The sequence below is a fragment of the Methylobacterium sp. PvP105 genome (assembly GCF_017876975.1).
GTDB classification, from domain to species: Bacteria; Pseudomonadota; Alphaproteobacteria; order Rhizobiales; family Beijerinckiaceae; genus Methylobacterium; species Methylobacterium radiotolerans.
Genome location: NZ_JAGIPA010000001.1, coordinates 1,894,891 through 2,343,362, shown reverse-complemented (window position 1 = coordinate 2,343,362; position 448,472 = coordinate 1,894,891). Strand labels below are relative to the sequence as shown.

418 protein-coding genes, 3 tRNA genes and 14 pseudogenes (1 of these 435 running past the window's edge) are annotated in these 448,472 nt (G+C 69.8%); 201 read left to right on the top strand and 234 right to left on the bottom strand.

Features of this window, described 5'->3' with window-relative positions; all coding sequences use genetic code 11:
• The 3 genes in view from J3A75_RS11250 to J3A75_RS11240 are tightly spaced (each overlapping or abutting the next) and all read left to right on the top strand, a layout consistent with a single transcriptional unit that may run on beyond the window.
• Positions 1-1,023, top strand: the 3' portion of a protein-coding gene (locus J3A75_RS11250) for a reverse transcriptase family protein (protein WP_209650186.1). It extends 876 nt beyond the left edge of the window; only the last 1,023 of its 1,899 coding nucleotides appear in the window; its start codon lies beyond the left edge, outside the window; its stop codon occupies positions 1,021-1,023.
• Positions 1,020-1,760 (top strand): hypothetical protein, encoded by a 741-nt coding sequence (locus tag J3A75_RS11245; RefSeq protein ID WP_116655786.1) that lies wholly within the window; start codon positions 1,020-1,022, stop codon positions 1,758-1,760. Before J3A75_RS11250 ends, J3A75_RS11245 begins: the two co-directional genes overlap by 4 nt.
• On the top strand, positions 1,757-2,143 hold the full coding sequence (locus J3A75_RS11240) for a hypothetical protein (protein WP_209650185.1): 387 nt from the start codon (positions 1,757-1,759) through the stop codon (positions 2,141-2,143). Before J3A75_RS11245 ends, J3A75_RS11240 begins: the two co-directional genes overlap by 4 nt.
• Before the next feature lie 32 nt (positions 2,144-2,175).
• On the opposite strand, the gene J3A75_RS11235 is transcribed toward J3A75_RS11240, so the two are convergent.
• Together J3A75_RS11235 and J3A75_RS11230 are read right to left on the bottom strand one after the other, a co-directional pair.
• Positions 2,176-3,279 (bottom strand): adenylate/guanylate cyclase domain-containing protein, encoded by a 1,104-nt coding sequence (locus J3A75_RS11235; RefSeq protein ID WP_209650184.1) that lies wholly within the window; start codon positions 3,277-3,279, stop codon positions 2,176-2,178.
• Positions 3,280-3,536: 257 nt separating this feature from the next.
• Positions 3,537-3,612 (bottom strand) — tRNA-Ile (locus tag J3A75_RS11230).
• Positions 3,613-4,113: 501 nt separating this feature from the next.
• Between J3A75_RS11230 and J3A75_RS11225 the strand changes: the two are divergent.
• Positions 4,114-4,371: pseudogene (locus J3A75_RS11225) on the top strand (transposase); the annotation flags it as partial.
• A 59-nt stretch (positions 4,372-4,430) separates the two neighbouring features.
• Positions 4,431-5,720: a flavin monoamine oxidase family protein gene (locus tag J3A75_RS11220; protein ID WP_012318368.1), complete on the top strand. Its 1,290-nt coding sequence runs from the start codon at positions 4,431-4,433 to the stop codon at positions 5,718-5,720.
• Between the two features lie 937 nt (positions 5,721-6,657).
• Here J3A75_RS11220 and J3A75_RS11215 read toward each other — a convergent pair.
• Genes J3A75_RS11215 through J3A75_RS11200 form a run of 4 tightly spaced genes read right to left on the bottom strand, consistent with a single transcriptional unit; the run spans position 6,658 to position 9,942 of the window.
• Complete coding sequence (locus J3A75_RS11215) at positions 6,658-7,818, bottom strand: MFS transporter (RefSeq protein ID WP_209650183.1); 1,161 nt, start codon at positions 7,816-7,818, stop codon at positions 6,658-6,660.
• A 7-nt stretch (positions 7,819-7,825) separates the two neighbouring features.
• Positions 7,826-9,121, bottom strand: coding sequence for an arsenic transporter (locus J3A75_RS11210; protein WP_029360904.1), 1,296 nt, complete (start codon positions 9,119-9,121; stop codon positions 7,826-7,828).
• 34 nt (positions 9,122-9,155) lie between these two features.
• Positions 9,156-9,593: an arsenate reductase (glutaredoxin) gene (gene arsC, locus J3A75_RS11205; protein ID WP_043073457.1), complete on the bottom strand. Its 438-nt coding sequence runs from the start codon at positions 9,591-9,593 to the stop codon at positions 9,156-9,158.
• Positions 9,586-9,942: an ArsR/SmtB family transcription factor gene (locus J3A75_RS11200; RefSeq protein WP_012318364.1), complete on the bottom strand. Its 357-nt coding sequence runs from the start codon at positions 9,940-9,942 to the stop codon at positions 9,586-9,588. The genes arsC and J3A75_RS11200 overlap by 8 nt, the downstream gene beginning before the upstream one ends.
• A 50-nt stretch (positions 9,943-9,992) precedes the next feature.
• Between J3A75_RS11200 and arsH the strand changes: the two genes are divergently transcribed.
• Complete coding sequence (gene arsH / locus J3A75_RS11195; protein ID WP_209650182.1) at positions 9,993-10,739, top strand: arsenical resistance protein ArsH; 747 nt, start codon at positions 9,993-9,995, stop codon at positions 10,737-10,739.
• 35 nt (positions 10,740-10,774) lie between these two features.
• A complete protein-coding gene (locus J3A75_RS11190; protein WP_209650181.1) occupies positions 10,775-11,275 on the top strand; it encodes a DUF6428 family protein in 501 nt (166 codons plus the stop codon).
• A gap of 331 nt (positions 11,276-11,606) precedes the next feature.
• Here J3A75_RS11190 and J3A75_RS11185 read toward each other — a convergent pair whose 3' ends face one another.
• The 7 genes from J3A75_RS11185 to J3A75_RS11155 all read right to left on the bottom strand — a co-directional run bounded on the left by J3A75_RS11185 (position 11,607) and on the right by J3A75_RS11155 (position 18,697).
• A complete protein-coding gene (locus J3A75_RS11185; protein ID WP_058607606.1) occupies positions 11,607-14,693 on the bottom strand; it encodes an efflux RND transporter permease subunit in 3,087 nt (1,028 codons plus the stop codon).
• Between the two features lie 49 nt (positions 14,694-14,742).
• Complete coding sequence (locus tag J3A75_RS11180; protein WP_209650180.1) at positions 14,743-15,972, bottom strand: efflux RND transporter periplasmic adaptor subunit; 1,230 nt, start codon at positions 15,970-15,972, stop codon at positions 14,743-14,745.
• Complete coding sequence (locus J3A75_RS11175; RefSeq protein WP_029360907.1) at positions 15,969-16,607, bottom strand: TetR/AcrR family transcriptional regulator; 639 nt, start codon at positions 16,605-16,607, stop codon at positions 15,969-15,971. The genes J3A75_RS11180 and J3A75_RS11175 overlap by 4 nt, the downstream gene beginning before the upstream one ends.
• Positions 16,595-16,891 carry a hypothetical protein gene (locus J3A75_RS11170; RefSeq protein WP_209650179.1) on the bottom strand — a complete coding sequence of 99 codons (297 nt, stop codon included), beginning with the start codon at positions 16,889-16,891 and terminating at the stop codon, positions 16,595-16,597. The genes J3A75_RS11175 and J3A75_RS11170 overlap by 13 nt, the downstream gene beginning before the upstream one ends.
• A gap of 324 nt (positions 16,892-17,215) precedes the next feature.
• The gene (locus tag J3A75_RS11165; RefSeq protein WP_012318357.1) at positions 17,216-17,827 is read right to left on the bottom strand and encodes a hemerythrin domain-containing protein; all 612 of its coding nucleotides are present in this window, start codon (positions 17,825-17,827) and stop codon (positions 17,216-17,218) included.
• A gap of 18 nt (positions 17,828-17,845) precedes the next feature.
• Positions 17,846-18,226 (bottom strand): glutathione S-transferase N-terminal domain-containing protein, encoded by a 381-nt coding sequence (locus tag J3A75_RS11160; protein WP_070999030.1) that lies wholly within the window; start codon positions 18,224-18,226, stop codon positions 17,846-17,848.
• 69 nt (positions 18,227-18,295) lie between these two features.
• Positions 18,296-18,697, bottom strand: coding sequence for a DoxX family protein (locus tag J3A75_RS11155; protein ID WP_029360911.1), 402 nt, complete (start codon positions 18,695-18,697; stop codon positions 18,296-18,298).
• 139 nt (positions 18,698-18,836) lie between these two features.
• On the opposite strand from J3A75_RS11155, the gene J3A75_RS11150 reads away from it, so the two are divergent.
• Positions 18,837-19,217: a winged helix-turn-helix transcriptional regulator gene (locus J3A75_RS11150; protein ID WP_012318354.1), complete on the top strand. Its 381-nt coding sequence runs from the start codon at positions 18,837-18,839 to the stop codon at positions 19,215-19,217.
• Between the two features lie 175 nt (positions 19,218-19,392).
• On the opposite strand, the pseudogene J3A75_RS37365 reads toward J3A75_RS11150, so the two are convergent.
• Both J3A75_RS37365 and J3A75_RS11145 read right to left on the bottom strand, forming a co-directional pair.
• Positions 19,393-19,568 (bottom strand): annotated as a pseudogene (locus J3A75_RS37365) (LysR family transcriptional regulator); the annotation flags it as partial.
• 734 nt (positions 19,569-20,302) lie between these two features.
• On the bottom strand, positions 20,303-21,004 hold the full coding sequence (locus J3A75_RS11145; RefSeq protein ID WP_012318353.1) for a (Fe-S)-cluster assembly protein: 702 nt from the start codon (positions 21,002-21,004) through the stop codon (positions 20,303-20,305).
• Positions 21,005-21,146: 142 nt separating this feature from the next.
• Here J3A75_RS11145 and J3A75_RS11140 point away from each other — a divergent pair, with 142 nt between their 5' ends.
• The 3 genes from J3A75_RS11140 to J3A75_RS11130 all read left to right on the top strand — a co-directional run bounded on the left by J3A75_RS11140 (position 21,147) and on the right by J3A75_RS11130 (position 22,471).
• The gene (locus J3A75_RS11140) at positions 21,147-21,704 is read left to right on the top strand and encodes a metallophosphoesterase (RefSeq protein ID WP_012318352.1); all 558 of its coding nucleotides are present in this window, start codon (positions 21,147-21,149) and stop codon (positions 21,702-21,704) included.
• A 67-nt stretch (positions 21,705-21,771) separates the two neighbouring features.
• On the top strand, positions 21,772-22,086 hold the full coding sequence (locus J3A75_RS11135) for a hypothetical protein (RefSeq protein WP_024830585.1): 315 nt from the start codon (positions 21,772-21,774) through the stop codon (positions 22,084-22,086).
• A gap of 118 nt (positions 22,087-22,204) precedes the next feature.
• Positions 22,205-22,471 (top strand): hypothetical protein, encoded by a 267-nt coding sequence (locus J3A75_RS11130; RefSeq protein WP_024830586.1) that lies wholly within the window; start codon positions 22,205-22,207, stop codon positions 22,469-22,471.
• Positions 22,472-22,707: 236 nt separating this feature from the next.
• Here J3A75_RS11130 and J3A75_RS11125 read toward each other — a convergent pair whose 3' ends face one another.
• Complete coding sequence (locus tag J3A75_RS11125; protein ID WP_012318349.1) at positions 22,708-23,469, bottom strand: sigma-70 family RNA polymerase sigma factor; 762 nt, start codon at positions 23,467-23,469, stop codon at positions 22,708-22,710.
• Between the two features lie 106 nt (positions 23,470-23,575).
• Positions 23,576-24,580: an SDR family oxidoreductase gene (locus J3A75_RS11120; protein ID WP_209650178.1), complete on the bottom strand. Its 1,005-nt coding sequence runs from the start codon at positions 24,578-24,580 to the stop codon at positions 23,576-23,578.
• Between the two features lie 185 nt (positions 24,581-24,765).
• On the opposite strand from J3A75_RS11120, the gene J3A75_RS11115 reads away from it, so the two are divergent.
• The 6 genes from J3A75_RS11115 (at position 24,766) to J3A75_RS11090 (ending at position 31,194) form a co-directional block, all read left to right on the top strand.
• Positions 24,766-25,986: a YihY/virulence factor BrkB family protein gene (locus J3A75_RS11115; RefSeq protein ID WP_024830589.1), complete on the top strand. Its 1,221-nt coding sequence runs from the start codon at positions 24,766-24,768 to the stop codon at positions 25,984-25,986.
• Positions 25,987-26,357: 371 nt separating this feature from the next.
• Positions 26,358-27,068 (top strand): Crp/Fnr family transcriptional regulator, encoded by a 711-nt coding sequence (locus tag J3A75_RS11110; protein ID WP_012318346.1) that lies wholly within the window; start codon positions 26,358-26,360, stop codon positions 27,066-27,068.
• A gap of 113 nt (positions 27,069-27,181) precedes the next feature.
• On the top strand, positions 27,182-28,534 hold the full coding sequence (locus tag J3A75_RS11105) for a LarC family nickel insertion protein (RefSeq protein WP_024830590.1): 1,353 nt from the start codon (positions 27,182-27,184) through the stop codon (positions 28,532-28,534).
• A complete protein-coding gene (locus J3A75_RS11100) occupies positions 28,531-29,352 on the top strand; it encodes a potassium ABC transporter ATPase (RefSeq protein WP_029361252.1) in 822 nt (273 codons plus the stop codon). The genes J3A75_RS11105 and J3A75_RS11100 overlap by 4 nt, the downstream gene beginning before the upstream one ends.
• The gene (larB, locus tag J3A75_RS11095) at positions 29,349-30,029 is read left to right on the top strand and encodes a nickel pincer cofactor biosynthesis protein LarB (RefSeq protein WP_209650177.1); all 681 of its coding nucleotides are present in this window, start codon (positions 29,349-29,351) and stop codon (positions 30,027-30,029) included. The genes J3A75_RS11100 and larB overlap by 4 nt, the downstream gene beginning before the upstream one ends.
• Before the next feature lie 55 nt (positions 30,030-30,084).
• On the top strand, positions 30,085-31,194 hold the full coding sequence (locus tag J3A75_RS11090) for an aldo/keto reductase (protein ID WP_029361251.1): 1,110 nt from the start codon (positions 30,085-30,087) through the stop codon (positions 31,192-31,194).
• A gap of 85 nt (positions 31,195-31,279) precedes the next feature.
• On the opposite strand, the gene J3A75_RS11085 is transcribed toward J3A75_RS11090, so the two are convergent.
• Together J3A75_RS11085 and J3A75_RS11080 are read right to left on the bottom strand one after the other, a co-directional pair.
• The gene (locus J3A75_RS11085; RefSeq protein WP_209650176.1) at positions 31,280-33,556 is read right to left on the bottom strand and encodes a xanthine dehydrogenase family protein molybdopterin-binding subunit; all 2,277 of its coding nucleotides are present in this window, start codon (positions 33,554-33,556) and stop codon (positions 31,280-31,282) included.
• A gap of 241 nt (positions 33,557-33,797) precedes the next feature.
• Entirely contained in the window at positions 33,798-34,367 is a 570-nt protein-coding gene (locus J3A75_RS11080) for a PepSY domain-containing protein (RefSeq protein ID WP_012318340.1), read from the bottom strand.
• 192 nt (positions 34,368-34,559) lie between these two features.
• On the opposite strand from J3A75_RS11080, the gene J3A75_RS11075 reads away from it, so the two are divergent.
• Entirely contained in the window at positions 34,560-34,808 is a 249-nt protein-coding gene (locus tag J3A75_RS11075) for a hypothetical protein (protein WP_012318339.1), read from the top strand.
• Between the two features lie 4 nt (positions 34,809-34,812).
• On the opposite strand, the gene J3A75_RS11070 is transcribed toward J3A75_RS11075, so the two are convergent.
• The gene (locus tag J3A75_RS11070; protein ID WP_012318338.1) at positions 34,813-35,589 is read right to left on the bottom strand and encodes a 3-hydroxyacyl-CoA dehydrogenase; all 777 of its coding nucleotides are present in this window, start codon (positions 35,587-35,589) and stop codon (positions 34,813-34,815) included.
• Between the two features lie 312 nt (positions 35,590-35,901).
• Here J3A75_RS11070 and J3A75_RS11065 point away from each other — a divergent pair, with 312 nt between their 5' ends.
• The gene (locus tag J3A75_RS11065) at positions 35,902-36,660 is read left to right on the top strand and encodes an SGNH/GDSL hydrolase family protein (protein ID WP_058621181.1); all 759 of its coding nucleotides are present in this window, start codon (positions 35,902-35,904) and stop codon (positions 36,658-36,660) included.
• On the top strand, positions 36,657-36,971 hold the full coding sequence (locus tag J3A75_RS11060; RefSeq protein WP_209650175.1) for a hypothetical protein: 315 nt from the start codon (positions 36,657-36,659) through the stop codon (positions 36,969-36,971). The genes J3A75_RS11065 and J3A75_RS11060 overlap by 4 nt, the downstream gene beginning before the upstream one ends.
• Before the next feature lie 11 nt (positions 36,972-36,982).
• Here J3A75_RS11060 and J3A75_RS11055 read toward each other — a convergent pair whose 3' ends face one another.
• Positions 36,983-37,756: a GNAT family N-acetyltransferase gene (locus J3A75_RS11055; protein WP_209650174.1), complete on the bottom strand. Its 774-nt coding sequence runs from the start codon at positions 37,754-37,756 to the stop codon at positions 36,983-36,985.
• Position 37,757: 1 nt separating this feature from the next.
• Complete coding sequence (locus tag J3A75_RS11050) at positions 37,758-40,757, bottom strand: amino acid adenylation domain-containing protein (protein ID WP_209650173.1); 3,000 nt, start codon at positions 40,755-40,757, stop codon at positions 37,758-37,760.
• A gap of 161 nt (positions 40,758-40,918) precedes the next feature.
• Between J3A75_RS11050 and J3A75_RS11045 the strand changes: the two genes are divergently transcribed.
• From J3A75_RS11045 to J3A75_RS36480, 3 genes are read left to right on the top strand one after another with little or no spacing between them, the layout of a single operon-like run.
• Complete coding sequence (locus J3A75_RS11045) at positions 40,919-41,986, top strand: GNAT family N-acetyltransferase (RefSeq protein ID WP_209650172.1); 1,068 nt, start codon at positions 40,919-40,921, stop codon at positions 41,984-41,986.
• A 30-nt stretch (positions 41,987-42,016) separates the two neighbouring features.
• Entirely contained in the window at positions 42,017-43,348 is a 1,332-nt protein-coding gene (locus J3A75_RS11040; RefSeq protein ID WP_245364335.1) for a lysine N(6)-hydroxylase/L-ornithine N(5)-oxygenase family protein, read from the top strand.
• The gene (locus J3A75_RS36480) at positions 43,345-44,757 is read left to right on the top strand and encodes an MATE family efflux transporter (protein ID WP_012318331.1); all 1,413 of its coding nucleotides are present in this window, start codon (positions 43,345-43,347) and stop codon (positions 44,755-44,757) included. The genes J3A75_RS11040 and J3A75_RS36480 overlap by 4 nt, the downstream gene beginning before the upstream one ends.
• Positions 44,758-44,781: 24 nt before the next feature.
• Here J3A75_RS36480 and J3A75_RS37360 read toward each other — a convergent pair.
• A pseudogene (locus J3A75_RS37360) lies at positions 44,782-45,270 on the bottom strand (sigma-70 family RNA polymerase sigma factor); the annotation flags it as partial.
• Positions 45,271-45,627: 357 nt separating this feature from the next.
• On the opposite strand from J3A75_RS37360, the gene J3A75_RS11030 reads away from it, so the two are divergent.
• On the top strand, positions 45,628-46,023 hold the full coding sequence (locus J3A75_RS11030) for a DUF3307 domain-containing protein (RefSeq protein WP_012318330.1): 396 nt from the start codon (positions 45,628-45,630) through the stop codon (positions 46,021-46,023).
• 34 nt (positions 46,024-46,057) lie between these two features.
• Here the strand turns inward: J3A75_RS11030 and J3A75_RS11025 are convergent, their stop codons facing one another.
• The 15 genes and pseudogenes from J3A75_RS11025 to J3A75_RS10955 all read right to left on the bottom strand — a co-directional run.
• Positions 46,058-48,313 carry a cyclic nucleotide-binding domain-containing protein gene (locus J3A75_RS11025; protein ID WP_024830600.1) on the bottom strand — a complete coding sequence of 752 codons (2,256 nt, stop codon included), beginning with the start codon at positions 48,311-48,313 and terminating at the stop codon, positions 46,058-46,060.
• 574 nt (positions 48,314-48,887) lie between these two features.
• Positions 48,888-49,157: a hypothetical protein gene (locus J3A75_RS11020; RefSeq protein WP_012318328.1), complete on the bottom strand. Its 270-nt coding sequence runs from the start codon at positions 49,155-49,157 to the stop codon at positions 48,888-48,890.
• Between the two features lie 141 nt (positions 49,158-49,298).
• Complete coding sequence (ssuD, locus tag J3A75_RS11015) at positions 49,299-50,474, bottom strand: FMNH2-dependent alkanesulfonate monooxygenase (protein WP_012318327.1); 1,176 nt, start codon at positions 50,472-50,474, stop codon at positions 49,299-49,301.
• 118 nt (positions 50,475-50,592) lie between these two features.
• A complete protein-coding gene (locus J3A75_RS11010; protein WP_024830602.1) occupies positions 50,593-51,444 on the bottom strand; it encodes an ATP-binding cassette domain-containing protein in 852 nt (283 codons plus the stop codon).
• A complete protein-coding gene (ssuC, locus tag J3A75_RS11005; RefSeq protein WP_012318325.1) occupies positions 51,444-52,226 on the bottom strand; it encodes an aliphatic sulfonate ABC transporter permease SsuC in 783 nt (260 codons plus the stop codon). The genes J3A75_RS11010 and ssuC overlap by 1 nt, the downstream gene beginning before the upstream one ends.
• Positions 52,226-53,275, bottom strand: a complete 1,050-nt coding sequence (locus tag J3A75_RS11000) for a sulfonate ABC transporter substrate-binding protein (RefSeq protein ID WP_127991265.1) — start codon at positions 53,273-53,275, stop codon at positions 52,226-52,228. Before J3A75_RS11000 ends, ssuC begins: the two co-directional genes overlap by 1 nt.
• An 18-nt stretch (positions 53,276-53,293) precedes the next feature.
• Positions 53,294-54,253, bottom strand: coding sequence for an aliphatic sulfonate ABC transporter substrate-binding protein (locus J3A75_RS10995; RefSeq protein WP_012318323.1), 960 nt, complete (start codon positions 54,251-54,253; stop codon positions 53,294-53,296).
• Between the two features lie 8 nt (positions 54,254-54,261).
• Positions 54,262-54,834 carry an FMN reductase gene (gene msuE, locus J3A75_RS10990; RefSeq protein ID WP_024830604.1) on the bottom strand — a complete coding sequence of 191 codons (573 nt, stop codon included), beginning with the start codon at positions 54,832-54,834 and terminating at the stop codon, positions 54,262-54,264.
• A 495-nt stretch (positions 54,835-55,329) separates the two neighbouring features.
• Complete coding sequence (locus tag J3A75_RS10985) at positions 55,330-55,692, bottom strand: hypothetical protein (RefSeq protein WP_053621414.1); 363 nt, start codon at positions 55,690-55,692, stop codon at positions 55,330-55,332.
• Between the two features lie 142 nt (positions 55,693-55,834).
• A complete protein-coding gene (locus J3A75_RS10980; RefSeq protein ID WP_043073441.1) occupies positions 55,835-56,875 on the bottom strand; it encodes a sensor histidine kinase in 1,041 nt (346 codons plus the stop codon).
• On the bottom strand, positions 56,862-58,370 hold the full coding sequence (locus tag J3A75_RS10975; protein WP_209650170.1) for an ATPase domain-containing protein: 1,509 nt from the start codon (positions 58,368-58,370) through the stop codon (positions 56,862-56,864). The genes J3A75_RS10980 and J3A75_RS10975 overlap by 14 nt, the downstream gene beginning before the upstream one ends.
• Before the next feature lie 244 nt (positions 58,371-58,614).
• Positions 58,615-60,147: a carbohydrate porin gene (locus J3A75_RS10970; protein ID WP_182178455.1), complete on the bottom strand. Its 1,533-nt coding sequence runs from the start codon at positions 60,145-60,147 to the stop codon at positions 58,615-58,617.
• Between the two features lie 86 nt (positions 60,148-60,233).
• Positions 60,234-61,160: a Gfo/Idh/MocA family protein gene (locus J3A75_RS10965; RefSeq protein WP_209650169.1), complete on the bottom strand. Its 927-nt coding sequence runs from the start codon at positions 61,158-61,160 to the stop codon at positions 60,234-60,236.
• Between the two features lies 1 nt (position 61,161).
• Positions 61,162-62,142 carry an AraD1 family protein gene (gene araD1, locus J3A75_RS10960; protein ID WP_209650168.1) on the bottom strand — a complete coding sequence of 327 codons (981 nt, stop codon included), beginning with the start codon at positions 62,140-62,142 and terminating at the stop codon, positions 61,162-61,164.
• A 71-nt stretch (positions 62,143-62,213) separates the two neighbouring features.
• Positions 62,214-62,474, bottom strand: a pseudogene (locus J3A75_RS10955) (aldehyde dehydrogenase (NADP(+))); the annotation flags it as partial.
• Positions 62,475-62,990: 516 nt separating this feature from the next.
• Here J3A75_RS10955 and J3A75_RS10950 point away from each other — a divergent pair.
• A complete protein-coding gene (locus J3A75_RS10950) occupies positions 62,991-63,740 on the top strand; it encodes a FadR/GntR family transcriptional regulator (protein WP_312892359.1) in 750 nt (249 codons plus the stop codon).
• 66 nt (positions 63,741-63,806) lie between these two features.
• Here the strand turns inward: J3A75_RS10950 and J3A75_RS10945 are convergent, their stop codons facing one another.
• Positions 63,807-65,606 (bottom strand): IlvD/Edd family dehydratase, encoded by a 1,800-nt coding sequence (locus tag J3A75_RS10945; protein WP_012318313.1) that lies wholly within the window; start codon positions 65,604-65,606, stop codon positions 63,807-63,809.
• Positions 65,603-66,766: an aldose epimerase family protein gene (locus tag J3A75_RS10940; protein WP_209650167.1), complete on the bottom strand. Its 1,164-nt coding sequence runs from the start codon at positions 66,764-66,766 to the stop codon at positions 65,603-65,605. Before J3A75_RS10940 ends, J3A75_RS10945 begins: the two co-directional genes overlap by 4 nt.
• A 160-nt stretch (positions 66,767-66,926) precedes the next feature.
• On the opposite strand from J3A75_RS10940, the gene J3A75_RS10935 reads away from it, so the two are divergent.
• The 14 genes from J3A75_RS10935 (at position 66,927) to J3A75_RS10865 (ending at position 82,249) form a co-directional block, all read left to right on the top strand.
• A complete protein-coding gene (locus tag J3A75_RS10935) occupies positions 66,927-68,264 on the top strand; it encodes a sugar MFS transporter (protein WP_127991270.1) in 1,338 nt (445 codons plus the stop codon).
• 29 nt (positions 68,265-68,293) lie between these two features.
• Positions 68,294-69,157 (top strand): SMP-30/gluconolactonase/LRE family protein, encoded by an 864-nt coding sequence (locus tag J3A75_RS10930; protein ID WP_053621418.1) that lies wholly within the window; start codon positions 68,294-68,296, stop codon positions 69,155-69,157.
• A 436-nt stretch (positions 69,158-69,593) separates the two neighbouring features.
• Positions 69,594-70,706, top strand: coding sequence for an NAD-dependent epimerase/dehydratase family protein (locus J3A75_RS10925; protein ID WP_029359196.1), 1,113 nt, complete (start codon positions 69,594-69,596; stop codon positions 70,704-70,706).
• Positions 70,703-71,767, top strand: a complete 1,065-nt coding sequence (locus J3A75_RS10920; protein WP_024830617.1) for an SDR family NAD(P)-dependent oxidoreductase — start codon at positions 70,703-70,705, stop codon at positions 71,765-71,767. Before J3A75_RS10925 ends, J3A75_RS10920 begins: the two co-directional genes overlap by 4 nt.
• Positions 71,764-73,071: a TIGR04295 family B12-binding domain-containing radical SAM protein gene (locus tag J3A75_RS10915; RefSeq protein WP_012318307.1), complete on the top strand. Its 1,308-nt coding sequence runs from the start codon at positions 71,764-71,766 to the stop codon at positions 73,069-73,071. Before J3A75_RS10920 ends, J3A75_RS10915 begins: the two co-directional genes overlap by 4 nt.
• Complete coding sequence (locus J3A75_RS10910) at positions 73,056-74,189, top strand: glycosyltransferase family 4 protein (RefSeq protein ID WP_029359195.1); 1,134 nt, start codon at positions 73,056-73,058, stop codon at positions 74,187-74,189. The genes J3A75_RS10915 and J3A75_RS10910 overlap by 16 nt, the downstream gene beginning before the upstream one ends.
• Positions 74,186-75,505 carry a glycosyltransferase gene (locus tag J3A75_RS36470; RefSeq protein ID WP_029359194.1) on the top strand — a complete coding sequence of 440 codons (1,320 nt, stop codon included), beginning with the start codon at positions 74,186-74,188 and terminating at the stop codon, positions 75,503-75,505. Before J3A75_RS10910 ends, J3A75_RS36470 begins: the two co-directional genes overlap by 4 nt.
• Entirely contained in the window at positions 75,502-76,605 is a 1,104-nt protein-coding gene (locus tag J3A75_RS10895) for a glycosyltransferase (protein WP_029359193.1), read from the top strand. Before J3A75_RS36470 ends, J3A75_RS10895 begins: the two co-directional genes overlap by 4 nt.
• An 11-nt stretch (positions 76,606-76,616) precedes the next feature.
• The gene (locus tag J3A75_RS10890) at positions 76,617-77,726 is read left to right on the top strand and encodes a glycosyltransferase (protein WP_245364485.1); all 1,110 of its coding nucleotides are present in this window, start codon (positions 76,617-76,619) and stop codon (positions 77,724-77,726) included.
• Between the two features lie 15 nt (positions 77,727-77,741).
• Positions 77,742-78,749, top strand: a complete 1,008-nt coding sequence (locus J3A75_RS10885) for a UDP-glucuronic acid decarboxylase family protein (protein ID WP_024830623.1) — start codon at positions 77,742-77,744, stop codon at positions 78,747-78,749.
• A 27-nt stretch (positions 78,750-78,776) separates the two neighbouring features.
• Positions 78,777-79,859, top strand: coding sequence for an inositol-3-phosphate synthase (locus tag J3A75_RS10880; protein ID WP_012318301.1), 1,083 nt, complete (start codon positions 78,777-78,779; stop codon positions 79,857-79,859).
• Positions 79,860-79,968: 109 nt separating this feature from the next.
• Positions 79,969-80,571, top strand: coding sequence for a histidine phosphatase family protein (locus tag J3A75_RS10875; RefSeq protein WP_024830625.1), 603 nt, complete (start codon positions 79,969-79,971; stop codon positions 80,569-80,571).
• On the top strand, positions 80,568-81,341 hold the full coding sequence (locus J3A75_RS10870) for a TIGR04290 family methyltransferase (RefSeq protein ID WP_012318299.1): 774 nt from the start codon (positions 80,568-80,570) through the stop codon (positions 81,339-81,341). Before J3A75_RS10875 ends, J3A75_RS10870 begins: the two co-directional genes overlap by 4 nt.
• Entirely contained in the window at positions 81,338-82,249 is a 912-nt protein-coding gene (locus J3A75_RS10865; protein WP_012318298.1) for a beta-xylosidase, read from the top strand. Before J3A75_RS10870 ends, J3A75_RS10865 begins: the two co-directional genes overlap by 4 nt.
• 222 nt (positions 82,250-82,471) lie before the next feature.
• On the opposite strand, the gene J3A75_RS10860 is transcribed toward J3A75_RS10865, so the two are convergent.
• Positions 82,472-82,693: a DUF6894 family protein gene (locus J3A75_RS10860; RefSeq protein WP_012318297.1), complete on the bottom strand. Its 222-nt coding sequence runs from the start codon at positions 82,691-82,693 to the stop codon at positions 82,472-82,474.
• A gap of 241 nt (positions 82,694-82,934) precedes the next feature.
• Here J3A75_RS10860 and J3A75_RS10855 point away from each other — a divergent pair, with 241 nt between their 5' ends.
• The gene (locus tag J3A75_RS10855; RefSeq protein WP_012318296.1) at positions 82,935-83,141 is read left to right on the top strand and encodes a hypothetical protein; all 207 of its coding nucleotides are present in this window, start codon (positions 82,935-82,937) and stop codon (positions 83,139-83,141) included.
• Positions 83,142-83,368: 227 nt separating this feature from the next.
• On the opposite strand, the gene J3A75_RS10850 is transcribed toward J3A75_RS10855, so the two are convergent.
• Positions 83,369-84,052, bottom strand: coding sequence for a DUF4142 domain-containing protein (locus tag J3A75_RS10850; RefSeq protein ID WP_029359190.1), 684 nt, complete (start codon positions 84,050-84,052; stop codon positions 83,369-83,371).
• A 341-nt stretch (positions 84,053-84,393) separates the two neighbouring features.
• Between J3A75_RS10850 and J3A75_RS10845 the strand changes: the two genes are divergently transcribed.
• On the top strand, positions 84,394-85,449 hold the full coding sequence (locus J3A75_RS10845) for a LacI family DNA-binding transcriptional regulator (protein ID WP_209650166.1): 1,056 nt from the start codon (positions 84,394-84,396) through the stop codon (positions 85,447-85,449).
• Positions 85,450-85,468: 19 nt separating this feature from the next.
• On the opposite strand, the gene J3A75_RS10840 is transcribed toward J3A75_RS10845, so the two are convergent.
• From J3A75_RS10840 to J3A75_RS10830, 3 genes are read right to left on the bottom strand one after another with little or no spacing between them, the layout of a single operon-like run.
• The gene (locus J3A75_RS10840; protein ID WP_209650165.1) at positions 85,469-87,217 is read right to left on the bottom strand and encodes an ABC transporter ATP-binding protein; all 1,749 of its coding nucleotides are present in this window, start codon (positions 87,215-87,217) and stop codon (positions 85,469-85,471) included.
• 13 nt (positions 87,218-87,230) lie between these two features.
• Positions 87,231-88,013, bottom strand: a complete 783-nt coding sequence (gene fhuF, locus J3A75_RS10835; protein ID WP_058607259.1) for a siderophore-iron reductase FhuF — start codon at positions 88,011-88,013, stop codon at positions 87,231-87,233.
• The gene (locus tag J3A75_RS10830; protein ID WP_127991276.1) at positions 88,010-89,272 is read right to left on the bottom strand and encodes an MFS transporter; all 1,263 of its coding nucleotides are present in this window, start codon (positions 89,270-89,272) and stop codon (positions 88,010-88,012) included. Before J3A75_RS10830 ends, fhuF begins: the two co-directional genes overlap by 4 nt.
• Positions 89,273-89,495: 223 nt before the next feature.
• On the opposite strand from J3A75_RS10830, the gene J3A75_RS10825 reads away from it, so the two are divergent.
• From J3A75_RS10825 to J3A75_RS10815, 3 genes are all read left to right on the top strand, one after another.
• Positions 89,496-89,714: a hypothetical protein gene (locus J3A75_RS10825; protein WP_012318290.1), complete on the top strand. Its 219-nt coding sequence runs from the start codon at positions 89,496-89,498 to the stop codon at positions 89,712-89,714.
• Positions 89,715-89,818: 104 nt separating this feature from the next.
• Positions 89,819-90,196, top strand: coding sequence for a hypothetical protein (locus J3A75_RS10820; RefSeq protein ID WP_029359188.1), 378 nt, complete (start codon positions 89,819-89,821; stop codon positions 90,194-90,196).
• A 6-nt stretch (positions 90,197-90,202) separates the two neighbouring features.
• Positions 90,203-91,969 (top strand): sensor histidine kinase, encoded by a 1,767-nt coding sequence (locus tag J3A75_RS10815; protein ID WP_053621422.1) that lies wholly within the window; start codon positions 90,203-90,205, stop codon positions 91,967-91,969.
• A 169-nt stretch (positions 91,970-92,138) separates the two neighbouring features.
• Here J3A75_RS10815 and J3A75_RS10810 read toward each other — a convergent pair whose 3' ends face one another.
• The 3 genes from J3A75_RS10810 to J3A75_RS10800 all read right to left on the bottom strand — a co-directional run bounded on the left by J3A75_RS10810 (position 92,139) and on the right by J3A75_RS10800 (position 94,205).
• Complete coding sequence (locus tag J3A75_RS10810) at positions 92,139-92,528, bottom strand: phage holin family protein (protein WP_012318288.1); 390 nt, start codon at positions 92,526-92,528, stop codon at positions 92,139-92,141.
• A gap of 79 nt (positions 92,529-92,607) precedes the next feature.
• Entirely contained in the window at positions 92,608-93,027 is a 420-nt protein-coding gene (locus tag J3A75_RS10805) for an RNA polymerase sigma factor region1.1 domain-containing protein (RefSeq protein WP_058607257.1), read from the bottom strand.
• An 86-nt stretch (positions 93,028-93,113) separates the two neighbouring features.
• Positions 93,114-94,205, bottom strand: a complete 1,092-nt coding sequence (locus tag J3A75_RS10800) for an acyltransferase family protein (RefSeq protein WP_012318286.1) — start codon at positions 94,203-94,205, stop codon at positions 93,114-93,116.
• Between the two features lie 177 nt (positions 94,206-94,382).
• Here J3A75_RS10800 and J3A75_RS10795 point away from each other — a divergent pair.
• The 6 genes and pseudogenes from J3A75_RS10795 to J3A75_RS10770 all read left to right on the top strand — a co-directional run bounded on the left by J3A75_RS10795 (position 94,383) and on the right by J3A75_RS10770 (position 98,710).
• Positions 94,383-94,459, top strand: a tRNA-Arg gene (locus J3A75_RS10795).
• A gap of 113 nt (positions 94,460-94,572) precedes the next feature.
• A complete protein-coding gene (locus tag J3A75_RS10790) occupies positions 94,573-95,319 on the top strand; it encodes a transporter substrate-binding domain-containing protein (protein WP_053621426.1) in 747 nt (248 codons plus the stop codon).
• Positions 95,320-95,406: 87 nt separating this feature from the next.
• Positions 95,407-95,850: a DMT family transporter gene (locus tag J3A75_RS10785; RefSeq protein WP_012318284.1), complete on the top strand. Its 444-nt coding sequence runs from the start codon at positions 95,407-95,409 to the stop codon at positions 95,848-95,850.
• A gap of 397 nt (positions 95,851-96,247) precedes the next feature.
• A complete protein-coding gene (locus J3A75_RS10780; RefSeq protein ID WP_209650164.1) occupies positions 96,248-97,327 on the top strand; it encodes an IS110 family transposase in 1,080 nt (359 codons plus the stop codon).
• A 16-nt stretch (positions 97,328-97,343) separates the two neighbouring features.
• Positions 97,344-97,550, top strand: a pseudogene (locus J3A75_RS10775) (IS3 family transposase); the annotation flags it as partial.
• A 401-nt stretch (positions 97,551-97,951) separates the two neighbouring features.
• On the top strand, positions 97,952-98,710 hold the full coding sequence (locus tag J3A75_RS10770) for a LuxR C-terminal-related transcriptional regulator (protein ID WP_029359250.1): 759 nt from the start codon (positions 97,952-97,954) through the stop codon (positions 98,708-98,710).
• Positions 98,711-99,332: 622 nt separating this feature from the next.
• On the opposite strand, the gene J3A75_RS10765 is transcribed toward J3A75_RS10770, so the two are convergent.
• Positions 99,333-99,584 (bottom strand): hypothetical protein, encoded by a 252-nt coding sequence (locus tag J3A75_RS10765; RefSeq protein WP_029359251.1) that lies wholly within the window; start codon positions 99,582-99,584, stop codon positions 99,333-99,335.
• A gap of 711 nt (positions 99,585-100,295) precedes the next feature.
• Positions 100,296-101,126, bottom strand: a complete 831-nt coding sequence (locus J3A75_RS10760) for an outer membrane protein (RefSeq protein ID WP_012318281.1) — start codon at positions 101,124-101,126, stop codon at positions 100,296-100,298.
• Positions 101,127-101,971: 845 nt separating this feature from the next.
• Here J3A75_RS10760 and J3A75_RS10755 point away from each other — a divergent pair.
• The gene (locus J3A75_RS10755) at positions 101,972-102,109 is read left to right on the top strand and encodes a hypothetical protein (RefSeq protein ID WP_164891286.1); all 138 of its coding nucleotides are present in this window, start codon (positions 101,972-101,974) and stop codon (positions 102,107-102,109) included.
• Positions 102,110-102,629: 520 nt separating this feature from the next.
• On the opposite strand, the gene J3A75_RS10750 is transcribed toward J3A75_RS10755, so the two are convergent.
• The 3 genes from J3A75_RS10750 to J3A75_RS10740 all read right to left on the bottom strand — a co-directional run bounded on the left by J3A75_RS10750 (position 102,630) and on the right by J3A75_RS10740 (position 104,369).
• Positions 102,630-102,860, bottom strand: a complete 231-nt coding sequence (locus tag J3A75_RS10750) for a hypothetical protein (RefSeq protein WP_029359253.1) — start codon at positions 102,858-102,860, stop codon at positions 102,630-102,632.
• 303 nt (positions 102,861-103,163) lie between these two features.
• A complete protein-coding gene (locus J3A75_RS10745; protein ID WP_029359254.1) occupies positions 103,164-103,859 on the bottom strand; it encodes a CHASE3 domain-containing protein in 696 nt (231 codons plus the stop codon).
• Between the two features lie 291 nt (positions 103,860-104,150).
• A complete protein-coding gene (locus J3A75_RS10740; RefSeq protein WP_029359255.1) occupies positions 104,151-104,369 on the bottom strand; it encodes a hypothetical protein in 219 nt (72 codons plus the stop codon).
• 29 nt (positions 104,370-104,398) lie between these two features.
• Between J3A75_RS10740 and J3A75_RS10735 the strand changes: the two genes are divergently transcribed.
• Entirely contained in the window at positions 104,399-104,695 is a 297-nt protein-coding gene (locus tag J3A75_RS10735) for a DUF6522 family protein (protein ID WP_127991278.1), read from the top strand.
• Between the two features lie 516 nt (positions 104,696-105,211).
• Here the strand turns inward: J3A75_RS10735 and J3A75_RS37020 are convergent.
• The 3 genes from J3A75_RS37020 to J3A75_RS10725 form a co-directional block, all read right to left on the bottom strand.
• Positions 105,212-105,343 (bottom strand): hypothetical protein, encoded by a 132-nt coding sequence (locus J3A75_RS37020; protein ID WP_268821218.1) that lies wholly within the window; start codon positions 105,341-105,343, stop codon positions 105,212-105,214.
• 812 nt (positions 105,344-106,155) lie between these two features.
• Positions 106,156-106,356 carry a hypothetical protein gene (locus J3A75_RS10730; protein WP_127991279.1) on the bottom strand — a complete coding sequence of 67 codons (201 nt, stop codon included), beginning with the start codon at positions 106,354-106,356 and terminating at the stop codon, positions 106,156-106,158.
• A 575-nt stretch (positions 106,357-106,931) separates the two neighbouring features.
• On the bottom strand, positions 106,932-107,411 hold the full coding sequence (locus J3A75_RS10725) for a PAS domain-containing protein (protein ID WP_312892353.1): 480 nt from the start codon (positions 107,409-107,411) through the stop codon (positions 106,932-106,934).
• Positions 107,412-107,739: 328 nt separating this feature from the next.
• On the opposite strand from J3A75_RS10725, the gene J3A75_RS10720 reads away from it, so the two are divergent.
• Positions 107,740-108,018, top strand: a complete 279-nt coding sequence (locus J3A75_RS10720; protein WP_127991280.1) for a hypothetical protein — start codon at positions 107,740-107,742, stop codon at positions 108,016-108,018.
• A gap of 312 nt (positions 108,019-108,330) precedes the next feature.
• Complete coding sequence (locus J3A75_RS10715; protein ID WP_164891287.1) at positions 108,331-108,495, top strand: hypothetical protein; 165 nt, start codon at positions 108,331-108,333, stop codon at positions 108,493-108,495.
• A 1,036-nt stretch (positions 108,496-109,531) separates the two neighbouring features.
• Here the strand turns inward: J3A75_RS10715 and J3A75_RS10710 are convergent.
• The gene (locus J3A75_RS10710; RefSeq protein ID WP_053622076.1) at positions 109,532-110,533 is read right to left on the bottom strand and encodes a GlxA family transcriptional regulator; all 1,002 of its coding nucleotides are present in this window, start codon (positions 110,531-110,533) and stop codon (positions 109,532-109,534) included.
• A gap of 117 nt (positions 110,534-110,650) precedes the next feature.
• Between J3A75_RS10710 and J3A75_RS10705 the strand changes: the two genes are divergently transcribed.
• The 3 genes from J3A75_RS10705 to J3A75_RS10695 all read left to right on the top strand — a co-directional run bounded on the left by J3A75_RS10705 (position 110,651) and on the right by J3A75_RS10695 (position 112,812).
• On the top strand, positions 110,651-111,463 hold the full coding sequence (locus tag J3A75_RS10705) for an SDR family NAD(P)-dependent oxidoreductase (RefSeq protein WP_029359257.1): 813 nt from the start codon (positions 110,651-110,653) through the stop codon (positions 111,461-111,463).
• A gap of 15 nt (positions 111,464-111,478) precedes the next feature.
• On the top strand, positions 111,479-111,874 hold the full coding sequence (locus J3A75_RS10700; RefSeq protein ID WP_029359258.1) for a tautomerase family protein: 396 nt from the start codon (positions 111,479-111,481) through the stop codon (positions 111,872-111,874).
• 128 nt (positions 111,875-112,002) lie between these two features.
• Positions 112,003-112,812, top strand: coding sequence for an IS5 family transposase (locus tag J3A75_RS10695; protein WP_209650163.1), 810 nt, complete (start codon positions 112,003-112,005; stop codon positions 112,810-112,812).
• Positions 112,813-113,012: 200 nt separating this feature from the next.
• On the opposite strand, the gene J3A75_RS10690 is transcribed toward J3A75_RS10695, so the two are convergent.
• Positions 113,013-113,939 (bottom strand): N-carbamoyl-D-amino-acid hydrolase, encoded by a 927-nt coding sequence (locus J3A75_RS10690; RefSeq protein WP_029359260.1) that lies wholly within the window; start codon positions 113,937-113,939, stop codon positions 113,013-113,015.
• 265 nt (positions 113,940-114,204) lie between these two features.
• Here J3A75_RS10690 and J3A75_RS10685 point away from each other — a divergent pair, with 265 nt between their 5' ends.
• Positions 114,205-115,764: an ABC transporter substrate-binding protein gene (locus J3A75_RS10685; RefSeq protein WP_051252300.1), complete on the top strand. Its 1,560-nt coding sequence runs from the start codon at positions 114,205-114,207 to the stop codon at positions 115,762-115,764.
• A gap of 110 nt (positions 115,765-115,874) precedes the next feature.
• Here the strand turns inward: J3A75_RS10685 and hpxZ are convergent, their stop codons facing one another.
• From hpxZ to J3A75_RS10625, 12 genes are all read right to left on the bottom strand, one after another.
• Complete coding sequence (gene hpxZ, locus J3A75_RS10680; RefSeq protein WP_029359265.1) at positions 115,875-116,279, bottom strand: oxalurate catabolism protein HpxZ; 405 nt, start codon at positions 116,277-116,279, stop codon at positions 115,875-115,877.
• The gene (locus J3A75_RS10675) at positions 116,280-117,461 is read right to left on the bottom strand and encodes an amidase (protein ID WP_127991281.1); all 1,182 of its coding nucleotides are present in this window, start codon (positions 117,459-117,461) and stop codon (positions 116,280-116,282) included.
• The gene (locus tag J3A75_RS10670; RefSeq protein ID WP_029359268.1) at positions 117,458-119,074 is read right to left on the bottom strand and encodes an ABC transporter ATP-binding protein; all 1,617 of its coding nucleotides are present in this window, start codon (positions 119,072-119,074) and stop codon (positions 117,458-117,460) included. Before J3A75_RS10670 ends, J3A75_RS10675 begins: the two co-directional genes overlap by 4 nt.
• The gene (locus J3A75_RS10665) at positions 119,071-119,898 is read right to left on the bottom strand and encodes an ABC transporter permease (RefSeq protein ID WP_029359270.1); all 828 of its coding nucleotides are present in this window, start codon (positions 119,896-119,898) and stop codon (positions 119,071-119,073) included. The genes J3A75_RS10670 and J3A75_RS10665 overlap by 4 nt, the downstream gene beginning before the upstream one ends.
• Positions 119,899-119,900: 2 nt before the next feature.
• Entirely contained in the window at positions 119,901-120,872 is a 972-nt protein-coding gene (locus J3A75_RS10660) for an ABC transporter permease (protein WP_053622072.1), read from the bottom strand.
• A gap of 4 nt (positions 120,873-120,876) precedes the next feature.
• Positions 120,877-122,496, bottom strand: a complete 1,620-nt coding sequence (locus tag J3A75_RS10655) for an ABC transporter substrate-binding protein (RefSeq protein ID WP_029359273.1) — start codon at positions 122,494-122,496, stop codon at positions 120,877-120,879.
• 264 nt (positions 122,497-122,760) lie between these two features.
• Positions 122,761-123,681: an acetamidase/formamidase family protein gene (locus tag J3A75_RS10650; protein ID WP_063110257.1), complete on the bottom strand. Its 921-nt coding sequence runs from the start codon at positions 123,679-123,681 to the stop codon at positions 122,761-122,763.
• A 47-nt stretch (positions 123,682-123,728) separates the two neighbouring features.
• Positions 123,729-124,574, bottom strand: a complete 846-nt coding sequence (locus tag J3A75_RS10645; RefSeq protein ID WP_083461070.1) for an ABC transporter permease — start codon at positions 124,572-124,574, stop codon at positions 123,729-123,731.
• 1 nt (position 124,575) lies between these two features.
• Complete coding sequence (locus J3A75_RS10640) at positions 124,576-125,400, bottom strand: ABC transporter ATP-binding protein (protein ID WP_234741569.1); 825 nt, start codon at positions 125,398-125,400, stop codon at positions 124,576-124,578.
• Positions 125,401-125,456: 56 nt separating this feature from the next.
• Entirely contained in the window at positions 125,457-126,419 is a 963-nt protein-coding gene (locus J3A75_RS10635; protein ID WP_029359275.1) for an ABC transporter substrate-binding protein, read from the bottom strand.
• Positions 126,420-126,815: 396 nt separating this feature from the next.
• The gene (locus J3A75_RS10630) at positions 126,816-128,399 is read right to left on the bottom strand and encodes a GMC family oxidoreductase (RefSeq protein WP_053622069.1); all 1,584 of its coding nucleotides are present in this window, start codon (positions 128,397-128,399) and stop codon (positions 126,816-126,818) included.
• Positions 128,396-129,955: an ABC transporter substrate-binding protein gene (locus J3A75_RS10625; RefSeq protein ID WP_053622068.1), complete on the bottom strand. Its 1,560-nt coding sequence runs from the start codon at positions 129,953-129,955 to the stop codon at positions 128,396-128,398. Before J3A75_RS10625 ends, J3A75_RS10630 begins: the two co-directional genes overlap by 4 nt.
• 374 nt (positions 129,956-130,329) lie before the next feature.
• Here J3A75_RS10625 and J3A75_RS10620 point away from each other — a divergent pair, with 374 nt between their 5' ends.
• Together J3A75_RS10620 and J3A75_RS10615 are read left to right on the top strand one after the other, a co-directional pair.
• Positions 130,330-130,584, top strand: coding sequence for a hypothetical protein (locus tag J3A75_RS10620; protein ID WP_029359278.1), 255 nt, complete (start codon positions 130,330-130,332; stop codon positions 130,582-130,584).
• The gene (locus J3A75_RS10615; RefSeq protein ID WP_029359279.1) at positions 130,581-131,615 is read left to right on the top strand and encodes an alpha/beta fold hydrolase; all 1,035 of its coding nucleotides are present in this window, start codon (positions 130,581-130,583) and stop codon (positions 131,613-131,615) included. Before J3A75_RS10620 ends, J3A75_RS10615 begins: the two co-directional genes overlap by 4 nt.
• A gap of 627 nt (positions 131,616-132,242) precedes the next feature.
• Here the strand turns inward: J3A75_RS10615 and J3A75_RS10610 are convergent.
• Positions 132,243-133,562: an MFS transporter gene (locus J3A75_RS10610; protein ID WP_029359281.1), complete on the bottom strand. Its 1,320-nt coding sequence runs from the start codon at positions 133,560-133,562 to the stop codon at positions 132,243-132,245.
• Positions 133,563-133,655: 93 nt separating this feature from the next.
• Complete coding sequence (locus J3A75_RS10605) at positions 133,656-134,501, bottom strand: aspartate dehydrogenase (protein ID WP_107088344.1); 846 nt, start codon at positions 134,499-134,501, stop codon at positions 133,656-133,658.
• A gap of 368 nt (positions 134,502-134,869) precedes the next feature.
• On the opposite strand from J3A75_RS10605, the pseudogene J3A75_RS10600 reads away from it, so the two are divergent.
• Positions 134,870-134,980: pseudogene (locus tag J3A75_RS10600) on the top strand (transposase); the annotation flags it as partial.
• A 351-nt stretch (positions 134,981-135,331) separates the two neighbouring features.
• Positions 135,332-135,823 carry a MucR family transcriptional regulator gene (locus tag J3A75_RS10595; protein ID WP_409518686.1) on the top strand — a complete coding sequence of 164 codons (492 nt, stop codon included), beginning with the start codon at positions 135,332-135,334 and terminating at the stop codon, positions 135,821-135,823.
• A gap of 92 nt (positions 135,824-135,915) precedes the next feature.
• On the opposite strand, the gene J3A75_RS10590 is transcribed toward J3A75_RS10595, so the two are convergent.
• Entirely contained in the window at positions 135,916-136,107 is a 192-nt protein-coding gene (locus tag J3A75_RS10590; RefSeq protein ID WP_029359286.1) for a hypothetical protein, read from the bottom strand.
• 92 nt (positions 136,108-136,199) lie between these two features.
• A complete protein-coding gene (locus J3A75_RS10585; RefSeq protein WP_164891288.1) occupies positions 136,200-136,370 on the bottom strand; it encodes a hypothetical protein in 171 nt (56 codons plus the stop codon).
• Between the two features lie 227 nt (positions 136,371-136,597).
• Here J3A75_RS10585 and J3A75_RS10580 point away from each other — a divergent pair, with 227 nt between their 5' ends.
• Entirely contained in the window at positions 136,598-136,906 is a 309-nt protein-coding gene (locus J3A75_RS10580; RefSeq protein WP_209650162.1) for a hypothetical protein, read from the top strand.
• A 26-nt stretch (positions 136,907-136,932) separates the two neighbouring features.
• Here the strand turns inward: J3A75_RS10580 and J3A75_RS10575 are convergent, their stop codons facing one another.
• The 4 genes from J3A75_RS10575 to J3A75_RS10555 form a co-directional block, all read right to left on the bottom strand.
• Complete coding sequence (locus J3A75_RS10575; protein ID WP_029359287.1) at positions 136,933-137,430, bottom strand: hypothetical protein; 498 nt, start codon at positions 137,428-137,430, stop codon at positions 136,933-136,935.
• 720 nt (positions 137,431-138,150) lie between these two features.
• A complete protein-coding gene (locus tag J3A75_RS10565; RefSeq protein WP_029359288.1) occupies positions 138,151-138,333 on the bottom strand; it encodes a hypothetical protein in 183 nt (60 codons plus the stop codon).
• 4 nt (positions 138,334-138,337) lie between these two features.
• Positions 138,338-138,547 carry a hypothetical protein gene (locus J3A75_RS10560; protein WP_209650161.1) on the bottom strand — a complete coding sequence of 70 codons (210 nt, stop codon included), beginning with the start codon at positions 138,545-138,547 and terminating at the stop codon, positions 138,338-138,340.
• A gap of 712 nt (positions 138,548-139,259) precedes the next feature.
• Positions 139,260-139,439, bottom strand: coding sequence for a hypothetical protein (locus J3A75_RS10555; RefSeq protein ID WP_029359290.1), 180 nt, complete (start codon positions 139,437-139,439; stop codon positions 139,260-139,262).
• Between the two features lie 122 nt (positions 139,440-139,561).
• Between J3A75_RS10555 and J3A75_RS10550 the strand changes: the two genes are divergently transcribed.
• A protein-coding gene (locus J3A75_RS10550) for an IS3 family transposase (protein ID WP_103984744.1) occupies positions 139,562-140,730 on the top strand; the annotation gives its coding sequence in 2 pieces (ribosomal slippage) (positions 139,562-139,829 and positions 139,829-140,730; 1,170 coding nt in all).
• Here the strand turns inward: J3A75_RS10550 and J3A75_RS10545 are convergent.
• The 3 genes from J3A75_RS10545 to J3A75_RS10535 all read right to left on the bottom strand — a co-directional run bounded on the left by J3A75_RS10545 (position 140,727) and on the right by J3A75_RS10535 (position 143,864).
• A complete protein-coding gene (locus J3A75_RS10545) occupies positions 140,727-140,975 on the bottom strand; it encodes a hypothetical protein (protein WP_245364337.1) in 249 nt (82 codons plus the stop codon). The genes J3A75_RS10550 and J3A75_RS10545 overlap by 4 nt on opposite strands.
• Before the next feature lie 123 nt (positions 140,976-141,098).
• Entirely contained in the window at positions 141,099-141,281 is a 183-nt protein-coding gene (locus J3A75_RS10540) for a DUF3606 domain-containing protein (RefSeq protein ID WP_029359293.1), read from the bottom strand.
• Between the two features lie 378 nt (positions 141,282-141,659).
• Complete coding sequence (locus J3A75_RS10535; RefSeq protein ID WP_209650160.1) at positions 141,660-143,864, bottom strand: ATP-dependent RecD-like DNA helicase; 2,205 nt, start codon at positions 143,862-143,864, stop codon at positions 141,660-141,662.
• A gap of 95 nt (positions 143,865-143,959) precedes the next feature.
• On the opposite strand from J3A75_RS10535, the gene J3A75_RS10530 reads away from it, so the two are divergent.
• Together J3A75_RS10530 and J3A75_RS10520 are read left to right on the top strand one after the other, a co-directional pair.
• Positions 143,960-144,328, top strand: coding sequence for a hypothetical protein (locus J3A75_RS10530; RefSeq protein ID WP_209650159.1), 369 nt, complete (start codon positions 143,960-143,962; stop codon positions 144,326-144,328).
• Positions 144,329-144,426: 98 nt separating this feature from the next.
• A pseudogene (locus J3A75_RS10520) lies at positions 144,427-145,234 on the top strand (transposase); the annotation flags it as partial.
• Between the two features lie 656 nt (positions 145,235-145,890).
• Here the strand turns inward: J3A75_RS10520 and J3A75_RS10515 are convergent.
• From J3A75_RS10515 to J3A75_RS10505, 3 genes are all read right to left on the bottom strand, one after another.
• Positions 145,891-147,108, bottom strand: a complete 1,218-nt coding sequence (locus J3A75_RS10515; protein WP_209650158.1) for a hypothetical protein — start codon at positions 147,106-147,108, stop codon at positions 145,891-145,893.
• Between the two features lie 62 nt (positions 147,109-147,170).
• Positions 147,171-147,851, bottom strand: coding sequence for an adenylyl-sulfate kinase (gene cysC, locus J3A75_RS10510; protein WP_051252301.1), 681 nt, complete (start codon positions 147,849-147,851; stop codon positions 147,171-147,173).
• A 440-nt stretch (positions 147,852-148,291) separates the two neighbouring features.
• Positions 148,292-148,681, bottom strand: coding sequence for a hypothetical protein (locus tag J3A75_RS10505; RefSeq protein ID WP_051252298.1), 390 nt, complete (start codon positions 148,679-148,681; stop codon positions 148,292-148,294).
• 635 nt (positions 148,682-149,316) lie between these two features.
• Between J3A75_RS10505 and J3A75_RS10500 the strand changes: the two genes are divergently transcribed.
• Entirely contained in the window at positions 149,317-149,493 is a 177-nt protein-coding gene (locus J3A75_RS10500; RefSeq protein WP_209650157.1) for a hypothetical protein, read from the top strand.
• 213 nt (positions 149,494-149,706) lie between these two features.
• Positions 149,707-149,976, top strand: a complete 270-nt coding sequence (locus J3A75_RS10495) for a GCG_CRPN prefix-to-repeats domain-containing protein (RefSeq protein ID WP_024830641.1) — start codon at positions 149,707-149,709, stop codon at positions 149,974-149,976.
• Positions 149,977-150,431: 455 nt separating this feature from the next.
• Here J3A75_RS10495 and J3A75_RS10490 read toward each other — a convergent pair whose 3' ends face one another.
• The 6 genes from J3A75_RS10490 to J3A75_RS10465 all read right to left on the bottom strand — a co-directional run bounded on the left by J3A75_RS10490 (position 150,432) and on the right by J3A75_RS10465 (position 153,619).
• Positions 150,432-151,298: an outer membrane protein gene (locus tag J3A75_RS10490; RefSeq protein ID WP_029359297.1), complete on the bottom strand. Its 867-nt coding sequence runs from the start codon at positions 151,296-151,298 to the stop codon at positions 150,432-150,434.
• Between the two features lie 311 nt (positions 151,299-151,609).
• Positions 151,610-151,804 (bottom strand): hypothetical protein, encoded by a 195-nt coding sequence (locus J3A75_RS10485; RefSeq protein ID WP_012318276.1) that lies wholly within the window; start codon positions 151,802-151,804, stop codon positions 151,610-151,612.
• Positions 151,805-152,215: 411 nt separating this feature from the next.
• Complete coding sequence (locus J3A75_RS10480) at positions 152,216-152,425, bottom strand: hypothetical protein (RefSeq protein WP_029359298.1); 210 nt, start codon at positions 152,423-152,425, stop codon at positions 152,216-152,218.
• Positions 152,426-152,559: 134 nt separating this feature from the next.
• Entirely contained in the window at positions 152,560-152,880 is a 321-nt protein-coding gene (locus J3A75_RS10475) for a polyhydroxyalkanoic acid system family protein (RefSeq protein ID WP_029359299.1), read from the bottom strand.
• Positions 152,881-152,979: 99 nt separating this feature from the next.
• Positions 152,980-153,291 carry a hypothetical protein gene (locus tag J3A75_RS10470; RefSeq protein WP_012318273.1) on the bottom strand — a complete coding sequence of 104 codons (312 nt, stop codon included), beginning with the start codon at positions 153,289-153,291 and terminating at the stop codon, positions 152,980-152,982.
• Between the two features lie 97 nt (positions 153,292-153,388).
• Positions 153,389-153,619 carry a hypothetical protein gene (locus J3A75_RS10465; RefSeq protein ID WP_024830642.1) on the bottom strand — a complete coding sequence of 77 codons (231 nt, stop codon included), beginning with the start codon at positions 153,617-153,619 and terminating at the stop codon, positions 153,389-153,391.
• 444 nt (positions 153,620-154,063) lie between these two features.
• On the opposite strand from J3A75_RS10465, the gene J3A75_RS10460 reads away from it, so the two are divergent.
• Positions 154,064-154,378 (top strand): hypothetical protein, encoded by a 315-nt coding sequence (locus J3A75_RS10460; RefSeq protein WP_209650156.1) that lies wholly within the window; start codon positions 154,064-154,066, stop codon positions 154,376-154,378.
• Positions 154,379-154,821: 443 nt separating this feature from the next.
• Entirely contained in the window at positions 154,822-154,998 is a 177-nt protein-coding gene (locus J3A75_RS10455) for a hypothetical protein (protein ID WP_012318269.1), read from the top strand.
• Here the strand turns inward: J3A75_RS10455 and J3A75_RS10450 are convergent.
• Together J3A75_RS10450 and J3A75_RS10445 are read right to left on the bottom strand one after the other, a co-directional pair.
• Complete coding sequence (locus J3A75_RS10450; protein WP_012318268.1) at positions 154,995-155,237, bottom strand: hypothetical protein; 243 nt, start codon at positions 155,235-155,237, stop codon at positions 154,995-154,997. The genes J3A75_RS10455 and J3A75_RS10450 overlap by 4 nt on opposite strands.
• A 31-nt stretch (positions 155,238-155,268) precedes the next feature.
• Complete coding sequence (locus J3A75_RS10445; RefSeq protein WP_012318267.1) at positions 155,269-155,523, bottom strand: hypothetical protein; 255 nt, start codon at positions 155,521-155,523, stop codon at positions 155,269-155,271.
• Between the two features lie 454 nt (positions 155,524-155,977).
• Between J3A75_RS10445 and J3A75_RS10440 the strand changes: the two genes are divergently transcribed.
• Positions 155,978-156,793 (top strand): SDR family oxidoreductase, encoded by an 816-nt coding sequence (locus tag J3A75_RS10440; RefSeq protein ID WP_209650155.1) that lies wholly within the window; start codon positions 155,978-155,980, stop codon positions 156,791-156,793.
• A gap of 57 nt (positions 156,794-156,850) precedes the next feature.
• On the opposite strand, the gene J3A75_RS10435 is transcribed toward J3A75_RS10440, so the two are convergent.
• From J3A75_RS10435 to rclC, 4 genes are all read right to left on the bottom strand, one after another.
• Entirely contained in the window at positions 156,851-158,101 is a 1,251-nt protein-coding gene (locus J3A75_RS10435; protein WP_209650154.1) for a sensor histidine kinase, read from the bottom strand.
• Between the two features lie 119 nt (positions 158,102-158,220).
• Positions 158,221-160,467, bottom strand: coding sequence for a xanthine dehydrogenase family protein molybdopterin-binding subunit (locus J3A75_RS10430; protein WP_209650153.1), 2,247 nt, complete (start codon positions 160,465-160,467; stop codon positions 158,221-158,223).
• Between the two features lie 11 nt (positions 160,468-160,478).
• The gene (locus J3A75_RS10425; protein WP_012318263.1) at positions 160,479-160,925 is read right to left on the bottom strand and encodes a (2Fe-2S)-binding protein; all 447 of its coding nucleotides are present in this window, start codon (positions 160,923-160,925) and stop codon (positions 160,479-160,481) included.
• A gap of 280 nt (positions 160,926-161,205) precedes the next feature.
• On the bottom strand, positions 161,206-161,829 hold the full coding sequence (gene rclC, locus J3A75_RS10420; RefSeq protein ID WP_209650152.1) for a reactive chlorine resistance membrane protein RclC: 624 nt from the start codon (positions 161,827-161,829) through the stop codon (positions 161,206-161,208).
• Positions 161,830-162,224: 395 nt separating this feature from the next.
• On the opposite strand from rclC, the gene J3A75_RS10415 reads away from it, so the two are divergent.
• On the top strand, positions 162,225-163,607 hold the full coding sequence (locus tag J3A75_RS10415; protein WP_209650151.1) for a mercuric reductase: 1,383 nt from the start codon (positions 162,225-162,227) through the stop codon (positions 163,605-163,607).
• A gap of 27 nt (positions 163,608-163,634) precedes the next feature.
• On the opposite strand, the gene J3A75_RS10410 is transcribed toward J3A75_RS10415, so the two are convergent.
• Entirely contained in the window at positions 163,635-166,154 is a 2,520-nt protein-coding gene (locus J3A75_RS10410) for an MFS transporter (RefSeq protein WP_209650150.1), read from the bottom strand.
• Between the two features lie 329 nt (positions 166,155-166,483).
• Between J3A75_RS10410 and J3A75_RS10405 the strand changes: the two genes are divergently transcribed.
• The 5 genes from J3A75_RS10405 to J3A75_RS10385 all read left to right on the top strand — a co-directional run bounded on the left by J3A75_RS10405 (position 166,484) and on the right by J3A75_RS10385 (position 169,646).
• The gene (locus J3A75_RS10405) at positions 166,484-167,146 is read left to right on the top strand and encodes a response regulator transcription factor (RefSeq protein WP_209650149.1); all 663 of its coding nucleotides are present in this window, start codon (positions 166,484-166,486) and stop codon (positions 167,144-167,146) included.
• 327 nt (positions 167,147-167,473) lie between these two features.
• Positions 167,474-167,845 (top strand): response regulator transcription factor, encoded by a 372-nt coding sequence (locus J3A75_RS37015; RefSeq protein ID WP_012318258.1) that lies wholly within the window; start codon positions 167,474-167,476, stop codon positions 167,843-167,845.
• 171 nt (positions 167,846-168,016) lie between these two features.
• Positions 168,017-168,757 (top strand): sensor histidine kinase, encoded by a 741-nt coding sequence (locus J3A75_RS10395; protein ID WP_012318257.1) that lies wholly within the window; start codon positions 168,017-168,019, stop codon positions 168,755-168,757.
• Between the two features lie 246 nt (positions 168,758-169,003).
• Positions 169,004-169,297 carry a hypothetical protein gene (locus tag J3A75_RS10390; protein ID WP_012318256.1) on the top strand — a complete coding sequence of 98 codons (294 nt, stop codon included), beginning with the start codon at positions 169,004-169,006 and terminating at the stop codon, positions 169,295-169,297.
• 73 nt (positions 169,298-169,370) lie between these two features.
• Entirely contained in the window at positions 169,371-169,646 is a 276-nt protein-coding gene (locus tag J3A75_RS10385; protein WP_029361146.1) for a hypothetical protein, read from the top strand.
• Positions 169,647-169,673: 27 nt separating this feature from the next.
• On the opposite strand, the gene J3A75_RS10380 is transcribed toward J3A75_RS10385, so the two are convergent.
• The 8 genes from J3A75_RS10380 to J3A75_RS10345 all read right to left on the bottom strand — a co-directional run bounded on the left by J3A75_RS10380 (position 169,674) and on the right by J3A75_RS10345 (position 176,359).
• Complete coding sequence (locus J3A75_RS10380; RefSeq protein WP_209650148.1) at positions 169,674-169,886, bottom strand: hypothetical protein; 213 nt, start codon at positions 169,884-169,886, stop codon at positions 169,674-169,676.
• Between the two features lie 84 nt (positions 169,887-169,970).
• Positions 169,971-171,290: a lipopolysaccharide biosynthesis protein RfbH gene (gene rfbH, locus J3A75_RS10375; RefSeq protein WP_029361148.1), complete on the bottom strand. Its 1,320-nt coding sequence runs from the start codon at positions 171,288-171,290 to the stop codon at positions 169,971-169,973.
• Positions 171,291-171,448: 158 nt separating this feature from the next.
• Complete coding sequence (locus tag J3A75_RS10370) at positions 171,449-171,988, bottom strand: dTDP-4-dehydrorhamnose 3,5-epimerase family protein (protein ID WP_043343568.1); 540 nt, start codon at positions 171,986-171,988, stop codon at positions 171,449-171,451.
• Positions 171,988-172,896: an NAD-dependent epimerase/dehydratase family protein gene (locus tag J3A75_RS10365; protein ID WP_159392728.1), complete on the bottom strand. Its 909-nt coding sequence runs from the start codon at positions 172,894-172,896 to the stop codon at positions 171,988-171,990. Before J3A75_RS10365 ends, J3A75_RS10370 begins: the two co-directional genes overlap by 1 nt.
• Entirely contained in the window at positions 172,881-173,651 is a 771-nt protein-coding gene (rfbF, locus tag J3A75_RS10360) for a glucose-1-phosphate cytidylyltransferase (protein ID WP_024830654.1), read from the bottom strand. Before rfbF ends, J3A75_RS10365 begins: the two co-directional genes overlap by 16 nt.
• A 58-nt stretch (positions 173,652-173,709) precedes the next feature.
• Complete coding sequence (gene rfbG, locus J3A75_RS10355) at positions 173,710-174,804, bottom strand: CDP-glucose 4,6-dehydratase (protein WP_209650147.1); 1,095 nt, start codon at positions 174,802-174,804, stop codon at positions 173,710-173,712.
• 36 nt (positions 174,805-174,840) lie between these two features.
• Positions 174,841-175,809, bottom strand: a complete 969-nt coding sequence (locus J3A75_RS10350) for a glycosyltransferase family 2 protein (protein ID WP_012318248.1) — start codon at positions 175,807-175,809, stop codon at positions 174,841-174,843.
• Between the two features lie 211 nt (positions 175,810-176,020).
• Positions 176,021-176,359: a hypothetical protein gene (locus J3A75_RS10345; RefSeq protein ID WP_012318247.1), complete on the bottom strand. Its 339-nt coding sequence runs from the start codon at positions 176,357-176,359 to the stop codon at positions 176,021-176,023.
• A gap of 64 nt (positions 176,360-176,423) precedes the next feature.
• Here J3A75_RS10345 and J3A75_RS10340 point away from each other — a divergent pair, with 64 nt between their 5' ends.
• Complete coding sequence (locus J3A75_RS10340; RefSeq protein ID WP_024830655.1) at positions 176,424-176,756, top strand: hypothetical protein; 333 nt, start codon at positions 176,424-176,426, stop codon at positions 176,754-176,756.
• On the opposite strand, the gene J3A75_RS10335 is transcribed toward J3A75_RS10340, so the two are convergent.
• From J3A75_RS10335 to J3A75_RS10295, 9 genes are all read right to left on the bottom strand, one after another.
• Positions 176,741-177,187, bottom strand: a complete 447-nt coding sequence (locus J3A75_RS10335; protein WP_209650146.1) for a hypothetical protein — start codon at positions 177,185-177,187, stop codon at positions 176,741-176,743. The genes J3A75_RS10340 and J3A75_RS10335 overlap by 16 nt on opposite strands.
• Before the next feature lie 131 nt (positions 177,188-177,318).
• Positions 177,319-177,651 (bottom strand): hydroxyisourate hydrolase, encoded by a 333-nt coding sequence (locus J3A75_RS10330; RefSeq protein WP_012318244.1) that lies wholly within the window; start codon positions 177,649-177,651, stop codon positions 177,319-177,321.
• Positions 177,648-179,081: an amidase gene (locus J3A75_RS10325; RefSeq protein ID WP_209650145.1), complete on the bottom strand. Its 1,434-nt coding sequence runs from the start codon at positions 179,079-179,081 to the stop codon at positions 177,648-177,650. The genes J3A75_RS10330 and J3A75_RS10325 overlap by 4 nt, the downstream gene beginning before the upstream one ends.
• Complete coding sequence (locus tag J3A75_RS10320) at positions 179,078-179,830, bottom strand: aspartate/glutamate racemase family protein (RefSeq protein ID WP_012318242.1); 753 nt, start codon at positions 179,828-179,830, stop codon at positions 179,078-179,080. The genes J3A75_RS10325 and J3A75_RS10320 overlap by 4 nt, the downstream gene beginning before the upstream one ends.
• An 18-nt stretch (positions 179,831-179,848) precedes the next feature.
• Positions 179,849-180,667, bottom strand: coding sequence for an ABC transporter permease (locus J3A75_RS10315; RefSeq protein ID WP_053621782.1), 819 nt, complete (start codon positions 180,665-180,667; stop codon positions 179,849-179,851).
• Positions 180,668-180,696: 29 nt separating this feature from the next.
• A complete protein-coding gene (locus J3A75_RS10310) occupies positions 180,697-181,602 on the bottom strand; it encodes an ABC transporter permease (RefSeq protein WP_012318240.1) in 906 nt (301 codons plus the stop codon).
• Positions 181,599-182,642 (bottom strand): ABC transporter substrate-binding protein, encoded by a 1,044-nt coding sequence (locus tag J3A75_RS10305; protein WP_012318239.1) that lies wholly within the window; start codon positions 182,640-182,642, stop codon positions 181,599-181,601. Before J3A75_RS10305 ends, J3A75_RS10310 begins: the two co-directional genes overlap by 4 nt.
• 51 nt (positions 182,643-182,693) lie before the next feature.
• On the bottom strand, positions 182,694-183,788 hold the full coding sequence (locus J3A75_RS10300) for an ABC transporter ATP-binding protein (protein WP_053621781.1): 1,095 nt from the start codon (positions 183,786-183,788) through the stop codon (positions 182,694-182,696).
• Positions 183,785-184,543, bottom strand: coding sequence for an aspartate/glutamate racemase family protein (locus tag J3A75_RS10295; protein ID WP_083461031.1), 759 nt, complete (start codon positions 184,541-184,543; stop codon positions 183,785-183,787). The genes J3A75_RS10300 and J3A75_RS10295 overlap by 4 nt, the downstream gene beginning before the upstream one ends.
• Before the next feature lie 167 nt (positions 184,544-184,710).
• On the opposite strand from J3A75_RS10295, the gene J3A75_RS10290 reads away from it, so the two are divergent.
• A complete protein-coding gene (locus J3A75_RS10290) occupies positions 184,711-185,439 on the top strand; it encodes a GntR family transcriptional regulator (RefSeq protein ID WP_053621779.1) in 729 nt (242 codons plus the stop codon).
• 114 nt (positions 185,440-185,553) lie between these two features.
• Here the strand turns inward: J3A75_RS10290 and J3A75_RS10285 are convergent, their stop codons facing one another.
• The 4 genes from J3A75_RS10285 to J3A75_RS10270 form a co-directional block, all read right to left on the bottom strand.
• The gene (locus J3A75_RS10285; RefSeq protein ID WP_012318235.1) at positions 185,554-185,802 is read right to left on the bottom strand and encodes a PilZ domain-containing protein; all 249 of its coding nucleotides are present in this window, start codon (positions 185,800-185,802) and stop codon (positions 185,554-185,556) included.
• A 206-nt stretch (positions 185,803-186,008) separates the two neighbouring features.
• Positions 186,009-187,538 carry a sensor domain-containing diguanylate cyclase gene (locus J3A75_RS10280; protein WP_053621778.1) on the bottom strand — a complete coding sequence of 510 codons (1,530 nt, stop codon included), beginning with the start codon at positions 187,536-187,538 and terminating at the stop codon, positions 186,009-186,011.
• A 127-nt stretch (positions 187,539-187,665) separates the two neighbouring features.
• Positions 187,666-189,072, bottom strand: coding sequence for an ATP-binding protein (locus J3A75_RS10275; protein WP_053621777.1), 1,407 nt, complete (start codon positions 189,070-189,072; stop codon positions 187,666-187,668).
• Entirely contained in the window at positions 189,065-189,742 is a 678-nt protein-coding gene (locus J3A75_RS10270; protein WP_024830664.1) for a response regulator transcription factor, read from the bottom strand. The genes J3A75_RS10275 and J3A75_RS10270 overlap by 8 nt, the downstream gene beginning before the upstream one ends.
• A 302-nt stretch (positions 189,743-190,044) precedes the next feature.
• Here J3A75_RS10270 and J3A75_RS10265 point away from each other — a divergent pair, with 302 nt between their 5' ends.
• The 4 genes from J3A75_RS10265 to J3A75_RS10250 all read left to right on the top strand — a co-directional run bounded on the left by J3A75_RS10265 (position 190,045) and on the right by J3A75_RS10250 (position 195,203).
• Positions 190,045-190,242 (top strand): polyhydroxyalkanoate synthesis regulator DNA-binding domain-containing protein, encoded by a 198-nt coding sequence (locus J3A75_RS10265; RefSeq protein ID WP_012318231.1) that lies wholly within the window; start codon positions 190,045-190,047, stop codon positions 190,240-190,242.
• Positions 190,243-190,318: 76 nt separating this feature from the next.
• The gene (locus tag J3A75_RS10260) at positions 190,319-191,674 is read left to right on the top strand and encodes an efflux RND transporter periplasmic adaptor subunit (RefSeq protein ID WP_209650144.1); all 1,356 of its coding nucleotides are present in this window, start codon (positions 190,319-190,321) and stop codon (positions 191,672-191,674) included.
• A gap of 11 nt (positions 191,675-191,685) precedes the next feature.
• A complete protein-coding gene (locus J3A75_RS10255) occupies positions 191,686-194,859 on the top strand; it encodes an efflux RND transporter permease subunit (protein WP_209650143.1) in 3,174 nt (1,057 codons plus the stop codon).
• A 116-nt stretch (positions 194,860-194,975) separates the two neighbouring features.
• A complete protein-coding gene (locus J3A75_RS10250; RefSeq protein WP_029360406.1) occupies positions 194,976-195,203 on the top strand; it encodes a hypothetical protein in 228 nt (75 codons plus the stop codon).
• A 19-nt stretch (positions 195,204-195,222) separates the two neighbouring features.
• On the opposite strand, the gene J3A75_RS10245 is transcribed toward J3A75_RS10250, so the two are convergent.
• Positions 195,223-195,498 carry a hypothetical protein gene (locus J3A75_RS10245; RefSeq protein WP_058607239.1) on the bottom strand — a complete coding sequence of 92 codons (276 nt, stop codon included), beginning with the start codon at positions 195,496-195,498 and terminating at the stop codon, positions 195,223-195,225.
• Positions 195,499-195,705: 207 nt separating this feature from the next.
• On the opposite strand from J3A75_RS10245, the gene J3A75_RS10240 reads away from it, so the two are divergent.
• A complete protein-coding gene (locus tag J3A75_RS10240; RefSeq protein ID WP_029360403.1) occupies positions 195,706-195,996 on the top strand; it encodes a hypothetical protein in 291 nt (96 codons plus the stop codon).
• 448 nt (positions 195,997-196,444) lie between these two features.
• Here J3A75_RS10240 and J3A75_RS10235 read toward each other — a convergent pair whose 3' ends face one another.
• Complete coding sequence (locus tag J3A75_RS10235) at positions 196,445-197,692, bottom strand: type II toxin-antitoxin system HipA family toxin (RefSeq protein WP_083374306.1); 1,248 nt, start codon at positions 197,690-197,692, stop codon at positions 196,445-196,447.
• Between the two features lie 691 nt (positions 197,693-198,383).
• Between J3A75_RS10235 and J3A75_RS10230 the strand changes: the two genes are divergently transcribed.
• Complete coding sequence (locus J3A75_RS10230) at positions 198,384-199,274, top strand: hypothetical protein (RefSeq protein WP_042675632.1); 891 nt, start codon at positions 198,384-198,386, stop codon at positions 199,272-199,274.
• Positions 199,275-199,381: 107 nt separating this feature from the next.
• On the opposite strand, the gene J3A75_RS10225 is transcribed toward J3A75_RS10230, so the two are convergent.
• The gene (locus J3A75_RS10225; RefSeq protein WP_139215670.1) at positions 199,382-199,774 is read right to left on the bottom strand and encodes a hypothetical protein; all 393 of its coding nucleotides are present in this window, start codon (positions 199,772-199,774) and stop codon (positions 199,382-199,384) included.
• Between the two features lie 68 nt (positions 199,775-199,842).
• On the opposite strand from J3A75_RS10225, the gene J3A75_RS36465 reads away from it, so the two are divergent.
• Together J3A75_RS36465 and J3A75_RS10215 are read left to right on the top strand one after the other, a co-directional pair.
• Positions 199,843-201,567, top strand: a complete 1,725-nt coding sequence (locus J3A75_RS36465; protein WP_234741538.1) for an AAA family ATPase — start codon at positions 199,843-199,845, stop codon at positions 201,565-201,567.
• Between the two features lie 1,081 nt (positions 201,568-202,648).
• Positions 202,649-203,773: a hypothetical protein gene (locus J3A75_RS10215; RefSeq protein ID WP_127991313.1), complete on the top strand. Its 1,125-nt coding sequence runs from the start codon at positions 202,649-202,651 to the stop codon at positions 203,771-203,773.
• Positions 203,774-204,521: 748 nt separating this feature from the next.
• Here the strand turns inward: J3A75_RS10215 and J3A75_RS10210 are convergent.
• The 4 genes from J3A75_RS10210 to J3A75_RS10195 all read right to left on the bottom strand — a co-directional run bounded on the left by J3A75_RS10210 (position 204,522) and on the right by J3A75_RS10195 (position 207,550).
• Positions 204,522-204,851 carry a hypothetical protein gene (locus J3A75_RS10210; RefSeq protein WP_058607236.1) on the bottom strand — a complete coding sequence of 110 codons (330 nt, stop codon included), beginning with the start codon at positions 204,849-204,851 and terminating at the stop codon, positions 204,522-204,524.
• A 10-nt stretch (positions 204,852-204,861) separates the two neighbouring features.
• Positions 204,862-205,614, bottom strand: a complete 753-nt coding sequence (locus tag J3A75_RS10205) for an FkbM family methyltransferase (RefSeq protein ID WP_070998934.1) — start codon at positions 205,612-205,614, stop codon at positions 204,862-204,864.
• Between the two features lie 10 nt (positions 205,615-205,624).
• Entirely contained in the window at positions 205,625-205,996 is a 372-nt protein-coding gene (locus J3A75_RS10200; RefSeq protein ID WP_043073384.1) for a hypothetical protein, read from the bottom strand.
• 138 nt (positions 205,997-206,134) lie between these two features.
• A complete protein-coding gene (locus tag J3A75_RS10195) occupies positions 206,135-207,550 on the bottom strand; it encodes a phosphomannomutase (RefSeq protein ID WP_058607234.1) in 1,416 nt (471 codons plus the stop codon).
• 213 nt (positions 207,551-207,763) lie between these two features.
• Between J3A75_RS10195 and J3A75_RS10190 the strand changes: the two genes are divergently transcribed.
• The 5 genes from J3A75_RS10190 to J3A75_RS10170 all read left to right on the top strand — a co-directional run bounded on the left by J3A75_RS10190 (position 207,764) and on the right by J3A75_RS10170 (position 212,367).
• On the top strand, positions 207,764-208,216 hold the full coding sequence (locus J3A75_RS10190; RefSeq protein ID WP_041372277.1) for a DUF4214 domain-containing protein: 453 nt from the start codon (positions 207,764-207,766) through the stop codon (positions 208,214-208,216).
• A 233-nt stretch (positions 208,217-208,449) separates the two neighbouring features.
• The gene (locus J3A75_RS10185) at positions 208,450-209,451 is read left to right on the top strand and encodes a GHMP kinase (RefSeq protein WP_026605183.1); all 1,002 of its coding nucleotides are present in this window, start codon (positions 208,450-208,452) and stop codon (positions 209,449-209,451) included.
• Between the two features lie 67 nt (positions 209,452-209,518).
• Positions 209,519-210,451 (top strand): NAD-dependent epimerase/dehydratase family protein, encoded by a 933-nt coding sequence (locus J3A75_RS10180; RefSeq protein ID WP_029360390.1) that lies wholly within the window; start codon positions 209,519-209,521, stop codon positions 210,449-210,451.
• Positions 210,452-210,530: 79 nt separating this feature from the next.
• The gene (locus J3A75_RS10175; RefSeq protein WP_071000651.1) at positions 210,531-211,118 is read left to right on the top strand and encodes a D-sedoheptulose 7-phosphate isomerase; all 588 of its coding nucleotides are present in this window, start codon (positions 210,531-210,533) and stop codon (positions 211,116-211,118) included.
• A 10-nt stretch (positions 211,119-211,128) separates the two neighbouring features.
• Positions 211,129-212,367, top strand: a complete 1,239-nt coding sequence (locus J3A75_RS10170; protein ID WP_245295916.1) for an HAD-IIIA family hydrolase — start codon at positions 211,129-211,131, stop codon at positions 212,365-212,367.
• A 56-nt stretch (positions 212,368-212,423) separates the two neighbouring features.
• Here the strand turns inward: J3A75_RS10170 and J3A75_RS10165 are convergent, their stop codons facing one another.
• Together J3A75_RS10165 and J3A75_RS10160 are read right to left on the bottom strand one after the other, a co-directional pair.
• Entirely contained in the window at positions 212,424-212,573 is a 150-nt protein-coding gene (locus J3A75_RS10165) for a hypothetical protein (protein WP_209650142.1), read from the bottom strand.
• 98 nt (positions 212,574-212,671) lie between these two features.
• Positions 212,672-213,172: an NUDIX hydrolase gene (locus tag J3A75_RS10160; protein ID WP_209650141.1), complete on the bottom strand. Its 501-nt coding sequence runs from the start codon at positions 213,170-213,172 to the stop codon at positions 212,672-212,674.
• 278 nt (positions 213,173-213,450) lie between these two features.
• Between J3A75_RS10160 and J3A75_RS10155 the strand changes: the two genes are divergently transcribed.
• The 3 genes from J3A75_RS10155 to J3A75_RS10145 are packed head-to-tail and all read left to right on the top strand — an operon-like array spanning position 213,451 to position 216,582.
• Positions 213,451-214,689, top strand: coding sequence for a class I SAM-dependent methyltransferase (locus tag J3A75_RS10155; RefSeq protein ID WP_209650140.1), 1,239 nt, complete (start codon positions 213,451-213,453; stop codon positions 214,687-214,689).
• Positions 214,690-214,691: 2 nt separating this feature from the next.
• Positions 214,692-215,669, top strand: a complete 978-nt coding sequence (locus tag J3A75_RS10150) for an NAD(P)-dependent oxidoreductase (RefSeq protein WP_209650139.1) — start codon at positions 214,692-214,694, stop codon at positions 215,667-215,669.
• Entirely contained in the window at positions 215,656-216,582 is a 927-nt protein-coding gene (locus J3A75_RS10145; protein WP_209650138.1) for an NAD-dependent epimerase/dehydratase family protein, read from the top strand. The genes J3A75_RS10150 and J3A75_RS10145 overlap by 14 nt, the downstream gene beginning before the upstream one ends.
• Before the next feature lie 372 nt (positions 216,583-216,954).
• On the opposite strand, the gene J3A75_RS10140 is transcribed toward J3A75_RS10145, so the two are convergent.
• The 5 genes from J3A75_RS10140 to J3A75_RS10120 form a co-directional block, all read right to left on the bottom strand.
• Entirely contained in the window at positions 216,955-217,830 is an 876-nt protein-coding gene (locus J3A75_RS10140; protein WP_209650137.1) for a hypothetical protein, read from the bottom strand.
• Positions 217,827-219,872, bottom strand: a complete 2,046-nt coding sequence (locus tag J3A75_RS10135; protein WP_091928260.1) for a glycosyltransferase — start codon at positions 219,870-219,872, stop codon at positions 217,827-217,829. The genes J3A75_RS10140 and J3A75_RS10135 overlap by 4 nt, the downstream gene beginning before the upstream one ends.
• Entirely contained in the window at positions 219,872-221,578 is a 1,707-nt protein-coding gene (locus J3A75_RS10130) for a glycosyltransferase family 4 protein (protein WP_245364338.1), read from the bottom strand. The genes J3A75_RS10135 and J3A75_RS10130 overlap by 1 nt, the downstream gene beginning before the upstream one ends.
• A gap of 2,144 nt (positions 221,579-223,722) precedes the next feature.
• The gene (locus tag J3A75_RS10125) at positions 223,723-225,873 is read right to left on the bottom strand and encodes a glycosyltransferase family 1 protein (protein WP_209650136.1); all 2,151 of its coding nucleotides are present in this window, start codon (positions 225,871-225,873) and stop codon (positions 223,723-223,725) included.
• A 32-nt stretch (positions 225,874-225,905) separates the two neighbouring features.
• Positions 225,906-227,336, bottom strand: coding sequence for a mannose-1-phosphate guanylyltransferase/mannose-6-phosphate isomerase (locus J3A75_RS10120; RefSeq protein ID WP_209650135.1), 1,431 nt, complete (start codon positions 227,334-227,336; stop codon positions 225,906-225,908).
• Between the two features lie 390 nt (positions 227,337-227,726).
• Here J3A75_RS10120 and J3A75_RS10115 point away from each other — a divergent pair.
• The 4 genes and pseudogenes from J3A75_RS10115 to istA form a co-directional block, all read left to right on the top strand.
• A pseudogene (locus tag J3A75_RS10115) lies at positions 227,727-228,002 on the top strand (transposase); the annotation flags it as partial.
• Positions 228,003-228,074: 72 nt separating this feature from the next.
• Positions 228,075-229,103: an IS110 family transposase gene (locus J3A75_RS10110; protein ID WP_209650134.1), complete on the top strand. Its 1,029-nt coding sequence runs from the start codon at positions 228,075-228,077 to the stop codon at positions 229,101-229,103.
• A 251-nt stretch (positions 229,104-229,354) separates the two neighbouring features.
• Positions 229,355-229,688 (top strand): annotated as a pseudogene (locus J3A75_RS10105) (IS3 family transposase); the annotation flags it as partial.
• A 202-nt stretch (positions 229,689-229,890) separates the two neighbouring features.
• Positions 229,891-231,422: pseudogene (gene istA, locus J3A75_RS10100) on the top strand (IS21 family transposase).
• Positions 231,423-231,443: 21 nt separating this feature from the next.
• Here the strand turns inward: istA and J3A75_RS10095 are convergent.
• The 3 genes from J3A75_RS10095 to J3A75_RS10085 form a co-directional block, all read right to left on the bottom strand.
• The gene (locus tag J3A75_RS10095; RefSeq protein ID WP_209650133.1) at positions 231,444-231,659 is read right to left on the bottom strand and encodes a DUF6429 family protein; all 216 of its coding nucleotides are present in this window, start codon (positions 231,657-231,659) and stop codon (positions 231,444-231,446) included.
• A gap of 246 nt (positions 231,660-231,905) precedes the next feature.
• Positions 231,906-235,886, bottom strand: coding sequence for a glycosyltransferase (locus tag J3A75_RS10090; protein WP_209650132.1), 3,981 nt, complete (start codon positions 235,884-235,886; stop codon positions 231,906-231,908).
• A gap of 239 nt (positions 235,887-236,125) precedes the next feature.
• On the bottom strand, positions 236,126-236,599 hold the full coding sequence (locus tag J3A75_RS10085) for an acyltransferase (RefSeq protein WP_273562990.1): 474 nt from the start codon (positions 236,597-236,599) through the stop codon (positions 236,126-236,128).
• Positions 236,600-237,080: 481 nt separating this feature from the next.
• Between J3A75_RS10085 and J3A75_RS10080 the strand changes: the two genes are divergently transcribed.
• Entirely contained in the window at positions 237,081-237,602 is a 522-nt protein-coding gene (locus J3A75_RS10080) for a hypothetical protein (protein ID WP_209650131.1), read from the top strand.
• A 61-nt stretch (positions 237,603-237,663) separates the two neighbouring features.
• Here J3A75_RS10080 and J3A75_RS10075 read toward each other — a convergent pair whose 3' ends face one another.
• Positions 237,664-239,097, bottom strand: a complete 1,434-nt coding sequence (locus J3A75_RS10075) for an SDR family NAD(P)-dependent oxidoreductase (protein WP_209650130.1) — start codon at positions 239,095-239,097, stop codon at positions 237,664-237,666.
• A 179-nt stretch (positions 239,098-239,276) separates the two neighbouring features.
• Here J3A75_RS10075 and J3A75_RS10070 point away from each other — a divergent pair, with 179 nt between their 5' ends.
• From J3A75_RS10070 to J3A75_RS37355, 12 genes are all read left to right on the top strand, one after another.
• A complete protein-coding gene (locus J3A75_RS10070; protein WP_209650129.1) occupies positions 239,277-240,884 on the top strand; it encodes an HAD family hydrolase in 1,608 nt (535 codons plus the stop codon).
• Positions 240,850-241,167 carry a hypothetical protein gene (locus J3A75_RS10065; RefSeq protein WP_012318195.1) on the top strand — a complete coding sequence of 106 codons (318 nt, stop codon included), beginning with the start codon at positions 240,850-240,852 and terminating at the stop codon, positions 241,165-241,167. Before J3A75_RS10070 ends, J3A75_RS10065 begins: the two co-directional genes overlap by 35 nt.
• Positions 241,160-242,200 carry a ketoacyl-ACP synthase III gene (locus J3A75_RS10060; RefSeq protein ID WP_209650128.1) on the top strand — a complete coding sequence of 347 codons (1,041 nt, stop codon included), beginning with the start codon at positions 241,160-241,162 and terminating at the stop codon, positions 242,198-242,200. Before J3A75_RS10065 ends, J3A75_RS10060 begins: the two co-directional genes overlap by 8 nt.
• Positions 242,197-242,424 carry a hypothetical protein gene (locus J3A75_RS10055; protein WP_012318193.1) on the top strand — a complete coding sequence of 76 codons (228 nt, stop codon included), beginning with the start codon at positions 242,197-242,199 and terminating at the stop codon, positions 242,422-242,424. Before J3A75_RS10060 ends, J3A75_RS10055 begins: the two co-directional genes overlap by 4 nt.
• A 4-nt stretch (positions 242,425-242,428) precedes the next feature.
• Positions 242,429-243,166 (top strand): SDR family NAD(P)-dependent oxidoreductase, encoded by a 738-nt coding sequence (locus tag J3A75_RS10050; RefSeq protein ID WP_245364339.1) that lies wholly within the window; start codon positions 242,429-242,431, stop codon positions 243,164-243,166.
• A gap of 13 nt (positions 243,167-243,179) precedes the next feature.
• Positions 243,180-243,821 carry an acetyltransferase gene (locus J3A75_RS10045; protein ID WP_312892341.1) on the top strand — a complete coding sequence of 214 codons (642 nt, stop codon included), beginning with the start codon at positions 243,180-243,182 and terminating at the stop codon, positions 243,819-243,821.
• A 492-nt stretch (positions 243,822-244,313) separates the two neighbouring features.
• A complete protein-coding gene (locus tag J3A75_RS10040; RefSeq protein ID WP_209650127.1) occupies positions 244,314-245,087 on the top strand; it encodes a hypothetical protein in 774 nt (257 codons plus the stop codon).
• Entirely contained in the window at positions 245,080-245,460 is a 381-nt protein-coding gene (locus tag J3A75_RS10035) for a DUF5681 domain-containing protein (RefSeq protein ID WP_209650126.1), read from the top strand. Before J3A75_RS10040 ends, J3A75_RS10035 begins: the two co-directional genes overlap by 8 nt.
• Positions 245,460-246,554, top strand: coding sequence for a hypothetical protein (locus J3A75_RS10030; RefSeq protein WP_209650125.1), 1,095 nt, complete (start codon positions 245,460-245,462; stop codon positions 246,552-246,554). The genes J3A75_RS10035 and J3A75_RS10030 overlap by 1 nt, the downstream gene beginning before the upstream one ends.
• 99 nt (positions 246,555-246,653) lie before the next feature.
• Positions 246,654-248,072: a site-specific DNA-methyltransferase gene (locus J3A75_RS10025; protein WP_209650124.1), complete on the top strand. Its 1,419-nt coding sequence runs from the start codon at positions 246,654-246,656 to the stop codon at positions 248,070-248,072.
• A 699-nt stretch (positions 248,073-248,771) separates the two neighbouring features.
• Complete coding sequence (locus J3A75_RS10020; RefSeq protein WP_209650123.1) at positions 248,772-249,215, top strand: hypothetical protein; 444 nt, start codon at positions 248,772-248,774, stop codon at positions 249,213-249,215.
• Positions 249,215-249,595 carry an HNH endonuclease signature motif containing protein gene (locus tag J3A75_RS37355; RefSeq protein ID WP_209650122.1) on the top strand — a complete coding sequence of 127 codons (381 nt, stop codon included), beginning with the start codon at positions 249,215-249,217 and terminating at the stop codon, positions 249,593-249,595. The genes J3A75_RS10020 and J3A75_RS37355 overlap by 1 nt, the downstream gene beginning before the upstream one ends.
• Positions 249,596-250,050: 455 nt before the next feature.
• On the opposite strand, the gene J3A75_RS10010 is transcribed toward J3A75_RS37355, so the two are convergent.
• The gene (locus J3A75_RS10010) at positions 250,051-250,290 is read right to left on the bottom strand and encodes a LexA family protein (RefSeq protein ID WP_281068102.1); all 240 of its coding nucleotides are present in this window, start codon (positions 250,288-250,290) and stop codon (positions 250,051-250,053) included.
• Between the two features lie 138 nt (positions 250,291-250,428).
• Here J3A75_RS10010 and J3A75_RS10005 point away from each other — a divergent pair, with 138 nt between their 5' ends.
• The 6 genes from J3A75_RS10005 (at position 250,429) to J3A75_RS09980 (ending at position 260,242) form a co-directional block, all read left to right on the top strand.
• The gene (locus tag J3A75_RS10005) at positions 250,429-251,157 is read left to right on the top strand and encodes a CmcI family methyltransferase (RefSeq protein ID WP_209650121.1); all 729 of its coding nucleotides are present in this window, start codon (positions 250,429-250,431) and stop codon (positions 251,155-251,157) included.
• Positions 251,158-251,767: 610 nt separating this feature from the next.
• A complete protein-coding gene (gene rfbC / locus J3A75_RS10000; protein WP_209650120.1) occupies positions 251,768-252,319 on the top strand; it encodes a dTDP-4-dehydrorhamnose 3,5-epimerase in 552 nt (183 codons plus the stop codon).
• Positions 252,320-252,411: 92 nt separating this feature from the next.
• A complete protein-coding gene (rfbB, locus tag J3A75_RS09995) occupies positions 252,412-253,461 on the top strand; it encodes a dTDP-glucose 4,6-dehydratase (RefSeq protein ID WP_012319347.1) in 1,050 nt (349 codons plus the stop codon).
• Positions 253,461-254,366 carry a dTDP-4-dehydrorhamnose reductase gene (rfbD, locus tag J3A75_RS09990; RefSeq protein ID WP_209650119.1) on the top strand — a complete coding sequence of 302 codons (906 nt, stop codon included), beginning with the start codon at positions 253,461-253,463 and terminating at the stop codon, positions 254,364-254,366. Before rfbB ends, rfbD begins: the two co-directional genes overlap by 1 nt.
• The gene (gene rfbA, locus J3A75_RS09985) at positions 254,363-255,244 is read left to right on the top strand and encodes a glucose-1-phosphate thymidylyltransferase RfbA (RefSeq protein ID WP_209650118.1); all 882 of its coding nucleotides are present in this window, start codon (positions 254,363-254,365) and stop codon (positions 255,242-255,244) included. The genes rfbD and rfbA overlap by 4 nt, the downstream gene beginning before the upstream one ends.
• A gap of 261 nt (positions 255,245-255,505) precedes the next feature.
• Complete coding sequence (locus J3A75_RS09980) at positions 255,506-260,242, top strand: rhamnan synthesis F family protein (protein ID WP_209650117.1); 4,737 nt, start codon at positions 255,506-255,508, stop codon at positions 260,240-260,242.
• On the opposite strand, the pseudogene J3A75_RS09975 reads toward J3A75_RS09980, so the two are convergent.
• Together J3A75_RS09975 and J3A75_RS09970 are read right to left on the bottom strand one after the other, a co-directional pair.
• Positions 260,239-260,481 (bottom strand): annotated as a pseudogene (locus J3A75_RS09975) (integrase core domain-containing protein); the annotation flags it as partial. The gene J3A75_RS09980 and the pseudogene J3A75_RS09975 sit on opposite strands and share 4 nt — an antisense overlap.
• 82 nt (positions 260,482-260,563) lie before the next feature.
• Positions 260,564-261,892: an IS701 family transposase gene (locus tag J3A75_RS09970; protein WP_209650116.1), complete on the bottom strand. Its 1,329-nt coding sequence runs from the start codon at positions 261,890-261,892 to the stop codon at positions 260,564-260,566.
• A gap of 99 nt (positions 261,893-261,991) precedes the next feature.
• Here J3A75_RS09970 and J3A75_RS09965 point away from each other — a divergent pair.
• A pseudogene (locus J3A75_RS09965) lies at positions 261,992-262,207 on the top strand (integrase core domain-containing protein); the annotation flags it as partial.
• Between the two features lie 242 nt (positions 262,208-262,449).
• Here the strand turns inward: J3A75_RS09965 and J3A75_RS09960 are convergent.
• Positions 262,450-263,574: a hypothetical protein gene (locus J3A75_RS09960; RefSeq protein WP_209650115.1), complete on the bottom strand. Its 1,125-nt coding sequence runs from the start codon at positions 263,572-263,574 to the stop codon at positions 262,450-262,452.
• A 156-nt stretch (positions 263,575-263,730) separates the two neighbouring features.
• Positions 263,731-263,874 (bottom strand): annotated as a pseudogene (locus J3A75_RS09955) (IS3 family transposase); the annotation flags it as partial.
• Between the two features lie 84 nt (positions 263,875-263,958).
• Between J3A75_RS09955 and J3A75_RS37010 the strand changes: the two are divergent.
• Positions 263,959-264,084 (top strand): hypothetical protein, encoded by a 126-nt coding sequence (locus J3A75_RS37010; protein ID WP_281068101.1) that lies wholly within the window; start codon positions 263,959-263,961, stop codon positions 264,082-264,084.
• Between the two features lie 9 nt (positions 264,085-264,093).
• Entirely contained in the window at positions 264,094-264,693 is a 600-nt protein-coding gene (locus J3A75_RS09950) for a transposase (RefSeq protein ID WP_245372132.1), read from the top strand.
• A gap of 9 nt (positions 264,694-264,702) precedes the next feature.
• On the opposite strand, the gene tnpC (J3A75_RS09945) is transcribed toward J3A75_RS09950, so the two are convergent.
• A complete protein-coding gene (gene tnpC, locus J3A75_RS09945) occupies positions 264,703-265,983 on the bottom strand; it encodes an IS66 family transposase (protein ID WP_209649719.1) in 1,281 nt (426 codons plus the stop codon).
• A 67-nt stretch (positions 265,984-266,050) separates the two neighbouring features.
• On the opposite strand from tnpC (J3A75_RS09945), the gene J3A75_RS09940 reads away from it, so the two are divergent.
• Both J3A75_RS09940 and J3A75_RS09935 read left to right on the top strand, forming a co-directional pair.
• On the top strand, positions 266,051-266,404 hold the full coding sequence (locus J3A75_RS09940) for a hypothetical protein (protein ID WP_245364341.1): 354 nt from the start codon (positions 266,051-266,053) through the stop codon (positions 266,402-266,404).
• A gap of 164 nt (positions 266,405-266,568) precedes the next feature.
• A complete protein-coding gene (locus tag J3A75_RS09935; RefSeq protein WP_209650114.1) occupies positions 266,569-270,375 on the top strand; it encodes a rhamnan synthesis F family protein in 3,807 nt (1,268 codons plus the stop codon).
• Between the two features lie 21 nt (positions 270,376-270,396).
• Here J3A75_RS09935 and J3A75_RS09930 read toward each other — a convergent pair whose 3' ends face one another.
• The 4 genes from J3A75_RS09930 to J3A75_RS09915 all read right to left on the bottom strand — a co-directional run bounded on the left by J3A75_RS09930 (position 270,397) and on the right by J3A75_RS09915 (position 275,913).
• A complete protein-coding gene (locus J3A75_RS09930) occupies positions 270,397-272,178 on the bottom strand; it encodes a glycosyltransferase family 61 protein (RefSeq protein WP_209650113.1) in 1,782 nt (593 codons plus the stop codon).
• Positions 272,179-272,198: 20 nt separating this feature from the next.
• On the bottom strand, positions 272,199-273,971 hold the full coding sequence (locus tag J3A75_RS09925; protein WP_209650112.1) for a DUF563 domain-containing protein: 1,773 nt from the start codon (positions 273,969-273,971) through the stop codon (positions 272,199-272,201).
• 50 nt (positions 273,972-274,021) lie between these two features.
• Entirely contained in the window at positions 274,022-275,131 is a 1,110-nt protein-coding gene (locus tag J3A75_RS09920; RefSeq protein WP_209650111.1) for a DegT/DnrJ/EryC1/StrS family aminotransferase, read from the bottom strand.
• A 110-nt stretch (positions 275,132-275,241) separates the two neighbouring features.
• A complete protein-coding gene (locus J3A75_RS09915) occupies positions 275,242-275,913 on the bottom strand; it encodes an acetyltransferase (RefSeq protein WP_209650110.1) in 672 nt (223 codons plus the stop codon).
• Positions 275,914-276,205: 292 nt separating this feature from the next.
• On the opposite strand from J3A75_RS09915, the gene J3A75_RS09910 reads away from it, so the two are divergent.
• The 5 genes and pseudogenes from J3A75_RS09910 to J3A75_RS09885 all read left to right on the top strand — a co-directional run bounded on the left by J3A75_RS09910 (position 276,206) and on the right by J3A75_RS09885 (position 284,070).
• Positions 276,206-278,875, top strand: a complete 2,670-nt coding sequence (locus J3A75_RS09910) for a DUF563 domain-containing protein (protein ID WP_245372131.1) — start codon at positions 276,206-276,208, stop codon at positions 278,873-278,875.
• Between the two features lie 7 nt (positions 278,876-278,882).
• Complete coding sequence (locus J3A75_RS09900) at positions 278,883-279,899, top strand: NAD-dependent epimerase/dehydratase family protein (protein ID WP_209650109.1); 1,017 nt, start codon at positions 278,883-278,885, stop codon at positions 279,897-279,899.
• A 79-nt stretch (positions 279,900-279,978) separates the two neighbouring features.
• Positions 279,979-280,614, top strand: a pseudogene (locus J3A75_RS36460) (DedA family protein); the annotation flags it as partial.
• A 604-nt stretch (positions 280,615-281,218) separates the two neighbouring features.
• The gene (locus tag J3A75_RS09890) at positions 281,219-281,635 is read left to right on the top strand and encodes a hypothetical protein (protein ID WP_209650107.1); all 417 of its coding nucleotides are present in this window, start codon (positions 281,219-281,221) and stop codon (positions 281,633-281,635) included.
• Between the two features lie 50 nt (positions 281,636-281,685).
• Positions 281,686-284,070, top strand: a complete 2,385-nt coding sequence (locus J3A75_RS09885) for a glycosyltransferase (RefSeq protein WP_209650106.1) — start codon at positions 281,686-281,688, stop codon at positions 284,068-284,070.
• Positions 284,071-284,119: 49 nt separating this feature from the next.
• On the opposite strand, the gene J3A75_RS09880 is transcribed toward J3A75_RS09885, so the two are convergent.
• From J3A75_RS09880 to J3A75_RS09845, 8 genes are all read right to left on the bottom strand, one after another.
• Entirely contained in the window at positions 284,120-285,778 is a 1,659-nt protein-coding gene (locus tag J3A75_RS09880) for a GDSL-type esterase/lipase family protein (protein WP_209650105.1), read from the bottom strand.
• A gap of 22 nt (positions 285,779-285,800) precedes the next feature.
• Positions 285,801-287,048, bottom strand: coding sequence for a hypothetical protein (locus J3A75_RS09875; protein ID WP_209650104.1), 1,248 nt, complete (start codon positions 287,046-287,048; stop codon positions 285,801-285,803).
• 79 nt (positions 287,049-287,127) lie between these two features.
• The gene (locus J3A75_RS09870; protein WP_209650103.1) at positions 287,128-288,471 is read right to left on the bottom strand and encodes a coagulation factor 5 8 type domain-containing protein; all 1,344 of its coding nucleotides are present in this window, start codon (positions 288,469-288,471) and stop codon (positions 287,128-287,130) included.
• A gap of 118 nt (positions 288,472-288,589) precedes the next feature.
• Positions 288,590-289,540, bottom strand: a complete 951-nt coding sequence (gene argC, locus J3A75_RS09865) for an N-acetyl-gamma-glutamyl-phosphate reductase (protein ID WP_209650102.1) — start codon at positions 289,538-289,540, stop codon at positions 288,590-288,592.
• A 171-nt stretch (positions 289,541-289,711) separates the two neighbouring features.
• The gene (rpsI, locus tag J3A75_RS09860) at positions 289,712-290,197 is read right to left on the bottom strand and encodes a 30S ribosomal protein S9 (RefSeq protein WP_012318176.1); all 486 of its coding nucleotides are present in this window, start codon (positions 290,195-290,197) and stop codon (positions 289,712-289,714) included.
• 2 nt (positions 290,198-290,199) lie between these two features.
• Entirely contained in the window at positions 290,200-290,661 is a 462-nt protein-coding gene (rplM, locus tag J3A75_RS09855; RefSeq protein WP_012318175.1) for a 50S ribosomal protein L13, read from the bottom strand.
• 210 nt (positions 290,662-290,871) lie between these two features.
• Positions 290,872-291,489 (bottom strand): CoA-binding protein, encoded by a 618-nt coding sequence (locus J3A75_RS09850; RefSeq protein WP_209650101.1) that lies wholly within the window; start codon positions 291,487-291,489, stop codon positions 290,872-290,874.
• Positions 291,490-291,616: 127 nt separating this feature from the next.
• Positions 291,617-292,888, bottom strand: a complete 1,272-nt coding sequence (locus tag J3A75_RS09845) for a nucleotide sugar dehydrogenase (RefSeq protein WP_312892340.1) — start codon at positions 292,886-292,888, stop codon at positions 291,617-291,619.
• Between the two features lie 208 nt (positions 292,889-293,096).
• Between J3A75_RS09845 and J3A75_RS09840 the strand changes: the two genes are divergently transcribed.
• The 3 genes from J3A75_RS09840 to J3A75_RS09835 all read left to right on the top strand — a co-directional run bounded on the left by J3A75_RS09840 (position 293,097) and on the right by J3A75_RS09835 (position 294,059).
• Complete coding sequence (locus J3A75_RS09840) at positions 293,097-293,363, top strand: hypothetical protein (RefSeq protein WP_209650917.1); 267 nt, start codon at positions 293,097-293,099, stop codon at positions 293,361-293,363.
• A gap of 69 nt (positions 293,364-293,432) precedes the next feature.
• Positions 293,433-293,567, top strand: coding sequence for a hypothetical protein (locus tag J3A75_RS37005; protein ID WP_020096204.1), 135 nt, complete (start codon positions 293,433-293,435; stop codon positions 293,565-293,567).
• A gap of 138 nt (positions 293,568-293,705) precedes the next feature.
• Positions 293,706-294,059: a hypothetical protein gene (locus J3A75_RS09835; protein WP_234741492.1), complete on the top strand. Its 354-nt coding sequence runs from the start codon at positions 293,706-293,708 to the stop codon at positions 294,057-294,059.
• Positions 294,060-294,316: 257 nt separating this feature from the next.
• Here J3A75_RS09835 and J3A75_RS09830 read toward each other — a convergent pair whose 3' ends face one another.
• Positions 294,317-294,682 carry a cytochrome c family protein gene (locus tag J3A75_RS09830; RefSeq protein ID WP_209650099.1) on the bottom strand — a complete coding sequence of 122 codons (366 nt, stop codon included), beginning with the start codon at positions 294,680-294,682 and terminating at the stop codon, positions 294,317-294,319.
• 1,376 nt (positions 294,683-296,058) lie between these two features.
• Here J3A75_RS09830 and J3A75_RS09825 point away from each other — a divergent pair.
• The gene (locus J3A75_RS09825) at positions 296,059-297,810 is read left to right on the top strand and encodes a DUF6270 domain-containing protein (protein ID WP_209650098.1); all 1,752 of its coding nucleotides are present in this window, start codon (positions 296,059-296,061) and stop codon (positions 297,808-297,810) included.
• A gap of 36 nt (positions 297,811-297,846) precedes the next feature.
• Positions 297,847-298,446, top strand: coding sequence for an SGNH/GDSL hydrolase family protein (locus tag J3A75_RS09820; protein WP_209650097.1), 600 nt, complete (start codon positions 297,847-297,849; stop codon positions 298,444-298,446).
• A 213-nt stretch (positions 298,447-298,659) separates the two neighbouring features.
• On the opposite strand, the gene tnpC (J3A75_RS09815) is transcribed toward J3A75_RS09820, so the two are convergent.
• The 3 genes from tnpC (J3A75_RS09815) to tnpA form a co-directional block, all read right to left on the bottom strand.
• Positions 298,660-300,183: an IS66 family transposase gene (gene tnpC, locus J3A75_RS09815; RefSeq protein WP_209650096.1), complete on the bottom strand. Its 1,524-nt coding sequence runs from the start codon at positions 300,181-300,183 to the stop codon at positions 298,660-298,662.
• A 68-nt stretch (positions 300,184-300,251) separates the two neighbouring features.
• The gene (gene tnpB, locus J3A75_RS09810) at positions 300,252-300,608 is read right to left on the bottom strand and encodes an IS66 family insertion sequence element accessory protein TnpB (RefSeq protein ID WP_043072964.1); all 357 of its coding nucleotides are present in this window, start codon (positions 300,606-300,608) and stop codon (positions 300,252-300,254) included.
• Positions 300,605-301,012 carry an IS66-like element accessory protein TnpA gene (tnpA, locus tag J3A75_RS09805; RefSeq protein WP_209650095.1) on the bottom strand — a complete coding sequence of 136 codons (408 nt, stop codon included), beginning with the start codon at positions 301,010-301,012 and terminating at the stop codon, positions 300,605-300,607. The genes tnpB and tnpA overlap by 4 nt, the downstream gene beginning before the upstream one ends.
• 170 nt (positions 301,013-301,182) lie before the next feature.
• Between tnpA and J3A75_RS09800 the strand changes: the two genes are divergently transcribed.
• The gene (locus tag J3A75_RS09800) at positions 301,183-302,325 is read left to right on the top strand and encodes a tyrosine-type recombinase/integrase (RefSeq protein WP_209650094.1); all 1,143 of its coding nucleotides are present in this window, start codon (positions 301,183-301,185) and stop codon (positions 302,323-302,325) included.
• Positions 302,326-302,490: 165 nt separating this feature from the next.
• Here J3A75_RS09800 and J3A75_RS36455 read toward each other — a convergent pair whose 3' ends face one another.
• From J3A75_RS36455 to J3A75_RS09785, 3 genes are all read right to left on the bottom strand, one after another.
• Positions 302,491-303,018: a hypothetical protein gene (locus J3A75_RS36455; protein WP_245364342.1), complete on the bottom strand. Its 528-nt coding sequence runs from the start codon at positions 303,016-303,018 to the stop codon at positions 302,491-302,493.
• 127 nt (positions 303,019-303,145) lie between these two features.
• A complete protein-coding gene (locus J3A75_RS09790; RefSeq protein ID WP_209650093.1) occupies positions 303,146-303,451 on the bottom strand; it encodes a hypothetical protein in 306 nt (101 codons plus the stop codon).
• Positions 303,452-303,455: 4 nt separating this feature from the next.
• Positions 303,456-304,136 carry a hypothetical protein gene (locus J3A75_RS09785; protein WP_209650092.1) on the bottom strand — a complete coding sequence of 227 codons (681 nt, stop codon included), beginning with the start codon at positions 304,134-304,136 and terminating at the stop codon, positions 303,456-303,458.
• A 221-nt stretch (positions 304,137-304,357) separates the two neighbouring features.
• Between J3A75_RS09785 and J3A75_RS09780 the strand changes: the two genes are divergently transcribed.
• The 3 genes from J3A75_RS09780 (at position 304,358) to J3A75_RS09770 (ending at position 305,370) form a co-directional block, all read left to right on the top strand.
• Positions 304,358-304,627 (top strand): hypothetical protein, encoded by a 270-nt coding sequence (locus tag J3A75_RS09780; protein WP_209650091.1) that lies wholly within the window; start codon positions 304,358-304,360, stop codon positions 304,625-304,627.
• Positions 304,628-304,802: 175 nt separating this feature from the next.
• A complete protein-coding gene (locus tag J3A75_RS09775) occupies positions 304,803-304,997 on the top strand; it encodes a hypothetical protein (RefSeq protein WP_209650090.1) in 195 nt (64 codons plus the stop codon).
• A gap of 34 nt (positions 304,998-305,031) precedes the next feature.
• A complete protein-coding gene (locus J3A75_RS09770) occupies positions 305,032-305,370 on the top strand; it encodes a hypothetical protein (RefSeq protein WP_209650089.1) in 339 nt (112 codons plus the stop codon).
• Positions 305,371-305,416: 46 nt separating this feature from the next.
• Here J3A75_RS09770 and J3A75_RS09765 read toward each other — a convergent pair whose 3' ends face one another.
• From J3A75_RS09765 to J3A75_RS09755, 3 genes are all read right to left on the bottom strand, one after another.
• On the bottom strand, positions 305,417-305,686 hold the full coding sequence (locus tag J3A75_RS09765; RefSeq protein WP_209650088.1) for a hypothetical protein: 270 nt from the start codon (positions 305,684-305,686) through the stop codon (positions 305,417-305,419).
• A 310-nt stretch (positions 305,687-305,996) separates the two neighbouring features.
• Positions 305,997-306,362: an SLOG family protein gene (locus J3A75_RS09760; RefSeq protein WP_209650087.1), complete on the bottom strand. Its 366-nt coding sequence runs from the start codon at positions 306,360-306,362 to the stop codon at positions 305,997-305,999.
• Positions 306,363-306,387: 25 nt separating this feature from the next.
• Positions 306,388-307,556 (bottom strand): IS3 family transposase gene (locus tag J3A75_RS09755; protein ID WP_103984744.1). Its coding sequence is split into 2 segments (ribosomal slippage): positions 306,388-307,289 and positions 307,289-307,556, totalling 1,170 coding nucleotides; the frame shifts between segments, so codons are not numbered across the junction.
• A 58-nt stretch (positions 307,557-307,614) separates the two neighbouring features.
• On the opposite strand from J3A75_RS09755, the gene J3A75_RS09750 reads away from it, so the two are divergent.
• Positions 307,615-307,800, top strand: coding sequence for a hypothetical protein (locus J3A75_RS09750; RefSeq protein ID WP_209650086.1), 186 nt, complete (start codon positions 307,615-307,617; stop codon positions 307,798-307,800).
• Between the two features lie 95 nt (positions 307,801-307,895).
• Here J3A75_RS09750 and J3A75_RS09745 read toward each other — a convergent pair whose 3' ends face one another.
• The 6 genes from J3A75_RS09745 to J3A75_RS09720 form a co-directional block, all read right to left on the bottom strand.
• The gene (locus tag J3A75_RS09745; protein ID WP_409518658.1) at positions 307,896-308,816 is read right to left on the bottom strand and encodes a UDP-glucuronic acid decarboxylase family protein; all 921 of its coding nucleotides are present in this window, start codon (positions 308,814-308,816) and stop codon (positions 307,896-307,898) included.
• 89 nt (positions 308,817-308,905) lie between these two features.
• Positions 308,906-310,234 (bottom strand): UDP-glucose dehydrogenase family protein, encoded by a 1,329-nt coding sequence (locus J3A75_RS09740; protein WP_209650084.1) that lies wholly within the window; start codon positions 310,232-310,234, stop codon positions 308,906-308,908.
• Positions 310,235-310,544: 310 nt separating this feature from the next.
• Positions 310,545-311,501, bottom strand: coding sequence for an FkbM family methyltransferase (locus tag J3A75_RS09735; RefSeq protein WP_209650083.1), 957 nt, complete (start codon positions 311,499-311,501; stop codon positions 310,545-310,547).
• 44 nt (positions 311,502-311,545) lie between these two features.
• Positions 311,546-312,619, bottom strand: coding sequence for a class I SAM-dependent methyltransferase (locus tag J3A75_RS09730; protein ID WP_209650082.1), 1,074 nt, complete (start codon positions 312,617-312,619; stop codon positions 311,546-311,548).
• A 357-nt stretch (positions 312,620-312,976) separates the two neighbouring features.
• A complete protein-coding gene (locus J3A75_RS09725; protein WP_209650081.1) occupies positions 312,977-313,621 on the bottom strand; it encodes a class I SAM-dependent methyltransferase in 645 nt (214 codons plus the stop codon).
• A 334-nt stretch (positions 313,622-313,955) separates the two neighbouring features.
• Positions 313,956-315,152 (bottom strand): glycosyl transferase family 90, encoded by a 1,197-nt coding sequence (locus tag J3A75_RS09720; RefSeq protein WP_209650080.1) that lies wholly within the window; start codon positions 315,150-315,152, stop codon positions 313,956-313,958.
• Positions 315,153-315,507: 355 nt separating this feature from the next.
• Here J3A75_RS09720 and J3A75_RS09715 point away from each other — a divergent pair, with 355 nt between their 5' ends.
• Positions 315,508-317,256: a hypothetical protein gene (locus J3A75_RS09715; RefSeq protein WP_209650079.1), complete on the top strand. Its 1,749-nt coding sequence runs from the start codon at positions 315,508-315,510 to the stop codon at positions 317,254-317,256.
• 120 nt (positions 317,257-317,376) lie between these two features.
• Here the strand turns inward: J3A75_RS09715 and J3A75_RS36450 are convergent, their stop codons facing one another.
• From J3A75_RS36450 to pdxY, 10 genes are all read right to left on the bottom strand, one after another.
• On the bottom strand, positions 317,377-317,514 hold the full coding sequence (locus J3A75_RS36450; protein WP_245364343.1) for a hypothetical protein: 138 nt from the start codon (positions 317,512-317,514) through the stop codon (positions 317,377-317,379).
• A gap of 117 nt (positions 317,515-317,631) precedes the next feature.
• The gene (locus tag J3A75_RS09705) at positions 317,632-317,790 is read right to left on the bottom strand and encodes a hypothetical protein (RefSeq protein WP_209650078.1); all 159 of its coding nucleotides are present in this window, start codon (positions 317,788-317,790) and stop codon (positions 317,632-317,634) included.
• A 282-nt stretch (positions 317,791-318,072) separates the two neighbouring features.
• Positions 318,073-318,285, bottom strand: a complete 213-nt coding sequence (locus tag J3A75_RS09700) for a hypothetical protein (RefSeq protein ID WP_209650077.1) — start codon at positions 318,283-318,285, stop codon at positions 318,073-318,075.
• A 321-nt stretch (positions 318,286-318,606) separates the two neighbouring features.
• Positions 318,607-319,401 carry an ABC transporter permease gene (locus tag J3A75_RS09695; protein ID WP_209650076.1) on the bottom strand — a complete coding sequence of 265 codons (795 nt, stop codon included), beginning with the start codon at positions 319,399-319,401 and terminating at the stop codon, positions 318,607-318,609.
• A gap of 402 nt (positions 319,402-319,803) precedes the next feature.
• Positions 319,804-319,893 (bottom strand) — tRNA-Ser (locus J3A75_RS09690).
• A gap of 141 nt (positions 319,894-320,034) precedes the next feature.
• Positions 320,035-322,305, bottom strand: a complete 2,271-nt coding sequence (glgX, locus tag J3A75_RS09685; RefSeq protein WP_020092480.1) for a glycogen debranching protein GlgX — start codon at positions 322,303-322,305, stop codon at positions 320,035-320,037.
• Between the two features lie 126 nt (positions 322,306-322,431).
• Entirely contained in the window at positions 322,432-323,430 is a 999-nt protein-coding gene (locus J3A75_RS09680) for an ABC transporter substrate-binding protein (protein WP_063111045.1), read from the bottom strand.
• A 180-nt stretch (positions 323,431-323,610) separates the two neighbouring features.
• A complete protein-coding gene (locus J3A75_RS09675) occupies positions 323,611-324,345 on the bottom strand; it encodes an NUDIX hydrolase (protein ID WP_063111044.1) in 735 nt (244 codons plus the stop codon).
• Positions 324,338-325,222 carry a PhzF family phenazine biosynthesis protein gene (locus J3A75_RS09670; RefSeq protein WP_063111043.1) on the bottom strand — a complete coding sequence of 295 codons (885 nt, stop codon included), beginning with the start codon at positions 325,220-325,222 and terminating at the stop codon, positions 324,338-324,340. The genes J3A75_RS09675 and J3A75_RS09670 overlap by 8 nt, the downstream gene beginning before the upstream one ends.
• A gap of 57 nt (positions 325,223-325,279) precedes the next feature.
• Positions 325,280-326,128, bottom strand: coding sequence for a pyridoxal kinase PdxY (gene pdxY / locus J3A75_RS09665; protein WP_012318146.1), 849 nt, complete (start codon positions 326,126-326,128; stop codon positions 325,280-325,282).
• Between the two features lie 136 nt (positions 326,129-326,264).
• On the opposite strand from pdxY, the gene J3A75_RS09660 reads away from it, so the two are divergent.
• The 4 genes from J3A75_RS09660 (at position 326,265) to J3A75_RS09645 (ending at position 329,915) form a co-directional block, all read left to right on the top strand.
• A complete protein-coding gene (locus J3A75_RS09660) occupies positions 326,265-326,786 on the top strand; it encodes a DedA family protein (protein ID WP_012318145.1) in 522 nt (173 codons plus the stop codon).
• A 16-nt stretch (positions 326,787-326,802) separates the two neighbouring features.
• A complete protein-coding gene (locus tag J3A75_RS09655; RefSeq protein ID WP_127991378.1) occupies positions 326,803-327,579 on the top strand; it encodes a cobalamin-binding protein in 777 nt (258 codons plus the stop codon).
• Positions 327,580-327,695: 116 nt separating this feature from the next.
• Positions 327,696-328,208 (top strand): MmcB family DNA repair protein, encoded by a 513-nt coding sequence (locus J3A75_RS09650; protein WP_012318143.1) that lies wholly within the window; start codon positions 327,696-327,698, stop codon positions 328,206-328,208.
• Positions 328,209-328,310: 102 nt separating this feature from the next.
• The gene (locus tag J3A75_RS09645; RefSeq protein WP_209650074.1) at positions 328,311-329,915 is read left to right on the top strand and encodes a Na+/H+ antiporter; all 1,605 of its coding nucleotides are present in this window, start codon (positions 328,311-328,313) and stop codon (positions 329,913-329,915) included.
• A gap of 36 nt (positions 329,916-329,951) precedes the next feature.
• Here the strand turns inward: J3A75_RS09645 and J3A75_RS09640 are convergent, their stop codons facing one another.
• Positions 329,952-330,230, bottom strand: a complete 279-nt coding sequence (locus tag J3A75_RS09640; RefSeq protein WP_209650072.1) for a hypothetical protein — start codon at positions 330,228-330,230, stop codon at positions 329,952-329,954.
• Positions 330,231-330,379: 149 nt separating this feature from the next.
• On the bottom strand, positions 330,380-330,829 hold the full coding sequence (locus tag J3A75_RS09635) for a GNAT family N-acetyltransferase (RefSeq protein WP_012318140.1): 450 nt from the start codon (positions 330,827-330,829) through the stop codon (positions 330,380-330,382).
• 199 nt (positions 330,830-331,028) lie between these two features.
• Between J3A75_RS09635 and J3A75_RS09630 the strand changes: the two genes are divergently transcribed.
• The 3 genes from J3A75_RS09630 (at position 331,029) to glyS (ending at position 334,604) form a co-directional block, all read left to right on the top strand.
• Positions 331,029-331,940, top strand: coding sequence for a glycine--tRNA ligase subunit alpha (locus tag J3A75_RS09630; RefSeq protein WP_029361066.1), 912 nt, complete (start codon positions 331,029-331,031; stop codon positions 331,938-331,940).
• 68 nt (positions 331,941-332,008) lie between these two features.
• Positions 332,009-332,452: a hypothetical protein gene (locus J3A75_RS09625; protein ID WP_127991380.1), complete on the top strand. Its 444-nt coding sequence runs from the start codon at positions 332,009-332,011 to the stop codon at positions 332,450-332,452.
• Between the two features lie 52 nt (positions 332,453-332,504).
• The gene (gene glyS / locus J3A75_RS09620) at positions 332,505-334,604 is read left to right on the top strand and encodes a glycine--tRNA ligase subunit beta (protein WP_127991381.1); all 2,100 of its coding nucleotides are present in this window, start codon (positions 332,505-332,507) and stop codon (positions 334,602-334,604) included.
• 78 nt (positions 334,605-334,682) lie between these two features.
• Here the strand turns inward: glyS and J3A75_RS09615 are convergent, their stop codons facing one another.
• Positions 334,683-335,363: an aldolase gene (locus J3A75_RS09615; RefSeq protein WP_012318136.1), complete on the bottom strand. Its 681-nt coding sequence runs from the start codon at positions 335,361-335,363 to the stop codon at positions 334,683-334,685.
• Complete coding sequence (locus J3A75_RS09610) at positions 335,360-336,367, bottom strand: LacI family DNA-binding transcriptional regulator (protein WP_127991382.1); 1,008 nt, start codon at positions 336,365-336,367, stop codon at positions 335,360-335,362. Before J3A75_RS09610 ends, J3A75_RS09615 begins: the two co-directional genes overlap by 4 nt.
• Before the next feature lie 307 nt (positions 336,368-336,674).
• On the opposite strand from J3A75_RS09610, the gene J3A75_RS09605 reads away from it, so the two are divergent.
• From J3A75_RS09605 to denD, 5 genes are all read left to right on the top strand, one after another.
• On the top strand, positions 336,675-337,997 hold the full coding sequence (locus J3A75_RS09605; RefSeq protein ID WP_012318134.1) for an MFS transporter: 1,323 nt from the start codon (positions 336,675-336,677) through the stop codon (positions 337,995-337,997).
• 106 nt (positions 337,998-338,103) lie between these two features.
• Complete coding sequence (gene ltnD, locus J3A75_RS09600) at positions 338,104-339,012, top strand: L-threonate dehydrogenase (protein ID WP_053620863.1); 909 nt, start codon at positions 338,104-338,106, stop codon at positions 339,010-339,012.
• Positions 339,013-339,041: 29 nt separating this feature from the next.
• Complete coding sequence (gene otnI, locus J3A75_RS09595; RefSeq protein ID WP_058607906.1) at positions 339,042-339,824, top strand: 2-oxo-tetronate isomerase; 783 nt, start codon at positions 339,042-339,044, stop codon at positions 339,822-339,824.
• The gene (gene otnK, locus J3A75_RS09590; protein WP_209650071.1) at positions 339,821-341,095 is read left to right on the top strand and encodes a 3-oxo-tetronate kinase; all 1,275 of its coding nucleotides are present in this window, start codon (positions 339,821-339,823) and stop codon (positions 341,093-341,095) included. Before otnI ends, otnK begins: the two co-directional genes overlap by 4 nt.
• Before the next feature lie 26 nt (positions 341,096-341,121).
• The gene (gene denD, locus J3A75_RS09585; protein ID WP_127991384.1) at positions 341,122-342,099 is read left to right on the top strand and encodes a D-erythronate dehydrogenase; all 978 of its coding nucleotides are present in this window, start codon (positions 341,122-341,124) and stop codon (positions 342,097-342,099) included.
• A gap of 3 nt (positions 342,100-342,102) precedes the next feature.
• Here the strand turns inward: denD and J3A75_RS09580 are convergent, their stop codons facing one another.
• Both J3A75_RS09580 and J3A75_RS09575 read right to left on the bottom strand, forming a co-directional pair.
• Positions 342,103-342,504: a type II toxin-antitoxin system VapC family toxin gene (locus tag J3A75_RS09580; protein WP_024830724.1), complete on the bottom strand. Its 402-nt coding sequence runs from the start codon at positions 342,502-342,504 to the stop codon at positions 342,103-342,105.
• Entirely contained in the window at positions 342,504-342,740 is a 237-nt protein-coding gene (locus J3A75_RS09575) for a type II toxin-antitoxin system VapB family antitoxin (protein WP_043073300.1), read from the bottom strand. Before J3A75_RS09575 ends, J3A75_RS09580 begins: the two co-directional genes overlap by 1 nt.
• A gap of 83 nt (positions 342,741-342,823) precedes the next feature.
• Here J3A75_RS09575 and recQ point away from each other — a divergent pair, with 83 nt between their 5' ends.
• The 5 genes from recQ (at position 342,824) to grxD (ending at position 348,206) form a co-directional block, all read left to right on the top strand.
• Positions 342,824-344,665: a DNA helicase RecQ gene (recQ, locus tag J3A75_RS09570; protein ID WP_070998757.1), complete on the top strand. Its 1,842-nt coding sequence runs from the start codon at positions 342,824-342,826 to the stop codon at positions 344,663-344,665.
• A 154-nt stretch (positions 344,666-344,819) separates the two neighbouring features.
• Positions 344,820-347,045, top strand: a complete 2,226-nt coding sequence (purL, locus tag J3A75_RS09565; protein ID WP_127991398.1) for a phosphoribosylformylglycinamidine synthase subunit PurL — start codon at positions 344,820-344,822, stop codon at positions 347,043-347,045.
• A gap of 25 nt (positions 347,046-347,070) precedes the next feature.
• Positions 347,071-347,307 carry a BolA family protein gene (locus tag J3A75_RS09560; RefSeq protein ID WP_007568343.1) on the top strand — a complete coding sequence of 79 codons (237 nt, stop codon included), beginning with the start codon at positions 347,071-347,073 and terminating at the stop codon, positions 347,305-347,307.
• Between the two features lie 23 nt (positions 347,308-347,330).
• A complete protein-coding gene (locus J3A75_RS09555) occupies positions 347,331-347,837 on the top strand; it encodes a DUF29 family protein (protein WP_127991399.1) in 507 nt (168 codons plus the stop codon).
• 30 nt (positions 347,838-347,867) lie between these two features.
• Positions 347,868-348,206 carry a Grx4 family monothiol glutaredoxin gene (gene grxD / locus J3A75_RS09550; protein WP_010685583.1) on the top strand — a complete coding sequence of 113 codons (339 nt, stop codon included), beginning with the start codon at positions 347,868-347,870 and terminating at the stop codon, positions 348,204-348,206.
• 79 nt (positions 348,207-348,285) lie between these two features.
• Here grxD and J3A75_RS09545 read toward each other — a convergent pair whose 3' ends face one another.
• Positions 348,286-348,942 (bottom strand): class I SAM-dependent methyltransferase, encoded by a 657-nt coding sequence (locus J3A75_RS09545; RefSeq protein ID WP_053620870.1) that lies wholly within the window; start codon positions 348,940-348,942, stop codon positions 348,286-348,288.
• 98 nt (positions 348,943-349,040) lie between these two features.
• Between J3A75_RS09545 and rlmN the strand changes: the two genes are divergently transcribed.
• Positions 349,041-350,315 carry a 23S rRNA (adenine(2503)-C(2))-methyltransferase RlmN gene (gene rlmN / locus J3A75_RS09540; RefSeq protein ID WP_070998752.1) on the top strand — a complete coding sequence of 425 codons (1,275 nt, stop codon included), beginning with the start codon at positions 349,041-349,043 and terminating at the stop codon, positions 350,313-350,315.
• A gap of 82 nt (positions 350,316-350,397) precedes the next feature.
• Here rlmN and J3A75_RS09535 read toward each other — a convergent pair whose 3' ends face one another.
• The 4 genes from J3A75_RS09535 to J3A75_RS09520 all read right to left on the bottom strand — a co-directional run bounded on the left by J3A75_RS09535 (position 350,398) and on the right by J3A75_RS09520 (position 358,426).
• On the bottom strand, positions 350,398-351,522 hold the full coding sequence (locus J3A75_RS09535) for a mechanosensitive ion channel family protein (protein ID WP_209650069.1): 1,125 nt from the start codon (positions 351,520-351,522) through the stop codon (positions 350,398-350,400).
• A gap of 291 nt (positions 351,523-351,813) precedes the next feature.
• Entirely contained in the window at positions 351,814-357,120 is a 5,307-nt protein-coding gene (locus J3A75_RS09530; protein ID WP_209650067.1) for an alpha-2-macroglobulin, read from the bottom strand.
• A 129-nt stretch (positions 357,121-357,249) separates the two neighbouring features.
• A complete protein-coding gene (locus J3A75_RS09525) occupies positions 357,250-357,549 on the bottom strand; it encodes an antibiotic biosynthesis monooxygenase family protein (RefSeq protein WP_053620874.1) in 300 nt (99 codons plus the stop codon).
• Between the two features lie 16 nt (positions 357,550-357,565).
• Positions 357,566-358,426, bottom strand: coding sequence for a Kdo hydroxylase family protein (locus J3A75_RS09520; RefSeq protein WP_024830777.1), 861 nt, complete (start codon positions 358,424-358,426; stop codon positions 357,566-357,568).
• Positions 358,427-358,632: 206 nt separating this feature from the next.
• Between J3A75_RS09520 and J3A75_RS09515 the strand changes: the two genes are divergently transcribed.
• Positions 358,633-359,082: a DNA-directed RNA polymerase sigma-70 factor gene (locus J3A75_RS09515; protein WP_012318118.1), complete on the top strand. Its 450-nt coding sequence runs from the start codon at positions 358,633-358,635 to the stop codon at positions 359,080-359,082.
• Positions 359,083-359,225: 143 nt separating this feature from the next.
• Here the strand turns inward: J3A75_RS09515 and J3A75_RS09510 are convergent, their stop codons facing one another.
• Both J3A75_RS09510 and J3A75_RS09505 read right to left on the bottom strand, forming a co-directional pair.
• The gene (locus J3A75_RS09510) at positions 359,226-360,224 is read right to left on the bottom strand and encodes a GNAT family N-acetyltransferase (protein ID WP_043073317.1); all 999 of its coding nucleotides are present in this window, start codon (positions 360,222-360,224) and stop codon (positions 359,226-359,228) included.
• A 161-nt stretch (positions 360,225-360,385) separates the two neighbouring features.
• Positions 360,386-360,868: an Hsp20 family protein gene (locus tag J3A75_RS09505; RefSeq protein WP_012318116.1), complete on the bottom strand. Its 483-nt coding sequence runs from the start codon at positions 360,866-360,868 to the stop codon at positions 360,386-360,388.
• A 229-nt stretch (positions 360,869-361,097) separates the two neighbouring features.
• On the opposite strand from J3A75_RS09505, the gene J3A75_RS09500 reads away from it, so the two are divergent.
• Positions 361,098-362,132, top strand: coding sequence for an alpha/beta fold hydrolase (locus J3A75_RS09500; protein ID WP_209650065.1), 1,035 nt, complete (start codon positions 361,098-361,100; stop codon positions 362,130-362,132).
• A gap of 4 nt (positions 362,133-362,136) precedes the next feature.
• Here J3A75_RS09500 and J3A75_RS09495 read toward each other — a convergent pair whose 3' ends face one another.
• Complete coding sequence (locus tag J3A75_RS09495; protein WP_012318114.1) at positions 362,137-362,661, bottom strand: SixA phosphatase family protein; 525 nt, start codon at positions 362,659-362,661, stop codon at positions 362,137-362,139.
• A gap of 213 nt (positions 362,662-362,874) precedes the next feature.
• Between J3A75_RS09495 and J3A75_RS09490 the strand changes: the two genes are divergently transcribed.
• On the top strand, positions 362,875-363,798 hold the full coding sequence (locus J3A75_RS09490) for a class I fructose-bisphosphate aldolase (protein WP_024830779.1): 924 nt from the start codon (positions 362,875-362,877) through the stop codon (positions 363,796-363,798).
• 13 nt (positions 363,799-363,811) lie between these two features.
• Here J3A75_RS09490 and J3A75_RS09485 read toward each other — a convergent pair whose 3' ends face one another.
• The 4 genes from J3A75_RS09485 to J3A75_RS09470 all read right to left on the bottom strand — a co-directional run bounded on the left by J3A75_RS09485 (position 363,812) and on the right by J3A75_RS09470 (position 369,731).
• The gene (locus J3A75_RS09485) at positions 363,812-364,747 is read right to left on the bottom strand and encodes an NAD-dependent epimerase/dehydratase family protein (RefSeq protein WP_053620875.1); all 936 of its coding nucleotides are present in this window, start codon (positions 364,745-364,747) and stop codon (positions 363,812-363,814) included.
• 16 nt (positions 364,748-364,763) lie between these two features.
• Positions 364,764-365,849 (bottom strand): MraY family glycosyltransferase, encoded by a 1,086-nt coding sequence (locus J3A75_RS09480; RefSeq protein WP_206614545.1) that lies wholly within the window; start codon positions 365,847-365,849, stop codon positions 364,764-364,766.
• 43 nt (positions 365,850-365,892) lie between these two features.
• Positions 365,893-367,578, bottom strand: a complete 1,686-nt coding sequence (locus J3A75_RS09475; RefSeq protein ID WP_053620876.1) for a methyl-accepting chemotaxis protein — start codon at positions 367,576-367,578, stop codon at positions 365,893-365,895.
• A gap of 110 nt (positions 367,579-367,688) precedes the next feature.
• A complete protein-coding gene (locus tag J3A75_RS09470; protein ID WP_053620877.1) occupies positions 367,689-369,731 on the bottom strand; it encodes a protein meaA in 2,043 nt (680 codons plus the stop codon).
• 609 nt (positions 369,732-370,340) lie between these two features.
• Here J3A75_RS09470 and ccrA point away from each other — a divergent pair.
• Complete coding sequence (gene ccrA, locus J3A75_RS09465; RefSeq protein WP_012318106.1) at positions 370,341-371,627, top strand: crotonyl-CoA carboxylase/reductase; 1,287 nt, start codon at positions 370,341-370,343, stop codon at positions 371,625-371,627.
• A gap of 170 nt (positions 371,628-371,797) precedes the next feature.
• Positions 371,798-372,097, top strand: coding sequence for an alkylphosphonate utilization protein (locus tag J3A75_RS09460; protein ID WP_012318105.1), 300 nt, complete (start codon positions 371,798-371,800; stop codon positions 372,095-372,097).
• Positions 372,098-372,149: 52 nt separating this feature from the next.
• Here J3A75_RS09460 and J3A75_RS09455 read toward each other — a convergent pair whose 3' ends face one another.
• The gene (locus tag J3A75_RS09455) at positions 372,150-372,326 is read right to left on the bottom strand and encodes a hypothetical protein (protein ID WP_012318104.1); all 177 of its coding nucleotides are present in this window, start codon (positions 372,324-372,326) and stop codon (positions 372,150-372,152) included.
• A 193-nt stretch (positions 372,327-372,519) separates the two neighbouring features.
• On the opposite strand from J3A75_RS09455, the gene J3A75_RS09450 reads away from it, so the two are divergent.
• Positions 372,520-373,992, top strand: coding sequence for a trypsin-like peptidase domain-containing protein (locus J3A75_RS09450; RefSeq protein WP_053620878.1), 1,473 nt, complete (start codon positions 372,520-372,522; stop codon positions 373,990-373,992).
• Between the two features lie 101 nt (positions 373,993-374,093).
• Here J3A75_RS09450 and J3A75_RS09445 read toward each other — a convergent pair whose 3' ends face one another.
• The 7 genes from J3A75_RS09445 to J3A75_RS09415 all read right to left on the bottom strand — a co-directional run bounded on the left by J3A75_RS09445 (position 374,094) and on the right by J3A75_RS09415 (position 379,860).
• Positions 374,094-374,249, bottom strand: coding sequence for a hypothetical protein (locus J3A75_RS09445; RefSeq protein WP_007563230.1), 156 nt, complete (start codon positions 374,247-374,249; stop codon positions 374,094-374,096).
• 121 nt (positions 374,250-374,370) lie between these two features.
• Positions 374,371-375,420, bottom strand: coding sequence for a cysteine synthase A (locus J3A75_RS09440; protein WP_209650063.1), 1,050 nt, complete (start codon positions 375,418-375,420; stop codon positions 374,371-374,373).
• Positions 375,421-375,459: 39 nt separating this feature from the next.
• Positions 375,460-376,443, bottom strand: a complete 984-nt coding sequence (locus tag J3A75_RS09435; protein ID WP_012318101.1) for a sulfate/molybdate ABC transporter ATP-binding protein — start codon at positions 376,441-376,443, stop codon at positions 375,460-375,462.
• 58 nt (positions 376,444-376,501) lie between these two features.
• Positions 376,502-377,383 (bottom strand): sulfate ABC transporter permease subunit CysW, encoded by an 882-nt coding sequence (gene cysW / locus J3A75_RS09430; RefSeq protein ID WP_012318100.1) that lies wholly within the window; start codon positions 377,381-377,383, stop codon positions 376,502-376,504.
• Positions 377,376-378,230, bottom strand: a complete 855-nt coding sequence (gene cysT / locus J3A75_RS09425) for a sulfate ABC transporter permease subunit CysT (protein ID WP_012318099.1) — start codon at positions 378,228-378,230, stop codon at positions 377,376-377,378. The genes cysW and cysT overlap by 8 nt, the downstream gene beginning before the upstream one ends.
• 11 nt (positions 378,231-378,241) lie before the next feature.
• Positions 378,242-379,252: a sulfate ABC transporter substrate-binding protein gene (locus tag J3A75_RS09420; RefSeq protein ID WP_107088310.1), complete on the bottom strand. Its 1,011-nt coding sequence runs from the start codon at positions 379,250-379,252 to the stop codon at positions 378,242-378,244.
• A 422-nt stretch (positions 379,253-379,674) separates the two neighbouring features.
• Positions 379,675-379,860, bottom strand: a complete 186-nt coding sequence (locus J3A75_RS09415; protein WP_012318097.1) for a hypothetical protein — start codon at positions 379,858-379,860, stop codon at positions 379,675-379,677.
• Positions 379,861-380,053: 193 nt separating this feature from the next.
• On the opposite strand from J3A75_RS09415, the gene J3A75_RS09410 reads away from it, so the two are divergent.
• The 5 genes from J3A75_RS09410 to fdhE all read left to right on the top strand — a co-directional run bounded on the left by J3A75_RS09410 (position 380,054) and on the right by fdhE (position 386,603).
• Positions 380,054-380,395: a hypothetical protein gene (locus tag J3A75_RS09410; RefSeq protein ID WP_043073286.1), complete on the top strand. Its 342-nt coding sequence runs from the start codon at positions 380,054-380,056 to the stop codon at positions 380,393-380,395.
• A 154-nt stretch (positions 380,396-380,549) separates the two neighbouring features.
• Positions 380,550-383,630, top strand: a complete 3,081-nt coding sequence (gene fdnG, locus J3A75_RS09405) for a formate dehydrogenase-N subunit alpha (protein ID WP_083374293.1) — start codon at positions 380,550-380,552, stop codon at positions 383,628-383,630.
• A 15-nt stretch (positions 383,631-383,645) separates the two neighbouring features.
• Complete coding sequence (fdxH, locus tag J3A75_RS09400) at positions 383,646-384,581, top strand: formate dehydrogenase subunit beta (RefSeq protein ID WP_024830790.1); 936 nt, start codon at positions 383,646-383,648, stop codon at positions 384,579-384,581.
• Positions 384,582-384,881: 300 nt separating this feature from the next.
• Positions 384,882-385,604 (top strand): formate dehydrogenase subunit gamma, encoded by a 723-nt coding sequence (locus J3A75_RS09395; protein WP_012318092.1) that lies wholly within the window; start codon positions 384,882-384,884, stop codon positions 385,602-385,604.
• Between the two features lie 3 nt (positions 385,605-385,607).
• Positions 385,608-386,603: a formate dehydrogenase accessory protein FdhE gene (gene fdhE / locus J3A75_RS09390; RefSeq protein WP_053620881.1), complete on the top strand. Its 996-nt coding sequence runs from the start codon at positions 385,608-385,610 to the stop codon at positions 386,601-386,603.
• Positions 386,604-386,621: 18 nt separating this feature from the next.
• On the opposite strand, the gene J3A75_RS09385 is transcribed toward fdhE, so the two are convergent.
• Complete coding sequence (locus J3A75_RS09385) at positions 386,622-387,407, bottom strand: NAD(P)H-dependent oxidoreductase (protein WP_127991404.1); 786 nt, start codon at positions 387,405-387,407, stop codon at positions 386,622-386,624.
• Positions 387,408-387,499: 92 nt separating this feature from the next.
• Between J3A75_RS09385 and J3A75_RS09380 the strand changes: the two genes are divergently transcribed.
• A complete protein-coding gene (locus tag J3A75_RS09380) occupies positions 387,500-388,450 on the top strand; it encodes a LysR family transcriptional regulator (RefSeq protein ID WP_012318089.1) in 951 nt (316 codons plus the stop codon).
• Here the strand turns inward: J3A75_RS09380 and J3A75_RS09375 are convergent.
• From J3A75_RS09375 to J3A75_RS09355, 5 genes are all read right to left on the bottom strand, one after another.
• On the bottom strand, positions 388,441-388,785 hold the full coding sequence (locus J3A75_RS09375) for a hypothetical protein (protein WP_053620883.1): 345 nt from the start codon (positions 388,783-388,785) through the stop codon (positions 388,441-388,443). The two genes, J3A75_RS09380 and J3A75_RS09375, sit on opposite strands and share 10 nt — an antisense overlap.
• 200 nt (positions 388,786-388,985) lie before the next feature.
• On the bottom strand, positions 388,986-389,471 hold the full coding sequence (locus J3A75_RS09370) for an SRPBCC family protein (RefSeq protein ID WP_012318087.1): 486 nt from the start codon (positions 389,469-389,471) through the stop codon (positions 388,986-388,988).
• 125 nt (positions 389,472-389,596) lie between these two features.
• The gene (locus J3A75_RS09365; RefSeq protein ID WP_024830795.1) at positions 389,597-390,244 is read right to left on the bottom strand and encodes a glutathione S-transferase N-terminal domain-containing protein; all 648 of its coding nucleotides are present in this window, start codon (positions 390,242-390,244) and stop codon (positions 389,597-389,599) included.
• 8 nt (positions 390,245-390,252) lie between these two features.
• Positions 390,253-390,891 (bottom strand): L,D-transpeptidase, encoded by a 639-nt coding sequence (locus tag J3A75_RS09360; RefSeq protein ID WP_053620884.1) that lies wholly within the window; start codon positions 390,889-390,891, stop codon positions 390,253-390,255.
• Between the two features lie 134 nt (positions 390,892-391,025).
• Positions 391,026-392,012: an NAD(P)H-dependent flavin oxidoreductase gene (locus J3A75_RS09355; RefSeq protein WP_127991405.1), complete on the bottom strand. Its 987-nt coding sequence runs from the start codon at positions 392,010-392,012 to the stop codon at positions 391,026-391,028.
• A gap of 124 nt (positions 392,013-392,136) precedes the next feature.
• Here J3A75_RS09355 and J3A75_RS09350 point away from each other — a divergent pair, with 124 nt between their 5' ends.
• Positions 392,137-393,039 carry a LysR family transcriptional regulator gene (locus J3A75_RS09350; protein ID WP_053620886.1) on the top strand — a complete coding sequence of 301 codons (903 nt, stop codon included), beginning with the start codon at positions 392,137-392,139 and terminating at the stop codon, positions 393,037-393,039.
• A gap of 99 nt (positions 393,040-393,138) precedes the next feature.
• On the top strand, positions 393,139-394,431 hold the full coding sequence (locus J3A75_RS09345; RefSeq protein ID WP_012318082.1) for an ArgE/DapE family deacylase: 1,293 nt from the start codon (positions 393,139-393,141) through the stop codon (positions 394,429-394,431).
• A 113-nt stretch (positions 394,432-394,544) separates the two neighbouring features.
• Here the strand turns inward: J3A75_RS09345 and J3A75_RS09340 are convergent, their stop codons facing one another.
• Both J3A75_RS09340 and J3A75_RS09335 read right to left on the bottom strand, forming a co-directional pair.
• Positions 394,545-395,606 (bottom strand): SDR family oxidoreductase, encoded by a 1,062-nt coding sequence (locus J3A75_RS09340; RefSeq protein WP_053620887.1) that lies wholly within the window; start codon positions 395,604-395,606, stop codon positions 394,545-394,547.
• 194 nt (positions 395,607-395,800) lie between these two features.
• Positions 395,801-397,135: an aspartate aminotransferase family protein gene (locus tag J3A75_RS09335; RefSeq protein WP_053620888.1), complete on the bottom strand. Its 1,335-nt coding sequence runs from the start codon at positions 397,133-397,135 to the stop codon at positions 395,801-395,803.
• A 167-nt stretch (positions 397,136-397,302) separates the two neighbouring features.
• Between J3A75_RS09335 and J3A75_RS09330 the strand changes: the two genes are divergently transcribed.
• The 4 genes from J3A75_RS09330 (at position 397,303) to J3A75_RS09315 (ending at position 400,133) form a co-directional block, all read left to right on the top strand.
• Positions 397,303-397,863 (top strand): cupin domain-containing protein, encoded by a 561-nt coding sequence (locus J3A75_RS09330; protein WP_012318079.1) that lies wholly within the window; start codon positions 397,303-397,305, stop codon positions 397,861-397,863.
• Positions 397,864-397,876: 13 nt separating this feature from the next.
• On the top strand, positions 397,877-398,512 hold the full coding sequence (locus tag J3A75_RS09325) for an alpha/beta fold hydrolase (RefSeq protein WP_029359923.1): 636 nt from the start codon (positions 397,877-397,879) through the stop codon (positions 398,510-398,512).
• A 35-nt stretch (positions 398,513-398,547) separates the two neighbouring features.
• The gene (locus J3A75_RS09320) at positions 398,548-399,867 is read left to right on the top strand and encodes an MFS transporter (protein ID WP_029359924.1); all 1,320 of its coding nucleotides are present in this window, start codon (positions 398,548-398,550) and stop codon (positions 399,865-399,867) included.
• Between the two features lie 68 nt (positions 399,868-399,935).
• Positions 399,936-400,133: a hypothetical protein gene (locus J3A75_RS09315; protein ID WP_029359925.1), complete on the top strand. Its 198-nt coding sequence runs from the start codon at positions 399,936-399,938 to the stop codon at positions 400,131-400,133.
• 101 nt (positions 400,134-400,234) lie between these two features.
• Here the strand turns inward: J3A75_RS09315 and J3A75_RS09310 are convergent, their stop codons facing one another.
• The 3 genes from J3A75_RS09310 to J3A75_RS09300 form a co-directional block, all read right to left on the bottom strand.
• Positions 400,235-401,104, bottom strand: coding sequence for an amidohydrolase family protein (locus J3A75_RS09310; RefSeq protein WP_209650061.1), 870 nt, complete (start codon positions 401,102-401,104; stop codon positions 400,235-400,237).
• A gap of 2 nt (positions 401,105-401,106) precedes the next feature.
• The gene (locus J3A75_RS09305; RefSeq protein WP_012318074.1) at positions 401,107-402,411 is read right to left on the bottom strand and encodes an MFS transporter; all 1,305 of its coding nucleotides are present in this window, start codon (positions 402,409-402,411) and stop codon (positions 401,107-401,109) included.
• A gap of 140 nt (positions 402,412-402,551) precedes the next feature.
• Positions 402,552-403,073, bottom strand: a complete 522-nt coding sequence (locus tag J3A75_RS09300) for a hypothetical protein (RefSeq protein ID WP_012318073.1) — start codon at positions 403,071-403,073, stop codon at positions 402,552-402,554.
• Positions 403,074-403,310: 237 nt separating this feature from the next.
• Between J3A75_RS09300 and J3A75_RS09295 the strand changes: the two genes are divergently transcribed.
• Entirely contained in the window at positions 403,311-404,063 is a 753-nt protein-coding gene (locus tag J3A75_RS09295; RefSeq protein WP_373866328.1) for a phosphodiester glycosidase family protein, read from the top strand.
• A 195-nt stretch (positions 404,064-404,258) separates the two neighbouring features.
• Here the strand turns inward: J3A75_RS09295 and J3A75_RS09290 are convergent, their stop codons facing one another.
• Entirely contained in the window at positions 404,259-405,377 is a 1,119-nt protein-coding gene (locus tag J3A75_RS09290) for an NADH:flavin oxidoreductase/NADH oxidase (RefSeq protein ID WP_029359928.1), read from the bottom strand.
• A gap of 187 nt (positions 405,378-405,564) precedes the next feature.
• Here J3A75_RS09290 and J3A75_RS09285 point away from each other — a divergent pair, with 187 nt between their 5' ends.
• On the top strand, positions 405,565-406,038 hold the full coding sequence (locus J3A75_RS09285) for a hypothetical protein (RefSeq protein WP_012318070.1): 474 nt from the start codon (positions 405,565-405,567) through the stop codon (positions 406,036-406,038).
• 44 nt (positions 406,039-406,082) lie between these two features.
• On the opposite strand, the gene J3A75_RS09280 is transcribed toward J3A75_RS09285, so the two are convergent.
• A complete protein-coding gene (locus J3A75_RS09280) occupies positions 406,083-408,011 on the bottom strand; it encodes a propionyl-CoA synthetase (RefSeq protein ID WP_209650059.1) in 1,929 nt (642 codons plus the stop codon).
• A gap of 199 nt (positions 408,012-408,210) precedes the next feature.
• Positions 408,211-408,393: a YdcH family protein gene (locus J3A75_RS09275; protein WP_012318068.1), complete on the bottom strand. Its 183-nt coding sequence runs from the start codon at positions 408,391-408,393 to the stop codon at positions 408,211-408,213.
• Between the two features lie 131 nt (positions 408,394-408,524).
• Here J3A75_RS09275 and J3A75_RS09270 point away from each other — a divergent pair, with 131 nt between their 5' ends.
• The 4 genes from J3A75_RS09270 to J3A75_RS09255 all read left to right on the top strand — a co-directional run bounded on the left by J3A75_RS09270 (position 408,525) and on the right by J3A75_RS09255 (position 411,680).
• Entirely contained in the window at positions 408,525-408,785 is a 261-nt protein-coding gene (locus J3A75_RS09270; RefSeq protein WP_012318067.1) for a YdcH family protein, read from the top strand.
• A gap of 78 nt (positions 408,786-408,863) precedes the next feature.
• Complete coding sequence (purE, locus tag J3A75_RS09265; RefSeq protein ID WP_012318066.1) at positions 408,864-409,364, top strand: 5-(carboxyamino)imidazole ribonucleotide mutase; 501 nt, start codon at positions 408,864-408,866, stop codon at positions 409,362-409,364.
• The gene (locus J3A75_RS09260) at positions 409,361-410,473 is read left to right on the top strand and encodes a 5-(carboxyamino)imidazole ribonucleotide synthase (RefSeq protein WP_012318065.1); all 1,113 of its coding nucleotides are present in this window, start codon (positions 409,361-409,363) and stop codon (positions 410,471-410,473) included. Before purE ends, J3A75_RS09260 begins: the two co-directional genes overlap by 4 nt.
• 334 nt (positions 410,474-410,807) lie before the next feature.
• Complete coding sequence (locus J3A75_RS09255) at positions 410,808-411,680, top strand: tetratricopeptide repeat protein (RefSeq protein ID WP_012318064.1); 873 nt, start codon at positions 410,808-410,810, stop codon at positions 411,678-411,680.
• Between the two features lie 69 nt (positions 411,681-411,749).
• Here the strand turns inward: J3A75_RS09255 and J3A75_RS09250 are convergent, their stop codons facing one another.
• The 4 genes from J3A75_RS09250 to J3A75_RS09235 form a co-directional block, all read right to left on the bottom strand.
• Positions 411,750-412,904, bottom strand: coding sequence for an acyl-CoA dehydrogenase family protein (locus tag J3A75_RS09250; RefSeq protein WP_059408710.1), 1,155 nt, complete (start codon positions 412,902-412,904; stop codon positions 411,750-411,752).
• Positions 412,905-413,097: 193 nt separating this feature from the next.
• Entirely contained in the window at positions 413,098-414,294 is a 1,197-nt protein-coding gene (locus J3A75_RS09245; RefSeq protein WP_029359931.1) for an acyl-CoA dehydrogenase family protein, read from the bottom strand.
• Between the two features lie 2 nt (positions 414,295-414,296).
• Positions 414,297-415,481 (bottom strand): acetyl-CoA C-acyltransferase, encoded by a 1,185-nt coding sequence (locus tag J3A75_RS09240; RefSeq protein WP_209650057.1) that lies wholly within the window; start codon positions 415,479-415,481, stop codon positions 414,297-414,299.
• A gap of 14 nt (positions 415,482-415,495) precedes the next feature.
• Complete coding sequence (locus J3A75_RS09235) at positions 415,496-417,565, bottom strand: 3-hydroxyacyl-CoA dehydrogenase NAD-binding domain-containing protein (RefSeq protein ID WP_209650055.1); 2,070 nt, start codon at positions 417,563-417,565, stop codon at positions 415,496-415,498.
• A 337-nt stretch (positions 417,566-417,902) separates the two neighbouring features.
• On the opposite strand from J3A75_RS09235, the gene J3A75_RS09230 reads away from it, so the two are divergent.
• The 4 genes from J3A75_RS09230 to J3A75_RS09215 are packed head-to-tail and all read left to right on the top strand — an operon-like array spanning position 417,903 to position 421,727.
• On the top strand, positions 417,903-418,931 hold the full coding sequence (locus J3A75_RS09230; protein ID WP_179239973.1) for a nitronate monooxygenase family protein: 1,029 nt from the start codon (positions 417,903-417,905) through the stop codon (positions 418,929-418,931).
• Positions 418,928-419,665 carry an enoyl-CoA hydratase-related protein gene (locus J3A75_RS09225; protein ID WP_209650052.1) on the top strand — a complete coding sequence of 246 codons (738 nt, stop codon included), beginning with the start codon at positions 418,928-418,930 and terminating at the stop codon, positions 419,663-419,665. The genes J3A75_RS09230 and J3A75_RS09225 overlap by 4 nt, the downstream gene beginning before the upstream one ends.
• Positions 419,662-420,519, top strand: a complete 858-nt coding sequence (locus tag J3A75_RS09220; RefSeq protein WP_245364344.1) for an IclR family transcriptional regulator — start codon at positions 419,662-419,664, stop codon at positions 420,517-420,519. Before J3A75_RS09225 ends, J3A75_RS09220 begins: the two co-directional genes overlap by 4 nt.
• 11 nt (positions 420,520-420,530) lie before the next feature.
• Positions 420,531-421,727, top strand: a complete 1,197-nt coding sequence (locus J3A75_RS09215; RefSeq protein WP_024830815.1) for a CaiB/BaiF CoA transferase family protein — start codon at positions 420,531-420,533, stop codon at positions 421,725-421,727.
• Between the two features lie 37 nt (positions 421,728-421,764).
• Here the strand turns inward: J3A75_RS09215 and J3A75_RS09210 are convergent, their stop codons facing one another.
• Complete coding sequence (locus tag J3A75_RS09210; protein ID WP_209650050.1) at positions 421,765-422,142, bottom strand: PH domain-containing protein; 378 nt, start codon at positions 422,140-422,142, stop codon at positions 421,765-421,767.
• A gap of 257 nt (positions 422,143-422,399) precedes the next feature.
• Positions 422,400-422,855, bottom strand: coding sequence for an Rrf2 family transcriptional regulator (locus J3A75_RS09205; RefSeq protein WP_209650047.1), 456 nt, complete (start codon positions 422,853-422,855; stop codon positions 422,400-422,402).
• Between the two features lie 87 nt (positions 422,856-422,942).
• Between J3A75_RS09205 and J3A75_RS09200 the strand changes: the two genes are divergently transcribed.
• The gene (locus J3A75_RS09200; RefSeq protein WP_012318053.1) at positions 422,943-423,722 is read left to right on the top strand and encodes a class I SAM-dependent methyltransferase; all 780 of its coding nucleotides are present in this window, start codon (positions 422,943-422,945) and stop codon (positions 423,720-423,722) included.
• Positions 423,723-423,750: 28 nt separating this feature from the next.
• Here J3A75_RS09200 and J3A75_RS09195 read toward each other — a convergent pair whose 3' ends face one another.
• Complete coding sequence (locus J3A75_RS09195) at positions 423,751-424,767, bottom strand: GDP-mannose 4,6-dehydratase (RefSeq protein WP_012318052.1); 1,017 nt, start codon at positions 424,765-424,767, stop codon at positions 423,751-423,753.
• Positions 424,768-424,793: 26 nt separating this feature from the next.
• Positions 424,794-426,032: a complex I NDUFA9 subunit family protein gene (locus tag J3A75_RS09190; protein WP_012318051.1), complete on the bottom strand. Its 1,239-nt coding sequence runs from the start codon at positions 426,030-426,032 to the stop codon at positions 424,794-424,796.
• 272 nt (positions 426,033-426,304) lie between these two features.
• Here J3A75_RS09190 and J3A75_RS09185 point away from each other — a divergent pair, with 272 nt between their 5' ends.
• On the top strand, positions 426,305-426,487 hold the full coding sequence (locus J3A75_RS09185; protein ID WP_106427812.1) for a hypothetical protein: 183 nt from the start codon (positions 426,305-426,307) through the stop codon (positions 426,485-426,487).
• Positions 426,488-426,496: 9 nt separating this feature from the next.
• Here J3A75_RS09185 and J3A75_RS09180 read toward each other — a convergent pair whose 3' ends face one another.
• The 3 genes from J3A75_RS09180 to J3A75_RS09170 all read right to left on the bottom strand — a co-directional run bounded on the left by J3A75_RS09180 (position 426,497) and on the right by J3A75_RS09170 (position 431,565).
• Positions 426,497-427,438, bottom strand: a complete 942-nt coding sequence (locus J3A75_RS09180; protein ID WP_012318049.1) for an MBL fold metallo-hydrolase — start codon at positions 427,436-427,438, stop codon at positions 426,497-426,499.
• A gap of 205 nt (positions 427,439-427,643) precedes the next feature.
• The gene (locus J3A75_RS09175) at positions 427,644-428,837 is read right to left on the bottom strand and encodes a murein L,D-transpeptidase family protein (protein WP_012318048.1); all 1,194 of its coding nucleotides are present in this window, start codon (positions 428,835-428,837) and stop codon (positions 427,644-427,646) included.
• 142 nt (positions 428,838-428,979) lie between these two features.
• Positions 428,980-431,565, bottom strand: coding sequence for an ABC transporter ATP-binding protein/permease (locus J3A75_RS09170; protein ID WP_209650045.1), 2,586 nt, complete (start codon positions 431,563-431,565; stop codon positions 428,980-428,982).
• Positions 431,566-431,966: 401 nt separating this feature from the next.
• Between J3A75_RS09170 and J3A75_RS09165 the strand changes: the two genes are divergently transcribed.
• From J3A75_RS09165 to J3A75_RS09100, 14 genes are all read left to right on the top strand, one after another.
• Positions 431,967-432,626 carry a cytochrome c3 family protein gene (locus tag J3A75_RS09165; protein WP_012318046.1) on the top strand — a complete coding sequence of 220 codons (660 nt, stop codon included), beginning with the start codon at positions 431,967-431,969 and terminating at the stop codon, positions 432,624-432,626.
• The gene (locus J3A75_RS09160; RefSeq protein WP_209650043.1) at positions 432,623-435,595 is read left to right on the top strand and encodes a TAT-variant-translocated molybdopterin oxidoreductase; all 2,973 of its coding nucleotides are present in this window, start codon (positions 432,623-432,625) and stop codon (positions 435,593-435,595) included. The genes J3A75_RS09165 and J3A75_RS09160 overlap by 4 nt, the downstream gene beginning before the upstream one ends.
• 2 nt (positions 435,596-435,597) lie before the next feature.
• Positions 435,598-437,622 carry a DUF3341 domain-containing protein gene (locus J3A75_RS09155; protein ID WP_063111403.1) on the top strand — a complete coding sequence of 675 codons (2,025 nt, stop codon included), beginning with the start codon at positions 435,598-435,600 and terminating at the stop codon, positions 437,620-437,622.
• Positions 437,619-438,149, top strand: coding sequence for a c-type cytochrome (locus J3A75_RS09150; protein WP_012318043.1), 531 nt, complete (start codon positions 437,619-437,621; stop codon positions 438,147-438,149). Before J3A75_RS09155 ends, J3A75_RS09150 begins: the two co-directional genes overlap by 4 nt.
• Positions 438,146-439,207, top strand: a complete 1,062-nt coding sequence (locus J3A75_RS09145) for a hypothetical protein (protein WP_209650041.1) — start codon at positions 438,146-438,148, stop codon at positions 439,205-439,207. The genes J3A75_RS09150 and J3A75_RS09145 overlap by 4 nt, the downstream gene beginning before the upstream one ends.
• A complete protein-coding gene (locus J3A75_RS09140; RefSeq protein ID WP_209650039.1) occupies positions 439,204-439,692 on the top strand; it encodes a hypothetical protein in 489 nt (162 codons plus the stop codon). Before J3A75_RS09145 ends, J3A75_RS09140 begins: the two co-directional genes overlap by 4 nt.
• Positions 439,689-440,678, top strand: coding sequence for a cytochrome c oxidase subunit II (gene coxB / locus J3A75_RS09135; protein ID WP_012318040.1), 990 nt, complete (start codon positions 439,689-439,691; stop codon positions 440,676-440,678). The genes J3A75_RS09140 and coxB overlap by 4 nt, the downstream gene beginning before the upstream one ends.
• Positions 440,675-442,351, top strand: a complete 1,677-nt coding sequence (locus tag J3A75_RS09130) for a cbb3-type cytochrome c oxidase subunit I (RefSeq protein WP_024830827.1) — start codon at positions 440,675-440,677, stop codon at positions 442,349-442,351. Before coxB ends, J3A75_RS09130 begins: the two co-directional genes overlap by 4 nt.
• On the top strand, positions 442,348-443,007 hold the full coding sequence (locus tag J3A75_RS09125) for a cytochrome c oxidase subunit 3 (RefSeq protein WP_209650031.1): 660 nt from the start codon (positions 442,348-442,350) through the stop codon (positions 443,005-443,007). The genes J3A75_RS09130 and J3A75_RS09125 overlap by 4 nt, the downstream gene beginning before the upstream one ends.
• A 1-nt stretch (position 443,008) precedes the next feature.
• Entirely contained in the window at positions 443,009-443,320 is a 312-nt protein-coding gene (locus J3A75_RS09120) for a hypothetical protein (RefSeq protein WP_043073268.1), read from the top strand.
• Positions 443,321-443,398: 78 nt separating this feature from the next.
• Entirely contained in the window at positions 443,399-444,184 is a 786-nt protein-coding gene (locus J3A75_RS09115) for a class II glutamine amidotransferase (protein ID WP_012318036.1), read from the top strand.
• A 163-nt stretch (positions 444,185-444,347) separates the two neighbouring features.
• Positions 444,348-445,088, top strand: a complete 741-nt coding sequence (locus J3A75_RS09110; RefSeq protein WP_012318035.1) for a NepR family anti-sigma factor — start codon at positions 444,348-444,350, stop codon at positions 445,086-445,088.
• 126 nt (positions 445,089-445,214) lie between these two features.
• Entirely contained in the window at positions 445,215-445,628 is a 414-nt protein-coding gene (locus J3A75_RS09105; protein ID WP_012318034.1) for a DUF1236 domain-containing protein, read from the top strand.
• 132 nt (positions 445,629-445,760) lie between these two features.
• Positions 445,761-446,036: a hypothetical protein gene (locus tag J3A75_RS09100; RefSeq protein WP_012318033.1), complete on the top strand. Its 276-nt coding sequence runs from the start codon at positions 445,761-445,763 to the stop codon at positions 446,034-446,036.
• A 16-nt stretch (positions 446,037-446,052) separates the two neighbouring features.
• On the opposite strand, the gene mscL is transcribed toward J3A75_RS09100, so the two are convergent.
• The 3 genes from mscL to J3A75_RS09085 are packed head-to-tail and all read right to left on the bottom strand — an operon-like array spanning position 446,053 to position 448,135.
• On the bottom strand, positions 446,053-446,472 hold the full coding sequence (mscL, locus tag J3A75_RS09095; RefSeq protein WP_024830829.1) for a large conductance mechanosensitive channel protein MscL: 420 nt from the start codon (positions 446,470-446,472) through the stop codon (positions 446,053-446,055).
• A gap of 60 nt (positions 446,473-446,532) precedes the next feature.
• Complete coding sequence (locus J3A75_RS09090) at positions 446,533-447,417, bottom strand: CDP-alcohol phosphatidyltransferase family protein (RefSeq protein WP_059408720.1); 885 nt, start codon at positions 447,415-447,417, stop codon at positions 446,533-446,535.
• A 7-nt stretch (positions 447,418-447,424) separates the two neighbouring features.
• Positions 447,425-448,135 (bottom strand): phosphatidylserine decarboxylase, encoded by a 711-nt coding sequence (locus J3A75_RS09085; protein WP_012318030.1) that lies wholly within the window; start codon positions 448,133-448,135, stop codon positions 447,425-447,427.
• Positions 448,136-448,472 lie beyond the last annotated feature (337 nt).

Here is a 448,472-nt window from a genome sequence, read left to right as displayed (position 1 = left end):
GACGTGGACGCGGTCGAGATCGACGGCGCCCGCCTCTACGCCGCCCGGGGGCCCCGCCGGCTGCCGCAGGGCGCGCCGACGAGCCCCGCGCTCACCAACCTCGTCTGCACCCGGCTCGACGCCCGGCTCTCCGGGCTCGCCGGCAGCCTCGGCTTCACCTACACGCGCTACGCCGACGACCTGACCTTCTCGGCCTCGGGCGAGGCTGCCGGGAAGGTCGGCGCGCTGCTCAAGTACGTCCACGCCATCGTCGCCGGAGAGGGCTTCACCGTCCATCCGGACAAGACCCGGGTGATGCGCCGCGGCCGGCACCAGGAGGTGACCGGGCTGACCGTCAACGAGCGGGTCGGCGTGCCCCGCGAGACCCTGCGCCGCTTCCGCGCCCTCCTGCACGGGCTCGAGCGGGACGGACCGGTCGGGCGCCGCTGGGGCGCGGCCGGCGAGGCGGGCGTGCTCCGCGCCGCCGTCGGCTTCGCGCAGTTCGTCCGGATGGTCACGCCGGAGACCGGCGCGCCGCTGCTGGCGCGGGCCCGCGCCCTCGCGGACCGCCACGCGGACCGCCCCTCGGCCCGTCCGGGGGCCCGGCCGCTGCCGGATTTCCGCGCCCGGTCCGCCCGGGGCGAGGTGCCGCTCGCCCGCTGGTGGGCGCCCGCCCCCCGCCCCGCGCCCGAGCCGGACCCGATCCTGGCCGAGGCCGAGGCGGCCGCCGCGCGGGAGGCGGAGGAGGCCGCGGCCAGGGCTGCGGCCCGCGCGGCCGCGCCGGTGCCGGGCCGCAGCGGCGTCCCGGTCTCCGGGCGCCCGCGTCTCGGCGCGCCGGAACCGACCGCCCGCGCGGAGGTCGCCCCGGACACGGGCGCGGAGCCCGACGCCGCCCCGATGAAGCCCTGGAAGGTCGTCCTGGGGATCTTCGTCCTGTTCCAGGCCGCCGCCCTGCTGCACCCGGCGCTCGGGCTGCTCGTCCTCGCGGTCGCCCTGCTGCTCGGCCTCCGACGCCTGCTGCGCCGCTGGCGACGGCGCCGATGAGCTTCGCCCGGCGCCTCCCGGCCGGGCACCTCCGGACCAGCCTCGCCGCGCTCTTCGCCCTGGCCCCGGTCCTCTCGCTCGGACCGGGGGCGTCCCGGGCCGACGAGGCGCCCGCCGCACCCGTCTTCAACAAGGCCGAGGCCGCGGAGATCTCGGCGCCGCTGCGGCAGGACCCGGCCCTGCTGCGCAGCTTCGGCACCTGCCCGGCCGACACCTTCGCGCGGGAGCGCCCGTTCTGGCGGTGGGCGTTCGCGCCCCGCCGGCCCACCGAGCGCCGCTGCGCGCGCGAGCCCGCTTCCTGCTACGCGCTCTGCACCTGGTGGTCGAACGCGCCAGCCTGCTTCGACCTCGCCCTCGCCCTGGAGCACCACTCCCTCGACGTCGCCGACATCCTCGACAAGGAGCGGCTCTACGCCCTCGCCTGCGCGGGCGGGTTCCCGGCGGGCTGCACCAACCGGGCGGCCGGGATCCGGAACGGCGGCTACGCGGAGGGTCCTGTCCGCGACGCGCCGCGCGCCGACACGGAGGCCTGCCTCGCCCGGAGCTTCCGCCTCGATTGCGACCGGCGCGGCGCCTGGGGCTGCGCCATGCTCGGCCAGGCCTATCGCCTCGGCGAGGGCGTCGCCGCCGAGGCGTCCCGGGCCCGGGCGGCGTTCGACATGGCCTGCGCGATCAACCCGGACTTCGCGGCCTGTACCTTCGCCAAGCGGCAGCTGGCTGAGATGGGCGCTCTGTGAGCGCCGGCGACGCCGGACCAGATTCCGACGCCCTGCGGGCCCTCTACGGGCGGGTCGACCCGGAGCCCGAGGGGTCGCCGGCCCCGGGCCACGCGCGCGCCTCCCTGTGCGTGGACGTGGGCGACGGGGACGACGTCGCCGCCGCCGAGCGCTGGATGCTGGCCCATGCCGGCCGGCTCACCAGCGTGCGCAGCACCGGCTGCGGCTGCTGCGTGATCGGCTGGGACATCGAGGGGCCGGCGGCGCTCATCGCCACCCTGCCGGCGGCGCTCGGGGCAACCTCCGACTGGGCCGGCCCGGCCGCGGCCCCGCGGCGCGCGGCGATAGCGCGGGGCCGGAGCCTCTGGGCGCGCTGGTGGGAACGCTGGGTCTGCCGCGGCTGAGACGCGACCGACACGCGGTCGAGACGGGGAGCCTAGCGCGGTTCCGCGACGACCTCGGCGCGGTCCAGCACCGGCGGCGCCGGCCTCCGCTCCGGGATCAGCCGGTCCGGCACCGCTGCCCCGCGCTCGAGGGTGGCGACCGCCAGGGGCGCGCCGCGGCCGCGCAGGGCGTGCGTTCCCAGCGCGCGGGCGCGGACGCCGTCGGGCAGCCGGTCCAGCCGGTCGAGGAGATCCTGCGAGATCAGGATGCCGACGCCGAGGGGGCGGCACAGGGCCTCGATGCGCGCCGTCACGTTCACGGCGTCGCCGAAATACGCGATCTTGTGGCGGTCGACCCCGACCTCGGCCGTGACCACGGGGCCGCCGTGCAGGGCCGCCCGCAGCCGCGGCACCGTGCCGAACCGGGCTTGCCAAACCGCGGCGTCCGCCTCGATCCGGTCGAGCACCTCGAACACGCAGGTCACGCAGCGCGCGTCCTTCAGGCCGCGCTTCATCGGCCACGTGATCATCGCGAGGTCGCCGACGAAGTCGTCCGTGGAACCGGCGTTGCGCCGAACCGGCTCGGCCAAGGTCGCGAACACCGCGCTGAGATAGTCCTGAGCGCGCAGGTCGCCGTGGGTCTCGGCGAAGGCGGTGGAGCCGACGACGTCGAGGAACAGGAAGATCCGCTCCTCCTGCACCGGCTTGTGGTAGCGGCCGATCATGAAGTTCACGAACACCTCGCCGCCGATCAGGTCGCGCATGCGCATGACGAAGACCAGCAGGGCCGACACGGCCAGCGAGTAGGCGAGGAAGCGCGGCGTGATCCGCACCGCCGTGGACAGGCTGTCGCCGGTGAGGCCGAAGGCCCAGACGACCAGCCCGCCGAGGGCGCAGCCGAGCGTGATCAGCACCACGTACAGCAGCTCGGCCGCGAGCATGTAGACCAGCGCCGGCAGGCGGCGCAGCCGCGTCTGCAGCCCCGACAGGGCCAGGCCCGGCACGAAGGCCAGCACCGTCCCGCCCACCGCCAGGGCGTAGACGAGGCCGGCGAGCATCGAGGCCCCGCCGACGAAGAGCAGGTTGTAGAGGAGACCCGCCCCGCCGGAGGCGAGGAGGAGAGTCAGGGCCCAGAGCCAGCGGTACTGTGGGAGCATGGGCTGTCGGCGAGGTCGAGCGTGGCGGCGGGCACGGTTGGACCTACGCGATGGCGGTGGGCGAAGGCGAGAGGGCGGACGCGCGCCGCGACGGGTGGGTCGGGGCCGCAGACTGGCCGGTCAACCGTGACCGATCCGGAACGTTTCGCGCCGTCCACAGGACGTCGTCGGCCTGTGTCGCCGCGCGGCCACAGGCGGCGCGCCGCGCGTCCGCTCCGGGGCCTGCCACCCGGCGATCCCGCGCGACCGCGGGAGGCTGGTGGGCCCGGCAGGACTCGAACCTGCAACCAGACCGTTATGAGCGGCCGGCTCTAACCATTGAGCTACAGGCCCGACAGAGCGGAGACGCCTAGAGAAGCGATACCCGAACCGTCCCGTCTCGTCACCCCGGTTTCCCCTCATTCCGGTCCATTCCCGTGCGCTGGAACAGGCGCGGACCATCCCGGCTCCGGCAGCACTCGGGTCGGTAACCGAGTCCCGACCTCGTGACCGGTCGAGCGTCGCGTGGCGGGCGATGGGACAGCACGGCATCGCCGGTCCGCGGAACGGCTGCCCACCGAGCACGGCGGTGGCGATCCTCCTATGGGGGCTGCCCTCTTCCAGGTGAGCCCGCCCACAGGAGGATCGGGAGGAGCCGTTCGTGAGGATCGACGGCCGCGGCGACGGCCGCTTCCCGGCGCTCGTCGGCTTCGAGAAGGCGAAAACTTTTACCGGCCTCCGAAGCCATCCGAGAGGCGGCGGGGGGAGCCGACCGAGATCTCCAGCCTCGGCGGGTGCTACAACGTCGAAGCCTCGCGGCGTGGGACAAAACCGGTCTGGTCGAGTTGAGAGGTCATGGACGCTCTCCTGCCTGGCGACCTTTGGGCCGTCGTGGAGCCGCTTCTGCCGCCGGAGCCTGGAAAGCTGATGGATGGTCGGCCGCGCGTGGCGGATCGAGCCGGGGCGGCCGGTATCGTCCTGGTCCGGCGCGCGGGACCGCCGTGGAGGCACCTGCCGCGCGCGGGGGTTGGCCGCGGCGGCAAGACGCGCGGGCGGCGACCGGGCGTATGGCAGGCGCCCAGGGTCTGGGCCGCGCTGCACCGGGCGATGCTCGCCTGCGCCCTCGTCTGCCACGCTCAGGCCGAACGGTTTTGTCCCTGTCTCCAGATCTCATGACCAGCGGGTTCGACGTCATCATCGTAGGGGGCGGCGCCGCCGGCATCGGCGCCGCGCGGAGGCTCGCGGACGGCGGCGCATCGGCCTTGCTGGTCGAGGCATCCGCGCGTCTCGGGGGCCGCGCGTACACGCAGGATCTCGGGGGCTACCCGCTCGACCTCGGCTGCGAGTGGCTCCACTCGGGCGACCGCAACGCGTGGGTCGGCATCGCCGAGGCATCGGGCTTCCCGGTCGATCGCGGCGACCCGCCATGGGCGAAGGCACACCCGAGCATCGCCGAGGACGAGGACGACCAGGCGGCGGCGCGGAAGGCGTACGGCGAGTGGGAGGAGCGGCTCCGCACGGTCGCGGCGGGCAGCGACCGGGCCAGCGATGCCCTCGCGCCCGGCGGCGCCTGGAACGCCTACGTCCGGGCCATCGCCGGGTTCATGAGCGGCGTGGGGCCCGAGCAGATCTCGGCCACCGATTACCTCGCCTACGACGATGCCTCGACCGGCCGGAACTGGCACCTGCCGCTCGGCTACGGCACGCTCGTCGCCGCCAGTCTGCCGTCCTCGACGACGCTGCGGCTGGGCACCCCCGCCGAGCGGATCGACGTGACGGCGGACGGCGTCGCCGTCGCCACCCGCGCCGGCACCGTCCGCGCCGGGGCGGCCATCCTCACGGTCTCGACCGCAATCCTGGCCGGCGACGCGATCCGCCTTCCCGCCGAGGTCGACCCCTGGCGCGAGGCGGCCGCCGCCCTGCCGCTGGGTCGCAACGAGAAGATCTTTCTGGAGATCGGACGCGACACCGCGTTCGGACCGGGCACTCACGCCTACGGAAACCTGCGTGACCCGAGGTCTGCCGCCTATTCCATCCGACCCAACGGCTGGCCGGTGATCGAGGCGTTCCTCGGGGGCGACGGTGCCCGCCTCGTGGAGGAGGAGGGCCCCTCCGCCGGCTTCGCCCACGTCGCGGCGGAACTGGCCGCCCTGTTCGGCAACGACGTGGCGTCGGCCATCCGGCCGCTGGCGGCGACGTCGTGGAGCCGGATGGCGTCCATCGGCGGCGCGTATAGCTGCGCCGTGCCGGGCCGATCCGAGGCGCGGGCACGGCTGGCCCGGCCCTTCGAGGACCGGCTGTTCTTCGCCGGCGAGGCGACCCACCCCTTCGACTTCACGACCGCCCACGGGGCCCACGACAGCGGGCAGAGGGCCGCCGACGAGGCCCTGGTTGCGCTTCGGGAACGGGCCCGTTCCGGGCGGCGCGTCGCCCCCGCCGCGGGGCCGCGGGCGGCCGGATAGCGAGCTCGGTCGCGGTCGCGCAGCGCCTCGACCAGCACGGCCAGCGCCGGCTCCGGCCCGCGCCGGCTCGGGAAGTGGAGGTGACGGCCGGGGAACGGGCCGCACCAGTCCTCCCGCACCCGGACGAGGGGCCCGGCCTCCCTGTGCGCCCGCTCGCCGTCCTGCAGGTAGGCGATCTCGGACCCGTCCAGGGCGGCCTGGAGGAGCGCAGCGCCTCGGTGTTGAACACCAACGGCCCCTCGACCCGCACCCTCGGTTCGCGCCCGTCCTTCCCGAACTCCCGGGCGTGGAATCCGCCTTGTGTCGGCAGGCGCGGGTTGATGCAGGCGCGGGCGGTGAGGTCCTCCGGGCGCCGCGGCTTGGCTCGCCCGGCGAGACACGAGGGGGCGGCGGCCATGCGCATGTCCGGCCCGATCCGGACCGCGGTCATGTCCTCGGCCACGATGCCGTCCGAGCGCGGATCGGCCGAGAGTGGAACGGTGTTCCGGGTCACCCGCCGCCGGACGGTCCCCTCGGGATGCTCGGCCCCTGGCGGTTCTTCCTCGGGCAGTTCGCGGTGCTCCCCTGCCTGTCACCTGCCTGCGGCCGCTCCTGGAGACGGTCACGCAGGTCGGCGTCACCGCCCTGTGCCTCATCCTGCTCCCCGGGTCGCGCCTCTACGGCCTCCTCATCGCGACACCGGTCGCGACGGCGGTCATCGGCATCGCCACTATGGTCCTCGGCGGGTCGCCGGTCGCCGTGACGGTCCTGGCTTGGCGGCAGGGCAGCCGGCGGCGGCCAGACGGTGGGATGATCCCAGGCCGCGGACTCGAACGGCAGCGATGGGCGGTGACCGAACGCACCCCTGGCGTCCCGTAGGGAAGGTTCCGCTTCCGACCGAGGCCGGCCGGTGGAGGGGTCGGATCGGGGATGGAGGCGGATGGCGCGGTGAGATCAACTACCGTGTCCGCCAGAGCGCGCCGACCAGCCCGAGATTGGCGAGCGCGAGAGCGAGCAGCAACCACCACAGCGCATCCGGGCCGGCATGGGTGAGCACCACCGCGCCGGCTGGGGGAGCCAGAGCCTGCGCGATCAGGCCCGGCCGGGCCAAGCGGCCGACCACCAGCGGGTAGCGCACGGAGCCGAACAGCGCCAAGGGCACCGTGCCCCGCGCGATCGAGTAGATCCCGTTGCCGCCGCCGTAGAGCACCAGCCAGAGCCCCACGCCGGGCAGGCCGAACGCGAGCAGGGCCACGCCGAGGGCGACCAGAGCGAACGCGGCGGTCAGCGTCCACAGCGGATGGTGCCGCCCCTTGAAGGACATCTCCACGATGCGGGCACCGACCTGCGCCGGGCCGATCAGCGCCCCGTAGGTGACCGCCGAAGCGAGCGCTACGCCGCGCGCCTGCAAGAGGGTAATCAGGTGGACCGACACCAGCGCCATGATCGCGCCGCCGAGCACCAGGACCCCGGCGAACAGCAGGAACGCCCGCCGCTCCGGAGTCGTCAGCGGGCCGGCGCCGGCTTGGTGATGTGCCGCCGCTGGCAGCGCCGGGGCCTTCGGGATCAGCCGTAGCACCAGCGGCAGCGTCACCGCGAGGTGCAGGGCGGCGTAGGCGAGGCACGCCCCCCGCCAGCCGGCATGCGCGACCAGGAACGCCGACAGCGGCCAGCACACGGTGCTGGCGAACCCGCCCCACAGCGTCAGGCTCGTGATCGCCGGCCGCGCCGCCGCGCCGTAGAGCCGGCCGAGTGTCGCGAACGCTGGGTCGTACAACCCGCAGCCCATGCCGAGGCCCAGGAGCAGCCAGCCGGCCAAGTAGACCGGCAGCGCCGGCGCGAGCGCCAGCGTGGTCAGCCCGGCCGCAAGCAGCAGGGCTGCCAGCGCCAGCACCGGGCGACCGCCGTGGCGGTGGATCGCGGCGCCGACATGCGGCGAGGCGAACGCGGCGACCAACAGGCCGAGGGACAGGCCACCGACCACCCAGGCGAGCGGCCAGCCGGTGCTGTCCGCGACCGGGCCGGCGAGCACCGCCGGCAGGTAGAACGACGACCCCCAGGTGAGGATCTGCACCACGCCGAGGGCGGAGATCACCGGCCAGCGGCGAGCCTCGGACACGGGCCGCCTACCAGGTGCCGAGCAGCGGTAGCCAGGCCGCCAGCGCCAGCAGCGTGATCAGCAGCACGGGCGGGGTGATGACCAGGCCGACCTTCATGTACTGGCCCCAGGTGATCCTCTGACCCTTGCTGGCGAGGACGTGCAGCCAGAGCAAGGTGGCGAGGCTGCCGATCGGCGTGAATTTCGGGCCGAGGTCGCAGCCGATCACGTTGGCGTAGACCATCAGCTCGCGGGTCAGCGGAGACAGGTCCGGGGCCTGCTGGATCGAGAGCGCTCCGATCAGCACACTCGGCATGTTGTTCATCACCGACGACAGAACGGCCGCCGCAAAGCCGGTGCCGATGGTGGCGACCCACGGGCCGTACCCGGCGAGCCAGACCAGGCCCTTCGCCAGCTCGTCGGTCAGGCCGGCGTTCCGCAGGCCGTAGACCACGAGGTACATGCCGAGGCTGAACAGGACGATCTGCCAGGGGGCGCCGGTGAGCACCTTGCGGATCGGGATGATCCGGCCCCGGCCGGCGAGCAGCAGGAGCAGGGCCGCGCCGGCGCAGGTGACGGCCGAGACCGGCACGCCGAACGGCGCGGTGACGAAGTAGGCGAGCAGGAGCGCGCCGAGCAGCGGGAACGCCGCCCGGAACACCAGCGGGTCGCGGATCGCGCCGGCCGGACGCTCCAGCGCATCCACCGGGTAGGCCGCCGGCACGTCGCGCCGGAAGTAGGCCCGGAGCACCACCAGCGTCGCGGTCAGGGAGACCAGGTTCACCGGCACCATCACGGCCGCGTACCGGCCGAAGGTCACGTCGAAGAAGTTGGCGGAGACGATGTTGACGAGGTTGGAGATCACCAGCGGTAGGGAGGTGCTGTCCGCCACGAACCCGCAGGCGACGATGAACGCCAGGGCCGCCGCCGGCGTGAAGTCGAGCCGGAGCAGGATCGCCAGCACGATCGGGGTGAGCAGCAGCGCGGCGCCGTCGTTGGCGAACACCGCCGCGATGGCCGCGCCGAGGATCACGACCAGCGGAAACAGCCGCCGGCCCCGGCCACCGCCCCAACGGGCGACGTGCAGGGCCGCCCAGTGGAAGAACCCGGCCTCATCGAGCAGCAGCGAGATGATGATCAGCGCCACGAAGGTGAACGTCGCGTCCCAAACGATGTGCCAGACCGCCGGAACATCGCCCGGATGGATCACCCCCGTGGCGAGGGCGACGCCCGCGCCGGCCAAGGCGCTCCACCCGATCCCGAGACCCCTGGGCTGCCAGATGACGAAGACGAGGGTGGCAAGGAAGATGGCGAGCGCGAGCATCCGGGCGGTTTCTTCTTATGGCTCGGCGTGAGGCTCAGGCGGTGGCGACGCGGCGGCCGTGCTCGTCCACCACCCGCTCGCCGTCCTCTTTGACGAATTCGCCCCGCTGCACCGGCAGGAGATCCAGCACGGCTTCGGAGGGCCGGCAGAGGCGCACGCCCTTGGGCGTCACCACCAGCGGGCGGTTGATGAGGATCGGGTGCGCCTCGATGGCATCGAGCAGCTGCTCCTCGGTCAGCGTCGGATCACCGAGCTTCAGTTCGGCGAACGGCGTGCCCTTCTCCCGGAGCACGTCGCGGACGCTCAGGCCGGCGCGGGCGAGGAGCTGCACCAGCAGCGCCCGCGCGGGCGGGGTTTTGACGTACTCGACCACATGCGGCTCGATGCCGGCGTTGCGGATCATCGCCAGGGTGTTGCGGGACGTGCCGCACGCGGGGTTGTGGTAGATCACGACATCGAACGGCTCAGCCATGGGCGGTTTCTCCGGGGGGGCAGCAGGTTGCCAGCGCGGCCATCGCCGGAGCGCAGACTTCCGGGCGGCCCTGGCAGCAGTCTTTCATCAGGAAGGCGATCAGGTCGGACAGCGCCGGGTAGGCGGCGCTGTAGATGATCGAGCGGCCCTCGCGCCGCGAGGCGACCAGCCCGGCGTGGCTCAGCTCCTTGAGGTGATGGGAGACGGTGGCGGCGGAGACGCCGACCGCCTCGGCCAGAGCGCCGGAGGCCAGGCCGCCCGGACCGGCGGTCACGAGCGCCCGCACCAGGCGCAGGCGATGTTCCTGGGCGAGGGCCGCGAACGCGGCGAGGGCTTGCGGCTCGTCCATTTTCGTTACAATCTTCAAATTACCGTTTGAAAGTACAAGAAAGCCGATCCTTGGACAAGCCTGCACAGCCCTTCACCGATGGCCTGCCGAACTTGAGCCAGACGCACTTCGTGGTGCCGACCCGCGCCAGCGCGGTTTCGGCCGCGCCGTTCACCCATGCGCCCCGGTTCCTGATCCTCTATGGCTCCCTGCGCGAGCGCTCGTTCAGTCGGTTCCTTGCCTACGAGGCCGCTCGGCTGCTCGAATCCATGGGTGGCGAGGTGCGGATCTACGACGCCCGCGGCCTGCCCCTGCCCGACGACACGACCGCCGACCACCCGAAGGTGCAGGAGCTGCGCGCCCTGTCGATCTGGTCCGAGGGACAGGTGTGGGTGTCGCCCGAGCGGCACGGCAACCTGACCGGCGTGATGAAGAGCCAGATCGACTGGCTGCCCCTCTCCGAGGGCAGCGTGCGACCGACCCAGGGGCGCACCCTCGCCGTCATGCAGGTGTCCGGCGGGTCGCAGAGCTTCAACGCCGTGAACAGCCTGCGCCTGCTCGGCCGCTGGATGCGTATGATCACCATCCCGAACCAGTCGTCCGTGCCGATGGCCTACAAGGAGTTCGACGACGCCGGCCGGATGAAGCCGGGGCCGCTCTACGAGCGCGTCGTGGACGTGTGCGAGGAGTTGATGAAGTTCACGCTCCTGACCCGCGAGCGGGCCGACTACCTGGTGGACCGCTACAGCGAGCGGAAGGAGCGCGAGCCGGAGCGGCTGAGCGCGGTGGCCGCCGATATCGGCTTTGTGAAGCGCTGAGACCTTTCCCGAGAAACGACCCGTGGAGCGCGCCGATGCCGACCCTTGACCGCCCGGACCGGATGGCGCCGGCCGCCACGGACATTCCGCTGGGTGCCCTGCTCGCCGCTTGCGACGCGCAGCCGGCCGCGCCCCTGGTGTTCAGCTACGCCGGCCGGACGATCGAGCGCGGCTATCATGTCACCGAGGTGAAGGCCGGGCAGTTCGCCGCCCTCGACTGCGGGGCCAACCCGGAAGCCTGGTCGGAGATCTTCGTCCAGCTCTGGGACGTGGTCGACGGCGACCGCACCCACATGACCGCCGGCAAGTTCGCGGAGATCATCCGCACGGTGTCGGAGCACGTCGGCCTCGACCCGGGCGCCCGGCTCACCTTCGAGGTCAGCGACGGAGTCGCGCCGATGCAGCTCCATCGCGCTGACGCCCCCGTCCGGTCAGGAGATGTGCTGAGCGTGGCCCTGGCGCCGCGCGTGGCGAGCTGCAAGCCTCGTGATCGATGGCTTGAGGCGAAGCGGCGAGACGACGCGCGCTGCTGCTGAGGTGCTGTCCCTTCGACGACCGTCGGCACAAGGGCGCGGCGCACGCGTCTGGTGGCCGGGCTGGGTCGGGCTTGCCAAGCCGGGTTCGGGTTGGATCGGTCGACCTTCGGCCTGCCGCTCCCGTCGAACGGGTCTCTACCCCAGACGATGAAGCCACACAGGCGGGACGCGTCGGATCCGCACCGCTCGGTCCGGATTCGGGCGCGACCGTCTCCCGTGAGCCAAGTCCCGAACGGCTCGGCCGGACGCGGCGGCGGTCACCGAGGCGAACGGGGCCGCTAGACGGGAGCGGTCATCGGATTCCGTTGTAACGTGGGGCGGAAGGGGTGGCTCACGGCGTCGCCGCCGCGTGGCCGGACGCCTCGTCCCGCGGGCCGACGAAGCGGCCGAGCAGTCGGCCGAGGAGTCTGCCCAGGCTGTCCATCAGCAGGAACACGGCCGGGACGAAGACGAGGGAGAGCAGAGTCGAGACGATGAGGCCGGCGATGACCGCCACCGCCATCGGCGCCCGGAACTCGCCGCCGACCCCGAGCGCCATTGCGGACGGGACCATGCCCGCCGCCATCGCGATGGTCGTCATCACGATGGGCCGCGCCCGCTTGCGGCCGGCCTCGACGATGGCGGTGACCCGGTCGACGCCGCGGCCCATCTCCTCGACCGCAAAGTCGACCAGCATGATCGCGTTCTTCGTGACCAGTCCCATCAGCATCAGGATGCCGATGACGACCGGCATCGAGATCGGCATCTGGAAGAGGAGCAGGCCGAGGATGGCGCCGCCGACGGACAGAGGCAGCGAGAACAGGATGGTCAGCGGCTGCAGGAACGAGCCGAACAGCAGGACGAGCACCGCGTAGACCATCATGATGCCGGCGCCCATCGCCATCAGGAAGCCCGAGAACACCTCGCCCATGATCTCGGCGTCGCCGGTCTGCTTGATGGTCACCCCCGGCGGCAGAGTCCTGGCCGTCGGCGTCCGCAGCGCCTCGGCGATGAGCGTCCCGAGGGCCTCCGAGTTCTCCATGTTGGCCTCGACGGCCACGCGCACCGCCCGGTCGTAGCGGTCGATGGCGCCGGGTCCCTGGTCGAGCTCGATGTCGGCCACGACCGCCAGCGGCACGGCGGCCCCGTTCTTGGCCGGCACTTTCAGGTTCTCCAGCCGTGAGACGGCGCCGCGGGCGCTCTCGGGCAGTTGCACCCGGATCGGCACCTGGCGGTCCGCGGCGTTGAACTTCGCGAGGTTCAGGCCGATGTCGCCGATGGTCCCGACCCGGACGGTCTCCGCGATGGCGTCGGTCGAGACGCCGAGATCGGCCGCCACGCCCTCCTTCGGCCGGATGCGGACCTCCGTCCGGTTCAGCGGCGCCGTCGACATCACCGCCACGAGGTGCGGGATGGCGGCCATGTCGCGCTGCAGCCGCGCGGCGACCTCCGTGACGACGTCGGCGTCGGGACCGCTCACCACCAGGGCGAGGTCGCGCTGGCCGCTGTCGCGCAGGGTCCAGGACCGGATGTCGGGCTCCTCGGCGAGCAGGGCCGCGATCTCGGCCTCGACCGTCCACTGGCGCTTGGCGCGCGCGGCCTTCGGCGTGAGGTTGACGGTCAGGGTCGCGAGCCGGGTCTCCTTCTTGCCGCCGACCTGCCGTCCGCCGTCGACGAAGACCGAGGTCACCTCGGGCAGCGCCCGGATGCGCGAGACCACCCGGTCGGACACCGCCACCGTGTCGGCGAGCTTCGCGCCCGGCGCCAGCTCGACCATGAACAGCGTGCGGGCATTGTCCTGCTTCGGGATGAAGCCCGAGGGCAGCAGGCCCGTCGACGCGATGGAGGCGGCGAACAGCGCGAGGCCGGCGAACAGCGTGACGACCCGGTGGCGTACCGACCAGCCGACGAGGCGCGTGTAGGCCCGCATGACCGGTCCCTCGCGCTCGTCGTGGTGGCCGCGGTCGCGCAGGAAGTAGGCGGCGAGCATCGGGGTGATGAGGCGCGCCACGAGCAGCGACATGAACACCGAGACCGCGATGGTCAGGCCGAACTGGATGAAGTAGCGGCCGGCGATGCCCGGCATGAACGAGACCGGGGCGAAAACGGCGATCAGGGTCGCCGTGATGGCGATGACCGCGAGGCCGATCTCGTCGGCGCCCTCGATGGCCGCTCGGTAGGGCGACTTGCCCAGCCGCATGTGCCGGACGACGTTCTCGATCTCGACGATGGCGTCGTCCACGAGGATGCCGGTCACCAGCGTGATCGCGAGCAGGCTGATGCCGTTCAGCGTGAAGCCCAGCGCGTCCATCGCCCAGAAGGTCGGGAAGACCGAGAGGGGCAGCGCCACCGCCGCGATGAGCGTGGCGCGCCAGTCGCGCAGGAACAGCAGCACCACGATGACCGCGAGGAGCGCCCCCTCGATCAGGGTGTGCATGGCGGAATCGTAGGAGCCGATGGTCGACGAGACCGACGAATCGATCAGCTCGAACTGCAGATCGGGATAGCTCGCCTGGAACTCGGCGATCTTCCTCTGCACCCCGGCCGCGACCTCGGCGTCGCTGGCGCCCGCACCGCGCGAGACCGCGAAGGCGACCACCGGCTCGCCGTTGAAGCGCGCGAAGGTGCGCGGCTCCTCGATACCGTCCTCGACGCGTGCGAGGTCGTCGAGCCGGACCTTGCGGCCGCCCGGCAGGACGATGGCGGTGGCCTTGAGATCGCGCAGGGTGCGCGACGCGGCGAGCGTCCGGATCGACTGCTCGCGCCCGCCGACCTCGCCGCGCCCGCCCGCCATGTCGGCGGAGGTGAGGCGCAGCTGCCGGTTCACGTCCGCGGCGGTGATCCCGAGCGACAGCAGCCGGTCCGGCTGGAGCACGACCCGGACCTCGCGCGCGACGCCGCCGACCCGCTCGACGCCGCCCACGCCCTTCACGCCCTGGAGCGCGCGGGCGATCTTGTCCTCGACCAGCCAGGAGAGGTCGGCGGGCGTCATCGCGGGCGCCTTCACGCCGTAGACGAGGATCGGCAGGCCGGCGATCTCGACGCGGCTGATCACCGGCTCGTCGATGGTGCGGGGCAGGTTGATGCGGATCTTCGAGACCGCGTCCTTCACGTCGTTGACGGCGCGGTCGGTGTTCACCTCCAGCCGGAACTCGACCGTGGTCACCGAGGAGCCCTCGGTGATGGCCGAGGTGATGTGCTTGACGCCCCGCACGCCGGCGATCGAGTCCTCGACCCACTTGGTGACCTGGGTCTGCAACTCGGACGGTGCCGCACCCGACTGGGTGATCGCCACCGAGACGATGGGCACGTCGACGTTGGGCATCTTCGTCACCGCGAGCCCGCGGAAGCTGACGAGGCCGAGCACGACCAGCACCAGGAACAGGACGAGGGGCGCGATGGGATTGCGGATCGCCCAGGCGGAGACGTTCAGGCGCATCGGGCGGCCCTGGCTCTCGTGACGTCGGGATGGGTGTGGGGACGCCGGCTTAAGGCACGCCGGCTTCGGCGGTGTCCCGCGGCGCGGGCACCGCGGCGACCGCGGGTGCGGGGGGCGGGGCCTCGAGGACCGGCCGGACCCGGTCGCCGTCACGCAGGAACGAGCCGGCCCGGGCCACGACGCGCTCGCCCTCGTTGAGGCCTGCGCGGATCTCGATGGTGTCCTCGTCGGCGATGCCGGTGCGCACGGTGCGGTCCTCGACCCGGTCGCCGGCGACAACGAGCACGCTGCGGCGTCCGCCGCCGTAGAGCACGGAGGCCTGGGGGACGCTCACGCCGCGGCTGCGGCCGAGCTCGACCCCGCCGCGGGCGAAGGTCCCGATGCGCAGGCGCGGGTCGGGATCGAGGCGCACGCGCACCTTGCCGAGGCGGGTGGCCTTGTCGACCTCGGGGTAGACGGCCCGCACGCGGCCCGCGACGCGGCCGCTCTCGCCGAGATCGATCCAGGCCGGGGCGCCCTCGCGCAGCAGGGGCAGCTTGGTCTCGACGATCTCGCCCTCGAGCTCGATCTCGCCGCGGGCGATCAGGCGGAACAGGGGCTCGGACGCGGCCGAGGCGGCGAGGCCGACCCGGGCGGTGCGGCGGCTGACGATGCCGTCCACGGGAGCGCGGATCTCCGTGCGGGCCAGCCGCAGGGACAGCTCGTCGCGCACGGCGCGGGCCTGGGCGAGGTCGGCCCTAGCCATGGCCAGCCCGTTGCGGGCGAAGGCGAGCCGGCCCTCGGCCTGGCGCAGGGCGGAAGTCCGGGTCTCCATCACCACGGCGGTGGTGTTGCCCGTGGATATGAGCGTCTTGGCCCGATCCAGGCTGAGCCGGGCCTCGGTCTCGGCGGCCTCGGCCTGCTCGATGCTGCTCTGGGACTGGGGCACGGCGGCCTCGGCCTTGGCCACCACCGCGTCCTGCTGGGCGATCTGGCGGTCGATGAGGTCGCGGGCGAGGCGCGCGAGCACCTGACCCTTGGTGACGCGCGCGCCCTCCTCGACCAGCACCTCGGTGACCCGGTAGCCGTCGATCTCGGGCGTCACCAGGATCTCGTCGCGGGGCACCAGGGTCCCGGTCACCGTCACGGTCTCCACGGTCTCGCGCCGCGTCGCCTCGACGACGCTGACCGCGGGCGCGGGCAACGGCTTGAGCGCGGCGGCGGCCTCGTCGCGGGCGGAGGCGGCCGACAGGCCGAGCGCCAGCAGCGCGGGGGCGACGAGGAAGGCGGCGCGGGTCATCGGCCGGTCTCCGGAACGGCGGTGGTGACCCGCGGCAGCGCGCCGTTCAGGCCCGCCTCGATCAGGGCCTGGAGGTGGGCGACGGCGGGGGCCGGGTCGTAGCCCGGCAGGATGGCGCGGCCGACGACGATGCCCTTCATCAGCGGGTTGATCGCCTCGAACATCGACGCGGGGTCGCAATCCGGCGAGGCGGCGAGCGCCGCGAACATCCCGCACAGCCACGCGCGGGCCTCGGCCTCGCTGCGGTCGACCAGCGCGGCGATGGCGGGGTTCCGCGTGGTTTCCGCCCAGAGGTCGAGGCGCAGCACCGCGGCCTCGCGGGTGATGCCGGTGAAGAACCGTTCGAGGATGCCGTTCAGGGACGCGCGGCGGTCGCCGTCCCGCTCCATCTCGGCGACCAGGGCGGCGCCGCGGGCGCGGTCGCGCTCCGCCATCGCCAGGACGATGTCCTCCTTCGAGGCGAAGTAGCGGTAGAAGTTGCCCTGGCTCATCGCGGCCTCGCGGGCGAGGTCCGACATCGTGGTGCGGTGGAAGCCGTTCCGGACGAAGCAGGCCTCGGCCGCGTCGAGGATCTGTTCGCGCCGCGCCGCCTGGACGTCGCGGACCTCGACGACGGCGCCGGTCACCGCGCCCACGACGCCAGCTCCGCCGCATGGGGCACGACCCGGCCGGCGTCCTGGATCGGGCGGATCTCGACGCAGGCGCGCGAGACCACGTCGAGACCGGCGCAGGTCCGGGCCTGCCAGCCCCCGGCGCCGTTGCCGGTCCAGGAGATCAGTGCGGCCCAGCCCAGAAGCGCCACGATGACGGCGAGCAGGTTGGCCGGGCGCGACGCCGCAAACGCGACGGAGCGCAGGCAGGCCCATGCCTCGGGGGCCGGTCCGTGGACGGGCCGCGCCTCTGAAAAACCGTGCATCATTCGCGTCTCCCGCGCCACGCCGGGAGCATTAGTGAACGTTCATTCTCATGTCAATGAACGTTCATTCACTGGTGCCGGGGCCCGCAGCCGCGGCGTGCCGGGGGCCTGCTCTCCAGTCCGTCGCCGGGGGCGGTGTTCGTCCCCCGACGGATCGAGCAGCCGGGATGCGCGCCGGGGCTGTCGGGCGACGCCGGCGCTGAGCGCGCTGAGGGACCGCGACCTCCGCGGGCCGTCCAGACCGGACGGACTCCCGATGCACGCGGTCGGGCCCGACGTTCCATCGCGCGTGGGCCATCGCGCGTGGGCGTGGTCACGTGGGCGCGGTCACAGGGCGTCGTAGTACCCGATGGCCTCTTCGAGCTCCCGCTCCTCGTACCCGAAGTGCGAGATCACGACGCGTTCGAAGACCCCGTAGACCTCCCTGAGGTCGAGGACCTGTTCCCGCGTGGGGGCCGATGCGACGGACCGCACGATGGCGCGGATGCGTTCGAGGAGGGCGTGCACGGTGCGGTGCTCCGCGCCGAGGCGGTCGAGGACCCGGCGCAGGCCGTCGGATTGCCGCAGCCTGGGGTACATGTCGCCCTCCTCGATGTCGTGGTGCATCTGGAGGAGGTGGCACTGGCGCCCGCAGAGGGTGCCGAAGGCACGGTAGTTCTCGGTCAGCGTCATCGACGCCACGCCGTCCGTCACCGCCTCGACGGTGCCGGTGCCCGCCAGGAAGCGGTCGAGCGCGCCGCGAACGGCGGCGAGCTCCGCGAGGTGGTGGCGATGATACAGGGCCAGGCGCCGCCCTCGCGCCCGCTGGGCCGGGGTCACGCCGGGGATGGGCGGCGCCTTCGGGCGCGTGGCATCGTCCAGGAAGGGAATGCCATCGAGGGCGCGGCCAAGCCTTGCCTCGACAGGCGGCGCGGCGGCTTCGGGCGTGTCGGGGGCCATCGGATGTGCCGTTCTCCGTCAGGCCGGCGGGAGGCGCTTCTTGAGGTCCATGTTCTCCCGGTAGAGCGCCCCGAGGTTCTTGAACACGCCGTTCAGGTAGGACTGGTAGGTGGGCAAGGCGGCCGGCTCGACACCCGCACGTGCCGCGAAGTGCGCGACGATGGCGTCGGACTCCGTCGTGAAGCTGCCGGGCGTGAGTTCGGCCGCCGGGAAGGTGACCTTCTCGACCACCGGGCCGAGCAGGCCGCGGATCTCGGTTTCCTCCTCGGTGCCGGGCGCGAACTCGCGCAGGACGACGCCGTCGAGTTGTCCAGCCTCGAGGAGGAACAGGCGCACCTTCATGCAGAAGGGGCAGCCCGCCTTGAGGAAGAGGACGGGCGCGAACGGTGTCTCGGTCATCGTAGGACTTCCTGTGCGATGGGGTCGGGTGTCGTGGGCAGCTGGCGCGCGACGGCCCGGCCCTGCGGCCTACCGCGGGCGTGGGACGAGACGGGCTGACGGGTCGCGGCGCAGCGACGCGAGCACGACGTCGAGGCTGAGCAGCAGGAAGGCGGGAGCCGCCGGGGTCGGGAGCACCAGGAGGTGCGCGAGGAGCGCGCCCACCATGGTCGCGGCGAGCCAGACGGCGCCGAGGAAGGCGTAGCCGGGTGTCAGGAGCGCGAGGGCGCCGACGACCTCGACGAGGCCCGTCGCGATGCGGAACCACTGCCCGAGGCCGATCTGATCGAAGGTCTGGACCATCATCGGCACGCCGGCCAGCTTGGCGCCGCCGGCCGCCAGATAGGCGGCGGACAGAGCCACCGACAGGACCCACGCGGCGATGTTGCGACCGCGCGAAGGTCGGGCGGCGCGGGCGAGACTCTGCGACATGCCGGGACCCTGGATGTGACCGGAGCGCCCGGAGCCGCGCGTGGGTTCCTTAGCAGGCCTCGGTTTCGTTTAGTGACCGCGTTATGATACGAGCCCCGTCTCCTCCTGCAAGACGGCACAGGAAGGGTACCGAGGTTACATGGATGTGACTGTCCATCGCCCCGAGCATTCGGCGGGATGCATGCGGGTCTCGAAGATCCTTTCCCGCATCGGCGACAAGTGGACCGTCCTCGTCATCATGCTCCTGCGCGACCGGTCGCGTCGGTTCAGCGAGTTGAAGCGCGGTGTCGAGGGGATTTCCCAGCGGATGCTGACCCTCACTCTGCGGAATCTGGAGCGGGATGGGCTCGTGACGCGAACGGTGACGCCCTCCATCCCGCCGCGGGTTGATTATGAACTGACGGAACTCGGGCACTCCCTGGCGGGGCCGATCCAGGCCCTCGGGGCGTGGGCGTTCGACAACATGGCGCAGATCGATGCGGCTCAGACTGCCTACGACGCGAAGGAGAAGGCTGTCTGAGACGGAACGGTCGCCGTCTGCCTCGACGCGCGTACCGCGCGGAAGCGGACCGGCGGAGACCGGCCCGCGACGGCTGTTCGGTTCGCCGCGTTCGTGGTTGCCCGTCTTCGACAGGGGTACGGCCCGCGGACGCCGCCTCGCGCGTCGGATCGATGACGGGGCTCCGGAACGTCGATCAGCCCCGGTGGCGCGAAGCCTCGACCGCGAAGGCCGGCGCGGCCTGGCGACGGCGCGGGCAGGTCCGGCGATCTCGGCCAGCACGAGATCCTCCGGGCGGTAGGCGAGACCGAGCCCGGCCAGCGCCGCGCTCCGGTTGAGGTCGATGCGGTTGAACGCACGCGGTCCGTCCACATCCCAGCCGCTCCACCGTCCCGGCGTGGACGGGGTCCGGTCCCGGCAAGATCACGACGCGATCTCATCCACGTTCGGGGCGCCGGGCCGGAGGCTCGGGCGCGTGACTGTGGAGGCGATGTCGACGGGCGAGCCGCGACATGTGGCGGTCCCCGGCATCGCCCCGCGTGAGCCGTTCGTGGGCAAGCGCGGGGTCCGCGCCCTCGCGGTCGCCACCGACCCGCACGGGAAGGTCCAGTACGGGAAGGTCCAGTACGGGCAGGACAGCCGCCCCGGTGACCATGCCGTCACCGTGCTGCCGGACGGGGTTCCCGACACGTACGTGGCCGCGTCGCGCGGGGACGGGGGACCTGCCTGTGCGCCGGCCCTGACGGTCGCGACCTCGCCACTTCCGTGGATGCGCACGGCGCGGCGTTCGGTGCGGCGTTCGGCGTCGAGACCCTCCTGCCGGAGGGCGGCGTGGTCCGACGCCGCGACCGGGTGGAGAAAGCGCCGAGCTGATCCGCAGGGACGGCGCGGCCCGCGCTCTGAGGGGAGACTGGCGGCGCGAAACGGGGTCTGATCGGGACGTCGCCCGTGCCGTTTCTCGTGCCCCAGCGAGAAAACGTGCCCCAGCGAGAAAAGCTGCGTCCAGCCCAGGGGACCGATGGTCCGGGCGGACCGTCAGGAGCGGCCGGCTCCGACCATCGAGCTACGGGCCCGGGCGGCGCCGACGGATAGCCGAGCCCCGGCCGTCACCCGGATCTCGCCGCGCCGCGGGAGCGCCGGGTCCGGGGCGCGGGATCCTGTGCGACCGGTTCGTCCGCCGGCGCGCCCACGGGGGCGGCCACCGGCGCGGGCGCCGTGTCCTTGATGCGCCACAGGTAGCGGGCCAGGATCGAGCGGTACGGCGCGAAGGCGGCCGCCACCGCGGCGGTATCGGCCCGCCCAGTGAGGCGGCGGAGGCACCCCACCGCCGCCACGTCGCCCGCGGGCCAGATGTCGGGGTCGTGGAAGTGGAAGATGCCGACCATGTCGGCCGTCCAGGGGCCGACGCCGCGGATGCCGCACAGGATCGCCGCCCGCTCGGGATGCGGCAGGTCGGCGAGGCCGGGCCCGAGCAGGCCCGCCGTCTCGGCCGCCACGATCGCCTGGAGCGCCCGCACCTTGTTGCCCGAGATGCCGCAGGCCCGCAGCAGCGCCGCGTCCCCGGCCTCGAACAGGTCCCGCGGGCGCGCGCCCGCCGCCGCGGCCGCGGCCTCGATCCGGGCCCAGATCGCCGCCGCCGCCCGGACGGAGAGCTGCTGGTTGACCACCTCGACGAACAGGCGGTCGGCGACGCACGGATGCGCCGGCGGCTCGATCCGGATCGGACCGGCCCGCACCAGGGCGGCCCGCAGCGGCGGATGGGCGCGCGCCGCGTCCAGGAGGTGGTCGTAGATGGCGGGATCCAGCATCGCCGCAGCCTAACCGGCCCGCGGGGTTTCGCGGAAGCGGCCCTGGAGCCGCCCGGAGCGGTCCGGAAACGCGGCGATGCGGCCGCGCGCCTCGCGCCGGCCGGTCTGGACGGGACGCGCCCGCGGCCCAGGTCTCGACACCATGGCGATCTTCTTCACCGCGGACACGCATTTCGGCGACCCGCACATCCTCCGCCACCGGGGGGCGCGGTTCGGCGGCGTCGAGGCCCACGACGAGGCCCTGGTCGCCGGCTGGAACGCCGTGGTCGGCCCGGAGGACGCCGTCTGGCACCTCGGCGACTTCGCCGCCCATGCCAGCCGGGCGCACTGCGCGGCGATCTTCGCGCGGCTGAACGGCACCAAGCGCCTCGTCCGGGGCAACCACGATTCGAACCGCGTCCTGGACCTGCCCTGGGCCGAGCCGCCGGTGGAGAGCGCCCGCCTCTCCGTCGCGGACGCGCGCGGGCGGCCGCACCGCCTGTTCCTGTCGCACTACGCGCACCGGGCCTGGCCGGGCCTGTGGCGGGAGACGCGCCACCTCTACGGGCACAGCCACGGCTGGCTCGCCGACACCACGCGCTCCTGCGATGTCGGCGTGGATGCCTGGGACGACCGCCCGGTCACCCTCGACGCGATCCTGCTGCGCCAGGACGCGGCCGCGGGCGCGCCGGAGGAACTCGCGGCCCACGGCCTGCGCTGATGGGTGGGGACCGGCGCGTTACATCGTCCGCCGGAGCATCGACAGCCCGGCAGGAGGCCGCATCGCCATGACCGACATCCCCGCCCCGCCGCCGGGCTCGACCGAGGCGGCGACCCGGGCCGCCGATCAGGCCGCGACCGAACTCGGCCTCGGGACCGACTGGGCCGCCCTCGGCGCGCCGGACTGGGCCCGGGTCTGCCGCCGGGCCGGCGCGATCCTCGCCGGGCAGGGCCAGGCGCCGGCGCCCGGCTGGGACGGAGCCCTGGCGCGGGCGCTCGGCCGCCCCGCTCCCGCGGCCGACCGGGACGAGCTGGCCCGCGACGCGGCCGACACCGTCCTGGCCGAGAAGGGCGAGGTCTTCGCCCCCGAGGACGATGCCTGAGGCGGACGACGACACGCTGTCGGACTTGCCACCGGATTTGCCACCGGATTTGCCACCGGACGTGACATCGGGCGGGCCGGTGGTTGCCGCGGCGGGGGTGCGGGCCGATGTAGGAGGCATGCCTCATCCCGAACACCGGGCCGAACACCGGCCTGATCACCGCCGTGCCGCCCCCGGACCGACCGAGCGCTACGCCGCCGGCGCGGCACCGTCCGCCCTGCGGGTGGTGCCCGTCGCGGGTGGCCCGATCCTCGACGCGCAGACGCGCGTGCGGCTCGGCCACCAGATGCGGGCGATGTACGATCCGGTGATCGACGAGGCGCTGGATCCCCGGCTGGCGGAGCTGCTGCAGCAGCTCGACGCGGACCGGAGCGGCTCGACCTGAGATCCGGGCGGGGGGCGTCCGGCCCGCGCATCCGCTGCGGCTGCCGGCGAAGAGGCTCCCATCGGTGGATCGGGGGGATGTCACACCGATGGGAGCCCGGCCGAGTCGACGGATCGACCCAACCCGCCCCATATCGCCCAGGCGACGGCCCGGGCGCTTTCACCTAAGTCAATTTGCTGGCGAATACGGCCGTCGAAGTGTCGAATTGGCGTATTCGATCGTGACAATCGTCGCGATCAGGCCGAAGTGCCGGTCACCGACAGCATGACCCCGTCACTGCCGATCTCGTCGCCGCCGTAGCCGAGCATGCGCGCGAGCTGCTCGCGGGCGCGCCAGACCCGGCTCTTCACGGTGCCGATCCGGCAGTTCATGACGACGGCGGCTTCCTCGTAGCTCAGGTTCTCGATCGCCACGAGGACCAGCGCCTCGCGCATCACCGGCGCGAGGCGGTCGAGGGCCGCGCGCACGTCCTGCAGGTCGAGGTGGCCCCCCTGCTCGGGAATGCTGGTCAGCCGCTCGGCGTAGTTGCCGTCGGTGTCGGCGACCTCGCGGCCCTGCTTGCGGTGCTGGCTGTAGAAGACGTTGCGGAGGATCGTGAACAGCCACGCCTCCAGGTTGGTCCCGGGGGTGAAGCCGCCACGGCCGCGCCAGCCGCGCAGCAGGGTGTCCTGCACGAGATCGTCCGCCGCGGCCGGGTCGCGCGTCAGCGAGACCGCGAACCGGTGCAGCGCCGGCACCACCTCCAGCAGGCCCGCGCGGAAGGTCTTGTCCCGCTCGCCCTCGGCCTGCGCGAGGGCGATCTCCAGGCGCGCGAGCAGGTCGGCGAAGGGGTTCGTGGCACCGTCCGCGTCCTGGCCGATCCGGTCGTAGGTGCGGCCGAGCAGGGTGCCGAGATGGGCCCGCACGGCCTCCGGCAGGCCGAAGCGAGTCTCGTCCCCGGCCTCCTCTGCGACATCCGCGATGGGATCGAGGAGCGATGAGCCTTCGGTGTCGGGCATTCGGTCCGGTCGTCGGCGGGCGGGCCGGTCAAGCCCAGAGGACCGGTTGTGGCGTGCCCGGGCCGCCCATGCCGCAACATGGGTTAGCGCTTTGCCCGAACGGGGCTCAGCCGCGGGCGCCGAACCGCCGCGCCGCCGCGAGGCCGGCGAGGAGCGCCGCGCAGGCCCCCGCGGCGGCGAGCCCGGTGCCGAGGGCGGTGCTCAGCGTGCCGGCATCGGGGACGTGCTTGCGGGCGCGCCAGCCGCCGTCGGCGCGCGTGCCCTCCGGCGTCGGCGCGCGCAGGGCGCCGTGCGTGCGCGGCCCGGGCTCGGCCCGGTCGAGGGCCCACCGGAACCCGGCGCCCATCAGGTGCTCGGTCGGGTACGGGGCGAGCGCGTAGCCCACCTGCGCGAGGCGGGCCGGCCAGCCGACCGCGACCTCGTCGCGCGGGTGGCGCACGAGGCGGAGATAGGTCTCGGCCACGGCCTCGGGCGCGTAGTACAGGTGCCCGGGATTGAGCCGCCGGCCGCTGACATTGGCGCCGTGATCCAGGCCCGGCGTGTCGACGATGGCGGGGAACACGGCGCAGACGCGGATGTGCCGGTGCCGGGCGAGTTCCTGGCGCAGGCTCGCCGAGAAGCCGCGCAGGCCGAACTTGCTGGCCGTGTAGGCGGCGGCGAAGGGCGTCGGTGCCCAGCCGCCCATCGAGACCGTGTTGATCAGCGTCCCCCGGCCGCGGTCGAGGAAGTGGGGCAGCACCGCGTAGGCCCCGTGCACGGCGCCCAGCAGGTTCACCGCGATCGTCTGCCGGTGCAGGTCCAGGGGGGCGTCCAGCAGGGGGCCGAACACCCCTACCCCGGCGTTGTTGATCCAGACGTCGATGCCGCCGAAGGCCCGGAGCGCCGCCCGGGCCAGGGCGTCCACCGCCTCGGGCTCGGTGACGTCGGTGGGCACCGCGACGGCCTCGGCGCCCGACGCGCGCAGGTCGCGGACGATCCTGTCGAGCACGTCGGCCCGCCGCGCCGCCAGGACCACCCGCGTGCCCCGCGCCGCGAAGGCCTCGGCCGCCGCCCGGCCGATGCCGCTCGAGGCCCCGGTGATGACCACCGTCCCGCCGTTCAGGCGCGCCATGCCGGTTCTCCGCGTCGTTCGCCGTCGAGTTGCAACTGCACGGCGAACCGTTCCCCGCGCCGCGGCGTTCCCCCTCGCAGCTGCGGCCATTCGGACGCGCCGTCCCGGACGCGCCGATCCGGACGCCGCGACGCGCGGCCCCGAAGGCCCCGCCCCTGTCTGCCCGAACCCTGCCGAGGTCGCCGATGCCTGCCCCCGATCCAGCCCCCGCCAGGGCCGCCGCTCCCGAGGGAGGCGCCTCGACGGTCTGGACGCTCGCCCTCGCCACCGCGCTGATCGGCCTCGTCGCCCTCCCCCGCCGGCCGGCCCGGGGCGCGGTCGGTGCCGCGGCGGATTCCCCGGTCGATTCCTCGGCCGGTTCCTCGGCCGACCGTGCGCCCGGCCGGTCCGCCGACCGGGACGACGCGCGCCGGACGTCGCCCGCGCACGCGGGACGGGAGGCCCACGCCGTCGCCCGGGCCGAGGCCGATCGCGGGCGGCGGGCCTCGACGCCGACCGAGATCCCCGCCAAGGGCTGGAAGGACATCGCGCTGCGCGCGTATCACGACATCGGCGAGAACCGCCTGTCGCTGATCGCGGCCGGCGTCACCTTCTTCACGCTCCTGGCGATCTTCCCGGCGGTGGCGGCCCTGGTCTCCTGCTACGGCCTCGTGGCCGATGCCTCGACCATCAACGACCAGCTCGCCAGCCTCCAGGGCATCCTGCCCCAGGGCGCCCTGGAGATCGTCGGCGATCAGGTGAAGCGGCTGAACGAGCAGGGCAACACCACCCTCGGGTTCAGCCTGCTCATCAGCATCGCCCTGTCGGTCTGGAGCGCCAATGGCGGCGTGAAGCACGTCTTCGACGCCCTCAACCTCGTCTACAACGAGCGCGAGAAGCGCAACTTCCTCGTGCTCAATCTCGTCTCCCTCGCCTTCACGGCGGGGGCGCTCCTGTTCCTCCTCCTGGCGCTGGCCGCGGTGGTGGTGGTGCCGGTGGTGCTGGAATTCGTCGGGCTCGGCGCGGACGCGTGGTGGCTGGCGCTGCTGCGGTGGCCGGTCCTGCTCGTGGCGGTGCTGCTCGGCCTCGCCCTGCTCTACCGCTACGGGCCGAGCCGGGACGCGCCGCGCTGGCGCTGGGTCACGCCCGGGGGCGCCCTCGCGGCCCTGCTGTGGATCGTCGCGTCGCTGCTGTTCTCCTGGTACGTCGCCCATTTCGGCAGCTACAACAAGACCTACGGCTCGCTGGGCGCGGCGATCGGCTTCATGACCTGGATCTGGCTCTCGACCATGATTGTCCTGACCGGCGCCCAGGTGAACGCCGAGATGGAGCATCAGACCGCCGAGGACACGACCGTCGGCGCGCCGCAGCCGCTCGGCACGCGCCGGGCGCGCATGGCCGACACGGTGGGCGCCGCCGCGGAGTAGCGGGGCGTCCGGCCATCCGCGCGGGCAGGGACTTCTGGGCGCAGGGCCGCAGGGGGAGCGCGGCGCGGGGGAGAACGCCGACTTAACACAGGTTGGCGCACGTTTTTCCGCCGCAGGCACAAGCCGACCAAGAAGATCCGGACTTCAATGTACGGACGACGGTTTGGCCCCCTGCCGATAGAAATATCCGTGCCTCATTATTTCACCGATACCCTTGGCAGCGCCGTCGTGCGGGGCGCTTCGGACGCGCGCCACGTCGCCCGATCCCCCGCGGTCGCCCGCCCCGGTGCCTGCCCCGGCGCCTGCCCGGCCGGGCTCCGCCGTCCGGCCGCCGGCACGCCGGCGCCGCGGTGATCTGACCGGAGGCGGACGTGGAGAACCCGTTCGTACGGAAGATGGAGCGGCATGTCCGGCTCGCGCCGGAGGACCGCGCGGTGCTCGACGGGTTGGGGCGCCTGCATGTCCGCCACGTCGCGGCCCGGCAGGATATCGAGGGGCAGCAGAGCGACCCGTACCACACGCACCTGATCCTCGACGGCTGGGCCTGCCGGTACAAGCAGTTCCCGGACGGGCGGCGCGCGATCGTCGCGCTGCTCCTGCCGGGCGACCTGTGCGACCCGTTCGTGTTCCGCCGGGCGCGGATGGACCACGCCATCGGCGCGCTGACCCCCGTCACCGTCGCGCGGATCGCCCCGGAGCAAATCGGCGACGCGGTCCGTGGCCGGCCCGCGGTCGAGGAATGCCTGTGGCGGGAGTTGCTCGCCGCCACGGCGATCCACCGCGAGTGGATCGCCAGCGTCGGCCGTCGCTCGGCGATCGAGCGGCTGGCGCACCTGTTCTGCGAGCTCCACCTCCGTCTGACGCGCGTCGGCCTCGCGGACGGGACGACGCTGCCGATGCCGGTGACCCAGCCCGACCTCGCGGACGCCCTCGGCCAGACGAGCGTGCACATCAACCGCACCCTGAAGGAGCTGCGCACCGGCGGCCTCATCGCCCTGCGCAGCCGGCGCCTGACGATCCGCGACCTCGACGGGCTGCGGGAGCGCGGGCTGTTCGATCCCGCCTACCTGCAGCTCTCCTGAGCGGCGCGGGCGATACGCCGCGGCATCGGAGGCCGCGCGCGCCTTGCCGCGGGGCGGCCGCGGCCGATCTGAGGCGGACCTGTCATCCGCCACGGGCGCCCGCGCGACACACGATGCACATCCACCTCGACGCGCTCGGCGGCGTCGCCGGCGACATGTTCGCCGCCGCCCTGCTGGACGCCTTCCCCGAGCATCAGGCCGGCGTGTCCGCCAGCGTCCGGGCGGTCGACGCGCGCATCGCCTGCGCGGTCCGGGCCCACAATGACGGGATCCTCAGCGGTGCGCGCTTCGCCGTGTCGGCGCCCGGTGAGGTGTCCGGTGCGGTGTCCGGGCCCGCGCCGCACCGGCACGAACACCCCGCGCCCCACGAACACCCGCATCCTCACCCGCATCCCCACGATCACGGCCACGATCACGGCCAAGAGCACGGCCAAGAGCACGGCCACGAGCACGGCCACGATCGGGCCCGCGCGCACGACCACGGCCACCGGCCCTGGTCGGAGATCCGCGCCGCGCTGGAGGCGGCGGACCTCGCGCCGGCGGTGCGGGCGCACGCGCTCGGCATTTTCGGGCATCTGGCCGACGCCGAGGCGCGGGTCCACGGCATCGCCGTGGAGGCGGTGGCGTTCCACGAGGTCGGCGCCGCCGACTCGATCGCCGACATCGTGGCCGCCGCCCACCTGATCGCCGCCCTGGGGACGCGCAGCTGGAGCGTCTCGGCCCTGCCGCTGGGCTCGGGCCGGGTGCGGACCCAGCACGGTCCCCTCCCCGTCCCGGCCCCCGCCACGACGCTGCTGCTGGCGGGTTTCGCGACCCTCGACGACGGGATCCCCGGCGAGCGCGTCACCCCCACTGGGGCGGCGATCCTGCGCCATCTCTGCGGCGACGATCCCGGGCGGGGCCGCCCCCGGGGCATCCTCGGGCGCACCGGCATCGGCTTCGGCACCAAGGTCCTGCCGGGTCTGAGCAACTGCCTGCGTGCCCTCGTGCTGGAGGAGAACGCCGCTCCCGGCCCGGGCCGGCGGGATCTGGCGGTGATCGCCTTCGAGGTCGACGACCAGTCCGGCGAGGACCTCGCCACGGGCCTCGACCGGCTGCGCGCGGAGCCCGGCATCGTGGACGTCGTGCAGATGCCGGTGATCGGCAAGAAGGGCCGGATGATGGCCCGGATCCAGGTCCTGGTCCGCCCGGAGAGCCTGGAGGCGGCGATCGCGGCCTGCTTCCGGGAGACCACGACCATCGGCCTGCGTTACCACCCCGTGGAGGGCGCGGTGCTCGCGCGCGCTGCCCGCACGGTCGAGCACGACGGTCTTTCCGTCCGCGTGAAGATCGTGGCCCGGCCGGGCGGGCGCACCGCCAAGGCCGAGGCCGACGACGCCCGCGGCCGTGCGGGCCACGCCGCGCGGGCCGCCCTGCGCCGCGAGGCCGAGCGGCGCGCGCTGGAACAGGAGCAGGAGGAGCGGTGACGCGCCAGCATCTCGAATCGGTCCTCGCCGGGCTCGGGCCCGTGGCGGTGGCGGTGAGCGGCGGGGTCGACAGCCTGACGCTCGCCACCCTGGCCCACCGGCTGGCGCCGGGGGCGACGCTCTTGGTCCACGCGGTCTCGCCGGCCGTGCCCGGGGAGGCGACCGCGCGCGTCCGGGCCGAGGCCGCCCGCGAGGGCTGGGATCTGCGGGTGATCGAGGCCGGCGAGTTCGCCGACCCGGCCTACCGGGCGAACCCGGTCAACCGCTGCTTCTTCTGCAAGACCAATCTCTACGGCGCGGTCCGGCAGGTCACGGACCGGCAGATCCTGTCGGGGGCCAATCGCGACGACCTCGGCGAGTACCGCCCCGGCCTCGACGCGGCCCGGGAGCACGGGGTGCGCCATCCCTACGTGGAGGCGGGGTTCGACAAGGCGTCCGTCCGGGCGCTCGCCCGCGACCTCGGCCTCGGCGCGGTGGCGGAATTGCCGGCGGCGCCCTGCCTGTCGAGCCGGGTCGAGACCGGCATCGCGATCGAGCCGGAGACCTTGCGCTTCATCCACGCGGTCGAGCGGCTGGTCGGCGGGGCGCTCGACGCGGAGAGCGGCGCCAAGCGCGCGGTCCGCTGCCGGGTGCGCGCCGAGGGCGTGGTGGTGGAACTCGATCCCGGGAGCTTGGCGGCCCTCGGCACCCGGGATCGTGAGAAGCTCGGGGCGGGCATCCGGGACATCGCGCCGGCGCGTCTCGCCGGCCCGGTCCGGTTCGCGCCCTACCGGGTCGGCAGCGCCTTCCTGGTGCAGCAGGGGGAGGGCCGGGCGTGAGCATCGCCGAAGAATTCACCCTCGATTTCGCCCGGTCCGAGCGGATCGGCCTGGAGGAGGCGATCTTCTGCGCCGGCAAGAGCCCGGAGCAGATCGACGCGATCCTGGAGGCCGCCCGGGCGCGGGGTGCCTCGCTCCTGCTCACCCGCCTCGACCCGGAGAAGCGCGACCGGCTCGATGCGGCGGCCCGGCTCGACTACTGCCCGGTCTCGCGCACGGCGGTGTTCGGCGAGCCGCCGCGGATCACCGGTCCCGCCCGGGTCGCCGTGGTAGCGGCCGGCACCTCGGACGTGCCCGTCGCCCGCGAGGCCCTGCGGGTGCTGGCCTATGCCGGCCGGGCGGCCTCGCTCTTCGCCGATGTCGGCGTCGCCGGCCTGTGGCGGCTGACCTCGCGGATCGAGGAGATCCGGGCGCATCCGGTGGTGATCGTCGCCGCCGGCATGGACGCGGCGTTGCCCAGCGTCGTCGGCGGCCTCGTGGCGGGCGCGGTGATCGCGGTGCCGACCTCCGTGGGCTACGGCGTCGCGGCGGGCGGGCGCGCCGCCCTCGACGCCGTGCTGGCGAGCTGCGCGCCGGGCATCACGGTGGTCAACATCGACAACGGCTACGGCGCCGCCTGCGCCGCCCTGCGCCTGCTCCACGCGGCAGGACGCCTCGCCGAGGAGACCGAACGATGAGCCGGTCCGACGCATTACCTCCCCTCACCCGGACATTTGCGAACGGAGACAGCCGATGGAACGCCGCAGCTTCCTACAGGGCGCCGTGCTCGGCGCGGGCCTTGCGGGCGCCGGCAGCGCAGGAGCGGCCGTGAACGCCCCCGCGCTCCCTGGCAACCGCCCGCAGGACCCGGCCGACCTGCCCTTCGTCACCGATCCCGGCGAGCGCCGGGGCGAGATGCTCTACCGGTCGTTCGGGAAGACGTCGGAGAAGATCTCGGCGATCGGCATGGGCGGGTTCCATCTCGGCAAGAGCGCCGTGACGGACGACGAGGCGACCCGGCTGATCCATGCCGGGATCGACCGCGGCATCACCTTCATGGACAATTGCTGGGACTACAACGACGGGCGCTCCGAGCTCCGCATGGGCGCGGCCCTGGCCCAGGGCGGCTACCGCGACAAGGTCTTCCTGATGTCCAAGATGGACGGGCGGACCAAGGAGGAGGCGCTCAAGCAGATCGACCAGTCGCTCCTGCGCCTGCGCACCGACCGGATCGACCTCGTCCAGCACCACGAGATCCTGCGCTACGACGATCCCGACCGGGTCTTCGCCGAGGGGGGCGCCATGGAGGGCTTCCTGGAGGCGAAGAAGCAGGGCAAGCTGCGCTACATCGGCTTCACCGGCCACAAGGACCCGCGCATCCACCTGCAGATGCTGGAGGTGGCGGCCGAGCGCGGCTTCCACTTCGATTCCGTGCAGATGCCCGTCAACGTGATGGACGCGCATTTCCGCTCGTTCAGCCACCTCGTCCTGCCCTATCTCGTGCAGAACGGCATCGCGCCGCTCGCCATGAAGACCTTCGGCGACGGCGTGATCCTGAAGGCGGACGCGCCGATCAAGCCGCTCGAGTACCTGCACTTCTCGCTGAACCTGCCGGTCTCGGTGGTGATCACCGGCATCCAGAACCAGCGCGACCTCGACCAGGCCTTCGAGGCGGTGAAGACCTTCAAGCCGATGGACAGGGCGGCGGTGGCCGAGCTGCTGTCGCGCTCGAAGCCCTACGCGCTGGAGGGCAAGTACGAGCTGTTCAAGACGAGCGCCACCTTCGACGGCACGGCCAAGAACGCGGCGTGGCTCGGCGAGGATGTCGCGAGCGTGAAGAAGCTCGCGCCGACGATGGAGTAGGGGGCGGACGTCCGGGCCCTCGGGCGACGTCCGACCCTCCACCTCAGGACGAGGGCGCGCCGGAAGTCCGCACCCGGCCTCCCCCTCACGCCACGTCTTCCAGCCGGATCGGCAGGCTGCGGATCCGGCGGCCGGTGGCGTGGTGGACGGCGTTGGCGATGGCCGCGTTCACCCCGATGATGCCGAGCTCGCCCAGGCCCTTCAGCCCCAGCGCGTCCACCCGGTCGTCGGGATCGGGCACCAGCAGCGCCTCGACCTCCGGCGCGTCCGCCGCGGTGGGGACGAGGTACTCGGCCAGATCCGGATTGCGGTAGGCGGCGCCGTCCACCACCGTCTCCTCGAGCAGCGCCGAGCCGAGGCCCCAGATCATCCCGCCCGTGAGCTGGTTCTTCGCGGTCAGCGGGTTGAGGATCCGCCCCGCCGCGAAGGCGCCGGTGAGCCGGGCGACCCGGATCTCCCCGGTTTCGGCGTGGACGTGGACCTCCGCGAACTGCGCCCCGAAGCCCCAGGACACCACCTTCCCCGCGCCGCCCAGGCTGAGCCCGATATGGCCGCCGCGCAGGCCCTTGAGCGCCGTCTCCCGGTCGCTGCCCTCCGGCACGAAGGCCGCGACGGTCTCGACGCCCTCTGAACCGACGGCCTCCGCGAGCGGGATCCCGGTCCCCTCCGGGGCGACGAGCCGGCCACCCACGAGGCGCAGGGTGCCCGGATCCCGGCCGGCGAGGCGGCCCCCCTGCCCGGTCGCGGCCTGCGCCAGAACCTGTCGGATCTGCCCGCAGCCGAGCGCCAGCGCGCTCATGAGGCTGGTGGTCGTGCTCGACCCGCCCGAGATACCGGCCGCCGGCAGGTCCGTGTCGCCGAGCCGGACCGTCACCCGCTCCACCGGCACGCCGAGCCCGTCCGCCGCGCCCAGGGCGAGCAGCGTGGTGATGCCGTTGCCGATCTCGTGGTGCGCGCAGGCGACCTCCGCGGAGCCGTCCGGGCCGAGCCGAACCCGCATGGTCGCGGCGGCAATCTTCACCGGCCGCACCGAGGCGGCGCAGCCGAGCCCCACCCGCCAGGGTCCGTCGCGCATCGAGCCCGGGCGCGGCACCCGGCGCGACCAGCCGAAGGCCCGCGCGCCCGCCGCGAAGCAGGCCATCAGCGGCCGGGTCGAGAACGGCTTTCCCGAGACCGGATCGACCGCCGTGTCGTTGATCCGGCGCAGCGCGATCGGATCCATGCCGAGCGCGACCGCCATCTCGTCGACGGCGCTCTCCAGGGCGAACAGGAACGGCACCTCCGGGGGCGCCCGCATCGGCCCGGGCGTGTTGCGGTCGACCCGCACGGCCCGCTCCGCGGTGCGGATGTTCGGGCAGGCGTAGAGGCTCGCCGTCACCTCCGCACCCTCCATCACGAAGGGATCGAAGCGCGACGTCACGGTCTCGGCCTCGTGCACCAGGGCGGTGAAGCGGCCCGTCCGGTCGGCGCCGAGGCGGATGGTGTGGCGCGATTCCGGCCGGTAATTGGCGATGGTGAAGCACTGTCGCCGGCTCGGCACCAGGGAGACCGGCCGGCCGAGGCGCTTGGCCGCGAGCGCGACCAGCGCGGTGTGCTGCGACAGGGCGAATTTCGAGCCGAAATGGCCGCCGATCAGGCCCGCCACCACCCGCACCTGCGCGGGATCGAGCCCGAGCTGCGCCGCGAGCCCGTGCTGGACGGCGCCGACGTAGCGGGTCGGCTCGTGCACGGTGAGCCGGTCGCCGTCCCAGGCGGCCCGGGTGGTGAACAGCTCGATCGGGTTGTGGTGCTGGACCGGCGTCGCGTAGCGCGCTTCGACCCGGATGGCCGCGCCGGCCAAGCCGGCCTCGGCGTCGCCCCGGGCGATGTCCTTGTGGTGGGGTTTCAGGTCGGCGAGGCGCACGGTCTCGGCGCCGGGCGCGTCGAAGCCGCCGGCGGCGGGCTCGGCCGCGTAGGCGACCGTGACCGCGCCGGCCGCCGCCTCGGCGGCCTCCAGAGTCTCGGCGACGACCAGCGCCACGATCTGGCCGGCATAGGCGACGGCGTCGGAATCCAGCGGCCGGTGCGAGCTGTTGGCGTAGCCGCCGGCCATCAGGTGCTTCACCGGCGCCACCGCGCCCGCGAAATCCCGGTGGGTGAAGATGCGCAGGACGCCCGGCACCCGCTCGGCCGCCGCGAGGTCGAACCCGGTGATGCGGCCCCGGGCGACCGTGCTGGTCACCAGGGCCGCGTGGGCCGTGCCGGATTCCGGCCCCGTGAGGTCGGAGCTGTAGCGGGCCCGGCCGGTGACCTTGTCGGGGCCCTCGACCCGGACGTGGGACTGGCCGAGACGGCCGTCGGTTTCCCCTGCGCGCGCGTCCATGCCGCCCTCCCCGTTCGCGGCCGCTCGGGCCCATCGCAAAGGAAGGAAGCGCCGCGAGGGCGTTCCGGCTCCCTGGGTGGCGGGGCGACAGGATGCAGCGGCCGGACCGAACCGGCCGTCCTCGCGAGCGGAGCGAAGCGACCGAGGGCAGCGCGCCCTGGATCAGCGGGGCGCCGCCTGGACGGCTTCGCGCCGCTCGCGAGGACGGGGCTGCGACGGGCTTCCGCCGCAGCCCGGGATCTCAGTTCAGGACCTTGCCGTCCGGTCCGACCTTGACCTCCTGCTCCTTGTCGGCGCCGGCGACCTTGATCTCGTACTGGACCGTGGAGCCGTCCTTCTCGACCTCGGCCTCGTAGGCCTTGCCGCCGCCGGCCTTCTGCTCGGCGATGGCGAGTGCGTCCTTCAGGGAGGTCTTCGCGTTCTGGAAGTCGGAGGCCTTCAGCCGGGTGAAGTAGCGCTCGATCGGCTGGTTCTCGGTCTTGTAGAGGGCGCCGGTGTCGGCGTTGATGCCGTACTCGACGAGCTTGCCGCTCGGGTACACGACCTTGATCGCGTAGTGGGCCGGATCCTTGCTGTCGGCCTTCTCGAAATCGGCGTCGATGGCGCGGCCGCCCTTCTCGTCGCCCTGCGACTCGGCGGTGGCGAGGGCCTGGGCGAGGCCGACCTTGGCGACCTTGGCGACCTGCCACTCCTTCATGTTGCTGTCCGCCTTCGTGGCGGGCTCGGCCGGCGTCGCGGTGGGCGTCTGGGCCAGGGCGAGGCCGGTGGAGAGGGCCAGGAGGCCGGCTGCGGCGGTGAGACGGGTGATCATGGCGGGGTGTCCCTTCGCGGGTTCGTTCAAGGATGCGTGAAACGTCGGGTCCGGAAACTCGGTTGCCCGCGATCGGGAAAAAATTCGGCTCCCGCCTCCCCGGCGAGACGGAGGGCCGGCGCCCCTGTATGACACGCGGACGTTCCGGCGCGCCGCTCGGCGACGGCGGACATTTCTCCGATGGAGCCGGTCATGACCGCGCACGAGCCCGAGCCGCTGGACGAGTTCACCCGCCTGCACGCCAAGCTGTCCGCCCTGGAGATCGTGCTCGGCGTCCTGATCGGGCGGCTCTCCGAGGAGAACCCGGAGATCCGCGAGGACGTGAAGCGCGACGTGGCGGCGATCCTGTCGGACATGCCGATCGACGGCTCGAGCGAGGAGATGATCGCCGCCGAGGTCCGCCGCGCCGCCGAGGTGCTGACCAGCGTGTCGATCGGCTGAGCCGTCAGCGCGGCGGCATCCGCAGCGCCCCGTCGAGCCGGATGGTCTCGCCGTTCAGCATCGGGTTCTCGCAGATGTGGCGGACGAGGTCGGCGTATTCCGACGGGCGGCCGAGGCGCGGCGGGAACGGCACGCTCTGGCCGAGCGTGTCCTGCACGTCCTGGGGCAGGCCCGCCATCATCGGCGTCTCGAAGATGCCCGGCGCGATGGTGACCACCCGGATGCCGTGCCGGGCGAGTTCCCGGGCGATCGGCAGGGTCATGGACACCACCCCGCCCTTCGAGGCCGCGTAGGCGGCCTGCCCGATCTGGCCGTCGAAGGCCGCGATCGAGGCGGTGTTCACGATCACGCCCCGGGCGCCCGCCCCGTCCGGCGCCTCCCGGGCGATGGCGTCGGCGGCCAGCCGGATCATGTTGAACGTGCCGACGAGGTTGACCGAGACCGCCCGCGCGAAGGTCTCGAGCCGGTGCGGCGCGTCGCGGCCGACCACCTTCTCCCCCGGCGCGATGCCGGCGCAGTTCACGAGCCCGTGGAGGTGCCCGAACGCGTCCAGCGCCGTCCGCACCGCCGCCGCGCCGTCCGCCTCGCGGGTGACGTCCGTCTCGACGAAGCGGGCCCGCGCCCCGAGATCCGCCGCCACCCGGGCGCCGGCCTCCCGGGCGATGTCGGCCACGACCACCCGGGCCCCCGCCGCCGCGAGGCCCCGCGCCGCCGCCTCCCCGAGGCCCGAGCCCGCGCCCGTGACGACGAAGACCCGGTCCCTGATCATCTCGCTGGCCATCGTGACTCCCCGACGCTCCCGGGCGGCCGACGGCGCCCCGCGATCCCCGAGGTAGCGCGGCGGCGCGGCCGCCGGAAGGCGTCCGGCCCGCCACCCGGGCCCGACCGGACCCGTGTGGCGATTGACGTGTGATTTTTTCCCACATATAGATTGCGGCGGCGGTCCAATGTATCGGACCGTCTCTTCAAGTGTTTCCGGCGCTCCATCGCGCAGTGGCAAGTCGTGCGGCCGCGCGCGATCAGTCGACGCCCGTTGCCCTCCGCTCCCGGCCGTCCGGGAGCGGCCGATTCCCCACGCCTGATCAGGACCGCCATGGGCGCCCACTGGATCGAGACCGCGGCCCGGCATTGGCGGCACGGGCGGATCGTCGGGCGTCGCTTCGCCGAGCGGCGTCCCGGCATCCGCGCGGCGCTTCGGGCGGCCGCGCCCGACAGCGTGCTGCTCGCCGGCAATTCCCACGCGGAGTTCGTCGGCGCGCCGGATCTCGGCGGCCGGCCCTGCATCAACATCGCGGTCGGCGGCAGCACCGCGGCCGATTGCGGCCGTCATCTCGCGGCGCTGCGCGTCCCGGTCCGCTGCGCGGCCGCGGTGCTGATCATCGGCACCAACGATATCCAGCGCTGGCGGCATCCCGAGCGGGCCCGGGTGGCCGACCGGTTCGAGGCCGATGTCGGGGGCATCCTGCGCCGCCTGGAGCCCTGGGCCGCGCGGGTCTTCGTCGCCGCGATCCCGCCGATCGGTGCCGGGGCGGCCGGCCGGGATCCCGCCGCCGTCGCGGTCTTCACGGCTCGCCTGGCCGCGCTCTGCGCCGCGGGGGGGTACGCCTTCATCGACCCGTTCGCGCCGTGGCGATCCGGCGCCGGCGGCCTCGCCGGACCGGGCCTCCACCGGGACGGCGTGCACTTGGCCGATTACGCGCCCCTGGCCGCGGCGCTCGCCCGCGCGGTGGCGGTCGATATCGGAACGATCGACGCGCGGGCGAGCGCCGCGGTCCCGCCCGCGCCCGTCCGCAGGCCCGCCCCGGCCGCGCCCCTCCGGGTCCTGCGCGCGGCGTGGATCGGACGACCGTGAGGATCCGCGCGCGCCTCACAGCCCTGCGGCCGCCCGCGCGCGGCGCCGGGAAGCCCCTTCCCCTGCGGGTCTGGCCCGCCGACGAGTCGGTCTGGCTCGACGAGAACGGCGTCCGCCACGCGCGGGCGGCGCGGCGCGCCCTCGCGGCGCTGGCCGTCCTCGGATCCCGCGGCCGGTACGGGGCCCGGATCGCCGGCCGGGGCAAGGTCGTGACCGGTCCGGCCAGCGCGCTCGTCCTGCGCGACGCGGAGGCGGAGATCGGGTTCGTCCTCAGCGTCACGCCATACGGGTACGGCGCGGAGCCGTTCTGAGCGGGGTCCGGTCAGGGCGAGGTCGTGCACAGCAGGGTCGGCGCGCAGGCCGTCCGGAAGCCCACCCGGGCGTAGAGCGCCTCGATCCTGCCGCCGGCCGGGCACTGCAGGAAGACCTGGGCGGCCCCGCGCGCCCGCGCCTCGCGCAGGGCTGCGACCGTCACGGCGGTGCCGAGGCCGCGGCGCTGCCGGTCGGCCCGCGTGCTGACATTGTACAGCCCGGCGGTCTCGCCGCGCAGGTAGAGGCTGGCGCAGGCCGCCGGCCCGGCGGCGTCGCGCAGGACGAGGTGCAGCGCCGCGAGGCCGGGCCGGCCCCGGGCCGCGCGCAGCGCCGGGATGTAGTAGCGGCGCAGATGGGTCCGCACGGCCGGCGCGTCGGACAGGTGGGCGAAGACCCCCTCGAAATCCGGGCCCGGCGCGGGCGTCGCCTGCACGGTGACGGCGCTGCCGGCCGGGGCCGGCGCCGGGAGCCCCCGCGCCACCATCCAGCTCGCCGGGTAGAGGATCGCGGGCTCGAACAGGGCGCGCAGCAGCGCGATCTCCCCGTCGTCCCGGGCCAGGAAGGCCGGCGCCCGGGCGCGTCCGAGGGCCGCCGCGCCCGCCCAGGCGAACTGGTCGGGACGGCGGACCCCGAAGGCGAAGTTCAGGGTCGGGTCCGGGATGCTGCGCGACCAGACGTAGCCGGCCCCGCCGGGGCCGTGCTCGAGGCCGTCGATCAGGGAGCCGGTGAGCGCCGCCACATGGGCGTCGCGCAGGGCGTCGAAGGTCGGTTCGCGCTCCTGCATGTCAGGCGGCCGTCCAGGCGGGGGCCCGCGCGGGGGACAGCGCGGGGGACAGCGCGGGTGCCTCGGCGGCCGGCGCCGTCAGCGCGGCGATCCGGTCGTGGAGGTGCGGGGACAGGACGATGTCGAGGTGATCCGTGTCGGGGACGGTCTCCACCCCGAGGAGCCGGTCGGTGAGCGGCGCCCAGTCGATTACCGGCAGGCCGCGGGCCCGCGAATCCGCCGCCGCGAAGCTGCGGATCGGCACCGTGCCGGGCTCCAGGCGGAGGGCCCGGAACTGGATCGCGTGGTCGACGAGCGTCCAGAGCATCCGCTCCCGGCTGCCGACCTCGGGACCGTCGGCCGGCAGGGGCTGCGGCTCGGCGGCGAGGAAGCGCAGGAACTGCACCGTGGCCTCCGGGTCCATGCGGGCGCGCAGGGCCTCCCAGTGCGCGCGCATCGGCGCGCGCGCGAGCCAGGCCTCGACCAGGGCCTCGTGCGCCGCCCGCTCCGCGGGCTCGATCGGCCGGCCGGCGCCCGGGGCGAAGTTGGCCTCCAAGGCGCAGGCGTCGAGCATGCCGACCCAGTCCAGGGGACAGTCCGGGCCGAGCCGCCGGGCGGTCTCGTAGGCGAGCACCCCGCCCCAGGACCAGCCGAGGAAGACGCAGGACCCCGCGCGGCCGCGCATGAGGTCGCGCACCCGCTCGGCATAGGCGTCCGCGAGCTCGGCCACGGCCGGCAGGGGCCGGACCGCCTCCACCAGGGAGGCGCAGAGGAAGCCGTGCGCCTCCTGCTCGGGGCCGAGATGGGCCACCAGGGGCTCGTATTCCCGGGTGCTGACGAGCAGCCCCGGGAACAGCACCAGCAGCGGCCGACCGCTCTCCGGCCGGCCGGCGGACAGCCGGACCAGGGGCGCGAGGCCCTCCGCGTCGGCGGCCTCCGATCCGGCGTCGATCCGCGCCGCCAGCTCCGCGATGGTCGGATCGCGCAGGAGATCCGCCACGCCGATCCCGCCCCGCGGGGCGATGAGGCGCAGGCGCGCCACCAGCCGCAGGGCCGACAGGGAATCGCCGCCGAGCTCGAAGAAGCGCCGGTTCGCCACCCGGACCGGGAAGCCCAGGCACTCGGACCAGATCCCGGCGAGGCGCCGCTCCGTGGCGGTCCCGGGCGGGCGCCCGCGCCGGTCGTCGGCGGCGGGATCCGGCAGGGCGTTGCGGTCGACCTTGCCGTTGGCGGTGACCGGCAGCCGGTCGAGGATCGTCAGGCTCGCCGGCACCATCGGCTCCGGGAGGGTGCGGGCGAGGCCGGCACGCAGGCGTCCGGGCTCCGGTCGGCGTCCGCGTGACGGCACGACGTAGCCCGCGAGATAGGCGCCGGCCGGGCCCTCCCGGCGCAGGATCGCGGCCTCCGCGACCCCCGGCAGGGCGCGCAGGGCCGCCTCGACCTCGCCGATCTCGATCCGGTGGCCGCGGATCTTGACCTGATCGTCCGCCCGCCCCGCGAAGGCGAGGGTTCCATCGGGCCGCCGCCGGACCCGGTCGCCGGTGCGGTACATCCGGCCGCCGCCCGCGGCGAACGGGTCGGGCAGGAAGCGCTCGGCGGTGAGCGCCGGGCGCTCCCAGTAGCCCCGGGCGAGGCCGCCGCCGATGTAGAGCTCGCCCGTCTCGCCGTCCGCGACCGGCTCGAGGTCGGGCCCGAGCACGTAGGCCGCCCGCGCCCCGACCGGACCGCCGATCGGCGCGTAGGGCTCGGCGAAGGTCGCGTCCGGCGGCACCGCCCAGACGAGGGGCGAGATCACGCACTCGGTCGGGCCGTAGCCGTTGATCAGCAGCCGGGGCTTCAGGGCGCGGCCGAGCCGCGCGAAGGTCTCCCGGGGCATCCCCTCGCCGCCGAAGGAGTAGACCTGGACCGGGGGCGCCTCGCCCAGGCGCTCGGCCCATTCGGCGAGCTGGCCGATGAAGCTCGTGGGGAAGCCGGCATGGGTCACCCGGTGGCGGCGGATCTGCGCCAGGGTCTCGGCGGCGGTCCAGAGCTCGGGCCCGCGCAGCACGATGCAGCCGCCGGCGACGAGCGGCGTCATCCAGCGCTCGTGGGCGCCGTCGAACGCGAAGGACAGGACGTGGAGTTCGCGCGACTCCGCGTCCATCGCGTAGGCCTCGGCCGTGGTGCGGCAGTGCATGGCCAGCGGCCCGTGCTCCACGAGCACGCCCTTCGGCGTCCCGGTCGAGCCCGACGTGTAGATCAGGTAGGCGGCATCCCCCGGCTCCGGCAGGGCGGGACGGGGGCCGTCCGCGGCGGCCTCCAGCGCGGCGACCTCCAGCGCGGCGGGATCGAGCCGGGCGACGCCCGCCGGCAGTTCCAGGCGCGCGGCGATCGCGGCGGTGGTGAGACACTGCGCGATGCCGGCATCCGCCAGCATCGCGCGGACGCGGGCGGCCGGGTAGGCCGGGTCGACGGGCAGGAAGGCCGCGCCGGCCCGCAGCACCCCGAGCAGCGCCACGATGGTTTCCGGCGCGCGCTCCAGCGCCACCGCGACCCGGTGGCCGCGCCCGATCCCGCGCGCCGCGAGCCCGGCCGCGAGGGCGCCGGCCCGGGTGTCGAGTTCGCCCCGGGTCAGCGTCCGGGTCCCGAACAGCACCGCCGGCCGTTCGGGCTCGGCGGCGGCGAGGCGGGCGAGCCGGGCCGGGACGCTCTCGCGGTCGGCGTCGGGGGCGAGCGCCGAGGCGGGGGTGGCTTCGGGGGCGGCTTCGGGGGCGGCTTCGGTCGCCCGCGCCGGATCCGCGATCCAGTCCCGGGCCGCCGCGATCCCGCAGGGGCCGTACGCCCGGGTCCAGCCGGCGGGCAGCGCCCGGCCCGCCGGCCAGAAGGCGCCGTGCCCGGCCCGGTCGAAGGCCACCACCACCGGCTCGAAGGTCCAGTCCGCGGCCGGTTCCGCGGCCGTGCCCGCGATGGTGCCCACCATCGCGCCCGCAACAGCGCCCGCGCCCGCCTCTGCGCTCGCCTCCTGGCCGGCCTGCTGGTCCATCCGCTCGCTCCTGCGCCGCTCCGGGCTTCGACGGAGTGACGGTTGAGGCGGGGGGCCGTTCACGGCCGCGCCTCGGGGCCGCCGGGACGCGACCGCGCGAAACGTCTGAACGCCGGGCGGCCCCATCCGTCAGGGAGGTGCCGACGACGTGCGGAGGACGGATGACGGACGCTTCGAGCCCAGCGATGCGCGACCCGGGGGCGCACCCCGCGAGCATCCACGATGAGGGGGCGCCGGTGAGCGCGCCGGTGAGCGCGCCGGCGACCGTGCCGGTGCCCCTCACCCTGGACGGGACCCGGGAGGCGCCGGTCATCCGCCTCGCCGAGCCGGCCGCGCCGGCCGCGGCCGCGGAGGCGATCCTGGCGCGCGCCGAGGCTCTGACCGCCCAGGACAAGCAGGTCCTGCGCATCGTCGTCGCGGCCGATCCGGCGACGTCCGGACGGCTGCTCGACCTCGGCGCGGCCCGGCCCGTCGGCGACGGGGTCGAGATCCTGCCGGGTCTCCTCTGGCAATGCGCCGCCCGCTGGCTCCCGAAGGCCCGTCCGCCCTTCCCCGAGCTGTTCACCGCCACGGCCGGCCGCCGCCACCCGCTGCGGCCCGGGACGCCCTCCGGCACGGTCTACGCGCGGACGATCCCCTGGCTCGACCGGCGCCTGAGCTTCCGCACGATGACGGAGCCCGGCGACGTCGCCCTGTTCTCGGCCTGGATGAACGATCCCCGGGTCGCCGCGGTCTGGCAGGAGACCGGCACCCTGGAGGCGCACGCCGCCTACATCGCCGGGCTCCAGGCCGACCCCGCCACCCTGCCGCTGTTCGGCTGCCTCGACGGCAGGCCCTTCGGCTATTTCGAGCTGTACTGGGCGCGGGAGAGCCGGCTCGGGCCGCTCTACGAATCCGGCCCCTACGACCGCGGCTGGCACGTGGCGATCGGCGACGCGTCCGTGCGCGGGCGGCCCGCCCTCTCGGCCTGGCTGCCGTCGCTGATGCACTACCTGTTCCTCGACGAGCCGCGCACGCAGCGCGTCGTGGGCGAGCCGCGGGCCGATCACGCCCAGCAGATCCGGAACCTCCACGCCTCCGGCTTCGCGACGATCGCCACCGTCGACTTCCCCCACAAGCGCGCGGCCCTGGTCGCCCTGTCGCGCGAGCACTTCGTCCGTGACCGGCTCTGGGTGCCGGGCGCGGCCGCCGCCGACGCGGCGCCGCGGCCCCCCGCCGTGCCGGCCTAGACCGCCCTTCGAGCGAGCGAGATGCGAGCGATGACGGATCACCCCGCGACCGACGACATCATCGGGATCGGCTTCGGCCCGGCCAACCTGTCGCTGGCCATCGCCCTCCGGGACGCGATGGGCGACGGGCCGCCGCGACCGTCCCTGCGGTTCATCGAGCGGCAGGAGCGGTTCGGCTGGCACCGGGCGATGATGCTGCCCGGCGCCGACATGCAGATCAGCTTCGTGAAGGACCTCGTGTCCCTGCGCGACCCGACCAGCCCGTTCAGCTTCCTCAACTACCTGCACGTGAAGGGGCGGCTCAGCACCTTCCTCAACCTCAAGACGTTCAATCCGTCGCGGGTCGAGTACAACGACTACCTCGCCTGGGCGGCGGACCAGTTCTCGGACGTGGTCGCGTACGGCGAGATCGTGGACTCCGTGCGGCCCGAGACCCGCGACGGCCGGCTCGCCGCCTTCGTGGTGGAGGCCCGGGACGGGGCCGGGTCGCGCCGCCTGCGCCGCTGCCGTCACCTCGTCGTCGCGGCGGGCGGCGACCCGGCGATCCCCGCCCCCTTCGCGGCCCACGCGCGGGACCGGCGGCTGATCCACTCCTCCTGGTACCTGCCGGGGATCGCGCAGGCCCTCGGGGCGCCGCGCCTGGATGGGCCGGAGCCCCGCATCCTGGTGGTGGGCGGCGGCCAGAGCGCCGTGGAGATCGTCACCGATCTCGGCGCGCGCTACCCGCGGGCGCTCGTCGATCTCGCGATCCGCGGGCCCGCCCTGAAGCCCGCCGACGACAGCCCCTTCGTGAACGAGATCTTCGACCCGGCCTCCGTCGATCGGATCCACGGCGCCGCGGCGCCGGTGCGGGCGGAACTGATCGCCGCCCACCGCGCCACCAACTACGCGGTGGTCGATGCCGACCTGATCCAGGACTTCTACGCCACGCTCTACGAGCAGACGGTGAGCGGGGTGACCCGCTACCGGCTGCGGCGCAGCACCCGGGTGGAGGCGCTGGAGCCGGCAGCGGACGGCCTGCGCGCGACCCTGCGCGACGACGTCAACGGCACCACGGAGCGGCAGAGCTACGCGGCCGTGATCTGCGCGACCGGCTACCAGCGCGCCGCCCTGCCGGCGATCCTCGAGCCCGTGCGGCCGTTCCTCGCCGGCGACACCGCGGACCGGCATTACCGCCTGCCGCTGGAGCGCGCCGAGCCCCGGGTGAGCCTGCATCTCCAGGGCTTCAGCGAGCCGACCCACGGGCTGACCGAGACGCTGCTGTCGATCCTGCCCGTGCGGGCCGGCGCCATCGCGCAGACCATCCTCGCCGAGGAGCGGGCCGCCCGCGCGGCGATCCGCTCGGCCGCCTCGATCCCGTGAGGCGGCCGGTCGACCTCGACCAGGACCGGGTCGTCGGCCTGGTCCTCCGGCTGTCCGGGCCGGCGATCCTCGGCATCTCGGCGCACGCGCTGCAGATGCTGGTCAACGCGTGGTTCGTGGCCGATCTCGGCGCCGCCGCGATCGCCACCATCGCCCTGGCGTACCCGGTGACGCTGCTGGTCGCGGCGCTCGGCTACGGGGCCGGGATCGCGGCGGCCTCGCAGGTCTCCCGCGCCCTCGGGTCGGGGGACCGCGACCGGGCCGCGGCCGCCGCCGGCCTGGGCTTCTGGCTGAGCCTGCCGGCGGGGCTCGCCGTGACGGCCGCGATCGTGGCCGACACGCCGTTCTGGCTCCGCCTCCTCGGCGCCGATGCCGCCCTCGCCGCGGAGGCCGCGCCCTACACGGCGCTCGCCACGGTCGGCACGGCCCTGATGCTGGTGATGATCGTCGGCGGCTTCGTCGTGCGCGGCCAGGGCCACGCGCGCCTCAGCGGCGCCGTCATGGTCGGCAGCTTCGGCCTCAACATCCTGCTCGACGCGGTGCTGATCCGGGTCTGCGGCCTCGGCACCGTCGGCGCCGGCTGGGCGGCGATCGGCGCGCAGCTCGCGGGCGCGGCCGCCTACGGCCTGCACTTCGCCCGGGCGCGGGGGGCGGACCGGGTGTCGCTCCGGTGGCCCGGCGGCCGGATCGGGCGCGGGGCCCTCGCCGAGGCCCTGACGCTCGCGCTGCCCGCCACCGGCTCCAGCCTGCTCGCGGCCGTCGCGATGGCGCTGTTCGTGGAGGCGGCCGCGCCCTACGGCGACGCCGCGGTCGCCGCGCAGGGCATCGCCCTGCGCCTGACCCTGGTGGCGGCGCTGCCGCTCCTCGGGACGATGGCGGGCGCCCAGGCGGTGCTCGGCCACGCCGCCGGCGCCGGCCGCCGGGACCGGCTGCACCGCGCCCTCGCCTTCGTGCTCGCCGCCGCCCTCGCCTACGGCCTCGTCGTCGGCGGCCTGATGATCGCCTGCGCCGAGCCCCTCGCGGGCCTGTTCGCGCAGGATCCCGCGACCGCCCGCGCGGGCGCGCGCGCCACCGCGCTCTTCGCCGTCGCCTTCATGCCGGTGGGCCTACAGCTCACGGCCGCGACCCTGTTCCAGGCGATCGGCGCGCCGCGCCGGGCCGCCGCCGTGTCGCTGGCGGCGCAGGGGCTGGCGCTGATCCCGCCGCTCCTGATCCTGCCGCCGCTCCTCGGCTACGCGGGGGTGCTCGCCAGCCGGGTCGCGGCCGAGTTCCTGGCCGACGGGCTCGGCCTGGCGCTGCTGCTGGCCTGGGGCCTGGACGCGCGCCGGGCAGGCGGCGCAGCGCCGGTCGAGGGCCGCGAGGCAGTGCAGGTGGCCGCGGCGCACGAGACCGCACACCAGGGCGCGTGAGACCCCGAGCCGGGCCGCGATCTCGACCTGCGGCACGCCCTCGACCCGGTGGAGCTGGAAGGCCGTGCGCACCGGCTCCGGCAGCTCGGCCACCGCGGCCTCCACCTGCCGCAGGGATTCCCGCGACGCCGCGGCCGCCTCGGGGGTCCCCGTGCCGGGATCGGCCGGGTCCGGGGCGGCGTCGAGATCGGTGAACAGGCGCCGCTCGAAGCCCTGCCGCCGGGCCCGGTCGAGGGCGAGGTTGCGCACCATCCGCCCGATATAGGCGGCCTGGATCACGGTCTCGGCCGGGGGCGGATCGGCGATCAGCCGGAGCAGCACGTCCTGGACTACGTCCTCCGCCTGGGCCGGGCAGCCGAGGATGCGGCGTGCCCGCGCGAGATAGGTGGCGCGATGGCGCTCGAACGCCGCGAGGTTCCAGGATCCGCCGGGCGGCGGCCGGCCGGGCCGGCCCGGCGGGGCCGCGGCGATCCCCTGGCCCGAGAAGCCGGCGTCGCAGTTCCAGGTCGCCACTGTCCCGCTCACGATGTCCCATCGGTACGGCTCATGCGGGTCGGACGGGTATCACGCGGCTGTTCTGTGGAACAACGTCTATCTTTGTTGATTGGAATTATTAAAACTTACCGTCCCACGAGATTCTCAAGGGAATAGATGGAATGTCTCGCCGATCGCCCCGCCGGAGGACGAAACATCGGTCTGGATCCTGAATTCTACGCCGGGACTTCCCGGAACGAGCCGGCGTGACGTGCCGGATCTCGGCCCGCGCCAGGCTCGGTCGGCGCGTGTATGCTGGCGCTTCCTCGATTCGGGGCGCGGTGTGCGCTGCCGAACCCTTCCCCGCAGGATCGCGGCAGGAGAGCCAGGGCCGCGATGCCGTCCGCCGATACGCTCGTCCCGGTGGGTGCCTTCGCGCTGCTGGTCCTGGCGTTCGCCGTGAAGCACCTCGCGGCGGACTTCTTCCTTCAGACCAACTGGATGGCGCAGGGCAAGCAGCGGTCCTCGGCCTGGCTCGGCCCCCTCTGCGCCCATACCGGCCTGCACGGCCTCGGCACGCTGGCGATCGCGCTCGCGGTGAAGCCGGCCCTGTGGTGGCTGGCGCTCGTCGATTTCGCGATCCACACGGGGATCGACCGCGGCAAGGTGCTGGTCGGCCAGCGGACCCGCCTGCCGACCACCGACGCCCGGTTCTGGTGGCTGATGGGCATCGACCAGTTCCTGCACCACGTCACCCATCTCGGGCTCGCCGTGGTGCTGGCGGCGGCCTGACGCGCGATCGGGACGGCGCGCGCCGCCGGGCGCCTCACTGCATCTCCGCCTCGAGCAGCCGGTTCGTGTCGGAGACCTTGCCGGCCAGTTCCAGGATCAGGAAGCGCTGGAAGGCGAGCGCGAGGTCCGGGCGCTCCCGCTCCATCCGGGCGAGGGCGGCGCGGTCGATGCCGACCACCCGGCAGGGGCTCTCGGCGACGGCGGTGGCGGTGCGCCGCCCGCCCTGGACCAGCGCGATCTCGCCGATCACCGTGCCGGCCGTGGTGGTGCGCAGGCGCAGGTTGCCGCGGCCGGGGACCTCCATCTCGACGGAGACGACGCCCTGCTCCAAGAAGTAGAGGGCGTCGGCCGCCTCCCCCTGGCGCATCAGCGCCGCGCCCGCCGCGAGTTCGCGGACCGTCAGGTAGGGCGCGAAGTCGTCCGGCCCGAACGCGCTGCCCAGCCGGTCGGCCATGTGCCGGGCGAACAGGGCGACCTCCCCCGGGCCGGCGCCGCCGGCCTCGGCCAGGAGCGTGGCCTCGGCGGCGCGCAGGGCCTCGTCCAGCGTGTCGAGGATCCGGACGCGCGGGTCGGCGGTGAGCCCGTTGCGGGTGATCAGCAGCCGCGCCGCCGGATCCACGTGGACCAGCAGCACGTCGAAGCGCCGCTGCTCGGCGAGCTGGCCGACCTTGCGGAACGCGATCAGCGCCGAGCTGTCGAGCCCCACGGTCTCGCGGAAATCCAGGATCAGGACGCGCAGGTCGCCGGCCTCCGCGGCGGCCCGGCGGTGGATCGCCTGCGCGTTGAGGAAGAACAGGTAGCCCTGCAGGGTGTAGATCCGGGTCCGGCCGCCGGCCGCCGCGAGCCGCGCGGCGGCGTCGGGACCGCGGATGACGCTGCTGCGCCGCTCCGCCCCGGAGAGCGACCGGCGGATCGCGCCGATCTGCCCGTACTGAACCCCGAAGATCAGGATCGCCAGCAGGACGCCGACGAGGAAGCCCGTGGTCGCCCCGAAGAACGCGGTGGCGGCGCACACGACCAGCGCGATGGCGATCTCCCACCCCGGCAGGGTCCGGCTGGCGAGGCCGAGGTTGAACAGGAGCCCGATGCCGATGGCGATCAGCGCGCCGCCGGCCAGCGGGCGGGGCAGCAGCGCCAGGGGACTCGCGCCGACGATGAGCAGGGCCGCCATGACCGCGAGGGTCAGCCACCAGCCGAGCCAGTGGCCGCCGCCAATATTGTGCAGCAGCAGCGTCGAGGTCCGGCCGAAGCCCATCGCGGAGCTGCCGAACACGCTGCCGACCAGGTTGGTGGCGCCCGAGGCCACGAACATCCGGTCGATGTCGAGGTCGCGCCGGATCTCCAGCTCGACGCTGACCACGTAGAGGATCTGGATGATGACCGCCACGACGACCAGGGTGGCGATCTTGGGCCAGATCGGCAGGAGCAGGCGCGGATCGAAGGCCATCAGGCTGCCGATGGCGGGCGGGCGCAGCAGCGTGCCCGTCGGCAGCGGCTCGATCAGCCATCCCGAGGCCTGCCCGGCGGCGACGCTGGTGCCCGTCCAGGCCAGCCCGAGATGGACCACCGCGAGGCTCGACAGGATCACCGCGGGGTAGGTCCCCCAGTGCCGGACGATCCGGGGCAGGTAGAAGGCGCAGAACCCGATGGCGAGGGTCAGGGCGATGCGGGCGAGCGCCCCGGCATCGATCCGGCCCGGATCGAGGTTGGCCGGATCGACGGTGCGGAGCAGCGCCGCGACCGGATCGTCGACATGGCCGCCGATCTGCACGCCGCTGCGCAGGAACAGCAGCCCGACGCCGCCGAGGAAGCCGGCGAGCACCGGGTAGGGCAGCAGCTGCACCAGCAGGGAGGCCCGCAGGGTGCCGAGCAGCGCGAAGATCACGCCGGTGGCGAAGGTCGAGACGCCGCAGGCCACGAGGACGAGCTGGCCGACCGTCTCCGGATCGGTGATGCCCGCGGCCTCGAGCTGCCCGGCGACCGCCGCGGCGATCGCCGCCTGCACGATCGCGGCCGCGCCGATGAAGGACAGCGAGATCCGCGCGGTCCGGCGGATGGCGATGAAGACGAGGCTGCCCAGCACGTAGGCCGCGAGCAGCGCCGACAGGCCGGCCGCGCGGCTCTCCGCCAGCGGACCCGAGAAGATGAGCTGGGAGTAGCTGATGAGGTCGAGCAGCAGCACCATCACGGTGACGGCCGCGGCCGCCACGATGCGGGCCCCGCGCAGCATCGCCGCGCGGCCGCCGGCCGGGGATGCGGTCCCGGCGGACGTCAGGTCGGTTGTCGTCATCGGCACGGTACCCGCGTCTCGAAATCCCGACGGGCGCGGAGCTCGCAGATCCCCGGGCAGATCCCGCGCAATCACGCGCGCGGATCGTCGCCGAATCGCAGGACCTGACCTTGGCCACGCCAGTTCTCAACCGATGGCAGGTGCCGGCTTAAATTATCGTGCAGGCCGCTCCGGCGCGGCAGCATTGTGGCGATTGCTGCGGTGGATCGCGCCGCGTCGGCCGATCCGCGGTGCCGGCGGGCGTCGCCCGTGAAGATCGGGCCGGTCCGATCGCGGCGCGCCCTGCGCCAGGACAGGCGCGGGTCTCCCGGGCCCGCGCGGGCGGAGCCCGGGATCCGGACACGCGGAAACGCCCAGGTCCCGCGCCGGCGACGGCTCCGGGTTGCCCGCCTTCGGGCTCCCCCGGGACAGGACTTGCCCGCGGCGCCTGGGCAAGACGGGGCGGATCAGCGGGCGTGAGCCGGCGCGGCGGCGGCGACGGTGCTGGCGCGACGTGCCGAGCCCGCGCGGAGGAGCGGCACGCGCTGCCGGGGGCTCCCGGGTCGCGGACGCCGGCGGGACGGGCGTTCGGCCCTCAGCGCGCCTCGCTGACGCGCTTGGTCGCCCGCTGCTCCTTCTTGTAGGCGGTGATCGCCGCCGAGCAGTTCGGGGAGAGCTTCTTGAGATTGGCCTTGAAGCAGGCCTCGACCTCCGGACCGCCCGGCGCGTAGGCGCTGCAGAAATCCATGTAGTCGCCGGTGCAGTACTGCTTGAGGGCTTCCCGGGCCGGGGATTGTTCCGCAAAGGCCGCGGCGGGGCCGAGGCACAGACCGATGGCCAGGAGGGCCGTCTTGGTCGAAGTCATCGAAATCCTTCGCTCGTCCAGGCCGCGCGAGCGGGTCGCGCGGCGATGGGCGGTGCGGATGGGCGCCAAGGATGGCATGACCGTGACGCCCGGGCTGTCCGAATGCAGATCAGCCATGCCCCGTGCCGGCGGGGCCGCCGGTCAGTGCGCGCCGACGCGGTGGGTCGGCACGAGGTCGTTGGCGATGATCTCGCCGAACGGGCCGTCGTTGCGGGCGTTGCTGGCCGGCCGCCCGGTGGTGGCGCGCAGCGGCAGCTTCGGGAAGACCAGCTCGGCGAACCGGTAGGCTTCCTCCAGGTGCGGGTAGCCCGAGAGGATGAAGCGGTCGATCCCGAGATCGATATACGCCTTCATCCGGTCGGCGACCTGGTCGGCCGAGCCGACCAGCGCCGTCCCGGCGCCGCCGCGGACGAGGCCGACGCCGGCCCAGAGGTTCGGCGCCACCACGAGCTTGTCGCGGCTGCCGCCGTGGAGCGCCATCATGCGGCTCTGGCCGACGGAATCCTGCCGCTTCAGGGTCTCCTGCGCCTTGGCGATGGTGGCGTCGTCGAGCTTCGAGATCAGCTGCTCGGCGGCCTCCCAGGCCGCGGCCTCGGTCTCGCGGGCGATGACGTGCAGGCGGATGCCGTACGAGAAGGTCTTGCCCTTCGCCTCGGCGGCCTGCCGGGCGGCGGCGATCTTCTCCGCGACCTGGGCCGGGGGCTCGCCCCAGGTGAGGTAGACGTCGCAATGCTCGGCCGCGACCGCCATGCCGGCCGCCGACGAGCCGCCGAAGTAGAGCGGCGGATAGGGCTTCTGCACCGGCGGGAAGATCAGCCGGCCGTTCTCGGTGCGCAGGTGATCGCCCTGGAAGGTCACGGTCTCACCCGCGAGCAGGCCGCGCCAGATCGTCAGGAACTCGTCGGTGACGGCGTAGCGCGCGTCGTGGGACAGGAACACGCCGTCGCCGGCGAGTTCCACCGGGTCGCCGCCGGTGACGACGTTGATCAGGAGGCGCCCGTCCGAGATCCGGTCGAGGGTCGCGGTCATGCGGGCCGCCGCGGAGGGCTCCATCAGGCCCGGCCGCACCGCCACGAGGAAACGCAGCTGCTTGGTCAGCGGCGCCAGCGCCGAGGCGACGATCCAGGAATCCTCGCAGGAGCGCCCGGTGGGCAGCAGCACGCCGTAATAGCCGAGCTCGTCCGCCCCCTGCGCGATCTGCCGGAGATAGCTGAGCGAGACGTCCCGGGCCCCCTCCCGCGCACCGAGATAGCGGCCGTCGCCGTGGGTCGGCAGGAACCAGAGGACGTCGGCGCGCCCGTCATTGGCTGCGTGCATCGGAATCTCCTGTGCGGCCCGGTGGCCGGATGCGGAAAAGCCGGACCCGACTGCGCGCATCCGGTGATCGTCGAGAGCTAGGGCGGGCCGCCGCTTCCGGGAAACGGCGGCCCCGCGTTCAGGCGGTCGGCTGCGATCCGAGCAGGTGATCGAGGATGCGGCCCTCGAGGCGGGCGAGGTCCGGGTCCCCGCGCCGGCGCGGCCGCGGCACGTCGACCCGCAGGTCGAGGGCGATCCGCCCTTCATCGACGACGAGGATGCGGTCGGCCAGCGCCACCGCCTCGGTGACGTCGTGCGTGACGAGGAGCGCGGTGAACCCCTGCGCCCGCCAGATCCGCTCGATCAGGTCCTGCATGCCGATCCGGGTCAGGGCGTCGAGGGCGCCCAGCGGCTCGTCGAGGGCGAGCAGGCCCGGCCGGCTCACCAGCGCCCGGGCCAGGGCCACGCGCTGGCGCTGGCCGCCCGACAGGGTGGCGGGCCACTGCCCAGCCTTGTCGGCGAGGCCGACCTCGGCGAGCGCGGCGAGCGCCCGCTCCCGGCGCTCGGCCCGGGAGCCGTGGCCGGACAGGCCGACCGCGACGTTGTCGACGACCCGCGCCCAGGGCAGCAGCCGCGGCTCCTGGAACATGATCCGCTTCGGCGGCTCGGACCGGCGCGGGCTGGCGGCCGGCCCCTCGAGGTCGATCCGGCCGCCGGTGGGCGTGTCGAGCCCGAGGATGAGGCGCAGCAGGGTGCTCTTGCCGCAGCCGGAGCGGCCGACCACCGCGGTGAACCCCCCGGCCGGCAGGAACAGGTTCAGGCCCTCGATGACGGCGTTGCCGTCGAAGCTCTTGTGCAGGTCGCGGACGGTGACGGCGATCCCGCGGGCCGGCGGCTCCGCGGGCGCGCGCGCCGGCGCGGCGGCGGCCGCCTGCCGGGGATCGGTGCCGAGGTCGGGAAGCGCCTCGCGGCGGACGGCGTCGAGCAGCATCAGGCGCTCCTGTAGGCGGGGTTCCAGGCGAGGCAGGCGCGCTCGAGCTGGCGGGTCAGGGCGTCGGCGAGCTTGCCGAGGGCGGCGTAGATCAGGATCGCCAGCACGACGACGTCGACCAGCATGAACTCCCGGGCCTGCATGGCCATGTAGCCGAGCCCCGACGAGGCCGAGATCGTCTCGGCGACGATCAGCGTCAGCCACATGATGCCCAGCGCGTAGCGCAGGCCCACGAAGATCGACGGCAGGGCGCCGGGCAGCACCACGCGGCTGAACAGCTCGGTGCGGGACATGCCGTAGACCCGGCCCATCTCCACGAGGCCCGGATCCACCGAGCGGATGCCGTGCAGGGTGTTGGCGTAGATCGGGAAGAACACGCCGAGCGCCACGAGGAACAGCTTGGCCTCCTCGCCGATGCCGAACCACAGGATCACCAGCGGGATCAGCGACAGGTGGGGCACGTTGCGCACCATCTGCACCGAGGTGTCGGTCAGCCGCTCCGACAGGCGCGACAGGCCGTTGGCGAGGCCGAGCGCGAAGCCGATGCCGCCGCCGATCACGAAGCCCGCCAGAGCCCGCAGGGTGCTGACGCCGAGGTTGGTCCAGAGTTCCCCGGTCCGCCCGGCCTCCCAGCCGGCCCGGACCACGTCGAGGGGCGCCGGCATGAAGCGGTTGGAGACGAGCCCGGCCGAGACCGCGGCCTGCCAGCCGAGCAGGATGGCGGCCGGCAGCAGCCAGGGCACCGCGGAGTCGCGCAGGCGATCGAGCTTGGAGGGGCGCATCAGCGGTTCTCCGTCCGCTTCTCGGACTTGACGGCGTCCGCGGGTTCGGGCGCCGTCCAGACCGCGTCGGCGACCCGGACGGGCTTCGGCAGGAGCCCGAGGCCGTGGAAGGCGTCGGCGACCTTCTGCTGGTCGGCGATCGCGGTCGCATCCAGGGGCGCGACGCCGTAGGACAGGCGGCCGAGCGCCACGGCCAGGACCGGCGCGGGGATGCCGACCGAGGGCGCCAGGTCCGCCGCCACGGCGTCGGCATGGCCCGCGGCCCAGGCGTCGACCTCCCCGATCGCCTCCAGCACGGCCGAGACGATCGCGGGGCTCGTGTCGGTGAAGCCGCGCCGGGACAGGTAGAACTGGCGGTTCGGGGCGAGCGCGTGCCCGTCGACCCCGCGCCCGTCGACCAGGACCCGGGCGCCCGTGGCGCGCTCGGCGGCGGCCTGGAACGGGTCCCAGATCACCCAGGCGTCGACGGCGCCGCGCACGAAGGCGGCGTTGGCGTCGGCCGGTGCCAGGAAGGCGAGTTTCACCGCGTCGTAGGGGACGCCGGCCTGCTCCAGGGCGCGCACCAGCAGGTAATGGACGTTCGAGCCCTTGTTGAGCGCGATGGTCCTGCCGCGCAGCTCGGCGACGCTGCGGATCGGGCTGTCCCTGGGCACGAGGATCGCCTCGCCCCGCGGCGCCGGCGGCTCGGCGGCGACGTAGCGCAGCTCCGGGCTCGCGGCCTGGGCGAAGATCGGCGGCGCTTCGCCCGCCGAGCCGAAGTCGATCGCCCCGGCATTCAGCGCCTCCAGCAGCGGCGGCCCGGACGGGAATTCCGACCACGCCACCGTGGTGCCGAGGGGCTGGAGGGCCCGCTCCAGGGTGCCGCGGCCCTTCAGCAGCACGAGCGACCCGTATTTCTGGTAGCCGATCCGGATGCTGCCGGCCGCGCGGGCCGGCCGCAGCAGCGCGGTCGCCGCGAGGCCGAGCCCGGCGGACAGGAGGAGGCGCCGGTTCGGGGCGGGGCCGCTGGCGGGCGACAGGGACGGCGCGCGGGGCGATCGGTCGGTCATGGCTCTCTGCGGTCGGTCTCAGCCGTTGCGGGCGGGGGGCGTCCAGACCGCGTCGGCGATGCGGATCGGCTTGGGGATCAGTCTCAGCGCGTGGAAGCGGTCGGCGATCCGCTGCTGCTCGGCGGCGACGCGGTCGGTCATGGGACCGATCACGTAGTCGGTCCGATCCACCGCCCGCCGGGTCGCGGCCAGCGGCACGCCCGTGCCCTGCGACAGGAGTTCCGCCACCGCGCCGCGATTCTGCGTGCACCAGGCCGCCACCTCGCCCAGGGCGTCGATCACCGCGGTGAGGACCGGGGCCCGGCTCTCCGCGAAGGGCCGGCTCGCCAGGAAGAAGTTGTTCTGCGGGGTGACGTCGGTGGCCCGCACCAGCACGCGCACGCCCTCCCCCTGCTCGGCGATGGCGAAGTACGGGTCCCAGATCGTCCAGGCGTCGATGCTGCCGCGGGCGAAGGCGGCCGCGGCGTCGGCGGGCGCCAGCGTCACCGGCTCGATGTCGGCGTAGCTCAGGCCGGCCTTCTCCAGGGCCGCGATGGTCAGGTTGTGGGAGCTCGATGCCTTGGCGAAGGCGACGCGCCTGCCCCTGAGCTCGGCGAGGCTGCGGATCTCGGAGCCCTTCGGCAGCAGGATGCCGGCGCCGGAGCCGCCGGCCTCCTGGGCGGCCGCGTAGACGAGGTTGGAGCGCGCGGCCTGGGCGAAGATCGGCGGGGCATCGCCGGTCTGGCCGAGATCGATCCCGTCCAGCGACAGGGCCTCCAGCAGCGGCGGTCCGAAGGAGAACTCGACCCAGCGCACCGCGTATCCGAGAGGCTCCAGACGCTTCTCGATGATCTTCTGCTGCTTGGCGACGACCAGGATGCCGTTCTTCTGGTAGCCGATCCGCAGCACGCCGGGCTCGGCCGCCCGGGCGCCCGGGGCGAGCGCCGGCGCGAGGGGCAGGGCCGCGAGGGCGGCCAGCAGGGCGCGACGGTCGAGCATCGGGCGCCTCACTCGGCGGCGGCGAGGGCCGGCCGAGCCGCCGCGGCCCGGTGCACGAGCAGCGCGGCGAGCTGCCCGCCGGCCTCGCGGGCGCGGGCGCGCACGCCGGTCTCGGTCAGCACGCCGTCGCTGAAATCGGGATCGGAGGCGTAGACCGCGGTCGGGATCTGGAGCGCCCCGAAGAAGCCGAAGAGCGGCCGGAAGGCGTGCTCGACCACGAGGGCGTGGCGCGCGCCGCCGCCCGTGGCCACGATCGCCACCGGCTTTCCCGCGAGCGCGCCCGGATCGACCAGGTCGAACAGGTGCTTGAACAGGCCGGTATAGGCGCCCTTGTAGACCGGCGAGCCGACGACGAGCCCGTCCGCCTCCTCGATGGCCGCGAGCACGCTGCGCGCGGCCGGCGCGAGCTGGTCGCGGGTCCAGGCGGCACCGAGGCCGGTCCCGGCATCGACGAAGTCGAGGATCTGCGCGTCGAGGGGAGCCTGGGCGCTGGCCTCGCGGAGCACGGCATCCACCAGCGTGCGGGTCTTGGAGGGCCGCTGCACGTTGGCGCTCAGCCCGACGAGTCTCGGTCGTGTCATTCCGGATGCCTTGCTGTGAGACGGGATGACGGACCGCCCCGACTCCGAAGAGCGGAGGTTGCGCGGCCGGACATCCGAACAGGCCGCTAGAATTGATGGCCGCGACATCCGCCGTCAATGAAACGGCGTTCCCAATTCCCCGGCAAAGGAAAAACGTTCTCCTCGAAAACGGGCGTGGAATATGGAACTTCATCTCGCCAGCCGCGCAGGGCGGCGGAGAGATCTTGCGTCCTCGCGGCTCAGGCGCGCGGAAATCGGAGGTTCAGTCTCCCGATGTGCCTGAGGGGAGAAGTGTCTTCTCGAAACGCGGGCCGGCTTGGAACCGAATCGCCGAGCGCGCTCGCCGGAACGGCGCCGGATGCCGGCGCGGCCGGCGACCCTTCCGCGGTGTCATCCGGGCGGGCGTCAGCGTCGCCGTCGCCACGGTCGCCGCCACCGTCGCCGCAACCAACATCGGCGGCGCACCGGCGAGAGCCCTTATCGGCGGGCGCGTGCCTACTTGCGGGCGAGGAGATGCTGCACGGTGCCGTCGTCGCCGTACTTGGTCCACATCTGCGCGCAGGCCTCCTCGGGACGCGCGCGGAACTGCGCCAGCTCCGCGTCGAGGTCGTGCTGCAGGGCGACCGAGCGCTTCTTCGTGAAGAAGTCCGCGTGATTCAGATGGTTCTCGCGCGAGAACTGACGGAAGCGCTCCGTGTCGATCCGGACGGCCGGACAGTGTCTCGCGGCCAGATCGGCCTCGATCCCCGGACGGAGCGCCGGCATGTCCTTCTGCAAGGACGAGCGGCGGGCTTCGGCCCAGGTACCGAACACGGCCCAGGCCAGTGCGGCCGCCACGAGAGGAGCAAATCTATTCATCGCAAGACGTATCGCTGTGCTGCGACATCCCAAATCTCGCACCTGCGATAAGTTCGATCAGGGCCGCGGAACGCAAGACACTCCTGTGTGAAAGCGCACGCCCCGCGACCGGCGCGGCGCCGGGTCCGGAACCCGGACGGCCTCAGTAGGCCGGGACGACGCGCGTCTCGGGCAGCGGCGCCCGCATGGTGAAGTGCAGCCCGGCCGGCTGGAAATCGAAGGCGATCTCCGCCTGGCACTGGACCTTCAGGACGCGCTGCAGCAGCGTCGAGCCGAAGCCCTTCCGCGTCGGCGCCGCCGTGGCCGGACCGCCCCGCTCGGTCCAGTCCAGGTGGAGCAGGCGGGCGGCGGGCGTCTGCTCGATATCCCAGCGGATCGCGATCCTGCCCTCCGGAACGGACAGCGCGCCGTGCTTGGCCGCGTTGGTCGTCAGCTCGTGGATGGCCATGCCGGTCGGGACCGCGAGGTCGCCCATCAGGTCGATCGCGGGGCCGTCGAGCTGGATGCGGGAGCCCTCGACGTCGTTGTAGGGGCCGAGCTCGTTCATCAGCATGTCGCGCAGGGGCGCCTGCTGCCAGTAATCCTCGGTCAGGAGATTGTGGGTCTTGGCCAGCGAGATCACCCGCGCCGAGAACGACGCGTAGAACGCGTCGACGCTGGTGGCGGAGCGGGCCGAGGCCCCGAGCAGCGCCTGCACGGTCGCCAGCGTGTTCTTCACCCGGTGATGCAGCTCGCGGATCAGGAGCGCCTGCCGCTCGGTCGTGCGCTCGCGCTCCTCGAGATAGGCCCGCGCCTCGAGCTGCCGGCGCTTGGCGCGATGGGCGGAGCGGGCCGCCATGACCAGCGTCGCCGGATGGAACGGACGTTCCAGCACGCTCACGTTGCCCAGCATGTCGGTCAGCTGCGCGTTGGGCTCGGCGCCCCGCAGCCGCAGGAGGATGAACGGGAAGTCGGACCAGGGCGGCTGCGCGGCGATCCAGTCAGCCAGGGCCTGGCGGTTCGAGGACAGCAGCGCCTCCTCGGTGAGGATCGCGCAGGCGGCCGTGTCGAGCCGGCAGACCACGTCCGCGAGGCTGCCGCACACCTGTGCCGCGATCCGCGCTTCGCCGAGGATGGTCGCGGCGACGACGGCGTCGCGGCCACCGGGCGTGAAGATGAGAGCCGGCGGTTCAGCCTCGGTCATCAGCCGCGCGGATGGGCAGGAGGGACGACCGCTCACCTTCGAATGTCGGAACGCCGGTCATGACACCTCGGAACGCACTCAGCGGTTCGCCAACGCGGATCCCGTCGGAGTCGATCCGCAATTCGCGGATCGCGTCCTCGTGGCTGCCGGTGCGCTTCTTCACGACCGAGATCGCGCGCCGCAGCCGCCCCTCGGCCTCGAAGGTGCGGAACAGCAGGATCGTGTCGCTGAGGTAGGTGAGATCCACGTTCGTGCCCATCGCCCCGATCATCCCGTGCTGGGCCAGGACGAGGAGCGTGATGACGCCCTGCTGGTTCAGGTAGGTCAGCAGCTCGTGCATCTGCAGGAGCAGGTAATTCTCCTCCGGCATGGCGTTGTGATAGCCGGTCAGGGAGTCGATCACGACACTCGTCACGTCCCGGTGCTCGACCGCGTTCTGCACGATGTCGGCGAGTTCGCCGGGGGAGACCTCCGCCGGGTCGATCTGCTCGACGATGAGGGATCCGGCGGCGATCGCGTCGTCGATCGGCATGGCGAGGCCGCGGGCCCTGCGCGTGAGGACGCCGGTGGTCTCGTCGAAGCTGAGGATCAGCGCCCGCTCGCCGCGGGCGATCGCCGCGGTGACACAGGTGAGCGCCACCGTGGACTTGCCGACGCCGGACGGGCCGATCAGCATCGTGCTGGTGCCCCGGTCGAGGCCGCCGCCGAGCAGCTTGTCCAGTTCGGGGCTGCCGGTGCCGCACTGGTCGTCGGAGGAGGTGCCGAGATGCTCGGCCGCGACGAGGCGCGGGAACACCGTGAGCCCGCCGCGCCGGATGACGTAGTCGTGGAACCCGCCCCGGAACGGCGTGCCGCGCATCTTGATCACGCGCAGGCGCCGGCGCTCGCCGCCGTACAGGGGCGCGAGCTGCTCCAGCCGGATCACGGCATGGCTGAGGCTGTGCAGATTCAGGTCGTCCGTCTCGGCGGTGAGATCGTCGAGGAGCAGCGCCGTGGTGTTCTGGATGAGCAGGAAGCTGCGCAGGGCGTGGACCTGCCTGCGGTAGCGCAGCGATCCCTGCGAGAGCAGCCGGATCTCCGACAGGCTGTCGAACACCACGCGCTCCGGCTTGAACCGCTCGATCTCGGCGATCGCCATCCGGATGGTCTCGCCGAGCTCGAGGTCGGACGAGTGGACCAGGCTCTGCTGCTGCCCGGGATCGAGGCTGAGTTCCGGCGCGACGAGCTCGCAGATCTCGATGCCGTCGAGGGACCAGCCGTGGCGCTCCGCGACGTTCAGGAGCTCGCGCCGGCTCTCCGAGAGCGTGATGTACAGGCAGCGCTCGCCCCGGCGCACGCCGTCGAGCAGGAACTGCATCGCCAGCGTCGTCTTGCCGGAGCCGGGCCGCCCCTCGATGAGGTGCGAGCGCTGGGACGCGTAGCCGCCGGCCAGGATGTGGTCGAGGCCGGTCACCCCGGTGGAGACCGGTGCCGCGTCGTGATCGGTCACTGCCATGTCGAGGTCTCTGCCGTCGTCCCACGGGCGGGCGGCCCGTCGACCGCGCGACGGAACGCGGAGCCCGGTCTCGTACACGAAGGCGCGCGCAGCGCGAAACGCCGCCGCGCGGCCGGTACGGCGCGCCTGCCCGACGGGCGCGCGAACCGGTGTGCCCGGGCCGCGCGGTCGCGGGACGGCCCCTCCCCCGGCCGGGTCCGCGTGCCCGGCGCCCGCAGGGAGCGGGCGCCGGGGTGTCGGGGCGTCACTGGCTGCCCGGGCCCTTCGCGAGGCCGGCCAGGGTGAACAGGTCCACCGACAGCTTCGCGCCGATCACGAAGGCGTCCGGGATCGGCTTCGGGCGGAACGGGAAGCGGGTCTGGTCCGGGTCGATCACGTATTGCAGGTTCGGCATCAGCCGCACCGCCGGGGTGAGCTGGATGCCGTAGCTCAGCTCCAGGATGGTCTGCAGGGACTCGACGGTCCGGGTGCCGAGTCCCAGCGACGCGCGCGCCGCCCGGATGTTGGCCGTGCCCAGGGGCGAGAGCTTCTCCATGGCGAAGACGAGGCCGAGGGTGTCGTAGGGCCGGCCCGGGAAGGTGCCGGTCAGCACGGCGCCGCCCTCCAGGAAGTAATCCTGGGTCTGCCGTCCGCCGGTCCCGCCGATCGCGACGCCGAACACCGACAGGCCCTGGACGCCGTTCGGATCCGGCCGCCAGACCATCTGGTCGAAGCGGGCGTAGACCGCCGACCGCCCGAACCGGGTCAGCGGGTCGAGGCCGCTGAAGACCTGCGCGCCGCCCCGCCGGTCGCGCACGGGATCCGCGTAGTCCGACCGGTCGAACACGGCGCCGAGGCTGTAGTTGCGCGGCAGCGGGTCGTTGCCGAAATTGGTCGAGTAGCCGACCTCCACCGGCACCAGGTATCCGGTGGCGCCGCTGGTCGACCAGTCGACGCCGTTCCGGGTCGGCAGCTGGTCGCGCGGGTTCACCTCGTAGATGCCGGCGTGCAGGAACACCGTGTCGGTGACCCAGGCCTTGGCGTGGCCGCCCCAGGTGGCGATCGGCCAGTAGGTGAAGTTCGTCAGCTTGAAGATGGACTTGGGCGCGCCGCAGGTCGCGTTGTTCTGGAAGTTGCAGTAGAGCGGCGAGGCCAGGAAGTTGGGGTTGGCGAGCAGGCGGCCGACCTCGATGTCGAGGCGGTTGTCGAGCAGCTTCTGCTCGTAGGACAGCAGCGTCAGGTGGGCGGTCTGGCCGCCGCCGTAGATCTCCTGCACGCTGCCGTTGAAGCCGATATCGTCCTGCGCCAGGCTCCGGCCGTGGCGCTGGGTGACGATCGTGTGCACCGAGCCGCCGTCGATGCCGGCGAGGCGGCCGAGATCGGCGTCGAGGCCGAACGCGATCTGGCCCGCGTAGGCCGATCCCTGCCGGATCCCGCCGGACGGGTTGGCGGCGAACTCGCCCGTGTGGTTCAGGATCATGCTGATCCCGTTGCCGAGATCGAGGGTGCCCGGCGGCAGGCTGGGCGGCGTCGCGCTGCTGCCCTGCACGTCGAGGCTGGCCGCGGCGCTGCTGGCGCCCGAGAAGCTCCGCGCCTCCCGGATGACCCGCCGCCGGGCGCGGTTCGCCCGATATCTCGCCTTCTGCGCCGGGCTCGCCTCCGGCCCCGGATTCACCAGGGACGGTCCCCCGTCCGGGGCGGTCGCCTCGACCTGCGCGACCGCCGGGCCCGCCGTGACCGCCGCGGCGCAGAACGCGAGCGCGGCCCATCGCCGATGCTGTCCCCTATGCTTTCCCATGTGTGACTCCCCCTTGACCGCGCGGCCTTGCCTGGCTCTGTCGCGTTCGTGTCCCGCAGGGGCCCTCCCGGGCAGTCCGTGTCCGGTCAGTCCGTGAAGGCCTCCACCGTGCGGCGCTCGCCGCGCATGAAGGCGTCGGCGGCGTGGATCAGCGGATTCAGGTCGACGTCGCTGGCGCCGGAGCGGACCAGGGCGGCGAAGCGGTCGTAGAGGCCGCGGTACTCCGCCTCGGGCGGGAGCGGCCGGTCGCGGCCGGCGATCGACAGGGCGGCCCCGCCCCGCGACAGGACCAGAGGGCCGTCGTCGGTCTCGACGCGGATGTCCCAGGTCTGCGGCCCGGTCTGCCGCCAGTCGAACCGGGCGCGGATCGGGGTGCCGGCGGCGTCCGCGAAGTGCAGGTCGGCGGCGATCGGCGCCTGCCGGTTCGCCGGCACCGACAGGGTCGCGCCGGTGAGGAAGAACGGCGGCAGGATGTGGGTGGCGATCGACAGGGCGTTGATCCCCGGATCGAACACGCCCATCCCGCCCGCGTCCCAGATCCAGTCCTGGCCCGGGTGCCAGTGCCGGACATCCTCCAGCCAGGCGATCGCCACCGACCGGATCCTGCGGCCCGACAGCCAGCGGCGGGCGGGCTCCACCCCCGGCGCGTAGCGGGAGTGCCAGCTCGCGAACAGGCTCACGCCCCGGTCCCGCGCGGCCGCGACCAGGAGCCCGACCTCGGCCAGCGTCGCGCCGGGGGGCTTCTCGAGGAAGACGTGGCGGCCCGCCGCGATCCCCGCCAGGGCCGCCGCGAACCGCGCCTGCGGCGGCTGGCACAGGGCGAGGGCGTCGAGGTCGCCGTGCGCCGCCAGCATCGCCTCCAGCGTGGCGTAGCTCGGCACCCCGTCGAGGCCGCCGTGCGGGCTCGCCACCGCCACGAGCGCGTAGTCCGGCGAGGCGGCGAGGACCGGCAGGTGCTGGTCGCGGGCGATCTTGCCGACGCCCACGAGGCCGATGCGGATCGGGGACGCCATCTCAGAGCACCCGCACGGACGGTGCGCCCGCCGGCGCGATCGCCAGCGGGTTGCGCAGGGGCAGCGTGAACGGCGCCGCCGCGATCTCGAACACGTCGCCCGGCCGGGTCGCGACGCCGTCGCTGAACGACAGGGTCGCGGTCCCGAAGAAGTGGACGTGCACGTCGCCGGGCCGCCGGAACGGCCCGTACTTGAAGTGGTGTTGCTCTAGGTTGGCGATGCTGTGGGACATGTTGGCCTCCCCGGAGAGGAACGGCTTCTCCCAGAGCACGGCGCCGTGGCGCAGGATGCGGCTGGTGCCGCGCACGTCCGGCGGCAGGGCGCCGAGCCACAGCTCCGGGCCGAGGGCGGCCGGGCGGAGCTTGGAATGGGCGAGCCACAGGTAGTTGCCGCGCTCGGTCACGTGGTCCGAGAACTCGTTCGCCAGGGCGAAGCCGAGGCGCACCGGCGTTCCGTCGGCGTCGATCAGGTAGATCCCGGCGATCTCCGGCTCCTCGCCGCCGTCGCGCGCGAAGGCGGGCGAGACCAGCGGCTCCCCGGAGGCGACGAGGCCGGAGCCGTCGCCCTTGTAGAACCATTCGGGCTGCGCGCCGGCCTCGCCCGGCGCCGGCTTGCCGCCCTCGACGCCCATCCGGAACATCCGCATCGAGTCGGTCGGGGCCGGATCGGCGGCCGCCGCGCGGTGCATCGCGTCGCGGCCCTCCGCGGAGCCGAGATGCGTCAGGCCGGTGCCGCTCAGCAGCAGGTGGGCGGGGTCGGCGTGGTCGATCGGCGGCAGGAGCCGGACCGCGTCGAGATCGACGGGCGCGCCGAGCCCCGCCCGCTCCGCCGTCGCGGCCAGATCGTCCCCCGCCGCGAGGGCCCTCTGCGCCAGGGCGAGCACGCTGTCGACGCCGAGCACCCGCCGCGCCCGGCCGTCGGCGAGCAGCGCGAGGCCCCGCTGCCCGTCGGCGGCGCGGAATTGTAGGAGTGATCGTCCCATCTGGTCCTCCCGGGGACGACCGCTCCGGGGCGTCCCGAACGCGCGGCCGTCGAGGGTCGCGCGGCGGCCTGTCAGCGGCCGGGTTGCGGGGCGAGAGCGCCGTCGATCCGGCGCGCGAGGTGCCAGGGATCGTCCGGGCGCAGGGGCGGCGGCGGCAGCGCGTCGCGCAGGTCCCGGTAGCAGACCGGCCGCAGGAACCGCTCGATCGCCAGCGGTCCGACCGCGCTGCTGCGGCCGTCCGAGGTCGCCGGGAACGGGCCGCCATGCCCCATCGCGGGGGCGACCTCCACGCCGGCCGGCCAGCCGTTCGCCAGGACCCGGCCGACCCTTCGGGCCGACCGGACCGGATCCGCCAACAGGTGCAGCTGCTCGACCGTGCCGGCGCGCTCGTCCTCGGGCCGCGCGCGCGGCAGGCCCGTCTCGCCCGTCGCCCGCGCGACGAGCGGCGCGGCGAGTTCGGCGATGCCGTCGGCGACAGCCTCGAGACAGCGCGCGCGTGTTGCTAGGGGCCTCTCGGAGGCGTGCGGCGATGCCGCCGCCAGCGCGCAGGCGGCCTCGACCTCCGCCGGGCCGGCGGCCGAGAAGGCCGGCTCCAGGGCCGCGCCGGTGGCGGGACCGACGGCCCGGAAGACCTGTACCGTGGCCACGTCGGCGGCGCCGATGAGGACGCTGCCGCGGATCGTGGCGGACCCTGGCGGTTCACTACTCATACAATTAAGCTAGGGCAGTTCGCCTCCGCCCGCAAGCGCGACCGCGATCCCGGTGCGGCGGGCGCTCCCCTTTCCGCTCCTACAACTTCAGGATACGATCGCGCCGTTCCTGCCCCGATCCGGTGGCCCGGACCGGAGGTGGACGAGGTGAGGCAGGAGCGCGGCCCGGAGAACATCACGCTGCCCCTCGCCACGGGGACGCGCCGCATCCACGGCTCGGTCGCCCGCGATCTAGGTGCGGCGATCCTGGGCGGCCGCTACGCGCCCGGGGACGTGCTGCCCGGGGAGATCGAATTCTCTGAGAAATTGAACGTCTCGCGCACCGCCTATCGCGAGGCGATCCGCATCCTGAGCGCCAAGGGGCTCGTCGAGAGCCGCCCGCGCACCGGCACCCGCGTCAGCCAGCGCAGCCGCTGGAACCTGCTCGATCCCGACATCCTCGCCTGGGCCTTCGAGTCGGAGCCGAGCGAGTCCTTCATCCGCGACCTGTTCGAGCTGCGGATGATCGTCGAGCCGGCCGCGGCCGCGCTCGCGGCCGAGCGGCGCTCGGGCCTCGACATCGCCCGGATGGGCCACGCCCTGGAGGAGATGGGTCGCCACGGCCTCGCCACCGAGGCCGGGCGGGCCGCCGACCAGGCCTTCCACAACACGATCCTGGAAGCGGCCCGCAACGGGGCGCTGATGGCCCTGTCGAGCTCCATCGCCGCCGCGGTCACGTGGACGACGATCTTCAAGCACCGCCGCCAGGGCCTGCCCCGGGACCCGATGCCGGATCACCGCGCCCTCTACGACGCGATCGTGGCGGGCGACCCGGACGCCGCCCGCGCGACCATGACCGAGCTGGTCCGCCTCGCCCTCGCCGACACGGAGCTGGCGATGCGGCCCTGACGGTGCCGGCGGCGGGGTGCCGCTGGCCCGGACAGCGGCCGAGTGGCCTCAGGGGCCTCAGCGGCCTCAGTGGTTGTCGCGCGGCACGCCCCGCGTCTGCGCGATGCGCTGGAACGCCTCGGCGCCCTCCAGGATGGCCCCGGTGTGCATCTGCCCCACCGCGGCGCGCTGCATCGCCTGCCAGGGCGTCTGCGACGCCGGATAGGCGTAGCCGCCCGCCGCCTCCAGCGCCTCGCGCCGGCGCGCGATCTCGTCGGCGTCGACCAGCATGTCGGCGGTGCCGCGGCGCAGGTCGATCCGCACCCGGTCGCCGGTGCGCAGGAGCGCGAGGCCGCCGCCGGCCGCCGCCTCGGGCGAGGCGTTGAGGATCGACGGCGACCCGGAGGTGCCGGACTGGCGCCCGTCGCCGAGGCAGGGCAGCGCGTGCACGCCGGCCCGGATCAGCTGCGCGGGCGGGCGCATGTTCACCACCTCGGCGGCCCCCGGGTAGCCCACGGGCCCGGCCCCGCGCATGACCAGGAGGGTCTCCTCGGTGATGCCGAGGCTCGGGTCGTCGATCCGGGCGTGGTAATCCTCCGGCCCGTCGAACACCACGACGGGACCCTCGAAGGCGTCCGGATCCTCCGGGTTCGACAGGTAGCGGCTGCGGAACTCCGCGCCGATGACGCTGGTCTTCATGACCGCGGCGTCGAACAGGTTGCCGCGCAGGACCAGGAAGCCCGCCGCCTCCTTGAGCGGCCGGTCGATCGGCCGGATCACGTCCTCGTCCTCGATCGCCGCGCCCCGGCAATTGTCGCCGAGGGTGCGCCCGTTCACCGTCAGCGCGCCCTCGCGGATCAGGCCGCGGCGCATGAGCTGCGCCACGACCGCGGGCAAGCTGCCGGCGCGGTAGTAATCCTCGCCGAGATAGGCGCCCGCCGGCTGCAGGTTGACGAGGAGCGGCACGTCGAGCCCGTGGGTCTGCCAGTCCGCGATGTCGAGCTCGACTCCCATGTGCCGGGCGATCGCCGCGAGGTGGATCGGCGCGTTGGTCGAGCCGCCGATCGCGGAATTGACCGCGATGGCGTTGAGGAAGGCGTCGCGGGTCAGGATGTCGGAGGGCTTCAGGTCCTCGGCCACCATGGCGACGATGCGCTTGCCGGTCAGGTAGGCGGCCTCCTGCCGGTCGCGGTAGGGCGCCGGGATCGCGGCCGAGCCGGGCAGCATCATGCCGAGCGCCTCGGCGAGCGTGTTCATCGTGGTGGCGGTGCCCATCGTGTTGCAGAAGCCGGTCGAGGGCGCCGACGAGGTCACCAGCTTGATGAAGCCGTCGTGGTCGATCTCGCCGGCCGCCAGCATCTCGCGGGCCTTCCAGACGATCGTGCCCGAGCCCGTGCGCTGGCCCTTGAACCAGCCGTTGAGCATCGGCCCCACCGACAGGGCGATGGCCGGGATGTTCACGGTGGCGGCCGCCATCAGGCAGGCCGGGGTGGTCTTGTCGCAGCCCGTGGTCAGCACGACCCCGTCGAGGGGGTAGCCGTAGAGCAGCTCCACGAGGCCCAGATAGGCGAGGTTGCGGTCGAGGCCCGCGGTCGGCCGCTTGCCGGTCTCCTGGATCGGGTGGACGGGGAATTCGAGGACGATCCCGCCCGCCTCGCGGATGCCCTCGCGGATCCGCTCCGCGAGGACGAGGTGGTGGCGATTGCACGGGGACAGGTCCGAGCCGGTCTGGGCGATGCCGATGATCGGCTTGCCCGAGCGCAGCTCCTCCAGGCTGAGGCCGAAGTTCAGGTAGCGCTCCAGGTAGAGCGCCGTCATGTCGATATTGTCGGGGTTGTCGAACCACGCGCGCGAGCGCAGGGGCCGTGCAGTCGGTCGGTCGGTCATTTCTGGGTCCGGTGGGCGGGGCTGGTCGAGAAGCGGTAGGTGATGACGTTCCGGTAGGTCTTGCCGGGATCGAGCCGCGCCGAGCCGAAGGCCGGCCGGTTCGGCGTGTCGGGGAACAGCTCCGGCTCCAGCGCCAGGGCGTCCGACTGGCGGTAGGCGAGGCCGGATTTACCGACCGCGGTCGCGTTGAGGAAGTTGCCGGCGTAGAACTGGAGGCCGGGCTGGTTGCTCGCCACGTCGAGGACGCGGCCCGACTCCGGATCCTCGACCCGCGCCACGGGGTGCGGCTCGGCCGTGGGCGCGTCGGTCACGACCCAGTTGTGGTCGTAGCCGCGCCCGCGCACGATCTGCACGTCCCGCCCGTCGCGGATCCGCGCGCCGATCACCGCGGGCTCGCGGAAGTCGAAGGGCGTGCCGGCCACCGGCAGGATCTCCCCGGTCGGGATCAGGGTGGCGTCGACCGGCGTGAAGCGCTCCGCCGGGATCGTCAGGGTCTGGTCGAGGATGGAGCGGCCCGAGCCCTCGCCCGCGAGGTTGAAGAAGCTGTGGTTGGTCAGGTTGACGATCGTCGGCTTGTCGGTGGTCGCCTCGTAGGTGACCGTGAGCGTGTTCGTGTCGTCCAGCGCGTAGGTGGCGGTCGCCGTCAGCGTGCCGGGATAGCCCTCCTCGCCGTCCGGACTGACGTAGCGCAGGGTGACCGAGGGGGCCGCGCCGCCCTTGACCGCGGTGATCGTCCAGAGCCGCTTGTCGAAGCCGGCCGCGCCGCCGTGCAGGGCGTTCGGGCCGTCGTTGGTGGCCAGGGTGTAGGCTTGGCCGTCGAGGGTGAAGCGCCCGGCGCGGATGCGGTTGGCGTAGCGCCCGACGCTCGCGCCGAAATAGCTGCTTCTGGTCAGGTAGGAGGCGAGGTCGTTGTAGCCGAGCACCACGTCCGCGGCCTTGCCGGACCGGTCCGGCACGTCGAGGCTCCGCAGGAGCGCGCCCCAGGACAGGATCCGCGCCGTGAGGCCCTTGCCGTTCGTCAGCGTCACCTCCTCGACCGTCCGGCCGTCCGGCAGCGTGCCGAACACCGTCCGGGTCGGCTCGGCCGCCCGCGCCGGTCCCGGCGTCAGGCCCGGCAGGGCCGCACAGGCGCACAGCGCCAGGGATCCCACTCCACGCATCGCGTTCTCCCCCTCGTGACTCCGCCCGCCGCGCCGGTCCTGCGCCGGCCCGCGGCGGGGCTCGCGGTTGACGTCCGCGAACCCGCTATATACTCAGACAAATAAAAGGGACAACACGGGACCCCGACAAGGCGGCCCGGACGGCAGAGGACAACGCCCGATGGCAGGACCGATCGCGACCGCTGGGACCGCGGCGCCCCGGACGGGGGCGGAGGCCGCGCGCGACCGGGGCGGCTACCGCCCGGCCCTGTCGCTGCTGGCGAGCCTGTTCTTCATGTGGGGCTTCATCACGGTCATCAACAACACGCTGCTGCCGCACCTGCGCAGCGTGTTCGACCTCGATTACACGCAGACCACGCTGATCGAGTCCGTCTGGTTCATCGCCTACTTCGTCGCCTCGATCCCGGCGGCCAAGCTGATCGAGCGGGTCGGCTACCAGCGCGCCCTGGTGGCGGGGCTGGGCATCATGGCGCTGGGCACGCTCGGCATGATCCTGGCCGCCCACCGAGTCTCCTACGCGATCACGCTCACGGCCCTGTTCGTGATCGCCAGCGGCATCACCCTGCTGCAGGTCGCCGCGAACCCCTACGTGGCGGTGGTCGGCCCGGCCGAGAGCGCCCCGGCGCGGCTCAACCTCGTGCAGGCGTTCAACTCCCTCGGGACGACCCTGGCGCCGCTGTTCGGCGGCTACCTGATCCTCGGCCGCTCCGCCTCGGGCAACGCCGCCGCCGGGGCCAGCCTGACCCCGGCCGAGCGTCTGGCCGACGCGCAGTCGGTGCAGCTGCCCTACCTGATCGTGGCGGTGATCCTCGTCGTCCTCGCCGTGGTCATCGCCCGCTTCCCCCTGCCCGCCATAGGCGGGTCCGGCGGTGCCGGCGGCGCCGCGGCCCGGGCCGCCAAGGCCGAGCGCGCCGGGCTGTCGCTCTGGCGCCACCGCAACCTCGTGCTCGGCGTGCCGGCGATCTTCATCTATCTGATCGCCGAGATCGGGGTGTCGAACCTGTTCATCAACTTCGTGTCGCAGCCCGAGATCGGCGCCCTGACCCACGCCCAGGCCTCGCGCTACCTGTTCCTGCTCTGGGGCGGCATGATGGTCGGCCGCTTCGTCGGCAGCTACCTGATGCAGCGGCGCCCGGCCGAGACCGTCCTGGCCGGCGCGGCGATCGGCGCCTGCGCGGTGATGCTGGTGGCGACCTTCGCGACCGGCCACCTCGCCCTGTGGGCGCTGATCTCGGTCGGCCTGTTCCACGCGATCATGTTCCCGACGATCTTCACCCTGGGCATCCGCGGCCTCGGCCCCCTCACCGAGGAGGGGGCCGGACTCCTGATCATGGCGATCGCGGGCGGGTCGCTGGTGGTGGTGCAGGGCTGGGCGGCGGACCGGTTCGGGCTGCAGCGCTCCTTCCTGATCACCGCCGCCTGCGAGCTCTACGTCCTGTTCTACGCGCTCTGGGGCAGCCGCACCGGCGCCGCGGCGCCGCGCCCGGCGGGCGCCTGAGCGTCCGCCGGAGGGGGGAGGGCACGGCCATGGACCCGCGGATCCGCATCCTCGCTCGGTCCCGGCGCGACCGGCTCGGCGAGGGCCCGGTCTGGGTTCCGGAGCGGGGCGTGCTGTTCTGGGTCGATATCGAGGCGCCGGCCCTGAACTGGCTCGACCTCGCCGACGGCGCGACCGGCGCGCGGACGTTCCCGGAGCCGCTCGGCTGGATCATCCCCCGCGCCGGCCGGCGCGACTTCATCGTCGGGCTGAAGAGCGGCTTCGCGACCTACGACCTGGAGGCCGGTCGCCTCGTGCCGATCGGCGACCCCGAGCCCGACGACCCGGACAACCGCCTGAACGACGCCAAGGTCGACGGCGCCGGACGGATCTGGGCCGGGAGCATGCACCAGGCCGAGACCGCGGTGTCGGGCTCCCTGCACCGGCTCGATCCGGACCTGACGTGGCGGCGGATGGACACCAGCTACGGCGTCGCCAACGGGCCGACCTTCAGCCGCGACGGCCGGATCCTCTATCACAGCGACAGCGCCGCCCGGACGGTCTACGCCTTCGACCTCGCCGCCGACGGCGCGCTGACGGGCAAGCGGCCCTTCCTGCGCTTCCCCGACGCCTGGGGCTGGCCCGACGGCATGACCACGGATGCCGAGGGCTGCCTGTGGATCGCCCACTGGGGCGGCGGCCGGCTCAGCCGCTTCGATCCCGAGGGGCGCCTCGTGCGCGCGATCCCCCTGCCCGCCCCCAACATCACCAGCTGCGCCTTCGCGGGCCCCGGCCTCGATCGGCTGTTCGTCACCTCGGCGGCGCGGGGGGCCGAGCACGTGCCGGAGGCCGGCGCGCTGTTCGAGCTCGACGTCGGCGTCGCCGGCCTGCCGCCCCGCGCCTTCGCGGGCTGACGGACCCCGCGCCTAGGACAACGATCCCCTGCGGCGATCTTCCCCCGCCCCCGCCGGACCGGTTCCCTGGCGGCCGGGGAGCGGGAAGCCGGGGCCTGCGCGTGGCAACGGGCCCCGCGGATCCCGCGACGGGACCGCCGCGCCATGTGCCCGCACGGTGCCGGCGAGGCCCCGCCAGTACAGCCAGCGCGGGTTTGCTGGCGAAATAGGGCGCTGATCGTCGCCCCCGGGGCCGCGCATACTGGCGGCGGTCGCGGATCGACTGCCGCCCGATGATCCGTTGTTGTCGATAAGTAAGCGGCCGTATCTTTTCGTCTCCGCCGTTATAGTCCCGCTTTTCGGCGCAGAAATCCGGCTCTTAACCTGAGTTATTTCATCGAGACGGGATTCCCGATCTACATAGCTTTAAGTCCTCGCAGGGGAGTTTCCACGCCTCGTGCCGGAATCTGTGCTCATTACCGGTGGCGCCGGCTTCATCGGTCGCCATCTCGCCGCCGAATTGCTGCGCCGCGGCTACCGCGTGCGGGTGCTCGACAGTCTGATCGAGCAGGTCCACGGCGGCGAGAGCGGCGCCGAGGCGCTGCCGTCGGACGTCGAGTTCCAGGCGGGCGACGTCCGCGACGGTGCGGCCGTGGCGCGCGCCCTGTCGGGCATCGACCGGGTCGTGCACCTCGCCGCCGAGGTCGGCGTCGGCCAGAGCATGTACGCGGTCGAGCGCTACGTCTCGGTCAACGATTGCGGCACGGCGGTACTGTTCCAGCAGCTCATCGACGCCCCGGTGAGGCGCGTGGTCGTCGCCTCCTCGATGAGCATCTACGGCGAGGGGCTGTACCGCACCTCCGACGGGTCGACCGCCGAGGAGGTGGTGCGCCGCCCGCGCCAGCCCGGGGAGCCCTGGGACCCCCTCGACGGGCACGGGCAGCCCATGCGGCCGATCCCGACGCCCGAGACGAAGCGCCCGGCCCTCGCCTCCGTCTACGCCCTGACCAAGTACATGCAGGAGCGCCTGACGCTCACCCTCGCCCCCGCCTACGGGATGGAGGGCGTGGCGCTCCGCCTGTGGAACGCCTACGGGCCGGGCCAGGCGCTCTCGAACCCCTATACCGGCGTGCTGGCGATCTTCGCGGCGCGGCTCCACAACGGCCAGCCGCCGATGATCTTCGAGGACGGCGCGCAGCGGCGCGACTTCGTCCACGTCGAGGACGTCGCGCAGGCCTTCGCGCTGGCCCTGGAGCACCCGGCCGCCGCCGGTCAGGTCTACAACGTCGGCAGCGGCCAGGACCGCACGGTCAGCGAGGTCGCCCGCCTGCTCGCCCGCGCGATGGGCCGCGAGGAGATCGGGCCGGAGGTGACCGGTCAGGCGCGGCTCGGCGACATCCGCCACTGCATCGCCGATATCGGCAAGATCCAGCGGGAGCTCGGCTACGCGCCGCGCCGCGATTTCGCCGAGGGGCTCGCCGAACTCGCCGCCTGGGTGGCCGAGCAGCAGGCCGTCGACCGCGTCGCCGAGGCGCGGCGCGAACTCGAAGCGCGCGGTCTCGTCGCGTGAGCGGCCGGCCGATCCTCGTCACCGGGGGCGCCGGGTTCATCGGTGCCAACCTGTCCGACAGCCTCGCGGCCGACGGCCACGCGGTGATCGTCTACGACATCCTCTCGCGCCCCGGCGTCGAGGCCAACCTCGCGTGGCTGCGGCAGCGCCACGGCACCCGGATCATCCCGATCGTCGCCGACATCCGCGACATCCAGGAGCTCGGCCGCGCGGTGGCGGAGGCCGGCGCGGTGTTCCACTTCGCCGCCCAGGTGGCGGTGACGACGAGCCTCGTCGCGCCGCGGGCCGACATGGAGATCAACCTCCTCGGCACCGTGAACCTGCTGGAGGCCCTGCGGGCGCAGGCGCGGCCGGTGCCGCTCCTCTACGCCTCGACCAACAAGGTCTACGGCGACCTGCCCGACATCGCCCTGGAGGCGGTCGGCGACGCCTATCTGCCGGCCGATCCGGACCTGCGCCGGCGCGGCATCGGCGAGACCCGGCCCCTCGACTTCCACACGCCCTACGGCTGCTCCAAGGGAGCGGCGGACCAGTACGTCCTCGACTACGCCCGCAGCTTCGGCGTCCCGGCGGCGGTGATGCGGATGAGCTGCATCTACGGTCCGCGCCAGATGGGCAACGAGGACCAGGGCTGGGTCGCCCACTTCCTGATCCGGGCGCTCGCCGGCGAGGCGGTCACGCTCTACGGCGACGGACGGCAGGTGCGCGACATCCTGCACGTGCGCGACGTGGTGGCGGTCTACCGGGCGGCGCTCGCCCGCATCGACGACGCGGCGGGCCACGCCTTCAACGTCGGCGGCGGCCCCGGCAACGCCGTGAGCCTGCTGCAGCTCCTCGACCATGTCGGCACCCTGCTGGGGCGCCCGGTATCGCGCAGCTTCCAGGCGTGGCGCCCGGGCGATCAGCGCTACTACGTCTCGGACACGCGCCGGGCCGTCGCGCGGCTCGGCCTCGCCCCCTTCACGGGCTGGCGCGACGGCGTCGCCGACCTCGCCGGCTGGCTCGCCGCCGCGCGCGCGTCGTCGGATGGCGCGGCACCGATCGCGGGGGCGGCCGCATGAGAGTCGCGCTGGTCAACCCGCCTTGGGACTACCGCAACAGCATCTATTTCGGCTGCCGCGAGCCGCACCTGCCGCTCGAACTCGGCTACTCCGCCGCGCTGCTGGCGGCCTCCGGCCACGAGACGCTGCTCGTGGACGCGCATCTCGAGGGCCTGACCGCCGAGGCCGCCGCCGACCGCGTCGCGGCCTTCGCCCCCGCCATGACCGTGGTGGCGACCGCCCCCACCTACCTGTTCTGGCGCTGCGCCCCGCCGGAGCTGCGGGTGCCCCGCCTGTTCCTCGACACCCTGGCGGGCCGGGGCGGCACCACCGTCGCGGTCGGCCCCCACGGCTCCGCGACGCCGCGTCCGGCGCTCGACAAGCTCGGCTGCGACATCGTCGTGCGCGGCGAGTGCGAGGAGGTCGTCGCCCGGCTCGCCGGCCTGCCCGACCTGCGCCCGGAAACCCTGCGGGCCGTGCCCGGCCTCGCGGTCCGCGACGGTGAGGCGGTCGCGGTGACCGGCCCGCCCCAGGCCGGCCGCTTCACCGACCTGCCGGCCCTGCGCTGGCCGGATCACTGGATCGCCCGGCACCGGCACCACCACCACCGGTTCGACGCCGCGCCGGACGGCCCTGGCGCCGAGGTCGAGGCCTCGCGCGGCTGTCCCTACACCTGCTCGTTCTGCGCCAAGATCGACTTCCGCGACGCCTACCGGCGCCGGGATCTCGGGATCGTCCTCGACGAGATCGACGGGCTGATCGCGCAGGGCGTCACCTACGTCTACTTCGTCGACGAGATCTTCCTGCCGCAGAAGCCGCTTCTGGAGGCGCTGGTCACGCGGAATATCCGCTTCGGGATCCAGACCCGGATCGACCTGTGGAAGCCCGACCTGCTCGACCTCCTCGGGGCGGCGGGCTGCGTCTCCATCGAGGCCGGGATCGAGAGCCTGACGGAGGAAGGCCGCGCCGCCCTCGACAAGCGCTGCCGCGCCTCGACCGACGATCTCGCCGAGCGCCTGATCCACGCCCGCCGCACGGTGCCGTTCGTGCAGGCGAACCTCATCGCCGTGGCGGGCGACGATCCCGATCTCGTGGCGACGTGGCGCGACCGCCTGCGCGGCCAGGGGGTCTGGGCGAACGATCCCGTCCCGCTCTACCCGTATCCGAGCTCCCCCGATTACCGGCGCCTCTGGGGCGAGCCGGACGACCGGGCCTGGGAGCGGGCGCACGCGCACTATCTCGGCCAGTTCACGCAGTTCAGCGAGATCCAGGACGAGCGTCCCCTGCCGCTGTCCGAGCTGGAGGCCGCATGCGGGTGCCGCTGAGCCCCTCCCCGGCAGCGGCGCCGCACGTCCTGATGAGCGCGGACGCGGTGGGCGGCGTCTGGCAGTACAGCCTCGACCTCGCGGCCGGCCTGGTCCGGCGGGGCCTCGCCGTGACCGTCGCGGTCCTGGGCCCGGCCCCCTCCGAGGCGCGGATCGCGGCGGCCGAGGCCGCCACGGGCGCGCGCATCCGCGCCACCGGGCTGCCCCTGGACTGGACCGCCGCGACGCCCGACGCCGTGCTGGGCGCCGCGCGGGCGCTGGCCGGGCTCGCCCGGACCCTGCGCGCCGATCTCGTCCACCTGCACAGCCCCGCCATGGCGCTCGCCGACTTCCCCGTGCCGGTGGCGGCCGTGTGCCATTCCTGCGTGGCGACGTGGTGGGACGCGGTCGAGACCGGGCCGCTCCCGGCCGACCTCGCGTGGCGCCACGACCTCACCGCGCGGGGCTGCCGCGCCGCCGACGCCCTCCTCGCCCCCACCCGGGCGCACGCGCTGGCGACCGCCCGGGTCTGCGGCCTCCCGCAACCGCCCGTCGTGGTCCGCAACGGGCGCGCGCCGAGCGGCGCGCAGCCCCGGGCCGCCGCGCCCTTCGTCTTCACGGCCGGGCGCCTCTGGGACCGGGCGAAGAATGCCGCCGCCCTGGACCGCCTCGCCGCCCGCCTGCCGGTGCCGCTGCGCGCCGCCGGCTCCGTCGACGGGCCGAACGGCGCGCGGGTCGAGACGTGCCACCTGCAGCGCCTCGGGCGGCTCGACGATGCGGGCATCGCCGCGGAGCTCGCCGGCCGCCCGGTCTTCGTGTCCCTCGCCCGCTACGAGCCGTTCGGCCTCGCCGTGCTGGAAGCGGCCGCTTCGGGCTGCGCCCTCGTGTTGTCCGACATGCCGGGCTTCCGCGAGCTGTGGGACGGCGTTGCCGCCTTCGTGGGCGCGGACGACGACGGGGCCGCCGCGCAGGCCGTGCGGGACCTCCTGGACGATCCAGCCCGGCGCGCCGCCGCCGGGGCGGCCGCGGCCGATCGCGCCGCCCGCTACGGGGTCGAGGCGATGACCGAGGGTGTGCTCGGGGTGCTGCGCGGCCTCCTCGACGGGGCGCCGGCCCGGCTCGGCGGAGCCGCCGCATGAGGATCGCCTACTTCACCCACTCCCTGGCCTCGTGCTGGAACCACGGCAACGCGCATTTCCTGCGCGGCGTCCTGCGGGAGCTGATGGCAAGCGGTCACGCCGTTGCCGCCTACGAGCCGGAGGGCGCCTGGAGCCTCGAGAACCTCCTGCGCGACCACGGCGCGGCCGGCCTCGACGCCTACCGGGCGGCCTATCCGGAGCTGGCCTCCGACCGCTACGGCGCCATCGACGCGGTGGTCGAGCGCGTGTCCGACAGCGACCTCGTGGTGGTCCACGAGTGGAGCGAGCCGGCCCTGGTGGCGGCGCTGGGCGCCGCCCGGCGGCGCGGCGCGCGCTACACGCTCCTGTTCCACGACACCCATCACCGGGCGGTGAGTGCCCCGGCCGAGATGGAGCGCTTCGACCTGTCCGGCTACGACGGCGTGCTCGCCTTCGGAGAGACCCTGGCCGCCGTCTACCGGGCGCGAGGCTGGGGCCGCCGGGTCTTCGTCTGGCACGAGGCGGCCGACACGCGGCTGTTCCACCCGCCTGCGCGCGAACTGCCGGATCTCGACGGCGCCGGATCTGGCGCGGGTCCCCTCTCCCGTTCGGGAGAGGGACAGGGTGAGGGATCAGGTCCATCCGGACGCGGCGCGCCGTTCCCGCGCGTCGCTGGCGCGCCTCATCCGGAGGGTTCGCCGCCCTCACCCCAACCCTCTCCCGCACGGGAGAGGGCGCGCGTCGCGTCCGATCCGGATGGTCGGGAGAGCGCCCGCGCCGGCCTGATCTGGATCGGCAACTGGGGCGATGACGAGCGCAGCGCGGAGCTGGAGACCTACCTGTTCCGCCCCGCCGCGCAGGTCGGCCTGCCGCTGGACATCTACGGCGTGCGCTATCCCGAGGCGGCGCTCGCGACGCTCCGGCGCTACGGTGCCCGCTATCACGGATGGGCGGCGAACGCCGCCGCGCCGGGCCTGTTCGCCCGCCATCTCGCCACCGTGCACGTGCCCCGGCGCTTCTACGTGGAGCGCCTGCCGGGCATCCCGACGATCCGGGTGTTCGAGGCGCTCGCCTGCGGCATCCCCCTGGTCTGCGCGCCGTGGGACGACGCGGAGGGCCTGTTCCGGCCGGGCCGGGACTACCTCGTCGCCCGCACCGGCGCCGAGATGGAGGGTCACCTGCGCGCCCTGCGGTCGGATGCCGGTCTCCGGCAGGCGCTCGCGGCCTCCGGCCTCGCCACGATCCGGGCGCGCCACACCTGCGCGCACCGCGCCGAGGAACTCCTGTCCATCGCCGCGAGCCTGCGGGCGCCCGCCACCCTGGAGGCCACCGCGTGAGAATCGCCTTCTACGGCTCCTCCCTGCTGTCGTCCTACTGGAACGGCGCCGCCACCTATTACCGGGGCATGCTCGCCGCCCTGGCGCGGCACGGCCACACGATCACCTTCTACGAGCCCGACGCCTTCGACCGGCAGCAGCACCGGGACATCGAGCCCCCGCCCTACGCGTCCGTGACGGTCTACCCGGCGACGATCGAGGCGGCGCGCGCGGTCATCGCCGAGGCGGCGCAGGCCGACGTGGTCGTGAAGGCGAGCGGCGTCGGCGTGTTCGACGACGAGCTGCTCCACGGCGTCATCGCGGCATCCCGCCCGGAGGCGGTGCGGATCTTCTGGGACGTCGACGCCCCGGCGACGCTCGCCGAGATGCGCGCCGACGCCGACCACGCGCTCCGCCGCGCCCTGCCCGATCTCGACCTCGTGCTCACCTACGGCGGCGGCCCGCCGGTGGTCGAGGCCTACGAGGGCTTCGGCGCCCGGGCCTGCATCCCGATCTACAACGCGCTCGACCCGGACACCCATTTCCCGGTGCCGCCGGAGCCGCGCTTCGCGGCCGACCTCGCCTTCCTGGGCAACCGCCTGCCCGACCGCGAGGCCCGCGTCGAGAAGTTCTTCCTCGCGGCGGCGGCCCGGCTGCCGGAGCGGTCGTTCCTGATCGGCGGCAACGGCTGGGAGAGCCGCGGCCTGCCGCTCAACGTCCGGCATCTCGGCCACGTCTACACGCGCGAGCACAACGCCTTCAACACGACGCCGCTCGCCGTCCTGAACATCGCCCGCGACAGCATGGCGGCGGTGGGCTTCTCCCCGGCCACCCGGGTGTTCGAGGCCGCCGGTGCCGGCGCCTGCCTGATCACCGACGCCTGGGAGGGCCTCGGCCTGTTCCTCGACGAGGGGACCGAGGTGCTGGTCGCCCGGGACGGGCGCGACGTCGCCGACCACGTCGCCGCCCTCACCCCGGAGCGGGCCCGCGCCATCGGCGAGGCCGCCCGCCGACGCATCGCGGCCGAGCACACCTACGCGCGCCGCGCCGTCGAGGTCGACGCGATCCTGCGCGCGGAGGCGGCCCGCAAGGCGGACGCGAACCGGCGGAGCGTCGCGTGAGCGCGGCCCCGATGCGCCTCGTCGTCCTGGGGCTCAGCCTGTCCTCCTCCTGGGGGAACGGCCACGCGACCACCTACCGGGCCCTGCTCAAGGCCTTCGCGGACCGCGGCCACGACGTGCTGTTCCTGGAGCGCGACGTGCCCTGGTACGCCCAGCACCGCGACCTGCCCGATCCCGATTTCTGCGACCTCGCCCTCTACGGCGACCTCGACGGGCTCGACGCGCACCGCGCCGCCATCGCGGCGGCGGACGCCGTGATCGTCGGCTCCTACGTGCCCGACGGCGTCGCGGCGGGCGCCCGGGTGCTCGACTGGGCGCGGGGAACCCGCGCCTTCTACGACATCGACACGCCGGTGACGCTGGCCGCCCTGGAGGCCGGCACCTGCGCCTACCTCGCGGCCGGGCAGATCCGGGACTACGACCTCTACCTGTCCTTCACGGGCGGCCCGACCCTGCGGCGCCTGGAGCGGGCCTACGGCGCGCCCGCCGCCAGGGCTCTCTACTGCTCGGTCGACCCCGACGCCTACCCGGCCCTCGACCGCCCGGCGCGCTACGACCTCTCGTATCTCGGGACCTACAGCCCGGACCGGCAGCCGACGCTGGAGCGCCTGCTGATCGAGCCGGCCCGCCGCGCGCCCGATCTCCGCTTCGCGGTGGCGGGCCCCCAGTACCCGGCCGACATCGACTGGCCCGCCAACGTGGAGCGGATCGAGCACCTGCCGCCCGACCGGCACCCGGATTTCTACGCGGCGAGCCGCTACACCCTGAACGTCACCCGCGCCGACATGGTCCGGGCCGGCTGGAGCCCGAGCGTGCGCCTGTTCGAGGCGGGCGCCTGCGGCACGCCGGTGATCTCCGACCGGTGGGACGGCCTCGACACCCTGCTCGTCCCGGAGCGCGAGATTCTGCTCCCCGACGGCCCGGAGGCCGTCCTGGCCATCCTGCGCGGGCGCGCCGAAGCGGATCGGCGGAGCCTCGGCGCCGCCGCCCGCGCGGCGATCCTCGCGCGGCACACCGCCGCCGCCCGCGCCGAGGAACTCGAACGCTTCCTCGACGAAGCGGGCGCGCGGTCCGGATCCGCGCGCTCCGGCGCGCCCGATCTCGCGATCATCGGTCACTAGGCACTCGGGAGAATGATGGTGGGAACCAGGAGCGGCATCCGAGTCCTCGTCGCCGGCGGCGCCGGGTTCATCGGCTCGCATCTGATCGACGCGCTCCTCGCCGACGGGGCGCGCGTCACCTGTGTCGACAGCCTGCTGACCGGGCGGCGGGCGAATCTCGCCCATCTCGCCAACGAGGCGCGGTTCGACTTCGTCGAGGCGGACGTGACGGAGCCGCTGCCGGCGCTGCCGCGGTTCGACTGGGTGTTCAACCTCGCCTGCGCGGCCTCGCCGCCGCACTACCAGGCCGACCCGGTCCACACGATGATGACCAGCGTGCTGGGCACCGGCCGGCTGCTGGAGGTCGCCCGGGACGCCGGGGCGCGCTTCCTCCAGGCCTCGACCAGCGAGGTCTACGGCGATCCGGAGCGGCACCCGCAGCAGGAATCCTACTGGGGCAACGTCAACCCGACCGGGCCGCGGGCCTGCTACGACGAGGGCAAGCGCTCCGCCGAGACCCTGACCTTCGATTTCGAGCGCCAGCACGGCCTCGACATCCGCGTCGCGCGGATCTTCAACACCTACGGCCCGCGGATGCGCGCCGACGACGGCCGGGTCGTCTCCAACGTGATCTGCCAAGCCCTCGCGGGCGACGACATCACGGTCTACGGCAACGGCGAGCAGACCCGCTCCTTCTGCTACGTCAGCGACTTGGTGGACGGGCTCCTCCGGCTGATGGCCGTGGAGACGCCCCTCGCCGGCCCGGTCAACCTCGGCAACCCCCGCGAGCTGACGGTCGGCGCGCTGGTCGACCTCGTGGTGCGGATGACCGAGACCCCGTCCCGGATCGTGCGCCGGCCGCTGCCGGTGGACGATCCCCAGCGCCGCCGGCCGGACATCACCCGCGCCGAGACCCTGCTCGGCTGGTCGCCCCGGGTGCCCCTGGAGGAGGGGCTGGAGGCGACCATCGCGTGGTTCTCCCGCGAGATCGCCCCGCGCCGGGCCCGTCCGGCCATCGAGGAGCGCGCCGTTGTCGCCGGCTGAGCCGCGCCCCGTGCGGCCGAGGCGCTGATGGCCGCCGCCCCCATCCGCGTCGGCCTCGTCGGGATCGGCAACTGCGCCTCGTCCTTCGTGCAGGGACTGCACCATTACCGCGACGCGGCGCCCGGCGAGCCCGTGCCCGGCCTGATGTCGCCGGATCTCGGCGGCTACCGGGTGCGCGACATCGCGGTCGTCGCCGCCTTCGACGTCGCCGCCGGCAAGGTCGGGCGCGACCTCGCCGCGGCGATCCTGGCCGCGCCCAACAACACGCAGGTCTTCGCCGCTGTGCCGGAGACCGGCGTCACCGTGCGGCGCGGGCCGACCCATGACGGGATCGGCCGCTACCTCGAGGGCGTGGTCGCGGAATCGCCCGAGCCGGTGGCCGACGTGGTCGCGGAGCTGCGGCGCACCGGCACGCAGGTGCTGGTCTCCTACCTGCCGGTGGGCTCGCAGGCGGCCACGGAGTTCTACGCGGACTGCGCCCTGCAGGCCGGCTGCGCCTTCGTGAACTGCATCCCGGTCTTCATCGCGTCGAACCCGGAATGGGCGGAGCGCTTCGCCGCCCGGGGGCTGCCGATCGTCGGGGACGACATCAAGAGCCAAGTCGGCGCCACCATCGTGCACCGGGTGCTGGCCAATCTCCTGCGCGAGCGCGGCGTCCGGCTGGACCGGACCTACCAGCTCAACTTCGGCGGCAACGCCGACTTCCTGAACATGCTGGAGCGCGAGCGGCTGGAATCGAAGAAGCTCTCGAAGACCCGGGCGGTGACGAGCCAGCTCGACGGAGCCCTGGCGCCGGGCGACATCCATGTCGGCCCGAGCGACCACGTGCCGTGGCTGACCGACCGGAAATGGGCGCATATCCGCCTGGAGGGCACGGCCTTCGGCGGCGTGCCCCTCAACATCGAGCTGAAGCTCGAAGTGTGGGATTCGCCGAACTCCGCCGGGATCGTGATCGACGCGGTGCGCTGCGCCCGCCTCGCCCTCGACCGGGGTCTCGGCGGGGCGCTCGAGGGTCCGTCGAGCTACTTCATGAAGTCCCCGCCCCGGCAGTTCACCGACGCCGAGGCGCGCGAGCGGACCCTGCGCTTCGCGGCGGGCGAGGGCGCGTGATGGGGCGCGGTCCAGACCCGACGCGCGCCTCTCCCGCCCCCGCGGCGGGGGGTGGGAGAGGCGCGCAGGCGCGGCGCGCATGCGGCGCCGCGCCGGGCCGGAGCCCCGGATGAGGCAGGTCTTCCTCGTCCGCCACGGCAGCCACGACCGGCTCGGGCGGATCCTGTGCGGGCGCATGCCGGGCGTCTCCCTGAGCGAGACCGGCCGCGCCGAGACCCAGGTCCTCGCCCGCTCCCTCGCCCGCCGCCTCGCCGGGGGCGGCGCCGGCACCCTGCTGGCGAGCCCGCGCGACCGCACCGCCGAGACCGCCGCGCCGATCGGGGCGGCCCTCGGGCTCACGGTCGAGACCGAGCCCGACCTCGACGAGATCGAGACCGGCGCCTGGACGGGCCGCGGCTTCGACGAGCTCGCGGCCGATCCCCTCTGGGCCGCCTGGAACGCGGAGCGCGCGACGGCGCGCCCACCGGGCGGCGAGAGCATGGCGGAGGCGCAAGCGCGCGTCGGCCGGGTCCTCGCCCGCTTCGCCGCGGACGGCGCGCCCGTCATCCTGGTGAGCCACGGCGACGTCATCCGGTCCGCGCTCCTCGGGATCCTCGGTCTCGGCCTCGAGGCCTACGACCGGATCGTCGTCGATCCGGCCTCCTGCAGCGAACTCGCCCTCTGGCCCGGCGGCGGGCGGGTGGTGTCGATCAACGAACGGACCGCCCCATGACGGCTGCAGAGCTGCGCCGGCAGGCCGACGCCCTCGGCCCCTGGTTCCACAACATCGACCTCGGCGACGGGGTCTGGACCGCCCCGGACCATTTCCTCGGCGACTATCCGGGCGTGAAGTGGCGGCGCTTCGCCGACGCGCTGCCCGCCGACCTGACCGGCAAGAGCGTCCTCGATATCGGCTGCAACGGCGGCTTCTACGCCATCGCGATGAAGCGGCGCGGCGCGGCCCGCGTGCTCGGCCTCGACTCCGATGACCGCTACCTCGCCCAGGCCCGCTTCGCCGCGGCCCGGCTCGGCCACGACATCGAGTTCCGCAACCTCTCGGTCTACGATGTCGGCGCGCTCGGCGAGCGGTTCGACGTCGTGCTGTTCATGGGCGTGCTCTACCACCTGCGCCACCCGCTGCTGGCCCTCGACCTGATCCGCGAGCACGTGGCCGGCGACCTCCTGGTGTTCCAGTCGATGCTGCGCGGCAGCCGGGCGGTCGAGCCGGTCGCCGAGGATTACGAGTTCTGGGACATGGACCAGTTCGAGCGGCCCGGTTACCCGCGGATGCACTTCGTCGAGCGCGCCTACGCGCACGACTGGACGAACTGGTGGATCCCCAACCGCGCCGGCATCGAGGCGATGCTGCGGGCGAGCGGCTTCGCCATCGAGGCCCAGCCCGAGGCGGAGGTCTACCTCTGCCGCACCGCGCCGGTCCCCTACGGGGTGGGGGCCGAATATCCCGCGCGGGCGGAGGCTCACGGACGCGGGGGAACGCGATGATCGACTCGGTGATGCTCTGGAACGAGCCCAACAACAAGTCGCACTGGGATCCCGAGATCGACCCCGACTGGCTGCTCTTCGCCGAGATGGCCAAGGAGGCGGGGCACGCGGTCCGGGCGGCGAACCCGAACCTGACGCGCGTCCTCGGCGGCATCTCGCCGATCGACCCGGTCTTCATCCGCAACATGGAGGGGCGCGGCGTCCTCGACGCCGTCGACGCCGTGGCGGTGCACGGCTTCCCCCTCGACTGGAACCTGTGGTCGGTCCACGACTGGCCGGCCAAGCTGGAGGAGATCCGCGCGGTCACCGACCTGCCGATCTGGGTCTCGGAGGTCGGCGTCTCGACCTTCGGCGCCGAGGAGGTGCAGGATTGGGGCCTGCGCCGGACCCTCGAGCTGCTCTCCGGCCGAGCGCCGCGGATCCACTGGTACAGCCTCTACGACCTGCCGCGGGAATGGGAGGCCACCACCCGCCACAAGGAGGCCGAGGGCTCGTCCTATTACCGGCACTTCCACATGGGCCTGCTCCGGCAGGACGGCACCCCGAAGATCGCCCTGGAGAGCTTCGCCCGCCACACGCCGGAGATCGGCCTGTGCCAGTGGTTCCACTTCGAGGACCACCGGCTCGACGAGGCCGTCGCGTGGATGAAGCGGCTCGGCGTGCGCTACCTGCGCACCGGCCTGTCCTGGGCCGACAGCTTCCGGCCCGGGGCGCTGGACTGGTTCGACCGGCAGATGACGGCGCTGCAGGATTTCGACGTCACCGTCACCTTCTGCTTCACCCCGGAGCATCGGGGGATCTCGCCCCACCACACCAGCGCGCCGCTGGTCCGCGCCGAGTTCGCGGAGTTCTGCGCCGCCATGGTCCGCCGCTACGCCCCCGGGCCCCTGCCGGGCACGACCTGGTAGAGCGCGCGGCCCGCCGGCCGGGCCATCGCGGGAAAGCAGACGCGGCCGGCAGCCGCGGGAACGTGCGCCGGCCTCATCCGGATGGGGGATGCGGGTGCCCCGTCCCGGGTCTACGGTCGCACCGTCTCCGAGACGAGATCACCTCAAAGCCCGCCCGGCCAGGCCGCGGCGGGCTTCTTGTCGGGCGCCGACCGGCGCCCCGCCGCGCGTCCTGGACCCGCGCTACCGCCGGATCGGCAGCCGGTGGCGGGCGTACCCGGCGGCGTCGCGCACGACCAAGCTCCAGGACCGGTCGGGATCGGCCGTGCAGACCTCGTCGGCCATCTCGGCGATGACGCTGCGCGCCTCGGCCATGGCCTCGTCCAGGCTGCCGACCTCCACGCCGTCGTCGTCCCGGATCGTCTCCTCGCCGCTCTCGAGGTCGAAGTAGAAGCGCTCGGACACCGCCCTCCCCCCTGCTGCCGCCCCGCGGCGGTCGTCCGGATATCTCTACGTAGTGCGGAACACGACTGGGAAAGGTCTTCGGTTGGATAAACCTTAACGCATCTAAAACATGGAGTGTGCCCGGTTCTACGCGATCCGGCCGAGATTCCGCTCAGATTATCAATTATAAGAATCCGCGGCGTCCCCCCGCCGTCGTCCGACGGCCCGGTGCGGTGGCGCGCCTGAGTCGGGGCTCCGTGACATGTCGACCTCCGCCAACCCGCCCAACCCGAGCGCCGTGACGGCGGCGCTCCGCAAGGACAAGCTGCGCGCGCACATCAGGAACGTTCTGTCGACGATCCGGTCCCATCATACGGGGAGCGGGGCGTCGTCGATCCGCGCGACGGGCTACGTCCTTGGAGGGTGGTTCTGCGGCGCGGCCGCGGCGTCGATCCCGCTTTTTACGTAGCAACGGTCCGTCCAAGGGATGTGTTTCTTGAGGCGCCGCAGTCCGGCGCTTCGAACGGCGTCCCATGGCAGAGAACACCCAGCTTCGATCCCATATCCGCGGCGTGCTGCTCAGATGGGTGCAGCGCCTGCGCGAGCGGGCCGGCTGACAGGGCCTGTTCGAGGCCGGTGGGAGACCTCAGGGACGCCGCTCCGCCGCGCGGCGGAGCGGCTCCGTCGTCCGGCGGCTCAGCCCGCCTGACCGCCCATCATCGCCTGCATCCGGCTGAGTCGGGCGATGTGGAGGTTGATCAGCGGCAGGGCGCCGCGGGCGATCGCGCGCAGGCCGGGATCCTCCCCCGACTGAGCGTAGGCGCCGTGGATGCCCAGCGCCTCCTGATGGCCCTGGAGCGAGGCGTTCACGAAGGTGGCGTCGTATCGCGGCCCCGGCGGCATGGCGCTGAGCTGCGCCAGGATCTGCGCCTTCTGCGCGTCGGTGGTCATGCCCTGGGCCGGGGCCGGGCCGCCGAGTACGCCGCCCGCGACGCCGCCCACGACACTGCCCGCCGCGGTCACGGCGGTGCCGGCCACCGCCACCGGCGCCGCGACGAGGCCGCCGATCAGGCCGCCCGGCCCCGCCGCCGCGGCCGGGCCGGGCATCGGGGCGCCGCCCGTGTAGGCGCTGATCTTGCGGGCGAGGTTCACCTGCTCGACCACCTCGGCGCGGGCGAACTTCTTGACGCCGGGATTGGCGGTCTTCGCGTGGGCGTCGCGGGCGGTGTTCTCCAGGAACAGGCCGCCGCTGGTGGCCATCTGGAGATAGGCGCCGGTCGGGATCGCGCCGGCCGGCGTGACCTGCGCGAGGGCGGTGCGCGTGACCGCCAGGGCCGCGGTGGCGCCCAGCATCGTGGTGAGCAGACCGCGTCGGTGCATGCGACGGTGCATCATGGAGTGGCTTCCGGATTGAGTGAGGCACCCGACGCCCCGATCATCGCTTGAGGTGCTGCCCGGCGAACCGCACAGGGCGGACAAGGTTCCTGCCCGGCGCCCCTGCCGCAGAGCGGGACAGGGGCACCCGAGAACCCGCTGGATGGACCGGAATTCGCGCGCGAATGACCGGTCTTGCGCGGGTTCTGCGTCGGAAGGTGCCGTCTTTGCTGCCCGGCCCGCGGCTTTATCTCCGATCGATACAGATCTAGATTGCCGCACTGAACGAGGCGGCGCCGCGCGCCCGCGCCGGGCCGCGACCGTTCGGACCGGCTCGCGAGGGGACGATGGGCCAGACGACGATCAAGGACGTCGCCCGACGGGCCGGCGTGAGCTTCCAGACGGTCTCGCTGGTCCTGAACCACCCGCAGAAGGTCGCCCGGACCACGCGCGAGACCATCGAGACGGCCATGCGCGACCTGGACTTCGTGCCCAGCCTCGCCGCCCGGTCCCTGCGCAAGAAGCCGAGCCGCAGCATCGCCTGCGTGTTCGCCCCCGCGCCGGAGCCCGCCGCCGACGGGTCCCGCCCGGGGGAGGAGACCGACCACGGCCGCGTCCTCCAGACCTTCGGCACCGTCACCGACCAGCAGGGCTACACCCTGGTCCACCGCTGCCGCCGCGGCGACGACCCGGACGGCCCCGGCCGGATCGCCAGCCTCGTCAGCGAGGCCCGGGTCGACGGCCTCGTGGTCTTCGCCGAGGGCCGGGACGACCCGCTGATCGGCCTGCTCCAGGCCAAGCGATGCCCGTTCGTGGTGTTCGGCCTGGACGTGCCCGGCACGCACTATGCGGCGCGGGCCGAGCGCGACGCGATCCACGGGGCCGTTCGCCACCTGATCGCGGCGGGGAGCCGGTCGATCTGCCTGCTCACGGGCGACGCGCGCCGGCCGGCCGCCGACACCGAGCGGTTCCGCGGCTACAGGGACGCCCTCGCGGAGGCCGGCCTGCCCCTGCGCGACGCCCTCGTGGTCCCCTGCGACGGGACCGCCGCGGGCGGCTACCAGGCCGCGCGGGCGCTGCTGGAGACCGGGCCCGGCGCCCGCCCGGACGCCGTCGTGGCCGCCAGCGACGGGGTGGCGCTCGGCGCGCTGCGGGCGCTGCACGAGGCCGGCGTGCGGGTCCCCGCGGAGATCCGCGTCGTCGGCTTCGACAACCTCGCCCAGGGGGCCTACGCGGTCCCGAGCCTGACCTCGGTCGATGTGCCGGTGCTCGACATGGTCCGGTTCGCCTTCGCGACGCTGGTCGAGCTGATCGAGGGGACGCGGGCGCCGGACGACCTCGCCCAGAAGCTGTTTCCCACGCGCCTCGTCGTGCGCGAATCGAGCGCGGCGGCGCCGTCCTAGCGGGGTCGGTGGCCGGTTCTCACCCCGCCGCGAGGACGCCCGCGCCGGATGCGCCGCGCCCGAACTGCGCCGCGTGCAGGCGGCTGTAGGGGCCGCCGGCGGCCAGCAAAGCCGCGTGCCGGCCCTCCTCGACGACCCCGCCCTCCCCCAGGACCACGATGCGGTCGGCGTCCCGGACGGTGGCGAGGCGGTGGGCGATCACCAGGGTCGTGCGCCCGCGGGCCAGCTCGGCGAGCGCCCGCTGGATCTCCCGCTCGGTCTCCGTGTCGAGCGCCGAGGTCGCCTCGTCGAGGATCAGGATCGGCGGGTTCTTGAGGAAGACCCGCGCGATGGCGATGCGCTGCTTCTGGCCGCCCGACAGGCGCACGCCGCGCTCGCCCACCACGGTGTCGAGGCCCTCCGGCAGGCCGTCGATCAGCCCGCCGAGCCGGGCGCGCCGCGCGGCGGCGTCGATCTCGGCCTCGGTGGCGTCGAGGCGGCCGTAGGCGATGTTCTCCCGGATCGTGCCGGCGAACAGGAACACGTCCTGCTGGACGATGCCGATCTGGCGGCGCAGGCTCGCCAGGGTGATGTCGCGGATGTCGAGCCCGTCGACGGTGATGCGGCCCGCCTCGACCTCGTAGAAGCGCGGCAGCAGGGCGCAGAGGGTGGTCTTGCCGACCCCCGAGGGGCCCACGAACGCCACCGTCTCGCCGGCCGCCACCGCGAGGTCGAGGCCGGAGAAGACCGGGCGGCCGGGGCCGTAGCCGAAGCCCACCCCCTCGAAGCGGATGTCGCCGCGCAAGGCGCCGACCGCGCGGGCCTCCGGCCGGTCGGTGATGTCGGGCTCGGTGGCGAGCAGCTCCTGGTAGCGGCGGAAGCCCGCGACCCCCTTCGGATACGTCTCGACCACGGCGCCGATCTTCTCCAGCGGCCGGTAGAACACGCCCACCAGCAGCAGGAAGCCCACGAAGCCGCCCGGCGTCAGGTCGCCCCGGACCACGAAGGCGGCGCCGCCGAGCAGCACCGCGATCTGGACGAGGCGCAGGCCGAGATAGTTGATCGACAGGCCGGCCGCCATCAGCCGGTAGGCCTCGAGCTTGGTGTCGCGGTAGCGGGCGTTGTCGAGGGCGAACAGGGCGCGCTCGTGGGGCTCGTTGGCGAAGGCCTGCACGACCCGCATCCCGCCGACATTCTCCTCGATCCGCGCGTTGAAGGCGCCGACCCGTCCGTACTGGGCCTGCCAGTTGCGGGTCATGCGGCCGCCGTAGCGGATCGACACGAAGGCGATCAGCGGCAGGATCGCCGCGGTGATCAGCGCCAGCGGCGCGTGGACGTAGAGCATCAGCGCGAAGGCGCCCAGCAGCGTCATCACGGCGATGAACAGGTCCTCGGGCCCGTGATGGGCGACCTCGCCGATCTCCTCCAGGTCCTTGGTCACCCGGGCGACGAGGTGGCCGGTCTTCTGGCCGTCGTAGAAGCGGAAGGAGAGCTTCTGCAGGTGGTCGAAGGCCCGCGCCCGCATCGTGGTCTCGATGTTGATGCCGAGCACGTGGCCCCAGTAGGTGACCACCACCATCAGGCCGGCATTGGCGACGTAGACCAGCGCCAGCGCCGCCGCGGCGAGCAGGATCAGGCCCCAGTCCTGCCGGGGCAGCAGGCTGTCGATGAAGCCCTTCACCGCGATGGGGAAGCCGAGCTCCAGCAGGCCCGACAGCACCGCGCAGCCGAAATCGACCAGGAACAGCGTCCGGTACGGCCGGTAATAGGCGAGGAAGGCCTTCAGCATCGCGCGGCTCGGATCAGCGTTGGGCGGCGCACTCGACGGGGCAGAGCGCGCCGCAGGACGGCACCCCCGGCAGGCGGTGGCGCAGGCAGCAGACGCGGCGCCGCCGGCAGCCCGACGCCCCCGGGCAGAGCGCCTGCGCAAGAGGACTCTCGAGCGGGCTCCTAGCGCAGCCGGGGCCGGCGCGCCATCCGAGGCAGGCCGCGACGTCGTCACAGGCGTCGGTGCAGGCGCTCGCGCAGGCGGCGCCGTCCCCCTCCCCGTCCCCGAGCGGTCCCCCGGGCGCGCCGCCGAGTTCCCGGGCGACGTAGTCGAGGATCACGGCGGCATTGCCCCAGAGGACCCGGGGCGCGATCCCGCACCGGGCGTGGCAGAGCTCGACGAACGGGCGCAGATGCGCCTCCACCAGCCCGGTCAGGCCGGGCGCCGGGCAGGCCGCGCAGCCGGACCCGTCCGCGGGCAGGCGGAAGCGGCACGGCCGGCCGGCCGCGTCGAGCTCGAGGCTGACCGCGTCGAAGGCGAGCGGCAGCGGCCGGCCGAGGCGCACCAGGGCGGTCAGCGCCGGCGTCGCCAGGGCCGCGAGGTAGAACTGGCTCCAGTACGAGACCCGGACCCGCGGATCCGCGGTCCGGAACGCCGCGCCGAACCCGGCCCCGAAGGCCGCCAGCGTCGCGTCGAACACGTCGGGGTCGCGCAGGGCGCCGAGGGGCAGCGCCTCCGGGCCGCCGGGGCCCTCGGCGACCCCGTCCCGGTAGGCCGCGAGCGTGTCGGGAACCTGGGCGGCGACCTCGGCGATCATCGCGCCGCCCCGTCGTCCCGCAGGGTCCGCTCCACCGCGACGGCGAGCCACGCCACCGCGGCGGCGTAGAGCGGCAGGGTGGCGGCGAAGTAGCCCGGCCAGCCGATCCAGCCGGCGAGCGCCGGGGCGGCCACCCGCAGCGGCATCGCGGCGAAGAAGGCGGCACCGAACAGGAGCGCGTAGTCGGTGGCGGGCTTCGGGCCCTGGGCCCAGCGGTAAATCATGTTGAAGACCGGCACGCCCAGGAACCCGCCCGCGACGAAGCTCAGCACCGCGGCGGCGACGCCGAGATCGGGCATCCGGCCCGCGCAGGCGACGACCATCAGGCCCCCGGAGGCCAGGACGCCGAGGGCCCCTGCGGCGATCAGCCGGACCGTGCCGAACCGCGCGGCCAGCCAGCCGGCCGCCAGCGCCATGACGAGGTTCACGGCCGGGAGCACGGTGCCGGTGAGCGTGCCGACCTGCCCGAGCGGGACGCCGAGATCGAGGAGCGCCAGGGTGTTGGGCCCGGCCACGAGGTAGGAGGCGGCGAAGTAGGCCCCGAGCACCAGCACGCGCCCGGCCAGGCGGCGCAGCCGAGCCAGCGAGCCCGACCAGCGCTCCGGGCCGGCGCCGGTTCCGGCGGCGCCCCCGGCCCCGCGCGGGGGCGCCTCCCGGTAACCCAGGATCGGCAGCAAGCAGAGGGCGTCGAGGGCCGCGCAGGCCAGGACCGCCCCGCGCCAGCCCAGGCTGTCGTAGGAGCCGACCAGCACGCCGACCCCCAGGATGCCGCCGAGGGAGGCGCCGCACAGCTTGGCCGAGGCCACGAAGGCGCGCCGCCCCGCCGGCACGGTCTCGACCACCAGGGCCTCGAGGGCGATGTCCATGGTCGCCACGCAGGCGCAGGCGGCGATCGCCAGGGCGAGCAGCGCCAGGAGCGGCCAGGTCTCGCCGAGACTCAGGACGGCCAGCAGGAGCACCGAGGCGGCCTGCGCGGCCGCGATCCAGCCGATCCGGTGGCTGAGGAACGGCAGGCGGAGCCGGTCGAGCAGGGGCGCCCACAGGAAGGTGAGCCCGACCGGCAGGTTGATGAGCTGCAGAAGCCCGACCTCGGCCAGCTCCACGCCCCGCGCCCGCAGGATCAGCGGCGCCCCGCCGGACAGGAAGCCGAGCGTCGCCCCGAAGGTCACGTACAGGCAGAAGAACGGCGCCAGCGGCCGCAGGCCCGCCAGGGTATCGACGACCCGGGTGCCGATGGCAGGTCCGGCGGAACCGGTCACCGCGACCCGCACGCTGTGCCGCGATCCGCGCCGGCCCGGAGACTGCAGTTTATAATCACACTAATCTATTGATTTACCTCGGTTTTTGCTGTTTAGAGAGGTCGGCGCCGGGGATCAAGCCGGCGGCGTTTCGCGGCGCGTCGACGCGCGCCCCGCCGGCGGATCCGACGTTAATCTTTCGTCAACCATGCCCCCGACAGAGTCGCCGGCGGAGGGCTGAGCCATGACCCGACGCCGGGATTTCGACGCGCTGAGCGAGGCGCAGATCGCCGCGAACCGCACGCAGGGGCGCTGGGTCGAGCCGAAGGCGGGATTCCGTCCGACCGGTCCGCGGGCCGTGTCCGATCTGCTCGACACGATCCAGCACGTGGCCGAAGCCGCGACCGGCGAGCGCAGCTTTCTGCACCTGCGTCCGGAGGCCGGCCGGCCCCGCGGGCGCTGAGACGATCCGTCCCACGGCGCCCCCCGACCGCGCGGCGCACTGGCAAGGGCCGACCGGTTCTGCAACAACGCCGGGATGAGACGGCGTCCCGCCCGCGAATCCGCTTGCTCGCACGCGTCGATCGCGTCCGCCCGATCCGGCGGCGCCTCGTGAGCGCGGACGAGGCGGCGGACCGCCGGCCGCGCAACCGCACCCTCGCGCAGGAGGTCGAGCGCCGCCGCGCCGCGCCCGCGGCGACCGGCGCGGCGACCGGGCTGCCGATGAGCGATGTCGGCCTGTCCGGCGGCCTCGACGGCCGGGAGAGGGTGGAAGCGGCCCGGCCGCACCGGCCGGATCCGAAGGTCCTGGTCACCACCGGCTCCGTAAAGATCGCGACCTTCGGCCCCGGCGCCCTCGAACCGGGGATGCGGATGAGCACCGCGCCGCTCTCCGTGGAGACCCTGGCCGCGCGGGCGCGCGCGCCGATCGCCGGTCTCGACTGACCGCCGATGCCGCTCCGCTTCCGGTTCCGCACCCCGCTCCCGCTTCTGCGCTCTCGGCCGCGTTCTCCGACCCTGTCGCTGACGACCCGCATCCTGCTGCTCGTCCTGCTCGCCCTCGCCCCGGCGCTGGCGATCCAGGGCTACAACGAGGTCGCCCTGCGGGCGAGCCGCGACGCGGCCGTGCGGGCCGACGCCCGCGCCACCGCGCGCGACGTGGCGGAGGATTTCGCGCAGGTCTCCGACCGGATGCAGCAGGCCCTCGATCTGATCTCCGGGGACGCCACCGTGCAGGCGCGGGAGCCGGCGGCCTGCACCGCCTACCTGCGGCGGGCGGCCGCGCGGCTGCCGCACGTGCTGCTGATCGCCCTCACCGATCCCGAGGGGGCCGTGATCTGCGACAGCGCCGGCGCGCCCGCGGGCTCCTACTCGAGCCGCGGCCGGGCCTATCACCGCCGCGCCCTGGAGCGGGGCGGCTACGCGGTCGGCGGCTACGCGGTCGGCTTCCAGACACGGCGGCCGTCGATCCACTTCGCCCGGGCCGTCCACGCCGGCGACTCCGGGGGGGCGCCCGCGGGCGTCCTGCTCGCCGCCGTCGACCTCGACTGGCTCTCCGATCATCTGGAACAGGCGCTCCATCAGGCGGAGACGGCGATCACCGTGACGGACCGCGACGGCCTGATCATCGCCCGCCGCCCGGACGAGGCGGCCTGGATCGGCAGGCCGATCCCGCCCGACCGGGTCGCCATGCTGGAGGCCCAGGGCAGCGACGTCCGCGTCGCCGCGGGCCTCGACGGCCGCCAGCGGATCATCGCCACCGCGATGCCGGACGGCCCGCTGGCGGGGGTGCGCGTCGTCGTCGGGCGCGACCACGCCACCGCCTTCGCGGATATCGACGCCGCTACCCGCCGCGGGCTGGTGCTGATCGCCCTCGGGGCGGCCCTGGCGCTCGCCGCCGCCCTCGTGGCCGGGCGGGTGTTCATCCGCCGCCCGGTCGAGCGGCTCCTGCGCACCGCGGCGGCGTGGCAGGCCGGCGACCTCGCCGCCCGCACCGGCCTGCACGGCGCCGCGGAGTTCGACCGGCTGGGCAGCAAGCTCGACGCCATGGCCGCCACCCTCCAGCGCAGCACCGCCGAGCTGCGCGCCGAGATCCAGCGCGGCCGCGCCCTGCAGGCGCAGCAGGGCACGATGCTGCACGAGCTGAACCACCGGGTGAAGAACACCCTGGCCACCGTCCAGGCCCTCGCCCGGCAGTCCCGCGGCTCCGCCGAGGTCCTGGAGGCGCGGATCCTGGCCCTGTCGAAGACCCACGACCTCCTGACCCGCGAGGACTGGAGCGGGGCCCCCCTGCGCGAGGTGCTGGAGAGCGAGCTCGGCCCGTACCGGACCGGTGGCGACCAGATCCGTCTGGACGGGCCGGACGTGTCGCTGAGCCCCCGCGAGGTGCTGGCGCTCGGCCTGACGGTTCACGAGCTGACCACCAACGCCGCCAAGTACGGCGCCCTCTCGGTCCGCGAGGGCCGCGTCCGGGTGGCGTGGTCGGTCGCCGCCGGCGCGGCGGGGGAGCGGCGGCTGCGGCTCAGCTGGGAGGAGCGCGGCGGCCCGCCGGTGCGGGCGCCGACCCGGGTGGGCTTCGGGACGCGGCTGATCGCCGGCGGCGTGCGGCGCGAACTCGCCGGCACGGTCGACCTCGCCTTCGAGGCCGAGGGCCTGCGCTGCCGGCTCGACGTGCCGCTCGATCCGGGCCTCGGCGCCATGCTGGCACCGACGGGCTAGGACCGGCGTGGCTGGGCCAAATCGCGCCGATTGAGCAAGGACTTGGATCCGGATCCGGACAGACCGGTCGAGCGCGCCCGGACCGGTACGCGCGGCGAACCCTCGCTCGGATCACGCGTGAGCGGACCGCCGCATCGACCTGACAGCGCTGAGATTTCCGGTCCCGGAATCACGCGCCAGCGCGGGTCACCTCGCGGACGTCCCGCTTCACCTGCCGCCACGTCCGCCAGGGCTCGAGGTTCGAGAGCGCCATCCGGCGGGCGCCCATCCAGCCGAGTCCCAGCGCGATGACGAGGAACGGCGCGGCGACGATCAGCGCGGCCGGCGCCTCGGCGCCGAACGGCACGGCCAGCAGCTTCACCACGGCGTCCAGGCCGAGGAAGAAGGTGACGATCAGCAGCACCGGGATCGTGCCGACGATGGCGATCAGCGACACGATCGCCCGGAAATTGCCGTCGACCTCCGTCCGCGCCAGCGTGAGCAGCGCCTCGACATGCGCCGTCCCCTCGCGCAGGGCCGCGATCAGCAGGGCGAGGGTTCCGTCCGGGGTCTGACGCATGGATACGAGGGTCCTCGGGGCCGTCTCCGGCCGGCTCTCGCCAACGGGGCCGCGGCCCGAAGCGTTCCGCGCCGGGCGCTCACAGCATCAGGAGCACGGCGCCGAGGATCAGAACGGTCGCCAGGCCGGCCAGGAGGACGGCCCGGCCGGCATCGGCGCCGTCGTCCGGGATCGGCTCCGCGGCGGCCGGCGCGGCGGATGCGGGGGCCGCGAAGGCCGCGCCCGGCCCCGCCTCCGCGGCCCGGACCGGCGGCGTGCCGGACCCCGGCGCGGGAAGGGTGACCGCGGCCGGGACCGGCCGGTCCGTCGGGGGGCCGAAGGCTTCGGGCTCGACGCTCACGCCCGCCGCCTCCAGCTCCAGCATCACCAGGACCAGGGCGTCGACATCCATGCGCTCGACGGGCAGCGCGGCGCGCAGATCGTCGGCGGTGAGGAGGCCCCGGTCGCGGCCGAGGGCGACCAGCCGGTCGAGGGTCCCGCGATCCAGAACCTGCGTCATGTCCCGCCTCCGCGGCCGCGTCCCGCCTGTCCATCGAGAACGCGCCCGGGCGGCGCCGGTTACCGGCGGCCGCGGGCCTTCCGGCGCTAGGCGCCGAGGGCGGGCCCGGCCGCCGGGATCGCGCCGGGCTCCGGCCGGGCGCCGCCCGGTCCGGGCCGGAACTGGAGCATCGGCCGCTCGATCAGGTACCAGCTCAGCAGGCCGAGGGGGATGGCGGCCGCGAGGGTGAGGACGGCGACCGCCCAGGGTGAGATCCCGGGGATCCGCGCGACCAGCAGGTTCTGCACCGGCCAGGCGTAGAGGTAGAGACCGTAGGACGGGTCGACCTGGGCGGTGGCGCGGCTGAGGGCGGTGGGGCGCACCGCGAGGGCGAACCAGAAGATCAGGTAGCCGCCGAGGATCGCGAAGGCCGGCTCGGCCAGCGGCCGGCTGAACATCAGGGGCAGGAGCAGCAGGGCGGCGAGGGTCGCGCCGCGCCGCGTGTAGGTGATCCGGTCGGCGAACAGCCGGAAGGCGCCGCCGCAGCAGAACACGAAGGTGAGGCGGATCATCTCCGACAGGGATCCGAGGATGTCGCCCGGATGCCCGACGGGCAGGAAGAGCCAGCGCAGGGCGAGGAGGCTGCCGAGCCCCCCGAGCAGGCCGAGATAGCGCCCGCGGCGGCGCAGGGCGCGGGCGGTGCCGACGAGGCCGAGCAGCAGGTAGCAGCCGAACTCGCAGGGGATGGTCCACATCGAGCCGTTCAGCAGCGGGTAGGGCAGCTCGGCGAAGGCGCCCGGGACCACCGGCATCAGCAGCAGCGACAGCCGCAGCAGGGCCTCGAGCGGCGAGGCGTCCGCGAGGTTGCCGCCGCCGAGGGGCGCGACGACGGCGATGCAGAGCAGGGATGCGACCACGAAGGCCGGGTAGATCCGCAGCGCCCGCCGCGCGAGGTAGTCGCCGAAGGAGCGCTTGGCGCGGTAGCTCGCGGTGATCAGGTAGCCGCTCACGAGGAAGAAGCCGTCGACGGCGATCTCCCCCAGGGACAGGGTCCCGAAGACCTGGGTCAGCAACTCCCGCGACCGGTTCCCGTCCACGAGTTCGGGGGCGTGGGCGAGGATCACGAGGCCCGCGAACAGGAGTCGCAGGGACCCGAAATTGTTCGCCCGCGGATCCCGGCCGCCCGTCACCTCCGCCACCTCTGCCCGCTCCGCGACCTCTCTGCCCGGCGCCCAGGGGCCGGGAAACGGCGCGCGAAGGCAAGGACGCCGGGGCAACACGCGCCGGAGATCGGATTGCGTCGCCCGCGGCCGCACGCGATGGTGCGGGCGCCGTTGCGCTCCCGGCGCGGTTGGGCTAGGGAATGGCCACGGCTTGCACCCGTAGCTCAGCTGGATAGAGCGTTGCCCTCCGAAGGCAAAGGTCACACGTTCGAATCGTGTCGGGTGCGCCAATCTTCCCAATGACGTAGCAAGGGTTAGGCCCGAGGCGGACATCGCCGGGGTCACCTCGGTCTCGCCCTCGCGATCCCGTTGCGCGTCGCTTCTCTGCCCCCTGCTCGCCCCTATGACGATTTCCCGCCCCGCGCAGGATGCTTCCGCGAAAGCGGAGCTGGCGCCGACCGGCACGCTCCGGATCGGTCTCGTCGAGGCGCCGTCCGCCGGCCTGATCTTCGTCTGCCGCGCGGCCGATGGAGGGCTCGACGGCGTGACGGCCGATCTGGGCGCGGATCTCGCCCGGCAGGTCGGCCTGCCGCTGGCCGTCACCCTGTTCCCGAACTCGGGCGCCGCGGCCGCAGCGCTCCAGGCCGCGGCGATCGATGTCAGCTTCATGCCGGTCGACGCGACCCGGCGCCAGGTGATCGATTTCGGGCCGGGCTACTACGATCTGGAGAGCACTTATCTGGTCAGCGCCGGGTCGGGCATCACCGACGTGGCGCAGGTGGACCGGCCGGGACTCCGGGTCGTGGCGATCGAGGGCACGACGACGTTCCGCGCCTCCGCCCGCACGCTGACCCGGACGCAGCCCCTCCCCGTCCCGTCCGTGGCCGAGGCGGTCGCGCGCATGCGCGCCGGGCAGGCGGACGCCTTCGCGCTGTCCCGCGACACGCTGCGGCCGGTGGTCCTGCAGGTCCCGGGCTCCCGCATCGTCGCGGGCGGCTTCCAGCAGACGCAGGTCGCCGTCGCCGTTCCGAAGGGCCGGCCCGCCGCCCTCGCCCGCGTCACGGCGTGGATGGATGAGGCGAAGCGCGCCGGGGTCGTCCGGCGCATCTTCGATGCCCGCGGCTTCCACGACGACGCGGTCGCGCCCTGACGAGCCGACCCACGCGAGGCGTTCCAGGGGACGTGGAAGAGACGCAGATAGCCCTACCTAGCGAGATCTCACCGATTGGATCTCGACATGTGGTACCTGTACGGCGCCGTCCTGCTGGCTGGGATCGCGAACGCCATCCAGCCAGGCCAGAACAGTACCCTCGCCAGAGGCTTCTCTCAGCCGCTCGTGGCGGGTCTGATCGTTGGTATCGGCACCGCCCTGACCGTCCTGATCATCGGCCTCATATCCCGTCGCTTGGCATGGCCGACAACCCAGGAGCTGTCGCAGGTGCCGTGGTGGGCATGGGGCGGCGGCTTCCTGGGCGGCGGAGTCGTGATCGCGCAGCTGCTGATTGCTCGGCACGTGGGAGCTGGGGCGTTTCTCGGGCTTCTGGTGACGGCGGGCGTCGTGACCTCCATCCTGCTCGACCATTTCGGCTTGGTCGGCTTTGAGGTGCATCCGGCCAGCCTCTGGCGGATCCTCGGTGGCCTGCTGATGGTGGCCGGTGTCGCGCTCGTCGCGCTCTTCTAAAGGCGGTCGCGTTTCTCCCGCACGGCTCGCGCCACCTTCGTGCTCGACGGTCTGGAGCAGGCCCTGCACGAGCGCCGGCCCCTCCAGGTGAGCGGGCTCGCGCACCACAGCGACAGTCAGAAGATCTGCGCCAGTTCCCGGGTGGTCTGACCCGCACAGCGATGGACCATCGGTTAAGCTGGCGCCGCAGGGCGTCCCGGTGCGGCCTGACTCGCACTCTGATCGACCGGCCGTGTCTTTCCCCGGACCTGTCGGCCGCCCGGGAACACCCTGCGGTGAGGTTTTGCCTCGCCGATGCCTGTGACCCGAGAAGGGCCTGACCGTCTGGTCTCGTGACTGTCCTGTCCGCGCATCCGGTCGTGGTGAAGCCATCAGGCTCGATCGACAGGAGGATGGGATGAGTGCCGAGAAAGCTCACGAGCGTCGTGTCATCGGCGGTGTCGACACCCACAAGGATCTGCATGTCGCCGCGGTCGTCGATGACCGGGATCGGGTTCTGGCGACCGCCAGCTTCGCCGCGACCCGCCAGGGCTATCGGCAGATGCTGACCTGGATGCGTTCGTTCGGCCCGCTGCGCCGCGTCGGGGTCGAATCGACCGGCAGCTATGGTGCCGGCCTGCTTCGCTTCCTCCAGCGGTCCGGGATTAAGGTACTGGAGGTGACCGCCCCCGACACCCAGGACCGTCGCCGGCGGGGCAAGAACGACGACTTCGACGCACAGAGCGCGGCGCACGCGGCCTTCGCCGGCACCCGTACCGTCACGCCGCGCACCCGCGACGGCATGGTCGAGTCGCTGCGCGTCCTGAGCGCGTGCCGGAAGACGGCGGTCGCGGCCCGGCGCATCGCCCTGCAGATGATCCACAACACCATCGTGTGCGCCCCGGACGCCCTGCGCGAGACGCTGCGCCGGATGACCCGGATGCAGCTCGTGCGGACCCTGGCGGCGTGGCGGCCTGATCTGAGCGCCTACCGCGACGTCGAGGCCGCCTACCGGATCGGCCTGAAGTCCCTGGCGCGGCGCTATCTGGAACTGCACGACGAGATCGCCGATCTCGATGCCATGATCGGCGCCATCGTCGACGAGCTTGCCCCGGACCTCGTGGCCCGCAACTCCATCGGCAGCAATGGCGCCGCTCAGCTCCTCCTGACGGCCGGCGACAATCCCGAGCGCTTGCGCTCAGAGGCAGGCTTCGCGGCGCTTTGTGGCGTGAGCCCCGTGCCAGCCTCATCGGGCAAGACGGTGCGCCATCGCCTCAACCGAGGCGGTGATCGCGCGGCTAACAGCGCGCTGCACATTATCGCCATCGGGCGACTGCGAACCGATGAGCGGACCAAGGCGTATGTGACCCGCCGCATCGCAGAAGGCCACTCCAAGCTGGAAGCGATCCGTTGCCTGAAGCGCTACATCGCCCGTGAGGTGTTCACGCTCATCACCCGGAGGCGGCAGGCGATCAACCAGACCCAAATCGCGGCTTGACACACAGAAGGGCGTCAGGGGGAGCCGATACCTCGCTCGGCGCGACACGGAATGGCTGGCGGAGGCGGGCGTCGAGCCTTCGGTCGGCAGCGTCGGATACAGCGACGACAACGCCTCGGCCGAGACGATCAGCGGTCTGTTCAAGGCCGAGGTGATCCATCGGCGCGCGCCGTGGCGCAGCTTCGAGGCGGTGGCGTTCGCCGCGCCGGAAGGGGTCGATTGATCCTCTCGATCAGAAGGGTCCAAAGCCGGCCGGTCAGGTCAGGAGCGGCCGAGGAAGCGGGTCGGGCTCGGCGGGACGGCAGATACAGATGGGTCGCCCGCCCCGCGACATTCAACCACACACGCAGTGCCTAACTTGAGCTGTTTCCGGCCGAGCGTGTTGTTCAATTCGACAATTGTATATGGATCTAAACCGCTCTATCGCCAAACATTCACTTGAGAGCGGCATTCATGCTTTGGCTGAATGGCAATGATCGCCTTCGTGAGATCGTCGTGCGCGTTATGTCTGGATATTGGCTGAGCCATATATGGCGGAACGCAAGAAACATCTAAAAACTCCTCGCAAACCTGCTTCTGATCCCGGTTCGGCATATCGAACTGAGAGACAAAAGGTGCGAGGTCATGAGTACGACCGTCGGGGTCCTGATCCTGGATGAAGCGCAGGACCTGAGCGCCGCCGCCCGCGCTGCTTTGGATCACTTGCCGGAGATCCGCCTACTCGGCGAGGCATGCCTGGACGAAGCCGATGTCGAGGTTGAGGTCGCTGTGGTCTGTCTCAGCTCGGACAAGGTCGCGGAGGGAATCGCGCATGTCACCGGCCTGAGGGAACGCCGGCCGAACCTGCGCATCCTGGTGTCCTTCGACGCGCTGACAGCGGACCACTTTGAGTCTCTGTTGGATGCGGGTGCTGATGCCTTCGTCGGGCGATCACATTCGCAGCAGGAACTCAGTGCGGCGCTGCTTGCCCTTGTGAAGGGAGCGGCTTGCCTCGTTCCTCCGAAGCGGCCGGGCGCCATGAAGGCGGGCCAGAGCTGCAACTTCGGTCTGTCCCCCCGCGAGATCGACGTCCTGCGCTTCCTCTGTGCAGGCTTCAGCAACAAGGAGGTCGCCCGGCGCTTGGCGCTGAGTGTGCGCACTGTGGAGACCCATCGGCTCAACCTGCGCCGCAAGACCCAGACCGGCCGTTTGAAGGAGCTCGTTTCGCTCGCCCACCAGCTTGGGCTGCCGCTCCCGTCTGCTGACGAGTGGTCTTCGCATGCCGACAATCGGTTCGCGTCAAAGGGAGGCTCTCTTTTCGAGGCCGTGACCGGCCCGGAAGGGCTTTCCGTCCGTGCCGACGTCGCTAGCCGTGCAGGAGCGACTTCCTTGAGGAAGCGTTAACGGCGCGAGGCGGTCGCTACGGATGGTGGCGGCAGCTCTCCTGCGCGTACTCTGCAGCGTCGCTACGGCTTCTGACAGGCGAAACCGAACGGCAGGCGGGCCGGCCCCTAGAGGGCTCGGCCCGCGCCTTTCGGGCCAGTGTGAACTGTTGCGCCGCTCCTGACACTTCCGCGTTCTCGGGCAGGGACCCGGAACGACAACGGCGCAGCAACCCTGGAGGTCACTGCGCCGCGGGGTCGGGCTACTGAGGGGGCGATAGCAGCCACGAAGAAGGGCTACGCGCGACGCTGCTACTGCGGGGTGCGCCTGAACACATCCAAGAGCATGTGGCTCGGCAGCGACAGAGGTCGGCCATCGCCTGTGGACAGCGCGAAGCGCCCTCGATCCGTCAAGGTTCAGGCGCGAGGGTGCTGACCCCTCTTCCGATCCGGCCTGCCATGTTCGCCAGCCCTCACGCTTTCGTCCTGCATCATCGCGAGCGTCTCGCCGTGCTCCTCTCGTCGGCCCTGTTCCTGGCCGGCGCGCTCCCGCTTTTCTGGGCGGTCGGGTGACGACCCCGGCGCGCCCAGAAATCACCCGGCACTCCGTTAGTAGCAGCCGGCCGATGGCCGCTCAGGCGGCGTCATCCGATGACGGCTCGCGGCGCTCCGAGCCCGGCGGACATGGCGTTGTGTTCGTCCAGGGCATCGTGCCATCCGGTCGGCAGAGCATCGACCTTGCCCTTCAGGTCGCCCTTCCGCTCCGGGCGGGGGCCCTTGCAACCGCCATCGCGCCATACCCGGAACTTGCGGCTGTCGACCCACTCCGTTCGGCCGTGCTCGGCGCGGACGATGATGTCGGCGATCACCCGGTTGGCCTCGTTGAAGAACGCCAACGCGAGCCGTCGGGTCGCACAGCGCCGCAGGGCCCGCGCCTCTCGAAAGGCGGGACGTTTTTGCAGAACCCGCAACACCGCACGAGCATCGCCCGACCCACATCGTCCCGCTTCGGCGTGCCGGTCTTCAGGCGGTTCTGACGGCACTCGCCCCCGGTCTCGACGCTGCGCTTCGGCCGCTTCGACATGCCCTTGCGGGATTTCCGGGCCGCGGGTGTCCAACCTGGACGTCTCGCGTCGAAGTCGGGGGGCTCGTTCTCGTCCGACAGAGGTGCGCCTCCATGTGAGGAGCCCCCTATCCATACCGGATCGACCCGAAACACAAACGGCCGAGCGGCGGCAGCGCCTTGGCACCCTCATCGGCTGATGCGGCCGGGTCATCTGATGATGACGGTCCGGTCAGCGGCCGGCGCTCGATGCGTTGAGAATTCAACTCGCCATAACCGTCACGCGCGTTGCGACGACGTCATGGCGAGCCATGGGTTGGGATGGGATCGGATCCGCTCGGACGGCCCTTCCAGAACGAAGAAACACCCCGGGAGCTTGCGCTCTCAGGGTGCTGCCGACCTCGCGGCCAGTTTGATCGGGCTGGGGATGCGAAGGTCAGCCGATCGGCTGCTCTTCGGCGGCGGAGAGCGATGAGGAGGACCAACTACCCCTCGCCCGCCGCCGCACTCCCGGCACAGCCGCCGGGAGCAGCGCGACCGGATCTCAGTACGAGCCGAACTTGTAGTTCAGGCCGGCGCGGACGACGGCGAACTCGTCGTCGCGGCGGCCGATGGCGCTGTAGGCGACCGGGACGAGGTTGGCGGCGTTGACCACCAGGGCGCCCTGGTTGCGGGTGCCGCGCTCCAGGTTCACGTACAGGCCTTCGACCTTCAGCGTCACGGCCGAGGAGCGGAAGAAGTTCAGGAACGAGTCGGTGGGCAGGGCGTACTCGATGCCGCCGCCGACGGCGTAGCCGGTGCGGAAGCTGTCGTTGCCGGCGTAGCCGCCGAAGGAGCGGTCGGCGCTGCCCGAGCCGTAGGCGAAGCCGCCGGTGGCGTACACGAGGGTGCGGTCGAAGGCGTAGCCGAGGCGGCCGCGCACGGTGCCGAAGTAGTCGAGGCTGGAGAGGCCGCGCGGGTCGGTGACGTAGTAGCCGGGGGCGACGGCGCCGGAGATGAAGGCGTTGTTCCGGTTACGGCCGAAGTCGAGGTACTGGGCGTCGGCCTCGAAGCCGATCACGACACCCGAACCCGGGGTGATCTGCCAGTTGTAGCCGATCTGCGCACCGCCGGAGAAGCCGTCCTGGCTGCGGTCGCGGAAGGAGGCGACGGTGCCGGGGGCGGCGTAGGGGAAGGGCACCGCGAAGGTGTTGTTGGTGCGGCTGCTGGCGTCGAAGGCGTAGCCGGCGTTGATACCGAAGTAGGCGCCGGTCCAGGTGAAGACCGGGACGGGGGTGAACACCGGCGGCGGGGCGGCGCGGCGCGGCAGGTCGGCGGCCGAGGCGGCGGCGGTCAGGGCCGTGAAGGCGGCCAGCGAGGCCAGGAGCTTGGTCATAACGGAAGGTCCAAATTTCGATCTGGGTGTATGGCTACCGGTCCGTGATGGAAATAGCTGTAGTTTTACGGACACACCATGCGATGACGAGGTAGGGCGGCTTAGTAAACCGAATATGAACGCACCCGAGATCGGCAAAATACATCGCCTGACACTCAGCCGGTCGCCACAACATCTCAGATGCGTTTTGGTTGCAGTCCGCCGCCACGTCGCTTGGCAGCTGTGGCCGAAGGGCTACAGGACGGGGTCGGCGGTTCGCTGCAGAGCAGGACCCTCACTGGGTTTTCAGCCCCACCATGCCGATCCGGCCCGAGGACCGCTACTTCTGTCCCGTCGATTGGGCGCAGCTCTCGGCCGTGATCCGGTTCGGGCGGGCGAGAGACTGCTGCGAAGGTTGCGGGCGGCCGCGCAAGCGGATGGTCTACCGCCTCGGCGATGGCCGTGGTGGGCGCGGATGCCGGCCGGTGGCGCCGTGGCGCTCGGTATCCTCGGCGGCGTCGTGGTTGGCAGTGCCATCGCGTTGGCCAACAGCGGCTAGTACCCGGGCCGTCCGGTCTGCTCCGCGCCCAATCCGTACGGTTCCACTGCCACGTCGAGCGACGCGCGTACGTTGACCCGTACGGGGACGAGCACGTTCGGCGGGTCGGGGTTCGTGAGGAGGCCCAGGCCATTCCCGGAGGCTGGGGAATGGCAGACGTGGGTGGCCTAGGTGGCTTTCGTATTTGATCCGGTATCGGCCAGGATCGCGTCGCCGCGGCGCCGACACACCTATCCACCGTGGAACATAGCGCCACCGGAACAAGAACCGAATCTCGGCATTGGCGGCTCACATTGTGGAGACGACGATGACTGACAAGAAGGGCAACGGTAGCGCGACAGCCAAGAAAGCGAATGCCAAGGCGAGCAAGGAGGGTAAATCCAATCCTCGTAAGTCGTCGGCGGCACAGGCCGAACTCGGCAAGAAGGGCGCTAAGAGCAAATAAGCGAAGCCTTCACCCCACTTAGACGGGCGCTTCGAGGGCTGGCAGCCCCCGGGGCCGGTGCCCCGCGGTCTCCAGTCCTGCCGCCTCGCACCGACCCTCGCACGACTGCTCGACCTGGGCTTCGAGGGGTAGATGCGGAGATCTGTCCCCACCAGCCTGTCATCGCGTGCCCGCCGGCAACAGCACCGTGTGGCGTCGCGAACGCCTCGGGCACATCGGCAAGGGTAAGCGTTACCGTAGCAGGTGTTCCGCGCAGAAAAAGGCCGCTCCCGAAGGAGCAGCCCGACGTCTAGGGAGGAAACGCTCTCGGGGAGGGCTGCGAAACTGCGACGCCGTCGCGGTCTCACGTGGCCCGCCTCAGCCTGCGCGGTGCGGCGCACAACTGCGCTCGGGCTTCGTCGCGTGCATAAGTGGCGCTGGATGTCCGCTCAGGTGCGCGTCCGCGCCGTGGCTCGGGCTCCCGGAACGTTCCGGGGCCGCGTCTCACCTAGCTTCGTGGGAGACGCAGTCGTGTCCGCCGTCAGCGGGCCAAAGCGTCGGCCGGGCCGCCGGCATGCTGGCCCGAGTACCGGTAGGCCGGGGCGGTGCGATAGTGGGTCACTGAGATTTCCGGCAGGACCACCGAGGCGTTGCCGACGTAGCCCGAGTAGGCCGAAGCCGGATAGGGGCTGTGCCTGCTGTCGATGCCTTGCGCCAAGGCGGGCGTGGCGACGGCGACCAGGGCGGCCGCGGCGAGCAGATGCAGCTTCATGACGATCTCCATGCGGGTTCGTTCGACTTCACGGGGAAGCCATCCGGTCAGTCAGGTCGCGTGAGGAAGATCGTCGGTGCGGCGGTCTCGATCGCGGCGGCTGTGCTTGGCCGGCTGTGACCTCTCAACGGCATACTCTGCCGATCGTTCGCCGGGTTTTGTGCGCCGCCACACAGGGGGTGCACCGAGACAGGCGATCTATCCGTGACCCCTCCCCGCCAATACCCCCCGACAAATCCCGACCGAGGTCCGAGGTTGTGAGCGGCTCGCTGCGCAGGCGCACGCCAGGATCAAACACCAGGATCAAGCATCCCATTGTTGACGAGGGCGTTGCGCGTGTAGCTGTGCCTCGGCTTGCTCGCGCTGCAGGATCTCATGGCGGAGCGCATCGTTCACGGATCGAAGTTCGCGGGCGCGATGCCGGTCGGTCCGAATGACCAGCCAAGCGAGGGCAGCAGCGAGACACAGGGCGGTGACGATAACTGCAGCCAGGATCGACCGGCGGAACGCGGCTTGTTCGGCGCGTGTGGCCTGGAGTTCTATCTCTGCTCGGTCGAACTCAGCGATAGCCGTCCGAATACGCCTCATCAGGTCGCGTCCGGCGTTGGTGCGCACAATGGTGAGCGCTCCCGCTTGGTCGCCCGCCTGCATGCGCTCGGTCGTTCGCGCGAGCTCGGCCACCTTCTCACCGATGATGGGGCGGAGCTGATCCAGCCGGACTTGCTGCTCTGCATTGTCGCCCGTGAGGTACCGCAACTCTGCCTCGGCAGCCGGCAACTCGCGGCGAGCGGTCGTGAACGGGTCGAGGTAAGTCAGGTCGCCGGTGAGCAGGTAGCCGCGCTGGCCTGTTTCCGCTTCTTGAATGAGCCGAGATAGCCGCGCATCGGCCCGCCGCACTTCAGCGGAGTGCACAGCCCACGCATCGGCATCCGCGCTGGCCAGAGCGGCAACGACGGCTGCCAAGCCGGCGAGAATGAGCAAGGCGAACCCGACGACCATCGCGGCGGTCTCGCGAGATCCGGGGGGGCGTCGGGCGGAGCGATCTTCCAAGTTGCATCCTCCGCACTGGGAAATTGGCAGCTTGGCAGTGCCGACATAGGGGCCGCGTTGGCAAGACCATCGCACGTCGCTCAGGCCCGACAAGGGCTCGTCGCCGCGGTCGCCACACCGCCCTGCTGCAGACCGTCGCCGCGTCGCTCGTCCCGTCCGACTGCCCGCGAGATTTCTCACAGGATCGCCTCGGTTACGGTCGAACGCTGCCCCTCGGCGGCCTTTCATCGCTTCCGTTGCCTACTCCTCTGTGCGCCGCTTAACGGGCGGCAGGGCGTCGCCGGGCGTCGTCGCGTCCCGCTGATAGTTGGGCCCGCCGATCGCCACCTCGGCGACGTCGTCGATCGCCTCGATCACCTTCGAGATCGCGTTGTAGAGCGGCCCCCGCGGCTTGGCCCTGGTCAGAGCCTTGCGGCGCTGCCAGGGCCAGTGCTCAAGCGCTTGGACCGCCGTTTGCACTGTTCTTTCAAGTCGTGGAGGACCAGTGCATGCGCCTGGATCTTGATGGGCAGGGCGGGTGGCTGATTACACCGGCGCAATTAGCGCATCGGCTCGGCATGAGCGAGCCGGCTCTACGACGGCAAGCTGCTCTCGGCCATATCGATAGCCGCCTTGATCGAGGCTACGGCGGTGATGAGGGCCGTTCGCGTGTGACGGTAATCGTTGGCAAATTCGGTTGGCAGGGCATCTTCCATGCCGATGGCCGCCTGCTCTCTGAGTTCCGGTGGGAGCCTCGGCCAAGCACCATGAGCCTCAACAAGCTGAAGGCATCGCACAGACCTTGAAGACTGTCCGCCGTGGCTCATCGAGAGTGGCCGCGAACCAGCGCCGTTGAGCCTCAGATAACCGCCCTGCCCCCATTCCGCGTTTCGGGCTGCGTTGCGTACTGGCCCCGGTCGTGAGGAACGGCACCAAGGCCCGGTCATCCCGTAACCGGATCGGGTGACGGGTCTTATCGGGCACATCAGCCCCGCGGGTCTCCGAGTGCTGCTTCGCTATCGGCCCGCCTTTGCGAGGTCATCGCGTGTTCCTCCCAAACAGCCCTCAGACCGGTAGCTCCCGCTACTGGGCTTCTTTATTGACCAACAGGAGGGTCAGACTGCTGATGGTCAATGGAGGATTAGGGCGAGCATGCGACGCCCTCAAGTCCGCGCAAGCCGTTGGGTTCGCAATGCTGGGCGCTCGAAAGCACTGGAGACCCCGCAGCGCGTACATGGAAAATCAGGAAAGTACATGCACGGTTTACTGACAACAGCACCCGCTGTCCGCTGGCTTGCAAAGCTGTCGCTTTGAGCGTGCCTTCAAGTGACGACGGCGGTTTTCAAGGATCTGGCGACGTCATCAGCCTGATCTCGGGTCAGGCCCGTCACCAGAATGGCATCGTCCCGGTACACCGTGTACGTGCCGTCGTCTGTCGCGCGGATACGGATCATGTCAGCCCCCCGTGGCGAACTGCGTAGTAGCGTATACTCGGGCAGGGTATTGGCAAGGGTTGGCCGGTAAGAGTCTGTTTACCACCGCGTCGCAGCTTGCACCCGCGGCCGGAGCGCGACCTCCGAGCTACGGCAAGAGTGGCGTCAGGGCGCGATCTCGTTCCGGTCCCGGTGCGGCCTCGTCGGCGCAGTCGCGCTCGCCTAGCGTGGACCGCTCTTCTCGGATCTGACGCCGTGCACGAGGGTCGCCAGGTAGATGGCGGATGCGATCACGGCGCAGGCGATGACGCCGAGGGCTTGAGCGGTTGGCACGGTCATACCAGCAACCATGCCGTCCGGTTGTGGCGAGCATGTTGCCGGATTTGGGCAGGGCAATCACGAGCTAGCGATATGGTGTGCCGGGCTCCACAGCGGGCGTTAGGTCACAGCCACGCTTTGTCCTGCCTGATCCTCATCGCCGAACAGGCGTTCGTGCCGGCGCAGTGGGAGCGCGCCTCCGTGCGAAGGGAGGCGGTTCTTGAAGGGCTCGTGCTCGGTGCCGTCGCCGCCACCGTTGGCACCGGGGCTCTCGTGTTCTCGACAGGAGCCATTGAGATCAGCGGCATAACCCACTGCGTGGACTGGCAGCGAAGGCACAACCAGGTGCGGCTGGACGATGGGCCGCTACCGCCTCTTGCCCCTGAACGCCCCAGTCCCCCGCTACTCAAGCACCGTGCGGCCGCTCCTGGTCGAACCGCCGAGATGTAGAACGGTGCAGAGGCCCAGTCCGTCCGAAGGAGCGACCGATCGGCACGTGCGCTCGGCGCTTGGTTTCAGCGAGCGCTCTGCCACCGGGCAGTGATCTCCCGGAAGGCCACATCGCCGTCCGCCTCTGACGCGCCTTCCGACCCGAAGGATCGAACCGACTGGCGCACGATGACGCCGTCGCGCATGATCGACCAGTCGAACCGGCCGGGCTCCTTCGCGGAGGGCGTCACACGCAGCGTGTGAGGGTTCGGCTTGAAGATGATCATGACCTGCATGTGGTGGCTGACAGAACCATCCGTCAGGGGACGGAAGACAATGGACGGGCCGGAGTTCTCCCCGAGCCCCGTCAACCCGTGATCAGATAGGGCGACGGGGCTGACTGTCGTCCCTGAGGCACAGGACGGACTGCCTGCCGGGGAACGCGCTCTCGGGTCTCGGCCGTTCGGCTCGACAGCGAACGGCGAGAACGCCCACTGTTCCAGGCCAGATGGCCGAGACTGGCCACCACTCAGGTGAGTGCCTGTGGGTGAAGCGAGGGCGTGCCGGAGTACCGGTTCGGATCCTGCGGACAGCCGGTATGCACCCGGCGATGAGAAAGCCTTCGGCGGCCATTCTCCGCGTAGGATCCATAGAGCACCAGCGCACCATGGCAGGATGGGCAGCGCTTGGGCGCCATCACGTAGACGCCTCTTGCTTCGGTCGCGCTGATCGGACGCCAGACGCCCTCGATCTTGGCTTCACAGATCTGTGTATCAAGTGCTGCCATGCCTGCAAGGCGCCATGCTGAAGGGGTCGATACCAGCCTCGGATCGGGTGCGAGAGCATGGCAAAACGCCAGCGCTCAGTTCATGCGTTGGCGCCCGTTCTCGACCTCCTGCTGGGCCAACTTGCGCCCCAGCGCCAGCAGCAGCGCATCTGCCTGGGCCTTCAGATTGGGATCCTGCATCTCCACGATCGCCTGTTGGGCGGCAATGATATGATCGGCCGCCCGGTCCAGAGGCGCCTCGCCCAAGTGTGTCTCGGGCTCGTCGAACGTACCCTCGCTCACCCGCATCCGAGTGATGTCGATCAAGATGCCGCTCCCACCAATCGGCCTACCAATGTGATCGTGTGTGAAACGGCCGCGGGCCAAGACCCAGCGCGTCCGCCCGTCTACGGAGGTCACCCGGTATTCGGTCAGGTACGTGCTGCCGTCACGAGCACTGCGCCGAGCCAGAGCGAGCACCCGCTCTCGATCCTCTGCATGAAGTGCATCGATGTACGCAGCGAGCGGCATACCTTCCTCGGCTTCGCCGGGAACCAAGTTGAACAGCAGCGCCACGAACCCATCGGAGCGTACTTGATCAGTTGCCGCGTCCCAATCCCATCGGCCGATCACATCGAGTGCATCGAGGGCGTTCTGGAATGCTGCGGGACAGGTCTGTCGCGGAAGAGGCTTGGCTTTCGGCACCGAGGCACCCGGCTTTGGTTACTCGCTAACCTTTCTATCTGGCACAATCGTGCAATCACAAGGGAAAATTTATGCCGCACCGCAACTGCTGCGTGCGAAATTCGACAATTGTGTGCAAAACGAGCTATCCGTGCATGCAAGAGGTGCCATCGTGCGCCCGGACTGATGGCCGATGAGATCGAAGAGAACGCCCCTGAGCGTGGACGCGCAGGATGATCGGCCACAGGGCGACATCCACGACCGTCCATTGCAGGCGGGGGGCTTGGCGAAACGGCGGGTTCTAGGCCGCGTCGCCGAAGCGCTGGGGATGCCTCTGGCCACGCTGTACGACCCGCCCAGCGCTACCATGCTAGCGGCAGATGCCACCTCCGATCTCGACCACGAATGTGAGGCACTTCTGCACGCCTACAAGCGCATCAGCGATCCCGGGCGCCGCCGCCTCCTCGATCTCGTGCAGGAGGTGGCCGAGAGAGCCTGAACCGCCGACCCGTGGGTGTTCGAAGGCGGTTCGGCCTACCGAACCAAGCAGGGTCAGATCTGGTGGATCCCGGTATGGGAATTCGCCAGGAGAGGCGCTGACCGGTGAGCTGCCGGCGCTTCGCGCAGATCGGCAGCACGGGCTCGCTGCCGGCCTTCACCGTGCTGGTGGCGATCCTGGCGTACCGCGGGCTCACAGGGCTGGTGCCGTGGCGGCTCAGAATGGATCGAACGGGCCGCGTCCCCCCAGGTTCTGCAAACAGAACCCTCGGCGCTGTGGGGAGCACCCCGCGGGGGCGGCCGTTGCCCCGAGATGCGCACAGCCCCCGCCGTCCTGATCATGCTCGTCCGCTTCGGGCCCGACCTCGTGTACGTGGCGGGCGACACGCTCCCGCCACAAGACCCGTCGCGCCAGACGACAGCGCTCAAGTGGATCGTCAGCCCTCCTGCGGTCGTGGTGTTCCGGGCTCCTCAATGAGGATCTCACCGCTTCTGGTTGCCACTCTCCAGCGCTGCTCCGCCTGCGTGTTGGCTCGGGCAGGCATTCCACTCGCCGCTCGCCCGCGGCTTGTGACGACTCCATTACTTCCGGACCACAAACGTCAGATCCGCCCGGCCCGGCGCCGCGGCTATCTTCCTTCAAGACCAGCATAGCGTCGGAGATATCGAACCATCTCTCAACCAAGCGCGTTTCTCAGCCTTCAACTCAAAGGAAGCTTCTCATGCGTCATCGCGTTCTCGCAGCCGCGGCCGTCTTCAGCCTCGTTACAGGTGGGGCCTATGCGCAGGCTCCCGCGGCGGCTCCTGTTGCGCCCTCCACTCCCGGCGCTTCGGGCGTAGTTGCGCCGCAGAACAGCACTACCGGTAGCAACGGCGCCGTGACGGCTTCGCCGACCGGGCAGCCGGCCGACACGATGTCCAACAGCTCGTCGTCCGCCGGGAATGCCAATCAGCCTGAGCGCGCTGTTCCTCAGGGCGGCGGTGGCGGCGGCAGCAGCAAGTAGCCGCTGAGCGCCAGCATTTGCGCGCTCTTCCTTCGGTCCCGCCGGCACCGCCGCGCGGGGCCTTCTATCCGCATCTCACTCTGTCGGCACCGGGCCTTCGTATCGGACGTCGACCCACCCGCGTCGTCTTCAGAAGGTGTTCCGCCCCAGAGGCGCCGATGCACGGCCAAGCCATCTACGCCGCCGTCATCGCCGGCTCCGTCGAGTTCGACTGTCTCTGTCACGACGTCAGCGCCGCCAGCAGGCACGCGGATGTCTGGATGTAGCCGCGTGGCTCTAGCTGGGTTCTCGAAGGGCCACGGAGGCGGCGACCGCTCGCATCATACGCGGCTCCTGAGCGAGCCGGCGGAAACTCACCCATCTGAGACGTCCTGAGAGCTATAGGTGCTGACGGCACATGGCCGAAAGCCGCCGGTCCGCTTCTGGGCTGGTCCGCTGGAAAATCGGACGGGCTGCCAAGATCCGGCTCGGACAGGTATGCTCGCCAGATCTTCGCCTCGAAGCAGTTGTTCAGGGCGAATCATTCTCCAAGATGTGCTCGACCGTGGGTGGCCGAAGCCACGCACTCGCCGTATCCGAGTCGCCACGCGCATTGCGCCGGATGACCTGCGGCGGCTGCCCGAACGCTCGGAGGAACGCGCGACGCATCCGGTTGCGGTCTGCGAAGCCGGTTTGGTTGGCGACGGCGTCAATAGGATGCCGGCTGCGTTCCATCAAAACCCGCGCAGCCTCGACCCGGAGATTTTCGACTGCCTTGGCCGGCGATTGGCCGGTCTCCGCATGGAAGACGCGGCTGAACTGGCGCGGGCTGAGGTGCGCGGCTTCCGCCAACTCCTCGACCGATAGCGGGCGGTGTAGATTGCGCTTGGCGTAGGTCAGGGCCGCTTGGATGCGGTCCGACTTCGCGTCGAGGTCGAGCAGGGTCGAGAACTGCGACTGGCCCCCCGCCCGGCGATGGTAGAGCACGAGCTTCTTGGCGATCTCCTTCGTCACCTCGTGACCGAGATCTGCCTCGATCAGAGCGAGGACGAGGTCGATGCCGGCACTCATGCCCGCCGATGTCCAGATCGGGCCGTCGTTGATGAAAATGCGGTCCGTGTCGGCCGCGCACTTCGGGAACCGGTGCTGCAACTCGCGCGCATGCATCCAGTGCGTCGTGACCCGTCGGCCGTCGAGCAGTCCGGCCTCGCCGAGAACGAAGGCCCCCGTGCAGATGGCGGTGACGCGCCGGGCCCGGGCAGCCGCATGCTGAACGAGCGCGACGAGGCCCGGCGTCGACGGTTGCACGAAGGTGCCGCCGCCGATGACGAGTGTGTCGAAGGGCGTCTCGCCGAATGCCTCCGTTTCCACATTCATGCCGGCCGAGGTGCTGACCGGACCTCCGTGCTCGGAGATGAAGTGGATGTCGTAGATCGCTTCGTCTGATGCGAGGTTGGCGACCTCGAAGGCCGGCACGGCCGCCAGCGCCATCATCGAGTAGCCGGGATAGACGACGAAGCCGACGCGCTGCATGCCACCTCCTATGACCTAAACCGACGCAAACACGACATTTGCGCCATGTCGGGGCAACGGTAGCGTCCTCACATCGAACGCCGCCAACCTGTGGCGCGAGAGAAGAGGAGAACGACGATGACTACGCAAACCGGCAAGGGCCTTGCCGTTGTCACCGGTGCATCCGCCGGCATCGGCGCGGTCTACGCCGACCGTCTCGCCAAGCGGGAGTATGACCTCCTGCTGGTCGCCCGAAACGGTGAACGCCTGCAGGCGCTGGCCGACCGTCTGACCCACGAGACAGGACGCAAGGTCGAGCCGTTCAAGGCCGACCTAGGCCGCAAGGACGATCTCACGCGCCTGGAGATGCGCCTGCGCGAGGACGCGAGCATTACCATGCTCGTCAACAACGCCGGCATCGGCTCCGTCGCCTCGACCCTTCAGGCCGACGTGGAGGCGATGGACGCGATGATCCAGCTCAATATCACCGCGCTGACCCGACTGACCTACGCGGTCGCGCCGGCTTTCGTTGCGCGCGGCTCGGGGACCATCATCAACATCTCGTCCGTCGTCGGCATCGCGGTCGAGATGCTCAACGGCGTCTACAGCGCCTCGAAGTCCTACGTCCTCAGCTTCGGCCACGCGCTGCAGAAGGACCTCGCGGACAAGGGCGTGCGCGTCCAGACCGTGCTGCCCGGCGCGACGGCCACAGAGTTCTGGGATGTCGCAGGATACGCGGCCCAGAAGACGTCCGCGATCACCATGTCGGCGGCCGATCTGGTCGACGCAGCCTTGGCTGGTCTCGACCAGGGCGAACTCGTCACCATCCCGGGCCTGCAGGACGTAGATGACTGGACGCGCTGGGAGGAGGATCGCCGGGCCATGGCCGCCAAGTTCGGCAACGCCAAGCCGTCGGCGCGGTACGGGCTCGCGGCGGCGAACGCGGCCTGAACCCGGAGACTGTCCATGCCGTACCTCCAGCTCGACGTGACCGGCCCGTATTCCGTGGCCTCCAAGAAGCGCCTCGCGGCGCAGATGAGCCGGACCTATGCGGAGATGATGTCGGTCGACATCAGGCGGATCAGCGTCGCCATCCGCGAGCTCGGCGAGGGCGGCGTGTGGCGGATACCGGAAGCCGGCGGCGAGCCGGTGCCGGTCTCCGTGATGATGCTGGACATCCGCAAAGGACGCTCGGCCGAGTTGCGGATGGAGGTCGCCAAGGCGCTGTGCGCCCATTGCGTCGAGATCCTCGGCCTGCGCGAGGATCGCCTCAACGTCGAGTTCACGCAGCATTCCGGCGACGAGATGTATCACCCGACCCTCGGGGGCTACAGCCCCGAGTGGTCGCCGGACGAGCGATGATCAGTGTCGCAAACGGTTCTGGCCGTAAGCGGCTGGTCCATCTTTGTGAGTGCCGGTGTCGAGAGCGGACGAGCCGCTCCTAGAGGCTGTTATGGACCTGGGGCGGGTCTGTGCTCAGATGAGCGGGGATGAGCGCTCCCCGCAAGCCGTATCCGTCCGACGTTTCCGATGAGGAGTGGGCGCTGGTTGCGCCCTACCTGACGCTGCTGCGTGAAGATGCCGGTCAGCGTGAGCATGCGTTGCGCGAGGTGTTCAACGGCCTGCGCTACGTGGTGCGAAGCGGCTGCCCGTGGCGGCTGATGCCGCATGATCTGCCGCCCTGGTTTGCCGTGTATCAGCAGGCCCAGCGTTGGCTGGCTGCCGGCTGTTTCGAGCAACTGGCCGAGGATCTGCGCGCGGTGCTGCGCACGGCGTCGGGTCGCGCGCCGGAGCCGACGGCGGCTGTGCTCGACAGCCGGACTTTGCGCTCCTCGCCCGAGAGCGGCGAGCGGGCCGGCTACGATGGGGCCAAGCGCAAGAAGGGCTCGAAGCTGCACATGGCGGTGGACACCCTCGGCCATCTCCTGGCGCTGCACGTCACGCCCGCCGATGCCGATGATCGCGCTCAGGTCGGCCGGCTGGCCAAGGCCGTGCAGGCGGCCACCGGCGAGAGCGTCGAGGTCGCCTTCGTCGATCAGGGCTACACGGGCGAGAAGCCGGCCACAGCCGCCCGCGAGCATGGCATCGCACTGGAGGTGGTGAAGCTGCCCGAGGCTAAGCGCGGCTTCGTGCTGCTCCCACGCCGTTGGGTCGTGGAGCGCTCCTTTGCCTGGGCCACCCGCTTCCGCAGGCTCGTCAAAGATTACGAGCGCTATGCCAGCACCCTGGCAGACCTGCACCTCGTCGCTTTCGTCTGCCTCATGCTCAGACAGGCCGCTCAAATGGCCACAGGTTCATAACAGCCTCTAACTCGCTGAGGTTATGCCGAGCGCCTGGCGCTCAGTGCTGTACAGGCAGAGTATAAACAGTCCTCGGATCGCAGGCTGCCGAAGGAACGCGGTGACAAATCCTGCGCCGGCTTGTGAGCCTTGTGATGCCCGTGATCTGACTGGCGATCTCGCTCATCACAGCGATGTCGGCATAACACAGGAGCGACGGATCAAACCTCGACCTGCATGCCGGTCTGCGCGGTGATGCGGCTGTAGTGCTCGGTCCGGCGATGCCGGGCGAAGTCGAAGATCGTCGTCTTGCCGAAGGCGCACTTGTCGAAGTCGCAGGCGGCCAGGATGAGTTCGTCCTCCTCCGTTGTCGCCCGTGCGAGGACGAATCCATCCGGGTCGACGATGATCGAGCCGCCCATCAGCGGATGCCCATCCTCGATGCCGGCCTTGGCCACGCCGACGACATAAGTTGCGTTCTGATAGGCGCCCGCTTGAAGCGACAGGTCGGAATGGAACAGACGCTTCTCCAGGCCTTCGGCACTCTGCTGACCGTTCGCCGAGGGGGTGTTGTAGCCGATCGTGACGAGTTCCACCCCCTGAAGGCCCAGGCACCGGTAGGTCTCCGGCCAGCGCCGGTCGTTGCAGATCGCCATGCCCATCACGACACCGGCGTTGCGCCAAACGCGAAATCCGAGATCGCCCGGCTCGAAGTAGCGCTTCTCCAGATGCTGGTGGGTGCGCTTCGGGTCGTACTCGCTGTGCCCGGGTAGATGGATCTTGCGGTACTTGCCGACGATGGCGCCCGCCCGGTCGGTCAGGATCGAGGTGTTGAAGCGGCGTCCCTCGGGCGTCAGTTCGGCGTAGCCGAAGGTGATCGCAATCCCCAGGGCGCGTGCGCGCTCGAACAGGGGCGCCGTCGCGCCGTTCGGCATCTCGCGCTCGAAGAACCCGTCGATCTCGGCCTCGTCCTCCATGTACCAGCGTGGAAAGAAGGTGGTAAGCGCGAGCTCCGGATAGACCAGCATCTCGACACCCCGAGCGGCGGCGGCTTCCAGAAGGTCGATCATCCGGGCCACGACGACCTGCCGGCTGTCGGCACGCTGGATCGGGCCCATCTGAGCGCCGCCGACGACGAGTTGAACCATGGGTGAGCTCACCTTTCTGGATCGGTCACGGCCGGGCCGAACGCCCTGCAACCCCGTATTCTCCCGCCGGTGCAAAGCCGCTGCCAAGCTCTGAAACCGGCGCCTGCACGAACCCGCATGCAACCCTTGCAGGTAGCTTGGCTGAAGATTTGCGGGACAGACGTCAGTTGCCGGCCATCCCACGTCGGCACGAGACCGAGGTCCCGAGATGTCGACGTTGGCATCCTGGCGATTCGCGATCTTGTCCTTCGCCTGGCTGGTGGGCATGCACCACGCCTCCTTGGCCCAGGGCGTGCTGCGGATCGGCATGACCGCCTCCGACATCCCGCTGACCACGGGACAGGCCGACAACGGCGGCGAGGGGATCCGCTTCGTCGGGCAGACGATCTACGACGCGTTGATCGCCTGGGACCTCACCCGCTCGGACAAGCCGGCCGAACTGATACCCGGCCTCGCGACGAGCTGGACGGTGGATCCGGTCGATAGGAACAGATGGACGCTCAAGATCCGACCGGGGGTCAAATTCCACGACGGGTCCGATTTCACCGCCGATGCGGCCGTTTGGAACTTCGACAAGCTGTTGAAGCCCGACGCCCCTCAATACGACCCGCGACAGTCCGCGCAGGGCAAGGTGCGCATTCCGGCGGTTGCGAGCTACCGGGCAATCGATCGGATGACGCTGGAGGTCATGACCAAGGCACCCGATGCGACGCTCCCCTACCAGCTCGTCTATATCGCCATGTCCTCGCCGGCGCAGTGGGAGAAGGTAGGCCGGTCCTGGGACACCTTCGCCAAGCAGCCATCGGGTACGGGCCCATGGAAGCTGACGCTGTTCGCCCCGCGCGAGCGCGCGGAGATGGTGCCCAACGGCGCCTATTGGGACCAAGCACGTGTGCCGAAGCTCGACAAGCTGGTGCTGGTGCCGCTGCCCGATGCGAACGCGCGTGTCGCCGCGCTGCGTTCCGGTCAGGTCGACTGGATCGAGGCGCCGTCGCCGGACGCGGTCGCATCCCTGAAGAAGGCGGGCTTCACCATCGCCACCAACTCGTATCCGCACAACTGGACATGGCACCTGTCGCGCGTCGAGGGGGCGCCCTGGAACGACATCAGAGTGCGAAAGGCGGTCAATCTCGCCATCGATCGCGAGGGATTGAGGGAGCTGCTCGGCGGCTTGGCGGTGCCAGCCACGGGGTTCCTACCTTCCAACGACGCGTGGTTCGGCAACCCCACGTTCCGGGTGAAGTACGATCCCGAAGCGGCCAGGAAGCTCCTCGCCGAAGCGGGCTACAGCCCGGCCAAGCCTCTGAGGACCAGGATCGCGATCTCGGCATCGGGCTCCGGCCAGATGCAGCCTCTGCCGATGAACGAGTTCATACAGCAGAACCTTGCCGAGGTCGGCGTCCAGATCGACTACGAGGTGGTCGAGTGGAACACGCTCATCAACATGTGGCGCGCCGGTGCCAAGGCCGACATCTCACGCGGCGTGACCGGGATCAACTACAGCTACTCGCTGCAGGATCCGTACAGTGCGCTGATCCGTCATCTTAAGTGCGACCTGACGGCTCCCGTGGGAACCAACTGGGGATACTATTGCGATCCAGCGATGGACAAAATGTTCGATGACGTGCGCAACACCTTCGATCCCGTTCAGCAAGCCAAGGTCCTGATGAGGATCCACGAGAAGTTCGTCGACGATGCGCTGTTCGTCATGGTCGTCCATGACGTGAACCCGCGAGCCATGAGCTCGAGCGTGAAGGGGTTCGTTCAAGCTCAGAGTTGGAACCAGAGCCTCTCGCCGGTCTACATCTCGGCTCCGGAACGTTAGCGGGTGAGATGAGCGCCGTTCAAAGCCGATAGGACGTTGGCCGGATGTGGTCGATAGCGGAATGGCTGCTTCGGAGAAAAAACTGACAGGAAAGCAGCCCGCCTAAGAGCCTATGAGCAATCCGCAGCCGGCATGATTGACACGTGAGCTGACACCACCTTCCAACCGCTGTCGGGTAGACGCATCCAAGTCTGGCTTTGACGCCCGATGCCGGCCTTGCCGCGCGGCTTGAATTCCAGATTGACCGTGGCGAAATCGCTCCCGAGCGTCAGGATCTCCAGCCGGATTCGCGCCTCCTTGGTCCCGCCCGGCGGCGGATCGGCTGCGACGCGTGCGGCGTGGACTTCGGCAAAGCCGTAGCAGTTCTCGTGGAGGGCGAAGCGGATCGTGTGCGGACTGTCCCAGAAGGTCTCATCGAGAACGGCGACATCCTTCTCGACGAGCGCCCGCTCGTAGCGCTCAAACAGGGCGGTGATCTCGGCCACGACCTCGGGGCGGTTCACAGTCGCGTCCATTCAGCCCTCCAGGGCGACGGCGGTACGGAGCAGGTCGAGGTCGGCTCCACGGGCACCTAGGATCGACAGGCCGACCGGAGCGCCGTCGACAAGTGCGCCCGGCAGATTGACCTGCGGGACGCCGGTGAGGCCGCCGTGGCTCGTCAGGCAGGCGATGCGCTCGCGCAGAGGATGCAGCGCGCCGAGCGGCAGCCCGCGCAGGGGCGCCGGGAACGGGGTGGTCGGGAGGCACAGGATCGTGCCGGGGGACAGAAGCCGCGCGAGCCGCGCCCGGGCCTCGATCCGCATCAGGCTCGCAGCGCTGCGCTCGGCATCGGTTATCATCGAGCCCTGGATCAACGATCGGGCGACCGCGAAGGCCATGCGTGGATTGCAGGCATCGAGCCAGGGTTCGAAGGTCTGCCACGCCTCGCTGCTCTGGAGGACGCGCTGCGCCCGCTGCCACACGGACAAGCCCTGCGGCGCAAGGGTCACGTCGCGGCGGTTGCCGATCAGGGCGGCCAAGCGGTCGACCTGCGGGGCCAGCGCCTCCTGCACGGCGGCATCGGCGAAGCCGAGCGCGTCGGCGGCCACGAGCAGCGTGTGCGGCGTGTGGTCCGGCATAGCTTCGCCGAACACCACCTCGCCGACCCGCGCGAAGGTGCGCGCGTCCCGGGCGAACCAGCCGCAGGTATCGGAGCTCGGCGCCTGGACGCAGATCCCAGAAAAGTCGACGCGGCCGTGCGTTGGCCGGATGCCGTAGAGGCCGCAGAAGCTCGCCGGTACGCGCACGGACCCGCCAGTATCCGTGCCCAGGGCGAAGTCGCAGGCGCCCGCGGCCACCGCGGAGGCCGAGCCGCTGGACGAGCCGCCGGGCACCCGATCGGGCGCCGCAGGATTGAGCGGCGTGCCGTCGTGGGCGTTCTCGCCGAGAATTCCCAGTGAGACTTCGTCGGTGACCGTCTTGCCGACGACCGAGGCGCCCGCATCGAGCAGCGTCTGCACCACGCCGGCATGGCGGGCCGGCGTCGGGTAGACGCGCGGCCAGTCCGGGTTTCCGCCTCCCGTGGGAGTGTCCGCGAGGTCGATCAGGTCTTTGACGGCGAAGGTGAGGCCGGCAAGCGGCCCCGTCGCGGATCCGGCGACGCGGAGGCGCGATCCGGGCAGGAACGGGTCCGTCGAGAGGGGCTGCGCGGTCGTCATGCGGGGATCGGTTCCTGCCATTGGGCGCCGGGCACGGCGGCGAACAGCGCCTCGGTATAGGGGTGCTTCGGCGCGAAGAAGATCTCGGCCGTGGGCGCGACCTCGACCACCTGACCGGACCGCATCACCGCGATCCGGTCGCAGACCTGCAGAGCGACCCGGAGATCGTGGGTCACGAACAGCATGCTGAGGTGCAGCCGCGCCTTGATGTCGGCGAGCAGCGCAAGGACCTGCGCCTGCACGGAGACGTCCAGGGCCGAGACCGGCTCGTCGGCCACCAGGATCTCGGGCTTCATGGCGAGCGCCCGGGCGATGCCGATCCGCTGGCGCTGGCCACCGCTGAACTCGTGCGGGAAGCGCTGCGCCGCCGAGGGGTCGAGGCCGACCAGCGCCAGCATCTCGCACGCCTGGACCCGTGCGATCCCGGGCTCGGTGCCGTGGATGATCGGCCCCTCAGCGACGATGTCGACCACGCGCTGGCGCGGATCGAGGGAGCCGTACGGGTCTTGGAACACCATCTGCACGCGCCGGCGGTGCGGGCGCATCTGGCGGCGGCTCAGCTCGGCGACGCTGTGTCCGGCAAGCAGAATTTCGCCGCCATCGACCGGCATCAGGCGGGTGATCGCCCGCGCCAGCGTGCTCTTGCCCGAGCCGCTCTCGCCTACGAGGCCCAGGGTCTCGCCCCGCCTAAGCAGAACGTCCACGCCGTCGAGGGCTCGGGTGACGCGGCTCCCGAAAAGGCCGCGGGCGCCGTAGGTCTTCTCGACCTGCTTGGCCTCCACCACGAGAGGTGCGGTGCTGGCGGCGCGGCGCGGCGGCGGGACGAGCTTCGGCACGGCGGCGATGAGGGCGCGGGTGTAGGGATGCTTCGGAGCCCCGAGCACCGTGGCTTTTGGCCCCTGCTCGACCAGGACGCCTTTCTGCAAGACTGCCACCGTGTCGGCGATGTCGGCCACGACGCCGAAATCGTGCGTGATGAACAGGACGCTCGTGCCGTGCTCGCGCTGCAGATCGCGGATGAGGGAGAGAATCTGCGCCTGCGTGGTGACGTCGAGGGCCGTGGTCGGCTCGTCGGCGATGAGCAGCCGCGGGTTCAGCGCCAGCGCCATGGCGATCATCGCCCGCTGGCGCTGGCCGCCCGAGAGCTGGTGCGGGTAGGAGCGCAGGAGCCGGATCGGGTCCGGGAGGTGGACGCTCGCGAGGAGCGCGAGGATGCGCGCCCGGCGGTCCGCGCGCCCGAGCGTCGTGTGGATTCGCAGGACCTCGTCGATCTGCCGCCCGATCGTGTGGAGCGGGTTCAGGGCCGTCATCGGCTCCTGGAAGATCATCGCAATGCGCGCCCCCCGGACCTTGCGCATCTGACGCGCGGTGATCGCGGCGAGATCCGCGCCCTCGAACTGGATGCGCCCGCCGGCCACACGCACGCGCGGTCCCGGGAGCAGCCCGAGGATCGCGCGGGCCACCATCGACTTGCCCGATCCGCTCTCGCCGATCAGGCAGGTGACCGCGCCGGGCCGCAGGACCAGATCCAGGTCGGTGACGGCATTCGGACGGTCCGCGCCGGGCGGCAGCGTGATCGTGAGCTTCTCGATCTCGAGGACGGCGTCGCTCATCGCTCTCGGAGCCTCGGATTCAGGACCTCGTTCAGGCCGTCCCCGACGAGGTTGATCGCGAGGACGGTCAGCAGGATCGCCAGCCCGGGGAAGGCGCAGATCCACCACGCCGACCGGAGCACCGCGCGGCCCGAGCTGATGATCAGGCCCCAGCTCATGACGTTGGGATCGCCGAGGCCGAGGAAGGCGAGCCCCGCCTCGATCAGGACCGCCGTGCCGATCAGGAGCGTGCCGACGGCGATGATCGCCGAGGTGCAGTTCGGCAGCATATGGCGGAAGACGATGCGCGCGTCGCCCGCCCCCAGGCCGTCGCAGGCCAGCACGAACTCGCGGCCGCCGAGCGCCACGAACTCACCCCGGACCAGCCGGGCGATGCCGGGCCAGGAGACGGCCGCGATGGCCACGACCTCGCTGAAGAGCGACGGCGACAGGATCGCCACGATCAGGATCGCCAGCACGAAGGCGGGGATCGTCTGGAAGAACTCCGTGAGTCGCATCAGCGCGACCTCGACGCCGCCCCGGTAGTAGCCGGCCAGCCCGCCGATCAGGGTCCCGAGCAGGATCGCCGCCCCGGTGGCGCTGAGGCCGATGATCAGGGAGGTGCGGGCGCCGTACGCGATCTCGGCGGCCACGTCCCGGCCCAGCGTGTCGGTGCCGAGCAGAAACTGGCCGCCCGGCGGCTGGAGGGCCGGGCCGACGAGCGCGAACGGATCGCCCGGATAGAGCAGTGGCGTGAGCGCCACGAGGGCGATCAGGCCGAGGAGCACCGCCGCCCCCGCGAGCGCGAGGCGGTTGCTTGCGAACCGCGCCAAGGCCGTTTGCATCGCTACAGCTCCATCCGCGGATCGAGGCAGACGTAGACGAGGTCCACGGCGAGGTTGATCACCACGACGAGGCAGGCCGAGACGAAGAAGATGCCGAGGAGCAGGTTGAGGTCGCGCGACTGGAGCGCGTTGAAGGCCAGTGTGCCGACCCCCGGCCAGCCGAACACTGTCTCGACCACGATCGAGCCGCCGATCAGGTTGCCGGCCTGCACGCCCGCCATGGTGACCACCGGCAGCAGCGCGTTGCGCAGGACGTGCCCGACCATCACCCGCGCCTCGGTCTGACCCTTGGCGCGGGCGGTGGTGACGTAGTCCATGCCGATCTGTTCCAGCACGGAGGCGCGCATCACCCGCGCGTAGACCGCGAGGTAGAACAGCGCGAGCGCCACCGCCGGCATGACGAGGTGGCGGCCGACGTCCCAGACCTCGTCCCAGCCCTCGTTGTCGGCGCCGACCGTGTCGTAGCCGCTGGTGGGCAGCCAGCCGAGACGGATGGCGAAGACCACGATCATCATCAGCCCGAGCCAGAAGCCCGGGGTTGCGTAGGCCACGAGGCTGACGAGAGAAATGACCGCGTCGCGCCAGGAATTCCGCCCGGTCGCGGCCACGAGGCCGAGGAGCGTGCCGATCAGCAACGCGGCCGCGAAGGCGGTCAGCATCAGCAGCCCGGTGGGCCAGAGCCGGTCGACGATCAGGCTCCCAACCGGGCTGTCGTTGCGGAACGAGTAGCCGAGATCGAGGTGGAGCATGTTCAGCAGGTAGACGCCGAACTGCGTGGCAAGTGGCCGGTCGAGGCCGAATTTGTGGCGCAGCTGCTCCATGTATTCGGGGCTGGCCGCCCCGCTCTCGCCCGCCAGCACGGAGGCCGCATCGCCGGGCGCGAGGTGGATCAGGAAGAAGTTGAGCACGACGATGCCGAGCACCACCGGGATCGCCAGCAGCAGCCGGTAACCGAGGAAACGCGCGAGCCGCACGGGACTACTTGTCCATCCAGGCCCGCTCGAAGGCTTGCTGGGTTCCGAGGGGGCCGGTCGTGTGGTCCTTGAGGCGCCGGTTGAAGACGCTGACGTACTGCACGTCGATCAGCCAGATCATCGGGCTGTCCTCCGCCAGGACCTGCTGGACCTTCTTGTAGAGCGCGGCGCGCTTCTCCGCATCCGGCTCGCGCGCGCCCTCGCCGAGCATGCGATCGACCTCGGGATTGCTGTAGAAGGTGTCGTTGACGAAGGTCACACCCTTGCGGATCTGACTGGTAAGGAACTGCTTGTTCAGCCCGTAGACCGGGTCGACGCCCTGGCTGAGGAACGGCTCGTTCAGGTCGTAATCGTAGTTGGTGTAGACGCGCCGCAGCCAGGTCGCGGTGTCCTCTGAGCGCAGCGTCACGGCGATGCCCACGCCGGCCAGCGCCTGCTTCAGGTACTCGGCCTGCCGCAGCCACTGCTCGCCGAAGGAATTGACCTCCAGGTGCAGGGCAAAGCGGGTCCCGTCCGCGCCGCGCGGGGCGCCGGCTTCGTCGAGCAGCCGGTTGGCGATGTCCAGACGGTCGGGCACATCGTACTGGCGCACGTCGTCGGTGTAGAGGCCGGCGGTCTTGAACTTGCGGCTGAGCGGGCCGGTGGCGGGCTGGCCGTAGCCGAACATCACGTCCTTGAGGATGACCTTGCGGTCGATGGCGTAGGCGATCGCTTGGCGCACTTCCTTCTTCTGGAGATGCGGGTGGCGGCCGTTCAGCTCCAGAACGCTCTGGGCCGGCGTCATCTCGTAGCCCTTGGTCGTCAGGTCGAGGATCGGGTTGGTCTTCATCCGCGCGAGATCGGCGTAGTTCACCGCGCTGTACCCGGCGAAATGCGCCTCTCCCGCCTCCATGGCTGCCGAGCGCGTGGCCGCGTCCGGGATGAACCGGGCGACGATCCGGTTGAGATACGGCAGGCCGGGCTTCCAGTAGGTCTCGTTGCGATCGAGGCGCACGAACTGGCCGCGCTCCCAGCTCGCGAACTTGAACGGGCCGGTCCCGATCGGCTTGTTGGCGCTGGGGTTCTGGAGGACGTCCGTGCCCTCGAAGACGGAGCGGCACAGGATCGGCAGGTCGCGCCCGGAAAGCGCCTTCATGATGTAGGGCGCGGGATTGGCGAGCCGCAGCACAGCGGTCATCGGGTCCGGCGTGTCGACGGCGACCAGCTCCGCGAGCATGACCGGCGCGATCGGATTGTACTTCTTCAGGATCTCCATGAAGGAGTACTGCACGTCGGCGCTGGTGAACGGCTTGCCGTTGTGGAAGGTCACGCCTTCCTGAAGCTTGAACGTGATGGTCTTGCCGTCGGGCGCGACCTCCCAGGACTTCGCGAGGTTCGGCTGCGGGTTCTGGTCCCAGTCGTAGGTGCACAGACCCTCGTAGACCTGGGTGGCGATCGGCGGGATGTTGCCCGCCGACACCGCGTAATGCGCGAGGGTCGAGGGCTCGGGATGGACGATCATCACCATCGTGCCCCCGCGTTTCGGTTCGGCGGCGCGCGCGCCGCTCGCGGCCGCTGCGAGGCCGAGGGGAAGCGCCAGAATCGTGCGGCGGGAGAGATCAGTCGCGTCGAACGTGCGGGACAAGCCAGAGGACTCCTGAAGCGTCCCGGCATTTCGCAATACGCGTGCCATGTATGCTTCCGGATTGAGTGTTATATTGCGTGACATGAAACATTTCTTTGTAGTTTCAATCCATCATCCCTCAGGGTAGAATAAATATTCTGCACATTATTGACCAAGGTCGATGCCCCGCTGCGCAGCCCCGGTGCCCTGCAGCGGGCGCGATGAACTACGAAAATCAGCGGTTCGGGTCCGGCCCATCATCGGATGGCGGATCTGCCCATGAATTCACTGGAATGCCGCAAGGATCGACTTCGGCACCTTGCAGATGTACGTGTATTTCGGATTGACCATCTGCGTGCAGCGCGCCTCGGCGATCTGCGCGAGCAGCAGATAACCCTCCGGCTCGGGGATGTTCCACTCATCGGCGAGCCAGTAGATCATGTCGGCGAAGGCGATGCGCATCGCGTCCTCGAGCGGGCGGGCGCAGCCGAGTGTGCAGATATGCGTGGGCGTCTCGATCCGCGGGTGGCCGAGCCGCGCCGGCGCTGGCACGAGGCTCACCCGCAGGGTCACGTTCGCACCGATCTCGATCGCTCCCATGCCGACCGCTTCGCCGTCGCCCTGAAGCGCGTGACAATCGCCGATGAAGAAATGCGCGCCGGTCTTTTCGACCCGCAGCATCACGGTATTGCCGGTGGTGACCTCCTGAACGTCGAGGTTGCCGCCATGCGTGCCGTTGTCGACCGTCAGGACCGCGCCGTGGACCGGCGCGACGCCGATGACGCCCGCCATCGGCTTTACCGGCAGCCGGAGCCGGTCATTCCAAATCACATGGCCGTCGTGCACGTCGACGACCTTGGTCCGGATGCCCCATTCCTTGCGGCGCACCCAGTCCGGGAACATGCCGTGCCCGGGCCAGAGGGAGCTGTAGCCGCGCTGGCCGAGTTCCATGTCGAGGATCTCGATTTTCAGCATGTCGCCCGGCTTCGCGCCCGCGACCTCGATCGGGCCGGTTGCCCCATTCACGAACGGGAATGTGACGTCGGCCTCGGTCAGGTTCTGCCCGAGTTCCCTGATGACGCCGTCACCGATGTTGATCACGCATTCGACCGTGACGATCTCGCCCGGTGCGATCGTCGCGACGAAGGGCTCGTCGCCCGAGAGGGCGTACTTGATCGTTCCCTGCTTGCTGATGCGCTGCGTCACACGGGGCTCCTGATAACGATGGCGTTGATGTCCAGGGGTGGCGTGGGTCAGTGACGATCCCGCCAGGGCATGAGCAGCCGCTCGGCCCGGCCGACCAGGAAGGTCAGGATAAGGGCCAGCGCGATCGTGCCGACCAGGGCGGCGAAGACCTTCGGGATCGCGTAGAGGGATCCTGCCTGGAAGATGGCGTGGCCCAGGCCCACGGACGACGACATGAACTCGCCGACGATGGCACCGATCAGCGCGAAGCCGACGGTGAGCTTCAGGCCAGCGAAGATATCGGCGAGGCTCGACGGCACCACGAGCTTGGCGAAGATCTGCGGCTTCCGCGCGCCGAGGGTCCGCATGAGGTTGATCTGGTCCGGGTCGACGCCGAGCGCGCCCTTGTAGGAGGTCACGAGGGCGACCACGACGACCGAGAGCGTCGACATCGCGACCTTCGAGGCGAGCCCCGTCCCGAACCAGATGATGATGATCGGGGCGAGCGCGATGATCGGGATCGAGCCGATTGCGACAATGAAGGGCTGGACGACCCGCGAGACGAAGGTCGAGTACCAGAGCGATAGGCCGGCGAGCGTGCCCACGATGTTGCCGATGAGGAACCCGAGCCCCGTCTCGAGGGCCGTCACGCCCGCATCGCGCAGGAGCGTGCCGTCGGCGAGACCCTGCCAGAGGAACCGGCTGATCGCCGAGGGCGAGCCGAACAGGAAAGAGGATTGCGGGCTTTGGCGGGTCTGCCATTCCCAGGCCGCCAGCAGGGCTGCGAGAAGTGCGATCTGCACCAGCAGGACGAGCGCGCCTGAGCGCAGGCGCGCACCGTCGCGCGGCGGTGCGGGCGGGGCATCCCGGCTCGTCCCGATCACGGTTGCCGGTCCGGTCGCGGCATCCGACATCTCAGGACCTCGCTGCAGCGCGGCTGATGCCACGACCGGCGCCGCCGACCGTGGTGCGTGGGATATCGAGATCGGCCCAGATCTGGCGGACGTAGTCGCCGAAGCCGGCACTCTCCCGGGCCCCGATCATGTCGTCGGGCGCACAGTCGAGGTCGATCGTGTAGGCGGCCTTGACGGTGGTCGGCCGCCCGCTCAGCACGAGGACCCGGTCGGCAATCGAGACGGCCTCCTCGATGTCGTGCGTGATCAGGAGCACGGACTTGCCGCCGTCGCGCACGAGCCGCACCGTGTCGGCTTCGATCAGCAGCTTCGTCTGGAAGTCGAGCGCCGCGAAGGGCTCGTCGAACAGCAGGACCTCCGGATCGTTGATCAGGGTGCGGGCAAGCGCCACCCGCTGGCGCATGCCTCCCGACAGGGTCGCGGGATAGGCCCCAGCGAAACCGTGCAGACCGAGCTGGTCGAGGAGCGCGCGCGCCCGCTCGTCGGCCAGACCGCGCGGCATCCCTCGCAGTTCGGTGCCGAGCTTCACGTTGTCGAGGGCCGTGCGCCAGGGCAGCAGAAGATCCTTCTGCAGCATGTAGCCGATCCCGCTGGGCGTGCGGCCGCGCCGGTCGAGGGGCACGCCGTTCCAGAGGATGCGGCCCGAGTCCGCCGGCGTGAGACCGCAGACGGCGTTGAGGAGCGTGGTCTTCCCGCAGCCCGAGGGGCCGACGATCGCGACGATCTCTCCTCGGGCGAGCGCGAAGGTGAGATCACCGACGACAGGCAGGATGCGACCGCCCGTCCGATACGCCTTGGCGAGATGCTCGACGGAGAGCGGAGGCACGGGAGACCCGGGGCGGCCCACCGCTTGCAGAGTACCTTCGGACACGGGGGCGCCGTTCAGCCGGCGCGCTTTGCGGCCTTGTCGGCGAACGTATTGTCGACGACCTGATCGAAGGTGAGCGTGCCTTTGATATTCCCGAGATATCTTTGCATGCTCATCAGGCTTTCCCAGGCGTCCTTCTCGGTCACGACGCTGGAAGCGGGGATCTTATACTTCAGCTCCGCATCGATGGCAGCGTCCACGACGTCGCCCGGGAGGTCCGGAAATTCCAGCCGCGCGACCTTCTTGGCATAATCGGGATCGCTGTAGGTTCTGCGCCCGGCCTCCTCGAAGGCTGTCACCAGGGCCTGCACGGTCGAGGGATCCTTCTGGATCGTTCCGGGCAGCACCATGATCCCGGTATTGCAGAACGGCCCGACGTAGTTCGAGAAATCGAACACGATTTTTGCACCCTGCGCCACCGCCTGAGCGACGCCGGGCTGGTAGGCGACCGCGATGTCGGCCGCGCCGGCGAGCATGGCGGCGATCTCGGTTCCGGGACTCACCGGCACGATCGTCGCGTCGACGCCGAGCTTCATCCCATTGCTCTCGATGAGGCGCTTGGTCACGCTGAAGTTGGTGTTCGGTTCCGGCGAGGTGGCGATCCGCTTGCCCTTGAAGCCCTTCGGATCGGTGAAGGGATCGACCGACTTCGAGACCGCGAAGTAGTGGGCTCGCTGAACAACGGTGCCGACCACCATCCCGGGCCCGCCGTTCTCACGCGAGATCACCACCATCGTGGGGTCACCGATGGCGAAATCCGCCGAGCCCCCCAGCACGGCCGCGAAGGTCTGGGTGTCGCCCCCGGCGGCGCTCACCTGCAGGGCGAGGCCGTTCTTCTCGAAGATGCCGGCGTGAATCCCGACGTAGAGGTTGATGTAGCCAAGGTTGTGGACGGCCTCGCTGAAGCGGACGGTCTTGAGTCCTGCGGCACGCGCGGAGGTCGGCGCCCATGCCGCGCCAACCGCTAGGCCGGTCATTCCTCTCAGGATCGAGCGCCGATGGAGCAGGGGCGACCAGGGCTGAGGCATACGAGCTCCGCGGGAGTCGATGAGGGAGTCGGGCGCGTGCCGAGAAAGGGCGACTGTCGAAGCACAAGATCCTGGGGCCGCTGCCGTCGGGCATTCGCTCAAGCAAGTTGGCTGCCAAACCGCGCCCTCATTCGCGGAGATAGCGCACCATTCGATATGAAATCCGGTCTGCAAGCTCGGAAAGCAGCGAGAATGTCTGATCCATGCCGCCGCAATGGACAAGAAGAGCCGATCAAATGCTACGCTTCAACGGCGATCGTTCGTCCATGATCGGCCGCGCCGCGGGGGGCGCAAAGACGCGTCGATCGAATGCCGACAGTTCTGCGCAAGGCGATCCGGCTCTGACTAGGAATTGCTCTTCGACATCCGTCGAGCAAGATTTTCGCCGATCATCACGCAGGTGAAGTGCAGGTTGGCCCGACAATCGCTCGGCATGATGGAGGCGTCGCACACCCGCAATCCGTCGATTCCGCGAACCTTGAGATCGGGATCGACGACTCCGGATGCGTCCTGCCAGCCGGTCATGCGGCACGTGCCGGCCGCGTGCTGGATGTCGCCGGCCTCGGCAAGCATCAGGGCATCGAGCTCGTCGTCCGGAAGGCGCGCGGCGTCGCCGATCGCGAGCGGGCTCTCACCGAACCGGATCGCCGTCGCGAGACCGGCCAGGGCCGGATGCGCGGTGAGGCCTGCGAGACGGCGCACCGCGTCGCGCATGCGCAGGCGATCGCGCGGGTCATCGAGCATGTTCTCCTCGATGATCGGGTTGGCTTCCGGATTGGGCGCGGTGAGGTGCAGCGTCCCGCGCGAGAACGCGTCGTAGAGCCCGACGCCGACGGCGCCCTGCGGCGTCGGTTCCGGACCGGTCAGGGTCCGATGATTGTAGGCGACGAAGATCATGTCGCGCTCGCCGCCGCCCGCGAGGCCACTCGAGTACGTGACGCAACAGTTGGTGTGGCGCGCATCCGAGCCGAGCGCCCGATGGCCCGGCTTCAGATCCAGCGTCGCCCGCAGGATCGGATGGTCCATGAAGTTGCGGCCGACAGCCTCGTGCGCCTGCCGGACGGGAATGCCGAGGGCGCGAAGCGGCTCGGCCGGGCCGATCCCGGAGCGCATCAGGATCGCCGGGCTGTGGACGGCACCGGCGCACAGCACGATCTCGCGGCCATGGATCTCGATCCAGGGCCCCGCACCGAAGCGGACGCGCAGGCCGACGGCCCGGTGGCCCTCGAACAGGACGCAGTCGACCAGGGCCTCGCAGCGGATCTCGAGGTTCGGCCGGTCGCGCGCCGGTTCCAGGTAGCCGTCATTGGTGGTGACCCGGTGACCGTTGCGGCTGTTGATCGGGTTGCACGAGACGCCCTCGCCCGTCGGCGCGTTGAGATCCGCCTTCCAGGGATGGCCGGCTGCGAGGGCGGCCGCGCGGAGCCCCAGATCCACCGCGCCCCAGGCATCCGGCTTCGCGCGATACACGGGGAGCGGACCGCCGCGACGGCAGCTGTCCTCCGGGCCGAAATCGGCATCGTCCTCGATCCGGTCGAAGAGAGGCAGCACATCCGCGGCTGACCAGCCGGAGCATCCCTGATCCGCCCAGGCATCGAAGGCCGCGGGAACGCCGCGGATCGCGATCTGCGCGTTCACCGTCGAACTGCCGCCGAGCGCGCGACCGCGCCAGTAGAACCGGGGCTCCTGCGCACGGGTCCGCCGGCTCATCAGTCCCGGCCACTGCCAGTCCGCCTGATGGGCCGGGTCATACATGAACGGGATGATGTTGGCCGAGCGCAGCGCCGGCGGCGCATCGGCGGAGCGCCAGTCGCGTCCAGCTTCCAGCAGGAGCACCCGGCGGCGCGGATCCTCCGAGAGGCGAGCTGCCAAAGCCGCCCCGGCGGAGCCTGCGCCGACCACGACGATATCGTACGGGGCTGCGCTCATTGCTTCTCGACGTTCCAGAAGAGCGGGATAGCGGAGGGGATCAGACCGGTGAGCGAGGTCCGGTAAGCCGCGGGCTGCGCGAACTGGCCGAACGGGACGACTAGGCCCTCGCCGTAGACGATGGTCTGGATCTCCCCTGCGATGGCGCGCCGCTTGTTCAGATCAGGCTCGCGGGCGAAACGGTCGAACAAGCCAACCATGCGCGGGTCGCACATGAACCCGGAACTCGCCGCGTCCTTGCAGTTGAAGTTGATCGCGGAGTTGGTCAAAGGCGAGCTGAGATCGAGCCCGAGCGCATGGATGCCGAAGAGGCCCCAGCCGGCCTTCTTGGTGCGTTTGGCGAGCAGGGCTGCCCAATCCATCACCTGCAGGTCGACGGTGAAGCCGGCCTCCTTCAGCCGATCGGCCAAGATGGTCGAGGACACGCGCGCCGCCTCGAGATCGTTGGCCACCATCACGATCACCGGCTCGCCCTTGTAGGCGGTCTCCTTCAGAGCGGACCGTGCCGCCGCCACCGAAGGGTCGTGCAAGAGGTCCGTCCCGACATGCGTCTCGTAGGTCGAGCCGCAGATGAAGAAAGCGTCGCAGGTTTGCGAGAAGCGCGGGTCGAGGCCGAACCCGTCGAGGACCTCGCGCTGGTCGACGAGCCGCAGCAGCACGCGCCGGATGGCCGGGTCGTCGAAGGGCTTGGACGCCGTGTTGATGCGATAGTGGCCCGTGAACCTGTGCGGGCCGGTGAAGTTCATCACTGCCAAGCCCTTCTTGGACTCCATCTGAGCGATCAGGTCGAAGGGCGCATACTGCATGTAGTCGATCTCGCCCACGCCGAGGGCGCCCGCCGCCGTCGCCCCGTCGGGGATGACGCGGATGTCGAGGGCGTCGACCTTCACGACCTTGCCGCCCGCCAAGAAGTCGGCCGGCTCGGGACGTGGCCGATAGTCGGAGTTCCGGCGCAGGAGCATATGGTCGCCGGGGACGTGCGCGGCGCGGTCGTAGATGAACGGACCGGATCCCACGACCTCAGAGAGCTGCGTCGTCGGGGGCGTTGCGGCGAGCCGCGCCGGCATGATGAACGGCGTGGGGCTCGACGTCGTGCCCAGTGTGTCGAGGACGAGGCCGTAGGGCTCTCGCAGCGTCAGCACGAAGGTCCGGTCGTCCACGGCGTCGAGGGCAGCCGTCACGTCCATGAGCCGGCCGCCCAGCGCGCTGCGAGCCGCCCAGCGCCGCAGCGAGGCGACGCAGTCGGCGGCCCGGACCGGCGCGCCGTCGTGGAAGCGCAGCCCGTCGCGCAAGGTGAAGCGCCAGGTGAGTCGGTCATCCGTCACCGACCATGTGTCGACCATCTGCGGCCGGAACACGCCCGTCGCGTCCGGCGCGAACAGCGTCTCGTAGACCATGAAGCCGAAGGTTCGCGTGATGTACGCCGTGGTGAAGTAGGGATCGAGGGTGACGATCTCGGCTTCCAACACCGCCTTCAGCGTCGTTTCCGCGCCCGCGGAGCCCGGCGCGAGCAGCGCCACGGCCGCGAATAGGCCGGAAAACCAGGATCGTCTCATTTCGCATTCGCCCTTTGCCTGGGCCGCAGAGGCAAGCCGGATACCAAGCCGATCGCGCGTCGGCTGGCGATCGCGTTCGAGCCGGCATGCGGGGGTGCCGGTATACGATCGGAGGGATCGTCATGGATGATCCCGTATTCGCGCGTCTTCGAGGCGGGCACACGGTTCAGGGAACGAGCGGCTTCCACGAGCGCACGGGTTCTCACCGGCTCAGAGGTGACGGTGCTGTCGCTCACCTCGGACGCTCACCTCGGACAGGCGCGATGCCGTCCGCCTCGACGCGCATGTTCTGATGCTGGCCGGGGCCGTCTGGTCGGTATGGCGCTCGGACCCCTGGAATGGGGATCGGGCCGCGGATCTTCGAGTAGCCGTTCATGCGGCTCTGCCTCCCAACCGAGCACACACTCCGCACGATCGACGACAATGGCCCGACCAACATGCGCACGGCCTTGACCAAAGGCCTCATGCGGCTCCTCATGTGGAACATGCCCTTCCACGCCGAGCATCGCCTCCACCCGCCGATCCTGTTCTATCGCCTGCCAGTCGCCCGCGCGGCGTTGTGCCTCGGCATGCGCCAGCGAGACTACGCCCACTGGCATGTCGGAATCGTGCGGATGCTGCGCCCGTGAGCGGTTGGGCGACGGCCACCGGAACCTTCGACCTCGGCGACCTGACGCTACAGTCGGGCGCGGTGCTGCCGAGAGCGCAGCTGCGCTGGAAGACGCATGGGACGCTGTCCGCCGCCCGGGACAATGTCGTGCTCTATCCGACGAGCTATTCGGCCCAGCATACAGACCTGGAATGGCTAATCGGGCCCGATGGGGTGCTCGATCCGAGCTGTTGGTTCATCGTCATCCCGGACATGTTCGGCAACGGCCTGTCGTCGAGCCCGTCGAACACGCCGGACTGGCCCGGCCTCGTCACCGCCTGGGACAACGTCCACGCCCAGCGCCGCCTTCTCGCCGAAGTGTGGGGGATTGCGCGTCTGCACGCCGTCTATGGCTGGTCCATGGGGGCGCAGCAGGCCTACCACTGGGCGGCGCTGTTTCCCGAGCAGGTCGCCCGCGCGGTGATCAATTGCGGCAGCGCCCGGACCGCCACCCACAACCGCGTGTTCCTGAAGGGCCTCATGACGGTGCTGGAGGCCGCGCCGGAACATCGCGGCGCCGGCCGCTTCTCGGCCGAGCCCGCCGCGGCGCTCCGGGCCTTCGGGCGCATCTACGCGGGCTGGGCGCTCAGCCAGGATTTCTACCGGGCAGACCTGCACCGCACCGCCCTCGGCGCCCCGGACCTCGACACCTTTCTGCGCACCGACTGGGAGGAGCGCTTCGGCCGCCGTCCGGCAGCCGATCTGTACGCGCAGCTCCACACCTGGGATGCGGGCGACATCAGCCGCGACCCGCGCTACGGCGGCGACCTCGCGCAGGCGCTGGGCGCGATCACGGCCCGGCTGCTGCTGATGCCGGGTGCGACCGATCTCTACTTCCGCGTCGCCGACAACGTCGCCGAACTGCCGCACCTGCGCGATGCCGTCCTGCGGCCGATCCCGAGCCTCTGGGGCCACCGCGCCGGCAATCCCTCGACCAACCCAGCCGATGCGGCCTTTCTCCGCGACACCGTGCGGGCTTTCCTTGCCTCGGCAGAAGCGAGCGCGTCCTGAAAGCCCCGGCCTATCCGCCATCGCGGGGAGAGTCGTCTCAAGCGTCGCTACGCGCCCATTGCATGAGTTGATCGAAGCTCGGCAGACGCTCGCGTTTGTCCTGACGCCAAGCTGCGTCGGCATGGCTCGGCAGAGGAAGGTAGTACCAACGTTCTCGACGCTTTGCGCGTCAACGAGTGTTGGCCTGATTCATTGAACGCCCAGGAAAATCGGGATGTCCGCCCTGGAGGACTCAGCACAGCCATGCAGCATGCGATGGACAGAAGCTGAACTCGGCAAGGGGCATCTTTCCTCGGGCGCGACGCCCGCGATCTCGCGAACCGACGGGATGGCCCGTATTTTGAAGCACGGAGCGCCGCACGCTACAAACGATGGGTGTCGTCCGGTCGCTGTCCGCCTGCGCGGCGGTCACGCCATCCCCCGTCTGAGCGCTGCCTCGAAGCTATCGGATACGGTGGCATTGAGACGCTTCGCTTCGTGGCATAGCCGTTCGGTTACTTGGGTAAGTGATCCCGGATATCGATGGCGGGCCGACGACCACATGGCGCAGAGCGGACGGTGATCCAAGCTGAGCCTTGCACCCCATGCCGCCTCGCGGGTTTCCGCCCGCGGGCCGTGCTTTGCCTTCTACGCCCGCTCGCCCCTCAGGACGGGGACCAGCGGGGGGCGCGTGCGGCCCAATCCCAACGCCAGCGCGGCGCCTGTGGCCGTGACCAGGGCGAGCGGCAGCAGGCCCAGCGCGTAGCTGCCGCTCGCGTCCTTGATCACGCCCATCAGGTACGTCCCGACGAAGGCGCCGAGATTGCCGATGGCGTTGATCTGCGCAATCCCGGCCGCAGACGCGCCCGGCGGCAGCCATTCCGTGACCATTGCCCAGAACGGGCCCTTGACGGCGTAGGTCCCCAGGATCGCCAAGAACAGGATCGCGACCGTCGGCCCGAATCCCTGTGCGGCCAGTGCCGCCGCGAGGCAGAGCGCCGTGAGCGCCTGCGGCCCGGCGACATGCCACGCCCGCTCCCCCATGCGGTCCGAGCGTCGGGCCCAGAGCACCATCAGCCCAGCCGCGACTCCGAATGGCACCGAGTTGAGCAGGCCGATCTCCATGGTTGAGAGGCCGTGGGACTTGAAGATCTGCGGCTGCCAGATCGACAGACACGCGCTCGCGCCGACGCTTCCAGCAAAGATCAAGCCCGCGGCGAGCACGCGCCAATCGAGGATGACTCGCCAGACGGACGATCGGACCATTGGCTGCTCCGCGCGCTCGGCTTCCAAGCGTCCGGTGAGCCAGCCGCGCTGCCCCTCGTCGAGCCAAGTCGCCCGATCCGGCCCTTCCGGAAGATACCTCAGGACGAGGAGCCCGAGCATCACGGCGGGCGCGGCCTCGACGATCGACATGAGCTGCCAGCCGCGCAGGCCCAGCCAGCCGTCGAGCCCGAGTAGCGCCGCTGAGAGCGGCGAGCCGACGAAGTTCGACAGGGGAACAGCCACCGCGAAGAGGGCGATCACCCGGGCGCGATAGACCTTCGGGAACCAGTGCGTCAGGTAGAAGATCACGCCGGGATAGAAGCCGGCTTCCGCCGCACCGAGCAGGAAGCGCACCGCGCAGAATGAGATCGGCCCGATGACGAGCGCGGTGGCCGCCGAGATGAACCCCCAAGTGATCATGATCCGGGCCAGCCACAGGCGGGCGCCGAACCGCTCGAGCATCAGGTTCGAGGGCACCTCAAACAAAAAGTAGGCGACGAAGAATAGACCCGCGCCTAGGCCGAAGACCGACGCGGATAGGCCGGCATCGGCATTCATCTGCAGCGCCGCGAAGCCGACGTTGACCCGGTCGATGAAGGCGACGAGGAAGCCCAGCATCAGCAGCGGCATGATCCGAAGCGTGACACGCCGCATCGTCGCCCGTTCGATCTCGGACGGGATCTCGTCGCTCGTCGATGTCACGAACCGCTCCGGGTCTGAGAGGGCATCCGCGCGCGGACGCTGGCCCGGGCGCAGCCGACTGGCAGCACGGGCTGTGCCAGCTCAGCCGGTCCATTAGGTGCCGACTCGGAGGGGGGCGGCGAGCTTGCGCAGGTAGGCGATGACCGACAGAGCCGTGATGCGGCCCGTACGAGGGTTCTCGTCGGTCGGCACGTTCTCGATCGTCATGGAGAACCGCGCTGAGTCAGCCTCGACCTCGATGCGGTGGGTGTTGCGATCGAGGACGGGATCGGCCCAGATCTCGAGCTCGGTCCGGTCCGGGCCGATGCCGGCGAGTGAGAGCGCGACCGCGACGTTGAGGTTGGCAGGAAACCCGCGAGCCGCCTCGCGCGGGCTGCCCGAAAAGACCCGCATCGGCTCGGTGATGCCAGCGATCTCGATGCCGTTCTCCACGAGGTAGGGTGCGCCGACGAGGCCGCGCACGGGCTTGCGGGTAATCATCCGCACGGTGTGGATCGTCCCCTCCGCTGCGGCCGTCACGGCGTCGAGGCCGAGCAAGGCGCCGGTCGGGACGACAATCTGACCGCCGTGGGCGCGGGCGGTCTCCATGAGGTCCTCGTGCTCGAGCAGCGCCCCGCAGCTCAACACAACGGCGGTTTTGCCCGCCGTCACGAACGGCCGCACGATCGCCGGGAGGTGCTGGGACGGCGCGCATTCCAGCACGATGTCGGCCGACGGCTCCAGGGCGTCGAATGCGGTGACGACCTCGGGCGGCGCGTCGAGCGCCGCGAGCTCGGCCCGGGCTTTCGCGGCATCGCGGACCGCCACGGTGGTCAGGCTCAGGCCAGGTATGGCGCCCCTGTCGAGCGCGCGCGCCACAGCCCGGCCGACGGTGCCGAGCCCGGCGATCGCGACGCGCCCGCCGCGGATCGGCGACTTGGCTACTTCCTCCGGCAGCATGCTGAGTTCCCGTTCACCGAAGCCGGGGCGGCCGGCCACCAGAACCCCTCTGCATCGACCATGCCGAGGGCCTAAACGGATCAGTCGTTTTTTGGACCGCCCGCGAACCGGCGGCTAGGCCCAACCGCGCTGAGCCGCGACGGCGCGAGCCTGTTCGCGGGCCGGCTCTTGCCGGACGCACAAGTCCGCCGGCGGCATGCAGCGTGCCACGTGTGTTCGAGGGTGGACCCTGGTCGCCCCGCCGGGGCGAGATACACATGCCCGACAATGCCTGGCTGCTCGATCTCATTAACGTCCCGTTATCGCGTTGGTCCGGCGTGAGCGCGAGTTTTCCGGTTGTGTAAGACCCTGACGGGAGGAGCAGAGCCGTGAAGAAGAGCAGGTTCACCGAAGAGCAGATCGCCTTCGCACTGAAGCAGGCCGAGACCGGGACGTCGACCGCGGAGGTGCTGCGCCGGATGGGCATCTCCGAGCAGACGTGTCTCAGGGGCTTCCTCCATTCTTTTGGGCATCCATCCGCTTGCCGGGCTTCAGCCGTGTCGGCTCATTCGTGCCGTCTGGCCCGCCGCTTGCGACGCCGTTGCTCCTCCCGACTTCAGCCCCGCCGGCACTGCCGCGCGGGGCTTTTTGGGTTATCCGTGCACGATGATGCGTGAGGACACGCATGTCGCCTTCCGGTATTGCACAATGCCGCGTGCACGACAGATTCTTAGGATTTCTTTATCTAGCCCAAGTATTGATACCAAGCATATTGCTTTTTTCAGCACGATATGGCTATGAGCGTGCCGTGCGGCATGTCTGCCCGAGCCATCAAAAGTCGTAGGATTAAAGTGACAAGCGAAAACATTGACCACGCCGCTGGCATCATAGAGCTGGCCGGCGACATCGTTGCCGCCTACGTATCGAACAACTCAGTTCCCCTTGCCGAACTGCCTGACTTGATCCGGACTGTGCACGGCGCGATCGCCAGCCTCGTTTCCGGCACCCCAAACCCTTCGACTGGCGCTGTCCTGCAGGCCGAGGTCGAGAAGCCGAGCGCAGCCCAGATTCGCAAGTCTGTCCGCCAAGATGGTATCGTCAGCTTCATCGACGGCAAGACCTACAAGACGCTGAAGCGCCACCTGACCAGTCACGGCTCGGATCCGCGCAGTTATCGCGAGCGCTATAGCTTGCCGGCAGATTATCCGATGGTGGCCCCGAGCTACGCTGAACAGCGTTCTGCTCTCGCCAAGGCGATCGGCCTCGGCCGACCCGGTGCAATGGCTGCGCTGATTGACGAAGTGGCTCAGCCAGAGCGGAAGGGCCGACACAAGGCCGCCTAACGGTCCGGGCGTTTCGCCACTCCGCTATCGAGACCTCAAGTGTCGATCCTCAACCCGCCCGGTCCGCCGGCGCGGGTTTCCTTGTCTCGGCGCTATCCCTTCATCTCGGCAAGCATCGTGGCGCCTTCGGTTAGAAAAAATGCTTTGATCTTTTGGTCGCGGATTCGCAGGGCGCAGTGTCTTGCAATCTCGCTCATCGACCGATTCTTTGGGTTCCTGAGGAGATCGGCCAGATACGTCTGGGCCTCGGCCTCGGTCTCGATGGTGAAGGGTTGAGGGTCCACGAAGCACCTCTCGTTTTGATCTGTCCGGTTTGCCGCGGCGCGCCTTTTAGTGCCCCGTCGACCGACGAACGGCTGGCTCGCAAGAGGCGCTTTCAGCGCGTAGCCTGCAAATCGATAATGGGGCCTCCGATGTCGAAGAACTCGTCCTCGTTAAGATCCGCCAACTCGATCTCTTGCCGCGGGCGCTGAAGCGGCACGAGCGCAGAGATCATCCCGAGACACACTGCCCCGGCGATCAGGGCAGCAAATAGTGCGAGAGTCATGGTCAATATCGGAATGCAACGCGATAGCCGACATATAGACCGTTAGGCTTAAGGCTTGCTTGCGTCAGACCGCACGCGTTTTCTAATCGCCGCCGGTCATCCTGACGCCGAATCGAGGCGCGTACCGGCTCCAACGGGTGAGACAATCCCGATCCATGCCGCCGAAGAGCGGCTCGCCTTCTCCTGCCACTCGAGGCGAAAAAGCTGGTCGGCTTGCCGCGAGCGACATGATCAAGACTCTAAGCCCTGAGACAGGCAGCGTTCAGGGCGTCGTGCGCCGGCTCGAAAAGGTTGGGATCATCGTGGCGCATGAGCATCTAAAAGCCGGCATGCCCACTGCTGAAGTCGGCCCGGAGCACGGCTTCCTGCGCGTCGGGTATGCCGGCGCCCTGATGGTCACCGACAGCCGGGTCGTCGGCGTCGAGCCTGACCGGACTGTGTTCGATCGCTTCTCCGGCTGCCGGGCCAAGCCTGGGCGGACGTGGGGCCGCCGGTCTGGAAGATCGCGGCCAGAAGCAGAGCTGCGTAGCTGCTGATTGCTGCGGCTGAGCCGGCCTTCGAATTAGGGGCGGTCAACAGGCGCGGCGGATGCGCGGCAGCCTCGGTCGAGAAGGTAGGTCACGCCTGCAAGCAGAGTGGCTTCCTGTTGTGGGCTCACGCGCTTCAGCATGACCGTGGAGGCGCACTGATCGGGACCGTCGAGTGGCAGGGAGCACGCAGCATCGCTATTGCCGGGGAGCACGATCCGCGCAGCTTCTGCCGTCCCCTCACGCTCGAACGTCCCGTACAGGCGGCTGAAGTTGATTCTATAGCCGCCAACTCGGGTCGACATGATCGAGTACGAGCAGTGATTGATCCGCGTGACGATCACCGCGCCATCATCCCCGCCGGTCAGCAGCGCGCGGTCTGCCGATAAGACCTTGAGTTTCGTCGAAGTGATCGGCAGCGCATGTCTCAGAACGTAGGCTGCCTGCGCGAGCGTTCGGCTGTCGCGGCGACTGGCAGCGCCCGCCGGCGAGATCAGGCACAGCACCAAAGCTAGAATGAGAACTGCGTACATGCGGTCAGAATATCGGCTGCCGCATGCCTGTCGAGGCGCCCTCGGGTTTTCCCCCTCAACAGCTCCACGCCCCCGCGCCAAACTTGCGAGCTCGCGGCTAAGGGGCGCGGCTGACCCCGCCGGTGATCTGCAAGGATGTCGGGAGCAACCGCGATGTGAGCCGGCGCAGGGTGTTGCGCCGGGCAAGCCATTAACGGCTCGGGCCTTTTTCGAGCGCAAGGTATCCTTATGTCCACTCGCATACCGGGTCAGCCATGCGCTTCGAGATCCGATCCACCGGCCGCCACCTCTGGACCTAGGTGCTGCTCGACGCCTTGCATCTGATGATGATGAAATTGGACCGGACCTTCCCGTCCGAGGCGCAGGCGCCGGCGGCCGCGCCGGCCTCTCGAAGCTGGTGACCCGTGCGGGCAAGACGCTCACCGCGCCGACGTCGGGCAGCCTGCTTTAGGCTCAGGCCGCGCGCCTGCCGCCCGGCTTGCTTGCGTCGATCTCCACGAGATGCGCACGGCCGGCCGCAGTGATGAACCACGCGTCCTCGCGACGCCCCGGGCCAGGCGCCGAGCGGAATTCGACGAACCCTCGCTTCCGTAGCAGCGACTTGGCCGACAGATAGGCGCTGCGGCGCAGTCCCTGCGGGTAGAGGAGGCAGGCGCGAAGGGCCTCGAGCTGGTGGCCGCGGGCCGACGCGAGCGGTTCGGTGGGCGTGACGGCACCGAGCTATCGCGGGTCGACATCCTCGACGAGTCCGCGGATCGCGGCGAGGCCCCACAGGTCCGCGTCAAAGAAGGCCAGGTCGCCGATCTGCCAGCGCTCGAGCTCGTCGCCGACCAGCGCGACCGTAACGCCGGCGGCCCATAGCGCCGTCACCGCCTGCAGGATCGGGTCGGCCTCGTCGTCCATGCCGCTACGCCGATGCGATGATCATGCGCTGGCGCGCTGCGTCGAGGCGCTCCTCGTCGGACAGGTCCGGCATCTCAGCGGCGATCTGCTCGGCGATCCGACGCGCAGACGCGAAGATGCGCACCCCGAAGCCCGGGAGCTCGTCGTACCAGAGGAAGTAGTCCGGACCTTGCGGCTCTGCCGCCTCTACCCAGCGCTTGCTGAGCTTGGGCATGACTTCTTCAGTTTTATGGAGGCACTGCGAAAGCATGCGAGAGCAAACCGAATCCATCCGGCTGAAATGAGAGAGGATAAGCGCGCTAATTTAATGATTTATATCAGCTATTTGATAATATCGATCAATGTATATCGATCACAAGAAAAATTGATGAGTTAATACTTCAAAGAAAAAGAATATACGTTCGAGTCCTGTCGGGTGCACCGCTGCGCCTTGAAAAGCTCGACATCAACCATGGGCCGGCGTGGCAGTGCGGTGACTTGTGGAGCCTGTTTCTAGCCTCGCGCAAGGTCGACCAGAACGAGAAGCGCGAACGGCTCCCATCGGCGGCTGCGCAAGCTCGGGCGCGCGAGCCGATCCTGACGTAGTGGCGTACGGCCTGCGATGCCGATCCGGCGCTGATCGACCGGTTCTGGGCCGAGGCTCGGGCAGCGCTGCCGATCGCGACGGATGCCTCGTATGAAGCTGCGTTTGTGGGCCTGGAGTGACGCCGCCTGCGTGTCAGCCAGGATCAGCAGCCGCCGGAATGGACTGGACGAACAACCAATGTTCCTTGATACGGCGCGGCCGAGACGATGCTGATTTTGCGGATGACGCGGCTATTGCGCGCCTGAGCAAGAGTGGCAGATCTTGATATTATCTATATGTATTTATAATGAAAATAAAATCTCAAATCCGTATGGCAATGGCCTATAAATTTGAAGATTGGCTACTCTCTAGTCGTCTTATGGTCGGCTTGATATTTGAGCCATATAGCACGATCAACTTCGACGCGCTTGAGGCGGTCGGACTCTTTCTCGTGCGTCAGCCACAGGACAATGCCGACCATCGTCGCTAGAACGAGCGGGCCGAGAAAAAGAACAAGCATCTGTGCGAGCGTCAGGCTCACGCGCGCAGGGCTCCAAGCAGGCGTCTGGCCACCAGGTGTAGTATACCTGCCAAGAGACTCCAACCAACCTGGACTTGCTCCGCAAAAGTGGAGAGCTCTTTTCCTGAAGGAGGAGGGTTCCGATGGCAGACCGGAAGCAGACCTTTACCCCCGAGTTTCGTGCTGAGGCGGTGCGATTAGCGCAGACGAGCGGGCGGTCCCGCCGCGAGGTGGCCGCCGATCTCGGCGTCGGGCTCTCGACGCTGCGCAACTGGATCGACGGCCGGCGTGAGCGGGAGATGGACAACCCGCCGGCCGATCGGCAGGAGGACATGGCCGCCGAGCTCAAGCGCCTGCGGCGCGAGAACGAGGTGCTGCGCCAGGAGCGGGAGATCCTGAAGCGGGCCACGGCTTTTTTCGCCAAGGAGGGAAGTCGATGAGGTTTCGCCTCGTCGACGCGGCGAAGAAGGACTTCCCGGTCGCGCGCCTGTGCAAGGTCCTCGATGTCAGTCCGAGCGGCTATTTCGCTTGGAAGAACCGTCCGGCCTCGACGCGGCAGCGCGAGGACCTCGTGCTACTCGCCCATGTCCGATCCGCCTTCACGCTCTCGCACGAGACGTACGGCAGCCCACGCATGACCCACGAGTTGCGTGAGCAGGGTTTGGCGGCAGGCCGAAGACGCGTGGCCCGGCTGATGCGGGAGAACGGGCTCAAGGCTCGCCAGCCGCGGCGCTTCCGGCGCACGACGGACAGCGGCCACGCCTTCCCGATCGCGCCCAACCACCTCGACCAAGACTTCACGGCGGCCGGGCCCGATCGCAAGTGGGGAAGCGACATCTCCTACATCTGGACGCGGGAGGGTTGGCTGTACCTGGCGGTGGTCCTCGACCTGTACTCTCGACGGGTCGTCGGCTGGGCGGCGGGCGACCGCCTTCACAAGCAACTCGCGCTGACCGCGCTGCGACGAGCCCTCGTTGTCCGGCAGCCCGGATCAGATTTGCTCCATCATTCCGACCGCGGCAGTCAGTATTGTTCGAACGAGTATCAGGCAGAACTACGAGGACATGGCATCGTGATTTCGATGTCTGGCAAGGGAAATTGCTTCGACAATGCGATGGTCGAGACGTTCTTCAAGACGCTGAAGAGCGAGTTGGTCTGGCGCACCGCGTTCCAGACGCGAGCCGAGGCCACCGTCGCGCTGGCCCATTACATCGATGGCTTCTACAATCCCCGCCGCCGTCACTCGGCGCTGGGCTACACCAGCCCTATCCAGTTCGAGAGGGGCTTCACCCACCAAACCGCTCTCCATTAAACCGGAGCAAGTCCAGTATTGGTCACGGTGACCAGCGTGGTCATGAAGAGAGCCATCCTGCGGATCAGGCGATGATGGCGGTGCACCTCGGCCCAGTGTGCGTCTGTCGTGGCGCGTCGCGCCCGGCCCTGGTTCCAGGTCGTGGCGGCCGAGAGTGGCACCAGCAGCGCCAGTTCGAGCGTCGGGGCGAGCCAGCGAGGTCCGAGCGAGAAGTCGTTCACAACGAGCAACTGGAGGCCAGCCACGCAGGCGATGGCGCTCCGGGCCAACCAGAAGTCCAGGGCACTGGTCCGAACGCGATCAGGGTGCGGCGGCCTCGCCATCAACGACGTCCCTTGAGGAGTTATCTCGTTGGGGCGGTCGCGCCCCTAACGCTTCTTGCCTAGCTCGGCGGCGATGTCCTTGGTCATTCGACCGACCTTGCGATGCGCGGCCGTAAGCTGGTCCTGCGTCACACCCCAGCGCTTGATCCAGAACTCGACAGCCTTGCGTTCCGACAGATCGAGGCGGTCCCTGTCGATAAAGCCACGCTTGTCCTTGAGGCCGGCCATGGGGATCCTGTTGGTTGGTGACAGGTGATCTGGGAAAGACCTAGCGAACGTCCTCACGAGGTCCGTGCAAAGGGCTGCGGTAAGCCGCAGTGATACCTTTAGCATCCGGCATCTGAGCCCCTCGCTAACGCACGTGGTGGCCGGCCTCCGCGAGGGCGGCGATCATTCAACGCTACGAAAAGGACAGCTCGTGGAAGCTAAGCCGCAGCATGAGGCAAGGTTGGCTAGGCTCCTCGTGGTCGGCTTCAAACAGGTGCTCGCGCAGGCCGTTCACGCCCTCGACGAATCGCGCACAGATACTGGCATGGAGGCGGCGTCGAGTGGCATCAGGTCGGTCATGCACCATACATTCGGTTGCGTTCCCGTTCGTGACAACCATCACTGAGGTTGTGCTGTCGCTTTGAGCCATTCACGAAGCTTGGTCCAGCGCGGCCGCATGTTGCCGCCGCGGACCGCGATCCCGAGCGCCTTGCGCTGTGCCAGCAGCACGACGAGTCGCTTTCCGCGGGTTACACCCGTGTACAGGAGGTTCCTCGCCAGCATGGTCCAATGCTGCATGGCGAGCGGAATCACCACCGCCGGATACTCCGAACCCTGCGATTTGTGGATGGTCGTGGCGTAGGCCGGTACCAGCGTGTCGAGTTCACCGTAGGGATAGATCACCTCCCGACCCTCGAAATCGACGATCACCGCCCCCTCGTCCTCATCGATGCGCGCCACCGTGCCGAGATCGCCGTTGAACACCTCCCGGTCGTAGTCGTTTTGGCTCTCCATCACCCGGTCCCCCGGCGAGAAGCGCCAGCCGAACCGCTCCACCGAGATAGAGGGATTCGGATTCAGCACCGCCTGAAGCTCATGGTTGAGGTTGCGAGCGCCGAGCACACCGCGCTGCATCGGCGTCAGCACCTGCACGTCGCGGACCGGGTCGAGGCCAAAGCGGTTCGGAATGCGCCGGGTCACCACCTCGATCAGCGTCGCCGCCGCCGCCTCGGGCTCTTCGATCTCGATCAGGTGGAAGTCACTGTCCGCGCCCCGTCCAGCCAGTTCGGGCAGTTTGCCGGCGTTGATCCGGTGTGCGTTCACCACGATCCGGCTCTCGGCCGCCTGTCGAAACACTTCGGTCAGTCGCGCCACCGGGATAGCCCCCGAAGCGATGACGTCCGCTAATACCTGCCCAGGTCCAACGGAGGGCAGTTGGTCAACGTCGCCGACCAAGAGCAGCGCCGCGTGCTCTGGGACCGCCTTGGTCAGGGCGTTCATCAGCGGCACATCGACCATCGAGGTCTCATCGATCACCAGTAGGTCGCAGGCGAGCGGGTTCTCCTCGTTGCGCGAGAAGCCGCCGTGCTTCGGGTCGATCTCCAGCAGGCGGTGGATCGTCTTGGCCTCAAGCCCCGTCTGCTCAGTCATGCGCTTGGCCGCTCGGCCAGTCGGGGCGGCGAGCAGCACCTGTATGCCCTTCGCCCGCAGGATGCGCAGGATCGTGTCGAGCGTCGAGGTCTTGCCGACCCCTGGACCGCCGGTGATCACCGCGAGCTTGGCGCCGAGCACACGGCGCACGGCCTCGTTCTGCGAAGGTGACAGTGCCTTGCCGGTCTTCTGTTGGACCCAGGGCAGCGCCCGAGCGAGGTCGATCTCCGGCCAGGGCGGCGTGCCCTTCGTTCGCCGGAGTAGCCGCTCGGCAATCATCCGCTCGGCGGCGTGCAGCCCGGCCAGGAAGATGCACGCCTTATCACCGAGGATGTCCTGCACAACCTCACCGGTCTCCAGCACGTCGAGCAGCGCCGAGCGGATCAGCGTTGCCTCGACGCCGAGCAGCTCGCCCGCGAGCTTGATCAGCTCCGCCACAGGTAGGGCACAGTGGCCGCCGTCGGTCGCCGTCTGAAGGGCAAACGAGATGCCCGCGCGCAGCCGCTGAGGCGCCTCCGGGGTCAGCCCGAGCTTCATCGCGATAGCGTCGGCGGTCTTGAAGCCGATGCCGCGGATGTCCTTGGCCAGCCGGTAGGGATCCTCGGTCATGACCGCGATGGCCTCGTGGCCGTAGGTCTTGAAGATCCGCACCGCCCGAGCTGTGCCGACGCCGTGAGCGTGCAGGAACAGCATGATCTCGCGCACGGCCTTCTGCTCGGCCCAGCCGGCGATGATGCGGGCGGCGCGCTTCGGGCCGATGCCGGCGACTTCAGGCAGGCGCTGCGGCTCAGCCTCGATGATCTCGAAGGTGCTCTCGCCGAAGGCCGCGACGATGCGCTTAGCCATGGCGGGGCCGATGCCGCGCATGTGGCCTGACGCGAGATACTTCTCGATGCCCTCGACCCCGGTGGGCGGCGTGACCTTCAGGTTGTCGGCCTTGAACTGCACGCCGTGCTGGCGGTCCGTGTGCCAGATGCCGGTGGCGGTGACCCACTCGCCGGCCGCGATGGCGGGGGCGTGCCCGATCACCGGCACGAGGTCGCGCTTGCCCCGCGCCTGCACCTTAAGCACGCAGAAGCCGGTCTCCGGGCTGTGGAAGGTGACGCGCTCGATGGTACCGGCCAGCGCCTCGATTTCTGGACCGGCCGAGCCGGGGAATGGGCGCGTAGCCACGGCGGCTATGAGATCCTACGAGCCTGCCCCGGAGATCGACGCCCCGACACTTTCCGAGGCATTTCCGCAGTATGGGCCGCCGCTCACTTAATGTCATGGTGCTGATCGACACAGCGGGCCGTGTCGGCGTTCATTCAGTCTGCGAGACACCACCCACGTTCGATGTGACGAAGATGCTGGCCGACGCGCTCAGCGAGCACCTCGCGCTCACCTATCAGCGTTCCTTCGACAGTCGCGAGCCAAGGTTCACCGAGGTAGGCTTCGACCGCCAGCTTGGCTACACCGGCCCGGTCGATCGCGCGGAGCGGTACCCGGCGTTCTTCTGGTGTAAGACCGAGCCGGACATCGCGGATGCGATTCGCTTTCTCGGTCTAATGGTTGAGGGGCGCAGGTGGATCGACCAGGCCTCCGGGTCGTGGCGATCGTGGGCACGACGACGATCCGCGTCTCCGCCCGCACGCTGACCCAGACGCAGCCCCTCCCCGTCCCGTTCGTGGCCGAGGCGGTCGCGCGCATGCGCGCCGGGCAGGCGGATGCCTGCGCGCTCTCCCGCGACACGCTGCGGCTGCAGGCGGCGCTCTCAGGTCTGTTCGGCCTCACCCTCAGCCAGGGCGGGTTGATGAACTTGCTCCGCCGCGCGCAGGGCTGCTTCCATCCCGGCCGTGACGCGGCCATCGCGATGATGCGCAAGGCTGAGGTCGTCGCCTGCGACGAGACCGGCGTGCGCATCGAGGGCTCGAACGCTTACCGCTGGCTGTTCCACTCAGCCGCGGCCGTGGTGCACACGGCCTCGCCGACGCGCGGCGCTGTCGTGGTGCGCGAGATGATGGACGGGCATCGGCTCGCGGTGTGGATCTCGGACCGCTACACCGTTCGAACCCGGCCATGCCGCCGAGCACCAGACCTGCCTGGCGTATCTGGCCCGCGACGTCGCCTATGTCGTCGAGTTCAGCGACGATCCCGTCCCCTGGCGCCTGCAACTCTGGCTGGGACGCGTGTTCGCCCTAGCCGGGCGCGTGGCCGACTTGGCTGCCTCGACGCTCTCGGCCAAGCGCCGGAGCCTGTATCGGCAACACGGCGCTACCTTGGCCACATCGAGCCGCTGTGACCTGACCCGCGAGCTGCAGGCCAAGATCAGCCGCGCTCGCGATCAGCTCCTGATCTTCGTCGCCTAATCCGGAAAGGTCGAGCCGACCAACAACGGCTCCGAGCGGCTCCTGCGTCCGACTGTCATGCAGCGGAAGGCCACCAACGGCAATCACGCCATGTGGGCAGCCGAGGGCGAGGCCGCCATCCGCACCGTCGTTGACACCGCCCGCCTCACAGGCAGCAGTCCCTTTGGCAACATCCTCAAAACCGTCGGCGCTTGAACCCTGCCATCATAGGCCTGGGCAGATACGGTGATGACACATGCCTTGTGGGACATCGTTTATGTTGCCCGTCCCTTTGGTGCACGAGTGGTCCGAGACATGCCATCGTTGTTGCAGAGTGTTCGAGATATTGCTTATGACTACACGGATAAGTTAGCTATATCACTCGGGATGCCACAATTTAACGGTATTGCTTGTGATCTTGGCTCTGTTGAATAGGAAAGTGTAGATTATAGTCTTGTATACTAAAAATTCTCCTATGAGCGTCCAAGCGGAGCTTCGGCTTCAGCCTGAGCAGTTGCGACGCCGAGGCGCGCCGGCTCGGCTGGATGGCGCCCCAGCTGTTCGGCGTCAATTCAAAGCACGGCTTCTGTGTGTGGAATATGCCGGCCCCTGTTGGTCAAGGACAGCCGGATTTCCGGCATGGAGCCGGACCGGGTCGCGTTAGACCGCATCTCGGGCTACCGGACGAGATTGGATCAGGCTTGGAACTGTCGATCTCGGAGTTCGCGGTGCGGACTCGCTGACGTGCATCCTCTTCCAGAGCCGCGTGCAGCCTCTTTGTGAGGATCAGCATGTTGGGAGAGGCGGTAGCTGCCACGAAATTTCAATCAGCGTGCCGTCACGAAGTATGGCAACATATAGATATGCCGCAGCTATCTAGGGCCCAGAACTCTTTGAGATTGATAAAGATACATCTCATGACGAGCCGCAACTTTACCAACGCTTGGAGTTGACTGTGCAATCTCTGTCATCAGCATTTTAAACTTCGAACGGTCAAGCCCACGCCATCTCATGCTGGCTATTAGCGCCGATATGACAATCTCTAAGGCACGGGTTTGCTCGGTTTGTTTATCAAGCCTTGCTTCTAGCAACTGCTCTCTCTGACGAGCAGCACACAAAATAATTTCCAATTGGTTCCAGGTGTCCATACCAGTCTCGCGCAAACTATTATGGGGCGGATTGGTCAAGCTTGGCATTAAATCAAGCTCTTTTTGTTTCGTGCGCTCGGCAAATTCGCACATTGCCGCAACGAGATCGGGATTGGCCGACCAGAAATTCGCACTGATGTACGAGAAAGATCTTTCTCGGTCCGCGAACAACTGGCCACCGTAAAAGCCTTCGATGCGATCGCCCCAGCGTGAAATCAAAAGATCCTCTATTGCAGCAAATTCGCTTCGATGATAATTCAGAGACAGATTTTCGAGAAATCTGTTTGACCGCTCGGCGACTTTAGCGCGGACAACGTGAATGCTTGGCGTTTGAAGAATATCTGAGCCGGAAAAACCGCGGATATTCCACAGGCGCATCATCTCACATTCAAGGTAATCGTAGGATCGGTTGCTTTTCGTCTGCTCTTTGGTAACGAGATCAATCTCAAGCACATCAGAGGCAAATTGTCGCGCGACATCCGTAATCTTATCGTACAAGAATATTTTTATTGCATCTCTTCCAAAAACATGTGCCCAGTTATTCAACATGAAGTCTGGCACAAGCAAGTGCAGACTGCTTGGATTTAAAATTGTATTTAGCAAAAAACTTGGAAAGTGATCGGAGGATCCGTGTTTAATGAGTTCTTGCCACCATGAATAAAGCAATGGTAGCAAGTTTCTTTGATAATAAATAATGGTGAAATCTGCGCAGGGAAGGGCCTCGCGTAATTTTTGTAGGGAGGTGACTGAAAGATAACAGAATTCTTCGCTTGAGAGGACGCAGGTCCTGTTAACGGACGCGAGGATCGCCAACTTCCTGGCAAACTCTGGATGCTCAGGGTTGGAGGCTAGTTGAGCAAACTCGTGCTGACCAGTTTGATCAGGTCGAGTAAACGGATAAATAAAATTCGAGCCGTCCTTGAGAGAGAGGGTGTAAAGCACATTCTGGATCGACGTAGTTCCAGTCTTATGTGGGCCAATATGTATTATGACGCGCCTTTTGGTCATAGCCCGGCGTCACAGCCCGCCTTCGAAATCTTAGATAGAAATTGCCCGGTCGACGGTCGGTCTATTGGCGCGCTTAATTGCAAAAGTGCGTTGATAAGCGGGCGCGCGGTTTCGTCGATTGATTGCCGCGTCGTAGCAAGCGTTAGATCAGGCTCAATTGGTGCTTCGTAAGGCGCCGAAATGCCTGTGAAATTTGGGATGGTTCCGGCGCGTGCCCGAACATATAAGCCTTTCGGATCCCGTCCCTCACAAATTATCAACGGCGTATCAACGAATATTTCCAGAAATGGAACGTCGCCGGCGATAGCTCTTGCCGCTCTTCGCTCTGCCGAGAACGGAGAGATGAGCGAAACGATCGTGACAAGACCAGCTTCAGCCACCAGCTTTGCAGTTTCTGCGACCCGCCTGACGTTTTCAGCTCTATCGCGGTCGGTAAAGCCCAAATCGCTATTCAATCCGTGTCGTAGATTGTCACCGTCCAACACCATCGTTGCGCGACCAGAAGCCGTCAGCGCTTGGTCCACGAAGTTGGCGATTGTTGACTTACCTGCACCTGAAAGACCGGTGAGCCAGGCGATAACGGGTCGCTGATTAAGAGCCTTCCAGCGTTGCTCCCGCGGCTGCAGGTGCTCCCAAGTGAGATTCCGATCCGACGTCGGGCCGCGTGAACGGTTCATCGTTCGCTCCCAGGTTGTCTCCATCACCAGGGATACACAAAATCGTGATCGGTTGTGTTGCTACAACGTCACGTTGATGTGCCTCGTACTGGTACGTTCGTACCGATGGCGGTTTATGAACTCGGGGCTTCATCGTATCGGCGAAGGAGTTATGGCGACTTAAGTCGTTGATCGACATGGTAATTTTGGAGGATATCAACGTCGCTCTACTCTAGGTTTTGTGGGTGCGCGGCTGTTCGTTGATAGGCGTTGCGATTTTGGGCTTGTTCCGTTTTTGTTCGCGAGCAGGGGCGGAATGCGGCGCTCAGGCGATGTGCATGCCGGTGAGTGTACGTAGATGGGGCCACCTGTAAGCGCTCCGGCGCTACGCCGTCGCGACCCTGCTTGAGCAATATGGGCCCAGCATCACGACGATCGACCTGTTGCGCCATTTGACGGCGTCATGCCCCCGCCAGCGAAAGCCTCGGGCGCCATCCGCGCAAAAATACGAGCACCTCTGCCTCGCCGCGATCACGCTGCCATCGTACCGGCAGAGTAACGCCTCGGTGCAGCCCGGCATTCCCTAGTCGACCGAGGTGTGGGACCGGATCGGCAGCCACCTTCTCGACGATGCTGCGCGCGATTCCTCCATACAAAGCGACGCCGAGCGCGAAGGTGCTGAGCCGGACCAGCACGCTATCGGCGATCTTCTTCGACTTCTGATCGGGCACCTGGCTCATCTCGGTACAGGAAAGCCCATGATGGCGGCGGTCTTCACCGTTGTCCGGCGCAAACCGAGAGTGGCGTCCTTGATCCGCCAGCAGCTTTTTGGCCTGCGGGTGCATATCCATGGCCTTGGTCGATCATATGATCGGGCCTCTGGGTTCTGGCGATCGAGGGCACGACAACCTTCCGCGCCTCCGCCCGTACGCTGACCCGGCTGCAGCCCCTCCCCGACTCGTCCGTGGCCGAGGCGGTCGCACGCATGCGCGCTGGGCAGGCGGATGCCTTCGCGCTCTCACAACACACGCTACGGCCGGTGGTCGCGCAGATCCCGGGCTCCCGGATCGTCGCGGGCGGCTTTCAGCAGACGCGAGTCGCCGTCGCCGTTCCGAAGGGCCGACCTGCCGCCCGCCTGCGTCACGGCGTGGCTCGAGGGGGCGAAGCGCACCGGCGTCGTCCGGCGGATCTTCGATACCCGCGGCTTCCGCGACGACGCGGCCGCGCGCTGACCGGACCTCGCAACCGGCACCGCGCGGCAGACCGATGTGCCGCGCCGAGGCACGCGTGCCGCGCAGCTATTTGGCCTGCCGGCCGCCGATCCGCTCGGCAGGAGACCGGCGACCAACGGTCACCCCGCGACGAACCTCGTTCGGCCGCGCGACCCCGGATCTCTGTTGGCGTCCGGCCGGTTGACCGAGAGAGGGGCCGCCGGCCGATCCAGTCCGGCGCGCAGACAGTACAAGGCAAGCCAAGAGGAGGCTTCGTGGACGGATCCAGGGAACGGGAAAAGCGCGACCTCAAACCTCTGATGATCGCGCTCGTCGTCGTGGGGCTCGTCTTCGCGGGGTCCATCGCGGGCTACTGGACCTGGCAGACCGGCAGCCAACAGCATACCGCCTCGCGGCAGAGCGACGGATCGGCGACGGCTCTCCCAAAGTGAGCTGGCGACCCGGGCCATAGATCCAGCGAACACCGTCATCGTAGGCGCGGCGGGCGCCTGAGCGGGTGGATCGGCAGTATCGGGGCGGGACTTAAAGGAAGGCTCCCGCGATACGGGCAATCAAAGCGGTCCGTGACACCCGGTCTTCAACGGAACCAGGTATTCGGGCAGCGCCGACGGAGGTCGGCTCCGCCAAGACCTGGAGATGGGTTGATGCTCAAGTCACTCGCCGCCGCGGCACTGCTCACCGTCGGCATCGCCGTGCCGGCCTCGGCACTGCCAGTCCCGGGGTCGCCGCTCCCCGCCGCGCAGGACGGGCTGATCCAGCACGTCTACGGCGGCTGCGGGCCCTACGGCCACCGTGGGCCGTATGGCGGGTGCCGCGCCGGCGGCCAGTGGGGCGGGTATGTCGGTCGGGCCTGCCCGCGCGGCTTTCATCTCGGTCGCGGCGGGCGGCGCTGCTGGCCGAACCGGTACTGGTAGCAAGCACCCCCGGCCCCTGTGGCGCGGCCGCGACACGGGCCGACGGACCCCTGTGGACGGCGCGCCGCTTCCGATCCGTCACGGTTCAGGGGTGAGCCTGACGTCTTCGCCCCCGACTTGCCTGTGCCATGTTCGCCCGTTCCCGCGCCTTCGTTCTCGACCATCGCGAGCGCCTCGCGGTGCTCGTCTCCTCGGCCCTATTCCTGGCCGGCGCGCTCCCGCTGTTCTGGGCGATCGGCTGATCGCCGCGGCATTCCGTGCCGGAACGCAGGAACACCCCGGGAGCGTGCGCTCCCAGGGTGCTGCCGACCTCGCGGCCAGTTTGATCGGGCTGGGGATGCGAAGGTCAACCGGAAGGCTGCTCTTCGGCAGCGGAGAGTGGTGAGGCGGACCAACACCCCCTCGCCCGCCGCCGCGTCTCCCGGCACGGAGGCCGGGAGCGGCGCGACCCGATCTCAGTATGAGCCGAACTTGTAGTTCAGGCCGGCGCGGACGACGGCGAACTCGGTCTTGGCGGCGGCGCCGTTGAGGTAGGCGATGCCGTTCGGGGGCAGGAGGTTGCCGTAGAACACGCCGCCGGCCGAGTTCTTCTGGCGGTCGAGGCTGACGTACAGGCCTTCGACCTTCAGCGTCACGGCTGAGGAGCGGAAGAAGTTCAGGAACGAGTCGGTGGGGAGCGCATACTCGACGCCGCCGCCGGCGGCCCAGCCGGTGCGGAAGCTGTCGCGGAAGCGGTTGCCGGCGAAGTTCTGGTCGTCCTGGCCCGAGCCGTAGGCGAAGCCGCCGGTGCCGTACACGAGGGTGCGGTCGAAGGCGTAGCCGAGGCGGCCGCGCACGGTGCCGAAGTAGTCCAGCCCGTTGCCACTCGTGGCGACGAAGGCCGGCGGGTTGCTGAAGGCGACGCCGGGGAAGCCCAGGAAGCTGTAGTTCTGGGTGGCGTTGGCGCGGCGGGCGAAGTCGACGTACTGGGCGTCGGCCTCGAAGCCGATCACGACGCCGGAGCCCGGGGTGAACTGGTAGTTGTAGCCGATCTGGGCGCCGCCCGAGAAGCCGTCGTTGTTGTTGCGGTTGCTGACGCTGACGACGCCGGCGGTGCCGGGCGAGTTGATCAGCGAGCCGCCGGGCAGGGCGTAGTTGGTGGTGTTGCGGCTGTTGGCGTCGAAGCCGTAGCCGGCGTTCACACCGAAGTAGAAGCCGGTCCAGGTGAACACCGGCACCGGCGTGAACACCGGCGGCGGCGCGGCGCGGCGCGGCAGGTCGGCGGCGGACGCCGCGGCGGTCAGGGCAGTGAAGGCGGTCAGGGAGGCGAGGAGCTTGGTCATCACGGGCGATCCGGGTTTCGATCTGGTGATAAGACTACCAAGCTCTGAGCAGAATAGCTGTAGTTTTACGGACACACAGCTTCGCTGCGTCGGTAAAATCATGGTAAATGGCCGATTAACTTCAGTCAACTCGGTTAAATACTGGTGAAGTTCTGGCCGCATGCTCGGGGGCGTCCGGGCCGCGAGGCGGCCGCGTCGGCCCCCGGGGCCGGACTCCGACGGGCGGAAGCGACGCGCAGACATTCGTCGGCGCGCCCCTCTCGGCCACTGGGGCGGGAAGGGTTCGTCGTCGCGGCGTCCCGCGCGCCACCCTACCCCGTCCGGTCGCGCCGGGTGATGTGCTTGACCAGCTCGGCCAGCCTCTCCTCGGCCTTCTTCAGCGCCACGCGCGAACCGTGTCCGGGCGGCGTTCCGTCGGCAGCCGCGCGAAGCTTCGCGATGGTGGCCTGGGTGTCCTCGACCTCGGCATCGAGCGCGGCACGCTCACCGGATCTATCGATGGCCATATCGATCCTCCAGGTGTTCTGCCCCTGGCGGCCGCCAGGGCGCCACGTTCTGAGGTAGGCGGCAGGCCGACCCTGGCGAGCCTCGCGGGCGGTGCCGGAACCGGGCTCCCGGTCCGATCCGGGTTCGGCGATCCCCCGTCGCCGCCCGTGCGCCACGGCACGCCGCGGCGTGATCCCGGCGCCCTCGGCCGGCGTTCTACCGGTACACCCACCGGAGACGGCCGCCATGCTGATCCTCAACCCCCTCACCGGCCAGACGGTCGACGTGCGCGTACCCCGCCCACAGCCCAGGAAGGCGTGAGCCCGCCCGGCGCGGGGTCTCGCCGAGGCACCCTCCCCGGTCGCGCCGCGGCCTCGGGCTCGCCCAGCCGCACGATCCCGGCACGCCGGGCCGCCGTGCGGCGCGACCGCTCACACGGAGCGCGGGGGCCGGCGCGCCAGTCGCTCGGCCTCCGCCTGCCACGCGTCGCGCTCGGCCTGCAGGGCCTCGATGCGGGCGTGGAGGTGGCCGGCATCGATGGCGGTCTCCATCAGCATGTCCTGCGCGGTGGCGAGCTGCTGGCGCAGCTCGGCGTTCTCGGTCGCGAGCGCGAGGAGCAGGGCCGCCACGTCATCGCTCATCCTGGCCCCTGCGCCGCCACCAAGCCGGCGCGTTTAGCCCCGGCGCGACCGGGCCACAACCGCCCCGCCGGCGCCCACGGACCGGTCGCCGTCCCGGTCGGCTCCGCGCGGTCGAGCGACTGCCGCGTCGCGCGTCAGGCGGCCTCGTCGGACAGGAGGCGCCCGACATAGTGGCGCCCGACCGACTCGATGACGGGCGTGAACAGGCTCGCCATCCAGGGCACCAGCGCCTCGACCTCCAGCGCGTCGTCGGCCACCTGGATCGCGACGCGCGCCGTCTGCCCGTAGCCGCTGCCCGAGAAGGCGCGGCGATTGCCGAGCCAGTCCTCGGCCTCGACCCGGATCTTCTCCGCCTCCAGGCGCCGGAAGGCCCAGTCCATGTGCAGGTCGATGCGGCGCCGAACCTCGGCGGCCCCGAGGGCGTGCGGGACGGTGATGGTCAGGCGCTTCGGCACCGGGATCTCCTCGCGAGCGAGGCCCGTGAGGTGCGGCCGGACGGTTAACGATCGGTGATCGGCGTCGCCCGATCGGCCTGTCGGGTGGTCCGTCGGCGCTCAGTACCGGACGGTGCGGACGCCGCCGGCCCCGCCGCCCACGACGCTCCGGATGACCTCCTTGGTCGACGGGCTAATCCCGCCGTCGCCGCGCAGCCGGCGCCCGTCCGCCCGCTCGAGGCGCGCGACGTCGTCGGAGCACCGGTCCAGGGCGTGGCGGACCTTGGCCGACAGCGGGCCGCCGCGTTCCGCCTGGGCGCCGCCCATCTCGAACCGCAGGCAGGACGCCAAGTAGCCTTTCAGGTCGTCGAAGGCGGCGGCCTGGGCCCCCGACGTCAGGACGATGAGCATCAGGGCGGATCGGGCGAGCATCACGCGCTCCAAGGCAGGCGGTCCGCGCCGACAACGCGCGAGCGAGGCGTTGGTCCCCGGGGCGCCGTCACGCCGCCGCGTTCAGCCGCCACCGCGTTCAGCCGCTGCGGCGCGGCGCCTGGGCGGCGTCGCGCCGCTGATCCTGGGTGCCCCGACACTGCACGTATTCCGGCGTTCCCGGCTCGGCGCCGTAGCTCCGGCAGATCGCGTCGTCCTTCGCGGCGATGTCCGCCTCGCCCATGAAGAGCTCGCCGCGACCGGGCCGGTTCGCCGCGTTGCAGGCCGTCAGGGCCGTGGCCGCGATCGCCAGAACGATGATGTGCTTCATGGGACTCCTCGCCGCCAATCAGCACCACAGCGCCGCGACGCTGTCGATGACGCCGCCGCGGCATCCACAAGCCGGCGGTCGACATGGTTATCCAAGGATGGCCAGGGGGTTAGCGCGGCGCCACGGTCCGGGCCGCCCGCCGCACGGGGCGGAGCTGTCCCGGCATGCAAGCGTAACGCCGTCGTGACCGGCAGTGCCCGCGTGGCCGGCATGTCGTGTCGCCGGTGCAGCCGCGGCGCAACGCCGGCTAAGCATCCGCCCCTGCATCCTCCCGAAGGCAGACCCACCTTCAGCCCCGCCGGCAGCGCCGCGCGGGGCTTTTTCGTGCGCCGGGCGCCGCCGGGCACGAAGGTGAGCGGCGTCGGAAACCCGGATCGCGCGCCCGCGTTCGGGCACGGAGGCCCGTGCGCGCGGCACAGTCAGGGCCGGGATGCCAAGGAGCACATGATGCGTCATGCCCTCTTCGCCATCTTCGCGCTGGTCGCGGCGTCGCCCGGTTCGGCGCAGACCGGCACCGGTCCCGCACCGATCCGGCAGCCCGGACCGCCCCAGCCGGTGACGCCGGGCACCCCGGCCGGAACCGTCGTCGTTCCCAGCGGCGGCCAGAACAGCGGTCCGGGCAGCACCGCCGTCGTCGCGCCCACCGGGACGGGGGCGGCGACCGTCACGACGGACTCGGCCGCGGGCGGAAATGCCGGCCAGCCGGAGCGCGGCGTACCCCAGGTCGGCAAGGGCGGCGAGGCCGGCGGCGGCAGCTGATCGCCGACTCCGCTTCCTGAGAGTCCATCCCGGCCAGGTCGGGGCGGGCCCGTGCGCCGTCCCTTCGCCGGTGTCCGGATGCGGCGGGCGACGGCGCGCGTGCGGGCACCGGGACGTGAGCGCCGCGCCGTTGACCCGCCTCGGAGCGGTGCGCCGACGCCGCCTTCAGTTCAGATGTCGGGCAAGTTCATGGCCGACCATCGAGTTCTGACCGCTCTCGCTATGTCAGGTTCTGAAATCAATCTAAAATAATCATAGACGTCCTTTCCATTGGTGCATTTATACCAGTAAAATTAAATTACAATTCGTTGATGCAGTTCTCGAATTGGCACGCTATAGAGATGTCAAAGATTTGGCGCGACGACGCCGTGCATCTGCCGGAGATTGCGTTGGCGGATCCAGAATTCGAGGATGAGAGAGGTAGGCCGAACGACAAGAGATCGATGCTCCGGCAGATCGCGCACGCCCTCGGAACGCCCGAAGACGCCTTTCTCGACGAATCCGAGGCGTTCGCCACGGTCGAGATGACGGGGGACTTGCTGCGCGTCTGGTCCGCGCTCACCCTGTCGGACCGCCGCTTGCTGCTGGAGATGGCGCGCGGGATGATCTCCCGCGGCTAGAACGGCCACGGCTCCTCCTGTGACCCCTTCCCTGCCCGCTCGCCCGGCGCCACGAGGTCCACGATCTCGTCGAGCGGCTGCGTCACCCGGATCGTCCGACCCGCCGCGGTGATGAAGGTCTCGTTGCGCATCAGGTCCGTGTCGCTCAGCGCCTGGACGCTGGTCACGCGCAGCAGGTGGCGGCAGCCGTCGCCGTCCTGCACCTGGAGGAAGTTCCCGACCCGCCGAACCGCCGACATGGCGCTCTCCCACCCCGCTGGTGATCTGGGCCTAGGCGCCCTGCAGGCTCTCGGCGAAGTCGTCGGGGATCTCGCCCCACTGGCCGAGGATCGTGACGCCCTCCAGCTCGCCGGTCTCGTCGTCGGCCACGACCTTCAGCGCCGCCGCGCCCGGCATCCGCTTGGCCATGTTCTCCGCCTTCTTCACCGCCCCGCTCTCGGTCTGCGCCGGCTCCTGCCGGGCCGGTCGCAACCGCTTCCGGTGCACCTCGAAGGGCTGCACCACGAACGCCGTCCTCATCGCCATCGCCGTCCTGTCCCCCGGTTTGTCACAGGTTCTCCACCGACCCTACCGGCCGGCCAAGGGCCGGCCGCGACAGGTGTTTTCGAGCCGTATTCACATCCGTCCACCGGCCCGGAAGAAACTTCTCGCCCGCAGATTGTGCCCGGCCCGCACCTGTGATCTGTTCCGCTTTCGTTCTAGCACGGCGAGGCGGCGGGCGCACCTCTCCCGGATCGGCGCGGCGGGGCCAGCGTGCCGATGCCGTCCGCGTGCCGCCGATCGGGCCGGCATCGGGCTGGGGTTGCGCCGGCCTCCCCGCGCCTGTTGGCGACCGCCCGCCGACGACTGCCTGACGCGCGTCGGACCGGCCCGGCCAGGTCATACCAAGGTATGGCGTCGCCCCGCGTCGGTATAAATGTCCGGCTCCGTCCCGGTCGCTACACTTTCCGTCATCCAACAGCGCAGACGGAGAGTTGTCATGACGGATGGTGCCAAGGGAATTGCTCTGATCACCGGCGCTTCGGGCGGGATCGGTGCGATCTATGCCGAACAGCTCGCCGCGCGCGGCTACGATCTCATCCTGACCGCCCGGAACGCGGATCGCCTGGAGGCGGTCGCGGAGACGGTGCGCGGGGCCTCCGGCCGCACCGTCGAGGCGCTCGCGGCGGACATCAACGACCGTGCCGGTCTTCGGCGCGTCGAGGATCGGCTGCGGGGGGACGCGGCGATCACCCTGCTGGTCAACAACGCCGGCTTCGGCTCGGCGGCCCCGCTGCTCCAGGCGGATCCGGACGAGATGGAGCGCATGATCGGCGTGAACGTCACGGCCGTGACGCGCCTCGCCTACGCGGCGGCGCCGGCCTTCGTCGCGCGGGGGCACGGGGCGATCATCAACGTCGCCTCGACCGTCGCCCTCAATCCCGAGCTGCTCAACGGCGTCTACGGGGCCAGCAAGGCTTACGTCCTGGCCTTCACCCAGGCGCTGCAGCACGAACTCGCCCCCAAGGGCGTCCGGATCCAGGCGGTCCTGCCCGGCGCGACGGCGACGGAGTTCTGGACCGTGGCCGGCGTCGGCGGCCACCGGAACCTCCCGGCCAGCATCGTCATGACGCCGGCCGATCTGGTCGCGGCCGCGCTGGCCGGGTTCGATGCCGGCGAGGTCGTCACGATCCCGCCCCTGGAGAACGGCGCGGCCTGGTCCGCGCTGGACGCCGCGCGCCTCGAACTCGCCGCCCAGCTCGGCGCGTCGGCGCCGGCGAGCCGGTACCGGAGCGCGCGCGCCGTCGCGGCCTGAGGCGCCCGCGGGGGCGCCCCGACCGGGGACCCCTGCCCACTCCCCGCGGCGGGTCGGTCAGGCCCGGGCGAGCGGCAGGCGCACCGTGAACCGGGCGCCCGGCGCCCCGTCGCGGGAACGCGCGTCGATCGAGCCGCCGTGGGCCGCCACGATGGTCCGGCAGATCCGGAGGCCCAGGCCGAGCCCCTCGGGCCGCGTCGTGAAGAAGCCGTCGAACAGCCGGTCGACGGCGTCGGGATCGAGGCCCGGCCCGTTGTCGACGACGTCCACCGTGATCGATCCGTCCCGGCAGGTGGTCTCGACCGTGATCTCCGGCCCGGGCGTCCGCGCCTGCCGATGGATCTGGATGGCGTTCATCAGCAGGTTGACGAAGACCTGCTGCAGCTGGATCCGGTCCGCGGAGACCTGCGCGGCCGCGTTGGCCGGGACGACGGTGAGCCTGATCTTGCCGCGGTTCAGGTCGTGCGCCACGAACTGCGCGGCCTCGGTCAGGATCTCCGCCACGCAGACGGGCGCGCGGACGCTGTCGCGTTTCGCGGCCATGCGCCGAGTGCGATCGATAATGTCCCCGGCCCGCGTGACCTGATCGACGATGCGCTGGCATTGCCGCCGGAGCAGGTCGCGGTCGAGATCCGCGCGGTCGAGCAGGCGCAGCATCGCCCCGGCGGTCATGCCGATCGACGACAGGGGCTGCCCGATCTCGTGCGCGATCGACGCCGAGAGCTCGCCCAGCGTCGAGATCCGGGAGACGTGGGCGAGCTCGTCGCGCAGGACTTCCAGGGACATCTGCCGCTCGACGTGCTCGGTGATGTCCACGAAGGAGGCGAGCCAGAGGCCGGAGCTGGCGCCGTCCGCCCGCGGGACCACGCAGAACAGCGTCTCGAAGCGCGAGCCGTCGAGCCGGACGCTGTGCGCCTGCTGCTGGAACGCGGTCGCGCCGGCCGCGAAGGCCCGGGCGGAGTTGACCTGGGCGGTGCAGAGGGGGTCGAAGAAGCGCTGCGTGCGCTGCCCGATCATGTCCGCGCGGCCGCCGGCGCCGAACATCCGCACCGCCGCCTCGTTGACGTCGAGGATGACCATCCCGTGCCGCAGGCGGTCGGCCACGTCCGGACGCGCGTCGAGATGGGCGGCGATGTCGGTGATCCCGGCTGCCCGGAGCGCGTCCAGGGTGGCGACCCGCTCGCGGGCATCGACGACGACGAAGCCGATCGTCGAGACCTTCATGCAGACGAGGTACCACGCGTCGTTCCAGTCGGCCTCGCTGGCCACGACGATCCGGTCGTCCGTCGGCGTCAGACCGATGCTCATGTCCACGGTTCCCGGGGCCGGCCCCAGTGCTGGCCCGCCGCACCCCCGGTATACGGCATGCGAAAATCCCGCTTCCAGTCGCGAAGCGGGACTTTCGCGGGGCGGCGGCCTCGCCGGCGTCAGGCCCCCGAGAGGGTCTCCTTGGCCAGGGGCAGGCTGCGCAGGCGTCGGCCGGTCAGCGCCGCCACCGCGTTGACCACCGCCGGCGGCACGCCGGGCAGGCCCGGCTCGCCGATGCCGCCCATCGGCGCCCCGCTCTCGACGATCGCCACGTGCACCCGCGGCATCCGCGCCCGGTCGAGGATCGGATAGGCGTCGAAGTTCCGCGCCTGCCGCTGCCCGCCCTCGTAGACCACCTGCTCCAGCAGCGTCGACGAGAGGCCGAGCGCCGCCGCGCTCTCGACCTGGCGCTTCACGATTGCCGGGTTGACCACCCGGCCCGGATCGATGGCGATCCAGAGATCGTGCACCCGGGCCTCGCCGTTCTCGAGCGACACCTCGGCGATCGTCGCCGTCTCCGACCCGAACGGCGAGGCCATCGACACGCCCCGCGCGCGCCGCGTGCCGTCCGCCGCCTGGAACGGCCCGCGCGTCCAGCCGCCGGCGAGGTCGGCCACCGCCTGCAGCAGGGTGCGGTGGCGGGCGCTGTCCTTCAGGAGCGTCATCCGGAGGGCGAACGGGTCCTGGCCGCCGGCCTGCGCGATCTCGTCGAGGAAGCTCTCGTAGAAGTAGTCGTTCATCGAGTGCCCGACCGAGCGCCAGAACGCGATGGTCACCGGGTGCGGCACCTTCACGTAGGTGAGCCGCCGGTTCGGGATGGCGTAGGGCTTCTGGTCGAGGCCCTCCACCACCGAGGAATCCACCGGCCCCTTGAACAGCGCGCCGAACCAGCGCCCGATCGGGCCCTCCCCCACCGCGGTGGTCTCCAGCGCCACCGGCATCCCGTCCGGCCCGAGGGCCGCCTTGAACCGGGCGAAGCTCAGGGGGCGCAGCGCGTCCATGCCGAACTCCTCCTCCCGCGACCACAGCACCCGCACCGGCCTGCCCGTCGCCTTCGCGAGCAGGATCGCCTGCGGGAACGGGCTGGCCGGCCCGTAGTGGAAGTGGCGCCCGAAGAAGCCGCCGAGCATCGGCGAGTGGATGCGGACCTGATCCGGCTGCAGCCCGGCCGTCTTGGCGGCGACCTGCTGGAACAGCTCCGGCATCTGGTTCGGCACCCAGAGGTCGAGGCTGCCGTCGGGAGCGAAGCGGGCCACCGCCGAGGGCGGCTCCAGCTGCGCGTGCGCGAGGTAGGGGGCGTCGTACGCGGCCTCGACGACTCGGGTCGCGCCCGCGAAGGCGGCGTCCGGATCGCCCGCCTGCTCGGCCGGAACGCCGGGGCCGGGCGCGTCCCGGAGGGCGGCCAGCATCGCGGCCGAGGAGAAGCCTGCCGAGACGGTCGCGACGCCCTCGGGCGCCGGCCGGCTCCAGGTCACCTGCAGGGCCTCCGCGGCCGTGCGGGCCCGCCACCATGTGTCGGCCACCACCGCCACCGCGCCCGGCAGGCGCTCGACCGCCTGGACGCCCGGCATCGCCCGGACCTCCGCCGCGTTGGTGATCGCCTCCGGCTCGGTGCCGAGATGCGGCGCGTGCCGGATCGCGGCGTGAACCATGCCGTCGAGCCGGATGTCGATGCTGTAGACGGCCCGGCCGGTGGACTTGTCGCGCATGTCGAGGCGCGCCACCGGCTTGCCGATCCAGCGGAAGTCCTTCGGATCCTTCAAGGTCACGTCGTCGCGCGGCTGCAGCGCGAGCGCCGCGGCGGCGAGGGCGCCGTAGCCGAGGCTCCGGCCCGAGGCGGCGTGGATCACGCGGCCGTTCCCGGTGGTCAGGCCGGCCTGCGGCACGGCGAGTTCGGCGGCCGCCGCCCGCAGCAGCATCTCGCGGGCGGTGGCGCCGAGGCGGCGCATGGCCTCGAAGCTCGAGCGGGTGGAGAAGGATCCGCCGGTCATGCGCAGGCCGTTGACGACCGCGTAATCGGGACCGGGCGGGGCGCATTCCACCGCGAAGCGCGCCGGGTCGAGGTCGAGCTCCTCGCCGATCGTCTGGGCGAGGCCGGTGTTGATGCCCTGGCCACCCTCTACGAAGGGGCTGAGCAGGCGCACGCTGTCGTCGGGGCGGATCTCCAGGAACGCCGCCACGCGGGTCCCGGGTTTCGGGGCGACGGCCGCCGGGCCCTCGGCGCGGGTCTGGGCGGCGGCCGGCGCCAGCCGCAGGCCGACCCCGAGGACCAGCGCGCCCGACGCCGCCCCCAGGAAGCCGCGGCGGGAGAGGTTGCGGACCGGTTCGCGGCGATCCGGGCGGGTGCGGGGCGAGCGGTCGGTCATCGTGCGCCTCCTCAGGCCGCGGCCTGCCGCACGGCGGCGGCGATGGCGTTGTAGGTTCCGCACCGGCACAGGTTGGTCATGGCGCCGGCGATGTCGGCCTCGGTCGGTTTCGGGGTCTGCTTGAGCAGGCTCGTGGCGGCCATGACCTGCCCGGACTGGCAGTAGCCGCACTGGGGCACCTCGATGCCGACCCAGGCGGCCACGACCCGGGCGCCGACCGGATCCTGCTCGATCGCCTCGATCGTGGTGATGGCTTGGTCGCCGACGCTCTCCAGCGGGACCTGGCAGGAGCGGGTCGCCGCGCCGTCGAGGAGCACCGTGCAGGCGCCGCACTGCCCGATGCCGCAGCCGTACTTCGTGCCGGTCAGCCCGAGGCTGTCGCGCAGGACGAACAGCAGCGGCGTGTCCGGTTCCGCGTCCACCGTGTAGCGGCGCGCATTGATCGTGAGCTGGACCATCGTTCGACCTCGTGGAATGGGGGACGGCGCGACGTGTCTCGCCGTGCGAACCGGCCGGGCGACGTGTCTCCGGGGGCGGCCGAAGGCGCGGCCTGTGTCGTGTGCTGTATCGCGAGAGGTACAGCCGCTCCTGGCCGCGCGGAATCATACGAAGGTTAGGGGTCGTCACCCGAAACGGTGCCTCTCTGCGGCCGGATCCGAGATCAGGGTCGGCCGAAGACAGTCCATCGTCCCGGGTCTCGGTCCTGAAAGCTTCCCGCGGCCGCACGTGGGCGGCCGTTCACGCCTTCGCGGCGAGGGCGGGCGCCGGGGCCCGGGCCGCCGGCGCGGACGCCTCGCGCAGGACGGCGCGGGCGCTGTCGGCGAGGACGAGCCAGGCGCCGGCCATGAGGGTGACGTCCTTGAGGACGAGGCGGCCCGCGCCCGACAGGTAGGGGAAGCCGTGCTGGGCATCGCCGAGCGCGGCGACCCAGGCCTCGGGGGTGGTGACGAGGAACGACAGGGTCACCACCGGGGTGAGGAAGGCGAGCACCGCCCCGGCCAGGCTCAGCCGCCGCGACACCAGGCCGGCGAGGACGAGCAGGCCGATCAGCAGCTCGACCGTGCCGAGGCCGCGGGAGAACGCGTAGGTGTGGTTGGCCGTCTGCCACGCGCGGGCGGCGAGGTTGAGCTCGCCCTCGTGGGTGAGGTGCTGGGCGTACTGGTCGGGGTGGGCGTAGAAGAACGCCATGACCGGGCTGTTGGCGACGAAGGGCGTGATGCTGTCGGCCTCGTAGGGCACGAACTTGAGCGCGCCGATCCAGAGGAAGACGACCGCGATGGCGACCCGCATGGCCTGGAGGCCGAGGCGGTTCGAGCCCGGCCCGGAGACGAGGCCGAGGACGCGGCGAACCTGCGTGTTCATGGATCTGGTCCTTCGAAGCTGAGGGCGCGGGACGGCTTGAGGCCTCCCTGCAGAGGCGCCGGCCGGGACGGATGATCGCGCGGCGGCGATGGGAGGAGCTTCGATGATGGGCCGATCCGGCTCAATCATACGCAGGTTTGGGTCTGATCATCCGATATTCGTCCGGAACGCGGCCGCGGGTTCGGCAAGACATCTGTGTTCCGAGGTCGAGCGCAGGCATGTGCGTCCGTGATCGACTTGCCGCCGGAAGCGATCGCGCCACGCGGCGCGGCCGCGGGCGCACCAAATCTGCGCGCCGGCCGGTCAGGGCCGGTCTATCATACCGACGCATGATATCCGGCCGATCGCGATGCCTTTACGTGTTTCCGAAATCTCGGATCCGCGGAGGATGGACGATGGACGACCACTACGATGCGCTCGTGATCGGCAGCGGCGAGGGTGGCAAGTTCCTGGCCTGGCACCTGGCCAAGGCCGGGCAGCGGGTCGCGGTGGTCGAGCGCCGCTGGATCGGGGGCTCCTGCCCCAACACCAACTGCCTGCCGAGCAAGAACGAGATCTGGAGCGCCGAGATCGCCCATCTCGCCCGGCACGCCGACCGGTACGGCATCGAGACCGGCCCGGTCGCGGTGGACATGGCCCGGGTGGTCGAGCGCAAGCGGGCGATGGTCCGCGGCCTCGTCGACATGCACCTCGACCGCTACCGCGACAGCGGCGCGGAGCTCATCATGGGAACGGCCGCCTTCACGGGGCCCAGGGCGCTCACGGTCGCGCTGAACGCGGGCGGGTCCCGCGCGCTGACGGCCGAGCGGATCTTCCTCAACCTCGGCACGCGCCCGACCATCCCCGACGTCCCGGGCCTGTGCGACGCGGAACCGCTGACGAATATCGAGGCGCTCGAACTCGACGCCGTGCCCGCCCACCTCGTCGTCCTCGGCGGCGGCTACGTGGGCCTCGAACTGGCCCAGGCCTACCGCCGGTTCGGCAGCGCGGTGACGGTGATCGAGCACGGGGCGCAGATCGCGGGCCGCGAGGATCCGGACGTGGCCTCCGCGCTCGCGCAGCTCCTCGAGGCCGAGGGGCTGGCCATCCGCACCGGCACGGAGGTCGTGCGCGTGCGCGGCCGTTCGGGCGACGCCGTGGAGATCACGGTGCGCGGCGGCGACGGCGAGGCGGTCATCGCCGGAAGCCACATCCTCGTCGCGGCGGGCCGCGCGCCGAACACCGGCGGGATCGGCCTCGACCGCGCGGGGGTGGACCTCACCGAGCGGGGCGTGATCAAGGTCGACGACCGTCTGCGGACGAGCGCGCCGGGCGTCTGGGCCATCGGCGAGTGCGCGGGCAGCCCGGCCTTCACCCACGCCTCCGCGGACGATTTCCGCGTGATCCGCGACGATCTCGCGGGGATCCCGCGCTCGACCGCGGGGCGGCTGATGCCCGCCTGCCTGTTCACGGACCCGCCGCTGGCGCGGGTCGGATCGACCGAGACCGAGGCGCGCGCCCGCGGCGATGCCGTCCGGGTCGCCAAGCTGCCGATGGCGGCCGTGCTGCGCACGCGGACGACCGGGCGGACCGAGGGCTTCATGAAGGCCGTCATCGGACCGGACGATCGGATCCTCGGCTTCACGATGCTCGGCGCGGAGGCCGGCGAGGTCATGGCCGCGGTCCAGGTCGCGATGCTCGCCGGCCTGCCCTACACGGCCTTGCGCGACGCGATCCTCGCCCACCCGACCACCGCGGAGGGGCTGAACAGCCTGTTCTCGGCCGTGCCCGCCCCCTGACCCACTCCCTGACCCGCTCTCCGCGGTTCAGGCGCTCGCCGCGGCGGGTTCCGCCGCGCGGCTCTCTCGGTCCGGCTCGGCCGCCGGAAGATCGACCGCGAAGGTCGCGCCGGGACCGTCGTTGTTCCGGGCGGTCAGCGTCCCGCCATGGGACTCGACGATGGTCCGGCAGATCGCGAGGCCGATGCCCATCCCGTCGCGCTTCGTGGTGAAGAACGGGCTGAACAGCTTGGGCAGCTGCTCCGGATCGATGCCGGTGCCGCTGTCGGACACCGCGATCCGAAGCCGACCGGGCGCGGGAGCGCTGAGCGCGATCCGCAGCTCGCGGCGGGTCTCGGGCGCATCGCGCATGGCGTGCAGGCCGTTCGTCACGAGGTTGACCACGACCTGCTGCATCTCGACGCGATCGGCCAGGACGCGCGCCTCGGTCGCGGCGATCCGAGTCCGCACCGTCGCCCCGGCCGCCAGGATCTCCCGATCGAGGAGCGCCACGACCTCCGCGAGGAGGGGCTGAAGGTCGACGATCTCGGGCTGGCTCCGGTCGCGGCGGAGCTGCTCGCGCGTCCGCTGCACGATCCGGCTCGCCCGCATGCCGTCGCGGACGGCGCGCTCGGCCGCCCGCGCGGCCGCCTCCAGATCCGGCGTCTCGCGCCGCAGCCAGCGCAGGCAGGCCTCGGCGCTCATCACCATGGCGCCGATCGGCTGATTGACCTCGTGGGCGATGGAGGCGGAGATCGCCCCGACGGTCGAGACCCGGCCCGCGCGGGCCAGCTCGGCCTGGGCGGCGAGCAGCGCCTCCTTCGCGCGCTCCCGCTCGGTCACGTCGATCATCGCGCAAGCGACGCGGTCGAAGGCCGCCGGGTCGTCCGGCAGCGCCACGACGAGGATCACGGTCACCTCCCGCCCGTCGGCGCGAACGAGGCGGCCCTGCGCCTCGAACCGGCCGCCCGCCCGGTCGAGCCGCTGCAGGAGCGGCAGGACGAGATCGTTGCCCGGCGGCAGGAAGCGGCTCATCGAGCCGAGGACCGCGTCGCGGGACCGGCAGCCGAGGAGCTGCACCGTGGCGTCGTTGACGTCGACCAGCGCGATCTGCCGCGCGCAGGCGGCGGCGAGCGCGGCATCGGCCTGCCCGCGGAGGTCGGTCCCCGGCCCGGCGGCCCGCGCCTCGGCGAGGTGGGCCTGCGCCCCGGAGAGATCGACCTCGCACAGCGCGACGTGGCTCTGCTCGAACAGCGCGCGGTAGCGCCGCTCGCTCCGCGCCAGTGCCCCCAGCGCGCGCTGGCGGGCGCTCGTGTCGAAGGCGATCAGGCTGATCCCGCCGGTCAGCGCGAGGTAGAAGCCGACCGCGGTCAGGCCGCTGCGCTCGGCGAGCGCCTGCGCGATCATCGGCGAGAAGGCGCCCCCGATGATGCCGCCGACGTTGAACGCCACGGAGGTGCCCGTGTAGCGCACCTGCGGCGGGAACAGGCTCGGCAGCCACGCGCCGAGCGGCCCGTTGACGAAGCCCATCACCCACAGGGCGAAGGCCAGGAAGACGAAGATCGTCACGAGGGAGCCGCTGCCGAGCATCGGCGCCAGCAGGATCCCGGAGGCGATCGTCCCGGCGCAGCCGACGATCAGGACGCGGGCCGGGTCGAGCCGGTCGGACAACCAGCTCGCGACGACGATGGCGGCGGCCATGAACAGGATCGCGCCGAGCTCGACCGTCAGGAACGAGGCCCGGGAATAGCCGAGCGTCGTCGTGCCGTAGCCGAGCGCGAAGGCGGTGGCGGTCCAGAACAGCGAGAAGCACGCGACGACGCCGAACATCCCGGCGACGACCTGCCCGGCATGGTGGCGCATCAGCGCGACGAAGGGGACGCGCGGGGGCTGCGCGTCCTTCACGGCGGCGGTGAACTCCTCGGTCTCGCCGAGATTGGTGCGGACCCAGAGCCCGAGCCAGACGAGCGGCACGCTGAGCAGGAACGGCACCCGCCAGCCCCAGTCCGCGAACTGCTCCGCGCTGAGGGTCAGGGTCAGGACGAGGAACAGGCCGTTGGCCACGAAGAAGCCGAGGGGCGCCCCGAGCGGCGCGAACATCGCGTAGCGCGCGCGCCATCCCGGCGGGGCGTTCTCCAGCGCCAGCAGGGCGGCGCCGCTCCACTCGCCGCCGAGCGCCAGCCCCTGCCCGAACCGGAGGAGGCAGAGCAGGACGGGCGCGAGCCAGCCGGCCAGCGCGAAGGTGGGCAGCAGCCCGATCGCCGAGGTCGAGAGACCCATCAGCAGGAGCGAGGCGACAAGCGTCGCCTTGCGCCCGACCCGGTCGCCGAAATGCCCGAAGACCGCGCCGCCGATCGGCCGGGCCACGAAGGCGAGGCCGAAGCTCGCGTAGGCGCTGATCAGCTCCGCCGATTGCAGCGCCGCCGGGAAGAACAGCGGCCCGAAGATCAGGCTCGCCGCCGTGGCGTAGATGTAGAAGTCGTAGAACTCGACCGTCGTGCCGATCAGGCTCGCGAGGAGGACGCGCGCCGTCTTTTGTCTGGGAGGCGCGTTGCTCACCGCAATCATCTCCGCGCCTCGCTCCGCAGCCTGCCATACGGGTGCACGGCCGGACGGGTCGCCCGCGAGCCCGGGAGCCGGGACATGCTGATCGCGTTTGAGGTTGAGCCAGTCCCGGGGGCAGTGCAACCGCTCATAGCCACAAGCTTGGCCGCAAGTCGATAGGTTCGGCCGGGTGCGGCCCCTGCGTCCGGCCCCTGCGCCCGGCCTCTGCGTCCGACCTCTGCGGACCGGCTGCGCCGTCCGAAGACGGTCGGCTTGATCGGGCGCGGATTCAACCTGTAAGCACTGTCCTCGCGGACAGCCTGGCAGGGGCGCGCGGGGGCTCGTCGATCACGATGTCAGGCAACGTCCGGGGTGGCGCGGCGAAAGCCGGCGCCGACACGGCCTCACCGCTGGTTGTCATCGTCGAGGACGACGAGGGCGTCCGGGAGGGGCTCCAGGATCTCCTGCGCTCCGTCGGCCTCGACACCCTCGCCTACGGCGCGACGAGCGAGCTCCTCGCGGCGACGCTGCCGGACCGCCCGGGCTGCCTGATCCTCGATGTGCGGCTGCCGGGATCCAGCGGTCTCGACCTGCAGGCGAAGCTGGCCGCGATGGGCAACCGCATGCCGGTCATCTTCATGACCGGCCACGGCGACATCCCCATGACCGTCCAGGCCATGAAGGCGGGCGCGCTCGACTTCCTGACCAAGCCGTTCCGCGACCAAGACATGCTCGACGCCATCGCGGTCGCGATCGAGCGGGACAGGACCCGGCGCGCCTCGAGCGCGGGGGTCGCCGAACTCGAGGCGCTGGCCGCGACCCTGACGGCGCGGGAGGCCGAGGTGATGGCGCACGTCGTCAAGGGGCTGCTCAACAAGCAGATCGCCTACGCCCTCGGCATCAGCGAGATCACGGTCAAGATCCACCGCGGCAACGTCATGCGGAAGATGGAGGCCGGCTCCGTGGCCGACCTCGTGCGCAAGACCGAGCTGCTCAAGGCCCGGGCGACCGTCTGAGCCCGAAGCCCCCCGCAGCCGCCGGCCCGGGCCGGGCCAATCGGCGCGGAACGATGCCGGGTATCACCGCGTTGGCACCCGCACGGGACAGATTTCGTCGGCACGTTCGAGTCGGGCGTCGACGGAAAAGTCCCGACTAGATTCGCCAAACCCATGTCTACCGGCTCGCGTCGCGGCGCTCCGAGGCCTGCTTTGCTGTGGCGGGACTCGGTTCATCAGGATGTGCGTCCGTCGCGCGCATCAAACCATCGTATAATATCGTCGGCGCGGCCGCTGGCCCACACAGGTGGGATCGACGCGCCTCCGAGAGGCTCCGGAGGGAGATTCGTGCCGGTCGGGAAGAAAGCGGTCGCGGTCGTGGACGACGACGAGGCGGTTCTGGACGCGACGTCCAGCTTCCTCGAAGCGTTGGGCTACGACGCGCGGGCCTTCAACTCGGGCGAGGCCTTCCTGGCCTCCATGGCCGGCAGCGACGTCTCGTGCCTGCTGACGGACGTGAACATGCCGGGGATCAGCGGCATCGAGTTGCAGGACCGCGTCCGGCAGCAGCGCCCTGCCCTGCCGGTCATCATGATGACGGCGCTGACCGACGACGCGCTCCGGCGTCGGGCCCTCGCCGGCGGCGCCCGCGATCTCCTGCGCAAGCCCCTCGTGGCCGACGAACTGATCCGCTGCCTGGAAGAGACGATCGGGGCCTGAGGATCGGCCGCCTGAACGTCGGCCGGGCTGCGCGCGGCCGTCACGCGCGTGCGCGCCCGGACGATCCGATTAGGACATCAAACCTCCGTATGATTCCGGCGCGAACGGCCACGGTGCAAGGTCGCGCCATGGAAGGGGCGCGCCGCACGCGGGCCGGACGAGGAGGTGGGGATGGGACTGACGATGGCGAGCCGGAGCGGTGCGGGGTCGGACGAGGCCGTGCTGCGCGCGGAGACCGCCCGCAGCGCCATGGCCCGGCTCCTCGCCGTCGCCGGACACGATCTCAAGCAACCCCTGCAGGTGGCCCTCATGGCCATCGACCGCGCGGTCTCGGACGGCGTCGGCCCCCGGGCCGCGGCCCGGCTCGGCCTCGCCAGCGACGCGCTGGTGCGGCTGGGCCGCGAACTCGACGACTTGGCCCGCTCCTCCCAGACCGGCGCCGTGCCGCCCCGGCTCGGTCCCGTCGCCCTCGTCCCGCTCCTGGAGGCGGTAGCGGCGGAGTGGCAGCCCTACGCCGACGCGGTCGGAGTGCGGGTGCAGGTCTGCGCCACGGCGCTGACGGTCCAGAGCGAGGCCGCCATGCTGACGACCATCCTGCGCAACCTCGTCGGGAACGCCGTGAAGTATGCGGGCCCGGGCGGCCGCGTCGTCGTCGGATGCCGCCGCCGGCAGGGGCGGGTCACGATCGAGGTACACGATGACGGTCCCGGCATCGCGCCCGAACGGCTGGCGGGCATCTTCGACGCCTTCGACCGCGCCGGGCGCCGGGACGGGGCCGGTCTCGGGCTCGGCCTGCACATCGTCCGGCAGACCGCCGCGGCGCTCGATCACCCGATCACCGTGCGATCCCGGCGCGACCGGGGCTCCGTCTTCGGCGTGACCGCGCCCCGTCACTGTCCGGCATCCGCGTAGATTTCCCGGGTCGATCCCGACGGCGCTGCCGCCGCGGAGCAGGTCCGCCGTCCCGGCACTGGAGGCCGCGAAACGCCCGGACCGCGTGCGCAGCCCACCGAAATCCGCGGCGTCCACGGCGACGCAGGCGTGCCGCGCCCGCACGGCTTGCTCGCCAGGGTTGCTTGTGGAACCGTGTCGGCCTGAGACCCCGAAGAGGCGACGGATGCTCCGCACCGTGCTTTCGCAGACGGAGCGTGACCTGACATGACGGCTGGCGATCCGCCCAACAAGATGGCCGAAGTCGCCGGACTGGCGGCCGCGATCGCCGACCACATCCTCGCGCAGCACGAGGCAGGGACGACGATCCCGCCGGACCAGTTCCGGATGCTGGTGAGCGCCGCCCGGATGCTCCTGGACAACGGCGTGCCGTGGCCGCCGTCGGTGACCTACCTCGTCATGGAGGTCGCCCGGCGGGTCGAGGAGGCCGAGCCGCCGCCCAAGGGCGACGAGGTCGTGGAACAGCTGACGCAGGCCCTCGACGCGGCCAGACCCACCTGAGACCCACCTGAGGCGGACCGTCACGCCGCGGGCGCGCCGATTTCCCGCGGGATCCGCGCCCTATATGGGCCCTATGCCCACACTCGGCCTCAAGCTCCCGCTCCGGATCTGCGTCCTCGAGAACGCCGCCTGCGTCGAGGATGCCGGCGGCCGGCGCACCGGCTACGTCTACTGGGACGAGGGCCGGCCGGGGGGCGGCGACAGGCCCTTCACCCGCGCCGAGGCCATCGAGCAGGTCCGGATCATCGCGGGCGCCTGGGCCGGCGCCCTGGTCCACAGCGGCACCCTCGACACCGGCCCGGCGCCCGAGCCGGGTGCCGCCGCCGCCGAGCCGTCTCCGGAAGGCTGACCCGCCCCTCGCGGGGAGGGATCGCCGCTACAGGCCGGTGCCGCTCGCGTACGGGACCGGCGCGCCCGGGCGCGAGCTCGTCGCGGAGGCCGCGACGGTGGCGGCGATCCAGTCCCCGTCGCTGGTCCCGGACACCCGGCACGCCCGCGCCAGGGCCCGCACCTGGCGGCGCCAGAGCCAGAGGCGGAGGGTGTGGATGAGGTCGTACATGGTCGGCCCCGCGCTGTCGCTCCCGTCCATGTGGGGCGCGCGCGCGGCCCACTCAAGCGCGCGGCCCACTCAAGCGCGCGGCCCGCGCGCGCGGCCGCCGTGGCCGGAGGGGCGTCAGCCGGCGCCGAGTTCCCGCGTCACCGCCGCCAGCGTGTCGGCCATGTAGTCGAGCATCGGGTCCGTCAGGCCGGGCCAGACGCCGATCCAGAAGCTGTCGCGCATGATCTTGTCGGTGTGGGTCAGCGCGGCGTGAACCCGGTATGTCACGTCCCGGAAGGCGGGCTGCCGGGTCAGGTTGCCGGCAAACAGCAGCCGTGTTCCCACGCGCTTCTCTTCCAGGCGCGCGACGAGGGCGTTCCGATCGATGCCGACGCCGTCCCGCACCGTGAGGAGGTAGCCGAACCAGCTCGGCTCCGAACCCGCGGTCGCCCGCGGCAGATGGAAGAGCCGGTCGAGGCCGCGCTCCCGCAGGCGCTGCTCCAGGCCGACGAAGTTCGCGCGGCGGCGCGCCACGAAATGGTCGAGCTTGGTCAGCTGGCTCACCCCCAGGGCGGCCTGCATGTCGCTGACCTTCAGGTTATAGCCGATGTGGGAGTACGTGTACTTGTGATCGTAGCCGCGGGGCAGGTCCCCGAGTTTCCAGCCGAAGCGGTTGCCGCAGGTGTTGTCGGTGCCGGGCTTGCAGTAGCAGTCCCGCCCCCAGTCCCGGAACGACTCGACGATCTTGGCGAGCGGACCCTTGTCCATCAGCACCGCGCCGCCCTCGCCGGTGGTGATGTGGTGGGCCGGATAGAAGCTCAGGGTGGCGACGTCGCCGAAGGTCCCGACTCCCTGCCCGCCGATGGTCGCGCCGAACGCGTCGCAGCAATCCTCGACCAGCCAGAGGCCGTGGCGGCGGCAGATCTCGGCCACCCGGACCACGTCGAAGGGATTGCCGAGCGAGTGCGCGATCATCACCGCGCGGGTCTTCGGCGTCACGGCCGCCTCGAGCAGGTCGACATCGACGTTGTGCGTCTCGACGTCGACGTCGACGAAGACCGGCACGCAGCCGTGCTGGACGATCGGCGCGACGGTGGTCGGGAAGCCCGCCGCGACGGTGATCACCTCGTCGCCCGGCCGCAGGCGGCGCGCGCCGTGCTTCGGCGAGGTCAGCGCCGCGAAGGCCAGGAGGTTCGCGGCCGAGCCAGAGACGGTCAGCCGCGCATGCTTCCGTCCGAACGCCGCCGCGAGTTCCCGCTCGAACCGGTCGGCGTAGCGCCCGGCCGTCAGCCACATGTCGAGGGAGGCGTCGACGAGGTGGGCGCAATCCTCCGCGTCCATGACCTTGCCGGAGGGCGGGATGTAGGTCTCGCCCGGCACGAAGGCCGGCCTCCCGCGCGCCTCGAAATGCGCCCGGGCGAGGCTCAGGATCTCGGTGCGCAGGGCATCGGTCATGGGGGCGAAACACCGTTGTCCGGTCGGGGGGCTCCGGCAGCTATACCGCGGGATCCGCCGGGTGTGAGACTGCCATCGGCGACGAGGCCCGGCACGATCGGGGCCGCCGCCCTGGCCGCCGCCCTGTCGGAGCGCCTGTCGTCGACCGGGCCCATGGCTCAGAACGGCGTGGCGAACGCGTCGAGGCCGGGATGCAGGCGATCCCGGTCCGACAGGGTCGGGTGCGGGATGCCCCAGTCGAAACCGAAGCTGTCCCAGCGGATGCCGGCATCGGCGGCGGGGGCGTGGACCGACGTGACGAGGTAGAGCAGCGTCGCCGCGCCGGAGCGCACGGCGAAACCGTGGGCGCAGCCCTCCGGGATGTAGACGCCGGCGGGCGCCTCCTCGTCGAGGTCGAAGGCGACGGCGCGGCCGTAGCCGGGCGAGTCCCGGCGCAGGTCGAGTACGACGTCTGTCACCGCGCCGCACAGGCACCAGACGAGCTTCGCGTGCTGGTGGGGCGGCACCTGGAAATGCATGCCGCGGATCACGCCCCGCGCCGAAGTGGAGCAGTAGACCTCGGCGAAATCCGTCCTGAGACCAGCGGCAGCGAGGCTCGGCGCGTGCATCAGCTTGTGGAAGCTGCCGCGGGCATCGCGGCTGCCGGGCGCGCGGAGGGCCAGTACACCCGGAAGATCGCTGGTTCGGATCTCGAACATCACTGGGCCGCTATCAACTCGGTGAGGCCGCGATCCAGGCCGATGGCGGCGGACCAGCCGGGCAGGAGCGATCCGATCCACGGCCGCATCACCTCCCGGGGCCTGTAGGGCCGCGCGCCCCAGGCGACCGGGACGGGCCGCGCGCCGAGGCGCTCGATCCGCGCCACGAGATCGCGCAGCGACAGCGTCTCGGGGCCGCGGAGGGCGAAGGCCTCCCGCGTATGCGGCGGCACCGCGCGGATCCAGTCCAGAGCGGCGCGGCTGCCCGAGAGGACGTCGTCGACGTGGAGCAGGTTGAGGGTCTGCTCGCCCGGGGACAGGTCGAGCCGTCGTCCCTCCCGCTGGGCTTGGAGCAGGGCCGAGACGAGCTTGCCGCGGCGATCCGCCGGTCCGTAGGTGTCCGTCAGCTTCAAGGTCAGGACCGTGAAGCCCTCCGCCTCGGCGTAGTAGGCCGCTATGTCCTCGAAGGCCTGCTTGGTGGCCGCGTAGAGGCTCGCCGGATTGTAGCGATCGTCCGCGAAATGCTGCCAGCTCGTGCCGAAATTGACCATGTGCCGGACCCCGCAGCGCGCCATCGCGTCGAGGAGCTGCGTGCCGAACAGCAGGTTGGCCTGGATCAGCGGTGCGACATGGTCCGGCCCGTGCACGCCGACGAAGTGGGTGGCGGCGTGGATCACCGCCTCGGGCGCGAAGGCGCGCATCGCGGCGTGCAGCGTGTCCGTCGCGCCGTCGTGGCGCAGGATCGTCGCGCGCGGGTCGAGGAACGCGGTGGCCGAGCCCGCCCGCACCAGGGCGCCGACGGCGATGCCGGCCTCGGCGAAGCCCCGCGTCAGGCGTCCGCCGACGAAGCCGGTCGCGCCGGTGATGAGCAGGCGGCCGAAGGGCGGCGGCGCTACCACGTCTTCCACGGTGCCCGTCCCGACGCCCAGAGCGCCTCGAGGTTGGTCTTGTCCCGGAGCGTGTCCATCGCCTGCCAGAAGCCGTCGTGGATGAAGGCCTGCAGGTCGCCTTCCCGGGCCAGGCGCTCCAGGGGCTCCCGCTCCCAGACCGTCTCGTCGCCCGTCACCGTGTCGATCACCGACGGCGCGAGGAGGAAGAAGCCGCCGTTGATCCAGCCGCCCTCGTTGTCGGGCTTCTCCTCGAAGGCCGTGACCCGGTCGCCGTCGAGGGCGAGGTAGCCGAAGCGCTTGTCGGGCCGCACCGCCGTCACGGTGGCGCGCTTGCCGTGGGCGCGGTGGAAGGCGATCTGCGCGGTGACATCGACGTCGCTGACGCCGTCGCCGTAGGTGAGCGCGAACATCTCCTCGCCCTCCAGGTGATGCCGGACGCGCTTCAGGCGGCCGCCCGTCATGCTCTGGTCGCCCGTATCGACCAGCGTCACGGTCCAGGGCTCGGCGGTCTTCCGGTGGATCTCCATCCGGTTCTCGGCGATGTGCATGGTCACATCGCTCATGTGTAGGAAGTAGTTCGCGAAGTATTCCTTGATGATGTACCCCTTGTATCCGAGGCAGATCACGAAGTCGTTGATGCCGTGGTGGCTGTAGCCCTTCATGATGTGCCACAGGATCGGCCGGCCGCCGATCTCGACCATCGGCTTCGGCCGCGTGGCGGTCTCCTCGGACAGGCGCGTGCCGAGGCCGCCCGCCAGGATCACGGCCTTCACCGGCCGTCTCCCCGGCCCGCGGGGCGTGAGCGGAGGGAGGGGCGACGTGCGTGCATGATCAGGCGCTGTCCTCGTCTGCGTGGCCGGAAGCGGCCGCGATCCGGGCGTATTCCGCGATCTGGGCCTCGACGAGCGCCCGGGCGTCGGTGGGACGCGCGCTGTAGTCGCGGTACCACTCCATGGTCAGGCGCACCGTGCGGGCGAAGCCGAGCCGGGGGCGCCAGCCCAGCTCCGCCTCCGCCTTGGCCGCGTCGAGCTTCAGGATCCCGGCCTCGCGCAGGGCCGAGGCCTCGATCTGGACCGGGATGGGGTCGCCGCCCCAGGCGGCCAGCGCCTGCTCGACCAGCCGCCGCACCGCGACCTCGCTGGCGCGGGCCGGGCCGAAATTCCAGGCGCCGACCGCCGCGTCGTCGGCGGCGAGGAGTCGCGCGCCGAGCAGCAGGTAGCCGTGCAGCAGTTCGAGCACGTGCTGCCAGGGCCTGACCGCGTCCGGGTTCCGCAACACGAGCGGCGCGCGGCTCCGGATGGCGCGGACGAGGTCGGGCACGAGCCGATCCTCGGACCAGTCGCCGCCGCCGATCACGTTGCCGCCGCGGGCGGTGGCGAGGCGCAGGCGCGATCCCGGCATCAGGGCCTGCCGGTAGCTGCCGGCCACGATCTCCGCGGCGGCCTTGCTGGCGCTGTAGGGATCCTTGCCGCCCAGCGGGTCGGATTCGCGGTAGCCCCAGACCCATTCGCGGTTCTCGTAGCACTTGTCCGACGTGACGCAGACGACCGCGCGGACCGAGTCGGTGTGGCGCGCCGCCTCCAGCACATGGGCGGTGCCCATGACGTTGACCGCGAAGGTCTCGAGCGGGTCGGCGTAGGAGCGCCGGACCAGCGCCTGGGCCGCGAGGTGGAAGACGATTTCCGGACGGAACGCCGCGACGGCCTCGCGCACCGCCTCGGCGTCGCGGATATCCACGACGGCGGACCGCATCCGGTCGGCGAGCGCGAGATCGCGGAACAGGCTCGGCCTGTCGGTGGGGGGGCCAAGGGCGAGGCCCATCACCTCGGCGCCCTGGTCGAGCAGCCAGGCGACGAGCCAGGCGCCCTTGAAGCCCGTGTGACCCGTGACGAGGACACGGGTGCCGCGATAGCGCGCGAGGGTCATCTCAACGGTCCGGACCGGTTGGGCATCGATCGGGGCTCACGCGACGGCCGGATCCGCCGGCCGCATCCGGGCCAGATCCGGCGGCCCCGCCGCGCCGGCCTCCGGGGGTGAGGGACGGCTCAGCGCGTCCCAGAAGAACCCGTACAGGTCGGGCGCGCTGATCTTCTGCTCCGTCGCGAACGGACCGCACGCGTTGAAGAACATCATCAGGACATACCGGATGAGCGCGGATTTGAGCGCGTCCGAATGGGCAAGATCGCCGAGCTTCGGCTTCAGCTGCTCGAAGAACTGGAACATGCCCGCATAGGCCTGCTTCGCCGCCGCGGTCGCCTGATGACTCTCCTGATTCTGGTGCAACCGATACAGGAAGACCGCCTCGGGCGCGTAGAACACCTTCGACGCGCGGTTGAGAACGCCGACGAACGGGATCGTGTCGGAGAAGTAGGAGCCCGACAGCGTCGGCTGCCCGCCGGCATCCAGCCAAGCGGAGCGCCTGTAGAAGGTCGAGAAGACGGTGTTGATCTGGGTGTGGGCCGTCGGACTGGCGAAGTACCGCGTCAGCCACGGCTCCGCGGCCTCGATCTGGGCGCCCGCGGAGAGCGGCTCCGCCTGATGCAGGATCTGGCTCGCGCCGTCGATCAGGACCCGGCGCCCCAGCCCGACCTGAATCGCGTCGTCGGCCTCGAACGCCGCCACCATCGTCGAGACGTAGGTGTTCGAGATGAGATCGTCGTCGCTCAGCAGCAGCATGTACTTGCCGCGCGCGTGCTGGACCGCGTCGGTGACGTTCGCCTCCATGGGCAGCGTGAACGACCGGGTGAGGACCGTGAGCCGGTCGTTCCGGAGCTGCGCCAGGAAAGCGCCCGTGGCATCGGTGCTGGCGTTGTCGCTGATGATCAGCTCCAGGTTGCCATAATCCTGCGCCGAGACGGAGCTCAGGGTCTGCGCCAGCAACTCGAGACGGTTCAAGGTCGGCACGATCAGGGAAACGAGCGGCAGCGGCATCGAACGGCTCTCTGACTGGGTCGACCGAGGCGCCGGGGCCGGGCGGCTCGGCTGCGCGCCGCGCGGTTCGGACGGATCAGACCGGGAACGGCGTGACGCTGGGCAGACCTGCCAGAATCGAAGACCTGTGTCGATCAGGGCGCATGGATTCCGCCGACCCGGGGCGTGATCCTCCATCGGCCGGCGCCGCGCTCCTTCGGGGGACGAACCCTCACGCCCCCGCCCCGGGCAGCCCGGTCCAGGCCTCGCGGACGAGCGCGAGGCGCCGCTCGGCCCGCGCCGCGTCGGCGTCCGCGACTTGGTGGAGGACCGCCTCCAGCGCCTCGGACCCGCCGAGCGCCGCGGCCGCCTCGCCCTGGCGGCGCATCGCGGAGCGGTGCGCCCGCATCGCCGGTCCCGCCTTCGGCCCGGCCTCGATCGCTTCCAGGGTGGCGATCAGGGCGGCCGCGAGCGGGGCGACGTCGCGCCAGGACGCCGCGGGCGCCGATTCGGGCGGGCGGGCCTGCTCCGGCGGCGGCGCGGAGAAGCTGGTGGTGAGCGGGCGCTTCATGACGAACCTCCACGGGCGCGGTATAAGGGGGCCATCGGCCGGCGCGGAGCTGTACGAGGAGCGCATGGCCGAAAGGCGGAAGGCCACCGGATCCGGCGAGGATAGCCTGTCGCGCCACATCCTCCCCAGTGCCGGCACGATGGTCGGCGTCTGCACCACGCTGATCGGCCTCGTGAAGATCGCCGAGGGCTGGATCGGGCCGAGCCACGTTGACGAGGCCGCCGCCCTGACAGCGATCCTGTTCCTGGTCAGCGCGATCGCGTCGTACCTGTCGATCCGCCTGGGCGACGGCGGCGACCTCCCGGTCAGCCTGGAGCGCTGCGCCGACATCTGCTTCGTCATCGGGCTGATCGGCCTGACGCTGATCGCGGTCCTGTTCGCCTACGAGACGATCTGACGGCGCGCCGCGCGGCGCCGGTCGGGCAGGGCTTCGCGGTCGGTCAGCGCCGCCGCGAGGACCGAGAACAAGCCGAAATGCAGGCCGAGCGCCGCCGGCCCGGGATCGCGCAGGGACCACAGGCCGGCCGCCCCGAGCGCCATCAGCGGCGGTCCGGCCACGTAGACGAGGCTGCGCCATCCGGCGGGCCGGCCGAGACGCCAGAAGCAGCCGGCCAAAGCCGCCAGGGCGAAGCCGCCCTTGAGCAGCGCCATGAACCGGATCACCCGCGCGAGGTCGGGGTCGACGGGCGCCGCGGGGACCCGCCCGGCCGCGAGGAAGGCCAGCGGAAGCGCGAGGATCGTCAGCGCGGCCAGCAGCAGGCGCGCCGGCGGGGCGCCGCGATGCGCGCGGCCGGCCGCGGCCGGGATCGTCATCGCCTGAACCCGCATCGGCTTCCTCCTGCGCGTGCCGCGACGGGGCCGAGTCTAGGCCCTCCGGAGGCTCCGGTCACCGCACGGGGGAGGGCGGCGGCCGGGCCGCGCCGTCGCAGCGCGGGCCGGTCCCAAGGGCGGCCCGCGGCTCAGCAGCCGCGGAACAGCGCCACGCCGAAGGCGGTGAACTTCAGCGGCAGGTGGCAGTGGCGGTCGGGGTCGTCGAGCCGGAAGCGGATCGCGGCCTCCTCCAGGAACCCCTCCCCCGCGGCCCCGACGAAGTCCCCGATGACGAACACGACCTCGTAGAGCCCGGCCTCGAGCCGCGTCCGCACGACCGGATGGTCGAGGGTCCCGTCCGCCCCGAGGCGGCCCTCGGCGATCACCCGCCGCCGTCCTCCGGCCGTCAGGACGCGCACGCGCATCCCCTCGGCCGGCCGGCCCGTGGCGGCGTCGACGGCGTGGAGGGACAGGCCGGTCACGGGGCCTTGCCCTCCCAGACCATCCGCCAGGGATGGGCCGCCTCGTAGGCCGCCGCCATCGCCACCAGGGTCTCGTCGCCGCCCCAGGGCGTCACGAGCTGGAACCCGATCGGCAGCCCGGCGCTCGACGGTCGGCAAGGGATCGAGATCGCCGGACAGCCCGCAGCGTTGACGAAGCCCGTGAAGGTCGCCGAGCCGCGGGGGCCCACCGGCACCCCGGCGATGCGCGGCGGATGGGTGTCCTCCGCCCGCCAGGGCAGCGCCGCCGCGGCGGGCGTCATCAGCAGGTCGTAGCCGGCGAACAGGGCGGCGAGGTCCCGGCGCAGCGCCAGCGCCATCCGCTGCACGTCGAACAGGTCGGCTGCCGAGAGGGCCGCCCCGGCCTCCGCCAGGGCGCGGATGTCCGGGCCCAGGTCGTCGCGGCGGCCGGGATGCGCGCGCATCAGCCACGCGATGCCCGCTTGGCCGAGGACCGGCCACGCCTCCGTGATGGCCGTCGCCGCGTCGAAGCGGCCGGTCTCGACCCGGTGGCCGAGGCCGGCGAGGCGCCCGGCCGCCTCGGCGACGCTGTCGGCGATCTCGGGATCGACCGGGGCCGTCCCGAAGGCCGGGATGTGGAGGATCCGCATCGGGCGCTCCGGCACGGCTTCGCGCCCGAACGGGCCGAAGCCGTGCGGCGCGACGGAATCCGGGTCGGCCGCCCCGAGGACCCGCATCGCCGCCGCGAGATCCTCGACGGTGCGCGCCATCGGCCCGACCACCTCGAGGTCGAGCATGATCGGCGGCAGCCCGCCTTCCCGCGGCACCCGGCCGGCGGTGGGTTTCAGGCCGACGAGGCCGGTATGGGAAGCGGGGCGGCGGATCGAGCCGCCCGCGTCGGTCCCGAGCGCCAGGGGGCCGATCCCGGAGGCCACGGCCGCGACGGCGCCGCCGCTGGAGCCCCCGGGCGTCAGCGCCGGATCCCACGGATTCCGGGTGACCCCGTGGACCGGGTTGCCGGTGTAGCCCTGGACGGTCAGCTCCGGGACGTTGGTCTTGCCCAGGATCACCGCCCCGGCCGCGCGCAGCCGCGCCACCGGCGTCTCGTCCCGGTCGACCGCGCGCGCGGCCCCCTCCCCCGCGAAGAGCCGGCTGCCCCAGCCGGTCGCGAACCCGGCGACGTTCAGGCTGTCCTTGACGGTCAGCGGCACGCCGTCGAGGGGCCCGAGCGGCCGTCCCGCCCGCCAGCGCGCCGCGCTCGCGGCGGCGGCGCGCTCCGCGCCCTCGGGATCGACGGCGACGAGGGCGTTGAGCGTGGGGTTCACGGCCTCGGCCCGCTCCAGGCAGGCGCGGGCGGCCGTGACCGGGCTCGCCGTCCCGGCGGCGTAGCGGCGCCCCAGGGCCGCGGCCGAGAGGGTCCAGAGCGGGCCCGCCGCGTCGATCCGGGTCATGACTCCTCCTCGCGATGCGCGATCCAGCGGGCGAGCGGCCCGGTCAGGCCCGTAGCGGGCTTCGCGGGCGGCCGGGCGAAGCGGCCGGCCCGGGGCGGCCGAGTCCCGAGCCGCACCAGGGCCTGCGCCTGACCCAGGGCGGCCGCGAGCGGGTCGACGAGCGGCACCGGCACCGCGTCCCGCAGGGTCGCGGCGAGGCCGGCGAGCGGCGCCCCGGCCAGGATCACGACGTCGGCCCCCTCCCCGACCGCCCGCTCGGCCAGGGCCAGGATCTCGGGCCGCAACTCGTCCTGCACCTCGGTCACCGCCGCGAACGGCCGGCGCACCGCGTGGAGGCCGGCGCAGCGGGCCGACAGGCCGGCCAGGGCCACCGCGTCCTCGTACCAGGGCAGCAGGGCGGGCGCGAAGGTGACGATCGCGAACCGCGCCCCGAGCTGGCAGGCGGTCAGCATCGCGGCCTCGGCCATGCCGACCACCGGCAGGTCGAACAGCTCCCGCGCGGCGACGAGCCCGGGATCGCCGTAGGCCGCGATCACCGCGGCGTCGTGGCCGGAATGGTGCGCCGCCAGCGTCTCCAGCACCGCCGCCCCGGCGAGCTGCGCCTCGGCCCGACTGGCGATGTAGGGCAGGCCCGTCGCCGCGGTGAGCGCGGTGATGTGCGCGTCGGGGGCGAGCGCCGCCGCGGCGGCCCGGGCCATGCGCGCGGTCATCGCCGCCGAGGTGTTGGGGTTGAGGAGCAGGATCCGCATGCGAGGGCTCCGGGCTTTTCAGCTGGCCATCCGGCGGGACAGGCCGGCGGCCCGCTCCATCACGGCGGCGAGCACCACGGTCGCGAGGATCAGCAGGCTGGAGGCCGCCGCCACCGTGACGTCGAGGCGGCCCTCCAGGTCCTGCCACATGCGGATCGGCAGCATGTCGGTGGCGGCGTCGCGCAGGAACAGCGAGACCGGGACGTTGTCGAAGCTCGCCATGAAGGCGATGAAGCCCCCGGCCAGGATCCCGGGCCGGATCAGCGGCAGGGTCACCCGGCGGAACGTGTAGAGGCGCGAAGCGCCGAGGGAGGTCGAGCTCTCGAGGAGCACCGGGTCCATCTGCGACAGGGCCGCCACGGTGGTGCGGACCACGTAGGGCACGCAGACCACGGTGTGGCCGAGGACGAGGGTCAGCGGCGAGACCGGGATCCCCGCGAGGCTGAACAGCATCAGCGCCGCGAGCCCGAAGGCCAGGGCCGGCAGGACCAGCGGCGACAGGAACAGGCTGTCGAGGAGCCGCGCGGAGAGCCGCCGCGACCGGGCGATGGCGAGCGCCGCGGCGGTGCCCAGAACCACCGACAGCAGGGTCGTCCAGCCCGCCACCACGAGGCTGTTCCAGGCGGCGGCCTGCAGCTGCTCGGCCTCCGCGAGCGCCGCGTACCAGCGCAGGGCGTAGCCGGGCGGCGGGAAGCGCAGGGAGAAGCCGCTGGTGAACGACACCACCACGACGATCACGGTCGGCGCCGCCAGCAGGACGAGGCAGAGCCCGGCGAGCAGCAGCACGGCGCCGTGGAAGCTGAACCAGTCGAGATCGCGCCGCAGGCTCGTCCGCATGGTGACCTCCCGGTGACCTCCAGGTGACCTCAGGCCTGCGCGTAGCCGCGCGACAGGCGGCCCGCGAGGTTGAGGAGCGTGACGCAGGCGAGCACCGCCACGAGGAAGACGATCGCGATCGCCGCCGCGAACGGCCAGTTGTTGAGCGATGAGGCCTGCTGGTACAGGTACATGGGCATGAACAGCATCTGCCCGCCGCCGATCAGCGACTGGGTGATGAAGGCGGTGATCGCCGCCGCGAAGGTCAGCAGGCAGCCCGCCACGATGCCGGGCAGGCAGAGCGGCAGGGTCACCCGCACGAAGGTGCGCCACGCCCCCGCCCCGAGCGCCGCCGAGGCGTCGGCGAGGTTGGGGTCGATCCGCGACAGGGCGGTGACCAGGGGCAGGACCATCAGCGGCAGCTGCACCTGCGCCAGCGCCAGGACGAGGCCGCCCTCGGTGTAGAGCAGCTTCAGCGGCGCGTCGGTGAGGCCGAGGCCGAGGAGCGCGGCGTTGACGATGCCCTGGCGCCCCAGGATCACGATCCACGCGAAGGTCCGCACCACCACGCTCGTGAGCAGCGGCAGCAGCACGATCAGGGTCAGCAGGCCGCGCAGCCGGCCGGGCGCCCAGGTCAGGAGCAGCGCCAGCGGCAGGCCGAGCAGGAGGGTCAGCGCCGTGACCTCGGCGCCGAGCCACAGGGTCGCGCCGAGCACCCGCAGGGAGAACGGGTCGAGCAGGAACCGGGCGTACTGGTCGAGGCCGAACCGGGTCATGGCCGGATCGGCGTAGAAGCTCACGAGCAGCAGCAGCGCCAGCGGCGCCAGGAAGAAGACGAGGAAGAACGCCCCGAGCGGCAGCGCGAGGCGGATGTCGTAGGCCGCCGTCCAGGCGCGGCCCGGGCGGAGGGGCGCGGCGACCGGGCCCGCCGCCGCGATGGCCGGCCCGGCCGTCACACCCGGATCTCGCGGTTGAAGCGCTCGATCCAGGCCGGCCGGCCGCGGTTGATCGCGGCCCAGTCCTGGAACACCGACTTGCGCTTCAGCTCCTCGGCGTCCTTCGCCAGGACCTTGGCGACCTCGCCCTCCATCGCGACCTTCCGGTTGGTCGGCACGATCAGGTAGGGGCTCTGCATCAGCTTGGCCTGCACCTCCGGCGACAGGGCGGCCTCGATCAGCTTGAAGGCCAGCTCCTTCACCGGGGTGTTCTTGACGATGTGGATCGTCGTCTTGAAGGCGATGATGCCTTCCTTGGGCGCGGCGAACTCCACCGGCACGCCCCGGGCCTTCAGGATCTGGATCGCATTGAAGTTGCCCGGCCCGATGTCGACCTGCTCCTGCTGGTAGAGGGCCGCCAGGGCGCCCGGGTTGGCCGCGACGGCGGCGAGGTTCGGCTTGAGCGCCTCCAGCGCCTTGAAGCCCGGCTCGACGTCGGTCTCCGAGCCGCCGTGCATCCGGGCGATCTCCACGAGGAAGCCGGTGCCGAGCGTCGAGTTCAGGTTGGTGATGCCGACCCGGCCCCTGTACTCGGGCTTCCACAGGTCGGCCCAGGAGGTCGGCGGCGTCTTCACCTTCTCGGGATTGTAGGTCAGGCCGACGATCTGGAAGAACGGCGCCGGGCCCATCGGCTCCTGCGCGTCGGCGATCAGGTCGCCGTAATGGGCGGACTGGGCCGTTGGGTAGGGCTCGACGAGGTCCTGGGCGATGGCCGTGAGGGCGGGGCCCGGATCGTGCAGCATCACGTCGATCGGCGGGTTGGCGCGGGCGGCCTGGACCTTGGCGATCTGGTCGACCGAGAGCATCGGATCGAGGATGACGTCGCCGCCCGAGCTCTTGCGGAAGGCCGGCACCAGCACGGCCCGGTGCGCCTCCTCCCAGCTCCCCGTGAAGGTCGCGAAGACGAGCTTGCGCGCCTGCGCGCGGGACAGGCCCGGGAAGGCCTGGGCGGCGCCGAGAGTCAGGGCGCCGGCGAGGAGGCTGCGGCGGTGCAGGGTCATGGTCGGCTCTCTGGCTCGGTGTCGACTGGCGCGGCTGCGGCGGGCGCGGCCTCAGTGGCGGGGATCGGGGAAGACGCTGACCCGCTCGGGGGCGGTCGGGCGCAGGCGCACGCGGGTGCCGGGCGGCCGGGGCCGGGCGCCCGCCGCGCGCGGCTCGGCGGTCTTCAGGCGGGCGCCGCCGTCGAGGCGGATCTCGTGGACCAGGGTGGCGCCGAGCGGCAGGCCGACCTCGACCGCGCCGTCGAGCCCCTCCCCGTCCCCGGACCCCGCTCTCTCTTCCGCGAAGGCGACGTGCTCGGGTCGCAGGCAGGCGGCGACCCGGGTCCCGTCCGGCAGGGACGTGGCGGCGGGGAGCAGGCCGCCCGCCTCCAGGGCCACCACGCGGGCGCCGCCTGGCTCCGTCGCGAGCCGGCCGTGCAGGACGTTGGCCGTGCCCACGAAGGTGTTGACGAACAGCGTCTCGGGGCGGTCGTAGACGTCGGTCGGGGCGGCGAACTGCTCCAGCCGGCCGGCGTTGAGCACGGCGACCCGGTCGGCCATCGACAGGGCCTCTTCCTGGTCGTGCGTGACGATCAGCGTGGTGGTGCCGGCGCTGCGCTGGATGCGCTTGATCTCGATCTGCATGTCGAGGCGCAGGTTCTTGTCGAGGGCCGCGAAGGGCTCGTCGAGGAGCAGGATCGACGGGCGCACGGCGAGCGCCCGGGCCAGCGCAACCCGCTGCTGCTGGCCGCCCGACATCTCCCGCGGGTAGCGCCCGGCGAGGTGCTCCAGCCGCACCAGCGCCAGCATCTCGGCGACCCGCGCCCTCTGCTCGGCCCGACCGACGCCCCGCGCCGCGAGGCCGTAGGCGACGTTGTCGGCGACGCTCATGTGGGGGAACAGGGCGTAGTTCTGGAACACGATGCCGACGGTGCGCCGGTTCGGCGGCAGGTGGTCGACCGCCTGACCGCCGATGATGACGCGCCCCTCCGTGGGCTTCAGGAAGCCCGCCACCGCCCGCAGCAGGGTGGTCTTGCCGCAGCCCGAGGGCCCGAGCAGGGCGACGAGTTCCCCGCCCCTGATGTCGAGGGTCACGGTGTCGACGGCGAGGGCCGAGCCGTAGCGCTGCGTGATCCCGTCGAGGATCAGGGTGGTCCCGGCGCTCACGGACGGCCCTCCCCGCCCGCCGCGAAGGCGCGGCCGTGCGCGGCGAGGTGCGCGGTCGGGCAGCCGGCGAGGTCCAGGCCCTTCCACAGGGTCACGGCCACCGAATCGACCACCGGCACGCCGAGTTCGGCCTCCAGGGCCGGGGCGAGCGCGGCGCCCGCGAGGTTCGTGCACACGATCGCCACCGCGTCGACGCCCTCGGACGCCACCGCGCGGACCATGCCGGCGATGGCCTCCGGACCGGCTTCCGCGAAGGCGAAGTTCTCCGACAGGCCGAGATGGCGCTCGGCGCCGCAGTCGAGACCGGCCGCGCCCCAGTTGGCCTGGATCCGGCGCTGCACGTCGCCGGTATAGGGCGTGACGAGGCCGATCCGCCGGAAGCCCCGGGCGCGGAACAGGTCGCGGAAGGCGAGCGCGGCGGTGGAGGCCGGGCATCCGGTCCGGTCGGTGATCGCGGCGCTCAGGCGCTCGTCCGCGTCGAAGCCGAGCCACGCGCCGGAGGTGCCGTTCCACAGGATCGCGGCGACCCGGGCATCGGCGAGCAGGTCGGCCGCCGCCAGGATCGGCTCGGGGTCGAACTGGTCCAGGGCCGCCGGCGACAGGCCGATCTCCGTCACGCGGAAGCGGGCGAAATGGGCGCTCACGCCCGCGAGCCCGGCCAGCAGATGGGCGGTGGCCGGCTCGAGGACGCTGTTCGACGAGGGCGTCAGCATGCCCAGACGCGTCGTGCGGTTCGGTCGTTCCATCGCATCCATCCCCGATGCACCGAGCATCCGACAGGCCCGGACGGGCGGCAAGGTATTTTCTGCATGTTGCATGCAATTTGCGCAACTGCATGATATGACACCGCAACAGGCTAAAAAATGGATCACCGATCGGGTGGCCGGACGCGCTAGGCTGGCGCGGTGGAACGGGAGGATCGATGGACGTGGTGGCACGCCGCCGGGGCCGGCCCCGCAAGGCCCTGGTCGTCCCGGCCGCGCAGGTGCCGCGGGCCGCGCTGCACGCGCAGGCGGCGGCCCGGCTCAAGGACATGATAGTGCGCGGCGCGCTGCCGGCCGGCGCGACCCTGGTGGAGACGGACCTCTCCGCGGCGCTCGGGATCTCCCGGACCCCGCTGCGGGAGGCCCTCAAGCTCCTGGCGGCGGAGGGGCTGGTCGAGCTGCACCAGAACCGCAGCGCGCGCGTCCCGGACTGGACGCCGGAGGAGATCCTCGAACTGTTCGAGGCGCTCGCCGGGATCGAGCGGCTGACCGCCGAACTCGCGGCGCCGCGAATCTCCGAGGACCTGATGGACCAGCTGCGCGGCAAGCAGGCGCAGCTCGACCGGATGCACCGGGACCAAGTGCTCGACGCCTATTTCGCCCTGAACCAGGAGATCCACCGGACGATCGTCACGGCCGCCCGGAACCGCCCGCTGGCGGAGGCCCACGCGCCGCTCCAGGCCCGGGCCCAGTGGGCCCGCCTGCGCGCGCTCTCCAGCGGCAGCCGCTGGGAGGAATCGGCGCGCGAGCACCGGGACCTGTTCGAGGCCCTCGCCGCGCGGGACGCCGCCGCGGCCGGATCCGTCGCCCATCGCCACGTCCTGCGGACCGGCGTGGTGATCGCCGAGACGCTCCAGGCGCGGCGCGCGGACCCCGCGGCCCGGTAATGAAGCGTTAACCCTGTCGCCGCATCGGTGGGTCACCAGCCGGACGCTGGCCTTCCACGCCCATCCGATCCGCCCCTCAACACGGGTGGGCGTGGAAGCCTCGGCCGCCGCCCGTTAGGCGTCGCCGAACGCGACCCCGAGCTCGGTCTCCTGGCGCCACGTGACGCGCGCCGGCCGCCGCTGGCCGTCGGCCCCGTAGGCCAGCACGAACGCGTCGGGCACGCCGATCACGCTGACGACCCTGAGGCGGGCGCCCCCGTCCGACATGTTGCGGATCGTGCAGTCGATCACGCCGCCTCCGGCGAGTTCGATATGGCCCTCGAGCAGGGTCCGTCTGCGGGGCGCGGCGCGTCTGTCGTCCATCCTCGTTACCCTATGGTTGCGGGCCGGACCCCACCGGATCCGCGCGCGCTCCGCCGGTCCGCGGCACGGAGGGTCGCCACCCGCCCGCCTCGTCCCGACGCGACGACGTCGGGCCCTCTCCGGGCCGGCCGCCATCCCGCCCAGGAGACCACGAAGTTCGTGTCGATTCCGTCAAAGCGCTCCGCGAAAGCGCGCCGGCGCGCGGGTCAGGACGTCCGCACCAGTTGAAGGGTTCCCCGAGGGGGCGGCGCGACGCTGCGGGTCTGGTTGCGGCCGCCGTTCTTGGCCTCGTACAGGGCGCCGTCCGCCAGCCGGTACGGGTCCGGCAGGGGCGCGCTCCGGTCGCTGCCCGGTCGCACGGAGGCGAGCCCGATGCTGACCGTCACGGTCCCCGCCCCGAGTCCGGCCGACTCGACGGTCAGCTTCGCCACCTCGGCATGGACCGTGTCGGCGACCCGCAGGGCGCCGGCCTCGTCCGTCTCGGGCAGGAGCAGGGTGAACTCCTCGCCGCCGATGCGGCTGACGAGATCCTGGGGGCGGTGCACGCTCGCCGCGAGGCAGCGCGCCAAGCCCTGCAGGATCGCGTCGCCCACCGGGTGACCGTAGCGGTCGTTGAAGCGCTTGAAATGGTCCGCGTCGACGATGAGCAGCGACAGGGGCTGACCGTCGCGCCGGGCCGCGTCCAGGTTTCGCCGGAGGGCGTCCTCGAAGCAGCGGCGGTTCGGCAGGCCGGTCAGGGCGTCGGTGCGCGACAGTGCGGCCATCTCGGCCCTCAGCGCCTCGCGGCGGCGCAGCTCCCGCCCGAACAGGAGCGACAGCGCGATCGTGAGGCCGCACAGGGCCAGCACGATGCCGCCGATGATGGCCGCCTTCGCGGCCCAGTCCGCCTCCACGTCCTTCGTGGACAGGGCGACGTTCAGGATCAGCGGCAAGGTCCCGATCCGCGTGAACGTGTAGCTCCGCTCGACGCCGTCGCGCACGGAGGCGCTGACGAAGCTGCCCCGCCCGTCCCGCAGGAACCGCCTGAAGGTCGGCGCCTGCGCGATGTTCGCCCCGAGATCGGCCTCCACGTAGGGATAGCGCATGATGCGGGTGCCGTCGGTCAGGTACAGGTTGATGGCCCCGCCCGGCCCGAGGTCGATCTCGCTGAACAGGTGCATGAAGTAGGACAGCTTCACGGTGCCGAGAACCACGCCGCCGAAGCTGCCGTCGGGCTTGTCGATGCGGCGGCTGAACGGCAGCATCCGCTCGCCGTTCAGCCGCGACACGATCGGGCGCCCGACGTAGAGGCCGAGCCCGGCGCTCGCTTGGTGGACCTGGAAGTACTCGCGATCCGCGTAGTTGCCCTTGCGGGGCGGGACGGCCGCGATGTCGGCGACGACGTCGCCCCGCTCGTCCAGGATCAGCATCACGCCCATGTCGCGGGCGGTCGCGGCGCGATCGAACAGGATGAGCTGACGCAGGCGCGGATCGGCCTCGGTCAGGCCCGGCACCTTCAGGTTGTCGACGGCAGCGCGGATCGAGAGATCGTACATCTCGATGTTGCGCGCGATGTCGCGTTCGAGAACCTGCAGGAGGTTCCAGGATGTCTGGTCCGCGCTGGCCCAGGCGTCGCGCCGCAGGTCGGCCAGCATCAGGCCGGACGTCACGACCATGCCCAGCGGGGCCAGGATGCCGAGGGCGATCCAGGTGCGCGCCGAGCGGAACCACGGGGCGACGCGTCGCCAGACGTTCATCGGCCCTCCGCGGACTGCGCTTCGTCGCCGCGCTCTGGCATGGAGAGCCTTAACCGCGGCTTTCGCGGTTTTCCGGCCGAGGCCGATGGGTGCGAATCGCGGTGGACGGCGGCAATCCGCGCCGCGGTCATCGCGCCGCCGCCCCCGCGGGATCGGCGCCGGCCGGCGGGAAGCGCAGCGTGACCAGACAGCCGCCGCCCGCCGCCTCGGCGATGGTCACGGGGGCCCCGTGGAGGTCGGCGATCGCCGCCACGAGGCTCAGGCCGAGGCCGTGGCCGGCGGTCCGGCGCGCCGCCTCCGCGCGGTAGAAGCGGCGGAACACCTGGCTGCGCTCCCCCGGCGGCAGCCCCGGGCCGGTATCGGCGACGGTCGCGACGATCGCGGTCTCGGTGCGCTGCAATCCGACCGCGACGCGGCCGCCGGGCGGCGTGAACTTCAGGGCATTGTCGAGGAGGTTCGAGAAGGCCTCGAAGCACAGGTCGCGGTCGCCGTGGACGGGATGCGGCCCCGGCGGCACCGCGAGCGCGAGGTCGATGTCCTTCTCCTCGGCGAGCGGCGCGTGGAACTCGACCGCCACGGCCGCCACCTCGCCGAGATCGACTCGCGCGAACGCGCCGCGGCGCCGGCCGTCCTCCATCTCGCCGATCCGCAGGACGGCGGTGACCATGGCGAGCGTCTGGTCGATCCACACGAGCCCCTGGTCGATGGCCTCGTGAAATTCCGCGACGGTTCGGGCCTGGGACCGGGTGCGCTCGAGCCGGGCGCGCAGGCGGGTGAGCGGCGTGCGCAGGTCGTGGGCGACCGCGTCGCCGACGCTGCGGACCTCGCCCATGAGGTGCTCGATCTCGTCGAGCATCCGGTTCACGGTCCGGGTCAGCCGGTCGAACTCATCGTCCCGCGGTCCGACCGGCAGGCGCTTGCCGAGATCGCCGCGCATCACCTCGGCCACGGCGGCCTCGGTGGCGGCGAGGCGGCGGCGGGCGCGGCTCGTGAGCAGCAGGCCGCCCAGCAGGGAGAGCGCCAGCGTCGGGACGAGCCCGAGGCCGAGGGCGCGCAGGGTCGTGGCCCGCACCCGGTCGATCTCGTCGGTGTCGTGTGCGATCACCACGGTGCTGCCGTCCGGCAGCTTGAGCGCGGCCGCCCAGATCTCGTCCTGGAGCCGGCGCCCGGCGAGGTCGACCGTCGCGCTCACCCGGTACGCGTCGCCGTCGCGCGCCAAGCGGTCCGGGATCGCCCCGAGATTGCCGACCCGGCGCGTCCCGTCCGGGGCGAACAAGCCGCCGTAATGGGTGGCGTGGACATCCATGGCGATCCACGTGTCGACCCGGTTCGCCGCGGCGGCGGGGTCGGCCGCGGCCGACCGCACCTCCAGCCGGAGCGTCTCGGCGAGTTCCTCGCGCAGGTAGTCGGCCGTCTGCCAGTAGACGAAGGCGAACATCGCCAGGGCGAGCAGGGCCGACCACAGGGCGATGCCGAGCGCCCACCGAAGCGCGGTGGAGCGCAGCAGGTCGGCCGGGCGGGGCAGGTCAAGCATCGGGCGACAGCGTGAACCCGGTGCCGCGCACGCTGTGGATCAGGGGCGGCTCGCCGGCCGCCTCCAGCTTCCGGCGCAGGCGCCCGACATGGACGTCGATCAGGTTGGACTTGGGCGTGAAGCGGTAGTTCCAGACCTCCTCGAACAGCATCGCCCGGGTCACGATCTGGCCGGGGCGGCGCATCAGATATTCGAGGAGCTTGAGCTCGCGCGGCAGCAGCTCCAGGTCGCGGGCGCCGCGCCGGCCCGTGCCGGCGATCAGGTCGATCGCGAGGCTGCCCACGTGCAGGACGGTCTCGCGGCTGTCGACCGGGCGCCGCAGCAGCGCCTCGATGCGCGCCGCCAGTTCGCCGAGCGCGAAGGGCTTGGCGAGGTAGTCGTCGCCGCCGGCCCGCAGGCCGCGGATCCGCTCGTCGACGTCGCCCAGCGCGCTCAGGACCAGGGCCGGGGTCCGGTCCCCGTCGCGGCGCAGATCCTGGAGCACGCCCAGGCCGTCCTGCCCGGGCAGCATCCGGTCGAGGATGATCGCGCCCCAGCCGCCGTCCCGGGCCGCCCGGGCCCCGTCCGGTCCGGTCGCGGCCCAGACGACGTCGTGGCCGCGCCCGCGCAGGTCGTCGCGCACGTCCGCGGCCGTCTCCGAATCGTCCTCGATCAGCAGCAGCTTCGCCACGCGCGGCCCCCGCTTCGGTGCGTGCTTCGCCCCGATGCCCCGCCCCGATGCCCCGACGCGGGTCACCGACGCGCTTCCCTTGTGCCGGACTTCGCCGCGCAAATCGCCCCGGGCGGGCCACCATGAACCCGAATTTAATGGCACCGCATCGGCTTGGCCCCCTTTATTGGAATGACTCTATCCCGTACCGGCGCCCCCCTCGGCCGCCGGACGGCGCGCCTGCCGGATACCCCCGATGCCGACCCGGTCCCGCCGCCCCTGCCCGCCTCGCGGCCGCATGCCCCTCGCGCGGATGGCGGCGCATGCCTAGGAAGCGGCGCCCCCGGCGCCTGATCAACCGCTACGCCGGAAGCCGCCTCTACGATGTCGAGACCGGGACCTACGTCACCCTCGACCGGCTCAAGGAGATGCGCGGCGCGGGCTACGAGGTCGTGGTCCGCGAGGTCGAGACCGGCCGCTTCGTGACCGAGGACGTGCTCCGGCCGGGCCTCGACGCGTGAGCGGGCGCGGCACGAGTGCGCGCGCGCGGCGGCCCGGGGGAGCCGCCGGCGGCAGGAAATCCCGGCGGTCGTGCCCATGGCGCTGACCACCGAGACGGATGCCGGCGACCGTGACGTCGACTGCCGCGACGCCGGGCGCGCCGACGCGGGCGCAGCGTCCAGGCGGGAGCCGGACGCGGCCGGCGCCGCGGAGGCCCGCGACGTCGGCCGCCGCGGCGGCGCGCGGGTCTGGCTGGCCCTCGTCCTCGTCGTCCTCGCGGCGGCGGGCTGGGTCTATCGGGACGCGCTCCGCGAGCGGCTCGGCGTGGCACCCGCGGCGCCGCCCGTGACCGGCGCGGCCGACGCCGCGCCGGCAGATCCCGACCGCGTCACCCTGGACGCGGCGGGACAGAAACGGATCGGCCTCGCCTTCGGGACGGCCGAGACCCGCCGGATCGTGCTGCCTTTGCGCGTCCCCGGCACCGTCGCCTTCGACGAGCGGCGGGTGACCCATCTCAAGCCGCGCACGCAAGGACGGGTGCTGAGCCTCGCGGTCCAGCCCGGCGACCGGGTCCAGGCGGGCGAGACTCTCGCGACCCTCGACGCCGCCGGCCTCCTCGACGCGCGCAACGGCTTTCTCGCCGCGCAGGCCTCCCTCGGCGAGGCGCAGGCCTCCGAGGCGGTAGCCGCGCTGCAGCTCAAGCGCGGGCAGGAGCAGCTCAAGTTCGGCGGCGTCGCGCAGGCCGAGGTGGAGCGGCGGCAGGTCGACCTCGCCAAGGCCCAGGCGGCGGTGAAATCGGCCCAGGCCAACGCCGAGATGTACCGGGCGCAGTACCAGCGCCTCGCCCCGACCGAGGGGGCAGCCCCGGGCACCAGCGCCGTCGTGACCCCGATACAGGGCGTCGTGACCAGCGTCGGCGTGACCCTGGGCGAGGTCGTCGACACCACCCGCGACGCCGTCACGGTCGCCGACCCGACCCGCATCCTCGTCCTGGCCAATCTCTACGGACCCGATCTCGGGCGGGTGAAGGCCGGCGACACCGCCTCCGTGGAGAGTCCGATCCCGGGCCAGGCTCCCCTCGACGGCCGCATCCGCTCGGTGAACGCCGCCCTGGATCCGAGCACCAGCACGGCGCCCGCCCGGATCGAGCTCGACAACCCCGGCGATCTGCTGCGCGCCAACATGTTCGTCTCCGTGACGATCGCGGCGGATCTCGGCCGCGACGGGATCACCGTCCCGGCGGCCGCGGTGCAGCAGACCGAGCAGGGGCCGATCGCCTTCGTGCGCGTGGCCGAGGACCGGTTCGAGCGGCGCGCCCTCAAACTCGGGATCCAGCGCTCCGACTGGGTCGAGGTGCAGAGCGGCGTCGCGGCCGGAGAGAGCGTGGCGACGCAGGGCAGCTTCGGGCTCAAGGCGATCCTGCTGCGCAGCCTGCTCGGCTCGACGGATTGATGAGGCCCCCGATGCGGTCGTGGTTCGCCCTCCTGGTCCGTCGCCGGTTCCTGGTCCTGATGATCGCGCTCACCGCCGCGGCGGGGGGTGTGGCCAACCTCGAAGGCCTGTCGATCGACGCGGTGCCGGATATCTCGCCCAAGCAGGTGATGATCCTGACCCTGTCACCGGGGCTCGGCGCGCTGGAGGTCGAGCGGCTCGTCACCTTCCCGGTGGAGAACGCCATGGCGGGGGCGCCGGGCCTGACCGGGATCCGCTCGACCTCGCGGGCCGGGGTCTCGGCGGTCTACGTCACCTTCGCGGACGGGATGTCGATCACCGAGGCGCGCAGTCAGGTGTTCCAGCGCCTGCCGGCGGCCAAGGGCATGATGCCGGCAGGCATCGGCGACCCGCAGATGGGCCCGATGGCGACCGGCCTCGGCGAGATCTACCAGTTCGAGCTGCGCGGGCCCGCCTACACGCCGATGCAGCTCCGCCGCACCCTGCAATGGACGATCGCGCCGAAGCTGAAGCTCACCCCCGGCATCGCCGACGTCAACATCTACGGCGGCCAGATGCCGACCTACGAGGTCCGGGTCTCGGCCGACGCGCTCCGCCGCTACGGCGTCGGCCTCGCCCAGGTCTTCACGGCGCTGACCGACAACAACGCCGCCCGCGGGGGCGCCTATATCGAGCACAACGACCAGCAGGAGACGATCCGCGGCCTCGGCCTCGCCAAGGGGCCGGAGGACATCGCCGACATCGTGGTCGCCACCGGCCCGGGCGGCGTGCCGGTGACGCTCGGGACGCTGGGACAGGTGGTGGAGGCGCCGAAGGTCCGGCTCGGGGCCGTGACGCACGACGCGCAGGGCGAGACGGTCGTGGGCATCGCGCTGATGCAGCTCGGGGAGAATGCCAGCGCGGTGGTCGGGCAGGTCAAGAAGACGATCGACGACCTGCGCCCACAATTGCCGCCGGGCATGGAGATCGTGCCCTACTACGACCGCAGCGCGCTCGTGGACCGCACGATCCGCACCGTCGAGCACAACCTCCTCGAGGGCGCGGTGCTCGTCATCGTCGTCCTGCTGCTGCTGCTGGGCAACCTCCGCGCCGGGCTGATCGTGGCGGCCGCGATCCCGCTCGCGATGCTGATGGCCTTCGCCGGCATGCGGCTGCTCGGCCTGTCGGGCAACCTGATGAGCCTCGGCGCCATCGATTTCGGCCTGATCGTCGACGGCGCGGTGGTGATGGTCGAGAACGTCCTGCGCGCCCGCGGCGAGCGCCCGGACCGCCCGCCCGCGGACCTGATCCGCGACGCCGCCGCCGAGGTGGCCAAGCCCGTGATGTTCGCGGTGGCGATCATCATCCTGGTCTACGTGCCGATCCTCGCGCTGGAGGGCGTGGCCGGCAAGATGTTCGTGCCGATGGCGCTGACCGTGATCCTGGCCCTGTCGGGCTCGCTCATCGTCACCATGACGCTGATGCCGGCGCTCGCCGCGATCTTCCTCTCGGGCCGGGGTGTCGGCGAGCGCGAGACGCGCCTCGTCCGCTGGGTGCGGGCCGCCTACACGCCGATGCTGAAGGCCGCCGAGCGGCACGCCTCCGTGACGGTGCTGGCGACGCTCGCCCTCTTCGCGGGCTCCTGCGTGCTGGCGACCCGGCTCGGCGGCGAGTTCCTGCCGAAGCTCTCGGAGGGCTCGATCGTCGTCACCTCCGAGAAGTTGCCGGGCATCGATCTCTCGGCCTCGCTCGCCACGGTGACCCGCATCGAGCGGGTGCTGAAATCGTTTCCGGAGGTGAAGCGCGTCGTCTCGCTCACCGGCAGCGCCGAGATCCCGACCGACCCGATGGGCGTCGAATCGACCGACAGCTTCATCACTCTCACCGATCCGGCCACGTGGAAGACCGCCGAGACGCAGGAGGGCCTCGTGGCGGCGTTCGACAGGCGCCTCAAGGAGGAGGTGCCGGGAGTGGCCTACAGCTTCTCCCAGCCGATCCAGATGCGCATGGACGACCTGCTGGAGGGCGTGCGCGGCGACGTGGCGATCAGCCTCTACGGCGACGACCTGAAGACCCTCAAGGACACGGCCGACGCCATCGTGCGCACGGTCTCCGGGGTCGACGGGGCGGCGGACGTGAAGGCCGAGGCGCAGGCCGGCATGCCGGCGCTCACGATCCAGGTCGACCGCGCCAAGGCGGCCCGCTACGGCATCAACGTCTCGGACGTGCTCGACATGGTCGAGAGTATCGGCGGGCGGACCAGCGGCGTCGTCTACGGCGACGACAACTCGATCACCGAGATCGTGGTGCGGCTCGACCCGGCCGACCGCAGCGACCTCGAGCGGATCCGCGCCCTGCCGGTCGGCCGGTCCGGCACCGGCGATCCGGGCCGGGAATCGGGCAGCCGCATGATGGTGCCGCTGTCGATGGTCGCCAGCGTGGACGTGGCCTCCGGCCCGGCGCAGATCAGCCGCGAGCGCCTGCAGCGGCGGATCTCCGTGCAGGCGAATGTCCGCGGCCGGGACGTCCAGAGCTTCGTCGACGCGGCCAAGGCCGCCGTCGACCAGCAGGTCAAGCTGCCGCCGCGCTACTCGCTGGTCTGGAGCGGGCAGTTCCAGAACCTCCAGGAGGCGACCGCCCGGCTGACCGTGGTGGTGCCCGCCGCGCTCGCGGCGATCCTGGTCCTGCTGGTGGTGATGTTTGGCGACATCCGCCTCGCCGGGCTGATCTTCCTCAACGTGCCGGTGGCGGCCACCGGCGGCATCCTGGCCCTGACGCTCCGCGACATGCCGTTCTCCATCTCGGCGGCGATCGGCTTCATCGCGACCTTCGGCATCGCGATCCTGAACGGCGTCGTGCTGACGAGCTACATCCGGGACCTGGAGGCGTCCGGCCTCGGACCCCGGGAGGCGGCGACGCGGGCGGCCGAGATGCGGCTGCGCCCGGTGATGATGACGGCCCTGGTGGCGGCCCTGGGCTTCCTGCCGATGGCGCTGTCCACCAGCGCGGGCGCCGAGGTGCAGCGGCCGCTCGCCACCGTGGTGATCGGCGGCCTGATCTCGGCGACCCTGCTCACCCTGGTGGTGTTGCCGGCAATCTACCCCGCGGTCGCCGGCCTGCGCCTGCCCTTCGCCCGGCCCACGCCCCCCGCCGGGCGACGGCCCGGCGGCTCCGGGGCGCGCCGACGCGCGGTGGCCGACCCGTGACCGCGATCGGAGCGCGACAACGTATCCGCAATCGGTATGTGGATACGCAATTCTGTGCTGATGCCCGGACGATCCGCGGGGGCCTATGCTGGCCCGACACGGAGCGGGAGTCCGGCATGTTGGACGGCGACGCCTTTGCCCACGAGATCGCGGCGCTCCTGATCGCCGACATCAAGACCTCCGGCGCGCGCACGCGCGGCGAGCTCGAGGAGGCCTGCCGGATCTCCCTCGAGAGCCTGCTCGGCGGCACCGCGGTGCCGCCGCAGATCGCCGTGCTGATGCCGATCGGCCTGGAGCGCTGGCCGCGGGTGGTGGTGAAGGGGCGACCCCTGCCGGACGTGTAGGCCGGCGCGGCCTGCCCGCTCAGCGGCCGATGACGCCGGTGCCCCCGGTCGGGCCGACGGTGTTCGGTCCGGTATTCGGGGCGGGCGTCGCCGCCTGGTTCCGCTGGATGTCCATCCGCAGCGTGTTGCTCTGGCTCGTCTGCTCCTGGCGCAGGGCGCGCATCTGGCCGCCCGTCTCCATGGATCGGTTGGCGGCGTTGGGGTTGTTCTGCTGCACCTGGGCCAGGGCGGGTGTCGCGGCGGTCGCGGCGAGACCGAGGCTCGCGGCGGTGAGCGTGGCGATGAGGCGGCGCATGGAAAAGCTCTCGCGCTGAGGGATCCTGCCGCGTTGACCCACTGGGTCCCCGCCAAGTTCCATTCCCCTCGCGAGCGAGGGGGCATCTTCGCGACTCGCGGATGGGTTAGCCGATCCCTGCCGGCTGCCGGCGATCTTCACGCCTTGTTAACGCATCGGGTCAAGGCTGGCTCTGGCGTCGAGCGCGGGACGTTGGAGAGGGGCGTGATGCGGGCCTTGTCGGCGGAGGATGAACAGGCTGTCGAGCGGCTGACGCTCCAGCTTCTTCACGACGCCTATTGCGACCTCGCGGCGGTCCTGCGCGGCGCCCAGCCCCAGGCGGCCGCGGCGATCCTCGGCGTCATGGAGCAGCGCGTGACCGACGTCCTGACCCGGATCTGCCGGCAGGGTTCGGAAGGGGCGGCCTCGGTGGAGATCGCCGTCGCCGTGGGCGAGCGGATCGGCGAGATCATGGATCAGGCGCACGGGCGGGACGTGGCCGGCACGCGGGCCGCCTGATTTGAAGGATTGCGGACGCCGGCGCTACCGGCAAATTTAACTCCGTGCATAGTCTATTATTCGCGGTTCGACTGAGATCAAGAGTCACGCAGTAATCAGATATTGTCCTGTTGTAAGCCAATGATTTAATTTAGGAAATTTGCACGTTTGCTTGAGGCTTTGTCAAATTGGTTATTTATCGGTCCAATCGGGTGAGATTTCTAATCGCGGGATAAATTCTAATGTTAGAAATATGAATCGAAAATACGACATGTCACTACCTGGGCAGATTCGGGCGTGATTTGAACTGACCTTATTGTCGAAATTAAATTTTTGGTAGAGATGCGAATCGGACTCTAATGTTTGCGGTATGTTTATTTGACGCAATTTTTTCCTCTCTAGGTTGAAAGCGTTCCGTCGAATGAGATCAATTTCAAGGAGGCGGCACTGATTCGCAACCGGAGTTTCGCTAGGACGTGATGGGTCTGGGCAGCAAGCCGAAGCATGCCAAGAGCATTTCCTGGTCCCGTCGAGATACCCCTCGGGCGTCTAAAAAATCCGGGATGCGTGAGGTTGCTTCATGAATTTCAACGAGAATCGATGTGGCTTCGGCAGCGGAGAGGCCAAATTTGGGATAGCTCGCGAATGCGATGCTCGGGTTGCACTCTCGACTCATACCGGGAGCTGGGGCGCAGACATGTTTGGTGCCCGAGGGATGCGGTACAACATCGAATACCGGTGAGAGTCGCCAGCCGGTCCCATCGTTGATTAAGGCGTGGTTGCGTAAATGATCATCGGTGTTCCGCAGATAGGCGTTAACCAGGAGCCTGCGGAACATCTCACGTTCCGGATCCTGAGCACCGATCTGGCGCGCGGCAGATGCGATGTCCAGGTAGGTTTTGCTTGTAGCATATCCATAGGCGGGTTCACTCAGCAGAGTGCCGGCGCTGAGGTAAGACAACCGAGCCCCATCCGAGGACCGGTCGAACCGCGATATCAAGAGAACCGACCGACCGTTGACGACATGCAGTTCGCGCTCTGGGACTCGAAGTCCTGCGGCCTCAGCAAAATCCAGACAAACCGCTTCAGCCCTGGGATTGTCGAACCTATCGTCCCATGTGGAGAATTTTGCGATCCATTCCTTGTCTGAAATCCGGATGCGGGCCTTCGGTCGAGCTCCTCCAATGTCTGAGCTATGCATGAGTAGCTTAGCGAGTTGATCCGCTGACGCTTCGCCTCCTTCATAGTTTTCTGCTGCGATGAGCATTTCTTCGAGAACGCCCTCGCTTTGAGCTAACCCAGGCGCCGCGTCCGTTCTGGGTGTCCACCTTTCAGGAGCCTCCGGCGTTGAGCCGAAGGCCAGATCGCCCGTACGCGACGAGCCGCCCAAAGCCAGAAACTCCGGCATGCCGAGTTCCAGTTCCGGATATGCGTGGGTCAGGATTCCCTTGCCCCAACCGTCAGGGCCTGCATCGTGAAAGGCGAGATGGACCTCTCCCACGGTCGCAGGCCGCCACTTATTTTTTAGCGGCAGGCCAATGGGGTCAATCGGCTTGCGTCCTTCTGAAGTTAGATAGTCGGAGCTATAGGCAAAACGACCGAGCCGCCGTGAGGAACCACCTTCGAAGACCAAGAGGCCGATGGGCACATAGCCGCTCTGCCCTGACCGGAACACGTGCATTTCTTCAATGCGGTTGTACTTAGAGGTTCGCCACATACCCGCTCACGATCATCCCGCGGCGATCCAGCATGGCATCCGCTGTGTCTCTGATGTGATCACACAGGCAAATGTCGCCACGTTGATCTGTGTGGATCGGTAAGATCAGTGCAGTGTGCAAGAATCTGCTGGCCACAACCGGCCACCCGGCCGTCAGGCGATCATGCGATGTGAAGCGCTCACCCGCAACAAGGAAAAGGTCGCCAGGCTTCCGTTAACGATCGCGACAGGAAGGACTTCCTCAAGACCATATTGCCGCATCTGCGGCCTTCTCAAAGGCGCCGATCCACGCCAAGTTTGTCCCTGGCAGACCACCCGCACACGCCGCGCCGCTCTTTAGCAGGGAGCGGCCGGCACCGGTGTTAGCAGCACCGAGCGCCGGCCTGACCACAATCCGTATCGGACAAGGATACCGACCATGGCTGAGACCTTCCCTACCGGCGTTATCGCGCCGACGAAACTGGCCCGATGCATGAAATCCGGGCAGTCCCACTCCCCGTCCCGAAAACCGGCCTGATCGCCTGAAGGCGCGCTGGCACGCGATACGCCGTGCCTCAGCATCCCCTCGCTATCCCGCAATCCTGACGCCCTCGTCACCGCAGGCCTGAGGCTGCGAAAAACGAGCCCGTTCGCCGCCCCGCCATTCGGTGAAGGGCGCGCGGGTTGGCGTCGCCTGGACGGTAAACCATCCATGACCATCGTCGTCCCCCACCCCGCCGCCCAGCGCGGCGGCCGACAGCGGCTATCTGCACGTGGGCAGCCTGGATCCGCGCCGACCAGCCGAATCACCGTCCCGCTCGGGAGCGCCGCGGCCCTCGGCTGCGGCCACGTCCAGCCCGCGATCCCGCAGATCTGCGCACCCGAACTGATGGCCGCGGCCCAGGCCGCGCTCGACGGCGCGTTCCGGGCGACCTTCGTGCCCGATCCCCTGCTCGGACCAGGCTTGTCGCAGCTCGGATCCGTGCTGGCCTCCATGGTCAAGAGGCACGGGTCCCTCATCGAGGCGACGATTACGGACGTCCTGGAGCGAAGCGGGCGCTACCTCGTGCTGCGCAACGTCGCGATGCCGATCACCGTTCCGACCCAGGAACTCGTCCGCGCCAGCAGCGTCGCCCAGCTCAATCAGACCTCGATCGAACTCGCGGGCGCCGTCGCGCAGTCGGTATTCCTCGACCTAATCGTGGTCGACCGGAAAGAGAGTCGAGCCATCATCGCCGAGGTCAAGAGAGGCTCCGGAAAAAATGAGGCTAGGAAAATACACCAAGTCGAATGGGTGCTGCGGTGCGCGCAGGTCCAGGGCCGCTCGTTTCTAGCTTCACTCGGCTATGAGGTCGCGCAAATCCGCGCGGTGCTGATCGACGTCTATGGACGGGCCGGGTACGGCGATGACCTTACGGTGAGCGGACCGGCCATAGATCAGCTGTTCGCGACCCCGGTCTTGGCCGCGCTCGAGACTGTCACGGCGGCGCTTCAAGCCCGATTGCGCGCGGCTGTGCCGGACCTTCTGACGATGGCGTTGGCGAGCCTCGCCGGTCCTGAGAACGTCAAACACCTGCACCCGCCCGGGCCGCTCGCACCCTGACCGCACCACGCTGGCATCAGGTCGCGGCCGCGACCTGATGCGTCCATCTCGCTCTCCATCAATCCCGCACCGTGCGCCTGCGCGCCGTCGCGCTCTCCAGGTCTGTCTCAATGACACTCGCTCGTGACCCCGATGCCCATCTCTCCGGCACAACTGACGCGGCCAAACTCTCGCTGCCGCTGTCCTGGTGGCGCGTCCTCGCCCCTGAGGCGCTCGATATGGCGGCGCAGTGCCGCCTGTCCGCTGCCCTGAATGCCACGCAGCCCCTGCCGTCCCCCGACTGGTCCGCTGCTTGCCGGGGCGATCCGGCGGCTGCGATCCATATCGCCCTCAACGTCCTCGCCGAGGCCATCGCCTTTCCTGGGCGCCTCGATCCGGCGATGTCGGCGATCTGCCTCTGCGCCGTACGAGGTGACGCCTCCTGCATCGATCTGCTCGTGCACGTACTCGGGCGGCGCGCTCGACGCCGGGCTGATCTCGAGGTGCTCTGCCTCGCCCATGCTTGGTGCTCCGTTCCGCGCCGCGGTTCCGACCGCGCCGGCGTCGCCCACTGAAGGGGAGGAAGCCGATGGCATTCTCTTCGACCCCGCCTGCCCTGCAGATCGACTCCGAGGCGGCACGTCGCCTGCTCGAACCGATGCTTCCGCGCCGCCTGCGCGCCTGCCTCACTCAGGATCTGCGTGTGGCTTCTGCTTGCTCCGAGCTCGCCCTCGAGATCACCACCCTCGCCCCCGATGCCGAGGCGCTGGTCTCCGCCTGGATCGGGGCGGCCACTTCGGAAGGCGGCTTGTGGCGTGACCGTCGATGGATAGCCCGACGATCCGCTCTGATCCGGTTCCTCGACGTGTGGGCCGTGGAGCACGATCAGCCGGTGGCGCGGGCGTTGGCCGATGTCGCGACGCTGTTGTCCTGCGCCGGCGATGATCGCAGAGCTGCAGCGCGCTTGGCCCAGCCCCTGTGGCTGGAACGCGAAGCGGTTCTCGACCTCCGGAAAGGGTTTGCAGCGCTGGCCGAGGCGCAGACGCGCCTCACTATCGGACGCGTCGCCGAACAGGGTGCCGATTCGGACATCATCGGGGCGACCGATCTCGCTGTCGCGCTGCAGGCAGCTTGGCACGACGCGCTCACGGACGCGCTTCTGACGTTCTCCGAGAAGACGAGCAGCGCCATCGCCGCTGCTGCCGCCTTGGCCTGTGGCGCCGATGATGCCTTCGCCAGCGACGTGGCACTTGTCCATGCGCTCGTGCCCGTTGGGGAGGTCTTGACACGACCCGTCGCAGACAGGGCGGCGACGCGGGAGCGGCGCAGATGGAAGAAGATCGAGGCTCAACTCGTCAAAAAAAGCGAGGCGCTCCGGCGCGAGAAGGCGGCGGCCGTCGACACCACGCCACATCTGCCGGACGCCGATGCCCCACCCGCGGAGGTGCCCAAAGGCCACGTCCTCGTCGTTCCGGCAATTCAGGAAACCGGGAGCGACCGCGGCCGCTCCATCGCCCGCGGCTACGAGCACGTCATCGGCAAGGCGCTCCCGCTGGTCGCCGTGCCGGATCTCGCAGCCGTGCGCACGCGGCTCGTCTTCGAATTTCCTTACGCTCAGGTTACGATCGACAGGCTTCTGGCCGACCTGATCGGACGTGAGTACACTACGTTCCGGCCAACCCTGCTGATCGGCCCGCCGGGAGCCGGCAAGACCCGCCTCATCGCCAGGATTGCCTTCCATCTCGGCCTGGGGTTGTGGCGAGTCGATGCGACACGCGACGCCGGCGCATCGCTGGGTGGCCTCGACCGCCGTTGGGCGACATCGGAACCGGCGCATCCGATCATGGCGGTAGCTCGGACCGGTAGTGCCAACCCCCTGATGCAGATCGATGAATTGGAGAAATCCGCGACCCGTTCGGATCACGGTAGGCTCTGGGATGCCCTGCTTTCGATGCTCGAACCGGAGACCGCCCGAACCTACCAAGACCCTTGTTTCCAGACGGAGACTGATATCAGCCGTGTCTCGTGGCTGGCCACTGGTAATGAGATTGGCAACTTGCCCGCCCCTCTGCTTGATCGCCTGCGCGTGTTGGAAATGCCGGCCCCGAGCCACGCAGATCTCGATGCTCTGCTTGAACCGATCCTGGCAGGAATCGCGGCCGATCACGAGCTCGCTCCCGCCTTCATTGCGCCGCTCGACGGCGAGGAGATCGCGTTGCTTCGACGATCCTGGCGAGGCGGCTCGGTCAGGCGACTGATTCGCTTGGTCGAGGCTGTTGTCAATGCGCGCGAAACTCTCGCTGTGCGACAGTAGATTAACATGATCGATTGCCGGAGAGGGTACATCGCTCTCCGGTTCTATTCTGTCAACTGCATGAGCCATGACTGTGCAATGATCGTGCATTCCGCCGTACTGAATAGGTTGCGATTTTCTTGCGCAGTTATCGAGACTGTAGTTTTTATATATTCCTGTTGAATTTTTGTCATCATTAACGATTATAACTGATATCGAGATGTTTTCTTCAGATTCGCTTGAGTCGCCTCGGATCATCCCTTGAGACACTTTATCCCCGACGTCGCCAGCCTGCGAAACTGCGCTGCCGGAAACACCGACCTTTACGGAAGTCTCACGCCACAAGGGATCGAATGCTCGGCGTGCACGGAACTGTTGATCCTCAGGTTCCAGCATGACTACGACGATAGGTTCTGGCCCATCACGGTGGAGGATCGCCGCACGGGCGGCTTCCCCGTGTTGTGCCAGGATCGAGGCGCGAATCGTGGATGGCGATAGTTCGCCTCCCGTGCTGGCGTCGAGCGCCGGGCCGATATCGACAGTTGCGACCTTCATGTGGGCCGGCAATCGCTTGACGACGCCATTCGTGGTCACGGTCCGAGCCTCATGAACCCGCGCGTCGAGATCAGCGGCATATCCAATGGTGTCGCCAAGAATGGGGATCGAAGCTTGGGCGCCCTCTCCGCGTGGACTCAGAATGCGGGACGCCTCCTGCAACGCCGCTGCCTTCGCAACGAAGAAGCGCTTCAAATTGAAGGTTCCGGCAGCCATAGTTGGGACCTCGCGGTATGCCGGGAGGATAGGCGCTGACGGCGATGAAAATCGGAAGCGAAAAATTTAGATCGGCGTAACCTCGGACATGGCGCTCAACTAGGTCCCCTAGTGGGTCCTGGACCTATCCCTGAACCTGCTCGGGATTCGGATAAAATTTTTCCGCTTCGCATCGGACAGGAGATGTTGCCCAGGAGCGATCCCTCCAAGCATGAGGTGCTCATGAACGAGGTCCGACGCCCACCCTCGAGGTTACGACTCATCAGGACCATCGCGATTTTCGTCGCACCTGGCCAAGCTAGAGAAACGAACAGGCCAGGGGGCGCGAACCATGACACATTTCACGTGTGTCCGTGTCGAACGTATCAGAAACCGCAGCGAGCTAGCCCGCATCGCGTCGCACGGTCTGCGGTTTGATCCCAGCAGCAAGCAGCGTGTGGACCCGGCGCGAACGCCGCTCAACCGCTCGGGATCGGACTATGCGGAGAATCCGCTGGATCTCTCAACGGCGCTCGAAGGCTTCCTCAAAGCGAACGGAGCCCGACTATACGGACGCGCGCCGATCGGCCTCCACATCCTTGTGAGCGTCAGCCCCGGCTGGATCACTGAAGTCGGCGAATTGCACGATCCCCAAAATACGCGGAACGTTCAGTTGGCGCATCAAGCTGTGGAATGGGTCCAGCGAGCACTTGGAGGGGGGAGACCCTGCGTCGTGGCCTGGCGGCAGGACCTCGATGAGAAGGGCGGCGGGGTCGTGGACATCGTGGCCGCGCCGACCCGCGCTGCAAAGCTGAATCGGTTCAAAGATGATGTCACCATCGTGTCGGTGACGGCCGCACTCGAGGCGCACCGTGTTTTACATCCTAACGACCCAACCGCGTTCGGCGCGCTTCAGACCTCTTGGGCAGCTCACGCCGCCAAGACTCTAGATCGCATGCTTTGTCGCGGCACGCGCAAGGTCGATCAGCCCGCCAGGCACCTCGATCCAGAGCGTTACGGCCGGCTGGTAGATGCGGCTCGCGACGAGGCCAAGGCCATAGCGGCGCAGGATCTCGCCGAAGAGCGGGCAGTTCTGGATGCCCGCGAGAGACGGCTGGAAATCGCGGAGGAGAAGATCACTCGGTTCGTTGCTGGGATGGCAGCCGAAAGAGAAGGGATCATGGCGGAGGCCCGAGCTAAGGTTGATGACGCCCTCAACGCTATCGCGATCGGGATCGATGCGCTGACCGATGGTAGGATCGTCGCCGTTGAGCATTGTGCAGAGAGCGGTGAGCTTCTTCTCATTCCCGACATGAACCTTGATGCCGCCGAAAGATCCGCGTTGTGGGAGGCAATCACTCCGGGCCTGCCCGCTGGACTAATGACGGTCCTTGGATACATCCAAGCTGAGGCGGCTCGATCAGGAGAGGCCACAAATGGCGACCACGCTAGGCATCCTTCCCCGAGCCACTTCTGAGTTTGATTTCAGAATCCATGTGTAATGCGCTTCGATAAAGGGGCGGACCACGCCAGTTATGCGGCTGTAGCGGCGGGAGAAAACCCGGATGGTCTCGGCCAGATCGTCCTGGCTGTGATAGAATGCAACGCTTGCAGCCTCGGGTTTAGGCCGAAGCTCAAGCAATCGCTCGGATGAGCCATGGACTGTGCTTTGGAAGATGCACTGTGGTCGGTTAGCGACGCTGCACTATTCGGGTTCGATTGCATCGTCCTCGCGCGTGCTGAGATTTGCGCAGGTGATGTACACAGTTCTGGTCGGACCATCGACCAAAGATCGCTCCGCGTCGGTCTTCAACCTCGCGGCGCCGTTTTTGGTGACGGAGAGGGCTAATTTTTCAACTGCTCTACCGCGAGCTCATGCGCAGGCCTGCCTACTCCGCCGGATAGTCCGCGAGGCAGGCAGCGTTCCCAGCCACGGAGCTGATTTCAATTTCAGGGTCGATGTAAGGTTGGCTGGGTTCTGCCTATGCACCAAGGATAATCATGAGATTTTGATAGCTAGCGTGGAAAAATTGGAATGCTTATACTAAACGATCAATTTGCTGAAATCGCCTGTGCCCAAATATTTGACATTGATAGGCCGCCGTTAAATTTGGCGCGCATCTATCACATTATGCTGGCTTGCGCCAAACGTATTTTCTCATCCTAATTTCGCCGGCTTTGATCGACTTACGACCAACCTCAATTTACGATTTAAATCGTACGTTTCAGGCATGCTGAGCTAAGGGAATTTGTTGCTCAAGATGTGCGCGTAGGATCGAGTAGCATTTGACAACCTCCTCGAGCCTCTCGGCGTTGAGTCGCCGCATATGCTCGGACCCGTCGGGCTGCCTGTAGGCCGCCGCATAATAGGCAGCTTGAGCCTTCAGCTTGGTGGCGACAAAATCCAAATCGCCCGACCATGTCGCTTCGGCGCGTACACGGTGAAGGCGCTGGGCGATCTCTAGCCACTGCAAGTCGAGTGCGATCCCGCTGCCCATCTGCTTGAAAAGGTCGAACATCGAGTCCAGGATCTCGATCGCGGTCTGTGCTGACATGCCGGCTCCGTTAGGTCGATGCTGCGACCAGATCAGGTCGGACGTACCAATCATCGAACAGAGAGAGTTGCTGGAATCGGCGGCGATAGCCGAGTCCGGTCAGAAGGCCATATATCTTGTCGCGGCTGTCGGAAAAATTGTGTTCGACGCTTATTAGCGCGATGTCGTAGCTTGTAAAATCGAAGCTCTCCAGGACGTCGAACTCGCCGCCCTCCACATCGATGCTCATGTAGTCGATCTGCTTCGGCGCCCGCGCCTCCGATAGAAAACGGTCCAGCGAGATTGTCTGGACTGGGTATTGTCGCCTATCTTGGCGAAATTGGGAATGAAAATCGCCTGCTGCAAATTCATCCATCCCGGACAGCTCGCCGATATCAACCTCATTGAACAAGACTTCGACGCCATTGGTCTTGTGAACGCACTTGTCAGTGATGTAGCAGTTGCGATTATCATACAATGCCGCATGCCAAGCGCGGGCAGGCTCGGCGAGAGCGCCCTGCCAGCCATAGGCCTTCTCGAGAAGAAGCGTGTTGCTCAGGCTTATACCATCGCAGGCACCAAATTCGACGAAATATCCGTTCCGCTTCTCATTCAATTCGTACAGCGCCCAAAGATCCTGTAGAAGCTGCGCGTTGGAAAGGGGCGCTCTCTTCGCCGCAAATGACAGGAAATCGAGCTCCGAGCTCACGATATGCGGCGGCGATTCCAGATTGTCCCTGAGATTGACCAGTGCATTGAACACCGTCAGGAGCTCGACATCCATGGCTCTCTGCTCAACCTGTTACTTGGGATCGATGGGGCCGGGTCTTGAACGGGTGGATCGAGGCGCCGTACCGCGTCTGTAGGATCCGATTTGAGCCGTCGAACAGGACCGTGTGCTGAACCGAATCAACGCCGTGATCGGGGATGGTCTGGGCCGCCCTACGAATAGCGGACAGGAACCCTTTACGGCTGAACCCGTAGGGACGAAGGCTCTCCAACAAGGCGTCGATTAGCTTCGTATGGCCTTCGGACCGCGCCTGGGCCAGATCGCGGTCGCGCACGGCGCTGTCGCGTTCGGCCCGCAGCAGCGACAGTTCGATCTGTTGCTGCTGGATCTGGCGAATGAACTTCGTGTCAATGTCGTGAGCGAGATTCTTCGGCATTCGGTAGCTCAACAGGCCCGGGAGGGGACGGGTTCGGAACGCGGTTGGTGACACGTCGGCGTCAAGCGACAGCGGCCTTACGTGATCACAGCCACCGAGGTGGATCGGTTATCGAGATGGCACGGCAATCCCTGTTCTCTAGCTCGCTTCGGCCATGGCGGTGGCGGCTGCCGCGAGGCCCCATCGCACGAGATCCTGAGCCTCGGTCACCGACTTGGCCTCAGCGTAGCAGCGCAACTCCGGCGCGTTGCCGGAAGCCCGGAAGTGGATCGTCCGCCCGCCGTCCAGCTCGATCCGAATTCCATCCTGCTCGTCGATGGATCCCGGCGCTCCGATCGGTCGGAGGAACGACACCCGGAAGGCCTCCTCGCGCAAGCGGCCCAGGAAGGCGCTGCTCCGTTCGGACGGCGTGTTGGGGAGCCGGTCGCTCGCCATCTCCCCCGCATCGAGGGAGGTCACGAGGTCGGCCAGCGAGGTGCCGGCCGCGCGCGTCGCGGCCAGTGTCGCCAGGATCGGCAGCATGGCATCGCGCGTCGGCAGGGCCGGGAGGGTCCTGCCGTCGCGTGTGATGTCCGAGCCGAGCAGGAAGCCGCCATTCGCCTCGAAGCCCGCCACGATGGCCGCACCGGAGCGCCGCACCTGTTCCATGCCGGCGATGACGTAGGGCGAGCCCACTCTCGTGCGCAGGACCTGCTTGAAGCCGCCGGAACGCTCCAGCGCCGAACCGGCCGTCACGGGCACCACGACCGCGTCGGCCCCGAGGAAGCGTGCCGTAATCAGGCCGAGCACATCGCCTCGCACGATCCGGCCCGCCTCATCGGCGATGAGAGGCCGGTCGGCGTCGCCATCGGTGGTCACGAGCGCGTCGAAATCGCCCGAGGCCATCGCGTCACGAATGAACGCGATATCCTCGGGCCGATGTGCCTCGGTGTCGATGGGCACGAAAGTCTCGGACCGGCCAATCGTCGTGACCTGTGCGCCGAAGCCGGTGAGCAGATCGGCCAGGAGATCGCGGGCGACGGAACTCTGCTGGTAGACCGCGATGCGTAGGCCAGCCAGCATCTCGGACGGGAATGCGTCGATATAGCGGTGCTGGTAGCGGGCCAGGGCGCGGGGTTCGGGTGTGGCAGAGGTCCGTTCCGCCGACACGCCGGCGTGTGCGCCGCGGTCCAGAGCGGCCAAGATTGCCGCCTCGTCCGCCTTCGTGATCTCTCCGTCGGGCCGGTAGAATTTGAGTCCGTTGCGATCCTCCGGGATGTGGCTTCCCGTGATCATGACTGCCCAGGCGCCGCGCCGCATCGCCTCGAGGGCGAGGGCCGGTGTCGGGAGGGCGCCGCATTCGATCGCCGTGAAGCCCGTTGCCGCAGCGGCATCCGCCACCGTCGCGGCGATGCTCGGGCTACTGTCGCGCAGGTCCCGCCCGATCACGACTGCCCGGGGGGCTTCGCCCGACATGGAGCGGAAGAACGCGCTGGCATAGGCGTAGGCCGGCCCTCCGACGAGGTCCGTCACCAGACCCCTCAAGCCACTCGTACCGAATCTCAGGCTGCTCACGGCGGTTCCGTCAGTGTCGATTGAGTTGGAATCGATCACTGATGCCGCGAAACGCCGTGCATCACAACGTCCCGTGACGGGAGCCGGGCTCGCGCACGGGATCCTTCACGGAGGCGCCGCACCCGCCTATGCGCAATACCGTTTACCCTCTCTTAACCATGATTCCAGCATTGAGTCCTACGAGCTCACCTCCAAGTTTCGGCTGTGGTCAGGATGCATTCGCAGGGTCTCGATCTCTCGAACGTGGTCAGTTTGACGATTGCCTTGTCGGAGCGTGTCGCCGAAACGCGGCGACTGGGGCACCTCGTGGCGGTCGATGAGATTGAGGCGATTGGGAACGTGGCCTCCTTTCTGCGCCAGAACCTCGACGAGTGGCCCCCTCAATTGAGCCGCGCGATCTGCGACGTGATCACAAGCTCGCCGCGCGGGCGAAGCCGTTCGCTGTTGCTTGTCGAGTACATCCAATCCGGTGCCTTCGATCAGCAGCAGTCGGGGAAGCACACCATGCCGTTCGTGATGGATCTGTACCGTATCGTTCTGGGACGGGACGCGGAGGACGATGCGCTGCGGCATTGGTCTGCCCAGCTGAATGCGGGAAAGATCTCCCGAAGGCAACTTCTGGGGACCGTCATCAGTTCAGAGGAATTCCGTGCGTCGCTGAATTAATCCAGAGTCGCCTATGTTCGTTATGTGTAGGTCAATACATGTGATTGAATCATCTTTGACAATATGAGGCGTCGCGAGGCCGTATTCGATAGAGCGCTAAAATATGTCTCCCGCGCACAAGAATGTGTTGATAGAGTCGAGATATGGGTCGATAGATCGAGCGCTGTCGCCTGTCGCGTGGGGGCTGTGCGTCTGAGATCTGCCTGGGCGGATAGGAGCGGCGGAATACCTTCATGCTGACCGTGACTCGGACGCCGCTTCGAATAAGCTTGTTCGGCGGCGGCACAGATTACCCGGAATATTTTGAGCGGGCGCCTGGAGCGGTTGTCGGCGCCGCTATTGATAAGTACATCATCATAGCCGCGCTGGATTTGATAGGGTGTCAGGATTATAATTATAGATTGAGCTATTCCCGCGTCGAGCACTGCGGGCACATCGACGAGATCGAGCATCCGGTGGTGCGGGAGGTGCTCAAATATTTCGACGTCAACCGACGGCTCGATATGAGCATCATCTCCGATTTGCCCGCGGCAGGTAGCGGTCTTGGCTCGTCCTCAGCGTTCACCGTGGGATTTCTGAGAACGATATACGCGATTCAAAATCAGAAACCGACGAAGATCGAACTCGCGAAGAAGGCGATACACGTTGAGCGCGAGATCCTGCGCGAGAACGTCGGCGTGCAGGACCAGCTCCACGCCGCCTTCGGCGGGATCAACCGGTTCGATTTTAGCGGCTCCGCCATACGGATCTCGCCCGTTCAGATGAGTTCTGCCGCCATTCAGCAACTCAACGCGTCGATGGTGCTGGTCCATACGGGCATCGCGCGGCGCGCGACGACGACGGTCGCCGCGCAGATCGCCGTGACGCGCGCGCGCGCGATCGACAAGGAATTGTCCGAACTCTACCGCCTCGTCGAGGAATGCGTCTCTCTGCTCGAAGCGGGGACGAGCGGCTGGCTCGCGCAGCTCGGCGAGATGCTCTCCGCCTCGTGGCGCATCAAGCGGACCCTGTCGCGTGAGGTCTCGAACGCGGTGCTCGACGATCTGTTCGAAGCGATCACCGCGTCGGGGGCTTACGGGGCGAAGCTGTGCGGCGCGGGCGGGGGCGGCTTCTTCCTCGCTCTGATCGATCCCGATCGGCTTCCGGCCCTGATCGAGCGGGTCGCGCCGCTGTCCGTCGTTCCGATCGGCATCGACGTCGACGGGTCCACCCTGATCTATCGCCAGACGCGCTGAGCGGCGTCCTCACAGGCCCCAGCCCGGCTGCAGCCGGGCCGCGGACCCATCGCGACGAGAGGCAACGATGCGAATTCTGATCACCGGCGGCGCGGGCTACATCGGGACGATCCTGGTGCCGATGCTTCTGGAGCGCGGGCATCACGTGACGGTGCTCGACACGTTCAAGTCCGGCGCCCCGGACCTGTTCTCGGCCTGCCAGTACGACACGTTCGAGCCGATCAAGGGTGACGCGCGCGACACGCGCATCCTGGACGAGCTGATCTCGAAGCACGACGTGCTGATCCCCCTCGCCGCCCTGGTCGGCGCGCCCCTGTGCAAGGAGGACGCGATCGGCGCTACGACGCTCAACCGCGACGCCGTGGTGGCGCTGGCGCAGCGCGCGGGCGGCGACCAGAGGATCGTCTACCCGACGACCAACTCGGGCTACGGCGTCGGCGAGGCCGGCAAGTTCTGCACCGAGGACTCACCCCTGCGGCCGATCTCGCTCTACGGCACCACCAAGGTGGAGGCCGAGAAGGCCGTGCTCGACAGCGGGCGCGGCGTCAGCCTGCGTCTCGCGACGGTGTTCGGCATGGCGCCGCGCATGCGGCTCGACCTCCTCGTCAACGACTTCACGCACCGGGCCGTGACCGACCGGGCGCTCCTGGTCTTCGAGGGCCACTTCAAGCGCAACTACATCCACATCCGCGACGTCGCCAAAGGCTTCATCCACGCGATGGACAATTTCGACCGGATGCGCGGCGAGGCGTACAATCTCGGCCTGTCGAGCGCCAACCTGTCGAAGCTGGAGCTCTGCGAGCGCATCAAGGCGCACGTTCCGAACTTCGTCTACGTCGAGGCCCCGATCGGCGAGGACCCGGACAAGCGCGACTACATCGTGTCCAACGAGAAGCTGGAGGCGACCGGCTGGTTCCCCGATTTCGACCTCGACCGGGGCATCAAGGAACTGATCAAGGGCTTCCGGATGATCCGCAACTCGCGGTTCGCCAACGTCTGATCGGGATGGGCGGCCTGCAGCGAACGCGCCGCCGGTCCGCCCGACACGGCGGCCGACGCGGGAACGGACCGAGGTGATCATGAGCGCGATCGTCGATTTTCTCACGCGGACCCGTGACACCTTCCAGGCCGCCCTCGACGATTCCCGCTTCCACGCGACCCTCGCCGAGACCGCCGATCTCGTGACCGCGTCCCTGCGCGGCGGCGGCAAGCTCTTGACGATCGGCAACGGCGGCAGTGCCGCCGACGCGCAGCACATCGCGGGCGAGTTCGTCTCGCGGCTCAACTACGACCGGGCGCCGGCCGCGGCCGTGGCGCTGACCACCGACACCTCGGTGATCACCGCGATCGGCAACGATTACGGCTACGAGCACGTGTTCGAGCGGCAGGTTCTGGCCCTCGGGCGGCCGGGCGATGTCCTGCTCGCGCTCTCCACGTCGGGGCGGTCGCCGAGCGTGCTGAAGGCGATGGACGCGGCCCGCGGCCTGGGTTTGCGGGTCGTCGCCTTCACGGGCGCGACGGGCGGGGCGATGCCCGAGCGGGCGGATGTCTGCCTGCACGCGCCGTCGGACGCCACACCGCTGATCCAGCAGATCCACATCACCGCCGCGCACATCGTCTGCGGCCTCGTCGAGGAAAGCCTGTTCCCGCGCGGGACGGCAGCGTGAGGGACGGCCTGTGACCGAGCCAGAGTGGAAGGGTGGAGGCCCCGTCCGGCAAGCCATGATCCTGTGCGGCGGCTTCGGCACGCGCCTCGGCGCGCTGACCTCGGCGATGCCCAAGCCGCTGCTCCCCGTGGCTGGGGAGCCGTTCCTGGACTTGCTGTTGTTCGAGCTCGGCCGCCACGGCTTCACCGAGATCGTGCTGCTGGCCTCGTTCCACAGCGAGAAGATCCGCGCCTACGCCGCCGACAACCCGGTCGCGCGACGCTTCGGCATGACGCTGCGGGTCTCGGTCGAGCCGGAGCAGGCCGGGACCGGGGGCGCCGTCGTGCACGTCCTTCCCGAGGCCGACGAGACCTTTCTCCTGCTGAACGGCGACTCGTGGTTCGACGTGAACCTACTGTCCTTGCCCGCTATGGCGGCGCGTCACCCCGATGCGGCGATGGTCCTGTCGCTCCGTCGGGTGCCGGACGCCGCGCGTTACGGCGTCGCGCTCCTCGACGGCGTCCGGATCACAGCCTTCCTCGAGCGGCCGCCTGAGCCGGGTCCCGGTCTCGTCAACGCCGGCGTCTACTTGGTGCGCCGCGACGCGCTGACCGGCCTGCCGCCGGCCTGCTCACTGGAACGGGACGTCCTGCCCGCGCTGGTCGCCGAGGGCCGCGTGGTGGGCGTGGTCCACGACGGCTACTTCCTCGATATCGGCGTGCCCGAGAGCTACGCCCGCGCCCAGGAAGAGATCCCGGCCCGTCGGAAGAGGCCCGCCGCTTTTCTCGATCGGGACGGCGTTCTCAATCACGACCACGGATATGTCGGTTCCGTGGACCGGTTCCAGTGGATGGCGGGCGCGCGCGATGCCGTCCGCGCGCTGAATGATGCCGGCTACTTCGTGTTCGTCATCACGAACCAAGCGGGGGTCGCCCGCGGCTTCTACACCGAGGCCGACGTCGCCCGTCTGACCGCCTGGATGCGGGACGATCTGCGCGAGGCCGGCGCGCATATCGATGATCTCCGCTACTGCCCCTATCATCCGGACGGGACGGTCGAGGCCTACAGGGCGGTCCACGGATGGCGAAAGCCCGAGCCCGGCATGATCCTCGACCTGATGGCCCATTGGGACATCGACTGCGCGCGCAGCTTCCTGGTCGGCGATCAGGAGACGGATCTCGCCGCCGGCCGTGCGGCGGGGCTCGCCGTGCACCACTTCAGGTCGGACGACCTGCTCGCCTTCCTGCGAGAGGTCGCGCTGACGGGGTAGGAAGGGACCCAGGAGGGGTGGGCCCTCGCCGGGGCGCGCTTCGCCGTCCGGCACGCTCAGTCGTGCGACTGGATCGAGAGTTCCGCTTCCGCGGCCTCGCGCATGGCGCGATCCCAGTCGAGCTTGCGCTTGGGCGGAGTCTCGCGCTCCGCGTCCGCGGCTTTCCGATCTCGCGGAGCGACGATCTGGATGTCGTACTCGGGCACGCTTGGATCCGCTCTTTAACCGACAATTAATCGTATTGGCGGAACGCGCCGGTCTTGTCAGCGGTTCGATCGCTCGATCCACAATCCGGTGACGGCGCTCATCCGGTGCCGGATAGGCCGATCAGGATCATGGCGGCGTGCACAGCTCCGACGATGGCGCCCGACTGGGCGAGCTTTAAGGCCTCGGCCCGCGGTACGCGCACGACGGCGATGTCCTCGCCGGGATCCGGCTGCGCCGGCCCGGCCGCTGTCACGCGCGCGCGGACGAGATGCATGCGGTTGGCGTAGCGGGCCGGATCCGCATTCAGGGTGACCACGTGCTCGGCATCCGCGAAGATGTAGCCAGTTTCCTCGCGCATCTCGCGCTCTGCGGCCGCGAGGATATCGGGGTCGGCGGGGTCGATGGCCCCGCCCGGAAGCTCCAGGCTCGGGCCGCCATAGGCGTGACGGTACTGGCGTACGAGGATGACGTGATCGGCCGCGTCGATGCCCAGCACGAGGGCGATGTCCGGCGTCTCGAGCACGTAATAGGGATCGACGATGTGACCCGACGGCGTCACGCAGTCGTCGGCACGAAGACCGAGCCAGCGATCCTTCATGACGTGGTGGGATTTGCGGACTGTCCAACTCGGTGTCGAGATCATTGCTCTCTGCGGACCGGGGGTTTGTGCTTGCGGATATCCCCCCACGGTCATTGTGGATCTTCGCCGCTGAGGGACATGCGCGATGGCAAAACTGTCTCGTCTTTCGGCTCTGACTTCGATCGAGCTGCGACCGCGCGTTGCGCTGCCCTGGCTCAGCCGATAAGCCTCGCGGGGTCGTAGAGCCTCGCGCCGCGGATGTCACAGGTCGTAGGATGACGGGAACGAAACTCGCCATGGCATGCCGCGTCTGCGATGGACGCGATGTCGAGCTGTTTCTCGACCTGACCGATCAGCCGCACTGCAACCGCCTGATCCCGCCGGAACTCGCGGACCGCCGCGAGCCGCATTTTCCCCTGCGCGCCGGCTTCTGCCACGACTGCACGCTCGTCCAGATCGATCACACGATCCCGAAGGAGAGCATGTTCAGCGACTACCCCTACGTCTCGGGCACGACGAAGACGCTGGTGGAGCATTTCCGCCAGACGGCGGCCCGTCTCGTGGAGCGGTACGGCCTCGGGCCAGAGGACTTCGTCGTCGACATCGGCAGCAACGACGGCACGTGGCTGCGGCAGTACGAGCCCTTCGGCCTGCGCCGCTGCGGCGTCGAGCCCGCCTCGAACGTGGTGGAACTGGCCCGCGCCGCCGGCGTGCCGACGCTGAACCGCTTCTTCAACGCCGAGACCGCCGAGATCGTCCGCACGCAGGACGGGCCGGCGAGCCTGATCACCGCCGCCGGCGTCTTCTTCCACCTGGAGGAGCTGCACAGCGTTGTGAAGGGCATCGTCACGCTGCTCAAGCCGGACGGCGTCTTCGTCGTGCAGGCGATCTACCTGGGCGGCATGATCGAGAACACCGCCTTCGATCAGATCTACCACGAGCACCTGTGCTACTACACGCTCCGCTCCCTGGAGCAGCTGTTCGCGCGCCACGGCCTCGAGGTCTTCGACGTCAGCGTCGTCCCGGTCCATGGTGGTTCCCTCGAGGCGCATGTCGGCTTCCCCGGCGCCCATCCGGTCAGCGACACGGTCAAGCGCATGCGCGCCGACGAGGAGGCCCGCGGCTACGACAAGTTCGAGACCTATGTCGGCTTCGCCGAGAACGTCCGCCGCCTGCAGGCGGCGCTGCTCGACCTGCTGGAGCGCATGCACGCCGAGGGGAAGACGGTCCACGCCTACGGTGCCCCGGCCAAGGGCGCGACGCTGCTCAACGCCTTCGGCATCGGCCCGCGGCTGGTCCAGTACGCGGCCGAGAAGAATCCGCTGAAGTTCGGCCGCCTGATTCCTGGCGCCCGCATCCCGATCGTCGAGGAGGGCAGCGTGCCCGCGCCCGACGCCTACCTGGTGCTCGCCTGGAACTTCATCGACGAGTTCCTGGCGCGCGAGCGCCGCTACCTCGAGAACGGCGGCGCCTTCATCGTTCCGGTGCCGGAACTCAAGGTGATCACCGCCGCCGACCTGCCGAAGGCGGTCTGAGCGTGGCCGCCCTCCCCTTGTCCGCGTTGCCCGACACGGTCGTCGTCGTCGGTGCGTCCGGCTTCGTCGGCCGCAACCTTGTCGCGCATCTCGCCGGCCGCGTGCCGCGGCTGATCGCGGTCAGCCCTTCCGGCCAGTCGGTGCCGGGGGCGACCGAGGCCGTGCGCTTCGACGCCCTGGAGGCACTGTCGGTTCCCGCCGACGCGATCGTCGTCAACGTCGCCGCGCAGCGCTACGACGCCGACAAGTTCGAGACGGCGCAGAGCGACCTGCTCACCGGCAACGCCGAGATCGCCAACCGCCTCTACCGGTTCTGCCTGACGAAGGGCATCCGCGAGGTGCGCGCGGCCTCGAGCGTCGCGGTCTACCCGGCGGCCTGCGATCCCCTCGACGACGCGCAGGCTGTCGACCTCAACGCGCCGCCCAACCGGAACGAGGCCTTCTACGCCTGGTCGAAGCGCTGGTCCGAGGTGATCGCCGACCTCCACGCCGAGCGCTACGGCATCCACACGCTCAGCTTCCGCCTGAGCAACCCCTACGGTCCCCACGACTCGACGGATCCGCGCAAGGCGCACGTTCTGCCGGCCTTCGTGATGCGCGCGCTGGCACCGGGAGAGCGCTTCGAGATCAAGGGCAACCCGCTGGTCGAGCGCGACTTCATCTACGTCGGCGACGTCGTCGACGTGTTCGCCCGCTCCCTGGAGATGCGGGAGACGAGCGACGCGCTCAACCTCTGCCGCGGCGAGACCACGACCCTGCTCGACCTCGCCCGAACCATCCTGGAGGTGGCCGGGGAGGACCGGCCTGTGCACGCCCCTGACACGGCGACCCACGGCGTGCTCGCCCGCCGCTCGACCAACCGGCGGCTGCGCGAGCGCTTCGGAATGTCGAGCTTCACGGGACTCGCGGACGGGCTGCAGCCGACGATCGCGTGGTATCGCGAGACCTATCGCGAGGGGGCTCAGCATGCCGGGGCCTGAGCGCGACATCGTCATCGGGGCGGACGGCTTCCTCGGGCGCAACCTCGTCCCGCGGCTCCGGGCCGAGGGCCGCGAGGTCGTCGGGATCGGACGCGCCGCGGGCGACCTCTCCGACTGGGCGAATGTCGAGCGGGCGCTGCGCGCGGCACCCCTGGCCGGCCGGATCTTCCACGTGGTGACCCGCCAGCGCACCGGCGCGGTGCAGTACGACATCCAGGGCGAACTCCTGGCGATCAACGCCCGGATCCACCTGAACGTCCTCCAGGCGTGGCGGCTGTTCCAGCCGCAGGCCAAGCTCGTCTCCACGGGCTCGTCCTGCACCTATCCGGAATCGGCGGAGCCGCTCCCCGAGGCGCGGTTCGGGCAGGGACCCACGCACCCGTCGGTGATCGGCTACGCCCTCGCCAAGCAGGTCCTGGCGACGGGCTCGGCGGCCTACGCGCACCAGTACGGCCTGACCTTCCTGCACTGCGTGCTGGCGACCCTGTACGGACCGCACGACAACAAGGCCTCCGATCGCAGCCACTTCATCGGCGCCCTGCTCGACCGCGCCGTGCGGGAGAAGGCGGCGGGCGCGCAACAGTTCGAGGTCTGGGGTAACCCGCAGACCGTCCGTGAGGTGCTGTACGTCGACGACCAGATCGACGCGATCCTGGCGGCCGATCGGGCGTTCGACAACGAGATCCTCAACTGCGCCGCCAATACGCCCGTCACCGTCGAGGCGGTGGCGCGGGCCGCCTTGGCCGCCCTGGACTGGTCCGTGCCCCTCGTGAGCCCGCCCGGCTCGTTCCAAGGCGCGGCCTACAAGATGCTCGACTCGACGCGCTTCCTCGACCGGACCAGCTGGCGGCCGCGCATCGCTCTCGAAGCGGGGCTGCGCAGGCTCGTCGCCGCGGAGTACGCCGGCCGTTGAGACCCCCCTCGCGCTCGCCGTGCCTCTGATCGGCCCGTGACGGACGACCAGAGTCCTGAGGGTATGTCGTTCGTGGACATGCGAGTCTTTGAGTTTGACGTATGTGTAAATTTACTATGCCGACAAGTTTCGGGCCCGAAAGGTAATGCTTGGATTATTTGACTCGTCTCTAGAGCATTGCGCCTGTATATTTTTTATTGCCGCGATAAGCTATTCAAACTGTCGAATTGGCCGCACGGCGGACAACGGGAACGACAAGTAGAGCCTGCAATCCTGCTCGTAAGCCGGGAATGTGATTGGCGATAATCACGCCCGGCAGCGACGGAAATTATCCCGGAAGCTTGGCTCGGCTAATCCTTGGTAGTGAGCGCATTAGATACGGAATTCCACGGCACCGGCCGGAAAAATCTCCGCGACCCGGGCCTCCTGTTCGCGCAGATCCCAGAGCCGGAGTTCGGCGTACCGGATCCGGAGGCTGTCGCCCTGTGCGGCCACGTAGCAGTGCTCAAAGGCGAAGAGCACCGTATCGAGTTTCGGTCGTGCGTCATGGGGCTCCGCCTCGCCCCGCGCGTCCGTGTCGGCCGAGACCTCCAGCGTGATCGCGGTGTGGCCGCTGGTGGGCATCGTGTCGAACGCGTTCACGAGCAGCGCGATCTCGTCATGGGTCAGCTTGAGAAGGAAGCAGTAGCGCTTCACCGACTCGAACGTGTCACCGGCCGGGAACGCGCGCAGCAGCGTCATCGAGAAGGGACGACCGTCCTCCGGCAGACTGCGCAGGTGCCGGGACGGCACCGAGCGCAGGGCCGAGATGTTCATGGTCTTGGCCGCCGACGGCTGGGCCACCCGGCCCTCGCGCCGACCATTCGTCCGGTAATGCAGCAGCGGGTTGACGCCCGAGGCCGTCACGTCGGGGTACCGGATCAGGTAGGAGGTGCTGCTGAACCCGGGATGCGGATCAAGCCCGGCGGCGGAACCGAACCGCAGGTAGTGCCGCACTGGGTCGAGGCGGGTCTTGCCGCTCTGGTTGCGGAAGAAGGCCGTGTCGAAGTCCTCGGCGGGATCGCGGTTCTCGGCGGCGCCGCGCCAGACATAGTGGAGGTAAGGATCGATGCCCGAGGCCGCGACGTCGCCGTTGTGCTTCAGATAGTAGGCCGTGTCGAACAATCCCGGCACGCGCCCTATGACAACGCGCCGAACCACGCGCGAGAGCGTCCGGATCGCGGCCCGCTTCAAGGATGGCTGGCTCATGCGAAGACCGGTGCCTCGCACAGGGACCGGAGCTTCTCCGCGTAGGCCACGGGTGAACAATCCTGCGCCACCTGCGCCAGCCCAGCGCGCTGCAGCCGCCGCCAGGTCTCCGCATCCTCATGGAGCCGGATCAGCCCGGCGATGAAGGCTTTTGGGTCGCGCCAGTCCCGCGTCAGGTATCCGGAGCCCTCGGGCCAGCCGAGCTGTTCCGCGAGGATCGGGGTGACCAGACACGGGAGCCCCTGCGCGACGGCGGCGTGGACCTTGTGGGGCATACCGGCAGCGAAGCGGGTGGGGGCGACGAAGACGCGCGCCCGGTCGAGGAGCGGAGTCGGGTCCGGGACCCGGCCCATCACGGTGACGTTTGGTGCCGACAGGCGTGCGCGCAGATCTGGGGCGACCTGTCCGATGATAGTGAACGGCACGCATGGCAGGGCGCGATGCACGTCCGGCCAGACGGTCTCGAGGAACCAGATCAGTGAGTCGACGTTCGGCGAATTCTCGTGTTCCAGCGACCCGATAAAGACGAAGCCGCTGCGGCTGCCGAGATCGACGGTGATCTCTGCCTGCGGCGCGAAGGCGTGGCCGAGCACCGCCGTGTTGGTCACGCCATAGTACTGTAGCAGGCGCGCCTCCGCCTCCGAGACGCAGACGACATGGTCCGCCTGCGCGAAGTTGCGGGTCTCCCGGCGTGCGGAGGCCGCCAAGCGCGCGCCGAATCCGTACCCGTCCTGCAGGGTCCCCTCCATAAAGTCGCGCAGACAGAACAGGGCTTCCGAATCGAAGATGACGCGGCTCCTCGCGAAATCGCGCAGCGCCATGTCGCGGTTCTGGAAAATCTGGCAGACCAGATCGATGTTGTGCGGGCGACTGACCCAGAGCACGTCGTAGTGCTCCTGCCGCTCGTCAATCAGCCGCGCGAGTCCCATCCCCTCCTCGGCATCCAGGATCTCGACGGTGTCAGGCAGGTCGCGGTACCGCTGCGCGATCTCCGGGTCCGCGCGGTAGACCGGATACACGGTCACCTGATAGCCGAGCCGAGCCATGGTGGCGACGATGAAGTTCGCCCGCGGCATGCCCGCGCCGAGGTCGATGTGGGGCACCCCGTCGTCGACGTAGAGCACCTTGAGCGCCCAGGCATTGTGGGTGCGATCACCGAAACGCGGTCCCGCATGCGGGAACAGCCATGACCGGTGCCGCTCAAGGAAGCGGACCCGGTTGCGATCGATCAGCGCCTCGACGTCGGCGCGAACCGGCGTCGTGGCATTCTCGAAATGGATCGCACTCGCTCGCGGCTGGTAGACGACGCGCCGCCCTGCCTGATGGCAGCGGACGCACAGGTCCGTGTCCTCGAAATAGGCCGGGGCAAAGAGGTCGTCGAAGCCGCCCAGATGTTCGAAGAGCGCGCGCTCGACCATGAGCACGGCACCCGAGACGTAGCCGACTTCGCGCTGAAACGTGCTCTCCGCCAAGAGCGGGTTCGCGTTCCCGCGGCCGTAGGGATGGGTAATCTGCGCATCGTCGCGGAAGAACGCGCCGCTCTCCTGCAGATACCCCCCGGGAAACACCAAGTGGGCTCCGACGATGCCGACGGTCGCGTCCGAGAACGGGGACACCAGGGCGCCGATCGCGCCGGGCATCAGCTCCACATCGGGGTTGAGGAAGAGGAGGTAGCGCCCGCGGGCTGCTGCGGCACCCTGGTTGCACGCCGGGCCGTAACCGACATTCTCCGCGTTGCGGATGACCGTGGCCCCGTCGAGCAGGTCGAGCACATTCTGGGTTTTCGCGTCGGAGGCGTTGTCGACGACGATCAGCTCGAACGACGCGCCCGCGAATGCCTGTTGCGTGGCAAGGCGATAGAGCGTCAGCGTCAGCAGATCGCTGGCATTGAGCGACACGATAACGATCGAGACGACCGGCGCCGCGACCGGAGGGAAGGCGATCCGGAGGCCGTTGCGCGCGATGGCGTTGCCGATGAGGTGCGCCTCCGCGATCGCGGCGAGCCTCCCGTAATGTGGATCAACCGCCTCGATTTTATTCATCACTGGACTTCAAGGCGGGTGTTGCGCGCCGGAGCGAAGCGGATCAGGCCCACGAGGTCATCGCTGAGAAACAGCACCGCCTTCGGCCGGGACGGCGTCTTGCCCGCTGCCGGGATCGGCGAGGCGGATCCGTCGATCTCCAGCGGCTCGAAGGTGAGACTGGCGGGCACAGGTGTCAGCGCGCCTCGAGTCGCGGCGAAGGCGAGGCTGGGCGCGCGCGCCAGCGCCGCGGTGCTGGTCAGCCGCAACTCCCGTGCCGTCTCGCCGTCCCCGAGGAGGAAGGCCGCGGTCGGCCGCGACCGCGCGACGAGGAAGCTCGGGACGCGCGAGACCACCGTCAGCCCATCGGCCTCGTACCCGATCAGGCAACCGTCCGCCGTCCAGTCGGCCTGGGCATCGCCGAGAGAGCCGGCGATCGCCTCCCGGGCCGGCCGCGGAAGTGACCGGCGGTGGATCCATTCCGGGGAGAGGCTGACCGGACCTTCGTGCAGCGCCGGCAGCGCGCCCGCAGATTGCCGGCTCCCGTCCGGCTCCGGGCTCACGAACCAGCGCCGCCGCTCCGACGGGTAGCCGGCTTCACGGGCGGTCGCGGGCGAGGGTTTCTCAGTCGCCACGAGGATCCCGCCGTCCTCGTCCGCGGTTGGCAGGGAGCGCAGGGAGCGTTCCTCCCGCACGATGATCCCCGCCCCGACGGTGGTCGACACGTCCGGCGCGCGCGCAGCGAGCGAACCGGCAGCTCGCGCGGAACGGCGCGGAATCGCGTTCAGCCACGCCGCCTCGCAGGTCGTGGCCTTGGCGTTGTAGCGCGCGAGCAGATCCGCGCAGGCCGCGGTGAGTATCCCGAGGCCGTCTGGATCGTCGTGCAGGCGCCGGATCGCCGCGACGGTGTCGGCAACGCCGTCCAATCGGTGAGCGGGATGATCGGTGTCGAACCCCTCGAACGCGATTCGTGTGCCGATCACCGGCCGACCCAGCGACAGCGCTTCAGCGACCTTCATCTTCAGACCGCTTCCCATCAGCATCGGCGCGACCACCGCGTCGACGCCCGCGTAGAAAGTTTCTACTGCGTCGACATATCCGGCCAGCTGGACGCCGGGTAGGTCCAGCCCGTTCAGGCTCCCGCAGATCTCGCCGGCGATGACGAGAACGGGCAGGTCCGGCCGCCAGGACGCCGCCCAGCCGTGGGCGAACTTGCTGATCGAGAAGAGATTGGGATCGTTCCCGTGGCCGATGAAGCCGAACCGGGCCAGCCGGCCGGGTGCGCGAAACTTCGCGGGTTCGGCGAAGACCGGCGGAAGCAGGTACACGGCGCGATCGACGAGGCCGCGGAAATAGTCCGCCTCTACCGACTGGATCGCGACGATCATGTCCGCGCGTGACAGGCCGACGGCTTCCGACGCGCGGTCCGTGTAGAAGAAATTCGGCTCGGCGCGGAAAGGCCGATATTGCAAGTGCCTGTCTGCGAAACGGTCATGTGTGTCGATAATTCGTAGAACGCCGTCCGGCACTGACTCAAGACATCTCGACAAGAAGACATAATTTACAACGATGGCGCAAGTGTCCGGATTTAAACCGAAATACCATTCAACGAACTCTATAACTTCAGGTGGGCACCAGTCGTCAATCCTAAAGCCTTCGGTCCACGTCTTTAACGGGACCGTTGTCGCAGCGGGTATCTGAAAAACACGATCGAACGCTGCGGCCATCGCAGCTGAATCCGTCGGGGGGTGTTGTCCAAAGCGACGATATATCTGGTCTTCATGCTGGAAATAGGCCAAATCGATTGCGAAGCCGCCGCGCCGAAGAGCTTCAGAGGTCGCTACGAGCCGCCGTCGATTGCCCGCGCTCACCGGTGCCGCTGGCATCGGTGCTACAATCAGAACGGTCGGCTTCTGCTGGGTCGCCATACGCTCACATCGCCCCGGCGACACGAGCTACCGCGTATCGGCCTTGCCCGCTCAGGATGGCTCCGTTGATGGACTGCGTGTCCAGCGGAAGGCTAGCTGTGAGCGTTATGGCGGCTCTTTTATGAGCATCGAACCGAATAGAGGTGATAGAGCTGCAGGTGTAACCAGCCATTGATCGCACGATCACGCAGTTCGGAATGAAATCGATTCCGTTTATCAGCCAAGCGTCAGCGGACTCGCTGCGCCTGATGCTCAGCGCACTCGACATGCTGTCCGCCAAAATTGTGTCCAGCCCCGCGCTTAAGAGCGGGATTAGGGCACTAAAATGCTCTAGCCAATTCGGATCCAGAGAGGATGTAACGGTCTCTGCAACGACGGACGCCTCATCACGCGAAAGGGGCGTCGGTCCTGACGTTAAAGTAACGCATCGATCGCCAACGTGTGTGCAGACCGAAACGGAAGATAAATTATCAAAAGCGCCACTATCCCGACAACCCAGAACGAGAATGCAGCTAGGGTCCATAATTTCCCGCTCAGAAAATCCAACGAACGACCAAGCAACAAGGTCGACAGCCTCAGGCTCCATAATTTTAAGCGGTATTGCACCGGATCCATTCATCGAAATCCTAAGGACAGCAATCCGTTGATCGACGTGCGCAATGGATCCAGAAATTAAGATGTTCGGTGCTCGCATCGTTTCATCAGACTCGATATCTACATAAGAGGGAGTTGCAAGGAAAAGAGTTCGTGCTTATTCAAATATGAGCTGGCCGCCCACAAAATCATGCTTGAAAACGAATGCCGCCCATGAAACAGCGTATCACATACAAAGCGAGGTCACGGCAATAGGTCTAAATTCCTTTTGGCCGGTTCCGGAAGGGCAGAGCATGTGGGAGCAAGGGTGGTGAAGCTTCACGGAAGTGTCGTGTTCCGAGTTGGTGAGACTCCGACGACCCGACGATGCTAATACTCTGGGCGGAGGTCGGTTACCGGTGCAGATATCGGAGGGATCGCGTTTTGCGGGTCGGCCGGGCGTGACTCAACACCTCGCATGTCGCTGCCGGATTCCGATATGCTGGGATTGTCTTCACCGCGTGATGCTTGAGCGGCTTTAGAATGCAAATGCACTCGGCTCATCGCGGTCTGCTCTCGACAAGCTAGATAGCCCGCTAAAAGGGGCGAAGCAATGGGGCCGAACCCGACGGATCGGGGCAAGCCGGGTACGAAGGGCCATCTCATCCCATACGCTAGAAGCGCGTCGCTCGGCCCAACGTTCACTGTGACCATTCCCTACGACAGTCGCATTCTGGCAGCGACGCTCTACAGACTGCCACGCCCTACACATCGGGGGCTTGGTCTCCCGCGGCGTAGATCGAAAAGGCTCTACGAGAATCAGGACTGGGATCATATCCGATCTCGGCGTGAGCACCGGCCACACAGCACCACACCGCACATCTCTCAGTGCAGTGCGAAAGCAGTGAACACCTGGGACGCCATCGTTCGATCGTGGAACGCTTCTGACGTAATTGGCATGCTGCCGCCGCCTAGGCATTTGTTATGGACGATGGCGGGCTGCTTGCCTCCACGACAAACTCATCTGCAGATCACAGGCCAAACAGGCTTATTTCAATTTTCTAAATAATAAAATAGTGCTACCTAATATATGTCGACGACCGACGATGCAAATCTCTGCTATCTCAAATTATATACAATGCCTCGATATGAAGATTTAAAATATATCTTAGCGACTTATAAGTTGCTCATGGGCACTTTTAAGCATCTCTATTTGACACCTCTGGCGGCTCGATAACAAAGGCGCTATGGACAGGGTTGGTGCCGAGAAACGTAACGCCAGCATCGTTAAACACAGCTCGGCGGACGATCGGCACAGAATGAAAATAGGTCCCGTGAGATCGCCGACCGAGCTGAAGATACCTATGCTGCTACTGCAGCGCGCTTACTTCAAGTATGTTCATTCGTTCCTCGAGATCATTTCTTTTTACAACGATGAGCGATTTGTATCCAATTCCAAGCATTCTTGTGTCGCCATCGAGTTTTGGCGCTTCGCCTGAAATGTTAAGCTCAATATCTATGACAGGCCCTCTTGCAGGGACTGCCAGTAGAAGATCTCCTTTGCCGCAAGAAAAAATCTTGTTGGTTTGACCGTTAACAGAGGCAGTAATATTGGCTGGAACAATTTGGGCATTTATTACAGCCTTTATGTATACGATAACAGCATCATCATGACTAATCCGGAAGAGAAGGCGATTGTCGGTGTTAAATTTTGACCAACGACCCCAATTCTCTCTACGGTACCACCCCGTTCCGCCCATTAAGAGATCTGATTTTATATAATTGTCTATCCCGATCGGCCGGTCCGTCAGGATAGGGCTAGAGAAAGATCGGGCATGCCGGTCAACTTCATGGCCATGCGCTACGTTGGAATCTAAGTATGTTAGAGTTCGGAATGTATATTCGGTATTAAGGTCAGCCGTGAAAATATTATCTGGGGTTAGTTCTGCTGCCCGGTTTAGGCCGACGATCAGGCGAGTTGCAACATCATTCCACGTGATAGGCGTGAATTTTTGTCTGAGCGACGCCTCTTGTTCTTGAAGCTTCCCCTTCTTTGTGCAAAGGTCTTTGACTATCGCAAGAAGTTCTTCTGCATTGTCTGGGTCGAACAGTATCGCGGCTCCTCTAGCAACCTCAGGAATAGACGTTCTATTCGAAGCAACACACACTTTCCCAAGAGATAAGCTTTCACTAACTGGCAGCCCCCATCCTTCGTACAAGCTGGGGTACACTGTAAATAAGCAATTTTTATATAAATCGAAAAGTTGTGCGTCCGTGACGTTGCTCATAATTCGGAGTTTTCCGTCGAGCATATTTGATTCATGCATTTGTTCGATTAAAGATTCGACACGCCATCCGACTCGCCCTACGAAGACCAGCTGAGGCACGTCTACGCTCTCTGCCCGCAGTGTCTGCCATACGTCGAGAAGTATTCGGTGGTTTTTTCGCCCTTCGATTGTGGAAACGTAAAGCACATATGGTTGTTGCGGGAGGGAGTAATCCGGAACATTCGCCGTGATATCGTCTCCTGAGAAGCCGTCGCCGTTCTGTAGTACAATGATTTCGCGATGAGGCAGGCTCTGTTTCGTGATGAATTCCTCGAGATCCTTCGCTGTATATGCTGAGACTGTGAAGATCACGTCCGCAAACAGACAGACTCTTCTGATGAAAAACTTGAATATTTCAGCTGTGCCTTTGTCGCACATGCTCGGCATTTTGATGGGTATCAGGTCGTGTATCAAGCAGCAGAATTTGCCCCCCTTTTGCTTATGATTTCTGACCGCTGTGAAGTACTCTGGGAACACCCAGGCGGCTCCAAGCATAACAATCGTCGAGTTCGGGCCGGAGGCGATGGGTTGTGATGAGGCGCCGAGTGCTTTCAGAAGATTATCGACGTCTCCTCTGCCGATAGGTAGCACACGATCTCCGATTGATGCTTTTAAATCACTCAAAAGCTGCAAAAAACTGGAGTACGGTATTTCCCTAAAATTTAGACTCTCATTATTAAAGTAGGCAAATCGCACTTCGTGGTCTTTTTTCTCGTCCAGCTCTATCAAAGATGAGATCGTCGAAAGCACTACTCGCTGGATGCCAGATGGATTGTCATGATGCGCAAGGTAATACACTAAGTCGGATAAATCAAAAATATGATTTGTGCTGGCTGTGTTTGCGCTTGAAATCGGGCTCCCTTTCAATTCTACGCCAGTTTTTTCTTCATAAACCCGGACTTCCGGAATCGCTCTTCCGAAAATTTTTGGGATTGAAATTGAAAATCCGCAATTAGCTGTTGAGTGACCAGCTTGCAAAACGTCCGGACGGCCAATGTTTGCAATGGCTCGCGCGAGCAGCTGATTTTTGTAATAAATAACTACTGTGCAATTCTCATCTTGGGCTGAGTTATTGTAGACCCAACCCTTAACTTCCCCGCGGTCATAAGAGTCTACATGTCCAACTACAGTAGAGCCTTTGTTCGTTTTATTAGAGCTTAGCGGATTTTTGGGTGCGAAGACTCGATTAAGCATTCTTTTTTCCTGTTTTGCGGTGTTTTGGATATTCAGCGTCCGTAGATGTCCTCGACGCGGATGATGTCGTCCTCGCCGGTGTAGGAGCCGACCTGGACCTCGATCAGCTCCAGCGGGATCTTGCCCGGGTTGGCCAGCCGGTGCATCGACCCGATCGGCAGGTAGACCGCCTCGTTCTCGTGGACCAGCACCACCCGCTCGTCGATCGTCACCTCGGCGGTGCCGCGCACCACCACCCAGTGCTCCGCCCGGTGGTAGTGCTTCTGCAGCGACAGCCGCCCGCCCGGCACAACCTGGATCCGCTTCACCTGGAAGCGCTCGCCGATGTCGATCCGCTGGTACCAGCCCCAGGGCCGGTACATCCGCAGATGCGCGTCCGCCTCCGGCTCCCCGCGGGCCCGCAGCGCGCCGACCAGCTCCTTCACCTGGCCCGAATGCGCCTTGGAGGCGACCAGCACCGCGTCGGGGGTCGAGACCACCACCACGTCCTCCAGGCCCACCACCGCGGTCAGGCCCTCGCCCTGGCTGTGCACGAGGCTGTTCTTCGTGCCGATCAGCGACACCCGGCCGCGCACGGCGTTGCCGGCCTCGTCGTGGTCCAGCACCTGCCAGACCGCGTCCCAGGTGCCGACATCCGACCACGCGAACGACACCGGCAGCACGCCGGCCCGGGCGGTCCGCTCCATGACCGCGTAGTCGATCGAGATCTTCGGCGCCTGGGCGAAGGCCGCCGCGTCGAGGCGCACGAAGTCGAGGTCGGTCACCGCCGCCTCCAGGGCCGCGCGCGCGGCCGCCAGCACCTCGGGGACGAACGCTTCCAGCTCGGCCAGCATCAGGTCGGCGCGGAACAGGAAGTAGCCCGAGTTCCACAGGGCGCCGTCGGTGATCAGCGCCTCGGCGCCGGCCCGGTCGGGCTTCTCGACGAAGCGGGCGACGCGGGCCGCGCCCGGGGCTTCGGCGATCGGCTCGCCGCGGCGGATGTAGCCGTAATCGGTGGCCGGCCGGTCGGGCTCGATGCCGAGCGTCATCGTGTAGCCGGCGCGCGCCCCGGCGGCCGCGCGCTGCACGGCGTCCACGAAGGCCGCCGTGTCGGGCACGACGTGGTCGGCGGCCATGATCAGCACCACGGCCTGCGGGTCGCTGGCGGCGGTGTGCAGGGCTGCGACCGCCACGGCGGCGGCGGAGTCGCGGCCCTGCGGCTCGAGCAGGATGTCGGCGGAGAGACCGAGCTGGTCGCGCTGCTCGGCGACGATGAAGCGGGCCTCGGCCGAGGCGATGACGGTGGGCGTCGCGAAGACGGTGGCGTCCGACACGCGCGCCAGCGTCGCCTGGAAGGTCGAGCGCTCGGCGTCGACCAGCCGGGCGAACTGCTTGGGCATGCTCTCCCGCGACGCCGGCCACAGCCGCGTCCCCGTCCCTCCGCACAGGATCATCGGGTGGATCTGGATCGAAGGTCGGGACATGGCGACGTCTCCCGAGAAGGCTCGTCAGACTGAAACGAGGGCGCGGCCTCGGCTGATTGGAAAGGGCTCATAAGGTACGGCACGTCACCGGCCACCCATTGCCGGGTTTGCGCATATCGTTGCGGAAGCCATATAACAATCCTGCCCGCGTTTTCTTTGCTCCCTTGAACTTTCATCGCTTTCACACTTCTGCCGCAATGGCCTGGAACGCTCTCGATGGCGCGGATGGCACGGGCTGCATGACAAGGCAGGAGCTGCTGACTATTCCTCGGCAGGTTGTGCCATCGGGTGCGTCACCCGGGCTGGTGATCATCTCTTTACCAGTACAGAATGTTTCTAGAATTGCCTCGAGAAAGTGGAGAGCTCTTTTCCTGAAGGAGGAGGGTTCCGATGGCAAACCGGAAGCAGACCTTTACCCCGGGTTTCGTGTTGAGGCGGTGTGACTGGCCCTGATGAGTGGACGGTCCCGCCGGGAGGTCGCCGCCGATCTCGACGTCGTGCTCTCGGCGCTGCGCAACTGGATCGACGGCCGGCCGTGAGCGGGAGATGGACCATCCGCCGGCCGATCGGCAGGAGGACATGGCCGCCGAACTCAAGCGCCTGCGCCGTGAGAACGAGGTTCTGCGCCAGGAACGGGAGATCCTGAAGCGGGCCACGGCTTTTTATGGATGGCCCGCCCCTCACCGAGCGGCACTGCTAGTTTTGTAGTGCCGCCGACACGAGGGATGGAGCAAGACGATGAGCATCGCGGTTCTCGGTATCGATTCGGGCAAGAACAGCTGCAGCGTGGTCGGGCTGGATCTCGACGGCCGCGTCGTGCTGCGGCGACGCATGCGTCGTGAGACGGTGCTTGCCTTCGGAGAGAAACTACCCGCCTGCGTAGTCGCCATGGAGGCGTGTTGCGGTGCTCATCACATGGGTCGCACGTTGGCGGCTCAGGGTCACACCGTTCGGCTGATGTCGCCCGAGTATGTCCGGCCTTACGTCAAGGCGCAGAAGAACGATGACCGGGATGCCGAGGCCATCGCCGAGGCGGCGACCCGGCCGACCATGCGATTCGTCACCCTCAAGTCGCAGGCCCAGCTCGACATGCAGACCCTGCACCGGGTGCGCGACCAACTCGTCGGCGAGCGAACGGCGCTGATGAACCAGATCCGTGCTGTTCTCCTGGAGCGTGGCCACATCGTGCCGCAAGGTCGTGCGAAGCTCGCAGCTTGTCTTGCCTCTCTGATGGATGAGGCCGCCGTGCCTGCGCTTTCAGCACGCATGCGCGTTCTCGTCGCCGAAGTGCGGGAGCGCTGGCAGGATCTCGACAAGCGCATCGCCGCGCTGGATGCCGAGTTTGCCGAAACGGCTCGATCGGACGAACACGCGCGTCGGCTGACTACGATCCCCGGGATCGGCGCACTCAACGCCACGGCTCTCGTGGCGGCCATCGGCGATGTCGCTACCTTTGCACGGGGGCGTGACCTTGCAGCTTGGCTCGGCCTCGTGCCCCGGCAGTTGACGACCGGGGGCCGGCCCAAACTTGCCGGCATCACCAAACGCGGCAGCAAATACCTGCGCAAGTCGTTGATCCAGGGTGCACGGGCTGCGCTGCCGACGCTGCGGCAGAGCGAGACGCGTCTCGGTCAGTGGTTGCGCGGGCTGCTGTCGCGGGCGCACATCAACACAGCGGTCGTCGCGCTGGCAGCCAAGCTGGCGCGCGTTGTGTGGGCCCTGCTGCGTCACGGACGCACCTACGAGGCGATCGCCGTCGCTGTTTAATTAAATTCGGCCGGCGAGACGTGCGCCGACCTTCCGATGTCTGCGAGCGGTGAGAGGAAGATGGCCTGACAGTCGACCGGTGTTCCGGCAGCCTCCTGGCGAAAATGGCGTACGACGCCGAACTTTTTATGAGGCCCTGAACGCGCGGATCTCCATCTTGGCCAACGGCGCGCCCGGAAGGCCGGATACGTTTATGCAGACTGCTCAGACCAGCGGATCCAGAGCCAATTGCGGACGGGGCGGCCCATACGTTTCGCCAAGGAGGGAAGTCGATGAGGTTCCGCCTCATCGACGCGGCGAAGAAGGACTTCCCGGTCGCGCGCCAGTGCAAGGTCCTCGATGTCAGTCCGAGCGGCTACTTTGCCTGGAAGAACCGTCCGGCCTCGGCACGGCAGCGCGAGGATTTCGTGCTGCCGTGCCGAGGCCGGACCGCCTTTACGCTCTCGCACGAGACGCACAGTAGCCCGCGCATGACCCACGAACTGCGTGAGCAGGGTGTGGCGGCCGGCCGGCGGCGCGGGCCGCCAGCCGCGGCGCTTCCGGCGGACCACGGACAGTGGTCACACCTTTCCAGTCGCGCCCAACCTGCCGATTCCGACCGAAGCCGGCCAGCGTTCCGATTTGATGTCGGCCACCATTCCGAGATGAAGGCGGCCATTCGGTAGCCGATATCGGCGACGGATCATCCCCGCGGGTCAGCAACCGCGGCATCCCTGTCCTCGACCACGAGGAGAGCGGGATGCCGATGCCGGCCAGGAGAGAGCTGACCAAGCAATAGATCAAACAAATGCTGCGTCTCGCCCGCGACGGGGTGAGTTCGCGAGAGATCGAGCGAACGCTGAGCATCGCCCGCTCGACCGTGCAGGACAACCTCGCCCGAGCGAGCGCTGCCGGCCTGACCTGGCCGCTTGGCCCCGAGGTCACCGACGCGGTGCTGGAGCAGCGCTTGTTTGCCCGGGCCGGGGTGAAGTAGGGCTTGCGCCGCCTGCCCGAGCCGGATCGGCCGTGCCTGATCCGGGAGATGCGCCGCCCCTGGGTCAACCTGACGTTGCTCTGGGAGGAGTACCGGGAGACCCATCCAGAGGGCTACGGCTACTCCCGCATCTCGCGATCTCTACAGGGATTTCGAGCGCCGGCTTAACCCGGTGACGCGTCAGCACCATGCCGCCGGCGACGAGGTCTTCGTCGACTACTCCGGCAAGAAGGTCGGGATCGTCGATCCGGCCACCGGCATCGTGCGCGAGGCCGAGATCTTCGTGGCGGTGCTCGGCGCATCGAGCCTGACCTATGCCGAGGCGACCTGGACCCAGACGCTGCCCGACTGGATCGGCGCGCATGTCCGCCTGTTCCGCTTCCTCGGCGGCGTCCCCCGCCTCGTCGTGCCCGACAACCTCAAGAGCGGGGTCCACAAGGCGTCTCATCTCAGATCCCGAGCTCAACCGCTCTGACAGAATGATGGCCGAGCATTACGGCATCGGCGTCCTGCCGGCCCGGCCCCGCAAGCCGCGCGACAAGGCCAAGGTCGATGCCGGCGTGCGCTTCGCCCAGAGCTACATCCTGGGCTGGCTGCGGCGCCAGACGTTCTTCTCCCTGACCGAGCGCAATGCCGCCATCGCCGCGATGGTAGAGCGTATCAACGCTTACTGCGTGCGCCGGCCCGGCACTACGCGCCGCGCCCTGTTCAAGGCGATCGAGCGGCCGGCGCTGCGGCCGCTGCCGGAGCAGGACTACATCTTCGCCGAGTGGCGGCTGGCTCGGGTCAATCTCGACTACCACGTCGAGGCGGGCGGCTTCCTGTACTCGGTGCCCCACGCCCTGATCCGCGAGCAGGTCGACGTCCGGCTGACGGTGCGCACCGTCGAGGTGTTCCATCGCGGACAGCGCGTCGCTGCCCACGAGCGCCGCTACACCGCACGTCGGCACGGCACCGATCCCGACCATATGCCCAGCGCCCATCGCCGCTACGCCGAGTGGAGCCCCGAGCGCTTCCGGCGCTGGGCGCGCGGCATTGGGCCGGAGACGTAGGGGCTGGTCATCGCCATCCTCCACGGTCGGCCTCATCCCGAGCAGGGCTTCCGTACCTGTCTGGGCATCCTGCGCCTCTACCGGGGGCTCGACCTCGGCCGGGCGGAGGCCGCCTCGGCACGAGCCGTGGCGCTCGGCGCGCTCACCTACAAGAGCATCGCCTCGATCCTGGCCAATGGCCCCAACCGCGCAGCCCCACCTGCCGAGGCCATCCCACTGATGCTCCACCTCAACCTACGCGGCCCGCGCTACTTCCACTGCCCGAGCACACCCGAGCTTCAAGCGGTCGCCTGAGATCGCCGCGGCCCTGGCAGGTCAGTCGGACCGTGTGAACAGGGTCTGGAACAGCGCTTCGGAGCTGCGCAATACCTCATCGGTCAGCACCGCCGACTTGGCGCGTCCGACTGGATCGGCGATGAGCCCCTTGGCGTGGAGACGGCCAAGCACGGCCCAGTCAAAGCCTTTCCAGGCCCGACGCTCGTCATCGAGCGTCAGCCACAAAAGGGCGAGCACCACCTCGTCGACCGACATCCGAGCAGATTAGCACGTCGCGCTCAGACCGAGCGTGGTGCCAACCGATCGGTTGCAATTGATCGATCCACTGAATGTACAGACAAGAGCCGGTACGTTCCTATGACTCGTGCGCCGCTGCTCCGGCCTGGCTCAGATTCAAAAGGCCCGGCAATTACTAAATATTCGACTATCCAGAAATATCATTCATTCCAATTCATTGACGATGATTTTGAACGTAGAAACTCAGTCAATCTGACGAGAGGGTCAATATTTCAAGCTATAATATTCGTGGAGCATGTTGTTGTATTTGGAAGCATGGATCGACCCTGATATCCGGCAGTTTGCAGAGAGGTTAATGGCCAGCATCTGGTCGTTGAAGGCGGCTGGGTTGGCGGCGATAACGTAGGGCAGGAGATGGAGGTGGCCGTTCGGGTAGGCCTTTAGCCGCTCGCTCGGCTCTCCGAGCTTGAAAGCCACCACCGGTAAGCCGGTGCGTAGCGCCAATGATAGAGTGTACGAGTAAGTCTCAGGCCAGATCGACGGTAGCAGTACCAGATCGGGCGAGACCTGGGTGACGAGGTCGAGGGTCTCGTCATCCTCCCAGTTGCGGCCGGCCTCGGCGATCTGGAGGGCCGCCCGGGCAACCCGGTCTAGGGTCGGATCGTCGGTCGAGTACCGCCCCGTCTCGATGACGCCGGCGCGCTCAAGGCCGCCCGTCAGGGCCGGGTCCGAGTAGCCCACGATCGTGAAGTGCAGCGGCAGGTCCCGCTTGCGCGCGTCGGTGGCCAGTGCCTGCAGCAGCAGCCCGCCCTCGGCGACACTGATCGCGCCGAGCACGGCGACGCGGCGGACGCGGCCGGGCCGCTGCAGGGCGGTCGAGCGCACCGACCGCTCCGGCTCGACGTGCGGCCGCACCGTGACGGCGAGGTCCGGGTACACCGCCCGGATCCGGGCCGCCGTGTCGCAGGACGGCGCGAACACCCGCGCGGCGCCCGCCAGGAACGCCCCGAACGCCGCCCGCCGCTCGCCCGGATCCGGCTCCTCGAACCCGTCCGCTTCCACCGCCAGGCACGACCGGCACTCGTTGACCGGCGCCAGGCCGCAGTAGCGCCCGTCCGGCTGCACCAGGTGGTTGCGGTGGCACACCGGCGAGTAGTCGTGCAGCGTCCACGCGTAGGGACGCCCCGCGCCCGCCACCACCTCCATCAGCGCCTGCGCCGCGCCCCAGCGCAGCCCCGCCAGCGAGTGCACGTGGATCAGAACCGGCGCCAGCTGCCCGACGAAGTCGGCGAGCTCGGCCGCGTCGCGCGGCAGGTACAGGCTGTCGAGGTTGGGCAGGTACAGGAACTCGGGGCCGCGATACGAGACGTGGACCTCGAGGTTGCGGGTCCGGTCGATCTGCAGCAGCACCACGCTCAGGCCCTCGGCCCGGGCCTGCGCGACCATGTCGTCGATGTGCCGCTGGATGCCCCCGCCCCAGCTGTGCGTCACGTAGAGCAGCGCCCGCCCCGAGAAGTGCCGGGCCAGCCGCGCCCGGTCGAGCCGCGCCCGCCCGCGCCGGCCGGGATCGGCCTGGACGAACTGCCCGACCCGGGCCGGGTAGTCGGGGTGCTTGGCCAGCAGCGCCGCCTGGCCCTGGACGTACTCGCCGCCCTCGTCGAGCCCGAACGAGATCTGGCCGGCATGGTGGACGAACACGTCCTCGGCGAGCAGGTTGACGAAGCCGGCCTTGGTGGCGCGCAGGCACCAGTCGTTCTCCTCGCCGTAGCCCTTGCCGAAGGCCTCGGCGTCGAGGTCGCCGACCGCGTCGAGGGCGGCGGCGGTCATGTACATGCAGAAGCCGACGCCGGTGGGCACGGGCACGGCGCGGCCGCGGTTGACCTGCGCGGCCACGCGGTCGAGGTCGGGCCGGGCGATCTCGAGCGGCATGGTGTTGTTGGCGTTGAAGCGCGGGTAGGAGCAGATCGTGGCGTTGTTGGACAGGGGCGTGACGCTGCCCACGGGCAGCCCCGCGCCCCTTCCCGCCTCTGCGCCTGCCCCAGCCCCTGCCTCCGTGCCGGACCCGGCCCGAGGGTCTGCCTGAGGGTCTGTCTGAGGTTCGGCGTGGGCGACGAGGCGGTCGAGCCAGTCGCCGAAGACTTCAGCGTCGGAGTTGAGCAGGACGACGGCGCGGCCCTGGCGCAGGCCGAGGGCGCGGTTGACCGAGCGGACGAAGCCGAGGTTCTGCTCGTTCTCGACGAGGTGGAACAGGCCGCGGCCGGCGAGGGCGGCCAGCTCCGCGGTGAGTTCCGGGTCGGGGGAGCGGTCGTTGACGGCGAGCAGGGTGAAGGGGGTGGCCTGGGGCGCGGACAGGCAGGCGTGGATGGCGCGCAGGGTCTCGCCGCGGCCCTTGTAGACCGGGACGATGACGACGACGCGGGCCTGCGCGATGGGCAGGGCGCGGGGCAGGCGGTCCCACGCGTGGGCCGCCGGGGCTTCCATGGGCGGGTAGGTGCCGAGATCCTCGGGGCAGCCCATCAGCCCGGCGGCCCGGCCGGTGCGCACGTAGTGCAGGAACGGCGACTCCCCGGGACCTAGCAGATGCCCGTAGGCCCGGCGGTAGAACCGGGTCGAGAAGGTCTTGTTCGGGTCGCGGTCCTCCTCCTGCCCGTGGGACAGGAAGTGGATCACCGGGCCATTCTCGAAGCCGCGCGTGTCGGGGTAGCGCTTGACGTACCAGGGCGCGTCGAAGAACGGCTCGATCAGGCGCGCCTGCTCGAACAGCTCCGCGTCCTCTTCGGCCGGCGGCGCGCCGTAGCGCGGATCGAAGGCCTCGCCCGCGAGATCGTCGCCGCGCAGCAGGGCCCGGGCGAGGTGGTGGACGAAGGGCGCGAGGCCTGTCGCCTCCGCGGAGGGATGGTGCGCGCGGTAGGCCCAGCCGTTGAAATCGGGCCTGGGGTTGCGGCCCTTCTTCCAGCCGGTGTCGCAGTAGTCGCGCACCGCGTCCTCCGCCTCGGACAGCCGGTAGCGCGCCCGGTAGAAGCCGTGGTCGAAATGCCCCGCCACCAGCCGCGCCTGCAGGTCCAGGAGCGCGTCCCGGTCGAGCGCCCCCTGCCCGATCGCCCCCAGCCAGGCCGTGTCCTCGACCGGCGCCCGCGCCGGCCGCAGCCCGCAGACCCGCAGCAGCGCCGCCAGCGTCGAGCGCCCCGGCCCGGGATCGCGCAGCTCCCGCCAGCCCGCCTCGGCGAAGTGCAGGAACGGCTCGCGCCCGCCCACGTCCGGGTAGGTCGCCCGGTACCAGTCCGCGTCCACCGCCGGCAGGTTCAGCCGGTGCGGCTCCGCGAACGGCTCGCCCCCGGAGAGCCGGGTCTCGGCGACGTAACGGAAGAACGGGTCGTCGCTGACCGCCCGGCTGCCGGACCGCGCCTGCACGTAGCCGGCCGGGTCGAAGTCCGGCCGCGGGCCGATCCGCGCCCGCCAGCCCTCCGCCACGTAGTGGCGCAGCAGCGCGGCGTCCGAGGCTCCGGCCAGGGCCTCGGCCTGCGGCTCGGGCAGGCGCTGCCGGTAGTGGGCGGCGTCGAAGTAGGGGGCGAGCGTCTCGATCCGCAGGGCGAGCGCGGCGTCCGGGTCGGGCCGGGCGGGACCGCCGTGGAGGACGTAGTGGACCAGCGGGTTCTGTGTGGCGAAGGTGATCCCGCGGGTGAGGCAGTAGGCCAGGGTGTCGAATTGCGGCGCCGGCTCGCGGCCCTCGCGCCAGCCGGAGGCCATGTAGTGGTCGACCGGGTCGACGCCGGCGGCGGCGAGGTCGGGATTGCCGGCGAGGTAGAAGGCGCCGTCGACGAGGCGGCGGGCGAGGCGGTGGGCCTCGGCCGTGTCGGGCTTGGGCAGGGCGGCCGCCTCCCCCTCCCCTTCACGTCCGGCGCGGCGGCGCGCGAGGGCGTGCAGGAGCGGGTTGATGCCGGCGCGGGCGAGGTGGGGATGGGCGGCGAGGTAGGCGGCGGAGTCGAAGTCGGGGCGCGGGTCGCGGCCCGCGCGCCAGCCGTGGACGAGGTAGTCGCGCACCGGGTCGGCCGCGATCCCGTACCAGCTCGCGTAGAACGCCGTGTCAAAGTGCGGGGCCAGGACGGCGATCTGCGCGTCCGCGGTGACGAGATCGTCCGCCGCCGGCAGGCCGCGGCGGGCCGCCAGCCGGATCAGCGGGTTGCCGCTCGCGCGGACCGGGCCGGAGCGCGCCCAGCGATGGTACAGGCCGCGGATCCGCTTCAACGCGCGGCGCCCGCTCTGTCGCGCGACGGCGGCCGATCGCCGTCGGAGGGCGTGTCGGAATCGGCGCTGGGTTCGAGGCCTGGAGCTCGGGTGAGCATGTGTTCGCGCGGGCTGGATCGAAGGCGTCTCGGCGCGCCGGGCAGGGTGCCGCGCCGACGGCCCATCGCCCTAACGGAACGCGCGCGTGGGGTAAACAACCGCACGCCCTGCCCCACGTCCCGTGCGACCCGCCGGCGCGGTCAGATCAGGTCGGACCGCCACGTCACGTTCTCCCGCACGATCCGCGCGGGGTTGCCGGCGGCCACGCAATGGGGCGGCACCGTCCCGGTGACGACGGCGTGCGCGCCGACGATCGCGTTGTCGCCGATGACCGTGCCCTTGAGCAGGGTGGCCTGATTGGCGATCCAGACGTGGTTGCCGACCCGCACGGGCTTGGCCGGGTTCAGCCGCGCGCCGGTGTCCCGGGTGACGATGGAGTGGAAGTCGCTCGTCGTCATCCAGACGCCCGACGCGATCGAGCAGTCCGTGCCGATCTCGATCGCCTTTCCCTCGACGGGGTTGAGATGGACGAGCCCGGTGAAGCCGGTCCGGTCGCCGATGCGCAGCACCGAGCCGGGGCCGATATAGATGTTGGCCATCGACAGCCGCACGTCCTCGCCGACATCGAATCGGCAGTTCGACTCGATGACGATGTGCATGTCCTTGTCGGACACGCAGCCCCTGCCTATGCGGATGTAGTTGTTGTCGCCGTTGACGTAGATTTTTCCCGCTTGGCTGTGCTGATCCCGCGAATCAATGTCGATGACATTATTCTCCCCTTTGTCGAAGATATTCAAAGACATAATTCGCTCTGCGGGATCTATGAACGCCCCTGGGTGCGGCGCGGCCGGCGTCCCGGAGCGGACGGCCGCACATCGAACCCGCGGAAGGAAGCTCGCCTTCTGACATGACGATTACGGTATCGGCGTGCCGAGATCGGGATCCGTCGACATTCGGCGGTTGTGCCGATGCCTCCGAGCCGGCAGCGGCGTTTCAGGAATGTCTCTAAGCCATCGGGCGCCGTCCTCACAACTCGCGCGGGGATCGGGTGCCCGCGGCCGGGCGCGGTCGACGCGCCTCTCCGCGGCTGTTGACGCCGGGAGGCACCTGTGAGGTATGCCGTCAGCCAGCGGAAACATGGGATGAGGCCGTCCGGTGGCTGAGGACAACACCCTGACGAAGGCTCTGGTGGACGTTCGGGCGCGCAGGGCCGCGCTGCAGAGCGACTACGACCGGATCGCGGCCGAGCTGACCAAGCTCCGGGCGGCGGAGGCGGCGCTGACCTCCATCGTCGAGGGGATCCCGCTGGAGGCCTCCGGTCTCCACACGCCTGAGGGACCGCGGGCCGCCGCGGCCAACCGCGCCGCGCCCGCCTCCGGCGGACGGCGGGGCGCCCGCGGTCCCCGGGCCAACTCGGCCAAGGGGCGGCTGAAGGCGCTGCTCGGCTCGGCCGGCCCGCAGGGCCTGTCGCACGCCGAGATCGCGGAGCGGCTGCCCGACGTCGCGCCCAACACCCTCAACACCTATCTCAGCATGCTGGTGACCGGCGGCGAGGCGATCCGGAACGGCGACTTCTTCACCGCCGCCGCGGCGCCCGACGGGGCCGAGGACGGGGACGCCGAGGCCGATCCGGAGGCGGACGAAGAAGAGGTCCGGCACGACGCCGCGGCGGAGTGATCCCGGCGCCCGGTTCGGTCTGGGCCGTCCGGCGCGGTCCCGTGCCCGCCACGCCTCCGCGTCAGGCGGCCGCCGACATCCGCCGGATGATCGGCAGCATCAGCGCGCTCGGCGCGGCGGCCGGCACGGGGAAGATCGTGGCGGTCTGGTCGGTCTTCACCCGGGGCAGCCGCTCGATCACGGTTCGCAGGTTCGGGAGCGTGCGTGCCAGGGTCGCGGCGAGCGTCTCGCCCGCGATCTTGGCCATCACGTATTCCAGGGTGTCGCGGGGCGCCTCGTCGATGGCGCTCGTCGACGGGTAGAAGGCCGCCACGGCGTCGCCGCGCTCCAGGCAGAACTGGCTCAGCTCGTAGAAGGCGGTGTTGTAGACGCGCATCATCTCGTCCAGGCAGGCCGGCTCGAACGGCGCGCGCTTCTGGCGGAAGATACGGGGCGTCGCGAAATGGTAGAGCTGCGACGGGCGCATCGCCAGCGCCGCGAGCTGCGCGGCGGCTGGCTCGGCGGCGTCGTAGCGGAGGACCTGGCAGCGCCTGCCGGCGTCGCGGATCTCCCGGGCGATCGCCTCCGCCTCGTCGGCGCCGGACGCGTAGGTGATGCAGACCGCCCCGCCCCCGGCGGCGATCAGCTTGGCGGTCGCGGCGCCGAGGCCCCGCGACCCGCCGACGATCAGCGCCGACACCGCCGCGAAGGCGCCCGGCTCCACCAGCGCGGCGAGGTCCCGCAGGCTCTCCTGCTCCACCGGCCGCGGGCGGACGAAGCCCTCGACCCGGGCGACGAGGCCGGGGCCGACGGCGTCCAGCGTCACCGATTGCAGCATCGGCTGGAACCGCTTCACCGCATAGCCGAGCCGCGAGCCGGTGCCGCCCTCTGTGACGGTCACGTCGATCTTCGAGAGGATCGAGTGGAGGCCGGGCACGAACATGCCGACGAGCGTCGAGAGGCTGCCCAGGGCGGCGACCCGGCCCGGACCGAGGGCGCGGGCGAGGCGCGGCGCAAGCGCGGCGATCGCCGCCGGGTCCGGCAGCGCGAAGGCACCGGCGAGCCCCGTCAGGGCCGCCGGATCGCGGGCGACCGGCTCGGCGGGGATCGCGACGGGCGCGACCTCGACCGCCTGACCCGGTGCCCGCTCGGCCGCGAAGGTCGCCTGGATCGTCAGGGTGCGGACGCCGTCCACCGCCACGGACAGGCGCAGCTGCCGCGCGTCCGCCTCGTGGACCGTCAGGACGGTGCGGTCCCCGACCAGCACGAACCGCTCGAACCGCATCTGCAGCGTCGCGAGCCGGTCGAGGGGATAGGCGTCGGCGCAGGCGTCGAGGGCCCAGAGGGCGGCGTGGACGCCGTGGACGGCGCGCTCGCCGGCCAGCGTCCGCCGGGCCATCCGCGCGTCCATGTGCATCGGGTTCACGTCGCCGGTCGCCCGCGCGAAGGCGGCCTGATGGGCCTCGGTCCAGGTCCGCGTCGTCGCGGCGGCGTCGTCCGAACCGGATCCGTTCATCGCGCAGCTCCTCCTCGGCCGGCCCCCGTCCCGGCCGGGCTGACCGGCCGCCGGATGCCCGGCCCCTTGCTTTATGACACGCGATCTCGCAAGAGGGCGGCGCTCGCACGCACGGAAAGGGGCCGGTCGATCGCCGGAGGGCAGGCATCCGCAGGGTGTCGCAGGGACCGGTATCGAGGATGACCACGGCTCGCGCCCTGTCGATCGGTTTCGTCGGAAACGTCGTCACCAACCCGTTCGGGAAGGTGGCGGGCCGCCTCGCGGATCTCGCCACGGTCTCGTGCGAGCATCTCCCCATCGGACAGATCGAGCAGGTGCTGGCGGGACCCGCAGCCGCCGACGTCCTGATCGTGCATCTCGACCACCGCTGGTTCTTCGACGTCGCTCCGGACGAGGCGGCCGTCGCCCGCGCGCGCGGCCTCGCCGACTTGGTCTCGGCGCGTCTCGCCCGCGCGCCGGGGACGATCATCCTCAACACCGTGCCGTTCGTGCCGGTCTCGTCCGTCGAGAGCGACCTCCACGACCAGCTGGAGGCGCTCGCGCGGGTGAACGCGGTGCTGTTCGACCTCGCCCGGGCGCAGGAGCGGGTCAGCGTCGTCGACGCCGCCGGCGCGCTGGCGCTGCTCGGCTTCGCCAACGCCTTCCGCGAGCGCAACCGGTACATGTACCAGATGCCCTACGCCCCGGCCGCCGTGGACGCGCTCAGCGAGCGCTACGCCGACGCCGTCGCGGCGCGGCTGCGGGCGCGCCGCAAGGTGGTGGTGGTCGACGCCGACAACACGCTCTGGGGCGGCGTCGTCGGCGAGGACGGCGTGGAGAACCTGGAGATCGACAGCGACTATCCGGGGATCGTCCACACCCAGCTCCAGCGCCAGCTCCTGCGCCTGAAGGGCCTCGGGATCCTGCTCTGCGCGGTGACGAAGAACAACGAGGAGGATTTCCGCGCGGTCTTCGCCCAGCGCGCGATGCCGCTCCGCCTCGACGATTTCGTGGCCTACCGCAGCAACTGGACGGAGAAGAGCGAGAACATCCGCGACCTCGCGGCGACCCTGAACCTCGGCCTCGACAGCTTCATCTTCCTCGACGACAACCCCTTCGAGATCGAGGAGGTGCGCGCCCGGCTCCCCGGGGTCGAGTGCCACCTGTTCGACCGGACGCGCCCCGAGCAGGCGCTGACCCTGCTCGACGGGATCGCGTCCCTGCGCGCCCGGAACGTCACCGCCGAGGATCTGGCCAAGACCGAGCAGTACCGCGGCGAGGCCCAGCGCCAGGAGCTGCAGCGCTCCGCCGCCTCGATGGACGAGTACCTCGCCTCCCTCGAGATCCGGGTGCACGTCGCCCGCAACAACCCGGGCTCCCTGCGGCGGGTCACGCAGCTGATCAACAAGACCAACCAGTTCAACCTGACGACGCGGCGCTACACCGAGGACGAGGTCGCCACCGCCATGCGGGAGGGCGGCGTCTACGCGGCCCGGGTGGTCGACCGGTTCGGCGACATGGGCATCGTCGGGGTCGCCATCGTCCGGGGCGGCGAGCTCGAGACGTTCCTGATGAGCTGCCGGGCCCTCGGACGCCGCATCGAGGCCCAAATTCTGCGCCACGTCTGCCAGCAGGAGGGTGATCGGGACCTGAAGGCCCAGTATCGCCCGAGCGCGAAGAACCGGATGGTCGAGAGCTTCCTCGACGACAACGGCTTCGAACCCCTCAGCGCTGGCCTCGAGGGCAAGACGTACCGACTGACACGAGGACCGGATGACACCCCCTACATCCACATCGTCGCGGAGTGACCGCGGCGCCGTCGAGGCGGCTGCCCGCGCCACCTTCGCGCGGCTCGTCGAGACCTGGGGGCGCCCGGACCTGGAGAATCCCGGGCCCGAGGACGACGTGTACGAGCGGCTCGACTCCTTCGCGGTGGTCGAGCTCCTCCTCGAGACGGAATCCGAGATCGAGCGGACGGTCGGCCGCTACGTGCCGCTCGCCAACGAGAGCATCCTCGACAGCACGAAGTCGCCGCTCCGCCGCTTCCAGGGCTGGATCGACTACGTCGCCGAGACGGTCGAGCATGGCTGACCTGCGGTTCTCGCGCGCGACCCTCGCGGGGCTCGTCACCACGGTCGGCGCGCGCGTCCAGGCCTTCGACGACGAGGCGGCCGGCCTCGGGCTCGCCCCCGAGGAGGCGGAGCGCCTCAAGCGGGCCATGGGCTTCGCGACCCGGCACGTCGTCGCCCATCCCGGCACCACGACGGCGGATCTCTGCCTGCACTCGGCGCGTCATCTTCTGCGCGGCCTCGACCTGCAGCCCGACGCCGTCGACGGGCTGATCCTCGTCACCCAGACGCCGGATTACAGCTCACCGTCGACGTCGATCGGCATGCAGCACCGCCTCGGCATGCGGACCGACACGCTCTGCTTCGACATCCGCCTCGGCTGCAGCGGCTTCGTCTACGGGTTGTCGGTCGCCTACAGCCTCGTCGAATCCGGCCTCGACCGCGTCCTCCTCTGCGTCGGCGACGTCGCGAGCCGCATGGTCGCGACCGGGGACCGGTCGATCACCCCGATCATGGGCGACGCCGGCGCCGCGGTGCTGATCGAGCGGCGCGAGAGCGAGAGCTTCTTCCAGCTCCACAGCGACGGCTCGGGCGAGAAGGCCTTGTTCATCCCGCACAGCGGCCTCCGGGCCGACGCCGAGGACGCGGACAAGCCCGGCACCATGCACATGGACGGGGCGCAGGTCTTCAACTTCACCCTGAAGCGCGTCCCGCCGCTGATCGAGGGCATCCTGGCCTTCTCGGACACGCGCGCCGAGGACGTCGACTTCCTGGTCCTGCACCAGCCGAACAAGTACATCCTCAAGAACCTCCAGCGCCGCCTGGGGCTCGACGACAGCAAGCTCCCGACCGGCACCCAGTCGGTCTACGGCAACCAGAACTCGGCCTCGATCCCCGGCACGATCTCGGGCTTCCTCGCGGAGGCCTACGCGGGCCGGCGGGTGCGCTCGCTGCTCGCCGGCTTCGGGGTCGGGCTGAGCTGGGGAGCCTGCACGATCACCACCGACCGGATCTTCGCGCCCCCGGTCATGACCTACGAGGAGACCACCCGATGACCGAGGGCGCATTCCTGGACGAGCTCGGCACGATCCTCGACCAGCCGGGGCCGCTCGCCCGCGGGCAGAGCCTCGGGGCGATCGAGACCTTCGACTCGCTCGGCATCCTCAACATCATGGCGCTCTACGACACGCTGGGCCTCGAGGTGGATCCGCAGCGGATCGCCGGGGCGGCGACCACCGACGACCTGATCGCGCTGGCCGGCGCGAAGCTGCAGGCCTGAGCCGATGTCGGAGCCGATCGCGGAGCCGGGGAGGCACGTCCTCGTCGTCGGGGCCAGCAGCGGCATCGGCCGCGCCGTCGCCGAGCGCCTCCGCGCGGGCGGGGCGCGGATCACCGCCCTCGCCCGGCGGGCGGACCGGCTCGCCGAGCTGGAGGCTCTCGGCTGCGCCGCCGTCGCGGCCGACGTCACCGACCTGCCGGCGATCGGCGGCGTGCTGCAGGCGGCCGTGGCCGAGCGGGGGCTCCTGACCGGGCTCGTGTACTGCGCGGGCGTCCAGGTCATCAAGCCGATGCGCAGCCTTGGCGTGGAGGAGGTCGAGCGCCTCTATCGCACCAACCTCGTCGCGCCGACCCTGTTCGCCGCCGCCTTCGGCAGCGCCCGCGTCTCGACCCGTGACGCGGTGTTCTGCGCGGTCTCGTCCGTCGCGGCGCAGAGGCCCGAGCCGGCGATCGTGCCCTACGCCGCCTCCAAGGCGGGGCTCGACGCCCTCATCAAGGGCCTCGCCCGGGAACTCGCCCCCCGGCGCGCGGTCGGTGTCGCCCCCGGCTGGCTCGACACCGAGATGACCCAGGCCCATGCCCGCCTGTACGGCGCGGAGTTCAAGGAGGCGCTGGAGAAGCGCAGCCCCGCGGGCGCCGCGACCGTCGAGTCCGTGGTCGACGCCATCGCGTTCCTGATGTCGCCGCAGGCCCGGCACGTCACCGGCGAGATCCTGCGGGTCGACGGCGGGGCCGTGCTGTAAGGGACAGATTTCGGTGACGAACAAGCGTCTTGCCCTGATCGGCGGTGGCGGCTTCTCGAAGGAGATCGCCGAGGTCGCGCAGCTGTGTGGCTACACGGTGGAGGCGACCTATTCGAGCCAGCCAAGTGTGCAGGTCGGATCCTATCGGGGCTATCTCGACGAGCTGTTGGCCGATCGCGCGGAGTTTGCGGGTGTGGCGCTCGCTGTTGGCGGGGTGAGCCGAGCAGCGATCCAGGCGCGTAGCGAGATCATCGCGTGGCTCGACCGGCACGCCCTCCCATGCCCGTCCCTGGTCTCGCCGCACGCAATCGTCAGCCAGGGTGTGGCACTGGGCGCCGGCGCGTTCGTGGCCCATGGCGTGATCGTCAACCTCGATGCGCGGCTCGGCCGTTTCTGCGTCGTGAATACCGGCGCGATCATCGGCCACGACGCGGAGATAGGCGACAACACGACGATCTCGCCGGCGGCCTTCATCGGCGGGCGCTGCCTGATCGGCGCCGACGGTCTGGTCGGTCCGCTCGCGAAGGTGCTGCAGGGCCTGAAGGTGGGCGAGCGGGCGATGATCGGCATGGGCTGCACGGTGCTGCGGGCCGTGCCGGATGATGGGGCGGTTTGGCCGAGGCCTGACAATCCCATCGCTGCGGATCGCGGGTGAACTGATCCGCGTCCAGTTGAGCTGCATATCAGCTCGCCGACCGAAGGGGCTGCCTGCTCAGAGCTTCTGCGCCGTATTGCGGGGCACTGCCGCTCGCACTTCGAGCTGGCTCGCCCGGTCATCGCTTCACCAACAAACCCGCTCGGTCGATTAAACCACCAGTGCCCATCCCACGTGCTCTGCACGTGATGGGTCGCGGTCGTTCACGCCTTCACGCTCCAAGCCCTGACTATTCAGCACCCAAGGGTGATGCGATCGAGCTGAGGCAGGCCTGATTATCAGGGAATTGAACGTCCATACGTCGTTTTTTGGCAGCGCTCGCCAGAAATTGCGCTCGTCTATCAAGCATTTAGCTGCAAAATTCCCGTCGTTTTGGAACAGGGAATTATCGGGCTGTTACAGGGATCAAACCACGCGCCGCCGCATGACCGCCGTCCAAAACGTACACGGGTGCTATTGAAGCCGCGATCGGTGTCTCTAAATGGGAGCTTCATGACCGTGACCCGCCAGCAAGCCATCCAGCTCATCTACGCGCTCATGTACGGGGCGTCGGACACAGCTCGGCTGCGCCTCGACAAAACGGTCCCCTCGCGTCTTGCTGCCAGCGTGAGACGGCTTCTCGACGAGGACGTTTCTCAGGCCCGAGCCAGCCAAAGTGGGCAGCCGACATCCACCCTGGCGTTCTATGACGAGTTGCCATCGGGGACTGGGCATGAGGTTCGATACACGCCTTACCGCGTATTCAACCTCGCTGTGGCGCATGAGCTGACCCGTTTTGGCTGCAAGCAGGGAGAGGTCGTCGATCTTATCGCTGCAATTCAAGACAATCTCAAGGGCGCCTTCAGCAGGGCGAATGATAGCCTTCAGACATGGGGACGCACGAGCTCTACCGAGACTGGCGAAGCTGATCCAAGATCATCACCACAAAAAAGACGCCAGCAGCTCAAAATCTTCCTCGTTCTGCGACGCGTAGAGGCGACAGAACATGCAGTTCAATATTATGGACCATCGGTCGAAGAGCGGGAGCGGCTCAATTACATCGAAATCTTCGATAGTTCGGTAAAACTCGCAGCATTCCTCTCTGAGGAGCTGACCGGGGGCCTCTTCGGTGCCTTTGTGATTGAGCTGTCGGAGCTGGCAGTCCGCATCTCCGAACTTGTCCAACACGCACCAGTGCGCAAGCGTGGGCGTCAGACATCTACGCCGCCCGCAAACTGGGGCGATGTCGTCGCCCAATTCCGCGTTCGGGATCGCGATCATGAGTGATGATTACAAGATCGGTTACCGCAAGCCACCGCGTCATAGTCAATTCAAGCCTGGGACCTCCGGCAATCGTGTTGGGCGCCCGCGCCGGTCGAGACACATCGACACGCTGTTTGAACAACAACTCGATCGCATCGTCGCCGTCACTCGCGACGGCCGAAAGGTACGCGTCAGCGTGCGCGAAGTGATCGTTATGAACATCGTGAAGGCTGCGGCGAACGGGGACGCGCGTGCTCGGGAGCTTGTGCTTCGTCATATGCGCGAGAGCGGCAAGCCCGATCCGTTCGGGATAAGGCCATACGACGACAAAATCCTGGCCGAGCTCGCCGCCACGGTCGTTCCCCCCGATGACGATGAAGATAGCTCGGAGGCGTGATGATGACGAACTCACTCCGCGAGCGGCTCTACCAAACCGACTTAGCCTCCTTCACGAAGCTCGCTTTCCACGAATTGTCGCCGCAACAAGACCTTGGCACCAGTCGGCACATCGACATCTTGGCCGACGCGCTGCAGGGCTGCCTCGATCGCGGCACCGCCCGCCTACTTCTCAACGCCCCGCCCCGCAGCCTCAAATCGCATTGTGCCTCGGTCGCGATGGTGGTCTTCGCCCTCGGCAAAGATCCGACGCGCAAGATCATCGTTGTCGCCGGCACGCGTGCCTTGGCCGCGGAGCTCCAGCGCCGGGTTGTCACGCTGATGCGTGCCCAGCGATGTCGTGCCCTTTTCCCGCATCTGCGGCCGACCGTGACACCGGGTGAGATCATCCTGCCCCATGGCGGCTGCATTCTGTATCGGGCTGTTGGCCAGAGCCTAATCGGGCGCGGAGCCGACCTCATCGTCATCGACGATCCGATTGCTCCACACCGAGCGCAGGATGATGCGGCGCGCGGCGTCGTCAGCGCTTGGTACGATGCCGAGATCGTGCCGCGCCTGAACGATAAAGCCGGCGGTGCGATCGTCCTGGTCATGCACCGTGTGCACGAGGATGATCTGACGGCTCACGTCCGCAAAAGCGGGGCGTGGGCCCAGGTAGTCCTGCCGGCCATCGCTCTCAATGACGAGGCATGGCAACTTCATCAACGGCGGACCGTAATGCGGCAGAAGGGCGAGCCGTTGCTGCCGGATCACGAAGGGAAGGACACCCTGATCGCGATCCTGCACGAGATCGGCGCCTACAATTTTCGGGCACAGTACCTGCAGCAACCATCGCAGGCGCCCGGGCTCGAGCGCGTAGGTTGGTTCTGGGCGCCGCGGCTGCCCAACGGGCAATCCGGGATGCCGACTGGTGGTGCATTCCGCAAGATCCGCGAGATCGACACCATCCTATTCGAGGTCTTCGGCACTGGTGAGCCACCGCCGTACGCCCACGAGGCGTCATACAGCGACGCTGAATGGGAGGCGAGTGCGATCATCCAGCAGCAGCGGCTCGTGGCTGAAGCCCGGGCTGATAGGCACCGGCAGAAAGCGTAGGACTGACGTTGATTTTCGGAATTCGGGCGATCGGATTGGTCGGAGTTCGGCGGCCCGTCTGATCGGTGGACGGCGAAGTGCGTGAAAGGGAGAGGGGTCATGGGACGTGCGACACGAGGCCGGTTGGGTAGCGCTGATCTGCTGGTCGACTCCCTTCATAGCAAGAGCCGCCGGCGCCGGGCGGCCCTCGACCGACCCGCTCCTACGGCGGGCCGCGCGCGCAACGACTTGGCTCCGAGCCTCGCCTTGGTCCAGCGCCCACCAGAGGCACTCACGGCGCCGGCCCGGGCAGTGCGCAAGCGCGATATTGCTCAGGTGGAGCGCGTGGCCGCATCCATCCGCGCTCTCGGCTTCTGCGATCCGGTGCTGATCGACGGGCAGGATGGCATCCTCGACGGCGTGGCGCGCGTCGAGGCGGCCAAGCTCGTGGGTTTGAGCGTCATTCCCTGCATCGTCGCGGGCCACCTCTCGCCAAGCGAGCAGCGCGCTCTGCGCCTGGCGCTCAACCGGCTGCAAGAGCGCGGCGGCTGGGACTTGGACGAGCTGAAGCTTGAGTTCGCGGAACTCGCGCTCGAAGATGGCGGCCTCGACGTGACGGGCTTCACGGATTGCGAGATCGACCAGGTCTTCTTGGACGATGAGCCCGATACCGTCGAGCCCGGTCCGTTGACACCGTCGGCAGACGCGGCAGCGGTGGCGCGGCCGGGCGACGTATTCGTGCTCGGTCGGCACCGGGTAGTCTGCGGGGATGCTCGCGATCCAGCCGTGCTGGCCAAGCTCATGGGGGAGGAGCGCGCGCGCCTGCTTCTAACCGATGAGCCTTACAATGTGCCCATCCGCGGGCATGTGACGGGCGGTGACCACCGGGAATTCGCGATGGCCAGCGGCGAGATGAGTGAGGCGGAGTTTCGGACGTTCAACTTGGAGTGGATCGGGACCGCCTTGCCCTACCTCGTCGAGGGCGGCGTGTTCGGTACCTTCATCGACTGGCGCGGGCTGCACGTGGTCCAACATGCGGCGGCTGAGCTGGTCCTGTCGCCGTTGAACTTGATCGTGTGGGCGAAGACGAACGCCGGCATGGGGAGCTTGTACCGCTCGCAGCACGAACTGCTCCCTCTGTTCAAGAAGGGTGAAGAGGCGCACGTCAACAACGTCGGCCTGGGCCGGGGCGGCCGCTGGCGCTCGAACCTCTGGACCTATCCCGGCGCCTCGTCGCTCGGATCCGGCTCGCGGAAAGGCCTGCAGGATCACCCGACGGTCAAGCCGATCGCGTTGCTCGCGGACGCCTTACTTGATCTCACGGGGCGAGATGAGGTCGTCCTGGACCCGTTCCTGGGCTCGGGCTCGACGCTGATCGCGGCCGAGCGGACGGAGCGACGGTGCTACGGGGGCGAGATCGACCCGCGTTACGTCGACTTGATTGCGAGGCGGTACGAGGAGGTGACGGGCGGTCGTGCCATCCGTGAGGCTGAAAGTTCGCAACATGGCCAAGCGGATTGGGTTGTCCCCGCACCATGATGTGGGAATAACCTATCGAAATCTTCCTCGGATCGTGACGGTCTCATAGGTCGAAGCGCAGCCCACCATCGCTGGCGACCTCGACGCATAAATATCCCCTCCTGATTAGTTCGCGCTGTAGATTGCAATCGGTTGCGAGATATTTATCAGAAGGCGCACGTAAGATTTGCGCCGAAAAGTACGTCTGACTTCGATCTTTACTGGACTACGGCGGCCAATGGAGCGTCAATGCTCGCAGACGATGCACTCAGGGCCCGAGCGACAGATCCGATGAGTCGTAAGTATAGGCTGCTGAACGCTGATCTGGCTTTCATTACTACGCACCTGCGTTCGGTGAGTGTTCGTGGTTGTAAGCCGATTGTGCGCGACATAGCCGCTGTGACCAGTGGCAAGGGCTGCTTCGTGCCCTCGGGCTGACGCTGAGTGCCAGCACGCCCGAGGGCAGCAGCATGCGTGCCTCAACCCCGCCGGTCCCACGGGCCGACAGTGGGGTCGGGTTGGTGGCGGGGCAGGTCCCGCCGACGACTGGGAGCACAGCATGCCTTCTACTCAGGGCCACATTCAGACCCTCTCCTGGATCCCAGCAGTTTCTCAGCCGGCGCCCGGCTCTGCTGGATCTCCCTCAACCGCGCATTTGCACTCGCGGCCGTTTGACGAGCCGCGTGTCGCCCTCTTCCCGCTCAGCGCGTGAGAGTGGCGATGTCGAACCGCACCATCTCCTGGGCGGCTGCCCTGCGTGAGTTGAAGGCTGACCGCGCTGTTCGGTCTCCAATTCGTGAGGAGCGTATGCGCACGAGCGCCAGTTCGCGCGGCGCGCCTGCTCTCGCCATGAGTGTTTGGCGCGGGCGCTCCGGCCGGCGCTACGTTTTGGTCGTCCAACCGCTCGACGACCCCGACTTGGTCGCCAAGCATGCGGCCGTCATCCTCGCAGTCGCTCGTGATGAGCGAGGGCACGCCTCGATCACCGCAGTCCGCGCCTGCGAGGCTGGTGATCCTGGCTTCCTCGGCTGGCTCGCCGCCTGTGCTGGGCTCGGCGCGCGCGAACTGCACGCCTACCGGTTGGCCGAGATCCGGTCTGAGCGCGCCGAGATCGCGGCTGACCTGGGCGGCCCGACCGCGGGCAGTACTGCGGGGGTGGCGTGATGGCGCGGCGGGAGTTCAGCAAGGCGGTGTTGCGCGCCGCCCTCGCCCGAGCTGACGGGCGCTGCGAGGGTGTGCTCACGGACGGCAGCCGCTGTCCATGCGCGCTACAGGTCGGGTGGTTCCATTACGACCACATCGTCCCGGCCGCGCTGACGGAGGATGCCTCATTAGAAAACTGTCAGGTGTTGTGCCGACCCTGCCACACGGCCAAGACAGTAATCGATGTCGGCGTGATCGCGCGGGTGCGGCGGGTGCGCGACCGGCACGTGGGCATCGCGGATCCCCTCCGCCGCCGGCTGCCGGGCGGTAGGGCAAGCCCGTACAAGCGCCTTATCGGAGGCCGTGTCGTTCGACGCCACCCGGGTGAACAACAAGAGTGATTGGGGGAGCGGCGACGAACAATTAAAGGCCAATCTTTAGCGCCGAGTAAGTTGCCGGCCAAATTGGCCATCTCTTGAATAAGGGGGCTAATAAATTTTTTATATCAAAGTGAGTTTGGCAGGGGTGTGCATGTGCTCGTTGTGCTTTCTGCCTGCAGCCCCTCACCGCGTAGCCCGGCCCGTTCTATGGCCTGCAAACGTTTAAGATTTGGCAGATCGGTCGAAGTCGCCCGCTGCTGCCTTGCGGGCATCGTCTTCCGTGCCGCCAGCCACGTTAGCCATAGAGCCTTCGCGCCTCGACGTTGCTGAGTCGACAACTCGTAATTTAAGATGATCGCGGCGGCCAGGCCAAGTGTCCGAAATGCCACGCGATTCTGCCGCATCGCGAGTCAATCACCTCTCCGGAGGTTTGACCAGCGCGCGGCAGATCACGTCGTGCGCCAAGGGGGGACGTGTCACCGGATCGAGAAGCGCGCCTCGCCCCAGATCGCATCCTCCGAAGATTCTTCGACCACGAAGGCAGGCAGATCCGGATTGCAGAACGCGAGGGGGGCGGCTCTGCCCTCGACGACGAGGCGCTTGCAGCTCATCTGCCCGTCGATCGCCCCCACGACTATTCTGCCGTGCGACGCTTTGAGGCTGCGATCCAGGCAGGCGAGGTCGCGATCGTAGATGCCAGCGCCCTCCATGGACAAGCCGGCGATGCGTCGAAACTCGGTCCAAATTCGTCCTTCTCGCTAAACGGGGCGCCAAGGCGCGCTGGAAATAGGTCCCTGTCATCCGCTATACCGCACGACCGCGGCGGAACGATGCTGCGGATACGGAGGCGATACGTGACGTCTACGACCGAAACCGGCAAGCATCCGGATGAGACTTTGGAGGAGCTGGCGCGCCGCTATGGTACCGACAAGATAACGGATCATGACTACATCCGTCATTACGTCCGTCATTTCGAGGAGATGCGCTGCGAGCGCATGCATGTTTTAGAAATTGGGATCGGCGGATACGAAGGCGCCGAGACGGGTGGCGCTGGCCTGCGCATGTGGCGTGATTATTTCTACAATTCTATCGTATACGGCCTCGACTATGAGAAGAAAACAATCGACGAGCCGCGTATAAAGGTGTTCCAGGGCAATCAAGCGGATCCTGTCGCCATAGCTAATATCATAAACAGCGTCGACGGCCGGCTGCTGGACATCGTGATCGACGACGGAAGCCACCGAAGTGAGCACGTCGTCACCACGTTCATGATGTTATTTCCATACGTGCGGGACGGCGGCTGGTATGTGGTTGAGGACACGCAAACATCGTATTGGCATGATTTTGGTGGCAATAGCTATGACCTAAATGATAACCGAACGACGATGACGTTTTTCAAGGCGCGCATTGACAGTATGAACTGGATGGAACAACACCGTCCTGCATTAATACCTGATTACGCAGACCTCCACATCGTTGAGATGCATTTTTATCACAACTTGATCTTTGTGCGCAAGGGCAGCAACAGAGGGCCGAGCAACATCGTTAAAGGAAATATTATACGAGGGCACTTGGGCGTCTAATATCGAAATTTTGATGGGATGCCGCTTTGGTTTTTTATAAATCTGGCCCAGTAAACACCGAGCTGGGCGCTTCGCTCCGATTACTATTTGGCTCTTCCACACCAGCATGTCAGAGCTCTCGCTCGACGTTGCGTCGTGGCGCGACGAGATAGAGCGCTTGGCCTGCACGCCGGAACTCCCGTGCGAGCAGGCGATCTCAGCGCACACGGCTGGGGTTAGTGCGGGGCTGGGGATGGATGGCAAGCATCAGTCGGCCCTCCTGGCAGTATGGCGGCGCACACCCCCAAACTGCCATGCGTACGCCTTGATCGCCCGACGCTTCGTGTCTCAGCAACGTTCTGCAACCATACGGTTAGTACTGTCGACCAAACATCATCGCGGTTTGAAATATCTTGCGCATATTAATATCTAGAACGAGATATTATGCCGGACTGCCTATGTTTATCGTCTATTCGCCCCGCATTTTAGGGTTTGTATGTCTTGACACGACCGCCGTATACCCAGAGGGTGAGGGCCTTCCATCTAGGTTGTATACTACATATTATTAGCTCGACGCGATCGGGCAATGCTGGGGCGCACGCTGGGCTGTGTGTTGAGGCAGCAGGTTAGCATGGACGTCATCGAAGCCGAAATTCCGGACGTGAAGCGCATCGTCCTGAAGCGCTTCGGCGACGCGCGGGGCTGGTTCTCGGAGACCTTCCGGGCCGACACCCTGGCGCGGGCCGGGATCACCACGCCGTTCATCCAGGACAACCAGTCCTTCTCGGCCCCGCAGGGGACGGTCCGCGGCCTGCACTTCCAGATCGCCCCCCGCGCGCAGGCCAAGCTGATCCGCGTGCTGCAGGGCGCGATCCTCGACGTGGCGGTCGATATCCGCAGCGACTCGCCGACCTACGGGAAGTACGTCGCCGTCACCCTCGACGCCGAGAAGGGCGAGCAGCTCTACATCCCGCACGGCTTCGCGCACGGCTTCTGCACCCTGACCCCCGACGTGATGGTCGCCTACAAGGTCGACGACTACTACAGCCCCGAGCACGACCGCGCGCTGTTCTGGAACGATCCGGCGATCGGGATCCCGTGGCCGGTCTCCGGCGAGGCGGCGATCCTGTCCGACAAGGATCGCCGGGCGCCCAAGCTCGCCGATCTCGGCCGCGTCTTCTGAAGAGCGCGGACCGGCCGCAATTTCGTCACGCAGGACAGCCTTCTGCTGTCCCGGCTTTCCCGTTCTCGATCGATCCGAAGAGGTAATCCGCCATGCGCATCCTGGTGACCGGAGGCTGCGGCTTCATCGGCTCGGCGCTGGTGCTGCACCTCGTCAACGATCTCGGCCACGACGTCTGCACCCTCGACGCGATGACCTACGCGGCCAACCCGGTCTCGCTGGCGCCGCTCGCCGACAACCCGCGCCATCGCCTGGTCGAGGCCGACATCTGCGACCGCGCCGCCGTGCAGAAGGCCTACGCGGACTTCAAGCCCGAGGCGGTGATGCACCTGGCCGCCGAGAGCCACGTCGACCGCTCGATCACCGACCCGGGCGCCTTCGTGCGCACCAACGTGATCGGCACGCAGACCATGCTGGACGGCGCCCGCGGCCATTACGAGACCCTGCCGGAGGCCGAGAAGAGGACCTTCCGCTTCCTCCACGTCTCCACCGACGAGGTCTACGGCTCGCTGCCGCCCGACGCATTCTTCACGGAGGAGAGCCGCTACGATCCGCGCTCGCCCTACTCGGCCTCGAAGGCGGCCTCCGACCACCTCGCCCGCGCCTGGCACGAGACCTACGGGCTGCCGGTCCTGGTGACCAACTGCTCGAACAATTACGGGCCGCGCCACTTCCCCGAGAAGCTGATCCCGCTGATGATCCTCAACGCCCTCGAGGGCAAGAAGCTGCCCGTCTACGGCGACGGCCTGAACGAGCGCGACTGGATCCACGTGGAGGACCACGCCAAGGGCCTCGTCGCCGTGCTGGAGCGCGGGCGGATCGGCGAGACCTACCTGCTCGGCGGCCGCGCGGTGCGCAACAACCTCGCGGTGGTCAAGGCGCTGTGCGCGGCCTTCGACCGGCTGCGCCCGCAGGGCGCCCCGCACGAGCAGCTGATCAGCTTCGTGGCCGACCGCCCGGGCCACGACCGGCGCTACGCGATCGACTGCACCAAGGCCGAGACCGAGCTCGGCTGGCGCCCGCAGAAGACCTTCGAGCAGGCGCTTGAGGAGACCGTGGCGTGGTACCTCGGGAACGAGGGCTGGTGGCGCCCGATCCGCGAGGGCCGCTACAAGGGCGAGCGCCTGGGGCTCAACGGCTGATGGACGTCCTCGTCCTCGGCGGCGCCGGGCAGGTCGGCACCGAGTTGCAGGCCCTGGCTTGGCCGGACGGCGTCACCGTCCACGCGCCCGGCCGCGCGGAGCTCGACATCACCGACGCGGACGCCGTCGCGGCGGCGCTCGCGGCCCGCGCCTACCGGGCGGTGATCAACACCGCCGCCTACACGGCGGTCGACAAGGCCGAGTCCGACGTGGTGGCGGCGTGGCGCCTCAACGCCCTCGCCCCGGCGATCCTGGCGGCCGCCACGGCGGCCCGATCCATCCCGCTGGTGCACGTCTCGACCGACTACGTCTTCGCCGGGACCAAGCCCGACGGGGCCTACGCGCCCGACGCTCCGATCGACCCGCAGAGCGTCTACGGCGCCAGCAAGGCCGCCGGCGAGCTGGCGGTGCGCACCGGCAACCCGCGCCACGCCGTCGTCCGGACCGCCTGGGTGGTGAGCCCGCACCGGGGCAACTTCGTCAAGACGATGCTGCGGCTCGCGGCCGAGCGCGACGCCCTGACCGTGGTGAACGACCAGCACGGCTGCCCGACCTCGGCCGCCGACCTCGCCGCCGCGCTGGCGGCGATCGCGCAGGCCATGGCGGCGGATCCGGAGACGCCCGCCGGCACGTTCCACTGCGTGAACCGGGGCGACACCACGTGGTGCGGCTTCGCCGAGGCGATCGTGGCGGGCTCGGCCCGGCGCGGCGGCCGCGCCGTGCCGGTCAAGGGCATCCCGACCTCCGCCTACCCGACACCGGCCCGGCGGCCGGCCAATTCGCGCCTGTCCACCGACAGCCTCACGGCCGCCTACGGCATCGCGCCGCGGCCCTGGCAGGCGGCGCTCGACGACATCCTGGACCGGCTCGTCGGGCCGGTCTCAGAGGGAGTTTCCAAGCCATGAAGGGCATCGTCCTGGCCGGCGGATCCGGCACGCGCCTGCACCCGGCCACGCTGTCGATCAACAAGCAGCTCCTGCCGGTCTACGACAAGCCGATGATCTACTACCCGGTCTCGGTGCTGATGCTCGCCGGCATCCGCGAGATCCTGATCATCTCGTCGCCGGAGCACCTCGACAACTACAAGCGGTTGTTCGGCACCGGCGAGCAGTTCGGCCTCAAGTTCTCCTACGCCCTGCAGCCGCGGCCGGAGGGCCTCGCCCAGGCCTTCGTGATCGGGCGCGACTTCGTGGGCGACGACGACGTGGCGCTGATCCTCGGGGACAACCTGTTCTTCGGCGCCGGCATGGGCGAGCTCCTGGAGCGCGCGTCGAGCCGCAAGCAGGGCGCGACGGTCTTCGCCTACCACGTCGACAACCCGCAGGCCTACGGCGTCGTCAACCTCGACAAGTCGGGGCGGCCGACGAAGATCGTCGAGAAGCCGCAGAACCCGGAATCGACCTGGGCGGTGACCGGCCTGTACTTCTACGACAACCAGGTGCTCGACATCGCCGCCGACGTGAAGCCCTCGGCCCGCGGCGAGCTGGAGATCACCAGCGTCAACGAGGCCTACCTGCAGCGCGGCCAGCTGCACGTGGAGCGCATGTCGCGCGGCTACGCGTGGCTCGACACCGGGACCCACGACAGCCTGCTCGAGGCGAGCGAGTTCGTCCGCACCCTGCAGAACCGGCAGGGCCTCCAGGTGGCCTGCCTGGAGGAGATCGCCTACCTGCAGAAGTTCATCACCCGCGACCAGCTCGTGGCCCGCGGCGAGATGTTCGCCAAGACCGCCTACGGGCAGAACCTGCTGCGCCTCGCCCGCGAGGATAGTATGGTTGAGTAATCATATCGACGAGAGGAATGAAGCGTTTGAAGGGGGCTCTGTAAATGCCGATTACATCAACTCAATGCGCCGGGATCAGTCTCTGAATGCGACACCACCCAGGCGCGCAAAAAATCAACCTTCGAAATATGCGGCGTCGACGAAAATCGTATGGCGATCGACTGACTACCTTGTTAATTTTTCGGTAACCTGAAAAAGAGAGTTGGGCGCTTCGTGTCACGAAAAATTGCCTTCAGCCGTTCGGGTCAGAATAAATTCTACTTGAACCGGCGTAAACTGATCAACTTGATCTTCGATCATGTTTTTTACATAAGATCAAACCCTGATGTGGAGCGTGCAGCTATTGATCCGCTAGACCACTATCTTAAGCATGGTGTGAAGGAAGGGCGTGATCCCCACCCCCTCTTCGACGTTAATTGGTTTGTGGAGCAAAATCCGGGAGCGGCAGACGATCCGGTTATTCATTATCTCAACGGTACCGGTTCTAAGCCGCACCCACTTTTTGACGGAACCTGGTATCTTGACTGTTATCCTGACGTGCGCGCGGATGGCTTGCATCCCTTCGTACACTATTTAACATATGGTCAGAAGGAAAACCGAAATCCGCACCCGCTGTTCGATGCTTCTTGGTATGTCGGCCGCTATCCGGACGCGAATGGCGCAGCGCTGGTTCACTATCTGAATGGTCTCGGTGACGGACCTCACCCACTTTTCGACGACGCATTCTACGTGGAAAGCTGCGGTTCCTCAGCGCCCACACATCATCCAGCACTTGTCGACTACCTGCTCTCAGTTTCCCGCTGGACAAGCGCCCGACCGCACCCACTTTTTGACGGAACCTGGTATCTTGACTGTTATCCCGACGTGCGCGCGGACGGCTTGCATCCCTTCGTACACTATTTAACATATGGTCAGAAGGAAAACCGAAATCCGCACCCGCTGTTCGATGCTTCTTGGTATGTCGGCCGCTATCCGGACGCGAATGGCGCAGCGCTGGTTCACTATCTGAATGGTCTCGGCGACGGACCTCACCCACTTTTCGACGACGCATTCTACGTGGAAAGCCGCGGTTCCTCAGCGCCCACATACCATCCAGCACTTGTCGACTACTTGCTGTCAGGTGCGTTCGCCAGTGATCCTAATGCTCTGTTCAATACACGTTGGTACGTAACCCAAGCAAAGATTTTCTCGGGTGCCGCCATGACGCCACTAGAGCATTACTGCCGCGAAGGCGAACGTGCGGGCTATTCGTCCCATCCGGTTATTGATCTGGCATATTACGGTGCTCAGCTAACCGGTGGTTCACCTTACACGACTCTGCTGGCCGACTTGCTTCAAGACGGCGACCAAGCTGGCCGGTCTCCGTCGCGGCTTTTTGACGTCCAATGGTATCGGACGAGGGCGGGTGTAACGTACTCGCCTAACACTCCAGCATTCCAGCATTATCTTCGAACCGGCTGGCGCCAGGGGCACTCGCCTCATCCGCTGTTTGATGTACAGTTCTATCTTGCAAGTTCGCCAGATGTCGCCGAGGCGGCAGTCGAGCCGCTGACTCACTACCTCGCAGATGGGTATCGTGAGCGGAGGCGACCACATCCGCTCTTCGACATTGAGTACTACCTTAGGAGTTACCCTGATGTTGTTGAGGCTGGCTCTGAGCCAGTACAGCATTATATGATTTACGGGGATTTTGAGAACAGAAATCCTAATCCGGTGTTTGATACCCGCTGGTACAGGCAGCAGCACGAGGCCAGGCTTGGCGGCCAAAATGCTCTTGTGCATTATGTAACAATCGGCGCGACGGAGGGGCGAGATCCAAGTCCACTGTTTAGCTGCGAGTACTATCTCGCTCAATATCCAGACGTGCGCAAAAGCGGCCTCAATCCGCTGCACCATTTTCTTTTGGCAGGACAGGCTGAGGGTCGGTCTCCGCGCCCGCCGGACCGCCTTACTGACGTCTGCGGCGCGCTTGATATCCCCTATGAGATTTGGCGCGCGCCGCCTGAGCTTACCGATCGCGACGTATGCTTATTTATGGCCTACACAGCGGATGGCGAGCTTTCTCCCCACGTCTTGATTCAACTGGAGGCATGGCAGGAAGAGGGATATTTGGTCATTCTGATACTCGCGACCGACGGTCTAATTAGACCGTTGCCGCAGGATTTGGATACGTGCGCAGGAATTCTATTGCGGACTAATCATGGGTGGGACTTTGCTGCTTGGGCGACCGCAATGGCTGTCTTCCCCGAGGTTTGGCGGGCACGTTCTCTCGTCTTGGTCAACGACAGCGTATATGGTCCCGTGGATCGGGAGGCATTCCGGGCGGTAATCGACGTTATGCGCACAAGTCGAGCCGACATCGTCGCGCTTACCGACAGTTACCAGACGCAACATCATTTCATGAGCTACTTCACTGGCCTTACCCGGTCAGGCCTGCGCTCCACTGCGGTACGTCGTCATTGGGCCAGTGTACAAAGCATTCGCGACAAGCGTGAGGTTATCAATCGCTACGAGATTACCCCAATCAGCCAATGGCACCAAGCGGGTGTTGTAGTGGAGGTTCTTTTCCCGACAGCAGACGACGTCGACCCACCGATCAACCCCACTCTGATTAGGTGGCGCGAGCTCGTGAGTCGTGGCTTTCCCTTCATCAAGGTCCAGCTGTTGCGCGATCTGCTTCCGGGGACCGATACAACCGGCTGGAGGGAGATCTTTGTCCGCGAGCCAAAATTGCTGCTCGCCGTGGAGGCGCATCTCGGCATCGTGGCGCAGCCTATTGACCCTGCAAAGCTGGAAGAGCGGAGAATTCCGCAGTCGCGCGGTTTCCGCCCCATTCCAGCGCCCAAGCGCCGCTTTAAGCGCAATCTCGCTCCTAAAACTTTCTACGGGGCTACCCAAAGCGCGCGCCTGCACGAAGCGACAGATCTCGCCCTGGAGGTGCCATTCAGCGCGTGCGCTCACATCGCCCCAGTCAATCCAATCGCAATCATTGCACACATCTTCTATCCTGAAGCAACTGAGGATCTGCTCAAGCGATTCTCAAACATTCCAGGGACTGCCGATCTTTTCGTCACTACCGACAGCTCTGCAAAGAAAGCTGCGATCGCTCGACAACTTGCCGGCTATAAAAGTGGCTCGGTCGAAATAAGAGTTGTGCCAAACGTAGGCCGAGACATCGCCGCCATGTTCGTTGGATGCCGCGACGTCTTCGAACGGTACGAGATCTTCCTGCATGTTCATTCGAAAAAATCGCCACACGACGAGCGTTTCTCCGGCTGGCGAGATTTCTTACTGGAAAATTTACTCGGGTCTCCGGAGATTGCTGCTTCCAATCTCAGCCTAATTTCTCAATCTGACGTCGGTGTGGTCTTTTCGGAACACTTCAACGAGGTCCGAGCCCTCCTAAATTGGGGGTACGATTTCGATCTAGCGAAAGGTTTACTAGCAAAAGCAGGGATCGAGATTCGGAAGGACCTGATCCTCGATTTTCCGTCAAGCTCATTCTTTTGGGCAAAAACGGCCGCCGTTCGACCACTGCTGGATCTTGGATTGGACTGGTCCAGTTTCCCACCCGAAGCTGGACAGGTCGATGGAACACTGGCCCATGCAATCGAGCGCTCGCTGCTCTTCGTGGCCGAGAGCGCGGGCTTTCGCTGGGTCAAGGTCTCAACAGCGGGACACAGTCGCGACGAAGCATTGCTGCCCGTCTTCGGCGCCGACGGGATCGAACGTTCACTCAGGCGGGCATTCCGTCCGCTTCTGGGAAACCCACTGTCTTCGCTGGTAGAAAAACAGACGTTTCCTGAAATTGTGCCGATCACAACTCGCGCAGATCCAGATCGTCGGCCTCGTCTCAATCTAGTGATTCCTACGCTGCATCCGAAGCACATATTCGGCGGTATCACGACCGCTTTGAAGATTTTCCACGAGCTTGCAGACCAGCTCGGCGAGGCCTTTGATAGGCGACTTATCTGTACATCTTACGCTGTTGATCTGGAGGCAATGATTGGCCAGCCGGATTATAAGCTAGTACCGCTTGGATCAGCTTTCGATGATCTGCCTCGCTCGATTGTCGACATGACGGATCGTGAAAGTGGCGAGCTACCAGTCAGAAGCAACGATGTTTTTGTAACTACGGCGTGGTGGACCGATGTTGTCGGATCAGAGGTGCAGGCTGCGCAGAAACGTTTTCATGGTCGGCAACTGCCGATCATTTACCTGATCCAGGATCACGAGCCAAACTTCTACGCCTGGTCTTCGCACTATGCGCTATCTCGCGCGACCTATGCTAAGAGAAACGATCTAATTGCGCTCATCAATTCCGAGGAGCTTGCAAATTTCATGCAGCGAAATTACAATTTGAGTGATCCCAGGGTTGTGCGGTACTCCGCCAACCCGAAAATCATTCGGGCGTTAAAGAACGTACCAAGGGAGCGCATCATACTCATCTATGGAAGGCCCTCAGTTGCGCGGAATTGTTTTGAAACGCTGTGCGCTGGGCTGCGTCGATGGCAGCAGGCGGATCCCATTTCCGCCGATAGTTGGCGGATTGTCTCTGCTGGCGAGGATTTCGATCCTGCGGACGCTGGTGGCGTGGTCAATCTTGAGGTTTGTGGAAAGCTCTCTTTGGACGAGTATGGCGATCTTCTGAGCCGGGCGTTGATCGGCGTGTCACTTATGCTGTCTCCTCACCCGAGCTACCCTCCACTTGAGATGGCTGCGGCAGGCCTCTACACGATTACGAATGCCTATGACTGCAAAGATCTCAGCGTTCGGAACTCAAACATTGTATCGTTGGCTGATTTAACGCCCGACGGCGTGGCCGCGGCTCTGGAGCAGGCCGTACTAGAAACTGAGAGCAGAGTGGGAGGAAGTGTTGCCTTCGGGGAGATCTCAACGGTGTCTTGCGACGCGCCGACATACACTGCGTCAGTTCTCGCGCACCAGCTTACGGAGCTCGTCGTTCCGGCAAGCGCAAAACGGGAAGGTAGCGATTAGATGATTGGTCCTAGGATTTGGTGGCGCGGGTTCTGAGTGAACCTGGAGGGCTCGTCCGCCCAGGCTTTGCAGATAGCTTCGTGGGGCGTGAGGCCGCATGGCGTCTTGTGGCGGCAGGCGAAGTTGTAGGCGGCCACGAAGTCCGCGAGGTGCTGCCGGAGCTGATCGTGGCTGTCGTAGTGGAAGCGTTTGACGGTGGCGTCTTCGATCGTGTGGTTCATCCGCTCAACTTGACCATTATCCGGTATGTACCATCCCGGTGCCCCGCGTCCCAGATGGGCGCACCATAATACCGTTTAGCACTACCTGGGCACTTTGAGGTCAGATGGTAGCCTGAAGCGGCTCTGACAGTGTGGACATCGGACGGGCGGGATCAGAGCGGCAAACAGCTGTCCGAGAATGGCCTTCCGCACGGCGGGCAGGCTGGGTGACGGCGGCGGACCCGGCAAGCGGGCTGTCATTTTTTCCCCGCTCCGTCCGACGATGCTCGGACAGACGCAGGTGCTGCAGGTAGGCGTAGGCGATGCACGTCATCAGCGTGTGCCGATGCAGCCCCGTCCAGGAGCGGCCCTCGAAGTGGTCGAGGCCGAGTTCCTCCTTCATCTGCTGGTGGGCCTGCTCACACACCCAGCGTGCCTTGATCGTGCCGGCCAGCGCCCGCCGGGTCGTCCGGGGCGACAGGTTGGACAGGTAGTACTTGCGCTCGCCTGACGTGCGCCACTCCCCCACGAGCCAGACCTCCGCGCCCGGCAGATGGCGGTTGTTGCCCCAGACCGGGCCATCGCCCACCCGCACCCGGATCATGGCGAACCGAGCCGTGAGCTTGCCTCTCGTGCCCTGGCGCCAGGTCACGCGCCGCCAGGCGAGATCTGCCAGAACCGCCTCGGCGTCCTGCGGCTCCTGGTCCGGCACGGGCTTGCGCGCCCGGCCCGTTGGCGACACGAGCTGCACGTCGGCGGGGTAGACCTTCTGGGTCTTGGCGATGCCGACTGCCCAGCTCAGACCACGCGCGTCGAGGCCGTGCCGGAACGCGGCGCTGCTGCCATAGCCCGCGTCGGCGAGCACCACACCGAAGCGCAGGCTCTCAGCCCGCAGGCGTTCGAGTTCGGAGAGCGCGATCTCAATTTTGCTCCGCGGCGCGACCGCCGCCTCCGGCACGCCAGCTTGCGCACACCGCTCCGGGACGCTCGTCCACTCATCGGGCAGGAACAGGCGCAAGGCGACCGGCACGGGCACCTCATCGTGCGCCAGGGTGAGGGAAACCAGCGCTTGGCAGTTCGCCTTTTTGCCCAGCGCGCCGCAGTACTGGCGCGCTACGCCGACTGAGAGTGTGCCCTTCTTCGGCAGGGCTGTGTCGTCGATGACCAGGTACGCGTCCGGTCCACCGACCAGCCGATCGGCTTCACGGGCCAACGCCGTCCAGAGTGGGCCGTCGTCCCAAGCTGGACTGGCGATGAAGTGCTGGAGTTGATCGTGGCCCGACAGCCCGAGGCGTCCGGCCATTGGCTGCAAGCTCTTGCGCTCACCGGGGCCAAGCAGGCCGCGCAGGTACAGCGGCGCCCAAGTCCGCCGAGTCTTGCGGCCGATCACAGCGAGAAACGGCGTCAGCCACGCAGCAAGCCCATCTGTCTGGTCGCGATCCTCAGCCATCGCTGCCTCCTGAACCATCGCCAGGAAACAACTCACCAAGGCGCATCAAAGTGCCCAGGTAGTGTTAGAGGGGAATAGCAGGACGAGAAGGCACCGCGAGGGTACATGCCGGATAACGCCTACATCGAGTCGTTCAACGGCCGCCTAAGGGCGGAATGTCTGAATGCTTCGTGGTTCCTGTCGCTGGCCGATGCCCGTGAACGCATCGAGGACTGGAGGTGCCACTACAACGAAGATCGACCCCATACGGCCCTGGGCGGCTTGACGCCCCGAGCCTTCGCCAACCAAGCTGTCACAGCCCGAGAGCTTGCATAGGTCGTGGACCACAAACCGGGTCAACTTCAGAGGTCCGGAAGCTCACCTTTCGGCCGGACCAAAATCCGGGGGGCACTCAAGTCCCCAGCTGGACGGCTGCAAAGTATCACATGGCGAGGCCGAATATCTCAGGAGCCGACTTCGCGGACCTCGCTTTCGCGCTATTGCTCTGAGGGACAGCCGCCTCGCTTCGCTGGCGGCAGATCCACTCCATCATCTACGAGGCTTCATAACCAAGCAGCTTATTGGGCCAAACCAAGATTAATCAACGCCTTGCGCAGGCTGTTATAGGCCGCGGCAAGTTCAGCATTGCTGGCGCTCCCGTCTATTGGGAGACTAGCAGCCAGCTGCTGTTTCCCAACAGGTCTCGCCCCGCCGAAGCCTACGTTGCCCGTGAAGCGCGCGCTCCCGAATACATCTAAGGGGTAGACGGGAGGCGTGGGCGCACCTGCTCCTATGCCGGTGTTGCCGCCATAAATCGTGACAGTATCCAGCTTCCTGCCATCGACATCGCCCCGCAATTTTAGAAGCGAGTTGGGCGCCGTGATCTCGATGGTGCCGTTGTTGTTGCTGCTATAAAGTCTAAATGCTTCGATCCGTGCGTTGGCAGCATCCCGGTACATGAATGTGATCGGCATCGAGCCGGACTTGGCGTTTGCTAGGGCGCTTCCAACCTCAATCGCCGCAAAGGCACTTTCGTCATCCACCAACACCCCGCGACCCCATCGAACTGCGCGTGCTGTTCCCTTGTGAAAGATGCCCGGCGTTTGGACGATGAGACCGGGGCTGGCCAAGTCAGGCTGCTGCGTTGACCCACCCACGATGTCAACACCACGGGCGAAGCTCCCGGCTGCTGTGACGTTGATGTCGATTTCAGCGCCCCACAGCCCATTCGTTTTAATTCCATTATCCTGGGTGCGCGTGTTGACACCCCAGGCCGGCGTGTTCATTCCGGCAGCTCCAATCGCGTCCCCCTGTCCGTACAGCCCAACTGCTCCTACTCCTGAAGAGGCAGAACGCGCGTACCCAGCCACACCGCTGGCATGGTTCTGCGAGTTGGCAGTTGCTGGGACGTTCATCGCGCCCGTGATTGCCTCCGGAACGCTCAAGCCGGAGAACGACGGCGCGCCGTAACCCCCAACGTCGACGAGTAACGAAATCGGGTTCTTGGTTTTGCGATCATTAAAGCCCTTCTGTCCATCCGGGTTGTTGCCGACCACAATGCGCGTTGCGATGCCGCCGAACGTAGGGAAAGGACCTTGTAGAATGCTGGGCCCTGATGGGCGCGGCACGCTGTCAACATCGAGCGCCTCCGCACTAGCGATGGAGAGAACAATCGATGCCGCAACTAGGCCAGTAATCCGCATGAAAGACCTTTGATCAGTAAGAGCAGGGGAGGCAGACCGTCGGTAGCCGTTCGGCTCGGACCACGCCCGGTCTGAGCGCAGCTGTCAATCGTCAGATGATTTGAGACGACTTGAGGCGCACAGGAACGGAAACTCTGGCCCGATTGGGTTGAGAGGTTAGGCAGGCTGTGCGTAATGGCGCAAGCGGCGATCCATGAGGGTTTGGCATTCGATCTGCGCCCGTTTACGCAAGATCGTTTTGCCGCGGCCGAAGTAGAGGTCGGCAGGGGTGAGGTTGCCCAGGCTCTCGTAAGCCCGAGATGGCTATAGGCTGCGTGGAGCCCCCGCATCGGCAGCCGCATTCTGCTCTGTCTCCTCGTCGACACGTTCGCGGAACGCGGCCCCGTGGTCCTGGGACTGGACGACACGATCGAGCGCCACCGCGGCAAGCGGATCGCTGCCAAGGTCATCTACCGTGATCCAGCTCGCACCTCCGACATCCACTTCGTCAAGGCGATCGGGCTGCGCTAGATGAGCCTGATGGTGCTCGCCCCGATCCCCTGGGCGGGGCGCGTCTGGGCGCTGCGGTTTCTGACCGCGCTGGTGCCGCCCGAGCGCGCCTGTCGCGAACGCGGCCGTCGGCACAAGCCGTTGCTGGACGTCGGGCGTCAACTCGCCCTCCAGGCGCGGCGCTGGCTGCCGAGGCGCGACCTCGTGGTGGTGGGCGACAGCAGCTTCTCGGCCTTGCTGTTCTTCGACGCGATGCGCCGCGCCCGCATCACGGCGATTACCCGCCTTCGGCTGGATGCTGCTCTCTACAAGCCGGCTCCGCCACGGGCGCCGGGCACGATCGGACGCCCGCGGACCAAAGGCGCGCGGCTGCCGACGCTCGCCGCGATCCTCGCGGCCAAGGACACGCGCTGGCACGCGGTCGTGGTGCCCGGCTGGTACGGGGCGGGCGAGCGCACCCTTGAGATCGCCTCCGGGACCGCCGTGTGGCGGCACGGCGGTCTGCCGGTCGTGCCGATCCGATGGGTGCTGGTGCGCGATCCCGAGAGCCGCTTTGCACCGCAGGCCCTGCTCTGCACCGAACCGCTGCGCGAGCCCGCGCAGATCCTAGGTAATTACCCAGGCCTATGATGGCAGGGTTCAAGCGCCGGTGGTTTTGAGGATGGTGCTGAAGGGGCTGCTGCCTGTGATGCGGGCGGTGTCGACGACGGTGCGAATGGCGGCTTCGCCCTCGGCCGCCCACATGGCGCGATAGCCGTTGGTCACCTTCCGCTGCACGACAGCGGGACGCAGCAGCCGCTCGGAGCCGTTATTCGTCGGCTCGACCTTTCCGGGATAGGCGAGGAAGACCAAGAGCTGATCGCGCGCACGGCTGATTTTGGCCTGCAGGTCGCGGGTCAGATCACAGCGGCTCGGCGTGGCCAGGATAGCGCCGAGTTGCCGATCCAGGCTCCGGCGCTTGGCCGAGAGCGTCGAGGCAGCCAAGTCTGTGACGCGCTCGGCCAGGGCGAACACGCTCTGTAGCCAGAGTTGCAGGCGCCAGGGGACGGGATCGTCGCTGACCTCGACGGCGTAGGCAACATCGCGGGCCAGATGCGCCAAGCAGGTCTGGTGCTTATCCGCATGGCCCTGTTGGGCGGTGTAGCGGTCGGAGATCCATACCGCCGGTCGGTGTCCGTCCATCATCTCGCGCACCACGACAGCACCGCGCGTCGGAGACGGCGTGTGCACCACCGCGTCGCCCGAGTGGAACAGCCAGTGATAGGCGTTCGAGCCTTCGATGCGCACGCCGGTCTCGTCGCAGGCGACGACCTCAGCCCGGCGCAGGGTCGTGATGGCCGCGTCGCGACCCGGACGGAAGCAGCCCTGCGCGCGGCGGAGCAGGTTCATCAGCCCGCCCTGGCTGAGCGTGAGGCCGAACAGGTCGGAGAGCACCGCCTGCAACCGTTCGTACGAGAGCGCCTGGAAGGTCTTCAGGTACGTCGCCACCGCATGCAGCCGCGGACCGAAGGGCGTGCCGCGCGCCGCCTCCGGCACCGGTGCGACCACCCGCTCCCCACAGCGCGGGCAACGGACCGCGAGCCGGCGGTGCTGCGTCACGATCGGCGCCACCGCGGGCAGCTCGATCTGCTCGGCGACGCTGACGACCTCTGCCGGAAGAGCGGCGTGCAGGCTGGCGCCGCAGCACGCGCACGCCTCGGGACGATGCTCGACGAGCGTATCGGGATCGTCGCTCACGACGCGGCTGTGACCCTCGTGACCGGGCTTGGCGCCGCCGGGCTTGGAGTGCTCCCGCTGCTCCTTGCGATCGGTCGCGGGCGGCTTGGACGAGGTGCGCGACGTCTTCTCTGGCCGCTGCAGCCGCAGCACCAGCTCGATCAGCTCTTCGCGGCTCAGCCGTTCCAGTTCGCTGCGGCCCATCTCACGAGAGAATCAGCGAAATCCGTCCCGCGCAAGGGCGTGGGTAATTACGATCCTAGGGTGGTTCGTGCAACGCTGGACCATCGAGGTCACCTTCCAGGAAGCGCGCGCCCATCTTGGGGTCGAGACGCAGCGGCAGTGGTCCGACACGGCGATCGCCCGCACCACGCCCTTCCTGCTCGCTCTGTTCTCGATCGTCACGCTGCTGGCCGCACGCCTCTCGGCTCGCCAACGGCGACGCGTCGCGGCCGCCGCGTGGTACCCCAAACCGCGCCCGACCTTCGCCGATGCACTGGCCGCCGTGCGCTGTGCGATCTTGCGCGAGCGGACTTTGGCAACATCACCGCGCCGACGCGCCCGAACAAAACCCCGCTTCCGTTTGTCAGCGCCCTGGGCCTATGCGCTCTGCCACGCCGCATGAATGGCCAAAGTCGAGCTTAGAGGCATCCTTCAGAGGTGCAATTGTTTCGCTCGGAATTTGCGAACCGCCCCGCCCTTGCTGTACGACCCGTCACACCGCGCTGTCTGGCGCCTGGGACGGCATCCCTCCTCAACGCAAGAATGTTCCAATCTTAAAGCCCCCATATGGTCCGCCACACCGCGCTCCACCGGAAGCTGCGCAACATTTTTGGTGCTGACCGCGATCTCGTGGTCGCGCGGAGGCTCTCAGGGTCCGAGCTATTCGATGCGGAGTGGTATCGAGCAACTCAGGCGCCCGACGTAGTGCCGGACCAAGCCGCACGGCACTACCTGCAGCTGGGCGCCGCGCTTGGACTGAGCCCCAGCCCGCTGTTTGACGGGCCGTGGTACCTCGACAACAACCCCGACGTAGCCGCTGCGGGCCAGAACCCGCTGCTGCACTACCTCGATAGCGGACGCGCCGAGGGGCGGCAGACTTGTCCTTACGTCGACTCGAAGGCAGTGGCGCAGCTCGCAGCCTCGGATCTGTTCGACGCGGAGTGGTACCAAGCGACTCAGGCGCCCAGTGTGACGCCGGCCCAGGCCGCACGGCATTACCTTCAGCAGGGCGCAGCGCGCGGGCTGAGCCCCAGCCCATCGTTTGACGGGCCGTGGTACCTGGCGAACTACCCCGACGTTGCCGCGGCGGGTTTGAACCCGCTGCTGCACTACCTGAACAGCGGACGCGCGGAAGGACGGCTGATCTGCTCAGTCGCCGACCCAGAGTTGGTGGCGCGGATCGCAGCCTCGGATCTGTTCGACGCGGAATGGTACCGGGCAACCCAGGCGCCCAACGTGACGTTGAACTGGGCCGCGCGGCACTACCTGCAAGAGGGGGCCGCGCTTGGACTCAGCCCCAGCCCGCAGTTCGACGGGCCGTGGTACCTCGACAACAACCCCGACGTTGCCGCTGCGGGCCAGAACCCTCTGCTACACTACCTGAACGATGGGCGCCCAGAAGGGCGGCCGATCTCCCCCTTCGCCGACCCAGTGGCGCTGGCGCGGATCGAGGGCTCCGGGCTGTTCGACGCGGAATGGTACCGGACGAATCACGTCCCCGACCTGTCACCGAACCAGGCCGCACGACATTACCTCCGCGAGGGAGCAGTCCTCGGGATGGATCCCGGCCCGCTATTTGATGGGAAGTGGTATCTCGGCAACAATGCCGACGTGGCCAGAGCGGGCTCGAACCCGCTGCTGCATTATCTGAAGAGCGGTCGCGCGGAGGGGCGGCCAATCCGCCTAGCATACGCCCAAGACACCGGCGCACGCGTGATCGAGACTCGGCCCATGGTGCTATGTGGGAGCACGACCGCACGAATTGTCGTCGTCATCCACGCCTTTTACATCGACGTATTCGAGGAGCTCCTTCCACGTCTCGTGCGGGCGATCCCACATTTCGACCTGCTGGTATCGACTGATCAGCCTGAGAAGAAGCGCGCGATCGAGGCGGCTGCGGCCGTTGCTGGGTTGGTCAATCGCTGCCGGGTCAGGCTGGTAGAGAACCGCGGCCGCAACTTCGGACCGCTTGTCGCCGTGTTCGGGCAGGACATCCTGCGCTACGATTACGTGCTCCACGTCCACACTAAGAAGTCGCTGTTCAGCGGCGCCGAGCAGGTGCGCTGGCGCGACGAGATCTATCGGGCGCTGTTCGCGAACGCCGCTTGTGCCACTATCGCCCTAGTGCTGTTGGAGGAGGACCGCCAGATCGGCCTGTTCTTCCCGGAAACCAGCGCGCATGTCGCCCACTGGGGGCACACTTGGCTCTCTAACATCGGCGCCGGCCAGAGTTTGCTCGCTCGCCTCTGCCTACCCTACGACGGGTTTGACGAATACATCGACTACCCCGTCGGTGGCATGTTCTGGGCGCGAGTGGACGCCCTGCGCCCGTTGCTGACAGCGGGGTTGACCCTTGCCGACTTTCCCGAGGAGCACGGTCAGACCGACGGGACGCTCGCGCACGCGATCGAGCGGGTGATCCCCCTGGTGTGCCGGGCCCAGGGCTACCGCGCCGTCTGCTTCGATTACGACCGAGGGCTCGCCCGCTACGACAGCAGCGCCCGCAACTGGCATCAGTACAGCGCCCGCTCCCAGGATCACGCACTGCTGGCGCTCAGCGATGTCGACCTCGTCTCGTTCGACCTGTTCGACACCCTCGTGAGCCGCCCGGCCCGGCGCCCGGACGCCGTGCTCAAGCTCGTCGAGCACCGCATCGCGACGGAGGAAGGTCGCCCCATCCCACTCTTCGCGGAGCGCCGGGCCGCGGAGAACCGGGTCCGCGCCCGCAAGCACCATCAGGGCGACGTCAACCTGTCGGAGATTTACGCGGAACTTGCCGCCTCAGGAACGATCCCCGGCGACGTCGTCGCGCGGGCGCAGGTCCTGGAGAAGCGGATCGACCTCGGAGCCCTGCGCCCGCGCCCGGAGGTCATCGCCGTCCTGCGCGCGGCGCACCAACGCGGCAAGCGCATCGTCCTGATGACCGACACCTACTACGAGGAGGCCGACATCCGCGGCATCCTCCAGGCGATCGGCATCGCCGACCTGTTCGCGGCGCTCTACGTGTCGAACGCGGTCGCCGCCCGCAAGGACCGGGGCGACCTGTGGCGCCACGTCGAGGAAGCGGAAGCCGTGCCGCGCGCCCGCTGGCTGCATGTCGGCGACAACGAGCATTCCGACATTCAGGCGGCCTGCGACCGGCGGATCCCCTACCTGCACGTCGCCCACCCGGCCAAGATCCTCGCGCAGAGCGGGTTCGTGCGGGACGAAGGCGATCTCGCGCGGACGTGGTCGTCCGATCTGGTCATCGGCCACGCCATGTTGACGCTGTGCAGGAACCCGTTCCTCGACCGGCCCGGCCCGCCCTACCTGTCGCTCGGCTCGGCCCGCGACGTCGGCTACGTCGTGTTCGGGCCGCTCATGCTGCTGTTCATGTCCTGGCTGATCCGGCACGAGGCCCTGGGCCGGGTGGAGCGGCTTTACTTTCTCGCGCGGGAGGGCGACTTCCTGGTCAAGGTCTACCGGCTGATCCGGGAGCGCTACGGCCTGCGCCATCTGCCCGAGGGTCGGTACTTCCACGTTTCCCGGCAGGTGGCGATCGGTGCGGCCCTCGGCACGGGTTTCCGTCCGGATCTGGTGACCGGAGCCGGCCGCTACGTGGGGAGTATCCAGTCTCTGCTCTGGAACCGGGCGAGCTTCACCGCCCCGGCACATCTCGGACTGGACAGCCGCGACGTGCGGCTTCCGGCCGATGCCCCGGTCGTCGAGCGCGTCATGACCGACCTCGAGCCGGAGATCATGGCCCATGGGGCGGACCTGAACGCGCGGTTCCGCGCATATGCCCGGCAGGAGGGCCTCGACGCCGGCGGCCTCCAGGCCGTGGTCGATGTCGGATACTCGGCCACGATCCAGAAGATGATGCAGCTGGCCCTCGGCCAGCCGCTGATCGGCCTCTACATGACGACCTTCGACGCGGCGCAGATGGTGGAGAGGGACGGCGGCGCCGCCTTCAGCTGCTTCCGCGCGGGCGCCGAGAATCCCGAGACGTCATCGCTCCCCGTCCTGGCCTACGGCCTCGCGGTCGAGGCATTCCTGACCGCTCCCCACGGGCAGGTCGTCGGCTACGAGATTGCGGGCGAACGGATCGGGCCCCTGTTCAAGGCCGATCCGCGGACCCCGGCCGAGCACGGTATCCTCGCCGAGCTACACGCCGGCGCCGAGCAGTACATCATCGACACGCTCGATCTCTACGGACCGAGCCTTCTCCAAGCCGACATCCCATCCGGAGGGCCACAGGAATTCCTGCGCCTGCTGATGCAGGGGCTGATCGCCACCCCGTCCGAACCGATGCGGACGCTCGGCGTGGAGGACGATTTCTGCGGTCTGCCGATTCACAAGGTGTATGCGGGAGCGGGAAGTCCGGCGTCCGGCTGAGGCGCCGTCAGCGGATGCACCTCAAGGAGCGACCGTGACCCTCTCCAGAGCCCGCCGCATCGTCGCCGGCGGGACCACGTAGTTCGCGTGCATCGGGTGGACGCCCTCCGCCTGCAGGGTGGTTCCGCGGACGAACAGGAGACGCGCCCCGCTGGACTCGACGAAGCTGGTGAAGCCGCGGAAGTAGAATTCCGGGCTCTCGTGGACGAGCGCCACGACCCGGGCGCCCGGCCGGCAGAAGATGCAGTTGATCAGGGCGGAACTCGCCGATCCGACGATGATGTCGGCGGCGTGGTACATCTGCACCTGCTCGGCGAAGGTGAGCTGCTCGGGCTGGACAACCTCGAACCCGTGGGGCCGCAACGTCTCGACAATCTCGGCCTCGTTGACGAGCTGGCGCTGCGTGAACGCCCGCCGAGACAGGATGATGCGCCGCCCAGTCCGTCGGAGATCGACCCCATTCGCGGCGAGCCGTTCGAGGATCCTGTCGCGCACGGCAGCGAGGATGTCTTGCGGCCAGATCGCGTCGTAGATCGGAAGCCCGGGCCGGGTATCGAACGGGAAGAAGGCCGGCACGGGCGCGAGCGCGAGTTCGCGAAAGCGTGTCGCGACCGGAGGCAGCGTCACGACGGGCCGGTCGCGGGTGTCCATCAACGCGATGATCTGATGGTGCGACTCAGGCATCCCGTCATCGACGCAGAGCGGCAATCCCGAGGGACAGGCGGGATCGTTGAAACACAGCATCCGGGGGACGAATTCGAGCAGCCAGTGCCCGTATTGTCGGCTCTGAAGCCCGAACAGCATCAGGCCGGCGTCGATCTCGTCGATCGCGGCGGGTGCCTCGACCAGAGCGCGTCCGGGCCCCCAGACGGCCGTCATGATCTGACCCGGATTGACCCCGTCCTTGATGTCGGCGACCCCGCTCAGCGGATGGGCCGCGAGATCGTAGATCAGGCGCTCCCCGCGGAGCACGACGTTACTGCGGGGAAAAGTCAGGCAGTCCCGGAAGAACGCCACGTATTGCGGCGGTGCGTCGAGGGTCCCCGGCTGGGAGGTCAGGGGGATCGGGCCGTCCAGGAACGTCACGACCGGGTCGGCGATCCTGCGGCCGGGCCGCATTTCGTGATAGCGTCCGTGCCCCTCCGCGGCTTCCTGCCGGGCCGAAACGATGGTGTAGATGCCGATCGGGCCGAGGCCGACAATCGAACGGGTGCTCGCGTGAAGTGCCGCCGCCTCCTCATGACGGCCAACCTCCGCCAGGGCGTTCATCTGCAGGATGCGCAGGTTCCGGATCTTTTGGCTGAGACTGTCCCTGTCCACGGTCGCGAGGCCGGCATCGCCGCCGTTGAGTTCGTAGGCGAGGCGGTAGCACTGAACGGCGGGCTCCGCCCGGCCGCGGCACTCGTGCTCCCAGCCGAGCGGCAACAATGTCCGGGCCACCTCCTGCAGCGCGGCCGCCGCTTCATCCCGCCCCCGGAGTTCCACGACGAACGCGGTCGCGTCGTCCCAGCGTTCACAGCCGATGAAGTCGCGCAGGCGCGCCACGATAGCGATACGGCGCCAGCGCGAAGGATCGTGCGGGTCGATCGCGGCGGCAAGCTCGTAGGCGCGCGCCGCATCTCCGAACCGGGCGCCGCCCTCAAGCCGGAAGCCGAGGGCTTCGAGGTGCCGCAGGGTCGCTGACGCGCGGGACCCCGACGGAGGCTCCGCGGTGAGCAGAGCGGCCAGTTGCTCGATCCGGGTCGGAGCGTTGCCGCTGTCGATCGACCGGACGAGGTCGAGGAAGGTCGCCGTCGGCCGCATGTCCGCCCCGTCTTCGACCGCTACGGGCTGAGCCCGACGCGCTCGAGGCCGCGCAACACCTGCTGGGGCGTGACCGTGTAATTGGCGTGGAACGGATGGGTCTTCTCGCCCGGCACCGTCGTGCCCCGTATGTAAAGGACCTGGGCGCCGCTCGACCCGATCATGCTGGTGTAGCCGCGGAAATTGAACGACAGGTTCTCGTGGATCAGCGCGACGACCCGGGCCTTGTCGTTGCAGAAGATGGTGTTCGTCATGGCCGAACTCGCGGAGCCCACGATCACGTCGGCCGAATGGTAAAGGGCGATCTGCTCGACGAAGGACAGTTTTTCCGGGTACACGACCTCGAAGCCGTAGCGCGCCAGGGCGTTGATGATCTCGGCCTCGTTAACGAGCTGGCGCTGCGTGAACCCCTTCCGTGACAGGACGATCCGCCGTCCCGTGGGCCGCAGGTCCACCCCCCGCACTGCGAGCCTCTCGAACACGGCGCGCCGCATGGCGCCGAGGATGTCCTTCGGCCACACCGAGTCGTAGACCGGCACGCCCGGTCGAACGTCGAACGGGAAGAAGGTCGGGACCGGGGCAACCCCGAGCTCTTTGAAGCGGACCGCCTGCGCCGGAAGGGGTAGGATCGGACGTCCCCGCCTGTCGAGCAGTTCCACGATCTGCCGATGCGTTTCCGGCATGTGGTCGTCGATGCAGATCGGACAACCCGCGGGGCAGGCGGGATCGTTGAACCACAGCATCCGCGGCACGAATTCGAGCAGCCAGTGGCCGTAGTTCCTGCTCTGGAGCCCGAACATCATAAGGCCGGAGTCCAGGATCCGCATCTCGGCCGGCTCCTCCACCAGGGCGCGCCCGCCCCCGTAGACGGCCGTCATGATCTGATCGGCGTTCTTCCCGTCCTTGATGTCGGCGATGCCGCTGTCGGGATGCGCGGCGAGGTCGTAGATCAGGCGGCTGCCCTGGAGCACGATGTTGCTGCGCGGGAAGGTCAGGCAGTCCTTGAACCGGGCGACGTATTGCGGCGGGGCGTCCAGGGTGCCGCACACGGAGGTCAGCGCCACGGGACCTTCGAGGAAGCGGATCTCGGGCTCGGCGATCCGGCGGGGGCTGACCAGTTCGCGGTAGTCGCCCTCCCCTTGCGCGGCAGCCTGGCGTGCGGAGACGATGTCGTAGATCCGCACCGGCCCGAGCCCGAGGATCGTGCGCGTCCGTTCGTGCAGCGCCTGCGCCTCCTCGTGACAGCCCGCTTCGGCGAGCGTAGTCATCTGCAGGCTGCGCAGGTTTCGGATCTTGCGCTCGATTGCGTCGCCGTCGATCGTAATGGCCTGGCCGCCCAGGGTGTCCCGCGCGATCCGCGCCAGCAGGTAGCTGCGCACCGCGCCCTCGGCATCGCCGGCGAGTTCGTAATCCCAGGCGATGTGGATCAGCGACGGGTCGTCCTGCCCGCGGTCCCCGGCGGCCGCCTTAGCGCGACGCAGCGATTCTAGGAGATCCTCCACCCCGTCGAAGGCCTGCCGCCGGCAGCGATCGACGATGCTTGTCCGGATGGCGGCCAGCTCATACTGCGCGGCCCGTGCACGCGAGATCTGAGCCGCCAGCCCGTAGGCGCGGGCGGCCAGATCGAAGCTGCCCTCGCCCTGGTACCGGAAGGCAAGGGTCGCGAGGTGCTGCGCCGCGGTCTCGGCGCGATCCTCCGTCAGGGCCGCGAGGGTGCCCTCGATCGTGTCGAGGGTGGCGCCGCCGTTCGCCCGATTGGCCTGCGTCAGGATCCGCCGAAAGTCGTCCCGCATCGATACCGACCGTTCCTCTCACGCGATCCGCAACGTCGTCTCGACGGGCCTCAGCGCGTCGCCAGGACCCGCTCCACGCAGGCGCAGACTTCATCGATCTGTTCCCGGGTGATCGCCGGGTAGAACGGCACTCCGATGGCGCCCGCGGAGGCGGCCGGCGTCTGCGGGAGGCCGTCATGCCGGCACGTCGCGAAGGCGGGATGCGCCTGACAGCCGTTCCCGTACCAGCGCCGCCACTGGATGCCGGCCGCGTCGAACGCCGCCGTCACCGCGTCGGCGGCTGCGGGCTCGAACAGCGCGTTGACCGTCATGGTCAGCCATTCCGTGCCGAAGCCCGGCTGCATGCGTACGCCGATCCGCTCGAAGCCCTCTACATAGGCGAGCGAGGCCTCCCGCAACTGCCGGATGCGCGCATCGAGGCCGTCGAAGGCCGCCAAGCCGACCGCTGCGTCGTATTCGGAGATCCGGAAATTGCCGCCGCGCACCTCCGAGACCCGGCTGCTCGCCGAGAAGCCGAAGCCGGTCATGGCGGTGGTCTGCGCGACCAGATCAGTATCGGTGGTGAGGATCGCGCCGCCCTCCCCGATCCCGAGCGCCTTGGTGGCGTGCAGGCTCACGCAGACCGGCTGCGCGCCGACATAAGTCAGGTTCAGCGTCGCGGCAGCGGCGTCGAACACGACCGGAATGCCATGTGCCGCCTCGAACGCCTCCCAGGCGGGAATGTCGATCGGCGCCCCGAACGGGCTGACCACCACCACGGCGGCGACGTCGCCCCCGGCCCCCGACAGCGCCCGCTCGGCGATGGCGGGCGTCAGCGACAGGGTCTCGGGATCCACGTCGGCAAAGAACGGTTCAAGGCCGACATTCACCGCCGCGTGCGCGGTGGCGATGAAGGTGTAGCCGGGCATCAGGCACAGCCCGCCGCGCCGGCCGCCGATGCGGTAGCGCAGGGCGAGTTCGATCGCGCTCGTGCCGTTGCCGGTGATCGTTGCGGCCACCGGCGCGCCGCCGGCCCGCTCCGAGACGAAGCTGCAGAGCCTGGCTGTAAATTCGCGGGAGAGCGGGCCGTAGTTGCTGTAGATGTGCGATTGATCGATCCGGCGCAGGTAGGGGACGATGGCGTCCGTCTCCGGCAGGCTTGGAATGAGCACGGGGATCATCGTCGAGACACGTCCTAGCTGTCGGCCGCCACCATCCTCGTCGGCATGCTCCGGTGACGCGGCCCGCTATACATGCCGAGGCAGCGCCGCGGAAGGCGCCGACACGCCCCTCAGGCCGCCGGAGGGGTCTGGGGTCTAGGTCGAGCCGGCAAGGGCCGGGCGGGGTTCCCGAACACCGTCTGGCCTGGCGCCACGTTCCGGATCACCACGGCGCCGGCGCCGACGACGGCGTGGGCCCCGATCCGGATCTTCGGGATCACGCAGGCCCCCGTGCCCAGGAACGCGCCCTCCCCCACGCGGACATGCCCGGCCAAGTGGACGCCGGGGCTCAGCGTGGCGAAATCCTCCAGCACGTCGTCGTGCGCTACGGTGCAGCCCGGATTGATCAGCACGTGCTCGCCCAGGCGCGCATCCGCCGTCACCGAGGAATGCCCGAGGATCACCGCGCCCACGCCGATCCGGCTGCTGCCACCGATCAGCACCCCGGGATCGATGATCGAAGTGAAGCGCGCGCCGATCGCATTCCGCAGATGTGCGACCGCCCGGGCCCGGGGCTCCGGCTCGCCGAGGGCGACGACGAAGCGCAGATCTTCGGCGCCCGCGAAGGTCCAGACATCCCGGACCACCGGCCGGCCGCGAAACATCTCCGGCGCGTCGAGGCCGGGATCGACGATGCTCGCCTGCAGGTCGATCGCCGTGCCCTGCGCGTTCAGGCGCTCCAGGGCGTCGACGATCTCGCGCGCGAGGGCGCCCGCACCGTACAGGACGAGGCGGACCGTCATCGCGTCGTGCGCCGCGACCGGCTCGGCACTGGCGGCTGCCTGCCACTCGGGCGAACGTCCATGCGCGGGATCCCCTGCTGGGCTTTCCTGGCTGTCGTGGGCCCTGCCCTTACACGAGTCTCCGCGGGCTCTCCAGGGGCGAGGTTTCGGATCCACGGGCGGGCCGGCGATCACGGAAAGCCCGGGAACCAGGATGGCTCGTCACCATGCCTCCATTCCAGTAGACCGCCGGGACTTGCGCCGCGCCAGGGTGGCGGTGGACGAGCGCGTACGCGGAGAGCGTGGGACGGACATGAGGCCGACGGAGCCCTTCATCGACCTGATCCGAACGGTCAATCGCCTCACCGCGCCGGACGTTCTCGTGCGGCTTCGCGCGCTCTTGGCCGAAGGTGACGACGGCACCCGCACGACGCGCCTGCGGCGGCACCTCGAGGCGCTGGCGTTCCGGCTTGAGGGCGAGGACCAGCTCGACGCCGTCGCCGACACCTACGACCTGATTGGCGCGATCGCCACCGAGGATCGGGAACGCTGGGCTCTGGCCGCCGTCAACGCGCGGCTGCGCGATCTCTGCGGGCGTGGCCGCTACGCGGAGGCCGCCGCCCTCGTCTCCGAACTGCGTGCCGGTGGCGATCCCGCCGCCATCCGCGAAGGCCTCGCGACCCTGCTGCGGCTCGGCTGGGCCGCCGAGTGCGGACAGGAACCGGAAGCCTGCGTGCAACGCTACCGGCTGGCTTTCGAGCTGAACGGCGGTGACGACGGCGTCACAACCGAGGACGGCTGCGCCCTGAGTATTAAGGTCAGGAACCTGCGCCGGCTGCAGATCGACGCGCTGCTTGCGGAGGGGCTCTATGCGGACGCGATCGCGCTGCACGAGCCGACGCGCCACGTCTATGGCTCCGGCCCCCTGCGTGCCTACGACATCGTCACCGCCGAGGCGCTCGCCGCGGGTGGGGGTGCCGCTTACACGGAAGTACGGCCGCGGCGCCGGATCGCATCGCCTGAACTGCGTTTCTTTGAGCCGCCCCCTGCCCTCACCTCCGAGCCGGGCGAGCTCGACATGCCGGCCCAGTACCTCGCCTTCTTGGACGGAGCCCACGCCTTCCCGCGCAGCAACGTCGTCATCGCGGGCGACACGCTCGTCTACGACCTCGCCGCGCATCCGCGCCGGCCCGACATCCTGCTGCAGGACGGGGTCAACCCCGATCAGATCATGATGGCCGCGTTCGGCGACACGCGCACCCTCGTGGAGGTGCCCGAGGATCCGCACCGGGTCGAGGCCGGGCTGATGATGTTCGGCCTCCAGAGCCGGAACTATGGGCACTGGTTCTGCGAGTTCGTGCCGCGGATGCTCTGCTACAACGATCCGCGCTGCCCGGACGGGATCCCGCTCTGTATCGACGACCACATGCCCCCCTCGCATGAGGAGATTTTGCGTCTGCTCGACACGCGCGACAGGCCCGTGATCAAGCTGCCGCCGCGGCCGGTCGCGTTCGGGCGCCTCGGGATGGCGCCGGTGCCGGCCTTCTTCCCCTTCGACGTGAAGCCCGGCCGCCCCTTCTACGACACGGTCTGGCCGGCCGATGTCTTCGGAGCGGTGCGCGCTCAAATCCTCGAACGAGCCCGCGAGCGCGGGGTGCTCTCGGGCCGCACCGACCGGCGCCTGTTCATCTCGCGCAAGGCCTTCGCCCAGCGCGCTCTGATGAACGAGGCCGAGATCGCCGAGCGGCTGGCTCTCCTGGGCTTCGAGGTGATCTACCCGGAGACGATGTCGTTCCTCGAACAGGTCGAGGCGTTCCACTCCGCTGCTCTGGTGGTGGGCTCGTCAAGTTCGGCCCTGAGCAACGCCCTGTTCTGCCGGCCCGGCTGCCGCATTCTGGGCCTGATCCATGAGGAGCTGTCGTTCAACTTCCGGGGCTATGCCAGCTACATCGAGGCTGGGGGCGCCCGGATTCTGTTCCTGCGCGGCCAAACCCTCCACCAGCCGGGCGTGCACGCCTTCCACGTAAGCTATACCGTCGATCCGGCGAAGGTCTTGGCCGCTGTGGCAGCCCTCGAGAATGAGGTCGCAACCGGCGTCCGGGCCGGCTTCCCGCCGCCGTCCGCGGACGACCAGCCGGTCCGGGGGCCGGATCCCGGTGCGTCACAGCTTCAGCACCCTCGAACGAACGCATCCGCCCGCGTCGATCCCGACCGGCTCGCGCGCGTCGAGACGCTCGCGGCCGGACCGCACGCGGATGCGGGGTCCGGCCTCTGCGCCCTGGAGGCGGTGGCCTACGTGGCCGGAGAGCCCCATTCAGACCAACCCGCCTGCGCGTCGCCGAGCCTCGCCGCTTTCATCCGGACCTGGAGCGATGGCCTGCCTCAGGACGCGCGCGACGACCTGATCCTGCCGCTCGTCCCGCGCCTCGTCGGCACGCGCGGATCGGAGGCGCTGGAGCGCCGGCGGGTCGCCCTGGCAGCCGACTGGCTCGTCCGCACCCACCTGCCTGCGTGGTTCCGCCTCGCCAAGCTGAACGTTGAAGGCGACGCGCTGGCCAACCGGCCGGCGCTGACCGATAGCGCCGATCTCGCCGCTTGGTGCGATCATCTGGAGCAGGCGCGCAAGCGCGCGAAGGTCGCGAACCTCACCCTCCGGCAGACCGGGTCCGCCGTCCGGGCCGCGGCCTGGGACGCAGCGCAAAAGGCCGCCTGGGTTGTCATCCGGGACCATCTGGAGGCTGCCGGTCCGCGAATGCTCGCCGCCGGCTGGGACGCGGCCTACGCGTCCGCCTATGCGGCGGCCCGGGCCTACGGAAAGGCGCCGCTGGAGCCGACCCGGCGGGCGCTCCAGGAATCCGCCCTGGCCCTGGTCGAGCGGATGATCGCGCTGCGCGAAGCGAATCCGGCCGACCCGGACCCTCTGCCGGGGGGCGCCCCACCGGCCCACACGTCGGCCCCGTCCGGCGTCGAACACCGGCCATGAGCCGGACATGAGCGAGACTCCGCAGGGCACGCAACCGCTCGATCCCGCACCGGCCCTGGCAGGCGCGCGCTGCCTCGTGCTGGGCGGCAGCGGCTTCCTCGGGCTGAACCTGTGCAATCGCCTTGCGGAGGCGGGGGCCGAGGTCACCTGTTTCAGCCGCAGCCATCCGCAGGCCGAGGTCCTGGACCGGCGCGTCGCTCGGGTGATCGGCCAGTTCGCCGACCGCCTCGCCCTCGCCAACGCGGTAGATCGCCAAGACGTTGTCTTCCACCTGATTGCAGGATCGGTTCCCGAGAGTTCCAACCGGGACCCATACGCGGAACTCTCGGCCGCGCCGATCGCCACCCTGCACCTGCTGGAGATCTGCCGCGCGGCTCGGATCAAGAAGCTCGTGTTCTCGTCCTCCGGGGGGGCGATCTATGGAATTCCCCGTGCCATTCCGATCTCCGAGCAAGCGCCGACTGACCCGATCTCGGCCTACGGCATCAGCAAGCTGATGATCGAGAAGTCCCTGCACCTCTACCGGCACCTTCACGGGATCGACTACCAGATCCTGCGCATCGCCAATCCGTATGGCCGGTTCCAGCTTGGCACCAAGCACCAAGGGCTGATCGGGAGCTACATCCACCGCGTCCTCACCGACCAGCCGCTGGAGGTCTGGGGCACCGGCTCGGTGGTGCGCGATTTCCTGCATATCGACGATGTCAGCGACGCCTTTCTGGGAGCCGTCGACTATCAGGGCCCGCACAAGGTTCTGAATGTCGGCAGCGGGCGTGGCCTGAGCGTCCATCAGGTGATCGCCGAGCTGAAGGTGGCCTTCGGCCGGGACGATCTCCCCTGCGTGCACCGGCCGAGCCGCGCCGCCGACGTGCCGGCCAACGTCCTCGAAACCGCGCTGATCCGGTCTGAACTCGGCTGGCAGCCGCGCGTCCCCCTGCAGACTGGGCTCACTGGCACCATCGCGTGGATGCGAGCCCATCTGGCGCAGTCGCTGGCGGCAGGCACGCCCACCGGCGCAAGCTAATCGACCGGGTCTTCAATCCGCCCTGGAGCGGCCACGTTTGTCGGCGACAGCGCGCGGCATTGATCCGCGAGGAGACCCTATGTCCTTCCTGCACGATCTGCCGATCGCCGACCTGATCGCGCATTACGGCTACCTGGCGATCTTCGTCATCATCACCCTGGAGAGCGCCGGGCTGCCCCTGCCCGGCGAGACAGTGCTGCTGACCTCGGCGGCCTACGCGGGCAGCACCGGCAACATCAATATTGCCATCGTCGTGGCGATTGCCGCGACCGCCGCCATCCTGGGCGACAATGCGGGCTACTGGGTCGGCCGCCGCTGGGGGCTGCCGCTGCTCCTGCGCAAGGGGCACCTGATCGGGCTCGACCACGGCCGGCTCAAGCTCGGCCAGTACCTCTTCCGTCGGCACGGCGGTAAGATCGTGTTCTTCGGCCGCTTCACCGCAATGCTCCGGGCCTACGCGGCGGTGCTGGCCGGCGTGAACAAGCTCGACGCTCGCCGCTTCATGGCCTTCAACGCCCTCGGCGGCGTCGCCTGGGCCTCGATCATGGGGTTCGGCGCCTACCTGTGCGGCCGGTCGATCGAGAACGTGATGGGGCCGGTCGGCCTCGGGCTGCTGGCCTTCGTTCTGCTGGGCGCCATCGCCCTGTGGCTGTTCATGCGCCGGCACGAGGCGCGCCTGATGCTCGCCGCCGAGGCCGAGATCCCGGGACCGCTCGGGGGAGGGCTCGGTGAGGCGCGGGCCGAGCCTGTCCCGGGGCCTGTCCCGGAGCACGGCGGCATTGACCCGAACAGCCCGGTCCAGGCGGATTTTCAGAATCAGATCGAGGCTCTCCTGGCCAAGCGGGAGCGCGCGGCGCCGCAGGCCGCCGCGCCGGCGGCCGCCCGCACCCGGCGCGCGCCCTGGCCCCTGTGGTTCAAAATCCCCGTGCTCCTCGTCGCCGCCGGCTCCGGCATGGCGGTACTCTCCTGGCATGACGGCGTCACCGGCGGCCTCTACGGACGGCTCATCGGGCATATCGGGATCCTCGGTATCGCCTTGGTCCTCGTCGTCCCCGCACTCCTCCTTCTGGTGGTCGGCTGGCGACTCCCGCGCCCGGAAGACGACCTCGACGCAGAGTCCGAGGAGGCTGCTGGGCTGGCGGCGTGACCGCCCGCCTGGTGAGTGTGGCGCCCCGAATGTAGGGTTGACCGGTCCTGGAGCCGATCGTACAGCCGGCCCGACCCGACTGGGGTGTCCCGTCGCGCCGGCCTCATGCCGATCCCGCTGACGGCTACTTGCCCGTGACCAGTTGGGTCCCGCAACTGAGACGGAGCCGACCTTGAGCGAGGACGTGGAAGCGCTGCGGGCCGAGCTCGCCGAGACTCAGGCACGGCTCAAAGAGGCGCAGGGCGAACTCGCCCGCTTGGTACGGTTGGCTGAAGCCGATCTGCAACGCCGCCGCCCCGGCGAGCAATCGAGCGTCGTCGCCTCCTCGGTGCGCAGGCCTGCCGCCAAGGAGGTTGCGGCTCGGATCGCCCGGTTCGCGCAACTCTATCGAGAGGCCGCTTCGGCTTCCCCCGATCGCGCCCCTGTCGTGCCCGAGGCGACGATGCTCGGCTGGCTGGAAACGTCCGGTCTGTTCGACCGCCAGTTCTACCTCGCGTGTAACGACGACGTCGCGAATGCCGGGGCCGATCCGACGCACCACTACTACAATCACGGCTCCGAGGAAGGGCGCCTCCCCAGCACCCTCTGAGGGGAGTCTGGGGAAGCTGCTCGCTGGCGCACGTTCAAGGGATCTGATCGATGCAGGACGGTGCAGGAGAGATCGCACCCGCGCTCGAGCCGTGGCAGGACGACTTCGCCACCATCTACGCCAGCGGACTGTTCGACCATATTGGGTACGCATCGCGCTATCCCGATGTCGGCCTGACCGATTTGTCGCCCCTCGAGCACTACGTGAAGTACGGCGCCCGGCTTGGGCGACGGCCCCGTGCCGACTTCAGCGCGCCGCCAGACGAGACCTTCGACGGCAGCTTCGTCAATCCCTTCGCGGCCTGGATTCGGGCGCGCGCCGAGACCCAGCCCGCGCCGGCCTGGAACCGGCCGGTCGTCTCGGTCCTGTGCATCAGCTACAATCAGGCGGCCTTCATCCGGCAGACGCTGGAGAGCATCCTCGGCCAGGCCACGGATTTCCCCTTCGAGCTGCTGGTCGGCGACGACCGCTCCACGGACGGGACCGCCGAGATCATCGCCGAGTACGCCGCGCGCCACCCCAACCTCGTGGCGGTCCTGCGCAGCGAGAATCTCGGGCCGAACCGGAACTTCGCCGACCTCACGGCGCGCGCCCGCGGCGAGTTCGTGGCGATCTGCGAGGGCGACGATTACTGGACCGACCCGCGCAAGCTCCAGCGGCAAGTCGATTTCCTGCGGGCGCGCCCGGAATTCACCCTCTGCTTCCACCGGGTGCGCGTCGTCTACGAGGACATGCCGGGGGTCGACGAGCTGTACCCGAAGCAGTGCAGCCCGCAGCCGTCGCTGTCCGACCTCGTGGCGCACAACTTCGTCCAGACCAACAGCGTGCTCTACCGCTGGCGCTACCACGGCGAGGAGGCGTTCGTGTTCGACGAGGGCATCGCCCCCGGCGACTGGTACGTCCACCTGATGCACGCCGAGGTCGGGCGCGTCGGCTTCCTGTCGGAGGTGATGGCGGTCTACCGCAAGCACGCCGCCGGGATGTGGGCGACCTACGCCACCGAGCTCGCCCGCCACAAGAAGCTCGGCAACTCCGAGATCGCGTTCTTCCGCAAGCTGCGCGGCCATTTCGGCGGCCGCTACGCGGCGGGCTACGAGGCCGCGCAGAAATCGATCTTCCGGCGCCTGGCCGAGGCCTATCTCGACGAGGAGGACGTGCCGAGCCTCGGGCGCCTGATCGACGCCAATCCCGACATCGCCCGGACGGCCCTGCACGATATGGGCCTCGACGCCCCCGAGGTGCTCACCGGCGACCCCGACGCCCTGCGCGCGTGGCTCATGGAGCAGCTCACGGTCAGCGTCATCGTCACGGCCTACAACCACGCCGCCGATATCGGCCGCTGCCTCGACGCGGTGCTGGGCCAGCGCGGGCTGTTCCGGCTGCAGGTCGTGATCGGCGACGACAAGTCCACCGACGGCACCGCGGAGATCGTCGAGCGCTACCGGGCGCGCGACCCGGAGCGGATCGCGGTGCGGCCCCGGCCGCACAATCTCGGCATGCTGCGCAACATGCAGGACTGCCTCGCCGCCTGCACGGGCCGGTACGTCGCCTTCTGCGAGGCGGACGATTACTGGCTGTCGGACCGAAAGATCGCGATGCAGATGCGGATGCTGCGCAACGACCGCAAGCTGGACATGTGCTTCAACTGGGTGCTGCTCCACTACCCGGCGACCGGCTCCTACGTCCCGCACGACGAGCAGGGCCGCTATCCGACCGGCACGATCAGCTTCCCGGTCCTGGCCAACTCGCCGCTCACCGCGAACTTCTCGTGCTGCTTCTACCGCGCCGAGGCCCTGCGCCGGGTGCCGGAAGCCTATTACGTGAACGCCTCGGCGGCCGACTGGCTGATGAACCTCTACGTCGCCGACAAGGGCCGGATCGCGTTCCTGCGGGAGCTGCTCTCGGTCTACACGGTCCAGGAGAAGGGCCAGTGGTCGGGCCTGCCGGAAGACATCAAGAACGCCCGGATCGCGCAGTACCAGAAGGACTTCGCCGCCATCTTCGGCGAGGGGCGCGGCTTCGAGAAGTACGAGGTCGGCTGCACGGTGGCCGAGCTCGACGGCGAGCTGCCGGATTCCTTCGCCCGCGCGAACCTGGAGGCCCCCCAGGACCGGGTCTGGGCCGAGATCCAGGACGGGCAGGTGGTGCTGGCCGGCTGGGTCGTCTCGGCCAACCGCGCCAAGGCGACGCTGATCGTGGAGGCCGACGGCGAGGTCCAGCGCATCCCCGCGGACGTCCACCGGCCGGACGTGATCGCGGCGGTGCTGGGCGACATGCCGACCACGATGGAGGAGGCCCGCTGCGGCTTCCGCTTCACCCTGCCCTACGCGCTCCACCTCGAAGTGCTGCTCTCCATCGAGGTCGAACACGAGGTCGTGCCCTGGCTCTCGGTGATCTTCACCCACCGGGTGAAGCGGGCGGCCGAGCGGGGCTGATCGCGGGCGGGGCGTCGCGACACGTGGGGCGGCGTCCTTCGGGCCGGCCCTATCGCCGCCGACCGCCGAGGAGGTGGCGCACCCGGGCCAGCGGCGTGCGGGCGCGGGCCCGGTCCAGGGCGCCGCGGATCTCGGCGGCCAAGCGGGTCGCGACGATCTCGCGGGCGGGATCGTCGTAGTGGACGATGTCGTAGAACGTCCCCTCCTCCCGGTCGCGGAAGATGCCGCTGAGGTCGAGGGCCGTGAAGGTGCGCCGGTACGGGCGCCGCGCCGCGAGCTGCGCGGTGAATGCCTCCAGCTTGGCGTACTGACGGTCGAGATAGGCCAGGAACGCCCCCGAGGCGACGCTGCTCTCCACCTCGGTGAGGTGGCGCTTGCGCAGGATCGTCGGTTGCAGGACGCTGACGATTGGCACCCCGTGGTCGTGGGACAGCTTGGTCAGCCGGTGCGCCGCCAGTTCGTAATGGTGGACGATCGCGTCCTCCCAGCCGGGGCTCTGCCAGCCCACCTCGGCCCGCAGCCGCTTCAGCTCCTCGTAGATCAGCGTGATCAGCGCCTCGTAGGACAGGCCGTCCTCGCGGGCGCGGGGATCGTGCGTGTCGAAGAAGTGGTCGTAGAGCCGCTGGGTGATGAAGGCGTTGTAGGGGTGGCCCGGCCGGGGATCGTAGGTCCAGGGCTGGAACAGGTCGGTGCTGCCGCTGAGCACGAGGATCGCGTCGGGGCTGTAGGTCACCAGGCGCGACCAGATCAGGTGGGTCATCTGCGTGAGGCAGCTCGACATCACCCCGAAATTGTAGACCTTCGCGCCGTCGAGGCCGCCCGCCCGCAGGATCCGCTCGATGCGGCCCGGCAGGGTGTTGGCGATGTCGCCGCCGTCGATCGTGGTCGAGTCGCCGACGACCAGGATCCGGGTCTCGCCCTCCGGCTTGCGCGCGACGATCGGGACGGCGTTCAGGAAGCCGTCCGCGTCGAACGGGACGCCGTAATGGCTCGCCCCCGGCTTGCCGGCGAACTGGATGAACGGGCTCGGATAGCGCGTGTTCGAGTCGAGGTAGCCGAAATGGTGCAGGAACTTGCGCCGCCGCGCCGCGTCCTCGCTCTCCGGCGGCGGCCAGATCGGCTCCAGATCCGGGACCGTCAGAGCCGCCAGCGTCGCCGCCTCGAGCGCCGCGAGGCCGGCCGCGTTGAGGTCGGTCCCGTCGCCGCTGTAGTCGGGCCGCAGCGCGCCCGTCTCCGTGGCCAGGACGGGATCGTAGTCGATGAAGTGGGCCCCGTATTCCTGCACATGGTCGCGCAGCCACGCGTTCACCGCGCCGATCAGCGCGACCGGCCGCCCGGCCGCTCCGGGCGCGGCCGGATCGACCGGCGCGATCGAGCCGACCCAGGTCCGCACGTACAGGTCGCTCGTGTCCCGCAGCATCGCGGCGATATCGGCCACGATGCCGTCCAGCGTTGGCGTGCGCGCGCCGTCGAGGATGTCGTCGCGGCCGCAGAGCAGGTGCAGGCCCTTGGCGCCGTAGAGGGCGATCTCCGAGCGAAGCCGGCGCGCCGTGTCCCGGACCGACTGGCCGGCGATGCCGCGGCCCACGGCCTGCGGTCCGGAGAACAGAGGCGGGTTCTGCGCCGTCCATCCAGCCGTCACCGAATCGCCCAGGAACAGGATCGGCCCGAACGGGAACAGCGGCTTGTCCTGCATCGGCGTGCTCATGCCGTCGCGATCCGGGGCGGCGTCAGCGCGCCGCGAAGACCTCGATCCCGTCGAGGTGCAGGTGCTGCTCCTCGTCGAGATCGATCTTGAGGTAGCGGAACCGCGCGTTGTCGAACCGGAGGTGGAGGGGCAGGCCGGGATGGCAGTGGGCGTCCACGGCGTCGAAGACGAGGCGGTAGTCGTCGCCCTCGGTCTCGCCCAGCCAGACCCGCATCAGCTGCGCCCGCTCGCTGAGCTGCCCCCAGCGGTTGTAGATCCGGATCTCCGAGACCCGCTCGACCGCGCCGAGGTCGAGGACGAACCAGGGGTTCCGGTCGAGCCCGGTGTGGAAGAAGAACGACGGGTCGCCGGTGGTGCGTTCGCCGTAGGTGCCGGTGGTGCCCGACCAGGGCGAGGCGGAGCTCGCCGTCCAGGTCTTGCCCAGCGCGATGTTCTCGGAGGGGCGCATCGCCACCAGCGTGTCCATCTCCAGCTCGTCGATCAGCGTCCGGATCTGCTTGGACGGCTGGCGCAGGGGCGGGATCTCCAGGTCGAGCTTGTAGATCAGGTTCGACAGGATGCTCTGATCGAAGCGGTGGTCGATAAAGCCCTCGAGATCCGGCAGGCCCATCTGGTTCGGGATGTCGGTGACGATCCGCTGATCGCCCGCGTAGCGCAGCCACTCGGCCACGAGCCGGCGGGTGGCGGGGCTCACCATGAAGGCGATCCAGGAGGCCTGGATCTGGTCGGCGTCCCAGTAGCGCGCCGCGTCGCAGTCCATCAGCACGAAGCAGTCGCGCTTGGTCCAGGCCCGCTGCGGCTTGCCGTGCAGCACGCCCACGGCGACCCGGCGCTCCGAACCATCGAGCCATGTGAGCAGCGGCGCCACCGGCGGCAGCGGGTCGTCGCCGACCGCCTGCATGCCGGTGTCGCTGAAGACGACGAAGTCGCCGTCGCGGCGCTTCTCCAGCGCCTCGGCGATGACGTAGGGCTTCCAGGCCCAGTTGCCGGCGCCCCGGGACCGGTCGAGGATCTCCCGGTGCTCCCGGTAGAACGGCGTCTCGCGCAGCCGATCGGGGGACCAGCTCTCGATCGTGTCGAAATCGCCCGTGGCGGCGGCCGAGGCCACCAGCCGGCGCTGGCTCTCGACGTAGTGGTACTTGGCGGCGAAGCTGACCAGGGTGGTGTGGCGCGGCCGGAGCCGGCGCCGCAGCCGCATCAGCACCTCGGCCCGGTGCATGTCGAAGGCGTTGACGCGCAGGGCTTCCGGAGATGGGTCAGCGCTGGCCAAGTCTGTCCTCCGGCGGTGGCTCGAGGGCTTGTCACCGGTTTTGCCGGCTTCGGCAAGGCGGCCCCGGCGGGAGGCGGGCTCAGGCGTCGTCGAACGCGAGCTTCTCGGCCGGATACTCGAGCATCAGCGCGCGGCGCTCGGGCGAGTTGTCCCACTCGCCGACCTTCGTGTAGCCGCCGGCGACGTCCAGCACCTCCACGACCCGCCCGATGGTCGGGATGCTCTTGAAATGCTGCGGCCAGCCGGAGGCGAAGTAGAAGACCTGCTCGACGTGCTCGGAGAGCTGGCAGACCCCCGGCCCGAACGTGCCGAGCCCGAAGACGAGGTAGCGCCCGTTCATCAGCGCCGCGACGTCGTCGATGAGGGTGCCGCTCTGGGTCGTCAGCGGCACGCCGATCTCGGCGATCCAGGCTTCCAGCACCGGGATCACCGGATTGAGCCGGTTCTCGAACACCATCTTGATCCGGGTGATGCGGCCCTCCGCCAGGAGCCGCCGGATCACCATCTGGTAGAAGGCGAGCGGCGGCTGCGGGTAGGTCGGCGCCACCCAGGTGCTGAAGATGTCCCCCGAGCGGATGTGGATCAGCAGCTCGTCGTCGGGCTTGGCGGGGATCTCCGCCGGCAGACGGTTGAACAGCGGCCGGATGCAGGTCCGCACGATGTCCCGTGTCTCGTCGGGGCCTAGGGTGCCGGCGAGCTGCTGGATGCCGAGGTCGAAATACATCCCCGACAGGAAGGCGCCCGCCTCCGGCAGCGGCTCCGAGCCGGGGATGAAGGTGAGGCCGCCGCAGGTCAGCGGGCCGGTCAGGCCGATCACCTCGCTCCGGTCGGCGGCCGGGAGCTTGATGTATTTCAGGTTCAGGTTGCGGGCGATGCCGATGGCGAGCAGCAGCTGGATCAGGCAGTTGCCGAAGGCGCCGCACTCGTAGAGCGCGAGCCCGACCAGGGCGCGGGACCGCGGCCGCTCGGCGCCGACGAGGCGGTAGGAGACGTAAACGTTCGCGCCGGGCCGCTCGTCGGCCATGTCGAAGGACACGTCGAGCACGCGCCGCAGGGCGATGAGGTCGAAATCCGCCCGGTCGCACAGCACCCGCGCCTCCGGCGGCGCCCCTCCGGCGGGGCCGTCCGGGGTGACGCGGACGTGGCGCGCCCAGGCGCCCTCCCCGGTGGCGAGCACCAGGGTCGCGGGCCCGCTCCGGGCCGCGTCGAGGTCGGCCGCGCGCCAGGCCTGCCCGTCGTCGGAGAGGGCGAGGCGCGGCGGCGAAGCCGAGATGGCCGCGATTTCGACGCGGCGGATCGGGCAGCGGAAGCCGAGATCGACCTGGAAGCCCGGTGAGCCGGCCGGGTGATCGGTTGCGCCGGCCGCGGCGTCCGCGCGGTGCCAGGGCCGGCCGAACGCCGCATCGATCAGGTCGCCGTTCATCGCGTCTCGCGGTGCGAAGGGAGCGGTCCGGGGCCCGTGCCCCGACCCCCACTCTGTCGAGGCGGGCGCCCGGGTCCCGTCACCCGGGCGTGCGCGGGCGGGCGCCGGCGCCCGTGGGCTAGCCGTCGAGCCCGAGCATCAGCCCCAGATTCTGCACGGCCGCCCCGGAGGCGCCCTTGCCGAGATTGTCGAGGCGCGCGACCAGCACCGCCTGCGCGTGCTCGGCCGAGCCGAACACGCGCAGCTCCAGCCGGTCGGTGTCGTTGAGATCCTCCGGCTCGATCTTCTCGCGGTGCGCGCCGGTGGCGGCGCCCGGCACGACCTGCACCAGGGGCTGCCCGGCGTACCAGTCGCGCAGGGCCGCCTCGAGGTCGGAGGCGCTGGGCCGGCCCGGCAGGGTCTCGAGGTGGAGCGGCACGCTCACCAGCATGCCCTGCCGGAAGTTGCCCACCGACGGCACGAAGATCGGCCGCCGGGTGAGCCCGCTGTAGCGCTGCAGCTCCGGCAGGTGCTTGTGGGCGAAGCCGAGACCGTAGAGCTGGAACGGCGGCGCCGTGCCCTGCTCGTAGGCCTCGATCATGCTCTTGCCGCCGCCGCTGTAGCCGCTGACCGCGTTGACGCTGATCGGGTGGTCGGCCGGGATCAGGCCGCCCTCCACCAGCGGCCGCAGGAGCGCGACGCCGCCGGTCGGGTAGCAGCCGGGATTGGCGACCCGCCGGGCGCGCGCCACCGCCGCCCCCTGCTCCCGGGTCAGCTCCGGGAAGCCGTAGGTCCAGCCCTCCGCGACCCGGTGGGCGGTGCTGGCGTCGAGGACGCGGGGGCCGCCGCCGGGCAGGCTGTCGGCCAGCGCCACGGTCTCCTTGGCGGCCTCGTCCGGCAAGCAGAGCACGACGAGGTCGACCTCGGCGAGCAGGGCGCGCTTCGCCGCCGGATCCTTGCGGTGCTCCGGCGCGATGCTGCGCAGGGCGACCCGCCCGTCGCGCTCCAGGCGCTCGCGGATGCCGAGACCGGTCGTGCCGGCCTCGCCGTCGATGAACACGGTGGGCTTCGTCGCGCCTGCGCCAGACATCGCTCGTCTCGCTCTCTCGAATGTGCCTCGCCGCCCGAGTCGGGCACCGCGGCCGGGGATCAGGTGCGCGCGGTGCGACAGCCTGTCAACGGCCGTGCCGCGGCCTGAAAACGCGAAAGGGCGGCCCCCGCAGGAGCCGCCCTCTCCGTGACACCGGTGTGACCGGGTGTCTTAACGCTTGGAGAACTGGAAGCTGCGGCGGGCCTTCTTGCGGCCGTACTTCTTGCGCTCGACCACGCGGGCGTCGCGGGTGAGGAAGCCCTCACGCTTCAGCGGGGCGCGCAGCTCCGGCTCGTAGTAGGTCAGGGCCTTCGACAGGCCGTGGCGCACCGCGCCGGCCTGGCCGGAGAGGCCGCCGCCCGCCACCGTGACGGTGATGTCGTACTGGTCGACGCGGCCGGCGATCTCCAGCGGCTGGCGCAGGATCATGCGCAGCACCGGACGGGCGAAGTAGGTCTCCACCGGGCGCTTGTTGATCGTGACCGTGCCGTTGCCGGGCTTGATCCAGACGCGGGCGACCGCGTCCTTGCGCTTGCCGGTGGCGTAGGCGCGGCCCTGCGCGTCCAGCTTCTGGACGTGGACGGGGGCCTCGTTGGCGGGGTCGACCGCGCCGGTGTTCGACCGGTTGAGGTCGGCGAGGGACTGCAGGGTCGCCATGATCAAGCGCTCACGTTCTTGCGGTTGAGGGCGCCGACGTCGAGCGCCTGCGGCTGCTGGGCCTCATGCGGGTGCTCGGTGCCCTTGTAGACGCGGAGATTGCCGAGGATCTGGCGGAAGAGCGGGCCGCGGGGCAGCATGCGCTCGACGGCCTTCTCCACCACGCGCTCGGGGAACCGGCCCTCGAGGATGAACTTGGCAGTCCGCTCCTTGATGCCGCCCGGATAGCCGGTGTGGTAGAAATAACTCTTCTGATTGTACTTACGCCCGGTGAACTTCACCTTCTCGGCGTTGATGACGATGACGTTGTCGCCGCAATCGACGTGGGGCGTGTAGGCGGCCTTGTGCTTGCCGCGCAGGCGCATCGCCACGATCGACGCGAGGCGGCCGACGACGAGGCCCTCCGCGTCGATCACGATCCACTTCTTGTCGACCTCGGCGGGCTTCAGCGAGGTGGTCTTCATAGCCAAATCCCAGGGGTTCCGACGGACCGGACCCCGACGCGTCGGGATCCGCGGACATCGGGGTGCCGAAAAACGAGCCGCCGCGTGGGGCACACGCGGCGGCGGTGCCGGGTGCATAGACGGCCCCGGACGCTGGGTCAACAGGGAAGTTTAAGATCTCGGAAAAGCTATTTTGTTCAGCGTGTTGGCGGTTGAGGTACCAGAGTACCACTAGCCGTCGGAGCGCCGACCCCGCTCCGCGATGGTCAGCTTCTGGACGCCCCTGGCCGCCAGCACCGGCTTCCGGGCGCTGAGGATCCGGGAGTTCACGCCGGTCCAGCCGATCTCGCCGGAGAGCCGGCCGTACTCGATCTTGGGGCAGCGGTTCATGATCACCGTCAGTCCGCGCGCCTCGGCCCGGGCGGCGGCCCCGTCGTCGCGCACGCCGAGCTGCATCCAGATCATCTTCGGCGGCGGCGTCAGCGCCAGCGCCTCGTCGACCAGCGGCCCGGCGGCGGCGGAGTTGCGGAAGATCTCGACCATGTCGATCGGCTGGTCGCCCAGCCCGGCCTGGACTTCGAGGAGGGAGGCGGCCACCCGGCGCCCGAGCAGGTCCTGGCCGGCGAGGCCGGGATTGACCGGCATCACCGCGTAGCCCCGGTCGAGCAGGTATTTCAGGACGATCCAGCTCGGGCGCGCCGGATTCGCCGAGGCGCCCACCAGCGCGATCGTGCGCGTGCCGTTCAGGATCGTGCGGATCTGCGCGTCGGGGTAGCGGGCGTGCCGCTCCGCGAGCGCTGCCGCGTCGCTGGGCGCGGGTGGCCGGTTCTCGTGGCCCGTCTCGTCCATGGCGTCTTCCCTCGTCGTCCGGATGATCGCGGGTCGTGTCGCGCTTCTCGCCGCGTTCTGTGCCGCGTTTCTGGCCGCGCGTCGTGCCGCTGTCGCGGCCTCGGCGCGGCCGCCGTCACAGCCACCGTCACAGCCGCCAGACCTCGTAGCCCAGCCGCGCGAACGGCGCCTTCTCGAAGAGTGCCTTCACGTCCACGATCAGGCCGCCTGGCTTCACCCGGGCGGCGATCGCCTCCGGGCCGAGTTGGGCGTAGTCGCGGTGCGGGACCGCAATCACGGCCGCGTCGGCCTCGGTGGGCAAGTCGGCCCAGTCGACAAGGGCGATGCCGTACTCGGCCCGGGCCTCCGCCGCGCCGGCGCGGGGATCGTGGACCGACACGGCGCAGCCGAATTCCTCCAGCTCCCGCACGAGGTCGGCGACCTTCGAGTTGCGCAGGTCGGCGCAGTTCTCCTTGAAGGTCAGGCCGAGGACGATGACCCGCGCCCGCCCGGTCCCGCCGCGCCGGACGATCCGCTTCACCGTGCTGCGGGCGACGTGGGCCGCCATGCTGTCGTTGATCCGCCGCCCGGCCAGGATCACCTGTGGGTGGTAGCCGATCATCGCGGCCTTGTGGGTCAGGTAGTACGGGTCGACGCCGATGCAGTGGCCGCCCACGAGCCCGGGGCGGAACGGCAGGAAGTTCCACTTGGTCCCCGCCGCCGCGAGGACCTCCTGGGTGTCGAGGTCGAGCTTGTCGAAGATCAGCGACAGCTCGTTCATGAGCGCGATGTTCAGGTCGCGCTGGGTGTTCTCAATGACCTTGGCGGCCTCGGCCACCCGGATGGACGAGGCGGCGTGGAGCCCCGCCTCGATGATCGACCCGTAGAGGGCCTTGAGCCGCTCCAGGGTCTCGGGGGTGTCGCCGGCGACGATCTTCACCACCCGGGCGAGGCTGTGCTCCCGATCGCCCGGGTTGATCCGCTCGGGCGAGTAGCCGACGAAGAAATCCGTCTTCCAGCGCAGGCCCGAGGCGCGCTCCAGGACCGGGATGCAGACCTCCTCGGTGGCCCCGGGATAGACCGTGGATTCGAACACCACGGTCGCGCCCGGCCGCATGTGCCGGCCGACGAGGTCCGAGGCCCGGATCAGCAGGTCGAAATCGGGGCACTGGGCCGCGTCCACCGGGGTCGGAACCGTGACGACGATCACGTCCGCCGCGCCCAGCGCGGTCGGGTCGTCGGTGATCGCGAGGTGCGCGGCGGCCCGGAACGCCTCCGCGTCGATCTCCCCAGCAGGGTCGTGCCCGGCCCGGTAGGCGGCCACCTTGTCGGCGGCGCGCTCGTAGCCGATCGTGATCCGTCCCCGGCCGAACGCCAGGGCAAGCGGGAGCCCGACATAGCCCAGGCCGACGATCGCCACGCTGACCACCGAGCGGTCTGCCGGGTCTTCCCCTGAGCCGTCTGCCGCCCCGTCAGCCACGCCGGATCCCTCTGCGGGCTCGGAAGGCGCCGATGACGATCCGGCCGCCGGGCGCGTATAGGGGCGGTCCGCGCCGGCGTCGACTCGCTTCGGCCCGCGCGGAGCGCGGTCCGGGACCGCTTACGGGGCGAGACCATGGGGCGTGACGATGCCTGTTCTCCGCTGGACTGAGGGGCCGGTCCACTGCACCGACCTCGTCGACGGGACCGGCAAGGTCTTCGGCTATGTCGGCCCGTGTGCCGCCGGCACGCGCGGCTACGTCGTCCAGTCCGGGTCGGAATGGCCGCCGCGCCCGGCCGCCTTCGCGGATCACCCCGCGGCCGCGGCGGCCCGCGCCTGGGTCGAGGCCGCTGTGTCCGCGCGCGCCTTCCGGCCCGTCCGCATCCTCCGGGAGGACGGCGCGCCGGAGGTCTGATCGCCCGGCGCGGTTCAGGAACTCGTCAGGTTCGCTCGGCTTTGTTGTGGCGTGGAGTGGAGGCGCCCGATGGCCGAAATCTGCATCACGGAAGACCAGAACGGACGGTGGACCGTCTACACCGCCGGACTGGTGGTGACGGACCTGACGCGCGAGGCCGCCGAGGCCTTCGCGGCGAGCTACCGCCGCGTCACGGCCGGCTGAGCGACGGGCCCCTCCGACACCCCGGAGCCCGAACGCGCGGCCCCCGGGAGCGCCGGCACGCTCGGGCTCCGGGGCGCGTCGTGCTATGAGGCCCGCCGAGCCCCGATCGCCCTGTCGCGGGCAATGAGGTCGATCACCATGCGCCTGTTCCTGCTCGCCGCCGCCCTGCTGGCGCTGCCCGCCCCCGCCTCGGCGCTCTGCCGCTGCACGTGCATCCGGGGCGAGATGAAGGCGATCTGCCAGGAGACCGACCTGACGGTGCCGATCTGCCAGGGTCTCTGCGAGACCACGATCCGGCAGGAGCGGGTCATCATCCCGCTGGCCGGCGGCCGGCAGGCCTTCGAGCCGGCCCAGTCGACGAACCCGGCGCCGGGCGGCCTCGTGTCCCCCGATCTCAGCCTGGACACCAACCCGAACGGTACCCAGCTGGGCACGCCGAGCCAGCTCTCCGGCAGTGTCGGGTCGAGCCTCTCGTCCGGCAGCGGCCGCTGAGCCACGAAAAAGCCCCGCGCGGCGGGTGCCGGCGGGGCTGAAGGTTGAGGACGCCCGGTGCGTTACGCCGAGCGACTGCGCCTAGAGTAACACTATTCTGCGGAATGGGAAGCTCTGGCGAAGAAGAATCAAGACTATTTTTGGTCGATCGTCCTCGAGTCACGGTAAATTACCCGCTCGGCTGGGCCGGGCGGGGTATATCGCGGCGGGTGCGCGGCGGGAGGCCGCGCGTATCCTTGGTCCGAGATCTGTCCGAATTAGGACTGGGTCTTCAGGTAGGCGATGAGGTCGTTGATCTTCTTGTCGTCCGCGATGCCCTGGAAGATCATCTTGTTGCCGGGCACCTTCGCCTTCGGGTTCTTCAGCCACTCGTGCAGGTTGGCCTCGTCCCAAGTGATGCCAGAGTTCTTCAGGGCGGCCGAGTAGTTGTAGCCCTCGTAGGTGCCCGCCTTGCGGCCGACGACGCCCTTCAGGTCCGGACCCACGCCGTTCTTTTGGAAGTTGTGACACGCCTTGCAGGGGGCGAACGCCTTCTCGCCCGCCGCGGCATCGCCGGCGTCCTGGGCCTGCGCGGCGAGAGGCATGACAACGGCGAGAACTGCGCCGATTGCGAGCATACGCATGTATTAACTCCAATTTGAAAGATAAGCTTCGGGCTTTTGGCAGAAAAAGCACGTGATGCAAGCGAAAAAATCTGAGCCTGAGCCCAGATTATATTGGCCGGTGCGCTGCATCATTTCGAGATCCGTGCTGCTCGAACGTAGCCTGGCACGCCCGCGGAGGGGGGGCGGCGAACCTGAGAATGCTTCCAACCTTGGCATGTCGGGATGTTGACGTGCGCCACGGCGCGATAATCCGTCTGGGTCTGGAAAATCGACCTCGCTACGGGATCCGAGGGCGGCGTGCACGAGAGTGGGCCCGCCGCGGCGAGCCCTGCTGGGTTCTTGGGATGGACGCAGTCGGTGCTAGGCGGCGAGTAGCAGCCGGGATCGTCAGCGGGCGGGGCTCCGGCGCCGCGACGGCCCGAGCCATCGCGCGCCGGCATCCCAAAGTGCCGGCGCCGCGACCCGGGCGGCGAGGATCGTCGTCTCCAAGACGCGAGGCCCCGCAGTCAGGGGGCAGGGCATCGCCGGTCGTTGGCAGGTCATGACGGCTCCGCGGCTTCCCCCGATTACCATGGGTCCGAATGGTTACCGTGATATCTTCATCGAGGGCGTGCGCGCAGATGTGATGCGCTGATCTGTGCTCTCGCATTGTTCGGAGCTCGCAAAGTTGACCACCGAGCCGAGATGGCCGCTGCCGGGTGTCCTGAGGTCCACGCCGTGCGGTTGACCTACCTGCGTCGGCGATGCGTTTTGGTGTTTCGCGAAGAGTGCACTTTGCCGCATTCATGAGGGGGAGGGAGCGTCAGCTGAACCCCCATCCTGGCCGGTCCATGAAGGTCCAATAGCGTCGGGGAAAAACCCTTCTTAATCAGCATTTTGCCGAATGGTATGGGAATATAGGTCCAAGCCGGTTCGGCGTGATCTGTTCCGATCTTGGTGGGGTTGGTGGGGTAAATGGTGGGGTAGAAAACACGCGCGATCACTCGATGACCGGCGCTGACGGTTCAGAAGCTCGCGGAACCAGTGCGCCACGCCAATGCAGATGGGCTTCACCTCGTCATCGATCAGCATGACGGGAAAGGCCGGTACTCCTCTACCATCTGTCAGGGCAGCGCTGCGCAATCGGGTTCGGGTACGTTAGGCACCTTCTCGCGCGGGCTTGTGAGAAGGCGGCGCGAGTTGGGTCGATGGTGCCTTGGCGGGGAAATTTCGTCCAGGCGCGGCAGGCTGTTGCGAAACGGCTACTCCAGGATGAGTATCGCTCCCAACGAAGGGCCTTTAGGTTGTGATGTAACCGCGGGCCCGCTATTGCATGGCGAGTTCACGGAAGCGTGAACTGCCGCGCGTCGGCTACCAACCGCGCGCGATCTCCGTATTCGCCGAGCGGCTATATTATGGCACAAAGCGTAGCAAGCGCGCAGTTATTCCAGATCAGCGCCTCGCCGAATTCGGTAAATTATTCGTCGAAAAATAAAGCGAAAGTATTATCCCTTGGCGGATGTGTGACGCACGACGTCGCTAAATATTGCGAGTCAATTGCAATTCAGCACTGTGGGCATCTCTGGAGACGTCCTACTATTCCATCGATGTCTGACATGCCTTCGAGATTTGAAGACCTGCCTGATGTATTTCCTTCTATTTTACGGAAATACTGGCAAGATGATTTCCGCAAAACTCATTGGAGGGAAATTTCATCAAGCGACGCCAATATTCTGCTTTTTGATATCACAAGAGACATTTGGTGTAAAATTATTGATCTAAATAATGGGGTATACATAATTGACCCCATGAGTGTTAAGGGCATCATGTGGGACGGGCCGTTAGAGGAATCGCATGTAAACGATTATCTTGGTAAAAATTTTCCACGGCTAAGCTATAAAGATATTATTTATTTCGATCTTCTGTGCGAAAGCTTTGACAAATTCATCGAATTTGCAATTGAAAAATTTGACATGGTAATTCTGAATGAGCTTTATTTTACAGATCGGTTGGCTTCAGAACAGCCGCTCTACTGGGGGGATCGAGCCCTAGTTGAAGAAGTCAATGATTTTCTCGCTCGAATGTACAAATTTGTCGCGGAGAGATATGGTGGTGTCATAATAAATCGCGTTTCGAGAAAAGCTCTTCTGACCGGAAGTGCTGTTAACTGGAGCGGGCCGACATACACACACTATATTCCGGAAGCGGTATCGCTTTTTGTGGAGAATGCAAATTCTATAATTTTGGGCAAAAATAACAATCCGGGATCGTTCCTTATAAAAAATTCCCTCGATAGAGCTAAACGATACGAGGATCTTCTCAGGTCGCGCGATCAGGCTGCTCATCAACGTGATGATCAGACAGCTCTATTAGCTGCCGAGCGCCAACAGCAGGATGTGCTGCGCGGTGAGTTGGCGGCGGTTATACATCAGCGAGACGAGCAATCAGCTTGGCTGGCCGCTGAGCGCCAGATGCAAGAAGCCTTGCGTGGCGAATTGGCGCTGGCCATTCAGCAACGTGATGAGCAGACGACTCGGCTGGCCATCGAGCTCCGAACGCAAGAAGCCTTGCGTGGTGAATTGGCAGCGGCCATCCATCAACGAGACGAACAGGCAGCTCAGCTGGCTGCCGAGCTTCAGACGCAAGAGGTCTTGCGCGGGGAATTAGCCGCGCTCATCCATCAACGTGATGAGCAGTCAGCTCAGTTGGCTGCCGAGCGCCACGCGCATGATGTACTGCGCGGTGAATTAGCAGAAGCCATCCATCAACGTGACGAGCAGTCAGCTCAGTTGGCTGCCGAGCGCCACGCGCATGATGTACTGCGCGGGGAATTAGCAGAAGCCACCCGTCAACGTGATGAGCAATCAGCTCAGGTGGCTGCCGAGCGCCAGACTCAAGAAGCGTTGCGCGGTGGATTGGCAGCAGCCATTCATCAGCGGGACGAACAGACAGCTCAGCTCATAGCCGAGCGCCAGACACAAGAAGTCCTGCGCGGGGAAGTGGCAGCGCTCATCCATCAGAGGGACGAACAGGCAGCTCAGCTAGCGGCCGAGCGCCAGACGCAAGACATACTGCGTCAAAAATTGTCAACGTATGAGCATGATTATCGAGGCCGGCACGGAATGGTCAAGCCAAGGTGGGGCGGTTTTGCATTGAGAAAAAATTGATATTCGCGGATCTTAGGCTGGAATTTGAGGAATTAAATGACCGTTATCGCTGTGATCGGATCCTCGAATGCAGCAGGTGTCGGGGCTTCAACTTACATTCGTGATCCGGATCAGTTAACCGGCTGGTGTTCTCCAGGATCAAGTTGGGTTGGGCTTTTGGCTGAGCGATATGAGAGCAGCGTACGTATATTGAATTTTTCTCAATCCGGAATGGGGTCTACCTGGGCAAGGCAGCGGATCTTAGAAACACCGGAAATCAGCCATTCTCAAGCAGCAGTTGTCTGTACAAATCCGATTTTGGATTATGAAAATCTCCATACATACTATGACAATTTGTCGGCAATCATCGAATTATGCAGAAAGATGAATATTTATGTGGTCTTGAGGGGGGCTTACAGCAACAATTCGTATAGTCGAAAACAGTATGAGGATATGCTACGACTCAACGAGTCGATAAATAGCATGGGGTATTCGGTTATTGATCACATGGCGTGCCTTTCTGATGATTGTGGGCATTACATTGGTGGAAAAGCGTATCACATCGATGGTCTTCATCCATCAGACGCAGGTCATAAGGTTTTATTTCAGGCTTGTATTGATCAAAAGATCATCGAAAACATACTGCAAAATGCCTGAGCACAATATGTAGGCGATTTAATATTTTCTAAATTCTAGAAATACTCGCCCAACCCGCCTGCCAGCCGACCAGAGAGGCCTTCGGAGGCTGATCAGGCGGGTTATCGGCGCCCACTGAGCCCAAATCTAAGCCTGTCCATAAAAGTCCGAGACCGTCCGGGAAAAGCCGTTATTTATCAATGCATTGCGGTGTGATATAGGTAAGCGCTGTCCTCAGGCCACGGCTTTGAGGGCTGGCGTTGGCTGGTAAGCCCAGGGCAGCAGATCATCGAGGTGCCGCTGCGGATGGCCCTCGACGATGCGGGTGATGACGTCGGCCAGGTAAGCCTGCGGCTCGACGCCGACGAGCTTGCAGGTCTCGACCAGCGAGGCGATCACCGCCCAGTGCTCGCCCCCGTGGTCCGAACCAGCAAACAGGGCATTCTTCCGGTTCAAAGCCAGCGGCCGGATCGCGCGCTCGACGGTGTTGGAGTCGATCTCGACGCGCCCGTCGGCGAGGAACAGGCTCAGCCCCGCCCAGCGGCTCAGGGCGTAGCGGATCGCCTCCGCGAGGTTGCTCTTGCGGCTCAGGAGGTCGAGCTTCTCCCGCAGCCACGGCTCCAGCGCTTCGATCACCGGCCGGCTTCGCTCCTGACGGGCCGCCCGTCGCTCCTCGGCCGGACGCCCGCGGATCTCGGCCTCGATCCGGTAGAGCACGGAGATGCGCGACAGCGCCTCTGTGGCGATCGGCGAGGCCGCGGCAAGGTCATAGAATTGCCGACGCACATGGCTCCAGCAGTGGGCCAGCCGCACTGCGCCGCCCTTGGCTAAGCTCTCGTAGGCCGCGTAGCCGTCGACCTGCAGCACGCCTGCAAATCCGGAGAGATGCGCGATCGGTCGTCCAGCCGTGCGGTCGGGCGCGTACACGTAGGCGACGCCGGGCGGATCCGTCCCACCCCAGGGCCGGTCGTCGCGCGCATACGCCCAGAGCTGGCCGGTCTTGGTGCGGCCGCGGCCCGGATCGAGCACCGGTGCCGTGGTCTCGTCGGCAAACAGCTTGCCAGAGCGTTTGAGCGTCTCCAGGAGCCGCGCGTGCACGGGCCGGAGGAGGAAGGCGGCGCGCCCGACCCAGTCGGCCAGCGTCGAGCGGTCGAGGCTGACGCCCTGGCGGGCGAAGATCTGCGCCTGTCGATACAGCGGCAGGTGGTCGGCGTATTTGGAGACGAGCACCTGCGCGACCAGAGCGTCGGTCGGTAGGCCGCCCTCGATCAGCCGCGCCGGCGCGGGTGCCTGCACGATTGCGTCCCCGCAGGCGCGGCAAGCGTAGCGTGGGCGGCGGATCACCAGCACCCGGAACTGCACCGGCACCACGTCGAGGCGCTCGGATACGTCCTCGCCGATCCGATGCAGGGCACCCGAGCAGCACGGGCAGACGAGGCTGTCGACATCGATCACGTGCTCGACTCGCGGCAAGTGGGCGGGCAGCGCCCCACGTTTCGTGCGCCGCTTGGCCCTCCGCGCCTCCTGCTTGGTCGGTTCATTCTCCTCGGCGGCAAAGCCCGCGGCCTCGACCTGCTCGGCCTCCTCCAGCCCGAGCAGGAGCTGATCCTCCGGCAGGCTCTCGGCGCGGCGGCCGAAGCGGTGGCGCTGCATCGCCAGGATGATCTGGCGCAGCCGCTCGTTCTCGGCGCGCTCCTCGGCGAGCAGCGCCTTGAGCGTCTCGGGATCGTCGGACGAGGGCGAAGCAGGCGCGGCCACGAAGCAGATGAGAGCAGATCCGCCAGTGACTTACCACTGCGATGAAGCCCGCTGGCCAGCCTTTTTGCTCAGCCGGCAACCGCCGGCACGCTCACGGCACGCGCTGCATGGACGCGCTTCCAGTCCAAGCCTTCGACGAGCGCCGCGAGCTGCGCCGCACTCAGCCGGATCACGCCGTCCTCGATCTTCGGCCAACAGAACTGACCCGCCTCCAGACGCTTGGTCGCGAGGACCAGCCCGCTTCCATCCCAGACCAGGAGCTTCACCCGATCAGCGCGTTTTGACCGGAACACGTAGACCGTGCCGGAGAATGGGTCCGCGCCCATTGCGTCCCGGACCAGAGCGGCCAGCCCGTCCATGCCCTTGCGGAAGTCCACAGGCCGTGTGGCCAGCATCACGCGCACCGCGCCGGAGGGCCCGATCATAGGGGAGCCTTCAGCGCCCGGATCACCGCGGCGATCTGAGCCGCGCTCGCGTCCTGAGCGATGCGGACCGTGGCACCTGCGATCTCGACTTCGATGCCGTGGCAGCCGCATCGCTCCCCCACCCCGGGGCTCATCTCGGCAGTCGTCGGCTCCTGTGGTCCCACACTCATCACGGCCGGCACGAACTGCAGTGGGCGCTCGCCGTCGTGTCTCCCAACCTGACGCATCAGGCGTCGCCACGTGAACAGCTGCGAGGCGCTCAATCCATGCCGGCGCGCCACGGCGCTGATCGAGGTGCCCTGCCCATCGCTCTCGGCGACGATGGCGGCCTTTTCTTTATCAGACCACGTGCGCCGCCGGCCGGCCCCGGTGAACAGCTCCAGGCGCCGGATCGGCTCCGACATAGCCATACGCCCTGACATCGACATGTGACGGAGCTCCCATTCCGCTCCGTATGTCGCCTTCACACCGACTGCCGGAAGGTGCCGCCCAGACAGCGCTTACTGATATAGGCGGATCGATCCAGGCCGAATCAACGTGGTCCGCCACGATTATAAGGTAGTTGGCGGGGTAGATGGCGCGAGCGATCAACCGAATGTCGGCCCGGACAGTTCAGACGCTCGCCGAGCCGGGCCGGCACGCCGACGGAGATGGGCTTTACCTTGTCATCGACCAGAACGGCGGAAAGCGTTGGGTTTTTCTCTACCGCCTAGCCGGACGGCGCCGCGAAATGGGACTTGGGTCGCTACGCACCATCTCGCTCGCGAAAGCCCGCGAATTGGCAAATCGTGCCCGGACGATGGTGGCCCAGAGGGAGGACCCTATCGAGGCTCGGCAGGCCGCCGCGCCCTCCCCCGACCCGGCCCCCATACCGAGCGTGCCAACCTTCGCCAAAGTGGCCGAAGCCTTCATGGACGAGCGTGACGGCGGTTGGCGCAACGCCAAGCACCGCCAGCAATGGCGCACCAGTTTGATGACCTATGCCGCGGGGCTCTGGGAGAAGCCGGTCTCCGAGATCGGCACTTCAGACGTTCTGGCCGTGCTGCGTCCGATCTGGCGCGAGAAACCTGAGACAGCGAGCCGGCTTCGTGGCCGGATCGAGCGCGTCCTCGACGCAGCGAAGGTCGAGGGTCACCGGCAGGGCGAGAATCCGGCGCGCTGGCGGGGGCATTTGGAGCACACGCTACCGAAGCCCGGCAAGCTGTCCCGAGGCCACCACCCTGCCCTGCGCTACGCTGAGGTTCCTGCGTTTGTCGCAGCCCTGCGTACCCGCGTGGCCGCTTCCGCTCGGGCCCTGGAGCTCATCATCCTGACGGCCGCTCGCTCCGGCGAGGTTCGCGGCATGCGGGCAAGCGAGGTCGATCTGGACGCTGCTATCTGGACGGTGCCGGCGGAGCGCATGAAGGCTGGCCGGCAGCACAGGGTTCCGTTTGGGCAGATGCGGGCGGTCATGATCTCGCCACCGCAACTGCTGCCGTCGTTGCTGCGCTGCAACAGACGGTTAAGCATCGGGTCCCTACGCTGGTATCTCCCGCATGGAGGACATACGCAGCATGGCCAACAAGCACTTCATCCACGCGTCCGCCCACCCAACGGCTACGATCCGCCTCGGCAGCTTCGACGTGCCGTGCACGGTGCTCTCGTCCACCGAGGCCACTGCCCACGTCCGCGTCATCACCACCGGTGGTATTCCGGAGCACCTGACCTTCGTTCGTGACGGCGAGGTTCGGCGCGGCCGAGTTGCGCTGCGCAAGCAGGGGCCGCTTGGCCTCGATCTTTGGCTCGACCTGAAGGTGGCCCAGGACGCTCGCGCGGCCTGATAGAGGCCCGGACTTAAGGCCGCTTCGAGCTGCTGGGCAGCAGGCTTGGTGATAGCTCGCGGTCATTCTGCGGCCTCGGCGATCGGCGCGAGGGGCTTCCACCGACTACATGCGGGAGATCTTGCCTGCACGTCGCTGGCAGCCCCGCGGGTCCAGCCGCGCTGCATCAGCCCGCATTTCAGGTACGTCTTCGCCATCCGCCGACGGAATAGGTGCTTGCAGGAGCAGCAGGTCTCGCTTGCAGGACCGCTACCCGGCAGCGCGGCGTAGCCCTTCGGCGTCGTACTAGCTCGCAGGCGCTTTCGCTCCTGAGGCGTCATCGCGCGGTCGAGGTTGAACAGGTCGGCGATGCTAGGACTCGCCACGGGCGCCTCCCGTCGCGAGGGCTTCCTTTCGGGCGGAACCGCGGCCTCGGCGATCACCGCCTCGAGGATGTCGCCGGCATGCTTCCGCGGCTCGGCGCCGTGCTCCAGCGCGAACGGGAGGAGCCAGTGCAGCACGAAGGCCTGCTCGTCCTCCGCCCGCATCTTGATCTCGGCGCGTCCGAACTCGCGGAAGGCATGCGCGATCGGACCGGCCTCAAAGCACATGATGCTGAGGACGTCCCGGATTTCCGGTGTCAGCTCGCGTGAGAAAATGAGATCTCGATCGCCAGCGAAATGTTGGACCATGGAGCTACTCACATTTGTCAGTGTCAGAGGGCTTCCAGTCGGCTGCTCAATTGGTAAGATCAGCTTGTTGGCGCCTGGATGAGAAGAGCGCCCACATAGGGAAACGCATTCGCAGAGGCTCGACATGATCGACGCCAAAAATCTCTGGCAGGTTCAAACTGGCAGTCGCGTACGCCGGACGGATGGCGGCGAGCTTCTGGTAGTATTGAGTAGTCATTTTGATGGAGATGGGAGCGTTAAGCTTCGATGTCTTAAGCAAAATGACCTTAGATACGTCACCATCCAGGGTGCAAAGCTCTCGCTGGCAGCCTGACGGTGTGCCCTCGGGCGTGATGGTGCTGGACTCGGCCATGCTGCTACTCCGCGGGCGTGAACAGGGAGGCCGGGGCGGATCGGACTGACCGCTTCCGGACCGGGAAGAGCGCGGGCATGGTCGCCCGGGTCGCCTCCCTCGTGATGCGCGCCACGTGGCAGCGCAGGTTGTAGACGGCCGGGAAGAAGCCCCTCGTCGGCAGGCGCAGGCCGCTGGGCGCGATCACCGCGAAGCCGTCTCCGTCCGGGCTGCTCTCGGCCTGGAAGCCGTCCCCTAGGATCCGCTGCGTGATCTCGACGAGCCTCGCCGGATCGCCGGTACCCCATGCCTCGCCGACCTGGCCGTTCGCGTAGACGGCCAAGATCAGGTCGACGTTGAGCGGCGACTCTGCCGGCTGCCGAAGGGCGACCATCGCCCCCTGCGCCGGCTGCGGTCGGTCCTCACCCGCGAAGGGCTGGCGGTAGACGGTGGCCGGAATCGGGAGCGGCCCCTTCTTGTCCTTCCGCTGTTCCGCGATGACCGCAGCCAGGATGTCCTCGGCCAGCCCGGGGCGATCGTTGCCGGCCGACCGGAAGCCGGTCTCGCTCGGGAACGGCTTGCCGGCGTCAATGGCATAGAAGCAGCACCACCGGTCGCGCTCGACGATGGCGCGGATGCCCTCGACCTCGACCACGGGGAAGGTTCGGACTGTCGCCTCGAAGTTGAAGAGGTCGGGCGCGTTCATGCCGCCGCCCCTTCGCCGTTCGCCGGGGCGCGCCACTTAGATCCTGCCCCCAACATAGGCTTAGCAGCCAAGCCCCCTGATAATTGTCCTATGTTAAATCCAGGTCCGCACAGCGGCTGGAAATCGGCCCACGGAGACTTATCGAATGCTGTATTTACAATCCTATACGGCCGATATATAGACTCCGCGTTCTGGGGAGCGGGTTTTGTAGGGAACACGCCATGACTGATATGACACCGATCGCGGATGAAGCCGCGACACGCTTGGCCTTTGGCCTCATGCGCAGTGCCTATCTCGATCTCGCGCGGACGTTGCGCAGTATCGAAAAGGAGCCCGCCAACGAATTGCTGCGCGCTGTAGAGCACCGGATTGTGTACCGGCTTGGCTCTTCTGCTGAGCAGGATTGCCCAGACGGTTCCACGCAGGAGGGTGCGCTCGCCTTGGCTGCTGGTCGCGTTCGAAGCGTGCTCCGCGAAGCGCAAGAGGCTTGAGCCTCGCTTCGCAATGGGTGGGCGGTTCTCCGCCTCGTGCGCGAACCGCCCCACCACCGCGCACCTGCACGCGGCCAGCGCCAGCACGCCGGAGTCGTCTTCGTCGTAGAGGCAGTCGAAGATGTGCGCTGGCGCATGCCGAGCGATCACCACCCGACCCAGATACGAGCCAGCAATGATGCTGGAGGCGGTCATGGATCGGTCAGACAACGTCGTGCAGCTTCGTCCCCCGAGCGCACCGAGCCGTGCTGTCGCTCGGAGCCGGCCTGAGCCGGAACGCGGCCTCGCCGATGTGCTCGTGGTTGGTGGGGCGCTGGCCGGTCTGATGCTGATCGCGCAGCAGCTCGTTCTTGGATTGAGCGCGGGGTGAGGTTTTGTCATCGCGGCGCTCCCTTACCGCCCGAATGGATTGGCGCGGCAAGGAGCCGCTGAACCCGGCCGACGGCATGATCGTTGACCGCGCGATGTCCGATCCGATGATCCCGCTGATCTCGGCTGCCGCGTTCGTCGGCGTGGGCTGCCTGATCATTCACGCCGGACGGCAGTACGACGACGCAATCCAGCACACGCTGACGGTCTTCGCGCTTGTGATCGGGATGTTGGTCTTGATCGGCGTGACCGCGAAGCTGCGGTCCATGATGGGCGTCGGACGCATGTCGCATCGGATCGAGGCCCGGTCGCAGGTCGATCAGCCGACGTCGGTCCGCGTGGCGCGGAAGCCCGACATAGGGCCGAGCCAGTAGAGCGACCTGACACCGCCAGAAATCAACAATGTGTGGTAGCGGACGGTCAGACATCGAACATCTCCGCAATGTCGCGATCGACGGGCAGGCCCATGGCCCGGTTGAGCTGAGCCTCGACGACGAGGTCGGCCATGCTAGGCTCGCGGTCGCGGCGCGCCTGGTCGGCGGCGCGGCGCTGGGCCTCGCGCACGAAGGCCGGGTGATCCGGCACGCACGCGCGGGCCGCCTTCAGCCCGTGCTTCGCCTTCACGTGCGAGAACAGCGCCTCGGTGTCGGCGAGCGTGCGGGTGCAGTGGGGGCAGCGGTGCGCGCTCATGCCGGCCTCCCGTTGCCGCCCGCCTGGAGGGGCTGCGGATCCCGCGCGCGGAGCCGGACGCACAGGCTCCAGCCGCGGCGCAGCGGGACGAGCTCGCCGCGGCACAGCAGCGCCACGACGGTCCGGATCGGCAGACGGCGGCCGGCGCACTCGGCTCGGTAGGACGTGGGCTCGTCGCTGAGCTGCGGCCGCACCATCCGAAACTGGCCGTGCGATCCCGGACGGCGCTACGTCTTGCGGACCGCGATCCGGCACACGCCCGCCTCGCGGATCGTCGCCAGCACCTCGATCTGGCGCGGAGTGAGCGGCTTCATATCCGCGCCTCCACCACCGGCAGCCCGGCGGCGCGCGCCTTGCGCACGAGATCCGCCGTCCCCTTGCCGCCCGGAAATGCGATCACCGCGTCGGGCCGGCCCTCGGCGATCAACTTCGCGTTCCGCAGTGGTCCGGCCTGCCGGCCGTAGCGCTGCCAGTCCGCGCGGAAGCACGTCACCGGGATTTCGCTGGCGCGGGCCCACCGCTCTGCGCCGGAATCGGCGCCGGTAGCCCCGCCTTGGATCACGTGGGTGATCAGGACGTTCGAGGATCGGTCCAGCGCGTCGGCGCACAACTCGGTGGCGTGCGCCTCCACCTTCGGCTTCAGGAAACGGAGAAGGGCCAGTGCCGGCAACAGCACAGCAGCTTGATGGACTTGCTCCGGTTTAATGGAGAGCGGTTTGGTGGGTGAAGCCCCTCTCGAACTGGATAGGGCTGGTGTAGCCCAGCGCCGAGTGACGGCGGCGGGGATTGTAGAAGCCATCGATGTAATGGGCCAGCGCGACGGTGGCCTCGGCTCGCGTCTGGAACGCGGTGCGCCAGACCAACTCGCTCTTCAGCGTCTTGAAGAACGTCTCGACCATCGCATTGTCGAAGCAATTTCCCTTGCCAGACATCGAAATCACGATGCCATGTCCTCGTAGTTCTGCCTGATACTCGTTCGAACAATACTGACTGCCGCGGTCGGAATGATGGAGCAAATCTGATCCGGGCTGCCGGACAACGAGGGCTCGTCGCAGCGCGGTCAGCGCGAGTTGCTTGTGAAGGCGGTCGCCCGCCGCCCAGCCGACGACCCGTCGAGAGTACAGGTCGAGGACCACCGCCAGGTACAGCCAACCCTCCCGCGTCCAGATGTAGGAGATGTCGCTTCCCCACTTGCGATCGGGCCCGGCCGCCGTGAAGTCTTGGTCGAGGTGGTTGGGCGCGATCGGGAAGGCGTGGCCGCTGTCCGTCGTGCGCCGGAAGCGCCGCGGCTGGCGAGCCTTGAGCCCGTTCTCCCGCATCAGCCGGGCCACGCGTCTTCGGCCTGCCGCCAAACCCTGCTCACGCAACTCGTGGGTCATGCGTGGGCTGCCGTACGTCTCGTGCGAGAGCGTGAAGGCGGATCGGACATGGGCGAGTAGCACGAGGTCCTCGCGCTGCCGCGTCGAGGCCGGACGGTTCTTCCAAGCGAAATAGCCGCTCGGACTGACATCGAGGACCTTGCACAGGCGCGCGACCGGGAAGTCCTTCTTCGCCGCGTCGACGAGGCGAAACCTCATCGACTTCCCTCCTTGGCGAAAAAAGCCGTGGCCCGCTTCAGGATCTCCCGCTCCTGGCGCAGCACCTCGTTCTCGCGCCGCAGGCGCTTGAGCTCGGCGGCCATGTCCTCCTGCCGATCGGCCGGCGGGTTGTCCATCTCCCGCTCACGCCGGCCGTCGATCCAGTTGCGCAGCGTCGAGAGCCCGACGCCGAGATCGGCGGCCACCTCGCGGCGGGACCGCCCGCTCGTCTGCGCTAATCGCACCGCCTCAGCACGAAACTCGGGGGTAAAGGTCTGCTTCCGGTCTGCCATCGGAACCCTCCTCCTTCAGGAAAAGAGCTCTCCACTTTTGCGGAGCAAGTCCAGGGCCGTGTTCGACAGCATCGCGCTCGCGGACCTCGCCAAGGCCATCAACGGCCTGACTGCGGCCATCGTCGCGGACACAGCCTCCGAGGAGGCGCAGCACACCAGCCAGATGACGGCCGCGATCATCCGATTCACCGAGGTCATGGACCGATGGGAGGACGATCACGGCCGGCAGCCGCGAAGGCGGTGACCGCCACGTCTAGGCCGACAACCCTAGCCCGCCCGGCTCACCGCCGCGGCGGGCTTTTTCCTGGAAAGAATGCTGCTATTGGCCAGCGTATAGGCTCATGCAAGCTGACTCTTAAAATATTGAATAGTGCGCGCGACGCCTTCACGGAGCTGTATTGTTGGCTCCCAGCCGAGAACCTCCTTAGCTTTTGTGATGTCGGGCCGCCGCTGGCGCGGGTCGTCCGGCGGAAGGGGCTTATAGACCAGCTTCGACGAGGAGCCGGTGAGTTCAAGCACCAGCTCTGCGAGCTGTCGGATTGTGAATTCGCCGGGATTGCCGATGTTGATCGGACCGGTGACAGTGTCGTCGGTCGCCATAAGGGCGATGAAGCCGCGGATCAGATCGTCGACATAGCAGAACGACCGCGTCTGACTGCCGTCACCGTAGAGTGTGACCTCCTCGCCCCTTAGCGCTTGCATGATCAGGTTCGAGACGACGCGACCGTCGTTCGGATGCATCCGCGGGCCATAGGTGTTGAAGATCCGGACGACCTTGATCGGCATGTTGTGCTGCCGCCGGTAGTCGAAGAACAAAGTCTCGGCGCAGCGCTTGCCCTCGTCGTAGCAGGAGCGGAAGCCGATCGGATTGACCCGCCCCCAGTACTCCTCGGGCTGCGGGTGAACCTCCGGGTCGCCATAGACCTCCGACGTCGATGCCTGGAACACCTTGGCTCGCACGCGCTTGGCCAAGCCGAGCATGTTGATCGCGCCGATGACGCTGGTCTTGGTCGTCTGGACCGGATCGAACTGGTAGTGAACGGGTGATGCCGGGCAGGCGAGATTGTAGATCTCGTCGACCTCGACATAGAGCGGGAACGTCACGTCGTGACGCATCGCTTCGAAGTTCGAGTCGCCGAGCAGATGCTCGATGTTCTTCCTGCTGCCCGTAAAATAGTTGTCAACGCACAGGACGCTGTGCCCCTGCGTGAGTAGCTGCTCGCAGAGATGCGAGCCGAGGAAGCCGGCGCCGCCGGTCACGAGTATTCTCTTCGAGCTGCTATTTCGCACGAGAACGCCTTCAGTATGAAAGGTGGCAGGACAATGAGCCGCGCGGTCCGAGGCGCGGGTTACGCCTTCGCGACCGCCCGGCCGACGCCCTCGTAGGTGAAGCCGTGCTCCGTGACGGCCTTGGCATCGTAGATGTTGCGCAGGTCGACCAGGACCGGGGCCGAGTCGCCGGACGACATGGACTTGCGCAGGCGGGTGAGATCGAGCGCCCGGAACGCGTTCCATTCGGTGACGATCACCACGGCGTCAGTGCCCTCAGCGCAGGCGTAGGCGCTCTCGGCGAGTTCTACCGTCGGCATCATCGGTCGGGCCTGCTCCATGCCCTCGGGATCGTAGGCGCGGACCGCGGCGCCGGCATCCTGCAGGCCCGCCACGATCGCCAGCGAGGGCGCGTCGCGCATGTCGTCGGTCTCCGGCTTGAAGGTGAGGCCGAGGAGGGCGATCGTCTTGCCCCGCACCGACCCGCCGCAGGCCTTGATCACCTTGCGCGCCATCGCGCGCTTGCGCTGATCGTTGACCGCCACCACCGTCTCGACCAGCCGCAGCGGCGTGCCGGCATCCTGAGCGGTCTTGACCAAGGCCAGCGTGTCCTTTGGGAAGCACGAGCCGCCGTAGCCCGGGCCGGCATGCAGGAACTTCGACCCGATCCGGTTGTCCAGGCCGATGCCGCGCGCCACCGCCTGCACGTCCGCGCCGACCTCCTCACACAGGTCCGCGATCTCGTTGATGAACGTGATCTTCGCCGCCAGGAACGCGTTCGCCGCGTACTTGGTCAACTCGGCCGTGCGGCGGCCCATGAGGTAGATGGGGGCAGCGTTGAGGCTGAGCGGGCGGTAGATCTCGCGCATCACCTTCTCGGCGCGCGGATCGTCGGTGCCGACGACGATGCGGTCGGGGCGCTTGAAGTCGGCGATCGCGGCGCCCTCACGCAAGAACTCCGGGTTCGACACGACCGCAAATTCGGCACAGGGATTGGCGTCGCGGATGATGCGCTCGACCTCGTCGCCTTCGCCGACCGGCACGGTCGACTTGGTCACCACCACGGTGAAGCCGGACAGTGACTCGGCAATCTCCCGGGCGGCGGAGCGGACGAACGACATGTCGGCGAAGCCGTCGCCGCGGCGGGAGGGAGTGCCCACCGCGATGAACACGGCGTCGGCCTCGGCTACAGCCTCGCGCATGGAGGTGCTGAACGCGAGCCGGCCCTGACGGACGTTCTCTGTGACCAGGACGTCGAGGCCCGGCTCGTAGATCGGCATGCGGCCGGCGTTGAGGCTCTCGATCTTGGTGGGGTCGCGGTCGATGCACACGACCGTGTGGCCGAAATCGGCCAAGCAGGCTCCGGAGACCAGGCCTACGTATCCAGCCCCAATCATGGCTATTTTCATGGACCAGCTTTCTTTTAAGGATCGATGAGATCAGCGGATCTGAAGCTACGCCACGACCACGCAGGAGAGATAATTTTTTATATTCGAAAAGAAGTTGTGTAACAAGCAGTGCCTGCAGCAGGCGATGCCGATCGCGGCATCCAAGTTCTTCAGAACCCAGGCGACACACCTCTCAAATCGCCCGGCTCCGGCCGCGGCGGTATTTTGAGCCTGACCGTCTGTTATCACGCGGTCTCCGGCAGTTTGGACGGCCGCCGCTACTTCGGCCCGCCCGGCTCAACACCGCAGCGTCCTTTTTTATATCTGAGACTCAGCCCCAGATGTCCTGCGGCTTGAGGTGCATCTTTCGGTCGCTTGACCACATCCCGATGCTGATGACGTCTATGCCCCTATCCTCAGCCTCCGACACCGACACCGCCCCCTTGCCATCGACGAGGTAGAATGCATCGTATCCGATGCCGTCGAGGAACGATCGATAGTCGGACCAACTCATTCCCGACATCGATCGGAGCTGGCCGAAGTTAATTTCCGATAGAATGACGGGCTTGTCCCTGGCGATCAGCTTCTCGCCGCCTCTGAAGACGCTCGGTTCCGCGCCTTCGACGTCGATCTTGATAAATGATACCGGACCGATGCTAAGATCATCAAGGCGCACCATCGAGATCTTATCTTGCTTGATCGCCGGATCATTTATCTGACTGGAGACCCAAGAGTTGCCAGGATTTCTGTCGTTCGGACGCCACGTTATAAATGCGTCGCCATGAGTGTCGCTGAGCGCTTTCTGATACAGCGTGACGTTTTTTGTAAGCTTGCTGGCAGCTATACTCTTACCTAGGTGTTCAAACGTCGTTGGGCGAGGCTCGAAGGCGTGGACGCTGCCGTTATCGCCAACTAAACGCGCCATCATGATGGTGAACCATCCGATGTTCGCACCGATATCAAGAACTGTCTCGTTCGGCATCACGATGGCGCGCACAAAACGGCTCTCATTATATTCATAATTGCTGAATAGGCATCCGCGAGATACATAATCGTCGGAAAGATCGACATAAATAAAATCGGACGTTCCGCTGATCTGAAACATGCCCCATTTTTCGGTAGGGAACGAACAAGTGTAGCGAGCCCTAAACTCTTCACTTGCCACAAGGACCGAGATCAGCTCGTCAAAATCCGATAATTTTTGAAAATGTTCCACGACGTTCGATTTTTCAGGGTTGCGCTTAAGTATCAAACGGAACCCACGATGCACTTCATCGGACGTCAACATTCCAGAGCCCCGCGAAGGTTCATTATCGGCCAATCATCCAACGATCATTGAGTCTTATGGGGATTTAGTCGGACATTCCTCCAACCTTGCACGCCATCAATGTACGTAAATGGAGCGGACTCGTTCAGCCGCAGAACGGCCGGCCGTTCCATTTCCAGGATCCAGCCTGCGCTGAGGAGCGTCTGCATGAGCTGCCCTTCGATCTGCCGCGAGTGTGTGCCGATCATCATGTAGGCGACGCGCTCATTGAGTACGTCGAGGCACGAGCTGACGAGGTCATACTCGCCACCCTGGATGTCGATGTGAAGGAGGTCGAGCTGACGGTGCTCGGCGACTACTCGGTCCATGGGGACCATCGGCAGCGCATCGTGTGTGCCAGCCGCAACCGCTTTGTCCCGTTCCGCCTCGCTCGCCCCAAAGACCGGCTCAAGCCCGTAGTGGTCCCCAGGATTGGCCTGGCGCGGGAAAAGGGCAATGCCTGAGGTGGCCGCTGCCACGCCTCGATGGATGGTGTAGCGAGAAGGCGGGATGTCGTTATTCGCAAGCGTCTCCTGCGCGAAGCGGACATAGGTCTCGTCCCCCTCCACACCGATGACATGGATATCCAGTCCGGCATCCCGGGCAGCGACACCGGCATTCGTCATCCAGCACCCCCAGCCGCAGCCGAGCTCTGCCATCGTAAAGGTGCCTTGGGCGAGCTCAATCGCGCGCAGAACGGAGGCCCACTCGGCGATATCGGCGTGCCAATTTGCCACCAACGGTGGCTGCTCGACCTTGCCACCTTGACCAGCCAGTATTTGAGGGTTGACCTTTGGATCGACTTTAACACCGAGGAAATTAGTCAAAAATTGAGCGTTCGGCTTCAAATTATTTTTGGCGTGTCGGCCGATAATTTCCGGTGCATTCAGGGTGGTATTGTAGTGGGAAAGAACGTTGTTATTCAAACGCTTAAGGAACTCATTTGATTTGCCGATCGTCCTGACAATTTCAGCGGCGCTTGGGAGAGCCGCATGAAGAGCCAGGGTCGTTTCACCTTCGGGGGCTCTCCCAAGCATGACTTCGAACGCGGCGAGAGCGCAGTCGCGCATCTCCTGCTCGACAGCCTTTCGAAGATCCATTCGTGCGTCCCCTGCATCGAGCGCGACATAACATCGGTTAGCCGCCGCTGGATCAGCGACGCCACCTTGACCCTTGATAGGCGGGTCTCATCCGGCCTCCCATCTCCTAGTCCGTGGCTGTGCGCAAGGGCTTCTCGATGGGAGGAGCGGCCGGGGCATGACAAGCTGTCTTGAGCAATATGCCCTTATGGTAAGGGAGCCGGCATCCGACGAAGCACTGTCCGAGGCCGCCAGCGGAAGTCGTCGGGCAGCCATGAACTGTCACGGAGCGAGCCGATCGCCCAAAGTTTCCGGCTAGAGACCGTCCTCAAAATCGACAACGCTTCAGCCGGAAACGGAGGTTTCCTTACTACAGGGTCAAGCTTTTTGCATGATAAATTTGGGCCACTCTATCGTGAGAGGGCGCCCAATTCTGGCGGAAAATTCACCGGCGGCCTTGATCACGCCCGGCCAATTGACGTCATAATCGTCCCCGATCATGAAGCCTCCGCTTTGCAGAAGACTCCAGTAATCTTCGATATCTTGGATTGCCTCGCGATACTCGTGCGCCGCATCTACATGGACAATACTTGCCTGAATACCTGCCCTGCCGATAATTTTCGCGGCGGTGCTCGAAGTCTGAGCCATCGGTATGACATAGTTCGTCACGCCGGCATTATAAACATTCGACATAAAAATCTGATATAAATTGGGCAGCCCGTTTCTGCGCTGGAACAATGTTTTGTCGGCCCAGTGTTCAGGGGAACCCAGGAATGTGTCTACGGCTATGATTACCCCGTCGATGCCGTTGTCACGCATCGCCTTGGCCATAGCAATCGTGGACTGTCCTTTCCATACCCCGACGTCAACGATAATTTTAGGACCGGGAATTCCTGCAATTCGCGCAAGAGAAGGCGCATTGCCATTCCATCCCTGAACTTCGCTTTCAGCCGGTTCTGGTGAAAAGTCCTCCCAAATATTTGCGCCATATAATTTCTGCATTACAGTTTCAGAAATCGTCATATCTTGTTCCTGGATGCTGTGGCTGTCCTATCGACGGCTTGTGCTACAATCCAAATCGCGGATTGCCTAGGAGGTGCCGGATCTTTCTCCGACCGACGATGGTAGTGCGTCGACGCGAAAATCGGTAAGCCCCTGAGCAATCAGCCACTGGAATTGGCCGCGCCGTAAGGCCGTCGTCGCGGTTAGAGGGCGTGAGCACCGCGATGAACTCGCGCCTGCTTCCGAGTTTCGTATGGGCAGGGCAGATCACTCTGCGGCCGATTCTGCGCATGAAGGCACTTAAGCCGAGCAGGGTAGGCAGACCGATCATAGAAATTCCCATGAGCGGTCAGAGTCAGTGATTCAGCAGATCGTGATGAGCGCGATTTTGCTCGCTGAATAATCTAGATAGATATTCAGGTGTGTCGCGGAGGAACTCTCGTATTAATTGATATCCTTGCCAAGCAATATCGGCGGCGTCTTTGATATTATGCGCCACCCAGTCGATTTGCGTGCCGACATCACTCATATCAGGATTGACTGGAATGAAGTGCGTCCAAGGCCGCAGAAGTGGCGTATACGCAAGTTCTCGCGATTGCGGCGGCCGCAAGATAAGGCATCCATTCATGTACTTAAGACAAGTTCCCCAGCCTGCTGCATTGCCAGGCATATCTATATACATCGCGTATTTAGCGAATTCTTCTTCACGTACGTAGCTACCAAGCAATCCTAGCCGCTCCAGCGAAGCCTCGTATGACTTGGACCGCTCGGCATCGACCTGAGCGACGCGAGCGATTTTGCAGTCAGCCTTGTCGCCAGCGATCTCTTTTATTAGAAGACAACATTTGACTCGATAATTTTCCAAAAGGTCCTCTTCCGATCTAATCGTTCCGCCGGTCGTGGACCCCCGCCAAAACAATTTAAGCGATCTGGCTACAAAATTATCGTAGAACTCTTCTTTGGTCAGTTGTTCGATTGGATCGCGAGCGGCTTTGAGCATATATAAATCAGGCATTAGCGGCCAGTCAGTGCCAGCAGGGCGGTCCATGGAAATGTGGCCTTGCGTTCCGTGATCGCCGAAATCTATAGCCAATCGGCTATTTCCATGTTTAAATACTTTTCCGATTGCGGGGCCAATGTGCTCCATAAGTGAGCCGAGCCGACGCTGGGCAATTTTTTTGTATTCTGATTTGTCGTTGCAATTCATTAAATGAGTAGAGAACTCCACGCCAACCGGCACTAAGTCGGCTCTGCGGCTCCCTGTCTGTGATCCGCCATTCAACAGAACCGTATGCAGCGATCTTTCGGCGTATTTGATCTCGCCAATGCTCAACCCTCCTCTCTCAAAGCCGCGGTCGATGAGGGCGAATTCAGTCAAATCTCGCGACTTTCCGCGCCGTCGCACAACGTCAAACTCATCGCTTTTCATCAAATCTAATAATAAAAGCCCGACGTCATCGTAGTGGCGGTGATGCTCGATTGCAAAATCGCTCTCCGGATCCCGCTTCAACAAAAGCCGGAATGAGTCTATGACTTCTTCGCGAGTCAGCATAGCGCGCCCATTGATAGATAGATAAATCGGATCGAATTTATACGGCGGAAATACTTCCGCGAATTACTTCCACAGTTTCAGCTCGCTTGAGTGTTTCAATTTCTTACGCCAGTGCCCGGTGATGGAATTTTGCTATCGAGCCGATGCATCGTCGTACGCGTCTCTTCGAGTTCTGCAAGCCAGGCTGCTCGAACGAGCCTTCTTCGATCCAGAGATGTGGCCTATGTGTCTCAGCGCGGCACAGACAGCCGAACGCGGCCGAGGTCACAACCGAGTGTCGCTGTTATGGTCGGAGCGTCGCCGAACTGCGGGTACGCAGCGATGCGCCCCTACCTCACACCTCTTGAGGATAAGAATGCGCTTACGTGCGACCGCAGTCCTGCTTCCAGCGCTGCTCGGCAGCCAAGCGTCCGCCCTAGATGCTTCAGAGCTGGTTCAGCTCCCAAGTCGGGCCGCCTCACGTCAGCAGGTCGATCGCACAATCTACGCCGAGCAGAGCCCTGTCGGGGCATCAGAAGGAGCGAGCAGATCAGCCGCTGAAGTGGCCAAAGCGCACACGCCGCCTAGCGAGATCGGTGACCTGTCCGATGCATTGGCTTACGTGCCGACCTTGCGCGGCAAGATCACCTTGGCGCAGTGGCTCGAAGCTCCAGCGCTGCCGCAATGGTGGGGCGCGAAATGCGACGGCGTCGCTGACGATACGGTCGCGCTGCAGGCATGGCTGAATGCGCTCGGACCTAACCTGCGCGCCGCAACGCGACCCGGAACGTGCCGGTTCACGCAGCCCCTCAAATTTCCGGTAGTTCGAAAATTGTCGCTTGTCGGTGCCGGCAGTCATGCGACCACGTTCTTGTACGACGGCGCTAGTACAACCGCCGACATCATCACGATTGGTGATACCGCGTCTAATGCGCAGGTTGGAGAGTGGAATCTTTCCGGATTTCGTGTCGCCTCAAATGTAAAGATGACCGCTGGGTCAGGTCTGCGAATGCATCGCTTGGTGCGCTCCGTCATCCGGGACCTGATAGCTGACGGTCAAGATGGTAACGGGATGCTGTATAACGGTTTGTGGTTCGATCAAGTCGATCAGACTGTGCTGTCTCAGTTCGAAGCCCGCGGAGCAGGGGATGCTCTACGTCTAAACGGAACGGCCGGACCCGGACCAAAAGCGGGCTTGTTCGTACAGCAGGGTAAAATCACTGGAAGCCGCGTAGGTATTCGCGTTGGCGGCGGCTTTGGAGGCTTCTACCTCGACCAGACCGACGTTATCGATAACGGTACTAATATCATTGTTGATCACACGCTTGCAAACGAGGGAAATAGAGAGATCTTCATCGGCTCCACCGTCTCATTCGACAGCGCGTTGGATGCATCTTCGGGATCTATCGTTGTCGATGACAGCCTTGCCGGCAACGCGATGCTTGTGTTCACCGGAACGTGGGCGAATGCTGGTCGTGGGCATGGGCTGTGGGTCAGGAAGTGGGCCGACTCCGACTTGATCTGGACGGGGGGAACGATTGGAGCGTTCGCCGACAACGTCAGAGCGGATGATGCATCTGCACGTGTCACGATCGGTGGCGGTGCTGCAATCAGAGCCGCGCGCGAATGGGGCGTCAATCCCAACGTTGCGGGACACAGCGTTGCCGTTGGTGGCGCTAGATTTGTCGGTAACAAGAAAGGGAACATCAATCCTGCCAATCCCAGTGCTGCCTATCTGGATTCGACATTTGTTCGCGCCTCCAATGTATTGTCTGGCACGTTCCGTCTTGACGCCGCCGCATATTGGCAGCTCCAGGGAGGCAATCCGCTGTTCCAGTACGATGCAAATGATTACTCAGTGTTTGATCGTTCGTCCAATAATATTCTAACGCACATAGGCGGATCTTACATCAGCCGAATTGGATCTGATGGTATGCAAGTCAAGAAGAACCTGTTTGTTGATCAATCAACTTATCTAAATGGAGCTGTGGAGGTCGCTGGATCTGCGAACTTCAAAGGTCCGATCCAAGCGAATGGCATCTCTGGCATCACCACTAGGAAAGCCGCTGGATCATGCATGTTTACGATAACATCTGGTCTTATCACCGGGGTGACGGGCTGCTAATCCATTATGTTATCTTGTTGTCGTTGGAGGCGAGCCGCTCGATGTGTTGATTGTGTTGTCCGACTTTTCCAGCGACGCAAACATGGCGCGAGGTCGGGATTGTGCGGCGCCACGTGAAGGTCACGGCTCGGCGCTCTCGCGGATCCCGAGCGATGCGAGCAGCTTGCGCCCGGCCTCGGTCATGTACCACGCGCGCCGACCGGTCCGTCCGCGGGTCGCGCGCTCCTCGACGTAGCCGAGCTCCTGCAGGATCGGCATGACGGTTGGGTAGGCCTCGTGCCGCAGGCCGCCGGAGTTCTTGGCGACGGCTCGCTGAGCTTCGAGGTGGCGGCCGCGGATCGGGGCCTCTGGTTCGGAAGGCGTAGCCGCACTGGGCTACCGCGCGTCGCCGTCTTCGACGAGCCTGCGGCACGCGGCGAGGCGCCACAGATCGGCATCCGAGAAGACCAAGTCGTCGATCTGCCAGCGTTCGAGCTCGTCGCCGATCGGCGCAACCGCGACGCTGGCGGCTCGTAGCGCCGTCTCGACCTTCATGGGCGGGGCAACCTCGTCGTCCGTCGCGCTACGTCGCGGCCACGATCATCCGTAAGCGTGCTTCAACCATTCGTTTCTCATCCGACCGCATTGCCATATCGGCAGCCACCCGCTCGACGATTCGGTGGGTAGCTGCCTCGTCCAGGCCGAGCCCGCGGGCGAAGCCGTCCAGTCGCCGCATCCTGCGCTGAGTAGTGGCCTGTTGGCGTATGGGGGCTTGATCCTCGCTCATTCCTTCACCGGATGCGCCAGCAGGATCGCGGTCCGGACCGCGTGCTGCTTCTATCGTTGGGTCGCGTGAACGTCCTTCAGCACCAGCGTCGCGAACGTGCTGCCCCGGACCGCGGTGTTGAGGTCGAGTGCATATCCGGCGGTCAGCGGATAGGCTAAGGTTGCCAGATTCGCGAGCACGGCGTCCACCGCTGCGTTCACCTCGTCATCAGTGACGGCCTTCGACTTGAATAGTTCTGAGACGGTCGGGGGATCCTTGGCCATGGGCCGGCCTATTGCAGCCTGGTCGTCGACGAGTCCATGAGACCGAGGCGTAGTGCCAGCTGCATCACCTCCCCATTCGTCAGGGTCTCACCGTCAACGAGCCAGCGCGGATATCTCCTGCTCCAGAGCCGACATTGCAGCCATAGGCTCGGAGCGCCACAACAGCTTCGGGAAGCGTTCTTTGAGGTTCGCTCATAAGGCGAGGTCACCGGAGAAAGGTGTGTGGCGTCGATACTGCGCCGCCTATCGCTGACACGCCGGCTGCCTTAGGCGATGGACGCCATCGGCTGTCCGGCGTGCCGTCTACACCCGTGCCCGCTTTCAGGCGTTCATTTTGCTAACAACGTGTTTGATAAGCAGCAATCCGATGGTGGCTGAGGTCAATGCAAACAATACCACGTAAAGACCGTCAACTTGGATGCCGGCGTACGGATAATAAGCTGATCTGACCCATTCGGCGCATTGGAGAGCGGGATTGTATTTCATCCAATAGTAAATCTTGTCGGGCATATAGCTTGGTAGAAACATCACGCCGCTGGAAATATATAGAATGATGCTAAAGAGTGCGTAGCCAATCATCCATCCTGGGAAAAAGCCTATAATAGCAACATTGACCGTTCCTATGCCAATGCCGAGTAGGATGGCGGCTAGATATCCGCACATGGCAGTGAATGGATCTGCAGGTATAGGATTGGAGCCAATGACGACGAGCACAAAAACAACAACTAAGAGTGCCAGAAACCCGGTCACGATCTCAACTAGAACTCGAGATAAAACAACATCAAATAACTTTACTTGTGGGTAGTAGGTCAATGGTCGGTTCATAATCACCGATTTCATAACTTCGCGCGATATGTATTGGAAAACCAGAACGGGAACTGCGCCCGTCGCGAAGAATAAGGCTCGGTTATCGCCCAGCGGCGCAGCAACTTTTTGAAACGTATAAATTGCAATCAGCACGAAAACGTGGACGCAGGGCCAGAGCACGATCACCCCATACCCCCACAGAGAGGCTCCGAAACGGGTTCGCATATCTCGAAGGATCAGCGCGTGCAGGACGTGCAAATACGATTCGCCTGGAGATTTCTCGTGCCGAGCTGCGATTGGAAGTTCCATGGTACCTAGCCTCGATCGCTCGGTACGGCTCTCGGCAAAAAAGCGGGCGAAAGTGCGTTGACGGAGCGTCAAACGGTTCCGTGGCCGGCCCAGGACTCGGGCTCGGCCGTGGTGTCATGCTGCGGACCAGCTACCAGCCCGTCGCACCGCCGCCGGTAAGCCTCCCACTTAAGCTAAGCGGCTCGCCGTCCGATGGGCCCTGGCATGTCGGGAGAGATCCTTTGAACGGTCCGCCGCTCTTCAACCAACCCGACGAGCGAATCAGACCAAAATCCGCATCACCTGCTAGGAGGTGCACCGTTCAGGTTGGAGGGACCGACGCCGGGAGCGTGCCCATTGGTGGGGCAGCTGGTAGGGTAGGATCCCCAAGCTGGAAAATTCTTCAACAAAATCAATGCTAATTGGCGGAGGGAGCGGGATTCGAACCCGCGATACCGTTTCCGGTATACACACTTTCCAGGCGTGCGCCTTCAACCACTCGGCCACCCCTCCGTCCGCGAACCGGGCACCCGGGCGCGCTCGCGGCGTGCCGGGCGCGGCCAGGACCGCGCGGTGCCGTGCTGTTAGCCGGGTGCGCCGTCCGGCGCAAGGCGCAGACGGCCGGGCGATGCGAAAACCGCCCGGCCGCGTCCCTCACCCCTCGGCGTCGTCGAGGTGGAAGCGGACATGCTCTACGTTCGCCCGCTCGAAGGCCTGCATCACGTGCTGGTAGGAGCGCTCCATGGCGTTGTCCTCGACGCCCGGGCTATCCTCGGGCTTCAGCACGAACATCAGGAGCGAGCGCCCGGTCACGTCGTAGCCGGAGCCGAACTTGAAGCTCTCCACGTCCTGGCTGTCGGGCAGGTTGGTGTCGAGGAGCCGCGTCCAGGCCACGCCGCCGACCGATTCCGGCAGCGTGAACGTCACGAGGTCGTGGTAGGCATTGAACATGATCAGCAGGGTCGCGTCGCCGCCGCGGCGGTGCAGGCCGGTGGCCTGGGCGCGCCCGTCGAGTTGGACCGCGAAGGCCCGGGCCTCGCCGTCCGACCAGTTCTCGCCCGCCATCTCGCTGCCGTCCGGCCGCAGCCACGTCACGTCCTTGACGCCGAACTCCTCGTCGTACTGACCGGTGAGGAACCGCCCGCGGCTCAGGATCGGCAGGGCGTTGCGCAGGATGATCAGGCGCTGGGTGAACTCGGCGAGATCCCGCTCCTCGTCGCCGATCGCTCCCCAGTCGAGCCAGGAGACCTCGTTGTCCTGACAGTAGGCGTTGTTGTTGCCCTTCTGGGTCCGGGCGAACTCGTCGCCGGCGAGCAGCATCGGCGTGCCGCGGGACAGGAACAGGGTCGCCAGCATGTTGCGCATCTGGCGCAGGCGCACCGCCCGGATCTCGGGATCGTCCGTCGGGCCCTCAACCCCATAATTGTACGAGAGGTTGTGCGAGTGACCGTCGCGGTTGCCCTCGCCGTTCGCCTCGTTGTGCTTGTCGTTGTACGAGACCGTGTCGTGCAGGGTGAAGCCGTCGTGGGCGGTGAGGAAGTTCACCGAGGCCCATGGCTTGCGCCCGCGCTTGTTGAACTTGTCGGCCGAGCCCGAGACGCGCGCCGCCAGGTCCGGCAGCAGCCCGCCGTCGCCCTTCCAGTAGGCGCGGACGTCGTCGCGGAACCGGTCGTTCCACTCTGCCCAGCCCGGCGGGAAACCGCCGACCTGGTAGCCGCCTGGGCCGCAATCCCACGGCTCGGCGATCAGCTTGACGTTGTTGAGCACCGGGTCCTGCCGGCAGGTGTCGAGGAAGCCGCCGCCCTCGTCGAAACCGTAGGGCTCGCGGCCCAGGATCGTGGCGAGGTCAAAACGGAACCCGTCCACCTGCATCTCCTGCGCCCAGTAGCGCAGGGAGTCGGTGACGAGCTGCAGCACCCGCGGGTGCGACAGGTTGAAGGTGTTCCCGGTGCCGGTGTCGTTGATGTAGTAGCGCGGATCGTTCGGCAGCAGCCGGTAGTAGGAAGCGTTGTCGACGCCCTTGAACGACAGGGTCGGACCCTTCTCGTTGCCCTCGGCGGTGTGGTTGTAGACCACGTCCAGGATCACCTCGAGGCCGGCGCCGTGGAAGCGCGAGACCATCTCCTTGAACTCGGAGAAGGCGAAGTCCGGCACCGCCGCGTAGCGGCGCGCGGGGGTGAAGAACGAGATCGTGTTGTAGCCCCAGTAATTCACCAGGTCCTTCTGCTGTAGGTAGTCGTCCTGCACGAAGGCGTGGACCGGCAGCAGCTCCACCGAGGTGACGCCGAGGCTCTTGATGTAGTCGAGCACGTCCCGGGTGCCGAGGCCGGCATAGGTGCCGCGCAGTTTCTCCGGCACCCGCGGGTCGAGCTTGGTCATGCCCTTGACGTGGGTCTCGTAGATGATCGTCTTCTCCCACGGGACCAGCGGCTTCTGGTGCCGTCCCCAGGTGAAGGCCGGGTCGATGACGCGGGAGCGGCGCGTGTAGGGGGCGCTGTCGCGCTCGTCGAAGGTCAGGTCGTCGCCCGTCTCCATCTGGTAGCCGAACAGCGCCGGGTTCCAGGTGATCGAGCCGACCAACCCCTTCGCGTAGGGGTCGATCAGCAGCTTGTTGGGGTTGAAGCGATGACCGGCCTTCGGCTCGTAGGGGCCGTGGACGCGGTAGCCGTAGATCGTGCCGGGGCGCGCGTCGGGCAGGTACCCGTGCCAGATCTCGTCCGTGTACTCGGGCAGCTCGATCCGCTCGATCTCCTGGTCGCCCTGGTCGTCGAACAGGCAGAGCTCGACCTTGGTGGCATGGGCCGAGAACAGCGCGAAATTGACCCCGAGCCCGTCCCAGGTGGCGCCGAGGGGATAGGGGCGGCCTTCCTGGATGCGCGAGCGGGTCGCGCGGGCCTGCGATGCGGGACGACGGGAATCGGACATGGACACTCCGGAACGCGACCCGCACGGCCACGTGCCGCTGCGGGGAGCCCCTGGTGAACGTGCCGAAAACAGCGAAGCTCCCGCATCGCCGCAAAAATCGCGGGGGGCGTGACGACCGTCCCGCGCTCAGTTCGAGGCCGCGGCCGTGAAGCTCCGGTCCAAGGCCCGCCCGACGTCGAGGGGCTTCGACAGGATACCGTACCGCGTCGCCCGGTCCGAGGCCGCCTGGACCTCCCCCACGACATCCGCGTCGAGCGCGATCGGGCTGGTCCGCTGCGCCGTGTAGGCCGCGCGCAGGACGTCCTCGGGCAGCTTGGTCAGCGCGGCCGTGTTCCGGGCGTAGGCGTCGAGGTGGTCCAGCGACCAGAGCCGCGCCCGGTTCAGGCGGCTCAGGAAGTCCTGGAGGGCCGCCCGCTTGGCGGCGATGGCGCTGTCCGTGGCGACGACGAAGGTGATGGTCGGCGTGAGGCCCGCGCCGTCCGCGATCGGCCGGGCCCTGTCCTTGAGCGTCGCGAACGCGACGTAGGGCTCCCAGACCGCCCAGGCATCCACCGAGCCGGCCATGAGCGCGACTTTGGCGTCGACCGGGTTGAGCGGCGCGAACGTGGCCTCGGACGGCGCGATCCCGGCCTTCTCCAGCGTCGCGCTGATCAGGAACTGGCCCCAGCCGCCGCGGGTGCCGGCGAGTCGCTTCCCCTTCAGGTCGGCGGCCGAGCGGATCGGCGAATCCGCGCGGACCAGGATGGCCTGCGTCCGCGGATCCGACTTGGTGCCGCCGATCGCCTTGATCGGCGCCCCGGCCGCGACGGCGGTGAGGAAGGAGAGGTCGCCGGTGTAGCCGACATCGAGGGCGCCGGCGTTGAGCGCCTCCAGGATCGGCGCGGCGGCGGGGAATTCCGACCACTCGATCCGGTAGGGCAGATCCTTCGCGTCGCCGGCGATCTCGAGGAGCGACCGGTTCCCGCCCTTCTGATCGCCGACCCGCAGGACGACCTCCTCCGCGCGGGCGGTCACCGCGGCCAGCGTCGTCATGGCCAGCATCGTCGTGGCCAGCGTCAGTGCGGCGGCGAGCAGCGCCCCGGCGAGCCGGCGGCCGCCGGGACGCGCGTGAGATCCGATGAGCATGAGGCCTGCCGCGATCCATTGCCCGCGTTGTGCTGGACTGTTCTGTGGAGGGCCGATTTTATGCTTGCCGCCAGGGCGGTCAACGAAAAGAAAATCTGTATTTCCCGCGGTCGATGCGCGAGATGACATCCGATCGACCCGCGCGGGGAGACGAATGTCTTTCCCCACGCGCCGCGACGGTCAGCGGGCGGGTGGGAACGCGTCCGCCAGGTAGGCCCGCACGAAGCCCGGCATCCGCGCGGCGTCGATGTCGTCACGGCCGCGCACCACGTGCATCCGGGCGAGTTCCGGCTCGGCCTCGGCGCCGAGATGGTCGGCGATCCGGGCCACGAGCCGCGCGGCCGGCTCGGGGAAGCGCACCGGCCGGAGGAAGGCGAGCTGGCCCTCCCCCTCCAGCAGCACCCAATCCGTTTCGGCCTCGTCCGGCAGCGCGAGGCCGGTCTCCTCGGCGAGTTCACGGGCGGCGCTGCCGGTGAGATCGACCTGCGCGCCGCGCACGTCGTCCGGATCCGGGGTGCCGCAGGGGAAGTACAGCTGGCCGGCATTGGCCGTGTGGGGGCCCATCTCGCCGAGCAGGACGGCGCCGTCCGCCGTCCAGGGCACGATCGCCGCGAAGGCGTTGGCGATGCGAGCCTCGGCGTGGGGCACCTCCCGGTAGTAGGTGAAGGTCGCGTAGCGCGTCGCGAACAGGTCGAGGCGGGCGACCCCGTCGGCGACGGCGTGGTCGCAGCACAGCAGGACGGTCCCGTCGAACATGCCGGGGCTGCGGCGCAGCCGGGCCTGCCAGTGGGCCGCGATGGCGGCCGCGTGCGCCCGGGGGAAGGCCCAGTCGTGGTCCACGAACCGCGCCGCCACGTCCGCGACGCGGGTGATCCGGAAGCTGTCGGAGAAGCCGTCAGAAGAGCGTTCAGACATGCAGGGTGCCGTCCGACAGGATCACGGCGGCGCCGCCGATCTCGACGCCCTGCAGGGCGCCGGCCGCGACGGTGAGCTGGAGCGCGATGTCGCTCGGCCGTCCCATCGCCTCGCCCTGGCGGATCGCCACGTCGTGGGTGCCGTCGCCCAAAGCCTCGAACTGCATCAGCACCCCCGCGAAGGCGGAGGCCGCCGAGCCAGTGGCGGGGTCCTCCGGCACGCCGACATTCGGCGCGAACATGCGGACGCGCCAGCGCTGGCCGGTGCCCTCGGGATCCGGGGTGTAGAGGTAGAGCCCGTCGGCCGGATCGGGCGCCTGGGCCGTCCGGGCGGCGTCGAGGGCGGCCACCGACGCCACCGGCACGCAGGTGAAGGTCGGCCCCACGCCGTGGCGGCTCGGGGCGTGCCGGCCGGTGCCGATGTCGCCGGGCTGGAGGCCCAGCAGCGGCGCCAGCGCCGCGGGATCGGGGCCGGGCCCGAGGTATTCCGGCAGGACCGGGAGCCGGAACCGGGCCCGTCCGCCGGTCCCGTCCGCCAGGGTCTCGACCACGCAGGGGACGATCCCGATCCCCTCCTCCAGGCCGAAGGCCCGGGCGTCGCCCCGGGTCGGGTCCTGCAGCGCCAGCAGCACGGCGGTGCCGACCGTCGGGTGCCCGGCGAAGGGCAGCTCCCGGGCGGGTGTGAAGATGCGCAGCGACGCCCGGTGCCGGGCCTCCCGGGGCGGGAGGACGAAGACCGTCTCCGACAGGTTGAACTCCCGCGCGATGGCCTGCATGGCGGCGGTGTCGAGCCCCTCCGCGTCGAGCACCACGGCGAGGGGATTTCCGGCGAGCCTCTGCTCGGTGAACACGTCGAGGGTGACGAAGCGGCGCGCCATCGTGTCGATCCTTGCTGCTCTCTGCGGACTTGGACGGAGCGGTTTGCCGGGGGCGCCTCAGACCGCCTCGACCGGAAACCGCGCGCTCGGGTTCACGTACTCCTCCTGCGCGGCCACCGTCAGGATCTCCCGCGACCCCGCCTCGGCGGTGCGCTTGAGCAGCCCGTAGATCGAGGCCGCCGCCGCGCCGAGCGCCGCCTCGGCCGAGCCGGTCCGGGCGTAGTGCACCAGGAACAGCGCCGCGATGCAGTCGCCGGCCCCGTTCACCGCGATGGCGAGCCGCGGCGTCCGGACCCGGAACACCCGCCCCTCCGCGCCCGCGAGCAGGTCGATGCTGTCGGCCGGCGTGTCGGCGCAGAGCGCCGAGGTGACCAGGACCACCCGCGGCCCGCGCGCCCGGAGCGCCGCGATCGCGGCCCCGGCCTCTGCCAGGGTGCCGCTTGGCAGGCCGGTGAGCAGGCCGAGCTCGAACTGGTTGGGGGTGAGGATGTCGGCGGCCGGGACCGCGCGCTCGCGCAGGAACGCCTCGATGCCGGGCCGCACGTAGACGCCCTCCTCGACGTCGCCGATCACCGGGTCGCAGCAATAGAGCGCCCGAGGGTTCGCAGCCCGCACGGCGTCCACCGCCTCCAGGATCGCGGCGCCGATCTCGGCCGAGCCCATGTAGCCCGACAGGACCGCGTCGCAGCCGCCCAGGACCCCACGCTCGCCGATGCCGCGCACCACCTCGCGGATCATCGCCGCGTCGAAGACGGGGCCGCGCCACGCCCCGTAGCCGGTGTGGTTGGAGAACTGCACCGTGTGGACCGGCCAGACCTCGACCCCGAGCCGCTGCATCGGGAACACCGCCGAGGCGTTGCCGACATGGCCGTAGGCGACGTGGGACTGGATCGACAGGACGTTCAACGCGGGACTCGCTCGTTGTCCCGCTACGGTTAGCCGGTTCCCGCGCCGGCCGCACCCCTGTCCCTTGCCGCCCTCCCCCGCGCGCCTCAGATGGGACCGACCCTCCCCCTGCCCCCTGAGCCCCGTTCGGAGCCCCATGGACATCGAAGCCCTGCGCACCTCGACCCTCGCCTTCGTGGAGGCGCACAAGGCCTGGACGCCCCTCATCGCCGGCGGCCTCGCCTTCTGCGAATCGATCGCGATCCTGTCGCTGTTCGTCCCGGCGACCGTGATCCTGGTCGGTATCGGGGCCCTCGTCGGCGGCGCTGACATCCCGTTCTGGCCGGTGGTGATCGCCGCGGCGCTGGGGGCCGCCCTCGGCGACTGGATCTCCTACGAGGCCGGGCGCTGGTTCGGGCCGGGGGCGAAGACCAAGTGGCCGCTGCGGCGCTATCCCGAGCTCATGGCCAAGGCCGAGGCCTTCATCGGCCGCTGGGGCATCGCCGCGGTGGCTCTGGGACGCTTCTTCGGGCCGGCCCGCGCCCTGGTCCCGCTCTTCGCCGGGATCCTCGGCCTGGCGCGGCTTCCGTTCCAGCTGGCCAACGTCGCCTCCGCCCTGGTCTGGGCCTTCGTGCTGCTGGCCCCCGGGGCCGGGCTGCTGACGTGGCTCGACCGATGACCCGGTGCGGCCGCTGATGCGCCGCTTCCCGCCCGAGCGGATCGTCTGCCTCACCGAGGAGACGGTCGAGACCCTGTACCTCCTGGGCGCGGAGGACAGGATCGTCGGCGTCTCGGGCTACGCGGTGCGCCCGCCCCGGGTCCGTCGGGAGAAGCCGCGCGTCTCCGCCTTCACCAGCGCGGACATCCCGAAGATCCTGGCGCTGGCGCCGGACCTCGTCCTGGCCTTCTCGGACCTCCAGGCCGGCATCGTCGCCGACCTCGCCCGCGCGGGCGTGGCGGTCCACCTGTTCAACCAGCGCGACGTGGCGGGCTGCCTCGCGATGGTGCGCACGCTCGGCGCCCTCGTGGGCCTGCCGGAGCGGGCCCAGACCCTGGCGGCGGGCCTCGAGGCGCGGCTGGCCGCGGCCGCCGCGGAGGTGCGGGACCGGCCGCCCCCACGCGTCTACTTCGAGGAGTGGGACGCGCCGATGATCTCCGGCATCGGCTGGGTCTCGGACCTGATCGGCCTCGCGGGCGGCCGGGACGTCTTTCCGGAGTTGAGCCGCCAGCCGGCCGCGAGGGACCGGATCGTCACCGCCGAGCAGGTGATCGCGGCCGCGCCCGACGTGATCCTCGCCTCGTGGTGCGGCAAGCGGGTCAACGCCGAGCGCATCCGGTCCCGGCCCGGCTGGGCGGCGATCCCGGCGGTGCGCGACGGGCGCATCCACGAGATCAAGTCGCCGCTGATCCTGCAGCCCGGCCCGGCCGCGCTCACCGACGGGTTCGACGCGATCCGGGCCTGCCTCGGGTGATCGCCGCTGGGCGATGCCGTGGGGCGATGCCGCGCCGCAGGTGACGGACCGGGCGCGACTTGGCAGGATGTCCCGATTCGGTACAGACGCACCCGCAGACGCATCCCCCGAGCTCGATGTCCGCCACCCTCGGCCTTCCCGATTCCGCGCCCCCGTCCGTCGAGGCGCTGCTGCCGCCCGACCGGCGGCAATCGCCCACGGCCCTGCGCATCCAGCGCGGCGTGCGCCGGCTGTTCTCCGAGATGGGCTGCGTCACCCTGCCGGAATTCTCCCTCGTCAACGGCCGCCGCGCCGACGTGATCGCGCTCTGCGGCGCCGGCAAGCTCACCATCGTGGAGATCAAGTCGAGCGTGGCCGATTTCCGCGCCGACCGGAAATGGCCGGATTACCGCGACTTCTGCGACCGGTTCTTCTTCGCCATCCCCGAGGACGTGCCCGAGTCGCTGATCCCGGAGGAGTGCGGCCTGATCGTCGCCGACGCCTACGGGGCCGGGATCCTGCGGGAGCCGCCGGAGCACCCGCTGAGCGGCGCCCGCCGCAAGGCCGTGACGCTGCGCTTCGCCCATAGCGCCGCGCGCATCCTGCACGCGCTGGCCGACCCCGGGGCCGTGCGGGAAGGGGCGCTGTAGGGCGCGGCCCGCACCGCGACCCTGGGCGGCTCGGTATTCATCCGACCCGGAAACGTCCTAGAACGGCCGCGCTTGCCGGAGTTCCGGCGCCGAGACCGATCGATGACATCCGTCGCCCTGTTCGAGCTGATCCTCGGCCTCCTCGGCGCGGCCCTGCTGCTGTCGCTGGCGGCCGGGCGCCTGGGCTTCCCGCCGGCCGCCGCCCTCGTCGTCGGCGGCATGGCGCTGGCGGTGGCGCCGGGCCTGCCGGCCTTCGATCTCGACCCGGACCTGATCATGGTCCTGTTCCTGCCGCCGCTCCTGCTCGAATCCGCCTACTTCACCGTCTGGCGCGACTTCCGGGCGAGCCTCGGCCCGATCCTGTCGCTGTCCCTCGGCGCGGTCCTGTTCACGACCCTCGCGGTCGGGCTCGTCGCCCACGCGGTGGTGCCGTCCCTGCCCTGGGCCGCCTGCTTCGCCCTCGGCGCCATCGTGTCGCCGCCGGACGCGGTGGCCGCCAAGGCGGTGCTGGCCCGCGTCGCCCTGCCCCGCCGGATGATCACGGTCCTGGAGGGCGAGAGCCTCATGAACGACGCCTCGGGCCTCGTGCTCTACCGCTTCGCGGTGGCGGCGGCCCTGACCGGCAGCTTCAGCGCCGCCGCGGCACTCGGCAGCTTCGCGTGGCTCGCGGTGGCGGGCGTCGCGGTCGGGATCGCCTGCGGGGTGGCGGTGACGCTCGTGATGCGGCGGATGCACGACGCCAACGCCATCACGGTGCTGAGCTTCCTCGCCGCCTACGTGGCCTACCTCGCGGCCGAGGAGATCCACGCCTCCGGCGTCCTGGCCGTGGTGGCCTGCGGCCTGATGATGGGCGGCCGGGAGCACGAGACCTTCGACGCGCATGCCCGCCGCCATTCCGTGGCGGTGTGGGAATTCGTCGTGTTCGTTCTGGAAGCCCTGGTCTTCGTGCTGATCGGGCTGGCGCTCCGCGGCGTGCTGGCCCGGACCGGCGGCCAGCTGGGGGCGCTCTCGGCCGAGATGCCGCTGGCCCTCGCGGTCACCGCGACCTGCGTCGTCGCCCGCCTGCTCTGGGTCTTCCCCGCCGTCTACCTGCGGCGGCTCCTGTCGCCGCGGTTCCGCGCGCAGGAGCCCTCCCCGAGTCCGGCCGTGCCGCTGATCGTCGGCTGGGCCGGCATGCGCGGGGTCGTGACCCTGGCGGCCGCCCTGGCCCTGCCGGTGGACTTTCCCGGCCGCGACGCGATCCTGGTGGCGGCCTTCGCGGTGATCCTGTTCACCGTGCTGGTGCAGGGCACGACCCTGGGGCCGCTGATCCGCAGCCTCCGCCTCGACCCCGCGGCGCACCTCCCCGACGGCCATCTCGACGCGCCCATGGCCCGCGTGGTCGTGAACGAGGCCGGACTCGCCGCCCTCGAGAGTTTGGTGTTCCCCGAGACTGGGGCGCTGCAGCACCCGCGCCTCGTCGAGGAGTATCGCCGCCGGGTGCGGGCGTCCTCGCGGGACCGCGACGAGCGGACGGCGCTGGAGGCCGAGAAGACCGAGCACTTCGCCGCCGCGCTGCTCGCCGTGCGCTCAGGCCGGTCGGCCCTGATCGACCTGCACCGGCAGGATCGGATCCACAGCTCGGTGCTGCGGCAGCTGGAGACGGAGATCGACCTGGAGGAACTCCATCTCAAGCGTCTCGCCGGGACCGCGCCCGCCCACGGCTAGGCGACGGTCGGTCCGGGCGCGGCCGTCGACGGGCCGTCAGTGGGCGGCGCAGCCGTCCGCCGGCTGGCCGTAGCCGCTGTAGACGACCCGCACCTTGTGCCGGCAGGCCGGCTCGGCCTTCGGAGCGGCCGCTACGGGGGCGACTTCCACCGGCTCGACCTGCAGGGTCGCGGCCACCGGCTGGTCCTCGGAGGTGGCGAGCGCGCGGCTGGCGCTCATCACGAACGGCGTGGCGGCCAGCGACGAGATGGCGAGCGCGGCGAAGACGGCGATGTTCTTGCGGCCGAAGGTGTTGCGGGTGCGAGCATTGAACATGACGAGTGGTCCGACGTCTTGTGTTCGGCAGCGCTGAGGTGCCGAGATCCCCTGTTGCGCTGATAACTTGGCCGTCAGCTCGGCGGTTCCGGTTTATTGCCCAAAAACCGCCACGCTTGGGTGTCCCGGCGCACGCGGGGCGCCGGCGCTCAGAGGATCCTGCGGTACTGCACGAAGCCCGACTTCTCGGCGATCCGGTCGTAGAGCTGCATCGCGTCCGCGTTGGTCTCGTGCGTCAGCCAGTGGACGCGGGAGCAGCCGGCGGCCTGCGCGGCCGCGTAGACGTGTTCGATCAGCCGGCGACCGATCCCGAGCCCGCGGGTGCCGTCCGCCACGAACAGGTCCTGGAGGTAGCAGTAGTCGCCGATCGTCCAGGCCGAGCGGTGGCGGATGTGGTGGACGAGGCCGACCGCCTCGGCGCCGCGCCAGGCCAGGGCGCCGTCCACCGGCTCGGCCGGATCGTTGAGGCGCTGCCAGGTCGTGTCCGTGACGGCCTCCGACAGGTCGACCTTGTAGAAGGCTTGGTAGCCCCGCCAGAGCGGCAGCCACGCATCCCGGTCGCCGGGGCCGATCGGGCGAATCGCGACGCTGCTGTCCATGATTGTCTCCGGCTGTCTGCGAGGGTCCGGGGCGATCGGACCATCATCCGGGCCGGGCAGGCAACCCGGGCCGCCGGCGCCGCAGATCCCGGGCGTCGCCTCGCGCCCGATACCCGCCGCCTTGCACCCCCGGCCGCCCGCACCTAAACCGGCCCGCCGGCGGCCCCAGCCGCCGCGCGATCCCGAGCCGCCGAGACCGATGTCCCAGAAAAAATCCTTCCAGGGTCTGATCCTGACGCTTCAGGAATTCTGGGCGGCGCAGGGCTGCGTGATCCTACAGCCCTACGACATGGAGGTCGGCGCCGGCACGTTCCACCCGGCCACGACCCTGCGGGCGCTCGGCCCGAAGCCCTGGAAAGCGGCCTACGTCCAGCCGTCGCGCCGGCCCAAGGACGGCCGGTACGGCGAGAACCCGAACCGGCTCCAGCACTATTACCAGTTCCAAGTGATCCTGAAGCCGAACCCGCCGAACCTGCAGGAGCTCTACCTCGCGTCGCTCGCCGCCATCGGCGTCGACCTCAAGCTCCACGACATCCGCTTCGTCGAGGACGATTGGGAGAGCCCGACGCTGGGCGCCTGGGGCCTCGGCTGGGAGTGCTGGTGCGACGGGATGGAGGTCAGCCAGTTCACCTATTTCCAGCAGGTCGCGGGCTTCGAGTGCGCGCCGGTGGCGGGCGAGCTGACCTACGGGCTGGAGCGGCTCGCCATGTACGTCCAGGGTGTCGAGAACGTCTACGACCTCGACTTCAACGGCGCCGAGGGCGCCGACCGCATCACCTACGGGGACGTGTTCCTGCAGGCCGAGCAGGAATATTCCCGCCACAACTTCGAGGCGGCCGACACGGCGATGCTGTTCCGCCAGTTCACCGACGCGGAGGCCGCCTGCCGGTCCTACCTCGCGGCGGGCGCGCCGGACGCGGAGGGCGCGCGCCACCGCATGGCGCAGCCGGCCTACGACCAGTGCATCAAGGCGAGCCACGTCTTCAACCTGCTCGACGCGCGCGGCGTGATCTCGGTCACCGAGCGCCAGAGCTACATCCTGCGCGTGCGCGAGCTGGCCAAGGCTTGCGGCGCGGCGTGGCTGAAGACGGCGGCTGGCGGAGCCCCTTGAGCCCTCGCGCGTTGCAACCCCCGCCAACCGGCGCGCCTCGGCGCGTCCGCAGACGCGGGAACCTCGTGATGAAGAAGACGATCCTCGCCCTCAGCCTCCTGGGATTCGGCCTCGCCCCCGCGCTGGCGGCCGATCCCGGTCCCGAGGCCACGGTGAAGAAGCTCTACACCGAGCCGCACCCGAATCACTCCTCCGTGTACTCGAAGCGCCTGCAGGGCCTGTTCGACGCCGACGCGAAGCAGGCCAACGGCGCCACCGGCAACCTCGATTTCGACTACCGCCTGAACGGCGAGCCCCTGAAGCCCGACACGGTGAAGAACCTCACCTTCAAGGAGGCCACCGAGGGCAAGGATCAGGCGAAGGTCACCGTCGAGCGCAAGGGCGGCAACGGCGCCAACGTCATCGTGTACGATCTCGTGCGCGAGGATGGCGGCTGGCGGGTCTCGGACGCCCACGCGATCGGCGACCGCAAGTGGCAGCTCTCGACCATCCTCAAGGGCGAGTCGCGCTGAGCCCTGCGCGCCGACCCTCGACAGGGGTGCGGCGCGGCGATATGGCCGCCGCATGCCCGACCTCCTGCTCGAACTCCGCTCGGAAGAGATCCCCGCCCGCATGCAGCGGCGCGCGGCGGAGGATCTCAAGAAGCTCGTCACCGACGCCCTCGTGGCGCGCGGCTTCCTGTACGAGGGCGCCCGGGCGTTCTCGACGCCTCGCCGCTTGGCGCTGCACATCGCCGGCCTGCCCGCCCGGGGCGAGGCCGTGCGCGAGGAGCGCCGCGGCCCGCGGGTCGGCGCCCCCGAGGCGGCCGTCCAGGGCTTCCTGAAGGGCGCGGGGCTCGCGAGCCTCGATCAGGCCACGACCGTCACCGACCCGAAGAAGGGCGAGTTCTACCTCGCGGTGATCGAGCGGCCCGGCCGCGAGACGCTCGACGTCCTGGCCGAGCTCCTGCCCGAGATCGTCAAGAGCTTCCCCTGGCCGAAATCCATGCGCTGGGGCGCGGCCTCGGCCGAGCCTGGCAGCCTGCGCTGGGTGCGCCCGCTGCAGTCGATCGTCGCCACCTTCGGGCCGGAGACCGAGACGCCGGAGGTGGTCCCCGTTTCGGTCGGCGGGATCGCGGCCGGCACGGTGACCTACGGCCACCGCTTCCTCGCCCCCGAGGCGATCGAGGTGCGCCGGTTCGACGACTACATCCAGGCGCTGGAGCGCGCGAAGGTCATCCTCGACGCCGACCGGCGCAAGGACGTGATCCTGCACGACGCCCGCGACCTCGCCTTCGCCCGCGGCCTCGACCTCGTGGAGGACGAGGGCCTGCTGGAGGAGGTGTCGGGCCTCGTGGAGTGGCCGGTGGTGCTGATGGGCTCGTTCGACGAGTCCTTCCTCGACATCCCCGCCGAGGCGATCCGCGCGACCATCCGGGCGAACCAGAAGTGCTTCGTGCTGCGCAAGGGCGGCTCCGAGGACCTGGCGCCGGCCTTCATCCTGGTCTCGAACCTCGTGGCCACCGACGGCGGCCAAGCGATCACCGCCGGCAACGAGCGGGTGGTCCGGGCGCGGCTCTCGGACGCGAAGTTCTTCTGGGAGACCGACAAGGCGACCCGCCTGGAAGACCGGCTGCCCAAGCTCGACGCCATCGTCTTCCACGAGAAGCTCGGGACGCAGGGCGAGCGCATCGCCCGCATCGCCGCCCTGGCGAAGGACCTCGCGCCGCGCGTGGGCGCCGACCCGGCGCTCGCGGAGCGCGCCGCCCGCCTCGCCAAAGCCGACCTCGTCACCGAGATGGTCGGCGAGTTCCCCGAGCTCCAGGGCCTGATGGGCCGGAAATACGCGGCGCTCCAGGGCGAGCACGACAGCGTCTGCGCCGCCATCGAGGAGCACTACAAGCCGCTCGGCCCCTCCGACCGGGTGCCGACCGATCCGGTCTCCATCGCGGTGGCGCTCGCCGACAAGCTCGACACGCTGGCGGGCTTCTGGGCGATCGACGAGAAGCCCACGGGCAGCAAGGACCCGTTCGCCCTGCGCCGGGCGGCGCTGGGCGTGATCCGGCTGATCCTCGACCGAGGCCTGCGCCTGGCCCTGCTGGAGCAGGTCGGCGCGGCGGATCGCGGCCTCGCCGGGCGGGCGGGCGCCGACGCGCGGGACCTCCTCGGCTTCTTCGCCGACCGCCTGAAGGTCTATCTCCGCGACCAGGGCGCCCGCCACGACCTGATCGACGCCGTCTTCGCCCTGCCCGGCCAGGACGACCTGCTCATGGTCGTGCGCCGCGTCGAGGCGCTCGCCGTCTTCCTCGACACCGAGGACGGGAAGAACCTGCTCGCGGGCTACAAGCGCGCGGCCAACATCCTGCGGATTGAGGAGAAGAAGGACGGCCGCGCCTACGATGCCGCCCCCGACGCCGCCCTCGCCGCCGCGGGCGAGCCGGCCGAGCGGGCGTTGGCTGAGGCCCTGGCGAAGGCGCGGGAGACCGCCTCGGCGGCCGTCGCCCGCGAGGATTTTGCCGGCGCCATGCAGGCGCTCTCGACGCTGCGCGCGCCGGTGGACGCGTTCTTCCAGGACGTGACCGTCAACGCGCCCGACCCGAAGCTCCGCGAGAACCGCTTGGCTCTGCTCAACGCGCTGCGCGCCGCGACGCGGGAAGTGGCGGAGTTCGCGAAGATCGAGGGGTGAGCGTCGGCGCACCGAGCGCAGGATCTGGCGCAAGTCCCCCTAGAGGGGACTTGCGCCTCGTACCCCCCCTGAGGCCCCTCACCCGTGATCGTGCCCGGCATGGTCGTCCGGCTCGGGCAGGGTCAGGCCGAAATGGCTCACCAGATCGGCCACCTGCCCGGGGCTCAACTGACGCGGGTTGAGGTTGCGCAGGAGCAGGTAGAGCTTGGCGGTCTCCTCCAGCTCCTCGGTGGCGAAGACCGCGCCCTCCAGGCTGTCGCCCGCCACCACCGGTCCGTGATTGGCGAGCAGCACCGAGCTGTACTTCCCGGCCAAGCCCCGGATCGCGTCCGCCACGGCCGGGTCGCCCGGGCGGTAATACGGCACGAGCGCCGTGCCGCCGGTCCGCATCAGGTAGTAGGGCGTCAGCGGCGGCAGCACCTGCCGCGGGTCGATCTCCGGCAGCATCGACACCGCCACCGCGTGGGTCGAGTGCAGGTGGACGATGGCCTTCGCCTCGCTCCGGCTCTCGTAGAGCGCGCTGTGCAGCGGGATCTCCTTGGTGGGCTTGTCGCCGGAGACGAGGCGCCCCGCATCGTCGAGCCGCGAGATCCGCGCCGGGTCGAGGAAGCCGAGCGATGCGTTGGTCGGCGTCACCAGCCAGCCGCCGTCGGGCAGGCGCAGCGAGATGTTGCCGGACGAGCCCGGCGTCAGCCCGCGCTCGAACAGCGAGCGGCCGTAGCGGCAGATCTCCTCGCGCAGCCGGCTCTCGTCGCTCATGCGGTCGCTCCCTCGATCAGCTCGAATCCGAGATCGATTGTTTTCGGGCCTTCGCCGGTCAGGCAGGCGGCGGCCCGCCGGCCGATCTCCAGGCGCGGCGTGCGCACCGTCGACAGGGGCTGGGGCATCGCCGCCGCGAAGTCGAGCCCGTTGAAGCCGAACAGCGCGATCCGCCCCGGCACCGCCAGCCCCGCCGACAGGCAGCCGAAGTAGCCGCCGAGCGCCATGTCGTCGTTGGAGAAGTAGACCGCGTCGAGATCGGGCACGCGCGCCAGCAGCGCCTCCAGGCCGGCCCGGCCCGAGGCCGGCGAGGACGGCCCCGGCCGGATTTCCCTGCCCCAGAGCGCCAGCCCCGCCTCGCCCAGCGCCGCCTCGAACCCGGCGAGCCGCTTGCCCGCGCGCAGGTCGACCGCGAGGTCGTGGCCGAGATAGCCGATCCGCCGGTAGCCGCGCGCGACGAGGTGGCGGGCGCTCGCCGCCCCCACGGCCCGGTTGGAGAAGCCGACCACGGCGTCGATCCCCTCCCCGTCCGTGTCGATCATCTCGACCACGCGCACGCCCCCGGCCCTCGCCAGGGTCACGGTCCCGGGATTGTGCTCGAGCCCGGTGAGCAGCAGCGCCGCCGGCCGCCAGGACAGGAGCGCGGCCACGAGCGCCTCCTCCCGGTCCGGATCGTAGTCGCTCACCCCGATCACGCAGGGGATGCCCTCGGCGTCGAGGGCCGCGGTCAGGCCGCGCAGCAGGTCGGGGAAGACCACGTTGGCGAGCGACGGGATGACGACGCCCACGAGCCGCGCGCTCGCTCCCTGGCCGGCGAGGCTGCCGGCGAGGCGGTTCGGCACGTAGCCGAGCCGGGCCACCGCCTCCGCCACCCGCTCGCCGGCGCGCTTGGAGTAGGAGCCGTGGTTGCGCAGGACCCGCGAGACCGTGCTCTCGCCGACCCCGGCCTCGCGGGCGACGTCGGTGAGGGTGACGAGCCGCCCCGGCGGCTGGATGTCGTCCATGGCCCCGCTCTCCCGGCGCGGTTTTTTTTCACGACGCCCGTCGAAACTCCCGGCCTGCTTCCCTCATCCTGAGGCGACCCGAGGCGGGGCCCGAAGGAGGCCTCCGCCGCGCTGCGGCGCCTCGGGATAAGGCAGGGGATGGGAAGACCGTCCGCGGCGATCCGCAACTGACATAGCCGCCTGCATTATCTCGCACAACCGGATTGGCAGCGCTGCCAAAAGGCGATATGGCACCGCCCCAGCGCCGCCCGACGAGCGGTGAAGACCAATGTCCGGCGGCCGTGCGGCCCGGACCAGGGAGTACGCCATGCCGGTCCAAGCTGCCCCGCTGGGGGGCGCCTCCGCAGCCGCGGACCAGAAATCCTTCGCCGATCGCACCTACGCGAAGGTGTTCTGGCGCCTCGTGCCGTTCCTGATGCTTTGCTACGTGGTGGCGTATCTCGACCGGGTGAATGTCGGCTTCGCCAAGCTCCAGATGTCCCAGGAGCTGAAGTTCTCCGAGACGGTCTACGGCCTCGGCGCCGGTATCTTCTTCCTCGGCTACTTCCTGTTCGAGGTGCCCTCGAACGTGATCCTGCACCGGGTCGGCGCCCGGGTGTGGATCGCCCGGATCATGATCACCTGGGGGGTGATCTCCGGGGCGTTCCTGTTCGTGAACTCCGAGTGGAGCTTCTACGGGATGCGCTTCCTCCTCGGGCTCGCCGAGGCCGGGTTCTACCCGGGCGTCATCCTCTACACGACCTCGTGGTTCCCGGCCCACCGCCGGGCTCGGGTGATCGCGGTGTTCATGGCCGCGATCCCGATCTCCGGCATCTTCGGCAACCCGCTCTCCGGCTGGATCATGGACGCGTTCAACGGCGCCCACGGCCTGTCCGGCTGGCAGTGGATGTTCCTGATCGAGGCGGTCCCGGCGGTGCTGATCGGCCTCGCGGTGTTCTTCTACCTCGACAACCGCCCCGCCGAGGCCACGTGGCTGACCGACGCCGAGAAGCAGCTCCTCGAGCGCGACATCGCGGCCGACAACCAGGGCAAGGAGTCGAGCCCGCACTCCATCGCCACCGTGTTCCGCAACGGCCGCGTGTGGTTCATGAGCCTGATCTACTTCGCCTTCGTCACCGGCCAGTACGGGCTGACCTTCTGGATGCCGACGATCGTCAAGGCGTCGGGCGTGCAGGGCAACTTCAACATCGGCCTGATCAGCGCGATCCCCTTCGTCTGCGCGGCGATCGTGATGGTCCTGCTCGGCCGCTCCGCCGACCGGATGCGCGAGCGCCGCTGGCACCTGATCATCCCGGCGCTGATCGGCGCGGTCGCCTTCGTGGTCTCGGCCAATGCCGGCTCGACGACGCTCGCCATCGCGGCGCTGTCGGTGGCGGCGGCCGGCGTGCTGACCTGCTCGCCCCTGTTCTGGTCGCTGCCCACGGCGTTCCTCAGCGGCGCCGGCGCGGCGGCCGGCATCGCGCTGATCAACTCGGTGGGGAACCTCGCGGGCTTCGTCAGCCCCTACGTGATCGGCGCGCTGCGCGATGCCACCGGCAGCACCGCCACCGGCCTCTACGCGCTGGCCGCCATGCTGGTGGTCGGTTCGGTCTGCGTGTTCGTCACGCCCGCCCGGATGGTCAACCGCTGACGCGCCGGATCCCGGCACGACCCGCCCCTCTCCCGCACGGGAGAGGGGACTTGCGCCTCACGCGGTGATGCGGAGGCGCCCTCCCCTTCATGCAGGAGCCGCCCCGATGACCAACGCAACACACCGCGCCGCGGTGATCGGCCTGGGCTCCATGGGCTCCGGCATGGCCGGCTCGCTCCTGCGCGCGGGCTTCTCGGTCGCCGCCTGCGACGTGAACCCGGAGGCGGTGGCGCGCTTCGCGGCCGCCGGCGGGCGCGCCGCCGCGAACCCCGCCGAGGCGGCGCGCGACGCCGACGTGGTGGTGAGCGTGGTGGTCAACGCGGCCCAGACCGAGGCGGTGCTGTTCGGCGAGGACGGCGCCGCCGCCGCGATGCCGGAGGGCGCGGTGTTCGTCTCCTCCGCCACCATGGATCCGGCCGTCGCCCGGGCGCTGGCGGCGCGGCTGGAGGCCACCGGCCGCCACTATCTCGACGCCCCGATGAGCGGCGGCGCCGCCCGCGCGGCCGAGGGCGGCCTGACCTTCCTGGCCTCGGGCTCGGCGGCGGCCTTCGCCAAGGCGCGACCCGCCCTCGATGCCATGGCCGGCACGCTCTACGAGCTCGGCGACGCGGCCGGCCAGGGCGCGGCCTTCAAGATGATCAACCAGCTGCTCGCGGGCGTGCACATCGCCGCCGCCGCCGAGGCCATGGCCTTCGCGGCCAAGCAGGGGCTCGACCTCCGGCGCGTCTACGAGGTGATCACCAAGTCGGCTGGCAATTCCTGGATGTTCGAGAACCGGGTGCCGCACATCCTCGACGCCGACTACAGCCCGAAGAGCGCGGTCGACATCTTCGTCAAGGATCTGGGCATCGTGCAGGACATGGCCCGGGCCGAGAAGTACCCGGTCCCGGTGGCGGCGGCGGCCCTGCAGATGTTCCTGATGGCGTCCGGCGCCGGTATGGGCCGGGACGACGACGCCTCGGTGGCGCGGCTCTACGCGCAGGTCTCGGGCGCGAAGCTGCCGGGCCAGAAGTAGCCGGATCGAGCGCAGGGAGTTCGAAGACAATGCCGCGCTTTGCCGCAAACCTGAGCCTCATGTTCAACGAGGTGCCCTTCCTCGACCGGTTCGAGGCCGCGGCCCGCGCCGGGTTCGACGCCGTCGAGTTCCTGTTCCCCTACGAGCACCCGCCGGAGGCCATCGGCGAGCGGCTCCGGGCCAACGGCCTGACCCAGGCCCTGTTCAACCTGCCGCCGGGGGACTTCGCCAAGGGCGAGCGCGGGATCGCGGCTTTCCCCGAGCGCTTCGACGAGCTGAAGGCCGGTGTCGACACCGCACTCCGCTACGCCGAGGCGACCGGCGTCGGGCGGCTCCACCTGATGGCGGGCCTCGCGCCCTGGGACGACGCCGCGGCGGCCGAGTCCTACCGCCGGGCCGTCACCTGGACGGCCGAGCGGCTGGCGTCGGCCGGCCTCGACCTCGTCCTGGAGCCGATCAACGGCCGGAACATGCCGGGCTACTTCCTCAACGACTTCGGCCGGGCCGCGGACCTGATCCGCGACCTCGCCCTGCCGAACCTGAAGCTGCAGTTCGACCTCTACCACTGCCAGATCCTGCACGGCGACGTGACCATGCGGCTGCGCGCCCTGATGCCGCTCATCGGCCACGTCCAGACCGCGAGCGTGCCCGAGCGGCACGAGCCCGGCACCGGCGAAATGGCCGACTTCTTCCTGTTCGACGAGCTGGATCGGCTCGGCTACCGCGGCTTCGTCGGCTGCGAGTACATTCCGGCCGCCGACACCGTCGCGGGCCTCGGCTGGCTCGCCGCCTACAAGGGGAGCGCCCGATGAGCCTCGCGCTGGGATGCGTCGCCGACGACTACACGGGCGCCTCGGACCTCGCCAACACGTTGACCAAGGCGGGCCTGCGCACGATCCAGACCATCGGCGTGCCTGAGGCGGGCCGGGCGCTGCCGGAGGCCGACGCGGTGGTGGTGGCCCTCAAGAGCCGCTCGATCCCCGCCGATCAGGCCGTGGCGCGCTCCCGCGAGGCCGAGCGCTGGCTGCGGGCGCGGGGCGCGGCCCACGTGATGTTCAAGGTCTGCTCGACCTTCGACTCCACCGATGCGGGCAATATCGGCCCGGTCATGGACGCCCTGCGGGCCGACGCTGGCGAGACCGTGGCGCTCGTGACGCCGGCCTTCCCGGAGACGGGGCGGAGCGTCTACCAGGGCAACCTGTTCGTCGGTTCGGTGCCGCTGAACGAGAGCCCGCTCAAGGACCACCCGCTCAACCCGATGCGCGACGCCAACCTCGTGCGCGTGCTCGGGCGCCAGAGCCGGAGTCCGGTCGGCCTGATCGACACCGCCACGGTCGCCCGGGGCGCGGAGGCCGTGGCCGCCCGCCTCGACGCCCTCGCGCAGGAGGGCAAGGGCGCCGCCATCGCGGACGCGATCTTCGACAGCGACCTCGAAGTGCTCGGCCGGGCGATCCTCGACCGCAAATTCTCGGTGGGGGCCTCCGGTCTCGGCCTCGGCCTCGCGCGGGCGCTGGCGGTCGACGGGCGCGGCACCAGGGACGCCGCCGGCGCGGCCGTGGGCGAGCCGGTGGGCGGCGCCTCGGCCTGCCTCGCCGGCAGCTGCTCGCAGGCGACCCTCCAGCAGGTCGCCGCCGCGGAGGCGATCATGCCGGTGCTGCGCCTCGACCCGGCGCGGCTGCTCGCGGGCGACGACGTGGTGGCGGAGGCCCTGGCCTTTGCGGAAGAGCGCCTGTCCTCCGGCCCGGTGCTGATCGCCACCTCGGCCCCGCCCGAGGCGGTGCGCGCGCTCCAGGCCGCCCACGGAGTCGACGCGGCCGGCCACGCCATCGAGGCGGCGCTGGCGGCGATCGCCGAGGGCCTCGTCGCCCGCGGGGTCCGCCGGCTCGTGGTCGCCGGCGGCGAGACCTCCGGCGCGGTGGTCGACCGGCTGGGGCTGACCGCCTTCCTGCTCGGGCCGGAGATCGCGGCGGGCGTGCCGGTGCTGCGCACGGCGGGCCGGCCCGAGCCGATGCTGCTCGCCCTCAAATCCGGCAATTTCGGCGGCGCCGACTTCTTCGGCCGCGCCCTCGACATGATGGCCTGACGCCACAACCCCACGGGAGGTTTTCCATGCACGCCCTGATTCTCGGCGCCGCCGGCATGATCGGCCGCCGCCTCGTGGACGCCCTGGTGAAGGACGGCCGGGTCGGCGGTGAGCCGCTCACCGCCCTCACGCTCCTCGACGTGGTGCCGCCCTCGCCGCCCGAGGGCTTCTCCGGCCCGGTGCGGGCCGAGGCCGCCGATCTCACGGCGCCGGGCGCCGCCGAGGCCGCCATCGCCGAGCGGCCGGGGGTGATCTTCCACCTCGCCGCCGTGGTCTCGGGCGAGGCCGAGGCCAACCTCGAACTCGGCTACCGGGTCAATCTCGACGGCACCCGCCTGCTCCTCGACGCGATCCGGGCGGCCAATGCGGCGGACGGCTACCGGCCGAAGCTCGTCTTCACCTCCTCCCTCGCGGTGTTCGGGCCGCCCTTCCCGAAGGTCATCCCGGACGACCACATCCTGCGCCCGGCCTCGTCGTACGGCGTGCAGAAGGCCATGGGCGAGCTGATGCTCGCCGACTACGCGCGCCGCGGGTTCCTCGACGGGATCGGCCTGCGGCTGCCGACGATCTGCGTGCGACCCGGCAAGCCCAACAAGGCGGCCTCGGGCTTCTTCTCGGGGATCATCCGCGAGCCGCTGGCCGGCCAGGAGGCGATCCTGCCGGTGCCCGACACCGTCCGGCACTGGTTCGCCAGCCCCGCCGCGGCGGTGGGCTTCCTGGTCCACGCCGCCGGGCTCGACCTCGCGGCGATCGGCCCGCGGATCAGCCTGACCATGCCGGGCGTCTCGGCGACGGTGGCGGAGGAGATCGAGGCCCTGCGCCGCGCGGCGGGCGACAAGGCCGTGGCGCTGATCCGGCGCGCGCCCGACGCCACCATCGCGCGGATCGTCGGCTCCTGGCCGGAGGCGTTCGAGCCGGAGGCCGCCCTGGCCCTGGGCTTCCGGGCGGACGCGTCCTTCGACGCCATCGTGGCTCAGCACGTGGCCGAGTTCCACGGCGGCTGAGGCTCAGCCGAGGGCCGAGCGGATGTCGGTCTGCGAGAAATCGTCGCCGACGTAGAGCAGCGGCACGCCGTGCACCCGCGCGCAGGCATAGGCAAAGCAATCGCCGAGGTTCAGCCGCGCCGGGTGGCGGCCCTTGCCGTAGCGGGCATGGGCCGCGAGGGCCAGGGCGGTCTCGGCCTCGGCGACGGGGACGATTCGCAGACCTACGACGCGGATGAATTCCGCGACCTGCGCCTCGGCGTCGGCTACGGACATCGCCGTCTTGCGGGCCACCGCGATCGCCGTTTCGAAGACGGCGAGGCCTGAGGTCAGAGGGTCCACCGCACCGTCGAGGCGACTCAGCAGAGTGGAACGCTCCGCTCCCGCGGTCAGGATCGCCACGAGGGCCGAGGTGTCGACGAACATCACTCGTCGTTCAGGCTGTCGTAGAATGCCTTGTCGGCCTCGAGGCCCGTGCGCGGCACGGCATCCATCCTGTCGAGGAGGGGCTTCAGCCGTTCTGCAAGGGACAGGCACGACTCCCGGCGCGCCAGCTCGTTCGCGAGCGCGAGTCGCACCGCCTCGGTCTTGCTCACGCCGGCCCGCGATGCCAGCTTCTCGGCCAGCTGATTCACCTCTTCGCTGCGGATGTTGAGCGGCATGGCGGCTCCCGTGTAGACACGTGGAGGCTAGTGTCTACACACCCCTGCCGCAAGGGCGGCCAGAACCCCGACCAAGGATTCCGATGACCCGCCTCGACGAGGCCCGCGCCGCGCTGAAGAAGACGTTCGGCTACGAGGATTTTCGCCCCGGCCAGGACGAGGTGATCGGCGCCGTGCTCGACGGGACCGACGTGTTCGCCGTGATGCCCACGGGTTCGGGCAAGTCGATGACCTACCAGCTCCCGGCCCTGGTCGACCCGGGGCTGACCGTGGTGGTCTCGCCGCTGATCGCGCTGATGCACGATCAGGTCCAGCAGATGCGCAGCGTCGGCATCCAAGCCGCGACCCTGAACTCGACGGTCGGGGAATCCGAGTCCCGCGAGACGTGGCGCGCCCTGCGCTCCGGCGACCTGCGGCTGCTGTTCGTCTCCCCCGAGCGCCTGCTGATGGACGGCTGCATGGACGCCCTGCGCGGGGCCGGCGTCCGGCGGCTGGCCGTCGACGAGGCCCACTGCGTCTCGCAGTGGGGGCACGATTTCCGGCCCGAGTACCGGGAGATCGCCCGCGCCCGGACGGCGCTGGGCAACGTCCAGACCCTGGCGCTCACCGCCACCGCCGACGCCGCGACCCGCGCCGAGATCGCCGAGCGGCTGTTCCCGCAGGACCGGCCGCCGAAGATCTTCGTCCATTCCTTCGACCGGCCGAACATCCGGCTGACCTTCCAGCCAAAGGACAACCCGGCCCGGCAGATCGAGCGGTTCCTGAAGCACCGGCGATCGGAGAGCGGGATCATCTACTGCTCGTCGCGCAAGCGCACCGAGCAGCTGGCCGAGACCCTCCGGAAGGACGGGTTCGACGCCCTGCCCTACCATGCCGGCCTCGACCAGGCGACGCGGATGGCGAACCAGGACCGGTTCCTGCAGGAGGACGGGGTGGTGATGACCGCCACCGTCGCCTTCGGCATGGGCATCAACAAGCCGGACGTGCGCTTCGTCTGCCACGCCGACATGCCCAACAACGTCGAGGGCTACTACCAGGAGATCGGCCGCGCCGGCCGCGACGGGCTGCCCGCCGACACGCTGACCCTGTACGGCCTCGACGACATGGCGCTCCGCCGCCGCCAGATCGACGAGAAGGAGATCTCGGACGACCGCCGCCGGGTCGAGCGGCGCAAGCTCGAGGCGATGATCACCCTGTGCGAGGGCGCGACCTGCCGCCGCCAGTCGCTGCTCGCCTATTTCGGCGAGTCGAGCGGCGCTTGCGGCCGCTGCGACCTGTGCCGCGGTGGCGTGACCCTCGTCGACGGGACCGTACCGGCCCAGAAGATCCTCTCGGCGATCGTGCGCACCGGCCAGCGCTTCGGCGCGGCCTATATCTGCGATGTGGTCCACGGGAAGGAGAGCGACCAGATCCGCCGCAACGGCCACGCGAGCCTCAAGACCTTCGGGGTCGGGGCGGACAAGCCGGTGGCGGCCTGGCGGGCGATCCTGCGCCAGCTCTTCGCGGCCGGGGCGATCGCCGAGAACGCCGACGGCTACGGCGGCCTGTCCATGACCGAGAAGGGCGAGGCGATCCTGTTCGGCCGGGAGCCGGTCCAGCTCCGCCCCGACCCGGAGCCGAAGGCCGAATCCCGCGAGCGCCGCCGGGCCGCCGCCCGCGAGGACGGCGAGATCGCCCTCTCGGAGGCCGACGAGGCGCTGTTCCAGCACCTGCGGGGCCTGCGCGCCACGCTGGCCCGGGCCGAGGGCATCGCGGCCTTCATGGTCTTCCCGGACCGCACCCTCATCGAGATGGCCCGCCAGAAGCCCGTCGACCTCTGGGCGCTGCGCACCGTGCACGGCGTCGGCGAGCGCAAGCGCGAGGCCTACGGCGACAAGTTCGTGGCGGCGATCGCCGATTTTCTGGCCCATCCGCCGGCGGCGTGAGCGGCACCCATACACGGCCAGCAGTGCCGGCGTATTGCAACGCGGTGGCGGAACGCACTAATCCGTCACCGTCGCCGCGCGCGGCCCGGTTCGGGTCGCGCATCGGGTCGAGGGCCCTGCCGGGGCTCCCGGACCGCCCTCGTCGAGACCGCCCATGTTCCGCAACGACGTTCCGATCACCCCCGAGCTCGTGGCCCAGCACGGCCTGACGCCGGACGAGTACGAGCGCTTCCGCGGCCTGATCGGGCGCGACCCGACGCTGACCGAGCTCGGCATCGTCTCGGCGATGTGGAACGAGCACTGTTCCTACAAATCCTCCCGCAAGCACCTGCGCGGGCTGCCGACCTCGGCGCCTTGGGTGATCCAGGGGCCGGGCGAGAACGCGGGCGTCATCGACATCGGTGACGGCCACGCCTGCGTCTTCAAGATGGAGAGCCACAACCACCCGAGCTACATCGAGCCCTACCAGGGCGCGGCGACGGGCGTGGGCGGCATCCTGCGCGACGTCTTCACCATGGGCGCGCGGCCGATCGCGGCGCTCAACGCCCTGCGCTTCGGCTCCCCCGACCACCCGCGCACCCGCAGCCTCGTCTCCGGCGTCGTCGCGGGGGTCGGCGGCTACGGCAACTCCTTCGGCGTGCCGACCGTCGGCGGCCTGACCGGCTTCCACAAGCGCTACGACGGCAACATCCTGGTCAACGCCATGGCGGTGGGGCTCGCCCGCACCGACGGCATCTTCTACGCGGCCGCCGCCGGCGTTGGGAACCCGATCGTCTATCTCGGCTCCAAGACCGGCCGCGACGGCATCCACGGCGCCACCATGGCGTCGGCCGAGTTCGACGAGGCCTCCGAGTCGAAGCGCCCGACCGTGCAGGTCGGCGATCCCTTCGCCGAGAAGCTGCTGCTGGAAGCCTGCCTGGAACTGATGGCCTCGGGCGCGGTCATCGCCATCCAGGACATGGGCGCGGCCGGCCTCACCTGCTCGGCGGTGGAGATGGGCGCCAAGGGCGACCTCGGCGTCGAGCTCGACATCGACAAGGTGCCGGCCCGCGAGGAGGGCATGAACCCCTACGAGATGATGCTCTCGGAGAGCCAGGAGCGCATGCTCATGGTGCTCAAGCCCGGCATGGAGGCCGAGGCCGAGGCGATCTTCGTGAAGTGGGGCCTCGACTTCGCGGTGATCGGACGCACCACAGACACGCTGCGCTTCGTCATCAAGTGGCACGGCGAGACCGTGGCCGATCTGCCGATCAAGGAGCTCGGCGACGAGGCCCCGCTCTACGACCGGCCGCATCTGGCCAACACCCACCAGCCGGTGATCGCGGCCGCCGATGTCCCGGCGCCGGCCTCGCTCACCGACGCGCTGAAGCGCCTCGTCGGCTCCCCCGACCTCGCCTCGAAGCGCTGGGTCTTCGAGCAGTATGACCACTTCATCCTGGGCAACACCGTCCAGAAGCCCGGCGGCGACGCCGCCATCGTGCGGGTCGAGGACGGGCCGAAGGGCCTCGCGCTGACCTGCGACGTCACCCCGCGCTACTGCGAGGCCGACCCGGTCGAGGGCGGCCGGCAGGCCGTCGCCGAGGCATGGCGCAACATCACGGCAGTCGGCGCCAAGCCGCTCGCCATCACCGACAACCTCAACTTCGGCAACCCCGAGAAGCCCGAGGTGATGGGCCAGCTCGTCGGCTGCCTCCAGGGCATCGGCGAGGCCTGCCGGGCGCTCGACTTCCCGGTCGTGTCGGGCAACGTCTCGCTCTACAACGAGACCAACGGCGTCGGCATCCTGCCGACCCCGACCATCGGCGGCGTCGGCGTGCTCGACGACGTCGCGCGCCACGCGACGATCGCCCTCAAGCGCGAGGGCGACGTGCTGGTGCTCATCGGGGCGAGCGAGGGCTGGCTCGGCCAGTCGGCCTACCTGTCGGTGATCGAGGGCCGCGAGGAGGGCGCGCCGCCGCCCGTCGACCTCGCCCTGGAGCGCCGCAACGGCGACTTCGTCCGCGGCCTGATCCAGGCGGGCACCGTCGACACGGTCCACGACCTCGCGGACGGGGGCCTCGCCGTCGCGCTCGCCGAGATGGCCATGGCGGGCCGCCTCGGCGCGGCGCTCTCCGACGTGCCGGTTGACCTGCCGCCCCACGCCTACCTGTTCGGCGAGGATCAGGGCCGCTACCTGCTGGCGGTGCGGCCGGAGGCGGCGACCGATCTCCTCTCGGCCGCCGCGGCCCAGGGCGTGGCGGCGGCCTCGGTCGGCGTCACCGGCTCCGACCGTTTGACCCTGCCGGGCGGCGAGACCATATCGCTCGCCGACCTGTCCTCGGCGCACGAGGGCTGGCTGCCCGACTACATGGCCAGCCAGCCGGCCGCGCCCGCGTCCTGACCCCTTTTAGCCCAGGAGTTTCCCGATGCCGATGGATGCGGGCGAGATCGAGCGCATGATCCGCGAGGCCCTGCCGGACGCGCAGGTGGAGATCCGCGACCTCGCGGGCGACGGCGACCACTACGCCGCCACCGTCCTGTCAGCGGCCTTCAAGGGCAAGACCCGGGTGGCGCAGCACCAGATGGTCTACGGCGCCCTCCAGGGTCGGATGGGCGGCGTGCTCCACGCCCTTGCGCTGACCACGGGTGTCCCGCAGGATTGAGCCTTCTGGCGGGAGCGCTCCCGATGGACCGACCGAGTCTCTACGACGACGACATTGTGACCTGGGCCGAGGAGCAGGCGGCGGCCCTGCGCGCGCTTGCTCAGAGGCCCGACTTGTCGGATGTGCTCGACTGGGCGAATGTGGTCGAGGAGGTCGAGAGCGTGGGACGGTCCGAGATCGGCGGAGTCCACAGCGCGCTCCTGCAGATGCTGATCCACATCCTAAAGTATGCGTCCGCGCCCCTCGCTCAATCTACAAAGTCCTGGCGCAAGGAAGTCCTCTACTTCCAGACCTTGGCCACGCGGGATTATCGTCGCTCGATGCGGCAGCGCATTGACTGGGATCGTCTCTGGACCGACTCGATGAAGCTCGCGGACGCGTCCCTCAACGTCTTCGGTGACAAGCTGGTCCGTGGGCTGCCAGAGGCAATGCCGTTTACGCCTGAGGAGCTCGTCGCGCCCGACTTCGATATGGATCGTGCGCTCGAGCGCTTGACCCTGGTATTGAAACGTTCTGGGGACAGTCACTAAGTCCGTCGAACAGTGGAAGGGTTTTTAGGAATGACCGACGCCAACACGACCATCCAGAACGAGATCGCCTCCCAGGACGTGGTGGTGTTCATGAAGGGCACGCCGCAGATGCCGCAATGCGGCTTCTCCGGGCAGGTGGTGCAGATCCTCAACTACCTCGGCGTGCCGTTCAAGGGCGTGAACGTCCTGGCCGACCAGGAGATCCGCGAGGGCATCAAGGCCTTCTCGAACTGGCCGACCATCCCGCAGATCTACGTGAAGGGCGAGTTCGTCGGCGGCTGCGACATCACCCGCGAGATGTTCCAGTCGGGCGAGCTGCAGACCTTCCTGTCCGAGAAGGGCGTGCCGGTGAAGACCGCCGCCGCCTGACTCTTTTGAGACTCGGCACGTTGGATGAGGGCGCCTGCGGGCGCCCTTTTTCGTTGCGCTCGCAACGACGGCGACCGATTCAGCGCGGCTCGCGCGCCACGAACAGCGCAACGCATCCGACGACCGTGATCTCCACCGACCGGAAGCGGCGGTCCAGCGCCGCGCGCAGGTCCGGCAGAGTGTCGGCGACGTTGGAGAACACCCCCTTGCGGTTGTAGATCCGCATCAGCGCCCGCGCCGCACCCGTGGTCGGGACGCCGCCCGACAGGATCGTGGCGCCGAACACCACGCCGCCGTCGGCCAGGCACGGCCGCACCGTGTCGAAGGCCTTCGCCTTCGCGGCGATGTCGCCCGGCAGGCAGTGCAGCAGGTAGGTCATCCCGATCGAGGCGAACGGCGCGATGCCGGTGGCCGGGGCGCCGAGCACGTCGAACCGGTAGGTCTCGGGCCGGTAGCGCGCGATCCGGTCGGCCGCGAAGGCGAGGCTGTCGGCGTTGAGGTCCATCAGGCCGACCCGCGGCGCGGGCGCGGGGAAGCGGCACCGGTCGAGGTACCAGCCGGTCCCGACCCCGACATCGAGATGTGAGGCGCCCGCGTGCTGATCGTAGAGGGCGAGGATTCGCGCAGTCGGGCAGCGCCAGATCAGCGGGTTCGACAGGCGCAGCACGACGAGGTCGTAGATCCGCAGCGTCCGCGGATTGTAGATCGCCTGCCCGGCTCGGGTGTCGGTCGCCATGGCTCTCCGTCAAGGCCCCTGTGGGCGGCGCGCATTCGCATTTGCCGCCGCGATCGCCTATATCAGACCCTTTCCAACGTATGGATCGTTTGAACGCCATGGCGACGCCGTCGCTCGACAGCGCCCGCGCGGCCGATGCCGCGATCGAGAAGGCGCCGGATCTCCTCCCCGAGGCGCTGCCCGGCCGTCGCCCGTCGCTGGTCGGCCTGACCCGCGAGGCCCTCAAGGCGCAGCTCGTCGGCATGGGCGTGCCCGAGCGCGAGAGCCGGATGCGCGCCGGCCAAGTCTGGCACTGGGTCAATTTCCGCGGGGCGTCCGACTTCGCCGAGATGACCAATGTCGGCAAGGCGCTGAAGGCGCAGCTCGCCGAGCACTTCACCCTGGAGCGGCCCGAGGTGGCGAGCCGGCAGGTCTCCCGCGACGGCACCCGCAAGTGGCTGCTGCGCATGGCCCCGACCAACCGGCAGGAGCACAACCGCGGCGCCGAGATCGAGTGCGTCTACATTCCCGGTCCGGACCGGGGCACGCTCTGCGTGTCCTCCCAGGTCGGCTGCACCCTGACCTGCTCGTTCTGCCACACCGGCACGCAGCGCCTCGTGCGCAACCTGTCGGCGGCCGAGATCGTCCAGCAGCTGGTCACCGCCCGGGACGAGCTCGGCGACTGGCCCGGCCAGATGCCGAGTCGCGACGCCGGCGGCTCCGGCGAGGTCGGCCGGCTCGTGACCAACATCGTGTTCATGGGCATGGGCGAGCCCCTCTACAACCTCGACGCCGTGGTCGACGCGGTCGGGGTGATGTCGGACCAGGAGGGTCTCGGCCTGTCCCGCCGCCGGATCACGGTCTCAACCTCGGGGGTCGTGCCGCAGATCCCCCGCCTCGGCGAGCAGGCCAACGCCATGCTGGCGATCTCGCTCCACGCCGTGCGCGACGACCTGCGCAACGAGCTGGTTCCGCTCAACCGGAAATACCCGATCGCCGAGCTGCTCGCCGCCTGCCGGGCCTATCCGGGCCTGAGCAACGCCCGCCGGATCACCTTCGAGTACGTGATGCTGAAGGGCGTCAACGATTCGGACGCGGACGCGCGGGAGCTGGTCCGGCTGCTCAAGGGCATTCCGGCCAAGATCAACCTGATCCCGTTCAACCCCTGGCCGGGCAGCCGCTACGAGTGCTCGGACTGGGACCGGATCGAGCGCTTCTCCGAGATCGTGTTCAACGCCGGCTACGCCTCGCCGGTGCGCACGCCCCGCGGCCGGGACATCCTGGCGGCCTGCGGCCAGCTCAAGAGCGAGACGGAGAAGCTGCGCGCCCGCGCCCGGTTGATGCAGGAGGAGGGCATCGGCGTGGAGAGTTTCTACGCCGGCGCCGACGACTGAGCGACGATCGAACGGAAGACGTCGAACCCGCGCTTCAGGATGAGGGCGTGGCTGGGGAATCCGGAACACAGAATGGTGTCGCTCACGCCGCGAACCGCCGCGCCTCCGCCCGGCGCAGGGCCGGCTCCTCGGCGCCGACCCATTCCGTCCGGTGCCGCGGCAGGGCCTCCGGGTGCTCGGCCTGGAGCCACGTGATCATCGCCTCGCGGACCACGCAGCGCAGGTCCCAGGCCTGGGGCGCGTTGCGGGCGCTCACCAGCATCCGGATCTCGATCGTCGATTCCTTCGCGTCCGAGACCTGGAGGTTGACCACTCGCCCGTCCCACAGGGGCGTGGCCCTGGCGATCTCGGCGAGCTTCTCGCGCATCGCCGCGACCGGCGCCCGGTGGTCGACGTAGAGGAAGACGCTGCCGATCAGCGAGGCGCCGTCGCGGGTCCAGTTCTGGAACGGCTTCTGGATGAAGTAGGTCAGCGGCAGGACCAGCCGACGCCAGTCCCAGAGCCGGACCACCACGTAGGTCGCGGTGATCTCCTCGACCCAGCCCCACTCGTTCTCGACGATGATCGCGTCCTCGATCCGAATCGGCTGGGTGATGGCGATCTGGATGCCGGCCACGAGGTTCGACAGGACCGGCTGCATGGCCAGCCCGAGGACGAGGCCCGCCGCGCCCGCCGAGGCGAGCAGGCTGACGCCGTACTGGCGCACCGGCTCGAAGGTCATCAGCGCCACCGAGAGGGTGACGAGCGCCACCAGCGTCACGCCGGCCCGCTCGAGGATGCGCATCTGCGTGAAGTGCTTGCGCGCCAGGAGGTTGTCCTCGGCGTCGAGCTTGAACCGGCGCAGGTAGATCACTGTGGCGATGTGGAGCGCGGTGGCGCAGCACCAGCCGGTCAGCGTCACGAAGGCGACCAGCAGGATCTGGTTGAGGGCGATCCGCACCTCCCAGGACAGGTGCACGGTGGTCGAGGCGAGGCTGATCGCCACCACGATCAGGCCGAGGCGGCTCGGTCCGCGGGTGCGCGACACCAGCGAGCGCCAGAACAGGCTCTTGCCCGCGACCGCCCGCTTCATCGTCCGATACACGATCCCGTGCAGGGGCATCACCACGGCGCAGCAGGCGACGATGAGGATCAGGCTCTCGGCCCACCATGGCAGGTAGGCCAGCGCGCGGGCTGCGGAGCCGGCGAGCGCGTCGAGGTCCGGCATCGGGCATCGCTCCACGGGTTCCGAACGGGACCTGTGGCAATGGGTGGGCGCTGGCGGGGGTTCCGCAGCGCACCATGTGCTCGCCGCAACGCAGCGGCCCGGCGTAGCGGGTTGCGCCTTCGCGTCCGAGGCGGGGGCCGGACGATGGCCTCAGCACCGCGTCTCTGCGAGCGCAGCGAAGCAATCCAGGGAAGCGGCAAGCTCACCGATGGCACGCTGCCCTGGGTCGCTTCGCTGCGCTCGCGATGACGCGAGGTCGACGTCGAGCGCAGCGCTCGAACGCCGGCCGCCCTACTTCGCCGCCCCGACCGTCACGCTGCCCGAGGCAGTCCGGCCGAACCGCGCCGGCCGGTACATGTCCTCCACGGTGGCGCCGGGATGGACGTAGGTCCCGGGCGAGACCGCCCGCACCGTGTAGGCCACCGTGAAGAACGCCGACTGGCTCGGGTCACGGTCGTAGGCCGCCACGAACCGGTCGTCGCGGAACTCGGTGTGGACCGGCTGCACGTCGGACTTGGCGAAGGCGAGCCCCTGGAGCGCGTCGGCGTCGAGGAGCTTCGGATTGTCGATCTCTAGACCCGCCGGCAGCGGATCGACCAGCAGGAGCCGCGCCGCCTCCGCCTTGGCCTCCGTGACCTTGAGCACCACCACCAGCCGGTCGTTCTGGCGCAGGCCGCTCGCCGGGTCGACGGTGCTGCCGTCGAGGCGGCGGAAGCTGCGCTCGATCGTGTAGCCCTGCTGCGCCGCCGGCTCCGGCACCAGGGGGCTGCCGTTGACGGTCACGGCCACCTGCACGGGGTTGCGGCCGGTATTGGTGAGCTGAACGCCCCGCTCGCCGAGGGCTGCCTCCCGGTAGACCCGGGCGAGCGTCCCGGTCTGCGGCGCGCCGTCCAGGGTGAACGACAGGCCGCCCGCCTCGTTCGAGAGGCTCTCGGCGGCGAGCACCATCCAGGCATTCTCCTGCGTGCTCGTCGCCCGGTCGGCCTGCTGCTCCTCGCCGAGCGCGGCCGCCGCGGGGCCCAGCGCCCCCTGCGCCAGCCCGCTCTCGGCGGCCAGGGTGATCAGCCCGGCCCCGTCGCGCAGGCGGGAGCCGTAATCGGCGCGGTACTGGCCCTTGTCGCGGTCAGTCCGCAGCACGGTCAGCGCCGAGTCCATCGCCTTGGCGGCCCGGCCGCGGTCGCCCAGCAGCGCCAGGGCGGCGGCGAGTTGCGCCCGACCGAGGGCAGAGGAGAAATCGCCGATCTTGGTGTCGGCGAGGTAGCGCAGGTCGCCCATCACCGGCCGACCGTTCCGGGCGAGCACGTAGGCCGCGTAGGCGAGGTCGGCGCCGCCGTTGCGCACCTCCGTGGCGTTGGCCACGGCGTTGCGCAGGTAGTCGAGGGCCTGGGCGAAGGCCTTCTGCGGCACCGCGAAGCCGCGCTCCCGGGCGCGGGTCAGGAAGTCGGTCACGTAGGCGTCGAGCCAGAGGTCGCTCGACCCCTGCGCCGACCACAGGCCGAAATCGCCGCTCGAATCCTGGCGGGCGAGCAGGCGCTCGATCGATTCGCGCACCCGCTCGTCCGCGCCCGCGTCGAGGGCGAGCTTCTCCAGGGCCGCGAGCTTGTTGACGTAGAGCAGCGGCATCGCCCGGCTCACCACCTGCTCGGAGCAGCCGTAGGGGTAGCGGTCGAGCGCCCGGAGCAGGGCCGCCACGTCGACCCCCGGCAGGGCCGTGGCCGAGAGCGAGACGCTGCCGGTCCCGGGCTGCAGGTCGGCGAGGAGGTCCGAGGTCAGCGTCAGGTTCGCCCCGGGGGCGAGGCTGCGCACCGAGCGGCGCAGCAGGGCGCCGGTCCCCGGCGAGATTCCCAGGGCGAAGCTCTGGTTCAGGGCGGCCGGGAGGCCGGGCCCCGTCAGAGCGAGGTCGAGCCGGGCCGTGCCGGGTCCGGCGGCGGTGAGCGGGATCGCGAACTGGCCCTTGGCGCCGGCCTCCAGCCGCAGCGTCTGGCGCAGCGCGCTGGCCCCGACCACGACCGGGCCGGTCGGGTTCAGGTCGACCGTGTACTCGCCCGCCCGCCCCTCGACGTTGTCGAGGGCCACGAACAGGCGCGAGCGGTCGCCGGTGTCGAGGAAGCGCGGTAGCGTGGCGCTGAGCACGACCGGGTCGCGGATGATCACGTCGGCCTGCGCCTGCCCGATCCGGTCGCCGCTCCAGGCGGTGACCATGACGCGGCCGGTGCCGTTGAAGGCCGGGACCGGGAAGGTGACGCTGGCCGCGCCGTCCGGCCCCACGGTGACGACGCCCGAATAGAGGGCGAGCGGTGCCTGGGTCGGCGGGGAATCGGCGAGCTCGCCGCCGCCCGCGTCGCCGCCCGAGCGGATCGCCCCGGCCGAGCCCTGCATGCCGTCGATCAGGTAGCCGTAGAGGTCGCGGACCTCCGGCCCGAGCGACCGCTGGCCGAGGAAATACTGGGTCGGGTCCGGCGCCGCGTAGCGGGTCAGGTTGAGGATGCCGACATCGACCAGCGCCACGGTGATCCGAGCCGGCTCGCCGGCCTTGAGCCCGGTGAGCTGGACCGGCACGGTCAGGTCCTGGCGCGGGCGCGCCCGCTCCGGCGCCTTCAGGGCGACGCCGAGGCTGCGCCGCTCCCGGTCCACCGAGAACCACGCCAAGCCGAGCGCCCGGCCCGGCAGGCGCTTGGCCGCCTGGTCGAGGGGCCGGTAGGCGGTGGCCACCAGGTAGGCGCCGGCGCCCCACTCGGCCTTCACCGGGAGGCTGACCGTGGTGCCGCCCTCGGGCACGCTGACCTCCAGGGCCTGGTGCACGCGGTCGCTGACGACCATCAGGCTGGCCTGACCCCTGAACTTCGGGCTGAGCTTGGCCCGCAGGGTGTCGCCGGCCGCGTAGGCGGCCTTGTCGAGGGTCAGGTCGAGGAGGTCGGGCGCCTCCGCGGTCTCCGAGCCGCCCCAGCCGACCTCGAAGCCGAGGCTCGCGGTCGCCTCCGGGGCGCCCGCGGCCGAGACCTCGAGCCGGTAGCGGCCGAGGCCGACCGGCGCCTCGATCCGGCTCGGACCGGCGGCCGTGAGGTCGACGGTGCCGCTGGCGACGCGCCGGGCGGACTTCACCGCCTCGAACGACCAGCGCCCGTCCGCCCGGTACCACTGGTAGGAGGAGTCGATCCGCGACAGGGTCCAGCTCACGCCCGGCCGGGCGAGGAGCGCCCCGTCGGGACTCGCGAACACCGCGTCGAAGCCCGCGATCCCGCCCTCCTTCAGGTCGGTGAAGCCCTTGCGCAGGGCGATGACCGGGCTGGCCGGGAGGATCGGCAGGGTCAGGCTGCGCGACAGCGCCCGGCCGCCGGGCTCGCCGACCGCCAGCGTGATCTTCGCCTCCAGCGCCCGCGGGGCCGCGACCTGCGGCACCGGCACCGTGACGGTGGCATCGCCCTGCGCGTTCGTGGTGGCGTGGTCCTGCAGTTCCTGGGTCGTCGGCTCCACGGCCTCGTCGTCGAGACCGATGGAATAATTCTCCAGCCCCTTGATGCCGCTGGTGGCCGCCGCCTGCACGGTCACGCTGCCCGACACGTCGAGATCGGCGCCCGGGGCGCCGTAGAGGTAGCGGGCGGCGACGTCGACCTGCGCGGCCTCACCCCGGTTCAGGGCCGCCTGCCGGGCCTTGAGGGTCACCTCCAGCCGCTCGGGGACGTAATCCTCCACGAGGAAGCTGGTCTCGCCGATCGCGGGCGCCTTCGGGTCCGTGTAGGCGGAGACCCGCCACGTGCCGTGCATCGCCCCCGACAGGAGCGGCAGCGGCAGGGCCCGGCCGCCGAGCCCCTGGTCGGGCACCGAGACGCGCCGGTACTCGACGCCGTCCGGCCGCTTGACCACCAGGGTCAGCGGCAGGTCCGGCACGGCGGCGCCGCGGGGGTCGCGCAGCAGGGCGGTGAGCTGGACGGTCTCGCCCGTGCGGTAGACCCCCCGCTCCGGGAAGAGGTAGGCGTCGAGGCCGCCGGTCTCGGGGCGGCCCTTCACGCCGCGGTCGGTGAGGTCGAAGGCGCCGAGGTTGAGGTCGAGGAAGCCGTAATCGCCGCCCGCCTGGGCGACTACGAGGCTCGGCGCGAGGCCGCCCTCCCCGCGGGCGAGCCCCGGATCGAAGGCGACGTGCCCCTGCGCGTCCGTGGTCCGCGTGCCCAGCACCTCGTTGTTGCGGGCGATCAGCCGGATCTCGGCGCCCGGCATCACCTGCGCGGAGGCGAGCGAGCGCAGGACCACGTGGACCCCGTCCCGCCCCTTGGTGGCGGTGAGTCCCAGGTCGGAGACCACGAACCACTGGGTCGCCTGGGTGTCGTACTCCTCGTCGGAGGCGGCCACGCCCGACGGGCGAGCCAGCATCACGTAGAGGCCCGGCTCCAGCTTGCCCACCGCCTGGAGGACCGGGAAGGCGGTGACGGCCTCCTGGTTCACCTCCGCCTTGGCGGTGTCGAGGGTGCCCTTCCAGACGCGCTGGCCCTTCTCGGACGCGATCGTCCGGGCGGTGGACCCGCTGAGCTGGCCCAGGAAATCCTCGGAGCGCAGGGTCGGCAGCAGGCCGCGGTCGCCGATGCGCAGCACCTCGACGTCGAGCTTGGGCGCGTTCACCGAGACCAGGGGCACGCCGGCCTGTCCGGTCCGGGGCAGGACGTAGTTGCGCCCGGTGAAGCGTACCTGCGGGGCGCGGTCGCGGACGTAGATCTCGTAATCGGCGGCCTTGAGCAGGCTCTCGCCGACCGCGGAGGGCAGGCCCTGGCGGACCACGATGGCGTAGCGCCCGCCGTGCTTGAGCCCGTCGACGCAGACCTGGGAGCCCTCCCCGGTCACGGCGGCCGCGCTGCTGCCCGACACGGCGACGAAGGGCGCGTAGTCGGTCTTGGGCCTGATCGCCTCCGAGAAGGTGAAGCAGGCCCGCGGGGCGGCGGCGTCGGAATCGACCTTGTAGTCGAGGATGCGGAATCCGTGCTCGGTCCGCAGGGTCTCGTAGGTTTCCCGGACCGGGCCGGTCTCGGCCAGGGCGAGGCTCGCCGCGTAGGCGTCGAGCGCCGGGCGCCAGGATTCCTGCTCGGCCTCCGCGGCGCCGAGCGCGGCCAGCGCCGCCGCGGCGTCGGCGGCCGTCCCGGCGCGCTCGTAGGCGCGGTAGGCGGCGGCCGTCACCCGCCCGCGCAGCCGCGACCGCCCCTGGTAGTCGTTGTCCTCCAGCGCGCCCAGGGCCGCGGCGGCCCCGCGGGCGTAGGCCTGCCAGTTGCGCCCGTCGGTCGGGTCGGCCGCCACCGCGGCGGTGAGCGGCGCCAGCGCCTCGTCCGGCTTGTCGGCGGCGAGCAGGGCCAGCCCGGCGGCGCGGGACTGGCCGGCCGGCCGCAGCGGGCCTCCGGCCTCCGCCTTGAGCGCGGTCTCCAGGCGGACCGCCGCGCTGGCGAGGTCGGGCCGGACGAAGGTCCTGGCGAACGGCGCGGCGATGGCGGTGGCCGGCCGGGGCGCGGTGCGGGCCGCAGGCGGGGATTGCGCGAGCGGGGACTGGGCGAGAGCCGGAACGCCCGCGATTCCTCCGAGGAGCGCCAGGGCACCCGCGAGCCGTCCGAGCCGCGCCATCAGCCTGTTCCCCACCCGCCGCGACCCCGATGATTCGCCTCGGGTCCGGTCGCGCGGGAGCCTAGCACCGGTGGTCGGTGTCGCAACGCTTCGGGCCGCCGGAGGCTCTACCCGGACCCGCGCCGGGGCTCAGAACGCCTTCAGCACCTGCTCGGCATGCTCGACGGCCACCGGGCCGGCGAAGCAGTGGGAGACCAGCGCGCGGTAATCCTGCCAGGGCTGCGAGCCGGTGAAGTCCTTCGTGTGGGCCTCCAGCGTGTCCCAGTGGATCAGCAGCCGGTAGCGCTGCGGATGCTCTATGGAGCGCCGGACCTCGAAGTGCCGGCAGCCCTTGGCCTGCTTGAAGATCGCCGAGGCCTCGGTGATGCCCTTCTCGAACTCGGCCTCCATGCCGGGCTTGATCTCGATCTGCGCGATTTCGAGGATCATCGGTGACGTCCCTGTCTCAGGTGCGAAGGGCGCGGCCGAGCTTGGCCGCGAGGATGCGCTGCGGGCTCAGGGCCGGGTCGGCCTGGGCGGCGACCGGCAGGTAGGCGGTCTGCTCCAGCATGTAGCGGCCGCCCATGGCCCCGTGCATCACGAGGTCGGAGAAGGTCACCCAGGTCTCGCCCGGGCGGAATTCCACGTCGGCCTGGGGAGCCTCGGCCTGATAGGTCTCGTCCTGCTTGAGGGCGTCGTGCAGGTGCAGCATCAGGTGGTCGTATTCCGAGCGCTTCGCCTTGGTGATGCGCAGAGCCGCGAGCAGGCGCGCCGAGAGCGGCGAGTAGCCCGGCAGCCGCGGCAGGAACTTCTGCGCCATCGACCCGAAATCCTCGCCGACCCGCCAGCGGCGCGGCTCGCCCGCCGGGTTGACGTTGCGGAACACCCGCAGGATCCGCTTCTCGCCGATCGGGTTCGACGGGAACGCGTCGACGTGCAGGCGCGTGTCGTCGCGCCGCCAGCTCAGCTTGCGCCGGTCGACGTCGAAGGGCCGGTAGGAGGTGCCGGCGAGGCTCACCCGGTCGCGGTACTCGGGCAGATAGGTGCCGATCAGCTCGCGGGCGAAGGCGCGGTAGCGGATCAGCAGCTGGCGCAGGGCTTCCTGCTCCTCCGGCGTGCCGGCCGCCCCGCGCAGCTCGGCGGCCTCGCCGCGGATGTTGACGTTCTTGGCCTTGCCGTCCGCGAAGGGCCGCTCGGTGAACCGGCGCTCGAAGTCGCTGAACGGAAACGGCAGGTCCGGGAACAGCAGCACCGCCCCGGCCTCCAGCTCCCGCGCCAGGGAGCCGGGCGTCTCGCCGGGGGCAATTCTGCGGATCGGGCTGATCATCGTCTGCGCGCTGGCTGCCGTCACGGTGCGGCCCCCTGTAGCGGAGCCGCCGGGGGGAGGCCAGCGCCGCGCATTTCCGGTGGACGACGGGTGTCATCCACCGGCCCGGCGGAGGGCGCCCGCCCGATCGGCTTGCGCAACCGCTTCGTTCCCGGCACGTTCCTCGGCTAGCACCCGGCCCGAGAGCCCGGCGGAGGATGGCGCCGATGGCGACGTTGAAGGAATTCGAGGAAGCCCTGCGCGAGCACGGCATGAACATGGCGCTGGCGCTGCTGGAGCGCCTGCGCGAGCGCGACCGCGCGACCCGGACGGTGAAGCCCGCCCGGCGGCTGACCGGACAGAAGATGACCCCGGAACTCGCCCGGGCGATCCTGGACCTGCACGCCACGACCGGCATGACCCAGCAGGAGATCGCCTTCAAGGTCGGGGTCAACCAGGGCCGCGTGAACGAGGTGATCAAGCGCGGCAAGTGGCTGACCGACGACCCGAGCGCCCCGGAGGCCGTGGCCCGCGACAAGGCGGTGGCCCGGATGCGCGGCGACCCGAAGCCCAAGAGGCCGGCCGCCGCCCGCCCCGCCTCCGGGCGGGCCAAGGAGCGCAAGGCCGCGCCGCCGAAGGCGCGCAACCAGGGTCAGCTGGCATTGGGGGATCTTTAAGGGCCTGCAGCACCCTCGTCCTGGCGAGCGGAGCGAAGCGAGTGAGGGCAGCGAGATCCCGCGAAGCGCGGCGCTCCCGGGTTGCCTCGCTCCGCGCGCGAGGACGCTGAGCTACGAACCCTCCGGGTTCCCGGAGCGGCCGCTCACCCCGCCGGCGCGAAATGGCCCCGGTAGCGCGCGCCGATCACCTCGACCGGCAGCGTGACGAACACGTCCGTCGTGCCGAACTGGCGGTCGATCACCGCGCCGTCGCCGAAGGTCGCGCCGAGGCGCAGGTAGCCCTTGATCAGCGGCGGCAGGGCCTGCAGGGCGGCCTTGGCATCCACCGCCTCGCGCGGCATCCGGTCCATCGCCACCGCCCGCTCCGGCAGCGCCCGGGCCCGCCAGCCCTCCGGCGCGCGGGCATGGTGGTGCAGGAAGGCGAGCGGCAGGGCCAGCCGGTCCGGATCGGTACCCTCCAGGCTCGCGCAGCCGATCAGCGCGTCGATCCGGTGGTGCAGAACGTAGGCGTAGATCCCCTGCCACAGCAGCTCGACGGTCCGCTTGCTCCGGTAGGGCTTGAGCACGCAGGAGCGGCCGAGTTCCAGGAGCCGCCGGTGCCCCTGCGCGGCGAGCAGCGGCGCGAGGTCGTACTCGCTCTCGGAATAGAAGCCGGTGTGCCGCTCGGCCACCTCGCCGCGCAGCAGCCGGTAGGTGCCGACGACCTTCGGGCGCGGCTCGACGAACGGCTTCTTCCGCCTCGGCACCGCGTGGTCGAGAACGAGCAGGTGGTCGCAGACCGCGTCGTAGCCGTCGACGTCGCGGCGGGACAGCGCGGCGAGCCCGGAGGGCACCGCCGACATCTCCTCGTAGAAGACTTTGTAGCGCAGCCGCTGGGCCCGCCGAATCTCGGATTTCCGCGTCGCCAGCCGGACCTCGAGGCTGCCGATGCGGCCGAGGCTGCGGCCCTCGAACGGCTCGGGCAGGCGGATCGCCCGCTCGGCCGAGAGCACGTCGTCGATTCCGCCCGCGCCCGCGACGCCAGGCAGCGGGACCGCCCGGCGGCGCAGCTTGGCGATCGGCGCGCCGACGCCCCATTGCACGCCTTTGTGCCAGCCGGCTCCGAGCGCGCTGTAGGCTCCGCGGGCGAGATTGGCGACCATGGTCGGGTTCACTCCGGGTGCGCGTCCGTGCACCGTCGAATCCGACAGAGAGCACGACGGCCACACGCCATTATGACAGCCGACGCGAGAAAGCGCCCCGGCCGGGGCCGGGGCACTCCAGGGACCTGATCGGGACCGGACGGTTCCGCCCGAGGGCGGGATCAGGCGGCCTGCTGGACCGCGTCCTTGCGGACGTCGCCCTCGATCACCGGGGCGCTCGGGCGCGCCGCCGAGGCGATCTCGATGCGACGGGGCTTCTTCGCCTCCGGGACCTCGCGGACGAGGTCGATGTGGAGGAGGCCGTTCTCCAGCGCCGCGCCCGTCACCTGGACGTGGTCGGCGAGCTGGAACCGGCGCTCGAAGGCGCGGGCCGCGATGCCCTGGTGCAGGAACTCCGCCTTGCCCTCGGCCTTGCGCTCGCCCTTCAGCGTGAGCGCGTTCTCCCGCACCTCGATCGACAGGTCAGACTCGGTGAAGCCGGCGACCGCGACGGTGATGCGGTAGGCGTTCTCGCCGGTCCGCTCGATGTTGTAGGGCGGGTAGGTCGGGGCCGCCTCGGCGCTCGCGAACTGGTCGAGGGCGGAGAACAGGCGATCGAAGCCGACGGTGGAGCGGTACAGGGGAGCGAGATCGAACTGACGCATGACATATCCTCGTCTGAGCAACATGCAATTCCGGTCCGCCCGATGGGCCGGACCCGTCTCTCGTGCCGCCTGACGGCCGGCACAGACGAGATATCGGAGGGGGAAAATCGCGCTTCAAGACCCCCGGCGATGGCGGGAAACGAGATTTTTTCGCTACGGTCGCACAGTGCATCGGAGGGTGCATCGGGCCGTGCAGCGACCGGTGCGCGGAGGCGCTGAGGTGAGGCCAGTGAGACGCTTCGACGGTGATACCGGGCGCGAGCCGCCGCTCCTGACCCTGCGCAGCACGCCCGACAACCCGGTCCCGCCGGGCGGCACGCTGATCGCCGTCGGCACGCGCGACGACTGCACCCTGCGGGCGGCCTACTGGCAGACGACGGCGCGCACCTGCCGAGGCACCGTCTGCCTGCTCCAGGGCCGGGCCGAGTTCATCGAGAAGTACTACGAGACGATCCACGAGCTGCGCGCCCGGGGCTTCGCGGTCGTCGCCTTCGACTGGCGCGGCCAGGGCGAATCGGACCGGCGGGTGGACGATCCACACAAGGGCCACGTCGCCCGATTCGACGATTACCGCCTCGACCTGCGGGCCGTGGCCGAGACGATCCTGGTGCCGCTGATGCCCGAGCCCCATGTCGGCCTCGCCCATTCCATGGGCGGATGCGTCGCCCTCCTCGCGGCCCTCGACGGCGCGCTGCCGTTCCGGCGGCTGGTGACCCTGGCGCCGATGCTGTCGATCCGGATGATCCGCTGGCCGGCCGGCGCCGCGATCCTGTCGCGGGGGCTGCAGCGGCTCGGCCTCGGGAGCCGCTACATCCCGTTCGGCAAGCCGGTCTCGATCGCCACCAACCCGTACGCCCGCAACCGCCTGTCGCGCGATCCCGTCCGCTACGCCCGCAACGCCGCGGCGGCCCGGCAGGTCGGCGCCGGCGCGGTCGGCGATCCGACGATCGCGTGGCTCGCTGAGGCGTTCCGCGCGATGGCGCGGCTGCGCGACCCGCGGGCGGCGCCGCGGATCGGGCTGCCGACCCTGATCGTCGCGGCGGGCGCCGACCCGGTCTGCGGCACGGCGGACACCGAGCGCTTCGCTGCCCGGCTGAAGGCCGGCCATATCCTGGTCCTGCCGGATTCCCGGCACGAGATCCTGACCGAGCGCGACGCGATCCGGCAGGATTTCTGGGCGGCCTTCGAAGCCTTCGTGCCGGGCTCGCCCCTGCCGACCCACGCGGAGGTCGAGGCGCACGCCGTCGCGGTGCCGGTCGCCTGAGGCGTCAGCCGCCGAGATCCGGGTCGATGTCCCGGGGGCGCACGAACCGGTCGAGGCGCCCGCGGCCCGGCGCGATCTCCGCCCAGTGGTCGCCGTCGAAGTCGATCACCGCGCAGGCCGCCGTCGGGAATTCCAGGGCCAGCCGGTCCCGGGCCGCCCGCGGTCCCGACCCGGCGAGCGCCGCCGCGAGGTCGCCGAGGCCCGGGTTGTGGCCGACCACGATCAGCGTGGCGGCCGCGTCGGGCGCCTGCCGGATCACACCGAGGATCCGATCCGCCGGCGCCTCGTAGATCTCGGAGTGCCAGCGCGTCTCGGGGCTGCCGAGGGCGGCTTCCATCGCGGCCCAGGTCTCGCGGGTCCGCGCGGCGGTGGAGACCAGGGCGAGATCCGGGCACAGACCCTCCCGCGCGAGGTGGGCGCCCACCGCCGGGGCGGCGCGTCGCCCGCGCTCGTTGAGCGGGCGCTCGTGGTCGGCCACGCCCGGCGGACGGTCGGACTTGGCGTGCCGCAGCAGGATCAGCCTGCGCATGAGCGAACCTCTGACGCGAATCGTGGGTCGGCCTCGGGGCTCCCGGTTCCGGCGCGCGCGCCCAGACCGGGCGGCGCCCGCTCACCTCCGGTTAGCCGAAAGCGCCCCGTGCGGGAACCTCGGCTTTGCCCTCACCGTTCCGACCGCGAGCCGTCCGCGCACGACCCGCGGCCCGATCCGCGGCGCGACGGTCTCTGGCCAGGAGGCTGCCCGATGGACCGATCCGCCCGCGTCACCGAGATCCTGTCGTGGTACGGGGCCGACAGCCCCGGGACCCTCACCAACCTCGCCCGGATGCTGGAGCACGGGAAGCTCGGCGGCACCGGCAAGATGCTGATCCTGCCCGTCGACCAGGGCTTCGAGCACGGGCCCGCGCGCAGCTTCGGCCCGAACCCGCCGGCCTACGACCCGCACTACCATTTCGAGCTGGCCCTGGCGGCCGGCTGCAACGCCTACGCGGCGCCGCTCGGCTTCCTGGAAGCGGGCGCGCGCGACTATGCCGGGCGCATCCCGCTCATCCTGAAGCTCAACGACCACGACCTCCTGGCCGACGAGGAGGATCCCGAGCAGGCGATCACCGGCTCGGTGGCGGACGCACTGCGACTCGGCGCCTGCGCGATCGGCTTCACGATCTACCCGGGCTCGGCCCACCGCAACGCCATGTACGGGCAGATCCGCGAGATCGCCGAGGAGGCCAAGAGCGTCGGCCTCGCCGTGGTGATCTGGTCCTACGCCCGCGGCTCGGCCCTCTCGAAGGAGGGCGAGACCGCCATCGACGTGATCGGCTACGCGGCCCAGATCGCCGCGCAACTCGGCGCCCACATCATCAAGGTCAAGCTGCCCTCGGCCCATATCGAGCAGCCGGCGGCCAGGAAGGTCTACGAGTCGACCGGCATCCCGATCGGCACGGCGGCCGAGCGCGTCCGCCACGTGGTGCAATGCGCCTTCAACGGGCGGCGGATCGTGATCTTCTCCGGCGGGGCCCATGCCGAGGAGGCGACTTTCCTCGACGAGATCCGCGCCATCCAGGCGGGTGGCGGGTTCGGCTCGATCGTCGGCCGCAACGCCTTCCAGCGCTCGAAGGCGGACGCCCTGTCGCTGCTCGGCAAGATCACCGACATCTACGCGGGCCGCTGAGGCGGGCCGCGCCTCAGCCGCCGTCGCGGGCCAGCCGGGCGAGTCCGTCGCGGGTCGACCCGGCCGGCCGCCAGCCGAGGGACGCGAGCCCGTCGGCGCGGGCGACGAGCCCCTCGGCGACGCGGGCGAACTGCGCGTCCCGGCCGGTCAGCCGGCAGGCCAGCCGGAGGAGCCCGGCCGGCACCGGGACGAGGCCCGGGCCGCGCCCGAGGCCCTGGCGCAGGGACGCGATCATCTCGGGCAGGCTGAGCGGGTCCGGGTCGGCCGCGACGAGGGCCCGGTTCAGGGGGGCGGGCGCCGCCAGCACCGCGTCCACGGCGCCCGACAGGCTCTCCAGCGAGATCAGCGAGCGCCGCGCCGCGAGGCCGCCCAGCGGCAGCGGGTAGGGGCTGCGCGCCAGCCGCAGGAGCGCGGCCATGTTGCCCTTCACGCCGGCCCCGTAGACGAGGACGGGGCGCAGCGCGACCCAGTCCAGGCCGATCTCGGCGAGCGCCGCCTCGGCCTCCAGCTTGGAGCGGCCGTAGGCGTCGGTCGGCCGGGGCGGATCGCCCTCCCCGACCACCTCCGGCGCGCTCGCCCCCACCTGCGCGCGGATCGACGACAGGAACACGAAGCGGCGCACCTTCGCGCGCGCCGCGGCCTCCGCGAGCCTGCGCGTCGCCTCGGTGTTGAGCGTGCGATAGTCGTCCTCCGGTGTCCCCGACGCCGTCGGACCCAGATTGGCGTGGGCGAGGCCGGCCGAATGCACCACCGCGTCGACGCCGCTGAGGGCCGCCGCCATGTTGATCGGGCGGGTCAGGTCGCCCACGACCGCGCTCGCCGCGCCCTCCGGCACTGTCGTGGGCCGGCGCAGCAGCACGCGGACCCGGTAGCCCCGCGCGGTGAGGTCGGCGAGCAGGTGGCGGCCGATGAAGCCGGTCGCCCCGGTGAGCGCGATGAGTCCGGTCACGGCTGGGCGGCACCTTTCACGGCTGGGCGGCACCTTCGGCTGGGCCCGGTGCCGGGGCGCGGGCGAAGCGGCGGAGCAGGGCGGCGACCAGGGCGAGCCCGGCGGCCGATGCGGCGAGCGTGACCGTCCAGGACGGCCAAAACAAGGTCGCGGCGGCGAGCGCCGCCAGGGCGAGATTGACCGCGAACACCCGCCCGACCACGCCGGGCACGCCGAGCCCGTTGACGGTGGCCCGCTGGTAGTAGTGCCCGCGATGGGCCTCCCAGACCCGCTCGCCCCGCGCCGCCCGGGCGGCGAGGGTCAGGCTGGCATCGGCGAGGTACACGAGCGGCAGCAGCAGGGCGGCGGCGAAGCCGCCCGCCAGGGCGAGCTGGCACAGCAGCCACGCGGTGACGAGCCCGACCGGCAGCGAGCCGACATCCCCGAGGAAGAGCCGCGCGACCGGCCGGTTGAACGGCGCGAAGCCCAGCACCGCGCCCAGCAGGCTCGCCGCCACCAGGGTCGGCAGCGGCGGCAGGTGCCCGACGAGGCCGATGAGCAGGAGCGCGCCCGCCACCGGGACGATCTCCGCGACCGTCATCCAGTCGAGCCCGTCCATGAAGTTCGTCAGGTTGACGAACCACAGGCCGGCCAGCAGCGCGAGGCCGCGCTCCAGCCAGAGCGGCAGGGCGGGGAGCAGCCGCCCGTCGAGGTGCCAGACCAGCAGGCCGACCACGACGGCCTGCACGGCGAGCCGCAGGGCGGCCGGCAGCGGCCGGACGTCGTCCACGGCGCCGAGGAGCGCCAGGGCCAGGGCGCCGCCCGCGAGCCAGATCCAGTCCGGCCGGCCGCCGATCTCCGGCGCCGCGATCAGCAGGCCCGAGATCGTGACCAGGGCCGTCACCACGGCGATCCCGCCCCCCTGCGGGGTCGGCACGGTGTGGCTGGAGCGGGCGTTCGGCCGGGCCAGGGCGTAGCGCTGCAGCAGCGGGCGCAGGCGCAGGATCAGGCCCGCCGAGAGGGCGGCGGCGAGGGGCACCGCCAGGAGCAGGATCGTGGTCAGTGCGGGCGGCAAGTTGGGCGGCATGTCAGGCGGCAGGGCGGGCGGCAGGGCGGGCGGCATGGCGCCGTCCTACGCGATCCGCCGCCCGACCGTGAGGGGCTCCCTACGCGGCCCGCACCGTGGCGAGGAAGCGGGCGACCTCGGCCCCGAGATGCTCGGACTGGCGCGACATCTCGGTCGCGGCGCCGAGCACCTGGGCGGCGGCGGTGCCGGTCTCCTCGGCGGACTGGGCGAGGCTCGCGATGGTGCCGGTCACCGCGCCGGTGCCGGCGGCCGCCTCGGCGACGTTGCGGACGATCTCCTGGGTGGCCGCGCCCTGCTGCTCCACGGCGGCCGCGATGCTGGCGGCCACGCCGTCGATCTCGCGGATGCGCCGGCCGATTCCGTCGATCGCCGACGCGGCCTGCCCGGTGGAGGACTGGATCCGGCCGATCTGGCCGGTGATCTCCTCGGTGGCCCGGGCGGTCTGCTCGGCGAGCGCCTTGACCTCCGAGGCGACGACCGCGAAGCCGCGGCCCGCGGCGCCGGCGCGCGCCGCCTCGATCGTGGCGTTGAGCGCCAGCAGGTTGGTCTGGGCGGCGATCCCGGAGATCAGCGCCACCACGTCGCCGACCTTCGCGGCCGCGCTGCTCAGGTCCTGGACCAGCGCCACCGTGTTGGTCGCCTCCGCGACGGCGACCCGCGCGAGCTCCGCCGAGCCGCTGACCTGCCGGCCGATCTCCTGCACGGAGGAGCCCAGCTCCTCGGCGGCGGCCGCGACGGTGTTGACGTTGGCGGCGGCGTCGCTCGCCGCGCTCGCGACGGTGCCGGACTGCCCGGCCGCGTCCGCCGCGCTGCCGGTGAGGGACCGCGCGGTCGCCTCCAGCTCGGTCGCCGCCGCCGACACGCCGCCGACGATGCCGCCCACCGCCTGCTCGAAGGCGTCGGCCATGGCCCGGGTCGCGGCGCGGCGCTGCGTCTCGGCGTCCGCGCGGGCCAGCGCCGTCTCGGCTTCCAGGGCGCGCGCGCGGACGAGGTTGTCGCGGAACACCACCACGGAGCCCGCCAGAGCCCCGATCTCGTCGCGGCGCTCCTGCCCGGGGATGGCCACCTCGGCGTCGCCCGCCGCGAGGCGCTGCGTCACCGCGCTGATGGTCCGGAGCGGCCGGCTGACGCCGCGGGTCACCAGCACGAAGGCCCCGAGCGCCACCGCCAGGGCGAGGCCGGCGAGCGCCAGCACGTTCCGCTTGGCGGCGTCGTAGGTCTGCGCGATCAGCGTGCCGCTCGCCTGCGACCCGTCGCCGTTCAGGGCGACGAGCTTCTCCCAGTCGGCCATGATGGCGCGGATGCTGTCCGACATCGTGGTGTTGTAGATCCGCTGACCGCCGGCGACGTCGCCCGCCTCGGCCTTGGCCACCGCCTCCCGCTGCTGCTCGGCGTAGGTGGCCACGTGCTGGCGGAAGGCCGCGTAGGCCTCGCGCTCGGGCTGGGTCAGCGGCAGGGCCTCGTATCGGGCGTACTGGGCGGCGAGCAGCGCGTCGCGCTTGGCGATCTGGTCGGCGACCTCGGCCCGCAGCTCGGGCGTGTCGGCGGTGATCAGGCGGACGGCGTTGACCCGCTGCCGCATGAAGTTGATCCCGATCCGGCCGAGGGCATCGGTGGCCGGGATGCGGGTGTCGCGCAGCTGCGCGGCGGCGGATTCGATGCGGCCGAGCTCGGCCAGCGAGAGGCCGCTCGTCGCGGCGATCAGCAGCACCAGGGCTGCGAGGCACAGGCCGAGCTTGGCCGCGATGGAGATACCGGCGCGCATAGGATTCGTCCCCGGTCCCGCAGGTGGGACCGGGGCCTATGCTTGTCTGAGAAATATTAAGGTTGTTTGGTCCTGCCCGGACCGCGCGCGGTCCGGGCAGGCTCGGTCCGCTAGTAGACCTGAGCCTCCGCGCGCGGCTGGTTCGACGGGCCGTCCCGGCGCTCCAGGCCCTTCTCCACCACCTTGGCGAGCCCGACCATGATCTGGTCGATGGCGTAGTCCTTCGGCGTGTAGACGGCGCGCACGCCCATGTTCTTGAGGACCAGCTCGTCCTCCGGCGAGATGATGCCGCCGACCACCACCGGGATGTGGTCGAGCCCCGCCTCCCGCATCTTGGCGCGGACCTCCCGCACCAGCGGCACGTGGGATCCGGACAGGATCGACAGGCCGACCACGTGGGCGCCGGTCTCCTTGGCCTTCGCGACGATCTCGGCCGGCGTCTGGCGGATGCCGTCGTAGGTGACGTCGAAGCCGACGTCCCGAGCGCGGAGCGCGATCTGCTCGGCGCCGTTGGAATGGCCGTCGAGGCCGGGCTTGCCGACCACGAGCTTCGGCGTCTCGCCGAGCCGCTCGCCGAGATCGGCGATCAGGAGCTTGGCCTCCTCGGCCGCGCCGCTGGAGACCGTCTCGACGGTCACGCCGGTGGGGGCCCGGTACTCGCCGAACACCGCGCGCAGGCGCGCGCCCCACTCGCCCGTCGTGACGCCGGCCTTGGCGGCCTCGATCGAGGGCGGCATGATGTTGGTGCCGGAGCGCGCCGCCTGCTCCAGGGCGTCGAGGGCTTGGCCGACGGCGTTCTCGTCGCGGCGGCCGCGCCACTCGCGGATCCGGCTCTGCGCCTCCATCTCGACGGTCTCGGAGACGGAGAAGATCGCCCCCTCCCCGGCCGTAAGCGGCGACGGCTCGCCCTGCTGCCATTTGTTGACGCCGACGACGATCTGCTCGCCGGCCTCGATGGCCGAGATCCGGCGAGCGTTCGACTCCACCAGCGCGCGCTTGAGCGCGCCGGTCTCCACCGCCGCGACCGCGCCGCCGATGCCGCCGATCCGCTCCAGCTCGGCGCGGGTCTGCGCCTTCAGCTCCTCGACCTTGGCCTCGATCACGTGGCTGCCGTCGAAGATGTCGTCGTATTCCAGCAGGTCGGTCTCGAAGGCCAGGATCTGCTGCATGCGCATGGACCATTGCTGGTCCCAGGGCCGCGGCAGGCCGAGCGCCTCGTTCCAGGCCGGGAGCTGCACCGCGCGGGCGCGGGCGCGCTTGGACAGCGTCACCGCCAGCATCTCGATCAGGATGCGGTGGACGTTGTTCTCCGGCTGCTGCTCGGTGAGGCCCAGAGAGTTCACCTGCACGCCGTAGCGGAAGATGCGCTTCTTCGGGTCGTCGATGCCGTAGCGCTCCCGGGCGATCTCGTCCCAGAGCTCCGAGAACGCCCGCATCTTGCAGATCTCGGTGACGAACCGCAGGCCCGCGTTCACGAAGAACGAGATCCGGCCGAACACCTCCGGGAAGCTCGCGGCGTCGAATTCGGGGTCCTCGCGCACGGTGTCGAGCACCGCGATGGCGATGGCGAGCGCGTAGGAGAGCTCCTGGACCGGCGTCGCCCCCGCCTCCTGAAGGTGGTAGGAGCAGACGTTCATCGGGTTCCACTTCGGCACGTTCCGCGTCGTGAACAGGATCACGTCCTTGGTGAGCCGGAGGGACGGCGCGGGCGGGAACACGTAGGTGCCGCGCGACAGGTACTCCTTGATGATGTCGTTCTGGGTCGTGCCCTGGAGCGCGGCGATCGGCGCGCCCTGCTCCTCGGCCACCGCGAGGTAGAGCGCCAGCAGCCACGGGGCCGTGGCGTTGATCGTCATCGAGGTGTTCATCTGGGCGAGCGGGATGTCCTGGAACAGGGTCCGCATGTCGCCGAGATGCGCGATCGAGACGCCGACCTTGCCGACCTCGCCGCGGGACAGCTCGTGGTCGGGGTCGTAGCCGGTCTGGGTCGGCAGGTCGAAGGCGACCGACAGGCCGGTCTGGCCCTTGGCGAGGTTGCCCCGATAGAGCTTGTTGGACTCCGCCGCGGTCGAGTGCCCCGCGTAGGTGCGGATGATCCAGGGCTTGTCGCGGCTCGACTTGTCGCTCCTGGTCTCGGCGACGCTCGCGCCCATTCCTCGCCTCCGTGTGATCTTTGTATCCGCGCGGGGCGCGGCCTTGCGGTCACCGTAGCGAAGGGTTGGGCACGCGTCATCCGGGACGGAAGTGCAAGACGCCCGACCGGGCTTTCCCGGCTCATGAAAAAACTTGCCCGCCGGAACAGCGGGATTTGAAGGCGCCGCGGCGCGCGGCCGCCCGCGCGCCGTCCGCGACCGCCGCCCGGACGGACCCCGGCGACGGTCGCGGACGGCTTTGTCAGTGCTGGTATAAAGTCCACCTGAGGTGTTCTTCGCGGGACCTGCCGCTGTTCAGGCGCGAGAGAGCACGTCTTACCAAGGACTTAGAGCTGCATGTGCTCGCCGGGCGTCCGGGAGCAGCTCAGGCTCGCGGCGGGGTCGGGGAAGGTCTCGGCACCGGGGCGGTCAAGGCCAGCGCCGAATAATACTTGATCTGCCGGAAAGCCGATTTTGAATACGTGGCTGCGCGCCCTGTGCTCGCGCTTTTTTCATGTCGGAAACCGTCGGCTTTCGACTTTCGGCCCACTTGGACGCCTCCGGCATCGCCGTTATAGCGCGATGGAGAACCGCGGCCGTGAGCAACACGCGGGACGAGAGGAGAGCGAGATGGCGGCGAGCGCTGCGATCAGTCCGACGGGCGGGGAGGTCAAGGACCTCTACGAGATGGGTGAAATCCCGCCGCTGGGTCATGTGCCGGCCAAGATGTATGCCTGGGCGATCCGGCGCGAGCGGCACGGCCCCCCGGAGCAGTCCCACCAGCTCGAGGTGCTGCCGGTCTGGGAGATCGGCGACGACGAGGTGCTGGTCTACGTCATGGCGGCGGGCGTCAACTACAACGGCGTCTGGGCCGGCCTCGGCGAGCCGATCTCGCCCTTCGACGTCCACAAGGGCGAGTACCACATCGCGGGCTCCGACGCCTCCGGCATCGTCTGGAAGGTCGGCTCCAAGGTGAAGCGCTGGAAGGTCGGCGACGAGGTCATCGTCCACTGTAACCGGGACGACGGCGACGACGAGGAGTGCAACGGCGGCGACCCGATGCTGTCGCCCTCGCAGCGCATCTGGGGCTACGAGACCGGCGACGGCTCCTTCGCGCAGTTTTGCCGGGTGCAGTCGCGTCAGCTCATGACGCGGCCCAAGCACCTCACCTGGGAGGAGGCTGCCTGCTACACGCTGACGCTCGCCACCGCCTACCGCATGCTGTTCGGCCACGCCCCGCACACGGTGAAGCCGGGCCAGAACGTGCTGATCTGGGGCGCCTCGGGCGGTCTCGGCGTGTTCGGCGTGCAGCTCTGCGCGGCCTCGGGCGCCAACGCCATCGCGGTGATCTCGGACGAGTCGAAGCGCGACTACGTGATGAGCCTCGGCGCCAAGGGCGTCATCAACCGCAAGGACTTCGACTGCTGGGGCCAGCTCCCGAAGGTCAACAGCCCCGAGTTCCACGCCTGGACCAAGGAGGCGCGGAAGTTCGGCAAGGCGATCTGGGACATCACCGGCAAGCAGGACGTCGACATCGTGTTCGAGCATCCCGGCGAGGCGACCTTCCCGGTCTCGGCGCTGGTGGTGAAGCGCGGCGGCATGGTGGTGTTCTGCGCCGGTACGACCGGCTTCAACATCACCTTCGACGCCCGCTACGTCTGGATGCGGCAGAAGCGCATCCAGGGCTCGCACTTCGCCCACCTCAAGCAGGCCTCGGCGGCGAACCAGTTCGTGCTCGACCAGCGGATCGACCCGTGCATGAGCGAGGTCTTCCCCTGGGACAAGATCCCCCAGGCCCACACCAAGATGTGGAAGAACCAGCACCCGCCGGGCAACATGGCCTGCCTCGTCAACTCACCGCGCGCCGGCCTGCGCACGGTCGAGGACGTGATCGAGGCCGGTCCGCTGAAGCGGTAGGGCGCTCGATCGGACCGGCCCCGCCGCGCTCGCGCGGGGCCGGTCCGATCGGCTAAGCTCGCGGCGTCCTGCGCCGACTCGCTGACCGGTTCGGTGTGCCGGGACGCGCGGATGACGGGCCCACGCGATCCTGACAGGACCCGGCCCCGATCCGAACAGGGGGCACGGATTTGACCGGCGACGACGAGGCTTACGTCTACGACGAGGCGACGGGCGAGTGGCTCCCGCCCGGGTCTGCCGCCACGCCCCCCGAGACGAGGGCCGTCCGCGACGCGGCCGGCAACGTCCTGGCCGACGGCGATTCGGTCACGCTGATCAAGGACCTCAAGGTCAAGGGTGCCAACCAGACCCTGAAGCAGGGCACGGTCATCCGGTCGATCCGGCTCACGGACGATCCGGAGGAGATCGACTGCCGCCACGACACCATCAAGGGTTTGGTGCTGCGCACCGAATTCGTGCGCAAGCGCTGAGCGGACGGTCCGGTCGGGGCCTCGCGCTGCCGGCGCGACCCCGATCCTCGCGTCAGCGCCGCCGCGTCTCGTCCTGCGGCAGGTGGCGGCCGTAGGCCTCCTGCTTCTCCGCGCGCTCCTGGATCAGGTCGGCGTAGGCCTGCCGCATCTCCGGCGACACGCTGATGCTCTTGCCCTTGGCGGCCTTGCGCTTGGGCGCCTTCTTGAAGGTGTTGTTCGTGTCGCTCATGCCGGGCTCCGCGTCGAACCGTGGCGGCATCGCGTAGCCGGACGAGCGATCCGGGATCCGGCCGCCGCCCAGGGCCGGGTATCCGCCCTGTAGCGCATCGCGGTTCCGGACGCACGGTCGCCGGGACCGGATTGACCTGGCCTGTCGCCGCGGCCTCTGCCAGGATCGGGACGTCGAGGGTCGGAGGGCGGGAATGGATTCGGGTGACGCGTCGCGGTGTCGGATCCCGGACGCCCAGCGCAGCCGCGCCCGGCGCGCGACGGCCCTCGCGATCCTGATCGCCCTCGGGACCGGGCCGGTCGCCGGCCAGGACCGGCCGGCCCCCGCGCGGGTCGCGCCGAGACCCGCGCCGGCGCCCGGAGCGCTGGCCGATCCCGCCTTCGAGGCGATGAGGGCGGGCTTCGAGGCCCTCCCGGAGGCCGACCGCAAGGCCGTCCAGGACGCCCTGGTCTGGACCGGCGATTTCAACGCCGTGGTGTCGGGGGCCTTCGGACGTCGGACCTTCGAGGCGCTCAACGCCTACGCGGCCCGGACCGGCGGGGCCGACCCCCTCGATTCGCGCGGCCGGGCGGCGCTGCTGGCCGCCGGCGCGGCGGCGCGGAACGCGGCGCGTTTCCGCGTTGCGGTCGATCCCGGGACCGGCACCGTGATGGGGGTGCCCGAGCGCCTCCTGGGGCGGCGGACCGCCCTGCCCTCCGGAACCCGCTGGCAGAGCCAGGACGGGCGCGTGACCCTCGAATCCCGCGCCTTCCCGCCGGGGAGCGAGAGCCTGGACGCGCTGTTCGAGAAGGCGACCGCGCCGCTTCCCGGCCGCAAGGTGACCTACAAGCTGCGGCGGCCGGACACCGTGGTGGTCACCGCCGAGACCGGGCCGGGCTTGTCCTACATCCGCTACGCGTCCGGCCCCGAGGGCGTGCGCGGTTTCCTGCTCGGCTACGACCGCGCCCTCGCGCCGGAGGTCGACCGGCTCGTCATCGCCGTGGCGAACGCCTTCGTGCCGTTTCCGGACCCCGCCGCGGCGCCGGCCGCCCAGCTTTCCGCGGGCCCGGCGCCGGCGACCCGCGCCGCCGCAAACCCGGCCCCCCCGCCGCAGGCCGCCGCGCCCCTGAGGCCGGCGAGCCTCTCCTCCGCTCCGGCATCGGGCGCGGGTCTCGCGGTGGCGCCGGGACGCGTTCTGACCGCCTCCGCCGTGCTGGAGGGCTGCGCGCAGCCCCGCGTCGGCGCGACGCCGGTGCGGGTGCTCGCCACCGATCCGGCCGGCCTCGCCCTCCTCGATGTGCCCGGCACCCCCGCCCCGCTCCGGGCCGCGATCCGGATCGAGCCCGTCGGTGCCGAGGAGAGCGTGATCGCCCTGGCGCCGGGCCCCGACGGGGTCCAGGCCGCCCCCGGCGAGGTGCGGGGCGGCGACGTGATCGCGGCGCTCCAGCCGGGTTCCGGCGGCGCGCCTGTGCTCGAACGGTCGGGGACCCTCGTCGGGCTCGTCGCCCGCTACCCCGCGGCGCCGCGCCGGGTCGCCGGGGTGGTGCCGCCAGCGCGCCTGCCGCTCGTGCCGGCGCGGGCGATCCACGCCTTCCTCTCCGCCCAGGGCGTTCCCCCGGCGCCGCCGCAGCCGGGTGCCGGGCCCGGCGCGGTCGCGCCCGCCGTGGTGGGGATCACCTGCCGCTAGGTGCGCGCCGCGGGCGGATCCCCTGACGCCCGGCGGCCGGCACCTGCGGCCGTCCGGGGACCTGGGCGGACGGTTCCTCCGCCCAGGCGACGGGCTACGGCTCAGAGCCGCCCGGTGACCAGGAGCACGATCAGCACGATCAGCAGGATGCCGCCCAGACCGAAGCCGGGACCGCGATACGCGCCGCCGCCGAGGAAGCCGCCGCCGCCGAAGGCCAGGATGATCAGGATGATGAGCAGAATGGTGACGAGGGACATCGGTCGCGTTCTCCGGACGGTCGCGCTGGTGCGAGCGTGACCGTTCAAACGCTGCGACATTCCGTTCCGTTCAACGCCAAGCCACGCTTTTGTGAGGAAAATTCCGGATGAGGCTCGGGCCTCAAGCGTGCCAGTCGGGCAGGGCCTCCTGCGGCGCGTCGAGCCAGCCCGGAACCGGCAGGCCGCGCTCGGCGAGGAAGGCCGGGTTGAACAGTTTCGAGGCGTAGCGGGCCGCCCCGTCGCAGAGGATCGTCACGATGGTGTGACCGGGCCCGAGGTCCCGGGCCAGCCGGATCGCCCCGGCGACGTTGATGCCCGACGAGCCGCCCAGCGACAGCCCCTCCTCCCGCATCAGTTCGAAGACGATGTCGAGGGCCTCGCGGTCCGGGATCCGGAAGGCGCGGTCGGGGATGAAGCCCTCGAGGTTGCGGGTGATCCGCCCCTGCCCGATCCCTTCGGTGATCGAGGAGCCCTCGGCCTTCAGTGTGCCGGTCGTGTAGTGGGCGTAGAGGGCCGAGCCCTCGGGGTCCGACAGCGCGATCCGCACCTGCGGGTTGCGGGCGCGCAGGGCCTCGGCGGTGCCGGCCAGCGTGCCGCCGGTCCCGGCCGCGCAGACGAAGCCGTCGACACGGCCGCCGGTCTGCGCCCAGATCTCCGGGCCGGTGCCGTCGACATGGGCCTGCCGGTTGGCGACGTTGTCGAACTGGTCGGCGAAGAAGGCGCCCGCCGGCTCGGTGGCAGCGAGTCTGTCCGCGAGCCGCCGGGCCACGTGGACGTAGTTGTTCGGGTTGGCGAAGGGCACCGCCGGCACCTCCACCAGCCGGGCACCCGCGAGCCGCAGGGTCTGCTTCTTCTCCTCTGACTGGGTGACCGGGATGACGATCAGCGTCCGGTAGCCGCGCACCGAGGCCACCAGGGCGAGGCCGATGCCGGTGTTGCCGGCGGTGCCCTCGACGATCGTGCCGCCCGGGCGGATCAGGCCCCGCGCCTCCGCGTCCCGCACGATGGACAGCGCCGCGCGGTCCTTCACCGACAGGCCGGGATTGAGGAACTCCGCCTTGCCGTAGATGGTGCAGCCGGTCTCCTCGGAGGCGCGGCGCAGGCGGATCAGCGGCGTCTGGCCGATGGCGGCCAGGACGTCGGGGGCGGGTTCGCGACTCGGTCCGGTCATGGTCGGGAGCCTAGGGTGCCGCGCGGCCGCTGGCGAGCCTCACCCGAACACGTGCCCGCCGTTGATCCGCAGGCCGACCGGGTGGCCGGCCGGGTAGCGCACGCCGTCGAAATCCTCCACGGCGAGGACGCGACCTTCGGGGTCGGCCACCTCGATCCGCTGGCGGCCCTGCGTCCGGTACGAGCTGCGCACCGTGCCGGACAGGTGCGCGGCCTCGGGCTCGGCGAGCTGCAGCTGCCAGGGCCGGACGTAGAGCTTGACCGGACCGAACAGGCTGGCGGGCGCCGCCACCGGGGTCTCCCGGCCCCGGACCAGCACCCGGCCGCCCTCGGCGATCGCCTCGACCTCGACGGAATCGCCGAGAAACTTCATCACGGTGGCGGAGGCCGGGTTCTCCTGCACCTCGTCGGGCGTGCCGACCTGCTCCAGGCGGCCGCGGTCGAGCACGGCCACGCGGTCCGACAGCTCCAGCGCCTCGTCCTGGTCGTGGGTCACGAAGATCGTGGTCTGGCCGGTGCGGTCGTGGATCTCGCGCAGCCAGCGGCGCAGGTCCTTGCGGACCTGGGCGTCGAGCGCCCCGAACGGCTCGTCCAGCAGCAGCACCCGCGGCTCGACCGCGAGGGCCCGGGCGAGCGCGACGCGCTGGCGCTGGCCGCCGGAGAGCTGCGACGGGTAGCGGTCGCCGAAGCCGGAGAGCCGGATCAGGTCGAGCAGGTCGCCGACCCGGCGCTTGATCTCGGCCTTGGCCGGCCGGTCGGCGCGGCGCCGCGCGTTCAGCCCGTAGGCGATGTTGTCGGCCACGCTCATGTGCTTGAACAGGGCGTAGTGCTGGAACACGAAGCCCACCGCCCGCTCCTGCACGGCGAGGCCGGTGGCGTCGTCGTCCCCGAACAGGATCCGGCCCCGGTCCGGCGCGTCGAGCCCGGCGATGATCCGCAGCAGCGTCGTCTTGCCCGAGCCCGAGGGGCCGAGCAGCCCGATCAGCTCGCCCGCCCGCACGTCCAGCGACAGGTCGTGCAGCACCGCCGCCGTGTCGAACGTCTTCGAGACGTCCTCGACCCGGATCGCCGTGGAGGGGCGATCAGTGCGCCCGGCCGTGCGCGAGCTCGCCTGCGAAGCGCCACTCGAGGACGGATTTGAGGACGAGGGTGATGAGGGCAAGGACGGCGAGGAGCGAAGCGACGGCGAATGCGGCGACGAAGTTGTACTCATTGTAGAGGATCTCCACGTGGAGTGGGATAGTGTTGGTCAGGCCGCGGATGTGGCCCGACACCACCGACACCGCTCCGAACTCGCCCATCGCCCGGGCATTGCAGAGGAGCACGCTGTAGAGCAGGCCCCAGCGGATATTGGGCAGCGTCACCGTCCGGAACGCGTGCAGGCCCGAGGCGCCCAGCGTCAGCGCCGCCTCCTCCTCGGCGGTGCCCTGCTCCTGCATCAGCGGGATCAGCTCGCGGGCGACGAACGGGAAGGTGACGAACACCGTCGCCAGCACGATCCCCGGCAGGGCGAACAGGATCTGGATGCCGTGATCGATGAGCCAGGATCCGAACAGGCCCTGGGACCCGAACAGCAGCACGTAGATCATCCCCGAGACCACCGGCGAGACCGAGAACGGCAGGTCGATCAGGGTGATCAGCAGCGACTTGCCGGGAAACTCGAACTTGGCGATGGCCCAGGAGGCGGCCAGCCCGAACACGACGTTGAACGGCACCGCGATCGCCGCCACGGTCAGCGTCAGGCGGATCGCGCTCCAGGCGTCGGGCTCCCGGAAGGCGTCCAGGAAGGCGTCGATCCCCTTCGAGAAGGCCTGGAGGAAGACCGCGAACAGCGGCAGCACCAGGAACAGCGCCAGGAACGCCACGGCGATCCCGATCAGGACCGCGCGGACGCCGGCCCCCTCCGAGGCGACCGGGGCCGGCTTGGCGGCCGGCACGAAGGCGGGGGAGAAGATCTCAGACATAGCCGAACCGCCGCCGTGACCAGGCCTGGATGAGGTTGATGGCGAGCAGCGTCAGGAACGAGATCCCGAGCATGATCGTCGCGATGGCCGCCGCCCCGCCGTAGTCGAACTCGGAGAGCTTGATGACGATCAGCAGCGGCGCGATCTCCGACACGTAGGGCAGGTTGCCGGCGATGAAGATGATGGAGCCGTACTCGCCGACGCCCCGGGCGAAGGCGAGCGCGAAGCCGGTGAGCACCGCCGGGATCAGCGGCGGTAGCACCACCCGGGTGAGGGTGACGAGGCGCGTCGCGCCGAGGGTGGCCGAGGCCTCCTCGATCTCCTTGTCGATCTCGGCGATCAGCGGCTGCACGGTCCGCACCGCGAAGGGCAGGCCGATGAAGACCATGGCGATGAAGATGCCGACCGGCGTGTAGGCCGCCTGGATGCCGAGGCGCGCCAGCGGCGCGCCGAGCAGCCCGTCCGGCGCGTAGAGCGAGGCGAGCGCGATGCCGGCGACCGCGGTGGGCAGGGCAAAGGGCAGGTCGACGGCGGCGTCGACCAGCTTGCGGCCCGGGAAGCGGTAGCGGGTCAGGACCCAGGCCACCAGGAAGCCGAAGGCCGAGGCGACCAGCGCCGCGATGGCCGAGACGCCGAAGCTGATCCGCAGGGCGCTGGCCACCCGCGGATCGGTGGCGACCTCCCAGATGCCCGACAGGCCGAGCCCCGAGGCCTTCACCACCAGCCCGGCCAGCGGCAGCAGGACGATCAGGCCGAGGCAGGTCAGCGTGTAGCCGAAGCTGATCCCGAAGCCCGGGATCACGCTCGGCCGTCGGAATGTCCGACGGGGACGGGGCGTCTGGACCATGGTCTGGAGCCTCAGCGGCCGGCCCGGCTCAGACGATCGAACAGACCGCCGGCGTCGAAGTTCCGCTTCTGGATCTCGTCCCAGGATCCCTGGAGATCCTCGATCTTGAACAGCGTGATGTCGGGCAGCTGGGCGAGGTCCGCCGGGGCGGCCGCCTCCCGGCGGATCGGCCGGTAATGGTGCTTGGCGAAGATCGCCTGGGCGCGGTCGCTGTAGAGGAAGTCGAGATAGGCCTGGGCCGCCTTGGTGGTGCCCTTCCGCTCGGCGTTGACCGCCACCAGGGCCACCGGCGGCTCGGCGTAGATCGAGGTCGGCGGCGAGACGATGTCGAACTTGTCGGCGCCGAACTCCTGAAGCACGAGGTAGGCCTCGTTCTCCCAGGTCGGCAGGACGTCGCCGAGGCCGCGCTGCGCGAAGGTCACCGTCGAGCCGCGGGCGCCGGTATCGAGCACCGGCACGTTCTTGTAGACCTGCCCGACGAAGGCGTCGGCCTTCGCGGCGTCCTTGTCCTTCCCGTAGGCGTAGCCCCAGGCGGCGAGGAAGTTCCAGCGCCCGCCCGCCGAGGTCTTCGGATTCGGCGTGATCACCTTCACGTCGGGCTTGACCAGGTCGTCCCAGTCCTTGACGCCCTTCGGGTTGCCCTTGCGGACGAGGAACACCACCGTCGAGGTGTAGGGCGTCCCCTGGTTCGGCAGCTTGCTGCGCCAATCCTCCGGAATCTTGCGGGTGAGCTTGGCGATCGCGTCGATGTCGGACGGGATGCCGAGGGTGACCACGTCGGCGTCGACGCCGTCGATCACCGTGCGCGCCTGCGCGCCCGAGCCGCCGTGCGAGGCCCGCACCGTGATGGCCTCGCCGGTCTTGGCCTTCCACGCCTCCGTGAAGGCGGCGTTGATCTCGCGGTAGAGCTCGCGGGTCGGATCGTACGAGACGTTGAGGAGCGCGGTCTCGGCGGCGGCCGGCAGCGCGCAGGCCAGCAGGCCGGCTCCGGCCAGAAGGGAGAGCCCGATCGCCCGAGCCATCCGACCCCGACCTGCAGCGTTCGTCATCACGTCCGATCCCCCAGCCATCCGCGGTTGCGACGCAGGGGACAGGCGTCCCCGAGACACCCGAAATCGTTCGTTTTATCGAACGAAGTCAAGTCTCGGATGCGGATCCGCGCGGTGGCGTAGCGCGATCAAGATCGACGATCGGGCTGGAAAGGCAAGGGAAGTCAGGGCGGTAGGTCGGCAGAACGCATGGATCTTCTCTCCGTCGACGCCCCTGGAGAAGAATCGGTGCGCGGAACCAGGTTTCTCAGAACGAACAATCTCAAGTGTTCTGGCACACATCCGATGGCGTCCGGCGCGTCGGCGGTGTCCTGCCGGCACTGCGCACGGGCCGTGGACCGCGCGGCGGCGATCCCAATCGTCCCGGCGGACTGGCCGGACGGCGCCGGCCCGCGTCAGCGCTTCGGCTTGCCGAGCCGGTCGATCAGCGCTTCCAGCCGCTGGTCGACCGGGGCCGAGAGCGTGTCGGTGAGGAGCGTGCGCAGGTTCTGGCCAAGATGGCGCCGGATGCCGGGGCTGAGCGGCGGCGCGTCGACGCTCCGCTCGGTCTCGGAGGGGCGCTCGGGATGCGGCTTCGACATGACCGGGAGATCCTCGCACCTGTGGAGACGCACGGTTGCAAGGTTTGGTTAAGGAGCCGTCACCGCCGGCACCGGATCCCAACGCGATGCGGGCCCGTGATCCGGATGCCCGGTGCCGGGACGGTGTCGCAGCTCGGAACTGCGGCGGCGAAGGCTACGTTGCCCGGGCATTCCCCGCTGCTAGGAGCCCCCCGTGTCCCGCTCGATCCCCCTCATGATGTCGGTGCTCCTCGGCGCGGCGACGGCCGCCTCGCCCTGCCTCGCGCAGACGAAGCCGGGCGAGATCAAGGGCGTCGACGCGATGGGCGACAAATCCCGCAGCGCGCAGGACGGCTGGAGCCAGGCGCCGGTCCCGCGGGAGCAGTCGGCCGCCAAGGACGCGCCCGATCCGGGCGGCCGCTCAATCAAGGAGAACGCCGACCGTCCGGTCCCGCCGGCTCAGCCCGGCGGCTCCTCCGCCACCGAGCCGCAGGCGCCCCTGGAGCATCGCACCGCCAGCCCGTCGGGTTCGAACCCGGCAAATCCAAGCAAGTAAAAATAACCGTCTTCATGCAGGATGACGCCGGTGCGGAAAACGTGTTGCTTCGGCTGAGACATGGCGACTTGCTGTGTCACGCAACCGCACTTGCCTCGCGCACGCTTTTTTGGGACACCCTGGAATTATACCAGATCGCTTTTACGGAGCGGAGATGACGGTCCAGGTCTCAAGGCGTGGCCTGCTCAAGGGGGCCGGCGCCGGCCTCGCGGGCGGCTCGCTGGGCGCGCTCGGGTTCGGCGGACTCGAGCCCGCGATGGCGGCTGCCGTGCGGCCGTTCAAGCTCGCGCAGATGCGCGAGACCCGCAACACGTGCCCGTACTGCTCGGTCGCGTGCGGCGTGATCCTCTACAGCCTCGGCGACCGTTCGAAGAACGCGCGCTCCTCGGTGATGCACATCGAGGGCGACCCCGACCACCCGATCAACCGCGGGACGCTCTGCCCGAAGGGCTCGGCGCTGCTCGACTTCGTGCACGCCGACACCCGCACCAAGTACCCGCTCCATCGCGCCCCGGGCTCATCGGAGTTCAAGCGCGTCTCCTGGGACTTCGCCCTCGACCGGATCGCGAAGCTCATGAAGGAGGATCGGGACAAGAACTTCGTGGCCAAGAACGGCGACCTCACGGTCAACCGGTGGACCACGATGGGGTTCCTCGGGGCCTCGGCCACCACCAATGAGACGGCCTGGCTGACCTACAAGACAGTCCGAAGCATGGGGGCCCTGGTCTTCGATAATCAGGCCAGAGTTTGACACGGTCCGTCGGTCGCCAGTTTGGCGCCCTCCTTCGGACGCGGTGCGATGACCAACCTCTGGATGGACATCAAGCACGCGGACGTGATCACCGTGATGGGCGGCAATGCCGCCGAGGCGCACCCTTGCGGCTTCAAGTGGGTCGTGGAGGCGAAGGCCCATAACAATGCCAAGCTGATCGTCGTCGATCCGCGCTTCACCCGCACGGCGTCGGTGGCCGATCTCTACTGCCCGATCCGGCAGGGGACCGACATCGCGTTCCTGTCGGGCGTGGCCAAGTACCTGCTCGACAACGACAAGCTGCAGCACCGCTACGTCTCCGCCTACACCAACGCCGGGTACGTGGTCCGCGAGGGCTACGACTTCAGCGAGGGTCTGTTCACGGGCTACGACGCGGACAAGCGCGACTACGACAAGACCACCTGGGACTACGAGATCGGCCCCGACGGCTACGCCGTGGTCGACGAGACGATGCAGCATCCGCGCTGCGTGATGCAGCTCCTGAAGAAGCACGTCTCGCTCTACACCCCGGAGATGGTCGAGAAGATCTGCGGCTCGCCCAAGGAGACCTTCCTGAAGGTCTGCGAGATGATGGCGACGACGGCTTCCCCCGAGAAGTCGATGGCCTCGCTCTACGCGCTCGGATGGACCCATCACTCCAAGGGCTCGCAGAACATCCGCTCGATGTGCATCGTGCAGACCCTGCTCGGGAACATCGGCGTTCTCGGCGGCGGCATGCAGGCCCTGCGCGGTCACTCCAACATCCAGGGGCTGACCGATATCGGGCTGATGTCGAACCTCATCCCCGGGTACCTGAACATCCCGGTGGAGAAGGAGCCCGACTACGCGAGCTACATCGCCAAGCGGCAGTTCAAGCCGCTGCGGCCCGGACAGACGAGCTACTGGCAGAACTACAACAAGTTCTTCGTCTCGTTCCAGAAGGCGATGTGGGGCGACAAGGCCACCAAGGAGAACGACTGGGCGTACGACTACCTGCCCAAGCTCGACGTGCCGACCTACGACGTGCTGCGCGGGTTCGAACTCGCCAAGCAGGGCAAGATGACCGGCTACGTCATCCAGGGCTTCAACCCCCTGCTGTCGTTCCCGAATCGCGCCAAGATGACGGAAGCCTTCTCCAAGATGAAGTTCATCGTGGTGATGGATCCGCTCAAGACTGAGACGGCCCGGTTCTGGGAGAACCACGGCGAGTACAACGACGTCGACCCGACCAAGATCCAGACCGAGGTGTTCGAGCTCCCGACCACCCTGTTCGTGGAGGAGGAAGGCTCGCTGTCGAACTCCAGCCGGTGGCTGCAGTGGCACTGGCAGGCGCAGGACGCGCCGGGCGAGTGCCGCTCGGACATCGAGATCATGTCGGAGATCTTCCTCCGCATGAAGGCGGCCTACAAGAAGGACGGCGGGGCCTTCCCGGACCCGATCGTCAATCTGAAGTGGGACTACGCGATCGCCGAGGCACCGACGCCGACCGAGCTCGCCCGCGAGCTCAACGGCTACACGCTGGCGCCGACGCCGGACCTCAACGGGACCATCATCCCGGCGGGCAAGCAGGTCGACGGCTTCGCCCAGCTCAAGGACGACGGCACCACCGCCTGCGGCTGCTGGATCTACTCGGGCTGCTACACCGAGAAGGGCAACATGATGGCCCGCCGGGACAACACCGACCCCGGCGACCGCGGCATCGCGCCGAACTGGGCCTTCGCGTGGCCGGCCAACCGGCGCGTGCTCTACAACCGCGCCTCGTGCGACCCCGAGGGTCGCCCGTGGTCGGAGAAGAAGAAGCTCATCGAGTGGAACGGCAAGCAGTGGATCGGCTTCGACGTGCCGGACTACGGCGTCACCGTCGCCCCCGATAAGGGCGTCGGCCCGTTCATCCTGAACCAGGAGGGCGTCGCCCGCCTGTGGACTCGCGGTCTCATGCGCGACGGGCCGTTCCCGGCGCACTACGAGCCCTTCGAGTCGCCGGTGGCCAACCTCGCCTTCCCGAAGATCAAGGGCGCGCCCGCGTCCCGCATCTTCAAGGACGATCTGGCCGATCTCGGCGACGCGAAGGAGTTCCCCTACGCGGCGACGAGCTACCGCCTGACCGAGCACTTCCACGGCTGGACCAAGCACGCCCGGATCAACGCGATCCTCCAGCCGGAGGCCTTCGTGGAGATCTCGGAGGAGCTCGCCAAGGAGAAGGGCATCGCCAAGGGCGGCTGGGTCCGCGTCTGGTCGAAGCGCGGCTCGCTCAAGGCCAAGGCGGTGGTGACGAAGCGGATCAAGCCCCTGATCTGCGACGGCAAGCCCGTCCACGTCGTCGGCATCCCGCAGCACTGGGGCTTCATGGGCCACACCAAGAAAGGATGGCACCCGAACTCGCTGACGCCCGTCGTCGGCGACGCGAACACCGAGACGCCGGAGTTCAAGGCCTGGCTCGTGAACATCGAGCCGACCACGCCTCCGTCGGACGCGGTCGCGTAAGGGGGAGCGGCAGACATGGCTGACTACAGCTCCCTCGACATCCGCCAGCGCTCCGCCTCCACGGAGACGCCGCCGGAGATCCGCCGCCAGGTGGAGGTCGCCAAGCTCATCGACGTGTCGAAGTGCATCGGCTGCAAGGCCTGCCAGTCGGCCTGCGAGGAGTGGAACGACCTGCGCGACGACATCGGCGTCAACACGGGCACCTACCAGAACCCCCACGACCTCACGCCGAAGTCGTGGACGCTGATGCGGTTCACCGAGTACGAGAACCCGGAGACCAACAACCTCGAATGGCTGATCCGCAAGGACGGCTGCATGCACTGCACCGAGCCGGGCTGCCTGAAGGCCTGCCCGTCGCCCGGCGCGATCGTGCAGTACTCCAACGGCATCGTCGACTTCATCGAGGAGAACTGCATCGGCTGCGGCTACTGCGTGAAGGGCTGCCCCTTCAACATCCCGCGCATCAGCCAGACCGACCACAAGGCGTACAAGTGCACCCTGTGCTCGGACCGGGTGGCGGTGGGTCAGGCCCCGGCCTGCGCCAAGGCCTGCCCGACCGGCTCGATCATGTTCGGCACCAAGCAGGCCATGATCGATCAGGCCCACGACCGCGTCGAGGACCTGAAGTCGCGCGGGTTCGACAAGGCGGGTCTCTACGACCCGGCCGGCGTCGGCGGCACGCACGTCATGTACGTGCTGCACCACGCCGACCAGCCGAACCTCTACGCGGGCCTGCCGAACGACCCGAAGATCTCGCCGCTGGTCGCCTTCTGGAAGGGCGGCGCCAAGGTGTTCGGTCTCGCCGCGATGGGCTTCGCGGCGGTCGCGGGCTTCTTCCACTACGTCACGGCCGGCCCGAACGAGGTCGTGCCCGAGGAGGAGGAAGAGGCGGTCGAGTACGACGAGGCCAAGCGCCGGGAGAATGGCGGCGGCGAGGTCCGGCCGCACTGACCCAACGGTCTCCCTCCCCCTCTGCAGGGGAGAGAGACCCGCGAAGCGGGTAGGACAGGGGAGCGACGGTGCAGAACAGACCTCTGCCCGTCGTGCTGGTCGCGCCCTTCCCTGAACCGGGGTTGCTCTCTGCCGACCCCTGCTGACGCAGGGCCGGCCCTCCCGTACCGCGTGGGAGGGAGGAGCGTAGATCCGAAAGCGACAGGGTGGAGACGGTGCAGCCGCCCCACCCTATCTCGAAGCTCAGAGCCACCTCCGCCGTGATGCGGGGCCGGCACCGCATCAGGCGCGAGAAGGCCGATGACGATCCACAGCGACATCCGGGACGGCGATCCCCGCCCCCTCCACCACGCCAAGTCCGCGGCGCCGGAGGTGATGTACGTCCCGCGCTACACCGGCGTGCAGCGGGTGAACCACTGGATCACCGCGATCCTGTTCACCTTGCTGACCCTATCGGGTCTGGCGATGTTCACGCCCTACCTGTTCTCGCTGACCGGCCTGTTCGGCGGCGGGCAGGCGACCCGGGCGATCCACCCGTGGTTCGGCGTGGCGCTGGCGGTCAGCTTCTTCTTCCTGTTCGTGCGCTTCTGGAAGCTCAACATCCCCAACAAGGACGATGTCGAGTGGACCAAGCACATCGGCGACGTGGTCACCAATCGCGACGATCGGCTGCCGGAGCTCGGCAAGTACAATGCCGGTCAGAAGGGCGTGTTCTGGGGCCAGACCGCGCTGATCGGCGTGATGTTCGTCACCGGCCTCGTGATCTGGAACACCTATTTCGGCGGCCTCACCTCGATCGAGACCCAGCGCTGGGCGCTGCTCGCCCATTCGCTCGCCGCCGTGATCGCCATCGCGATCATCGTGGTGCACATCTACGCCGGCATCTGGGTGCGCGGCACCGGCCGGGCGATGGTCCGCGGGACCGTCACGGGCGGCTGGGCCTACCGGCATCACCGCAAGTGGTTCCGGCAGATCGCGGGCGGCAAGGCGCGCCACGGCTCGGTGGACAAGCGCGGATCCTGAGTCTTGGCCAACTTCTTCAAGCGTAAACCCGCGGTTCCGGCCGCGGACAAGACCCCGACACCCGCCGAGGCGCCGAAGCCCCGCCGCCGGGATTTCAGCGAGCTGAAGCCCGATCCCGACAAGATCGGGATCTCGGGCTCGGTGCCGTTCGTCCGCCTGCCCGATCCCACCGGGCTGTTCGCCGACCGGGCCGCGCGCCTTGTGGAGGCCGCGCCCGGGCACCCGCTGGAGGCCTATCTCCGCTTCGTCGCAGAGATCGCCCGGGCCCAGTCGGTGATCCAGGCGCGGTTCCCGGCCCCGGCGGTGCCGGATGCCGCCGATCAGGCGCTGCGGAGCGAGCACGGCATGCCGCCGCTGTCGCGGCACAGCCTCGAGGCCGATCCGGATCTCGACGCGTCCCTCCTGGCGCTGCTGGCCGAGATCGATCTCTCGACCGCGCCCGAGGCTTCGGCCGCGGCGCGCGACGCCCTCCGGGCCGCCTCCCGCGAGGATCGCCTCGATCTCGCCGTTCAGGTCTTCGAGGGCGCGCTGCCGGTGGACCGGATCGCGGAATGCGTGTTCGTCTCGGCCGCGCTGCAGGTGCGCCTCGCCGGGCAGGCCGCGCGCCTCGACACGAAGACGCTGAAGCCCGTGGCGGACGGCGTCTGCCCGTGCTGCGGCGGCGCGCCGGTGGCGAGCGTCATCGTCTCCTGGACCCCCGCCGACAAGGCTCGCTATCTCAGCTGCTCGCTCTGCGGCACGTACTGGAACCACGTCCGGATCCGCTGCACCGCCTGCGGTGACGGCGAGGGCGTGAGCTATTACGGGCTCGACGAGGTCTCGAAGGACGTCCAGGTGGAGACCTGCACGACCTGCCACAGCTACATCAAGCACCTCCACCAGCACCGCGCGCCGGCCCTCGACCCGGTGGCGGACGACATCGCGTCCTACGGGCTCGATCTGAAGATCGCCGAGGACGGTTTCCGGCGCGCCGGTCTGAACCTGCTGTTCGTGATCTGAACGCCCCGCCCGCGCCGGTCACGTGCCGTCGCGGTGGAGGGCGAAGCCGCGCGCGCCCGGCGCCTCCAGCCCCGGCCGGAGCTGCATGCCGGGGATCAGGTAGTCGCCGCCATTCTGCCGCCGGAACGGGATCGGGGGCGTCGTCGCGAGCGCGGACAGCCGGTCCCGCAGGCGCTCCGCGACGGCCGCGAAGGCGGCCGCGTCGAGTCCGTCGGCCCGGTAGACGACGAAGGGCGGCAGCACCGCGTAGCCGGGATAGTGCAGGATCCCGTGCTGGATCGGGAACAGCAGGTCGTCGATCGGCCCGTTGATCCCGCGCGCGGAATAGTGCTCCTCCCAGCCGCCCGCGGTCACGATCAGCATGGCGCGCCGGCCCGCGAGGCGGCCCTCGCCGTAGCGGTCGCCCCAGCGGCGGTCGCTGTGCTCGCCGACGCCGTAGGCGAAGCCGTGCGCGTAGACCCGGTCGATCCAGCCCTTGAGGATCGCCGGCAGGCCGAACCACCAGAGCGGGAACAGCAGGATCAGCTGATCGGCCCAGAGGAGCTTGGCCTGCTCGGCGACCACGTCCTCGGTCAGGTGGCCGGCCGCGGCGGCCTGCCCCGAGGCGGCCGGCACGCGGAGGCGCACCTCGGGGGCGAGGTCCGGGAAGTCCGCGCGGTCGACCGCCGCGGTCCAGTTCATGGCGTAGAGATCGGACACCGCGACCGCGTGGCCCTGCGCCTCCAGCGCGGCCACGGTCTCGTCCCGGAGCGCGCCGCAGAGGGAGCGCGGCTCCGGATGGGCGAAGACGATCAGGGTGTTCATGGTGCGGGCTCCGTCGTGGCGCGGGAACCCCCTGCTAGCCCAGGGCCGATCGTTCCGGTACGTGAGGTGCCCGGATAGGATTATGCCGCGGAATGGATAGATCCGACGTCACCCTGGAGCGCATGCGCAGCTTCGTCCGGGTGGCCGAGCGCGGCAGCCTGTCGGCGGTGGCGCGCGAGTTCGGGGTCGGGCAATCGACGATCACCCGGCATCTGCGCGAACTCGAGGACGCCCTCGGCGTCGCCCTGATCAGCCGGACGACGCGGCGCCTCGCCCTGACGGCCGAGGGCTTGGCCTATTACGAGAACAGCCTGCGCATCCTGCACCTCGTCGAGCAGGCGGGCGCCGAGGCGCGGGACCGGCGGCACGCCCCGGCGGGCACCGTCCGCCTGTCGTGCACGGCGGCGCTGGGCGTCCTCCACGTCGGCGCCATCGTCTTCGCGTTCCAGGATCGCTACCCCGACATCTCGGTGGATCTGAGCCTTACCGACGAGCGCGTGGATCTCGTCCGCGAGGGCATGGATCTGGCGATCCGCCTGGGTCCCCTGGCCGACAGCGCGCTGAGACTGCGGGCCGTCGGGCGGTCGGAGCGTCGGCTCGTCGCCGCCCCCGCCTACCTGGCGGCGCGCGGCCGGCCCCTGACGCCGGAGGATCTCGTCGGCCACGAGGGGATCCGCATGACGAACGTGGCCGGGAGCGGTACCCTGGTCCTCGAAGGACCGGAGGCCGGGCGCCGCGCGGTGCCCTTCGGCGGCCGCCTCCGGGTCGATCACGGGCTGGCCGCGCGGGCGGCGGTCCTGGCCGGGCGGGGCATCGCGCCCGCGCACCGCTGGCTGGTCGCGGATTGCCTCGCCGACGGCCGGCTCGAGGCGGTCCTGCCGGACTACGCCCTGCCGTCGGTGCCGCTCAGCCTGCTGATCGTGCCCGAGCGGGCCGCGATCGCGCGGGTCCGGCTGCTGGCGGATTTCCTCGCCGCGGAGCTCCGCGCGGTCCCGGGGATCGTGCCGGAGCCCGCCGCGCGTGCGGCGTCGGCTCAGCGATAGCCGTAGCGGTTCTTGGCGGCGGCGAGCAGGTGCAGGGCCTCGCCCGACTTGCCGGCCGAGCACTCGGCGGCGGCGTGGGCGAGGTCGGCGTTGAAGCGGTCGCCCACCGGCTTGTTGAGATTGCCGGTGGCCACGTCGCTGTCGACGATCGCCTTGGTGCGCGCGATCTCCGGGCCGCAGCCGCTGCCGGTGGGCAGGGACAGGGGGGCCGGGATGACCGGCGCGGGTTCCGTGACCGCGGGCGCGGCGCGCTGCTGGCAGGCGCCCAGCGCCGCGACGGCGAGGGCGACGAGGCTGAGGCGCATCGGGAGACGGGACGCGGGCACGGCGATCATCCTGTTGGGGCGCGAGGGGCCGCGCCGCCGAGGTTTTGGGCCGAGCTTGGCAGTGGGTCAATCGCCCCGGCCACATGCCGAAGGGGCTCGAAACGCGGGACCCGGAACGCGGGAAACGCGCGATTCCGCTGTGGTCGGAGGGACTTGGTGCGCGCCGCCGGCATCCTGCACCGGCGGTGCGCTCCGAATCGTGACGGGGCTTACTTGGCCTTGTCGGCGAGGGCCTTCAGGCCGGAATCGTAGATGCCCTGGATCGCGTCGGTGGCGACCGTGTCCGGCGCGCCCTTGGCGTTGAAGGTCCCGGTCCAGGTCACCTTCGAGCCGGAGCCGGCGGGGGCGACCGAGAGGGTCGACTTGTAGTCCGAGACCGGCAGCGGGCTCTCCAGGATCGTGTAGGTGTAGCTCATCACCTTGTCGTCGCGGGAGACCTGCTCCTCCTTGATGGTGCCGCCGCCCTTAAGGCTGAGGGTGCGGACCTTCATGCCGTCCTTGTCCGACAGGACGCACTTCTCGATGGCGGGGTGCCAGTCGCCGATGCCGCAGAACTCGCCGATGGTCTGCCACACCTTGGCCGGCGGCGCGGCGATGTCGGCCGAGCGCGTCACCTCCAGGGCGTAGCCGGGCACGGTGGCCGCGGCGAGCGCCAGGGCGGCGAGGGGAAGGGACCGGCAGAAAGCGAAGGGCATCTCGGGGTGTCTCCGTCCGTCTCAGGTCGCGGCAGGGGCCGCGCAGGCTCTGATGGCCGCGCAGGAGCTAGGCCGGGAGGGTACGCTCGGCAATGGGCGGGAGCGACGGCGCATGACTTTCGCGGTCAGACGACGCGATCCGTGATCGTCTGCGCGTAGGGCACGGAGTCCGCGAACGACGGACGGGCTTCCAGGCGGTCGCTGAGCCGGGCGAGGTTCGGATGCCGGGCGCGCCAGTCCAGCTCGGGGAACCGGACGGAGAGGTAGCCGGCGACGGTGCCCGCCGCGATGTCGCCCAGCGTGAACCGGTCGCCCACCGTCCAGTCGCGGTCGCCGAGGAGCCGCGCGATCTCGGCCAGCCCGCCCTCGATCTTGCGACGCTGGCGGGCGAGCCAGGGGGCGCTCCGGCCGGCCTCGTCGCGCTGGCGCTCGAAGAACGTGAGCACCACCGCGTCGCAGATCCCGTCGCACAGCACCTCGTAGCGGCGCGCGGCCAGGACCCCGTCGGGATCGGGCGGCAGCAGCGGCGGATCCGGATGCTTCAGCTCCAGCCATTGCAGGATGTAGCTCGACTCGTAGACGCTGCCGCCGGCCGGCAGGAGCAGCACCGGGAGCTTCTCCAGCGGGTTGTGGCGGGGCACCGTCGTGGCCGAGTCCCAGGGCACTTCGGTGACGAGTTCGAACGGCAATCCCTTCTCGGCCAGCGCGATCCGGACCTTCCGGGCGTAGGGGCTCGGGGTGGCGCTGATCAGCCGATACCGGGGCTCGACCATGCCCCGGCCTACCAGCCGTCCATCTCGTCGGTGTCGGCCGGGTAGCCGTAGACGGTCGCGGGCGCGTAGGCGGGGCGGGCCGCGGGCCGGTAATAGGCCGGCACCGACCGGCGCCCCATCTGGTCGCTGTTCGCCAGCAGATCGTCCGGCTCGTAGGGGCTGCGGTGCCGGGCGACCCGGGAGCCGCGCTGGCCGCGGTCCGCCATCGGGACATCCGCCCCCTCGACGACCACCCGCGTCCGGCCCATGCCCTGGCTCTTCACGAGGTTGAACAGGGTCGCGGCGTTGCGCACCGACAGGCGCACGCAGCCGTGCGAGGCCGCGCGCCCCAGGCTGCGGACGTGGTTGGTGCCGTGGATGGCGTGGCCCTGGGTCGTGAAGAACATCGCGAAGGGCATGGGCGCGTCGTCCCACTCCTTCGAGAAGTGCGTGCGCTCCATCCGGAACGGCCGGTAGGCGCCGGACGGCGTGTCGTAGCTCGCGACGCCGGTCGAGACCGGCCAGGAATAGCGGGGCTGCCCGTCGACCGAGACCTCCATGCGCTGGGTGGTCTTGTCGACGTTGACGAGCACGTCCGCGCTGGCCGTCGCGGGGATGCCCGCACACAGGAGAAGCCCGGACAGGACGGAGATCAGACCGATACGCATGAGCGACTCCGACACGGGACGCGCCTCGACAAACCGCGACGGTTTGCCGTCACGCTAAAGCCCCGGCAACACCGAGGTTCCGGCCCGCCGTGCCCCTGCGTAGTCACGCTTTGCTGAGTGTCCCCGCGACGCCCTCACGGCGCAGGTGCGGCGATGGCTGAGACCCGGAGGATCGCGGCCTCGGCCTCCTCGGCGATGCGCCCGACTAGGTCGCCGGCGCCCGGCAGGTCGTCGATCAGCCCGACGGCCTCGCCGACCGTGACGTTGGCGACGTCGTAATCGCCCGCCGCGTCGGCATCCTCCACGTCCCGGCGCCGCTCGGCCGAGGCCGCGCGCAACGCGTCCTCGCGGCCGTGCCACGTCTCGATGAACGTGTTGCGCAGGAGCCGGCCGGTATAGGGCGCCGGCCAGGCCCGCTGGCGGGCGATGTCGTAGACCCGCGTGCGGATCGTGTCGTCGCCGGTGGCGGCGAGAACCCGCTGCTTCGCGGCCGGGTGGATCAGCGCCTCCCGCGTGGCCCAGAACCGCGTCCCCATCAGGACACCGTCGGCGCCCAGCGCCAGGGCGGCGGCGAGACCGCGCCCGTCCGCGATGCCGCCCGCCGCGAGGAGCAGCGTCTCGGGGCGCTCGCGGGCGATCAGGTCGGCGACCGCCGGCACGAACGCCGCGGTGCCGCGGGCGGTGAGGCCGTGGCCGCCGGCCTCCGTCCCCTGCGCCACCACCACGGCCGCGCCGACCTCCAGGGCGCGCCGGGCCTGCGCCAGGGTGTGCACCTGGCAGATCAGCCGCACGCCGGCGGCGCGGATCCGGTCCGCGAACGGCGCGGGATCCGCGAAGGAGAGCATCAGGGCCGCGGGCGACCGGGCGAGCGCCGCGTCGAGGAGCGACGGGTCCCGGGCCATGGACCACGTGATGAAGCCGCAGCCGACCCGCTGATTGCCCGCGCGGGCGAATTCCCGGTCGAGGGTCGCGTGGTCGCCGTAGCCGCCGCCGATCAGGCCGAGGCCGCCGGCGGCGCTCACCGCCGCCGCGAGGGCGCCCCCCGAGGCCGGGTCCATGGGGGCCAGCACGATCGGGTGCCGGAGCCCGAAGGCGTCGGTGAGTCTGGTCCTCAAGGCCATGGGTCTCCTCCCCGCGGAGCGTCTCGGTCGCGCGGTTGCGCGCGCCGCCCGTCCGGCCTTAACGATCCGTACGATGCGGAAAAAATGATTCCTTCAGAAGGAAGGCATCGGAAAAGCAGATGGAATGAACAGCACAGACCTGATGTTCTTCGCGGCGGTGGCCGAGACCGGCGGCATCGGGCGGGCGGCGGCACGGCTCAACACCGTCCAGTCCAACGTCACCGGCCGGATCCGCGGCCTGGAGCAGGCCCTGCGCGTGCCGCTGTTCCACCGCGGCAGCCGCGGGGTGACGCTGACCCGGGCCGGGGAGCGGCTCCTGCCCTACGCCCTCCAGGTCGGGCAACTGCTCGCGGAGGCGCGGCACGCCCTGCTGGCCGAGGGCGAACCCCGCGGACCGCTGCGGATCGGCGCCATGGAGACGACCGCGGCCCTGCGCCTGCCCGGCCCGCTCGCCGACTTCGCCGCGCGCCATCCGGACGTGGACATCGAGCTGGAGACCGGCCCGACCGAGCGGCTGATCGCCCGGGTCCTCGACCGGAGCCTGGAGGGGGCCTTCGTGGCCGGCCCGGTCGCGCAGGCCGACCTCGTGGGGCTCCCGGTCTTCACGGAGGAGCTGGTGCTGGTGGCGCACCCGGCCGTCGGCGACCTCGCGGCGCTGCTCGACCGGCTGGCCCGGGCGCGCGACGCGAAGGTGCTCGTGTTCCGGGCCGGCTGCTCGTACCGGAGGCGCCTGGAGGATTTTCTGGCCCGCCAGGGCCTCGTGCACGTGCGGCGCATGGAGTTCGGCACCCTCGACGGCATCCTCGGCTGCGTGGCGGCCGGCCTGGGCGTGACCCTGGTTCCGCGGGGCGTGGCGGACCCGGCGCACCGCGCCGGCCGCGTCTCGCTCCACCCCGTGCCCGACGGGGACGGGCACGCCCCGACCCTGCTGGTCCACCGCGCCGACGTCCGGCCGAGCGCGGCCTTCGCGCGGTTCGCCGAGCAGGTCCGGGCGGCCTTCCCGGATTCGCCGTCGGATTCGCCCTAGGGCCTCGGTTCCGGCACGGACCGTGCCCTTGACAACCGCCGGTTGACAGCGGCCCGAGCCCGGGCGCTTCCTCCCGGCCGCAGACGGTTCGGAGTTCCCATGGCCCTCGACCCCACCCTCGCCGCCGAGATCGAAGCCTCCGTGGCGGAGGGCTTCGCCGATCAGGTCGCCCACACGCAGGCGCTCGTCCGGTTCGCCTCCCTGCGCGGGGAGGAGCATGCCTGCCAGGATTACGTGTTCGAGCAGTTCCGCGCCCGCGGCTACGCCACCGAGCGCTTCGCCATGGACCGCGGCGCCATCGCGGCCCATCCGGGCGGCTCGAAGATCGACGACGCGCACCACTCGGACGCGCCGATCGTCGTCTGCCACCACCGGCCGGGCACCGAGACCGGGCGCTCGCTGATCCTGCAGGCCCATGTCGACGTGGTGCCGCCGGGTCCCCTCGACCTCTGGACCCATCGACCCTTCGACCCCGTGATCCAGGGCGACTGGATGTACGGCCGCGGCGCCGGCGACATGAAGGCCGGCCACGCCGCCAACCTGTTCGCCCTCGATGCCCTGGCCCGGCTCGGCCTGCAGCCGGCGGCCTCGGTGACGGTGCAGTCCGTGGTCGAGGAGGAGTCCACCGGCAACGGCGCCCTGATGACCCACCTGCGCGGCTACCGGGCCGACGCCGTGCTGATCCCCGAGCCCGAGGACGAGAAGCTCGTGCGCGCCAATACCGGCGTGCTGTGGTTCACCGTCGAGGTCCGGGGCGTGCCGGTCCACGTCCGCGAGATGGGCGCGGGCGCCAACGCCATCGACGCCACCTACCGGGTGATCGGCGCGCTGCGCGAGGTCGAGGCCCGCTGGAACGCCGAGAAGGCCGCGCACCCGCATTTCGAGACCGAGGACCACCCGATCAACCTCAACATCGGCAAGATCGAGGGCGGCGACTGGGCCTCCTCGGTCCCGGCCTGGTGCCGGATCCACTGCCGGGTCGCGCTCTACCCGGGCGTCACCGCCGCGCAGGCCGCCGCCGAGATCGAGGCCGCGGTGGCGTCCTTCTCCCGCACCGACCCGTTCCTGGCCAACAGCCCGCCGCGGGTGGTGTTCAACGGCTTCTTCGCCGAGGGCTACGTGCTGGAGGCGGGCTCGGAGGCCGAGGCGGTGCTCGGCCGCGCCCACGAGCGGGCGATCGGCTCCCCGCTCCAGAGCTTCATGACCGCGGGCTACCTCGATACCCGCGTCCACGCCCTCTACGACCGGGTGCCGGCCCTCTGCTACGGCCCGACCTCCCAGAACATCCACGGCTTCGACGAGCGCGTGAGCCTCGCCTCGGTGAAGCGGATCACGACCACCATGGCGCTGTTCGTGGCCGAGTGGTGCGGGACGGAGCGCAAGGTCTCCTGATCCGCCGCCGTCTCTGCGAGCGCAGCGAAGCAATCCACGGCAGCGCTGCGCTCACGGGCGTCGTGCATCCCTGGGTCGCTTCGCTGCGCTCGCGATGACCGTGGTGTTCTCCGTCAGGGGATCAGCCGGTCCGCCCGGAGCTGGGCGAACAGGTCGTAGAATGCGTCGTCCGTCGGCTGATAGGCCGTGAAGCCAAGGCGGCGGCTCTTGCTCATGTCGGTGACGACCTCGATCGGCCGGCCGAGATCGGCGTCCGTGTGCCAGGGGGAAGCCAGCTTCTCGAGGTTCGGCTCGGCCAGCCCGTAGCGCTGCGCGATCTCCGCCCAGGCCGGGCCGTCCTGCGCCATCCGCGGCTCGAGCGGCCGGTGCGTGCCGTCGAACGGCACCGCCTCGATCCCGAACCAGGCGGCGATCCGGCCCCACATCCAGCTCCAGCGGAAGACGTCGCCGTCGACGACGTTGAACGCCTCGTTGGCGGCCCTCGGCTCCGTGGACGCCCAGAGCAGCTGGCGGGCGAGAAGCCGCGCGTCGGTCATGTCGGTGAGCCCGTTCCACTGCGCGGCCGAGCCCGGGAAGAGGAACGGGCGCCCCAGCTCCCGGCACAGGGTGGCGTAGCAGGCGAGCGTCGTGCCCATGTTCATGGCGTTGCCCACCGCCTTGCCGATGATCGTGTGCGGGCGGTGGACGCTCCAGGTGAAGCCGTCGCGGGCGGCGGCCGCGAAGACGGCATCCTCCTGGGCGTAGTAGAAATTCTCGATGTCGAGGCGGCCCTGGTCCTCGCGGAATGGCGTCTGCGGGAGCTTGCCTTTGCCGTAGGCCTCGAACGGGCCGAGATAGTGCTTGAGCCCGGTCACCAGGGCGACGTGGCGGACGCTCCCCTTCGGGCGGAGCGCGTCCAGCAGGTTCTCGACCATCGCGCGGTTGACGCGGATCATCTCCGCCTCGGTGGGGCGCCGCTGCCAAGTCGCGAGGAACACGTGGGTCGGAGCGAGGTCGGCCAGCGCCTTCTCCAGCGAGGCCGGGTCCTGCAGGTCGCCGGCCACCGGCTCGACGCCCGCCTGGGCCACCGGACGGCGCGCGAGGCCCGCGACCCGCCAGCCCTCCTGGTGGAGCAGCGCCGCGGTGGCGCTGCCGACGATCCCGCTGGCGCCGACGATCAGGGCGGTGTTCGACATGGAAACCCTCGCGCCCGGCCCAAATCCGGGTCCGGGGCAGATGGGCACAGGCGGTGCTGCGACAACCCCGCCGGGCAGCGGGGACGCCTGTGCGCCGCGCAAGGGTTGTGTCCTCGCGAGACCTCTCCCGTCATCGCGAGCGCAGCGACGCGACCCTGGATTGCTTCGCTCCGCTCGCGAGGACGGAGGGGCTCTCAGGCGACCCGGTCGATCGCCGCGCCGAGGATCTCGACGATCTCGCCGATCTGGCCGCGCTCGATGATCAGCGGCGGCGACAGCGCGATGATGTCGCCGGTCACGCGGGTGAGCAGGCCGCGCTCGAAGCAGTCCACGAACACCTCGTAGGCGCGCTTGCCCACCGCGTCCGGCCGCGGCGCCAGCTCGATGCCGGCGACGAGCCCGATGGTGCGGATGTCGACGACGTTCTTGCGCCCGCGCAGGTCGTGCATCGCCGCCGCCCAGTCGTCGGCGATGTCGGCGACGCGGGTGAGGAGCCCCTCCTCCCGGTAGATGTCGAGCGTCGCGAGGCCGGCCGCGCAGGCGATCGGGTGCCCGGAATAGGTGTAGCCGTGGAACAGCTCGATCCCGTCCGGGCCCTGCATCAGCGCGTCGTGGACCGCGCGGCTCGCGAAGACCGCGCCCATCGGCACCGTGCCGTTGGTCAGGCCCTTGGCGCTGGTCACGAGGTCGGGGACGACGCCGAAGAAGTCGGTCGCGAAGGGCGCGCCGAGGCGGCCGAAACCCGAGATGACCTCGTCGAAGATCAGCAGGATGCCGTGCTTCGTGCAGATCTCGCGCAGGCGCTCGAGGTAGCCCTTCGGCGGGATCAGCACGCCCGTGGAGCCCGCCACCGGCTCCACGATGCAGGCCGCGATGGTCTCGGCCCCGTGGAGCGCCACCAGCCGCTCCAGATCCTCGGCGAGCTCCGCGCCGTGCTCGGGCTGGCCCTTCACGAAGGCGTTGCGGGCCGGATCGTGGGTGTGGCGCAGGTGGTCGGTGCCGTTGAGCTGCGGGAAGACCCGCCGGTTCGACACGATGCCGCCGACCGACAGGCCGCCGAAGCCGACGCCGTGGTAGCCGCGCTCGCGGCCGATCAGCCGGGTGCGGGTCCCCTGCCCGATCGCCCGCTGGTAGGCGAGCGCGATCTTGAGGGCGGTGTCGACCGATTCCGAGCCGGAATTGGTGAAGAACACCCGGTCGAGGCGCTTGCCGGGGCCGCCCGGGGCGATCTCGGCCAGCCGCTCGGCAAACTCGAACGCGATGGGGTGGCCCATCTGGAAGGTCGGGGCGAAGTCGAGGGTCGCGAGCTGGCGCTCCACGGCCGCCGCGATGCCCCGCCGCCCGTGGCCGGCATTGACGCACCAGAGGCCCGCGGAGCCGTCGAGGACCTTGCGGCCGTCGTCGGCGGTGTAGTGCATGCCCTCGGCCGACACGAGCAGGCGCGGCGCCGCCTTGAACTGGCGGTTGGCCGTGAACGGCATCCAGAAGGCGTCCATCGCGGGCGTGTTGCGGAGCGGATGGTCGGTCATGGGGCGGTTCTCCGGGGCAGGCGGCGCGGATCGGGCGGCGGGACCAGGGGACACCTTCGCCGATCGGGCAACAAGTCCTTTTCTGGTCGCCGCCAACCCCTTGCAGGATCGGGGCCGCGGGTGGCACCGTTGCGGGATCCGCAACACCTGAAACGGGCCTGAGCCGGATGAGCATCGATGTCGGCGCGCGCCTGCGCTTCGTTCGGGCCCGCCACGGCCTGTCGCAGCGGACGCTCGCCAAGCGCGCCGGGGTGACCAATTCCGCGATCTCGCTGATCGAGGCGAACCGGGTGAACCCGTCGGTGGGCGCCCTGAAGCGGATCCTCGACGGCGTGCCGATCGGCATGGCCGAGTTCTTCGCCCTGGAGCCCGAGCCGGAGCGCAAGGCGTTCTTCGCCGCCGAGGAGCTCACGGAGATCGGCCGCCGGGCCGCCAAGGGGGCGATCTCGTACCGGCAGGTCGGCGACAGCCTGTTCGGGCGCAAGCTCCAGATCCTCAAGGAGCGCTACGAGCCCGGCGCCGATACCGGCCGGGTGCCGCTCTCGCACGAGGGCGAGGAGGGCGGGATCGTGCTCTCCGGGCGCCTGGAGGTGACGGTGGATGCCGAGCGCCGGATCCTCGGCCCCGGCGACGCCTACAGCTTCGACAGCCGCCGCCCGCACCGGTTCCGCTGCGTCGGGCCCAATCCCTGTGAGGTGGTGAGCGCCTGCACGCCGCCGAGCTTCTGACCGCGCCGATCCCATGCCGAGCGACAGCGTCGTCCTCCTGCACGGTCTGGGGCGAAGAGCCGCCTCGCTCGCCCGGATGCGCTCGGCCCTGACGGCGGAGGGCTACCGGGTGTTCGCGCTCGACTATCCCTCGACCCGGCACGACCTGCCCACCCTGACGGCGACGCTCCGCCCGCAGGTCGCCGCGATCGCCGGCGCGACGGCGGGCGCCGTGCATTTCGTCGGGCACTCGATGGGCGGTCTCCTCGCGCGGAGCCTGATCGCGGATGCGCGGCCGGACCGGCTCGGCCGCCTCGTCATGCTCGGACCGCCCAACCGCGGCAGCGAGATCGCGGACCGGCTGCGGCATGTCGGGCTCTATCGCCGCCTGCTCGGGCCGGCCGCGCTGTCGCTCGGGACCGCGACGGTGCCGGTCTGGCCCGATCCGGACTACCCGATCGGCGTCATCGCCGGCACGCGCAGCATCGATCCGGTCGGCTGGCTGATGCTGCCCCGGCCGAACGACGGGCGGGTGAGCGTCGCCCGCACCGGGATCCCGGGCCTGCACGGGCATCTGGTCCGGCCCGTCAGCCACGCCCTGATGATGAACCATCCGACCGTGATCGCGCAGACGGTGCGGTTCCTTGCGACGGGGGCCTTCGCCGCGTAACCGTGAATTCAAAATACCGTTACGCGCGAGGATCGATGGCCGTCACCACAGCCGCCCCGGCCGCCGGGCCCGGACAGAACCAGTCGGCGCGCGCGGCGCTGGCGGCCTTCGTGGGCACCACGATCGAGTGGTACGACTTCTTCATCTACGGCACGGCGGCGGCCCTGGTGTTCGGGCCGCTCTTCTTCACGGCGGAATCGCCCTACATCGCCACGCTCTCGGCCTTCGGCACCTTCGCGGTAGGCTTCCTGGCCCGGCCGCTCGGCGGCCTGATCTTCGGGCATCTCGGCGACCGGTTCGGGCGCAAGCGCGCCCTGGTCGCGACGCTCGTGATGATGGGCATCGCCACCTCGTGCATCGGGCTTCTGCCGACCTACGCCTCGGTCGGCCTGTGGGCGCCGGTGATGCTGGTGGTCCTGCGGCTGATCCAGGGGCTCGCGGTCGGCGGCGAGTGGGGCGGGGCCGTGCTGATGGCCGCCGAGCACGCGCCGGCCGGGCGCAACACCTTCTTCGCCTCCTTCGCGCAGCTCGGCAGCCCGGCCGGGCAGATCCTGTCGCTGCTGGCCTTCCGCCTCGCGGGCCTGCTCGACAAGGAGAGCTTCCTGACCTGGGGCTGGCGGGTGCCGTTCCTGGTGAGCATCCTGCTGCTGTTCGTGGGGCTGGCGATCCGCCTCGGGGTCGCGGAATCGCCGGCCTTCGAGAAGGCCCGCGCCGCGGGCGGACCGCCGCCGGCCCCCGTGCGCGAGGTGCTGACGGCCTACCTCAAGCCGGTCCTGCTGGCGGCAGGCGCCAACACCTTCGCGATCGCCTCGGTCTACCTGTTCAACACCTTCATGATCGCGTTCACCACGCAGTATCTCGGCATCGCGCGGGCGACGATCCTCGACGCCCTGCTGATCGCCGCCGTGGTCCAGCTGGTGATGACCCCGGTGGGCGCCCGGATCGCGGAGGTGATCCGCAACGAGCGGCTGTTCCTCCAGGGGACGCTGGTCTGGGCGATGCTGGCCCCCTACCCGCTGTTCTGGCTGGTCGAGACCAAGTCGGTGCCGCTGATCGTGCTGGGCCTCGCCCTCAACGTCATCGGCAGCGCGACCTTCTACGCGGTGATCGCCGGCTACCTCGCGGGCGCCTTCCCGACGCGGGTGCGCTACACGGCGATCTCCATCGCCTACCAGTTCTGCGGCGCCCTCGCCGGCGGTCTCACCCCGATCGTCGGCACGGTGCTGGCCGAGCGCTTTCAGGGCCACTGGTGGCCGATCGCGGTGTTCGGGACGTGCCTCGCCGGCGTGTCGTTCCTGTGCGTCACGGCGATCAGCGGCTACCGGGCGCGGCAGCGGGGCTTCCTGGACGGGTGAGCGCGACCGGTCGAAGGCGCCGGATCCGGGTAACGCCGGATTCAGATCGGAGGTCTAGGGTCGGCGTCATGGATTCGATCGCCGCAGCCGCCGTCCAGATGCTGGGTTCGTCCCAGAGCCAGCAGATCGGCATCGCCGTCGCCAAGCAGCAGCTCTCGGCCGACAAGGCGGTCGCCGGCCTCGTGGCGGACAGCGCCGCCCAGGCGGCGAGCGCCGGCCCGCCGGCCCCCTCCGGACAGGGGCTGAGCGTCGACCGGCGGGTCTGACGGAAACGCCGCCCCCGCTTTCCGGGCCTCGCGCGACCCTGGATCGCTTCGCTGCGCTCGCGAGGACAGCGGGCTCTACGGAGCTTCTCGAACGCCGGCCCCTACGCGAAGCCGTAAAGCCGCCGCGGGTTGTCGACGAACACCATCCGGCGCCTGTCCGCGTCCGGCACCCAGTCCGCCATCAGGTCGAGGAGCGCCGTCGTCCGCGGCGGCCCGTCCCAGGCGGCCACGTGCGGCCAGTCCGAGCCCCAGAGGCAACGTTCCGGCGCGGCGTCGTTGAGCGCCCGGGCGAAGGGGATCGTGTCCGCGTAGGGCGGCCCGGTCACGGAATCCCGGAACGCGCCCGAGAGCTTGACCCAGTTCCCGTCGCCGACGAGGCCGAGCAGCGCCCGGAAGCCCGGATGGTCCACCCCCGCCGAGGTCGGCATGTGGCCCATATGGTCGAAGACCAGCGGCACCGGCAGCCGCGACAGGCGGCCGGCGATCGGCGGCAGATCGCGGGCATCGAGCAGGAACTGGAGGTGCCAGCCCATCTCGCGGGCGAGCGCCCCGTAGGATTCGACCGCGTCGAGCCCGACCCCGCCGCCGAACAGGACATTGAGGCGCAGGCCGACGACGCCGGCCTCCTTGAGCGCGGCGAGCTCCGTGTCGGGCAGGCCGAGCGGGATCACCGCGACGCCGCGCAGGCGTTGCCGGTGGGCGCGCAGCGTCTCGACCATTAGCCGGTTGTCGGTGCCGTGCACGCTGACCTGGATCAGCACGCCGTTGGCCATGCCGGTCCCGTCGAGCATCGCGAGGTACTGATCGGCCGGCGCCGCCGGGGGCGTGTAGCTCCGGTCCGCCACCAGCGGGTAGGCCGGCGGCAGGCCGATGACGTGGGCGTGCGTGTCGACCGCGCCGTCCGGCACGGCGTAGCGGGTCGGGCCTTCCGAATGCGGGTCCGGGGCGGGGCAGTCTCGGATCTCGGGCATGATCAGGAATCCGCGTGGAGGACCTTGCCGCGCGTCTCGGGCAGCGCGAAGGCCGCCAGGAAGAAGATCCCGTAGGCCACGGCCGCGAAGATCGCGATGGCGGAGGCGAGGCCGGCGCGCTCCGCGAGGTAGCCGACCAGCGCGGGGAACAGCGCGCCGATGCCGCGGCCGAAATTGTAGCAGAACCCCTGCCCCGAGCCGCGCAGGCGGGTCGGGTACAGTTCGGTCAGGAAGGCGCCCATGCCGGAGAAGTAGCCGGAGGCGAAGAAGCCCAGCGGGAAGCCCAGCACCCACAGCACCCCGTTCGAGAGCGGGATCTGCGTGTAGGCGACGATCACCGCGATGGCGCCCAGCGAGAAGATCAGGAACAGCGGCCGCCGCCCGAGCCGGTCGGCGAGCCACGCGCCCACGAGGTAGCCGGTGAACGAGCCGATGATCAGGGCCGCGAGGTAGCCGGTTGACGACACGATCGACAGGTGGCGCTCGGTGGTGAGGAAGCGCGGCACCCAGGTGGTGATCGCGTAGTAGCCGCCCTGGCAGCCCGCCGCCGCCAGCGAGGCGAGCAGCGTCGTCTTGAGGATCGGGCCGGAGAAGATCTCCCAGATCTGCGGCCGGTCGCCCGTGGCGGCGGCCCGCGCGCGGGATTCGGCGGCGACCTCCGGCTCCTTCACGTAGCGGCGCAGGTAGAAGACCAGCAGCGCCGGCAGGGCGCCCACCGCGAACATCCAGCGCCACGCGGTCTCGGGCGGCAGGACCGAGAACAGCACCGCCTGCGACAGGACCGCGAGGCCCCAGCCGATCGCCCAGCCGGACTGGACGGAGCCCACCGCCCGGCCGCGATACTCGGCCCGGATCGTCTCGCCGATCAGCACCGCGCCGGCCGCCCACTCGCCGCCGAAGCCGAGGCCGAGCAGCGCCCGCGCGATGAGGAGCTGCTCGAAGTTCTGCACGAAGGCGCAGAGCAGGGAGAACAGCGAGAACCAGAGGATCGTGATCTGCAGGGTCAGCACCCGGCCGATCCGGTCGGCGACGAAGCCCGCGAGCCAGCCGCCGAGCGCCGAGGCCAGCAGCGTCACCGTGGCGGCGAGCCCGGCCGTGCCGGCATCGACGTGCCACAGAGCCATGATCGTCCCGATCACCAGCGGGTAGATCATGAAGTCCATGCCGTCGAGGCACCAGCCGGCGGCGCAGGCCCAGAAGGTGTGCCGCTCCGGCGGCGTCATCGATCGGTAGAAGGCGGAGAGGCTGGCGTCGCGGATCTCGACCGCGTCCACGCCCGTGGGCCCCTGCCCGGTTGCTGAACTCATCACCGCCTCCCGCCGCCCAATACCAGTATCAGCGTCCCAGGCAGAGCTGTCCAACGATGCGGCGGGTCACGCAAGGAACAGGAAAGGAAAAGGCCGCCCGGAGGCGGCCTGTCCCGTTCTTTTTGGCGGTCGATCGACGCTCAGTAGCAGCGCTCGACCAGCACCCGGCGGTAGCCGTAGGGCGTCCAGCGCACCCGCGGGACCGTGTAGCAGCCGCCGCCGTAGCCGTAATCGTAGGCCGCCGGGGCGTAGTAGCCACCGTAGCCGTAGCCTGGGTAGCCGTATCCGTAGCCGCCGTAGAGGCTGCCGGCCGCGAGGCCGAGCCCGACGCCGAGGCCCAGGCCGCCGAGTCCGTAGCCGTAGCCGCCGCGATAGCCGTAGCCGCCGCGCCAGCCGTAACCCCGCCCGTAGAAGCCGCGGCCGTAGCCGAAGCCGCCCGGACGGAAACCGACACCGCGGAAGCCGCCACCGAAGCCGCCGTTGCGGAATCCCCCGAACCCGCCGCCCCGGAAGCCGCCGCCGAAACCGCCACCGTGGAAGCCGCCGCCGAAGCCGCCGCCGTGGAAGCCGCCGCCGCCGAATCCGCGCGCGTCCGCGCTGGCCGGCGCCAAGGCCAGAGCACCCGCCGCCAGCAGGGCCGAGCCGAGCACTGCACCCTTCATCACGTCATCTCCGTGGAAACACGCCCTCTGCGGCTAAGAACGCCCGAATCGGGAAAACGGTCCAGCCCCGCCCGCGGCGCGGCCGCGAGACGCATCCGGACCCATTCGGACCCATTCGGACCCATCCAGCTTCATCCCGGCGCCCTCGGGCACGAAATTCGCCGCTTTCCGGAGCGAAGGGCGCGCCGATCGAGCTTCGCCGTCCCCGAATCGCGTCTTCCGATCGGCATGGAACGAATGATGATGCTGCGCCCGGCTCACGCCTTGTTGATCGTGCTGCTCGCCCTCGCGGCCCCGGCCCGGGCGGCCTCTCCGGCCGCCGCCGAGCCCTGCCGGGCGGTCGAGGCCCAGGGTGAGACCTTCACGGTCTGCACCATCGACCTCCGGAAGCAGCGGCTGCGGCTGTTCTGGCTCCAGGACGACGGCAAGCCCTACGGCGCCCTCGGCACCCTCGCCGAGAAGCAGGGCGGCCGCCTCGCCTTCGCGATGAACGCCGGGATGTACGACAAGGACCAGGCGCCGGTCGGCCTCTACGTCGAGGACGGGCACGAGCTGAAGCGCGTCTCCACGACCGACGGGCCGGGCAACTTCCACCTGAAGCCCAACGGCATCTTCTGGGTGAAGGGTGAGCGCGCCGGGGTGGTCGACACGGCCCGCTATCTGCGGGCGAAGATCCGGCCGGATTTCGCCACGCAGTCCGGGCCGATGCTGGTGATCGACGGCCAGATCCACCCGAAGATCGCCGCCGACGGGCCGAGCCAGAAGATCCGCAACGGCGTCGGCGTGCCCGGCGACGGGCATGTGGCGATCTTCGCGATCTCCGAGCGCCCGGTGACCTTCGGGGCCTTCGCGCGGCTGTTCCGCGACGATCTCGGCTGCCGCAACGCCCTGTTCCTCGACGGCTCGGTCTCCAGCCTCTACGCGCCGAATCTCGGCCGCTCGGACATCAGCCGGCCGCTCGGGCCTCTGGTCGGGGCTCTGCCGCGCTGAGGGGCGGTTCCGGGCTTGCGTGACTGCGGCGGGTTGGCCCTCGATCCCGATCCCGCGATCAGGCTGGCTCAGACGACGCCCGCACCGCCATCGCGGGCTCGCCCGCGGCCCTCGGAACGACGGTGCGGTCGGCCGGCGACGGAGCACCCGCCGCGGCTCGTCCGCCGCCGGCCGTTCCAGGCGCGGCGGCCGCCCTCAGCGCTGGCCGAAGGCCGTGTCCTTGAACAGGTCCTTGTACTCCCGCGGCTGCGAGCGCCAGTACTGCCTGGGCGCGCGCACCCGGGCGCCGAGCTCGGCCGCCGCGTGCCAGGGCCAGCGCGGATCGTACAGCATGGCGCGGGCGAGCGAGATCGCGTCCGCCTTGCCCTCCTGCAGGATCGTCTCCGCTTGGTGCGCCTCGGTGATCAGCCCCACCGCGATCGTGGTGAGGCCGGTCTCCGCCTTGATCCGCTCGGCGTAGGGCACTTGGTAGCCCGGCCCGAGCTTGATCGCCTGCTTCGGCGAGACGCCGCCCGTGGAGACGTGGAGCGCCGGCGACCCGGCCCGCTTGAGCGCCTGGGCCAGCTCGATGGTCTCGTCCAGGTCCCAGCCGTCCTCGACCCAGTCGGTGGCCGAGACCCGCAGCCAGACCGGGCTGCCGGCGGGCACGACATCGCGCACCGCGTCGTAGACCTCGAGGGGGAAGCGCATGCGGTTCGCGAGGCTGCCGCCGTACGCGTCCGTCCGCTTGTTGGCGATCGGCGACAGGAACTGGTGCAGCAGATAGCCGTGGGCGCCGTGCAGCTCCACCGCCTCGATGCCGAGGCGCACGGCCCGCTTGGCGGTGGCCACGAACGCGTCGCGGACGCGCTTCAGGTCGGCGGCGTCGAGGGCGTGGGGCGGGACCTCGCCCTCGCCGTGGGCGACCGCCGAGGGCGCCTCGGTGCGCCAGCCGTAGGCGTGCTCCGGCGGAATCTGCTGGCCGCCGGCCCAGGGCGCCTCGCTCGAGGCCTTGCGCCCGGCATGGGCGATCTGGATGCAGACCGGGATCGGCGCGTACTCGCGCACGGCGTCGAGCACCCGACCCAGCGCCCGCTCGCAGCCGTCGTTGTAGAGGCCGAGATCCCAGGCGGTGATCCGCGCCTCCGGAGAGACCGCGGTGGCCTCCAGGGTCAGCAGGCCCGCCCCCGACATGGCGAGCTGACCGAGGTGCATCATGTGCCAGTCGGTCGCCTCGCCGTCCCGCGCCGAGTACTGGCACATCGGCGCGACGAGGATACGGTTCTCGAGCGTGAGCGCGTCGAGCGTCAGCGGTTCGAACAGGCGAGCGGTCATCGGCAACTCCTGGTGGAAGGGCCACTCTGGCCCAGGACGGGCGCGGCGGCCAGTGCGGTGCGGCAGAGCACCTCTGCGGGCAGGCGATGCGGGAACTTGCGGATGTGACCGCCCGTTTCCTGGCCTGTCGCCGCATCGCGGCAATCGACGCGAACCGCCTGAGGGGGCGAGATCGCCCGAGGTCCAGATGATGCTCACCAAACTCGCCGTCCCGCTCGTCCTGGCCGCCGGCTGCGCCGCCCTCGCGGGCGCGGCGCAGGCCCAGCCGGCCGCCTTCGGCGGACCCAAGATGCTGATCCACGGCAATTACTGCGGGCCGGGCAACAACGCGCCCCTCCCGCCGATCGACGCCCTCGACGCGGCCTGCGCGCGTCACGACGCCTGCACGCCGGAGGGGGGATTGCCCTCGCAGGCCTGCAACCTGCGCCTCAAGCAGGAGGCGACGCTGATCTCGCGCGATCCAAGTCAGCCGGACGACGTCCGGTCCCTCGCCGGCCTCGTGGCCGCCACCGCGACTCTGATCCCGTCCGAGCCGAACGCGCGGCGTGTGCCGGCCTCGGTCACCACCGGTCCCGCCTCGGGTGCCTACGTGCCCGCCGTGACGCGGCCGGCGCCGACGGTCGATGTCGACCCCGACGACGACGGCGCCGACGCGGACTGAGGCGAGCCGCAGCCCTCGACGCTCCGTCGGCGCGGCCCGGCGGCCTACCGGGCCGCGCCGATCCCCCGGTCCTTCAGACTGTCTCCGATCTCGTCGAGGGCGGCCGCGTCGTCGATCGTCGCCGGCATCGTCCAGGGCTCGTGGTCCGCGATGCGCTTCATGGTCGCCCGCAGGATCTTGCCCGACCGGGTCTTGGGCAGCCGCGGCACGGTGAGCGCCAGCTTGAACGCCGCTACCGGGCCGATCTCGTCCCGCACCTTCGCGACGAGTTCCCGCTCGATCGTCTCGGTCGGCCGGGCGACGCCGGCCTTGAGCACCACGAACCCGCAAGGGACCTCGCCCTTCAGCGCGTCGCGGATGCCGATGACCGCGCACTCCGCCACGTCCGGGTGGCTCGCCAGCACCGCCTCCATGCCGCCGGTGGACAGGCGGTGGCCCGCGACGTTGATGATGTCGTCGGTCCGTCCCAGGACCGTGATGTAGCCGTCCCCGTCGATCACCCCGGCATCCGACGTGTCGTAGTAGCCCGGGAAGGTGGCGAGGTAGCTCGACCGCATCCGGTCGTCCGAGCCCCACAGGGTCGGGAGGCAGCCGGGCGGGAGCGGCAGGCGGATCGCGATGGTGCCCATGGTCCCCGCCGGAACCGGCCTGCCGCCCTCGTCCAGGACTTCGACCCGGTAGCCCGGCATCGGCACGCAGGTGCTGCCGTGCTTCACCGGCAGGAGGCCGAGGCCCATCGGGTTGCCGGCGATCGGCCAGCCGGTCTCGGTCTGCCACCAATGGTCGACGACCGGCCGGTCCAGCACGCGCTCGGCCCAGGCGACCGAGTCGGGATCGGCGCGCTCGCCCGCCAGGAACAGGCTGCGGAAGGCCGAGAGGTCGTACGCGGCGATCCGGGCGCCCTTCGAGTCCTCCTTCTTGATCGCCCGCAGCGCCGTCGGCGCGGTGAACAGGCAGACCACCCCGTACTCGGCGACCACCCGCCAGAAGGCGCCGGCATCGGGCGTGCCGACGGGTTTTCCCTCGTACAGCACCGTGGTGCAGCCGTGCAGGAGCGGCGCGTAGACGATGTAGGAGTGGCCCACCACCCAGCCGATGTCGGAGGCGCAGAAGTAAGTCTCACCGGGCTGGACGCCGTAGAGGTTCGGCATCGACCAAGCCAGGGCGACGAGGTAGCCGCCGGTGTCGCGGACGACGCCCTTCGGCTTCCCGGTCGTGCCGGAGGTGTAGAGGATGTAGAGCGGGTCGGTGGCGGCGACCGGCACGCAGTCCGCATGCCGCCCCGCCGCCCGGGCCGCCGCGACGGTCTCGGCCCAGTCGCGATCCCGTCCCGCGACGAGGGTCGCGGGCCCCTGCGGGCGCTGGAGGATCAGGCAGGCCTCCGGCTTGTGCCGCGAGGCCGCGATCGCCGCGTCGAGGAGCGGCTTGTAGGCGACCACGCGGTTCGGCTCGATCCCGCAGGAGGCGGCGAGCACCACCTTCGGCGCCGCGTCCTCGATCCGCACCGCCAGCTCCTTGGCGGCGAAGCCGCCGAACACCACCGAGTGGACCGCGCCGAGCCGCGCGCAGGCCAGCATGCCGAACAGGGCCTCGGGCACCATCGGCATGTACAGGATCACCCGGTCGCCCTTGCCGACGCCGAGATCGGCGAGCACGGCGGCCAGCACCGCCACCTCGTCGCGCAGGACCCGGTAGGTGATGCTGCGCTTGGTCCCGGTGACGGGCGAGTCGTAGCGGATCGCCACCTGATCCACCCGGGCGCCGTCGGCGTGACGGTCCACCGCGTTGTGGCAGGCGTTCAGGGTGCCGTCCGGGAACCATCGGCCGTAGGGGCCGGAATCCGGCGCGAAGGCCCGTTCCGGCGACCGCGCCCAGTCGAGGGCCCGCGCGGCGCCGAGCCAGAACGCCTCGGGGTCGCGGCGGGCCGATTCGTAGATCTCCGGGTAGCGGCCCGGCAGGCTGGCTCTCGTCATCGGTTCGGCGTTTCCTCACGGGCCGCTCTCCGGCGGCGGCCCGCAGAGTAGCCCATTCTCGGGCGCGCGGGAGTGGTCCCGGGCGAGAAGGCCGCGCCCGGCTGCGGCGCGAGGCCCGCCATGAGAAAACCGCCGCACCGGGGCGCCCGGTGCGGCGGTCGTCAGCTCGGATTCGCTATCGGATCGGACGTGTCAGGCGTCAGTGCAACGTGTCGTTGCCCGCCTGGAGCTTGTTGATCTCGTCCTTGAGGAGGAGTTTCCGTCGCTTCAGCTCGGCAATGTGGAGGTCGTTCGCCGAAGGTCTGTGGATCGCTTCCTGAATCTCGCGCTCGAGGGCTTCGTGCTTCCGGGCGAGTTGGTTCAGATGCGTCTGCAGCGACATGAGTCGAATCTCCTGTCATCGTTTCGACACACCGAGATTGGCACAGGATGTCGGACCTGTCGAAGCGTTTTCTGCTGCTAAGTCTGATGATTGCTTACCGCGCCGCCTTGTCCGGCGCCGGAGCGTGACGCATGCTCTCGGGCGACGAACGGTCTTCGGGTTCTCAGGTGACGATGGCGGACGAGGCGGGTGAGGGTGCGCAGTCGGATCTCCTGGGCGAGCTGGCGCGGCTGCGCGAGGAGCACCGGGATCTGGACAGCGCCATCGAGGCGCTGGAGCGCAGCGTCGCCGGGGACCAGCTCCAGATCCAGCGCCTGAAGAAGCGCAAGCTCACGCTGCGCGACCGCATCTTCCACATCGAGGACGCGCTCACGCCGGACATCATCGCCTGATGCCGGTGGACGCCCTCGGGCCCCGCCTTGCCGCCGGCCCGCACCGCCTGTAAGCGCCCTCTTTTGCCGGGATCAACGATGGCGTCGCCTCCTCCGGTCGCGATCATCATGGGCAGCCAGTCCGACTGGGCGACCATGCGTCATGCCGCCGAGACGCTCGACGCGCTCGGCGTGCCGTACGACGCGCGCATCGTGTCGGCCCACCGCACGCCGGACCGGCTCGTGGCCTTTGCCAAGGGCGCGGTCGCGGCCGGTCTCAAGGTCGTGATCGCGGGCGCGGGCGGCGCCGCGCACCTGCCCGGCATGGCGGCCGCGATGACCCGCCTGCCGGTCTTCGGCGTGCCGGTCGAATCGAAGGCCCTGTCTGGCCAGGACAGCCTGCTCTCCATCGTCCAGATGCCGGCCGGCATCCCGGTGGGGACCCTGGCGATCGGCCGGGCTGGGGCCGTCAACGCGGCCCTGCTCGCCGCGGCGGTCCTGGCGCTGACCGACCCGGGCTTGGCGGAGCGCCTGGAGGCGTGGCGCGCGGCCCAGAGCGCCTCGGTGGCCGAACGGCCGGTGACGGAAGAGAACGCGTGACGGACAAGATCCTCGGCCCCGGCTTCACCCTCGGCATCGTCGGCGGGGGCCAGCTCGGGCGCATGATCGCGCTCGCGGCGGCCGATTACGGCCTCAAGGCGCATGTCTACGCGCCCGACGCGGACAGCCCCGCCTTCGACGTGGCCGCCCGGACCACCTGCGCGGCCTACGACGACGCCGCGGCGCTGGCGGATTTCGCCCGCAGCGTCGACGTCGTGACCTACGAGTTCGAGAACATCCCGCACGCCACCGCCGACGTGCTGGCCCGGCACGCCGCCCTGCACCCGAACGCGCGGGCGCTCTCGACCACGCAGGACCGCCTCTCCGAGAAGGAGTTCATCAACGGCCTGGGCATCCCGACGGCGCCGTTCCGGGCGGTGGACACCCCCGACGACCTCGACCGGGCGATCGAGGTGATCGGCCTGCCGGCCGTGCTCAAGACCCGCCGCTTCGGCTACGACGGCAAGGGGCAGCGCATGCTCCGCGAGCGGGCCGAGGGCGACCGCAACGCCCTGTTCGCCGAGTTCGGCGGCGCGCCGCTGATCCTGGAGGGCTTCGTGCCGTTCGAGCGCGAGGTCTCGGTGGTCGGCGCGCGCGGGCGCGACGGCAGCTTCGCGGCCTACGACCTCTGCGAGAACGAACACCGCGACCACATCCTGGCGCTGACCCGGGTGCCGGCGCCCGGCGTGTCCGCCGAGACGGGCCGCGCCGCCGTCGAGATCGCCCGGCGGATCGCCGACGCCCTCGACTACGTCGGCGTGCTGGCCGTCGAGATGTTCCTCGTCCGCGAGGACGGGGCTGAGCGGCTCGTGGTCAACGAGATCGCGCCCCGGGTCCACAATTCCGGCCACTGGACCAGCGAGGGGGCGCTGACCTCGCAGTTCGCCCAGCACGTCCGGGCCGTCTGCGGCTGGCCGCTGGGCGATCCGGGCCGGGTCGGCGGCCTCCCCGTCGAGATGCGCAACCTGATCGGCGCCCAGGCCGACGACTGGCACGCCCTGCTGGCCGAGCCCGGCGCCCACCTGCACCTCTACGGCAAGGGCGAAGCGCGCCCCGGCCGCAAGATGGGTCACGTCACCCGCCTCGGGGCCGGCCCGACCGGTTCCTGAGGCTTCGAAGGCACACAAGCGCCGCCGCATGACCGCCGGAGGGCCGTCCGCGGCCCCGCGCGACGGTCGAGCCATACCTTCGCCACATCCCGCCGCTTCCACGGAACCGTGGTCGGTTCCGAATGCTGTCGATCGCGTCCGCCCGCACTGCCTCGGTCCCGCCGGGACCGGGCGGGGGCCGGGGCACGACGCGGCGCTTCTTAAGCCGGCCTTCACCGTGATGCGCGACGGTGCCCCGACTTCGGGTGTGCCCGGCGCAGGGCGCGGGCTCTTGGACTGTGAGGGGCGGGGCGGGCACGCGCGGAGCGGGCGACGCCTCGGGGAGAGTGGGGCGATGAACGTACGCATCCGGCTGGGACGGAAGACGGCACTGATCGGCGCGGCCTTGGTCTCGGCCGCCGGCCTCGCGGGCTGCGAGACCGTCGGCAGCGCGGCCGGCCCGCGGCAATACGCGGTCTTGGAGAAGGACACGACCGGCGCCACGAACGTCAACATCGCGTCCCTGACCGAGGTGGTGCAGCGCAACCCGAACGACGCGGCGGCCTACAACACCCGCGGCGCCGCCTACGCCCGCGCCGGCCAGTTCAACGACGCCATCGCCGACTTCACCAAGGCGATCCAGCTCGATCCGAACTCCGCCTCCGCCTACAACAACCGCGCCCTCGCGAACCGCCAGATCGGCCGCGACGGCCCGGCACTGCAGGACTTCTCCAAGGCGATCGGGATCGATCCGAATTACGGGCCGGCCTATATCGGCCGCGCCAACGTCGAGCGCGCCCAGGGCAACCTCGACCAGGCTCTGAACGACCTCAACGTCGCGATCCGCCTGAGCCCCGAATCCGCGCAGGCCTATCACGCCCGCGGCCTCGTGAAGCAGAAGCAGGGCCAGGACACCCAGGCGATCGCCGATTTCGACGCCGCCATCGACCGCGACCCGTTCGTGGCCGCGCCCTACGCGGCCCGCGGCCAGAGCCTGATCGCGACCAACCAGTACGCGAAGGCGATCGAAGACTACAATGCCGCGCTGAACGTGAACGCCAAGGACGCCACGTCCTGGGCCTATCGGGGCCTCGCCTACGAGAAGCAGGGCCAGCGCAAGGAGGCGATGGAGAACTACCAGCGCGCCTCGACGATCGACCCCAACAACACCGTCGCGCGGGCCGGCCTCGGCCGCGTGCAGGGCGGGGTCGGCTCGCTGTTCAACTGATCCCGGTCATCCCGGCGCCCTCGTCCCGGGGCGCCGGAAGTCTCCTTCGTCGAGGCCGCGTCGCGGTCCTCAGGCCGCCAGCAGCCCGTTCTCGTCCTGCGTGATCCGGCGCAGGTGGTGGGCGGTGTCGCCGAGCTGGTACTCGATCATGGCGAGCCGCTTGAAGTGGTGGGCGCCGACATACTCGAGCGTCATGCCGATGCCGCCGTGGAGCTGGACCGCCTCCTGGCCGACGTAGCGGCAGGCCTTGTTGATCTGCACCTTTACGGCCGACAGGGCCGCGGCCCGCGCCCGCGCGTCCGGCGTGTCCACCATCATGGCGGCGTAGAGCGCCATCGAGCGCGCCTGTTCCAGCTGGATCAGCATGTCCACGGCCCGGTGCTGCAGGGCCTGGAACGAGCCGACGCTGACGCCGAACTGCTTGCGGGTCTTGAGGTACTCGACCGTGAGCTTGTGGAGCGCGTCCATGGAGCCGACCGCCTCGGCGGCGAGCGCCGCGATGCCGTGCTCCACCACCCGCTCCAGGAGCGGCAGGCCGTCCTCCGGATCGCCGAGCGCCGCGTCGGCGGGGACCTGCACTTCCGAGAAGGACACCTCCGCGGCCCGGCCGCCGTCCTGGGTCGGATAGGCCTCGACGGCGACGCCGGCGGCGTCCGTCGGGACCAGGAACAGGCCGAGTCCGCGGGGATCGCGCCGCTCGCCCGAGACGCGGGCGGAGACCACCATCAGGCCGGCCGCGTCGGCGTTGGGCACGACGCTCTTGGCCCCGCTCAGCACGAACCCGTCGCCGCTGCGCCGGGCCGCGGTGGCCACGTCGGCGATGTCGTAGCGGGACTGGCGCTCGGTGTGGGCGAGGGTCAGGCGCAGGTCGCCGGCGACGAGTCCTGGGACGAGGCGCGCCTTCTGCGCGGCGCTGCCGCCGAGCCGGAGGGCCGTCGAGCCCAGCACGAGGCTCGCGAGCAGGGGTTCGACCACGAGGTTGCGGCCGACCGCCTCCATGACCAGCATGGTCTCGACCGGGCCGCCGCCGAGGCCGCCCTCCTCCTCGGAGAAGGGCAGGCCGGCGACGCCGAGCTCGGCGAAGGCCGTCCAGCCCTCCTCGGGGAAGCCGAGGGGCGCCTTGAGCCGCGCCTGCCGGCTCTCCAGCGAGGGGTAGAGGTCGGCGGCGAGCCGCTCGACGCTGTCGCGCAGGAGCGACTGGTCCTCGTTCAGGTCGAAATCCATGGTGTTCCCTCGCGGATATCGTCGGGGGCGCCCGGCACTGGTCCGTCCCACCAGATCCCCTCATCCTGAGGTGCCGGAGCGCAGCGAAGGCCTCGAAGGAGGCCTCCGGGAGTCGCCGCGATCCCTGGAGCCCTCTCGCGAGGCTGCCGCGCAGCCCCGCAGGACGAGGGAGAGGTTGGAACGAGGCGCTGACTCACAAACCCAGAATGCCCTTGGCGATGACGTTGTGCTGGATCTCGTTCGAGCCGCCGTAGATCGAGACCTTGCGGTTGTTGAAGTAGCTCGGCGCGGCGGCGTCGACCCAGTCGAAGCCGCCGGGCAGGTTGTTGGCCCCTGCCCCGCGCGCGGGCGCCGCGAGGGCGAAGGGCCCGGCGAGCTCGACGAGCAGCTCGGTCGCCGCCTGCTGGAGCTGCGAGCCGCGGATCTTGAGGAGCGACGAGGCGGGGTCCGGCTCCACCGAATCCGCCCGGCCCTGCTTGGCCGCCACCCGCATCTGGGTGATCTCCAGGGCCTTCAGCTCGACCTCGACCTCCGCGACGCGACCGCGGAAGGCGGGATCGTCCCACATCGTCCCGGACCCGGCCGGCATCTCGCGGGCCAGCCGCTTGATCCGGGCGATCCGCTCCTTGGTGAGCCCGATCCGGGCGATGCCGGTGCGCTCGTTGGCGAGCAGGAATTTCGCGTAGTCCCAGCCCCGGTTCTCCTCGCCCACGAGGTTCTCGACGGGCACGCGCACGGCGTCGAAGAAGACCTCGTTGACCTCGTGCCGGCCCTCCAACGTCAGGATCGGCCGCACGGTGATCCCGGGCGTCGTCATGTCGATGAGAAGGAAGGAGATGCCGCGCTGCTTCTTGGCCTCGAAGTCGGTGCGCACCAGGCAGAAGATCCAGTCGGCGTGCTGGCCGAGCGTCGTCCAGGTCTTCTGGCCGTCCACGACGTAGTGGTCGCCGTCGCGCACCGCCTTGGTCTTGAGCGAGGCGAGGTCCGAGCCGGCGCCGGGCTCCGAGAAGCCCTGGCACCACCAATCGTCGAGATTGGCGGCGCGCGGCAGGAAGCGTTCCTTCTGGTCCTGCCGGCCGAAGGTCGCCAGCACCGGGCCGAACATGTAGCAGTTGAACTGCTGCGGCAGCGGCACGGCCGCCTGGAACAGCTCCTCGGTGTAGATGTAGCGCTGGATCGGGGTCCAATCCCGGCCGCCCCATTCCTGCGGCCAGTGCGGCACCGCCCAGCCCTTGGCGTTGAGGATCCGCTGGCTCGTGACGTAATCGTCCTTGGTGAGGCTGCGCCCCTCCGAGACCTTCCTGCGGATCTCGGCGGGGATCTCCGTCCGGCAGAAGGTGCGGACCTCGTCGCGGAACGCGATCTCTTCGGACGTGAAGCGGAGATCCATCGTCAGCCTCCGATCTCGAACAGGCCGGCGCAGCCCTGGCCGCCGGCGACGCACATGGTCACCACGGCGTAGCGCGCGCCGCGGCGGCGGCCCTCCAGCAGCGCGTGGCCCACGAGTCGGGCCCCCGACATGCCGAACGGGTGGCCGACCGCGATGGCGCCGCCGTTGACGTTGACCCTCGAAGGGTCGATCCCGAGCCTGTCGCGGCAGTAGACCGACTGGGACGCGAAGGCCTCGTTCAGCTCCCACAGGTCGATGTCGGAGACGCGCAGGCCCTGCCGCTCCAGGAGCCGCGGCACCGCGAAGACCGGGCCGATGCCCATCTCGTCCGGGCCGCAGCCCGCCGAGGCGAAGCCCCGGAAGGTGCCGAGCGGCGTCAGGCCCCGCCGCGCCGCCTCGTCGGCCGACATCAGCACGCTGGCCGAGGCTCCGTCCGAGAGCTGGCTGGCATTGCCCGCCGTGATGAAGGCCCCCTCCCCGCGCACGGGTTTGAGCTTCGCGAGCCCTTCGAGGGTGGTGTCCGGCCGGTTACCCTCGTCCTTGGCGAGCCGGGTCTCGACCTCCCGGGTCTCGCCGGTGGCCTTGTCGGTCACCGCCATCACGGCGCTCATCGGGACGATCTCGTCGTCGAAGAGGCCGCGCGCCTGGGCCTCGGCCGTGCGGCGCTGGCTCTCCAGTGCGAATCGGTCCTGCGCCTCCCGGGAGATGCCGTAGCGTTCCGCCACGATGTCGGCGGTCTCGATCATCGGCATGTAGATCGCCGGCAGGTGGGCCTCCAGCCACGCGTTGCGGGTCAACTCCCGCTGGACCTTCGGCTGGACGAGGCTGATCGACTCAACGCCGCCGGCCACCGCCACCGGCACGCCGTCGAGGACGATCCGCCGGGCCGCGCTGGCGATCGCCTCCAGCCCCGAGGCGCAGAAGCGCGAGACGGTGACGCCGGCCGACTCGACCGGGATCCCCGCGACCAGGGCCGCGTGGCGGGCGACGTTGCCGCCCGTGGCGTTCTCCGGATAGCCGCAGCCGAGGACCACCTCCTCGACCGCCTCGGGCTCCAGGCGCGCCCGGTCCAGGGCGCCGCGGATCGCGTGGGCGGCGAGGTCGGCGCCGCGGGTGAGGTTCAGGGCGCCGCGATGGGCCTTGCCGATGGGCGTGCGGGCGGTCGCGACGATCACCGCGTCGGTCATGATCTCCCTCCCGCTCAGGCGTTCTTCAGATCGGCGAAGCTGCCGCCCTCGGCGGCGAGGCGCTTCAGGAGCGGCGCCGGCTCCTGGCTGTCGTCGCCGGTCTCGGACGCGAAGCGGGTCAGCGCCTCGGCGATCGTCTTGAGACCCACCGTGTCGGCCCAGTGCATCGGGCCGCCGCGCCAGGCCGGCCAGTTGTAGCCGTTGATCCAGATCGTATCGATGTCGCCGGGCCGGGCCGCGATGCCCTCCTCCAGGATCCGCGCGCCCTCGTTGACCATCGGGTACATCAGCCGCGCGACGATCGCGTCGGCCGTGAAGCTGCGGCGAGCAACGCCGTGCTCGGCGGCGACCCGCGCGATCAGCGCCTCGACCTCGGGATCGCGCGTGCCGGTGCGGGCACCGTCCGGGTACAGGTAGAAGCCGCGGCCGGTCTTCTGGCCGAACCGGCCCTGCTCGGCGAGCGAGTCGGCGACGGGGGCCCGCCCGCCGAAATCCTTGCGCGAGCGCCAGCCGATATCGAGCCCCGCGAGGTCGCCCATGGCGAAGGGCCCCATCCGGAAGCCGAAGCCGGTGACCGCCGCGTCGACCTCGTGGGGCAGCGCGCCCTCGAGCAGCAGGCGCTCGCCGGCCCGGCTGCGACGCTCCAGCATGCGGTTGCCCACGAAGCCGAAGCAGACCCCCACCGCGACCGGAAGCTTGTTGAGGCGCTTGCCCAGGTCGAGGGCGGTGGCGAGCACCTCCGGCGCGGTCTTCTCGGCCCGGACCACCTCGACGAGGCGCATGACGTTGGCCGGGCTGAAGAAGTGCAGGCCGAGCACGTCCTGCGGCCGGTTCGTGACCGCCGCGATGGCGTTCACGTCGAGATACGAGGTGTTGGTGGCCAGGATCGCGCCGGGCTTGGCGATATGATCGAGTTCGGAAAAGATCCCGCGCTTGACGCCCATATCTTCGAAGGCCGCCTCGACGACGATGTCGGCCTCCCTGGCGTGCTCCAGACCGATCGCGCCCGTGATCCGGCCGACCCGCTCCTCGCGCTGGGCCTCGGTGATCGAGCCCCGCTTCGCCGAGCCGGCGTAGAGCGCCTTCACCCGGTCGAGGCCGCGCGTCAGGGCGCCCTCCTCAGTCTCGATCACCGTCACCGGGATGCCGGCATTGGCGAAGCACATGGCGATACCGCCACCCATCGTGCCGGCGCCGATCACGGCGGCCGTGCGGATGGGGCGGCGCGGCGTGTCCTTCGGCAGGCCGGGCACCCGGGCGGCCTCGCGCTCGGCGAAGAAGGCGTAGCGCAGGGCCTTCGAGCGCGGATCCTCCACCAGGGCGCGGAACTCGGCCCGCTCCACCGCTACCGCGGCATCGAAGTCCTGCTCCAGGCCGGCGCGCACCGCCCGCGCCAGGGCGTGGACGTTGGTGGCGTCGGGATCGCGCTTCACCGCCTCGGTGGCCTGCGCCTCGAACCGCTCCCGGGCCTCGGGCGTGAGCTTGTCGGAGCGGTCGCGCACCCGCGGCAGCGTCCCCGCATCGGCGAGTTCCAGGGCGCGGGACCGGGCCTCCGCCACGAGGTCGCCCAGCACCACGGCATCGACGATGCCGAGCGCCGCCGCCTTCTCGGCGGAAACCGGCTCGCCGGTGAGCATCATCGGGAAGGCGGCGTCGGGCCCGATCAGGCGCGGCAGGCGCTGCGTGCCCCCGGCGCCCGGGATGATCCCGAGCTTGATCTCCGGCAGGCCGATCCTGGCCGACGGGGCCGCGACGCGGCCGTGGCAGGCCATCGCCAGCTCCAGGCCGCCGCCGAGGGCCGCGCCGCCGATCGCCGCCACCACGGGCTTCGGGCTGGCATCGAGCCGGTCCAGGATGTCGGGAAGGCTCGGCGGGCGCTGCGGCTTGCCGAACTCGCCGATGTCGGCGCCGCCGACGAACACCTTGCCCTCGGCGGCCAGCACGACGGCGCGGACCGACACGTCCGCGATGACCTGCGTCAGGGCCTCGTCGAGGGCCGCCCGCAGCGCGGCGCCCAGCGCGTTGACCGGCGGGTTGGCGAGCGTGAGCACCGCCACCCCGCCATCGACCTCCTGACGAACCACCCGATGCTCCCTGATGTTCTGCAATGCAGAATGAACGTTCGCAATTCGGCGGGATGTTGGTCCGAGTGATCGCGAGCGTCAAGGACGGGCGGCACAGGTTCTCTCCGGGTCGCCGACCGTTCCGCAGTGCAGAAACTCCGCGGCTCGGCCGTTTGACCCAGGGCCCGGGGCCGTGGCATCACAACGGCCCTGGACGAGACTCGGTTGCGGACGCCGCCCGGCGCGCGAAAGCCGGGCTGCCGGGAGGCAGGGGGAGGATCGCGGTGCGCGGCAAGGATCGGGACGAGCGGCCCGGGGGCGCCTGTCCGGCGCCGGTTCTGGCGGCCGGGAGCGGGCGGTGAGCGACGGTCCCGAGCGAGACCCGGGCGGGCGCCTGCCCGAGATCCTGCGCGGCCGGCTCGCCCTGCCGGTGATCTGCGCCCCGATGTTCATCGTGTCCGGCCCGGAGCTGGTCATCGCCCAGTGCCTGTCCGGCGTGGTCGGTTCCTTCCCCGCGCTGAACGCCCGACCGGCCGAGCTCCTCGACGAGTGGCTCTCGCGGATCACGCAGACGCTCGCGCAGGCCCGCGCCGCGGACCCGTCGCGGCGGATCGCGCCGTTCGCGGTGAACCAGATCGTCCACGCCTCCAACGACCGGCTGGCCCAGGATGTCGAGGCCTGCGTCCGGCACCGGGTGCCGATCATCATCACGTCGCTGCGGGCGCCGGACGCCGTGATCCGCCCGGTGCACGCCTATGGCGGGGTGGTGTTCCACGACATCACCACCGTGCGCCACGCCGAGAAGGCCCTGGAGGCCGGCGTCGACGGGCTGATCCTGGTCTGCGCCGGGGCCGGGGGCCACGCCGGCACGCTGAGCCCCTTCGCCCTCGTCGGCGAGATCCGGCGGTTCTACGACGGTCCGCTGATCCTGTCGGGGGCGATCACCTCGGGCTCGGCGATCCTGGCGGCCCAGGCCATGGGCGCCGACCTCGCCTACATGGGCACCCGCTTCATCGCCACCCGGGAGGCGAACGCGGCGGTGGCCTACAAGGACATGATCGCCGGCAGCGCGGCCGCCGACATCCTCTACACCCCCTACTTCACGGGCGTGCCGGGCAACTACCTCACGCCGAGCATCCGCGCCGCCGGGCTCGATCCCGAGGCGCTGCCGGCGCGCGACAAGACCGCGATGAATTTCGGCAGCGGCAGCGTGAAGGCGTGGCGGGACGTCTGGGGCGCCGGCCAGGGCGTCGGCACCATCGCGGACGCGCCGGCGACCGCCGACCTCGTCGCCCGCCTCGCCCGGGAATACGCGGCGGCGCGGGCGCGGACGGCCGGCAGCGCGGCGGACTACGCGGCGGACCGCGCCGGCGGGGTCGCCCCGTGAGCGTCCGCGTCGCCGATCCGGAGCCCGGGATCCGGCTCGTCACGATCGACCGGCCGGAGCGGCGCAACGCCCTCGACCGGGCGACCTACGCGGGCCTGACCGACGCCCTGGACACGGCGGGAAGGGACGCGGAGGTGCGCGCCCTCGTCTTCACCGGCGCGGGCGGCTGCTTCACCGCCGGCAACGATCTCAAGGATTTCCAGGACGTCGAGACCGCGGGCGCCAGCCCCGGCCTGACCTTCCTCAAGGCCCTGCGCGCCTGCCCGCTCCCGGTCGTGGCCGCCGTGGAGGGCCACGCGGTCGGCATCGGCACGACGCTGCTGCTCCACTGCGACCTCGCCTACGCGGGGGACGGGGCGCGGTTCCGCCTGCCGTTCACGGCCCTGGGCCTCAGTCCGGAGGGCGGGTCGAGTTACCTGCTGCCCCTGGTGGCGGGATCGAAGCGCGCCGCCGAGCTGCTGATGCTCGGCGAGCCCTTCACGGCCGCGGACGCCGCCGCGGCCGGCCTGATCAACGCCGCCGTCCCGGCCGGGACGGCCCTGGAGACCGCTCTGACCAAGGCGCGCGCGCTCGCCGCCCTGCCCCGGGTCTCGATCGCCGCCACCAAGCAGGCCCTGCGCCGCGGCCACGACGACAGCGTCGCCCGCGCCCTCGACGCGGAGGCGGAGGTCTTCCACGCCCTCCGCCGCGGTCCGGCGGCGCAGGCGGCCTTCGCGGCGTTCCTGCGCCGATGAGCGGGCCGATGGAGGCGGATGCGGGCCTGCGCACCGGATCCGACGGCGCCGAGCCCGACGCTGGCGGGTCCGACGCAGGCGGGTCCGGCGCGAAGGAGGACCGGCACTTCGTTACGGCGCTCGCCCGGGGACTGTCGGTGCTCGCCTGCTTCGGCCCGGGGCGCACGAGCCTCGCCAACCACGACATCGCGGAGGCCTGCGGGCTGCCGCGCTCCACCGTGTCGCGGCTGACCTACACGCTGACCAAGCTCGGCTACCTGCAGCACATGCCCGAGCTCGGCCGGTACCGCCTCGGCACCGCCACCATCGCGCTGAGCTCGGCCGCCCTGGGCGGTCTCGACGTCCGCGCCATCGCCCGGCCGGTGCTGCGCGCGGTCGCGGAGGCGGCCAACGCCTCGGTGGGGCTCGGGGTGCGCGACCGGCTCAGCATGCGCTACGTCGAGTGCCAGCGCGGCCCAGCGGCGATCTCGCTCAACCTTGACACCGGCTCGCGCATCTCGCTCGCCCGCAGCGCCATGGGCCGCGCCTACGTGGCGGTCTGCCCGGACCGGGAGCGCGCGGGCATCTACGAGGACCTGAAGGCGCTCGATCCCGTGGCCTGGCCGGCGCTGCGCGCCGGCCTCGACCGGGCGGTGGAGGAGCACCGGGACCTCGGCTGCTGCACCTCGTTCGGCGAGTGGCAGGAGACGGTCTGCGCCATCGCGGTGGGGTTCCATCCCGGCGGCGGCCTGCCGCCCATGGCGGTCAATTGCGGTGCCCCCACCGTCATCACCGACGCGCGCTTCCTCCTGGAGGTGGCGCGCCCGAAACTGATCGACGCCGTGCGCAGTCTCGACGGCGTCATGGGAGCCTGAGGACTTTCGCGATGGATGCCGTTGCCGACCTGCCGCTCGCCGGAATCCGCGTCCTCGACCTGTCCCGGGTCCTGGCCGGACCCTGGTGCGCGCAGGTGCTGGGCGATCTCGGCGCCGACGTGATCAAGGTCGAGCACCCGGAGCGCGGCGACGACACCCGCGACTGGGGCGTGCCGACGAGCCCCGGTAACACCTCGTATTTCGACAGCGTGAACCGCAACAAGCGCTCGATCGGCGTCGACCTCGCCACGCCGGACGGCCTGGCGATCGTGAAGGCTCTGGCCCGCGACAGCGACGTGCTGGTCCAGAACTTCAAGACCGGCGGGGCCGAGAAGCTCGGCCTCGGCTACGCGGCGCTCGCGGCGGAGAATCCCGGCCTGATCTACTGCTCGATCGCCGGCTACAGCTCCGACGGCTCGGAGGCCGGCCGGCCCGGCTACGACCTCGTGGTCCAGGGCGAATCCGGCGTGATGGCGCTCAACGGCGAGGCCGGGGGACCGCCGCTCAAGTTCGGGGTCGCGGCGGTCGACCTGTTCACCGGCCAGTTCGCCGCCCAGGCCGTGCTGGCGGCCCTGTACCAGCGGGAGCGGACCGGGCGCGGCCGGACCGTCGACCTCGCCCTGTTCGACTGCGGCGTGGCGCTGACCTCCTATTACGGCCTCGAGGCGCTCGCCCGGGGGATCGATCCGCCCCGCTACGGCAACGCCCACCCGTCGATCGTACCCTACGGGGTGTTCGAGGCCGGCGACGGGCCGGTGGTGATCACGGTCGGCAACAACGGGCAGTACCGCCGCTTCTGCGAGCAGGTGCTGGAGCGCCCGGACTGGGTCGCCGACCCGCGCTTCGCCACCAATCTCGACCGGTCGCGCAACCGCGCCGCCTTCATCCCGGTGCTGGAGGCCGAGCTCGCCAAGTGGGAGCGCGCGCCGCTGATCGCGCGGCTCAGGGCCGCGGGTATCCCCTGCGGCGAGGTGATGGGCCTGCGCGAGGCGCTCACCTGCGACCGCGCCCGGGAGGCCGGGCTGGTGGTCGCGGCGTCGGAGAACGCCCACGTCATCGCCCCGCCCTACCGGCTCGACGGGCGCCGGCTGCCGGTGCGGCGGATGCCGCCGGGCCTTGGGGATTCGAGCGCCGAGATCCTGGCGGAGCAGCTGGAGTATCCAGAGGACGCGCGCGACGCGCTGCGGGCCAGGGGCGTGGTCCGGTAGGCGGGCCGTCGCCTGCCGGCGCGTGCCGTGTGCCGGGCTAGCGCAGCACGCCCTCGGCGAGCGCCCGCTGGATACCCCGGACATCCGCGCCCTTCTTCAAGGTCCGCTGGATCGGCTCCGCCGCCCCCGAGACCCAGATCTTCAACTCGGCGTCGAGGTCGAACGTGCCGGCGGTCTCGACCGAGAAGCGCACGATCGCGCGGTACGGCACCGACAGGAACTCGACCTTGCTGCCGGTCACGCCGTGGACGTCGATCAGGATGACGCGGCGCTCGGTGAACACGAACACGTCCCGGATGATCTTGAAGGCGAGCCGCGCCGTCTCGCCCTCGATCAGGATGCCGGCGAGCCGGCGCTCCAGGGAGGCCGCGTCGACGGCCGAGCCGTGTCCGAGCAATCCGTCCAGAAGGCCCATGGCCGATCATCTCGTGCTGGTCCGCGTCGACGCGGAGCATGGCGTCTGGCCGTCGGCGCGGCAACCGCCCGGCGCGATCCGGTCCCCGATCCGGACCGCGATCCCGGTCGCGCGGCGTGCCTCGGGCATCGTCCGGGCGCCGACCAGTGGGCACGGATCATGGATGAGCGGCCGGAGAGTCGGGGCATAGCGTCGACGAAGCAGTTTCATGAGGCTGCCTATCGGGCGCGACGCCGGGCCCGGCGTCGCGCCCGGCGTCACGCGCAGCTCGAGGCGTCCAACGGCCCCCCGGGCCGACACCGGGCGTCGAAGCTCCGCGCGAGCTCGGCGAGGCTGACGGAACCGAGCCGCGCGACCAGGAGGGCCTCGGCCTCGCGCAGCGTGTCCTCGACCGCCTCGTTGACGACCTTCTCGACGGCGCAGGCCGGGTTCGCGCGATCGCTGCCGATCGCGAAGATGCGCGGACTGCCGACCGCGCGGTGGACGTCGAGCAGCGAGACCGCGCTCAGGTCCGCCGCGATGGTCCATCCACCGCCGTGCCCCTTCTCCGATTTCACGTAGCCCGCGTTCCGGAGCCCGGCCATCGTGCGGCGGACGACCACGGGGTTCGTCCCGAGCATTCGCCCGATCGCCTCGGACGTCATCGGTCCGTCGTGGCGCGCCATGTGAAGCAGCACATGGAGCGTTCGGGAGAGGCGGCTGTCGGTGCGCACCCGTCGATCCACCACACCGAACTCGGGATTGGCAACCGCTCGCCATCACGATACTTATCAAGTTGCGTGATGGCGAGGGTTGTGGCGATGCGCGAGTTCGAGAACCCGGATCGGTGGGACAAGGTCGCCGAGCACTACGCGACGACCGCCCACCCGTTCACGGCGCGCTTCGCCGAGGCGGCGCTCGCGCGAGTGCCGCTGACCGAAAGCAGCCGCGTCCTCGACGTCGCGGCCGGCACCGGCGCCCTCGCGCTGGCCGCGGCGCGGACGGGGGCGCAGGTCCTGGCGGTCGACTTCTCGCCGGGCATGGTCGCGCGCGTCGCCGGGGCGGGCTCGGCCAATGTCGAGGCGCGGGTCATGGACGGCCAGGCGCTCGCCCTCCCCGACGGCGGCTTCGACGCGGTGTTCTCGATCTTCGGGGTGATCATGTTCCCCGACTGGCGGAAGGGGCTCGCCGAGATGGCGCGCGTGACGCGGCCCGGGGGCTGGGGCATCGTCGCGACGTGGCAGGATCAGGGCGCGGCGACGTTCCTGCTGCTCGGCGAGATCCGCCGCCGGCTGTTCCCCGAGCGCGAGAGCCGGGCGATGCCCGAAGGGGTGCGGGTGCTCGGCGATCCGGCCGGGTTCACCCGGGAGATGGTCGCGGCCGGATATGGACCGCCCCGGATCGAACGCGTGACCTTCGACTACGCCCTCGACGTCGCCCTGCTGGACGACCCCGACACGGTGTTCGGCCTGTCGCCGGACTGGGTGGACCTGAGTGCGGACGACCGGGCCGCGGTGACCGCGGAGGCGCGGCGCGTGGCGGGCGGCCGGCCCGTCCTGCCGATCCCCTCCACCGCGCTGATCGCCGTCGCGGAGCGGTGAGCGCCGCTTCGGTGCGAGACCTCCCGCCTCAACTGGACCCCTGCGCGTCCGCCAAGCGCGCCCGCGCGTCGTCCAGAACCCGGGTCAGGGCCGCGTCCCACGAGACCCGCGGCTGCCAGCCGGTGGCGGCGTGGAGGCGGCCGGCATCGCCCGCGGCCAGGGGAATCTCGGTCGGCCGCACCCGCTCCGGGGCGACGCGGATCTCGAACGGGACCCGGGCGCGGGCGCGCAGATCCTCGAGGACGCTGGCGATCGTCCGCGGCTGGCCCGAGCTGATATTGAAGACGCTCCCGTCCGCCAGGGAGTCCGCCCGGCCGATCAGGTCGGCATAGGCGTTCGCCACGTCGGCGACGTCGAGGAAGTCGCGGTAGGAGGAGAGATTGCCGACCTCCAGGCACGGCGGCACGAGGCCGGCCTCGATCCGGGCGATCTGGCCCGCGAAGGAGGCCACGACGAAGCGCTCGTCCTGGCCGGGGCCGATATGGTTGAACGGCCGCAGCACGACGAGCTTCACGCCGATCCGGGGCAGCAGGTCGCGGAGCAGCTGCTCGCCCACCCATTTCGACCGCGCGTAGGTGTTGCGCGGCAGCGGCTCGACCGCCTCGCTCAGGGCGTGGCCCGCCAGGAAGGCGCTGCCGTAGACTTCGCCGGAGCTGACGAAGAAGAAGGTGCAGCCCGGCACCGCCTCCACCGCGGCCACGAGGTTCATCAGGCCGTTGACGTTGACCCGCCACGTCTGGCCCGGACCGCTCGCGGAATCCGCCACCGAGGCGAGGCCCGCCAGGTGGAGGATCGCGGTCGGCCGGAACCGCGCCACGAAGCCGCCGAGCGCGGCCTCGTCGAGGAGGTCGATCGCCGCGTAGGTGACCCCCTCCGGCAGGCGCGGCGACCGCCCCCGCCCGATCCCGGCCACGCAGTCGCCCGCCCGCGCCGTCGACCCCGCCAGGAGCGGCAGCACGTGGCCGCCCACGAAGCCCGCCGCCCCGGTGACGAGGATGCGCCGCGCGGCGGGGCCGCCGGCCGCGTGGGGAGAGGGCGCGCTCACGGCGCGATCCGGGCGCGGGCCGTCACCTAGCCCGGGTTCCGGGTTCCCCAGCGCACGCCCATGCTGCCCTGTCCGGCGCCCGGCGAGCTGCCGGCATCGGCGCCGATCGCCGGGCCGGAGGCGGTCTTCGGGCGGTGCTGCGAGCCGGCCGCCAGGGGCTGCGACGCCATCGTGTCGGGCACCTCCGACAGGTACTCCTCGTCCCGATCGGTGGCGAACTGGCCGGCCTTGCGGAAGGTCCAGAGATAGCCCGGCACCACGGCCTCGGCGGCGGTCGGCGTGATCCCGATCCCCTCGAAGGTCCTGCCCTCGGCCTTGGCGGCCTCCGAGACGACGTTGTCGTTCTGGAGCAGGGTGACCTGATCGCGGGTCAGCTTCAGCGAGTCCGGCAGGAGGCCGAAGGTCAGGGTGTCGGCGATCTCCAGCATGCGGGCCTGGAGCTTGGCCGCCGGCACGGGCAGGTCCACGACCACCCGCTTCCGCCGGATCGTCTTCAGCATGTAGCGCACGAAGTGCTCGAGCGTGCCCACCTCCGGGCCGCCGAGTTCGTAGACCTTGCCGGGCGCGACGGTGCCGTCGACCGCGCGGGCGATCGCCTCGGCGACGTCGCCCACGAAGGCCGGCTGGAAGCGCGACTGGCCGCCGGCCAGCGGCAGGACCGGGAGCGCCCGGGCGAGGCCGGCGAAGCGGTTGAAGAAGCTGTCGCCGGGCCCGAAGATCAGCGAGGGCCGGAACACGACCGCGTCCGGGCAGGCGGCGAAGACCCGTGCCTCACCCTCCGCCTTGGTGCGCGCGTAGAGCGACGGCGAGGCCGGATCGGCGCCGATCGCCGAGACCTGGATCATCCGGGCGCCCTGGCGCGCCGCGGCGCGGGCGATCGCCTCGGCCCCGTCGACCTGCAGCCGTGCGAAGCTCTGGGAGCCTGTCTCCTGCAGGATGCCGACGAGGTTGATCAGCACGTCCGACCGCTCGGCGGCCCGGGCGACCGAATCCGGGTAGCGCAGGTTCGCCTGGACGGCGACGATCTGGTTGACCTTCCCCAGCGGCTGCAGGAACAGCGCGAGGTCCGGCCGGCGCACCGCGACGCGGATCCGGTAGCCGCGCTTCGCCAGCGCCCGCACCACGTGCCGGCCCAGGAAGCCGGAACCGCCGTAGATCGTCACGAGCTGGTCCTGGGGGCGCAGGGAACCCGGCGCGGCGACGGAACGCGTCTGCGGACTGGTGTGCGCCGTCGCGGACGCCGTCGTGTTGTCTTGGCCGCTCATCGCCGTGGTCTCGAGCTCCTCGCGCGCGCCCCGGGGCGCCGTCAGGCGGCCTACTTAGCCTAACTTCGGCGCGATGGGAGCCGCCGAATGCACCGCCGCGCCATTCCGGTGAACAGCGCGGCGCGGATGACCGCTGCCGGAGGCCCGAGCGCCGCCGGCGCGACGCTGGTCACAGCGCTGGAACGGGTGCGGCCGCCGCGCATTCTTCCCCACCATACGGCCCTGCCGAATCGCGCGGATGGGACGCGCCGGGGACTTCGATGATTGTAGGGATGCTCGTTTCCGCGGCGATCGCGGTGTTCGGTCTGCTGGTGGCGCTCGGGTATGTCGGCCACCCGATCGACGCGCAGCTCGTCAGCAACTACGGCTGGAGCATCCTGATCATCGGCGTCGCGCTGTTCGTTCTGTTCACCTGGGCCCGGTACAGCCGGACCCGCAGGCGGCGCTCCGCCTGACTCCGCGCCTCAGGCAACCTTGATCCGGCGGCGCATCTCCCGCGCCACGGCCGGGCGTCCGCTCGGCCGGCCGCTCACCGCCCGCGGCGCGCCCACGATCAGGCTCTGCCGCTCGCGCGCGATGAACGCCGTCGGCATCTCGGCCTGGAGGTCGGCCTCCATGTCGCGCAGCGCCGTGTCGGAATGGGCCGGGTGCAGGTGGATGATCCCGAGCGCCTTGACGCCCGCGTTCCGGGCGAGCTCCACGCCCTTCTGCCAGGTCGAGTGGCCCCAGCCCCGGCAGGTCGGATACTCCCCGTCGGTGAACATGCCGTCGTAGACCATCAGGTCGGCGTCGGCGACGAAGGCGGCGAGCTCCGGATCCGGCCACGGGTCGCTGTGCTCGATGTCGCTGATCAGGCACAGGCGCCGGCCGCCGTGCTCGAACCGGTACCCGACCGAGCCCTGCGGATGGTTCAGCATGATCGTGGCGACCCGCGTCCCGTCCGGGAAAGCCAGGGTCTGGCCCGCCTCGAAGCCGTGGTGGTGAAAGGTGCAGCACAGCTTGTCGAGCGTAACCGGGAAGAGCGGCGGCGCGAACAGGCGGTCGAGGGTCGGCCCGGCCGATTCGCCGCCGAGGTTGCCGCAGTAGGTGTTGATGACCCGGTCGGGATCGAGGACCGCCGGCTTGAAGAAGGGCAGACCCGCGGTGTGGTCGAGATGCAGATGGCTGAACAGCAGGTCGACTTCCTGGGGCAGATCGGTCCGGTGACCCTGCCCGAGGTTGTAGATGCCCGAGCCCGCGTCGACGATGAACATGCGCTGGCCGCACCGCACCTCGATGCAGGGCGTGCTGCCGCCGAACTCGGCGTATTGCGGGCCGCTGACGGGCGTCGAGCCGCGGACGCCCCAGAAGCGGAGTGCGAGGTCCTGGTCGGCCGCCAGGATGGTCGGCTCGGAACTGTTCGACATGGCGATCACGAATCCGCGGACAGTCAGTCCCGATCACTTATGATCGAAACCCCGTCGCCGTTCCGGGAAGGTAGCTTTGAATACGGCAGGCCGACGGAGCAGGTGTACCGCTCATCCCCTGCCGTATCATGAATTGGTGTGCCGCACGCGGCCGTGATGTGCGTCCGCGCACACGCACGGGCCGCCGCGACGGGCCTTCGCATGCTCAGAGGGGCTCCGCGGCGGCCATGAGACCGGCCGCCGACCCGGCAAGAATGGGGCGTCCGGCCGCCGATCCGGCGAGTCCCGCGGCCAGCCAGGACGGGAGTGCGTCGCTGTACCGCGTCGGGAGCGGCGCGACCAGCGCCCCGAACGGATCGGGCGCGCGCTCGTAGACCGGCACGAAGCCCGCCATCTGCCGCGGCGACAGGCCCGACTCGGGCGCGGCCCAGCCGGCCCAGACCGTGTCGGGCACCGGGCGATGGGCGCGGTGGCCCGGAACGACCACCACCTCCTGGCCGGCGAAGGCCAGGGCTTCCGGCCGGCTGATGTCCCCCACCGCCCCGCCCCGGGCCGTGTAGGCCGCCCAGAAGGCGTTCTGGCCGCCGTCGGAATAGGTGGTGCGGACGGCGGGCTCGCCCGCCTCGGCGAGCGCGGTCATCCGCGCCTCCTCGACCGCCCGGCGGGTGGTGACGGCCGCCTCGACGGCGGGATCCCGCGCGGGCGCGAAGGCGTAGCGGCCGGCGACCACCGAGACCTGCAGCTCCTCCCGGCTGACCTCGAACCGGTCGGAGCCGGCCTTGAGGTCCCGCCAGAAGGCGATGTTGGGGTCGGTCCGGTGGCGGGCCATGTTCTCGGCCGTCATCCGGAACGGGTAGGACTGGAACTGGAAGGCCGCCTGCCCGCCGTTCAGCGCGTCCCGGGCGATGGCGTAGATCTCGCCGACCGTCCCGTTGGTCATGGCGAAGCAGCCCATGGACGAGCAGATCCCGTGCACCATCACGGCGGAGCCGGTGCCACCATGGGCCCGGTCGTAGGCGTTGGGATAGCCGACGTCGAAGGACAGGTAGTAGTGTGAGTTCGGGTTCATCTGGCGCCGGGGCACCGAGTAGAACCCCTCCGGGGTCTGCCGGTCGCCGCTCCTGCGCTTCGGCCCGAGCTGGCCGGACCAGCGGCAGATCGGGAAGGTCTTGATGTAGACATAGCCCGCCGCGCCCTTCTTCCAGACCTCGATCTCCGATTCCTTCTTGTAGGCCCGGAACAGGACCGGCGAGGCGGCCGTCACGCCCTTCTGCGCCATCAGGGCGAGGGTCGCGGCCGGAATCGGCGCCTCGGCCTTGCCCGCCTGCGCGGCGGCCGGGCCTGCGAGGGCCAGCAGAACGAGGCCGGCGGCGAGAGGAAGCGAGGTCGACAGGGGCATGAACCGTCCGCGCTGGATCGGCCGGGATGGCTGCCGGACGGGCGCGGCCTCGCGACCTGACGGATTATTGCGGCGGCCGTGAGGCTGCGCGTCCGGTCCATCCGGCGCCGCGACGGCGCGGCCGGACAACCGACGGTCACCCTCAGGCCGTCGGCGCCGGCTCCCGCTCGGGATCCGCCGGCACGGGCACGACGACGGCGCTGTTCTCCACGGCGATCACCGCGTCGAACGGCGCGGCGCTCTCCGCGAGGCCCGTCTCGGGCAGGCAGACGATGAGGCCGCGCCCGGCCCGCGCCTGCCGCAGCTGGGCGAGCCGCTCGCGCGCGCCCTCCGCCTTGCGCTCGTCCATCGCGACCGCCACCACGAGGATGTCGGGGTCGCGGGCGAGGCACCGGCTCAGCTCGATCGCCACCCGCTCGCGGGCGTTGATCGCGCCGTCCGCCAGCGCCCCGGTGCTGGGCTGGATCTCGACTTTGCTGTCGAGGCCGAGGCCGTAGACTGAGGCCTCGAGGCCCTCGTCGGCCAGCACCCGGCGCACCAGCTCGCGCACCCGCGGCTCGGCATTGGCCTCGCCGAGACTGATCCGGCCGAACAGCAGGTTCTCCTCCAGGCTCGCGGCCGGATTGACCCGCGAGGGGTCGTGGAACACCACCGCGCCGGCGAGGTGGGGCGGCAGCATCCGGGCGAAGGACCGACGCGCCTGCACGAGGCGGTCCTCGAACAGGCCGTCGATCAGGCCGAAGCGGTGGCGGGACTCGTTGTAGCGCAGCGCGAGGCCGATCAGCCGCGTGCGGTCGCGCTGGCCCGCAGGCCCCCGGCGCAGGCTCGCCGCGCTGGGCAGGCGCACCACGAGATCCTCGAAATAGCCCCGCTCGGCCGCCTGGAACAGCGAGTAGGCGTCGAACAGGGGGTGGTCGTTGGGCAGGTCGGCGAAGATCTCCACCGTGCTGCGGGCGACCGACAGGCCGATCTCGGTGAGCGGGCGGACCAGCCCCTCGGCCTCCAGGACCGCCCGCAGGTAGGGGTGGCGGGCGAAGCGCAGGGGCGCGAAGGTGCCGCCCACCGGCTCGCCGAACAGGATGTTCTCGCCGATGCTCGCCTGGTTGTTGTAGCGGTCGGGATCGAACGGCTCGACGAGGCGCTCGGCGCCCTTGGCGGCTAGCGCCACCCGCATGGTCCGGCGGGCGGTGACGATCGCGGCGGCGAGCCGCGGCTGGGCGGCCGGATCGAGCCGCCCGGTCAGACCGCGGGCGTACACGAAGCCGTCGAGGCCGGTGAGCCGGCTGATGCCGATCAGCGCGATGTCGTCGGGGGCGGTCGCCGGATCGGTTCCGTAGAGCAGGTTCTGGCGGAGGGAGCCCTCCATCAGGATCGCCTCGCCCGACGTGAAGGCGATCCGCCGGGCGCGCTCGGCGGCGTCGAAGTCGCGCAGGTCCGTGCCCGCGTAGGTGACGGCCCCGGCCGTCGGCTCGACTTGCCCGGCCAGCACCGCCGCCAGCGCGCGGGCGCCGCTGCCGCGGCTGCCCGTGATCGCCACGTGGCCCGGCATCGACACGGCGACGTCGACGCCGGTCAGGCGCTCGCCCGTGGCCGGGTCGAAGGCACCGACGCCCTCGGTGGCCAGGATCCCGGACCGGGGCAGCGGCAGGGCGGTGGACCCGGTCCGGGCGGCCCGTGCACGCCGGCCCTCCAGGGCCGCGATGGTGCGGGCGAGGTCGCGCAGGCGCGGGCGCACCGACCTGCGGACCATCCAGAGCCGCGCGCAGATCGCGGCGAGCCAGCCGGCGAGGCCGAAGGCGCCCACCGCCGCCACGAGGGCGGCCGGATCCACCGGCGCCGCGGGCGGCTGGCCCGGCCCCGAGCGCCAGAGCGCGGTGCCGGCGGCGATCGCCGGCAGGATCACCGCCAGGGCCAGGGCGGGCGCCCGGGCATAGGCCAGCCGCGCCTCGGCCCGCCCGACATTGGTCCGCATCGCGGCGACGCGGGCGGCGATGCGCCGGCGCTCGATGGCCGCCGCCCCGTGGTTGCGCACGGCGGGCAGCCGCCGGACGAGGTCGTTCAGGCTCTCCTCCGCGCGCGCGCTCGAGCGCAGGCGCAGCTCCTGCCGGTCGCGCGCGCGCTCGAGCACCAGCCCGTAGGCGAGGCCGATCGCCGCGAGGCCGATCACCGCCGCGGGGACCAGCCGGGGCGCGGCGAGCGCCGCGAAGCCGAGGGCCAGGATCAGCGCCGCGAGGGTCATCGCCGGCAGGACGATGCCGGCCGCGAGCAGGCGGTCGGCCCGGGCCAGCACCTCGCCGACGATCCGGGTGAGGCCGCGCGCCTCGTCCCGGGCTCCCGCCGGCGCGTCGAGGATCGCCTGCAGCACGCCCTCGCGGACGGCGTCCCCGGCCTTGTTCTGCGCCTTGAAGCACAGGCGCGCCACGAACCAGCCGACACCCGCCAGCGCCAGGGCGCAGACCGCGATGCACAGGAAGGCCGTGAGTTCGAGCTCGGCGGGGCGCATCGGCATGCCGGGGACGAGCACCAGTTCCCCGCCCGGGAGTTGCACCGCCACGCGCAGGAACGGGAGCACCGGCGCCTCGTCGCGCGGCAGGACCGCGATCAGGTCGCGCAGGCACAGGAGCGCGAGGGCGCAGAGCGGCGCGCCGATCCCGACCGCGAGGGCCGCCGCGACGGTGTGCTGGGGCCGCGCGGCGCGCCACGTCAGGAGGAGAGGATCGGATTCCATGCGTCTCCGGACAGGATCGGGCGTCGGGACCGTCGCGGGGGAATAGGCTCTCGCGCCGGTCACGGGAAGTGTCGCGGCAGATGTGGCGGGGCCTGTCGCGGGCCTCGGCCAGCCCTGCCGTGGGCCGCTGCGACATGTCGGCCGGCCTGTTTCCGGTCGTGGCCCTGGTTTGGAAGCGCTCCAGCGTTAAAACCATCGGGCACGATGGGGCGCGGCGCCGCCGGGGCTCGGTTCCGCGAGGCTCGGGTCCGCGACGCCGCAGGCGCCCCGGTTCCCTTCGCGCGGGCGTCCGGCGCGCCGCACGATGTCGACCGGGACCAGAGGGTGAGGCGAGGCTTGCGGCGAGGGGCTGAGACGACCGAGCGCCATCTCACGGCCCTCGCCAGGCGCGGGCCGGCCTGATGGCGCAGCTGTTCACTCCCGGGGCCGACGCGCTCTACCGCCTCGCCCTGATGACCGGCGTCGCCTGCCTGGTGGGTCTCCCGGTCCTGGCGGCCGGGATCGTGCGCTCGAACTACGTCACGGGCGTCGGGATCGCGCCGGCGCAGCCGCTGCCGTTCAGCCACAAGCACCATTCCGGCGAGCTCGGCATCCAGTGCCGCTACTGCCACACCACGGTCGACCGGGAGGCCACCGCCGGGATCCCGCCGACCCACACCTGCATGACCTGCCACTCGCAGATCTGGACCGGCTCCGAGATGCTCAAGCCGGTGCGCGACAGCTACGCGCAGGACAAGCCGCTGGAGTGGAAGCGGCTGAACAAGCTGCCGCAATACGTCTACTACAACCACTCGGTCCACGTGACGAAGGGGATCGGCTGCTCGACCTGCCACGGCGACGTCACGTCGATGCAGATGACCTACCGGGCCAACGCCTTCGAGATGCAGTTCTGCCTCGACTGCCACCGGGCCCCGGAGAAATACGTCCGCACGCCGGATCAGGTCTGGAACATGACCTGGAAGCCGCCGTCCGACCAGGCGACCCTGGGCCCGAAGCTCGTGGCCCAGTACCATATCCGCGGCGGGGAGCGGCTGACCGAATGCGGGATCTGCCACCGATGACCGGCGCCCCCGACATCGCGGCCCTGCGCGAGAAACTCGCCGGCGGCGACGGGCCGCGCTTCTGGCGCAGCCTCGACGCCGTGGCCGACAGCCCGGAGTTCCGCGCCTATCTGGCGGCCGAGTTCCCGTCGGCGTCCCGGCTCGCCGCCGCCCCGGAGCGGCGCGGCTTCCTGAAGCTCATGGCCGCGTCCTTCGCGCTGGGCGGCCTCACCGCCTGCGGCGGCGGAGGCGGCCGCGACTACGAGGTGCCCTACGTCAACCAGCCCGAGCGGATCGTGCCGGGCACGGACCTGTCCTACGCCTCCTCGGCCCTGTTCGACGGCTTCGGCAACGGCATCCTGGTCACCACCCGCAACGGCCGCCCCCTGAAGATCGAGGGCAATCCCGAGCATCCCTGGAGCCGCGGCGGCACGGACGTGCTGGCCCAGGCCTCGGTCCTCGGGCTCTACGACCCGTTCCGCTCCCAGGCGGTGCAGCATCTCGGCCGGCCGAGTTCCTGGGCGGCGTTCCGGGCGGACCTGCAGGCGCGGATGCCGGGCTGGCGCGCGGGCCGCGGCGAGGGCCTCGCCCTGCTCACCGGCCCGGTGACGTCGCCGGGCGTGGCGGCCCAGATCGCGCGGCTGCGGGCCGCCTACCCGGCTTCGCGCTGGTACACCGGCGCCGGGGCGGGGCGCGCCGGGATCTACGAGGGCGCCCGCCAGGCCTACGGCCGGCCGCTGGAGACGATCCCGGATTTCGGCCGCGCCCGCACCATCGTGGCGCTGGACGGCGATTTTCTGGACCTCGGGCCCGGCCAGGTCGGCCTGTCGCGGCGCTGGAGCGAGGCGCGGCGCGCGGCCTACGCGGAGGGCCGCCTCCTCACCCTGCACGCGGCGGCGCCGACCCCGACGCTGACCAGCGCCAAGGCGGATCGCGGCCTCGTGGTCCCGGCCGGCCGGCTGGAGGACCTCGCCCGGGACCTGCTCGCCCTGGCCGCCGGCGGCGCGGCCCCTGCGGGCGACGATCCCGTCGCGCGCTGGACGCGGAGCGCCGGGACGGCGCTCGCCGGGGCCCGGGGAAGCGGCATCGTCACCGCCGGCCTGACCGCGAGCCCCGAGTTGCACGCGCTGGTCCACCGCCTCAACGGCGCCCTCGGCAACACCGGCGCGACCCTGGTCCACACGGCGCCCGCGGAGGAGACCGGCGCTGGGACCCTGGCAGAGCTCGCGGAGGCGATGGATCGGGGCGCCGTCCAGGTGCTCGTCGTGCTCGGCGCCAATCCGGTCTACGAAGCGCCGGGCGTCCTCGATTTCGCCGCCCGGATGGCGCGCGTGCCGCTCAAGATCCACGCGGGGCTCTACTACGACGAGACCGGCGCGCACGCCGACTGGCACCTGCCCGCCGCCCACCCGCTGGAATCCTGGGGCGACATCCGATCCCTCGACGGGACGGTGGGGCTGATCCAGCCGACCGTCGCGCCCCTGTACAACGGCCGCACGCCGGCGGAGATGCTGGCCTTCCTGGCTGGCGGTGAGGGTGGGGAGAGCGGCCAGGACGCGCTGGGCCTCCTCAAGGCGCAGGCGCGGAATCCCGGCGAGGACGACGCGGCTCTCGAAACCCGCTTCACGGAAGCCCTGCGCCTCGGCTTCTGGGCGGGCAGCGCGCGCCCGGCCGAGACCGTCGCGCTGACGCAGGCCGCGGCCCCCGCGGCCGCTCCATCCCCCGCGCCCGCGGGCGAGGTCGAGGTGCTGTTCCGGCCCGATCCGACGATCTGGGACGGCACCCATGCCGACCTCGCGTGGCTGCAGGAGCTCCCGAAGCCCCTGACCAAGGTGGTCTGGGAGAACGTGGTCGCGGTGAGCCCGCGCCTCGCCGAGCGCGAGGGGATCGCGACGGGCGACATCCTGCGGGTCGAGGCCGGCGGCCGCGCCGTCGAGGGGCCGGCCTGGATCCTGCCCGGCCAGGCCGAAGCCAGCGTCACCCTCACCCTCGGCTACGGTCGCGACGTGCCGGACCACCTCGCCCGCGGCCTCGGCTACGATTCCGCGCCCCTGCGCCCGGCCGGTTCGACCTGGCGGCTCGCCGGCGCCCGGCTGACGAAGACCGGCCGCGCGCGCAAGCCGGTGACAACCCAGCATCTTGGCACGATGGAGGGGCAGGATCTCGTGCGCGTGCAGGCCCTGGGCGCCGCGCCCGCGGGCGATCCCAAGGGCGCGCCGGCTCCCGCCTCGTTCTACCCGCCCCCGGAGAGCCAGGATCGCTGGGTCGCCGCGCAATGGGGCATGGCCATCGACCTCGACGCCTGCATCGGCTGCAACGCCTGCGTCACCGCCTGCCAAGCGGAGAACAACATCCCCGTGGTCGGGCGCGAGGAGGTCGCTCTCGGCCGCTGGATGGGCTGGCTGCGGGTCGACCGCTATTACGCGGGCGCGCTTGACGCGCCGACGACGCATTTCCAGCCGGTGCCCTGCATGCATTGCGAGCAGGCGCCCTGCGAGCTCGGCTGCCCCGTGGAGGCGACGCTCCACGACAGCGAGGGCCTGAACCTGCAGGTCTACAACCGCTGCGTCGGCACCCGGACCTGCCAGAGCTACTGCCCCTACAAGGTCCGCCGCTTCAACTACCGCGACTATACCGGCGGCATGACCCCGGTGGAGCAGCAGCAGCGCAATCCCGAGGTCACGGTCCGGTCCCGCGGCGTGATGGAGAAGTGCACCTACTGCATCCAGCGGATTACGGCCGCCCGGATCACCTCCGCCAAGGATGCCCACGCGCCGATCCCCGACGGGACCGTCGAGACCGCCTGCCAGGGCGCCTGCCCGACCCGGGCGATCACCTTCGGCAACGTCGCCGACCCGGGGAGCCAGGTCTCGGCCGCCCGCCGGGACACGCGGGAATACGCGCTCCTCGGCCACCTGAACACGCGGCCGCGCACCACCTACCTCGCCGGGCTCGCGCCCGCCGCGGACTCGGACGGACGGGAGGGCTGAGCATGTCCGGCGCCCTCTCCGGCGGCACGCAGCCCGGATCCCTGATCCGGCCCGACGAGACCCTCCAGGGGATCGGCGGCGCGGTCACGGCGATCCCGCTGACCCATCCGGGCAACCGGCGCTGGTGGATCGCCTTCGCGGGGGCGGCCACGCTCCTCGGCCTGTTCCTCCTCACCCTCGGCTACCTGCTCTACGCCGGCCCCGGCATCTGGGCGAACAACAACGCCGTCGTCTGGGCGCTCGACATCGCGAGCTACGACTGGTGGATCGGCGTCGCGTCCGGCAGCCTGCTGGTCTCGGCGATCCTGCTCCTCCTCGGCGCGGAGTGGCGCGGGGCGGTGAACCGCGTCGCCGAGACCCTGGCGCTGCTGGCCACGGCGGCCGCCGGGCTCTACCCGATCATCCATCTCGGGCGGCCTTGGTTCTTCTTCTGGAACCTGCCCTACCCCAACACCTACGATCTCTGGCCGCAGTTCCGCTCGCCGCTCCTCTGGGACGCGATCGACATCGTGTCCTTCCTGGTGATCTGCGTGAGCCTCTGGTTCATCGGCCTGCTGCCGGACCTCGCGACGCTGCGCGACCGGGCGCACCTGGAGGCGATGCGCCAGTTGGAGACGAAGGCGCCGACCCGGAAGCTCGCCGTCCTGCGCGCGCAGGTCTACGGCATCCTCGCCTCGGGCTGGCGCGGCTCGGCGGCCCACTGGCAGATCTGGGTCCAGGCCTACCGGACGGTGGCGCTGCTCGGCGTGCTGCTGGTTGTCTCGGTCCAGACCGGGGCCTCGGTGATGCTGGCGGGCTCGCTGATGCCCGGCTGGCACAGCACGCTGCTGCCGGTGAGCTTCCTGGTCAACGCGGTCTATTCCGGCGTCGGCGTCACGGCGGTGATCGTGATGCTGATCCGCCGCGTCTACGGCCTCGAAGCCCTGGTGACCGACCGCCACCTCGACGTGCTCGGGCGGCTGCTGCTCTGCCTCGGCTGCGCCAGCGCCTACTGCTACGCGGCCGAGTACTTCGACACGTTCCTCAACGGCGACGCCGAGGGGCGCGGCGTCCTGGTCCGGCGCATGACCGGCGACCACGCCCTCGTGTCCTGGACGGCGGTCCTGTGCCTCGTCCTACCCGCCCAGATCCTGTGGTCGGCCCGGGCCCGCACGGCGCCGCTGGCGCTTGCGACGGTCGGCCTCCTCGTGGCCATCGGCGCCTACGCCGACCACGTCATGGTCCTGGTCGTCACCCTGACCCAGGACTTCCTGCCCTCCTCAAGGCTGCCCTACACGACCGACGTCTGGGGCATCGCCACCTTCGCGGGCTCGATCGGGCTGTTCCTGACCCTGCTGCTCCTGTTCCTGCGCTACCTGCCGGCCGTCTCGATCGTCGAGAGCCGCCGCCTCGCCCTGACGGTGTCGCCGGCCGCCCAGGAGGCCGCCCGCGCGGCCGCGTCCCGGGCCACGGGCCGCCCGGAGGAGAACCCGGTCACCGCGCCCCTGTGGGGCGTGTCGGCGACCTTCGCGAGCCAGGGCGACCTCGCGGCCGCCCTCCAGGCGGTTTCCGGGCTCGGCCCGGATCAGGTCCATCTCGACGGGCACGGCCCGGTGCCGATGCCCCGCACCCTGCGGCCCCTGGGCCTGGAGGGGCGCTCGATCCTGCCCTACGCCCTCGGCGGCGCCCTGCTCGGCGGCTTCGGCTTCTTCGCCATGTGCGTCTACGCCACGGCCTACGACTACGTGTTCCTGATCGGCGGACGCCCGCGCCTGTCCTGGCCCTCCTTCGTGGTCCCGAGCGTCTCCTTCGCGATGATGGCGGGCTGCGTGGCGATCCACCTCGCGCTCCTCGTGCTTAACCGCCTGCCCCGCCTGAACCACCCGGCCTTCAACATCCCGGGCTTCCTGCGGGCCTCGGAGGACCGGTTCTTCCTCTCCGCGGAGGCGCGCGGCGACCGGTTCGACGCGGGCCGGATCGAGCGGCGGCTCGCGTCCCTGCCGGCCGAGGCCGGCCGCCCCCTCGAGATCCGGCGGATCCCGCGATGAGGCGCGCCCTCCTCGCCTGCCTGGCTCTCGCGCCCCTCGCGGCCTGCGGCGAGGCCGACATGGCCGATCAGGCCCGGGCCAAGACCTGGGACAGGAACCCGTTCTTTCCCCGCGAGATCACCATGCGCCAGCCGGTGGCCGGCACCGTGCCGCGGAGCGATCCGGCCCGCGCGGCGCCCCAGCCGCAGACGATCAGCCGGGCGCTGCTCGACCAGGGCCGCGAACGCTACGGTGTGTTCTGCACACCCTGCCACGGGCAGGACGGCCGCGGCGCCGGGATGATCGTGGCCCGGGGCTTCCCGCACGCCGGCGACCTCACCGCCGGGCCCGTGCGCGCGGCCTCCGCGTCCGAGCTCTACGACGCGATCTCGAACGGCCGGAAGGCGATGTTCGGCATGGCCCAGATGATCCCCTCCGCCGACCGCTGGGCGATCGTCGCCTATGTCCGCGCCCTCCAGCTCAGCCAGGACGCCCCGGTGGCGAGCCTGCCGGCGGAGGATCGCGCGCGGCTGGAGGCGACGCCGTGAGGCGCCCCGCCCTGCTCGGCCTCGCCGGCCTCGTCCTCCTGGCCGTCTGCCTGACCGCGGGCGGATGGCGCGGAGCCGCGGCCTCGTATCTCGCGGCGTGGCTGGTCCTCCTCGCCCTGCCGGTCGGTGCCCTGCCGGTGGTCATCGTCGCCGAGCGCTTCGGCGAGCGGGTCCGCGCGCGCGGCGGCATCGAGATGCTGGCGGGTCTGCGCCGGCTGACGGCGCTGATGCCGGTCGCGGCCGTGCTGGCGCTGCCGCTCCTGGCCGCCGCGCCCCTGCTCTATCCCTGGGTGAGCGCCCCGGCGCGAACGCCCCTGGCCGCCCTGTGGTTCACGGTGCCGTTCTTCGCGGTCCGGGTGATCGTCTACCTCGCGGCCTGGATCTGGCTGGCGCTGCGCTTCGCCAAGCCGTTCGACGCGCCCGGCGAGGGGCGGACCGTGCCGGCGGTGGGGCTGCACGCGGTCGTCGGCACGCTGTTCGTCACCGACGTCGTCGCCTCCCTGGATCCGCGGCTCGACTCGACCCTCCTGGGCCTCCTGGTGATGACGGCGTGGAGCGGCCTCGCCTTCGCGGCGGCGATCCTGCTGGCCTGGGAGGAGCCGGAGCCCGTGGGCCGCGGCCGCACGGCTCCCGGACGAGGCCGGCTGGTGCCCCTCGTGGTGCTCCTCGGCCTCTGGGCCTACCTGCACTTCGTGCAGTTCCTGATCGTCTGGTCGGCCAATCTGCCGCCCGAGGTGGCGTGGTACTTCGCCCGCGGCGGCTGGGTCGGGCGGGCGCTGGCGATCGTGGCCGGCGCGGTGGTGGTGCTGGCCGGCCTCGCGACCCTCCGGCCCGGGCGCCCGACCACCCGGATCCTGGCCGGCGGGGCGCTCGCCGTCCACGCCCTGGAGATGTTCTGGCTGATCACCCCGGCGGTGCGCGACCGCTTCGTCCTCCGGCCGAGCGACGTGCTGGCCGCCGGCGCCGTGGCCTGCCTCGCGGCCGCGCTGCGCCCGCTGATACGTCCGCGCGCCGATCGGGCAGCCTCCGACGCCCGCCGCGCCGGGAGGCCGGCGTGAGCGCGGACGGACCCACCGGCCTGATCCCGGCGATCCTGGCGGGGCTGACCCTGCGCGGCACCGGCCTCCTGAACGGGCGGCCGCCGCGCCCGGCGGCCAATTCCCAGCGCGATCCCGACGATCCCGGGCACGAGACCAGCGACGTCAACGTCCGCAACACCGTGCTGGTGATGGCGGGCCTCGCGCTGACGGCGCTGGCGGTCGTCGGCACGATGGTCTGGCTGATGAGCACCTTCGCGGCGAGCCAGCGGCGGGCGCTCCCTGCCCTGACGCCGCAGCAGACGACGCGGCTTGAGCCGCCGCCGCCGAACCTGCAGGCCGACCCTTACGCCGATCTCGACCGCGAGCGGGCGGCGGCCGCGGCGCACCTCTCCGGCTACGGTTACCGGGACGAGGCCCGCACCCGCGCCCGCATCCCGATCGGGCGGGCCATGGACCTGACCGTCGGCCGCTCCCTCGAACCGGCGGAGCCCGCTGCGCGATGACGCCGAGCCACGATTCCCTCCAGCTCTGGCCCGCCGCGGTCTCCGCCACCGCGAGCGAGACCGACCTGCTCATCCTGGCCTTCACGGTCCTGACGCTGCTGCTGACCGTGCCGGTCTTCGTGGCGATCACCTACTTCGCCCTGCGCTACCGCGAGGGCTCCGAGGCGGACCGGAGCCCCTCGGGCATCCGCTCGAACCTCATCGAGATCAGCTGGATGCTGATCCCGTTCCTGCTGACGCTGATCTTCTTCGTCTGGGGCGCGCGGCTGTTCATCCAGTCGAAGAACCCGCCCCCCGACGCCATGGTGGTCGAGGCGATCGGCCGGCAGTGGATGTGGAAGTTCCAGCACCCGACGGGCCAGTCCGAGATCAACAACCTGCACCTGCCGATCGGCCAGCCGATCCGCCTGCATATCATCAGCCAGGACGTGATCCACGCCCTCTACCTGCCGGCCGTGCGGATGCAGGTGGCGGCCCTGCCCGACCGCTATACCGACCTGTGGTTCAAGGCCGACAAGGTTGGCACCTACCACCTCTACTGCTCGGAATATTGCGGCACCGACCATTCCGTGATGGGCGGCGAGGTCACCTTCATGAACCCCGGCGACTACCAGGACTGGCTGACCCACGCGGGCGCGCAGCAGGGCAAGGTCGCGGCCGGTCGCGCCCTCTACGAGGCCTATGGCTGCGCCGGCTGCCACGAGCCCGGCTCCCCCGTGAAGGCGCCGAGCCTCGCCGGCCTCTACGGCAGCCAAGTGACGCTCGCCGACGGCCGCACCGTCACGGCCGATGACGGATGGCTGCGCGAGAAGATCCTGAACCCGAACGGCGACCGGCTCGCCGGCGGGGGCAAGCAGGTCATGCCGAGCTTCGCCGGCCGGATCCCGGCGGACGAACTCGGCACGCTGATCGATTTCCTGAAATCCTATGCGGGCCCGGCCTCCGGCAAGGCCGCGGACGCGACGCCGCCGGGAGCGACACGATGAGCGCATCGGGCAGCATCGGCGGCACCGCCCGCCGGGAACCCCACGCCCCGGAATCCACGATCGGGCGCAAGGCCGACTACCTGCACGCGGAATCGACTCTGCGCTCGTGGTTCCTCACCACCGACCACAAGCGCATCGCGCTCCTCTACCTCGCCTCGATCACCGGCTTCTTCGTGATCGGCGCCCTGGCGGCCGGCGTGGTGCGCCTCGCGCTGATCGTGCCCAACGGCGCGATCATGACCAACGACACCTACAACAAGGCCTTCACCATCCACGGGGTGGTGATGGTCTGGTTCTTCCTGATCCCGTCGATCCCCGCGACCTTCGGCAACTTCCTGATCCCCTTGATGATCGGGGCCAGGGACCTCGCCTTCCCGAAGCTCAACCTGACGAGCTGGTACGTGTTCATGGCGGGCGCCCTGTTCACCCTGGTCTCGGTGGTGCTGGGCGGTGTCGATACCGGCTGGACCTTCTACGCCCCGCTCTCGACGGCCTTCTCGAACACCTGGGTGCTGCCGGCGCTGATCGGCGTGACCATCGTGGGCTTCTCGTCGATCCTGACGGGGCTCAACTTCGTGGTCACGATCCACACCATGCGGGCGCCCGGCATGACGTGGTTCAAGCTGCCGATCTTCGTCTGGGCGCACTACGCCACGAGCCTGATCTTCCTGCTGGCGACGCCCGTCATCACCACCGCGCTGATCCTGCTGATCGCGGAGCGCGCCTTCCACATCGGCGTGTTCGACCCGGCCTATGGCGGCGACCCGGTGCTGTTCCAGCACCTGTTCTGGTTCTACTCGCACCCGGCCGTGTACATCATGGTCCTGCCCGGCATGGGAGTGATCTCCGAGATCGTCCCGGCCTTCGCGCAGAAGAAGCTGTTCGGCTACCGCTTCGTCGCCTACGCGTCGATCGGGCTGGCCTCCGTGACCTTCTTCGTCTGGGGCCACCACATGTTCGTCAACGGCCAGAGCGACTTGGCCTCGCTGGTCTTCTCCGCCCTGTCCTTCGCGGTGGCGGTGCCCTCGGCCGTGAAGGTCTACAACTGGACCGCCACGATCCATAAGGGAGCCCTGCGGCTCGACACGCCGATGCTCTACGCGATGGGCTATATCGGCCTGTTCGTGCTCGGCGGCCTCACCGGCCTCTACCTCGCGACGCTCGCCATCAACCAGCACATCCACGCGACCTACTTCGTGGTCGCGCATTTCCACTACATCATGGTCGGCGGCACGGTGCTGGCGTTCCTGGGCGGCCTGCACTTCTGGTGGCCGAAATTCACCGGCCGGATGTACAGCGAGCCCTGGGGCCGGGTCTCGGCGCTGCTGATCTTCATCGGCTTCAACGTGACCTTCTTCCCGCAGTTCATCCTGGGCTATCTGGGGATGCCGCGACGCTACGCGACCTATCCGGCCGAGTTCCAGCTCCTGAACGTTCTGTCCTCGGCGGGCGCTACGATCCTGGCGGCGGGCTACATCTTCCCGATGCTCTACCTCGTCTATTCCCTGTGGTTCGGGCGGAAGGCGCCCGCCAATCCGTGGAACGCGAAGGGACTCGAGTGGGAGACCGCCTCCCCGCCGCCGACACACAATTTCCTGTCGCCGCCGGAGGTGCCGCGCATCCCCTACGACTATCCGATCCAGGCCCAGGAATCCCGGGACCAGCACGGATGAGCGCGCCCCTGGCCGACGGCGTCGGGGTCACCCGCGCCCACCATTTCGAGACCGTCGCGCAGCAGCGCGCGGCGGCGACGCTCGGCATCTGGGCGTGGCTGATCACCGAGCTCCTGCTGTTCTCGGCCCTGTTCCTGGTGGCGCTGATCACCCGGATCCAGCACCCCGAGGCGACCATCGCGGCGGCCAAGCACCTCAAGTTCTGGATCGGCGCCACCAACACCGTGGTGCTGATCTGCTCCAGCCTGACCATGTCGATGGCGATCGAGTTCTCGCGGATGGGCTGGCAGCGCGCCATGGTGCGGGCGATGCTGGCGACCGCGGCGCTCGGCGGCCTGTTCCTCGTGCTCAAGGGCTACGAGTACTACGCCGACTGGGCCGAGCACATGATGCCGTTCCTCTCCGACCGGCCCTTCGCGCTCGCCGAGACGCCGGCGGCACGGCTGTTCGTGAACCTCTACTACGTCGCGACGCTGCTGCACGCGCTGCACCTGTTCACCGGCATCGCACTCCTGCTCGGCATGACCTGGCTGGCCGCCAAGGCCGGTTTCCTCGCTCGGCACCAGAACTGGATCGAGGTCTACGGTCTCTACTGGCACTTCATCGACCTCGTCTGGATCCTAGCCTTCCCGATCCTCTACGTGGTGAACCGGTAGGATGCGGAACCCCCTCGCGACCCTGAGCGCCGACGAGCGCGCCCTGCTCCGGAAGCGCCTGCGCACGCCCGTCCTCACCTTCCTGGCGCTGCTGGCCCTTCTCGCCGTCAACGTCACCCTCGGCGCCACCCTCCCCTTCGCGCAGGTCTGGATCGTCGAGCTCGCCGTCGTCGCCGTGATGGTGGCGCTGATCCTCCTCGTCTCCATGGAGGTGATCCACGAGCCGCCGCTGATCCGGCTGTTCTCGGGACTCGGCTTCTTCTGGGTCGCCATCATGGTCGGCATGACGCTGACCGACTATCTCGCCCGCTGACCCGCGCGAAAGCCGTTGTCGGGGCGGCCGAACGCTCCTAAACGTCGCCGCTTCCCCGCATGGCCCGGCTGCAAGACGATGTGCGAACTGCTCGGCATGAGCGCCAACGTGCCGACCGACATCCGCTTCTCCTTCGCGGGGCTCGCCCGGCGCGGCGGCGAGACCGGGCCCCACGCCGACGGCTGGGGCATCAGCTTCTACGACGGCCGCACCTGCCGCAGCTTCCACGAGCCGGAGCCGAGCGCCCGCTCGCAGCTCGCCCGGCTCCTGCGCGACATGCCGATCAAGAGCCGGATCGTCGTCGCCCATGTCCGCAAGGCCAATCGCGGCCGGGTCAGCCTGGAGAACACCCACCCGTTCTCCCGGGAATTGTGGGGCCGCCGCTGGACCTTCGCGCACAACGGCCAGCTCAAGGGCGTGAAGCGGCTGCCGCTGGGCGGCTTCATGCCGATCGGGTCCACCGACAGCGAGCACGCCTTCTGCTGGATGCTCGGCCGGCTCCAGGCCCGGTTCCGCGCCCTGCCCCGGCCCGAGACCCTCGACCGGGCGGTGGCCGACCTCGCGGGCGAGCTGCACGCGCTCGGCGTGTTCAACATGCTGCTCACCGACAGCCGCACCCTCTACGCCCATTGCGGCAAGCGCCTCTGCTATCTCACCCGCTGCGCGCCCTTCGGGAAGGCCACCCTGATCGACGAGGACTGGCAGGTGGATTTCGCCCAGGAGACCACCGAGCACGACGTGGTGACGGTCATCGCCACGCAGGCGCTGACCCGGGACGAGTGCTGGACCGATCTCGCCCGCGGCGACGTCCTGACCCTGCGCGACGGGGCGATCCGGCTGTTGAGACCGAGCAACTTAGCTTAAGTGTGTTTTGCCTGAGGGTGCATGCCCGCGCCCGATGCGCTAGAACTCCGGTAACAGGAGCGCATCGGCCGGACTTCCGCACCGGGTCGAGCCGGCAAGCGCCCCACCTCGACCCGCTCCGGACCACAGGTCGAGCCACGATGAGTTGACGAGCGCGATACGCATGACCCGCGACGACACCGACACCGTCCTGTCCCAGGAGGACGGGACTCGGGATGGCCGCCCGAACCTGGCGCCCGGCATCCGCACGCATCTCGGTGAGCACCTGCGCACGGTCTACGAGCGGATCGGCGAGGAGACGATGCCGTCCCGCTTCGCCGAGTTGATCGAGAAGCTCGAGGCGGCCCTGCGTGCCCGCGGCGAGGCGATCGAGCCGGAATTCCGCAACGGTCTGCTCGCGGCCGTGCCGTCGCTGCGCGCCTTCGCGCTGTCGCTGACCTCGAACCCGGCCCGCTCGGACGACCTCGTGCAGGACACCCTGCTGAAGGGCTGGCAGCACCGCGCGCGCTTCCAGCCGGGCACCAACCTGAACGCGTGGCTGTTCACGATCCTGCGCAACATCTTCTACTCGGACCATCGCAAGCGGGTCCGCGAGGTCGAGGATCAGGACGGATCCTACGCGGCCCGGCTCGCCACCGCCCCGCACCAGGGCGACCGGCTCGACGTCGAGGACCTGCAATCGGCGCTCGCGAAGCTGCCGCCGGACCAGCGCGAGGCGCTGGTGCTGGTCGGTGCCGAGGGCGTCTCCTACGAGGAGGCCGCGACCATCATGGGCTGCAAGGTCGGCACCGTGAAGAGCCGCGTCAGCCGCGCCCGCGGCCGACTCGCCGAGCTCCTGGGCTACGACGAGGAGGACCTCGGCTCCGACCGGTTCATCCAGTCGGCGATGCCGAAGGACGCGTAGGCGCCCGGCCCGAACCGGGCCGGAAGTCCACAAAAAAAGATGCATCCGATTCCGGGGATCGGGCGTTACCGGCCCGAGCTTCGCTGCGCCAGCGCGGCGAGACACCACGGAACGGAGATGCATCGCATGACCTTCAAGACCCTCATCGCCGCCTCGGCCCTCGCCCTCTCGCTGCCGCTGGCGGCCCAGGCCCAGGGCACCATCCCGGGCGCCGAGCGCGGCGCGGCGGCCGGTGCCGATGCGGCCGGCCCGATCGGCGGCATCGTCGGCGGCGCGGTCGGTGCGGCCACCGGCACGGTGGGCGGCATCCTCGGCGTCGACATGGCCCCGCGCTTCCGCAGCTACGTCCGCGAGCGCAACGTCCGCTCCTACGACTACGACGGTCGCGTCGCCGTCGGCACCACCCTGCCGGCCTCGGGCGTGACCTACTACGACGTGCCGAGCGAGTACCGCGTGCAGCCGGGCTACCGCTACACCGTGGTGAACGACCGCCCGGTGCTGGTCGACCGCGGCCACCGCATCGTCGAGGTCATCGACTGAGACCCTGGGCCGGTCTCGCACCGGCCCTAACGCCCCCGGAGCCCGGCTCCGGGGGCATTCCCGCAGCCGCGGCCGCCGGCGCAACGCTTCATCCGTCCGGCCGTTGATGACGGTTCGACCCGTGAGGCGACCATGAGCGACACTCCCACCGATCCGAAATCCACCCTGCCGGAACCGGTGCGCGACCATCTCGGCCAGCAGCTGCGCAGCGTCCTGCCGGTCGGGTCCGACAAGCCGCGCTTCCTCGGCGACGACCCGGTGCCGGACGAGTTCGAGCCCCAGATCCGCCGGCTCGAGACCCGCCTCAAGACCCACGAGGAGGGCACCGGCGCCGTCGGTCAGGCCCTCGACCAGATCCTCGACGCCTTCGGGGTGAAGCCGCGGGACGACGACACGCGCGCGGACTGAGCCGTCGACCGAGCCGTCAGACGCGCGGCTTCGTCGCCAGGATGTCGCGGATCTCGGAGAGGAGCTTCACGTCGGCCGGCACCTCGTCGGGCTTCTTGGTCTCGGCAAGCTGGAGACGGTTCATCGCCCGGATGACGAGGAACAGCACGAAGGCGACGATCGCGAAGTTCAGCGTCAGGGTCAGGAACTGGCCGTAACCGATGACGGCGCCCTGCTTCTTCGCGTCCACGTAGGGCAGGCCGGCCTGCACCTTCGACGACAGCGGGATGTAGTAGTTCGAGAAATCGAGCCCGCCCGTGATCGCGCCGATCACCGGCATGAAGATGTCCTGGACCGCCGAATTGACGATGGCCCCGAAGGCCGCGCCGATGATCACGCCGACCGCGAGATCGACCACATTCCCGCGCAGCGCGAACTTCTTGAATTCCTCGAGCATCGCCGAATCCCCCTCGCCGAACGCCGCCAAGGTAGGGGATCATCCCGCGACGGCCAGTGCCTAGTCCGGCTTCACCGCCGCGGCCCGCGCCTCCGCGGCGCTCTCGGGCTGCGCCTCGGCGCCGGCGGCCGACCGTTCCCCGGCCGGGGCGGCCAGCTCCGCCTTGAGCCGGCGGCGGTACTGGGCGGCGACCACCGGGATGGTCAGCAGGTAGCCGCCGCTCACCGCCACCAGCGCCTCGAACGGGTAGCTGATCAGGATGCCGAAGGCCGCGACGCCGAACAGGAAGATCGGCAGGACGAGGCTGCGCGGCACCCGCTTGCCCATGGTCTTGCCCGAGTAGGTCGGGACCGTGGAGACGACCAGCAGGGCGATGCACAGCACGTAGATCAGGACCGCCGGCGCCGCCCAGGTCTCGATGCCGAAGCCCAGGAAGTGCAGGTAGAGCGGCAGCATCGCGGTGAGCGCCCCCGCCGGGGCCGGCATGCCGACGAAGAAGTCCTTCTTCCATTCCGGCCGGTTCGGGTCGTCCAGCATCGCGTTGAAGCGGGCGAGGCGCAGCGCCATGGCGATGGCGAAGATCAGCGCCACGATCCAGCCCACCGACTTCAGGTGGAACAGCACGAAGCCGTAGAGGATGAGCGCCGGGGCGCAGCCGAAATTGACGAAGTCGGCGAGCGAGTCGAGCTCCGCGCCGAAGCGCGACGTCCCCTTGAGCAGCCGCGCCACCCGCCCGTCGATCCCGTCCAGCACGCCGGCCACCACCACGGCGATGACGGCGGGCTCGAACTTGCCCTCGAAGGCCAGCCGGATCGCCGTCAGCCCGAGGCAGAGCGCCATCAGGGTGATCATGTTGGGCGCGATCATCCGGAACGGCACCGGCTTGAACCGGCGCGGCCGCGGCTCGTTCGGGTCGGGCGCGAAGGGCGGGAAGAGATCGTCCATGGCCGCCTCAGATCCGCTTGAACAGCCGCTCCGGGCCGCCGCCGAGATCGGCCAGCACCGTCTCGCCGGCCACCGCCTTCTGGCCGAGGCCGACCAGCACGGTCGAGCCGGCCGGCAGATAGACGTCCACCCGCGAGCCGAAGCGGATCAGGCCGAACCGCTCGCCGACGCCGAGCACGTCGCCCGCCGAGACGAAGCCGACGATGCGCCGGGCCACGAGGCCGGCGATCTGCACCACGCCGACCCGCTTCGGCTGGCCCGCATGGGTCGTCTCGATGACCATGCCGTTGCGCTCGTTGTCGTCGCTGGCCTTGTCGAGCTCGGCGTTCAGGAACAGGCCCGGCGTGTAGTGGATCTGGCCGATCCGGCCGGCCACCGGCACACGGTTCACGTGGCAGTCGAACACGTTCATGAACACCGAGACCCGCAGGGTCGGCACCTGCGGCAGGTCGAGCTCGGGCGGCGGCAGCACGGTGGCGATGAGGTTCACGCGGCCGTCGGCGGGCGAGATCACGAGCCCGTCGGCCACCGGGGTGACGCGCTCCGGATCGCGGAAGAAGTAGCAGACCCAGAGGGTCAGGATCAGGAAGATCCAGCCGAAGAACTGGGAGAAGTAGCCCGCCAGCACCGTCAGCACGATGCCGATCAGGATGAAGGGGTAGCCCTCCTTGTGGATCGGCACGAGCGTCCGGCGGATCGTCTCGATCAGGTCGGTCATGGGGTCAATGGACTCGAGAGGGGCGCGGGCGGGGACGACAAGCGGGCGGACGTGTCGGACCGGCGGATGGCAGTCCGCCGGGCCGCCGTCAACTTTCCAGGGGTCGCGGGACGGCGCGGGCCGCCGCGCCCGCTGCCGCCGGGTGCCGCTCAGGCGCCGATTCGGCGGCGAGAACCCGCCGGCTTGCGGACGCGCGTGATCGTCCCCGCGCGCGCCTGGGCGCCGGGGGCATGGCCCGGGAGACCGCACGAGGGACGCGGGACGCCGCGGGAACCCAGGTGTCGGCCAAGTACGCGCGGGATCCGATCCCCGCGGCGCCCCGCGGCACCGGCCGGGC

Bases quoted from the DNA above. Each gene is read 5' to 3' on its own strand.
- J3A75_RS11245 (WP_116655786.1), top strand. From the start codon at position 1,020: ATGAGCTTCGCCCGGCGCCTCCCGGCCGGGCACCTCCGGACCAGCCTC.
- J3A75_RS11235 (WP_209650184.1), bottom strand. From the start codon at position 3,279: ATGCTCCCACAGTACCGCTGGCTCTGGGCCCTGACTCTCCTCCTCGCC.
- J3A75_RS11220 (WP_012318368.1), top strand. From the start codon at position 4,431: ATGACCAGCGGGTTCGACGTCATCATCGTAGGGGGCGGCGCCGCCGGC.
- J3A75_RS11210 (WP_029360904.1), bottom strand. From the start codon at position 9,121: ATGCTCGCGCTCGCCATCTTCCTTGCCACCCTCGTCTTCGTCATCTGG.
- arsC (WP_043073457.1), bottom strand. From the start codon at position 9,593: ATGGCTGAGCCGTTCGATGTCGTGATCTACCACAACCCCGCGTGCGGC.
- J3A75_RS11200 (WP_012318364.1), bottom strand. From the start codon at position 9,942: ATGGACGAGCCGCAAGCCCTCGCCGCGTTCGCGGCCCTCGCCCAGGAA.
- J3A75_RS11190 (WP_209650181.1), top strand. From the start codon at position 10,775: ATGCCGACCCTTGACCGCCCGGACCGGATGGCGCCGGCCGCCACGGAC.
- J3A75_RS11185 (WP_058607606.1), bottom strand. From the start codon at position 14,693: ATGCGCCTGAACGTCTCCGCCTGGGCGATCCGCAATCCCATCGCGCCC.
- J3A75_RS11180 (WP_209650180.1), bottom strand. From the start codon at position 15,972: ATGACCCGCGCCGCCTTCCTCGTCGCCCCCGCGCTGCTGGCGCTCGGC.
- J3A75_RS11170 (WP_209650179.1), bottom strand. From the start codon at position 16,891: ATGATGCACGGTTTTTCAGAGGCGCGGCCCGTCCACGGACCGGCCCCC.
- J3A75_RS11165 (WP_012318357.1), bottom strand. From the start codon at position 17,827: ATGGCCCCCGACACGCCCGAAGCCGCCGCGCCGCCTGTCGAGGCAAGG.
- J3A75_RS11160 (WP_070999030.1), bottom strand. From the start codon at position 18,226: ATGACCGAGACACCGTTCGCGCCCGTCCTCTTCCTCAAGGCGGGCTGC.
- J3A75_RS11155 (WP_029360911.1), bottom strand. From the start codon at position 18,697: ATGTCGCAGAGTCTCGCCCGCGCCGCCCGACCTTCGCGCGGTCGCAAC.
- J3A75_RS11150 (WP_012318354.1), top strand. From the start codon at position 18,837: ATGGATGTGACTGTCCATCGCCCCGAGCATTCGGCGGGATGCATGCGG.
- J3A75_RS11145 (WP_012318353.1), bottom strand. From the start codon at position 21,004: ATGCTGGATCCCGCCATCTACGACCACCTCCTGGACGCGGCGCGCGCC.
- J3A75_RS11140 (WP_012318352.1), top strand. From the start codon at position 21,147: ATGGCGATCTTCTTCACCGCGGACACGCATTTCGGCGACCCGCACATC.
- J3A75_RS11135 (WP_024830585.1), top strand. From the start codon at position 21,772: ATGACCGACATCCCCGCCCCGCCGCCGGGCTCGACCGAGGCGGCGACC.
- J3A75_RS11130 (WP_024830586.1), top strand. From the start codon at position 22,205: ATGCCTCATCCCGAACACCGGGCCGAACACCGGCCTGATCACCGCCGT.
- J3A75_RS11125 (WP_012318349.1), bottom strand. From the start codon at position 23,469: ATGCCCGACACCGAAGGCTCATCGCTCCTCGATCCCATCGCGGATGTC.
- J3A75_RS11120 (WP_209650178.1), bottom strand. From the start codon at position 24,580: ATGGCGCGCCTGAACGGCGGGACGGTGGTCATCACCGGGGCCTCGAGC.
- J3A75_RS11115 (WP_024830589.1), top strand. From the start codon at position 24,766: ATGCCTGCCCCCGATCCAGCCCCCGCCAGGGCCGCCGCTCCCGAGGGA.
- J3A75_RS11105 (WP_024830590.1), top strand. From the start codon at position 27,182: ATGCACATCCACCTCGACGCGCTCGGCGGCGTCGCCGGCGACATGTTC.
- J3A75_RS11090 (WP_029361251.1), top strand. From the start codon at position 30,085: ATGGAACGCCGCAGCTTCCTACAGGGCGCCGTGCTCGGCGCGGGCCTT.
- J3A75_RS11085 (WP_209650176.1), bottom strand. From the start codon at position 33,556: ATGGACGCGCGCGCAGGGGAAACCGACGGCCGTCTCGGCCAGTCCCAC.
- J3A75_RS11080 (WP_012318340.1), bottom strand. From the start codon at position 34,367: ATGATCACCCGTCTCACCGCCGCAGCCGGCCTCCTGGCCCTCTCCACC.
- J3A75_RS11075 (WP_012318339.1), top strand. From the start codon at position 34,560: ATGACCGCGCACGAGCCCGAGCCGCTGGACGAGTTCACCCGCCTGCAC.
- J3A75_RS11070 (WP_012318338.1), bottom strand. From the start codon at position 35,589: ATGGCCAGCGAGATGATCAGGGACCGGGTCTTCGTCGTCACGGGCGCG.
- J3A75_RS11065 (WP_058621181.1), top strand. From the start codon at position 35,902: ATGGGCGCCCACTGGATCGAGACCGCGGCCCGGCATTGGCGGCACGGG.
- J3A75_RS11055 (WP_209650174.1), bottom strand. From the start codon at position 37,756: ATGCAGGAGCGCGAACCGACCTTCGACGCCCTGCGCGACGCCCATGTG.
- J3A75_RS11050 (WP_209650173.1), bottom strand. From the start codon at position 40,757: ATGGACCAGCAGGCCGGCCAGGAGGCGAGCGCAGAGGCGGGCGCGGGC.
- J3A75_RS11045 (WP_209650172.1), top strand. From the start codon at position 40,919: ATGACGGACGCTTCGAGCCCAGCGATGCGCGACCCGGGGGCGCACCCC.
- J3A75_RS11040 (WP_245364335.1), top strand. From the start codon at position 42,017: ATGACGGATCACCCCGCGACCGACGACATCATCGGGATCGGCTTCGGC.
- J3A75_RS11030 (WP_012318330.1), top strand. From the start codon at position 45,628: ATGCCGTCCGCCGATACGCTCGTCCCGGTGGGTGCCTTCGCGCTGCTG.
- J3A75_RS11025 (WP_024830600.1), bottom strand. From the start codon at position 48,313: ATGACGACAACCGACCTGACGTCCGCCGGGACCGCATCCCCGGCCGGC.
- J3A75_RS11020 (WP_012318328.1), bottom strand. From the start codon at position 49,157: ATGACTTCGACCAAGACGGCCCTCCTGGCCATCGGTCTGTGCCTCGGC.
- ssuD (WP_012318327.1), bottom strand. From the start codon at position 50,474: ATGCACGCAGCCAATGACGGGCGCGCCGACGTCCTCTGGTTCCTGCCG.
- J3A75_RS11010 (WP_024830602.1), bottom strand. From the start codon at position 51,444: ATGCTGCTCGACGCCGTCCGCCGCGAGGCGCTTCCCGACCTCGGCACC.
- ssuC (WP_012318325.1), bottom strand. From the start codon at position 52,226: ATGCGCCCCTCCAAGCTCGATCGCCTGCGCGACTCCGCGGTGCCCTGG.
- J3A75_RS11000 (WP_127991265.1), bottom strand. From the start codon at position 53,275: ATGACCGACCGATCGCCCCGCGCGCCGTCCCTGTCGCCCGCCAGCGGC.
- J3A75_RS10995 (WP_012318323.1), bottom strand. From the start codon at position 54,253: ATGCTCGACCGTCGCGCCCTGCTGGCCGCCCTCGCGGCCCTGCCCCTC.
- msuE (WP_024830604.1), bottom strand. From the start codon at position 54,834: ATGACACGACCGAGACTCGTCGGGCTGAGCGCCAACGTGCAGCGGCCC.
- J3A75_RS10985 (WP_053621414.1), bottom strand. From the start codon at position 55,692: ATGAATAGATTTGCTCCTCTCGTGGCGGCCGCACTGGCCTGGGCCGTG.
- J3A75_RS10980 (WP_043073441.1), bottom strand. From the start codon at position 56,875: ATGACCGAGGCTGAACCGCCGGCTCTCATCTTCACGCCCGGTGGCCGC.
- J3A75_RS10975 (WP_209650170.1), bottom strand. From the start codon at position 58,370: ATGGCAGTGACCGATCACGACGCGGCACCGGTCTCCACCGGGGTGACC.
- J3A75_RS10970 (WP_182178455.1), bottom strand. From the start codon at position 60,147: ATGGGAAAGCATAGGGGACAGCATCGGCGATGGGCCGCGCTCGCGTTC.
- J3A75_RS10965 (WP_209650169.1), bottom strand. From the start codon at position 61,160: ATGGCGTCCCCGATCCGCATCGGCCTCGTGGGCGTCGGCAAGATCGCC.
- araD1 (WP_209650168.1), bottom strand. From the start codon at position 62,142: ATGGGACGATCACTCCTACAATTCCGCGCCGCCGACGGGCAGCGGGGC.
- J3A75_RS10945 (WP_012318313.1), bottom strand. From the start codon at position 65,606: ATGACCGACCGACCGACTGCACGGCCCCTGCGCTCGCGCGCGTGGTTC.
- J3A75_RS10940 (WP_209650167.1), bottom strand. From the start codon at position 66,766: ATGCGTGGAGTGGGATCCCTGGCGCTGTGCGCCTGTGCGGCCCTGCCG.
- J3A75_RS10935 (WP_127991270.1), top strand. From the start codon at position 66,927: ATGGCAGGACCGATCGCGACCGCTGGGACCGCGGCGCCCCGGACGGGG.
- J3A75_RS10930 (WP_053621418.1), top strand. From the start codon at position 68,294: ATGGACCCGCGGATCCGCATCCTCGCTCGGTCCCGGCGCGACCGGCTC.
- J3A75_RS10915 (WP_012318307.1), top strand. From the start codon at position 71,764: ATGAGAGTCGCGCTGGTCAACCCGCCTTGGGACTACCGCAACAGCATC.
- J3A75_RS10910 (WP_029359195.1), top strand. From the start codon at position 73,056: ATGCGGGTGCCGCTGAGCCCCTCCCCGGCAGCGGCGCCGCACGTCCTG.
- J3A75_RS36470 (WP_029359194.1), top strand. From the start codon at position 74,186: ATGAGGATCGCCTACTTCACCCACTCCCTGGCCTCGTGCTGGAACCAC.
- J3A75_RS10890 (WP_245364485.1), top strand. From the start codon at position 76,617: ATGCGCCTCGTCGTCCTGGGGCTCAGCCTGTCCTCCTCCTGGGGGAAC.
- J3A75_RS10885 (WP_024830623.1), top strand. From the start codon at position 77,742: ATGGTGGGAACCAGGAGCGGCATCCGAGTCCTCGTCGCCGGCGGCGCC.
- J3A75_RS10880 (WP_012318301.1), top strand. From the start codon at position 78,777: ATGGCCGCCGCCCCCATCCGCGTCGGCCTCGTCGGGATCGGCAACTGC.
- J3A75_RS10875 (WP_024830625.1), top strand. From the start codon at position 79,969: ATGAGGCAGGTCTTCCTCGTCCGCCACGGCAGCCACGACCGGCTCGGG.
- J3A75_RS10870 (WP_012318299.1), top strand. From the start codon at position 80,568: ATGACGGCTGCAGAGCTGCGCCGGCAGGCCGACGCCCTCGGCCCCTGG.
- J3A75_RS10865 (WP_012318298.1), top strand. From the start codon at position 81,338: ATGATCGACTCGGTGATGCTCTGGAACGAGCCCAACAACAAGTCGCAC.
- J3A75_RS10855 (WP_012318296.1), top strand. From the start codon at position 82,935: ATGTCGACCTCCGCCAACCCGCCCAACCCGAGCGCCGTGACGGCGGCG.
- J3A75_RS10850 (WP_029359190.1), bottom strand. From the start codon at position 84,052: ATGCACCGACGCGGTCTGCTCACCACGATGCTGGGCGCCACCGCGGCC.
- J3A75_RS10845 (WP_209650166.1), top strand. From the start codon at position 84,394: ATGGGCCAGACGACGATCAAGGACGTCGCCCGACGGGCCGGCGTGAGC.
- J3A75_RS10840 (WP_209650165.1), bottom strand. From the start codon at position 87,217: ATGCTGAAGGCCTTCCTCGCCTATTACCGGCCGTACCGGACGCTGTTC.
- fhuF (WP_058607259.1), bottom strand. From the start codon at position 88,013: ATGATCGCCGAGGTCGCCGCCCAGGTTCCCGACACGCTCGCGGCCTAC.
- J3A75_RS10825 (WP_012318290.1), top strand. From the start codon at position 89,496: ATGACCCGACGCCGGGATTTCGACGCGCTGAGCGAGGCGCAGATCGCC.
- J3A75_RS10815 (WP_053621422.1), top strand. From the start codon at position 90,203: ATGCCGCTCCGCTTCCGGTTCCGCACCCCGCTCCCGCTTCTGCGCTCT.
- J3A75_RS10810 (WP_012318288.1), bottom strand. From the start codon at position 92,528: ATGCGTCAGACCCCGGACGGAACCCTCGCCCTGCTGATCGCGGCCCTG.
- J3A75_RS10805 (WP_058607257.1), bottom strand. From the start codon at position 93,027: ATGACGCAGGTTCTGGATCGCGGGACCCTCGACCGGCTGGTCGCCCTC.
- J3A75_RS10790 (WP_053621426.1), top strand. From the start codon at position 94,573: ATGACGATTTCCCGCCCCGCGCAGGATGCTTCCGCGAAAGCGGAGCTG.
- J3A75_RS10785 (WP_012318284.1), top strand. From the start codon at position 95,407: ATGTGGTACCTGTACGGCGCCGTCCTGCTGGCTGGGATCGCGAACGCC.
- J3A75_RS10780 (WP_209650164.1), top strand. From the start codon at position 96,248: ATGAGTGCCGAGAAAGCTCACGAGCGTCGTGTCATCGGCGGTGTCGAC.
- J3A75_RS10770 (WP_029359250.1), top strand. From the start codon at position 97,952: ATGAGTACGACCGTCGGGGTCCTGATCCTGGATGAAGCGCAGGACCTG.
- J3A75_RS10760 (WP_012318281.1), bottom strand. From the start codon at position 101,126: ATGACCAAGCTCCTGGCCTCGCTGGCCGCCTTCACGGCCCTGACCGCC.
- J3A75_RS10755 (WP_164891286.1), top strand. From the start codon at position 101,972: ATGACTGACAAGAAGGGCAACGGTAGCGCGACAGCCAAGAAAGCGAAT.
- J3A75_RS10750 (WP_029359253.1), bottom strand. From the start codon at position 102,860: ATGAAGCTGCATCTGCTCGCCGCGGCCGCCCTGGTCGCCGTCGCCACG.
- J3A75_RS10745 (WP_029359254.1), bottom strand. From the start codon at position 103,859: ATGGTCGTCGGGTTCGCCTTGCTCATTCTCGCCGGCTTGGCAGCCGTC.
- J3A75_RS10735 (WP_127991278.1), top strand. From the start codon at position 104,399: ATGCGCCTGGATCTTGATGGGCAGGGCGGGTGGCTGATTACACCGGCG.
- J3A75_RS37020 (WP_268821218.1), bottom strand. From the start codon at position 105,343: ATGATCCGTATCCGCGCGACAGACGACGGCACGTACACGGTGTACCGG.
- J3A75_RS10730 (WP_127991279.1), bottom strand. From the start codon at position 106,356: ATGATCATCTTCAAGCCGAACCCTCACACGCTGCGTGTGACGCCCTCC.
- J3A75_RS10715 (WP_164891287.1), top strand. From the start codon at position 108,331: ATGCGCACAGCCCCCGCCGTCCTGATCATGCTCGTCCGCTTCGGGCCC.
- J3A75_RS10710 (WP_053622076.1), bottom strand. From the start codon at position 110,533: ATGCAGCGCGTCGGCTTCGTCGTCTATCCCGGCTACTCGATGATGGCG.
- J3A75_RS10705 (WP_029359257.1), top strand. From the start codon at position 110,651: ATGACTACGCAAACCGGCAAGGGCCTTGCCGTTGTCACCGGTGCATCC.
- J3A75_RS10700 (WP_029359258.1), top strand. From the start codon at position 111,479: ATGCCGTACCTCCAGCTCGACGTGACCGGCCCGTATTCCGTGGCCTCC.
- J3A75_RS10695 (WP_209650163.1), top strand. From the start codon at position 112,003: ATGAGCGCTCCCCGCAAGCCGTATCCGTCCGACGTTTCCGATGAGGAG.
- J3A75_RS10690 (WP_029359260.1), bottom strand. From the start codon at position 113,939: ATGGTTCAACTCGTCGTCGGCGGCGCTCAGATGGGCCCGATCCAGCGT.
- J3A75_RS10685 (WP_051252300.1), top strand. From the start codon at position 114,205: ATGCACCACGCCTCCTTGGCCCAGGGCGTGCTGCGGATCGGCATGACC.
- hpxZ (WP_029359265.1), bottom strand. From the start codon at position 116,279: ATGGACGCGACTGTGAACCGCCCCGAGGTCGTGGCCGAGATCACCGCC.
- J3A75_RS10675 (WP_127991281.1), bottom strand. From the start codon at position 117,461: ATGACGACCGCGCAGCCCCTCTCGACGGACCCGTTCCTGCCCGGATCG.
- J3A75_RS10670 (WP_029359268.1), bottom strand. From the start codon at position 119,074: ATGAGCGACGCCGTCCTCGAGATCGAGAAGCTCACGATCACGCTGCCG.
- J3A75_RS10665 (WP_029359270.1), bottom strand. From the start codon at position 119,898: ATGCAAACGGCCTTGGCGCGGTTCGCAAGCAACCGCCTCGCGCTCGCG.
- J3A75_RS10645 (WP_083461070.1), bottom strand. From the start codon at position 124,574: ATGTCGGATGCCGCGACCGGACCGGCAACCGTGATCGGGACGAGCCGG.
- J3A75_RS10635 (WP_029359275.1), bottom strand. From the start codon at position 126,419: ATGACCGGCCTAGCGGTTGGCGCGGCATGGGCGCCGACCTCCGCGCGT.
- J3A75_RS10630 (WP_053622069.1), bottom strand. From the start codon at position 128,399: ATGAGCGCAGCCCCGTACGATATCGTCGTGGTCGGCGCAGGCTCCGCC.
- J3A75_RS10625 (WP_053622068.1), bottom strand. From the start codon at position 129,955: ATGAGACGATCCTGGTTTTCCGGCCTATTCGCGGCCGTGGCGCTGCTC.
- J3A75_RS10620 (WP_029359278.1), top strand. From the start codon at position 130,330: ATGCGGCTCTGCCTCCCAACCGAGCACACACTCCGCACGATCGACGAC.
- J3A75_RS10605 (WP_107088344.1), bottom strand. From the start codon at position 134,501: ATGCTGCCGGAGGAAGTAGCCAAGTCGCCGATCCGCGGCGGGCGCGTC.
- J3A75_RS10585 (WP_164891288.1), bottom strand. From the start codon at position 136,370: ATGACTCTCGCACTATTTGCTGCCCTGATCGCCGGGGCAGTGTGTCTC.
- J3A75_RS10580 (WP_209650162.1), top strand. From the start codon at position 136,598: ATGATCAAGACTCTAAGCCCTGAGACAGGCAGCGTTCAGGGCGTCGTG.
- J3A75_RS10575 (WP_029359287.1), bottom strand. From the start codon at position 137,430: ATGTACGCAGTTCTCATTCTAGCTTTGGTGCTGTGCCTGATCTCGCCG.
- J3A75_RS10565 (WP_029359288.1), bottom strand. From the start codon at position 138,333: ATGGACGACGAGGCCGACCCGATCCTGCAGGCGGTGACGGCGCTATGG.
- J3A75_RS10560 (WP_209650161.1), bottom strand. From the start codon at position 138,547: ATGCCCAAGCTCAGCAAGCGCTGGGTAGAGGCGGCAGAGCCGCAAGGT.
- J3A75_RS10540 (WP_029359293.1), bottom strand. From the start codon at position 141,281: ATGGCCGGCCTCAAGGACAAGCGTGGCTTTATCGACAGGGACCGCCTC.
- J3A75_RS10530 (WP_209650159.1), top strand. From the start codon at position 143,960: ATGGTGCTGATCGACACAGCGGGCCGTGTCGGCGTTCATTCAGTCTGC.
- cysC (WP_051252301.1), bottom strand. From the start codon at position 147,851: ATGAACCGTTCACGCGGCCCGACGTCGGATCGGAATCTCACTTGGGAG.
- J3A75_RS10505 (WP_051252298.1), bottom strand. From the start codon at position 148,681: ATGGATATGCACCCGCAGGCCAAAAAGCTGCTGGCGGATCAAGGACGC.
- J3A75_RS10495 (WP_024830641.1), top strand. From the start codon at position 149,707: ATGCTCAAGTCACTCGCCGCCGCGGCACTGCTCACCGTCGGCATCGCC.
- J3A75_RS10490 (WP_029359297.1), bottom strand. From the start codon at position 151,298: ATGACCAAGCTCCTCGCCTCCCTGACCGCCTTCACTGCCCTGACCGCC.
- J3A75_RS10485 (WP_012318276.1), bottom strand. From the start codon at position 151,804: ATGGCCATCGATAGATCCGGTGAGCGTGCCGCGCTCGATGCCGAGGTC.
- J3A75_RS10480 (WP_029359298.1), bottom strand. From the start codon at position 152,425: ATGAGCGATGACGTGGCGGCCCTGCTCCTCGCGCTCGCGACCGAGAAC.
- J3A75_RS10470 (WP_012318273.1), bottom strand. From the start codon at position 153,291: ATGCTCGCCCGATCCGCCCTGATGCTCATCGTCCTGACGTCGGGGGCC.
- J3A75_RS10465 (WP_024830642.1), bottom strand. From the start codon at position 153,619: ATGAAGCACATCATCGTTCTGGCGATCGCGGCCACGGCCCTGACGGCC.
- J3A75_RS10460 (WP_209650156.1), top strand. From the start codon at position 154,064: ATGATGCGTCATGCCCTCTTCGCCATCTTCGCGCTGGTCGCGGCGTCG.
- J3A75_RS10455 (WP_012318269.1), top strand. From the start codon at position 154,822: ATGCTCCGGCAGATCGCGCACGCCCTCGGAACGCCCGAAGACGCCTTT.
- J3A75_RS10450 (WP_012318268.1), bottom strand. From the start codon at position 155,237: ATGTCGGCGGTTCGGCGGGTCGGGAACTTCCTCCAGGTGCAGGACGGC.
- J3A75_RS10445 (WP_012318267.1), bottom strand. From the start codon at position 155,523: ATGGCGATGAGGACGGCGTTCGTGGTGCAGCCCTTCGAGGTGCACCGG.
- J3A75_RS10440 (WP_209650155.1), top strand. From the start codon at position 155,978: ATGACGGATGGTGCCAAGGGAATTGCTCTGATCACCGGCGCTTCGGGC.
- J3A75_RS10435 (WP_209650154.1), bottom strand. From the start codon at position 158,101: ATGAGCATCGGTCTGACGCCGACGGACGACCGGATCGTCGTGGCCAGC.
- J3A75_RS10430 (WP_209650153.1), bottom strand. From the start codon at position 160,467: ATGACCGACCGCTCGCCCCGCACCCGCCCGGATCGCCGCGAACCGGTC.
- J3A75_RS10425 (WP_012318263.1), bottom strand. From the start codon at position 160,925: ATGGTCCAGCTCACGATCAATGCGCGCCGCTACACGGTGGACGCGGAA.
- rclC (WP_209650152.1), bottom strand. From the start codon at position 161,829: ATGAACACGCAGGTTCGCCGCGTCCTCGGCCTCGTCTCCGGGCCGGGC.
- J3A75_RS10415 (WP_209650151.1), top strand. From the start codon at position 162,225: ATGGACGACCACTACGATGCGCTCGTGATCGGCAGCGGCGAGGGTGGC.
- J3A75_RS10410 (WP_209650150.1), bottom strand. From the start codon at position 166,154: ATGATTGCGGTGAGCAACGCGCCTCCCAGACAAAAGACGGCGCGCGTC.
- J3A75_RS10405 (WP_209650149.1), top strand. From the start codon at position 166,484: ATGTCAGGCAACGTCCGGGGTGGCGCGGCGAAAGCCGGCGCCGACACG.
- J3A75_RS10395 (WP_012318257.1), top strand. From the start codon at position 168,017: ATGGGACTGACGATGGCGAGCCGGAGCGGTGCGGGGTCGGACGAGGCC.
- J3A75_RS10390 (WP_012318256.1), top strand. From the start codon at position 169,004: ATGACGGCTGGCGATCCGCCCAACAAGATGGCCGAAGTCGCCGGACTG.
- J3A75_RS10385 (WP_029361146.1), top strand. From the start codon at position 169,371: ATGCCCACACTCGGCCTCAAGCTCCCGCTCCGGATCTGCGTCCTCGAG.
- J3A75_RS10380 (WP_209650148.1), bottom strand. From the start codon at position 169,886: ATGGACGGGAGCGACAGCGCGGGGCCGACCATGTACGACCTCATCCAC.
- rfbH (WP_029361148.1), bottom strand. From the start codon at position 171,290: ATGACCGATGCCCTGCGCACCGAGATCCTGAGCCTCGCCCGGGCGCAT.
- J3A75_RS10370 (WP_043343568.1), bottom strand. From the start codon at position 171,988: ATGTTCGAGATCCGAACCAGCGATCTTCCGGGTGTACTGGCCCTCCGC.
- rfbG (WP_209650147.1), bottom strand. From the start codon at position 174,804: ATGACCCTCGCGCGCTATCGCGGCACCCGTGTCCTCGTCACGGGTCAC.
- J3A75_RS10350 (WP_012318248.1), bottom strand. From the start codon at position 175,809: ATGCCGCTGCCGCTCGTTTCCCTGATCGTGCCGACCTTGAACCGTCTC.
- J3A75_RS10345 (WP_012318247.1), bottom strand. From the start codon at position 176,359: ATGAAGCGCCCGCTCACCACCAGCTTCTCCGCGCCGCCGCCGGAGCAG.
- J3A75_RS10340 (WP_024830655.1), top strand. From the start codon at position 176,424: ATGGCCGAAAGGCGGAAGGCCACCGGATCCGGCGAGGATAGCCTGTCG.
- J3A75_RS10335 (WP_209650146.1), bottom strand. From the start codon at position 177,187: ATGCGGGTTCAGGCGATGACGATCCCGGCCGCGGCCGGCCGCGCGCAT.
- J3A75_RS10325 (WP_209650145.1), bottom strand. From the start codon at position 179,081: ATGACCCGGATCGACGCGGCGGGCCCGCTCTGGACCCTCTCGGCCGCG.
- J3A75_RS10320 (WP_012318242.1), bottom strand. From the start codon at position 179,830: ATGCGGATCCTGCTCCTCAACCCCAACACCTCGGCGGCGATGACCGCG.
- J3A75_RS10315 (WP_053621782.1), bottom strand. From the start codon at position 180,667: ATGCGGACGAGCCTGCGGCGCGATCTCGACTGGTTCAGCTTCCACGGC.
- J3A75_RS10305 (WP_012318239.1), bottom strand. From the start codon at position 182,642: ATGACCCTGCACCGCCGCAGCCTCCTCGCCGGCGCCCTGACTCTCGGC.
- J3A75_RS10295 (WP_083461031.1), bottom strand. From the start codon at position 184,543: ATGGATGCGATGGAACGACCGAACCGCACGACGCGTCTGGGCATGCTG.
- J3A75_RS10290 (WP_053621779.1), top strand. From the start codon at position 184,711: ATGGACGTGGTGGCACGCCGCCGGGGCCGGCCCCGCAAGGCCCTGGTC.
- J3A75_RS10285 (WP_012318235.1), bottom strand. From the start codon at position 185,802: ATGGACGACAGACGCGCCGCGCCCCGCAGACGGACCCTGCTCGAGGGC.
- J3A75_RS10280 (WP_053621778.1), bottom strand. From the start codon at position 187,538: ATGAACGTCTGGCGACGCGTCGCCCCGTGGTTCCGCTCGGCGCGCACC.
- J3A75_RS10275 (WP_053621777.1), bottom strand. From the start codon at position 189,072: ATGCTTGACCTGCCCCGCCCGGCCGACCTGCTGCGCTCCACCGCGCTT.
- J3A75_RS10265 (WP_012318231.1), top strand. From the start codon at position 190,045: ATGCCTAGGAAGCGGCGCCCCCGGCGCCTGATCAACCGCTACGCCGGA.
- J3A75_RS10260 (WP_209650144.1), top strand. From the start codon at position 190,319: ATGGCGCTGACCACCGAGACGGATGCCGGCGACCGTGACGTCGACTGC.
- J3A75_RS10255 (WP_209650143.1), top strand. From the start codon at position 191,686: ATGCGGTCGTGGTTCGCCCTCCTGGTCCGTCGCCGGTTCCTGGTCCTG.
- J3A75_RS10250 (WP_029360406.1), top strand. From the start codon at position 194,976: ATGTTGGACGGCGACGCCTTTGCCCACGAGATCGCGGCGCTCCTGATC.
- J3A75_RS10245 (WP_058607239.1), bottom strand. From the start codon at position 195,498: ATGCGCCGCCTCATCGCCACGCTCACCGCCGCGAGCCTCGGTCTCGCC.
- J3A75_RS10240 (WP_029360403.1), top strand. From the start codon at position 195,706: ATGCGGGCCTTGTCGGCGGAGGATGAACAGGCTGTCGAGCGGCTGACG.
- J3A75_RS10235 (WP_083374306.1), bottom strand. From the start codon at position 197,692: ATGTGGCGAACCTCTAAGTACAACCGCATTGAAGAAATGCACGTGTTC.
- J3A75_RS10230 (WP_042675632.1), top strand. From the start codon at position 198,384: ATGACCATCGTCGTCCCCCACCCCGCCGCCCAGCGCGGCGGCCGACAG.
- J3A75_RS10225 (WP_139215670.1), bottom strand. From the start codon at position 199,774: ATGGGCGAGGCAGAGCACCTCGAGATCAGCCCGGCGTCGAGCGCGCCG.
- J3A75_RS36465 (WP_234741538.1), top strand. From the start codon at position 199,843: ATGGCATTCTCTTCGACCCCGCCTGCCCTGCAGATCGACTCCGAGGCG.
- J3A75_RS10215 (WP_127991313.1), top strand. From the start codon at position 202,649: ATGACACATTTCACGTGTGTCCGTGTCGAACGTATCAGAAACCGCAGC.
- J3A75_RS10210 (WP_058607236.1), bottom strand. From the start codon at position 204,851: ATGTCAGCACAGACCGCGATCGAGATCCTGGACTCGATGTTCGACCTT.
- J3A75_RS10205 (WP_070998934.1), bottom strand. From the start codon at position 205,614: ATGGATGTCGAGCTCCTGACGGTGTTCAATGCACTGGTCAATCTCAGG.
- J3A75_RS10200 (WP_043073384.1), bottom strand. From the start codon at position 205,996: ATGCCGAAGAATCTCGCTCACGACATTGACACGAAGTTCATTCGCCAG.
- J3A75_RS10190 (WP_041372277.1), top strand. From the start codon at position 207,764: ATGCATTCGCAGGGTCTCGATCTCTCGAACGTGGTCAGTTTGACGATT.
- J3A75_RS10185 (WP_026605183.1), top strand. From the start codon at position 208,450: ATGCTGACCGTGACTCGGACGCCGCTTCGAATAAGCTTGTTCGGCGGC.
- J3A75_RS10180 (WP_029360390.1), top strand. From the start codon at position 209,519: ATGCGAATTCTGATCACCGGCGGCGCGGGCTACATCGGGACGATCCTG.
- J3A75_RS10175 (WP_071000651.1), top strand. From the start codon at position 210,531: ATGAGCGCGATCGTCGATTTTCTCACGCGGACCCGTGACACCTTCCAG.
- J3A75_RS10160 (WP_209650141.1), bottom strand. From the start codon at position 213,172: ATGAAGGATCGCTGGCTCGGTCTTCGTGCCGACGACTGCGTGACGCCG.
- J3A75_RS10155 (WP_209650140.1), top strand. From the start codon at position 213,451: ATGGCATGCCGCGTCTGCGATGGACGCGATGTCGAGCTGTTTCTCGAC.
- J3A75_RS10145 (WP_209650138.1), top strand. From the start codon at position 215,656: ATGCCGGGGCCTGAGCGCGACATCGTCATCGGGGCGGACGGCTTCCTC.
- J3A75_RS10140 (WP_209650137.1), bottom strand. From the start codon at position 217,830: ATGAGCCAGCCATCCTTGAAGCGGGCCGCGATCCGGACGCTCTCGCGC.
- J3A75_RS10135 (WP_091928260.1), bottom strand. From the start codon at position 219,872: ATGAATAAAATCGAGGCGGTTGATCCACATTACGGGAGGCTCGCCGCG.
- J3A75_RS10130 (WP_245364338.1), bottom strand. From the start codon at position 221,578: ATGGCCGCAGCGTTCGATCGTGTTTTTCAGATACCCGCTGCGACAACG.
- J3A75_RS10125 (WP_209650136.1), bottom strand. From the start codon at position 225,873: ATGCTTAATCGAGTCTTCGCACCCAAAAATCCGCTAAGCTCTAATAAA.
- J3A75_RS10120 (WP_209650135.1), bottom strand. From the start codon at position 227,336: ATGTCCCGACCTTCGATCCAGATCCACCCGATGATCCTGTGCGGAGGG.
- J3A75_RS10110 (WP_209650134.1), top strand. From the start codon at position 228,075: ATGAGCATCGCGGTTCTCGGTATCGATTCGGGCAAGAACAGCTGCAGC.
- J3A75_RS10095 (WP_209650133.1), bottom strand. From the start codon at position 231,659: ATGTCGGTCGACGAGGTGGTGCTCGCCCTTTTGTGGCTGACGCTCGAT.
- J3A75_RS10075 (WP_209650130.1), bottom strand. From the start codon at position 239,097: ATGAACGGATCCGGTTCGGACGACGCCGCCGCGACGACGCGGACCTGG.
- J3A75_RS10070 (WP_209650129.1), top strand. From the start codon at position 239,277: ATGACCACGGCTCGCGCCCTGTCGATCGGTTTCGTCGGAAACGTCGTC.
- J3A75_RS10065 (WP_012318195.1), top strand. From the start codon at position 240,850: ATGACACCCCCTACATCCACATCGTCGCGGAGTGACCGCGGCGCCGTC.
- J3A75_RS10060 (WP_209650128.1), top strand. From the start codon at position 241,160: ATGGCTGACCTGCGGTTCTCGCGCGCGACCCTCGCGGGGCTCGTCACC.
- J3A75_RS10055 (WP_012318193.1), top strand. From the start codon at position 242,197: ATGACCGAGGGCGCATTCCTGGACGAGCTCGGCACGATCCTCGACCAG.
- J3A75_RS10050 (WP_245364339.1), top strand. From the start codon at position 242,429: ATGTCGGAGCCGATCGCGGAGCCGGGGAGGCACGTCCTCGTCGTCGGG.
- J3A75_RS10040 (WP_209650127.1), top strand. From the start codon at position 244,314: ATGACCGTGACCCGCCAGCAAGCCATCCAGCTCATCTACGCGCTCATG.
- J3A75_RS10035 (WP_209650126.1), top strand. From the start codon at position 245,080: ATGAGTGATGATTACAAGATCGGTTACCGCAAGCCACCGCGTCATAGT.
- J3A75_RS10030 (WP_209650125.1), top strand. From the start codon at position 245,460: ATGATGACGAACTCACTCCGCGAGCGGCTCTACCAAACCGACTTAGCC.
- J3A75_RS10025 (WP_209650124.1), top strand. From the start codon at position 246,654: ATGGGACGTGCGACACGAGGCCGGTTGGGTAGCGCTGATCTGCTGGTC.
- J3A75_RS10020 (WP_209650123.1), top strand. From the start codon at position 248,772: ATGTCGAACCGCACCATCTCCTGGGCGGCTGCCCTGCGTGAGTTGAAG.
- J3A75_RS37355 (WP_209650122.1), top strand. From the start codon at position 249,215: ATGGCGCGGCGGGAGTTCAGCAAGGCGGTGTTGCGCGCCGCCCTCGCC.
- rfbC (WP_209650120.1), top strand. From the start codon at position 251,768: ATGGACGTCATCGAAGCCGAAATTCCGGACGTGAAGCGCATCGTCCTG.
- rfbB (WP_012319347.1), top strand. From the start codon at position 252,412: ATGCGCATCCTGGTGACCGGAGGCTGCGGCTTCATCGGCTCGGCGCTG.
- rfbD (WP_209650119.1), top strand. From the start codon at position 253,461: ATGGACGTCCTCGTCCTCGGCGGCGCCGGGCAGGTCGGCACCGAGTTG.
- rfbA (WP_209650118.1), top strand. From the start codon at position 254,363: ATGAAGGGCATCGTCCTGGCCGGCGGATCCGGCACGCGCCTGCACCCG.
- J3A75_RS09970 (WP_209650116.1), bottom strand. From the start codon at position 261,892: ATGGCTGAGGATCGCGACCAGACAGATGGGCTTGCTGCGTGGCTGACG.
- J3A75_RS09960 (WP_209650115.1), bottom strand. From the start codon at position 263,574: ATGCGGATTACTGGCCTAGTTGCGGCATCGATTGTTCTCTCCATCGCT.
- J3A75_RS09950 (WP_245372132.1), top strand. From the start codon at position 264,094: ATGGTGCTCGCCCCGATCCCCTGGGCGGGGCGCGTCTGGGCGCTGCGG.
- tnpC (WP_209649719.1), bottom strand. From the start codon at position 265,983: ATGGGCCGCAGCGAACTGGAACGGCTGAGCCGCGAAGAGCTGATCGAG.
- J3A75_RS09935 (WP_209650114.1), top strand. From the start codon at position 266,569: ATGGTCCGCCACACCGCGCTCCACCGGAAGCTGCGCAACATTTTTGGT.
- J3A75_RS09930 (WP_209650113.1), bottom strand. From the start codon at position 272,178: ATGCGGCCGACGGCGACCTTCCTCGACCTCGTCCGGTCGATCGACAGC.
- J3A75_RS09925 (WP_209650112.1), bottom strand. From the start codon at position 273,971: ATGCGGGACGACTTTCGGCGGATCCTGACGCAGGCCAATCGGGCGAAC.
- J3A75_RS09920 (WP_209650111.1), bottom strand. From the start codon at position 275,131: ATGATCCCCGTGCTCATTCCAAGCCTGCCGGAGACGGACGCCATCGTC.
- J3A75_RS09915 (WP_209650110.1), bottom strand. From the start codon at position 275,913: ATGACGGTCCGCCTCGTCCTGTACGGTGCGGGCGCCCTCGCGCGCGAG.
- J3A75_RS09910 (WP_245372131.1), top strand. From the start codon at position 276,206: ATGAGGCCGACGGAGCCCTTCATCGACCTGATCCGAACGGTCAATCGC.
- J3A75_RS09900 (WP_209650109.1), top strand. From the start codon at position 278,883: ATGAGCGAGACTCCGCAGGGCACGCAACCGCTCGATCCCGCACCGGCC.
- J3A75_RS09885 (WP_209650106.1), top strand. From the start codon at position 281,686: ATGCAGGACGGTGCAGGAGAGATCGCACCCGCGCTCGAGCCGTGGCAG.
- J3A75_RS09880 (WP_209650105.1), bottom strand. From the start codon at position 285,778: ATGAGCACGCCGATGCAGGACAAGCCGCTGTTCCCGTTCGGGCCGATC.
- J3A75_RS09870 (WP_209650103.1), bottom strand. From the start codon at position 288,471: ATGAACGGCGACCTGATCGATGCGGCGTTCGGCCGGCCCTGGCACCGC.
- argC (WP_209650102.1), bottom strand. From the start codon at position 289,540: ATGTCTGGCGCAGGCGCGACGAAGCCCACCGTGTTCATCGACGGCGAG.
- rpsI (WP_012318176.1), bottom strand. From the start codon at position 290,197: ATGGCGACCCTGCAGTCCCTCGCCGACCTCAACCGGTCGAACACCGGC.
- rplM (WP_012318175.1), bottom strand. From the start codon at position 290,661: ATGAAGACCACCTCGCTGAAGCCCGCCGAGGTCGACAAGAAGTGGATC.
- J3A75_RS09850 (WP_209650101.1), bottom strand. From the start codon at position 291,489: ATGGACGAGACGGGCCACGAGAACCGGCCACCCGCGCCCAGCGACGCG.
- J3A75_RS09840 (WP_209650917.1), top strand. From the start codon at position 293,097: ATGCCTGTTCTCCGCTGGACTGAGGGGCCGGTCCACTGCACCGACCTC.
- J3A75_RS37005 (WP_020096204.1), top strand. From the start codon at position 293,433: ATGGCCGAAATCTGCATCACGGAAGACCAGAACGGACGGTGGACCGTC.
- J3A75_RS09835 (WP_234741492.1), top strand. From the start codon at position 293,706: ATGCGCCTGTTCCTGCTCGCCGCCGCCCTGCTGGCGCTGCCCGCCCCC.
- J3A75_RS09830 (WP_209650099.1), bottom strand. From the start codon at position 294,682: ATGCGTATGCTCGCAATCGGCGCAGTTCTCGCCGTTGTCATGCCTCTC.
- J3A75_RS09825 (WP_209650098.1), top strand. From the start codon at position 296,059: ATGGCACAAAGCGTAGCAAGCGCGCAGTTATTCCAGATCAGCGCCTCG.
- J3A75_RS09820 (WP_209650097.1), top strand. From the start codon at position 297,847: ATGACCGTTATCGCTGTGATCGGATCCTCGAATGCAGCAGGTGTCGGG.
- tnpB (WP_043072964.1), bottom strand. From the start codon at position 300,608: ATGATCGGGCCCTCCGGCGCGGTGCGCGTGATGCTGGCCACACGGCCT.
- tnpA (WP_209650095.1), bottom strand. From the start codon at position 301,012: ATGTCGGAGCCGATCCGGCGCCTGGAGCTGTTCACCGGGGCCGGCCGG.
- J3A75_RS09800 (WP_209650094.1), top strand. From the start codon at position 301,183: ATGGCGCGAGCGATCAACCGAATGTCGGCCCGGACAGTTCAGACGCTC.
- J3A75_RS36455 (WP_245364342.1), bottom strand. From the start codon at position 303,018: ATGTGCTTTGAGGCCGGTCCGATCGCGCATGCCTTCCGCGAGTTCGGA.
- J3A75_RS09790 (WP_209650093.1), bottom strand. From the start codon at position 303,451: ATGGCCGAGTCCAGCACCATCACGCCCGAGGGCACACCGTCAGGCTGC.
- J3A75_RS09785 (WP_209650092.1), bottom strand. From the start codon at position 304,136: ATGAACGCGCCCGACCTCTTCAACTTCGAGGCGACAGTCCGAACCTTC.
- J3A75_RS09780 (WP_209650091.1), top strand. From the start codon at position 304,358: ATGACTGATATGACACCGATCGCGGATGAAGCCGCGACACGCTTGGCC.
- J3A75_RS09775 (WP_209650090.1), top strand. From the start codon at position 304,803: ATGATGCTGGAGGCGGTCATGGATCGGTCAGACAACGTCGTGCAGCTT.
- J3A75_RS09770 (WP_209650089.1), top strand. From the start codon at position 305,032: ATGGATTGGCGCGGCAAGGAGCCGCTGAACCCGGCCGACGGCATGATC.
- J3A75_RS09765 (WP_209650088.1), bottom strand. From the start codon at position 305,686: ATGAGCGCGCACCGCTGCCCCCACTGCACCCGCACGCTCGCCGACACC.
- J3A75_RS09740 (WP_209650084.1), bottom strand. From the start codon at position 310,234: ATGAAAATAGCCATGATTGGGGCTGGATACGTAGGCCTGGTCTCCGGA.
- J3A75_RS09735 (WP_209650083.1), bottom strand. From the start codon at position 311,501: ATGTTGACGTCCGATGAAGTGCATCGTGGGTTCCGTTTGATACTTAAG.
- J3A75_RS09730 (WP_209650082.1), bottom strand. From the start codon at position 312,619: ATGGATCTTCGAAAGGCTGTCGAGCAGGAGATGCGCGACTGCGCTCTC.
- J3A75_RS09725 (WP_209650081.1), bottom strand. From the start codon at position 313,621: ATGACGATTTCTGAAACTGTAATGCAGAAATTATATGGCGCAAATATT.
- J3A75_RS09720 (WP_209650080.1), bottom strand. From the start codon at position 315,152: ATGCTGACTCGCGAAGAAGTCATAGACTCATTCCGGCTTTTGTTGAAG.
- J3A75_RS09715 (WP_209650079.1), top strand. From the start codon at position 315,508: ATGCGCTTACGTGCGACCGCAGTCCTGCTTCCAGCGCTGCTCGGCAGC.
- J3A75_RS36450 (WP_245364343.1), bottom strand. From the start codon at position 317,514: ATGCCGATCCTGCAGGAGCTCGGCTACGTCGAGGAGCGCGCGACCCGC.
- J3A75_RS09705 (WP_209650078.1), bottom strand. From the start codon at position 317,790: ATGAAGGTCGAGACGGCGCTACGAGCCGCCAGCGTCGCGGTTGCGCCG.
- J3A75_RS09700 (WP_209650077.1), bottom strand. From the start codon at position 318,285: ATGGCCAAGGATCCCCCGACCGTCTCAGAACTATTCAAGTCGAAGGCC.
- J3A75_RS09695 (WP_209650076.1), bottom strand. From the start codon at position 319,401: ATGGAACTTCCAATCGCAGCTCGGCACGAGAAATCTCCAGGCGAATCG.
- glgX (WP_020092480.1), bottom strand. From the start codon at position 322,305: ATGTCCGATTCCCGTCGTCCCGCATCGCAGGCCCGCGCGACCCGCTCG.
- J3A75_RS09680 (WP_063111045.1), bottom strand. From the start codon at position 323,430: ATGCTCATCGGATCTCACGCGCGTCCCGGCGGCCGCCGGCTCGCCGGG.
- J3A75_RS09675 (WP_063111044.1), bottom strand. From the start codon at position 324,345: ATGTCTGAACGCTCTTCTGACGGCTTCTCCGACAGCTTCCGGATCACC.
- J3A75_RS09670 (WP_063111043.1), bottom strand. From the start codon at position 325,222: ATGGCGCGCCGCTTCGTCACCCTCGACGTGTTCACCGAGCAGAGGCTC.
- J3A75_RS09660 (WP_012318145.1), top strand. From the start codon at position 326,265: ATGGACATCGAAGCCCTGCGCACCTCGACCCTCGCCTTCGTGGAGGCG.
- J3A75_RS09655 (WP_127991378.1), top strand. From the start codon at position 326,803: ATGCGCCGCTTCCCGCCCGAGCGGATCGTCTGCCTCACCGAGGAGACG.
- J3A75_RS09650 (WP_012318143.1), top strand. From the start codon at position 327,696: ATGTCCGCCACCCTCGGCCTTCCCGATTCCGCGCCCCCGTCCGTCGAG.
- J3A75_RS09645 (WP_209650074.1), top strand. From the start codon at position 328,311: ATGACATCCGTCGCCCTGTTCGAGCTGATCCTCGGCCTCCTCGGCGCG.
- J3A75_RS09640 (WP_209650072.1), bottom strand. From the start codon at position 330,230: ATGTTCAATGCTCGCACCCGCAACACCTTCGGCCGCAAGAACATCGCC.
- J3A75_RS09635 (WP_012318140.1), bottom strand. From the start codon at position 330,829: ATGGACAGCAGCGTCGCGATTCGCCCGATCGGCCCCGGCGACCGGGAT.
- J3A75_RS09630 (WP_029361066.1), top strand. From the start codon at position 331,029: ATGTCCCAGAAAAAATCCTTCCAGGGTCTGATCCTGACGCTTCAGGAA.
- J3A75_RS09625 (WP_127991380.1), top strand. From the start codon at position 332,009: ATGAAGAAGACGATCCTCGCCCTCAGCCTCCTGGGATTCGGCCTCGCC.
- glyS (WP_127991381.1), top strand. From the start codon at position 332,505: ATGCCCGACCTCCTGCTCGAACTCCGCTCGGAAGAGATCCCCGCCCGC.
- J3A75_RS09615 (WP_012318136.1), bottom strand. From the start codon at position 335,363: ATGAGCGACGAGAGCCGGCTGCGCGAGGAGATCTGCCGCTACGGCCGC.
- J3A75_RS09610 (WP_127991382.1), bottom strand. From the start codon at position 336,367: ATGGACGACATCCAGCCGCCGGGGCGGCTCGTCACCCTCACCGACGTC.
- J3A75_RS09605 (WP_012318134.1), top strand. From the start codon at position 336,675: ATGCCGGTCCAAGCTGCCCCGCTGGGGGGCGCCTCCGCAGCCGCGGAC.
- ltnD (WP_053620863.1), top strand. From the start codon at position 338,104: ATGACCAACGCAACACACCGCGCCGCGGTGATCGGCCTGGGCTCCATG.
- otnI (WP_058607906.1), top strand. From the start codon at position 339,042: ATGCCGCGCTTTGCCGCAAACCTGAGCCTCATGTTCAACGAGGTGCCC.
- otnK (WP_209650071.1), top strand. From the start codon at position 339,821: ATGAGCCTCGCGCTGGGATGCGTCGCCGACGACTACACGGGCGCCTCG.
- denD (WP_127991384.1), top strand. From the start codon at position 341,122: ATGCACGCCCTGATTCTCGGCGCCGCCGGCATGATCGGCCGCCGCCTC.
- J3A75_RS09580 (WP_024830724.1), bottom strand. From the start codon at position 342,504: ATGTTCGTCGACACCTCGGCCCTCGTGGCGATCCTGACCGCGGGAGCG.
- J3A75_RS09575 (WP_043073300.1), bottom strand. From the start codon at position 342,740: ATGCCGCTCAACATCCGCAGCGAAGAGGTGAATCAGCTGGCCGAGAAG.
- recQ (WP_070998757.1), top strand. From the start codon at position 342,824: ATGACCCGCCTCGACGAGGCCCGCGCCGCGCTGAAGAAGACGTTCGGC.
- purL (WP_127991398.1), top strand. From the start codon at position 344,820: ATGTTCCGCAACGACGTTCCGATCACCCCCGAGCTCGTGGCCCAGCAC.
- J3A75_RS09560 (WP_007568343.1), top strand. From the start codon at position 347,071: ATGCCGATGGATGCGGGCGAGATCGAGCGCATGATCCGCGAGGCCCTG.
- J3A75_RS09555 (WP_127991399.1), top strand. From the start codon at position 347,331: ATGGACCGACCGAGTCTCTACGACGACGACATTGTGACCTGGGCCGAG.
- grxD (WP_010685583.1), top strand. From the start codon at position 347,868: ATGACCGACGCCAACACGACCATCCAGAACGAGATCGCCTCCCAGGAC.
- J3A75_RS09545 (WP_053620870.1), bottom strand. From the start codon at position 348,942: ATGGCGACCGACACCCGAGCCGGGCAGGCGATCTACAATCCGCGGACG.
- rlmN (WP_070998752.1), top strand. From the start codon at position 349,041: ATGGCGACGCCGTCGCTCGACAGCGCCCGCGCGGCCGATGCCGCGATC.
- J3A75_RS09535 (WP_209650069.1), bottom strand. From the start codon at position 351,522: ATGCCGGACCTCGACGCGCTCGCCGGCTCCGCAGCCCGCGCGCTGGCC.
- J3A75_RS09530 (WP_209650067.1), bottom strand. From the start codon at position 357,120: ATGGCGCGGCTCGGACGGCTCGCGGGTGCCCTGGCGCTCCTCGGAGGA.
- J3A75_RS09525 (WP_053620874.1), bottom strand. From the start codon at position 357,549: ATGATCCTCGAAATCGCGCAGATCGAGATCAAGCCCGGCATGGAGGCC.
- J3A75_RS09520 (WP_024830777.1), bottom strand. From the start codon at position 358,426: ATGATCAGCCCGATCCGCAGAATTGCCCCCGGCGAGACGCCCGGCTCC.
- J3A75_RS09515 (WP_012318118.1), top strand. From the start codon at position 358,633: ATGGCGACGTTGAAGGAATTCGAGGAAGCCCTGCGCGAGCACGGCATG.
- J3A75_RS09510 (WP_043073317.1), bottom strand. From the start codon at position 360,224: ATGGTCGCCAATCTCGCCCGCGGAGCCTACAGCGCGCTCGGAGCCGGC.
- J3A75_RS09505 (WP_012318116.1), bottom strand. From the start codon at position 360,868: ATGCGTCAGTTCGATCTCGCTCCCCTGTACCGCTCCACCGTCGGCTTC.
- J3A75_RS09495 (WP_012318114.1), bottom strand. From the start codon at position 362,661: ATGCGCAGGCTGATCCTGCTGCGGCACGCCAAGTCCGACCGTCCGCCG.
- J3A75_RS09490 (WP_024830779.1), top strand. From the start codon at position 362,875: ATGGACCGATCCGCCCGCGTCACCGAGATCCTGTCGTGGTACGGGGCC.
- J3A75_RS09480 (WP_206614545.1), bottom strand. From the start codon at position 365,849: ATGCCGCCCGCCCTGCCGCCCGCCCTGCCGCCTGACATGCCGCCCAAC.
- J3A75_RS09475 (WP_053620876.1), bottom strand. From the start codon at position 367,578: ATGCGCGCCGGTATCTCCATCGCGGCCAAGCTCGGCCTGTGCCTCGCA.
- J3A75_RS09470 (WP_053620877.1), bottom strand. From the start codon at position 369,731: ATGGGCGCGAGCGTCGCCGAGACCAGGAGCGACAAGTCGAGCCGCGAC.
- ccrA (WP_012318106.1), top strand. From the start codon at position 370,341: ATGGCGGCGAGCGCTGCGATCAGTCCGACGGGCGGGGAGGTCAAGGAC.
- J3A75_RS09455 (WP_012318104.1), bottom strand. From the start codon at position 372,326: ATGAGCGACACGAACAACACCTTCAAGAAGGCGCCCAAGCGCAAGGCC.
- J3A75_RS09450 (WP_053620878.1), top strand. From the start codon at position 372,520: ATGGATTCGGGTGACGCGTCGCGGTGTCGGATCCCGGACGCCCAGCGC.
- J3A75_RS09445 (WP_007563230.1), bottom strand. From the start codon at position 374,249: ATGTCCCTCGTCACCATTCTGCTCATCATCCTGATCATCCTGGCCTTC.
- J3A75_RS09440 (WP_209650063.1), bottom strand. From the start codon at position 375,420: ATGACCGGACCGAGTCGCGAACCCGCCCCCGACGTCCTGGCCGCCATC.
- cysW (WP_012318100.1), bottom strand. From the start codon at position 377,383: ATGTCTGAGATCTTCTCCCCCGCCTTCGTGCCGGCCGCCAAGCCGGCC.
- cysT (WP_012318099.1), bottom strand. From the start codon at position 378,230: ATGGTCCAGACGCCCCGTCCCCGTCGGACATTCCGACGGCCGAGCGTG.
- J3A75_RS09420 (WP_107088310.1), bottom strand. From the start codon at position 379,252: ATGGCTCGGGCGATCGGGCTCTCCCTTCTGGCCGGAGCCGGCCTGCTG.
- J3A75_RS09415 (WP_012318097.1), bottom strand. From the start codon at position 379,860: ATGTCGAAGCCGCATCCCGAGCGCCCCTCCGAGACCGAGCGGAGCGTC.
- fdxH (WP_024830790.1), top strand. From the start codon at position 383,646: ATGGCTGACTACAGCTCCCTCGACATCCGCCAGCGCTCCGCCTCCACG.
- J3A75_RS09395 (WP_012318092.1), top strand. From the start codon at position 384,882: ATGACGATCCACAGCGACATCCGGGACGGCGATCCCCGCCCCCTCCAC.
- J3A75_RS09385 (WP_127991404.1), bottom strand. From the start codon at position 387,407: ATGAACACCCTGATCGTCTTCGCCCATCCGGAGCCGCGCTCCCTCTGC.
- J3A75_RS09380 (WP_012318089.1), top strand. From the start codon at position 387,500: ATGGATAGATCCGACGTCACCCTGGAGCGCATGCGCAGCTTCGTCCGG.
- J3A75_RS09375 (WP_053620883.1), bottom strand. From the start codon at position 388,785: ATGATCGCCGTGCCCGCGTCCCGTCTCCCGATGCGCCTCAGCCTCGTC.
- J3A75_RS09370 (WP_012318087.1), bottom strand. From the start codon at position 389,471: ATGCCCTTCGCTTTCTGCCGGTCCCTTCCCCTCGCCGCCCTGGCGCTC.
- J3A75_RS09365 (WP_024830795.1), bottom strand. From the start codon at position 390,244: ATGGTCGAGCCCCGGTATCGGCTGATCAGCGCCACCCCGAGCCCCTAC.
- J3A75_RS09360 (WP_053620884.1), bottom strand. From the start codon at position 390,891: ATGCGTATCGGTCTGATCTCCGTCCTGTCCGGGCTTCTCCTGTGTGCG.
- J3A75_RS09355 (WP_127991405.1), bottom strand. From the start codon at position 392,012: ATGGCCTTGAGGACCAGACTCACCGACGCCTTCGGGCTCCGGCACCCG.
- J3A75_RS09350 (WP_053620886.1), top strand. From the start codon at position 392,137: ATGAACAGCACAGACCTGATGTTCTTCGCGGCGGTGGCCGAGACCGGC.
- J3A75_RS09345 (WP_012318082.1), top strand. From the start codon at position 393,139: ATGGCCCTCGACCCCACCCTCGCCGCCGAGATCGAAGCCTCCGTGGCG.
- J3A75_RS09340 (WP_053620887.1), bottom strand. From the start codon at position 395,606: ATGTCGAACACCGCCCTGATCGTCGGCGCCAGCGGGATCGTCGGCAGC.
- J3A75_RS09335 (WP_053620888.1), bottom strand. From the start codon at position 397,135: ATGACCGACCATCCGCTCCGCAACACGCCCGCGATGGACGCCTTCTGG.
- J3A75_RS09330 (WP_012318079.1), top strand. From the start codon at position 397,303: ATGAGCATCGATGTCGGCGCGCGCCTGCGCTTCGTTCGGGCCCGCCAC.
- J3A75_RS09325 (WP_029359923.1), top strand. From the start codon at position 397,877: ATGCCGAGCGACAGCGTCGTCCTCCTGCACGGTCTGGGGCGAAGAGCC.
- J3A75_RS09320 (WP_029359924.1), top strand. From the start codon at position 398,548: ATGGCCGTCACCACAGCCGCCCCGGCCGCCGGGCCCGGACAGAACCAG.
- J3A75_RS09315 (WP_029359925.1), top strand. From the start codon at position 399,936: ATGGATTCGATCGCCGCAGCCGCCGTCCAGATGCTGGGTTCGTCCCAG.
- J3A75_RS09310 (WP_209650061.1), bottom strand. From the start codon at position 401,104: ATGCCCGAGATCCGAGACTGCCCCGCCCCGGACCCGCATTCGGAAGGC.
- J3A75_RS09305 (WP_012318074.1), bottom strand. From the start codon at position 402,411: ATGAGTTCAGCAACCGGGCAGGGGCCCACGGGCGTGGACGCGGTCGAG.
- J3A75_RS09300 (WP_012318073.1), bottom strand. From the start codon at position 403,073: ATGAAGGGTGCAGTGCTCGGCTCGGCCCTGCTGGCGGCGGGTGCTCTG.
- J3A75_RS09295 (WP_373866328.1), top strand. From the start codon at position 403,311: ATGATGATGCTGCGCCCGGCTCACGCCTTGTTGATCGTGCTGCTCGCC.
- J3A75_RS09290 (WP_029359928.1), bottom strand. From the start codon at position 405,377: ATGACCGCTCGCCTGTTCGAACCGCTGACGCTCGACGCGCTCACGCTC.
- J3A75_RS09285 (WP_012318070.1), top strand. From the start codon at position 405,565: ATGATGCTCACCAAACTCGCCGTCCCGCTCGTCCTGGCCGCCGGCTGC.
- J3A75_RS09280 (WP_209650059.1), bottom strand. From the start codon at position 408,011: ATGACGAGAGCCAGCCTGCCGGGCCGCTACCCGGAGATCTACGAATCG.
- J3A75_RS09275 (WP_012318068.1), bottom strand. From the start codon at position 408,393: ATGTCGCTGCAGACGCATCTGAACCAACTCGCCCGGAAGCACGAAGCC.
- J3A75_RS09270 (WP_012318067.1), top strand. From the start codon at position 408,525: ATGCTCTCGGGCGACGAACGGTCTTCGGGTTCTCAGGTGACGATGGCG.
- purE (WP_012318066.1), top strand. From the start codon at position 408,864: ATGGCGTCGCCTCCTCCGGTCGCGATCATCATGGGCAGCCAGTCCGAC.
- J3A75_RS09255 (WP_012318064.1), top strand. From the start codon at position 410,808: ATGAACGTACGCATCCGGCTGGGACGGAAGACGGCACTGATCGGCGCG.
- J3A75_RS09250 (WP_059408710.1), bottom strand. From the start codon at position 412,904: ATGGATTTCGACCTGAACGAGGACCAGTCGCTCCTGCGCGACAGCGTC.
- J3A75_RS09245 (WP_029359931.1), bottom strand. From the start codon at position 414,294: ATGGATCTCCGCTTCACGTCCGAAGAGATCGCGTTCCGCGACGAGGTC.
- J3A75_RS09240 (WP_209650057.1), bottom strand. From the start codon at position 415,481: ATGACCGACGCGGTGATCGTCGCGACCGCCCGCACGCCCATCGGCAAG.
- J3A75_RS09220 (WP_245364344.1), top strand. From the start codon at position 419,662: ATGAGCGGGCCGATGGAGGCGGATGCGGGCCTGCGCACCGGATCCGAC.
- J3A75_RS09215 (WP_024830815.1), top strand. From the start codon at position 420,531: ATGGATGCCGTTGCCGACCTGCCGCTCGCCGGAATCCGCGTCCTCGAC.
- J3A75_RS09210 (WP_209650050.1), bottom strand. From the start codon at position 422,142: ATGGGCCTTCTGGACGGATTGCTCGGACACGGCTCGGCCGTCGACGCG.
- J3A75_RS09200 (WP_012318053.1), top strand. From the start codon at position 422,943: ATGCGCGAGTTCGAGAACCCGGATCGGTGGGACAAGGTCGCCGAGCAC.
- J3A75_RS09190 (WP_012318051.1), bottom strand. From the start codon at position 426,032: ATGAGCGGCCAAGACAACACGACGGCGTCCGCGACGGCGCACACCAGT.
- J3A75_RS09185 (WP_106427812.1), top strand. From the start codon at position 426,305: ATGCTCGTTTCCGCGGCGATCGCGGTGTTCGGTCTGCTGGTGGCGCTC.
- J3A75_RS09180 (WP_012318049.1), bottom strand. From the start codon at position 427,438: ATGTCGAACAGTTCCGAGCCGACCATCCTGGCGGCCGACCAGGACCTC.
- J3A75_RS09175 (WP_012318048.1), bottom strand. From the start codon at position 428,837: ATGCCCCTGTCGACCTCGCTTCCTCTCGCCGCCGGCCTCGTTCTGCTG.
- J3A75_RS09170 (WP_209650045.1), bottom strand. From the start codon at position 431,565: ATGGAATCCGATCCTCTCCTCCTGACGTGGCGCGCCGCGCGGCCCCAG.
- J3A75_RS09165 (WP_012318046.1), top strand. From the start codon at position 431,967: ATGGCGCAGCTGTTCACTCCCGGGGCCGACGCGCTCTACCGCCTCGCC.
- J3A75_RS09160 (WP_209650043.1), top strand. From the start codon at position 432,623: ATGACCGGCGCCCCCGACATCGCGGCCCTGCGCGAGAAACTCGCCGGC.
- J3A75_RS09155 (WP_063111403.1), top strand. From the start codon at position 435,598: ATGTCCGGCGCCCTCTCCGGCGGCACGCAGCCCGGATCCCTGATCCGG.
- J3A75_RS09150 (WP_012318043.1), top strand. From the start codon at position 437,619: ATGAGGCGCGCCCTCCTCGCCTGCCTGGCTCTCGCGCCCCTCGCGGCC.
- coxB (WP_012318040.1), top strand. From the start codon at position 439,689: ATGACGCCGAGCCACGATTCCCTCCAGCTCTGGCCCGCCGCGGTCTCC.
- J3A75_RS09130 (WP_024830827.1), top strand. From the start codon at position 440,675: ATGAGCGCATCGGGCAGCATCGGCGGCACCGCCCGCCGGGAACCCCAC.
- J3A75_RS09125 (WP_209650031.1), top strand. From the start codon at position 442,348: ATGAGCGCGCCCCTGGCCGACGGCGTCGGGGTCACCCGCGCCCACCAT.
- J3A75_RS09120 (WP_043073268.1), top strand. From the start codon at position 443,009: ATGCGGAACCCCCTCGCGACCCTGAGCGCCGACGAGCGCGCCCTGCTC.
- J3A75_RS09115 (WP_012318036.1), top strand. From the start codon at position 443,399: ATGTGCGAACTGCTCGGCATGAGCGCCAACGTGCCGACCGACATCCGC.
- J3A75_RS09110 (WP_012318035.1), top strand. From the start codon at position 444,348: ATGACCCGCGACGACACCGACACCGTCCTGTCCCAGGAGGACGGGACT.
- J3A75_RS09105 (WP_012318034.1), top strand. From the start codon at position 445,215: ATGACCTTCAAGACCCTCATCGCCGCCTCGGCCCTCGCCCTCTCGCTG.
- J3A75_RS09100 (WP_012318033.1), top strand. From the start codon at position 445,761: ATGAGCGACACTCCCACCGATCCGAAATCCACCCTGCCGGAACCGGTG.
- mscL (WP_024830829.1), bottom strand. From the start codon at position 446,472: ATGCTCGAGGAATTCAAGAAGTTCGCGCTGCGCGGGAATGTGGTCGAT.
- J3A75_RS09090 (WP_059408720.1), bottom strand. From the start codon at position 447,417: ATGGACGATCTCTTCCCGCCCTTCGCGCCCGACCCGAACGAGCCGCGG.
- J3A75_RS09085 (WP_012318030.1), bottom strand. From the start codon at position 448,135: ATGACCGACCTGATCGAGACGATCCGCCGGACGCTCGTGCCGATCCAC.